Annotated in this window: 443 protein-coding genes, 14 tRNA genes, 3 rRNA genes, 1 other RNA gene, 3 pseudogenes and 1 riboswitch (1 of these 465 running past the window's edge); of the genes and pseudogenes, 168 read left to right on the forward strand and 296 right to left on the reverse strand. The window is 44.5% G+C overall.

Features of this window, described 5'->3' with window-relative positions; genetic code table 11:
- The first annotated feature begins 32 nt into the window (after positions 1–32).
- Positions 33–1,082 (forward strand): NAD(P)H-dependent flavin oxidoreductase, encoded by a 1,050-nt coding sequence (locus ADP71_RS07045; RefSeq protein ID WP_019957681.1) that lies wholly within the window; start codon positions 33–35, stop codon positions 1,080–1,082.
- Between the two features lie 76 nt (positions 1,083–1,158).
- Here ADP71_RS07045 and ADP71_RS07050 read toward each other — a convergent pair whose 3' ends face one another.
- Positions 1,159–1,641 carry a YbhB/YbcL family Raf kinase inhibitor-like protein gene (locus ADP71_RS07050; RefSeq protein ID WP_019957680.1) on the reverse strand — a complete coding sequence of 161 codons (483 nt, stop codon included), beginning with the start codon at positions 1,639–1,641 and terminating at the stop codon, positions 1,159–1,161.
- A 337-nt stretch (positions 1,642–1,978) separates the two neighbouring features.
- Here ADP71_RS07050 and nrdA point away from each other — a divergent pair, with 337 nt between their 5' ends.
- The 5 genes from nrdA to ADP71_RS07075 all read left to right on the forward strand — a co-directional run bounded on the left by nrdA (position 1,979) and on the right by ADP71_RS07075 (position 6,807).
- Positions 1,979–4,264, forward strand: a complete 2,286-nt coding sequence (nrdA, locus tag ADP71_RS07055; protein WP_171461036.1) for a class 1a ribonucleoside-diphosphate reductase subunit alpha — start codon at positions 1,979–1,981, stop codon at positions 4,262–4,264.
- A 78-nt stretch (positions 4,265–4,342) separates the two neighbouring features.
- Positions 4,343–5,476: a class Ia ribonucleoside-diphosphate reductase subunit beta gene (gene nrdB / locus ADP71_RS07060; RefSeq protein WP_104931874.1), complete on the forward strand. Its 1,134-nt coding sequence runs from the start codon at positions 4,343–4,345 to the stop codon at positions 5,474–5,476.
- A complete protein-coding gene (gene yfaE, locus ADP71_RS07065; protein WP_104931875.1) occupies positions 5,476–5,781 on the forward strand; it encodes a class I ribonucleotide reductase maintenance protein YfaE in 306 nt (101 codons plus the stop codon). Before nrdB ends, yfaE begins: the two co-directional genes overlap by 1 nt.
- A gap of 150 nt (positions 5,782–5,931) precedes the next feature.
- Entirely contained in the window at positions 5,932–6,435 is a 504-nt protein-coding gene (locus ADP71_RS07070) for a hypothetical protein (RefSeq protein ID WP_158667180.1), read from the forward strand.
- Positions 6,436–6,540: 105 nt separating this feature from the next.
- Positions 6,541–6,807, forward strand: coding sequence for a VF530 family DNA-binding protein (locus ADP71_RS07075; RefSeq protein ID WP_104931877.1), 267 nt, complete (start codon positions 6,541–6,543; stop codon positions 6,805–6,807).
- Between the two features lie 56 nt (positions 6,808–6,863).
- On the opposite strand, the gene ADP71_RS07080 is transcribed toward ADP71_RS07075, so the two are convergent.
- The 3 genes from ADP71_RS07080 to ADP71_RS07090 all read right to left on the reverse strand — a co-directional run bounded on the left by ADP71_RS07080 (position 6,864) and on the right by ADP71_RS07090 (position 9,058).
- Entirely contained in the window at positions 6,864–7,157 is a 294-nt protein-coding gene (locus ADP71_RS07080; RefSeq protein ID WP_019957673.1) for a DUF3817 domain-containing protein, read from the reverse strand.
- 157 nt (positions 7,158–7,314) lie between these two features.
- A complete protein-coding gene (locus tag ADP71_RS07085) occupies positions 7,315–7,773 on the reverse strand; it encodes a hypothetical protein (protein WP_019957672.1) in 459 nt (152 codons plus the stop codon).
- Between the two features lie 127 nt (positions 7,774–7,900).
- Complete coding sequence (locus ADP71_RS07090) at positions 7,901–9,058, reverse strand: benzoate/H(+) symporter BenE family transporter (protein WP_019957671.1); 1,158 nt, start codon at positions 9,056–9,058, stop codon at positions 7,901–7,903.
- A 94-nt stretch (positions 9,059–9,152) separates the two neighbouring features.
- Here ADP71_RS07090 and ADP71_RS07095 point away from each other — a divergent pair, with 94 nt between their 5' ends.
- Complete coding sequence (locus tag ADP71_RS07095; protein ID WP_019957670.1) at positions 9,153–9,698, forward strand: helix-turn-helix domain-containing protein; 546 nt, start codon at positions 9,153–9,155, stop codon at positions 9,696–9,698.
- 104 nt (positions 9,699–9,802) lie between these two features.
- On the opposite strand, the gene ADP71_RS07100 is transcribed toward ADP71_RS07095, so the two are convergent.
- Complete coding sequence (locus ADP71_RS07100) at positions 9,803–10,900, reverse strand: porin (protein ID WP_019957669.1); 1,098 nt, start codon at positions 10,898–10,900, stop codon at positions 9,803–9,805.
- A gap of 466 nt (positions 10,901–11,366) precedes the next feature.
- Here ADP71_RS07100 and ADP71_RS07105 point away from each other — a divergent pair, with 466 nt between their 5' ends.
- Entirely contained in the window at positions 11,367–11,816 is a 450-nt protein-coding gene (locus ADP71_RS07105; protein WP_104931883.1) for a carboxymuconolactone decarboxylase family protein, read from the forward strand.
- A 143-nt stretch (positions 11,817–11,959) separates the two neighbouring features.
- On the forward strand, positions 11,960–12,769 hold the full coding sequence (locus ADP71_RS07110) for a YwqG family protein (protein ID WP_104931884.1): 810 nt from the start codon (positions 11,960–11,962) through the stop codon (positions 12,767–12,769).
- Positions 12,770–12,832: 63 nt separating this feature from the next.
- Here the strand turns inward: ADP71_RS07110 and ADP71_RS07115 are convergent, their stop codons facing one another.
- From ADP71_RS07115 to ADP71_RS07125, 3 genes are all read right to left on the reverse strand, one after another.
- On the reverse strand, positions 12,833–14,329 hold the full coding sequence (locus ADP71_RS07115; protein WP_026353437.1) for a CoA-acylating methylmalonate-semialdehyde dehydrogenase: 1,497 nt from the start codon (positions 14,327–14,329) through the stop codon (positions 12,833–12,835).
- A 63-nt stretch (positions 14,330–14,392) separates the two neighbouring features.
- Positions 14,393–15,568: an iron-containing alcohol dehydrogenase gene (locus ADP71_RS07120; RefSeq protein WP_171461037.1), complete on the reverse strand. Its 1,176-nt coding sequence runs from the start codon at positions 15,566–15,568 to the stop codon at positions 14,393–14,395.
- A 65-nt stretch (positions 15,569–15,633) separates the two neighbouring features.
- Positions 15,634–17,022, reverse strand: coding sequence for a GntP family permease (locus tag ADP71_RS07125; RefSeq protein WP_019957664.1), 1,389 nt, complete (start codon positions 17,020–17,022; stop codon positions 15,634–15,636).
- Positions 17,023–17,257: 235 nt separating this feature from the next.
- Here ADP71_RS07125 and ADP71_RS07130 point away from each other — a divergent pair, with 235 nt between their 5' ends.
- Complete coding sequence (locus tag ADP71_RS07130; RefSeq protein ID WP_019957663.1) at positions 17,258–18,037, forward strand: IclR family transcriptional regulator; 780 nt, start codon at positions 17,258–17,260, stop codon at positions 18,035–18,037.
- A 60-nt stretch (positions 18,038–18,097) separates the two neighbouring features.
- Here the strand turns inward: ADP71_RS07130 and ADP71_RS07135 are convergent, their stop codons facing one another.
- On the reverse strand, positions 18,098–18,859 hold the full coding sequence (locus ADP71_RS07135) for an aromatic amino acid transport family protein (RefSeq protein WP_237342998.1): 762 nt from the start codon (positions 18,857–18,859) through the stop codon (positions 18,098–18,100).
- 42 nt (positions 18,860–18,901) lie between these two features.
- Here ADP71_RS07135 and ADP71_RS07140 point away from each other — a divergent pair, with 42 nt between their 5' ends.
- Together ADP71_RS07140 and ADP71_RS07145 are read left to right on the forward strand one after the other, a co-directional pair.
- A complete protein-coding gene (locus ADP71_RS07140) occupies positions 18,902–19,216 on the forward strand; it encodes a transposase (RefSeq protein WP_104931416.1) in 315 nt (104 codons plus the stop codon).
- Complete coding sequence (locus ADP71_RS07145) at positions 19,192–20,034, forward strand: IS3 family transposase (RefSeq protein ID WP_104931415.1); 843 nt, start codon at positions 19,192–19,194, stop codon at positions 20,032–20,034. Before ADP71_RS07140 ends, ADP71_RS07145 begins: the two co-directional genes overlap by 25 nt.
- A gap of 15 nt (positions 20,035–20,049) precedes the next feature.
- Here the strand turns inward: ADP71_RS07145 and ADP71_RS07150 are convergent, their stop codons facing one another.
- From ADP71_RS07150 to ADP71_RS07180, 7 genes are all read right to left on the reverse strand, one after another.
- Positions 20,050–20,580 carry an aromatic amino acid transport family protein gene (locus ADP71_RS07150; RefSeq protein ID WP_237342999.1) on the reverse strand — a complete coding sequence of 177 codons (531 nt, stop codon included), beginning with the start codon at positions 20,578–20,580 and terminating at the stop codon, positions 20,050–20,052.
- Between the two features lie 399 nt (positions 20,581–20,979).
- Positions 20,980–22,329 carry an argininosuccinate synthase gene (gene argG, locus ADP71_RS07155; protein WP_019957660.1) on the reverse strand — a complete coding sequence of 450 codons (1,350 nt, stop codon included), beginning with the start codon at positions 22,327–22,329 and terminating at the stop codon, positions 20,980–20,982.
- A 117-nt stretch (positions 22,330–22,446) separates the two neighbouring features.
- A complete protein-coding gene (locus tag ADP71_RS07160) occupies positions 22,447–23,133 on the reverse strand; it encodes an amino acid ABC transporter permease (protein ID WP_216604057.1) in 687 nt (228 codons plus the stop codon).
- Between the two features lie 22 nt (positions 23,134–23,155).
- A complete protein-coding gene (locus ADP71_RS07165) occupies positions 23,156–23,995 on the reverse strand; it encodes an amino acid ABC transporter substrate-binding protein (RefSeq protein WP_171461212.1) in 840 nt (279 codons plus the stop codon).
- Between the two features lie 156 nt (positions 23,996–24,151).
- A complete protein-coding gene (gene fghA, locus ADP71_RS07170) occupies positions 24,152–24,985 on the reverse strand; it encodes an S-formylglutathione hydrolase (RefSeq protein ID WP_169708863.1) in 834 nt (277 codons plus the stop codon).
- A gap of 267 nt (positions 24,986–25,252) precedes the next feature.
- The gene (locus ADP71_RS07175; protein WP_019957656.1) at positions 25,253–26,371 is read right to left on the reverse strand and encodes an S-(hydroxymethyl)glutathione dehydrogenase/class III alcohol dehydrogenase; all 1,119 of its coding nucleotides are present in this window, start codon (positions 26,369–26,371) and stop codon (positions 25,253–25,255) included.
- A gap of 554 nt (positions 26,372–26,925) precedes the next feature.
- On the reverse strand, positions 26,926–27,264 hold the full coding sequence (locus ADP71_RS07180; RefSeq protein ID WP_019957653.1) for a P-II family nitrogen regulator: 339 nt from the start codon (positions 27,262–27,264) through the stop codon (positions 26,926–26,928).
- Positions 27,265–27,466: 202 nt separating this feature from the next.
- Between ADP71_RS07180 and purL the strand changes: the two genes are divergently transcribed.
- A complete protein-coding gene (gene purL, locus ADP71_RS07185) occupies positions 27,467–31,387 on the forward strand; it encodes a phosphoribosylformylglycinamidine synthase (protein ID WP_171461039.1) in 3,921 nt (1,306 codons plus the stop codon).
- 206 nt (positions 31,388–31,593) lie between these two features.
- Here purL and pcaD read toward each other — a convergent pair whose 3' ends face one another.
- The 10 genes from pcaD to antA all read right to left on the reverse strand — a co-directional run bounded on the left by pcaD (position 31,594) and on the right by antA (position 40,481).
- Positions 31,594–32,397 (reverse strand): 3-oxoadipate enol-lactonase, encoded by an 804-nt coding sequence (pcaD, locus tag ADP71_RS07190; protein WP_019957651.1) that lies wholly within the window; start codon positions 32,395–32,397, stop codon positions 31,594–31,596.
- A gap of 9 nt (positions 32,398–32,406) precedes the next feature.
- Positions 32,407–33,615, reverse strand: coding sequence for a 3-oxoadipyl-CoA thiolase (gene pcaF, locus ADP71_RS07195; protein ID WP_104932389.1), 1,209 nt, complete (start codon positions 33,613–33,615; stop codon positions 32,407–32,409).
- A gap of 34 nt (positions 33,616–33,649) precedes the next feature.
- Positions 33,650–34,318 (reverse strand): 3-oxoacid CoA-transferase subunit B, encoded by a 669-nt coding sequence (locus ADP71_RS07200; RefSeq protein ID WP_019957649.1) that lies wholly within the window; start codon positions 34,316–34,318, stop codon positions 33,650–33,652.
- 9 nt (positions 34,319–34,327) lie between these two features.
- Positions 34,328–35,071 carry a 3-oxoacid CoA-transferase subunit A gene (locus ADP71_RS07205; RefSeq protein WP_249045012.1) on the reverse strand — a complete coding sequence of 248 codons (744 nt, stop codon included), beginning with the start codon at positions 35,069–35,071 and terminating at the stop codon, positions 34,328–34,330.
- Positions 35,068–35,997, reverse strand: a complete 930-nt coding sequence (catA, locus tag ADP71_RS07210; RefSeq protein WP_104931889.1) for a catechol 1,2-dioxygenase — start codon at positions 35,995–35,997, stop codon at positions 35,068–35,070. The genes ADP71_RS07205 and catA overlap by 4 nt, the downstream gene beginning before the upstream one ends.
- 70 nt (positions 35,998–36,067) lie before the next feature.
- Complete coding sequence (catC, locus tag ADP71_RS07215; RefSeq protein WP_019957646.1) at positions 36,068–36,358, reverse strand: muconolactone Delta-isomerase; 291 nt, start codon at positions 36,356–36,358, stop codon at positions 36,068–36,070.
- 13 nt (positions 36,359–36,371) lie between these two features.
- The gene (locus ADP71_RS07220) at positions 36,372–37,481 is read right to left on the reverse strand and encodes a muconate/chloromuconate family cycloisomerase (protein ID WP_104931890.1); all 1,110 of its coding nucleotides are present in this window, start codon (positions 37,479–37,481) and stop codon (positions 36,372–36,374) included.
- Positions 37,482–37,494: 13 nt separating this feature from the next.
- Entirely contained in the window at positions 37,495–38,541 is a 1,047-nt protein-coding gene (gene antC, locus ADP71_RS07225; protein WP_019957644.1) for an anthranilate 1,2-dioxygenase electron transfer component AntC, read from the reverse strand.
- 11 nt (positions 38,542–38,552) lie between these two features.
- Complete coding sequence (antB, locus tag ADP71_RS07230) at positions 38,553–39,065, reverse strand: anthranilate 1,2-dioxygenase small subunit (protein ID WP_216603979.1); 513 nt, start codon at positions 39,063–39,065, stop codon at positions 38,553–38,555.
- A 3-nt stretch (positions 39,066–39,068) separates the two neighbouring features.
- Complete coding sequence (gene antA, locus ADP71_RS07235) at positions 39,069–40,481, reverse strand: anthranilate 1,2-dioxygenase large subunit (RefSeq protein WP_104932392.1); 1,413 nt, start codon at positions 40,479–40,481, stop codon at positions 39,069–39,071.
- Positions 40,482–40,850: 369 nt separating this feature from the next.
- On the opposite strand from antA, the gene ADP71_RS07240 reads away from it, so the two are divergent.
- Entirely contained in the window at positions 40,851–41,843 is a 993-nt protein-coding gene (locus ADP71_RS07240) for an AraC family transcriptional regulator (protein WP_104931891.1), read from the forward strand.
- A 72-nt stretch (positions 41,844–41,915) separates the two neighbouring features.
- Here the strand turns inward: ADP71_RS07240 and ADP71_RS07245 are convergent, their stop codons facing one another.
- From ADP71_RS07245 to ADP71_RS07270, 6 genes and pseudogenes are all read right to left on the reverse strand, one after another.
- Entirely contained in the window at positions 41,916–43,271 is a 1,356-nt protein-coding gene (locus tag ADP71_RS07245) for an MFS transporter (protein ID WP_019957639.1), read from the reverse strand.
- Positions 43,272–43,818: 547 nt separating this feature from the next.
- Positions 43,819–45,015: a branched-chain amino acid ABC transporter substrate-binding protein gene (locus ADP71_RS07250; protein WP_104932393.1), complete on the reverse strand. Its 1,197-nt coding sequence runs from the start codon at positions 45,013–45,015 to the stop codon at positions 43,819–43,821.
- A gap of 189 nt (positions 45,016–45,204) precedes the next feature.
- Complete coding sequence (locus ADP71_RS07255) at positions 45,205–46,698, reverse strand: aldehyde dehydrogenase (RefSeq protein WP_171461040.1); 1,494 nt, start codon at positions 46,696–46,698, stop codon at positions 45,205–45,207.
- 10 nt (positions 46,699–46,708) lie between these two features.
- Positions 46,709–47,578, reverse strand: coding sequence for a 4-hydroxy-tetrahydrodipicolinate synthase (dapA, locus tag ADP71_RS07260; RefSeq protein ID WP_104931892.1), 870 nt, complete (start codon positions 47,576–47,578; stop codon positions 46,709–46,711).
- Positions 47,579–47,614: 36 nt separating this feature from the next.
- Positions 47,615–48,852: pseudogene (locus tag ADP71_RS13205) on the reverse strand (NAD(P)/FAD-dependent oxidoreductase).
- On the reverse strand, positions 48,849–49,796 hold the full coding sequence (locus tag ADP71_RS07270) for a 4-hydroxyproline epimerase (RefSeq protein WP_019957633.1): 948 nt from the start codon (positions 49,794–49,796) through the stop codon (positions 48,849–48,851). Before ADP71_RS07270 ends, ADP71_RS13205 begins: the two are co-directional and overlap by 4 nt.
- A gap of 138 nt (positions 49,797–49,934) precedes the next feature.
- Between ADP71_RS07270 and ADP71_RS07275 the strand changes: the two genes are divergently transcribed.
- Positions 49,935–50,741: an AraC family transcriptional regulator gene (locus ADP71_RS07275; protein ID WP_169708860.1), complete on the forward strand. Its 807-nt coding sequence runs from the start codon at positions 49,935–49,937 to the stop codon at positions 50,739–50,741.
- Between the two features lie 55 nt (positions 50,742–50,796).
- Here ADP71_RS07275 and ADP71_RS07280 read toward each other — a convergent pair whose 3' ends face one another.
- Entirely contained in the window at positions 50,797–51,999 is a 1,203-nt protein-coding gene (locus tag ADP71_RS07280; RefSeq protein ID WP_104931895.1) for a sugar transporter, read from the reverse strand.
- Positions 52,000–52,068: 69 nt separating this feature from the next.
- Here ADP71_RS07280 and ADP71_RS07285 point away from each other — a divergent pair, with 69 nt between their 5' ends.
- Entirely contained in the window at positions 52,069–52,371 is a 303-nt protein-coding gene (locus ADP71_RS07285) for a monooxygenase (RefSeq protein ID WP_019957630.1), read from the forward strand.
- Positions 52,372–52,453: 82 nt separating this feature from the next.
- Here the strand turns inward: ADP71_RS07285 and ADP71_RS07290 are convergent, their stop codons facing one another.
- The 3 genes from ADP71_RS07290 to acnB all read right to left on the reverse strand — a co-directional run bounded on the left by ADP71_RS07290 (position 52,454) and on the right by acnB (position 60,423).
- On the reverse strand, positions 52,454–54,007 hold the full coding sequence (locus tag ADP71_RS07290) for an LA2681 family HEPN domain-containing protein (protein ID WP_019957629.1): 1,554 nt from the start codon (positions 54,005–54,007) through the stop codon (positions 52,454–52,456).
- 94 nt (positions 54,008–54,101) lie between these two features.
- Positions 54,102–57,557: a DNA translocase FtsK gene (locus ADP71_RS13020; protein ID WP_237343002.1), complete on the reverse strand. Its 3,456-nt coding sequence runs from the start codon at positions 57,555–57,557 to the stop codon at positions 54,102–54,104.
- Positions 57,558–57,831: 274 nt separating this feature from the next.
- Positions 57,832–60,423, reverse strand: coding sequence for a bifunctional aconitate hydratase 2/2-methylisocitrate dehydratase (acnB, locus tag ADP71_RS07300; RefSeq protein ID WP_171461041.1), 2,592 nt, complete (start codon positions 60,421–60,423; stop codon positions 57,832–57,834).
- 353 nt (positions 60,424–60,776) lie between these two features.
- On the opposite strand from acnB, the gene ADP71_RS07305 reads away from it, so the two are divergent.
- The 5 genes from ADP71_RS07305 (at position 60,777) to ADP71_RS07325 (ending at position 65,102) form a co-directional block, all read left to right on the forward strand.
- A complete protein-coding gene (locus tag ADP71_RS07305; protein WP_104931899.1) occupies positions 60,777–61,088 on the forward strand; it encodes an ArsR/SmtB family transcription factor in 312 nt (103 codons plus the stop codon).
- A gap of 196 nt (positions 61,089–61,284) precedes the next feature.
- Complete coding sequence (locus tag ADP71_RS07310) at positions 61,285–62,118, forward strand: amino acid ABC transporter substrate-binding protein (protein WP_104931900.1); 834 nt, start codon at positions 61,285–61,287, stop codon at positions 62,116–62,118.
- 103 nt (positions 62,119–62,221) lie between these two features.
- Positions 62,222–62,866 (forward strand): amino acid ABC transporter permease, encoded by a 645-nt coding sequence (locus ADP71_RS07315; RefSeq protein ID WP_019957624.1) that lies wholly within the window; start codon positions 62,222–62,224, stop codon positions 62,864–62,866.
- Positions 62,867–62,870: 4 nt separating this feature from the next.
- Positions 62,871–63,626, forward strand: coding sequence for an amino acid ABC transporter ATP-binding protein (locus ADP71_RS07320; protein ID WP_019957623.1), 756 nt, complete (start codon positions 62,871–62,873; stop codon positions 63,624–63,626).
- A gap of 240 nt (positions 63,627–63,866) precedes the next feature.
- Complete coding sequence (locus ADP71_RS07325; protein ID WP_019957622.1) at positions 63,867–65,102, forward strand: ankyrin repeat domain-containing protein; 1,236 nt, start codon at positions 63,867–63,869, stop codon at positions 65,100–65,102.
- A gap of 65 nt (positions 65,103–65,167) precedes the next feature.
- Here ADP71_RS07325 and ADP71_RS13025 read toward each other — a convergent pair whose 3' ends face one another.
- The 3 genes from ADP71_RS13025 to ADP71_RS07335 all read right to left on the reverse strand — a co-directional run bounded on the left by ADP71_RS13025 (position 65,168) and on the right by ADP71_RS07335 (position 68,279).
- Complete coding sequence (locus ADP71_RS13025; protein ID WP_237343003.1) at positions 65,168–65,368, reverse strand: hypothetical protein; 201 nt, start codon at positions 65,366–65,368, stop codon at positions 65,168–65,170.
- Between the two features lie 15 nt (positions 65,369–65,383).
- Positions 65,384–66,691, reverse strand: a complete 1,308-nt coding sequence (locus ADP71_RS07330) for a cation:proton antiporter (protein WP_237343004.1) — start codon at positions 66,689–66,691, stop codon at positions 65,384–65,386.
- Positions 66,692–66,965: 274 nt separating this feature from the next.
- Entirely contained in the window at positions 66,966–68,279 is a 1,314-nt protein-coding gene (locus tag ADP71_RS07335; protein ID WP_104931903.1) for an MFS transporter, read from the reverse strand.
- A 510-nt stretch (positions 68,280–68,789) separates the two neighbouring features.
- On the opposite strand from ADP71_RS07335, the gene ADP71_RS07340 reads away from it, so the two are divergent.
- The gene (locus tag ADP71_RS07340) at positions 68,790–69,422 is read left to right on the forward strand and encodes a nitroreductase family protein (protein ID WP_104931904.1); all 633 of its coding nucleotides are present in this window, start codon (positions 68,790–68,792) and stop codon (positions 69,420–69,422) included.
- 194 nt (positions 69,423–69,616) lie between these two features.
- On the opposite strand, the gene lpdA is transcribed toward ADP71_RS07340, so the two are convergent.
- The 7 genes from lpdA to ADP71_RS07375 form a co-directional block, all read right to left on the reverse strand.
- The gene (lpdA, locus tag ADP71_RS07345) at positions 69,617–71,392 is read right to left on the reverse strand and encodes a dihydrolipoyl dehydrogenase (protein ID WP_019957617.1); all 1,776 of its coding nucleotides are present in this window, start codon (positions 71,390–71,392) and stop codon (positions 69,617–69,619) included.
- 22 nt (positions 71,393–71,414) lie between these two features.
- Positions 71,415–72,011, reverse strand: a complete 597-nt coding sequence (locus tag ADP71_RS07350) for a hypothetical protein (protein ID WP_104931905.1) — start codon at positions 72,009–72,011, stop codon at positions 71,415–71,417.
- 243 nt (positions 72,012–72,254) lie between these two features.
- Positions 72,255–72,476 (reverse strand): hypothetical protein, encoded by a 222-nt coding sequence (locus tag ADP71_RS07355; protein ID WP_158667189.1) that lies wholly within the window; start codon positions 72,474–72,476, stop codon positions 72,255–72,257.
- Between the two features lie 252 nt (positions 72,477–72,728).
- Positions 72,729–74,372, reverse strand: coding sequence for a dihydrolipoyllysine-residue acetyltransferase (gene aceF / locus ADP71_RS07360; RefSeq protein ID WP_104931907.1), 1,644 nt, complete (start codon positions 74,370–74,372; stop codon positions 72,729–72,731).
- Positions 74,373–74,443: 71 nt separating this feature from the next.
- Positions 74,444–77,119: a pyruvate dehydrogenase (acetyl-transferring), homodimeric type gene (gene aceE, locus ADP71_RS07365; protein WP_019957613.1), complete on the reverse strand. Its 2,676-nt coding sequence runs from the start codon at positions 77,117–77,119 to the stop codon at positions 74,444–74,446.
- A 476-nt stretch (positions 77,120–77,595) separates the two neighbouring features.
- Positions 77,596–78,237 carry a Smr/MutS family protein gene (locus ADP71_RS07370; protein ID WP_019957611.1) on the reverse strand — a complete coding sequence of 214 codons (642 nt, stop codon included), beginning with the start codon at positions 78,235–78,237 and terminating at the stop codon, positions 77,596–77,598.
- A gap of 11 nt (positions 78,238–78,248) precedes the next feature.
- Positions 78,249–79,010: a SanA/YdcF family protein gene (locus ADP71_RS07375; protein ID WP_019957610.1), complete on the reverse strand. Its 762-nt coding sequence runs from the start codon at positions 79,008–79,010 to the stop codon at positions 78,249–78,251.
- 662 nt (positions 79,011–79,672) lie between these two features.
- Between ADP71_RS07375 and ADP71_RS07380 the strand changes: the two genes are divergently transcribed.
- The 4 genes from ADP71_RS07380 to ADP71_RS07395 all read left to right on the forward strand — a co-directional run bounded on the left by ADP71_RS07380 (position 79,673) and on the right by ADP71_RS07395 (position 84,118).
- The gene (locus tag ADP71_RS07380; protein ID WP_019957608.1) at positions 79,673–80,422 is read left to right on the forward strand and encodes a gamma-glutamyl-gamma-aminobutyrate hydrolase family protein; all 750 of its coding nucleotides are present in this window, start codon (positions 79,673–79,675) and stop codon (positions 80,420–80,422) included.
- Between the two features lie 73 nt (positions 80,423–80,495).
- Positions 80,496–81,830 carry a glutamine synthetase family protein gene (locus tag ADP71_RS07385; protein ID WP_019957607.1) on the forward strand — a complete coding sequence of 445 codons (1,335 nt, stop codon included), beginning with the start codon at positions 80,496–80,498 and terminating at the stop codon, positions 81,828–81,830.
- Between the two features lie 64 nt (positions 81,831–81,894).
- Positions 81,895–83,259: an aspartate aminotransferase family protein gene (locus tag ADP71_RS07390; RefSeq protein ID WP_019957606.1), complete on the forward strand. Its 1,365-nt coding sequence runs from the start codon at positions 81,895–81,897 to the stop codon at positions 83,257–83,259.
- A 283-nt stretch (positions 83,260–83,542) separates the two neighbouring features.
- The gene (locus tag ADP71_RS07395; RefSeq protein WP_104931910.1) at positions 83,543–84,118 is read left to right on the forward strand and encodes an Ail/Lom family outer membrane beta-barrel protein; all 576 of its coding nucleotides are present in this window, start codon (positions 83,543–83,545) and stop codon (positions 84,116–84,118) included.
- A gap of 75 nt (positions 84,119–84,193) precedes the next feature.
- On the opposite strand, the gene ADP71_RS07400 is transcribed toward ADP71_RS07395, so the two are convergent.
- Positions 84,194–85,087 carry a LysR substrate-binding domain-containing protein gene (locus tag ADP71_RS07400; protein WP_019957604.1) on the reverse strand — a complete coding sequence of 298 codons (894 nt, stop codon included), beginning with the start codon at positions 85,085–85,087 and terminating at the stop codon, positions 84,194–84,196.
- 108 nt (positions 85,088–85,195) lie between these two features.
- Here ADP71_RS07400 and ADP71_RS07405 point away from each other — a divergent pair, with 108 nt between their 5' ends.
- Positions 85,196–85,633 carry a PACE efflux transporter gene (locus ADP71_RS07405; protein WP_019957603.1) on the forward strand — a complete coding sequence of 146 codons (438 nt, stop codon included), beginning with the start codon at positions 85,196–85,198 and terminating at the stop codon, positions 85,631–85,633.
- Between the two features lie 63 nt (positions 85,634–85,696).
- Here the strand turns inward: ADP71_RS07405 and ispZ are convergent, their stop codons facing one another.
- On the reverse strand, positions 85,697–86,278 hold the full coding sequence (gene ispZ / locus ADP71_RS07410; protein ID WP_019957602.1) for a septation protein IspZ: 582 nt from the start codon (positions 86,276–86,278) through the stop codon (positions 85,697–85,699).
- A gap of 264 nt (positions 86,279–86,542) precedes the next feature.
- Here ispZ and ADP71_RS07415 point away from each other — a divergent pair, with 264 nt between their 5' ends.
- Positions 86,543–87,007: a hypothetical protein gene (locus ADP71_RS07415; RefSeq protein ID WP_019957601.1), complete on the forward strand. Its 465-nt coding sequence runs from the start codon at positions 86,543–86,545 to the stop codon at positions 87,005–87,007.
- A gap of 65 nt (positions 87,008–87,072) precedes the next feature.
- On the opposite strand, the gene purM is transcribed toward ADP71_RS07415, so the two are convergent.
- The gene (purM, locus tag ADP71_RS07420; protein WP_019957600.1) at positions 87,073–88,110 is read right to left on the reverse strand and encodes a phosphoribosylformylglycinamidine cyclo-ligase; all 1,038 of its coding nucleotides are present in this window, start codon (positions 88,108–88,110) and stop codon (positions 87,073–87,075) included.
- 50 nt (positions 88,111–88,160) lie between these two features.
- On the opposite strand from purM, the gene ADP71_RS07425 reads away from it, so the two are divergent.
- The 3 genes from ADP71_RS07425 (at position 88,161) to ADP71_RS07435 (ending at position 91,084) form a co-directional block, all read left to right on the forward strand.
- Positions 88,161–88,301: a hypothetical protein gene (locus ADP71_RS07425; RefSeq protein WP_158667190.1), complete on the forward strand. Its 141-nt coding sequence runs from the start codon at positions 88,161–88,163 to the stop codon at positions 88,299–88,301.
- Positions 88,302–88,535: 234 nt separating this feature from the next.
- Positions 88,536–89,405, forward strand: coding sequence for a DUF2797 domain-containing protein (locus tag ADP71_RS07430; RefSeq protein WP_019957599.1), 870 nt, complete (start codon positions 88,536–88,538; stop codon positions 89,403–89,405).
- A 173-nt stretch (positions 89,406–89,578) separates the two neighbouring features.
- Complete coding sequence (locus ADP71_RS07435; RefSeq protein WP_171461042.1) at positions 89,579–91,084, forward strand: ATP-dependent nuclease; 1,506 nt, start codon at positions 89,579–89,581, stop codon at positions 91,082–91,084.
- A gap of 82 nt (positions 91,085–91,166) precedes the next feature.
- On the opposite strand, the gene ADP71_RS07440 is transcribed toward ADP71_RS07435, so the two are convergent.
- Entirely contained in the window at positions 91,167–92,690 is a 1,524-nt protein-coding gene (locus tag ADP71_RS07440) for a fumarate hydratase (RefSeq protein ID WP_019957597.1), read from the reverse strand.
- A gap of 196 nt (positions 92,691–92,886) precedes the next feature.
- Here ADP71_RS07440 and trkA point away from each other — a divergent pair, with 196 nt between their 5' ends.
- From trkA to ADP71_RS07455, 3 genes are read left to right on the forward strand one after another with little or no spacing between them, the layout of a single operon-like run.
- Complete coding sequence (gene trkA / locus ADP71_RS07445) at positions 92,887–94,302, forward strand: Trk system potassium transporter TrkA (protein ID WP_026353423.1); 1,416 nt, start codon at positions 92,887–92,889, stop codon at positions 94,300–94,302.
- 15 nt (positions 94,303–94,317) lie between these two features.
- Entirely contained in the window at positions 94,318–95,772 is a 1,455-nt protein-coding gene (locus ADP71_RS07450; protein ID WP_019957595.1) for a TrkH family potassium uptake protein, read from the forward strand.
- 11 nt (positions 95,773–95,783) lie between these two features.
- Positions 95,784–97,643 carry a lytic transglycosylase domain-containing protein gene (locus ADP71_RS07455; RefSeq protein WP_171461043.1) on the forward strand — a complete coding sequence of 620 codons (1,860 nt, stop codon included), beginning with the start codon at positions 95,784–95,786 and terminating at the stop codon, positions 97,641–97,643.
- Between the two features lie 93 nt (positions 97,644–97,736).
- On the opposite strand, the gene ADP71_RS07460 is transcribed toward ADP71_RS07455, so the two are convergent.
- The 4 genes from ADP71_RS07460 to ADP71_RS07475 form a co-directional block, all read right to left on the reverse strand.
- Positions 97,737–99,032, reverse strand: a complete 1,296-nt coding sequence (locus ADP71_RS07460; protein WP_019957593.1) for a DUF2254 domain-containing protein — start codon at positions 99,030–99,032, stop codon at positions 97,737–97,739.
- Between the two features lie 97 nt (positions 99,033–99,129).
- Positions 99,130–100,788, reverse strand: coding sequence for an electron transfer flavoprotein-ubiquinone oxidoreductase (locus tag ADP71_RS07465; protein WP_019957592.1), 1,659 nt, complete (start codon positions 100,786–100,788; stop codon positions 99,130–99,132).
- 85 nt (positions 100,789–100,873) lie between these two features.
- On the reverse strand, positions 100,874–102,064 hold the full coding sequence (locus tag ADP71_RS07470) for a CaiB/BaiF CoA transferase family protein (RefSeq protein ID WP_019957591.1): 1,191 nt from the start codon (positions 102,062–102,064) through the stop codon (positions 100,874–100,876).
- Positions 102,065–102,174: 110 nt separating this feature from the next.
- The gene (locus ADP71_RS07475) at positions 102,175–103,356 is read right to left on the reverse strand and encodes an acyl-CoA dehydrogenase (RefSeq protein ID WP_171461044.1); all 1,182 of its coding nucleotides are present in this window, start codon (positions 103,354–103,356) and stop codon (positions 102,175–102,177) included.
- Between the two features lie 115 nt (positions 103,357–103,471).
- On the opposite strand from ADP71_RS07475, the gene ADP71_RS07480 reads away from it, so the two are divergent.
- Positions 103,472–104,248: an IclR family transcriptional regulator gene (locus tag ADP71_RS07480; RefSeq protein WP_019957589.1), complete on the forward strand. Its 777-nt coding sequence runs from the start codon at positions 103,472–103,474 to the stop codon at positions 104,246–104,248.
- Positions 104,249–104,353: 105 nt separating this feature from the next.
- Here ADP71_RS07480 and ADP71_RS07485 read toward each other — a convergent pair whose 3' ends face one another.
- The gene (locus tag ADP71_RS07485; RefSeq protein WP_104931912.1) at positions 104,354–104,587 is read right to left on the reverse strand and encodes a hypothetical protein; all 234 of its coding nucleotides are present in this window, start codon (positions 104,585–104,587) and stop codon (positions 104,354–104,356) included.
- A gap of 531 nt (positions 104,588–105,118) precedes the next feature.
- Here ADP71_RS07485 and ADP71_RS07490 point away from each other — a divergent pair.
- The 3 genes from ADP71_RS07490 (at position 105,119) to ADP71_RS07500 (ending at position 109,698) form a co-directional block, all read left to right on the forward strand.
- Positions 105,119–105,595 (forward strand): FKBP-type peptidyl-prolyl cis-trans isomerase, encoded by a 477-nt coding sequence (locus ADP71_RS07490; protein ID WP_019957586.1) that lies wholly within the window; start codon positions 105,119–105,121, stop codon positions 105,593–105,595.
- Between the two features lie 284 nt (positions 105,596–105,879).
- Positions 105,880–108,060, forward strand: coding sequence for a malate synthase G (locus ADP71_RS07495; protein WP_019957585.1), 2,181 nt, complete (start codon positions 105,880–105,882; stop codon positions 108,058–108,060).
- Positions 108,061–108,180: 120 nt separating this feature from the next.
- Positions 108,181–109,698 (forward strand): hypothetical protein, encoded by a 1,518-nt coding sequence (locus ADP71_RS07500; RefSeq protein ID WP_019957584.1) that lies wholly within the window; start codon positions 108,181–108,183, stop codon positions 109,696–109,698.
- 61 nt (positions 109,699–109,759) lie between these two features.
- Here the strand turns inward: ADP71_RS07500 and ADP71_RS07505 are convergent, their stop codons facing one another.
- The 6 genes from ADP71_RS07505 to hemC all read right to left on the reverse strand — a co-directional run bounded on the left by ADP71_RS07505 (position 109,760) and on the right by hemC (position 117,220).
- Positions 109,760–111,880: a cation:proton antiporter domain-containing protein gene (locus ADP71_RS07505; protein WP_019957583.1), complete on the reverse strand. Its 2,121-nt coding sequence runs from the start codon at positions 111,878–111,880 to the stop codon at positions 109,760–109,762.
- Positions 111,881–112,088: 208 nt separating this feature from the next.
- The gene (locus tag ADP71_RS07510; RefSeq protein ID WP_019957582.1) at positions 112,089–112,904 is read right to left on the reverse strand and encodes a sulfite exporter TauE/SafE family protein; all 816 of its coding nucleotides are present in this window, start codon (positions 112,902–112,904) and stop codon (positions 112,089–112,091) included.
- 63 nt (positions 112,905–112,967) lie between these two features.
- Positions 112,968–114,176: a heme biosynthesis HemY N-terminal domain-containing protein gene (locus tag ADP71_RS07515; RefSeq protein ID WP_171461045.1), complete on the reverse strand. Its 1,209-nt coding sequence runs from the start codon at positions 114,174–114,176 to the stop codon at positions 112,968–112,970.
- Positions 114,173–115,453: a uroporphyrinogen-III C-methyltransferase gene (locus ADP71_RS07520; protein WP_019957580.1), complete on the reverse strand. Its 1,281-nt coding sequence runs from the start codon at positions 115,451–115,453 to the stop codon at positions 114,173–114,175. Before ADP71_RS07520 ends, ADP71_RS07515 begins: the two co-directional genes overlap by 4 nt.
- A 77-nt stretch (positions 115,454–115,530) precedes the next feature.
- On the reverse strand, positions 115,531–116,268 hold the full coding sequence (locus tag ADP71_RS07525) for a uroporphyrinogen-III synthase (RefSeq protein ID WP_019957579.1): 738 nt from the start codon (positions 116,266–116,268) through the stop codon (positions 115,531–115,533).
- A gap of 19 nt (positions 116,269–116,287) precedes the next feature.
- Complete coding sequence (gene hemC, locus ADP71_RS07530) at positions 116,288–117,220, reverse strand: hydroxymethylbilane synthase (protein WP_019957578.1); 933 nt, start codon at positions 117,218–117,220, stop codon at positions 116,288–116,290.
- Positions 117,221–117,420: 200 nt separating this feature from the next.
- Between hemC and ADP71_RS13130 the strand changes: the two genes are divergently transcribed.
- The 4 genes from ADP71_RS13130 to ADP71_RS07550 all read left to right on the forward strand — a co-directional run bounded on the left by ADP71_RS13130 (position 117,421) and on the right by ADP71_RS07550 (position 121,056).
- Positions 117,421–117,672, forward strand: a complete 252-nt coding sequence (locus ADP71_RS13130) for a GlsB/YeaQ/YmgE family stress response membrane protein (RefSeq protein WP_019957577.1) — start codon at positions 117,421–117,423, stop codon at positions 117,670–117,672.
- 123 nt (positions 117,673–117,795) lie between these two features.
- Positions 117,796–118,821, forward strand: coding sequence for a Holliday junction branch migration DNA helicase RuvB (gene ruvB, locus ADP71_RS07540; RefSeq protein WP_019957576.1), 1,026 nt, complete (start codon positions 117,796–117,798; stop codon positions 118,819–118,821).
- 103 nt (positions 118,822–118,924) lie between these two features.
- Positions 118,925–119,602 carry a response regulator gene (locus ADP71_RS07545; protein ID WP_019957575.1) on the forward strand — a complete coding sequence of 226 codons (678 nt, stop codon included), beginning with the start codon at positions 118,925–118,927 and terminating at the stop codon, positions 119,600–119,602.
- A gap of 17 nt (positions 119,603–119,619) precedes the next feature.
- Positions 119,620–121,056, forward strand: a complete 1,437-nt coding sequence (locus tag ADP71_RS07550) for a sensor histidine kinase (RefSeq protein WP_171461046.1) — start codon at positions 119,620–119,622, stop codon at positions 121,054–121,056.
- Between the two features lie 68 nt (positions 121,057–121,124).
- Here ADP71_RS07550 and ADP71_RS07555 read toward each other — a convergent pair whose 3' ends face one another.
- Both ADP71_RS07555 and ADP71_RS07560 read right to left on the reverse strand, forming a co-directional pair.
- Entirely contained in the window at positions 121,125–121,388 is a 264-nt protein-coding gene (locus tag ADP71_RS07555) for an acyl-CoA-binding protein (RefSeq protein WP_019957573.1), read from the reverse strand.
- A gap of 94 nt (positions 121,389–121,482) precedes the next feature.
- Positions 121,483–122,283 carry a DsbC family protein gene (locus ADP71_RS07560; RefSeq protein ID WP_026353421.1) on the reverse strand — a complete coding sequence of 267 codons (801 nt, stop codon included), beginning with the start codon at positions 122,281–122,283 and terminating at the stop codon, positions 121,483–121,485.
- A gap of 191 nt (positions 122,284–122,474) precedes the next feature.
- Here ADP71_RS07560 and ADP71_RS07565 point away from each other — a divergent pair, with 191 nt between their 5' ends.
- The 4 genes from ADP71_RS07565 to ADP71_RS07580 are packed head-to-tail and all read left to right on the forward strand — an operon-like array spanning position 122,475 to position 125,311.
- The gene (locus ADP71_RS07565) at positions 122,475–122,678 is read left to right on the forward strand and encodes a heavy-metal-associated domain-containing protein (protein WP_019957571.1); all 204 of its coding nucleotides are present in this window, start codon (positions 122,475–122,477) and stop codon (positions 122,676–122,678) included.
- A complete protein-coding gene (locus ADP71_RS07570) occupies positions 122,678–123,583 on the forward strand; it encodes an alpha/beta fold hydrolase (RefSeq protein WP_171461047.1) in 906 nt (301 codons plus the stop codon). The genes ADP71_RS07565 and ADP71_RS07570 overlap by 1 nt, the downstream gene beginning before the upstream one ends.
- A gap of 43 nt (positions 123,584–123,626) precedes the next feature.
- The gene (locus ADP71_RS07575) at positions 123,627–124,421 is read left to right on the forward strand and encodes a 3'-5' exonuclease (protein WP_171461048.1); all 795 of its coding nucleotides are present in this window, start codon (positions 123,627–123,629) and stop codon (positions 124,419–124,421) included.
- Positions 124,422–124,435: 14 nt separating this feature from the next.
- A complete protein-coding gene (locus ADP71_RS07580) occupies positions 124,436–125,311 on the forward strand; it encodes a prephenate dehydrogenase (protein ID WP_171461049.1) in 876 nt (291 codons plus the stop codon).
- Here ADP71_RS07580 and ADP71_RS07585 read toward each other — a convergent pair.
- Together ADP71_RS07585 and ADP71_RS07590 are read right to left on the reverse strand one after the other, a co-directional pair.
- A complete protein-coding gene (locus ADP71_RS07585; RefSeq protein ID WP_019957567.1) occupies positions 125,308–125,757 on the reverse strand; it encodes a TIGR01244 family sulfur transferase in 450 nt (149 codons plus the stop codon). The two genes, ADP71_RS07580 and ADP71_RS07585, sit on opposite strands and share 4 nt — an antisense overlap.
- A gap of 20 nt (positions 125,758–125,777) precedes the next feature.
- Positions 125,778–127,550, reverse strand: coding sequence for a M61 family metallopeptidase (locus tag ADP71_RS07590; RefSeq protein WP_104931924.1), 1,773 nt, complete (start codon positions 127,548–127,550; stop codon positions 125,778–125,780).
- A gap of 669 nt (positions 127,551–128,219) precedes the next feature.
- On the opposite strand from ADP71_RS07590, the gene ADP71_RS07595 reads away from it, so the two are divergent.
- From ADP71_RS07595 to ADP71_RS07605, 3 genes are all read left to right on the forward strand, one after another.
- Positions 128,220–130,508, forward strand: coding sequence for an NADP-dependent malic enzyme (locus tag ADP71_RS07595; RefSeq protein ID WP_171461050.1), 2,289 nt, complete (start codon positions 128,220–128,222; stop codon positions 130,506–130,508).
- Positions 130,509–130,631: 123 nt separating this feature from the next.
- Positions 130,632–131,036, forward strand: a complete 405-nt coding sequence (locus ADP71_RS07600) for an HIT family protein (protein ID WP_019957564.1) — start codon at positions 130,632–130,634, stop codon at positions 131,034–131,036.
- Positions 131,037–131,045: 9 nt separating this feature from the next.
- On the forward strand, positions 131,046–132,239 hold the full coding sequence (locus ADP71_RS07605) for an LD-carboxypeptidase (protein WP_104931925.1): 1,194 nt from the start codon (positions 131,046–131,048) through the stop codon (positions 132,237–132,239).
- A 64-nt stretch (positions 132,240–132,303) separates the two neighbouring features.
- Here ADP71_RS07605 and ADP71_RS07610 read toward each other — a convergent pair whose 3' ends face one another.
- The 21 genes and pseudogenes from ADP71_RS07610 to ADP71_RS07710 all read right to left on the reverse strand — a co-directional run bounded on the left by ADP71_RS07610 (position 132,304) and on the right by ADP71_RS07710 (position 150,124).
- A complete protein-coding gene (locus tag ADP71_RS07610; protein ID WP_104931926.1) occupies positions 132,304–134,148 on the reverse strand; it encodes a PglL family O-oligosaccharyltransferase in 1,845 nt (614 codons plus the stop codon).
- Between the two features lie 109 nt (positions 134,149–134,257).
- Positions 134,258–135,013 (reverse strand): twin-arginine translocase subunit TatC, encoded by a 756-nt coding sequence (gene tatC, locus ADP71_RS07615; RefSeq protein WP_019957561.1) that lies wholly within the window; start codon positions 135,011–135,013, stop codon positions 134,258–134,260.
- A complete protein-coding gene (gene tatB, locus ADP71_RS07620; RefSeq protein WP_019957560.1) occupies positions 135,006–135,497 on the reverse strand; it encodes a Sec-independent protein translocase protein TatB in 492 nt (163 codons plus the stop codon). The genes tatC and tatB overlap by 8 nt, the downstream gene beginning before the upstream one ends.
- A gap of 3 nt (positions 135,498–135,500) precedes the next feature.
- Positions 135,501–135,704, reverse strand: coding sequence for a Sec-independent protein translocase subunit TatA (gene tatA / locus ADP71_RS07625; protein WP_019957559.1), 204 nt, complete (start codon positions 135,702–135,704; stop codon positions 135,501–135,503).
- 161 nt (positions 135,705–135,865) lie between these two features.
- Positions 135,866–137,260, reverse strand: a complete 1,395-nt coding sequence (fumC, locus tag ADP71_RS07630) for a class II fumarate hydratase (protein WP_019957558.1) — start codon at positions 137,258–137,260, stop codon at positions 135,866–135,868.
- 77 nt (positions 137,261–137,337) lie between these two features.
- Positions 137,338–137,658: a phosphoribosyl-ATP diphosphatase gene (locus ADP71_RS07635; RefSeq protein WP_019957557.1), complete on the reverse strand. Its 321-nt coding sequence runs from the start codon at positions 137,656–137,658 to the stop codon at positions 137,338–137,340.
- 11 nt (positions 137,659–137,669) lie between these two features.
- Positions 137,670–138,074, reverse strand: a complete 405-nt coding sequence (gene hisI / locus ADP71_RS07640) for a phosphoribosyl-AMP cyclohydrolase (protein ID WP_019957556.1) — start codon at positions 138,072–138,074, stop codon at positions 137,670–137,672.
- Positions 138,075–138,140: 66 nt separating this feature from the next.
- Positions 138,141–138,905: an imidazole glycerol phosphate synthase subunit HisF gene (gene hisF, locus ADP71_RS07645; protein WP_019957555.1), complete on the reverse strand. Its 765-nt coding sequence runs from the start codon at positions 138,903–138,905 to the stop codon at positions 138,141–138,143.
- 7 nt (positions 138,906–138,912) lie between these two features.
- Positions 138,913–139,320 carry a hypothetical protein gene (locus ADP71_RS07650; protein WP_019957554.1) on the reverse strand — a complete coding sequence of 136 codons (408 nt, stop codon included), beginning with the start codon at positions 139,318–139,320 and terminating at the stop codon, positions 138,913–138,915.
- Positions 139,320–140,063 (reverse strand): 1-(5-phosphoribosyl)-5-[(5-phosphoribosylamino)methylideneamino]imidazole-4-carboxamide isomerase, encoded by a 744-nt coding sequence (gene hisA / locus ADP71_RS07655; RefSeq protein WP_019957553.1) that lies wholly within the window; start codon positions 140,061–140,063, stop codon positions 139,320–139,322. Before hisA ends, ADP71_RS07650 begins: the two co-directional genes overlap by 1 nt.
- 238 nt (positions 140,064–140,301) lie before the next feature.
- A complete protein-coding gene (gene hisH / locus ADP71_RS07660) occupies positions 140,302–140,952 on the reverse strand; it encodes an imidazole glycerol phosphate synthase subunit HisH (protein WP_104931927.1) in 651 nt (216 codons plus the stop codon).
- A 70-nt stretch (positions 140,953–141,022) separates the two neighbouring features.
- Positions 141,023–141,613, reverse strand: a pseudogene (gene hisB / locus ADP71_RS07665) (imidazoleglycerol-phosphate dehydratase HisB); the annotation flags it as partial.
- Positions 141,614–141,618: 5 nt separating this feature from the next.
- A complete protein-coding gene (gene hisC / locus ADP71_RS07670; RefSeq protein ID WP_019957550.1) occupies positions 141,619–142,695 on the reverse strand; it encodes a histidinol-phosphate transaminase in 1,077 nt (358 codons plus the stop codon).
- Positions 142,696–142,869: 174 nt separating this feature from the next.
- A complete protein-coding gene (gene ahcY / locus ADP71_RS07675; protein WP_019957549.1) occupies positions 142,870–144,261 on the reverse strand; it encodes an adenosylhomocysteinase in 1,392 nt (463 codons plus the stop codon).
- A 546-nt stretch (positions 144,262–144,807) separates the two neighbouring features.
- Complete coding sequence (hpf, locus tag ADP71_RS07680) at positions 144,808–145,140, reverse strand: ribosome hibernation-promoting factor, HPF/YfiA family (RefSeq protein WP_019957548.1); 333 nt, start codon at positions 145,138–145,140, stop codon at positions 144,808–144,810.
- A 131-nt stretch (positions 145,141–145,271) separates the two neighbouring features.
- A complete protein-coding gene (gene rpoN, locus ADP71_RS07685; RefSeq protein WP_171461052.1) occupies positions 145,272–146,708 on the reverse strand; it encodes an RNA polymerase factor sigma-54 in 1,437 nt (478 codons plus the stop codon).
- Between the two features lie 60 nt (positions 146,709–146,768).
- The gene (gene lptB, locus ADP71_RS07690) at positions 146,769–147,500 is read right to left on the reverse strand and encodes an LPS export ABC transporter ATP-binding protein (protein WP_169708862.1); all 732 of its coding nucleotides are present in this window, start codon (positions 147,498–147,500) and stop codon (positions 146,769–146,771) included.
- Between the two features lie 6 nt (positions 147,501–147,506).
- Complete coding sequence (gene lptA, locus ADP71_RS07695; protein ID WP_019957545.1) at positions 147,507–148,025, reverse strand: lipopolysaccharide transport periplasmic protein LptA; 519 nt, start codon at positions 148,023–148,025, stop codon at positions 147,507–147,509.
- Complete coding sequence (gene lptC / locus ADP71_RS07700; RefSeq protein WP_104931931.1) at positions 148,009–148,590, reverse strand: LPS export ABC transporter periplasmic protein LptC; 582 nt, start codon at positions 148,588–148,590, stop codon at positions 148,009–148,011. Before lptC ends, lptA begins: the two co-directional genes overlap by 17 nt.
- Positions 148,587–149,150, reverse strand: coding sequence for a KdsC family phosphatase (locus ADP71_RS07705; protein ID WP_019957543.1), 564 nt, complete (start codon positions 149,148–149,150; stop codon positions 148,587–148,589). The genes lptC and ADP71_RS07705 overlap by 4 nt, the downstream gene beginning before the upstream one ends.
- Positions 149,147–150,124, reverse strand: coding sequence for a KpsF/GutQ family sugar-phosphate isomerase (locus tag ADP71_RS07710; RefSeq protein ID WP_019957542.1), 978 nt, complete (start codon positions 150,122–150,124; stop codon positions 149,147–149,149). Before ADP71_RS07710 ends, ADP71_RS07705 begins: the two co-directional genes overlap by 4 nt.
- Before the next feature lie 301 nt (positions 150,125–150,425).
- On the opposite strand from ADP71_RS07710, the gene ADP71_RS07715 reads away from it, so the two are divergent.
- The 4 genes and pseudogenes from ADP71_RS07715 to ADP71_RS07730 all read left to right on the forward strand — a co-directional run bounded on the left by ADP71_RS07715 (position 150,426) and on the right by ADP71_RS07730 (position 153,508).
- Positions 150,426–151,679: an IS256 family transposase gene (locus ADP71_RS07715; RefSeq protein WP_104931213.1), complete on the forward strand. Its 1,254-nt coding sequence runs from the start codon at positions 150,426–150,428 to the stop codon at positions 151,677–151,679.
- A gap of 28 nt (positions 151,680–151,707) precedes the next feature.
- Positions 151,708–152,298, forward strand: a pseudogene (locus ADP71_RS07720) (LysR substrate-binding domain-containing protein); the annotation flags it as partial.
- A gap of 86 nt (positions 152,299–152,384) precedes the next feature.
- The gene (locus tag ADP71_RS07725; protein WP_019958804.1) at positions 152,385–152,759 is read left to right on the forward strand and encodes a hypothetical protein; all 375 of its coding nucleotides are present in this window, start codon (positions 152,385–152,387) and stop codon (positions 152,757–152,759) included.
- Positions 152,753–153,508 carry a sulfite exporter TauE/SafE family protein gene (locus ADP71_RS07730; RefSeq protein ID WP_019958805.1) on the forward strand — a complete coding sequence of 252 codons (756 nt, stop codon included), beginning with the start codon at positions 152,753–152,755 and terminating at the stop codon, positions 153,506–153,508. Before ADP71_RS07725 ends, ADP71_RS07730 begins: the two co-directional genes overlap by 7 nt.
- Before the next feature lie 53 nt (positions 153,509–153,561).
- Here ADP71_RS07730 and ADP71_RS07735 read toward each other — a convergent pair whose 3' ends face one another.
- Positions 153,562–154,776, reverse strand: a complete 1,215-nt coding sequence (locus tag ADP71_RS07735; RefSeq protein ID WP_019958806.1) for a NupC/NupG family nucleoside CNT transporter — start codon at positions 154,774–154,776, stop codon at positions 153,562–153,564.
- On the opposite strand from ADP71_RS07735, the gene ADP71_RS07740 reads away from it, so the two are divergent.
- The gene (locus tag ADP71_RS07740) at positions 154,775–154,930 is read left to right on the forward strand and encodes a hypothetical protein (protein ID WP_019958807.1); all 156 of its coding nucleotides are present in this window, start codon (positions 154,775–154,777) and stop codon (positions 154,928–154,930) included. The two genes, ADP71_RS07735 and ADP71_RS07740, sit on opposite strands and share 2 nt — an antisense overlap.
- Positions 154,931–155,062: 132 nt before the next feature.
- On the opposite strand, the gene udk is transcribed toward ADP71_RS07740, so the two are convergent.
- From udk to ADP71_RS07780, 8 genes are all read right to left on the reverse strand, one after another.
- Positions 155,063–155,695: a uridine kinase gene (gene udk / locus ADP71_RS07745; protein ID WP_019958808.1), complete on the reverse strand. Its 633-nt coding sequence runs from the start codon at positions 155,693–155,695 to the stop codon at positions 155,063–155,065.
- Between the two features lie 237 nt (positions 155,696–155,932).
- A complete protein-coding gene (gene fabG, locus ADP71_RS07750) occupies positions 155,933–156,676 on the reverse strand; it encodes a 3-oxoacyl-ACP reductase FabG (RefSeq protein WP_040755842.1) in 744 nt (247 codons plus the stop codon).
- A gap of 28 nt (positions 156,677–156,704) precedes the next feature.
- Entirely contained in the window at positions 156,705–157,631 is a 927-nt protein-coding gene (fabD, locus tag ADP71_RS07755) for an ACP S-malonyltransferase (protein ID WP_019958810.1), read from the reverse strand.
- Between the two features lie 16 nt (positions 157,632–157,647).
- Complete coding sequence (locus ADP71_RS13210) at positions 157,648–158,847, reverse strand: DUF1294 domain-containing protein (protein WP_104931932.1); 1,200 nt, start codon at positions 158,845–158,847, stop codon at positions 157,648–157,650.
- A 24-nt stretch (positions 158,848–158,871) separates the two neighbouring features.
- Positions 158,872–159,834, reverse strand: coding sequence for a beta-ketoacyl-ACP synthase III (locus tag ADP71_RS07765; RefSeq protein ID WP_019958812.1), 963 nt, complete (start codon positions 159,832–159,834; stop codon positions 158,872–158,874).
- Positions 159,835–159,934: 100 nt separating this feature from the next.
- Positions 159,935–160,957, reverse strand: coding sequence for a phosphate acyltransferase PlsX (gene plsX / locus ADP71_RS07770; RefSeq protein WP_026353620.1), 1,023 nt, complete (start codon positions 160,955–160,957; stop codon positions 159,935–159,937).
- A gap of 179 nt (positions 160,958–161,136) precedes the next feature.
- Positions 161,137–161,316 carry a 50S ribosomal protein L32 gene (rpmF, locus tag ADP71_RS07775; RefSeq protein WP_019958814.1) on the reverse strand — a complete coding sequence of 60 codons (180 nt, stop codon included), beginning with the start codon at positions 161,314–161,316 and terminating at the stop codon, positions 161,137–161,139.
- A gap of 32 nt (positions 161,317–161,348) precedes the next feature.
- Entirely contained in the window at positions 161,349–161,852 is a 504-nt protein-coding gene (locus ADP71_RS07780) for a YceD family protein (RefSeq protein ID WP_019958815.1), read from the reverse strand.
- Positions 161,853–161,905: 53 nt separating this feature from the next.
- Between ADP71_RS07780 and ADP71_RS07785 the strand changes: the two genes are divergently transcribed.
- Complete coding sequence (locus ADP71_RS07785) at positions 161,906–162,493, forward strand: Maf family protein (RefSeq protein WP_019958816.1); 588 nt, start codon at positions 161,906–161,908, stop codon at positions 162,491–162,493.
- Positions 162,490–163,194 (forward strand): SAM-dependent methyltransferase, encoded by a 705-nt coding sequence (locus tag ADP71_RS07790; RefSeq protein ID WP_104931934.1) that lies wholly within the window; start codon positions 162,490–162,492, stop codon positions 163,192–163,194. Before ADP71_RS07785 ends, ADP71_RS07790 begins: the two co-directional genes overlap by 4 nt.
- 63 nt (positions 163,195–163,257) lie before the next feature.
- Here ADP71_RS07790 and ADP71_RS07795 read toward each other — a convergent pair whose 3' ends face one another.
- Genes ADP71_RS07795 through tsaE form a run of 3 tightly spaced genes read right to left on the reverse strand, consistent with a single transcriptional unit; the run spans position 163,258 to position 166,113 of the window.
- A complete protein-coding gene (locus ADP71_RS07795; RefSeq protein WP_019958818.1) occupies positions 163,258–164,346 on the reverse strand; it encodes a glycosyltransferase family 4 protein in 1,089 nt (362 codons plus the stop codon).
- A 25-nt stretch (positions 164,347–164,371) separates the two neighbouring features.
- Positions 164,372–165,664, reverse strand: a complete 1,293-nt coding sequence (locus tag ADP71_RS07800; protein ID WP_019958819.1) for an N-acetylmuramoyl-L-alanine amidase — start codon at positions 165,662–165,664, stop codon at positions 164,372–164,374.
- The gene (gene tsaE / locus ADP71_RS07805; RefSeq protein WP_019958820.1) at positions 165,652–166,113 is read right to left on the reverse strand and encodes a tRNA (adenosine(37)-N6)-threonylcarbamoyltransferase complex ATPase subunit type 1 TsaE; all 462 of its coding nucleotides are present in this window, start codon (positions 166,111–166,113) and stop codon (positions 165,652–165,654) included. Before tsaE ends, ADP71_RS07800 begins: the two co-directional genes overlap by 13 nt.
- Before the next feature lie 20 nt (positions 166,114–166,133).
- Between tsaE and queG the strand changes: the two genes are divergently transcribed.
- The 3 genes from queG to ADP71_RS07820 are packed head-to-tail and all read left to right on the forward strand — an operon-like array spanning position 166,134 to position 168,830.
- Complete coding sequence (queG, locus tag ADP71_RS07810; protein ID WP_019958821.1) at positions 166,134–167,189, forward strand: tRNA epoxyqueuosine(34) reductase QueG; 1,056 nt, start codon at positions 166,134–166,136, stop codon at positions 167,187–167,189.
- Positions 167,173–167,988, forward strand: a complete 816-nt coding sequence (murI, locus tag ADP71_RS07815; RefSeq protein WP_019958822.1) for a glutamate racemase — start codon at positions 167,173–167,175, stop codon at positions 167,986–167,988. Before queG ends, murI begins: the two co-directional genes overlap by 17 nt.
- Before the next feature lie 41 nt (positions 167,989–168,029).
- Complete coding sequence (locus ADP71_RS07820) at positions 168,030–168,830, forward strand: competence/damage-inducible protein A (RefSeq protein ID WP_104931935.1); 801 nt, start codon at positions 168,030–168,032, stop codon at positions 168,828–168,830.
- 59 nt (positions 168,831–168,889) lie between these two features.
- On the opposite strand, the gene ADP71_RS07825 is transcribed toward ADP71_RS07820, so the two are convergent.
- The gene (locus ADP71_RS07825) at positions 168,890–169,912 is read right to left on the reverse strand and encodes a patatin-like phospholipase family protein (RefSeq protein ID WP_019958824.1); all 1,023 of its coding nucleotides are present in this window, start codon (positions 169,910–169,912) and stop codon (positions 168,890–168,892) included.
- Positions 169,913–170,157: 245 nt separating this feature from the next.
- Between ADP71_RS07825 and ADP71_RS07830 the strand changes: the two genes are divergently transcribed.
- Entirely contained in the window at positions 170,158–171,216 is a 1,059-nt protein-coding gene (locus tag ADP71_RS07830; RefSeq protein ID WP_104931936.1) for a sulfate ABC transporter substrate-binding protein, read from the forward strand.
- A gap of 73 nt (positions 171,217–171,289) precedes the next feature.
- Here ADP71_RS07830 and ADP71_RS07835 read toward each other — a convergent pair whose 3' ends face one another.
- The 9 genes from ADP71_RS07835 to cyoA all read right to left on the reverse strand — a co-directional run bounded on the left by ADP71_RS07835 (position 171,290) and on the right by cyoA (position 182,394).
- Positions 171,290–172,336 (reverse strand): hypothetical protein, encoded by a 1,047-nt coding sequence (locus ADP71_RS07835; protein ID WP_104931937.1) that lies wholly within the window; start codon positions 172,334–172,336, stop codon positions 171,290–171,292.
- Positions 172,337–172,545: 209 nt separating this feature from the next.
- The gene (locus tag ADP71_RS07840; RefSeq protein WP_019958827.1) at positions 172,546–173,334 is read right to left on the reverse strand and encodes an SDR family oxidoreductase; all 789 of its coding nucleotides are present in this window, start codon (positions 173,332–173,334) and stop codon (positions 172,546–172,548) included.
- A 7-nt stretch (positions 173,335–173,341) separates the two neighbouring features.
- Positions 173,342–174,637: a HEPN domain-containing protein gene (locus tag ADP71_RS07845; protein WP_171461053.1), complete on the reverse strand. Its 1,296-nt coding sequence runs from the start codon at positions 174,635–174,637 to the stop codon at positions 173,342–173,344.
- A 122-nt stretch (positions 174,638–174,759) separates the two neighbouring features.
- Positions 174,760–177,387, reverse strand: coding sequence for an alanine--tRNA ligase (gene alaS / locus ADP71_RS07850; protein ID WP_104931939.1), 2,628 nt, complete (start codon positions 177,385–177,387; stop codon positions 174,760–174,762).
- Positions 177,388–177,573: 186 nt separating this feature from the next.
- Positions 177,574–178,464 (reverse strand): heme o synthase, encoded by an 891-nt coding sequence (gene cyoE, locus ADP71_RS07855; RefSeq protein ID WP_257793063.1) that lies wholly within the window; start codon positions 178,462–178,464, stop codon positions 177,574–177,576.
- Positions 178,465–178,469: 5 nt separating this feature from the next.
- The gene (gene cyoD / locus ADP71_RS07860; protein ID WP_019958017.1) at positions 178,470–178,781 is read right to left on the reverse strand and encodes a cytochrome o ubiquinol oxidase subunit IV; all 312 of its coding nucleotides are present in this window, start codon (positions 178,779–178,781) and stop codon (positions 178,470–178,472) included.
- Entirely contained in the window at positions 178,778–179,410 is a 633-nt protein-coding gene (gene cyoC / locus ADP71_RS07865) for a cytochrome o ubiquinol oxidase subunit III (RefSeq protein ID WP_019958018.1), read from the reverse strand. Before cyoC ends, cyoD begins: the two co-directional genes overlap by 4 nt.
- Before the next feature lie 2 nt (positions 179,411–179,412).
- The gene (cyoB, locus tag ADP71_RS07870; protein WP_104931941.1) at positions 179,413–181,413 is read right to left on the reverse strand and encodes a cytochrome o ubiquinol oxidase subunit I; all 2,001 of its coding nucleotides are present in this window, start codon (positions 181,411–181,413) and stop codon (positions 179,413–179,415) included.
- A 3-nt stretch (positions 181,414–181,416) separates the two neighbouring features.
- Positions 181,417–182,394: a ubiquinol oxidase subunit II gene (cyoA, locus tag ADP71_RS07875; protein WP_040755708.1), complete on the reverse strand. Its 978-nt coding sequence runs from the start codon at positions 182,392–182,394 to the stop codon at positions 181,417–181,419.
- 483 nt (positions 182,395–182,877) lie between these two features.
- Between cyoA and ADP71_RS07880 the strand changes: the two genes are divergently transcribed.
- The 5 genes from ADP71_RS07880 to ADP71_RS07900 all read left to right on the forward strand — a co-directional run bounded on the left by ADP71_RS07880 (position 182,878) and on the right by ADP71_RS07900 (position 186,292).
- Positions 182,878–183,723 carry a 23S rRNA (adenine(2030)-N(6))-methyltransferase RlmJ gene (locus tag ADP71_RS07880; protein ID WP_104931942.1) on the forward strand — a complete coding sequence of 282 codons (846 nt, stop codon included), beginning with the start codon at positions 182,878–182,880 and terminating at the stop codon, positions 183,721–183,723.
- A gap of 100 nt (positions 183,724–183,823) precedes the next feature.
- The gene (locus ADP71_RS07885; protein ID WP_019958022.1) at positions 183,824–184,813 is read left to right on the forward strand and encodes a class 1 fructose-bisphosphatase; all 990 of its coding nucleotides are present in this window, start codon (positions 183,824–183,826) and stop codon (positions 184,811–184,813) included.
- Positions 184,814–184,831: 18 nt separating this feature from the next.
- The gene (locus tag ADP71_RS07890) at positions 184,832–185,401 is read left to right on the forward strand and encodes a peptidylprolyl isomerase (protein WP_171461213.1); all 570 of its coding nucleotides are present in this window, start codon (positions 184,832–184,834) and stop codon (positions 185,399–185,401) included.
- 19 nt (positions 185,402–185,420) lie between these two features.
- The gene (locus ADP71_RS07895) at positions 185,421–185,912 is read left to right on the forward strand and encodes a peptidylprolyl isomerase (protein ID WP_171461054.1); all 492 of its coding nucleotides are present in this window, start codon (positions 185,421–185,423) and stop codon (positions 185,910–185,912) included.
- A 62-nt stretch (positions 185,913–185,974) separates the two neighbouring features.
- The gene (locus ADP71_RS07900; RefSeq protein ID WP_019958025.1) at positions 185,975–186,292 is read left to right on the forward strand and encodes a hypothetical protein; all 318 of its coding nucleotides are present in this window, start codon (positions 185,975–185,977) and stop codon (positions 186,290–186,292) included.
- Positions 186,293–186,350: 58 nt separating this feature from the next.
- Here the strand turns inward: ADP71_RS07900 and ADP71_RS07905 are convergent, their stop codons facing one another.
- Entirely contained in the window at positions 186,351–186,656 is a 306-nt protein-coding gene (locus tag ADP71_RS07905) for a hypothetical protein (RefSeq protein ID WP_171461055.1), read from the reverse strand.
- A 276-nt stretch (positions 186,657–186,932) separates the two neighbouring features.
- Here ADP71_RS07905 and ADP71_RS07910 point away from each other — a divergent pair, with 276 nt between their 5' ends.
- Both ADP71_RS07910 and recX read left to right on the forward strand, forming a co-directional pair.
- Positions 186,933–187,643, forward strand: a complete 711-nt coding sequence (locus ADP71_RS07910) for a phosphoglycolate phosphatase (RefSeq protein ID WP_019958027.1) — start codon at positions 186,933–186,935, stop codon at positions 187,641–187,643.
- Entirely contained in the window at positions 187,640–188,098 is a 459-nt protein-coding gene (gene recX / locus ADP71_RS07915) for a recombination regulator RecX (RefSeq protein ID WP_104931945.1), read from the forward strand. Before ADP71_RS07910 ends, recX begins: the two co-directional genes overlap by 4 nt.
- On the opposite strand, the gene ADP71_RS07920 is transcribed toward recX, so the two are convergent.
- The 3 genes from ADP71_RS07920 to ung all read right to left on the reverse strand — a co-directional run bounded on the left by ADP71_RS07920 (position 188,095) and on the right by ung (position 191,429).
- Positions 188,095–188,949, reverse strand: a complete 855-nt coding sequence (locus ADP71_RS07920) for a hypothetical protein (RefSeq protein ID WP_104931946.1) — start codon at positions 188,947–188,949, stop codon at positions 188,095–188,097. The two genes, recX and ADP71_RS07920, sit on opposite strands and share 4 nt — an antisense overlap.
- A 44-nt stretch (positions 188,950–188,993) precedes the next feature.
- Entirely contained in the window at positions 188,994–190,670 is a 1,677-nt protein-coding gene (locus ADP71_RS07925; RefSeq protein ID WP_171461056.1) for an FMN-binding glutamate synthase family protein, read from the reverse strand.
- Positions 190,671–190,736: 66 nt separating this feature from the next.
- Complete coding sequence (ung, locus tag ADP71_RS07930; protein WP_216603985.1) at positions 190,737–191,429, reverse strand: uracil-DNA glycosylase; 693 nt, start codon at positions 191,427–191,429, stop codon at positions 190,737–190,739.
- Positions 191,430–191,526: 97 nt separating this feature from the next.
- Between ung and ADP71_RS07935 the strand changes: the two genes are divergently transcribed.
- From ADP71_RS07935 to ADP71_RS07955, 5 genes are all read left to right on the forward strand, one after another.
- Positions 191,527–191,973 carry a GyrI-like domain-containing protein gene (locus tag ADP71_RS07935; RefSeq protein ID WP_019958033.1) on the forward strand — a complete coding sequence of 149 codons (447 nt, stop codon included), beginning with the start codon at positions 191,527–191,529 and terminating at the stop codon, positions 191,971–191,973.
- Positions 191,974–192,057: 84 nt separating this feature from the next.
- A complete protein-coding gene (locus ADP71_RS07940) occupies positions 192,058–193,206 on the forward strand; it encodes an FAD-dependent monooxygenase (protein ID WP_104931947.1) in 1,149 nt (382 codons plus the stop codon).
- Between the two features lie 14 nt (positions 193,207–193,220).
- Positions 193,221–194,378, forward strand: coding sequence for an FAD-dependent monooxygenase (locus ADP71_RS07945; RefSeq protein WP_171461057.1), 1,158 nt, complete (start codon positions 193,221–193,223; stop codon positions 194,376–194,378).
- A gap of 101 nt (positions 194,379–194,479) precedes the next feature.
- The gene (locus ADP71_RS07950; protein ID WP_019958036.1) at positions 194,480–195,103 is read left to right on the forward strand and encodes a LexA family protein; all 624 of its coding nucleotides are present in this window, start codon (positions 194,480–194,482) and stop codon (positions 195,101–195,103) included.
- Between the two features lie 157 nt (positions 195,104–195,260).
- Positions 195,261–195,536 carry a hypothetical protein gene (locus ADP71_RS07955; protein WP_019958038.1) on the forward strand — a complete coding sequence of 92 codons (276 nt, stop codon included), beginning with the start codon at positions 195,261–195,263 and terminating at the stop codon, positions 195,534–195,536.
- Positions 195,537–196,160: 624 nt separating this feature from the next.
- Here the strand turns inward: ADP71_RS07955 and ADP71_RS07960 are convergent.
- The 10 genes from ADP71_RS07960 to ADP71_RS08005 form a co-directional block, all read right to left on the reverse strand.
- Positions 196,161–196,250: transfer RNA gene (locus ADP71_RS07960), tRNA-Leu, on the reverse strand.
- 19 nt (positions 196,251–196,269) lie between these two features.
- Positions 196,270–196,344: transfer RNA gene (locus tag ADP71_RS07965), tRNA-Cys, on the reverse strand.
- A 50-nt stretch (positions 196,345–196,394) separates the two neighbouring features.
- A tRNA-Cys gene (locus tag ADP71_RS07970) sits at positions 196,395–196,468 on the reverse strand.
- 50 nt (positions 196,469–196,518) lie between these two features.
- Positions 196,519–196,594, reverse strand: a tRNA-Gly gene (locus ADP71_RS07975).
- A gap of 26 nt (positions 196,595–196,620) precedes the next feature.
- A tRNA-Gly gene (locus ADP71_RS07980) sits at positions 196,621–196,696 on the reverse strand.
- A 32-nt stretch (positions 196,697–196,728) separates the two neighbouring features.
- Positions 196,729–196,804 (reverse strand) — tRNA-Gly (locus ADP71_RS07985).
- Between the two features lie 26 nt (positions 196,805–196,830).
- Positions 196,831–196,906 (reverse strand) — tRNA-Gly (locus ADP71_RS07990).
- A gap of 88 nt (positions 196,907–196,994) precedes the next feature.
- On the reverse strand, positions 196,995–197,561 hold the full coding sequence (gene pgsA, locus ADP71_RS07995) for a CDP-diacylglycerol--glycerol-3-phosphate 3-phosphatidyltransferase (protein ID WP_026353501.1): 567 nt from the start codon (positions 197,559–197,561) through the stop codon (positions 196,995–196,997).
- A gap of 13 nt (positions 197,562–197,574) precedes the next feature.
- Positions 197,575–199,404: an excinuclease ABC subunit UvrC gene (gene uvrC, locus ADP71_RS08000; RefSeq protein ID WP_019958041.1), complete on the reverse strand. Its 1,830-nt coding sequence runs from the start codon at positions 199,402–199,404 to the stop codon at positions 197,575–197,577.
- A gap of 20 nt (positions 199,405–199,424) precedes the next feature.
- The gene (locus ADP71_RS08005; protein WP_019958042.1) at positions 199,425–199,904 is read right to left on the reverse strand and encodes a DUF4124 domain-containing protein; all 480 of its coding nucleotides are present in this window, start codon (positions 199,902–199,904) and stop codon (positions 199,425–199,427) included.
- Between the two features lie 161 nt (positions 199,905–200,065).
- On the opposite strand from ADP71_RS08005, the gene guaB reads away from it, so the two are divergent.
- Positions 200,066–201,526 (forward strand): IMP dehydrogenase, encoded by a 1,461-nt coding sequence (gene guaB / locus ADP71_RS08010; RefSeq protein ID WP_019958043.1) that lies wholly within the window; start codon positions 200,066–200,068, stop codon positions 201,524–201,526.
- Positions 201,527–201,649: 123 nt separating this feature from the next.
- Here the strand turns inward: guaB and ADP71_RS08015 are convergent, their stop codons facing one another.
- From ADP71_RS08015 to ADP71_RS08035, 5 genes are all read right to left on the reverse strand, one after another.
- Entirely contained in the window at positions 201,650–202,264 is a 615-nt protein-coding gene (locus tag ADP71_RS08015; protein ID WP_019958044.1) for a DedA family protein, read from the reverse strand.
- A gap of 12 nt (positions 202,265–202,276) precedes the next feature.
- The gene (gene glmM, locus ADP71_RS08020; protein ID WP_104931949.1) at positions 202,277–203,620 is read right to left on the reverse strand and encodes a phosphoglucosamine mutase; all 1,344 of its coding nucleotides are present in this window, start codon (positions 203,618–203,620) and stop codon (positions 202,277–202,279) included.
- An 87-nt stretch (positions 203,621–203,707) separates the two neighbouring features.
- Positions 203,708–204,544 (reverse strand): dihydropteroate synthase, encoded by an 837-nt coding sequence (gene folP / locus ADP71_RS08025; RefSeq protein ID WP_104931950.1) that lies wholly within the window; start codon positions 204,542–204,544, stop codon positions 203,708–203,710.
- A 67-nt stretch (positions 204,545–204,611) separates the two neighbouring features.
- Positions 204,612–206,633, reverse strand: coding sequence for an ATP-dependent zinc metalloprotease FtsH (gene ftsH, locus ADP71_RS08030; protein WP_051082998.1), 2,022 nt, complete (start codon positions 206,631–206,633; stop codon positions 204,612–204,614).
- A 70-nt stretch (positions 206,634–206,703) separates the two neighbouring features.
- Positions 206,704–207,324 carry an RlmE family RNA methyltransferase gene (locus ADP71_RS08035; protein WP_104931951.1) on the reverse strand — a complete coding sequence of 207 codons (621 nt, stop codon included), beginning with the start codon at positions 207,322–207,324 and terminating at the stop codon, positions 206,704–206,706.
- 75 nt (positions 207,325–207,399) lie between these two features.
- On the opposite strand from ADP71_RS08035, the gene yhbY reads away from it, so the two are divergent.
- Complete coding sequence (gene yhbY, locus ADP71_RS08040) at positions 207,400–207,681, forward strand: ribosome assembly RNA-binding protein YhbY (RefSeq protein ID WP_019958049.1); 282 nt, start codon at positions 207,400–207,402, stop codon at positions 207,679–207,681.
- Between the two features lie 59 nt (positions 207,682–207,740).
- Here the strand turns inward: yhbY and ADP71_RS08045 are convergent, their stop codons facing one another.
- From ADP71_RS08045 to ADP71_RS08075, 7 genes are all read right to left on the reverse strand, one after another.
- On the reverse strand, positions 207,741–208,181 hold the full coding sequence (locus tag ADP71_RS08045; protein WP_019958050.1) for a DUF4149 domain-containing protein: 441 nt from the start codon (positions 208,179–208,181) through the stop codon (positions 207,741–207,743).
- Positions 208,182–208,230: 49 nt separating this feature from the next.
- Positions 208,231–208,707, reverse strand: a complete 477-nt coding sequence (gene greA / locus ADP71_RS08050) for a transcription elongation factor GreA (protein WP_019958051.1) — start codon at positions 208,705–208,707, stop codon at positions 208,231–208,233.
- A 136-nt stretch (positions 208,708–208,843) separates the two neighbouring features.
- Entirely contained in the window at positions 208,844–209,407 is a 564-nt protein-coding gene (locus ADP71_RS08055; protein WP_171461058.1) for a single-stranded DNA-binding protein, read from the reverse strand.
- Positions 209,408–209,472: 65 nt separating this feature from the next.
- A complete protein-coding gene (locus tag ADP71_RS08060; protein WP_019958053.1) occupies positions 209,473–210,669 on the reverse strand; it encodes an MFS transporter in 1,197 nt (398 codons plus the stop codon).
- 1 nt (position 210,670) lies between these two features.
- Entirely contained in the window at positions 210,671–211,282 is a 612-nt protein-coding gene (locus tag ADP71_RS08065; protein ID WP_019958054.1) for a lytic transglycosylase domain-containing protein, read from the reverse strand.
- A 10-nt stretch (positions 211,283–211,292) separates the two neighbouring features.
- A complete protein-coding gene (pyrC, locus tag ADP71_RS08070) occupies positions 211,293–212,339 on the reverse strand; it encodes a dihydroorotase (protein WP_019958055.1) in 1,047 nt (348 codons plus the stop codon).
- Positions 212,340–212,418: 79 nt separating this feature from the next.
- Positions 212,419–212,646 carry a sulfurtransferase TusA family protein gene (locus ADP71_RS08075; protein ID WP_019958056.1) on the reverse strand — a complete coding sequence of 76 codons (228 nt, stop codon included), beginning with the start codon at positions 212,644–212,646 and terminating at the stop codon, positions 212,419–212,421.
- A gap of 121 nt (positions 212,647–212,767) precedes the next feature.
- Between ADP71_RS08075 and ADP71_RS08080 the strand changes: the two genes are divergently transcribed.
- The 3 genes from ADP71_RS08080 to ADP71_RS08090 all read left to right on the forward strand — a co-directional run bounded on the left by ADP71_RS08080 (position 212,768) and on the right by ADP71_RS08090 (position 215,101).
- A complete protein-coding gene (locus ADP71_RS08080; protein WP_019958057.1) occupies positions 212,768–213,355 on the forward strand; it encodes a CNP1-like family protein in 588 nt (195 codons plus the stop codon).
- Positions 213,356–213,373: 18 nt separating this feature from the next.
- A complete protein-coding gene (locus tag ADP71_RS08085) occupies positions 213,374–214,150 on the forward strand; it encodes a sulfite exporter TauE/SafE family protein (RefSeq protein WP_171461059.1) in 777 nt (258 codons plus the stop codon).
- A gap of 90 nt (positions 214,151–214,240) precedes the next feature.
- Positions 214,241–215,101 carry an alpha/beta hydrolase family protein gene (locus ADP71_RS08090; RefSeq protein WP_019958059.1) on the forward strand — a complete coding sequence of 287 codons (861 nt, stop codon included), beginning with the start codon at positions 214,241–214,243 and terminating at the stop codon, positions 215,099–215,101.
- A gap of 29 nt (positions 215,102–215,130) precedes the next feature.
- Here ADP71_RS08090 and ADP71_RS08095 read toward each other — a convergent pair whose 3' ends face one another.
- The 4 genes from ADP71_RS08095 to ADP71_RS08110 form a co-directional block, all read right to left on the reverse strand.
- A complete protein-coding gene (locus tag ADP71_RS08095) occupies positions 215,131–216,114 on the reverse strand; it encodes a hypothetical protein (RefSeq protein ID WP_216603987.1) in 984 nt (327 codons plus the stop codon).
- An 88-nt stretch (positions 216,115–216,202) separates the two neighbouring features.
- Positions 216,203–217,066: a 3-deoxy-8-phosphooctulonate synthase gene (gene kdsA / locus ADP71_RS08100; protein WP_019958061.1), complete on the reverse strand. Its 864-nt coding sequence runs from the start codon at positions 217,064–217,066 to the stop codon at positions 216,203–216,205.
- Positions 217,067–217,147: 81 nt separating this feature from the next.
- Positions 217,148–218,791 carry a CTP synthase gene (locus ADP71_RS08105; protein WP_019958062.1) on the reverse strand — a complete coding sequence of 548 codons (1,644 nt, stop codon included), beginning with the start codon at positions 218,789–218,791 and terminating at the stop codon, positions 217,148–217,150.
- 178 nt (positions 218,792–218,969) lie between these two features.
- Positions 218,970–219,857, reverse strand: coding sequence for a DMT family transporter (locus ADP71_RS08110; RefSeq protein WP_026353502.1), 888 nt, complete (start codon positions 219,855–219,857; stop codon positions 218,970–218,972).
- Positions 219,858–220,076: 219 nt separating this feature from the next.
- Here ADP71_RS08110 and ADP71_RS08115 point away from each other — a divergent pair, with 219 nt between their 5' ends.
- The 3 genes from ADP71_RS08115 to rpmG all read left to right on the forward strand — a co-directional run bounded on the left by ADP71_RS08115 (position 220,077) and on the right by rpmG (position 221,644).
- Positions 220,077–220,979: a DMT family transporter gene (locus ADP71_RS08115; protein ID WP_026353503.1), complete on the forward strand. Its 903-nt coding sequence runs from the start codon at positions 220,077–220,079 to the stop codon at positions 220,977–220,979.
- Positions 220,980–221,238: 259 nt separating this feature from the next.
- Positions 221,239–221,472, forward strand: coding sequence for a 50S ribosomal protein L28 (gene rpmB / locus ADP71_RS08120; protein ID WP_019958066.1), 234 nt, complete (start codon positions 221,239–221,241; stop codon positions 221,470–221,472).
- Positions 221,473–221,488: 16 nt separating this feature from the next.
- Positions 221,489–221,644, forward strand: coding sequence for a 50S ribosomal protein L33 (rpmG, locus tag ADP71_RS08125; RefSeq protein ID WP_019958067.1), 156 nt, complete (start codon positions 221,489–221,491; stop codon positions 221,642–221,644).
- Positions 221,645–221,771: 127 nt separating this feature from the next.
- On the opposite strand, the gene ADP71_RS08130 is transcribed toward rpmG, so the two are convergent.
- From ADP71_RS08130 to ADP71_RS08140, 3 genes are all read right to left on the reverse strand, one after another.
- Positions 221,772–222,029: a GlsB/YeaQ/YmgE family stress response membrane protein gene (locus ADP71_RS08130; RefSeq protein ID WP_019958068.1), complete on the reverse strand. Its 258-nt coding sequence runs from the start codon at positions 222,027–222,029 to the stop codon at positions 221,772–221,774.
- 151 nt (positions 222,030–222,180) lie between these two features.
- The gene (gene alr, locus ADP71_RS08135) at positions 222,181–223,239 is read right to left on the reverse strand and encodes an alanine racemase (protein ID WP_019958069.1); all 1,059 of its coding nucleotides are present in this window, start codon (positions 223,237–223,239) and stop codon (positions 222,181–222,183) included.
- 87 nt (positions 223,240–223,326) lie between these two features.
- A complete protein-coding gene (locus ADP71_RS08140) occupies positions 223,327–224,616 on the reverse strand; it encodes a D-amino acid dehydrogenase (protein ID WP_019958070.1) in 1,290 nt (429 codons plus the stop codon).
- 166 nt (positions 224,617–224,782) lie between these two features.
- Here ADP71_RS08140 and ADP71_RS08145 point away from each other — a divergent pair, with 166 nt between their 5' ends.
- On the forward strand, positions 224,783–225,247 hold the full coding sequence (locus ADP71_RS08145; protein WP_155970448.1) for an Lrp/AsnC ligand binding domain-containing protein: 465 nt from the start codon (positions 224,783–224,785) through the stop codon (positions 225,245–225,247).
- Between the two features lie 876 nt (positions 225,248–226,123).
- Here the strand turns inward: ADP71_RS08145 and tldD are convergent.
- The 8 genes from tldD to argJ form a co-directional block, all read right to left on the reverse strand.
- Complete coding sequence (gene tldD, locus ADP71_RS08150) at positions 226,124–227,575, reverse strand: metalloprotease TldD (RefSeq protein WP_171461060.1); 1,452 nt, start codon at positions 227,573–227,575, stop codon at positions 226,124–226,126.
- Between the two features lie 196 nt (positions 227,576–227,771).
- Positions 227,772–228,485: a hypothetical protein gene (locus tag ADP71_RS08155; RefSeq protein WP_019958073.1), complete on the reverse strand. Its 714-nt coding sequence runs from the start codon at positions 228,483–228,485 to the stop codon at positions 227,772–227,774.
- Positions 228,473–230,305 (reverse strand): biotin--[acetyl-CoA-carboxylase] ligase, encoded by a 1,833-nt coding sequence (locus ADP71_RS13050; protein WP_237343007.1) that lies wholly within the window; start codon positions 230,303–230,305, stop codon positions 228,473–228,475. Before ADP71_RS13050 ends, ADP71_RS08155 begins: the two co-directional genes overlap by 13 nt.
- Positions 230,302–230,799 carry a D-glycero-beta-D-manno-heptose 1-phosphate adenylyltransferase gene (rfaE2, locus tag ADP71_RS08165; RefSeq protein ID WP_019958075.1) on the reverse strand — a complete coding sequence of 166 codons (498 nt, stop codon included), beginning with the start codon at positions 230,797–230,799 and terminating at the stop codon, positions 230,302–230,304. Before rfaE2 ends, ADP71_RS13050 begins: the two co-directional genes overlap by 4 nt.
- Positions 230,800–230,877: 78 nt before the next feature.
- Positions 230,878–231,948, reverse strand: a complete 1,071-nt coding sequence (locus ADP71_RS08170) for a metallophosphoesterase (protein WP_019958076.1) — start codon at positions 231,946–231,948, stop codon at positions 230,878–230,880.
- 151 nt (positions 231,949–232,099) lie between these two features.
- A complete protein-coding gene (locus ADP71_RS08175; protein WP_019958077.1) occupies positions 232,100–233,413 on the reverse strand; it encodes an ammonium transporter in 1,314 nt (437 codons plus the stop codon).
- 12 nt (positions 233,414–233,425) lie between these two features.
- Positions 233,426–233,764, reverse strand: a complete 339-nt coding sequence (locus tag ADP71_RS08180) for a P-II family nitrogen regulator (protein WP_019958078.1) — start codon at positions 233,762–233,764, stop codon at positions 233,426–233,428.
- Positions 233,765–234,332: 568 nt separating this feature from the next.
- On the reverse strand, positions 234,333–235,547 hold the full coding sequence (gene argJ, locus ADP71_RS08185; RefSeq protein WP_019958080.1) for a bifunctional glutamate N-acetyltransferase/amino-acid acetyltransferase ArgJ: 1,215 nt from the start codon (positions 235,545–235,547) through the stop codon (positions 234,333–234,335).
- A gap of 182 nt (positions 235,548–235,729) precedes the next feature.
- Here argJ and ADP71_RS08190 point away from each other — a divergent pair, with 182 nt between their 5' ends.
- A complete protein-coding gene (locus ADP71_RS08190) occupies positions 235,730–236,353 on the forward strand; it encodes an isochorismatase family protein (RefSeq protein WP_026353506.1) in 624 nt (207 codons plus the stop codon).
- A 195-nt stretch (positions 236,354–236,548) separates the two neighbouring features.
- The gene (locus tag ADP71_RS08195) at positions 236,549–237,130 is read left to right on the forward strand and encodes a DJ-1/PfpI family protein (RefSeq protein WP_019958082.1); all 582 of its coding nucleotides are present in this window, start codon (positions 236,549–236,551) and stop codon (positions 237,128–237,130) included.
- A 59-nt stretch (positions 237,131–237,189) separates the two neighbouring features.
- Here the strand turns inward: ADP71_RS08195 and ADP71_RS08200 are convergent, their stop codons facing one another.
- The 3 genes from ADP71_RS08200 to ADP71_RS08210 all read right to left on the reverse strand — a co-directional run bounded on the left by ADP71_RS08200 (position 237,190) and on the right by ADP71_RS08210 (position 239,326).
- Positions 237,190–237,540: a 4a-hydroxytetrahydrobiopterin dehydratase gene (locus tag ADP71_RS08200; RefSeq protein ID WP_019958083.1), complete on the reverse strand. Its 351-nt coding sequence runs from the start codon at positions 237,538–237,540 to the stop codon at positions 237,190–237,192.
- Positions 237,541–237,573: 33 nt separating this feature from the next.
- Complete coding sequence (gene phhA, locus ADP71_RS08205) at positions 237,574–238,362, reverse strand: phenylalanine 4-monooxygenase (protein ID WP_019958084.1); 789 nt, start codon at positions 238,360–238,362, stop codon at positions 237,574–237,576.
- A 391-nt stretch (positions 238,363–238,753) separates the two neighbouring features.
- A complete protein-coding gene (locus ADP71_RS08210; protein WP_019958085.1) occupies positions 238,754–239,326 on the reverse strand; it encodes an RDD family protein in 573 nt (190 codons plus the stop codon).
- 335 nt (positions 239,327–239,661) lie between these two features.
- Here ADP71_RS08210 and asd point away from each other — a divergent pair, with 335 nt between their 5' ends.
- From asd to ADP71_RS08225, 3 genes are all read left to right on the forward strand, one after another.
- Positions 239,662–240,783: an aspartate-semialdehyde dehydrogenase gene (asd, locus tag ADP71_RS08215; RefSeq protein ID WP_171461061.1), complete on the forward strand. Its 1,122-nt coding sequence runs from the start codon at positions 239,662–239,664 to the stop codon at positions 240,781–240,783.
- Positions 240,784–240,937: 154 nt separating this feature from the next.
- The gene (locus ADP71_RS08220; RefSeq protein ID WP_019958087.1) at positions 240,938–241,417 is read left to right on the forward strand and encodes an FxsA family protein; all 480 of its coding nucleotides are present in this window, start codon (positions 240,938–240,940) and stop codon (positions 241,415–241,417) included.
- A gap of 171 nt (positions 241,418–241,588) precedes the next feature.
- The gene (locus ADP71_RS08225; RefSeq protein ID WP_019958088.1) at positions 241,589–241,810 is read left to right on the forward strand and encodes an NF038104 family lipoprotein; all 222 of its coding nucleotides are present in this window, start codon (positions 241,589–241,591) and stop codon (positions 241,808–241,810) included.
- 70 nt (positions 241,811–241,880) lie between these two features.
- On the opposite strand, the gene ADP71_RS08230 is transcribed toward ADP71_RS08225, so the two are convergent.
- The 8 genes from ADP71_RS08230 to ADP71_RS08265 form a co-directional block, all read right to left on the reverse strand.
- Positions 241,881–242,168 carry a hypothetical protein gene (locus tag ADP71_RS08230; RefSeq protein ID WP_019958089.1) on the reverse strand — a complete coding sequence of 96 codons (288 nt, stop codon included), beginning with the start codon at positions 242,166–242,168 and terminating at the stop codon, positions 241,881–241,883.
- A gap of 69 nt (positions 242,169–242,237) precedes the next feature.
- On the reverse strand, positions 242,238–243,491 hold the full coding sequence (locus ADP71_RS08235; protein ID WP_104931213.1) for an IS256 family transposase: 1,254 nt from the start codon (positions 243,489–243,491) through the stop codon (positions 242,238–242,240).
- A gap of 90 nt (positions 243,492–243,581) precedes the next feature.
- Positions 243,582–243,866, reverse strand: coding sequence for a hypothetical protein (locus ADP71_RS08240; RefSeq protein ID WP_158667204.1), 285 nt, complete (start codon positions 243,864–243,866; stop codon positions 243,582–243,584).
- 44 nt (positions 243,867–243,910) lie between these two features.
- Positions 243,911–244,744: a squalene synthase HpnC gene (gene hpnC, locus ADP71_RS08245; protein WP_019958091.1), complete on the reverse strand. Its 834-nt coding sequence runs from the start codon at positions 244,742–244,744 to the stop codon at positions 243,911–243,913.
- A gap of 119 nt (positions 244,745–244,863) precedes the next feature.
- A complete protein-coding gene (locus tag ADP71_RS08250; RefSeq protein WP_104932396.1) occupies positions 244,864–245,595 on the reverse strand; it encodes an amino acid ABC transporter ATP-binding protein in 732 nt (243 codons plus the stop codon).
- A 26-nt stretch (positions 245,596–245,621) separates the two neighbouring features.
- On the reverse strand, positions 245,622–246,410 hold the full coding sequence (rsmA, locus tag ADP71_RS08255) for a 16S rRNA (adenine(1518)-N(6)/adenine(1519)-N(6))-dimethyltransferase RsmA (protein ID WP_019958093.1): 789 nt from the start codon (positions 246,408–246,410) through the stop codon (positions 245,622–245,624).
- 41 nt (positions 246,411–246,451) lie between these two features.
- Positions 246,452–246,871: a YqaA family protein gene (locus tag ADP71_RS08260; protein WP_019958094.1), complete on the reverse strand. Its 420-nt coding sequence runs from the start codon at positions 246,869–246,871 to the stop codon at positions 246,452–246,454.
- On the reverse strand, positions 246,868–247,167 hold the full coding sequence (locus ADP71_RS08265; protein ID WP_019958095.1) for a hypothetical protein: 300 nt from the start codon (positions 247,165–247,167) through the stop codon (positions 246,868–246,870). Before ADP71_RS08265 ends, ADP71_RS08260 begins: the two co-directional genes overlap by 4 nt.
- A gap of 82 nt (positions 247,168–247,249) precedes the next feature.
- Between ADP71_RS08265 and ADP71_RS08270 the strand changes: the two genes are divergently transcribed.
- The 8 genes from ADP71_RS08270 to ADP71_RS08305 all read left to right on the forward strand — a co-directional run bounded on the left by ADP71_RS08270 (position 247,250) and on the right by ADP71_RS08305 (position 254,590).
- The gene (locus ADP71_RS08270) at positions 247,250–248,074 is read left to right on the forward strand and encodes an SDR family NAD(P)-dependent oxidoreductase (RefSeq protein ID WP_019958096.1); all 825 of its coding nucleotides are present in this window, start codon (positions 247,250–247,252) and stop codon (positions 248,072–248,074) included.
- Between the two features lie 29 nt (positions 248,075–248,103).
- Entirely contained in the window at positions 248,104–248,697 is a 594-nt protein-coding gene (locus ADP71_RS08275) for a Maf family protein (RefSeq protein WP_019958097.1), read from the forward strand.
- A 339-nt stretch (positions 248,698–249,036) separates the two neighbouring features.
- Complete coding sequence (gene rng / locus ADP71_RS08280; protein ID WP_019958098.1) at positions 249,037–250,533, forward strand: ribonuclease G; 1,497 nt, start codon at positions 249,037–249,039, stop codon at positions 250,531–250,533.
- A 19-nt stretch (positions 250,534–250,552) separates the two neighbouring features.
- Positions 250,553–251,338 (forward strand): serine O-acetyltransferase, encoded by a 786-nt coding sequence (cysE, locus tag ADP71_RS08285; protein ID WP_019958099.1) that lies wholly within the window; start codon positions 250,553–250,555, stop codon positions 251,336–251,338.
- Positions 251,339–251,623: 285 nt separating this feature from the next.
- A complete protein-coding gene (locus tag ADP71_RS08290) occupies positions 251,624–251,980 on the forward strand; it encodes a hypothetical protein (protein ID WP_019958100.1) in 357 nt (118 codons plus the stop codon).
- Between the two features lie 84 nt (positions 251,981–252,064).
- Positions 252,065–253,564 carry a hypothetical protein gene (locus ADP71_RS08295; protein ID WP_171461062.1) on the forward strand — a complete coding sequence of 500 codons (1,500 nt, stop codon included), beginning with the start codon at positions 252,065–252,067 and terminating at the stop codon, positions 253,562–253,564.
- A gap of 34 nt (positions 253,565–253,598) precedes the next feature.
- Complete coding sequence (locus tag ADP71_RS08300; RefSeq protein ID WP_019958102.1) at positions 253,599–254,159, forward strand: GTP-binding protein; 561 nt, start codon at positions 253,599–253,601, stop codon at positions 254,157–254,159.
- 5 nt (positions 254,160–254,164) lie between these two features.
- Entirely contained in the window at positions 254,165–254,590 is a 426-nt protein-coding gene (locus ADP71_RS08305; protein ID WP_171461063.1) for a roadblock/LC7 domain-containing protein, read from the forward strand.
- A 79-nt stretch (positions 254,591–254,669) separates the two neighbouring features.
- Here the strand turns inward: ADP71_RS08305 and ADP71_RS08310 are convergent, their stop codons facing one another.
- The 3 genes from ADP71_RS08310 to acpP form a co-directional block, all read right to left on the reverse strand.
- On the reverse strand, positions 254,670–255,866 hold the full coding sequence (locus ADP71_RS08310) for an amino acid aminotransferase (protein WP_104931967.1): 1,197 nt from the start codon (positions 255,864–255,866) through the stop codon (positions 254,670–254,672).
- Positions 255,867–256,074: 208 nt separating this feature from the next.
- The gene (gene fabF / locus ADP71_RS08315; RefSeq protein ID WP_171461064.1) at positions 256,075–257,319 is read right to left on the reverse strand and encodes a beta-ketoacyl-ACP synthase II; all 1,245 of its coding nucleotides are present in this window, start codon (positions 257,317–257,319) and stop codon (positions 256,075–256,077) included.
- 81 nt (positions 257,320–257,400) lie between these two features.
- Entirely contained in the window at positions 257,401–257,634 is a 234-nt protein-coding gene (gene acpP, locus ADP71_RS08320; protein ID WP_019958106.1) for an acyl carrier protein, read from the reverse strand.
- 367 nt (positions 257,635–258,001) lie between these two features.
- Here acpP and ADP71_RS08325 point away from each other — a divergent pair, with 367 nt between their 5' ends.
- The 11 genes from ADP71_RS08325 to erpA all read left to right on the forward strand — a co-directional run bounded on the left by ADP71_RS08325 (position 258,002) and on the right by erpA (position 266,941).
- The gene (locus ADP71_RS08325; RefSeq protein ID WP_171461065.1) at positions 258,002–259,000 is read left to right on the forward strand and encodes an NAD(P)H-dependent glycerol-3-phosphate dehydrogenase; all 999 of its coding nucleotides are present in this window, start codon (positions 258,002–258,004) and stop codon (positions 258,998–259,000) included.
- Positions 259,001–259,138: 138 nt separating this feature from the next.
- On the forward strand, positions 259,139–260,338 hold the full coding sequence (locus tag ADP71_RS08330) for a branched-chain amino acid ABC transporter substrate-binding protein (RefSeq protein ID WP_104931971.1): 1,200 nt from the start codon (positions 259,139–259,141) through the stop codon (positions 260,336–260,338).
- Between the two features lie 62 nt (positions 260,339–260,400).
- Positions 260,401–260,592: riboswitch (cobalamin riboswitch) on the forward strand.
- A gap of 106 nt (positions 260,593–260,698) precedes the next feature.
- Positions 260,699–262,543 carry a TonB-dependent receptor domain-containing protein gene (locus ADP71_RS08335; RefSeq protein WP_171461066.1) on the forward strand — a complete coding sequence of 615 codons (1,845 nt, stop codon included), beginning with the start codon at positions 260,699–260,701 and terminating at the stop codon, positions 262,541–262,543.
- A gap of 75 nt (positions 262,544–262,618) precedes the next feature.
- Positions 262,619–263,482 carry a helical backbone metal receptor gene (locus tag ADP71_RS08340; protein ID WP_019958110.1) on the forward strand — a complete coding sequence of 288 codons (864 nt, stop codon included), beginning with the start codon at positions 262,619–262,621 and terminating at the stop codon, positions 263,480–263,482.
- 34 nt (positions 263,483–263,516) lie between these two features.
- Entirely contained in the window at positions 263,517–263,852 is a 336-nt protein-coding gene (locus tag ADP71_RS08345) for a hypothetical protein (RefSeq protein ID WP_019958111.1), read from the forward strand.
- Positions 263,849–264,139, forward strand: coding sequence for a cell division protein ZapA (locus ADP71_RS08350; protein WP_019958112.1), 291 nt, complete (start codon positions 263,849–263,851; stop codon positions 264,137–264,139). The genes ADP71_RS08345 and ADP71_RS08350 overlap by 4 nt, the downstream gene beginning before the upstream one ends.
- A gap of 25 nt (positions 264,140–264,164) precedes the next feature.
- A non-coding RNA gene (gene ssrS / locus ADP71_RS08355) (6S RNA) lies at positions 264,165–264,346 on the forward strand.
- A 190-nt stretch (positions 264,347–264,536) separates the two neighbouring features.
- Positions 264,537–264,965, forward strand: a complete 429-nt coding sequence (gene rplM, locus ADP71_RS08360; protein ID WP_171461067.1) for a 50S ribosomal protein L13 — start codon at positions 264,537–264,539, stop codon at positions 264,963–264,965.
- A gap of 9 nt (positions 264,966–264,974) precedes the next feature.
- Entirely contained in the window at positions 264,975–265,367 is a 393-nt protein-coding gene (gene rpsI, locus ADP71_RS08365) for a 30S ribosomal protein S9 (protein WP_171461068.1), read from the forward strand.
- Positions 265,368–265,507: 140 nt separating this feature from the next.
- Positions 265,508–266,560 carry an N-acetyl-gamma-glutamyl-phosphate reductase gene (gene argC, locus ADP71_RS08370; protein ID WP_171461069.1) on the forward strand — a complete coding sequence of 351 codons (1,053 nt, stop codon included), beginning with the start codon at positions 265,508–265,510 and terminating at the stop codon, positions 266,558–266,560.
- Between the two features lie 30 nt (positions 266,561–266,590).
- Entirely contained in the window at positions 266,591–266,941 is a 351-nt protein-coding gene (erpA, locus tag ADP71_RS08375; RefSeq protein WP_019958117.1) for an iron-sulfur cluster insertion protein ErpA, read from the forward strand.
- A 107-nt stretch (positions 266,942–267,048) separates the two neighbouring features.
- Here the strand turns inward: erpA and ADP71_RS08380 are convergent, their stop codons facing one another.
- Positions 267,049–269,547 (reverse strand): penicillin-binding protein 1A, encoded by a 2,499-nt coding sequence (locus ADP71_RS08380; RefSeq protein WP_443089118.1) that lies wholly within the window; start codon positions 269,545–269,547, stop codon positions 267,049–267,051.
- A gap of 114 nt (positions 269,548–269,661) precedes the next feature.
- Between ADP71_RS08380 and pilM the strand changes: the two genes are divergently transcribed.
- The 13 genes from pilM (at position 269,662) to ADP71_RS08445 (ending at position 281,656) form a co-directional block, all read left to right on the forward strand.
- Positions 269,662–270,756: a type IV pilus assembly protein PilM gene (pilM, locus tag ADP71_RS08385; RefSeq protein ID WP_019958119.1), complete on the forward strand. Its 1,095-nt coding sequence runs from the start codon at positions 269,662–269,664 to the stop codon at positions 270,754–270,756.
- Entirely contained in the window at positions 270,753–271,349 is a 597-nt protein-coding gene (locus tag ADP71_RS08390) for a PilN domain-containing protein (RefSeq protein WP_019958120.1), read from the forward strand. Before pilM ends, ADP71_RS08390 begins: the two co-directional genes overlap by 4 nt.
- 2 nt (positions 271,350–271,351) lie before the next feature.
- A complete protein-coding gene (locus ADP71_RS08395; RefSeq protein ID WP_019958121.1) occupies positions 271,352–272,038 on the forward strand; it encodes a type 4a pilus biogenesis protein PilO in 687 nt (228 codons plus the stop codon).
- Positions 272,035–272,562, forward strand: coding sequence for a pilus assembly protein PilP (locus ADP71_RS08400; protein ID WP_019958122.1), 528 nt, complete (start codon positions 272,035–272,037; stop codon positions 272,560–272,562). Before ADP71_RS08395 ends, ADP71_RS08400 begins: the two co-directional genes overlap by 4 nt.
- Before the next feature lie 22 nt (positions 272,563–272,584).
- Positions 272,585–274,744 carry a type IV pilus secretin PilQ gene (pilQ, locus tag ADP71_RS08405; RefSeq protein WP_026353512.1) on the forward strand — a complete coding sequence of 720 codons (2,160 nt, stop codon included), beginning with the start codon at positions 272,585–272,587 and terminating at the stop codon, positions 274,742–274,744.
- Between the two features lie 38 nt (positions 274,745–274,782).
- Entirely contained in the window at positions 274,783–275,325 is a 543-nt protein-coding gene (gene aroK / locus ADP71_RS08410; RefSeq protein WP_336234320.1) for a shikimate kinase AroK, read from the forward strand.
- The gene (gene aroB / locus ADP71_RS08415) at positions 275,300–276,382 is read left to right on the forward strand and encodes a 3-dehydroquinate synthase (protein WP_171461070.1); all 1,083 of its coding nucleotides are present in this window, start codon (positions 275,300–275,302) and stop codon (positions 276,380–276,382) included. Before aroK ends, aroB begins: the two co-directional genes overlap by 26 nt.
- A gap of 158 nt (positions 276,383–276,540) precedes the next feature.
- Positions 276,541–279,249 (forward strand): bifunctional acetate--CoA ligase family protein/GNAT family N-acetyltransferase, encoded by a 2,709-nt coding sequence (locus ADP71_RS08420; RefSeq protein ID WP_019958126.1) that lies wholly within the window; start codon positions 276,541–276,543, stop codon positions 279,247–279,249.
- A gap of 90 nt (positions 279,250–279,339) precedes the next feature.
- Positions 279,340–279,579, forward strand: coding sequence for a 30S ribosomal protein S16 (rpsP, locus tag ADP71_RS08425; protein WP_019958127.1), 240 nt, complete (start codon positions 279,340–279,342; stop codon positions 279,577–279,579).
- Positions 279,580–279,606: 27 nt separating this feature from the next.
- On the forward strand, positions 279,607–280,122 hold the full coding sequence (gene rimM, locus ADP71_RS08430) for a ribosome maturation factor RimM (RefSeq protein ID WP_026353514.1): 516 nt from the start codon (positions 279,607–279,609) through the stop codon (positions 280,120–280,122).
- Positions 280,122–280,868 carry a tRNA (guanosine(37)-N1)-methyltransferase TrmD gene (gene trmD / locus ADP71_RS08435; RefSeq protein ID WP_019958129.1) on the forward strand — a complete coding sequence of 249 codons (747 nt, stop codon included), beginning with the start codon at positions 280,122–280,124 and terminating at the stop codon, positions 280,866–280,868. The genes rimM and trmD overlap by 1 nt, the downstream gene beginning before the upstream one ends.
- Positions 280,869–280,876: 8 nt before the next feature.
- Positions 280,877–281,248 (forward strand): 50S ribosomal protein L19, encoded by a 372-nt coding sequence (gene rplS / locus ADP71_RS08440; protein WP_019958130.1) that lies wholly within the window; start codon positions 280,877–280,879, stop codon positions 281,246–281,248.
- Positions 281,249–281,335: 87 nt separating this feature from the next.
- Complete coding sequence (locus ADP71_RS08445; RefSeq protein WP_019958131.1) at positions 281,336–281,656, forward strand: hypothetical protein; 321 nt, start codon at positions 281,336–281,338, stop codon at positions 281,654–281,656.
- 39 nt (positions 281,657–281,695) lie between these two features.
- Here ADP71_RS08445 and ppk2 read toward each other — a convergent pair whose 3' ends face one another.
- From ppk2 to ADP71_RS08470, 5 genes are all read right to left on the reverse strand, one after another.
- Positions 281,696–282,586 carry a polyphosphate kinase 2 gene (gene ppk2 / locus ADP71_RS08450; RefSeq protein ID WP_040755721.1) on the reverse strand — a complete coding sequence of 297 codons (891 nt, stop codon included), beginning with the start codon at positions 282,584–282,586 and terminating at the stop codon, positions 281,696–281,698.
- A 176-nt stretch (positions 282,587–282,762) separates the two neighbouring features.
- A complete protein-coding gene (locus tag ADP71_RS08455; RefSeq protein ID WP_171461071.1) occupies positions 282,763–284,616 on the reverse strand; it encodes a bifunctional chorismate-binding protein/class IV aminotransferase in 1,854 nt (617 codons plus the stop codon).
- Positions 284,617–284,653: 37 nt separating this feature from the next.
- Entirely contained in the window at positions 284,654–285,124 is a 471-nt protein-coding gene (locus ADP71_RS08460; protein WP_104931983.1) for a hypothetical protein, read from the reverse strand.
- Positions 285,125–285,203: 79 nt separating this feature from the next.
- The gene (gene pntB / locus ADP71_RS08465) at positions 285,204–286,586 is read right to left on the reverse strand and encodes a Re/Si-specific NAD(P)(+) transhydrogenase subunit beta (protein WP_019958135.1); all 1,383 of its coding nucleotides are present in this window, start codon (positions 286,584–286,586) and stop codon (positions 285,204–285,206) included.
- An 11-nt stretch (positions 286,587–286,597) separates the two neighbouring features.
- The gene (locus tag ADP71_RS08470; RefSeq protein WP_171461072.1) at positions 286,598–288,130 is read right to left on the reverse strand and encodes a Re/Si-specific NAD(P)(+) transhydrogenase subunit alpha; all 1,533 of its coding nucleotides are present in this window, start codon (positions 288,128–288,130) and stop codon (positions 286,598–286,600) included.
- Positions 288,131–288,398: 268 nt separating this feature from the next.
- Here ADP71_RS08470 and ADP71_RS08475 point away from each other — a divergent pair, with 268 nt between their 5' ends.
- Both ADP71_RS08475 and ADP71_RS08480 read left to right on the forward strand, forming a co-directional pair.
- Positions 288,399–289,508: an enoyl-CoA hydratase/isomerase family protein gene (locus ADP71_RS08475; RefSeq protein ID WP_237343057.1), complete on the forward strand. Its 1,110-nt coding sequence runs from the start codon at positions 288,399–288,401 to the stop codon at positions 289,506–289,508.
- A 171-nt stretch (positions 289,509–289,679) separates the two neighbouring features.
- The gene (locus ADP71_RS08480; RefSeq protein ID WP_019958138.1) at positions 289,680–290,768 is read left to right on the forward strand and encodes an enoyl-CoA hydratase/isomerase family protein; all 1,089 of its coding nucleotides are present in this window, start codon (positions 289,680–289,682) and stop codon (positions 290,766–290,768) included.
- A 49-nt stretch (positions 290,769–290,817) separates the two neighbouring features.
- Here ADP71_RS08480 and ADP71_RS08485 read toward each other — a convergent pair whose 3' ends face one another.
- The 9 genes from ADP71_RS08485 to ppsA form a co-directional block, all read right to left on the reverse strand.
- A complete protein-coding gene (locus tag ADP71_RS08485; RefSeq protein WP_104931986.1) occupies positions 290,818–292,002 on the reverse strand; it encodes an MFS transporter in 1,185 nt (394 codons plus the stop codon).
- Positions 292,003–292,134: 132 nt separating this feature from the next.
- Positions 292,135–292,488, reverse strand: a complete 354-nt coding sequence (locus ADP71_RS08490; RefSeq protein WP_019958140.1) for a hypothetical protein — start codon at positions 292,486–292,488, stop codon at positions 292,135–292,137.
- A gap of 65 nt (positions 292,489–292,553) precedes the next feature.
- Positions 292,554–292,970 (reverse strand): DUF6232 family protein, encoded by a 417-nt coding sequence (locus ADP71_RS08495; RefSeq protein ID WP_019958141.1) that lies wholly within the window; start codon positions 292,968–292,970, stop codon positions 292,554–292,556.
- Positions 292,971–293,094: 124 nt separating this feature from the next.
- Positions 293,095–293,586, reverse strand: a complete 492-nt coding sequence (locus tag ADP71_RS12965; protein ID WP_216603991.1) for a hypothetical protein — start codon at positions 293,584–293,586, stop codon at positions 293,095–293,097.
- A complete protein-coding gene (locus ADP71_RS08500; protein ID WP_216603993.1) occupies positions 293,522–294,523 on the reverse strand; it encodes a solute carrier family 23 protein in 1,002 nt (333 codons plus the stop codon). Before ADP71_RS08500 ends, ADP71_RS12965 begins: the two co-directional genes overlap by 65 nt.
- 484 nt (positions 294,524–295,007) lie before the next feature.
- On the reverse strand, positions 295,008–295,364 hold the full coding sequence (locus ADP71_RS08505; RefSeq protein ID WP_019958143.1) for a hypothetical protein: 357 nt from the start codon (positions 295,362–295,364) through the stop codon (positions 295,008–295,010).
- 203 nt (positions 295,365–295,567) lie between these two features.
- Positions 295,568–295,924, reverse strand: a complete 357-nt coding sequence (locus tag ADP71_RS08510; protein ID WP_104931988.1) for a hypothetical protein — start codon at positions 295,922–295,924, stop codon at positions 295,568–295,570.
- Between the two features lie 160 nt (positions 295,925–296,084).
- Complete coding sequence (locus tag ADP71_RS08515) at positions 296,085–296,441, reverse strand: hypothetical protein (protein WP_104931989.1); 357 nt, start codon at positions 296,439–296,441, stop codon at positions 296,085–296,087.
- Positions 296,442–296,625: 184 nt separating this feature from the next.
- Positions 296,626–299,013 (reverse strand): phosphoenolpyruvate synthase, encoded by a 2,388-nt coding sequence (gene ppsA, locus ADP71_RS08520; protein WP_019958146.1) that lies wholly within the window; start codon positions 299,011–299,013, stop codon positions 296,626–296,628.
- 316 nt (positions 299,014–299,329) lie between these two features.
- On the opposite strand from ppsA, the gene ppsR reads away from it, so the two are divergent.
- The 3 genes from ppsR (at position 299,330) to ADP71_RS08535 (ending at position 301,420) form a co-directional block, all read left to right on the forward strand.
- Complete coding sequence (gene ppsR / locus ADP71_RS08525; protein WP_104931990.1) at positions 299,330–300,151, forward strand: posphoenolpyruvate synthetase regulatory kinase/phosphorylase PpsR; 822 nt, start codon at positions 299,330–299,332, stop codon at positions 300,149–300,151.
- A gap of 8 nt (positions 300,152–300,159) precedes the next feature.
- Positions 300,160–300,897: a UDP-2,3-diacylglucosamine diphosphatase gene (locus ADP71_RS08530; protein ID WP_104932398.1), complete on the forward strand. Its 738-nt coding sequence runs from the start codon at positions 300,160–300,162 to the stop codon at positions 300,895–300,897.
- 100 nt (positions 300,898–300,997) lie between these two features.
- Positions 300,998–301,420, forward strand: coding sequence for a hypothetical protein (locus ADP71_RS08535; protein WP_019958149.1), 423 nt, complete (start codon positions 300,998–301,000; stop codon positions 301,418–301,420).
- Between the two features lie 42 nt (positions 301,421–301,462).
- Here ADP71_RS08535 and ADP71_RS08540 read toward each other — a convergent pair whose 3' ends face one another.
- The 25 genes from ADP71_RS08540 to rpmH form a co-directional block, all read right to left on the reverse strand.
- Entirely contained in the window at positions 301,463–301,834 is a 372-nt protein-coding gene (locus ADP71_RS08540; RefSeq protein ID WP_019958150.1) for an STAS/SEC14 domain-containing protein, read from the reverse strand.
- A 28-nt stretch (positions 301,835–301,862) separates the two neighbouring features.
- On the reverse strand, positions 301,863–302,723 hold the full coding sequence (locus ADP71_RS08545; RefSeq protein WP_019958151.1) for a DMT family transporter: 861 nt from the start codon (positions 302,721–302,723) through the stop codon (positions 301,863–301,865).
- Positions 302,724–302,783: 60 nt separating this feature from the next.
- Positions 302,784–303,107, reverse strand: coding sequence for a septum formation initiator family protein (locus tag ADP71_RS08550; RefSeq protein WP_019958152.1), 324 nt, complete (start codon positions 303,105–303,107; stop codon positions 302,784–302,786).
- A gap of 25 nt (positions 303,108–303,132) precedes the next feature.
- The gene (eno, locus tag ADP71_RS08555) at positions 303,133–304,419 is read right to left on the reverse strand and encodes a phosphopyruvate hydratase (protein WP_104931991.1); all 1,287 of its coding nucleotides are present in this window, start codon (positions 304,417–304,419) and stop codon (positions 303,133–303,135) included.
- 241 nt (positions 304,420–304,660) lie between these two features.
- Entirely contained in the window at positions 304,661–305,692 is a 1,032-nt protein-coding gene (locus ADP71_RS08560) for an NAD(P)H-dependent amine dehydrogenase family protein (protein WP_026353516.1), read from the reverse strand.
- A gap of 93 nt (positions 305,693–305,785) precedes the next feature.
- On the reverse strand, positions 305,786–306,505 hold the full coding sequence (locus ADP71_RS08565; protein ID WP_171461073.1) for a substrate-binding periplasmic protein: 720 nt from the start codon (positions 306,503–306,505) through the stop codon (positions 305,786–305,788).
- Between the two features lie 88 nt (positions 306,506–306,593).
- On the reverse strand, positions 306,594–308,006 hold the full coding sequence (locus ADP71_RS08570) for a glutamine synthetase family protein (protein ID WP_019958156.1): 1,413 nt from the start codon (positions 308,004–308,006) through the stop codon (positions 306,594–306,596).
- Positions 308,007–308,066: 60 nt separating this feature from the next.
- Entirely contained in the window at positions 308,067–308,807 is a 741-nt protein-coding gene (locus ADP71_RS08575; protein WP_019958157.1) for a type 1 glutamine amidotransferase, read from the reverse strand.
- Positions 308,808–308,816: 9 nt separating this feature from the next.
- Entirely contained in the window at positions 308,817–309,278 is a 462-nt protein-coding gene (locus tag ADP71_RS08580) for a flavodoxin domain-containing protein (protein WP_019958158.1), read from the reverse strand.
- Positions 309,279–309,292: 14 nt separating this feature from the next.
- A complete protein-coding gene (locus tag ADP71_RS08585) occupies positions 309,293–310,543 on the reverse strand; it encodes an FAD-dependent oxidoreductase (protein WP_171461074.1) in 1,251 nt (416 codons plus the stop codon).
- Positions 310,544–310,545: 2 nt separating this feature from the next.
- Positions 310,546–311,751 carry a cytochrome P450 gene (locus ADP71_RS08590; RefSeq protein ID WP_171461075.1) on the reverse strand — a complete coding sequence of 402 codons (1,206 nt, stop codon included), beginning with the start codon at positions 311,749–311,751 and terminating at the stop codon, positions 310,546–310,548.
- Between the two features lie 309 nt (positions 311,752–312,060).
- Entirely contained in the window at positions 312,061–312,768 is a 708-nt protein-coding gene (locus ADP71_RS08595) for a type 1 glutamine amidotransferase (RefSeq protein WP_019958161.1), read from the reverse strand.
- Positions 312,769–312,870: 102 nt separating this feature from the next.
- Positions 312,871–314,085: an MFS transporter gene (locus tag ADP71_RS08600; RefSeq protein WP_019958162.1), complete on the reverse strand. Its 1,215-nt coding sequence runs from the start codon at positions 314,083–314,085 to the stop codon at positions 312,871–312,873.
- A 544-nt stretch (positions 314,086–314,629) separates the two neighbouring features.
- On the reverse strand, positions 314,630–315,082 hold the full coding sequence (locus ADP71_RS08605; RefSeq protein ID WP_211206674.1) for a hypothetical protein: 453 nt from the start codon (positions 315,080–315,082) through the stop codon (positions 314,630–314,632).
- Positions 315,079–317,217, reverse strand: a complete 2,139-nt coding sequence (locus ADP71_RS08610; protein ID WP_019958164.1) for an AmpG family muropeptide MFS transporter — start codon at positions 317,215–317,217, stop codon at positions 315,079–315,081. Before ADP71_RS08610 ends, ADP71_RS08605 begins: the two co-directional genes overlap by 4 nt.
- A gap of 141 nt (positions 317,218–317,358) precedes the next feature.
- Positions 317,359–318,633: a DUF937 domain-containing protein gene (locus tag ADP71_RS08615; protein ID WP_171461076.1), complete on the reverse strand. Its 1,275-nt coding sequence runs from the start codon at positions 318,631–318,633 to the stop codon at positions 317,359–317,361.
- 56 nt (positions 318,634–318,689) lie between these two features.
- Positions 318,690–319,337 carry an MBL fold metallo-hydrolase gene (locus ADP71_RS08620; RefSeq protein ID WP_171461077.1) on the reverse strand — a complete coding sequence of 216 codons (648 nt, stop codon included), beginning with the start codon at positions 319,335–319,337 and terminating at the stop codon, positions 318,690–318,692.
- Between the two features lie 55 nt (positions 319,338–319,392).
- Complete coding sequence (locus ADP71_RS08625; protein WP_104932003.1) at positions 319,393–319,770, reverse strand: protease inhibitor I42 family protein; 378 nt, start codon at positions 319,768–319,770, stop codon at positions 319,393–319,395.
- Between the two features lie 75 nt (positions 319,771–319,845).
- Positions 319,846–321,426, reverse strand: a complete 1,581-nt coding sequence (gene purH, locus ADP71_RS08630; RefSeq protein WP_019958168.1) for a bifunctional phosphoribosylaminoimidazolecarboxamide formyltransferase/IMP cyclohydrolase — start codon at positions 321,424–321,426, stop codon at positions 319,846–319,848.
- Positions 321,427–321,446: 20 nt separating this feature from the next.
- Entirely contained in the window at positions 321,447–321,686 is a 240-nt protein-coding gene (locus tag ADP71_RS08635) for a helix-turn-helix domain-containing protein (RefSeq protein ID WP_019958169.1), read from the reverse strand.
- Between the two features lie 34 nt (positions 321,687–321,720).
- On the reverse strand, positions 321,721–322,716 hold the full coding sequence (gene dusB, locus ADP71_RS08640; RefSeq protein ID WP_019958170.1) for a tRNA dihydrouridine synthase DusB: 996 nt from the start codon (positions 322,714–322,716) through the stop codon (positions 321,721–321,723).
- 132 nt (positions 322,717–322,848) lie between these two features.
- Positions 322,849–324,507: a membrane protein insertase YidC gene (gene yidC / locus ADP71_RS08645; protein ID WP_019958171.1), complete on the reverse strand. Its 1,659-nt coding sequence runs from the start codon at positions 324,505–324,507 to the stop codon at positions 322,849–322,851.
- A gap of 26 nt (positions 324,508–324,533) precedes the next feature.
- Entirely contained in the window at positions 324,534–324,743 is a 210-nt protein-coding gene (yidD, locus tag ADP71_RS08650) for a membrane protein insertion efficiency factor YidD (protein ID WP_019958172.1), read from the reverse strand.
- A gap of 2 nt (positions 324,744–324,745) precedes the next feature.
- A complete protein-coding gene (gene rnpA / locus ADP71_RS08655) occupies positions 324,746–325,087 on the reverse strand; it encodes a ribonuclease P protein component (protein WP_026353519.1) in 342 nt (113 codons plus the stop codon).
- A gap of 3 nt (positions 325,088–325,090) precedes the next feature.
- Entirely contained in the window at positions 325,091–325,225 is a 135-nt protein-coding gene (gene rpmH, locus ADP71_RS08660) for a 50S ribosomal protein L34 (RefSeq protein ID WP_019958174.1), read from the reverse strand.
- A gap of 237 nt (positions 325,226–325,462) precedes the next feature.
- Between rpmH and dnaA the strand changes: the two genes are divergently transcribed.
- The 6 genes from dnaA to ADP71_RS08690 all read left to right on the forward strand — a co-directional run bounded on the left by dnaA (position 325,463) and on the right by ADP71_RS08690 (position 336,342).
- Positions 325,463–327,112, forward strand: a complete 1,650-nt coding sequence (gene dnaA, locus ADP71_RS08665; RefSeq protein ID WP_155970445.1) for a chromosomal replication initiator protein DnaA — start codon at positions 325,463–325,465, stop codon at positions 327,110–327,112.
- Between the two features lie 15 nt (positions 327,113–327,127).
- On the forward strand, positions 327,128–328,234 hold the full coding sequence (dnaN, locus tag ADP71_RS08670) for a DNA polymerase III subunit beta (protein ID WP_019958176.1): 1,107 nt from the start codon (positions 327,128–327,130) through the stop codon (positions 328,232–328,234).
- A gap of 76 nt (positions 328,235–328,310) precedes the next feature.
- Entirely contained in the window at positions 328,311–330,698 is a 2,388-nt protein-coding gene (gene gyrB, locus ADP71_RS08675; protein ID WP_171461078.1) for a DNA topoisomerase (ATP-hydrolyzing) subunit B, read from the forward strand.
- Between the two features lie 164 nt (positions 330,699–330,862).
- Positions 330,863–332,092, forward strand: a complete 1,230-nt coding sequence (locus tag ADP71_RS08680) for an exonuclease SbcCD subunit D C-terminal domain-containing protein (protein ID WP_171461079.1) — start codon at positions 330,863–330,865, stop codon at positions 332,090–332,092.
- Positions 332,089–335,337 (forward strand): AAA family ATPase, encoded by a 3,249-nt coding sequence (locus tag ADP71_RS08685; RefSeq protein ID WP_171461080.1) that lies wholly within the window; start codon positions 332,089–332,091, stop codon positions 335,335–335,337. Before ADP71_RS08680 ends, ADP71_RS08685 begins: the two co-directional genes overlap by 4 nt.
- Before the next feature lie 18 nt (positions 335,338–335,355).
- Positions 335,356–336,342: a cation diffusion facilitator family transporter gene (locus tag ADP71_RS08690; protein WP_171461081.1), complete on the forward strand. Its 987-nt coding sequence runs from the start codon at positions 335,356–335,358 to the stop codon at positions 336,340–336,342.
- Between the two features lie 64 nt (positions 336,343–336,406).
- Here ADP71_RS08690 and ADP71_RS08695 read toward each other — a convergent pair whose 3' ends face one another.
- The 4 genes from ADP71_RS08695 to ADP71_RS08710 form a co-directional block, all read right to left on the reverse strand.
- A complete protein-coding gene (locus ADP71_RS08695; RefSeq protein WP_104932007.1) occupies positions 336,407–336,616 on the reverse strand; it encodes a copper ion binding protein in 210 nt (69 codons plus the stop codon).
- A gap of 145 nt (positions 336,617–336,761) precedes the next feature.
- Positions 336,762–337,700 (reverse strand): 3-hydroxyacyl-CoA dehydrogenase NAD-binding domain-containing protein, encoded by a 939-nt coding sequence (locus ADP71_RS08700; RefSeq protein ID WP_019958182.1) that lies wholly within the window; start codon positions 337,698–337,700, stop codon positions 336,762–336,764.
- A gap of 128 nt (positions 337,701–337,828) precedes the next feature.
- Complete coding sequence (locus tag ADP71_RS08705) at positions 337,829–338,770, reverse strand: CobW family GTP-binding protein (protein WP_019958183.1); 942 nt, start codon at positions 338,768–338,770, stop codon at positions 337,829–337,831.
- Positions 338,746–339,231 carry a Fur family transcriptional regulator gene (locus tag ADP71_RS08710; protein WP_019958184.1) on the reverse strand — a complete coding sequence of 162 codons (486 nt, stop codon included), beginning with the start codon at positions 339,229–339,231 and terminating at the stop codon, positions 338,746–338,748. The genes ADP71_RS08705 and ADP71_RS08710 overlap by 25 nt, the downstream gene beginning before the upstream one ends.
- Positions 339,232–339,427: 196 nt before the next feature.
- Between ADP71_RS08710 and ADP71_RS08715 the strand changes: the two genes are divergently transcribed.
- Positions 339,428–339,685, forward strand: a complete 258-nt coding sequence (locus ADP71_RS08715) for a DUF2513 domain-containing protein (RefSeq protein ID WP_104932008.1) — start codon at positions 339,428–339,430, stop codon at positions 339,683–339,685.
- A gap of 190 nt (positions 339,686–339,875) precedes the next feature.
- On the opposite strand, the gene rrf is transcribed toward ADP71_RS08715, so the two are convergent.
- From rrf to dbpA, 6 genes are all read right to left on the reverse strand, one after another.
- A 5S ribosomal RNA gene (gene rrf, locus ADP71_RS08720) occupies positions 339,876–339,989 on the reverse strand.
- A 144-nt stretch (positions 339,990–340,133) separates the two neighbouring features.
- A 23S ribosomal RNA gene (locus ADP71_RS08725) occupies positions 340,134–343,024 on the reverse strand.
- 400 nt (positions 343,025–343,424) lie between these two features.
- Positions 343,425–343,500: transfer RNA gene (locus ADP71_RS08730), tRNA-Ala, on the reverse strand.
- 34 nt (positions 343,501–343,534) lie between these two features.
- A tRNA-Ile gene (locus ADP71_RS08735) sits at positions 343,535–343,611 on the reverse strand.
- 74 nt (positions 343,612–343,685) lie between these two features.
- Positions 343,686–345,227 (reverse strand): 16S ribosomal RNA (locus ADP71_RS08740).
- Together the 16S, 23S and 5S rRNA genes with 2 tRNA genes alongside form the textbook arrangement of a ribosomal RNA operon.
- 464 nt (positions 345,228–345,691) lie before the next feature.
- Positions 345,692–347,077, reverse strand: a complete 1,386-nt coding sequence (gene dbpA / locus ADP71_RS08745) for an ATP-dependent RNA helicase DbpA (protein WP_171461082.1) — start codon at positions 347,075–347,077, stop codon at positions 345,692–345,694.
- Between the two features lie 507 nt (positions 347,078–347,584).
- Here dbpA and ADP71_RS08750 point away from each other — a divergent pair.
- The 6 genes from ADP71_RS08750 to ADP71_RS08775 all read left to right on the forward strand — a co-directional run bounded on the left by ADP71_RS08750 (position 347,585) and on the right by ADP71_RS08775 (position 352,343).
- Entirely contained in the window at positions 347,585–348,046 is a 462-nt protein-coding gene (locus tag ADP71_RS08750; protein ID WP_019957247.1) for a DUF7832 domain-containing protein, read from the forward strand.
- The gene (gene gmhB, locus ADP71_RS08755) at positions 348,043–348,618 is read left to right on the forward strand and encodes a D-glycero-beta-D-manno-heptose 1,7-bisphosphate 7-phosphatase (RefSeq protein WP_171461083.1); all 576 of its coding nucleotides are present in this window, start codon (positions 348,043–348,045) and stop codon (positions 348,616–348,618) included. The genes ADP71_RS08750 and gmhB overlap by 4 nt, the downstream gene beginning before the upstream one ends.
- On the forward strand, positions 348,619–349,383 hold the full coding sequence (locus ADP71_RS08760) for a lysophospholipid acyltransferase family protein (RefSeq protein WP_019957245.1): 765 nt from the start codon (positions 348,619–348,621) through the stop codon (positions 349,381–349,383). It begins immediately after the preceding gene.
- 230 nt (positions 349,384–349,613) lie between these two features.
- On the forward strand, positions 349,614–350,009 hold the full coding sequence (gene gloA, locus ADP71_RS08765; protein ID WP_026353377.1) for a lactoylglutathione lyase: 396 nt from the start codon (positions 349,614–349,616) through the stop codon (positions 350,007–350,009).
- A gap of 168 nt (positions 350,010–350,177) precedes the next feature.
- A complete protein-coding gene (locus ADP71_RS08770) occupies positions 350,178–351,578 on the forward strand; it encodes a sodium:proton antiporter (protein WP_171461084.1) in 1,401 nt (466 codons plus the stop codon).
- A 60-nt stretch (positions 351,579–351,638) separates the two neighbouring features.
- Complete coding sequence (locus ADP71_RS08775) at positions 351,639–352,343, forward strand: pseudouridine synthase (protein ID WP_104932010.1); 705 nt, start codon at positions 351,639–351,641, stop codon at positions 352,341–352,343.
- Between the two features lie 83 nt (positions 352,344–352,426).
- Here ADP71_RS08775 and ADP71_RS08780 read toward each other — a convergent pair whose 3' ends face one another.
- From ADP71_RS08780 to ADP71_RS08790, 3 genes are all read right to left on the reverse strand, one after another.
- Entirely contained in the window at positions 352,427–353,143 is a 717-nt protein-coding gene (locus tag ADP71_RS08780; RefSeq protein WP_019957241.1) for a pirin family protein, read from the reverse strand.
- A 189-nt stretch (positions 353,144–353,332) separates the two neighbouring features.
- On the reverse strand, positions 353,333–353,548 hold the full coding sequence (locus ADP71_RS08785; RefSeq protein WP_026353376.1) for a hypothetical protein: 216 nt from the start codon (positions 353,546–353,548) through the stop codon (positions 353,333–353,335).
- A gap of 18 nt (positions 353,549–353,566) precedes the next feature.
- Positions 353,567–354,091: a C40 family peptidase gene (locus ADP71_RS08790; RefSeq protein WP_443089128.1), complete on the reverse strand. Its 525-nt coding sequence runs from the start codon at positions 354,089–354,091 to the stop codon at positions 353,567–353,569.
- A 169-nt stretch (positions 354,092–354,260) separates the two neighbouring features.
- On the opposite strand from ADP71_RS08790, the gene ADP71_RS08795 reads away from it, so the two are divergent.
- From ADP71_RS08795 to coaD, 4 genes are all read left to right on the forward strand, one after another.
- Entirely contained in the window at positions 354,261–355,940 is a 1,680-nt protein-coding gene (locus ADP71_RS08795) for an ABC1 kinase family protein (RefSeq protein ID WP_171461085.1), read from the forward strand.
- 117 nt (positions 355,941–356,057) lie between these two features.
- The gene (locus ADP71_RS08800; protein WP_171461086.1) at positions 356,058–356,738 is read left to right on the forward strand and encodes a Bax inhibitor-1 family protein; all 681 of its coding nucleotides are present in this window, start codon (positions 356,058–356,060) and stop codon (positions 356,736–356,738) included.
- Positions 356,739–356,928: 190 nt separating this feature from the next.
- Positions 356,929–358,062, forward strand: a complete 1,134-nt coding sequence (locus ADP71_RS08805) for a beta-ketoacyl-ACP synthase III (protein WP_237343008.1) — start codon at positions 356,929–356,931, stop codon at positions 358,060–358,062.
- Positions 358,062–358,574 (forward strand): pantetheine-phosphate adenylyltransferase, encoded by a 513-nt coding sequence (gene coaD, locus ADP71_RS08810; protein WP_019957235.1) that lies wholly within the window; start codon positions 358,062–358,064, stop codon positions 358,572–358,574. The genes ADP71_RS08805 and coaD overlap by 1 nt, the downstream gene beginning before the upstream one ends.
- A gap of 38 nt (positions 358,575–358,612) precedes the next feature.
- On the opposite strand, the gene ADP71_RS08815 is transcribed toward coaD, so the two are convergent.
- From ADP71_RS08815 to ADP71_RS08895, 17 genes are all read right to left on the reverse strand, one after another.
- A complete protein-coding gene (locus tag ADP71_RS08815) occupies positions 358,613–359,116 on the reverse strand; it encodes a GNAT family N-acetyltransferase (RefSeq protein ID WP_171461087.1) in 504 nt (167 codons plus the stop codon).
- A gap of 196 nt (positions 359,117–359,312) precedes the next feature.
- Positions 359,313–359,403, reverse strand: a tRNA-Ser gene (locus tag ADP71_RS08820).
- Between the two features lie 146 nt (positions 359,404–359,549).
- A complete protein-coding gene (locus ADP71_RS08825; protein ID WP_019957233.1) occupies positions 359,550–360,413 on the reverse strand; it encodes an HpcH/HpaI aldolase/citrate lyase family protein in 864 nt (287 codons plus the stop codon).
- On the reverse strand, positions 360,406–361,497 hold the full coding sequence (locus ADP71_RS08830) for a cysteine protease StiP domain-containing protein (protein WP_019957232.1): 1,092 nt from the start codon (positions 361,495–361,497) through the stop codon (positions 360,406–360,408). The genes ADP71_RS08825 and ADP71_RS08830 overlap by 8 nt, the downstream gene beginning before the upstream one ends.
- The gene (locus ADP71_RS08835) at positions 361,494–362,243 is read right to left on the reverse strand and encodes a hypothetical protein (protein WP_171461088.1); all 750 of its coding nucleotides are present in this window, start codon (positions 362,241–362,243) and stop codon (positions 361,494–361,496) included. The genes ADP71_RS08830 and ADP71_RS08835 overlap by 4 nt, the downstream gene beginning before the upstream one ends.
- Positions 362,236–363,375, reverse strand: coding sequence for a phosphoribosyltransferase domain-containing protein (locus ADP71_RS08840; protein ID WP_171461089.1), 1,140 nt, complete (start codon positions 363,373–363,375; stop codon positions 362,236–362,238). The genes ADP71_RS08835 and ADP71_RS08840 overlap by 8 nt, the downstream gene beginning before the upstream one ends.
- Positions 363,376–363,464: 89 nt before the next feature.
- Positions 363,465–364,046, reverse strand: a complete 582-nt coding sequence (locus ADP71_RS08845) for a TerD family protein (protein WP_104932018.1) — start codon at positions 364,044–364,046, stop codon at positions 363,465–363,467.
- 32 nt (positions 364,047–364,078) lie between these two features.
- Positions 364,079–364,777, reverse strand: a complete 699-nt coding sequence (locus tag ADP71_RS08850; protein WP_019957228.1) for a TIGR00266 family protein — start codon at positions 364,775–364,777, stop codon at positions 364,079–364,081.
- Between the two features lie 68 nt (positions 364,778–364,845).
- Complete coding sequence (locus ADP71_RS08855; protein WP_019957227.1) at positions 364,846–365,421, reverse strand: TerD family protein; 576 nt, start codon at positions 365,419–365,421, stop codon at positions 364,846–364,848.
- 49 nt (positions 365,422–365,470) lie between these two features.
- Positions 365,471–366,049 (reverse strand): TerD family protein, encoded by a 579-nt coding sequence (locus ADP71_RS08860; RefSeq protein ID WP_019957226.1) that lies wholly within the window; start codon positions 366,047–366,049, stop codon positions 365,471–365,473.
- 18 nt (positions 366,050–366,067) lie between these two features.
- Positions 366,068–367,087: a TerC/Alx family metal homeostasis membrane protein gene (locus ADP71_RS08865; RefSeq protein ID WP_019957225.1), complete on the reverse strand. Its 1,020-nt coding sequence runs from the start codon at positions 367,085–367,087 to the stop codon at positions 366,068–366,070.
- Positions 367,088–367,156: 69 nt separating this feature from the next.
- A complete protein-coding gene (locus ADP71_RS08870) occupies positions 367,157–368,656 on the reverse strand; it encodes a helix-hairpin-helix domain-containing protein (protein ID WP_019957224.1) in 1,500 nt (499 codons plus the stop codon).
- Positions 368,653–370,584, reverse strand: coding sequence for a PP2C family serine/threonine-protein phosphatase (locus tag ADP71_RS08875; protein ID WP_171461090.1), 1,932 nt, complete (start codon positions 370,582–370,584; stop codon positions 368,653–368,655). The genes ADP71_RS08870 and ADP71_RS08875 overlap by 4 nt, the downstream gene beginning before the upstream one ends.
- Positions 370,585–370,587: 3 nt before the next feature.
- On the reverse strand, positions 370,588–371,631 hold the full coding sequence (locus ADP71_RS08880) for a TerY-C metal binding domain-containing protein (protein ID WP_026353373.1): 1,044 nt from the start codon (positions 371,629–371,631) through the stop codon (positions 370,588–370,590).
- Between the two features lie 23 nt (positions 371,632–371,654).
- Complete coding sequence (locus ADP71_RS08885; RefSeq protein ID WP_019957221.1) at positions 371,655–372,293, reverse strand: vWA domain-containing protein; 639 nt, start codon at positions 372,291–372,293, stop codon at positions 371,655–371,657.
- 72 nt (positions 372,294–372,365) lie between these two features.
- Positions 372,366–372,992: a TerD family protein gene (locus ADP71_RS08890; protein ID WP_019957220.1), complete on the reverse strand. Its 627-nt coding sequence runs from the start codon at positions 372,990–372,992 to the stop codon at positions 372,366–372,368.
- Between the two features lie 2 nt (positions 372,993–372,994).
- On the reverse strand, positions 372,995–373,633 hold the full coding sequence (locus tag ADP71_RS08895; protein ID WP_019957219.1) for a vWA domain-containing protein: 639 nt from the start codon (positions 373,631–373,633) through the stop codon (positions 372,995–372,997).
- 169 nt (positions 373,634–373,802) lie between these two features.
- Here ADP71_RS08895 and ADP71_RS13135 point away from each other — a divergent pair, with 169 nt between their 5' ends.
- On the forward strand, positions 373,803–373,928 hold the full coding sequence (locus ADP71_RS13135) for a hypothetical protein (protein ID WP_257793064.1): 126 nt from the start codon (positions 373,803–373,805) through the stop codon (positions 373,926–373,928).
- 54 nt (positions 373,929–373,982) lie between these two features.
- On the opposite strand, the gene ADP71_RS08900 is transcribed toward ADP71_RS13135, so the two are convergent.
- From ADP71_RS08900 to ADP71_RS08910, 3 genes are all read right to left on the reverse strand, one after another.
- Positions 373,983–374,073, reverse strand: a tRNA-Ser gene (locus ADP71_RS08900).
- A 69-nt stretch (positions 374,074–374,142) separates the two neighbouring features.
- The gene (gene yaaA, locus ADP71_RS08905) at positions 374,143–374,925 is read right to left on the reverse strand and encodes a peroxide stress protein YaaA (RefSeq protein WP_026353372.1); all 783 of its coding nucleotides are present in this window, start codon (positions 374,923–374,925) and stop codon (positions 374,143–374,145) included.
- A 166-nt stretch (positions 374,926–375,091) separates the two neighbouring features.
- Positions 375,092–375,892, reverse strand: a complete 801-nt coding sequence (locus ADP71_RS08910; protein WP_019957216.1) for a carbon-nitrogen hydrolase family protein — start codon at positions 375,890–375,892, stop codon at positions 375,092–375,094.
- Positions 375,893–375,984: 92 nt separating this feature from the next.
- Here ADP71_RS08910 and glnE point away from each other — a divergent pair, with 92 nt between their 5' ends.
- The 6 genes from glnE (at position 375,985) to ADP71_RS08940 (ending at position 382,758) form a co-directional block, all read left to right on the forward strand.
- Complete coding sequence (glnE, locus tag ADP71_RS08915) at positions 375,985–378,675, forward strand: bifunctional [glutamate--ammonia ligase]-adenylyl-L-tyrosine phosphorylase/[glutamate--ammonia-ligase] adenylyltransferase (RefSeq protein WP_019957215.1); 2,691 nt, start codon at positions 375,985–375,987, stop codon at positions 378,673–378,675.
- A gap of 109 nt (positions 378,676–378,784) precedes the next feature.
- Entirely contained in the window at positions 378,785–379,285 is a 501-nt protein-coding gene (locus ADP71_RS08920; protein WP_019957214.1) for a pilin, read from the forward strand.
- A 67-nt stretch (positions 379,286–379,352) separates the two neighbouring features.
- Positions 379,353–379,820, forward strand: coding sequence for a pilin (locus ADP71_RS08925; RefSeq protein ID WP_104932025.1), 468 nt, complete (start codon positions 379,353–379,355; stop codon positions 379,818–379,820).
- A gap of 128 nt (positions 379,821–379,948) precedes the next feature.
- Positions 379,949–380,683, forward strand: a complete 735-nt coding sequence (locus ADP71_RS08930; protein WP_171461091.1) for a hypothetical protein — start codon at positions 379,949–379,951, stop codon at positions 380,681–380,683.
- Between the two features lie 73 nt (positions 380,684–380,756).
- The gene (locus tag ADP71_RS08935) at positions 380,757–382,010 is read left to right on the forward strand and encodes an IS256 family transposase (RefSeq protein WP_104931213.1); all 1,254 of its coding nucleotides are present in this window, start codon (positions 380,757–380,759) and stop codon (positions 382,008–382,010) included.
- Between the two features lie 61 nt (positions 382,011–382,071).
- Complete coding sequence (locus tag ADP71_RS08940) at positions 382,072–382,758, forward strand: sulfatase-like hydrolase/transferase (RefSeq protein ID WP_158667226.1); 687 nt, start codon at positions 382,072–382,074, stop codon at positions 382,756–382,758.
- An 84-nt stretch (positions 382,759–382,842) separates the two neighbouring features.
- Here ADP71_RS08940 and ubiB read toward each other — a convergent pair whose 3' ends face one another.
- From ubiB to ADP71_RS09020, 16 genes are all read right to left on the reverse strand, one after another.
- A complete protein-coding gene (gene ubiB / locus ADP71_RS08945; RefSeq protein ID WP_171461092.1) occupies positions 382,843–384,360 on the reverse strand; it encodes a ubiquinone biosynthesis regulatory protein kinase UbiB in 1,518 nt (505 codons plus the stop codon).
- Between the two features lie 38 nt (positions 384,361–384,398).
- Positions 384,399–384,959 (reverse strand): ubiquinone biosynthesis accessory factor UbiJ, encoded by a 561-nt coding sequence (locus tag ADP71_RS08950; protein ID WP_171461093.1) that lies wholly within the window; start codon positions 384,957–384,959, stop codon positions 384,399–384,401.
- 12 nt (positions 384,960–384,971) lie between these two features.
- On the reverse strand, positions 384,972–385,712 hold the full coding sequence (locus ADP71_RS08955) for an NAD-dependent epimerase/dehydratase family protein (RefSeq protein ID WP_171461094.1): 741 nt from the start codon (positions 385,710–385,712) through the stop codon (positions 384,972–384,974).
- Positions 385,697–386,284: a TIGR00730 family Rossman fold protein gene (locus ADP71_RS08960; protein ID WP_019957206.1), complete on the reverse strand. Its 588-nt coding sequence runs from the start codon at positions 386,282–386,284 to the stop codon at positions 385,697–385,699. Before ADP71_RS08960 ends, ADP71_RS08955 begins: the two co-directional genes overlap by 16 nt.
- Positions 386,284–387,369, reverse strand: coding sequence for a prephenate dehydratase (gene pheA / locus ADP71_RS08965; RefSeq protein WP_019957205.1), 1,086 nt, complete (start codon positions 387,367–387,369; stop codon positions 386,284–386,286). Before pheA ends, ADP71_RS08960 begins: the two co-directional genes overlap by 1 nt.
- Before the next feature lie 112 nt (positions 387,370–387,481).
- Positions 387,482–387,904 carry an META domain-containing protein gene (locus ADP71_RS08970; protein ID WP_169708852.1) on the reverse strand — a complete coding sequence of 141 codons (423 nt, stop codon included), beginning with the start codon at positions 387,902–387,904 and terminating at the stop codon, positions 387,482–387,484.
- 24 nt (positions 387,905–387,928) lie between these two features.
- Positions 387,929–389,014: a beta-N-acetylhexosaminidase gene (nagZ, locus tag ADP71_RS08975; RefSeq protein ID WP_171461095.1), complete on the reverse strand. Its 1,086-nt coding sequence runs from the start codon at positions 389,012–389,014 to the stop codon at positions 387,929–387,931.
- A gap of 61 nt (positions 389,015–389,075) precedes the next feature.
- A complete protein-coding gene (locus tag ADP71_RS08980) occupies positions 389,076–390,548 on the reverse strand; it encodes a DegQ family serine endoprotease (RefSeq protein WP_019957202.1) in 1,473 nt (490 codons plus the stop codon).
- 145 nt (positions 390,549–390,693) lie between these two features.
- Positions 390,694–391,326 carry an endonuclease III gene (gene nth, locus ADP71_RS08985; protein ID WP_019957201.1) on the reverse strand — a complete coding sequence of 211 codons (633 nt, stop codon included), beginning with the start codon at positions 391,324–391,326 and terminating at the stop codon, positions 390,694–390,696.
- Between the two features lie 16 nt (positions 391,327–391,342).
- Positions 391,343–391,921, reverse strand: a complete 579-nt coding sequence (locus tag ADP71_RS08990) for a thermonuclease family protein (protein ID WP_171461096.1) — start codon at positions 391,919–391,921, stop codon at positions 391,343–391,345.
- A gap of 17 nt (positions 391,922–391,938) precedes the next feature.
- Entirely contained in the window at positions 391,939–392,493 is a 555-nt protein-coding gene (locus ADP71_RS08995; RefSeq protein ID WP_104932032.1) for a cob(I)yrinic acid a,c-diamide adenosyltransferase, read from the reverse strand.
- A 61-nt stretch (positions 392,494–392,554) separates the two neighbouring features.
- A complete protein-coding gene (rpiA, locus tag ADP71_RS09000; RefSeq protein WP_019957198.1) occupies positions 392,555–393,229 on the reverse strand; it encodes a ribose-5-phosphate isomerase RpiA in 675 nt (224 codons plus the stop codon).
- A 52-nt stretch (positions 393,230–393,281) separates the two neighbouring features.
- Complete coding sequence (gene ispF / locus ADP71_RS09005) at positions 393,282–393,761, reverse strand: 2-C-methyl-D-erythritol 2,4-cyclodiphosphate synthase (protein WP_019957197.1); 480 nt, start codon at positions 393,759–393,761, stop codon at positions 393,282–393,284.
- An 8-nt stretch (positions 393,762–393,769) separates the two neighbouring features.
- Positions 393,770–394,480, reverse strand: coding sequence for a 2-C-methyl-D-erythritol 4-phosphate cytidylyltransferase (gene ispD, locus ADP71_RS09010; RefSeq protein ID WP_019957196.1), 711 nt, complete (start codon positions 394,478–394,480; stop codon positions 393,770–393,772).
- Between the two features lie 2 nt (positions 394,481–394,482).
- The gene (gene dnaQ, locus ADP71_RS09015; RefSeq protein WP_019957195.1) at positions 394,483–395,208 is read right to left on the reverse strand and encodes a DNA polymerase III subunit epsilon; all 726 of its coding nucleotides are present in this window, start codon (positions 395,206–395,208) and stop codon (positions 394,483–394,485) included.
- A gap of 9 nt (positions 395,209–395,217) precedes the next feature.
- On the reverse strand, positions 395,218–396,816 hold the full coding sequence (locus tag ADP71_RS09020) for a YdgA family protein (RefSeq protein WP_158667229.1): 1,599 nt from the start codon (positions 396,814–396,816) through the stop codon (positions 395,218–395,220).
- A gap of 390 nt (positions 396,817–397,206) precedes the next feature.
- Here ADP71_RS09020 and ADP71_RS09025 point away from each other — a divergent pair, with 390 nt between their 5' ends.
- Positions 397,207–398,370: an NAD(P)H-dependent flavin oxidoreductase gene (locus ADP71_RS09025; RefSeq protein WP_019957192.1), complete on the forward strand. Its 1,164-nt coding sequence runs from the start codon at positions 397,207–397,209 to the stop codon at positions 398,368–398,370.
- Between the two features lie 79 nt (positions 398,371–398,449).
- On the opposite strand, the gene hfq is transcribed toward ADP71_RS09025, so the two are convergent.
- From hfq to cmk, 13 genes are all read right to left on the reverse strand, one after another.
- Positions 398,450–398,716, reverse strand: a complete 267-nt coding sequence (gene hfq, locus ADP71_RS09030) for an RNA chaperone Hfq (RefSeq protein ID WP_019957191.1) — start codon at positions 398,714–398,716, stop codon at positions 398,450–398,452.
- 77 nt (positions 398,717–398,793) lie between these two features.
- Entirely contained in the window at positions 398,794–400,248 is a 1,455-nt protein-coding gene (der, locus tag ADP71_RS09035; RefSeq protein ID WP_104932034.1) for a ribosome biogenesis GTPase Der, read from the reverse strand.
- 96 nt (positions 400,249–400,344) lie between these two features.
- Positions 400,345–400,965 (reverse strand): YfgM family protein, encoded by a 621-nt coding sequence (locus tag ADP71_RS09040; protein WP_019957189.1) that lies wholly within the window; start codon positions 400,963–400,965, stop codon positions 400,345–400,347.
- A 3-nt stretch (positions 400,966–400,968) separates the two neighbouring features.
- The gene (gene hisS / locus ADP71_RS09045; RefSeq protein WP_104932035.1) at positions 400,969–402,255 is read right to left on the reverse strand and encodes a histidine--tRNA ligase; all 1,287 of its coding nucleotides are present in this window, start codon (positions 402,253–402,255) and stop codon (positions 400,969–400,971) included.
- An 18-nt stretch (positions 402,256–402,273) separates the two neighbouring features.
- A complete protein-coding gene (gene ispG / locus ADP71_RS09050) occupies positions 402,274–403,539 on the reverse strand; it encodes a flavodoxin-dependent (E)-4-hydroxy-3-methylbut-2-enyl-diphosphate synthase (protein WP_171461097.1) in 1,266 nt (421 codons plus the stop codon).
- Positions 403,536–404,393 carry a helix-turn-helix domain-containing protein gene (locus ADP71_RS09055; protein WP_019957186.1) on the reverse strand — a complete coding sequence of 286 codons (858 nt, stop codon included), beginning with the start codon at positions 404,391–404,393 and terminating at the stop codon, positions 403,536–403,538. Before ADP71_RS09055 ends, ispG begins: the two co-directional genes overlap by 4 nt.
- 1 nt (position 404,394) lies before the next feature.
- Positions 404,395–405,159 carry a type IV pilus biogenesis/stability protein PilW gene (pilW, locus tag ADP71_RS09060; protein ID WP_019957185.1) on the reverse strand — a complete coding sequence of 255 codons (765 nt, stop codon included), beginning with the start codon at positions 405,157–405,159 and terminating at the stop codon, positions 404,395–404,397.
- Entirely contained in the window at positions 405,156–406,253 is a 1,098-nt protein-coding gene (gene rlmN, locus ADP71_RS09065; protein WP_019957184.1) for a 23S rRNA (adenine(2503)-C(2))-methyltransferase RlmN, read from the reverse strand. Before rlmN ends, pilW begins: the two co-directional genes overlap by 4 nt.
- 55 nt (positions 406,254–406,308) lie before the next feature.
- A complete protein-coding gene (gene ndk, locus ADP71_RS09070) occupies positions 406,309–406,734 on the reverse strand; it encodes a nucleoside-diphosphate kinase (protein WP_104932038.1) in 426 nt (141 codons plus the stop codon).
- Positions 406,735–406,822: 88 nt separating this feature from the next.
- Complete coding sequence (gene zapE, locus ADP71_RS09075) at positions 406,823–407,968, reverse strand: cell division protein ZapE (protein WP_026353369.1); 1,146 nt, start codon at positions 407,966–407,968, stop codon at positions 406,823–406,825.
- 93 nt (positions 407,969–408,061) lie between these two features.
- The gene (locus tag ADP71_RS09080) at positions 408,062–408,373 is read right to left on the reverse strand and encodes an integration host factor subunit beta (RefSeq protein WP_019957181.1); all 312 of its coding nucleotides are present in this window, start codon (positions 408,371–408,373) and stop codon (positions 408,062–408,064) included.
- Positions 408,374–408,384: 11 nt separating this feature from the next.
- Complete coding sequence (rpsA, locus tag ADP71_RS09085; protein WP_104932039.1) at positions 408,385–410,067, reverse strand: 30S ribosomal protein S1; 1,683 nt, start codon at positions 410,065–410,067, stop codon at positions 408,385–408,387.
- 162 nt (positions 410,068–410,229) lie between these two features.
- A complete protein-coding gene (gene cmk, locus ADP71_RS09090; protein WP_104932040.1) occupies positions 410,230–410,880 on the reverse strand; it encodes a (d)CMP kinase in 651 nt (216 codons plus the stop codon).
- 199 nt (positions 410,881–411,079) lie between these two features.
- Between cmk and aroA the strand changes: the two genes are divergently transcribed.
- Entirely contained in the window at positions 411,080–412,372 is a 1,293-nt protein-coding gene (gene aroA / locus ADP71_RS09095) for a 3-phosphoshikimate 1-carboxyvinyltransferase (protein ID WP_026353367.1), read from the forward strand.
- Between the two features lie 77 nt (positions 412,373–412,449).
- Here aroA and ADP71_RS09100 read toward each other — a convergent pair whose 3' ends face one another.
- From ADP71_RS09100 to ssuE, 5 genes are read right to left on the reverse strand one after another with little or no spacing between them, the layout of a single operon-like run.
- Complete coding sequence (locus ADP71_RS09100; RefSeq protein WP_019957177.1) at positions 412,450–413,196, reverse strand: ATP-binding cassette domain-containing protein; 747 nt, start codon at positions 413,194–413,196, stop codon at positions 412,450–412,452.
- Entirely contained in the window at positions 413,193–414,053 is an 861-nt protein-coding gene (gene ssuC / locus ADP71_RS09105) for an aliphatic sulfonate ABC transporter permease SsuC (RefSeq protein WP_104932041.1), read from the reverse strand. Before ssuC ends, ADP71_RS09100 begins: the two co-directional genes overlap by 4 nt.
- Positions 414,054–414,064: 11 nt before the next feature.
- Positions 414,065–415,210, reverse strand: coding sequence for an FMNH2-dependent alkanesulfonate monooxygenase (ssuD, locus tag ADP71_RS09110; RefSeq protein WP_104932042.1), 1,146 nt, complete (start codon positions 415,208–415,210; stop codon positions 414,065–414,067).
- Between the two features lie 15 nt (positions 415,211–415,225).
- Positions 415,226–416,230: an aliphatic sulfonate ABC transporter substrate-binding protein gene (locus ADP71_RS09115; protein WP_104932043.1), complete on the reverse strand. Its 1,005-nt coding sequence runs from the start codon at positions 416,228–416,230 to the stop codon at positions 415,226–415,228.
- Positions 416,231–416,247: 17 nt separating this feature from the next.
- Positions 416,248–416,829 carry an NADPH-dependent FMN reductase gene (gene ssuE / locus ADP71_RS09120; protein ID WP_081619513.1) on the reverse strand — a complete coding sequence of 194 codons (582 nt, stop codon included), beginning with the start codon at positions 416,827–416,829 and terminating at the stop codon, positions 416,248–416,250.
- A 185-nt stretch (positions 416,830–417,014) separates the two neighbouring features.
- Here ssuE and ADP71_RS09125 point away from each other — a divergent pair, with 185 nt between their 5' ends.
- Positions 417,015–417,527: a DUF456 domain-containing protein gene (locus tag ADP71_RS09125; RefSeq protein WP_019957172.1), complete on the forward strand. Its 513-nt coding sequence runs from the start codon at positions 417,015–417,017 to the stop codon at positions 417,525–417,527.
- A gap of 64 nt (positions 417,528–417,591) precedes the next feature.
- Here the strand turns inward: ADP71_RS09125 and ADP71_RS09130 are convergent, their stop codons facing one another.
- From ADP71_RS09130 to ADP71_RS09140, 3 genes are read right to left on the reverse strand one after another with little or no spacing between them, the layout of a single operon-like run.
- The gene (locus tag ADP71_RS09130; RefSeq protein WP_019957171.1) at positions 417,592–418,260 is read right to left on the reverse strand and encodes a restriction endonuclease; all 669 of its coding nucleotides are present in this window, start codon (positions 418,258–418,260) and stop codon (positions 417,592–417,594) included.
- Complete coding sequence (locus ADP71_RS09135) at positions 418,261–418,959, reverse strand: SIR2 family NAD-dependent protein deacylase (RefSeq protein WP_104932044.1); 699 nt, start codon at positions 418,957–418,959, stop codon at positions 418,261–418,263.
- 18 nt (positions 418,960–418,977) lie between these two features.
- Positions 418,978–420,168 carry an acetylornithine/succinyldiaminopimelate transaminase gene (locus ADP71_RS09140; RefSeq protein WP_019957170.1) on the reverse strand — a complete coding sequence of 397 codons (1,191 nt, stop codon included), beginning with the start codon at positions 420,166–420,168 and terminating at the stop codon, positions 418,978–418,980.
- Positions 420,169–420,430: 262 nt separating this feature from the next.
- Between ADP71_RS09140 and ADP71_RS09145 the strand changes: the two genes are divergently transcribed.
- Entirely contained in the window at positions 420,431–421,372 is a 942-nt protein-coding gene (locus tag ADP71_RS09145) for a D-alanyl-D-alanine carboxypeptidase family protein (protein ID WP_019957169.1), read from the forward strand.
- A 69-nt stretch (positions 421,373–421,441) separates the two neighbouring features.
- Here ADP71_RS09145 and ADP71_RS09150 read toward each other — a convergent pair whose 3' ends face one another.
- Positions 421,442–422,347 (reverse strand): AEC family transporter, encoded by a 906-nt coding sequence (locus ADP71_RS09150; RefSeq protein WP_019957168.1) that lies wholly within the window; start codon positions 422,345–422,347, stop codon positions 421,442–421,444.
- A gap of 109 nt (positions 422,348–422,456) precedes the next feature.
- Between ADP71_RS09150 and ADP71_RS09155 the strand changes: the two genes are divergently transcribed.
- On the forward strand, positions 422,457–423,335 hold the full coding sequence (locus ADP71_RS09155; protein WP_171461098.1) for a LysR family transcriptional regulator: 879 nt from the start codon (positions 422,457–422,459) through the stop codon (positions 423,333–423,335).
- 110 nt (positions 423,336–423,445) lie between these two features.
- On the opposite strand, the gene ADP71_RS09160 is transcribed toward ADP71_RS09155, so the two are convergent.
- From ADP71_RS09160 to ADP71_RS09170, 3 genes are all read right to left on the reverse strand, one after another.
- A tRNA-Phe gene (locus tag ADP71_RS09160) sits at positions 423,446–423,521 on the reverse strand.
- Between the two features lie 36 nt (positions 423,522–423,557).
- A tRNA-Phe gene (locus ADP71_RS09165) sits at positions 423,558–423,633 on the reverse strand.
- A 174-nt stretch (positions 423,634–423,807) separates the two neighbouring features.
- Entirely contained in the window at positions 423,808–424,134 is a 327-nt protein-coding gene (locus ADP71_RS09170) for a heme oxygenase (protein WP_019957165.1), read from the reverse strand.
- Between the two features lie 201 nt (positions 424,135–424,335).
- Between ADP71_RS09170 and ADP71_RS09175 the strand changes: the two genes are divergently transcribed.
- The 5 genes from ADP71_RS09175 (at position 424,336) to ADP71_RS09195 (ending at position 430,167) form a co-directional block, all read left to right on the forward strand.
- Positions 424,336–426,504 carry a TonB-dependent hemoglobin/transferrin/lactoferrin family receptor gene (locus ADP71_RS09175; protein ID WP_171461099.1) on the forward strand — a complete coding sequence of 723 codons (2,169 nt, stop codon included), beginning with the start codon at positions 424,336–424,338 and terminating at the stop codon, positions 426,502–426,504.
- 88 nt (positions 426,505–426,592) lie between these two features.
- On the forward strand, positions 426,593–427,642 hold the full coding sequence (locus ADP71_RS09180) for a ChuX/HutX family heme-like substrate-binding protein (RefSeq protein ID WP_171461100.1): 1,050 nt from the start codon (positions 426,593–426,595) through the stop codon (positions 427,640–427,642).
- Positions 427,639–428,445: a heme/hemin ABC transporter substrate-binding protein gene (locus ADP71_RS09185; RefSeq protein WP_104932048.1), complete on the forward strand. Its 807-nt coding sequence runs from the start codon at positions 427,639–427,641 to the stop codon at positions 428,443–428,445. The genes ADP71_RS09180 and ADP71_RS09185 overlap by 4 nt, the downstream gene beginning before the upstream one ends.
- Positions 428,446–428,455: 10 nt before the next feature.
- A complete protein-coding gene (locus ADP71_RS09190; RefSeq protein WP_104932402.1) occupies positions 428,456–429,403 on the forward strand; it encodes a FecCD family ABC transporter permease in 948 nt (315 codons plus the stop codon).
- Entirely contained in the window at positions 429,400–430,167 is a 768-nt protein-coding gene (locus ADP71_RS09195; protein ID WP_104932049.1) for an ABC transporter ATP-binding protein, read from the forward strand. Before ADP71_RS09190 ends, ADP71_RS09195 begins: the two co-directional genes overlap by 4 nt.
- A gap of 34 nt (positions 430,168–430,201) precedes the next feature.
- On the opposite strand, the gene ADP71_RS09200 is transcribed toward ADP71_RS09195, so the two are convergent.
- Positions 430,202–431,416, reverse strand: a complete 1,215-nt coding sequence (locus tag ADP71_RS09200; protein ID WP_171461101.1) for an MFS transporter — start codon at positions 431,414–431,416, stop codon at positions 430,202–430,204.
- 405 nt (positions 431,417–431,821) lie between these two features.
- Here ADP71_RS09200 and ADP71_RS09205 point away from each other — a divergent pair, with 405 nt between their 5' ends.
- Positions 431,822–433,027 (forward strand): MFS transporter, encoded by a 1,206-nt coding sequence (locus tag ADP71_RS09205; RefSeq protein WP_171461102.1) that lies wholly within the window; start codon positions 431,822–431,824, stop codon positions 433,025–433,027.
- Between the two features lie 79 nt (positions 433,028–433,106).
- Here ADP71_RS09205 and ispH read toward each other — a convergent pair whose 3' ends face one another.
- The 11 genes from ispH to msrB form a co-directional block, all read right to left on the reverse strand.
- On the reverse strand, positions 433,107–434,036 hold the full coding sequence (gene ispH / locus ADP71_RS09210) for a 4-hydroxy-3-methylbut-2-enyl diphosphate reductase (protein ID WP_019957156.1): 930 nt from the start codon (positions 434,034–434,036) through the stop codon (positions 433,107–433,109).
- A gap of 15 nt (positions 434,037–434,051) precedes the next feature.
- Positions 434,052–434,615 carry a signal peptidase II gene (lspA, locus tag ADP71_RS09215; RefSeq protein WP_019957155.1) on the reverse strand — a complete coding sequence of 188 codons (564 nt, stop codon included), beginning with the start codon at positions 434,613–434,615 and terminating at the stop codon, positions 434,052–434,054.
- Between the two features lie 13 nt (positions 434,616–434,628).
- Complete coding sequence (locus ADP71_RS09220) at positions 434,629–434,922, reverse strand: antibiotic biosynthesis monooxygenase family protein (protein ID WP_019957154.1); 294 nt, start codon at positions 434,920–434,922, stop codon at positions 434,629–434,631.
- Between the two features lie 113 nt (positions 434,923–435,035).
- Entirely contained in the window at positions 435,036–435,950 is a 915-nt protein-coding gene (gene cysM, locus ADP71_RS09225; RefSeq protein WP_104932053.1) for a cysteine synthase CysM, read from the reverse strand.
- 88 nt (positions 435,951–436,038) lie between these two features.
- On the reverse strand, positions 436,039–436,737 hold the full coding sequence (locus ADP71_RS09230) for a dienelactone hydrolase family protein (protein WP_019957152.1): 699 nt from the start codon (positions 436,735–436,737) through the stop codon (positions 436,039–436,041).
- Between the two features lie 218 nt (positions 436,738–436,955).
- Complete coding sequence (locus tag ADP71_RS09235; RefSeq protein WP_019957151.1) at positions 436,956–437,825, reverse strand: EamA family transporter; 870 nt, start codon at positions 437,823–437,825, stop codon at positions 436,956–436,958.
- Between the two features lie 14 nt (positions 437,826–437,839).
- Positions 437,840–438,094, reverse strand: a complete 255-nt coding sequence (locus ADP71_RS09240) for a DUF1289 domain-containing protein (protein ID WP_019957150.1) — start codon at positions 438,092–438,094, stop codon at positions 437,840–437,842.
- 139 nt (positions 438,095–438,233) lie between these two features.
- Positions 438,234–442,064, reverse strand: a complete 3,831-nt coding sequence (locus tag ADP71_RS09245) for a DUF3683 domain-containing protein (protein ID WP_171461104.1) — start codon at positions 442,062–442,064, stop codon at positions 438,234–438,236.
- 415 nt (positions 442,065–442,479) lie between these two features.
- Entirely contained in the window at positions 442,480–443,367 is an 888-nt protein-coding gene (locus ADP71_RS09250) for an ABC transporter substrate-binding protein (RefSeq protein ID WP_158667234.1), read from the reverse strand.
- A 219-nt stretch (positions 443,368–443,586) separates the two neighbouring features.
- Positions 443,587–443,662, reverse strand: a tRNA-Ala gene (locus ADP71_RS09255).
- Between the two features lie 59 nt (positions 443,663–443,721).
- Positions 443,722–444,117, reverse strand: coding sequence for a peptide-methionine (R)-S-oxide reductase MsrB (gene msrB / locus ADP71_RS09260; RefSeq protein WP_019957146.1), 396 nt, complete (start codon positions 444,115–444,117; stop codon positions 443,722–443,724).
- A 133-nt stretch (positions 444,118–444,250) separates the two neighbouring features.
- Between msrB and mltG the strand changes: the two genes are divergently transcribed.
- Genes mltG through ADP71_RS09290 form a run of 6 tightly spaced genes read left to right on the forward strand, consistent with a single transcriptional unit; the run spans position 444,251 to position 448,780 of the window.
- Positions 444,251–445,249: an endolytic transglycosylase MltG gene (gene mltG, locus ADP71_RS09265; RefSeq protein WP_019957145.1), complete on the forward strand. Its 999-nt coding sequence runs from the start codon at positions 444,251–444,253 to the stop codon at positions 445,247–445,249.
- Positions 445,209–445,880 (forward strand): dTMP kinase, encoded by a 672-nt coding sequence (gene tmk / locus ADP71_RS09270; protein ID WP_019957144.1) that lies wholly within the window; start codon positions 445,209–445,211, stop codon positions 445,878–445,880. The genes mltG and tmk overlap by 41 nt, the downstream gene beginning before the upstream one ends.
- Positions 445,877–446,848, forward strand: coding sequence for a DNA polymerase III subunit delta' (gene holB, locus ADP71_RS09275; RefSeq protein ID WP_019957143.1), 972 nt, complete (start codon positions 445,877–445,879; stop codon positions 446,846–446,848). Before tmk ends, holB begins: the two co-directional genes overlap by 4 nt.
- Positions 446,849–447,217, forward strand: coding sequence for a PilZ domain-containing protein (locus ADP71_RS09280; RefSeq protein ID WP_019957142.1), 369 nt, complete (start codon positions 446,849–446,851; stop codon positions 447,215–447,217). It begins immediately after the preceding gene.
- Positions 447,218–447,221: 4 nt separating this feature from the next.
- The gene (locus ADP71_RS09285; RefSeq protein ID WP_026353359.1) at positions 447,222–448,007 is read left to right on the forward strand and encodes a TatD family hydrolase; all 786 of its coding nucleotides are present in this window, start codon (positions 447,222–447,224) and stop codon (positions 448,005–448,007) included.
- Positions 448,004–448,780, forward strand: a complete 777-nt coding sequence (locus ADP71_RS09290; RefSeq protein ID WP_019957140.1) for an MBL fold metallo-hydrolase — start codon at positions 448,004–448,006, stop codon at positions 448,778–448,780. Before ADP71_RS09285 ends, ADP71_RS09290 begins: the two co-directional genes overlap by 4 nt.
- 56 nt (positions 448,781–448,836) lie before the next feature.
- Here the strand turns inward: ADP71_RS09290 and ADP71_RS09295 are convergent, their stop codons facing one another.
- Positions 448,837–449,496: a HEPN domain-containing protein gene (locus ADP71_RS09295; protein WP_019957139.1), complete on the reverse strand. Its 660-nt coding sequence runs from the start codon at positions 449,494–449,496 to the stop codon at positions 448,837–448,839.
- A 132-nt stretch (positions 449,497–449,628) separates the two neighbouring features.
- Between ADP71_RS09295 and ADP71_RS09300 the strand changes: the two genes are divergently transcribed.
- Positions 449,629–450,150 carry a hypothetical protein gene (locus ADP71_RS09300; protein WP_104932055.1) on the forward strand — a complete coding sequence of 174 codons (522 nt, stop codon included), beginning with the start codon at positions 449,629–449,631 and terminating at the stop codon, positions 450,148–450,150.
- 79 nt (positions 450,151–450,229) lie between these two features.
- Here ADP71_RS09300 and htpG read toward each other — a convergent pair whose 3' ends face one another.
- The 6 genes from htpG to ADP71_RS09330 all read right to left on the reverse strand — a co-directional run bounded on the left by htpG (position 450,230) and on the right by ADP71_RS09330 (position 459,176).
- Positions 450,230–452,131, reverse strand: coding sequence for a molecular chaperone HtpG (gene htpG, locus ADP71_RS09305; RefSeq protein WP_019957137.1), 1,902 nt, complete (start codon positions 452,129–452,131; stop codon positions 450,230–450,232).
- A 161-nt stretch (positions 452,132–452,292) separates the two neighbouring features.
- Positions 452,293–453,546 (reverse strand): IS256 family transposase, encoded by a 1,254-nt coding sequence (locus tag ADP71_RS09310; RefSeq protein WP_104931213.1) that lies wholly within the window; start codon positions 453,544–453,546, stop codon positions 452,293–452,295.
- Between the two features lie 182 nt (positions 453,547–453,728).
- On the reverse strand, positions 453,729–454,073 hold the full coding sequence (locus ADP71_RS09315) for a hypothetical protein (protein ID WP_019957136.1): 345 nt from the start codon (positions 454,071–454,073) through the stop codon (positions 453,729–453,731).
- Positions 454,074–454,488: 415 nt separating this feature from the next.
- A complete protein-coding gene (locus ADP71_RS09320) occupies positions 454,489–454,677 on the reverse strand; it encodes a hypothetical protein (protein WP_019957135.1) in 189 nt (62 codons plus the stop codon).
- Positions 454,678–454,987: 310 nt separating this feature from the next.
- Positions 454,988–458,083 carry an efflux RND transporter permease subunit gene (locus ADP71_RS09325; protein WP_019957134.1) on the reverse strand — a complete coding sequence of 1,032 codons (3,096 nt, stop codon included), beginning with the start codon at positions 458,081–458,083 and terminating at the stop codon, positions 454,988–454,990.
- Position 458,084: 1 nt separating this feature from the next.
- A complete protein-coding gene (locus ADP71_RS09330; RefSeq protein ID WP_104932057.1) occupies positions 458,085–459,176 on the reverse strand; it encodes an efflux RND transporter periplasmic adaptor subunit in 1,092 nt (363 codons plus the stop codon).
- A gap of 219 nt (positions 459,177–459,395) precedes the next feature.
- Between ADP71_RS09330 and ADP71_RS09335 the strand changes: the two genes are divergently transcribed.
- The 3 genes in view from ADP71_RS09335 to ybeY are tightly spaced (at most 15 nt apart) and all read left to right on the forward strand, a layout consistent with a single transcriptional unit that may run on beyond the window.
- The gene (locus ADP71_RS09335; protein WP_019957132.1) at positions 459,396–460,427 is read left to right on the forward strand and encodes a PhoH family protein; all 1,032 of its coding nucleotides are present in this window, start codon (positions 459,396–459,398) and stop codon (positions 460,425–460,427) included.
- A 15-nt stretch (positions 460,428–460,442) separates the two neighbouring features.
- Positions 460,443–461,024 (forward strand): DUF4126 domain-containing protein, encoded by a 582-nt coding sequence (locus ADP71_RS09340; RefSeq protein ID WP_019957131.1) that lies wholly within the window; start codon positions 460,443–460,445, stop codon positions 461,022–461,024.
- Positions 461,025–461,027: 3 nt separating this feature from the next.
- On the forward strand, positions 461,028–461,373 hold the 5' portion of the coding sequence (ybeY, locus tag ADP71_RS09345) for an rRNA maturation RNase YbeY (RefSeq protein WP_104932058.1). 167 nt of this gene lie beyond the right edge of the window; only the first 346 of its 513 coding nucleotides appear in the window; its start codon is at positions 461,028–461,030; the stop codon falls past the right edge of the window.

The raw sequence follows: 461,373 nt of genomic DNA on the forward strand, positions 1-461,373 counted from the left end.
ACTCAATCTTCACCTCATCACAAGGATTGAGCATGCGCCATTTATTTGACCTTCCATTGCATTATCCCATCATTCAAGCACCGATGGCAGGCGGTGCCAGCTCACCACAATTGGTCGCGGCAGCATGTGAAGCAGGCGCATTGGGCAGTTTGGCTTGTGGCATCTTGTCACCTGAGCAAATGGTGCAACAAGCGCAACACATACGCACATTGACCCAACACGCATTTGCCATGAATTTGTTCATCTTACCCGAACCCACGCCACCCAGTGCGCCATCCTTACAGGCCGCTAAACTATGGTTAGAACCAGCATTCAACCAATTGGGTTTAGATTTTCCGACAGTACCAACATGGTCACAATCTTTTCACGCCCAATTTGAAACCTTATTGCAATTACAGCCTGCCATTGCCAGTTTTGCGTTTGGTATTTTAACGTCAGCGCAAGCCCAAGCCTTGCAACAAAAAAACATTCGCATCATCGGCACCGCCAATTCTCCCGCACATTTGCAAGCATGGCTGGATGTGGGCGCTGATGCGGTGGTTTTACAAGGCATAGAAGCTGGCGGTCACCGTGGCGGACCCACTGAGTTGGCCATCGAAGACGAATATCACAATTTGGATTTGTTACAAGCATGCCGCGCTATCACAGATAAACCACTCATCAGTGCAGGTGGTATCTCTCAAGCGCAACAAGTGCAAGATTATTTGGCACACGGCGCAGATGCTGTTCAAATCGGCACTGCTTTTTTATGTGCTACCGAAAGCGGCGCATCCAGTGTCATGAAACAAGCCTTATGGGACAAACGCCACCAAAAAACGCGTTTAACCCGTTTGTTCTCAGGCAAAAACGCACGAGGCATTGAAAATACATGGATGCAAACTTTGGCGGCATATGAACAAGACGCCTTGCCCTACCCTTATCAAAATGCCTTAACCTCACCCATGCGTGCTTGGGCAGACAGACACCAACAAGCCGAATATTTGTCGTTGTGGGCAGGCACAGGTGTGGCACACATGCGCCAACAAAGTGTGGCGGAAATTTTACAGTATTTGTATTCTGATATGGACATAGACTGTGCATGACCATAAAACCATCAAGCGTCCTGTAAAGATTTACAGGACGCTTGATTGGTAAAACACAACTCATTCATTCAAAGCATCAACGCTCAAACCAATGTGTAATCGACGCCTTTGCCAAACAATGGGCATTGATCATAAAGCCTGCCATCGCTGTACTGGCATCTGCGGGCAAATCAATGTGATCGGTATCCAAAGCATATACGGTGTGAATATAACGGTGACGTTCACCTTCAGGCGGCATGCACCCCATATAACCAATACCGCCGCCATCGTGGCGCATTTGGCGCACACCGTCAGGCAAGGCACTGCCATCACTCGTTCCTGCACCGCGAGGTACCGATGTCACATCTACGGGCAACACCAACGCCATCCAATGCCACCAACCTGAGCCGCCCGTCGGTGCATCAGGATCATGCACAGCAATGGCATAACCTTTCGTACCCTCAGGTGCACCGCTCCAACTTAGCTGTGGTGAAGCACAATCGGGATGGTCGGCTTGAAAATGTGCACCCATCAATTGCTCTGCTGTAAAATCGCTGCTGCTCACGCTAAAATCGGTCATATTATTTTTCACTCCTATGTGTTTTTTAACAGAATAAAAAGCGCATGCGTTGTAAAAAAATCATAAAAACATTCCCACATCGCTTAAATTACCAACATGAATATAGCATAGCTCCAACAAAACAAGCCGTTATTGTTGTCAAATAAATCTCTCCTAAAAACTTCATCAAAGCCATAAATTTTTATGACTTGCCAAATGCCAAGCCTATCCCTTATATTGTGCTCCATTACTTCTACACACACTATATAGTGTGTCTGAATCCCCATTTCCCACTATATCCAGCTTACCTACAAATCGCTTTTGTCAAGCGATTTTACCCATTTATGAGGACGTATTCATGAACGCAGCCGCTGCCGCCCAACTGAAAGTGACCAAACGCGATGGTCGCTTAGAAGCGATAGATTTGGATAAAATACACCGTGTCATCGACTGGGCAGCCGAAGGTCTGAACAATGTTTCTGTATCACAAGTGGAATTGAAATCCCACATTCAGTTTTACAACGGTATTCGTACCGAAGACATCCACGAGACCATCATTAAATCTGCCGCCGATTTGATTTCTACCGAAACCCCTGATTACCAATATTTGGCAGCACGTTTGGCCATCTTCCATTTGCGTAAAATTGCTTTCGGTCAGTTTGAACCACCACACTTGTTTGAGCATGTGGAAAAATTGACACAGTCTGGCAAATACGATGCCCACATTTTGGCCGATTACTCACGCGCAGAATTCGATGAGTTGAATGCAGCCATTGTGCACGACCGTGACATGACTTTTTCTTACGGTGCGGTGAAACAATTAGAAGGCAAATATTTGGTACAAAACCGTGTGACGCGCCAAATTTACGAGTCACCACAGTTTTTGTACATGTTGGTAGCGATGTGTTTGTTTGCCAAATACCCACAAAACACGCGTTTGGACTATGTAAAACGTTTTTACGATGCGGTGTCTGAATTCAAAATCTCTTTGCCAACACCGATTATGGCAGGCGTGCGCACGCCTTCACGCCAATTCTCATCTTGCGTGTTGATTGAATGTGACGACAGTTTAGACAGCATCAACGCCACCTCTAGCGCGATTGTCAAATACGTGTCACAACGCGCAGGCATCGGTATCAACGCAGGTCGCATTCGTGCTTTAGGCTCTGAAATTCGTGGTGGTGAAGCGCAACACACAGGTTGTATTCCATTTTACAAATTGTTCCAAACCGCAGTGAAATGTTGTTCTCAAGGCGGTGTGCGTGGCGGTGCAGCGACTTTGTTCTACCCATTGTGGCATTTGGAAGTGGAAAGCTTGCTCGTGTTGAAAAACAACCGCGGTGTTGAAGAAAACCGTGTGCGCCACATGGATTACGGCGTACAAATCAACCGCGCTTTGTACCAACGCTTGATTAAAAACCAAGACATCACCTTGTTCTCGCCATCTGATGTGCCTGGTTTGTACGATGCTTTCTTTGCCAATCAAGACGAATTTGAACGCTTGTACGAGCAATACGAACAAGACGACAGCATTCGCAAGCGCAAAGTTTCAGCCATGGATTTGTTCTCAATGTTGATGCAAGAGCGCGCTGGTACAGGCCGCATCTACGTACAAAACGTCGACCATTGCAACACCCACAGCCCGTTCAATCCTGCGGTAGCCCCTGTACGCCAATCGAATTTGTGCTTGGAAATTGCCTTACCAACCAAACCATTGAACAACATCAACGACCCTGAAGGCGAAATCGCTTTGTGTACTTTGTCGGCGTTCAACTTGGGTAAAATCGAATCTTTGGACGACATCGAAGAATGGGCAGATTTGGCTGTGCGCGCTTTGGATGCTTTGCTCGACTACCAAGACTATCCAATTGAAGCAGCTCGCCAAGCAACCATGAACCGCCGCACATTGGGCATAGGCGTGATCAACTATGCATATTACTTGGCAAAAAATGGCGTGCGTTATTCTGATGGTTCGGCCCTTGGCTTGACCCACCGCACATTTGAAGCGATTCAATTTTACTTATTAAAAGCTTCGGTGAAATTGGCGCAAGAATACGGTGCGTGTCCGAAATTTGGCGAAACCACTTACTCTCAAGGTTTGTTGCCAATTGACACTTACAAAAAAGATTTGGATGCCTTCTGCACCGAACCTTTGCATTTGGATTGGGAAGGCTTGCGTGCAGACATCGTCAAACACGGTTTGCGCAATTCAACCTTGACCGCTTTGATGCCATCTGAAACCTCTAGCCAAATTTCCAATGCCACCAACGGTATTGAGCCACCGCGCGGTTTGGTGACGGTCAAAGCATCAAAAGACGGTATTTTGAAACAAGTGGTGCCTGAATACGAACGCTTGCAAAGCGAATACGAATTGTTGTGGCAAATGCCAAACAACGACGGTTATTTGAAACTCGTTGGTGTGATGCAAAAATTTGTCGACCAAGCCATTTCATCAAATACCAATTACGACCCTTCTCGTTTTGAAGGTGGCAAAGTGCCGATGAAACAATTGATCAAAGATTTGTTGTCGGCTTACAAATATGGCTTGAAAACCTTGTACTACCATAACACCCGTGACGGTGCTGACGATTTGCAACAAGATTTACAAGACGATGGTTGTGCAGGCGGCGCTTGTAAAATCTAATCATTGACCATTTGAGCTTACAGGACGCCTTTTCAGGCGTCTTGTTCTCCCTAAAGCGACAACACAGAAATACCGATTATGAATTACTCTACTTTTAGCAAAACCGCTAACAACCAAATGCTTGAACCCATGTTTTTCGGTCAATCCGTTAACATTGCCCGTTACGACCAACAAAAATACGAAATTTTTGAAAAATTAATCGAAAAACAATTGTCGTTTTTTTGGCGTCCTGAAGAAGTAGATGTGTCGCAAGACCGTTTAGACTATCAAAACTTGCCTGAACACGAACAACACATATTCATCAGCAATTTGAAATACCAAACCTTGCTCGATTCGATTCAAGGTCGCAGCCCGAATGTGGCATTGTTGCCGATTGTGTCGATTCCTGAACTGGAAACGTGGATTGAAACATGGTCGTTCTCAGAAACGATTCACTCTCGCTCTTATACGCACATCATCCGCAACATCATTCACGACCCTGCAACCGTATTTGATGACATCGTCACCAATGAACACATCATTCGCCGTGCCGAAGAAATCGCTGTTTATTACGATGATTTGATTGCTGCAACGCAGTATTACCACATGTTTGGTGAAGGCACGCACGATATCCAAGGCAAAACCATCACCGTGTCTTTGCGTGAACTCAAACGCAAATTGTATTTGTGCTTGATGTGTGTGAATGCTTTGGAGGCGATTCGTTTTTATGTGTCATTTGCGTGTTCGTTTGCGTTTGCAGAACGTGAATTGATGGAAGGCAATGCCAAAATCATCAAATTGATTGCCCGTGACGAGGCTTTGCATTTGACTGGCACACAACACATGGTGAATTTGCTGCGCTCAGGCGTGGACGATGCCGAAATGGAACAAATCGCCATCGAATGCGAGCAAGAATGTTTTGAATTGTTCAAGCGTGCGGCGATTCAAGAAAAAGAATGGGCGGAATACCTGTTCAAAGATGGCTCAATGATAGGCCTGAACAAAGACATTTTGTGCCAATACATCGAATACATCACCAATTTGCGCATGAATGCAGTCGGTTTACAGCCTGCGTTTGAAGGCAAAACTCAAAATCCAATTCCTTGGATCAATGCGTGGCTTTCTAGCGACAACGTGCAAGTGGCGCCGCAAGAAGTGGAAGTAAGCTCGTATTTGGTGGGTCAAATTGATTCGGAATTGTCGGCGGACGATTTGGGAGATTTTGAACTGTAATGGTCATGGTCACGACTCGCGACAAGTCTTTTGCCTTGCGCGAAAACGAAACCTTGCTCGAAGCACTCGAGCGCACAGGACACGATGTGGAATACCAATGTCGTGAGGGTTATTGCGGGTCGTGCCGCACCAAAATCATCCAAGGCAACGTCACTTATCACGAGTTTCCGCTTGCCTTTGTGGGTCGAGACGAATGTTTGCCGTGTTGCTGCGTGGTGGTGGACGACATCACCATAGAAGCAAGCGTACGCCAAGAAGAGATGTTTGGGGAAGAGGAAGGATTGTTGTCGGATTTGTTTGATTAAATTACAGGAATTTTTTCAATGACTTACATAATATACATATACGAATCAATAATTACATATCTTTCTACATTCAATTCGTCCACTTTTAGTGCTATAGCGGCGATATTTGCTGCGATAGCTGCTATTGTTATGTGTTTTTTAACATTTCATATGAAAAAATCTGACATCGTTGTTTATATCGAACCTGATGCAGATGCAAAAGATATATTATGCTTATGTGTAAGTAACACAGGACAAAGCACTGCTAGAAATATCACTTTTGAATTCAATCAACCAGTGCCTCTAAAAGCCTTCGACAAAATAATAGATAATAAAAAAACAGTTAATCTTGATGTTTCTTTTTTAAGTAAAGGATTTTTCATTGAAGGTTTAACCCATCTAGCAGCAGGTAAAACCCGTAAAATTCATTTGGGTCACTTTCAAACTTTACATCATCATTTGGCAGAGAATCCTCTCTCCTGTAACGTCACCTACAAAAATAAAATACCTTTCCCAATTAGAGTATCCAATGAAACCGACCATTTCGAGTTTTCAATCCATGATTGGGCACATGACCCTCAAGGTGACAACTCTCATTTGAAACATTTGAAACAAATCAATGAGTCGCTTCAAAGTATCAGTGAATCACTAGAAATATTACAAGTGAAACTATAAATAGTTATTTTAAGCGTCCTGTAACCTTTTACAGGACGCTTAAAATTTCAAACACGCTCATCCACGTTATAATATCGCCATATATCCCCATCAGATTGAAACACCATGAACCAAACCTCCAAAGACCCATTGCACGGCAAAAAGCTTGCCGACATTTTGGACGAATTATTGGATTATTACGGCGGCTTTGATGGCTTGAGCCGTGAAGTCGACATTCGCTGTTTTTGTATTGACCCAAGCGTCAAATCATCTTTAAAATTTTTGCGCACCACGCCTTGGGCGCGTGAAAAAGTCGAGAGCTTGTATTTATATGTCTTGCGCCAAAAAGCCAAAGCCGCCAAACAAGCGGCTTTAGAATCAGAAAACGAATAAAACAAGCGTCCTGTAAAGTTTACAGGACGCTTGTTTATATCTATTTAAACAATCGTTTATGTGGGTTGCGCTTGTGATTGTTTGATGACTTTTGCATCAAAAACAAACGGACCGAATGGCAAAATAGACGCCACCAAACCCATTAAAAACGTGCTGACAGGCCATTTTTGCTGATGGCTCGCCACAAACAACACCACCAAATACAGCATGAACAACACACCATGCGCCATACCTGACATGGGAATCAAACTGGCATCGTTCAGCACATATTTCATCGGCATTGCCACAAACAACAATACCAAAAACGAAATTCCTTCCAAATAACCTACCACGCGCAAAATATTCAACATATTAATGTGTTTCCATCTCATTGTTTCATCATTCATGATTATAAACGAGCATCGTCCAAAACATGTGATTTAAAGCAAGGCTTATGATGATTGCAAGCGACACAAAACCATATTGGCTATCATCGGTTACAGAACGCTGGCATTGATATTAGGGATTTTAAAGCCGCCACATGCGCCAATTGTCCCAGCCCAAACGAAATTTGGTGGCATCTTTGACCATGGCAAAAACATGGTCTTGGTTGTTAAAATTACCTGTGTAACAAGCGGAGGTGAATTGGTGGCTGCTGTGTAATAACAAGTCTTCATTGGCATGCAGTTTGTCGTGCGCCACCGCCACCGCAAACAAAGAGCCGATGGCTTGTTTGCCTTTACATGATACATAAATAGGCGTGTCTTCTAAGGTCGCTTGTTCGTGCTCGGTTTTGATGAAATCTTCCAGCCCAACCACCGCAATTTTTTTATCCACTCCCCAATGCATAATACTGTCATCGCCTAAATAAATGCCAGAATGCCCTGCTTCACTTTGCGACCATTCACAATACAATAAACTGCCGATTTGAGCTTGTACTTTTTCACGAAAACCCCGAGCTGCCACGGCAACAGGCATTTGATTCATGAATTTCCCTTCTTTGTAGAATATTTTGCGGCATTATAAACATTTATACAAAAACCGACATGCTCTAAAAATGCTATATAAATTTATTTTATAAACTTACAGGACGCTTGCAAATAGGATTTTAAACTTAAGATTTATTACGGGTTAATTGTAAATAGACGCAGCCCACAAGCAAGCCCCATAAAATGGCATTGATGCCCAAAACACTCACACCTGACAAGGTGATTAAAAATGTGAGCAAAGCCGCATCTTGATGACCTGTGTCTTTGAATGAGTTTTGCAAACACATCATCAAAGTACCAAGCAATGCCAAACCTGCCAAAATTTGTGAGATATTTTGCGGCAATGCCAAAAACAAAGCCACCACCGTACTGGCCCACACCCCCGCAATCAAATAAAACACCCCTGCCCACATCGCCGCACGATAACGTTGTTTGGGATTGGCATCGACATTCTCATTCAAACACATTGCCGCTGAAATGGCTGCCAAATTGATCGAAAAACCACCCATAGGCGCAGCCACAACATTCATCAAGCCCGTTCCAAACAATACAGGTTTAACAGGCGTTTCATAACCATAACTTTTCATCATAGCGATGCCGGGCAAATTTTGTGACAACATGGTTAACACATACAAAGGCAAGCTCAAATTGATGATGGCCATCACATCCCATTGTGGTGTTATCCACACAGGTTGCGCCATCGACAACGTGATATTTTGCCCCACAAAAGCGTCCTGAAACAGCGCAAACACCACGCCAACCATGAGCAAAATCAACATGGTATAACGTGGCAAAAAATGTTTGGCGAGCAAATAGCTGACAAACATGCCTAAAAACACCACAGGCGTATCACCCAATGGCAAGAAGGCTTTTAAGCAAAACGGCAACAAAATAGCCCCCAACATCGCCGTACCTAAAAAAGGAGGAATGCTCGATAAAGCTCGGCTTAACGGTGTGATTAAACCCGTTAAAGCAATCAAAATACCTGTGAACATGCACACGCCAAGAACCACAGACAAATCATATTGTGCCGCACTCACAACCAACATTGCCGCTCCTGGTGTAGACCACGCGGTTAAAATAGGCTTTTTGTAATACCATGAAAAACCAATACAACTAACGCCCATCAAGATACCTAAAGTCAGCAACCAACTTTCAATTTGTACGGGTGTCGCCCCTGCGGCAGTGGCTGCTTGAATGACAATGATGATAGAACTGGTATAACCCACCAGAACGGTGCTAAATCCTGCTGCAATATGACTGACATTAAACCAGTGTTTCATGACATGGGCTTCCAAGCAATGTTAAAATGATTTTGTGCGTTATAGCGCACATTGCCATCATAATACTGTGCGCTATAACGCACAAGAGAAAGCCATGTCCAACGACAGTTTCAAAGCCCACATTGCCCAACATTTGAAATCCTTGCGTCAGCAACAAGGTTTAAGCCTCGATGCAACAGCAAAACAAACAGGCATTTCCAAAGCCATGTTAGGGCAAATTGAGCGTGAAGAATCCAGCCCGACCATTGCCACTTTGTGGAAAATTGCCAGCGGCTTGCATACCTCGTTTTCAGCTTTTTTTGCTGAAGCGGCCAAGCAATACGAACAAGAATGGGCGTTTCCTGACGATGAAAACATGAAAGTCAAAACCTTGTTTCCATTTCAGGCAGATACAGGTTTGGAGATGTTTGAAATCACACTGCATGATTTTCATCAACAAATGAGCTCACCACACAGCACAGGCGTGGTGGAATATGTGTATGTGTTACAAGGTCAGTTACAAGTCTTTTTTGAACAATCTTGGCATGTCTTACAAACAGGCGACAGTGTGCGTTTTTTTGCCGATCAAATACATGGTTATGAAGCTTTGAGCGACAAAACCGTGTTTCACAATACGATTTGTTATCTGCCAACACATTGATACCAACCAGCGGCCTGTAAAAGCCATGCTTCATTTTCAGGACGCTTAAAAAAAGAGCATACCCCCCTAAGGTACGCTCTTGAATCGGAATGCTTTTTTAATGCTTAGAATACGTGGCGCAAGCCTACACCTGCACTGTATGAATCACGGTCATCGCCGCTGACTTTGCCATTGGCATCTACTTTATAACCAACAGGTGCATTTTTCCAACCGAAAGAAGCCAAAGCCGTCGTGCGTTTAGACAAAGCATAATCGGCACCCACAATCACTTGGTCGTAACCTGAATTGCTCACTTTGCCGCCATTTTTGTGTTTTTCATCAAAACCGTGTGAGTAGCTGATGCGTGGCGTGATGCTGCCCATGTTATAGCTGAACAAACCCAATACTTCATGTGTCTCTACAGGATTGTGAATGCGCGCTTGTGGGTCTTGTGCAGTAGTAGCAAATGAATTTTTTGCCCACAAACCACGGAAGCCATCGGTGTATTGGTAAGCCAAAGATGCTACCACGCCATTAGCACGGTAAGCACCAATCACGCGTGCAATTTGACCATCGTCCAAATCACCATTGCCATCGATATTTTGTTGTTTGTATTGACCATAAGCGCCATGTACTTCAAAGCCTGAGTTCACATATTTGCCTGATACAATCGTGGCTTGGCGTACTGTAGAAGCAGCGGTTAAATTGCCTTCAGTGGCTGAGTCTGCCAATTGGTGTTGCACATTGAATTTGAAGCCACCGAAATCAGGAGAATCGTAACGCACGCCTTGCCAGCGTTTGTCAATGCGCACAAAAGCACCATTACCGCGTGGATTGTCAGCATTGAAACCTGTTTCCCATGGATCTAACAATAATTTGTGCTCGCCTGCTTCGTTCATCACATCGCTGATGTAACCTGCACGCACTGCACCGAAATCACCTTTCACACCCACAAATGTATCACGGTTGTTCCAACCCATAGATTGTTCAGCACCTGAAATCGGTGTGAATTGCTCTACTTGCCAAAACGCCTGCATGCCATTGCCCAAATCTTCAGTACCTTTAAAACCAATGCGCGATTTGTAGTCTTCCATTTGTGTCAAAGAACCACTGCCTTCGCCTTTGGTATAACCCACGCCACCTTTGATTTGACCATACAACACCACATCCGCCATCGCAGGTGCAGCCATCAATACCGCACTGGCGATCAATATTTTTTTCATCTTCTGTCTTCCTTATCATCATTATTTTTTTATCAGCTTGACTGACATTCAACGCAACCACTGCGAGCAATTTAATCAAATTTGATTGTTTTTAACAGTACTATGTGAATATAAATTGCTAGGAATCCAATTAGAATGTCAAGAAAAGTCAATTTTCTGTCACCATCATTTACTCATTCATAGAATAAACGCTTTGTTTTACTTCAATAATTATTCGAATCTACTGAAATCATTAGCACATTCTACGAAAAAGCTTTTGATATGCTTTAATGTTGCGATTTTATGACAAAAATTCAACAATATCTTTGATAAAATATCAATTTATTACAATATAAACATAACAGCTATAATCAAAGAAATCTTGCTACAACATAAAAGAATTTATTATCAAAATATGATTCATGAACAGCATGCCGCAGATGGCGTATCATAAACATCTTTTCATCACAGTGAAGCATCCACCATCATGAAACGCATTTCATTATCCAATCTCAAATCCGAACCTTACCAACACATGATTCAATTGGATGCGCAAGTGAATCAAATGGTACAGGACGCTGGCATTGATGAAGGTTTCCACCACCTCTTACGCTTACACGGCTCACGCCTTAATGGTTGCGCATTTTGTGTCAAATTGCATTTAGCCGATGCGTTAAAACACGGTGAAAACACAGAACGCATCACTTTAAGCGCAGTGTGGCGCGAAAGCCAATATTTTAGCCCTGCCGAAAAAGCCGCTTTGGCTTTAATAGAAGCCTTAACCCACATCGACCAAGCTCCTTTGCTTGAAAACAGCTATGCCCAAGCACAGGCTTTGTGGTCAGAAGAAGCACTGATTGCTTTGGAATGGATAGGCATCGTCATCAATGCATGGAACCGCATTGGCATTGCAGGACAATTGCAAGCCAAACCATGAATGAAATGACAAACAACTTAGGTTAAAATGAATAAGCGGCCTGTAAAATTTACAGGACGCTTATTCAAATCAAACAAAATACCGAACTTTCTCAGCCTGATATCTTCTCACCCAACTAATATCTGCTCACAAGGAGGTTGCACATGCCTGCTGATTCAAGATTCAAACTCGCTTCTTTACAAGCGTACCAAGACAAAATCTTAGCTACCGCTCGTCCTAGCATGCAAATGATTTTGAATCCGTCCTCCAAATTGTCATTGTGGCAAAGTAAAATTGGCGGCACTCATTATTATTTGCCTGTTAACACGCCCCATCCACAAAACACACACGGACAAGCCATGTTCATGTTGGCTCAAATCAATTGTGCCGAATTGCCACCACATGACAATTTGCCCAAAGAAGGTATTTTGCAGTTTTACATCGATGCTGACGACGATTTACTTGGTTTGGATTTTCACAATCGTTTGGCGCAAGTGGGCTTCAAAATTTTGTTTCACAGCCATATCACCACCGATACCACACAACTGCAAACCATCACCACTCCGCAATGGGAATACACCCCTATTGATCAAGAGTATGCCATTTCATTTCATCCTGAAACCCAATATATCAGTGTGGAAGATGCAGACTTTGGGCAAGCGATTTTAGACATCCCTCGCCATGACAGCCACGAAGATATTTCTGAGCATATACCCGAAGGCAATACCTTATTACAAGACTATGCCGAGGCTTTTCCCGCAATCGGTCATCGCTTAGGCGGCTATCCGTTTTTCACCCAATCGGATCCACGCGATGATGATGAAGCATTGGCCGATTATATATTGTTGCTGCAAATCGATAGCGAAGGCGACATCATGTGGGGCGACTCTGGTGTGTGCAATTTTTTTATCCATCCTGATGATTTGAAAAACCAAGATTTTTCTAAGGTTTTATACAATTGGGATTGTTATTAATACATCAATCACAATAAAAAAGCGTCCTGTAAAGTTTACAGGACGCTTGAAACATTCAAATCATCAATTCAAAGTTGGCATTGAAAATTGTGCCGCTTCACGAATTTCTGAGCTCGGCCAGCGTTGGGTAATGGTTTTGCGACGAGTAAAGAAACGCACGCCATCTGGACCATACATGAACAAATCACCAAACAACGAACGCTTCCAACCACCAAAGCTTTGATATGCCACAGGCACAGGCAATGGAATATTGATACCGACCATGCCCACTTGAATGTTGTCGGCAAAATAACGCGCCGCTTCACCATCACGGGTGTAAATACACGTACCGTTGCCGTATTCGTGGTCGTTAATCAATTGCATCGCTTCAGCCATCGTATTCACACGCAATACTTGCAACACAGGACCGAAAATTTCCGCTTGGTAGCTGCTCATGTCTTTTTGCACGCCATCAATCAAAGTAGGACCTACAAAGAAACCGTTTTCAAAGCCTTCAGGCGCGGCAGCCGAGCCATCTACCAACACTTTCGCGCCTTGAGCTTTGGCAGACTCGATGTGACCCAAGATTTTGCCTTTATGCTCTGCGGTAATCACCGGACCAAAATCATTGCCTTTGTCCGAATGCACACCAAACTTCAATTTCGCCATGGCTTCGGTCAAAGACGCAATCATTTTGTCGGCAATTTCGTCGCCCACAGCCACTGCAACTGACAAAGCCATGCAACGTTCGCCAGACGAACCGAAGGCCGCGCCAAGCAATGAATTAACCACATTGTCCAAATCCGCATCAGGCATCACAATGGCGTGGTTTTTCGCACCACCCAAAGCTTGGCAACGTTTGCCGTTGGCTGTGGCGGTTGTGTAAATGTATTCGGCAATCGGTGTTGAACCGACAAAACTCACCGCTTGAATGTCTTTGTGTTCCAAAATCGCATCCACAGCGTCTTTGCCACCGTTAACCACGTTCAACACGCCATCAGGCAAGCCCGCTTCTTTCATCAATTGCGCCAAATACAAAGTTGAGCTTGGATCGCGTTCAGATGGTTTCAAGATGAAAGTGTTGCCACAAACAATGGCCATTGGGAACATCCACAACGGTACCATCACAGGGAAGTTGAATGGCGTAATGCCCGCTACCACGCCCAATGGATGAAATTCGCTCCAAGAATCAATGTCAGGACCGACATTGCGCGTATGTTCGCCTTTTAATAATTCAGGCGCGCCGCAAGCATATTCCACGTTTTCAATGCCGCGTTGCAACTCACCCGCAGCGTCATGAACGATTTTGCCATGTTCTTCACCAATCAAACGACAAATGGTATCGGCATTTTTTTCAAGCAATTCTTTGAATTTGAACATCACACGCGCACGTTTGATCGGTGGTGTGTTGCGCCACTGAGGAAATGCTGCTTTGGCAGCCGCCACCGCTTCTTCGATGGTTTTGGCACCACCCAAAGAAACTTGTTTGCTCACTTCGCCCGTAGAGGGGTTGTACACCACTTGGGTATTGCTTTCATCCACCACCACTTCACCGTTGATGAAATGTCCGACTGTTTGCAAAGTATCTGTTTGCATAATGACCTCTATCCTTGATTGCTATTTCAACGTGCTGCTTGGTTAATCTTAATGGCTTAATACAGTCGCCCAAAGTGAGCGATACAATTGCAACATTTCTTCTGGATTTGGAACACGCGGGTTGTTGTTAGGCGAGCCTGAAGCAAACGCTTGTTCACACATGGTTGAGACCAATTGTTCAAAATCTTCTTGTTTGGCACCAAATTCTGCCAAAGTCGGTACTTTCAGTTCTTGATTCAAGGCTTTTAAAAACTGTACCAATTTTTCATTGGCACTGTCTACAGCATCGTCCTGTAAAGCCACACCCAAAGCTTTAGCACAATCGGCATATCGCTCGGCTGCCGCAGGAATCGAAAACTCAGTGACCGCAGGCAACAACATCGCATTAGACAAACCGTGTGGCACATGGAAAAACGCGCCAATCGGACGGCTCATGCCATGTACTAACGCCACGGATGAATTACAAAATGCAATGCCTGCCAAAGTCGAACCCAACATCATCGCTTCACGCACTTTTTCGTTTTTGCCATCATGGTAAGCGGTCTGTAAATTCGGTCCAATCAAACGCAAAGCCGCCAAAGCTTGTTGGTCGCTGTAAGGATTGCGCTTTTGGCTGACATACGCTTCAATGGCGTGTGTCATCGCGTCAATGCCCGTATCGGCTGTCGTTCTGGCTGGCACGCTCATGGTCAAACGGTAATCGATGATGGCCGCCACCGGCATAAAAGCAATGCCCACACACAACAATTTTTCATTCGCCGCTTCATCGGTGATGATGGTAAATTTGGTGACTTCTGAACCTGTGCCTGCGGTGGTCGGAATGGCGATGATGGGCAAACCTTCTTCGGTCACTTGGCGCGGAAATTTGTAATCGCGAATCACACCACCGAATTTGCCCAATATGCCAATGGCTTTGGCAGAATCAATCGGACTGCCGCCACCCAATGCAATGATACTATCATAATCACCGTTTTGAACTCGTGCAACACCTGCTTCAATCGATTCGTCTGTCGGTTCTGGCACCGTGTCATCAAACACATCGGCTTTGATGCCAACTGCCGCCAAAATGGTTTGGATTTGCTCCACATAACCCAAAGTCACCATCATTTTATCGGTAATAATCAATGGTTTTTTCACATTCAAACTGTTCAGGACGCTTGGTAATTTCTGACAAGCATCGCCACCGACTTCCATAATACGAGGTAATAAAATACTGTGAGACATGGTTATTGACTTTCTCTATTGATTGTATCTATTCAGGCCGCCGAAACGGCCTATTGATGACTTGCTTAAAACGATCCGAACATGGTGCCCAAAGCAATCACCACTGCCAAAGCCGCAATCGGCACCGCCACTGCCACCACAAAAATGTCTTTGTAAGAATCACGGTGGGTTAAGCCACAAATGGCCAACAAAGAAATCACCGCGCCATTGTGTGGCAAGGCATCCAAACCGCCCGAAGAAATCGACGCCACACGGTGCATCAATTCAGGGTTGATGCCAAATTGTTGTGCCAATTGCGTATAGGTTTCACCCATCGTATTCAAGGCAATCGACATACCACCTGATGCCGAACCTGTGATACCTGCCATCACATTGATAAAGATAGCTTCTGAAATCAATGGATTACCTGGTGACAAGCCTAACAAAAATTCTTTGATAATCACAAAACCTGCCAAAATCGCAATCACCGAACCGTAACCCACTTCTGAAGCGGTATTGAAAATCGGCAACAGCGAACCCAACGCACCTTTGCTCAAAGACTCTTTCACATCTTTAAAACGCTTCACATTCAATGCCACAATCGCCGCACAAGACACCACCAAAGCCACCACAATTGCCCAAGTACCTATCACTTTAGAAGCTGGTACGTTGCCAAATTTCTCTGTCGCCAAATAACTGGTGTCCATCGCTGGAAATACCCATTTGCTGAATGCAAAGTTCAGAGCAATCACCAAAATAATCGGCAACAGCGCATTCATGATAGACGGGTCGTTGCTATGATCCATGACTTCGATGTTTTCTTTGTGATTGCCATAACCTTCACCCGCTACGACTGCTTTTTTGGCTTGGCGATTCATCCACCACATGCCGCCAACCAACATAATAAGGCCACCAATGGTACCCAAAACAGGTGCGGCAAACGAATCGGTTTTGAAAAATGGCATAGGAATGGCATTTTGAATCGCAGGCGTACCCGGTAAAGCCGTCATTGTAAAGGTCAACGCACCCAAAGCAATGGCACCAGGAATCAAGCGTTTTGGAATGTTCAATTCACGGAACAATGCCGCTGCAATCGGATACACCGCAAAACCCACCACAAACAACGACACCCCGCCGTAAGTCAAAATCGCACACGCCAATACAATCGACAAAATGGCTTGTTTGGTACCCAATTTGGAAATCAAGAAAGCGGCAATACTGCGTGCAGAGCCTGAGTCATCCATCAACTTGCCAAATACCGCTCCCAATAAGAACAATGGGAAGAAATTGACAACGTAACCGCCCAAGCCTTTCATGAAAATTTGCGTGTAAATGGCGAGCATTTGTGCCGATTCACCACTGAACACCACCGCCAACATCGCCAAAAATGGCGCCAACAAAATCACACTGTGACCTCGATAAGCCAAATACATCAATAAGCCCAGCGAAATCAAAATACCCAACAAGCTGATCATTTGATTCTCCTTGTGTGTAACTGCATTTGTAGATTGAAGTGAATTAATTATTTTTATAAAGTGATACAATACGTATCGTTTTTGAAAGCTAACAAACTTATTTACGTAAATCAAGAATTATTCGTTCTGCATTGCAACATGACAAGGACGTAACAAAACTGCACACTGAGCTAACAAGCGGCTCAAAGCCCATTGAACGAAATTATCTTTAATATCATCATGAAAGCAGATTTTCATGCAACAAGAAAAAAAGAAAGGCTCTAGCGTAGAGCGAGTCTTACAATTGGTAGAAACGGTTGCCAAATCTGAGCGCCCAATCAGCCCAAGCGATTTGGCAGATATTTTAGACATTCCCAAGCCCAGTATTCATCGTTTGGTTCAACAATTACAGCAAACGGGTTTTTTACAATTGGATTTACAAGGCAAGGTGATTTGTGGGCAACGTACCCACCAATTGGCGTTTAATTTGTGGCAAACAAGCCATTATAAAATGGAGCGCCAAGCGGTTTTACAACAATTGGCGAGCGTGATTGGTGAGACGGTAGGTGTGGCGGTGTTACACGAATTGGAAGTCGTTTACATCGACAGGGTTTTGTCCAATTGGCCGTTACAAATTTATTTGCCTGAGGGTACACATGTGCCGATTTGGGCCAGCGCCAGCGGTAAATTGCTCTTAGCACAGCGTCCTGAAAACCAATTTCGCCGCATTGTGGAACAATTACCACTGCATGCTTTGACCAAAAACACTCAAACCGATCCTGCGCAATTGTTCCAAACCTTACAACAAGCCAAAGCATTGCAATTGGGATTGGACAATGAAGAATTCATTCCGGGGATGGTCGCTTGTGCCGTGCCGATTCCCAATGGAGACAAAGAGCCTTTTGCGGCGGTCTTTACACATGGTCCGACTTTGCGCAAATCCTTGGAGCAATTGCAAAGTTTTATACCACACATGCGCCAAGCAGCCACCGAATTGGCCGCCATTTTTGACCAACAAGCGTCCTGTAAGCATTAAAAACATCAAAAAAAGCGTCCTGTAATCTTACAGGACGCTGGTTTTATACATTAAAAAGGCTTAACCATGAAAGCTTGGTAACCAACCCAATTGGGTGAAAATTTGTGCCAAAATATTGATGATGCCAAAAGCCAAAACAAACCAAATCAAAACGCTGCCACCTTTCAGCAAATAGCTGTTATTTGCCGATGTTTTCGGAAAACGGCGACGACTGGCAAACACGAGCAAAGCGGGAATCACTGCCGTCCAAATCGCAGCACCCAAACCCACATAACCAATCACTGTAACAAAGCCTGTTGGAAACAAGATACAAGCGATATAAGGTGGCACAAACGTCACCGCAGCCGATTTCAAGCGGCCTGTAGCCGAATTGCCAAACTTGAATAAATCAGCCATGTAATCAAACAAACCCAACGACACGCCTAAAAATGAGCTGACAATGGCCATAAAAGCAAACGCATTCAAAGTTTCATTCAAACCATCGGTCGACACATACGCTGACAAAGCTTGCAATAACACCGCCACATCGCCCCCTGCGGCAATCACGGGTGCAAATTCATGACGAGGCAAAACGCCTTGCACTGCAGTTTGCCACAATGCATAAATGGCAAACGCAATCAAACTGCCACCAATAATGCTAATACGGACTTTTTGAGTATCGTTTTGATAATAAGCCATCAAGCTTGGCACATTCATGTGAAAACCGAATGATGCCAAACACACAGGCAAAGCCACCCACACATAAGGCATGTATTCACTGCCGACCGCTTGCGGCAATTGATTGAGTAATACTGCGATGTCTAAATGACTGTAATGACCCACTAAATTTCTGCTCAGGTATTATTCCATCTAGGAGATACTAAAATGAGTAGCCAAATGAGTGATGAAAACAAACGTTGGAGTGCCAAACGCAAGAGTGCATTGGTATTGGAAATCATCCAAGGTAAGACCACGGTAGCCGAAGCTTCTCGGCAATTTGATTTAACGCCATCTGAATTGGAAAGCTGGGTTGATCAAGCTAAAGAAGGTATGGAAAACGCTTTGCGAGCCAAACCTCGTGATGTGCGTCAGCAATACGAAAAGCAAATTCACCAATTACAGGCCGCTTATGGTGAAGCGATGTTGGAGCTGCGTGCGCGAAAAAAGTTGGAGGAATGGTTGGAGCGGGACGAGAACTGATTTGGCGTTTGCATGAACAGTTTGCATCTGATGGTGTTCACGTCAGCATCAGCCGCTTGTGTGCTTGGTTTGGTGTGGCTCGTCGTTCAGTGTATTACCGACCACATCGCAAACAGCCAGTGGTAAAAGAATGCTATTCAGAACCGATTAAACAATTGATTGAAGAACAACCATCATTTGGTTACAGGACGGTTGCTGCTTTGCTGAGTATGAATAAAAACACTGTCCAACGTGTGTTTCAGCTCAAAGGTTGGCAAGTACGTAAACGCTCAGTCGGTCGCAGACCTCGGATTCAAGCGGTGCCATCCAAAGCACAGGAGCCAAATCAACGTTGGTCTACAGATTTGTGTCGGGTTTGGGGTGGTAAAGATGGTTGGCTCAGTCTGGCTTTGGTAATGGATTGCCATACCCGTGAATTATTGGGCTGGCAACTTTCCAAAACTGGTAAAGCCAGTACGGCTGTGAGTGCATTGGAACACGCTTTGATCAGCCGCTTTCGCTGTTTGGGCAAGGTGCCTGAACGTTTCTTATTGCGTTCAGACAATGGTTTGGTGTTTACCAGTCGCAAATATACTGCGTTGGTGAGCAGTTATGGTTTGCAGCAAGAATTCATCACACCGCATTGCCCACAGCAAAACGGCATGGTGGAAAGATTGATTCGCACCATTAAAGAGCAATGCGTTCATCGCTACCGCTTTGAGAGTTTGCAACATGCCAATCGTGTATTGAGCGATTGGATACAGTTTTACAATGAACGAAGACCTCATCAGGCATTGGGTATGAAAACTCCTACTGAAGTCTATCGATTAAGCTTGTGACTTGTGCAGAAAGTGCTAGGTCATTACATGACTTAACAAGCCTGTCACGGTGCTTAAAAAAGTCAATGCCATGCCCACGATCAAGACGGTTGACAATCGGTCGACTGCTTTGGTTGACCACCACACGCACAAAGCAAATACCAACATAAAAAGAGTCGATGCCATCACGCTGCTGTCGGTGATGCCCGCCTGAGCCAACCACGTTTGTAACACGCTGCCGCCCACAAAAATATACGCATACAACAAAATATAGACGACAAACACAAAGGCAAAGCCATTGAACAGATTCCAAGCAGGTCCGAGTAAATCTTTGACCAAGGTATTGAAACTGGCACCTGCAGGATAATGTTGGTTCACTTCCATAATCATCAAGCCCGATACACACATACAATACCAAGTATAAAGCATAACGAGCATCGCACCGGTATACCAAATACCTGCCGTGGCGGTAGGATTGGCAAACATGCCAGCACCGATGGCAGTGCCTGCAACAATCATCATGCCACCCATTAAAGATGGCGATTTTACTGCTGAATTCTGAGACATTCTTATGACAACTAGCTATAAAAGCAAAATATTTTAGCATATAGCATCATATTCATTCACAGTTTCATCTGATGTTTTACAGGTCGATTGATGCAACAAATGAATACTTTCCATCAAAAACAAATAACCAATCAACACAAACGAACACATTCGTTTTTAAATATAACTGCTATATCTAAAATCATTTTCATATACGCAATAATATTGCGATTGAATTTAAAATGTAAATCTGACTCACCCATCTTTTTAATATTAAAAAATCGACATTTAAGTCACTAAAAACGACACAAATGCTCTAAGCTTCAAAACAATAAAATATCAACCATGAGACTTGAGCATACAAAAACACCGTTACAAGCGTCCTGTAACGGTGTTTTATTGGGCTGAATGCAATGCTGATTAGTCTTCTTTTTGACTCAATTGTGGCAAAGCCGAACCTTGACCCAAAGACAACAAACCTGTATCTGAGTAAATCGCCAATTTCGCGCGAGTGTCCACAATGTCCAAATTGCGCAAAGTCAATTGACCAATACGATCGGTTGGGCTGAACATAGAGTCGCCTTTTTCCATCGTCAAACGCTCTGCTTGGTAAGTCAAATTAGGCGATTCGGTATTCAAAATCGAATAATCGTTACCACGACGCAATTCCAATGTCACTTCGCCAGTAATGGCTTTGGCAACCCAACGTTGTGCGGTTTCACGCAACATCAAAGCTTGTGAATCGAACCAGCGACCTTGGTACAACAAACGACCCAAACGCAAACCATTGATGCGGTATTGTTCGATGGTGTCTTCGTTGTGAATACCAGTCACTAAGCGTTCGTAAGCGATGTGCAACAATGCCATCCCTGGTGCTTCGTAAATGCCACGAGATTTCGCTTCGATGATGCGGTTTTCGATTTGGTCAGACATACCCAAACCATGACGGCCACCGATGCGGTTCGCTTCCAAGAACAATTCCACCACGTCAGTGAAGGTTTGACCGTTCAAAGCCACTGGCACGCCTTCTTCAAAGCGCACAGTCACAGTTTCCGCTTTCACTTCCACATCGTCACGCCAGAACGCCACACCCATAATCGGTTCAACGATTTTGATGCCAGAATTCAAGTGTTCCAAATCTTTGGCTTCATGGGTTGCACCCAACATGTTGGAATCGGTTGAGTAGGCTTTTTCTTTTGACATTTTGTAGTCAAAGCCATTGTCGATCAAAAACTGAGACATCTCAGCACGACCGCCCAATTCATCAATAAACGTTTCATCCAACCAAGGTTTGTAAATTTTCAACGCAGGATTGGTCAACAAACCGTAGCGGTAAAAACGCTCAATGTCATTGCCTTTGTAAGTAGAGCCGTCGCCCCAAATATTGACATTGTCTTCTTTCATCGCCGACACAAGCATGGTACCTGTTACCGCACGACCCAAAGGCGTGGTGTTAAAATAAGTCACGCCACCGGTTGAAATGTGGAACGCGCCACATTGAATCGCGGCAATGCCTTCGTGCGCCAATTGCAAACGGCAATCGATCAAACGGGCTTTAATCGCACCGTAAGCTTCGGCTTTCTTAGGAATTGCATTGTAGTCATCCTCATCAGGTTGACCCAAATTGGCGGTGTAAGCATAAGGCTCCGCACCTTTTTGTTTCATCCACAACAAAGCTGCTGAAGTGTCCAAACCACCAGAAAAGGCAATACCTACTTTTTCACCTACTGGCACATTTTGCAAAATGGTTGCATTGGTAGATTGTGTCATCTGTCACTGTCCATCAAATTCAAAAATTGTGCTTGCCCACATGGACAAGCACACAAAAACACTATTATTGTCCGATTTGTTAAAAGCGTCCAGCATTTACAGGACGCTTTTGGCAAATCAATGGAAACTGCGATAACGATTGAAGTATTTTTCCAAACGCTCTTGCCCCAAACCGAGTATCAAACAAATCACCCAATAAATCACTGCTGCCTCAGCATACACCAATAAAAACTCATACGTTCGCGCAGCAACCGATTGCGCCACACGGAACAATTCGGTCACCAACACCAATGAAGCCAAAGAAGTGTCTTTGACCAAACTGATAAATGTATTGGACAAAGGCGGCACCGATACTGGCATCGCTTGTGGCAAGACAATGTAACGCAACACTTGAAAATACGTCATGCCACTGGAAAATCCCGCTTCCCACTGACCTTTGTGTACCGATTCAATTGCCGCACGAATGATTTCAGACGCATATGCACCGACATTCAACGCAAACGCAATGATGGCAGTGGGAAAAGGCTCAAGCGTGACGCCTACCGCAGGCAAACCATAAAAAATGATAAAAATCTGCACCAACATCGGTGTGCCACGAATGATGGACACATACACACGTGCCAAAGCATACAAGACTTTGACCAATACGTTGCCACGCGGCATCACCCGCACCACCGCCACCGCCACCGCAATCACCAAGCCAATGACAAACGAAGCCAAAGCCAATGGAATGGTGAACTGTACAGTGGCAACCAACATCGGCCAAAACGAGCTGATGACAATTTCAGCCCGCTCAGGCGTCATGAACGGCAGACTTGCCAATAAATTATTTAACGCTGACATCTTTACCGAAGTATTTCTCAGAAATTTGTTTGAACGTACCGTCTTGATGCATACTCTCTAAAGCTTTGTCAATTTCAGCAATCGCCGCTTCATTGCCTTTATTGAACACAAACGCCATCGTTTCAACATCATCGGCACGCAAAGCAATCTTCAAACCAGAATCGCCTTGTTGTTTCAAAAAGTCCAACACCGCCAATTCGTCGTTCAAAGTGATGTCCACACGTTTTTGTTTGATCAATTCAATCGCTTGCGCCAAGCCTTCTACGCCTGTGATTTCAGCACCGTATTTTTCAGCCATTTTGCCGTAGTTGCTGGTCAAAGATTGTGCGGTTTTTTTGCCTTTGATGCTGTCAAAAGACGTCACAGACGCATCATCCGCACGCGTTACCACAACGGCACGAGAATAAGTGTAAGGCGCAGAGAAATCGTATTTGCCTTTGCGCTCATCGTTAACACCAACTTGGTTGGCTACCAAATCAAAGCGACCGCTGTTCAAACCTGCAAACATCGCATCCCATTGGGTTTCTTTGTATTCCACTTTCACGCCCAAACGCTTGCCTACTTCGTTCATGACATCCACATCGTAACCAGTCAATTGACCTGATGCATCACGGAAAGAAAAAGGTGCGTAAGTACCTTCAGTACCCACAGTCACTGTGCCTTTAGCGGCAATGCGTGCAGCCAAGCTGTTGGCATCGTTTGCAGCAGGTGCAGACGTTTGTACCGCAGGTGCAGAAGCCGCAGGAGCGGCACTATTGCCTTGACCACCACACGCACTTAATACCAAAGAAGTGAGCACTGCCAAAGGCAAAAATTTTGTCATTTTGTTCATTGTTTTTGTCTCTTTTATCATTTTTTACTGCAAAAAATAACGCACAAATTGCGTTCTTGTGCGTCATCGTAATCTAAGACCCCTACAATAAGAAAGTCTTTTTTGCTATATGTTACAACCATTCGGTCATAAGCTCAATCTGAGTGCTTATAGCCCTAAATGTTCAGCATGGAATGTCAAATGTGTTTCCACAAAGCTGGCAATGAAATAATAACTGTGGTCATAATCTTGGCGCAGATTGAATTGAATCGGACAGCCTGCCACTTTTGCCGCAGTAACCAATTTTTCAGGCTGCAATTGCGTTGGATAAAACTCATCTGCCGTACCTTGATCAATCAAAATAGGCAAGCGGTGGCTGGCATGGTTAATACAATGACACGCATCGTATTGCGCCCAAGCCGCTTGGTTGTCGCCCAAATAAGCATTCAATGCTTTTTGACCCCACGGAATGTCCATTGGGTTGACAATCGGAGCAAACGCACTGACACTTTTATAACGCTCGCTGTTGCGCAGCGCAATCACCAACGCACCATGTCCGCCCATCGAATGTCCCATTAACGAACGCTCTTGCGTGACATCAAAATTCGCTTCAATCAAATCGGGCAATTCTTGAACAATATAATCGTACATTTGAAAATGTTTCGCCCAAGGCGCTTCGGTGGCATTGACATAAAAGCCCGCACCTTGTCCCAAATCATAAGCAGCATCGTTAGCAACGTCTTCTCCGCGCGGGCTGGTGTCTGGCATCACCAACACAAGCCCCAATTGCGCTGCATATTGTTGCGCACCTGCTTTGATGGTGAAATTTTCATCCGTACAGGTTAAGCCTGCCAAACAATACACCGTCGGCACTTTATAGCCTTGCGTGACCCGAAATGGAATGTAAATGGAAAACGTCATGTCACATTGATTCGTTTGTGAATAATGGCGGTAACGTTGTTGCCAACCGTTGAACATTTTTTGGCTGCTGAGCAATTGCAAAGACATGGGCTTTCCTTTGTATGGGATGATGAATGAAACAAGCATAACAAAATCAAGCGCCCTGTAAAGCTTACAGGACGCTCAATCAACATTAAAATTGATTGAATAAATGGATGATGACAACCATCTGCTTTTTTAGATGGACACAAACATACTTATATCATGCTGTCTCTATTTTTTTTCAAAGACAAGCAATCTGTGTCTGTCCATTGAAAAAGCGCCCTGTCAATGTTTACAGGACGCTTGAATGAAACGGTTTAAAAACGTTTAGTAATGAATCACCGAACGAATCGATTTGCCTTCATGCATCAAATCAAACGCTTCGTTGATGTCGTCCAATGGCATGGTATGGGTAATAAAATCGCTCAAGGCAAATTCGCCATTCATGTATTGGGAAATGATGCCCGGCAATTCCGAACGACCTTTCACGCCGCCGAACGCAGAACCGCGCCACACACGACCGGTCACCAATTGGAATGGACGCGTGGCAATTTCAGCGCCCGCAGGTGCCACGCCAATAATAATCGACTCACCCCAACCTTTGTGACAGCATTCCAACGCCGCACGCATCACTTCCACGTTGCCAATGCATTCAAACGAGAAATCCACACCGCCATCGGTCATGTCGACAATCACTTGTTGAATCGGTGCGTCAAAATCTTTTGGGTTGATGACATCTGTTGCGCCCAATTTTTGTGCCATCGCAAATTTCGATGGGTTGGTGTCGATGCCAATGATGCGTTTGGCACCGTTCATGCGCGCACCAATGATCGCCGCCAAACCAATGCCGCCCAAACCAAAAATCGCCACAGTATCACCACGTTTGACTTTGGCAGTGTTCATCACCGCGCCCATGCCTGTGGTCACGCCACAACCCAATAAACACACTTCTTTCAAGTCGGCTTCAGGTTGGATTTTCGCCAATGATACTTCTGCAACCACCGTGTATTCCGAGAATGTTGAACAGCCCATGTAATGGTAAATGGGCTGACCGTCTTTGAAAAAGCGTGTGGTGCCGTCTGGCATCAAGCCTTTGCCTTGGGTGGCGCGCACAGACGAACACAAATTGGTTTTGCCCGAAGTACAAAATTTACACTCGCCACATTCCGCCGTGTACAAAGGAATCACATGGTCGCCCACAGACACGCTCGTCACGCCCTCGCCCACCGCTTCCACAATGCCCGCGCCTTCGTGACCCAAAACGCATGGAAACACGCCTTCAGAATCTTGACCTGACAAAGTATAAGCATCGGTATGGCACACGCCTGTGGCGACAATGCGCACCAATACTTCGCCTTTTTGTGGCGGCATCAAATCCAACTCTTCAATTTTCAATGGATCGTTCGGCGCCCAAGCAACGGCTGCACGTGTCTTAATCATTTGCATTGTGTCTTCCTTTTTAAATGATGAAGTGAATATTTTTATCAAGAAACCATCTTAACAGAAGCCTTCATCCACCTCATCTGTTGTTTACTTCAAACATTGACGAGCTTCAACAGCCATCACTGACGCAAGCTGTCCATGCGTTTCAATCCACCGCATGCCCATCTTATCCAAAAACAATGGCATCATTTTGATTGTATTCGCCATATTAAGCGTAAAATTCGCCACGCTTGATTTGAATCAATACTCGATTTTTCCAATTATTTTATTATCATTGCATACTAAAAGAGCAGAAAATAGCTTTTCTATCTCGTGATATACACACTATCTCAAATAGTGATGATTTTCTTTTTTCAAGCCATGAATCAATATTGAAAACAACTGAATGGCTTGTCAGATTGGCATCTTTGATGAAGATGACAATCGAAACCTTCTTGATGTGTGTGTTTGGGGTGTGATGAGAATTCACACCTTTTTTTTGCCTTTTCACCACAAAGCGGCCTGTAAACAAAAAAAAAGCCATTGCATTGGCAATGGCTAGGGTTAAAACAACTTTTTTAAACCGCTGCGTCGTCACGTTCACCCGTACGAATACGAATGGCTTGTTCAATCGCAGACACAAAAATTTTGCCATCACCAATTTTGCCTGAATGTGCAGCTTGAATGATGGTTTCTACTGCTTGTTCTGCCAATTGGTCTGGCAATACCAATTCCAATTTGATTTTTGGTAAAAAATCAACCGCATATTCAGCGCCACGGTAAATTTCAGTGTGGCCTTTTTGGCGACCAAAACCTTTGACTTCTGTCACGGTCATGCCTGTGATACCCACTTCAGTCAAGGCTTCGCGTACTTCGTCCAATTTGAATGGTTTGATAATCGCTTCAATCTTTTTCATACTAACAACTCCCAAGGTTTTTCGGCTTCTACTTAGCGTCACTTTAAACCAAAGCGGCTTTATTTGCCAAGCCTTGTGTATGCCGAATCAATTAGCCCAATACACCGTCACGATGCAATATATATTCAGGTAATTTTAAGCAAATTAAGGTATCATAACGTCCTGTCACATTTTCTCCTTCTTTTTAGCTTTGCGAGACATCATGCCTGAAGTGCTATCGTTACGCGGTCAAACCGCGCTTTCTTCATTCCGTATTGACCAACTGAATCAACAAGCGCGCAAGTTGCACCTGCCTGAACAAGCCCAATTGAGCAATGAGTTTTGGTACTTCATCCACAGCGATGAAGCTTTAACCGAAGCAGACATTGATCGTTTATGTAATTTACTCACTGCCCAGCGTCCTGATACTGAGAGCCGTGCACAACAATTGTGCTTGGTAACGCCTCGTGTGGGAACCATTTCTCCTTGGTCTTCAAAAGCCACCGACATTGCCCGCAATTGCGGCATCAATGTTGCCAACTTGCGCATCGAACGTGCGACAGCTTTGTGGTTTGACGCTGATTTAAGCGCAGAACAATTACAAGCTTGGCAAGCATTAGTACACGACCGCATGACAGAATCTGTCATGACAGATTTGAGCCAAGCCGCTTCTTTGTTTGCCCGTTTACAAGACGAAAGTTTTGCTACTGTCGATATTTTGGAAGGCGGCCGTGAAGCTTTGGTTGCTGCCAACAGCAGTATGGGTTTGGCATTGTCTGAAGATGAAATTGATTATTTGGTCGACAATTATCGTCAATTGGGTCGCAACCCAAATGACGTTGAATTGATGATGTTTGCGCAAGCGAACTCAGAGCATTGCCGCCACAAAATTTTCAATGCTGAATTCATTTTAGACGGTGAAAAACAGCCAAAAACCTTGTTTGGCATGATTCGTGAAACGCATCAAAAATCGCCTGAAGGCACAGTGGTTGCCTACAAAGACAATGCTTCAGTCATCGAAGGCGCGGCCATCGACCGCTTTTACCCACGTGCAGGCGAAAACCAAGCATACCGTTTTAGCGAAGAATTGACCCACATTTTGATGAAAGTGGAAACGCACAACCATCCAACCGCCATTGCCCCATTTGCAGGTGCTGCCACAGGCAACGGCGGTGAAATCCGTGATGAGGGTGCAACAGGTCGTGGTTCACGCCCGAAAGCAGGTTTGACGGGCTTTAGCGTATCGAATTTGAATATTCCTGAATTCACCCAGCCTTGGGAAACCTATCAAGTGACCCAAGCGCAATATGGCAAACCTGAACACATTGCCAGCCCTTTAGACATCATGATTCAAGGTCCTATCGGTGGTGCGGCGTTCAACAACGAATTTGGTCGTCCTAATTTATTGGGTTACTTCCGCACGTTTGAAGAATCATTCCACGGTCAAATGCGTGGCTATCACAAGCCTATCATGTTGGCAGGTGGTTTGGGCAACATCCAAGACCAACAAACACACAAAAACATCATTCCTGAAGGCGCATTGTTGATTCAATTAGGCGGCCCAGGTTTGTTAATCGGTTTGGGTGGCGGTGCGGCTTCTTCGATGGCAACGGGCGACAATGCCGCAGAATTGGATTTTAACTCCGTACAACGTGGTAATCCTGAAATCGAACGCCGTGCGCAAGAAGTGATTGACCGCTGCTGGCAAATGGGCGAAAACAACCCAATTATCGCCATTCATGATGTGGGCGCAGGTGGCTTGTCTAACGCTTTCCCAGAATTGGTGAACGATGCAGGTCGCGGTGCGATTTTCCATTTGCGCCAAGTACCTTTAGAAGAAGAAGGTTTGACGCCTTTGCAAATTTGGTGCAACGAAGCGCAAGAGCGTTATGTATTGTCAATTTTGCCTGAGCATTTGGAATTGTTCCGCGCGATGGCTGAACGTGAGCGTTGTCCGTTTGCGGTGGTGGGTACAGCTACTGACGATGGTCATTTGCAAGTGCGTGACGATTTGTTTGACAACAATCCTGTGGACTTGCCATTGAATGTGTTGCTTGGTAAACCACCTCGCACTGTGCGCACAGACAACACCGTGACTTTAGAAACCCCTGAATTTGACACCAGCAAAATCGATGTCAAAGAAAGCTTCTACCGCGTGTTGCGTTTGCCGACGGTTGCCAACAAAAACTTCTTGATTTCCATTGGTGACCGCTCTGTCGGTGGTATGACGTACCAAGACCAATTGGTGGGTCGCTTCCAAACACCAGTGGCCAACTGCGCAGTGACCATGATGGGTTTTAACACCTACAAAGGTGAAGCCATGTCTATGGGCGAAAAAGCACCATTGGCATTGTTCGATGCACCCGCTTCAGGCCGCATGGCTGTGGCCGAAGCGTTAACCAATATTGCCGCAACCAACATTGGCAAAATTGGCAACATCAAATTGTCTGCCAACTGGATGGCGCCTTGTGGCGTGGCCGGTGAGGACGAAAAATTGTATCGCACCGTGGAAGCGGTATCTGAAATTTGCCAAAACTTGGGTGTCAGCATTCCTGTGGGCAAAGACTCTTTGTCAATGAAAACCTCATGGCAAGACAATGGCGAAACCAAAACCGTAACCTCGCCTTTGTCTTTGACCATCACCGCGTTTGCACCTGTACAAGATGTGCGCAAAACCATCACGCCTGAATTGAAACCAGTGGACAGCCGCTTGTTGTTGATTGACTTGGGCAATGGTCAAAACCGTTTGGGCGGCTCTGCCTTGACGCAAGTACACAAACACTTGCAAGGTGTGTCTCCTGATGTGGATCAAGATACACAATTGGGTGCTTTCTTTACGGCCATCCAAACTTTGATTGCCAACGACAGCTTGCTCGCTTACCACGACCGTGGCGATGGTGGTTTGTTGACCACTTTGGCGGAAATGATGTTTGCCGCTCACGTGGGTGTGACTGTCAATATGGCCAAAGTATTAGAACAATGTGCTTGCCAAGGTCACAACTTGAACGACACCATTGTACGCAGCTTGTTCAGTGAAGAATTGGGCGCGGTAGTACAAGTGGCTGCTGACAAAATCGAGGCAGTCAAAGCCGTTTTGGCACAACATGGTTTGGAAAACTGCGTATACGATTTGGGTCAAACCAACTCTAGCGACCGTTTGCAAATTCAAAACGGCAACATGATTTTGCTCAACGAAGCGCGCGTGGATTTGCAAAAAGCTTGGAGCGAAACCTCGTTCCACATCCAACGCTTGCGTGACAATCCCGTTTGTGCCGACAGCGAATTTGCCTTGATTGGCGAGGACAAACGCACCGCTTTGTTTGCCCATACCACGTTTGATGTCAACGCTGACATCACCGCACCTTTCATCAATGTGGGCGCGAAACCGAAAATTGCCATCTTGCGTGAGCAAGGTGTGAATGGTCAAATCGAAATGGCCGCAGCGTTCACCCGTGCAGGCTTTGATGCATACGACGTACACATGAGCGATTTGTTTGCAGGACGCCATCATTTGCAAGACTTCCAAGCTTTAGCCGCTTGTGGTGGTTTCTCGTATGGCGACGTTTTGGGTGCAGGTCAAGGTTGGGCGAAATCAATTTTGTTCAACGCACAATTGCGTGACATGTTCGAAGCCTTCTTCAAGCGTCCTGAAACCTTGTCTTTGGGCGTATGTAACGGTTGTCAAATGATGAGCCAATTGGCAGACATCATTCCCGGTGCTCAAAACTGGCCTCGTTTTGCTCGCAACGAATCGGAACAATTTGAAGCGCGTTTGAGCATGGTCACCATTCCTGAATCGCCTTCTGTGTTCTTGTCGGCTTTGGCGGGCAGCTCAATGCCTGTGGTGGTGAGCCATGGTGAAGGTCGTGCTGATTTTAGCGCACATGGCAACATCGCCAACGCCAATATTGCTTTGCAATACGTGGATGGTCAGAACCATGTGACACAAACCTATCCGTTAAATCCAAACGGCTCACCGCAAGCGATTGCGGGTGTCACCAGTGACGACGGTCGCGCTACCATCATGATGCCACATCCTGAGCGTGTGTTCCGCACCGCACAAATGAGCTGGAAACCTGAAGATTGGCAAGAAAACAGTGCTTGGTTGCACATGTTTGTGAATGCGCGCAAAGCATTTGATTAATACATTCATCTAATGCTATCAAGCGTCCTGTAAACACTTACAGGACGCTTTTTTCATCTTTCAACACATCATATCGGCTTTTTAATCCAATATTTTTTATCAAGACAACGAGGCTATTTATTCTTGTAATGAACCGCTCTTGATTCGGTAATCCCCCAAAAAAAAGCGCTCTGTCATCGACAGAACGCTGTTTCATCGCCATTTCATCACAGTTTACAGGTCGCTTTAAACTGTGCCAAAAATCGATGCAAAACTTGATTGAACACATCTGCTTGTTCCACATTGGCAATGTGCGATGCGCCACTGATTTCCGCCATCTGGCTGCCAAAAATCGCCGCTTGCATTGCAATGGCATCGTCTACTGTCGTCACAGGGTCTTCCAAACCTGCAATGATCAACATCGGCACCTCAATCTCACTCAATTGGCTACGCACATCGGCCAGCGCCAACGCCTCACAACATTTGGCATAACCCTCAGCACTGCCTGTCGCCAAATCTTGCGATAAGCGCATCACCACTTCAGGATGGGTACAAACATAGTCTGGTGTAAACCAACGACTGTGAGCAGAAGCTGCAATAGCATATAAGCCTTCCGCGCGCACTTGAGCAGCACGCTCATTCCAAGCCTTTTCTTGACCAATTTTGGCAGCAGTATTGCTAATGACAATCGATTGAAATGACTCAGCATGGTGTATGGCCAGCCATTGCCCAATCAAACCACCCATAGAAATACCGCAAAAATGTGTGGATTCAATGTGCAAATGATCCAGCAATGCCAACACATCATACGCCAAATCTTGTAACACAAAACCCGTCGCTGGCGTAGAAGAGTGGCCATGCCCTCGAGTGTCGTAACAAATGATGTGATAATCGTCCTGTAACGCAGCGACTTGGGCTTGCCACAAGCTCAAATTGGTTCCCAATGAGTTGGAAAACAATAATTTGGGATTTTTGGCATCACCAAATTCTTGGTAATGCATATCATGACTGAGTAATTTGAGCATTGGCATGAAATTCTCCTATTGGACTCTCTTGATAATCAAGGCAATGCCTTGCCCCACACCAATACACATCGAGCACAGCGCATATTCGCCACCTATCTGCTCCAACTGATTCAAAGCTGTCGTCACCAAACGGGCACCTGACGCACCCAAAGGATGACCAATGGCAATCGCTCCGCCGTTGGGATTCACATGCGCCGCACCATCGGGCAAGCCCAAATCACGTGTACAAGCTAAGGCTTGAGCCGCAAATGCCTCATTTAGTTCAATGACATTTATTTGATTTAAATTTAAATTGGCTTGTTTAAGCAATTTTTTAATGGCAGGTGCAGGACCAAAGCCCATAATACGTGGCTCTACACCAACCACAGTAGCCGCAATGATTTCAGCTCGTGGCTTCAAACCATATTTGGCAATGGCTTCTTCTGAGGCAATCAATACCGCCGCCGCACCATCATTAATGCCCGAAGCATTGCCTGCGGTCACGCTGCCATCGGGTTTGACCACACCTTTGAGCTTGCCCAAAGCCTCCAAAGTGGTTGAAGCACGCGGAAATTCATCCGCCGCCACCACCAAAGCATCGCCTTTGCGCTGAGGAATGCTCACTGGCACCAATTCTTTTTCAAAAAAACCCCGTTGGCGTGCGGCTTCGGTGCGTTGTTGGCTGTTAAATGCCAATAAATCTTGGTCTTCTCGGCTAATGCCAAATTGCTCGGCCACATTTTCAGCTGTTTGCGGCATAGTTTCCACACCATACAAAGCCTTCAGTTGTGGATTGATAAAACGCCAACCCATGGTCGTGTCTTCGATTTTTTGGCTGCGGCTGTAAGCACTGTCGGCTTTGCCCATGACAAACGGCGCACGGCTCATAGACTCCACGCCACCTGCAATCATCAAATGCGCTTCTCCTGCTTTGATGGTGCGCGCGGCCATGGAGATGGCATCTAAAGACGAGCCACACAAGCGATTGATTGTGGTGGCAGGCACTTGATATGGCAAGCCTGCGAGCAAGGCTGACATGCGAGCGACATTGCGATTGTCTTCGCCAGCTTGGTTGGCACAACCATAAATCACATCGTCCACTTGTGCCCAATCTATATTAGGATGGCGTGTCATCAAGGCTTGAATCGGCACAGCACCCAAATCATCGGCACGCATGCCTGCCAAACCACCACCATAACGGCCAAACGGTGTGCGAACGGCATCGATAATATAAGCTTTGGTCATATTGTTCTCGTTTTCTTGTGTGAGCATGAGTCTATTAAGCTTGTTCCAAACGGGTTTCAGTAGCATCAATCAAGGGTGCGGCAGTCAAAGCTTGCAAAGCTTCAAAACTCAAGCCGCCTACTTTTTCAATCACTTTCAGGCCGCTTGGTGTCACATCCATCACGCACAAATCGGTGTAAATGCGATCAACACAGCGTTTGCCAGTCACAGGATACGTCAGCTCAGCCACAATCTTAGGCTCACCTTGCTTGGTCACATGGTCCGTGGTGACAAAGACTTTTTTCGCTCCTACCGCCAAATCCATCGCCCCGCCCACAGCGGGAATGGCATCAGGTGCGCCCGTATGCCAATTGGCCAAATCGCCATTGGCAGCAACTTGAAACGCCCCTAAAACACAAATATCCAAATGACCGCCACGCATCATCGCAAACGAATCACCGTGGTGAAAAAAAGCACCACCTGTCAGCATGGTCACAAACTCCTTGCCCGCATTGATCAATTCAGGATCTTGCTCGTTTTCTGGTGGCGGTGGACCAAAAGCCAACAAGCCGTTCTCAGAATGTAAAAACACTTCTTTGTCATCGGGTAAATACGAAGCAATTTTGGTTGGCAAACCAATACCCAAATTCACATATGCACCATCAGGAATGTCTTGTGCCACACGTTCTGCAATTTGGTTGCGGCTGAGTTTTTGATACGTCATATGACCTCCTTAAGCTGCGGCTTTGGCTGGTGTCACTTGCACCACGTGTTGTACAAAAATGCCAGGGGTGATGATGTGTTCAGGATTAAGCTCACCCAAAGCCACCACTTCCGACACTTGTGCAATCGTACAGGCCGCTGCCATGGCCATAATCGGACCGAAATTGCGTGCCGATTTGCGATACACCAAATTGCCCCAACGATCGCCTTGATGCGCTTTGATTAAAGCAAAATCAGCACGAATCGGATTTTCCAACACATAATCTTTGCCTTCATACGTCATGGTCGGTTTGCCTTCGGCAAGCAAAGTACCAAAACCTGTTGGCGTATACACAGGACCCAAGCCCATGCCTGCCGCTTGAATGCGACAAGCCAAATTGCCTTGTGGCACCAGTTCCAATTCAATTTTGCCCGCTCGATACAACTCGTCAAAGATCCAAGAATCCGATTGGCGCGGGAAAGAGCAAACCATTTTGCGCACTGCACCCGTTTTTAAAAGCTTGGCCAAGCCGTAATCACCATTGCCGGCATTGTTATTGACAATTACCAAATCGCGCGTGCCCAAAGCTATCAAGCCATCGATTAATTCAGTGGGTTGTCCTGCCGTGCCAAAGCCACCAATCATAATGGTCGCACCATCGTGAATCTGCGCTAAGGCGTCCTGTAAAGAAAGATTGCTTTTGTCTATCATGATGTGCTTTCCATCAAAAAATGCACCCGCCAAAACGGGTGCAATACCATTTTCTTGACTCAAACAGACGCCAAGGCAACGCGGCGACGATCCACTTCCGCAGCAGGTGCACCTGCTTTTTCAGCCACCAATTTCACATCAAACACAATGTGTTTGAAGGGCTTGTCTGCGCCTAAACGAGCCATTTCAGCTGCATCGCTGACGTCAGCGGCCACGGCCACCAAGCCTTCGCGTGTCGCAAAAGCAAAGTCGTCCCACAAATATTGGTCGCCTTCAATGTTAAATTGTGTCGTCAACTTACGGAAACCCGGTGCAGATACAAAATAATGCACATGCGATGGACGGTTACCATGACGACCTAATTTATTTAACACCGCTTGCGTCGTGCCTTCTGGTGGGCAGCCATAACCGACAGGCATGGTGGTTTGCGCCACATAATGACCATTGCCATCGGCCATAATGGTGCGGCGTAAATTGAATTCAGATTGGGATTTGTCAAAGAAAGAATACATGCCCAAACCATTGGCATGCCACATCTCGACTTTCGCGCCTTCAATCACATTGCCATCCACATCGGTGACGGTGCCTTCAATAAACAATAAATCTAATTTGTCTGACTCGGTACCATCGTCCATGCGTGCAAAACCCACAGATTCAGGCGCACCAGAGACGTACAAAGGTCCTTCGATGGTACGAGGTGTGCCGCCTAAAACGCCAGCTTGGGCATCGGCTTCGTCTGAACGCAAATCCAAGAAATGTTCCAAACCCAAACCCGCCGCCAACAAACCCAATTCATTGGCCTGGCCTGCATCGGTAAAATACTCCAAACCTTTCCAAACCTCGCTTGGACTCAAATCCAAGTCTTCAATCGCTTGGAACAAATCGCCCAACAAACGCACCACGATTTGCTGGATGCGCTCATCCACCACGCCCGTTGCAGTTTCCACATTCATTTTTTTAACCAACAAATCAATTTCCTGACGGTTCATCTTATTTCTCCTCGTTTTTATAGACGGCTTTGGGGTGTGTCAAAGTCAGTTTCAGATTTACAGGACGCTGTTACGCATCGCTGTCACGCACCGAAGATGGGTGGCGGTTCAAAGCCATCACTTCAATGTTCATGTAAGGATACAAAGGCAGTGCTTGTAACAAATTGTGTAACTCTTCATTGCTGTCCACATCAAAAATACTGATGTTGGAATATTGCCCCGTGATACGCCAAAGATGGCGCCACTTGCCTTGTTGTTGCAAAGCTTGCGAATAAGCTTTTTCAGTCATTTTGATTTGGTCGGCTTCTTCTTTGGGCATGTCTTTGGGGATGTTCACATCCATGCGTACATGAAACAGCATGTTTTTCCTTTCTTTATGCGCGGCGCAAATGCTCGATTTTGTCTTCGTCTATTTCCACGCCAATGCCAGCGGTCTGCGGTAAGTGCAATTGGTAATTTTGGTATTGCAATGGTGTTTTCAAAATGTCTTCGGTCAACAACAATGGTCCAAACAATTCGGTGCCATAAGCCAAGCTAGGGAATGTGGCAAATGCTTGGGCAGAGGCCATGCTGCCCACTGGACCTTCCAACATCGTGCCACCGTACAAATCGATGCCAGCGACATGGGCAATGTGTGCCACTTGGCAAGCTTCATACAGGCCGCCTGATTGCGCTACTTTCACCGCAAACACGTGTGCTGCATGTTGTTTGGCCAAACGGTAAGCACTGTCAGGTCCCGTCAAAGCCTCATCAGCCATGATGGCCACATCAAAACGTTGCGTTAATCGAGCCAGCAAATCGGTGTGGTTAATGGCGCAAGGTTGTTCAATCAAATCAATGCCACCGTCTTGCAATGCTCGTATGCCTTGGATGCATTCCATCTCCGACCATGCCCGATTGACATCGACCCGAATACTGACATCGGCACCCAAAGCTTGTTTGATGGCAATCACATGTGTTACATCTTCTTGCCACGGCTTGGCGCCAATTTTGAGTTTGAAAAAATTGTGTCTGCCCAAAGCCACCATTTCACGCGCTTCGGCAATGTCAGTGTCGGTGTCACCCGAAGCCAAAGTCCACAACACCGGTACGCTGTCACGCACTCGACCACCCAATAACTCGCTCACTGGCACGCCCAAGTGCTTGGCGTGAATGTCGAGCAAAGCCGTTTGAACCGCGCATTTGGCAAAACGGTTGCCATTGATGGCTTTGTGAATGGTTTGCATGGCTTGCGCCACATTGCTTGCAGACATGGTTTGCAACAACGGCGCAAAATAAGTTTGAATATTGGTCTGAATGCTTTCAGGGCTTTCTTCGCCATAACTCAAACCACCTATCGTCGTCGCCTCACCCCAACCCACGACTCCATCGGCAGCAGTGATTTTCACCAATACCAAAGTTTGGGTGCGCATCGTGGTCACCGATAAACGGTGCGCACGAATGGTCGGAATGTCGATTAAGATAGTTTCTATTTGCATAGACATGGGCTGTTTATCCTTAAACTGATTCAGTATTGGCAGTGTTCACATTGCTAGGTACAAATTTTTCACTGTACAAGCGATAGTCTTGCAAACCTTGCTCATCGAGCCATGTTTTCACCGCTTCAATCATCGGCGGCGGTCCACACAAATACATATCAAAAGCCGCTGCCGCCAAGCTTTCACGCGGCAAATGTGCATGAACATAACCGCGCTTACCCGTCCAACTTTCTGAACCTTCTGACACCACCAAATGGCATTCAAAATTCGGCAAGCGGTCTGAATACGCTTGTAAACGCTCCAGCTCACACAAATCTTGCTCGTGATTCACACCGTAATACAGGTGAATAAGCAAAGCGCAATCGGCAGCGGCCAAGTCATCCAACATACCCAAAAATGCAGACAAGCCCGTTCCACCAGCAACAAACACCAACGGTCGCTCGGCTTCACGCAAATAAAAACTGCCCAGCGGTGCTTCTAACAAAATGGTCTGACCCACTTGGCAACGCTCACGCAAGTAATCACTCATTACGCCACTGGGCAAAATGCGTATCAAAAATTGCAATTGATTGTCTGTATTCGGACAATGAGCAAACGAATACGAACGGTAAGTACCGGTATCAGGTACATACAAATGGGCGTATTGACCCGGCAAAAACTGCAACGTCTGCCCATTGGCGCTGGCATCCACTTTCAATACGGCGGTATTGGGTGAAACCCATTGCACGCTTTTGACCACGGCGGCAATTTTTTGTGAGTCGCCTGCATGGCAAATATGAGAATGGTGATCGAAATAAAATGCCGCATTCGATTGCACTTTGGTTTGGCAAGCCAAAATTTTTCGCTCCGCCAAATCCCGTTCGCTCAAAGCATCTTCGTCCACATAATCCAACTCATACAGGCCGCTTTCACATTGCCCTTGGCAAGTACCACACACGCCTTCACGGCAATCAATCGGGATTTTGATACCTTGACGCATTGCCGCATCAACCAACAATTCATTGTGTTTGACTTGGATGAAAAACGTCTTGCCATCGGCAAAATTCAAAGCCACTGCGTGTCCCATAACCCATTCCTTCAGACGTGGTAAAAATCCAAAACCGAATCGATTTTGTCATTGAGCAAAATGGTGTGTTGGTGGCGAATGCGCCAACCGTTTTCACTGTCACGCAATACATAGGTGGCATGGCCGTAAAAACAGCCTTCCAAACCTTGGCGATTGAACAAAGTGCTCCAAATCACTTTCGCTTCAATCAAACCATCGTCTAAACGCTGCACCAACACATTGTTAATTGCATGACAAGTGCGTGGTAGTGGCATAGCAGAAGCGGCTTTGCCCGTATTAATCCGAAACACCCGATCTTCCAAACCCGTGCGGTCTTCATAATAGATATACGACAAACCTTGATTTGGATCTTCCACATAACGGTGTTCGTCTATCCATTGCGGAATGTGATAGACACTGTCTTCGTCATACAACGCCAAATACTCATCCCACTTGCGTGCATCACACAAAGCGGCTTTGTGATACAAAAATTGGCTCACACTGAATTGCAATTCTTGTTCGGTCATTAAAATATCTTGGCTCATGGCTTAGGCCTCACTGTTGGCTTGTTCGGTTGTATTGGCAATGTGGATGTGTAGGGCTTTTTTCTTCAAGCCTTGCAACAACAATTGTTGCCAATGACCATGTTGGTTGACATACAAACCTTCGTGAGTGATTTCAATACCGGTCATCACGGGTTGTATGTTCAAAATTTCACTGTTTTTGGTGGCGCCATAACACCAATTTTGATGACCACGGGAAATATCGCTCCACTTTTCCAAACGTGCTTGGAAGCCTTTTTGTTGTTCACGAAACTCCACCAAATCGTCAGGCGTGCCCAAACCAGAGACATTGAAAAAATCTTCAAATTGACGAATGCGATTGCGGCGCGCTTGTGCCGATTCGCCTTTCACAGCCAGACATTGGCTGATGACTTCGGTTTTGTTCCAAGCGACAGGACGCACGATGCGCAGTTGTGAGCTGATTTGATCCATGAAAAACAAGCTTGGGTACAAATTCAAATTGCGCAATTTGTGCATCGCCCATTCGGCACGTTCTGAGCCATAGGTTTCCACCAAATAAGGCATCACCGTTTCATAACCTGGGCGCACCGCAGGATTGGGCATGTCGCTGAACAAAACGGAATGACCGTTTTTAAAACTGAAGAAACCATCGTCGGTTTGAGCATCACCCGCACCCAATTTGCTGTAATCCAAGGTGTCCATGTTTTCACCTTTGGCAGCATTCAACTCTTGGCGGTGTTGTACGGTGCTGACATAGTTGTAATGCACAGTGCTGACGTGGTAGCCATCCAAACCATTTTCGTCTTGCAATTTCCAGTTGCCATCAAAGGTATAAGCGGATTTGCCTGGCAATACTTCCAATTCGCCCGTTGGCGATTGCTCCACCATCAAATCCAAAAACACTTTGGCATCACCCAAAAACTCTTCCAACGTATCGGTTGCAGTCACATCCAAACTCACAAATACAAAACCACGGTAGCTGGCAATGCGCCCTTGTTTCAAACCACGACTGTCTTTGTCAAAATCTTGGCAATATTCAGCAGGGGCTTTGACTTTCACCAAACGACCATCCGACTTGTAACACCAAGCATGAAACGGACAAGTAAACGTCGATTGATTGCCCTTGCCCACACGAGTCAAAGTGGCACCACGGTGTTCACACGCATTGACCAAAGCGCGTAACTGTCCATTGCCGTCACGGGTGATAATCATCGGTTGACGACCAATTTGAACCGTTAAAAAATCGTGTTTGTTAGGCAATTCACTTTCGTGACAGGCGTAAATCCACACCTTTTCGAAAATCAATTCCATTTCCAATTCAAACAATTCAGGCTTGGTAAACATGTCGCGGCTGATGCGGTACACACCTTCATCAGGACGAAAATCCAAACTGTCTTGTACAAATTCTTGCCATTGTGAGGTGCTCAGATGTGTCATTTTCTCTTCTTTCATCGGTGATGATTTTCATACCATTGAACCGTGAATCCACCTTGGTCTCTATCCACTTTTTCCAATTTCATATCCATTTTGAGCACCCAGCTTCACATTTTGAATACATCGCAGCCACACAAATAAAAGCGTCCTGTAAATCTTTACAGGACGCTTAAAATCACACGCTTTGTGACACCAAACTCAGATAAGATATTGCAAGTGCACAATTTTTTTATCTTATGCAATTGACAACTCTAAAGTATTTTTTGTTATATTCCTTTATATCCATGCTCATTTGACATTTATCAAAGCATGCGATGCACCCCAATCATAATAAAAAATACAACCAATAAAGAACATCAAAGGAACCTCATCATGCAAAGCGCCATTGGAGAAGTCGATTTTAACCACCAATCCCAACATGCCGATTTTGCCCATCATTTGATGTCAGGCATTTGCGGACAACACCAATTAAGCACACGTTGTCGCGATGATTTGAATTTCAAATATGTGGGCATGCGTTTTCCGCAAAAACGCTTGGCCATCGGCTCCATCAGCTATGGTGCCAATGTCGCCATTCATGTTGCCAACTTGGGGGCTTATACCATCAGCTTGCCCACGCAAGGGCGCCAATGTTTGGACAGCCACGGCGCGCAATTTACCTCTAATATTCACCAAGGCGTGATTGTGTCGGGCAATGACACGCAAGACTTATTGATAGACAAAGACTGCATTAAATTGCAAGTGGTCATTCCTGTTGCCAGCATTGAACAAACTTTGGCGCATATGCTGCAAAAACCTTTGAGCCAAGCGGTGGTATTTGATCCTGAAATGCACGTTAATGCGCAACCTGCCATTGGCGTATGGTGGAAACACATCCGCCATTTTCTGCAATCTCGCAACCATTACACCCAATTCAGTGGCATGCCAATGTTGGCAGCAGATTATGAAAATTTGGTCATCAAATCTTTGTTATTGTCGCAAGAGCACAATTACTCGGCAGCATTAAGACAATTGAACCAACCATCCATCCCCAAACACATCCAATACGTCCACCAATTCATTTTGACCCATGCACGCAATCCTATTTGCGTCGATGATTTGGTGCGTTTGGCAGGTGTTTCCAAATCCAAATTGTATGAAGAATTCAAGTTGTATTACGGCACCAGTCCAATGTCTTATTTGCGCCAATACCGTTTGCAACAAATTCACAATGCTTTGAAAAATCCATTCCAACAACCAAAACTGTCCATTTCACAATTGGTTTATGAATGGGGCTTTACGCATTTGAGCCGTTTTTCCGAAGAATATCGCCAAGAGTTTGGCGAAAACCCAAGTGAAACCAAACTCAAAGCCATTGCCCACTAACACGTCTGCCATCGAAAAAGCGGTATGGAAATCCTCCATACCGCTTCAAAACAATGGCAATTTCATCCCAGTTTATCGCGCCGACTCATTGACCACAGCATTCGCTTGGGCTGGAGCCGATACAGGCCGCTCTTTCATGCCTTTGAGCCACAAAGCCACAAAAGAAATGAAAGTAGGAATGGCCAACACAAAGAAAATGCTGCCCAAACTTAAATTGTACGCAAAAATCAACGCACCAAAGAAAGCACCCAAAATCGCACCAACACGTCCAATACCGTGCATCCATGACACGCCAACCGCACGGCACACCGATGGGTAGAAAATCGCAGACAAAGGCAATAAAGACGACTGTGCTCCTGCCAACAACGCACCAATCAAGAAAATGGTTACGCCCAACAAATAAATATTACCGCTGACAAAACCCGCCACAATCAACAATAACATGGCTAAGAAATACGATATTTTAATCACGGTATTGGGATTGGCTTTGTCCATATACCAACCCATGATGGTCGCACCAAACACGCCACCGAATGGGAAAATAGCGGCAATGAAACTGAATTGTTGGGTTGAAAAACCCGCTGTTTTCAAAATGGTCGGCATCCAACTGGTTAACAAATAAAACACCAACAAACTCATGAAACAACACAACCACAACATCGAAGAGCCCCACAAATATTTTCCCAACACCAATTTCACTGGACTGTCTTCGCCTTGCTGTTCTGATTTTGGCAATACCAATTGCACATCACCCACAAAAGCTTGTCCTTGAATGGTTTCCAAAATGCGTTTGGCTTGTGCGGTTTTTTGTTTTTTAATCAAATACGGTGTCGATTCTGGCAATTTCAACACCAATACCAATACCAAAGCCAATGGAATCAAGCCGCCAATGATGATGACTTTGGCCCAACCCAAATTGTCGAGAAAATAAGCCGACAATAAGCCGCCTGAAGAAATCCCCAACATAAAGCCACAACCTGCCAAACCAGTTAAAAAAGCTTTGCGTTTGGCTGGCATGTACTCCGACACAATGGTACTGATGTTAGGCATGGCAGCCCCCAAGCCCACGCCCGTCACGAAACGGTAAAACGTCAATTCCCCAATAGAGCTGGCAAAACCACACAAAATCGTGAAAATCGAGAACAAGCACGTGGTAATGACGATCACCCCTTTGCGTCCAAACTTATCTGACAAGGGTCCTGAAATGATGGCCCCAATGGACATACCGATCAAAGCAGCGCTCAATACTGGTGCCAATTGTGGTTTGGTGATGTCCCACTCAGTTAACAACGATGGCGCAATAAAACCGATAATGCCTGTGTCCAAACCATCACAAAAAAATACCAAAAATCCCAACACAAACACCATCCATTGCAGTGGTGAAAGTTTGTCCCGATTGATGATGTCATTGACCTCTATTGTTTTCATTGCATTTCCTTTTGCGACCGATGAATTGTGTGTATTAAAGACATGATGAAGCTTTGAATGGGTGAGCCTTTAATCTGCCTGAAAATCACAAACAACCATGCATTCAAAAGACATCACACCCATTGATTGAACGCCAAAAAAATGTGGTTCACTATCCTTTTTTTCCGTTTTCACATCCAAAAAATCCATTTTAAGGGCATAGGAAATGGCTCATACCAATTCATATTCCAATATAATATGATTAATCAAATGTAATTTTGAAAAAAATTCATTTTTGCCTATTTTTCACTTCAATACTTAACATCAGTTTTTGCAATATTTCTAAGACAAAAGCCGTTTTTAATTCAGAACATTGAGATATTTTTGAAACTTTAATCATTGATTAAATGCTTTATTTCAATACAATATTATCTAATTCATAATGCATTTAAATCATGCTTTTTTGACTGTGGATGTCTTGCCAATTTACTGTTGGTTTTCCACAAAAAAGGCGTCCTGTAAACAGAACGCCAAAACCACAGGTCAGTGTGGAGGATTTAAATGGTTATTACATATTGCCCGCAGTCAAACTTTCAACAGGTACCCATTGACCTTTTTCGACTTTGTAAACGGTGATGGCAACGTCTTTCAAGTCACCTTTGTCGTCATAAGCAAAATTGTTACTGGTAATACCAGCCATGTTGGTAGCTGCCAATTTCGGCAAATAATCAGCGGGTTTAGAAGAATTGGCTTCTTTCATCGCATTGATCATCGCCCAAGTGCCATCGTAACCATAAGGTGAGTAAATTTGCACATCTTTGTTGTATTTGGCTTTGTACTTGGTTTCAAATTCAGGGCCTTTAGGCAAATCTTTCAACGGCACACCCGCCAAAGAAGCCATCACGCCTTCTGCATTTTCGCCCGCCACTTTAATGAAATTCGGGTTTTTGGTCATCTCGCCTGACAAGAATTGAGATTTGATGCCCAAACGTTTCATTTGCACAACCATAGGCGCCGCTTGAGGGTCTGCACCGCCGTAGAAAATCACATCAGGTGCGTTGTCTTTGAATGTCGTCAACACAGATTGAAATTCTGTGGCTTTGTCATTGGTATATTGACGTGGCAAAATCGTAGCGCCTGCGGCTTTGGCTGATTTTTCAAACTCATCTGCCAAACCTTGACCATAAGCAGTACGGTCATCGATGATGCCGACGGTTTTATAGCCCAATTTTTTCACCGCATACGTACCCAATACCAAGCCTTGTTGGCTGTCTGAGGTCATAGAACGGAAGACAGTTTTGAAGCCTTGTTGTGTCAATACTGGGCTGGTCGCCATAGACACGTTAGGGATATTGTTTTCTTCGTAAATCTTAGAAGCTGGGATGGTGGTACCAGAGTTAAAGTGACCAATCACACCCGAAACACCTTTGTCCACAAAACGTTCAGCCACTTGGGTAGCTTGTTTTGGGTCTGCTGCATCGTCTTCCGCCATCAAGACAAATTTCGCAGGCGCGCCATTGATGGTCAAGTTTTGTGCATTGGCTTCCTCAATTGCCATTTGCACACCTTCTTTGTAGTCTTCACCATAATGTGATTGAGGACCTGTTAATGGCGCAGAAAAACCAATAATGATGTCTTTACCGTCTGCGCTTGCTGTAGTCGATGCACCAGAACCGCTGCTTGATGCTGCCGTACCACTGCTTTGCTGTCCACCACATGCGGCCAATACTGCCATTGCCATTATGCTCACTGCCATCATCTTCATCATAACTTATCCTTTGTTCAATTGAGTTGCTTATCTGTATTGCCGTTTTTTTGTATCCGACCTGTGATGATGCTCAACTTCTGTGTGCCAGCCACTATCATATTGTTATGGCGCAACTGGCACAGGATGCTACTGACTCATATTGCTGACTACTGACTACCTCATACTGCTATTTATGACATAAAGATGTCAGTCTTGTACATACCAGATTGTTTTCGTTTGTACATATTGTTGTAAAGCTTCCAATCCTTTATCACGACCACCGAAACCAGATTGTTTAAAACCGCCAAAAGGTGTGGTGATATCGCCTTCAGAAAAACCATTAATCGATACCGTACCTGCACGAATGGCGCGGCTCACACGATGAGCAGTTTTAATACTTTCGGTATACATAGAAGCTGCCAAACCGTAAGCGGTCTTGTTGGCCAAAGCAATCGCTTCTTGTTCGGTTTCAAATGTGGTCACTGCCAAAATAGGACCGAAAACTTCTTGTTGGAACAAAATCATGTCAGAAGTGACATTGTCAAAAATCGTTGGTTCCACATACCAACCACTGCCCACATCGCTGTGGATTTTGCCGCCATGCACAACCACGCCACCTTCTTGCAAGGTCGTTTCAATGAAACTTTTGACTTTATTAAAATGCGCCTCTTCCACCATAGGGCCAATAACCACGCTCTCATCACGTGGATCGCCCAATTTCCAAGCAGCCAAACCTGTTTTCAATTTCTCAAGCAAAGCCTCTTTTACAGCGGCCTGTACAATCAAACGCGAGCCACAAGAACAGTTTTCAGACATATTCCAAAACGCTGCATTCAAGATGTGTGGCACTGCTGCGTCCAAATCGGCATCGGCAAACACCACTTGTGGACTCTTGCCACCGAGCTCCAGCACAATTTCTTTCAAATTGCTTTCGGCAGAATATTTCAAGAAATAACGACCCACTTCAGTAGAACCTGTAAAAGACACCATGTCTACATCAGCATGGCGACCCAAAGCCTCACCCACTTTTTCACCCAAGCCACACACCAAGCTCAAAGCGCCTTTAGGCACGCCCGCTTCGTATGCCAACTCTACCAAACGGTAAGCCGATAACGATGTCAATTCAGCCGGTTTCACAATCACCGAATTGCCCGTTACCAAAGCAGGCGCCACTTTCCACGCAAACATTTGTGCAGGGAAATTCCATGGCAACACCACACCCACCACACCAATGGCTTCTTCTATCACCAAACCCAAAGCATCTTTGCCTGTAGGCGCGACTTTACCGAAGACCTTATCAACCGCTTCTGCGTACCAATAAAATGTTTCAATCGTCGCTGGCAAATCGGTATTCAAACATTCGGTAATCGGCTTGCCCGCATCGATACAATCGAGTGCCGCCAATTCTTCGATGTTCTCTTGCATCAAATCCGCCCAACGCAACATCACCGCTTTGCGCTCGGCAGGCGATAAATCTGACCATTCGCCGTTTTCAAACGTCGCACGCGCCACTGTGACAGCCGCATCCACATCCGCTGCTTCGCCATCAGCAATGTAACCAATGACAGAATTGTCAATCGGGGTGCGGTTCTCCAGTTTCAGGCCGCTTGATGTATGTCCATCAATCCAATGGCCTGCCCACAATTGTCCTGCTTGCGCTTGATCAAACACAGTTTGAATGGCATTTTGAGTTTCGCTCATGTATGGCTCCTTAAGCTTGCGCCAATAAGTTTAAAAACTCAGTTTTATCAGCTTCGCCCAAGTTTGCCAACGGCGTGCGCACACCACCAACCGCAATCGTGCCTTTGACACAGCCCAATTTCGCTTTTTGGTTGTAGTCGCCAGACTCCATAGAATGAATCACAGGGTAAATTTGGCTCATCAACTTTTTCGCCTCATCCCAGTTACCGGCTTGAGTGGCGTTGTAAATCGCCACTTGTTCAGCAGGGAACACGTTCGCCGCACCGGCAATCCATGCACCTGCGCCCCAGAAGAAATAATCCACAGGTTGGTCGTCACAACCGCACACCACGGTAAAATCATCCCAGTTCGCTTGCAACATGCTCAACGCGCGGCTAAAGTCGCCACTGCTTTCTTTGATGCCGACAATTTTCGGGTGTTTGGCCAACTGCTCAACCGTTTCAAACTCAATGCTGATGCCTGTGCGCGCTGGAAAGTTGTACATCACAATCGGCAAATCCGTTGCTTCTGCGACTTGATTGAAGTGGGCAATCACGCCTTCTTGGCTAGGCAAGCTGTATGGCGGCGGCGCCAACATCAAGCTTTCGTACCCCAACTCTTGCGCACGTTGGGCTTTTTTGGCTGAACCTTCGGTCGACAAATCGTTCACGCCCGCCATCAACGCCACTTTGCCTTTGGCAATTTCAGCCACGGTTGACAACACCAATTCGCGCTCTTCATCGCTGAATGTGTAATATTCGCCTGTCGTACCGCACACCACCAAACCATGCACGCCCGCATCAATCAAGGTTTGGGTCAAGGTTTTCAAAGTAGCCACATCAATTTGGTTGTTTGCATCAAACGGTGTCACCATCGGCACATAAATTCCACGAATACTCATCTTGCTTTCCTTTTTACTTTTCAATGTGTGTTGCTTTTAAAAACGATTCAAACGGTAAGGATGCAAATCCAAAATCGGCTTTTGAGCTTGCATCAAATTTTGCATCAATTGCGCGGTGATGGCCGCATGGGTCAAGCCCAAATGTTGGTGACCAAACGCCAAAAAAATGCTGCCAAAACGGTCAATCACAGGCAAAGAATCCACAATAGTCGGTCTGAAGCCCATCCATTCAGTCGCATCTTGGGCATTCAATGTGGTTTTGAGCATCGGATTGGCCAATTGCAACAATTTGCGTGCGCGTTCCATATTCGGAGCGGCCTGTAAACCTGCGTATTCCACCGTGCCTGCCAAACGCAAACCTGTATCCATCGGTGTCATGATGAAACGTCGATCGGCACTGGAAATGGGAATGCTCAAACGGTTTTTTTCTTGCGGCAACATGTAGTGATAACCGCGCTCAGTGTCCAATGGCACGTTCACGCCCGTGATTTTTTCACCAAATCTTTGGCATGTGCACCCATTGCAATCACCACTTTTTGGGCTTCAAAGGTTTTTTGTGCACTGACAATCTGTGTTTGGGTCGGCGAAACAGGCTGGATGTCGATGACTTCGCAATCTTCCATCACTTGTCCGCCATCTGCCAAAAATGCCTCTTTCAACGCCACCATCATTGCTGACAAATCGCTGACATGTCCTGTTTGTGGAAACAACAAGCCACCGATTTGATTGTTGGCCAATGCAGGTGCAGCGTCCTGTAAAGCATTGGCATGCAAATATTGGTTTTGCACACCCAAAGCATTCAATTTTTGACCATGTTCTTGCAAAGCGGCAGCGGTTTTTTCTTGCTCACACACGAGCAAAGAGCCATTGACGTGCACCCATTTTTGCAAACCAAAATCTTGTACCATCTCGCTCCAAGCAGCCAAACTGACGCTGTTCATGCGCTTGATGGTTTCATGAATTTGCAAAAAGTTTTCAGGCCGCATGTTGAGCACCAAACGGCTCATCCATGGCAATAATTTCGGCAAATAGCGCCAATCCACACGCAAAGGTCCCAATGGATCGAGCAACATTTTCGGCAAATGCTTGAAAATAGACGGGTCTGCAACGGGATACACTTGTTCGGTCGCCAAGTGTCCTGCATTGCCAAAAGAGGCGCCCGAACCTATTTTCTTGGCATCCATCAGCGTCACGCTCATGCCATCTCGTTGCAAACGCGCGGCAATACTCAAACCGATGATGCCACCACCGACGACAACCACAGTCGGTTTCATACACTGATGCCCCAAGCAAATGGGTCTTGCTCATCAATAATCGCAACGGTTTCAGCGCAAACATACGCAGTACCGCGAATGGTTGGGATGATGTGTTGTTCATCCAAGCGGCGATATGAAGCGGTAAATGTGCTGCCAACGACACTTGCTTGCGTCCATAAAACCCCTTCTGCCAGTTTGCCATCTGCTGCCAAACACGCCAATTTGGCGCTGGTGCCTGTGCCGCAAGGCGAACGGTCGTATTGCATACCAGGACACAAGACAAAACTTTGGCTGTCGGCAAAATCACAATTTTGGAACAACTCAATGTGATCAATGTCGCCTTCATTCGCGCCTGTGATATTTTGTGCAATCAAAGCTTGGCGTATGCGGCCTGTAATGTCAGTCAATTGAGGTTCATTTTCCAAATTGATGTCAACAAAATGTTGGTTGACCAAGAAAAACCAATTGCCGCCCCACGCAATGTCGCCAACAACCGTACCCAAACCTTCTACTTCGACCGCCACATCTTTTTGATGGCGATAAGCAGGTACGTTGTCGATGCTCACCGAGCCATCTTCATGCAAGGTACACGTCACATCACCTACTGGCGTTTCCACCAAATGCACGCCTGCTTGAATTTTGCCTTGGTACGCGAGCGACGCCATCAAACCGATGGTACCGTGACCGCACATGTTCAAATAGCCTGCGTTATTGAAAAAAATCACGCCCGCACAAGCATCGGGATTCACAGGCTCACACAATAAAGCACCCACCAACACATCATTACCACGCGGCTCTAACAAAACGGCTTTGCGATAATCGTCATGCTGATTTTTCAAAACATCCAAACGCTCGGCCATAGAACCATTTCCCAAATCAGGAAAGCCTGCGTATACCATGCGGGTTGGTTCGCCGCCGGTGTGTGAGTCGATGATGTGGATGCGTTGGTAACGGTCTGACATGGTGTTTTAGTCCTATTAATTTTGCATAAGATTGCCGTAATAAAGCAGTCATGTCTTGATGAGTTTGGGCAAATTGCTGCCGAAAAGCGCATAATGGGCTATGCTATGATTTTCCATCACGATAAGGCAGATGACACAATGAGCAATGAGCATGACCGAATCGATTGGCAAGCATGGGGACAGCAATGGCTACAAGCACGACCTGAAAGCCTTGAGGATTTACTCAAACACTTGTATATGGTTTTGCCTTTAATCAACGCCTTAGACCGCGTGGTCTTTTTTATCAAAGACACCGAAGCGCGTTATGTTTTGGTCAACCAAAGTTTAGTACAACGCCTAGGACATGCCCAAACCACGACTATTTTGGGTCTGACTTGTGTCGAAACTTTTGTTATTAACCATGGCAAATCGTATTTGGAACAAGACCGCCAAGTCTTGCAAGAAGGCATACGCATCACCGAAAAATTAGAGTTGCATGTGCATCACAACGGCGATTTGGGTTGGTGTTTGACTTACAAATACCCTATTTTTGACACTCAAAACCGCATCATTGGTTTGATGGGCATGTCGGTGGATTTGGCTTCCAATGAGTTGAACGAAACCAAAACCAACTTGCGTTTGGGTAAAATTGAGCAATACATACGCGAACATTTAAGCGAAGAATTGCGCATTCAAACCTTGGCACAATTGGTCAATATGAGCGTGTCACAGCTAGAACGGCGCTTGAAAAAAAATTTCCACATGACACCCAAGCAATTGATACAAAAAATTCGCCTCGAGCAAGCCATACAATTGCTGCAAAACGAACACGCCATTGCCGACATCGCCCAAGCATGCGGCTATACCGATCACAGCGCCTTCACGCGCCAATTCAAGCAAATGACGGGTGTATCCCCGAGCCAATTCAAACAATCTTTGCCCAATAAAAAACGCGGTACTTCTTGACCCTCCCCAATCAAAACAGGACGCTTTTTAAGCGTCCTGTAAACTGGTATGCCGATTAAACAAGCGGTTTGCGTACGGGTTTAAGCCACAATTTGCGTCCCAACACACCAAACAACAACAAAGCCAATACCGCCAATACACTGCCCACATAACCCACCATAGGCAAGCCCAAATGCATGATGACTTGTCCGCCTATCAAAGCGCCGCCACCGATGCCCAAATTGTAAACGCCCGAGAACATCGCAATGCCAATATCGGATGCATCCGATGCCACTTCCAACACTTTGTTTTGCAACACCATCGCCAAAATCGTGATCGCCACACCCCAAGCCAAAGCCAAAGTGAGCATGCCCACCAAATTCAAACTGAGCGTGTGCAGCAATAACAAACACAGCAACAATACCGCCATCGGCATGATGAGCAAACGTGTTGGATGTGCATCCGATGTGCGTGCAAAAATGATGCCGCCCACAATTCCCGCCATGCCAATGACAAACAAAGTCGCCACAATCGCCGTTTCACCCAAGCCGCCCACTTCGCCCAAAAACGGCGTGATATAAGTATAAGCAGTAAAGTGTGCGCCAATGACCAAAGCGAGCGTGGCGTAGACATACAACAATTGCGGGCGTTTGAGCAAGCTTGGCAACACTTTGATGCTGCCTGAAACCGTGCTTGGAATGCGTGGCAATACCGATAACAAAAGCAACAAAATGCACAAAGCCAACACGCCTATCACGCCAAACGTGGTGCGCCAACCAACCGCTTGCCCCAAAATCGTGCCCAGTGGCACGCCCAACACCGTCGCCAAAGACGAGCCTGTGATGATGAAACTCAAAGCCTTGGCACGTTTGCCCTCAGGCGCCAAACGCACTGCCATCGGAATGGTGATGGCCCAAAACACCGCATGCGCACCCGCAATGCCCAATCGTGCCACCAACAGCGCTTCAAAACTCCAAGCAAAAGCCGCCAAAACATGGCTCAAAATAAACAACACAAACAAACAAGCGAGCAAACCGCGCCGCTCAAAGCGTGCCGTCATCATCGTAAATGGCAACGAAAACAACGTCACCGCCCACGCATACACTGTCATAATCAAACCTGTATGCGCCACTTGCATGTCAAAACTGGCTGCAATATTGGGCAACAAGCCCACAGGGACAAATTCGGTGGTGTTAAAGATAAAAGCGGCAATGGACAAAGCCACCACCGCCAACCAAGAATGTTCAGGACGCTGTTGCGCCCGCGAGAATAAAGCCATGATGATTTACAATATGCCGCAACACCACATATGAAAATGTGGTCAGACATCTTTTCAAAGGAATAAACCATGATTGTACTGCAAATAGACTTTCCAAGCAGCGGCCCTTTTGGCACACAAATGACCGAAGCATTCACGGCTTTGGCGCAAGACATTCAGCAAGAAGCGGGTTTGATTTGGAAAATTTGGACTGAAAACGAAGAAGAACACACAGCAGGCGGGATTTATTTGTTCAACGATGAAGCTTTGGCGCGCCAATATTTGGACAAACACACCGCGCGTTTACAGTCGTTTGGCATTCAAGACATACGCAGCAAAGTGTTCACAGTCAATGAAGCGCTGTCAGCCATCAATGGTTTTTCATTGGCTTGATGATTTAAGAGCTTTGAATGTGAGAAATAAAATGTTTACAGGACGCTTGTGACTGAAATAAGCGTCCTGTAAACATTCATAATCAATCATATGGCTTCAAATAAATCTTCACTTCCTGCAAATTTTCATCACTATGATTAAGAGCTCTTTGTCGTAAATCCTCACTTATGGCAAAAACTGTTGAGAAAATTGCTGAGCGCGTTAATTGCATCAAATTTAACAAATTTTCTTCAAATTCATTTAACTTAACCCAAATAGCATCCGTGTCAAAATAAATGCTGTTAGGCGCATATCCTCCATTCTCGGTCAAAAATAACAAATCGTGCTCTAATTTATTACGCCACTTTTTGTAAAAGTGAAATTGTCCCTTTTCTTGGTTGGATAAATCATTAATGATGCTGCGCAGCGCAATCAAAGCAAAATTGTCTTTAGATTCAAGAATGTCTCTATTGCCATCCCAAAAAGTTGTAAAATAAGTCTTGTTTGATACTTTCAAATCAAAATAACGACAAAGAATGATGGCCAATTTGTCTAAAATGGAAAAATTCAAACGAAAACAGGTTCGTAATTTTTCTACATTTAAATTAATCACTTCTGCCTCAGGCAAACTCGTGAAACCCGTTTCAAAATCATGTTGTTTTGATTCATCATGCACAGCCTCATAATACAAAACACGCATCAATGAAAACTCAGATTTAATCCGATTCAAATATTGTTCAAATTTTAAAATATCAAATCTTGCTATAGGATTGTTTGACACAATCATCAAATTATCACGCTCTGTTGCCACGCAAGAACAATACAAAGCATGAACGTTTAAAGTCAGGTTTTGTTTCAAACACCACTGACGAAACGGTGTCATTTGCTCAAAATCGGCTTTATCTTGCTCAATCTGCGCCTCAACTTCATCAAAAGATATTTGTTTTTTTAACCATGTAATTTGACTTAAAAGATTGTCTTTATATTCAGACCATTCTGGTCTTTGTTTTGAATGATAAATTTGCTCATAATTTTTGATAACCTCATACACCAATTTGTCTGTACCGTGCTGCCAAAATTTAGCAATGCTTTCAAGGCACATGGCACGCCCCATACAAGCTTCAATCCAAATGGCAGTTTGATTAATATGAGTATCATAAAATCTCATTGCTTCTGAAAAACGGTATTGTTGTTTTAGAAGATTGGCCAAATTAATGGTATTTTGAGCAAATAAAAATGGTTCCGTATTAGCACCAATGCTAACAGCTGCTTGCCAATACAAATTTTTGATTTCATTGTATTGGTGTATGTTTGTCATACCAATACTTTCACCTCGATTTTCTAACTTCACCAAATCAAATTTGGCATTCGCTAAAAAATAATAATAAGTACCTTTTGAATACGCTAAAAATTCATCCTGATTCATTTGTAAAAGTAAGATGGCTTGTTCTATGGTTTGAGGGCATTGTAAATAAATGCCAATATCAATCAATTGGCCTATCAACTGTATATAATATTGACATAAATCTGAATAGATTAAAGACGCTTCTACTTTAACTAATGCTTGTTGGCATTGTTGCAAAGCCTCTTGGAAACTACCTTGTTGAATAAACGATTCAATAATATGAATATCAGAACTGCCAATGGGATGATTCATAAAGCATCTCTTAATATCTTAATTAGATCAACTTACAGGACGCTTTAAGCGTCCTGTAAACATGTCCTACCCAAATAAAAACCTCAAAACAAGCTTATTGAGCCTGTTGCGGTATCAACAAAGTGCGGTTGCCGTTGTGTTCGGGCGCGGACAACACGCCTGCCGCCTCCATTTGCTCAACCAAACGCGCGGCGCGGTTGTAGCCGATGCGCAATTGGCGTTGCACGGCTGAAATCGAAGTTTTGCCACTGGTTGCGACAAAATGCACCGCTTGGTCATACAATGGGTCTTCTTCGGCAGCACGCGCATTGCCACCATCTGCACCGCTGCTGTCATCAATGCCACCATGCGTGAGCAAGTCTTCGACATAATCAGGCTCGCCAAACTGCTTCAAATATTCCACCACATTGTGCACTTCATCGTCCGCCACAAACGCGCCATGCACGCGACGTGGATAGCCTGTGCCCGGTGGCAAGAACAACATATCGCCTTGACCGAGCAAATTCTCTGCACCCATTTGGTCTAAAATGGTGCGCGAATCGATTTTACTCGATACTTGAAACGCAATGCGCGTTGGAATGTTGGCTTTAATCAAACCAGTAATCACATCCACCGATGGTCGTTGCGTTGCCAAAATCAAATGTATGCCTGCCGCGCGCGCTTTTTGCGCCAAACGCGCAATCAATTCTTCAATTTTTTTGCCTGCTGTCATCATCAAGTCGGCAAATTCATCCACCACCACGACAATGAACGGCAATTTTTCCAATAATTCTGGCGTTTCAGGCGTGAGGCTAAATGGATTGGCAAGGCGCTGACCTTTGGCTTGTGCCTCGACAATTTTTTGGTTGTAACCTGCCACATTGCGCACACCCAAATGGCTCATCAAACGGTAGCGTTTTTCCATTTCATTCACACACCAATTGAGCGCATTGGCAGCGAGTTTCATGTCCGTGACCACAGGTGCGAGCAGATGTGGAATGCCTTCGTATACCGACAACTCCAACATTTTCGGATCAATCATAATCATGCGCACTTCTTCAGGCGTGGCTTTGTACAGCAATGACAAAATCATTGCGTTTACGCCCACAGACTTGCCTGAACCTGTCGTGCCTGCCACAAGCAAATGCGGTGCTTTGGCCAAATCAGTCACCACAGGATTGCCCGATATGTCTTGACCCAAAACCAAAGTCAATTTGGACTTGGATTCTTGAAACGCCACCGATTGCAAAACAGAAGACAGGCGAATGATTTGGCGTTTTGGGTTCGGCAATTCCAAACCCATGCACGTTTTACCCGGAATGGTTTCAACCACACGAATCGATGCAAAGCCAAGCGAGCGCGCCAAGTCTTTTTCCAAATTCACCACTTGCGAACCACGCACACCTGTTGCAGGTTCAATTTCATAACGGGTGATGACGGGACCTGCATAAGCATCGGTCACTGTGACATTGACTTTGAACTCAGCCAATTTTTCTTCGATGATGATGCCATTGTTCAGCAAAATTTCTTCATTCGGACGCAAGGCACTGTCGTCTATCGCAGGTTGAAGCAATCCGACACTAGGCAATAATTCATTTGCATCGTCCCAAACAATTGGCGCCACCGTTTTTTTAGATGGCAATACAGCAGAATCAACAACGGTTTTAGAAGAACGCACCACTTGATTGGCGACATCCACACGGTTTGCCAGTGCCGCCACTGCTTTTTCTGTCACCGTATGAACTGGCGCAACAACAGGCATCAATACATTGGCGGAGGCAAATTGGGCTGACGCCTCCACAGGCAACGTCGTGTCTATAGCGGCCTGTAACACAGGCACCAACACCGATTCAGACGCAGCCGCTTGCGATGGCATAACAGGTACCACATTGACGGAGACAGGCTCCGTAGGCGCATTGGCATCGGTTTCAGATGTTTGCAATTCAGGGTGTGAAAATGGGGTAAAACGGGTGGATATCGGCTGCACAGGAACAGAAGTACTGGCTTGTGGTTTCACTTTAAAACCATGCTCACCACCCACACGCGAAGTCGGTGGAATCACACTGTCACGCACCAATGGGCGTGGTTTTACAGGACGCTGTTGGCGATTGACTGGTGAATCGGTCTTTGCCAAATTCGCCAATACTTCTTCTTCAGCAATCACACTGTTAGACAACAAACCTGCTACTGCCACATCATTGGCACCACGACGGCGTGCCATGCGTTGACGCAATAAATTGGCACGAATATCATCATCGGCAATCATCGCTTGTGTGCGCCCTTCAACCATCGCATTCAACAATGCAGTATCCGAAGCCGCACGACCTGGACGCACGCTAGAGGTCATGGTTTCATTGGCCTGTACAGTTTGCAAACCTTCTTCGGTTAAAACAATGGTTTGCAAGCTTGGGGCAGATTTGGGCGTGACTTTTTTCACCACCGCATTAGGGAATTCAATCACCTCATGCGTCATTTTTTCTACTTTAAGCTTAGGCACATAAGTGTGCTCAGGCAAATGAATGGTTTCCAAACGGCTTTTGTCCACGCTCACTTTAGCAACTTTTTGAGCACGCGCTTGTAAAATATTTTGGTGTTGTTGAATTTCGTCTAAACCTATGGTTTGCAATGGCATTGTGATGGCTTGTTTTTCAGCTTCTTTAGGTATGAATTCAATGACTTCCAACTCAGGAGCAGGCGCAATTTTTTGCTCGGCTTTGATAGACTGAATCACATGTTCTACTGCCTCAGCCTCAATGGTTTCTGCCGCAAGCACAACAGGCACAGCCTCTTCCTTGATTGCACGAATCACATGCGCCACATCATTTTCTTCAATGATATTTTGATGAGGAATAAACTCAGGTTCAAATACATGCGGCTGTATACGTTGGCGCTCACGCAAACGCTCACGGCGGGCATTGATTTCCTCTAAAGTGATTTCTTGGCGCATATTGTCCTCAGTCTCATCTGACCAACGATCCCAATTTTCTTCGTGGGACATGAAGGCATCGTCATATTGCAAACCCGACTCATCCATTTGCATGGCTTTAAATACCATTTCATTCAAATCTGATACTTCAATCACATTTGTGCGCTGAGCGGCTGAATGAATGGTTGTATTTTGTTTGTTGGCGTCTGGTAATGTTGCTATCGCGTTAGGTATCTCTGTTTCAGTCGGCATCCACAACGGATAAGCAGCCAAATCTTTTGCATCTGGCTCATCATCCATCCCTGTCTCTGCCAATACAACAGCTTGTACAGGTGGCACCGACGTTGTTGTCTCAGCGGTCACCACTTTTTCAGATTTTTGATGTTTGGCAGCTTGTTTGACGCTGCTGAACCAATCTTGCCCACGCTGCAAAGACACAGAACTGGTTTCTCGCAAACTGTCTTGTACTTTGTGTTGTAAATTCTTCCACTTCACATCGGTATTTTTTTCTGGCTCTGGCGTGGTCAACAATTCATCATTGAATGCCATATTGATATTAACCGATGATGTGGCAAATTGACTTGGAATATCTTGGGTTTCAGGACGCTTGTGTGGTGTGGATACCAATTCTGAATTCAAATCCATCCCATCATCAACTATCGGAGATACTAATGGCTCGTCTTTTTCATGACGCTTTAAATATAGGTATTCCATCTTCCATTCTGCACGCTTTTTCGCTTCGCGCTTATAGAACCATATAATGCTTACCACCAATATCAATGCAAGAATCCAGATCATATTATTTTGTGAAGATTTGTTTGTATCCGTAAAGTGAGCTTATTGTACCTGTTTTCAGGACGCTTGCTACAAAAAAGCCCCATCCGAAGATGGGGCTTGATGCAAATCATTTATTCAATGATTAAATCTCAACTTTAGCAGCAACCGTTTCGTATTTTTCAATTTGATTGAAATTCATGTAACGGTAAACTTCTGCGCCTTTTTCGTTGATGATGGCCACATTTTGATGGTATTCCTCAACGCTTGGCAAGTGACCCAATTTAGATGCAATCGCAGCCAATTCAGCCGAGCTCAAATACACGTAAGTGTTTTTGCCCAAACGGTTCGGGAAGTTACGAGTAGAAGTAGACACCACAGTCGCACCTTCGCGCACTTGTGCTTGGTTACCCATACACAATGAGCAACCTGGCATTTCCATACGCGCGCCAGCACGACCTAAGATGCCGTAGTAACCTTCGTCAGACAATTGCTCTGCGTCCATTTTGGTAGGAGGCGCAACCCACAAGCGTACTGGAATGTCCGCTTTGCCTTCTAACAATTTACCTGCAGCACGGAAGTGACCGATGTTGGTCATGCAAGAACCGATGAACACTTCATCAATCTTAGTGCCAGCGACTTCAGACAATACTTTCACATCATCTGGGTCGTTAGGGCAAGCCAAGATAGGCTCTTTGATGTCGTCCATGTTGATTTCGATAACAGCTGCGTATTCAGCATCAGCATCGGCTTCCAACAAGTTAGGATTCGCCAACCATTTTTCCATGCTTTCAATACGACGCGCCAAAGTGCGGGCATCTTCGTAACCGTCAGCAATCATGTTTTTCATCAATACGATGTTAGATTGCATGTATTCAATGATCGGTTCTGGGTTCAATTTAACCGTACAACCTGCAGCAGAACGCTCAGCAGAAGCATCGGTCAATTCAAACGCTTGCTCTACTTTCAAATCAGGCAAACCTTCAATTTCCAACACGCGGCCAGAGAAGATGTTTTTCTTACCAGCTTTGGCAACAGTCAACAAGCCCGCTTTAATAGCGTACAAAGGAATCGCGTTCACCATATCACGCAAAGTGATACCAGGTTGCAAGTTACCAGAGAAGCGTACCAATACCGATTCAGGCATGTCCAAAGGCATCACGCCAGTGGCAGCAGCAAATGCTACCAAGCCAGAGCCTGCTGGGAATGAAATACCGATAGGGAAACGAGTGTGCGAGTCGCCACCAGTACCTACTGTGTCAGGCATCAACAAACGGTTCAACCAAGAGTGAATCACGCCATCGCCTGGACGCAAAGACACACCGCCACGAGTTGAAATGAACTCAGGCAATTCTTTGTGGGTTTTCACGTCAACTGGTTTTGGATACGCTGCAGTGTGACAGAATGATTGCATCACCAAGTCAGCAGAGAAGCCCAAGCAAGCCAAGTCTTTCAATTCATCACGAGTCATAGGACCTGTGGTGTCTTGAGAACCAACAGTGGTCATTTTAGGTTCACAGTAAGTACCCGGACGCACGCCTTGGTTTTCTGGCAAACCACATGCGCGACCAACCATTTTTTGAGCCAAAGTGAAGCCAGCAGAAGTTTCCGCAGGTGCTTGTGGTAAACGGAATGCATCTGATGCAGGCAAGCCCAAAGCTTCGCGTGCTTTACCAGTCAAACCACGACCGATAATCAAGTTAATACGACCACCAGCTTGAACTTCGTCCAACAACACTTGTGATTTCAATTCGAAATTAGCGATGGTTTCGCCTTCTTTAACGATTTTGCCTTCGTATGGATAGATATCAACCACATCACCCATGTTCAAGTTAGACACGTCTACTTCGATAGGCAATGCGCCAGAGTCTTCTTGGGTATTGAAGAAAATCGGTGCAATTTTGCCACCCAAACACACGCCACCGAAGCGTTTGTTAGGTACAAATGGAATGTCTTGACCTGTGTACCAAATCACAGAGTTGGTTGCAGATTTGCGGCTAGAGCCTGTACCCACAACGTCACCAACATAAGCCACCAAATTGCCTTTGGCAGTCAATTCCTCCAACAATTTTACAGGACCCACAGAACCTGCTTGGTCAGGCGTGATGCCATCGCGTGGGTTTTTCAACATGGCCAACGCATGCAATGGAATATCAGGACGGCTCCAAGCATCAGGGGCTGGAGACAAATCGTCAGTATTGGTTTCGCCAGTCACTTTGAATACAGTGATGGTGATTTTTTCTTCTACTTTAGGACGTGAAGTGAACCACTCAGCATTGGCCCAAGATTCAATCACTTCTTTGGCATAAGCATTGCCATTGTCCATTTTAACTTTTACGTCATGGAACGCATCAAACATCAACAAAGTGTGTTTCAAGCCTTCAGCAGCAGTCGCTGCCAGTTGGTCGTCGTCCAATAATTCAACCAAAGCTGAAATATTGTAACCGCCCAACATCGTACCCAATAATTTGGTTGCCAATTGCGCATTGACCAATGGACTTGCCACTGAGCCTTCAGCCACAGCAGCCAAGAAAGAGGCTTTAACTTTAGCAGCATCATCCACGCCAGGCGGCACACGGTGGGTCAACAAATCCACCAAAAACTCACCTTCACCTTCAGGTGGATTTTTCAACAACTCAACCAAGTCAGCAGTTTGAGCAGCTGTCAATGGCAAAGGTACGATTCCTAAAGAGGCGCGCTCTGCCACATGGGCACGGTAACTATCCAAGAAAGACATTGATGTTTCCTTTTGTTTAAATATAAACGGTTCTTATTCGTATTCTATGCTGTTGCAAAACAACATGTAGATTTTAAATCAAATTCGGTCTGTATGAAACTGCTTTTATCACAATCATTTTGATTATAGATTTATTCAATCTAAACAAGAATCAGTTACATCTAATAAAATCTTTTTAGAATCCTAAAAAATTAAGACAGTTAATTAATTTTTCTCACAATACTATAGCTATCTTGCATATTGTTAAAGGATATCAACCCTCTAAAAGTATTTATTTTTATTTACATTTTCATTCCATATGATTAAAATTTTATAAATTACTCTATTTTTTGATCTCAATATGTGTGAACACCATGAATTCAAACCAACTAATGTGGCAACAATCTGAAAATGTTGCACAAATTTACAAGTTACTGAGCAACCCACACCGCTTGATGATCTTATGTGTTTTACTAGAACATCAAGAATTGTGTGTGGGTCAATTGAATCGTTATATTGATTTAAATGCGTCACCCTTATCGCAGCATTTGAAAATTTTACGTGATGAAGGTTTAGTTAGCCCACGCAAACAAGGACAAACCGTTTTTTATCATGTTTCAGATCCTATGATTTCACAGTTAATTACTTTCAGTAAGCAACTGTATTGCACCGATGCGACTGTTTAAAATATTGCTTTAAAAAAAACTAAAACACGCCCTCAAGCTTATTCATTGTTTCTAAAAAATCCAATTCGCGACAATTTCACACGTTTTGATTGCCAAACTTCACAATAAAGATGACAATCTCAGGTTGAATTTTGATGTTCTTGTCGCATTTTTAATCATTTTGTAGTTGTACGCATTTCTTTAGGATGACCGTTTCATGCAAAAATTATTTGCCTCTTTGATGACAGTTTCTGTATCAGCCATGTTATTGAGCGCTTGTGGTGGCAATAGCAACCAAACCGCAGCTCCTACTACACCTGCTGCTTCTGGCACACAAGCTGCCAGTGCTCCTGCAGCCGCTTTGCCAAGCAAAATCGTAGTAGGCTTGGATGACAACTTCCCTCCTATGGGCTTTCGTGATGACAAAAACGAATTGGTTGGTTTTGACATTGATATGGCTCGTGCTGCAGGCGCAAAAATGGGCATTGAGATGGAATTCAAACCGATTGATTGGTCTGCCAAAGAATCTGAATTGAAATCCAAACGCATCGACATGTTGTGGAACGGTTTGACCATCACCGAAGAGCGCAAACAAAATATTTTGTTCTCTAAGCCTTACATGGAAAACCATCAAATCATCGTGGTTGCAGCGGGCTCTCCAATCAAAGTCAAAACCGATTTGAATGGTAAAGTCGTCGGCGTACAGGACGGAAGCAGTGCGGTTCCAGCGATTGAGGCCGATGCCGTTGCCAAATCATTCAAAGAATTGAAAAAATATGGCGACAACGTGACCGCTTTGATGGATTTGGGCGTGAAACGCATTGATGCGGTGGTAGTCGACGAAGTGGTAGGTCGTTATTATGTGGCTAAAAAACCAACTGAATACGTGGTTTTGGAAGACAACTTTGGCACTGAAGAATATGGCGTAGGCATGCGTTTAGAAGATGCAGCCTTGCAAGCGAAATTGCAAGAGGCTTTGGATAATATGAAAGCCGACGGTACTTCTGCTAAAATTGCCAACCAATGGTTTGGTAAAAACATCGTGAAATAAGCACGATACTGCGTTTGTAACACCTTACAACGCTGTCTGAAATATCATTCAGACAGCGTTGTCTTTTGTTGAAAACGTACCGATTTTAAGTTTGGAAACACACATGGATTATTTATTACAAATGCTACCGCCCATGTGGGAAGGGGCTCAAGTCACGCTAAAACTGTTCGTGATTACCTTGATGCTCTCTGTCCCTTTGGGTTTGATTTTGGCATTAATGCGCTTGTCAAAATACAAAATACTAGATGTACTGGTCAATGGCTATATTTGGCTGATGCGTGGCACACCTTTGATGCTGCAAATGCTGTTCATCTATTTTGCCTTGCCATCAGTGGGCATCTTGCTGCCTGATTTTACTGCGGCAGTGGTGGCATTTGCTTTGAATTATGCTGCTTATTTTGCCGAGATTTTCCGTGGTGGTATTTTGGCCATCGGCAAAGGTCAATACGAAGCGGCCAAAACTTTGGGTATGTCTTACCCCCAAACCATGCGCCGCATTGTGTTACCGCAAATGTGGAAAAAAATTCTCCCGCCTTTGTCCAACGAAACCATTACCTTAGTCAAAGACACTTCTTTGGTTTACATCTTGGCATTGAATGATTTGTTGCGTGCCACACGCAATATTGTGCAACGCGATTTCAACGTGACCCCGTTTATCACTGCTGCTGCCTTTTACCTCATCATGACTTTGATTTTGACTTGGATGTTCCAATACATGGAGAAACGCTATGCCGTCTACGAAGACTGATTGGATGATTGACGCTCAGCACATCCGCAAATCTTACGGTTCATTGGAAGTGTTAAAAGATGTGAGTTTACAGGTCGCTAAAAGCGAAGTGGTGGCGATTATTGGTTCGTCTGGCTCGGGCAAATCTACCTTGCTACGCTGCTTAAACCATTTGGAAGTCATCAATGGCGGCAGCATTGCCATTGAAGGTTTGACGATGGTGGCATCTGATGCCCAAGGCAACGCTCAATACAAATCAGACCAAGAAGTCAAAACCATTTGTGCACAAATGGGCATGGTGTTCCAACAATTCAACTTATTCCCGCACATGACTGTGATTCAAAACATCATCGAAGCGCCGATGACAGTCAAAAAAATGCGCAAAGAAGACATTTTGCCTTTAGCGCACGAATTGCTTGCCAAAGTCGGCTTGGCTGAAAAACACGATTTTTACCCATCGCAATTGTCTGGTGGTCAAAAACAACGTGTGGCCATTGCCCGTGCGTTGGCGATGCAGCCTGACATCATGTTGTTTGATGAGCCAACTTCGGCACTGGATCCAGAACTCACTGGTGAAGTACTCAAAACCATGCAGCAATTGGCCGAAGACAATATGACCATGGTCGTGGTGACGCATGAAATGGGTTTTGCGCGTGAAGTGGCAGATACAGTGTGCTTTATGGATGGCGGTGTGATGTTGGAAGTGGGCGAAGCCAAAGCTTTTTTTGACAAGCCCAAGCATCCACGTACACAAGCTTTTTTAAGCAATATGTTGAAATAAATATTGCTTTGACTGACCCACATGACAAGCGTCCTGTAAATGATTACAGGACGCTTGTCATGTGGGTCATGATATTTTAATCATCAAGAGATATATTTCATATCACAATCGCATCACTGCCAGTGATTCATTCCAGCCGCCGTTCAAGCTTGAAAACTTTACCTAAAACAACATGCTCAGTCATAATTTGGTTTATGCTAAGGCATTCAGAAAATAATTTTAACCAAGGACAATGACAATATGGGCAGTCGTGATTATTATTTTCAAATATTGGTTGTCAATCGACAAGGCTATATCAATGAGTTAAAAGAAATTTTTGAGAACAAATTAGACATTCACGAAATGGATTCTGAGCAGCAAACCAATTATCTGCACATTGCTTTGCAAAATGCCACGCAAACCACGCCACCTATTGAAACGATACAATTTTATTTAGACCACCACTTAGATGTCAATTTACAAGATATCGTTGGCAACACACCTTTGCATTATGCGCTTGTTCACGGCAATATTGCATGCGCTTTATTGCTCTTAAAAGCAGGTGCCAATCCCAACTTGGTCAATCAAGAGGGGTTTTGCCCTTTGAGCATGTTGCAAGAAATCAATCATTTAGATTCGCGTTTAACATTATTACAGGCCATGTTAGCCCAAGGTGGCGATGTCACTGCCAAAGCACCCAATGCATTGAGCATTGCCGCATCTTACGCCTTTAAAACCCAAACAGACCCATCGTTTGAAGCAGTGGTCGCTGCGATAGAGCAACACACACAAACCATCATGCCAGCTGCTCACACAACGCCCAGCACAACCACACCGATCATGGCGGCCACCGTTGCCAATTTGGCAAGCACTTCTGCGGCAGTAGCTCCGACCAAACCCACCACCTTGCCTAGCCAAATCGAAAGCGAAATTCATTTTCGCGTACAAGAAAATATCTTGGTTTCTACCGATATCGTCCAACACATTATGGCGCAATTTCATTTAGATGAAACGGTGTTAACTCTGGTTCAAAATACGGTGCGTGAGCAAAGACAAGCTTTGATTGCGGCTCAAAAAAAATGGCCAAGCATGACCGATTGTGAAAAATTATTATTGGCATTTTATGCTTTGTTCAAGCAAGGCATCATTGCCTTGCCTGCCGCTTGCACCAATACCGATGGCAGCCATGCCCAAATTCACGCCTTTCAAACCCGTTATCAAGGTGACAAGACGTTTCAAGGATTTTGTTTTTTTAGCTCAGAAGACATACGCCATGTTTTAGCGCACCGTGAATTGCCATTGACGCTTGGCACCATTGCGTCACCCTCTCACGACTCAAGCACGCAGAGTATTAGCAAAATCATTGCCGAGCAATTGAAAGCACAAGGTCTGCATGTTTCTCAAGACAAACATGCCAACCAAACCATCACCATCAAAGATTTCACTTGGCGCAATCGCAGTGATTTTCATGTTTTTAAAACCAAATATCTGATCTAGTTTGCAAACAAAACAAGCGTCCTGTAAAGCTTACAGGACGCTTGTTTTATTCTTACATTTAATGATTAAAAGTTTTTCGGGTCTTCCAAACGTTTCACTTCTGCGGCCAATTTTTCTTCATTCAATTTATCCAGACCCATTTCAGAAGCCTGACTGGTTTCTTTGGCATCAGCCACCACCAAACATTCAGGATTGTGCACCACAATTTGCTCTTTGCCTTGAGCATCTTCCGTCACCCAATACATCATGCCTTTGCGATTAAACACTTTGTGACACCATCTTTAATACCAACCTGAAAAACCTGTTTTGGGTTCATCTGGATTGTAATAAAACGCATTCATCACGCCCGGCAAACCCAAACCACAAACCAAGCCTGACAACAACACGCACACGAATGTGTAGCCGATTAAAATATCACTGTATTTGCTCAATGGTGGCATATTCGCCACCGCCAAAATCAACGCCAACGAAATGCCGCCACGCACCCCACCCCAAGATAAAATCGTCAAGCTGCCATTGTAACTTTGGCGTCTAATACTGCGAAATGGGACAAATGCCAAGAAATTGGCGGCAAATCGAGCCAGATGCAAAATCACAAAAGCCACCACGCCACCAATGAGCAAATCAACATGAAAATCAATGATGAACAACTCCATGCCAATCAAAGTGCACAAAAATGAATTAATAATGCCTTCTACCGTATGCCAAAAATGGTTCACTTCAGACACTTCTTGTTCAGACAAAATTTCTTGCCAACGATTACCCACCACCAAACCAGCAATCACACAGGCAATCGGACCTGAAGCATGGGCATACAAAGCCACCAAATACGAACCTGAAGCCAAAAACGCTGTCGACAAAATCAAAGATTCCATCTCATGTTTGCCTTTGAGCAAACGCAAAACAAACCAACCAAAAGCCAAGCCAATGATGACAGCAACCACAATTTCATATGCCAAAACACCCAAAGCGCCCACCACAGTGAACTCGCCACCTTTAATAACAGCCAAAATCGTCATGAACAAAGCGATACACACCGCATCATTGAACAAAGATTCGCCTTCTAGCTTCACCATCAAATGGTGAGGAGCTTTGACCGAACTTAACACGCCTTTGATACCAATAGGATCGGTAGCACCCAAGGCCGCGCCCAACAACAACAAAACCAACAAACCAACTTTGTGCCCTGTCGCGATTTGATAACCATACAAAGCCAAGCCAAAAAATACGGCACACAAAGCCAACGCAATGCTGGCCAAGATGGCAATCGGTTTGAAATATGTCTTCAAATCAGAAATTTTGAATTTCAATGCCGATGAAGTCAAAATAAAACAAATCACGCCATTGATTAAAAAATCATAAAAATCAATGCCTCTTACCGCATTTTCAATTTCTTTAATATTGATGTGCACAAAATCATTGTGACCAAACAAACTGACTGCCCATTGCAACAAAAACACCGCTACTGCCGATACAATCGGCACACCAATGGCAGCAGGCAAACCCAATACCCGCTTATTGAATAAAGTCGTGGCAATGGACAAGCCAAATACCACTGTGAACATTTGCAAAAAAGAATAACTGCCCATTTCCCATCCCCCTTAAAACCTGTCTTGACACCGAGCGACTTGATAACACCCAAAAAATTCAATTCAATTTCATTTGATTCAATATAAATGAGTTTATTTATACCCTGTCATCAGTCTTTTAACCATATTAGATTATTTATTTCATGTCTATCAAATCAATTTACCATCTTTCATTAAAACTTCATATTTGAAACACATCAAAAAAGCGTCCTGTAAATGTTTTACAGGACGCTTGTCACGCTTCAATCAATTGATCATAAAAGGACAATGAAATTCATGCGGTATTTTTTTCAAATCGGCAATAAAACACTGCCGCTGCCACAGACACCACTACCGATAAGAACAACACATAATACAATGCCCCAATCGGCGAATATTGACTCAACCATTGCACAATAGGCAAAGTCAAGCCACCGACAATGGCATAAGCGACGTTATAAGTGAAAGAAATACCTGTAAAACGCACAGGCGCGGCAAACATACGCACCATCAACAAAGGTACAACGCCGACAGAGCCTGCCACCAAGCCTAAGACGGCATAAGCGATGAAAATGCTGCTCTCACTCCAAACCCCCAAATGGGTGTAATACACATAAGCGGCAATGCCCGTGGCCACGCCTCCTATCAACATGCTCTTGCCACCACCAATACGATCTGCCAACCAACCGAACAGCACACAACCGACCACTTGCATCACAATGCCTGTGCTTTGCAATACAAACGCATCAGCACGCCGGTAGCCAAATGTACTGGTTAACAATTGCGGCATAGACAACAAAATCACCACCACACAAGCGGTCAAAAACCATGTGAACAACATGCCCAAGACCACTGAGACTTTGTAATTTTGCAAAATCTCTTTAACAGGCAAACCTTGGTACAACTGTTTGCGCTCTTGCATGGCTTTGAACACAGGCGTTTCTTTCAAATAAGAACGCAAATACATGGTTAAAAAACCCAACAAACCACCAATGATGAACGGAATGCGCCATGCCCAATCGTGAATTTGGGCTTCGGTAAAATTTTTGGCAATGGCCAAAGACATCAACGCACCCAATAAAATGCCAAACGACAAACCCGCAGTCAGCGTACCATTGGCAAAACCCACATGGCGTGGCGGCACATGTTCAGACACAAACGTCCACGCAGCAGGCACTTCACCACCAATGGCAATACCTTGCATCACCCGCATCAATAACAACAATAGCGGCGCAGCATAACCGATAGTTTCAAACGTCGGCAAAATACCAATCATCAAAGTCGGTACCGCCATTAAGAAAATAGACAAGGCGAACAAACGCTTGCGCCCAACCAAATCACCAAAATGCGCCATCACCACACCACCAAGCGGCCTGAAAAAATAACCTGCGGCGAAAATACCATAAGTATTGAGCATCGCCCAAAATGGACTCAGCGTGGATGGAAAAAACAACTCCGAAATGATTTTGGCGTAAAACACATAAATCACAAAATCATAAAACTCTAAGGCACCGCCTAAAGAGGACAAAGACAAAGTACGGTAATCTTCACGATTGAGATAACGGTTGCCATGCACGTCATCGTATTGGTCAACTTTTAATTGGGTCATATTGTGCTTTTAAGAAAAATAGTCAACGATTTCTCACTCTAAATAATACATTAAATGTATTTAAATTTCAAAATTTATAAAAATAATGAAATTTAATTTCAATTAAATATGTTTAAAATAAGATTTACAACAGAATATGTAAATTTATTTAAAAAATAAGTCAATCATAAGCCATCAAAATACGATGCAATCGTATTAAAAATACATATTAATAAAACATGGGGAGTCAAATTAAAAATTCAGTTGATTATTTTTTAATCAAAACACCAAATCATTGATATACCTAAACTAAACCATCTTATCAACACACTTATACACAGATTCTGTGCATGAATTGTGGACAAAATCAATCCTCTGTTTCTCAACACATACCTGCATTTGAAAAAAATCTAAAGCCTGAAAAAAATCCTTACAAATCCATACAGTTGACTCACTACCAAAACTATTTGGTCAAATTTTTATCTATTGTGATTGCCAACCACATCATGTTTACATGTTCAAAGGACTCAAATGCAATTGATTGACGCTTTACAACACCGCTCTGCCGTCAAACGCATGACAGGTGAAAAATTAGACCAAAACGTGGTTAACACTATTTTAGAAGCCGCTCGCCTAGCACCAACTTCGGCAGGCTTACAACCGTTTCACATCGTGTGCGTGAGCGATCAAACCTTAAAACAAGCATTGGCACCAGTGGCTTTTAACCAGCCACAAATTACCGAATGTTCGCATTTGTTGGTGTTTGTGTCGTGGGATGCGATGGACGATGCACGCATTGATCAACGTGATGCCGAAGCACGCACCATTCGCAAACAAGATGCGTCTGTAACCACCGAGACAATTCAAGGCTTGAAGGATTTGTTTGGCGGTTTTACCCAAGAGCAGCAATACCATCACTCAGCCAAACAAGCCCACATCGGCATGGGCGTGGCCATTGCTGCGGCAGCGCTGTTGGGTGTGGCTGCCACACCGATGGAAGGCTTTGACAAAGAAGGCATGGACCAAGTGTTGCATTTGTCTGAATTGGGTTTGAAATCGGTGACTTTGCTGGCGTTGGGCGTGCAAGACGTGGAAAACGATTGGTGGTCAAAACTTGAAAAAGTGCGCATGCCGATGGATGAATTTGTGATTATCAAACCATAATGGTCATGCTTAATGATGCCACCATAGGCGTTCTGTAAAGCTTTGACATAAATCGTCACCTTTGATGCTTAACCATAATCCAAAGCGTCCTGTAAACCTTTACAGGACGCTTTTAGCATATACATGACCTGCACAAAAAAACAGCCTGTTACCGAAGCAATCAGGCTGTAAAACCAAGCAAGCTTTCAATCAAATTATTTTTTACGCATCGGCGGCAAATCGGTACAAACGCCCAATGCCACTTCTGCTGCCATACCAATAGACTCACCCAAAGTTGGATGCGGATGAATGGTTTTGCCGATGTCTTCGGCATCACAACCCATTTCAATGGCCAAGCAAATTTCGCCTATCATGTCACCTGCGTGCGTGCCAACAATGCCACCGCCGATGATCAAGCCAGTTTCAGCATCAAAAATCAACTTGGTAAAGCCTTCGTCGCGGCCATTGGCAATGGCACGGCCTGAAGCTGCCCACGGAAACACCGATTTGGTGATTTTGATACCATCGCGTTTGGCGATTTCTTCGGTCACACCTACCCAAGCCACTTCAGGATCGGTGTAAGCCACACCTGGAATCACACGCGCATCAAAAAACGCTTTGTGACCGGCACAATTTTCCGCTGCCACATGGCCTTCGTGCACCGCTTTGTGCGCCAACATCGGTTGACCGACAATGTCACCAATGGCGTAAATGTGCGGCACATTGGTGCGTTGGGTTTTGTCAACATTGATAAAGCCGCGCTCGGTTACCGCCACGCCTGCTTTGTCCGCGCCAATCAACAAACCATTAGGTTGTCGGCCCGCTGCCACCAACACCAAATCATAACGTTGTGGCTCGGTTGGAGCTTTCGCACCTTCAAACGTCACGTAAATGCCGTCCTCTTTAGCCTCAACGCCCACCGTTTTGGTATTCAACATGATGTTGTCAAAGCGGTATTCGTTCATTTTTTGCCACACTTTGACCAAATCACGGTCCGCGCCTTGCATCAAGCCATCCATCATTTCCACCACATCCAAGCGTGCGCCCAATGTGCTGTAAACAGTGCCCATTTCCAAACCGATGATGCCACCACCGATAATCAGCATTTTTTCAGGCACGGCTTTCAATTCCAACGCACCCGTTGAATCCACAATGCGAGGGTCTTGCGGAATGAACGGCAATTGGGTCACGCGGCTGCCTGCGGCAATGATAGCGTTTTTAAAGGCCACCACTTTTTTGTTCGCGGTTTCGTCCTTGCCTGTGCCTGTGGTTTCGGTCACTTCAAAATGGTTGGCAGAAATGAACTGCGCATTGCCACGAATCACGTCCACTTTGCGCGCTTTGGCCATGCCAGCCAAACCTGTTGTCAGTTTGCCTATGACTTTTTCTTTGTAACCACGCAACATGTCGATGTCAATTTCAGGCTCAGCAAACTTGATGCCGTTGGCGGCCAAATGCTTGACTTCATCCATCACCGCAGCATTGTGCAACAAAGCTTTCGATGGAATGCAACCGACATTCAAACACACACCGCCCAAAGTCGCATAACGCTCAATGATCGCCGTTTTCAAACCTTGGTCGGCAGCGGCAAAAGCGGCTGAATAGCCACCAGGACCACCGCCCAACACCACCACATCGTACTCAGCTTCAGCGGCACCTGAAAAATTCGCTGCCGCTGGTATAGGCGCAGCTTCGGTTTTCGGTGCAGCTTCGGTTTGAGCAGCTGTCACCGCAGATGTGGATTCGGCTGCAGCAGCAACCTCAATCACCACAATCACACCGCCTTCAGAAATCTTGTCGCCCACAGCCACTTTGATTTCTTTGACCACGCCCGCTTGTTCAGCAGGCACATCCATGGTGGCTTTGTCGGTTTCCAAAGTGATTAAAGTGTCATCCACAGCCACGCTGTCGCCCACTTTCACATTCACGTCAATGATATCAACATTTTCGCTACCACCAATGTCAGGGACTTTTAATTCAATGAGAGCCATAATTACCTCTATTCATTTGTATTCAATTTTTCGGCACCAAAATACTGTTTGGTTGTTGATTCCTGCGCCGGTAATAAGTCATCAATAATTGTTCAAATTGCGGTTTGCTGTAATCTTTCACTCGGTTTACCAACATTTGCGAACTGGTTTGCTTGTATTTTCGATACACATCACGTTGTTTTTCACCTATTGGATATTGTTCTTTGACATAAAGATACTTGCTACCTGTATAAAAATGCAAAGTTACCGAAGCATAAACTTCTACCTGAATGGCTGCGACATTTTCCCATGCAAGATGGTAAGAAAGCGGTCTGTAAAGCGTCTGTACACAAATGCCTTCAGTGTTCAAAAACACATATCGAGGTGCTGCCAATATTCCTATATAAAAGCAGTAAAAACAACCAAACAACAATACCGTCCAAAACACCAAAAAAAACAACGCCAATAACACTGCCCAACTGCCATGGATCAAAGCCATCCACACCGTCCCAACATGAAAAGCAGTCATGTAGGCGGGAATCGCTGAAAATGCGATGAGAATCACAACCGCCCAACAAAGACAGAAGTAATGCGTCCATGAAAATTCAATCACAGTGGCTTCGTTGGTGTCTAAAGTCATCTGCAAACCTCATGTAAAGCAGTGTTATGACATCCGCTCCGCTCTATCAGATTGCCTTGTCAGGAGCATACAAATTAAAATGGTATTGTAATAAATTCAACCACTCATACTCGTCATAGCCGACCATTTTTTTGGGCAACTTATGTTGGAAAACATCATTTCGATTGGGCTGATAATAATCTTGACGCTGCCAATTATTCATAATCATAAGCCTGCTTCTGATACCAATAGCGATAACCCTTGCTAATAACAGATTTGTACCGAGGAAGATTGATATTGGATGGCAACGATGTCTTCCCATTTGAACAAATGAGAATTGCGTTTGTAAAAACTTTCTATCCAAATACCATGCTTATCGATATGAATCGCCGTCGCTGTATCTGCACAAACTTTACCCATGGCATACACAAAAAACCACAATAATAAAGCCCAGACAATCAAGATGACACTCACCCCAATTGCCATAGAGCTCCTCATGCTGCAAACAATGTATGCAAACAATGCTGTTCTGTAAAAAATAATGCAAGTCGGTATCGCTAAAAACAACAGCACCACGCCTACGCAACCATATTCAGAACGCTTAAAAGCCACTTTAATGACCGTATCTGAATCAAGTTGCATCATCTGCCCAATCCCATTCACTCAAGCAACACGATTTAAATTCAGCGAAACCATCTAACAAGCGTCCTGTAAGCGGTTACAGGACGCTTGTCCGTCTTACAAAATCACACGGCGGAAATCAGCCAACAATTGGGCGATGAACACCGTAAAGCGCATACCTGCCGCGCCATCAATCACACGGTGATCAAACGACAAAGACAATGGACACATCAAGCGTGGCGCAAACTCTTTGCCATTCCAAACAGGTTTCATTTGCGATTTGCACACACCCAAAATCGCCACTTCAGGCGCATTCACAATCGGTGTGAAGCCTGTGCCACCAATGCCGCCCAATGAAGAAATGGTAAAGCAAGCACCCTGCATTTCTTGCGGTTTGAGTTTGCCTTCACGCGCTTTTTTCGACAATTCAGCTAGTTCTTGTGAAATCTCTTTCAACCCTTTTTTGTCAGCATCTTTGATCACAGGCACGACCAAACCGTTAGGCGTGTCAGCGGCAAAACCGATGTTGAAGTATTTTTTCAACACCAAATTGTCACCATCCAAAGATGAGTTGAACTCAGGGAATTGCTTCAATGCCACCACAGAAGCTTTGATGATGAATGCCAAAGGCGACACTTTCACGCCTTCGCGTTCCCACTCTTTGTTGATGGTTTTGCGGAATTCTTCCAATTCGGTCATGTCCGCGTCTTCATTCACGGTCACGTGTGGAATCATCACCCAGTTGCGCGACAAATTTTGACCTGAAATTTTCTTAATACGGCTCAAAGGCTGAACTTCGACTTCACCGAACTTAGAAAAATCAATTTTAGGCCATGGCAACAAATCCAAACCACCGCCCAAAGACGCTCCCGCTGTGGCCGCAGGCACGCTGCCTGTCGCCATAAAACCTTTGACAAATGATTTGATGTCTTCCTTGGTAATGCGACCCTTGGCACCAGAACCCTTAACACGACCCAAATCCACGCCCAATTCACGCGCAAATTTGCGACTAGAAGGGCCTGCATGGGCTTTAGAGAAACCTGCTTCATCCACGGCTGCTGTCGATTGCAAAATCGTGCTTGAAGCGGCCACAGGTGGGTTGTTAGCAGTTGTCACCGTTGGTGCGGGCGCAGCAACAGGTGTTGCCACCGCCACAGGTGCCGAAACCACAGGCGCAACAGGTGCTGCTGTTTGAGATGATGTCGCAATCACAATAATGGCTTTGCCTTGGCTGACTTTGTCACCCACTTTGACATTCACCGCTGTGATGGTACCCGCTACTGTAGATGGCACATCCATGGTCGCTTTGTCGGTTTCCAAAGTGATCAAGGTTTCATCCAACGCAACCGTATCACCCACTTTCACAGGCACATCAATCACGTCCACATTTTCATGTCCGCCAATATCAGGCACTTCAATGCTCACTTCAGCAGCAGCCGAAGTTGAAACTGCTGCGGCTGCTTCAGCCACGGGAGCTTGGGTTGGGGCTGCAGCAGGTGGTGAAGGCTCAGCAACGGCTTCGCCACTTTCAATCAACACAATCACGCTGCCTTCAGAGATTTTGTTACCCACAGCCACTTTGATGTCTTTGACCACACCAGCCACATCAGTGGGAACGTCCATCGTTGCTTTGTCCGTTTCCAACGTGATCAAGGTTTCATCCACTGCCACGGTGTCGCCTACTTTGACTGACACATCAATCACATCCACATTTTCATGTCCGCCAATGTCTGGCACTTTGATTTCTACGATTTGACCCATCGAGATATTCCTTTAACGCTTAGCTCACTAAAGAGGCGTCCTGTAAATGTTTACAGGACGCAAGCCATTGATTAACGCAACCAGCTAGGGATCGCTTCGGCATCAATACCGTATTTGTCGATAGCCAAAGCCACTTGTTCTTTGCCAATCTTGCCTTCATTGGCCAAGCCATTCAAAGCGGCCACCACCACATGGTAACGGTCTACTTCAAAGAAGCGGCGCAAGTTAGCGCGAGAATCCGAGCGACCGAAGCCATCCGTGCCCAACACAGTGAAGTCAGCATCAATACCAGCACGAACACGGTCTGCAAACGAACGAATGTAATCGGTTGCCGCCACCACAGGACCTTCATGACCTTCTAATTGCGTGGTGATGAATGGCACTTTTTGCTCGCCTGTTGGGTGTAAACGGTTATAACGCAACACTTCTTGCAAATCACGATTCACCAAGTTAAATGACGTCACGCTCCAAATATCCGCATCAATATTGAAATCTTGTTTCAACAATTCTGCACCGCGAATCACTTCTTCCAAAATCACGCCTGAACCCATCAACTGTACTTTATGGTGTCCCGTGCCTTCAGCAGCTTGCAACAAATACATGCCTTTGAGCAAATCGGCTTTGACTTTTTCACCTTCTGGCAACGCTGGGTGTTTGTAGTTTTCGTTCATCACAGTCAAGTAGTAGAACACATCCTCATGTTCGTCATACATGCGACGCAAACCGTCCTGAACAATCACTGCCAATTCGTAAGCATAGGTTGGATCGTAAGAGATGCAATTTGGAATCAAGTCGGCCTGAATTTGACTGTGACCATCTTCGTGTTGCAAACCCTCACCGTTCAAAGTCGTGCGACCTGCGGTTGCACCCAACAAGAAACCTTTGGCACGCAAATCGCCCGCCGCCCAAGCCAAATCACCCACACGTTGGAAACCAAACATAGAGTAATAAATGTAGAATGGAATCATCGCGTAATTGCTGTTGGCGTAACTCGTTGCCGCCGCAATCCAAGAGCTCATCGCACCAGGCTCGTTAATGCCTTCTTGCAACATTTGACCTGATTCAGATTCTTTGTAGAACATCAATTGATCAGCATCTTGTGGCGTGTATTTTTGACCTTTAGGGTTCCAAATACCGTATTGACGGAACATGCCTTCCATACCAAAAGTACGGCTTTCGTCTGGCACAATCGGCACCACACGTTTGCCAATTTGCTTGTCTTTGAGCAAAGTACCCATGATACGAACAATGGCCATGGTGGTAGAGAATTCACGGTCACCTGAAGCTTTCAACTGTGCATCAAAAGCATCCAACGATGGTACTACCAATGGCGTTTTGTTCGCTTGACGGCTAGGCAAATAACCATTCAAAGCCTGACGACGCTCATGCAAGTATTGGATTTCAGGACTGTCGTCAGCTGGTTTGAAGTAAGGCACTTCACCTGCTTCCAATTGCGCATCGCTCACAGGAATGCTGAAACGGTCGCGGAATTTTTTCAGTGATTCCACATCCATTTTTTTGGCTTGATGCGCAATGTTCTGACCTTCGCCAGATGCACCCATGCCATAGCCTTTGATGGTTTTCGCCAAAATCACAGTCGGGCGACCATTAGCATTGGTGGTCGCTTCGTGGTATGCCGCATACACTTTATGAGGATCATGACCACCACGGTTCAACGCCCAAATTTCTTCATCTGACCAATTGGCAACCATGGCTTTGAGTTCTGGATAGGCGCCGAAGAATTTCTCACGCACATATGCACCATCTTTGGATTTGAAAGTTTGGTAATCACCATCCAAACAATCTGCCATGCGTTGCTTCAAGAAATTGTCTTTGTCTTGAGCGAGCAATGGATCCCAACGACCGCCCCAAATCACTTTCAATACATTCCAACCTGAACCGCGGAAATCACCTTCTAATTCTTGAATGATTTTGCCGTTACCACGCACAGGACCATCCAAGCGTTGCAAGTTACAATTGACCACAAAAATCAAGTTGTCCAAACCTTCGCGTGCGGCCAAAGCAATGGCACCCATGCTTTCAGGCTCGTCCATTTCGCCGTCGCCACAGAACACCCAAACTTTACGACCTTTGGTGCGTGCCAAACCACGAGATTCTAAGTATTTCAAGAAACGCGCTTGGTAAATGCCCATCAATGGACCTAAACCCATAGATACGGTTGGGAATTGCCAGAAATCAGGCATCAACCAAGGATGTGGATAAGACGACAAGCCATTGCCATCCACTTCTTGACGGAAGCTGTCTAGTTGCTCTTCGCTCAAACGACCTTCTAAGAAAGCACGTGCATACACGCCTGGTGCCAAGTGACCTTGAATGAAAACCAAGTCACCGTCTTCGTTTTCATTAGAAGCTTTCCAAAAGTGGTTAAAACCCACATCGTACAAAGTCGCTGCCGATTGATAAGAAGCGATGTGACCGCCCAATTCCAAATCTTTTTTACCCGCACGCAACACCACTGCTGCCGCATTCCAACGAATGATAGAACGCAAGCGGTGTTCTAATTCGTGATTGCCTGGCGACTTCACTTCTTTGCCTGTAGGGATGGTATTCAAATAAGCCGTTGTAGCGCTAAAAGGCAAATGTACGCCAGTACGACGTACTTCACGTACCAAGCGCTGCAAAATGTAATGTGCACGCTCAGGACCTTCATGTTTTAAAACCGATGCTAAAGAATCCAACCACTCTTGGGTTTCAATTGGATCTACATCTTTGAATTGCTCAGTCATATTTTATCCTTCAGCACTCAAAATATTCAAAAAACAACATTTTTCAAAAACCAGCTAGTGATATTCTATATTGAAAATAAAACAGTTCGTTTTCGTTCGATTTGTTACAAATGAGTATGCCATGAATACGGAATATATTTTTCAGTTTAAATTCAAAGAACTTAAGCTTTTATATGGCGTCAAAAAACTTTTGATGCACCGCAACATACTGTATTTTCAGAATTATCCTAGCAGCAATTTCCCACTCAAGCAATTGCTAAGTAAGCAGTTCAATCTAAAAAAAACTTGCTTATATTTGTCAATTTATAAGATTTTCACTATTGAATGAAAAAGAAAATGAACAAAATGAAACACATGGATATTATTAACATTTAAATAAAATTGAATCCAGATTCATATTTATTCATCAAAAAAAATAATCTGCCTGATTCATTCATGCAGATTATTCGTTTTTGTTCAAAACCGCTGTTTTATCTTCATTCAGTCTCATCCCTCCAGACTCTTTTTAACAAGATTAAAACCGCACCATCATTATTCACATGAGGCTCTGTATACGCCAAAACCTCAGGATGTTGCATCAACCAACGTCTCACCATATTTTTCAGTACAGGCGCAAAACCACGAGAGCCCAAACCACTGCCATGAATGATTTCACCGCAAGTACCATATTGACGCACATAATCAATAAATTCATTCAATACTTCTTGCGCTTCTTCCAAAGAATAACCATGCAAATCCAAAGTCGAAATCACCCGCAATTTACCTGACAACAATTTTTCAATGTCTTTGCGACCTTGACCGCCCTTAGAAAACTGCTTTGGTGGCGTCTCATCGGCTTCTTGACTGACATAGAAATAATGGTCTTTTTCTGCCAAATCCATGCGCTCGCTGCGCACACGCGTCGGCGTTTTGTCCACATAGCGTGGTGCACGATTAGGATCTTTCAAGCGCGTCACACCCGCCATGGCTTTGTCAAAGTCAAATACTTCGGCTTCTTTTTCTGCCTTTAAGATTGCCAATTTTTGCTGCTGCTCTTGCACTTGCTCAACTTTGGACTGTTTTCCCAAAGTTTCTAATAATTTTTTAAAGTCTTCCATCATCTGTTTTTCTACCATCATCCATATTGCGGCTAAGACAAAGCGGCCTCTGTCTCTTTTTGTTCATCCAGCTGTTCCACATCGTTTTGAGTATCATGATTTAAGCATGCTTCTTTGGGAGCATCCTCATTCGATTTTTCAACACCATTTGTTTGAACATCATCAGTCTTTGTTGTCGTTAATGATGCACTCACAGGCGCATGAATGCGACCTGTTAACAATTCCCAACCCAAACGCATACGGGCAAAACGCTCACGCACTTGCACTTTCAGGCCGCTTTCCACATCACGCGCATTATAAGCATGCGCCCGCACATTCAAATGGTGCGCCAATATCATCGAACGCTGGTTGTGAAACGCTTGTGAAATAATCAACCAATCGTCCATCAAACCTTGGCTTTGGGCATACAACACACTGTTCAAAGTCCGCTCGCCGCCTTTGTCCATCACAATACACATCGCAGGCACGCCCATCGTCTGCAAATCATAACGCATGGCTTCAGGCTCGCTATAATCTTCACCATTGTCCGTACCCGACACCACCACCACATCAATTTTACCTTGTTGGTATAACAGCGCCGCCGCTTCAATTCGGTATTTATAATAATGATTCACCGCACCATTGGCCAAAACGGGCGCCGTACCCAAGACCAAACCATAACGGTGGTAAGGCACATCCTCCACATCATCGTAAATATCCTTTCGGTGGCGCCATGTCACCCAACTGTCCCAAGCTGCTAACGTCCCTGCCAACACCACACCAGTTCCCACCAAAGCTTTGTAACGTTTTTTCATCCAAATCCCTTTTTCAAGTCAACTGAGTCGTTAAAATCGTCTTAGCCAAGTTAAGCTTTTGCTCACTGAATTCTGCCAAACAACATGAAACCACAGCTTGCCATCTTTTGACTAGAAGCAATCATGGCAAAATACAATATTAACATCTTAAACAAAAAATACCTGATTCTCAGACACAAGCGTCCTGTAAACCAGATAACAATACAAATTGCCTCTATAAATACCAGCCATACTCAAAAAACAATCACTTATTTCACCCAAACAAGCAATCTTTAAAATACAAACAATCTCTTTTCAAATCAAAGCTTAAAAAACACCTTTCATTAAAATTGAATTTTAATTAAAAAAATAATGGCTATCTTAACCAAAGACGAAATCATTCAAAAAACTCAAAATAGGCTCAAATCATACCCAACAACATTCCACATAAACAATCCAGCCAACCCAACCATTTGATGACCATACCAAAACAGCAAATTGTTGCATTGCACCGCTTTGACTCACAAAAAATATTTTCAATTCCCCCCTTGCCAAGCCTCAAATGCCGTGTGATAGTAAAGGCAGGTTCATACACAATATGCCGCGTCGGGTGTCCAGTGAACCGTTTATTTAGTGTTGGTGAATGGACATACGGTGCGGAAAAACAATCTTAGGAGCGCATTATGCGTAGACCTGTCATCGGCATCCCTTGTGATGTCAAATTTGTTGGTAGAGCGGATTTTCATGCCGCTGGTGAAAAATACATTGCTGCTGTACAAGGCGCTGTCGGCGATGTGGTGTTGCTGCCTGCTTGGGGCGACTTAGAAATCTTAAAACGTTTGTTGCCGCAACTAGACGGCATCTTCCTAACAGGCTCATTGTCCAATGTCCAACCACATTTGTACGGCAGCGACTTGGATGATGCCAATACCTTACTCGATGCCAAACGTGATCAAACCACTTTGCCATTGATTGAACATGTTTTAGACATCGGCATGCCTTTGTTTGGCGTGTGTCGTGGTTTTCAAGAAATGAATGTGGCTTTAGGCGGCACCTTGTATCAAAAAGTACAAGAAGTGGCAGGTTTCATGGACCACAGAGAGCCCGATAGCCTAGACCATGAAGTTCTTTATGCCGATGCCCACGATGTTCAATTGGTGCCTGGCAGCCATCTACAACAATGGATGAATGGCATCCATGTCACAACCGTCAATTCCTTGCATCAGCAAGGCATCCAAGATTTATCCCCTCGTTTGACTGCTGAAGCACATGCCCCTGATGGCTTAATTGAAGCCTTTCGTGTGACAGATGCCAAAACTTTTGCGTATGCAGTGCAATGGCATCCTGAATGGAAATACACTGAAAAAGCCGCTTCTGTCGCTTTATTCAAAGCATTTGCCGAAGCTTGTGAGCAATATGCCAGCACCAAATGAGTTTTCCACCCCAAGCCTGTAAACAGGCCTTGATTCAAAGGAATCACAGCTAATGTAAACCAAGGACTTTTGTATGTATGACCAAATATTTGACTGGCTCAAAGAACACAGAATCACCGAAGTAGAATGCATCGTTCCTGATATTTCAGGTGTTGCCCGTGGCAAAATTTTACCCAAAGACAAATTCATTTCAGAGCCTGAAATGCGTTTGCCTGAAGCGGTATTGTTGCAAACGGTAACGGGGGAATTTCCTGATGTAGGCATCATGGACATGACCGACCCTGATATGGAATTGCGCCCTGATGTTGACAGCTTGCGCATCGTACCTTGGGCAACCGATCCCACCGCTCAATTGGTATTCGACTGTTTCTCTTCTGATGGCATTCCAGTGGAAACCGCACCACGTACCGTTTTGCGCCGTGTATTGAAACTGTATGAAGAGTTGGGTTATACCCCTGTGGTAGCACCTGAAATGGAATTTTATTTGGTGTCTCCCAATCCTGACCCAGACATTCCTTTGATTCCACCAGTAGGTCGTACAGGCCGCTCAGAGTTTGGTCGTCGCTCTTACGCCATTGATGCGGTGAATGAATTCGATCCGTTGTTTGAAGAGATTTATGACTATTGTCATGCCCAAAACTTGGAAGTGGATACGTTGATTCACGAAGTCGGTGCGGCGCAAATGGAAATCAACTTCTTACATGGCGATGCTTTGGATTTGGCTGACCAAGTATTTTTGTTCAAACGCACCGTACGCGAAGCGGCTTTTAACCACAAAATGTACGCAACCTTCATGGCCAAACCAATGGAAGGTGAGCCTGGCAGCGCCATGCACATTCACCAAAGTTTGACGTGCAATAAAACCGGCAAAAATGCGTTTTCCAATGAAGATGGTTCGCCTTCGGAAATTTTCTTCTATTTCATTGCCGGTTTACAAAAATACTTGCCTGAAGCGATGCCGTTTTTTGCGCCTTACGTGAACTCATTCCGTCGCTTGACCAAATACACAGCAGCACCCACCAATGTGGAATGGGGTTATGACAATCGTACGGTTGGTTTGCGTGTACCGCGCTCAAGCCCACAAGGCCGACGTGTGGAAAACCGTTTACCCGGTGTCGATTGCAACCCTTATTTGGTTTTGGCATGCTCTTTGGCGTGTGGTTTGTTGGGCATCCAGCAAAAACTGCAACCTTCGGCACCCAACTCAAGCAATGCCTATGAATTGCCATTTCAGTTTCCAGTGACGCCTGAAGAGTCAATTGACCGATTGCGTGCCTGTACTGAAATCCAAGAAATTTTAGGCAAACGTTTTGTAGAAATGTATATCGGTATCAAAGAATCTGAAATTGCCGAATATTTCCGCGTGATTAGCCCATGGGAGCGAAAATTCTTATTGCTATATGTATAAAAAATCAACAATAAGAATTTTCGCTACAACCAGTCATAAAATGAATATTGATAAGGAAATTAACATGACCAATACCACTTTGAATGCAACTGCCAACCATTTACATCCATTTTCTGACAACCAACAATTGAAAGAAAAAGGTGTGCGCGTCATCACCAAAGCCGATGGCATTTATATCTACGACGATGCAGGCAATAAAATCATCGACGGTATGGCAGGTTTGTGGTGTGTGAACATCGGTTACGGTCGCAAAGAATTGGCAGACATTGCCCGTGACCAAATGAATGAATTGGCGTATTACAACACATTCTTCAAAACCTCACACCCTGCGGTGATTAATTTATCTGCCAAATTGGCCAGCATCGCGCCTGCAGGCTTTAACCATGTGTTTTACACAGGTTCAGGTTCTGAATCGGTGGATTCAATGATACGCATGGTGCGCCATTATTGGGATTCAGTGGGCAAACCATCGAAAAAAACCTTAATCGGTCGTTGGAATGGCTATCACGGTTCAACCATCGGTGGCGTGAGCATGGGCGGCATGAAAGGCATGCACAAACAAGGTGGCTTCCCAATTGAAGGCATTGTACACATCGAACAACCTTGGTTTTATGGCTTGCATGAAGAAGGCGAAACGGCTGAGCAATTCGGTATTCGTGCAGCCAATTGGTTAGAAGAAAAAATCTTGGAAATCGGTGCGGACAATGTCGCCGCATTTGTGGGCGAGCCGATTCAAGGTGCAGGTGGCGTGATTATTCCACCATCAACATACTGGCCACGCATCCAAGAAATCTGTCAAAAATACGATATTTTGTTGGTCGCCGATGAAGTGATTTGTGGTTTTGGTCGTACAGGCGAATGGTTTGGTCACGAAACATTTGGTTTCCAACCTGATATTTTCACCACTGCCAAAGGCTTGTCTTCAGGCTACTTGCCTATCGGTGCGGTGTTTGTCGGTGACAAAGTCGTTGAAGGCATCTTAAAAGGCGGCGATTTCAACCACGGTTTTACTTACGCAGGTCATCCTGTGGCAGCGGCGGTGGCTTTGAAAAACGTGGAAATTTTAGATGATGAAGGCATCATCAAAAACGTCCACGACAAAACAGGTCCTTACATGCAAGCCAAATGGCGTGAAATGTTGTCACAATTCAAATACGTGGACGATGTGCGTGGCGTAGGCTTGATTCAAGGCTTCACTTTAGTCAAAAACAAAGCCACTCGTGAAATGTTCCCGAACGAAGGCGAAACCGGCACGATGTTGCGCGATATTTTCTTCAGCAACAATTTGATCATGCGCGCTTGTGGCGACCACATCGTTGCATCGCCTCCTTTGACTATTACCAAAGAAGAAATCGATTTGATGCTTGCTACCGCTGAAAAATGCTTACAAGAATTTGAAACGGCAATGGACTCCAAACTAGGCGCATAATTTTTCAGTATTTGAATCCTTACAAGCGTCCTGTAAATGTTTACAGGACGCTTTTTTCATCCACACCATTTTCACACTCTTTTGCACAATTTCAATTTGAAAATCACTTTTCAAATGAATTAAAACAAACTCACACCAAAAACACATAAACACATGGGTTTTGACTTAGCTTAACCCAAGTTATCTTGCTCCCAAACCAACCCAAGTTTATTGTCAAAAAACACTGTTGCAAGGCTCAATTGAACCCTGACACAGTGGCTTTGACACAGAATAGGAGTTTTCTATGCGCTTCATACCCACTCTTTTATTGACCAGCGGCTTAGGCTTGATTGCGATGAATGCACAAGCACAAGATGCCCAAGGCAATCCCAATACCACTGTTTCCATCGGTTACAGTCACGGTAAGATTTCAGGCGCAGACAAATTAAACGGTGTAACTGCCAAATACAATTACCAATTTGACCAACAACCTTGGGGCGTGATGACCAATCTCACTTACATGGGTGGCAAACAAAGAAACAACATCACATCGAGTAACCAGTTGTATGAAAACGATGTGGATGTAGACTATTACTCAGCAGGCGTGGGACCTAGCTATCGCATCAATCCCAATGTCAACGTCTATGGCGTGGTTGGTGTCGCCAAAGCGGACACCAAAGGCACTCAAAAACAAAACCGCACAGGCAGAATTTACAATATCGACAACAAAGACACCAACGTGATGTATGGCGCAGGCGTGCAATACAATCCCGCTCCCAATTGGTCGGTCGATGTCGGCTATGAAAGCTCACGCGTCAACGATGGCTACGACAAACGCAGCATGAATGCATTCAATGTGGGCGTGGGTTATCGTTTTTAATATCACCCTGCTTTAAAATGTCACAAGCGTCCTGTAAAGGTTTACAGGACGCTTGTGACATTCAATATTTTGATATTATGTTTTTTGCAAATACGCTTGCTCTTGCAACCACTTCAACCATGTCGCTACCGCCGTATGTCGCTGTCGTGCCAAACGATACACCGCATAATAAGACTCATGCCACACCAAGCTGTGTTGTGGAAATATGGGTCTGAGCAAACCTTGTTCTACCGTTTTAGAAACCAAAGCATCGCTGGCCAACACCAAGCCATAGCCAGCAATCGCTGCTTGTATTGCATCATTTTCTGTATCAAACACCCGCGTCTGCCCCACTTGCACGCCCAAATGCGCATATTTCTCTAACCACACCCGCCAATTCATGGCTTGGTAAACACAATCATCAGATTGAATCGCAATCACATTCACCGCATCTTGCCAATAAAAATGAGGCGAAGCATACACGCTCATGCTTTCTGCGAACAATGGTTCATAACCGAATTGCGCATCAAACGCCTCTTGCTCAGGCAAACAGCGCAAAAACACATCAATATTCAAATCAGAATCAGGCAAACGCCATTCGCCACTGGTCAATAAACGCACGTCAATATCAGGATATTGGCGGTAAAAATCGCCCAAACGTGGAATCAACCACAAACTCGCCATCGTGGTAGGCATTTGCACACACACGCTCAAAGCCCTTTTTTCAGGGCGCAATGTTTGTATGCCCGCTTGCAAATCAAACAAACTGCGGTGACACACTTCATACAATTGCGCCCCTATTGCGGTTAACACAATTTGATTGGCATGTCGCTCCCACAAATTCAATTGTAGGTGTTGCTCTAATTTTTTCAATTGCTGTGATACCGCTGCAGGGGTCACAAACAATTCTTGCGCTGCCAGCTTAATCTCGCCCAAACGGGCAGTCGCTTCAAACGCACGCAAGGCATTCAAGGGTAAATCTTTGAACATGATTTAGTTTTTCTAATGCTTGAGCAATAAAACTCGTTTGTAAAAACCACTGTATTTTTTTATACTGCTTGTCATTCCAACATATTCATGATTCTAAAAGAGGTTTTTATGCAATTGCAAGGCTTAAAACGCAAAATTGTTCAAGCCATCAGCTACGAAGTTTTAGCGATCATCATGGTATCGCCTTTTGTAGCCACCTTATTTGGTAAAAGTTTATCTAATGCTGCCAGTTTGTCGGTGATTTTGTCTATGTTGGCTTTGTTTTGGAATATGGCTTTCAATTATTTGTTTGAAATGTGGGAAGCCCGCCAAGCAGACACCACCCGTACTTTAAAACGCCGCATTATCCATGCTTTGGGTTTTGAAGCCGGCTTCGGTTTGCTGGTAGTACCGATTACAGCATTTTGGTTGGCGATTTCTTGGCAAGCGGCTTTGGCGACCAACATCGGTTTGATGTTGTTTTTCATGGTGTACCAATTTGGTTTTCAATGGTTGTTTGACAAAACATTTGGCTTGCCAAATTCGGCATTGGTCAACGCCAAATAATCTAAAAAGCGTCCTGTAATTTACAGGACGCTTTTGTATATGCAGACTCAACATCTCAATATATTATTTGATGTCTTTGCGCATAAAACCACGCAAAAACCAAAATTGCGCCACCATAAACACCACCATCACAATCATGTCACCAAAAGCGGTGAACATCGCCCAATATTCCACCCATACAAAGGCAAACAACGCTTGTAAAACCGCCATCAGTGTGAAAAATCCAACCCAGACCCAATTGAGTTTCATCCATTGTTTCGGCGTCATCTCAAAAATTGGACCTAACATTTTTTGGATGCCCGGAGTACCGCCTAAAAACAATGGACTCATCGCCAAGCCAAACGCAAACACCGCATTGATAATCGGTGCTTTCAAACGAATGTAAAAATCGTCTTGGAATGCCATCGTCAAGCCACCAAACACCACCGTCAACACCACCACCAACCACTGGCGTTTTTCCAATGTGAATTTTTGCAACACAAACATCAAGCCATACACAATCAAAGTAGCAATTAATAAGCCTGTCGTCGCTGCAATAATATGCTCGCTGCCCTCGCCCTCAGTCGTTTTATAAATGTAAAAAAAGACAATTAATGGAATCCAATCCAAAAACGGCTTGATAGCATCCAAAGTTTTCGCGTTCATAAACCCAAAGTATTAAAATTTAACAGAGCGCTATTGTAGCCTTAAATGCCGTTTTTGCCGTGAATTAACTGCGTTAATCCAAGCAAAGGATTTGAGACCGCTATGCTATTCGATTTTTTACCACAAAACCCTCACAATTGACCTCTTATCTGCTGACATCTGCAACAAAAATTTATTCATGCGTAGAATGAAACTTAGGCTAAGTTCATGCTTTCTAAATAGCTTTATGCCTGACTCATTTTCTTCCTCAATTAGGGGGTTCTTATGTATAAATTCATCATCTTGGCAGTGATTTTTGGCATAGGAGTACAAATCCCATCCGAATTGCCCACGCCAGCGGTCAACGGTATCCAACTCAATGACAATACAGAAACCGTTTTGTTAGCATTAGGCAATCCTAACGATCAAGACCAATACATTTACAACACTTGCGACCCTGAATCTAACAATATGCAATGGCATTATCCTGGCATGAGCATCACCTTTACCGAGTACCACAAACAACCCATGGTCAGCCAAATTGTCATTTACGATGGCAAATGGGCATTAGGCGGCATTCATTTGCAAGACGATGTTCAACAAGTCAAAGCCTTGTTTGGCGATGCCAATTTCATCCACGACGTCTTGCCATATAACAATCGTGGCGACGCCAGTTGGGAATTCACCATCCGTCACAACCAAGTGGCCAATATTGCTTTGAAACAAGCCTCTTGCAAATCCACTGTTTAAAATCGATGTGCATAAAAAAGCGTCCTGTAAACTGTTACAGGACGCTTTGATTTTGAATCTAAAACTTAAGCCACTTGGGTTTGATGCTCATCGCCTTGACGCTCACGAATCGCGCCCAAACGGTAAACGGTTTCGCCTTGTTCGCTCAAGAATGCTTGTGCACGGTCTGCGTCTTCCGCTGCAACCACAACCACCATACCGATGCCACAGTTAAACGTGCGGTACATTTCTTGTGCCTGAACATTGCCCGCTTGTTGCAACCATTGGAACAATTTTGGCAATTCCCAAGACGCTGCATCGATTTGCGCCACGGTATTTTCAGGCAACACGCGTGGCACGTTTTCAGTGATGCCGCCACCGGTGATGTGCGCCATGCCTTTGATGGTGAATTCTTTCAAAGCCGCCAATACAGGTTTCACATACAAACGAGTCGGTGCCATGATCGCTTGGCGCAAAGTTTTGTCGCCATCAAAGCCGGCTGCATCCAAATCAGGATTGTCGCGCTCAATGATTTTGCGTACCAAAGAATAACCGTTTGAGTGTGCACCGTTAGATGCCAAACCCAACACCACGTCGCCTGCCACGATAGAACGACCATTGATGACTTGGTCTTTTTCCACCACACCAACAGCAAAACCTGCCAAATCGTATTCGCCTTCAGGGTACATGCCTGGCATTTCAGCCGTTTCGCCGCCAATCAATGCACAGCCTGATTCTTCACAACCTTGCGCAATGCCTTTGATGACGTCAGTAGCGCGAGCCACGTCCAATTTGCCGCAAGCGAAATAATCCAAGAAGAACAATGGCTCAGCGCCTTGCACCAAGATATCGTTCACACTCATGGCAACCAAGTCGATGCCGACTGTATCGTGTTTGTCCCAATCAAAAGCCAACTTCAATTTGGTACCCACACCGTCAGTGCCTGACACCAAAACAGGGTTTTGGTATTTCTTGCTGATTTCCACCAACGCACCAAAACCACCCAAATCGCCCAATACTTCAGGACGCATGGTTCGTTTTGCAAACGGCTTGATGTTTTCAACCAATTGATCGCCAGCGTCGATATCGACACCAGCATCGCGATAACTTAAAGAGTCGCTCATGTATGACAGATTCCTAATCCAAATGAGTGCCTAAAGATAGGCGGCTTGAGATGGACTCCATTTTAACCGATTACGCCTCTTATGCACACACCGATAAGATGAATATCTGCAATACTTCTACAACGCAGCAGCAGCAGTTTGATTTTGATGGCAATACGTTTGCTAAAAAACAATGTGACCGCCATCACTAAGCGTCCTGTAAGGTTGACAAGACGCTTAGTAAAATCAGGTCTCACCTCTCAATATTCCATATCCCTAGGCAACGATTAAGAAAACCTACGCCAATATTAAGGGATTCAAACCAATTTTTACGATGGCATCTTGTATAATCTAAACCTTCTATCGGCATCCACCCACACAGCAGCCACACCTCCAAACCAGCTTTTCCAATTCCAAGCTGCTGTCCATTTATAAAAGAGTTTTTTATGCAATATCAAGGCGTATGCCATAAAATGCACACCGATTTGATGTCATCAGACAGCGCATCCAATCCCAGCAAACAACAAGTCCAATACCGCTTTATTTTGGATGAAGCCGTCATCGACACACCATTGGCATTGGGTCAAGAAGTAGAATTGACTTGGACGGGCAATATTTACTGCGTCTCTTGCGGCAAAAAAACGCCCAAATCCTACTCACAAGGGCATTGTTTTAAGTGTTTCAAAACCAAAGCCGCATGTGACATGTGCATCATGAAACCCGAAACCTGCCATTACCATGTCGGCACCTGCCGCGAAGAATCGTTTGCGCAATCGGTATGTTTTCAGCCGCACATTGTCTATTTGGCCAATTCCAGCGCCCTGAAAGTCGGCATCACACGCTTAGGACAAATGCCCACGCGTTGGCTAGACCAAGGAGCAACCCAAGCTTTGCCCATCATGCAAGTCGGTTCGCGCCGTTTGTCAGGCAAACTAGAAGTGATGTTTGGCGAACAAGTTGCCGACAAAACCGATTGGCGCAAATTGCTCAAAGGCGAAGCATCGAGCTTGAATTTGGAAACGGTACGCGACGAATTATTGAACGAGTTTGAGCCGAAAATCGCCGAAATTCGCGATGAGTTTGCGCAAAAATCCGATTTTGAAGAAGGCATCACCATTTTGAATCAAGAAAATATGCGCGAATTTGCCTACCCTGTGAATGTGTATCCTGAAAAAGTCAAATCGCACAATTTGGATAAAACACCTACCGTGCGTGGCAAATTACAAGGCATCAAGGGACAATATTTGCTGCTCGACACAGGCGTGATTAACATTCGCAAATACACGGGTTATGAATTGATTGTGCGTGTGGTTTGAGACGGTTTTTTGATTGTATAGAGTGAATAAGGCGTCCTGTAAAAGTTACAGGACGCCTTTTATAAAAAATTATATTAAATTTTCACAATAAATAACTATTTTAATTAAAATTTTTGACTTTAATAATTATTATGTCATATATTTTTAATTAACAACACAAGGGGGAATTTAATATGTTTATCAAATCGTTAACCATTGAAAACTTCAAAGGCTTTCACTCTACTCACGATTTATCTTTCAATATGCCTGATGGCATTCATGAAGGCAGCGGTCTGAATATTTTTATTGGGGAAAACAATTCTGGTAAATCGACCATTTTTGAAGCTTTGGATTTTTTAAAAGATAGCTCTAGAAAAGAACCTTCTTTAATAGTCAACAAATCTGACCCTAACATTCAGTTGAATGATTTTTCAGTTGAAGTAACATACGTAGGAAATATTAGCGATGTCGTAAACAATTATGTACAAGCAAATAAAATCAACTCTTTTACAAACGCCATCTTTCAATGTCAAAATAATGTCGAACATTTTAGAGTTAAGAGGCAATGGAACCAAGCAACTCCAAATGATATAAAAACGATAAATTTTTGGAATAATACCCAACAAAATTATTCAAATCCATCAGGCATCGATGCGCCATTCAAAAAAATTTATGACAATAATTTTATATGGGCAGATACCAATCCAAGCGATGAAGCAAAATTCGGAGCTTCAACAATATGTGGTTCGCTTTTGAAGGAAATTGCAATTGGGCACTCAAGTACTCCAGAATATGAGGCATTTCAAAGTAATTATCACAATTTATTTAACAATCCAACTTCTGATTTAAGGGTTAAAATCTCTGAAATTGAACAACAAATACAAACCGTTTTTTCATCTCAATTTGGCGATGCTAATATTTCATTTCGCTTTGAAGAATTACAAATAGACAATTTTTTCAAAACAGCTAACATTGTTATTGATGATGGCGTTGAAGTGCCTATGAATGAAAAAGGTCATGGCATGCAAAGAGCCGTCGCTTTGTCTTTACTGCAAGTTTATGCAGAATTAACCTCTACTGCCAACAATACTACTATTTCTAAGCCATTTTATTTGTTTATAGATGAACCTGAAATATGCCTGCATCCAATGGGACAAAAAAAGCTTTTGGATGCCATTATGTTGATTTCAAAAACCAAACAAGTTTTTATCACTACCCACTCACCATTTATTTTGTCATCAACAGAAATTAGAAATGCGGGATTGTTTATTTTGAAAAAAATAAACAATCAAAATACCATTGAAGCTGTTAATACATCACCCTTGTTCCCATGGAGTCCTTCTTGGGGTGAGATTAGTTATAAAGCATACAACTTACCTACTGTTGAGTTACACAATGAATTGTATGGTTACTTACAAGAACTAAATAACCTCTATAACAATGTTAAAGTTGACCAATGGCTTAGTGCTCAAGGTATTGCATTAGATAAAACATGGATTAGAGAAAATAAAGGTATTGTACAAAATCCTGAATCAACAACCCTCCAAACATTTATCAGAAATCATGTCCATCACCCTGAAAATGTAACCATGCAAGCCAACAAATATACAGAATCAGAATTAAAGCAATCGATTGAACAAATGATCAATCTTGTTGAGCAGCTAAATGTAACACAGGCTGAAATAGAAACAACTATCTAACTTGTGAAATGAGACAAAATTAATGATAAAAAGCGTCCTGTAAACCTTACAGGACGCCTCTTTCATGCCATCACATCAATAATCAAGCATCAACCGGAATAATACCAATTTTCGCTTGCCATTGTTTTGGTGCGATCGCATGTACCGATTGGCCAGTTGGGTCAACGGCAACAGTCACAGGCATGTCTTTGACATCGAATTCGTAAATCGCTTCCATGCCCAATTCTTCAAACGCCAACACTTTGGCCGTTTTAATCGCTTTGGACACCAAGTAAGCCGAGCCGCCCACTGCCATCAAATACACCGCTTTGTTGTCGGCAATCGCTTCACATGCCACAGGGCCCCGCTCAGATTTGCCAATCATACCGAGCAAACCAGTTTGTTCCAACATCGTGCGGGTGAATTTGTCCATGCGCGTGGCAGTCGTTGGGCCTGCAGGGCCAACCACTTCATTGCCAACAGGATCGACTGGACCTACGTAATAAATCACGCGATTGGTGAAGTCCACTGGCAACTCTTCGCCATTGTTAATCATGTCCACCAAACGTTTATGCGCTGCGTCGCGACCGGTCAAAATTTTGCCATTCAAAAGCAACACGTCGCCAATTTTCCAAGATGCCACTTCTTCTTTGGTCAAAGTATCCAAATTCACGCGTTTGCCATTGGTCGGATCGTACGTGATATCAGGCCAATCTTCCAAGCTTGGCGCTTCCAAAACCGCAGGACCTGAACCATCCAATTCAAATTCCACGTGACGCGTTGCCGCACAGTTCGGAATCATCGCCACAGGTTTTGACGCTGCATGCGTTGGATAATCGAAAATCTTCACATCCAAAACTGTGGTCAAGCCGCCCAAGCCTTGCGCGCCAATGCCCAAAGCATTCACTTTTTCAAACAACTCCAAGCGCAACGCTTCCACCGTAGACAATTCAGCGCCTGAAGCAGCTTTTTCTTGCAATTCTTGGATATCAATGTGACCCATCAACGATTCTTTTGCCATCAAGGCCGCTTTTTCAGGCGTGCCACCAATACCAATGCCCAAAATGCCCGGAGGACACCAACCTGCGCCCATGGTCGGAACGGTTTTCAAAACCCAATCCACAATCGAATCAGAAGGATTCAACATCGCCAATTTGGATTTGTTTTCAGAACCACCGCCTTTGGCCGCACAAATCACTTCCACTTTATCGCCTTTAACGATTTCCATATGAACGACTGCTGGTGTATTGTCTTTGGTGTTTTGGCGTTTGCCCGCAGGATCACGCAAAATCGACGCACGCAACGGATTGCCCGCTGCCGCATACGCTTGGCGCACGCCTTCGTTGACCATGTCTTGTACCGACAATTCCGCATCCCACTGCACGTTCATGCCCACTTTCAAGAACACCACCGCAATGCCCGTGTCTTGGCAAATCGGGCGACGACCTTCGGCACACATGCGGCTGTTGACCAAAATTTGGGTCATTGCGTCTTTTGCCGCTGGGTTTTCTTCTTTTTCCCAAGCTTTGGTCAAGGCTTGAATAAAGTCTTTTGGATGATAATAGCTGATGAATTGAAATGCATCGGCAATGCTTTGGATGAAATCCTGTTGCTTGATTACAGTCATGGATTAACCTTTTTGTTATGGTGAGGTGTTAAATACTCAGCCATATATTCTAACGTTTTATGCCCAAACCGTCATCCGCTACACACTCATACTATGATATTCATAGTACAAAACACAGGCCAAATGCTGCTCATGCGTTTCAAATGTTCAAAACTTAGCTAGAATGGTCACCATTGAATTTTTCACGAGTGCGTGTATGAAAATACTGATATTGGGTTGTGGTCAAGTGGGTTCTGCTGTCGCAAAAAGTTTGGCACAACAACCCAATAATGACGTCACCGTTATCGATAACGATGCACAAGCCTTACAGCGCTTAAGCGACAGCTTGGACATTCAGACGATTGTAGGCTCTAGTTCGTCCCCTCAAATCTTACAGGCCGCTCAAATTGAAGACAGTGATTTATTATTGGCTTTAACAGGCAGTGATGAAACCAATTTGGTTGCCTGCCAATTGGCTTATCGGATGTTCAATACACCTGAATCTATTGCGCGGGTGCGTCAAGGTGATTTGGTGCATGCTTTAGATTTAGAAGATTTGGATGGTGCCAATTTAGACAAAAATATTTTCAATGTGTCATATTACATCCGTCCTGAACAATTGGTAACCGAACAATTATTTGGCTTGTTTCAATATTCATTGGCTTTGCAAGTATTGAGTTTCAACGATGATGCCATTCGTTTAACAGTGATTAAAGCTGAGGCTGGCGGCACCATATTGGGCAAAAAATTATTGCATATGCAAGAAGTGTTATCATTGATGGCACGCTCGCACATTGATTGCCAAATTTCAGCGATTTACCGCAATGGTCGTTTGGTCATTCCCAACAGTGACACCATGATTATTGAAGGCGATGAGATTTATGTGCTCGCGCGCACCGAACACATGAACGATATTTTGCGCTTGTTCCGACCTGATGACAAACCCGGCAAACGGGTCATGATTGCAGGTGGCGGCAATATCGGTTATCGCCTTGCCAAACTGTTAGAAAAACAATACAACGTCAAAATCATCGAATTCAATCAAAACCGCGCCGAATGGCTGGCGGACAATTTACACAATACGTTGGTCTTAAAAGGCTCAGCCACCGATGAAGCCTTGTTGATACAAGAAAACATAGACGAAGTCGACGTGTTTTGTGCCTTGACCAATGACGATGAAGACAATGTGATGTCCAGTTTGCTTGCCAATAATTTGGGCGCCGACCAAATCATCACCATCATCAACCGTACATCTTATGTGGATTTGCTCCAAGGCAATCAAATTGACATTGTCGTTTCACCGCATTTGGTGACCATCGGCTCGATTTTGTCACACATTCGTCGTGGCGACGTGGTGTCGGTGCAACCTTTGCGCCATGGCACAGCCGAAGTATTGGAAGTGATTTTGCATGGCGATCGCAAAACGTCCAAAATGGTTGGTCGGCGTTTGCAAGAAATCAAATTGCCAACCAGTTGTTATTTTGCGGCAGTCGGGCGTGATGGTGAATGGACGATGGCGCACCAACGCGATTGGATTTTACAAGAAGGTGACCATGTGATTTTCTTTGTCGCTTACAGCCGCCATGTCCAAGAATTGGAAAAAGCCATTGCGGTGAAATTCGGTTTCTTTTAAAGCGAGGCAGCTTCTATGTATAAATTGCTGCCCATTGTGCACATTTTGTCCAAATTGGGCGTGTTATTTGCGGCATTATTGCTATTGCCTGCGGGTATTTCTTGGCTTTTTGGTGATGGTTTGGGCATGCAATTAACCACCATTTCCATGTTGTCCATGTTAGGCTCATTCGTAGTGTGGGTCTTAACTGCCAAATACCAACGTGAACTCAAACCGCGCGACGGTTGTACGCTGGCAGTGGTTTTGTGGGTAGGATTTGCCTTTATGGCCGCCATACCCATGTATTTGGCCGTCCCCGAAATTACCATCACCGATGCTTATTTTGAAGCCATGTCAGGTTTGACCACCACAGGTGCCACGGTCATCAAAGATGTGGATTCACTGCCACCATCGATTAATTTTTGGCGCGCTTTGCTGCAATGGTTTGGCGGTATGGGCATTATTGTCTTGGCGGTGGCGATTTTACCGCTGATTGGTGTCGGTGGTATGCAGTTATACCGCGCAGAAATGAATGGCATCAACAAAACCAACAAACTCTCTCCTCGCATTGCCCAAACCGCCAAAGCCATGTGGGGCATTTATGTTTTGTTCACGCTGGTTTTGTGGTTGGCTTTGCGTTTGGCAGGAATGTCTTGGTTTGATGCTTTGTGCCATGCGTTGACCACCATTTCTTTGGGCGGCTTTTCCACCCATTCCAATGGCTTGGCCTTTTTCAATTCACCCATGATAGAAGCCATTATTGCGTGCGGTGTGTTGGTAGGCGGCCTGAATTTTGCCAATCACTTCCAAGCCTTTTCACATCGCAGTTTACGTGAATATTGGCGTGATATTGAAGTCAGAGTCACCATTTATATTTTGGCATTTACCATTATCACCGGCACTTTGTACATGTGGGCGATTGATTTTTATTCGCTGCCAAACGCTTTTCGCTATGTGGCTTTCACCACGATTTCAGTGGCGATGGCAACGGGTTTTGCCAATGCCGACTTTGGCACTTGGCCTTTGGTTTTGTCGCTCTGGCTCATCTTGTTAACCAACTTTTTGTCCAACGCAGGTTCCACCGGTGGTGGTATCAAAACCATTCGTGCCATCGTTTTATTCAAATTCAGTTTACGAGAAATGACATTATTGCTTCACCCAAACGCCGTTTCTCGGGTTAAAATCAATGGCAATCCTGTCCCTGAACGCATGGCGCTGACCATTTTGGCCTTTGTATTCGTTTATTGCACCACCATCATCGTCTTTACTTTTTTGATGATGATCACAGGATTGGACTTCATGACTGCCATGACTGCCATGGTCGCTTGTATTTCCAATTTGGGTACAGGTCTTGGCAACGTCGGTCCAAGCTATACTTTCGGTTACTTTACTGATTTACAAAAATGGTTGTGTTTGTTTGTCATGTTATTAGGTCGTTTGGAAATTTTCACTTTGTTGGTATTGTTTACGCCTGCTTATTGGCGCAAATAGGGAAATAAAATATGCAAAATACAATTTGGCGCATCAGTGTCATCACCGCAGTAGTGGCATTGGCCGCCTGCTCTACTCAAAGAGAAGCCCCTGTCGAAACCGTTACGCCTAGCGAGCACAAGCCGCACGTGCAATTTTCCAATAAAACCGTAGAATCTTCATCAAAAGTGATGAGCGATTATGCCCAATACCAACCGACTTTGGACGCTTTGCGCGCTGTGGGCAATGACCAAGCTGCGATAAATTTCTTAAACCAACAAACCAGCGACAACGCCATGGCAGAACGTGTGCGCAATCAATGGCTCAAAAACTTGGGTGCGCGTGGTCAGTGGTCTACATTCAATGCTGAATATGCCAAATTAGACAAAGGCGGCATAGACCAAGAAAACCAATGTTACGCTCAATTAAGCGGCGCTGATCGCAATACCCAATTGGCACAAAATCTGATTTTGGAACACGGCAAATTGCCAGCAGGTTGCAATACTTTGTTACAACAGTCTGCAAGCGGCCTGAATCAAAACCAAGTGTGGTCACGCATTCGTGGCTTGCTCTCTAACAATCAAATCACCGATGCACGCAATTTAGCCGCAGCCATTGGTCAGCCCTTGCCTAGCGCTTTAGGCAGCTTAAATGGCAGTGGCATGGCAGCACAAGAATCATTGCTTTATTCAGTGACCAATGCCAATGCTCGCAAAGACAATAATATTGGCAACCGCATCGCTGCGATTTCAGGCAACTTAAGCCGTGAACAAGCTGGTTTTGCGTATGGTGCTGCAGGTGAAACCCATGCCAAAAGCCAAAACTTCGGTGTGGCTTTGCAATTGTTTAACCAAGCAGACCGCGCACAATTGGACGAAGAACAATGGGAATGGTATGTGCGTTCGGCACTGCGCTTTAGCCGTTGGCAAGAAGTCAATAACATTATCGCTGCCATGCCTGCCAAATTGCAAAACAAAGAAGATTGGCAATATTGGCGTGCACGAGCTTTGCAAGCGATGGGTCAAAGCGCCCAAGCACAACAACTGTTCCAAAAAGCCTCACAATCAGGTCGTAATTTCTATGCTTTGATGGCGCTTGAAGCTTTGGGTGGCAAAGTAAGCACCAATAGCAATGCCAAACCAGCTTCAGAAGCAGAAAAAGCCCGTGCCGCACAAGACGGAGCGATTGCGCGTGCTTTGACTTTGTACCATGCCAGCGTGGCAAACGATAATCGTACGGTTCGCAATATTGCCCAACAACAATGGCGTTATGCAGTGCGCAATTTGAATGAGCCTAGCTTGTTGGCAGCGGCAGCAGTGGCACAAAAAGCAGGCTTTAACGAGATGGCCATTTATGCGGCAGACCGCACCAATCACTTGCTAGACTTCAACATTCGTTACATGTCGCCTTACAAAGACATCACCACCCGCTATGCCCGCCAAGTCGGTATCGACCCTGCATGGGCTTATGGTTTGATTCGTCAAGAAAGCCGTTTCATGATCGGTGCGCGCTCACACGTGGGCGCCTCTGGTTTGATGCAATTGATGCCAGCGACCGCGCGCGAAGTGGAACGCAAAATCGGTGCGTCTAGCACAGGTTTGGACGACATTGAACACAACATCAAATTGGGTACTTGGTATTTGGCCGATGTGCGCAATTCTTCTGGCAGCGAAACCATGGCCACCGCAGGCTATAACGCAGGCCCAGGCCGCGCGCGCCAATGGCGTGCCAACGTGCCGTTGGAAGGTGCCATTTATGCCGAAACCATTCCATTCAACGAAACGCGTGATTATGTGAAAAAAGTGATGGCCAACGCCACTTATTACGCCAGCTTATTTGGCGAACCGCGCCAATCTTTGACACAGCGCATAGGCACGGTGCCTGCAAAATAAATTTCAATCATTGCATTAAAAAACAAGCGTCCTGTAAACCTTACAGGACGCTTGTTCATCTTCAATACCCATTCAAGCAGCTTTACACTATCATCATGATTGCTGTGGTCTGGGCTGCTCGTCAAACAATTGGACATACAAATTCTGCACCATATTCCAATCATCGGTAAATGTCAGTTTTTCTTGTGCCCGACGCATCAATATTTGCGCCTGCGCTTGGGCTTCAGCCGCCAATGGCGCTTCTTCAATATTGACATAAATTTTGTGCAAAATTTTCAATAAACGAACGACCAAAACCATATCATTGGCAGCAAAAAAAATAATCGGTGCAAATGGTTGGCTGATGAGGTCTGTTTCATCAAACATCATCACATGCAAGCGTTGGTACAAAATCGCCCCTTGTTCGTCGCGCTTTTGTTGGAGTTCTGCGCTGGGCTTGGCATCAACCAACACTTCTAACATATGATTAAAGACCAAAATCGACGTACCTGGATCATTGACACCCACAGACAAAGCCCGCAGCGCCACTTCACTCAACACAATCATGCCATAACGGGGATCTTGCTCATACACGCGTACAATACTGTAAACAAAACAATCGACAATGTACGCACAATCTGCCTCACTGAGTGCTTCAATACCACGAATTTTCAACAAAATACGCTCAGGACTGAGCAATACCCCCGGCACCGCACACAACTGAATCTGTGCATGGTGTTTGTTCGCCCACAATTGCAAAGCCTCTTGATCGATATGCGTGACATATTGGCACTTTTTCGCATACACAGAAATGCCATCTTCCCACATAGATTCCGATGCATGCGCTTGCATGGTCGGGTGCAAACGCCAATACGATAAGCTATCTGATGCCACTTTATTCAACTTATCCATGGTATTGCCCAAACGCCCCAATTGCGACAAAGCACCAATCCAACGAATCAACGAAAAAACCACGTATATCAACATCAACACAGTACTGGTAAGCAAAACAAAGCGGCCTGTATTGCCTAGAATATTCAAGCCCAAAGTCACTTGGGCAATCAAAGAAAACACAAATGCTGCAATGAAACTGGCAATGGCAACACGACTGTTATCATCGCCCATCACCAATTTGGTCGTGCGCGGAGTCACACCATTGGATGCCGATGAATATGCTGCCACCATGGTAGACAAAGAAAAAGTCGATACCGCCAACATGCTCGAAGAAATCACCGTCAACAGACTTTGAATCAAATTACCATTCACCGCAGGCAAATCTGCATGGGCAAATTGTCGGTCTAAAAAATAGGCCAAAAAAGAAATCAAAAAGCCAATGATTGCGCCAAACGTAGGTGTCAACCACAAAGTATTGCTTGGGTTGCGTATCCAAATTTTGATTTTGAACCACATACTCTGTCCTTGCACCCAATCGAGTCAATTGATAAACGATTACAGGACGCCTAAGCATCCTGTAAGTTTCTCAACCATGTGCAAAAACAACCATTATTTACATAGTAGCGTAATTCGGACCACCCGAGCCTTCAGGACACGTCCAATTGATGTTTTGCGTTGGGTCTTTGATGTCGCATGTTTTGCAATGCACACAGTTTTGCGCATTGATTTGCAAACGTGGTTTGCCATCGTCTTGTTCGACAATTTCATACACGCCCGCAGGACAATAACGTGTTTCCGGGCTGGCGTATTCATCGAAGTTCACCTTAATCGCCACATCTGGATTTTTCAATTTCAAATGCGCAGGTTGGTTTTCTTCGTGGTTGGTGCCACTCAAAAACACGCTCGACAAACGGTCAAACGTCAACACGCCATCGGGTTTTGGATAATTGATTTTGACGCTGTTGGCGGCTTTTTTCAAACTGCTGTGGTCTGAGCCGTGATGTTTCAAAGTCCAAGGCGATTTGCCTTTGAACAAATACGTTTCAATGGCTGAAAATGCCATCGCCGGCCACATTCCCCATTTAAACGATGGACGAATGTTACGCACACCGTGTAATTCTGTGTACAACCAGCTTTGCTCAAACGCTGTTTGGTAAGTGGCCACTTCTTTGGCAGTTTCATACGACTCTTGCGATTCTTCCAAAGCGGCAAAGACCGTTTCCGCTGCCAACATGCCCGACTTCATCGCCGTATGTGTGCCTTTGATGCGCGGCACATTCAAAAAGCCTGCCGCATCACCCACCAACACACCACCCGGGAATGAAATTTTCGGCAAACTTTGCAAACCGCCTTCGCTAATGGCACGCGCACCATAAGCAATGCGACGACCGCCTTCAAACACTTTGCGAATCTCTGGATGGGTTTTGAAACGTTGGAACTCTTCAAACGGTGACAAATATGGATTTTCATAATCCAAACCAATCACAAACCCTACTGCCACTTGGTTGTCATTCAAATGGTATAAGAACGAACCGCCATAGGTTTTGGTGTCCAAAGGCCAGCCCATCGTGTGTTGCACATAACCGGGTTTGGCTTTAGCAGGATCAATTTCCCACAACTCTTTGATGCCGATACCGTACGTTTGCACATCCGAATCTTTGTCCAATTGGAATTTTTGAATCAAGCCTTTGGTCAATGAACCACGACAGCCTTCCGAGAAAATAGTTTGCTGCGCCAGCAATTCCATACCTGGGGCGAAATTGTCGGTCATTTCACCATCTTTGCCAATGCCCATGTCGCCTGTGGCAATACCGCGTACAGAGCCATCGGCGTGGTACAACACTTCAGCCGCTGCAAAACCTGGATAAATCTCAATGCCCATGCCTTCGGCTTGCTCCGCCAACCAACGGGTTAACAAGCCCAAACTGATGATGTAATTGCCGTGGTTTTGAAAATTAGGTGGCGTAGGCAATTGTTTGGCACTGTCTTCTTTCAAAAAGAACAAAGCGTCTTCCGTTACAGGACAATCCAGTGGTGCGCCCAGCTCTTTCCAATTGGGGAACAATTCAGTCAAAGAAATCGGGTCAATCACCGCGCCCGACAAAATGTGCGCGCCCACTTCCGAGCCTTTTTCCACCACGCAAATGCTGATTTCTTTATCAGCTTTGTCAGCCAACTGCTTCAAACGAATGGCAGCAGACAAGCCCGATGGACCTGCACCCACCACCACCACATCAAATTGCATACTGTCACGCTCAATGTTCTCAATCATGTTTGAGGCTTCCTTTTATTGTTATGATTACAGTAACATTGCTCTAAAAATTTTTAATCATGGCATTCATGATTAAAAATTCAAATTAAACAACGCCCTGCTGTTGTAGTTTTTCAATTTGTTCGGCAGTATAACCCAAGTTTGTTAATACCGAAACAGTATCTTGTCCCAAATTTGGTGGGGCGGTACGATATGACACAGGCGTAGCTGATAGCTTGATAGGAGAGCCTAAAACAGAAATGTCTGTGTCATTTTTTGGCAACACGATAACCATTTCACGTTCGATCACTTGTGGCATTGCCAAGGCTTCTGCAATATTGTTAATCGGCCCACAAGGCACTTGGGCTGCTTCAAATACCGACAACCATTGATCACGAGTATGACTTAAAAATTCTTCTTGCATCAATTCAATCAAAGCCTCGCGATGCAATACACGCTTAGGATTGGTTTCAAAACGCTCTTCTTGATTCCAATCTTGACCCATCACATTACATACCGCCGCAAATTGTTTGTCATTACCACAAGCCAAAATCAAATGCTGGCCACCTGCGGTTTCAAACACTTGATACGGCACAATACTCGGGTGAGCATTACCCAAACGCGGTGGTACATTCCCTGTGGCCAAATGATTCATACCCACATTGCCCAACATGGTCACAGCACTGTCTAACAAAGACACATCCACATGTTGGCCTGTGCCTGTTTGATAGCGTGCTAACAAAGCGGCCTGTATGCCAATGACCAAATTCAAGCCCGAAAACAAATCCACGACCGCCACGCCCACTTTGTGTGGCATGCCTTGCTCAGGACCGGTGATGCTCATCAAACCTGACAAACCTTGAATAATATAATCATAACCTGGCTTATGTGAATCAGGGCCAGTGTGACCAAAACCCGTTAAAGACGCATATACCAAACGTGGATTCAAAGCTTTCACGCTGTCATAATCCAAACCATATTTTTTCAGGCCGCCGACTTTGTAGTTTTCCACCAACACATCCGCATCTAGAATCATTTTTTGAATGATTTCTTGCCCTTCTGGCGTGCTGATATCAACAGTCAAAGACTGCTTGTTGCGGTTAACCGTAGAAAAATATGCCGAAGTACCATCTGCAAATTGCGGTGGTGCCCAATGACGGGTTTCATCACCTTCTTTTGGTCGTTCAATTTTGATGACTTCCGCACCCAAATCAGCCAAACATTGCGTTGCACTCGGTCCTGCCAATACCCTTGATAAATCCACCACTTTGATGCCTGCCAACGCAGTCGTACTCATGTTGTCATCCTTTGTATTGATACGATTTGATTTATTTTTTCATCTTTAGATGGGTTTCAGGACGCATTAAGCGTCCTGAAAATACCATTTACAACTTCAATGACACGATATTATGCAAACGCTTGCAAACCTGTTTGAGCACGTCCCAAAATCAAAGCATGAACGTCATGAGTACCTTCATAAGTGTTCACCGCCTCTAAGTTCATCACATGGCGAATCACATGGAATTCGTCTGCAATACCATTGCCGCCATGCATATCACGGGCAATACGAGCGATGTCCAAAGCTTTACCACAGTTGTTACGCTTAATTAAAGAAATCATTTCAGGTGCAGCTTGGTCTTGGTCCATCAAACGACCCACTTGCAAAGCGGCCTGTAAACCTAATGCAATTTCAGTTTGCATATTCGCCAATTTTAACTGTACCAATTGTGTTGCCGCCAAAGGACGACCAAATTGATGACGATCCAAAGTGTATTGGCGTGCAGCGTGCCAGCAAGCTTCTGCCGCACCCATAGAACCCCAAGCAATGCCATAACGGGCTTTGTTCAAACAACCAAATGGACCTTTCAAACCACGAATGTCTGGGAAGGCATTTTCTTCAGGCACAAACACTTCGTCCATCACGATTTCACCGGTGATTGATGCACGCAAAGAGAATTTGCCGTGAATTTTTGGCGCAGACAAACCTTTCATGCCTTTGTCCAAGATGAAACCACGGATTTCGCCTTCATCGTCTTTGGCCCAAACCACAAACACGTCTGCCACAGGACTGTTGGTGATCCACATTTTAGAACCAGACAAAGAATAACCACCTGGTACTTTTTTGGCACGAGTTTGCATGCCAGCAGGATCAGAACCCGCATTAGGCTCAGTCAAACCAAAACAACCAATCCATTCACCTGTTGCCAATTTAGGCAAGTATTTGTCTTTTTGCTCTTGTGTACCATAAGCATAAATCGGGTGCATGACCAAGCTAGACTGCACACTCATTGCAGAACGGTAGCCTGAATCCACGCGCTCAATAGCACGACCAATCAAACCATAAGCCACGCTCGACATACCTGCACAGCCGTAACCTTCAATGGTCACGCCCAAGAAACCCATTTCACCCAATTGACGCATGATGTTGGTATCAAAATTTTCATTGCGGTTGGCTTCTAAAATGCCAGGCATCAATTCGTTTTGAAAGAAGTCGTTGGCGCTGTCAAAAACCATGCGCTCTTCTTCAGTCAATTGTTGTGACAATAACAATGGATCATCCCAAGTAAACGGTGCACGTGTTTGGCTCATGTGTTTCTCCTGTGTTGGTCTAAATAATGTAGTTTGATTTAAAAAAATCGTTTCGCTAAACGAAATTATGTTTTACAATATGAAACCATTGTAACAAAAAAAGCGGAGTTGTCTAGTGTTAGATTCACTTTTAAATGCCATTCAATATGCAGAAGAGCATGATGACAAGCAATTTGTCACAGCTTTGGCCCGTGGCATCAGTTTGATGTCAGCATTTGATAACGAAATGCGCCCATTGACCCACCAATTGTTATGCGAGAAAAGTGGTTTACCCAAAGCCACAGTGTCGCGTTTACTCTACACTTTGATGAAATTAGATTTCATTCGCCAGCAAGGACATGAATACTATTTAGGGGCTAACTGCTTCAGACTGAGTCATATTGCCGAAGAACAGCGCCAATTTGTACAACGCTGTACACCTTTGATGATTGAATTGGCACAAAAACATCAAATTTCTGTGAGTTTAGCGACCGAGCGCAACGGCAAAATGTATTATTTACAGTCCATCCGCAGTCCTGCCAAATTAACCGTACAATTAAGCATAGGTTCAGAAGTACCGATTGTCAGCACCGCAATTGGTCGTGCGCACTTCATCCATCAAACAACTACAGAACAACAACGCATTTTGCGTCAATTGCCACAATCAGAAGGTGCAATAGCCACGTTTGAAGAAGCTAAAGTATTTTTTGAACACAACGGTTATACCGTATCAGATGGTGAATTTAGCAATGACATTACCGCCATTGCCGTACCTGTTTGGGACAGTTTTGAAAAATCTTATGCTTATTCATTAAATGCCAGCGTGCCAAGAGCTTTAATAGGCGAAGCAGAGTTGGTTGAAAAAAATCTCAAACCATTACAACAATTGGCTCAACGCTTAAGTAAAATTTGATTTGATTGTGTTTTTGAAATAGGGGAAAAATTCCCTATTTCAAAACTCTAACAGACAACAAAAAACCCGCCATCAAGGCGGGTTTTTTGCAATTCAAAATTTGAATTATTGAGCAGCAGAAGCAGCAGAAGCTTCAACTGGAGCAGATGCTTCAACGATTGCAGAAGCTTCAACTGGAGCAGATGCTTCAACAACTGCAGAAACTTCAACTGGAGCAGAAGCTTCAACAATTGCAGACGCTTCAACTGGAGCAGAAGCAGCAGCAGGAGCAGCTTGCTCACCACCACAAGCAGCCAAGAACATAGAAATAACAGCAGCAGCTAACAATGATTTTTTCATTTTTGTAACCTTAATTAAATATTAACAATGTATAAATAAACTCTACTTAAAGCACACAAACATCATTGTTTATATCGACACAAGAAGTTTGTATATATTGTGCTTTAAGCTTTCGTGTTCTGAAGTTGAACGCATTATGCACCAACAAAATCACAGTGACAAATGGTGCATTTGGGCTGATATGTCTTTTTTCACATTACTTAGCATCAATATGACTCTAAACCTCACAATAACTTCATACTTGAAACACACAAACAACATAAAAGCCTAAAATTGATTCAATTTTAATCATTTCAATGATAAATACATACAGGTGACCCCAACAAACCATTTTATTACTCATTAAAACTTCATAAACTTCCCATAAAAAAACCTGTTTCTTCCAATATTTTCTACACCCATATTCTAAAAACACCTTGATTCACCAAAGACCTTTACATACACTTCCCTTCAGATTCCCAAGTTAAATTGGGCTATCGTCGCATTCACCTTTATAATGTCCTTCTGAATAATTTTGAAAAGAGCGATACTATGCCGATCCAAAAAAATGATGTTGTCAGCTTGCAATACGAAATGTTTGACACAAACAACCAGTTATTAGACAAAACAGAAGAAGACATCGTGTATTTGCACGGTGGTTACGATGGTATTTTTCCATTGGTAGAAGAGGCTTTACACGGTAAAAATGTAGGCGATGTGGTCGATGTGACGTTGGAACCAGACGATGCATTTGGTGAACAAGATGAAGATTTGATTCGCATCGAAGACTTAGAAGCCTTTCCAGTAGAAGTGGAAGTGGGCATGATGTTTGAAGCTGATGATGAATTTGGTGATTCTTTGGTATACCGCGTCACAGAGATTGCCGATGGCAAAGCAGTGGTAGATGGCAATCATCCTTTGTCTGGCATGCGCTTGCGTTTTAAAGCCACTGTCAATGACATTCGCCCTGCGACCAAAGAAGAAATCGAACACGGTCATGCTCATGGCGAACACGGCCACCATCACTAAAACAGTTAGTTTTCTAATATAAAGACTGTCTTATTCTTCAAGCGTCCTGTCAATATTGACAGGACGCTTTTTTCATTTCAAGCATAAACTCCAACTTTTCAAACCATACCTGAAAAAAGTGTTCCATTATTTCAAACAATTTTATTCAAGATATTCCGATTTTTGAGAAAAAATGATTTAAATAGCGAAACCAAGACAATTAAAACCAAAATCGCTAGACTGCTAATCATGATAAACAGATGCTTGCTAAACAAGCATGTTTCAATTACAAAGGAGTTCATCCAATGGCACAATACCAAACAGCCGCACAATTACAAGTAGATGAGATTTTGTACCAATTCATTGAACAAGAGTTGATTCCAAATCATCCACACGTTGACTCTAACAGCTTCTGGCAAGGTTTCAGTGATTTGGTGCACGAATTGGCACCCGTTAACAAGACTTTGTTGGCAAAACGTGATGAAATCCAAATCCAAATGGATGAATGGTGTCGCCAAAATCCGGGCAAAATCCAAGATCAAGCGGCTTATCAAACATTCTTAAAAGAAATCGGTTATTTGGTAGATGTGCCTGAAGACTTCCAAATTTCAACTGCCAATGTAGACGTGGAAATCTCAACACAAGCTGGCCCTCAATTGGTCGTACCTATCAACAACGCTCGTTATGCCATCAATGCCGCTAACGCTCGTTGGGGCAGCTTGTACGACGCTTTGTACGGCACCAATGCCATCGCTCAAGAAGGCGAATTGGCAGCAGGCAAAACCTATAACGAAAAACGTGGTGCGGCAGTGATTGAATTTGCCCGCAACTTCTTAGACCAAGCCATTCCTTTAGCACAAGGCAGCCACAAAGATACTACCGCTTACGCCATTGTTAATGGTGAAATACAAGCGACTTTACAGGACGGCTCAAACGTTGCTTTGCAATCGCCTGAATTGTTCGTAGGCTACACAGGCGATGCAGCCGCACCTGCTTCATTGTTGTTCTTACACAATGGTTTGCATTTTGACATCATCATCGACAAAACCAGCGCCATCGGTGCGCAAGATCCTGCTGGCATCAAAGACGTTATCATGGAAGCGGCCTTGTCGACCATCATGGACTGTGAAGATTCGGTTGCAGCTGTGGATGGCGAAGACAAAACTTTGGTGTACCGCAACTGGTTTGGTTTGATGCAAGGTACTTTGGCTGAAGAAATCGAGAAAAACGGCAAAGTATTCACCCGCAGCATGAATCCAGATCGTGAATACACAGGTAAAGACGGTCAAAGCTTCAAATTGCCAGGTCGTTCGTTGTTGTTCATCCGCAACGTAGGTCATTTGATGACCACGCCTGCGATTTTGGACAAAGATGGCAATGAAATTCCTGAAGGCATCATGGATTGCGTGATGACGGCGTTGATTGCACATTACGATTTAAGCCGTGGTGAGAATACCAACAGCCGCTCAGGCTCGGTTTACATTGTAAAACCAAAAATGCACGGCCCTGAAGAAGTGGCGTTTGCCAATCGTTTGTTTGGTGAGGCTGAGAAATTGACTGGTTTGCCAGCAAATACCTTAAAAATGGGCATTATGGATGAAGAGCGTCGCACTTCTTCTAATTTGAAAGCTTGTATCGCTCAAGCCCAAGAACGTGTGGTGTTCATCAACACAGGTTTCTTGGACCGCACAGGCGATGAAATGCACACATCTATGTACCAAGGCGCGGTTTTGCGCAAAGGCGACATTAAAAACAGCGATTGGATCAAAGCTTACGAAACGCGCAACGTGCACATCGGTTTGGCTTGCGGCTTGGCTGGCAAAGCACAAATTGGTAAAGGCATGTGGGCGATGCCTGACTTGATGGCGGAAATGTTGGAACAAAAAATCGGCCATCCTAAATCAGGTGCAACCACCGCTTGGGTACCATCACCAACAGGCGCGGCTTTGCACGCTTTGCATTACCATCAAGTGAATGTATTTGATGTTCAAAAAGAAATTTTGGCAGGCGAAAAAGCAGATTTGTTGAATGAATTGTTGACGCCACCTTTAGCTGAAAATACCGATTGGTCTGATGCTGAGAAGCAACAAGAGTTGGACAATAACTGCCAAGGTATTTTGGGTTATGTGGTGCGCTGGGTGGAACAAGGTGTAGGCTGCTCTAAAGTATTAGACATTCACAACATTGGCTTGATGGAAGACCGTGCCACTTTGCGCATTTCTAGCCAACACATTGCCAACTGGTTGGTGCATGGCATTGTCAGTGAAGCACAAGTGCGTGAAAGCTTAGAGCGCATGGCGGCTGTGGTTGATGGTCAAAATGCTGGTGATGCGGTTTACACGCCGATGGTCGGTCGTTTTGAAACATCACCTGCTTTCTTAGCAGCATCTGATTTGATTTTCAAAGGTACGGCTCAACCTAGCGGCTATACTGAGCCATTGTTACACCACTATCGCCAAGTAGCAAAAGCACAAGCTTTGGTGTAATTCACACATTATTGCAATAAAAAAGAGCGTCCTGTAAAACTTACAGGACGCTTTTGTATCCATAGTTGGACTGCTTATTGTTATACAAGCTTTACCTTTTACAATGGATACAGGCTCACCATGTCAATCGAAGCCAATCAAATCATGAATTATTTGCTCGGGTGTTTTGAAAGCCATCAGAACCCCAAGGGTGGATGGTACCTCGAAGAAGCGTTGCGTCAATTGACTTGGAACAAACAATTCGATAGTTTGCAAGACCTAGACCTCTTTTTTGAATACCACCGCAACCATTGTGCCCAGCTTTTCTCACCGCAATCTCATAGTCAAAATCAACGCAACACCATTTTATTGTTGTCCGCTTACATTGGCCAAGTGCTGGGTCATGCGCTTGGGGAACAACCAATTTGGTATAGCTACCAAAAATTTACCGAAACCAATCCTCAAGCCCAACAAAGATTGCCACGCACGTTAAGCACCAGCATGTTATTGCATCTTGGTAACCAATGGTTACCACCCATAGATTTGGTTCTCAAACAACTGTCATTAGAGGTAGTATCAACACCGTTGAGCATACAAGTTGAGAACATTATTTTGGCACAACAACTACGCCATATTAGCGACCCCACCACTTGGATGCATATTTTCCAACAAATGGTCTACCAGCAAGCCGTCATTCCCGGTGGTTTGGCTTATGCAGACATAATTGAAAAACACAAATCCTACTGGGATTATTCCATTAACAGTTTGCAACAACTAGACAGTATTTTGTACCCTATCCAATTGGAGCAAGATTTTGTCAATCATAAAGATCAACTGCGCCCAGACCAAATCAATTTTATTTTTTGGGTTGGCGCTTACTTGGGCAGTACGATTGCCAATTTGGCACAATGCCCTATTTATTGGCACAATCAAGAAAATATCAGTCAAGCTTTAAACGAGCCTACTTCCAGCGCCATTAGCCATTTGCGCGTCGCACAATTTGGTGCAGACTGGCATTTCATTTTAGGCTTTGTGAATGATTATTTATTGGGAAAAACCAATCAAGACATACATCAATACGCATATAGTATTATTAAAACCCTGTCTAATCGCTCTCAAATCAGTTTAAACACCCAACAAGACCTCCCCAAAAACAATGATGTGCTGAGTAAAAAAACCATGCTTGCCACTGGCTTTACCGCAGCCCATATGCTGTCTAAACTGAGCAAACAAACCCATTTACAATTGGATACTGTTTTATTCAATGGACAAGATATTTATCGCAAAAACATTGCCGAAGAGTCTGTGGAATCTTATTGGCAACGCAATCCAAACAAACAAGCTTTACTGAGTTTAGGCAAATTGTCATCGATTTATTTGCCTATTTATGTGACTCCATGCGTTGAAATCAAAACCAAAATTTGTCTAGACCAACAAAGTCCTCTGACCATCACCATCGGTTTTCCATTTTTACCAGCCAACCATTACCGTGGCTTCACCATTTTGCAACCTTATTTGCTCAATGCACCGCCTTCTTTGCAAAAAAATTTAGAAGATGCAGCACCTTATCTGCTATTAGGCATACAGCAATTCGAGCGACATCACGCTCATTTCTGGCAACAGTATCAAAAAAAATCCCCGCCAACAGAGTCCATATAAAAAAGCGTCCTGTAAAGTTTACAGGACGCTTTTTAAAGCTTTGATACAGTCAATACTTAGGCTATTTTTTCAAAGTGGTTTGCTTGTGCACTTCTTCCACTTGCACAGCATCACACTCCTCAGCTTCCATCTGTGCCGCTGGCGAAGTATTTTCTACCGTCACATCTTTGGTATTCACACTCACCTCAGGCATGGCCGCACGTTGCTTAGCAGCATTGGGTACTTCATCACCCTTAACCACCTCGACAGCAACCGCATCCAACTCTTGCGCTTCCATTTGTGCTGCCGTAGTAGATGCACCATTCACATCAACCGCATCGGTTTCAGGACGGTGAGCTTCCACTGCGGTGACAATGACTTTGGTCATATCCTCTTGCAATTGAGATTGTGTAGGCTCATCCATACTCAACATATCAATGACTTTTTCTGCCACTACTTCATGGAAATACACAATATTGCGAGCGCCCGCTGCTTGCAACATGCGGTATTCATCTTCATTTTGCGCACGAGCAATCACATTCAAATTCGGATTCAATTCCAAAGCCATACTGATGATTTCCACAGCTTCCACAGTATCGCTAATGGTGACTATCAAATCGCGCGCACTTTGAACAAATACCGCCTCCAGCATGCCTTCAGACAAAGCATGACCATAAGCCACAGGTACACCCTCAAAGCGCAATTGCGTTGCCACTTCCAAACGGCTGTCTTGTACGAAGACGCTTTGCCCTTTTTCACGCAAGGCATTCAAAACTTTTTTACCGATGGTGCCATAACCAATCAACACACTGTGATGAAATGCTTGTGGCACCACCACCATGTCTTCGTCTTCAAATTTAATAGACAAAGGTTTAATGGGTGCAGCGACTTTCGCATGCGGCTTACCATCATCGACAGCCACAACGGCTTCTTGCTCCACTGCACCTTCAGGCAACACATCCGTTTTGTTTTGCGCTTCTTTGGCTGCAGCTGCTTTGTTTGCTTTTTCTTTGTATTTATTCAACCATACAAATAACAATGGATTCAAAATAATAGAAATCATGGCGGCAGCCAAAATAGCATCGTTTTGCTCAGGCTCTAAAATACCATGAGTCAAACCCAAAGAGGCAATCATGAACGAAAATTCACCGATTTGTGCCAAAGCCACAGCAATGGTCAAAGCAGTGGTCTTCGGATAGCCAAACATCTTAACAATGGCGTAAGCTGCTACCGACTTACCTACGATAATAATCAACAAAGTTGTCAATACCAAGGTCACACCTGAAATACTGGTAAACACACCTGGATTGAATAACATACCCACTGATACAAAGAACAACACCGTGAAGAAATCACGCACTGCCATGGTTTCTTCTTCTGCTGCATGGTTCATTTCAGTTGAACTTAAAATCATGCCTGCAAAAAAAGCACCCAAGGCAAAAGAAACGTGGAACAAGTAATGCGCTGCAATGGCACAACCCAGGGCAATTGCCAACACGCCTAAACGGAACAAGTCTTTATTACCCGTGCGCACCACTTTTTTCAATGACCACGGAATCAACTTATTACCACCGATCATCATCACCGCGACAAACAACACCATCCAGAAAGTGGTTTTACCGACCAACCAAGCCACTTCAGAAAATGCCATGCTTTCTTCTTTGCCAGACAATAAGCCTGCCAAAGCGGGAATCAACACCAAAACAAACACCATGGCGATGTCTTCAACAATCAACCAACCAATGGCAATACGACCACGATTGGAGTCTTTCAAATGCCAGCGCTCTAAAGCAGCCATCAGCACGACAGTACTGGCACAAGACAAAGCGATACCAAATACCAAACCAGTGCCCCAGCTCCAGCCCATTAATGCAGCCAAGCCCATGCCTAAAATGGTCGCAAAACCCATTTGCACAATGGCTCCTGGCAAAGCCACTTTTCTCACCGCCATCAAATCTTTGATAGAGAAGTGTAAACCGACACCAAACATCAACAAAATCACACCCAACTCAGCCAATTGATGTGATAACTCTAAATTTCCTTGTAAGCCAGGAATGCCTGGACCAAAAGGTCCTACCAAAATACCCGCAAACAAATAGCCAATTAATGGTGGCATGCGTAATTTTTGCGCTACCATGCCCAAGATAAACGCAAAGACCAAGCCTCCGACAATGGTTTCAACCAGAGGATAAGAATGCTCCATCGGCACCCCTTTATATAGAAATGATTAACAGAAGACGATTGTCAAAATCGATAGATGATGGTGTGCACTCGACCTGAAAGCCATGTCAGAAAAACATGGCCACTCCGACCAAAAAACAGATTTAAAACCTTAATACACCAATTAAATATAGCGTTTTTTTCATATTTTTGGCAACCGTTTTATTGCAATAAACGCATATCAATTCTTTTTAAGAAGCTTGAACGATGCTCCACAGCATTTGCGTGGCCGTTAAAGTTAACATACAAGCAAATGCAATTTTCAATTTACGCGGTGGCAATTTGTGCGCAACTTTCACACCCAGTGGCGCAAATGTCACCGTTCCCACAGCCAAACCCAACAAAGCCGGTAAATAGATAAAGCCCACCGCACCTTGCGGCAAATCAGACACTGACCAACCATTAATCAAATAACCCATGCTGCCTGCAATGGCAATAGGCCAACCCAAAGCCGCCGATGTTCCTACTGCTTTTACAATCAGTACATTACAAAACAACATAAATGGCACCGATAAAGAACCACCACCTATGCCAACCCAAGAAGAAAGCATACCAATGGCAGAGCCGGAAGCTGCCGAACCTACAACGCCAGGCATTTGACGATTTGCTTTGGGTTTGAAATCTAAAAAAGTCTGCACTGCAATCACATAAGCAAACACGACAAACACCATTTTCAAAGCCAATCCAGGTATCCATTTGGCAACGGTTGCGCCAACCAATGTACCGACAACCATCCAAGGTGCCAATTTCAATACCAAATCCCACTGTACCGCCCCACGTTTATTTTGCGCGAGCACACTGGATAAACTGGTAAATACCATCACTGCAAACGAAGTACCAATGGCCAAATGCTGGCTCACATCACTGCCCACATGCTGAGCACTTAATATCCACACCATAATTGGGACAATAATTAAGCCACCTCCTACACCCAACAAACCTGCCCAAAATCCTGCAAATGCACCTGCTAACAGCATCACTATCCAAGCTGTAACATCCAAACCCATATTATTTCCCCCAAAAAAACAAAAGCCGCTTGGTTATAGCGGCTTTTACATTTCAATTCAACATCAATCTTCCCAAGTACCTACTTTTTGCACCAAAGCCAAAGCTGCCGCTTGGTGTTTCTCAACCAATGCTTTTTGTTCAGTGGCTTCAAACACTTTTACCAAATTCAAATGGGCTTGAATGGTTTCTTGTTGCGACAAACTCGCTTCCAAATAACTTTGCGCTTTGCCCCATAATTTTTGTTCATAAGCTGCCTCACCCAAAGCCAATAGTAAATCTTTGTCCTCGCGATATGTTTTTAACCAGCCATCCGCTACTTCAAAAGCCAACTGACGCTCTTTATCTGACAAATGTTGTACCGATTCAAACAACACTGTTAATAATGCCACGTCACGCTGAATCGGATAATGGGTTTTCGCCCATTGCACTGCTTGCTGATACAAGCCCAATTGCTGAAAACGCTCACCAATTTCAACACTCAGGCCGCCTTTTTGATCAGCTTCAGGAATTCGCTTCAAGCACGTTTTCAATGCTTTGGCATCTTGACATTGTGCCAACAATTGACGATACGCAACCCATTGATATTGTTGCAATTCAGTTTTACTCAAAGCACCCGCTTTGCCTAATTGTTCAGACAAACGCAATACTTGCATGGTATTTTTTTGATCCACTGCCATGCGTAGCTCTAATTGCAGCAAGCGTGTTAAACCGGGATTCAAAGCTTTGGCTGCATCAATCGATTTTTGCGCCACTTCATAATCATAACGCTCTAAAGCACTTTCTGCTTCAAGCAAGTAACGCGACAACTGCATAGACTTAGGCAAAACAGACAAACGTTGCAAATAGTTTTGCTTGGCAACCTCATCATGAGTTTGCTCAGCACTGTATGCACCTAACATCAAAGCCAAAGGCTCAGCATCACCACAAGCCTTGTTTTTTAAAATCTTTTCAACTTGGGTTTGGGCTTGCTGAAAGCGGCCTTCAAAAAAAGCCTGACCTGCCTCATTCAATGAATGAGCCACTTGCTCGCGACGACGACGTTGATTAAAACGACGCATACCCGTTGGGGCCGACAAAATACGCCCTAATAACATCAATACCAAATACACCACTACCATCAAAAAGACTGTGGCCATAATAAAAGTATTCAAAGAAATGCGGCGCATTTCATCACCATTGATGATAAACACATCACCAGGATAAGCATGGGTTAATACAGCAACTCCAGCTGCCGCAGCAAACAAAACCACCAACCAAATCAAAGCCTTCATGCTTGACCTCCTTGTGGCGCAGAGGCGGCAGCTTTAGGCGCAAGCTTAGGTTCCGGTTTTTCAGGCACAGTTGTTTTAGGCTCACTGGCCGCTGCAGGCTTGGCATCTTGAATTTCTTCAGCAGGAGCCGTAGGCGCTGTTGTTTGAGGTAACGGCAAAGTCAAAACACTTGCTTCTGATGGATTTTTTTGTTGGTACGCTTGCACTGCCGCCAAACTGTTTTTCAAACTGTCGCCCAAGTTACCACCCAATTGTACTTGCTGCACTTTTTCTAAGTCTGCCAACCATGCCTTGGTCAATGGATGTGCCAAATCATAATAACGGCGCACAGCACTTTCAACTGTTTGCAATTCATTGGCATACAATTCACTTTGTTGTTGCATCAATGCAATACGGGCACTGACCAAATGCAAACGAATGTTCTCACGCAAATACTCACTTTGCTCAGGCGCAATCAACATGGCATCTTTATTATCCAATTTGCGCACTTCTACCAAACCACGGAAACTGTTTTTCACATCACCCCAAACATTTTCCCACCACGCAGCATTTTCATTGGCAGAATCTTTCACCAATTCAGGTTGAGTCAGCGTACTTTCTAGCAAAGTTTTCAAGCCATCAACGCGCCCTTCTAGGCTGCTGAGCATCACTGCCGTAGAAGTGACATTGACATTTGAGGCACCTTGGCTCAACGCGACTAAATCAGAGCTAATGGCCTGCTTTAAAGGAATCAATTCAGGACGGTTAAATTGATTCAAACGATTTTCAATGCTGCGCAAAGATTTGATGGCTGCTTCTTTATTGCCCGTTAGCAATAATTGTTGAGTGGCGACATTCAAACTGAACTCGATTTCATCAATCAACCATTGATGACGGGATTTAACCAGTTGTTGATATACTTGATCAATTTGAACCAATTGTTGATTTAAGCGTTGATTGTCTTGCTGCAATTGCTGTAATTGCTGCGCCAAGATTTTTTGGGATTCTTGGGTGGTTTTCATCGCCAACAAGGCATCTACTTCACCCACTTTGGCTTGATCAATTTTATGGCTGACATTGCTTTCAAGATTTTTGAAAGTGTTTTGGCCTTGTACAAACAACAAACCACCCGTACCCAAAGCCAACAATGACAATACCAACGCACCCAATGCCATGCCTTTTCCACCGCTGCTGTGCTGTACGACTACGGGATTCGGTGCCACAACCGCCGTTGGCACAGCTTGATTGGATGCTGAACTTTCGGTGTGTGAAGGTTTTGCTTCAGGTTGATCTGCCATGTGGCCCTCCTAAGTGATGAATATGTTTTGTATTATGATTATGATAACCACATAGTCAGTGGTAAGATATGTGAAGATTAATTTTTTGCATGCTCATGTAGTAACTGCAAAACATCTTCATGTCCATTTTGTCCTACCAACACACGATGGACTCCTAAATCACGCAATGATTCTGCAATACGCTCATGAATAGTGAAGTATAACAAGGATTGTAAACGTTCACGCAAATCAACAGGCACTTGTTCAAACAATTGTGCTGCTGCTTCGAGTGAATACACACAAACCATACAATTATACGCTTGCGTCACTTGACGAAAACGATCCCAATCAACCGCTACAGGAATGCGCTGATAAACCGACAAAGTTTGCACACTTTTGCCCAACCCCATCAAACTGTGCGTCAACCATTTGCGCCCACCTTCCCCATTGACAATCAATACCCGCTGCAAGCTTGCATCTTGCCATAAAGGCAGACGCAAAACCGCTTCACTGTCCAAACCATCATCAGGCGCCACCGCCACAGAGCGAGGAAAATAACGGTAAAACACTTTTAAAGTTGCCTGACCCACGCAAACATTGCGCAGCGGTGGCACCACGCCCAATTTTTTAGAACTGGCAATGGCATTGGCACTGGCCCAAAAAACCACATCAGACGCATTTAAGGCCGCTTGCACAGCCTCATGAGTATGAGTCAAAGTTCGCACTTCCAAACTGGAAAACAACTCTGTGTGCCAGCCTTGCTGTTGACAATAATTCAACAAGGAAACCGCTTGTTCTTGAGGTCTGACAACCAAAACACAATGTTTCATAGCCATACTCGTTTCCAAAAGCCGCTTAAGCTGACTCTGAATTCAACACCGCCGCAATCAAATCTTCGGCACCATCTTGGGCTAGTTTTTTAGCCACCGCTCGCCCCAAAGCATCTGCATAAGCGACAGGTGCTTGAGCTTGAGCAGTTAACACCATAGAACCATCAGGATGCGCCACCAAACCATGTAAAGTCAAAATACCATCCTCTTCAGTTGCAAATGCAGCCAGTGGCACTTGACAACTACCATTAAGCGCACGAGCCAAAGCCCGTTCCGCTGTGATACATGCGGCAGTTTGCGCATGATTCAAAGGAATCAATAAATCTTGTACTTCTTTGGCCTCGGCCAAAGTTTCGATGCCCAATGCACCTTGCCCTGCTGCAGGCAAACTTTCTTGCGGCGTCAATAAATTGGCAATGCGCTCTTGCAAGCCCAAACGTTTCAATCCAGCGGCAGCCAAGATAATCGCATCGTATTGCCCCTCATCTAGTTTGCGCAAGCGAGTTTGCACATTACCACGCAAAGGTTGGACTTCTAGATTAGGGTATTGCGCCCGAATTTGTGCCTCACGACGCAAGCTAGATGTTCCCACTACAGCACCTGCTGGCAATTCAGCCAAACTTTGATATTGATTGCACACAAACGCATCATAAGGATCTTCACGTTCCCCAATCGCCGCCAATACAAAACCTTCTGGCAACACCATAGGCACATCCTTAATCGAGTGTACTGCCAAGTGAGCACGGCCTTCGAGTAAAGCTTGTTCCAACTCTTTTACAAACAAACCTTTACCACCAATTTTAGACAAAGTTTTGTCCAAAATCTGGTCGCCTTGGGTTGTCATACCCAAAATACTAATATCCATATCAGGATATAACTGCTGCAAACGAGCTTGAATGTGTTGTGCTTGCCACATGGCCAATACGCTTTCGCGTGACGCAATCACCAATTTTTGCATGAGGGTGTGTCGCTGTAATGTAAAGATAAACCAAGTTTACCATATTCACCTAAACCCGTCTTAAGACTGGTCCTATTATATGAATAAGCAATCCAATCACAATCTAACAATGAGTGTTAAAACAAGTACAGTCGGGAATTAAAGCTCTACTTTCATAGTCCTAAACGCCATTACTTCAACACATTCAAAAGAGGTGGCTCATGAACATCATTATCAGCATAATAGTCGGTGGTATCATTGGTTGGTTAGCCGGCGTGATTATGGGAACCAACACTGGTATTTTAATGAATATCATTATTGGCATAGTAGGCTCCGCTTTAGGCAGTTGGCTATTTGGCAGCGTCTTAAAAATCGGTGCTGCAAACAATGCAGGTAACTTTAACATTCCTGGTTTGCTGTTCGGAGTATTGGGTGCTGTGGTATTGATTTTCTTGGCCCGACTGATTTTTTAATGGTACGTGAATTAACTTTTGCCCTGTTATGATGGTCTTATAACAGGGCTTCATGGTTTATTAAGCTTTCGACCTATAAAACCGTTAAAATGTCTTTTTGCAAGTCGTTTACAGGACGCTTTTATGTTAGAAACCGACTCTTTGTCTTCCCAACCCATTGCAAGAACCATTGCATCACCCCTCTTATCCAACCAAGAAGAGTTGCTAGAGCGTGCTTTACGCCCAAAATCCTTGCAAGACTATGTTGGTCAAGCCAAGGCTTGTGAGCAATTGCATATTTTCATTGAGGCGGCCAAACTGCGGGGCGAAGCTTTAGATCATACCTTAATTTTCGGTCCTCCTGGCTTAGGCAAAACCACATTGGCTCACATCATTGCTAAAGAAATGGGCGTGAATTTGCGTCAAACTTCAGGACCCATTTTAGAGCGCGCTGGCGATTTGGCCGCACTTTTGACCAATCTAGAACCACATGATGTTTTGTTCATCGATGAAATCCACCGTTTAAGTCCTATTGTCGAAGAAATTCTGTATCCTGCTCTTGAAGATTACCAACTAGACATCATGATAGGTGAAGGCCCTGCAGCCCGTTCAGTGAAAATTGATTTGCCACCATTTACCTTAATTGGTGCGACCACTCGTGCAGGCATGTTGACCAACCCATTACGTGATCGTTTTGGCATTGTAGCTCGTTTGGAGTTTTACAATGCCGAAGATTTAACCCACATTGTCAGCCGTTCAGCACAACTATTACAATTGGACTTGTTGCCTGATGCGGCTTTTGAAATTGCCAAACGCAGCCGCGGCACACCACGCATTGCCAATCGTTTATTGCGTCGCGTACGCGATTTTGCCGATGTGAAAAATGCTGGTCAAATCACTCGTGAAGTTGCCGATGCTGCATTGCACATGCTTGATGTGGATCACGAAGGTTTAGATATGTTAGACCGTAAACTATTGCAAACCATTCTCAGCAAGTTTACAGGCGGCCCTGTCGGTCTTGAAAACGTTGCCGCTGCTATTGGTGAATCTACCGATACGATAGAGGATGTGATTGAACCATATTTGATTCAACAAGGTTTTTTACAAAGAACCCCTCGTGGACGTATGGTAACGGAACGAACTTACTTGCATTTCAATCTATCAGTTTGAACATGCTTAAAGCATGGAATTTTGAGTAAAAGTCAGTTAAAGCATGGCTTTTGTTAACAATCAAAGGCAGAATAAAGCCATATATATATATTGGGAGACTATCATGAGCCGTATTTTATTGGTTGATGACGATACAGAATTAACAGAATTGTTAAGCGATTATTTAAGTGCAGAAGGTTTGGAAATCGGCATAGAGCATGATGGACAAGCTGGTCGCGATGCAGCTTTGTCTGGCCAATACGATGTTGTGGTACTGGACTCAATGATGCCCATTATGAATGGATTGGATGCTTTGAAAGCGATTCGCCAACAAAGCAACATCCCTGTCATCATGCTTACCGCTAAAGGCGATGACATTGACCGCATTATTGGTTTAGAAATGGGTGCAGACGATTATGTGCCTAAACCTTGTATGCCTCGCGAATTATTGGCACGTATTTATGCCATCTTGCGCCGTACCGAAAGCCAACAAAACAAGACACCTAACTCAGACACTTTGTTTGTGAGCAATGTCAAATTGGTACCATCAAAACGCCAAGCCACCAAAGATGATCAATCATTAGAGCTAACCAGCACCGAATTCAATTTATTAGAAGTATTGATGCGCCATGCAGGTCAAGTGGTGAGTAAAGAAACCTTGTCACAAGAAGCTTTGGATCGCAAATTGGCGAAGTTTGACCGCAGTATTGACGTACACATTTCTAGCATTCGCCAAAAATTGGGTGATGCCAGCTTGATTCAAACCGTACGCGGTTTGGGCTATTTGTTTGTGCGCAACTGAGTAAGCCTTAAATTCATATGAATCGCCTGTTTCTGAAAATTTTTTCCATTTTTTGCTTGGTTATTGTTGCCTCGATTGTCATTGCCACATTTTCATTTTGGGTAGTACAAACCACTGTGGCTGATGTGCAATTTCGCCAACAACGAAATTTTCAAGCATCCATGATTAATACAAGCGTGGATATATTCAGCAAACGCGGCGAGGATGAACTCATTAGCTTACTCAAAGATTGGCAACACATGAGTGCCATCAGCAGCTTGTTGGTGGTGCGTGGGGACGACCATAAAGACATTTTAGGCCGTCCTGTCAATGCCGAAGAGTTACAACATGTCATGCAATTTATTGCAGACAAACGCCAATCGCCCTTAGTAGGTATTGCGACCGATGCATGGGGGCAAGAATATTATTTTTTCATCGAAAATTGGCAGCAAACCATCCCTACTGTCTTACCAAGACCACCGCTGATTCCCGGCTTACCGCTTGCGCCAATTTGGCATGAACTGATTGCCGTCACCTTGATTTTACTGGCAGGCCTTGCGGCTGCTTATATCTTGGCCAATTACATTTCCAAACCCATCCGAATTTTACAAACAGGCTTCCATTCTTTGGCAGGTGGTGATTTGGACACACGCATTCGACCCCATATGGGCAAACGCCAAGATGAATTGGCTGATTTGGCCATTGATTTTGATGATATGGCAGTTGAATTACAACGCTTGGTCGAAAAAGAACGCCATTTGCTTCACCATGTTTCACATGAAATGCGCTCGCCTTTGGCTCGCATGCAAGCCATATTAGGCTTGATTCAGCAACAACCTGCCAAACTAGACAAGCACTTAGGCAAATTAGACAATGAATTACTGCGTATGAACAATTTGGTAGGTGAGTTATTAACGCTTGCCCGCCTTGAAAACAAAACCACACAGATTCAATACGATGATTTGAGTTTCAATGAATTCATTGAGAATTTAATCAATGATTCCATTCTATTGGCTGAAGAAAAACAACAATTGCTACAATTGAACCCTTGCACTGAAAATGTGATTATTCGTGCCAACGAAGGCTATTTATACCAAGCTTTTGACAATGTTTTACGCAATGCCATCAAATACAGTCCGATTGGCAGCGTCATTACCATCAATTGCCAACTGGGCAAACAAGAACTGACTGTTTTGATTACAGACAATGGCAATGGTGTCGATGAAGCACAATTGCCGCATATTTTCACTGCTTTTTACCGTGCTGACAGCAGCGGCACCAGTAATGGTACAGGCTTGGGTTTGGCCATTGCCAAACACGTGGTAGAACAACATCAAGGCGAAATCAGCGCTAAAAATGTGGTGCCTCAAGGTTTGCAAGTGAAATTTCAATTGCCTTTGCAAAAAGTTAAAACCAGCCGTTTAAGCAAAGCCATCACCCTAAAAAACCACAACAACACAGTGGAAAATACTTAACAGGCCACGCATATGCACATAAAAAAACAGCTTGGATGATTTCCAAGCTGTTTTACATTCAGGACGCTTTATTCTTCGTTTAACAAACGCTCTACTTCAGCGATGTACAATTGTTTAGCCTCATCAGAAGACGTGCCTTTTAACTCTTCCCAAGCAGCATATTTTTTCTTAGCCACCAAATCAAACATACCTGGTTTGTCACCACTCACATCGCCATCAACAGCTTGTTTGTAATAAGCATATAATTTCAACAAAACAGAGTTTTCAGGACGCTCAGCCAAGCTCACCACGTCTTTTTGGGCTTGTTCAAATTGTTGGTTCAAATCACTCATTCTATTTTCCTTAAATTAAGAATACTGCAATCAAACTCTATTAATAACACAGTTAATCTCAATTTGCAGCAGATTAAATAGAACAATTACCCGTTTACTTTTGATTGTCACGCAAAGCTTGTTCAAATGCTTCTTTAGGTAAAAAACCCGATTGCACTTTGCCATTTGGATACACAATTGTTGGGGTACCATTAAAGCCTAGTTTCTCGCTCAAAGCCACCAAATCATCAACAGGGTTTGGGCATTCAGCTACAGCTGGAATAGGTGTACCTTTGCGCATCCAATTGGTCCATGCAGCAGTGCGATCGGGCTGACACCACAGCTGTTTGGATGCCGCTCTCGCTTGCGGGTGCAAAGAGTCAATCGGCATTAAGAAAGTATGGATGGTGACATCCGTCATTTTCTCAATTTCTTGCTCTAAACGCTTACAAAATGGGCAGTCCAAATCACTGAACACCGCCACATGGTATTGACCATTACCGCGCACTTCTTTGATGGCTGATTCAAATGGCAATGTTTGATAATCCACACGATTCAAATCACTCAAACGCTCTTCGGTCAAGTTCACCTGATTTTTCATGTCCATCAAATTACCCAACAACATGTATTCGCCTTTGGCATCGACATAAATCACTTGCTTAGGAAACACCACGACTTCATACAAATTGGCAATCGGTGTCTTCGACACACTTTCGACTTTGACATCTTCATTAGGATAAGCTTTTTTCAAAGCGGCCTGTATGTCTTTTTGAACTGATTCATCTGCGGAACTTATGTTTTGATTATTTGACTTAGTTTCGGAAACCGTTGTCTTACTGCCGTCGGTATTGACTTTCGATTCACAGGCTCCCAACAAACCAATCAACACCATCGCCGTGAGGAATTTTATTCGCATAGTTTTCTCTTAAAATAGATTGCTAAATCATACAAATATTGGCAGTATTGATACAAAATATGCCTAACTGCATTCTAGCTTGCATGATTGAACGCTCAATACATTTGATTAATTTTTCCATCCGCATCGTAACACATTCATGATTTAAAGTGGTTCTTCCTTAAAATCAACATCCAGTATACGGAGGCTTTATGGCTCAAACTCGTTTAACAGCTAGCGGTGTATCATCTCAAGCTGATGTAGATAAAATTGTAACCGCAGGTGAAGCCGTGGCAGGAGCGCGCTTTGTCAATGTCAAACTAGACGATGGCACTGTCGTGGTAACCCACAGTGATGACTTCAATGTAGAAGACTTCAAAACTGCTTTAAAAGCAGCTGGGTATCCTGCTGTATAATGACATCCATTCAGACATACCAAGCTGCCAATATCGCACAAAATATTGACTTTTATTGCAATGGCTTGAACCTCAAAATACAACATTGGCCGCGACTTTCGCGGCCAAAACTATTGTTTTTACACGGTTGGATGGATTGTGCGTTAAGTTTTCAGCAAGTCATTGATGCGTTGCCTGAAACTTACGACATTTATGCACTCAATTGGCGTGGCTTTGGCGGCTCTGATTGGCAAGCTCATGGTTATTATGAACGCATGGTCATGTTGCAAGACTTGCATGCGGTTTTAAACCACATCAGCCCCACAGCACCGCTCCACCTGATAGGTCACAGCATGGGCAGCATGCTCGCCACCCATTACGCCAGTTTGTTTCCTGAACGGGTCCACTCTTTAACCATGGCAGAAGGCTTTGGCATGCCTGTTTTAAACGACGCCACCGACATTCGCCAGCGCATGCAACGCTTTGTCAGTGAACCTTGCGCTAAAACACCCAAACCCATTCACAATTTAGACACTTTGGTCCTCAAATTGCAAAAACGCAATCCTGCCATGAATATCGAATACGCCCATTTTATGGCACAAGCGTTAACCAAATACCAAAATAACGCATGGTATTACCATGCTGACCCCAAGCACGATTTGCCACAAGCCCATCCTTACGATTGGCATCGATTTAAAACCTTGTGGCCACACTTATCCATGCCAGTTTTGTGGTTACAAGGCGAAGCGCTCACGCACAACCATTATTTAAAACAAGTGCAAAATGTTTTAGCACAACGCCAAGCTTTATTGCCCAATTTATACGCCAGCATCACCTTACACGGCTGCGGTCACATGCTGCAATGGGAAGCTCCGCAAGCATTCGCCCACACTTTGCATGAATTTTTACGCCAATTAGATACATAAATCGGTACAATAAGCGTCCTGTAAGCCACAAAAGAGCCTCGCCATGACACCGATTCTTGCCTTTGACATTGAAACCATTCCCGATGCCCACGCCATTCGTGTATTGAACGATTTCCCCAAAGACATCAGCGATGCCGATGTAGTGGAATACGCGTTGCAACAACGCCGCGCCCAAAATGGCAGCGATTTTTTACCGTTACACTTGCACAAAGTGGTGGCGATTTCATGTTGTCTGCGTTGGAGCGATGACAAAATCCATGTCAGTACCATAGGTGAAGTCGGCGACTCAGAAGCTTCTATCTTAATCAAATTTTTTGGTTTGATTGAGCGCTATACACCGCAATTGGTCAGCTGGAATGGCAGTGGTTTTGACTTACCTGTCTTACATTATCGCAGCATGATTCATGGCATCAGTGCCGCCCGTTATTGGGATCTGGGCGAAGGTGATTTTGCCGATAGCCGCGATTTCAAATGGAATAATTACATCAGCCGCTACCAAATGCGCCATTGCGACTTGATGGACGTTTTGGCTTTGTACAATGGTCGTGCCAATGCACCGTTAGACCAAATGGCCAAATTGTGCGGTTTCCCGGGCAAAATGGGCATGGATGGCTCCAAAGTTTGGCAAGCGTATCAAGAAGGCCAGATTCAAGAAATCCGAGATTATTGCGAAACCGATGCTGCCAACACTTATTTGATGTTTTTGCGTTTTCAATTATTGCGCGGTGCCTTACAAAAACCCGCTTACCAAGCCGAAATCGAACGCTTATATCACTATTTACATGCCCATCCACACGAGCATTGGCAACAATTTTGCCAATTGTGGCAACAGCATTAAGAGGCGGCCTGTAAATGTCTGTGTTGTTTGAAAACGTGGTGTTGATTGGCGTGGGATTAATTGGCGGCTCATTGGTTTTGGACTTAAAACGCCAACAATTGATTGGGCATGTGCATGGCGTGGATTTGGATGCGGCCAATCTTGAACGAGCTTTAGAGCGTCACGTCATTCAAAGTGCCAGTACCATCATGGATGAGCGCCTTAGCCAAGCGGATTTGATCATCTTGGCCACGCCTGTGGGGACTGTTGCCCAAATTGCACAAGCCTTAAAACCTTGGCTCAATCATACCTGTACCTTGATTGATGTGGGCAGCACCAAACAAACCACCATCGACAATATCGCGCGGGTTTTGCCCGAACATTTTGAACGCTTTGTGGCGACACATCCGATTGCAGGTTCAGACCGACATGGTGCCATGGCGGCGCAATTTCGTTTGTTTGAAAATAAGAAATTGATTTTGTGTCCGCATACACAACAAAACTCCGACAGCTATCAAAAAATATGGCAATTGTGGCAGGCCACAGGTGCTGTGGTTTCTGAATTGTCCCCCTCTGAACACGATGAAATTCTGGCCATGGTCAGCCATTTGCCTCATTTGATTGCATACAGCTATATGCACGCCGTGGTAGGACAAAAATTGGGGGAGCAAGCATTGGATTATGCTGGTTCTGGCTTTCGAGATTTTAGCCGCATTGCCGCCAGCCATCCTGCCATTTGGACGGATGTCAGTTTTGCCAACCAAGACAGTTTGCTCAAATTAATAGACGAACAACAAATGCAATTACAGCGCCTGAAAACCTTAATCAAACAAGGTGATGCTCAAGCGCTGTATGCCTATTATGACCAAGCTGAACAATGGCGCGCAGCTTGGCCTAAAACTTCCAATTAAGCTTCTTTGGTATGCGGTTCCAATTGTTGCAACATCATCGCTGCACCACTGATGTTGCGGCCTGATTGCGCCACTGTGGTAATGGCTTCGATGGCATTGACCTTGCCCAAATCCACTTGTGACAAAGCCCATAACAAACTGCTGCGTGTACCAGTACGGCAATACACACCTTTGACATCACCTTCATGTTGCGCAAACCATTGTGCAAACTGACTCACATCTTCCATATTCATTTGATTCATGACCACAGGCAAATGCGTGGTTTCGATGCCGTGCGCATGCGCCCAAGCAGTCACTTGCTCAAAACTCGCTTGTGCGGCTTCTTCGCCATCAGGACGGTTACACATCAGGTATTTGACACCGACGTCAGCCAGTTTTTGTACATCTTCTTCTGATTGTAATTGATTGGATACGTATAAATTTTCTACCAATAAGGCCAAGTTCATTTTCATTCCTTCACTTGTAATCATTGCCACTGAGGCAACCAATAAGACAACAACTGCTCATCTTCCGTATGCAGCAACACCGTTGTTGCCAAAGCGGCCTGAACATGTAGCTGTGTTTGATACAACACACCTTGACGGAAGTAATGCACACCAATGCTGTCATCCACTTCCAAATTAGACCAAATGACATCAAATTGCTTGATGTGCAAATTGGCCATGGCAATCACCACATCGCCAGCCGCCAAACCCGCTTGCTCAGCGCTACCGCCACTGACCACACTGGTGATTTTCATTCCTGTGGCATCCATACTGTATTTGGCACCAAAAGCCGTCGCAGCTTGTGCCGCTACGGCAGGCAAAGCTTTCACCCAAGCTGACTGAGATTCAGGCTGCGCCACACGTTGCAACTTCAAACCAAATTCATTCAATAAAACCGCCAACGGTAAAACCTCGGTGGTATCAATGATGCGATGTAACAAATCTTGCACATTCACGCCCGTCACATCACACACCAATTGTCGCCATTGCGCCTCGCTAATGCCTTTACCGTCCTGTAAATAACGGCGGTACAAAGCACGCATGACATCGTCTAAACTGAATTCACCATCGGTTTCTCGACGCAAATACAAATCCAACACCAAAGCCGCCAAAGCGCCTTTTTGGTAATAACTGGTGATGGCATTGGCTGAATTTTCGTTTTGTTTGTAATATTTGGTCCACGCATCCATGCTCGATTGAGCCAAAGATTGTTTCAGGACGCCTTGACCTTGCTCAACTCGGGTGATGGTTTTGGCCAATTGGGTTAAGTATTGTGGGGTCGACATCACGCCTGAGCGTTGCAAAATCAAATCATCGTAATACGAAGTAATGCCTTCAAATGCCCACAATTGTTCTGTATGCTGCTCATGATGTAATTCATACGGATCGAATGCAGCGGGCTTGATGGCTTTCACATTCCACGCATGAAAATATTCATGACTGATTAAACCCAACAATTGCAAATACTCGTCTGAACGCTCTTTGGCACCCAGCTTAGGCAAACACCAACGGTCTGCCATCAACGCAGTAGATGAACGATGCTCCAAACCGCCATAAACTTTGTCGCCCACATACAACATGAAGATATAACGCTCAAACGGTGCAGCACCAAACATTTCAATTTGCGCTGCACAAATTTTCTCTACATCCGCCAACAAGCGATCCACATCAAATGCCAAACTTGCCCCACTGATGACCACTTGATGCGGCAAGCCTAAAACATTCAAATCAAATGTGCGCAAACAACCCATGGTGATCGGGTGGTCTATCGCTTCCCAATAAGAAGCGGCCTGAAACACATTTTCAGATACAGGACGCATTGTAGTGGCAATCTCCCACGCTTGTTCACGTCCCCAAATACCCAAATCCACTTGGACTTCATAAGCTTCATCTTGGCGATGCTCTAACCATGGCATCCAACACGCACCATCGGCAAAACCATATTGTCCATCCAAATAACTGGCACGCACTGACAAATCAAAAGCATACAATTCATATTCCACGCAATAATAGCCCGCATGCCCTGCCAATTGCCAACGACTCTTATCCAATTGCAACAAATCAATCGCCACATTATTGGCAGCAGCTTGCATGCTCACAATATGACGTGAAAAATCACGTATCATATAGCTGCCTGGCACCCAATCAGCCAAATGTATTATTTGCATCTCTTGGTCATGCAATACCGTCCACTCACAGCGAACATGCCACAAATGCGCATGAGCGTCCTGTAAACTCAAGGTCAATTTAATCATAATATGGATTCTCTCAAGACTGTTTTTATCTAAGCTTGAAGCTTCATGATGCTTAAAACTTAGTTTTCATTCAAAATGCTGTCAGTGTATGCCAATTTTACAAATGTTTCATCTGCAAACCACTTCAAAACCATGATAGATATTGACTTTATGCAAGCATATCTCAAAATGACATATTAATAATTACATACGGATATTTGAGTATTGATGCAAGCATTCATTGGCATCATAATGATTTAATCAAACCAAGATGGGTTCATATCGATTTTTCATATTATGCAATTTTTTGACTTGTACAATGGCTGGATATTTATATGGACTCAAAAATATAAAAGACTATTTCAATATCAAATTGACATCTTAATATAGCGCAAAGCAGTGATTTAAATCCATTTTTATGCTATTTTATGGCACATAAATAGAATCATACTGCCACATTATCTGCGATTGACACACAATTGCACCTATCTAGATTGAACCTCAAGCCATTACCCAAAACCCAACAGTGGTATGTTAGAATCCAAGACGATTTCAGAGCAGTGGCATATACAAAGCCAACAGCCAGTCAAGTACAAACCTTGCTTGCCGTTCATACCAAAATATGCCACAGTTGTTACTTCGTAGCACAATAGCACACACTAGCATAGTAGATTTTTGGAGAAATGTTTTATGGATGAGTTGCTCAAAGAAGCCGCGCTCAATTTTCACGAATATCCGAATCCGGGTAAAATTCAAATCACCCCGACCAAACCATTGGCCACTCAATACGATTTGGCTTTGGCTTACTCGCCAGGCGTGGCTGCGCCTTGTATGGAAATTTACAATGACCCATTGGCATCGTACAAATACACTGCCCGTGGCAATTTGGTCGCCGTGATTTCTAACGGTACGGCTGTTTTGGGATTGGGCAATATCGGCGCTTTGGCTGGTAAACCTGTGATGGAAGGCAAAGGCGTTTTGTTTAAAAAATTCGCTGGCATTGATGTATTTGACATCGAAGTCAACGAAACCGACCCAGACAAATTGGTCGACATCATTGCTTCTTTAGAGCCAACATTCGGTGGCATCAACTTAGAAGACATCAAAGCACCAGAATGTTTTTACATCGAACAAAAATTGCGTGAACGCACCAACATTCCTGTATTCCACGATGACCAACACGGCACTGCCATCATCACAACCGCTGCGGTATTGAATGGTTTGCGTGTGATAGGCAAAGACATCAAAGACGTGAAATTGGTGTGTTCTGGTGCAGGTGCGGCTGCCATTGCATGTTTGGATTTATTGGTGGCTTTGGGCATGACACGTGAAAACATCACAGTGTGCGACTCCAAAGGTGTCATCTTCAAAAACCGTGACGACAAAATGGATGTGTCTAAACAACGCTACGCCATCGAAGACAATGGTCAACGTGTATTGGGCGATGCGGTTTCTGGCAAAGACATTTTCTTAGGTTTATCAGGTCCAAATGTATTGAGCGTAGACATGCTCAAAACCATGAATCAAGACCCTATCGTATTGGCTTTGGCCAACCCACAACCTGAAATTTGGCCACCTGAAGCCATTGCTGCCCGTCCTGATGTGATCATTGGTACAGGCCGCTCAGACTTCCCTAACCAAGTGAACAATGTATTGTGCTTCCCATTCATCTTCCGTGGTGCTTTGGACGTGGGTGCATCGACCATCAACGAAGAGATGAAAGTCGCTTGCGTCTTGGCCATTGCTGACTTGGCTTTGGCTGAACAAAACGACCGTGTCGCGTCCGCTTATGGCGAAACAGGTTTGTCTTTTGGTCGTGAATACTTGATTCCAAAACCATTTGATCCACGTTTGATTGTTAAAATCGCCCCTGCTGTGGCAAAAGCTGCTATGGATTCAGGTGTGGCAACGCGCCCGATTGAAGACTTTGATGCTTACGTTGAGAAATTGGAACAATTCGTTTACAAGTCTAACTTGTTCATGAAACCAGTCTTCACCAAAGCCAAAACCCAATTGAAACGCGTGGTATTGTGTGAAGGTGAAGATACTCGCGTCTTGCACGCCACCCAACACATTGTGTCACAAAAATTGGCATTCCCTGTGTTGATTGGTCGCCCTGAAGTGATTGAAAAACGCATCAAAGACTTGGGTTTGACCATTCAAGCGGGCAAAGACTTTGAATTGGTGAACAACCAAAGCGATCCTCGCTACCGTGATTATTGGGGTGAGTACTATCAATTGATGAAGCGCAAAGGCGTAACCGAAGAAATGGCGCGCCGTCGTGTGATTGGCAACACCACATTGATTGGTGCGTTGATGGTCAACCGAGGCGATGCAGACGCTTTGATTTGCGGTACGTTTGGTCGTTATAAAGAGCATTTTGACACTTTAGAATCGGTGATTGGTTACGACAACGATGAACAAGTGGCAGGTGCCATGAACGCTTTGATTTTGCCTCGTGGCAATGTGTTCATTACCGATACTTATGTGAACGCCGACCCAACAGCCAAACAATTGACCCAAATCACCCAAATGGCTGCCACAGAAATGCGCCGTTTTGGTATCGAGCCTAAAGCTGCGTTGTTGTCTAATTCTAACTTCGGTTCGATTGACAATCCAAGCTCACGCTTGATGCAAGAAACTTTGGCCATGCTGCAAGAGCAATCGCCTGAATTGGAAGTGGATGGCGAGATGCAAGGTGATGTGGCATTGATGGAAGACATGCGTCAATCGATTTTGCCTGAGTCTAGCTTGACTGGCTCGGCAAACTTGTTGGTGATGCCTAATATCGAAGCGGCCAGCATCAGCTACAACTTGCTGCGTGTGTCTGCTGCTGATGGCGTGACCATTGGTCCTATCTTGATGGGTTTGAACAAGCCAGTTCACATCTTAACGCCAATTTCATCGGTACGCCGCATCATCAATATGGTGGCTGTGGCTGCGGTTGAAGCACAACGCCAAGACGACCAGCAAGCATAAGTTTTAGCCAAGCTTCATACTCAAAGCGTCCTGTAAATCTTTACAGGACGCTTTTGTATTGTTTATACCGCCTGTGGTTTTGTGCCGTTATAATGTGGTTTATTCTATTTTGTGAGTGTTGTCATGGCTAAATGTCCTTTGTGCCAAACCCAAGGCGAAACAATTTTGTATCAAGATGAGATGGTACGGGTGATTTTGGTGACCGACCAAGTCTTGACGCCTGCTTATTGCCGCGTTATTTGGCAAGATCATGTTGCCGAAATGACCGACTTAACCGAATCCCAACGCCAATATTTGATGCATGTGGTCTACCAAGTAGAAACCATCATGCGCGACATTTTCAATCCCATCAAAATCAATTTGGCCAGTTTTGGCACCATGGTGCCGCATCAACATTGGCATGTGATTGCTCGTTTTGAAGACGATGCTTATTATCCCGATTCTATTTGGTCTAGCCCACGTCATCATCATGTCCCTAAGCTACCTGATAATTGGCGTTTACACTTGACCGAAGCTTTGAATGCTTAAGGAGTTTTTATGTTGGACCAATCTATTTCTCGCCGCCGCATCTTAAGCTATGGCAGCGCTGGCGTGGGAGCCGCTGTCTTGACCGCTTGCGGCACGCCCAAAACCGTGACCCCAACACAACCATCCACTCAAACACCACGCCCACCACAACACGTCATGGGAGACAGCACTTTGTTGCGAATTTTTGCCTGCTCAGGCTTTTTAGACCGTACCGACCGTGTCACCACTGGCATACAGCGTTTACAATCATGTGGCTTTCAAGTGAGCAATACCGAAGCTGCCTACCGCCGTTTCCAACGTTTTGCAGGCAGCGATGGTCAACGTATTCAAGATTTGCAAGCCGTCGCCACAGGTCAAGTGGCCACGCCTAAAATTTTATTGGGCGCACGTGGCGGTTATGGTGCCATTCGCTTGTTGCCTCACATTAATTGGGATGGCTTAGGCGGGCGCATGCGTGAGCAAGGCACTTTGTTGATGGGTTACAGCGATATTTGCGCCATTCAATTGGCTTTGTTAGCGCAAACAGGCGTGCCTAGCATCGCAGGTCCCATGTTGTACAGCGAGTTTGGCAGCCCTAGCCCTAGCCCGTATACAATGCAAAACTTCATCGACACCACAACCAAAAGCCAAAACACCATTTATGTTGGTCAAATCCAAGCTCACAATCTGAATGTGAGCGGCAAATTTTGGGGTGGTAATTTAAGCGTCCTGCAATCTTTAGCAGGCACGCCTTATATGCCCAATATTGAAGGCGGTATTTTGTTTTTAGAAGATGTGAACGAGCAGCCGTATCGCATCGAACGTGCTTTGCAAACCTTGCATTTGGCAGGCGTTTTGAAGAAACAACAAGCGATAGTGTTGGGTGATTTTCGCATGGGCAATATTCGCGATTCGTATGATGCCAGCTATAATTTGTCTAGTGTGGTACACACGATTCAAAACACCACAGGCGTGCCTGTATTAACAGGTTTTCCATTTGGTCACATTACCAATAAAGTGACGATGCCTTTGGGTGCTCAAGCACATTTGCAATCTACCAGCAATGGCGGTTATCAAGTGACGTTTAGCCATTATCCTATGCTAGATGCCAATCGCTTAAATTTAAGCAATTTATTGCCGCCACCTGAGCCTGTCTTTGACACCTTGAACTCCGTGTTTGGTACGCCTAGCAATCAAGATGCGCAAATCATAGAAGCAGAATAAACGCATCACTAGCCATTTTAAAAGCGTCCTGTAAACTTTTACAGGACGCTTTTTTTATGATGAATTAATTGGCTTCAGCGAAAGAGCATTTGATTTTTATCCGTTCTCGATATTCCAAACAGCGTTTTTGTGCCAATGGCAACAAATCCACATAATAAGGCGAGTTTTGCATGGCTTTGATATGCCCATCCAATTGATTCGGATAATAACGCCACACTTGCTCTAGCCATGCGGTTGCCTCATCACGTTGCCCCATACGATATTGGTACATGCCCCAACGAATGGCATAACTTGGATAAGGACGGTACGTCGCCACCACACGCGCATTTTCAACTTCATTATTCACGGACATGTCTTGATAAGGGCTAAAACTGCGTTCCATCAAAGCCATTCCAACATAATAATATAACAAATATTCATGCTTGAGCAAAGCATTGATTTGGGCTTTTTTCTGCTGTGCCACTTGCGCGCTCTCGCCTTTGGCAATGCCATATACCGATACAATATCTTGATACACAAATAACAGGCGCACCGTTCCCAATAAAGCAACCAATGCCAATATTCCCAAAGTCATGTTCAAACGATGCCATGAATGGGGGCTTGCCGTTGGATAACGATGTGTGTGATGTGGCACCAACGCCAAAAACAATGCAAACGGCAGTAAAAAATACACATACCAAAGTGGGTATTCCAATAAGCTATGACACAAGCTGACCGAAACCATCGCCAAAATCGCAAAGCTTTCAGGACGCTTGGCAAACACCACACAACGCCAAACCAAACACAACAAACCTATCAACAAGCCAACACAACCTATCACACCCACTTCTAATAACAACTGCAATATTGTATTATGGTTATGCGTAAACAAGACATCTGCTCGGGCACTGAGCAGACCATCCCCATGCCGCCAAAAACTTTGCGAAGCACCACTGCCCCAACCATGTCCCCACCAAGGACTATTTAAAAAGGCTTGCCAAGCTTTGAGCCACTCCACGCTGCGCGCAGAATCGACCACGGTTTTGGCAGCGGTCACACGCTCTAAGCCTGTGGTCGTAGTCGCCCCTGAAAAAAATGCCAATACTTTTTTCAAGCCAAACTGTACAGCCAAAACCCACAACAACGCACCCATTGTCCAATACCAAGATGCTTGCCAAGCTTTGCCGACACGCAGGCGCCACACACATGCCCAAAAACCAATCACAAGCAAGTACACAATCAACGTGCGTGAGCCGATTAAGCCGATGCTCAAACCCAACCATGCAATCAACAAAGCGGCCAATAATCGACTCATCAAACGGGCTTGTTGCAGGTACAAAATAACAACCATACCCCACATCAAATAATGACCTAGATGATTGCGCTGCCCCAATTGCCCCATAATATTAGTCGGCTGTGAATAAGACAGATAGCCATGAAAATGCTTGGTTAAACCAAAGTATTGCAACCACATCACTGCGCTTTGCAACAAAACACCCAACACCAAACCCCAAGCCAAATAACAAAAGACATCGACATCAGATTCTTGTTGCCAACTGTGTAAAGCCCACGCAGCCACAGCTGCCACCAACACCACCATTGCCGCCAAATCAATTTGCGACAACCAATCCAAGCCTAGCAAGCGCCCTTGCACTGCAATCCATGCAGCAAAACCGATGAATACCATGCTAATAAGAGGTGGTTTATGACGCAAATACCCCATCAAAGCCACGCCCATGACCAACAGCAAAGCCAAGATGATGCTCACCGATTCAATGATCAAACCTGTTTGCGGACCAATGCGCCGATTCATCAAAAATGGCACCACCACCACAGACATCACAGCCATTACGGCCAATATATAACCCAAGCACAAACGCACTGCTTTTATCTGAACCACTGTTTTTTGTTCAATGTTGCCATTAAACACCCCATCTTCATTGAATGATTTGCCAATCTATGACAAGCCACTCCCATCAACACAATAACGGCCATGCTCACAGAGCATAGGCCGTCTCTATTTTAAACCCACAGTTTCATTACTCTGGCAATTGCGATGCCGTTATCTCATCCGCTTCAGATGTTTTAGGCTTCACAAAACGGCACATTTGCAGACCTAACTCATACAAAATAATCAATGGTACTGCCAAGAAAATTTGTGACAATACATCAGGTGGCGTCACAATCGCAGCTACCACAAATGCCCCCACAATCACATACGAACGTGCCGCGCGCAGTTTTTCCAAAGACACAATACCCATACGGCACAACAAGACCACCACCACAGGCGTTTCAAATGCGATACCAAAAGCCACAAACATACCTAAGACAAATGACAAATATTTATCGATGTCAGTGGCCATGCTCACACCCTCAGGCGTCACTTGGGCTAAAAAATGGAAAATAGTTGGAAACACCAAATAGTAGGCAAACGCCATACCTACAAAAAACAACAAAACTGTTGATATGACCAAAGGAATCACCAAACGTTTCTCTGTTTGGTACAAGCCCGGTGCCACAAATGCCCATACTTGCCACAAAGTATTGGGCAAACTGATTAAAAACGCCAACATCAAAGTGACTTTGACTGGCACAAAAAAGGGCGTAATAACATCGATGGCAATCATTTGATTGCCCGCTGGTAAATTGGCCATCAGCGGATTGGCAACAAAAGTGTATAACTGCTCAGAAAATGGCATCAAAGCAAAAAAACACACAAGCAAGCCTATGATGATGCGAATCAAACGGCTGCGCAATTCAACCAAATGGCTGATTAAAGGTTGGGTTTCATCCATGAGAAATCTGTTTGTGTTGACGGCGAGCACCGATGCGCTTGGCGCGAGGATTGATATGTTGATACGGACGAATGTTTTTACGGCGTTGGCGGCTTTGTTGTGCGAGCGTTGTCTTAGGCAAATGTTGCTGTTGCTGCGCAGTCCAAACACGCTCTGCAAGCATGTCTTCATCTTCCTCCTGAGACCAATGAGAATGGTGCCAAGAAGGTAAAGACGGCTGTATGTCTTGTTGGATTTGCTGCGCTTGTTGCTGTAAATCGTCTTTCAAACTTTGCGCCGATGCTTGCAAATCGGCTTTCATTTGCTGGAAGTCTTGCAAGCCCATGTCTGCGCCTAACTCAGCCTTAGCATTGTGAACCATATTTTGTATTTTTGCCAAACTACGGCCCAAAAAACGGGCTAAGACCGGCAAACGCTCCGGTCCTAGTACGATTAAAGCCACAGTGGTGAACAATAAGATTTCACCAAAACTCAATTCAAACATGCATCAACTGTCTTTTTTGTCTTGCTCAGTGGTTTTGGCTTCAAGTGCATCGGTTTTGGCCGCTTCATTGCCTTCATTCATGCCTTTTTTAAAGTCATGCACCGCACCGCCAATGTCTCGACCTGCGCCGCGCAATTTTTTGGTGCCAAATACCACCACCACCACCACCAAAACCACAAGCCAATGCCAAATTGACCAGCTACCCATGACATTTCCTTTTTAAAATCCAAATTTTAGACTCAAACACCCACACAGCATTTCAATCTATACATCTCATGCCCATATTTTACAGGACGCTTATCATACAAAAAAACATGGGACATTATACTGCCAATCATGTCCCATTATCCAAACTTATCCGCACAAACTTATTGCGGTGCAATCATGTTTTCAGGACGCACCCATGCGGCATATTGGGCTTCATCCACCAAACCACTGAGCAAAGCTTCTTGTTTTAAAGTCGTTCCATTTTTATGAGCCGATTTGGCAATTTTTGCCGCTGCATCGTAACCAATGTGCGGCGCCAATGCGGTCACCAACATCAAAGAATTCGCCATCAACGTTTCAATCTGCGCTACATTGGCGACGATGCCTTCAACACAATGCTCTGCAAAAGACACCATCGCATCGGCAAGCAAGCGAATCGATTGCAACACATTGTAAGCAATCACAGGCTTGTAAACATTCAATTCAAAATGACCTTGGCTCGCTGCAATGCTGATGGTCGTGTGATTGCCCATCACTTGAGCGGCAACCATCGTCAACGCTTCGCACTGAGTTGGATTGACTTTGCCCGGCATAATAGACGAACCAGGTTCATTTTCAGGCAAACTCAATTCGCCCAAACCCGAACGAGGACCCGAACCCAAAAAGCGAATGTCATTGGCAATTTTCAACAAATCTGCCGCCAACGCATTCAAGCTGCCATGAAAATGATTCAAAGCACCGTGCGACGCCAAGGCTTCAAATTTATTGGCAGCGGTTTTGAAAGGTTGACCCGTCAAATCAGCCACATTTTGCGCAAACGCAACATCAAAACCGATGCGAGTGTTCAAACCCGTTCCCACTGCCGTACCGCCTTGCGCCAAGCAATACACATCTTGCAAGGCTTGCACAATGCGCTGTGTACCATATTCTATCGCCGCCACGTAACCTGAAAACTCTTGCCCCAAAGTCAAAGGCGTCGCGTCTTGCGTGTGTGTGCGTCCGATTTTGATGATGTGCGCAAAAGCAGCTTCTTTGGCTTTCAAAGCGTCCTGTAAACGCTGTAAAGCAGGTAACAAACGCTGCTGCGTTTCTAACACAGTAGCAATGTGCATCGCCGTTGGAAATGAGTCGTTAGACGATTGCCCCATATTGACATGGTCATTGGGATGCACTGGTTTTTTGCTGCCTAAAACACCACCGAGCAACTCAATGGCACGATTGGAAATGACTTCGTTGACATTCATATTGGTTTGCGTGCCAGAACCTGTTTGCCACACCACCAACGGAAAATGCGCATCCAAGCGTCCTGTAACCACTTCTTGCGCCGCTTGGATAATGGCATCGGCAATTTGAGGCGACAATTCACCTGCTGTCAAATGCGCCATGGCTGCTGCTTGCTTGACATACGCTAAGGCGTAAATCAACGGCAACGGCTGGGTTTCCGTACCAATTTTAAAATTGTGGCGCGAACGCTCGGTTTGCGCGCCCCAATAACAATCTTGTGCCACCGCAATGGCACCAAAACTGTCGGTTTCTTGTCTGCTTGTTTCTGACATATGCATGACTCTTTCACAAAAAATTCATCGGCTGTGTTTATGAGGACGAAGTTCCGTGAAATAACACTTTCTCGGGCTTATTGTGTGCGCGAGGCTTTTTCGTCAATGCCTGAAATGTTTTGACGGCGTTGCAATTCCATCAACACATCGTCCGCACGCAAACCATGGTAAGACAACAATACCAAAGTGTGAAACCACACATCCGCCACTTCTTTGACCAAATGCAATTTCTCACCATCTTTAGACGCCATCAACACTTCACCGGCTTCTTCAATGACTTTTTTCAAAATGGCATCTTCGCCTTTATGCATCAATTGCGACACATAAGACGATTGTGGTGCCGCTTGTTTGCGCACTTCAATCACATCAGACAATTCTTTTAACAATGCTTCGTTCATTTTTCCACCCTTTATTTTTGACCGTAAATGTCTTGTTCGTGTTTCAAAATGGGATCAACTGTCTGCCATGCACCGTTTTCCCACACTTGATAAAAACAACTTTCACGACCAGTATGACAAGCAATACCGCCTTGTTGCTCAATTTGCATCACAATCGCATCACCATCACAATCCAAACGCAATTGATGCACTTTTTGCACGTGACCCGACTCTTCGCCTTTCATCCACTGTTTTTGGCGTGAACGGCTGTAGTAATGCGCAAAACCCGTTTGTGCCGTTTGCGTTAAAGCCTCGGCATTCATCCACGCGACCATCAACACGCGTGAAGTTTGATAGTCTTGCGCAATGGCACAGACCAAACCATTGGCATCCCATTTAACGGCATCTAACAAAGCTTTGTTTTGATTTGTATCCATAATGTCCACAATATTCAGGACGCTAAAGCGTCCTGTAAAAATTCATCGATTCAATTGACCGACCATTTACAAACGCACTTCAATGCCAGCTTGCTGCATCGCCAATTTCGCTTCGCGTATGCTCACTTCGCCAAAATGGAAAATGCTCGCAGCCAAAACCGCATCGGCTTTGCCTTCTTTAACACCATCAATCAAGTGCTGCACATTGCCCACACCGCCTGAAGCAATCACAGGAATGTCCACCGCTTCGCTGATAGCGCGGGTCAAAGGCAAGTTAAAACCAATTTTGGTGCCATCACGGTCCATGCTGGTGAGCAAAATTTCGCCCGCACCACGCGCTTGCATTTGGCACGCCCATTCTACCGCATCAATACCTGTTTGCTTGCGGCCACCATGGGTGAACACTTCCCAACGGGTATTTTCAGGATTGACCGCTTTGGCATCAATCGCCACAACAATTGCTTGCGAACCAAAAAAACTGCTGGCGTCACTCACCAAATCAGGATTGGTAATGGCCGCTGTGTTGATACTGGCTTTGTCCGCGCCGGCATTGAGCAAACGACGTATGTCTGCCACCGCGCGCACACCACCGCCCACCGTCAACGGAATGAACACTTGGCTCGCCACTTTTTCAATCACATGCAAAATCGTGTCACGGTTGTCGGAACTGGCGGTAATGTCCAAAAAAGTGATTTCATCCGCGCCTTCATCGTTATAGCGTTTGGCCACTTCCACAGGGTCGCCTGCGTCACGCAAAGACAGGAAATTAACCCCTTTGACCACACGACCATTGTCCACATCCAAACATGGGATGATGCGTTTTGCTAACATGCAACTCTCATTTCTTGTTCTTGCCGACTTGTTGCGGCACTCGCGCTAAGCGCGCACTCAAACCATTCAAAAGCGCAATGCCCAACATCACCACACTGAAAACCAACCAAGTCTGGTAATACATATATTGCTCATAAGTATAAAATACATAAGCAATGGCAGGCACAAACAACCAATTAATGACCAACAATCCCCAACCTCGGATACTGTGGCGTTTGCATGTTAACAAAGTCAATGCTGGTGTCAACAACATTAACGCCAACAACGCCCACATCATCGGACTCATGCTTTGCTGCCAATAATCCAAACCTGAGGAAAAATCATCGGGTTGTGCGACGGTGTCTTGTGACTGTTGCCACCACAACCCTAAAAATACCAAACCGTGTAACAACACGGTGCTTACTACTCGAAACATTAAACCTCAGCTAACTCATCCGCTAAGTCTTGCGCTTGCTTGAAATCAATGGAACCTTCGTAAATCGCACGACCTGTCACCGCACCTTCTACGCCACTGCTTTGTACCGCACACAACGCACGAATATCATCCAAGTTGGTCAAGCCACCTGAAGCGATAACAGGCACAGACACAGCTTCTGCCAATTTTACAGTCGCCTCAATATTGACGCCTGACATCATGCCATCGCGACCAATATCCGTATAAATAATGCTGTGTACGCCATAATCAGCAAAACGTTGACCGACTTCGGTCACATGGTATTTGGTGACTTTTGCCCAACCATCGGTTGCGACCAAACCATCTTTGGCATCTAAACCCACGATGATTTGATTCGGAAAAGCATCACACGCATCACGCAAAAACTGCGGATTTTTAATCGCAGCCGTGCCAATGATGACATATGACAAACCCAAATCTAAATATTTCTCGATGGTATCCAAATCACGAATGCCGCCGCCCAATTGCACAGGAACGTCTTTAGACACTTCATCTAAAATGGCCTTAATCGCACCCAAATTTTGCGGTTTGCCCACAAACGCACCGTCCAAATCAACCAAATGCAAACGACGTGCACCTTGCTTTACCCAATGCATGGCCATGTCCACAGGTTTGTCAGAAAAGACAGTTGCCTCTTCCATCAAGCCTTGGCGCAAACGCACACATTGACCGTTTTTCAAATCGATGGCAGGAATCAATAACATAATCGTACTCAAATATTGCAATTAATAGATTGGTAATAGGCCATGAAAACCTCATACCGCTACGAGAAATCCAATGCCAATATGTATCTTGGCAAACAGACCAATAATTCTACAACTTTTTGATGGCTTGTTGTGCCTTATATGGCTTGAAAATAGAGGTTTTATAGCAGGTTTTCACCGCATTTATCGGTTTCATATTTTCAAACCATACACACCTAAAAACCGATACCATCCATTTTTACGCTTGACCATTCCACAACAAAAAGTTTTGAAACAATTGTAAACCTGCATCATGGCTTTTTTCAGCATGAAATTGCGTGGCAAAAACATTATCACGACCCACCGCGCAAGCAAATGTTTCAGGATAATCACTTTGGCCTAATACAATGCTCGCATCTGTCGGCGCAAAATGGTAGCTGTGCACAAAGTAAAAGCGCGCGTCTTGCGCCACATTTTGGAACAAAGGATGGTTTTGGGTTTGATGCACTTGATTCCAACCCATGTGCGGCACTTTCAATTTATTGCCTTGAGCGTCCTGTAAGCCATGAGCAAAACGTTTGACGCTGCCTTGGAACCAACCTAAGCCTTGCGTATTGCCTTCTTCGCTCACATCAAACAACAATTGTGCACCGACACAAATGCCAAAAAATGGCTTGTTCTTAAAGCCGTCGGCAATCGCCTCACCCAAGCCGCTTTTTTGCAAAGCCGCCATACAATCAGGCATCGCCCCTTGACCTGGGAAAATGACTTTGTCCGCTTGATAGACCACATCAGGATTGCTGGTCAATTGGATGTCAGCATTCACATTCGCACGCACTTGCGCAGCTTGGGCAGACTTTAGCACCGAATGCAAATTGCCCATGCCATAATCTACGATGGCAATTTTCATGATTTCAAATCCTCATACAACAATGAAAACAAAGCGTCCTGTAAGTTTACAGGACGCTTTGATGCTTGAATCAGGCAGTCAACGTGCCTTTGGTTGACGGCGTCAATCCTGCCATGCGCTCATCCCATTCTACCGCCATACGCAAAGCACGGCCGAAAGCTTTGAAAATGGTTTCGGCTTGGTGATGGGCATTGATGCCACGCAAGTTGTCAATGTGAACCGTCATCATCGAATGGTTGATCAAACCATGGAAAAATTCACTGAACAAATCCACATCAAATCGACCAATCACCGCACGCGTGTATTCAACGTTGTAAGTCAAACCTGGACGACCTGAAAGGTCTAACACCACACGGCTCAAAGCCTCGTCCAAAGGCACATAGCTGTGTCCATAACGGCGAATGCCCACTTTGTCGCCAATGGCTTGTTTCAAAGCCTGACCCAAAGTAATGCCGATGTCTTCCACAGTGTGGTGGTCATCAATGTGCAAATCGCCTTTGCACGTGATGTCCATATCAATCATGCCATGGCGGCAAATTTGGTCCAACATGTGTTCCAAAAACGGTACGCCTGTGTCAAATTTGCCTATGCCTTTGCCATCCAAATTGATGCTGACACTGATTTGCGTTTCTGATGTGTTGCGGCTAACGGTAGCGGTACGCATAATTAAGATTGTGTTCCATACAGTTGTTGCATGACGCCTAAGACCAATTGATTTTGTTCTGGTTTACTAACAGTAATGCGCACGCATTGCTCAAGCAAAGGATGCACGCCATGCAAATTTTTAATCAAAATATTGTGATCAAGCATCGCCTGCCACAAAGCTTGGGCATCGGGCACGCGCATGGTGATGAAATTGGCTTCCGAAGGGAAGACTTGCACTTGTGACCATGTTTTGAGCATGGTACGCATGCGTTCGCGTTCCGATTTTTGTTTATTAATGTGTTCATCAATAAACTGCGGGTATTGTAAAGCAAATTTGGCCGCTGTGAGACTTAATTGATTCATATTGTAAGGCGGCGTCACTTTTCTAAGCTCATGCATCACCTGCGGATGCCCCACCGCATAGCCCACACGCAAGCCAGCAAAGCCAATTTTGCTCAAAGTTCTGAGCACCACCAATTTTTCACTCAAACCCGCTTCAGGCAAAAATGTGTGTGAAGAAAACGCACCATATGCCTCATCAATCACCACCAGACCAGGGGCTGCAGCAATGATTTGCTCCACATCGGTTTTGGCAAATGGTACGCCAGTTGGATTGTTTGGATAAGCAATAAAAATCAATTGCGGCTGATGTGTGGTAATGGCCTCTAACACCGCAGTCAAATTCAAACTGAAATCCTCATTAAGCGGCACACCCACATATTTCATGCCAAAAAATTCCGCGTTAACGCGGTACATGACAAACGAGGGCTCTAAGGTCAACATCGTACTGCCTGGTTGACCTGTCAACATGGTCAATAATCGAATCAGTTCATCAGAGCCTGCACCTAAAACAATGTCAGCTTGTTCTACAATACCCACTCGTTCACGCAACATCTGCGGTAAACCTTGGGCTTTGGGAGTGGGATACAAGTGGATGGGTGTGTGAGCCAGTTGCTTGGCCAATTCAGCGCGCATTTCGTCTGAATATTCATAAGGACTTTCCATGGCATCCAGTTTCAAGCAATCTTCAGGACACTCGACTACTTTGTATGCGGTCATGGCTAAGACATCGGGACGGATAATTTGATTCAACTGCATGGTTTCGCCTTTGTTTGTGTTTTTAATATGAGATCATGATTGAAAAACATTGCCTGTCATGCTGGTTTTTACTCTACCTTGTTCAACAAAAGCTGACAACCTCTCGCATGCAAATCTGCTGCACAAAAAAAGCGCACCTTCAAAGATGCGCTGTGATGTTATTTCAATTAAATATTAATAACGGTAATGATGTGGTTTGTAAGGACCTTCTTTTGGCACATTGATGTAAGCCGCTTGCTCATCAGTCAACTCAGTCAATTTGGCACCAATACGTTCCAAATGCAAACGTGCCACCATTTCATCCAAATGTTTCGGCAACACATACACTTCGTTTTGATATTGTTCGCCACGAGCAAACAATTCGATTTGACCCAAAACTTGGTTGGTGAAACTGTTGCTCATGACAAACGATGGGTGACCTGTCGCGCAACCCAAATTTACCAAGCGGCCTTCAGCCAACAAGATGATGCGTTTGCCATCAGGGAATTCAATGTGATCCACTTGTGGCTTGATGTTGTCCCATTCGTAAGAACGCAAGCTTGCCACTTCAATTTCGCTGTCAAAGTGACCGATATTGCACACAATCGCTTGGTCGCGCATGGCTTTCATGTGTTCGTGAGTAATCACATTCACATTGCCTGTGGTAGTCACAAAGATGTCGGCTTGATCTGCCACATCATTCATGCGTACCACGCGGTAGCCTTCCATAGCGGCCTGTAACGCGCAAATTGGGTCAATTTCAGTCACCCAAACGGTCGCACCCAAACCACGCAAGCTTTGCGCACAACCTTTACCCACATCGCCATAACCTGCAACGATGGCAATTTTACCTGCAATCATCACATCGGTTGCGCGTTTGATACCGTCTACCAAACTTTCACGACAACCATACAAATTGTCAAATTTAGACTTGGTCACAGAGTCGTTCACGTTGATAGCAGGGAATGGCAATTCGCCACTTTCTTGCATTTGGTACAAACGGTGTACGCCTGTGGTGGTTTCTTCGGTCACGCCTTGAATGTGTTGCAAGCGTGTAGAATACCAGTTGGCATCTTGCTGCAAACGTGCTTTGATAGACGCAAACAACACAGTTTCTTCTTCATTACCTGGATTGTCCAATACCGAAATGTCTTTTTCGGCTTTGCTGCCTAAAATCAACAACAAAGTCGCATCGCCACCATCATCCAAAATCATGTTGGCTTCTGAGCCTTCAGCCCAGTTGAAAATTTCGTGGGCATATTCCCAGTAATCCGCCAAAGTTTCGCCTTTGTAAGCGAACACAGGGATGCCCGCTTCAGCCATTGCAGCAGCTGCGTGGTCTTGGGTTGAGAAAATATTGCAAGAAGCCCAACGCAATTCCGCGCCCAAAGCCACCAAAGTTTCCATCAACGCAGCTGTTTGAATGGTCATGTGCAAAGAACCAGCAATGCGCGCGCCTTTCAAAGGTTTTTCTTCACCGTATTTTTTGCGCAAAGCCATCAAGCCTGGCATTTCGGTTTCGGCAATATTCAATTCTTTACGCCCCCAAGCGGCGAGGCTGATATCAGCAATTTTGTAATCTGACACGTTGGTGTCCTTTCCAAGAGTGGTTGTGATGAGTGCCGTTGTATGGCGAGCCTGAGGTATTCCCTGCAGCACTCCTCGCGCGAAAGCACCCATTATAAAAGAGATGCCATCAAAACCCAAGACGCACGCTTAAAGTTACCCTGCCTTATATAATATGCTTACAGGACGCTTAACGATTGAAATATGCATACTCACTGAATACCAAACTGATGCACAAGAGCACCCAAATCACAATACGCCATGATCCATAGCCAGATAAGGAAAATGGATTAACTTCTTCATAAATCAACCTTTAAATGTCTGTTTCCAACAATCCATAAAAGTATCAATATTTTTGAAAATGATGAAAGCCAGTAAAAAATAAAGCGGAATATTCAAAATAATGAGTTTAACAATTGACATACATAGCCTTGTAGTTAAGTTATTTTAATTTTTTACTCTAAAAATAATTTAAAACGCAAGTAATGCCTCATTTTTATTTCGTATATGACGCCAATAAACAAAAAGCCATATCAAACGATATGGCTATGTCTTAAGGCTCAGACTTTAATCCTGCTGTGTGACTGTTTCACGTCCACTAGGTGTCGCGCGATGGTCAGTACTTTTTTCTTTGTACTTTAAGACCATCCGATCCAATTTATCCATCAAAACATCAATGGCAGCATACATGTCATCTTCTATGGTTTCCACATGCAAATCTTTACCAGCCAAATGCACGTCTGCCTCTACTTTGTGCTTGGATTTTTCCACAGTACACAAAGTCACGGTTGTAGAGATGATGCTATCAGAGTGGCGATTGATACGTGCCAACTTGGTACTGATATACTCACGCAAAGCTTCAGTCACATCTAAATTCAAACCAGTTACAGTCAGATTCATACAAGTCTCTCCTTCTTGCTGGGCTAGGCCCCGATGGAACGCCACCGTTAACCAGTGACGTTAATTTCATCATAACTGTTTTCATTCTAATCGCCAATATCTTTGTGAACACGACTACACTTTATTACATTTCACAAGCGTATTTTGCGCTCACTGGCAGAAGGAATCCTCAAACTTTCTCGGTACTTAGTTACAGTACGCCGAGCAATTTTAATTTCATGTTCAAGCAATTTTTGCGTTAATTTTTCATCAGAAAGTGGTTTTCGCTTATCCTCTTCGCCAATGAGTTTTTCCAAAATGGTTTTAATCACACGATTGCTAATGCCTTCATCTTCATCACCCTCACCACCATTGGTGGCTGTTTGTGTGAAAAACCAACGCAGCTCAAACAAGCCTTGTGGACAACTAAGATACTTTTGATTCACCGCACGCGAAATCGTGGACTCATGCAAATCTAAAAATTCTGCCACCGACTTAATCAACATCGGCTTCAAAGCCATGGCACCCTCGCTGAAAAAAGCCTGTTGATGCGCCACCACATAATCGGCCACACGCAATACCGTATCGGCACGCATTTCCAAACTGTGTATCAACTGTTTGGCTTCTTGCATTTGTTTTTTTAAATCTTGATGACCACATGCTTCGACAACCGATGCATATTCTTCATTCACACGCACACGCGGCTGAGTTTCTCGCTGCAATTGTGCCACCCACAGGCGTCCTTGTTTAAAAACTCGAATATCAGGTAAAACATATTGCGTCGGCTCAGAATGAGCATAACCACTACTTGGATAAGGATTCAAACTTTGAATCAACATCACAGCGGCCTGTATTTCTGCAATATTAACAGGCAGGTATTTTTTCAGTTTGGTGACATTGCTAGGCTGCCCCAAGACATTGAAATATTGACGCACAATCAATTTTGCCAATTGATTGACAGCGTTATCAGGCAAGCGCTGCAATTGCAGCCACAAAGACTCACTCAAATCGAATGCACCGACACCCGCAGGTTCAAAGCCTTGGAGGTGCGTCAATGCCTGTGCCAAATCTTCTTCTTCTAACAACCACTCCAAAGGCGAATGTTCCACAATGTCTTGTAAACCATTCGACAAATAACCATGTTCATCCAAATTTTCAATCAATATATGCACCCTGAAAGCCTCTTCACGGCTTAATTGGTGTTCACAAACTTGATTGCGTAAAAACTGGCGAAAATCATCATTGTCTTCAATTTGCGCAAAAACGTCTTGAAACTCACCATCGTATGCAATGCCGGTGCTGCCCACGCCCGCAGTGATTTGCATACTTTGCCAATAATCATCAATCCCAACTTGGTCACCCAAATCACCATGCGCATCATTACTGGCCGAAGTGTCGCCATCAAACTCACGTTCTGGTTGCGCAAGCTCTTTGTGATCCATTCTTTCTAATAAAGGATTTTCTAACAAGGCTTGCTCAACAGCCTCATCCAATTCCAAACCCGACATTTGCAACAATTTAATCGCTTGTTGCAACTGAGGGTTTAGTTGTAATTGCTGTGTTTGCTTCAGTTTGAGTTGGTTTTGCATAATATTTAATTCAGATTGAATAAAGCAAATGAATCACAAACACATTGAGCCATACCGACCTTAATAGTCAAAATGCTCGCCCAAATACACTTCTCGCACACGCTCGTTTTGTACCAGTTCTTCTGGCACGCCCGTTGCCAAAACAGAGCCTTCAGAAATTATGTAAGCACGATCACAAATACGCAAGGTTTCACGCACATTGTGGTCGGTAATCAACACACCAATGCCACGCTGCTTTAAATAAGAAATGATATTTTGAATATCAATGACAGCAATCGGGTCAACACCTGCAAACGGTTCGTCCAATAAAATAAAACGCGGTTTGGTTGCCAATACTCGAGCAATTTCCACGCGACGGCGTTCACCGCCAGACAAGGCCACCGCAGGCGAATCCTTAATGTGTCCAATGTTCAAATCATCCAACAAACGTTCTGTTTGCTTGGTGATTTCTGCTTTATCTTGGGTATTGATTTCCAAAATGGCTTGGATATTTTCTGTCACCGTCATTTTGCGAAAAATCGATGCTTCTTGCGGCAGATAACCCACACCTTTTTGCGCGCGCTCATGTATTGGCAAATGGCGCATTTCTTGCCCGTCCAATACAATAGACCCATCATCTGCGGCGATAATTCCAACTATCATATAAAAGCTGGTCGTCTTACCTGCCCCGTTAGGCCCCAATAAACCAATCACTTCGCCGCTTTGAATGTCCAAAGTCACATCTTTGACCACTTGACGGCTTTTGAATTGTTTTTTCAAACCAGCTACTTTTAAAACACTGTTAGTCGTCATCATCAATTATTTCTGTGTGCTAGAAGGTTGTAAAATCACCGTCACACGGCGGTCTGAACCTGAAGCAGACTTGCTACCTGCTGCAGTGTAAATCTCAGTTTTGGTGTTATAAGTAATGTTATTGCCTTGCACCATATCACCGCCACGTTGCACCTTGGCACCACCACTTAGCGTGACCAAACCGCTGGCAGATTGGTAAGTTACTTTTTGACCCTGCCCATTTACCCAGCCTTTACCGCCATCTAACTGCTGCTTGAATGTGACTGGTGAACCCGTAGCTGTCATGATTTGATTGCTATCGTTGGTACGTGATACTTCAATTTTACTGGCACGAATGTCAATAGAACCTTGTTTAACCACCACATTGCCACTGAACACCGTCACTTGTTTGCCTTGATCGACCACGCCATTGTCCGCTTCAATGCTGATAGGCTGATTTTGATCCGATTGTAAAGCCCAAACAGGTGCAGCCAAGGCACAAGTGAGCAATGCCACACTGTATTTGAATTTAAGGTTGCTCATCATAAATAATTGCTTTCACACGAGATTGCAGGTTTAACACATCGTTTTTTTTATCATAACTGAATCCAACCGCACTGCCATGCGATTGACCATATTCATATTGCACTTCTGCATCGGTATGCGCCATTTGCGTGGGAATGTCTACGGTCAAAGTCGGCATGCTCACTTTTCCCTCTAAGCCACCATCCACTGCGGTTTTGGTCAACACCACTTCTTGCTTGAAAAAGATTTTTTCTTCTTGATCTGCATAACGCGCCTCTTGTGAACTCACTCGATACAATGGCTGCCCTTGTTGCCAAACTTGACCATCTGGCTGCTGCAATAAAACATCGTTGCTATTGGGATACATCGATGCTTCTTTGGCAACCAAAGTTTGTACGGGCAAGCCTTGCGCATCAAAACGCAAACCACTGATGTCTTTCATCACATATTGTGGCTGACTCAAATCCAACAAGGTGGTTTCAACGTTGACATCTGTGGCACGATTCAGCCAAAACGTCATACCACCCATCAACACGGCCAAAACCATTGGAAAAACCAATGGCATCATGCGACTGGAGATATTCATAATACATACTCAGTCAAAGCGTCCTGTAAACTGCCTTGTGCCCACATAATCATCTCGCACGCCTCACGCACAGCGCCCAATCCTGCTGCCGCTTGCGTCACATAATCGGCATAATGAATCACCCAGTTGTGTGCACTTGGCACCGCAATCGGCAAACCACAACGCACCATCACCGGCAAATCCACCACATCGTCACCCACATACGCACATTGCTCTTGACTCAAACCCAATTGGGCAATCAAATTCAAATAAGCTGTGCGCTTGTCATGAATGCCTGCCAAATAATGGTCTATGCCCAAACCACGCACACGGTGTCCCACACCTGCGGCATCGCGTCCTGTAATGATTGCCAACTGTACGCCTGTTTTTTGGAGCATTTTCAAACCATGTCCATCCAAAGTATTGAACGCCTTGATTTCTTCGCCTTGCGCTGTGATATAAATCTCACCATTGGTCAAGACACCGTCTACATCCAAAATCAATAATTTAATCGCTTTGGCTCGTTGTAAAACCGCTTCAGGCACATCAAGATTGAATGCCAATTCAGGGATATTTTTCATACAATTCCTGCTTTTAATAAATCGTGCATGTGCAACACACCCACCAATTGTTGTTCGTCATCGACCACCAACAAACCATTGACTCTCTGGCTTTGCATCACGTGCAAAGCTTCGCTTGCCAATTTGCCCATTGCAATGGTTTTAGGGTGTAAGCCCATCACATCTTTGACCCAAATGCCATGAATTTGACCACTGTGTTCTAAAATGCGACGCAAATCACCATCGGTCAAAATACCGATTGCTTGGTTGCCCTCAACGACAGCCGTCATACCCAAACCTTTAGCGCTCATTTCCAAAATGGCTTCTTTCAAATCCGCACTCACGTCCACTTGCGGTAAAGCACTGTCTTTGTGCATCAAATCTCCGACACGCACCAACAAACGCTTGCCCAAAGAACCTGCAGGATGGCTTAAAGCAAAATCATCAGGCGTAAATTGGCGTGCTTGCAACAACACCACCGCCAAAGCATCACCCAAGACCAAAGATGCCGTGGTACTTGAAGTAGGTGCCAAGCCCAAAGGACAGGCCTCTTGACTGACTGCTGCATTTAAAAAAATGTCTGCCGCTTGCCCCAAAGTCGATTCACGACGGCCGCTCATCGCAATCAAGGTCACCCCTTTGCGCTTTAGAGCTGGCAACAAATTGATTACCTCTTCGCTCTCGCCTGAATGCGACAAGGCCAAAACCACATCTTTTTCCATGACCATACCCAAATCGCCATGCGCCGCTTCCGCAGGATGCACAAAAAAAGCAGGCGTCCCCGTAGATGCCAAAGTCGCCGCAATTTTGCGGGCAATGTGACCTGATTTGCCCATACCAGTGACAATCAAGCGGCCTGTAGTATTCAAAATGGTATCAATGGCTGCTGCAAAACCTTCGTCCAACTGCGAACTAATTTGTCGCAATGCCGCTTGTTCAATTTCAATCACAGTACGCGCTTGTTCAATATAGTTTTTTGTCATTTTCACCATCATCAAAATTCATCCAACTCATGAAGACAAAGCTCAATCAGTGCTTTGAATTTCTCACACCATCCATTGGCAAATTCACAATGTCTGTTATGTACCCATCACATTGTATCGCACAGTGCCTGTTTGAGCACCATCAACCCTCGCGAAGGCTGTCACTGTGTACCATTACAATGAATCCATCCTAAACAAGTCGCTTTATTTTAAAGAGCTATAGTCATTTCTGGTGTATGACGAACAAATGAAGAAGGCGTATCCTGTTGATTGATTTCCGACCAAAGATTTCAACCAACAAAAGGAATACGCCATGACTGATTCTAACCCAAATGCATTCGTACAACCACAGCAAACATTCAATGACCCATTGACCGATTTGCTGCGTCAGGGAGCCAGGGAGTTGATTGCCAAAGCAGTTGAAACCGAATTGCAGATTTTGCTGGAGCAACACTCACCCAAGAAACTTCCCGATGGTCGCCAAGCATTGGTCAGAAATGGTTATTTGCCGGAACGAACAGTGCAGACTGGCATTGGTGATGTACAGGTGAAAGTGCCGAAGGTACGAGATCGCAGTGGTGACGGTGTGTGTTTCAACAGTCAATTGTTGCCGCCTTATTTGAAACGTACCAAAAGCATCGAAGAATTGCTGCCATGGCTGTATTTGAAAGGCATTTCCACAGGTGACCACCAACAAGCTTTGGCGGCTGTATTGGGAGAGCAGGCCAAAGGCTTGTCAGCCAATACCATCAGTCGTTTGAAGCAACATTGGACGGACGAACATCGGCAATGGAGCCAGCGGGATTTAAAGGGCAAACGCTATGTGTATTGGTGGGCCGATGGCATTTACAGCAATGTGCGATTGGACGATAGACTGTGTTTGCTGGTCATCATTGGTGTGACTGATCAAGGACATAAAGAGTTGGTGGCGGTTGAAGATGGTTATCGGGAATCTGAAGTCAGTTGGTCAGAAGTGTTGATAGGCTTGCGTTTGAGGGGTTTGGAAACCAGTCCAAAATTGGCGGTCGGCGATGGTGCGTTGGGCTTTTGGAATGCCATGGCCAAGTCTTATCCAGACACCAAACATCAGCGCTGTTGGGTGCACAAAACGGCCAATGTGTTGGCAGCCGTACCCAAATCGGTACAAGGCAAATTGCGAGAGGCTTTGAAAGAAATTTGGATGGCCGAAACCAAAGAAAGTGCAGAACAAGCCTTCAAACAAACAGTGGCTCGCTTTGGTGACAAATACCCCAAAGCCATTAACAAACTGGTGAAGGATGAAGAAGAGTTATTGGCATTCTATGACTTTCCAAATGTGCATTGGACGCACATCCGCACCACCAACCCGATTGAATCCACGTTTGCTACCGTACGATTGCGTAGTAAGCGGGCTAAAAACTGCGGTTCCAGAGAAACCACTTTGGCGATGGTGTACAAATTATTGGAAACGGCCCAAAAGCGTTGGCGCCGGATTCAAGGATTCAACTTATTGACCTTGGTGGTCAACAACGTCATCTTCAAAGATGGCAAGCAGGAAGACGAGCAATCAACAGAGAAAGCGGCCTGAATGCCATACACCAGATTTGACAATAACTCAAGTCCAATTGTCCATCAAACAAGGACCGCCGAATGCCATTTGTGACATGGTGATGGAAGGTGATGCCGATTTTGCTATTGCCACCGAAGAAATTGACGATTACCCAGAATTGTCCAAATTGCCATGTTATCAATGGAATCGCAGCGTGGTGGTGCCTGACGGTCATCCTTTATTGGATTTGGGTCGTCCTTTGCGCATTGCGGATATCGCGCAATACCCATTGGTGACTTATGAATTTGCCTTTACCGGTCAATCACAAATTGCGCGCGGCTTTATCCGTGCAGGCTCTCCACCACCACATGTAGCTTTGTCTGCGGTCGATACCGACGTGATTAAAACTTATGTGCGTTTGGGCTTGGGCGTGGGTTTGATTGCATCGATGGTATTTGTGCCTGAAGAAGATTCGGGTTTGCATTTGATTGATGCCGAACATTTATTTGAACCATCAACCACCCAAATTGCTTTGCGCCAAGACAGTTATTTGCGCGGCTTTGCATATGATTTCATTCAATTGTTTGAACCGACATTAACACGCGAGCGCATTAGTCAGATTTTGTATGCGCCCATCAACGAAGATTTCAGTATTTAATCGCCTTGATGGTAAAAATCTACTTTGTTATCTGAAAGCGTCCTGTAAACTGTTACAGGACGCCTTATCTAAAGTGATCTTTCATCATGCACACAACCCAAGCTTTGAGCAGTTATTTGCGCGTAATTTTGCATTTACAAGACCAACCTGCATTGCAACAACATCAAAAACAACCACCGGTACAAATCTACGAAGATGGCTACACCATCGAAACCACCACCCATCATTATTATTTCGCCAATGGCGTCCACATTGAATGCGAAGTGGAGCAAGAGTGGCAAGATGGGGCAGCTTGTGCAGGCGATGTGTGCCCACCTTGTGACATTTCCTACCGTGTTGTTGATGCGCAAGGCTTGCACATTCAACCGCACCAAAAATCATTTAAAAACAGTTGCCAAATGCATTTTTGGATACAAGCCCACCATTTACCTGCCGATGATACGGGAACGACACCATGCTAGATGGGTTATGGCCTGAAGCAATTTCTCAAACCAGTACGCTGTTTTTGATTGTGTTTTCCGCATTGACCTCCGCCATCACCGCCAGTTTGGGCGCAGGTGGCGGTGTGTTGCTGTTGGCCGTCATGGCGATGGTATTGCCGCCTGCGGTCATTATTCCCGTACATGGCATTGTGCAATTGGGTTCCAACTTCAACCGTGCCATCATGACCATACGGGATTTGAATTGGCACCATTTGAGCATTTTTGCACTCGGCTCCATCATCGGTGCGTGGTTGGCCAGCCGCTTTTTGGTGCAACTGCCCTTACAAACCACCCAATTGACCATTGCCGCCTTGATTTTGTTTTTGTGTTGGGGTCCTGCCATTCCAAACATGGCATTAGGCAAACTCGGCTCCTTGGTCGCGGCCATCATCACCACGTTCATCAGCATGTTTGCCGGTGCCACAGGGCCTTTGGTCGGTGCGTTTGTCAAACAACAATACCAAGGCGATCGCGCCAAAACCGTTGCCAATTTTTCAGCCGCTATGACGGTACAACATCTGCCTAAAACCATTGTCTTTGGTGCCAGCGGGTTTGTATTTCAAGATTGGATTGCATTGATTGTATTGATGATTGTCAGCGGTGCAGTCGGTACATGGATAGGTTTAAAATTGGCCAAACGCCTGAGCAACCAAAATTTTGGTACCCTCTTCAACATCGTCCTCACCCTCTTGGCATTGCGCTTGGTTTGGCAAGCTTGGACGCTGTAAAAAAACAAGCGTCCTGTAAACTTTTACAGGACGCTTGTGACATTCATAACAGCTTAACCCAAAGTAAAGAAGAAACCTGCAATCGCTGCACTTAACAAATTGGCCAAAGTCGCAGCAAACAAGGCTTTCAAACCCAATTTGGCAATTTCACCACGACGAGTCGGTGCCATCACGCCCAAGCCACCCAATAACACCGCAATCGATGCAAAGTTGGCAAAACCGCACAAAGCAATGGTCACAATGACTTTGGTATGCTCGCTCAAGCTGCCTGTTTTCAAATAATTCATGAAATCCAAGTAAGCGACAAATTCATTGATGACCACTTTTTGACCAATAAAACTGCCCGCTGCACGCGCCTCTTCCCAAGGCACACCCAATAAAAATGCCACAGGTTGGAACACATAACCAAAAATCTGTTGCAAACTCAAAGCTTCTAAACCAAACCAACTGCCTACCCAACCAATCAAGCCGTTGAACATGGCAATCAAACCCACAAATGCCAACAACATGGCACCCACGTTCAAAGCCAATTGCAAACCACTTGCTGCACCTGATGCGGCTGCATCAATGACATTAGAATGTTTGTCTGTGCTGATAGCAGCATTCATGTCGTCTTTGGGCTGTTCGGTTTCAGGCATCAACAATTTGGCCATCAACAAACCACCCGGCGCTGCCATAAAACACGCAGCAATCAGGTATTTCAATTCCACACCCATGCCTGCGTAACCTGCCAACACCGAACCTGCAATCGACGACAAACCACCAACCATCACCGCAAACAACTCAGAACGGGTCATGTGAGGAATGAATGGTTTCACCACCAATGGCGCTTCGGTTTGACCGACAAAAATATTCGCAGCGGCATTCATCGACTCTGAACGGCTGGTGCCCAATAATTTTTGCAAACCACCACCCAAAACGGTAATGACCACACGCATAATGCCCAAGTGGTACAACACCGAAATCAAAGCCGAGAAGAAAATGATGACCGACAATACATGAATGGCAAACACAAAGCCGTATTTGAATGCACCTGCATCACCAAACAAAAATTCGATGCCTTTTTGCGCAAAACCAATGACTTGTGCCACCGAGTTGGAAATGGCAAACAACACGTCTTTGCCAATGGGTACATAAAACACGAATGCGCCCACACCCAATTGGATTAAAAATGCACCAATCACAGTGCGCCATTTGATGTGCGAGCGGTGTGCTGAGCACAAATACGCGATGATTAAAATGGCACAAATGCCAACCAGACTCATCATGATGATTCCTTCAGGATACCAACGCTACAATCGGTTCTTTAAATTCAGCAATGCCACTCCCAAAGAGTGGCATCAGCAAATGATAGTTTCCGAGCAAAGCGGCACAACCAAAAAGAATAAAAAAAAGATTACAGGTCAGCTTGATGTTGAATAAGAATGAAGCTTAACTTTTTATTGTTTGAATTTAATAAATATGGCAACAATTATATCATTAATAAGTTATTTAAAAAAATTTAATAAAACAAATACCTAAATAAACCATATTGATATGCCAAATCATTGAATATTATTGCGCTAACAATTGGCGAATTTTGGTTTTAATGATGTCAATGGCAATTTCATTTTTACCGCCACGCGTTACCACCAAATCAGCATATTGCTTAGATGGCGCAATGAAATCAAAAAATGCAGGACGCACATAATTTTTGTATTGCTCAGTAATAGAATCCAAAGAACGACCACGCTCTTCCATATCACGACGAATGCGACGCAACAAACACACATCCAATGGCGTGTCCATGAATACCGAAATGTCAAACTGCTCACGCAAATGCGCATCGGTCAACAACAAAATTCCTTCCACCAAAACCACTTTGGCAGGATTAATGGTGATGGTGTCATCAATACGGGTATGGGTTTTATAGCAATATTGTGGCATTTGTACCGTCTGGCCTGCTTTCAATTGCTTGATATGTTCGGCCAACAAACCATGCTCAAAAGCAGCAGGATGATCGTAATTGGTCAAGCAGCGTTGTTCAAACGTCAAATGGTCTTGCTTGCGGTAATACGCATCCTCAGCCAAAACGGCAATGCAATCTCCCCCCACTTCAGCCACCAATTCTTGGTAGACAGTCGATGCAAAAAGACTTTTTCCTGAAGCGGATGCGCCCGCAATAGCGATGATGGTGCTGTTGGCCACGATATGATTCTGCTTTTAAAAAATACAATTGTCTATTATCGCCAATTTTCATGCATTGATAAATACAAAAGCTGCCAATCTACGCCATTAAATCATTTAATAGTGAATAATTGCAACAATATTATGGTTTTTAAATATTTACTGAAGTGGTATTTCAAAAACAATTCACAAATTCACAAAATAAAAAGCGTCCTGTAAAATTTACAGGACGCTTCAAACTAATTTAGCTAAACCGTTTTAAGGCATCAACATGCCACCGTTGACATGCAAGGTTTGACCTGTCACGTATTTGGCTTGGTTAGAAGCCAAAAATACCACTGCGTCAGCAATGTCTTGCGCTTCGCCCAATTTGCCCAATGCAATATTGCCCGCCAAAGCCTCACGTTGCTCTTCAGGCAAAGCACGTGTCATATCAGTGTCGATAAAACCGGGTGCCACACAGTTGACTGTGATGTTGCGACTGCCCACTTCACGCGCCAAAGATTTGGTGAAACCCATCATGCCCGCTTTCGCAGCAGCATAATTGGCTTGACCGGCATTGCCCATCGCGCCCACAACAGATGCGATGCTGATGATGCGGCCATTGCGCGCTTTCATCATGCCACGCAACACCGCTTTGCTCGCGCGATAAACCGATTTCAAATTGATGTGCATGATGTCGTCCCACTCTTCGTCTTTCATGCGCATCAATAAATTGTCACGGGTCACGCCAGCGTTGTTCACTAACACTTCAATCGTACCAAATTCTTTGGTGATGTCGGCAATCAAGTTTTCAATCGATTCAGCGTCCGACACATTCAACACACGACCTGCACCACCATGCGTGCTCAAACGTGCGTTGATGTTCGCCGCTTGCGCTTCGCTGGTCGCTGTACCAATCACAATCGCGCCTTGCGCTGCCAAACTATCGGCAATCGCCGCACCAATGCCGCGAGACGCGCCTGTTACCAACGCCACTTTACCTTGTAAACCCAAATCCATAACCATTGCTTTTCCTCTTGATGATTCGTTATTGTGCTGCGATGAACGCATCAATGTCCGCTTGTTTGGTCAAAGCCACGCACGACGCTTCTTTATTAATTCGCTTAGACAAGCCTGCCAATACTTTACCCGGACCACATTCAGCCGCTTGTGTAATGCCATCAACCACCAATTGATTGACGGTTTGTGTCCACAACACAGGCGAATACAATTGACGCACCAAAGCGTCCTTAATCGCAGCAGCATCAACATGACTTTGCACATCCACATTGTGCAACACTTTGATTTTCGGCGTTTGAATGTCAATGTTTTGCAAATATGCAGCCAATTGTTCAGCAGCAGGCTGCATCAAAGCACAATGTGATGGCACAGAAACTGGCAAAGGCAACGCACGTTTAGCCCCTGCCTCTTTAGCCAAAACCATCGCGCGCTCAACCGCTTGAGCGTGTCCTGCAATCACCACTTGACCAATGGCATTGAAATTCACTGCTTGCACCACTTCACCTTGTGCCGCTTGCTCACACACTGCAATGACTTGCGCATCGTCTAAACCTAAAATCGCTGCCATCGCACCCACGCCTTGTGGTACCGCGTTTTGCATCAAAGTGGCACGCTCACGCACCAATTTGACTGCTGTGGCAAAATCCAAACTTTCAGCCGCAACCAAAGCCGTGTATTCGCCCAAGCTGTGGCCTGCCAAAACACTTGGCAACACGCCACCTGCTTGTTGGTAAGCACGCCAAGTGGCAATGCCTGCGGTCAACATCAATGGTTGTGTCGTTGTGGTGGTATTCAATGCCGCAGCATCTTCACCATTAACCAAAGCCCACAAATCCTCACCCAACACATCGGAAGCCTCTTGGAAAGTATCACGCACCACATGGATGCCTTCAAAACCATCCATCATATGCAAAGATTGCGAGCCCTGTCCTGGGAAGAAAAAAGCAAAAGCCATAATATTGTCTTTCTGATTAAATAAATGTTGGCAAGATTTCGCCTAAATGGCGCCAAATCCATACCATTGCCAATATATTAAGCACAACTGTCAGCCAAAATGTGATGACAAAACTGGTTTTGCTCACTTTGTGACGCCACACGTGACGTGCAAGCAAGCCACCTGGCCAACCGCCTAATAAATCTTGAAAATGCAAACGGTTTTCTGAAACCCGCCAAGTTTTGCGTAACGCTGCTTTTTTATCCGAAGAATAAGCAGAAAACGACAAAATACTCATCACCAATGACCAAACAGCCAAAATTTCAGAAAAATAAGCCAATGCGCCTACAAACAACAAGCCTAGCACCACTACAAACACCATACTGCCAACAGTACCGACATCGCCTTGGTTTTGATTTTTATGGCGACCATCGCTTTGCAAACGCTTTTGAGCAGTCGGTTTTTGTACACACTGCACACTGCCTGCGCGCCATTGCCCTGCATCACCTTGTCTTAATACAAATTGCACCACCATACCATTTTCAGGACGCCCATCAAATTCAATATAATCGCTAATATGAAAAAATACACGTGGCTTATTGGGTTCAACTTGTAAAAAACCAAAACCTTTGTCATCTTGCCATTGCGATACAACGCCTTTTAAAGACATGTTCTCACGCCAAACCATGTCTTTTTCAAGCGAGTGGTCGGTTGCAGAAGTTCTGATTTGAGCCGCTTGAACTTGTTTAAGCGATGCAGCTTGATGTTTTTGCGCCAAAGCTTCTTTTTCAGCTTTCATGCTTTTCGCAGTCACCAAACTAGGCTGCAACAACACCCAGCTGCCACTTTGATGCAATTTCAACGTCCCTTGTATCCGATGCCCCACATGCAAAGGTTCACCTTGCCATACTGATTTGGGCAATAAAATTTTGGTATTCGGATGATCCTCATTGACCAATAAACCCAATTGCCCATCAGGCGACCATTGCTTGAATGTCGCCACAATGGTTTCACCATCTAATAACAATGGCACAGGCTCCACATTGACGGCACAAACGCGGCTTTTATTGTCAGTGCTCAAATCATATTTGACTTGAGTTCCTACCACAATTTGTATGGCATCATTCACCCATGTATTGGCGTGAAAAAAAACCTGCTTACCACCACTCAGTGGCGTAATAAATCCAAACCCTTTAGCCTCCTGCCAAGCCGCAACTTGCCCTTGATACTTAGCCATACACTCCCCTTAAGCATCGACTATTTAATAACGCAACAACACCGCTCCCCAAGCAAAACCACCGCCAATGCCCTCTAATAGCAATACATCATCTCGCTTGATACGACCATCACGCACACCCACATCCAAAGCCAGTGGAATAGAAGCAGCCGAAGTATTGCCATGGTCTTGTACAGTCAAAATCACTTTATCCATACTCAAGCCCAAATGTTTGGCTGTACTGTCAATGATGCGCAAGTTTGCTTGATGTGGCACGACCCAATCAATGTCTTCGGCAGTCATATTTGCCTCAGCCAAAGCCTCTTGACCAATTTTAGTCAAAGTTTTCACCGCAAATTTAAACACGGCTTGTCCATCCATGGCCACAAAAGGTGAGCCAACGATTTGACCGCCTTTCACCACGCCAGGTACTTGTAAGATATCAGCATAATTACCATCGGCTTTAAGTTTGGCGCTGATAATGCCACCTTCTGTATCACTTTTGCCCAAAATCACTGCACCAGCACCATCACCAAACAATACACATGTACGGCGATCATTCCAATCGAGTAAACGAGTAAAAGTTTCTGCGCCAATCACCAAAGCTTTGCTCGCTAAACCTGCTTGAATATAAGCATGAGCCGTGGTTAAAGCATACATAAAACCAGCACACACTGCTTGCACGTCAAAAGCAGCACAACCTGGTATACCCAATTTCTGCTGCACAATACAAGCTGTAGATGGGAAAGTCTTATCAGGCGTGGTCGTTGCAACAATAATCAAATCAATATCTTGTGCTTCCATACCTGCACTTTGCAATGCTTGTAGCGAAGCTTGCACCGCCAAATCACTGGTTTGTTCATTTTCTGCTGCAATATAACGCTGGCGTATTCCCGTGCGCGCTACAATCCATTCATCTGATGTATCAACTTTTTTTGCCAATTCATCATTGCTCACACAGTTTGCAGGCAAATAGCTGCCCGTCCCTAAAATTTTTGCATATGCCATAGAAATTCCCGCTCTTTATATACTCTTATTATTAATAATATGTGAAGTATTTATACCAAAAAAGCCATGGCTTTTGCCATGACTTTTTAAAATATCATCATCAAATTGCTTGGTCTGGAGCCAAATGTGCTGCGACACCTTTTTGAATACTGGTCAAAATATCAGCTTTGGCTTCATGATATGCTTCTTGCAAAGCATAATTGAATCCCACTGCATCCGTGCCACCATGGCTTTTAACCACAATCCCACGCAAACCTAAGAAAATCGCACCATTAAATCGACGCGGATCAATGCGTTTTTTCACTTGTCCCAACACAGGCTTGGCTATCAAGCCTTGGGCTTTACTCATAGCACTGTGATTGAATTCTTCTTTAATCACTTGTGCCATCATTTTCACTGCACCTTCAATGGATTTCAAAGCCACATTGCCCACAAAACCATCAGCCACAATGACTTCTACTTCACCAGCAAAAATATCATCGCCTTCGACATTACCAATGAAATTCAACGGTGTTTGTTGTAGCAATTGATAAGCATCTTTAAGCACTTGTGTGCCTTTGATGTCTTCCGAGCCAATATTGAGCAAACCCACGCGAGGTTCAGTCATATCTGGTTGCACGGCCTGTACCAATTGTGAGCCCATAATCGCGAATTGCACCAATTGATCTGATGTGCAGTCCACATTCGCACCCAAATCCAACATACACGTCAAACCGCCATTCAAAGCTGGTAAAAATTTGGCAATGGCAGGTCGCTCAATGCCATCTATGGTTTTCAACACAAACTTTGCCGTCGCCATCAAAGCACCTGTATTGCCTGCTGACACAGCCGCTTGCGCCAAACCCTCTTTGACTTGATTGATGGCCACACGCATAGATGAATCTTTTTTATGACGCAAGGCACTGCGCGGGTCTTCATCCATGTCGACCACTTGTGTAGCATGCATAATACTGATGCGGTTCATCGGTGCATTGGCACTGGCTAAAGCCTGTTTTAATTGGGTTTCGTCGCCCACCATTACCACTTGAACATCTTTTTGACGTTCTAAAAAAGCCACGGAAGCTGGGACGGTAACATTCAAACCTACGTCGCCACCCATTGCATCCACTGCAATTGTAATCATGTTGTACTCGATCATTTTAAAACCCAGCAAGCTTATCACGTTGTTGATGATTGTATGAAACTTGCTATGGTGTTATGCAAAATAACATTTTTGATGATTTTTACACCAATCATCACAATAAAAACGAAAAAAGCCAACAACTTGCCAGTGCAGGTGTTGGCTTCTTCTATCAAACAAGATTACTCGTCGTTTGATTTGATCACTTTACGGCCACGGTACATGCCGTTAGGAGAAATGTGGTGACGCAAGTGGATTTCACCAGTTGCTGCGTCAACTGCAGTTGCAGGTGCAGTCAAACGGTCATGTGAACGATGCATACCACGTTTAGATGGTGATTTTTTATTTTGTTGAACTGCCATGAGTCAAACTCCTAAAAGAAAATTAAATACGTTTATTGGTTGGGCTTGAGCTTTGCCAATTGAGCAAATGGATTTGGCTTATCGTTGTTCACGCGTTCCAAATCCGTATTGCCACAATCATCATGACGTGGCGCATAAGGCAAAGCCATAATGATTTGATCTTCCAAGAGCGACCACACAGAAAGTTCGGCTTCGGCCAACATTCCCTCTAATTCAGGGTCGCTGTCCATAGCTTCATCCATCACATCTTCTTTGCTAAACAAAACGATACGAACCGATTCATCTAACTCTAAAGACATGGCCGTCAAGCAGCGCTGACACATCAGTGTCAACTCACCTTGTAAAGACAAATTGAGATACGGCCGCTGCAACTTATCTACGCCACCTTTTAATCGGTATTGTAGGGTTGTCTCGGCTGGGACCAAAAACTCGTGCTGCGCTATGCGCTCATCCAATTGCGCCAAGCCAACACTGCCTTCTTGCAGCATCGAACCATTTGCAAACTCAATCGGATCAATCAAATTAACGTTTAACATAAACGAAGGATGATATAATTGTTTGATTCTAACTGTCAATGACAAATTTCCCCATGACCCCTGTTGCCTTGATTTTGGCTTCGAGTTCGCGCTTTCGCCAAGCGCAATTGGCAAACTTAAATTTGCCATTTGAATCGGTTTCACCTGATGCAGACGAACGCAGTTTTGAGCAAGAAACCCCAGCACAAACCGCCTTGCGTTTGGCGATTTTAAAAGCCGAAACTGTGGCAAAAACCCACACAAACCATTTGATTATTGGCTCAGATCAAGTGGCTTTTTGTCAAAATACCCAATTGGGTAAACCCATGAGTTTAGACAAAGCTGCGGCAACCTTACGCTTTACCAGTGGTCAAGATATGGATTTTTACACTGCCGTGGTATTGCTTAACACAGTTACAGGACGCTTGCAGCAACACGTTGACCACACGCGTGTCACAATGCGCGCTTTGAGCGATGCCACCATTGCACGCTATTTAGAATGTGAACCTGATGCCATTTATTGTGCAGGCGGCGCTAAAAGCGAAGGTTTGGGTCAAACTTTGATTGAATCCATCACCACCACCGATCCAAACGCTTTGATAGGTTTGCCAATGCTCAAATTAATTGGTTTTTTCATCAACGAAGGAATAGTTTTACCATGACTGCCACGCTGTATTTGATTCCCACGCCTTTGGCCAGTGCCGATACGCCATGTTTGTTACCACACGAACAAAGTTTGATTGTGAACATCACCGATTTTATTGTTGAAGCCGAAAAAATCGCGCGCGCGCATTTGAAGGCTTTGGGAGTGACCACGCCCATTCGTGAATTGTCGATGCACACGTTGAACGAACACACACCAGCTACCGATATTGCCGCTTTGATTGAACCTTTGAAACAAGGACGTGACGTGGGTTTGGTCAGTGAAGCTGGCTGTCCTGCGGTGGCAGATCCTGGCGCGCAAGTGGTGGCGTTGGCGCACCAACACGGGTTTACTGTCAAACCTTTGGTGGGACCTTCAAGCATTTTATTGGCGATGATGGCCTCTGGCGCTAATGGTCAAAATTTTGCCTTTCGAGGTTATTTGCCGCAAGACGCGGGCGAGCGAGCTACCAAACTCAAAGAGTGGGAAGCGCGCGCTTACCAAGAAAAAGAAACCCAAATTTTCATCGAAACCCCGTATCGCAATGATGCTTTGCTTGAAACGGCTTTGCAAACTTTGAATCCCAACACACGTTTGTGTGTGGCTTGTGATTTGACAGCTGACAGCGAAACCATCATTTCTTTGCTTGTCAAAGATTGGCCGCAAGAACGTCCCAATTTAAAAAAACGCCCGAGCATTTTCATTATATATGCCCATTAAAAGGCAAAATTAAGCGTCCTGTAAACACATTTACAGGACACTTAAATCTCTCCCAATCATGGTTTAATGCTGTATCAACGCCAATAATTGTTCGGTATTGCGAGCCACGCCAAACTGTTCACGCACCATTTTTTGTCCTGCTTGAGCGTATTCACGCATCCATTGAGGCTGCTTCAAAGCCCGCTCTAAAGCAGTTTGCCAAGACGCAATTTCATGGTCTGCCACAATCAAACCTGTTTGCTCATGCACCACCGTTTCAGGCACGCCACCGACATTGCTCACCACCACAGGCACAGCCAAACCCAAAGCCTCGATTTGTACCATACCCAAAGGCTCTTTCAAAGACGGCATCGCCAACACGTCCGCTTGCAACAAAAGCGGCGCCACCGCCTTCAATTCCCCCAACCACACAGCGTCCTGTAAATGCAAAGCGGCGATTTCTTCACGTATAGGCGCATCATTGCCGCCGCCTGCCAACACCAAAACCACTTCATGCCCTTGCGCTCGCATGGCTGCAACGGCTGCCAAGGTAATGTGTTGTCCTTTTTCAGGACGCAACATGCCAATATGCACGATTTTTTTCGCGCTAACATGACGCTGTAAAAACTGTTGTAAACTTTCAGGCAAAGCATGGTTTTTTTGCGCATCCAATTTACCAAAATCAATCCCCGGATACACCACGCTCACAGGTTTGCTTGGAAATTGTTTTTGAATGTGTTGCTGCATAAAACGGCTAGGCACCATGACCGCATCCAATGGCAATAAGCTTTGCAAGGCTTTTTTCTTGTCATTGGTGTAATAAGTGCGCGAACGGATGATTTTCGGACGGTTTTTACCCAAAAACAAAGCCGCCACACTCAAATTATTGGCATCGTGCCCACTGTGGCTAATACATGCCAAAGGTGCATATTGCTTGATGGCTTTGACTATGCCTTGTATGGTTTGAGGATGTACGCTATTGCGAAATGGCAAATGGATCACTTGCAATTGCCTCTCGTGCGCTTGTGCGCTGATGCGTGCTTGCGGCGAACACAGCAACACACACTCAAAACCTTGCGCATTCAAAGCCTGCATTTGCTGTAACAATTGCCATTCCTGCCCACCCATGTTTTTGGAGCTTTCCAAAAACAACACTGTTTTTTGTGTTTTCATACCATCCTAAAGCTGCCACAAGCCTTCATCGCTGCGCCAACGCCACACCACTGTCAAAATAATTTTTCACGCCACCTGCAATCGCATCAGCCACACGCACTCTAAAACCACTGGTCGATAACAAACGCTCTTCTTCAGGATTGGAAATAAAGGCACACTCCACCAAAATCGACGGAATATCAGGTGCTTTCAAAACTGCAAAACCGGCTTGGTCAACATGACCTTTGTGCAATTTATTTACCCGACCCAAAGCATTCAAAACATATTTACCCAAAATCAACGAGTCACGAATGGTCGCTGTTTGCGTCATATCCAATAAAGTTTGGTCCACATTGCGGTCACCCACTTTTTTAACGCCACCGACCAAATCCGAAGCATTTTGCGTATCCGCCAAATGCTTGGCCAACGTACTCGTTGCCGCGCCTGTACTCAAAGCATACACACCAGTACCACGAGGTTGTGGCGAAGTAAATGCATCGGCATGTACTGAAATAAACAAATCGGCCTGTAATTTACGCGCAGTGGCCACACGCACACCCAGAGGAATGAACACATCTTGATTGCGCGTCATGTGGGTTTTGTAACCCATGCTATCGAGTTTTTTCTTCAATTCTCGGCTGACTGCCAACACCACATCTTTTTCCCGCAAACCACTCGGACCAATCGCTCCGGGATCTTCACCCCCGTGACCGGGATCAATCACAATCACAATCTGACGCTTGATTTGGGTTTTGTTTTCAGGGGTGGCTTTAGGACGAGTGTCTTGCGGCTTGGGAATATTGGTTTGTGCTTTGGCGGTAGTTGAGCCGTCCGCTTTGACTTGCCCTGTACTGTAATCCTTAAGCAAAGCCATCAAAGCATCTTCTTCCTCTTCTTGTACCACGCCAGCACTGGCAGTAGGAAACAAATCCACTACCAAGCGGTGTTTGTATTCCGCAGCTGGCAACAAAGAAAACACTTGCGGGCTAACGCTGCGCTTCAAATCCATCACAATGCGCACCGTTGTATCATTAAACTGACCCACACGTATGCTTTGGATAAAAGGATCACGCGCCAATACCTTAGACGGCATCGATTTCAACACTTCATTGATGCTGATACCCGATACATCCACCACCAAGCGGCTAGGATTGTCCAACGTAAAATACTTAAACGGCACACCCGCACTGACTTCCAAAGTCATACGGGTGTACAAATCCGATGGCCACAAACGCGTTGCGACCACTTGAGCATTGTTTGCAAAAGCCTTAGGCGTCAAGCTGGCGCACGCGCCTGCGCCCAAAACTTGTAAAACGCCACGGCGGTTTATTCGAAGCATGATGTCAACATCTTCTGAGCAAGTTCATGATGAGCAGTGATTGTACATAAACGCCCTTCATCCTGCACACTTAAAGCAATCGTCATATCCGCTTGCGGCACAAAACCTTCTGCCATTTGCGGCCATTCGATTAAAGCGATGGTATTGGCATCAAACAATTCGTCCAAACCTGCATCCATCCACTCTTCAGGACTTTGAAAACGGTACAAATCAAAATGCTCGACTTTCAAACCATCCAATTCATAACTTTCCACAATGGTATAAGTCGGGCTTTTAACCGTGCCATCGAAACCCAAAGCACGCAACAAACCGCGCGTCAACGTGGTTTTGCCTGCACCCAAATCACCTGCCAAATACACCGTCAAGGCAGGCTGTAAATGTGCTGCCAATTGGTGTGCCAATGCAAGACTTGCTGCTTCATCAGCAAGGAATTGCGTATAATCTGCCATGTTGTTTCCAAAGATATTGTATGAATTCCAATGAATTGACCTTGGCCATCCGCCAACATGCCCAGCAATTGGGATTGCTAGACTGTAAAATCACCACCCCCAACCTGAGCCCCGAACACGATGAAAAGCTAAGCCTCTGGTTAGCACAAGGCTTTAAAGGTGAAATGTCATTTTTTCACAAACATGGCATATCCCGCAATCATGCAGAATATGTGTTACCCGAAGTCAAATCGGTCATCATGGTGGCTTTGCCGTATTGGACAGAAGACTTTGATCAAACGCGTGCCATTTTAGCAGATGAAAAAGCCGCTTACATTTCGCGTTATGCACTGGGGCGGGATTATCACAAAGTTTTACGTTCCCGCCTCAAGAATCTAGGGCAATACATTGAACAATTGGTTCCTGATGTCATATACCGTCCTGTAGTCGACAGTGCACCTTTATCAGAAGTGTCATTTGCCACACAAGCGGGTTTGGGTTGGCGAGGCAAACATTCTTTACTATTGCAAAAACAAACCGGCAGCTTGTATTTTTTGGGTGCCTTGCTCACCAATTTGGCATTAGAACCGAATGAGGAAATCCCCAGTCATTGCGGTCAATGCAGCCGTTGTATGCAAGCGTGCCCGACCCAAGCGATTGTGGCACCTTATACCGTCGACGCACGCCGCTGCATTTCTTACTTGACCATAGAATTGAACGACATCATTCCTGTTGAGTTTCGCAAAGCCATGGGCAACCGCATTTATGGCTGTGACGACTGCCAATTGGTGTGTCCGTTTAACCGCTTTACCAAGCCAAGCCAAGAAGCCGATTTTCAAGTCAGACATGGTTTGGACCAAGTGTCTTTGGTCGAATTATTGGCTTGGGATGAAACCATGTTTCAAAGCCGCATGGCGGGTAGCCCCATTTACCGCATCGGCTACCACAAATGGCTGTCCAACATCATCATTGCGCTGGGTAATGTGAGCAAAAGTGCTACAATCGCAAGCCTGATGGTGCCATTGTGCACCCACCCCAATCACTTGATTGCCGAAGCGGCAAAATGGACTTTATTGCAACATGACTACCCCGAATGAACGCCCTATTGGCGTGTTTGACTCAGGCGTTGGCGGTTTGACCGTCGTGCGTGCGTTGATGGAACGCCTACCTTTGGAAAACATCGTCTATTTTGGCGATACCGCACGCGTGCCTTATGGCAACAAATCCCGTTCCACTATTGAAACGTATACCAAACAAATCGTTGATTTTTTGTTTGAGCAAGATGTGAAAGCTTTGGTCATTGCATGCAATACCATCGCCGCTGTGGCAGGACAACGTGTGCGTCAAATGGCAGGCAATATGCCTGTTTTGGATGTGATTCAATCTGGCGCACAAGCGGCCTTAAACACCACTCACAGCGGCCGCATTGGCGTGATGGCGACATCAACCACCGTGAATAGCAACGCTTACGCCCGTGCCATCAACACCCAAAGCCATGACACACGCGTCATCTCGCAAGCCTGTCCTTTACTGGTACCGCTGGTGGAAGAAGGTTGGTTAGAACACGAAGTCACACGCTTAACTGCCCGCGAATATTTGAAACCGATTTTGACAGAAAACGTGGATACTTTGGTGTTAGGCTGCACCCATTACCCATTGCTCAAACCTTTGCTCGCCAGCGAAGTAGGCAATGTGCAATTGGTCGATTCTGCCACCACTACCGCCGAAGCCACTGCGATTGCTTTGGCAAAAGCAGGTTTGCTGAACGAACATGCACCCATACAAGGGGCGGACTACCGTTTTTATGTATCGGACATTCCATTGCGTTTTACCACCATAGGCGAACGTTTTTTAGGTCGCTCATTAGAGCAAATTGAAATGGTCAATTTAGGCTAAGCCCAAGCGTCCTGTAAACAAGCTGTTAATAAAGGGAAAATATGGATTTTAATTTAATCATCATTGGCGACGAAATCATTCAAGGCAGCCGTGTGGATGCTCATTTTAGCGCCATAAAAAACCTATTAAACGAACGTGGTTTGCGTTTGCGCCAAGTGCAGTATTTGCCTGACGATCGTGAACTGATTACCTTGACTTTGCAACGCAGTTTACAGGACGCTTATCCAACTTTTGTCACAGGTGGCATTGGTGGCACGCCTGACGACCACACGCGCCAAGCCGCAGCGCAAGCTTTGGGCTTGCCTTTGGCATTGCACCCTGAAGCGGTGCCTGCCATTGAAGCGATTGCCGAGCGTCGTGGTGAAAGTTTGGACGATCCCAATCATTTGATTCGTTTGAATATGGCCACCTTTCCTGCAGGCGTGGACTTGGTGCCCAATCTTTACAACAATATTGCGGGATTTTCGGCACAAGAACATTATTTTTTGCCCGGTTTTCCTGTGATGGCACATCCTATGGTGACGTGGGTTTTGGACACGATTTATCCCCATTTTCACCACCAAATCCAATACCAAAGCCTCAGCACTTGGATTTACAATGTGCCAGAATCGAACATCACCACATTGATGCACGATATTGAAAACAATTATCCGGGCATTCAAACATTCAGCTTGCCATCGACTTTACAGGACGCTAATAGTCCTTACCAATATCGGATTGAGTTTGGCCTAAAAGCCCAAAACCAAGCCAGCGAACAATTGCCACAAGCTTGGGCGATGGCTCTGGCAACCATTCAAAACTTGGGTGGCGTTTTACAAGCAATTGATTCACCGAGCGAATAAGTATTTTTCGTGTTGACAAAGCAGCCAAAATCAACATTAATCCTGTCGGTTTTGGCTGCTTATAACAAGCTTGCCATAGTGGTTTTTTTGCCAATATCATCAAAATGTGTTTCAAGCCAAGCCGCTCCTGCGACCCGCCCTTTTTCAAACAATTGGCTTAAGAAATTCCAATCAGATTTGACTTTGCTTTCAGCGCCCAAAGGCAATAAATCCGCGCCACCATCGACTTGATGCATGTAAATTTTGCGGTATTTTTTAATGTCGAGTTTGTTTTCATCCAACAAAGTGGTCACAAAACGAATGGCGCGCAATTCTGATAACAAACCTGCATTGAACGTGATTTGATTGGCTCGGTCTTGGATGTCACTCATGGATTTTGGCAATGCATCAATTTCCATAGGATTGATTTGCACCAACAAAATATCATGACACGGGGTTGAATAAATCAAAGGATACAAAGCAGGATTGCCCGCATAACCACCATCCCAATACGGTTCGCCATCCACTTCCACTGTTTGATATAACATCGGCAAACATGCAGATGCCATAACCACTTGCGAACTCATTTGCTGATTGGTAAAAATTTTACCTTTACCTGTGCGCACGTTGGTAGCACAAATAAACAATTGTGGCATCCAATCTTCGCATTTTTGAGCAGTCAAACAATCAAAATCGACCACACGATTCAAAATATCACGCAATGGATTGATGTCAAAAGGATTGGCTTGCACAGGCGACAACATCGGTTTCATCCAAGGCATCATCTTCGCTGCAAATGAAACAGGACTGGCCGCCATCAACGTACCCACTCGGCCTACGGCAAACCAAAAATCATGCAACTTCTCGCGTGCCAATTGACAACGTGCCAAATGGGCTTCGGTCTCATTCATCCCCTCAATTTTGGCTTCTGCAAAACCTGCCGCCAACACCACCGCATTCATCGCACCCGCACTGGTGCCACTAATGCCCTGAAAACTCAAGCGACCATCTTCCAATAAAGCATCCAAAACCCCCCAAGTGAATGCGCCATGCGAGCCGCCTCCTTGTAAAGCCAAATCAAGATAGCGTTTGTGCTTGCTCATACCCATTCTCCTAAATTTTGTCGCAAAATTAATCCATTGTATTGTGATTTGCAATGTCACTTTTTCATTCAAACCACTTTACGACCTTGTTGATTGCGGGAAGTTTATCAAACCCATTTTAAAAACCATCCCATAACAAATAATCAAAAGAAATAAATAAACAATAAAACAGTATTTAGAAGTTATAAAAATGGCTGCTATATTATTTTCATTCCTTACCACCGCTCGCAACAGAAAGTCTTTCCATGTTCAAAAAAACTTTTCTCTTGGCAATCCCTTTGGCCGTTGCTTTAGCCGCTTGTAATAATGGCAATAGTGCACCTACGGCCAATCATGCAGGCGCAAACCATCCATCTGCCACTGAAAAAGTGTCGATTTTGAACGTGTCATACGACCCAACACGCGAACTGTACCAAGAATACAATCCCGTTTTCCAAAAATACTGGTTAGAAAAAACAGGACAAACCGTTGATATTCAACAATCAAACGGTGGTTCAGGCAAACAAGCCTTGTCGGTAATTAATGGTTTACAGGCCGATGTCGTGACATTGGCATTGGCAGGCGACATTGATTCCATCAACAAAGACAAGCCATTGCTAAAAACCGATTGGCAACAAGCTTTGCCTGACAACAGCACGCCTTATACGTCAACCATCGTCTTTTTGGTGCGCAAAGGCAATCCAAAAAACATCCTAGATTGGGATGATTTGGTGAAGGGCGACACGCAAGTGATTACCCCCAACCCGAAAACCTCAGGCGGTGCACGCTGGAACTTCTTAGCCGCTTGGGCTTATGCCAAACAAAAAAATGGTGGCGATGATGCTGCAGCACAGCAATTTGTCACCGAATTATACAAACGTGTACCGATTATGGATACAGGCGCGCGCGGATCAACCATCACATTTACCCAACGTGGCTTGGGCGATGTCTTGCTCGCTTGGGAAAATGAAGCGTATTTGGCATTGAAAGAAACAGGCGATCAATTTGAAATTGTGACACCTTCTTTGTCCATTTTGTGCGAACCACCCGTGGCTGTGGTGGATGCAGTGGCTGATAAAAAAGGTACACGCGACGTTTCAACTGCGTATTTAGAACAATTGTATACTGAGGATTCACAACGCATTATTGCCAAACATTTCTACCGCCCAATTAATCCAAAAGTGGCAGAAGAATTCAAACACCAATTCCCAACATTACAATTGGTGACCATCAATGAGCATTTTGGTGGCTGGGCAAAAGCACAAGCACAATTTTTCTCAGATGGCGCGGTGTTCGACCAAATCTACACCAAGAAAAAATCTTGATACCCATAAATCCCATCAAAAAGCGTCCTGTAAAATATTTTACAGGACGCTTTTTATCACCATGGGCAAAGCATTAACCGACTTGGCTCAAGCTCTCACACTTATTCACTTTATAACGAAATTGCCGCAACTCTTGCTGCAACTCTTGCAAAGCCTCATCGCTTTTAAACTGCATGATGGGCAATATTTTCACCAGTTCCAAACGGCTAAATTTAATGCGCTTAAGCGGCTCTAACTCGGGCGTGAATTCAAAAAATCGGTGTTGTGCTTCTTGGTAAGCATAATAACGCAAAGTTGGGTGCACATTTTTTGTCAAATCCACCGCCACTATGACTTTGTCCCAAGATTTCGCCGCTTCCAATCCCACGCTACTGCCCGATACCATGCCCCAATACAAACGTGAAAACCATTCAGCTTGAATATTTTGACAAGCAGCATAAGCGTCCTGTAAACCATTGGTGTGTGCCAAAGCAGCGGTTAATTCCGCCAATTGCTCAAAATAAGGCGTAGGCGCTATCAAATAATTCAGCTCTTGCAAACTCATAATTTGTTTGGGCTTGGGCAAGCTTTTAGGCTGATTGCCATGAGCCAAAGCCACACAATCCATATCAGGAATGACGACTTGCCACGCCTCTATACCATCGACTTTCCAACGCTCACAATACGCCACCACCGCCTCATGCGCACTCACCACCACAGGAATAATTTGATGCTGCGGAAACAAATATTCCAATAATACTTTTTTCTTCAGCATTTCTTTTTTCAAAGCAGCATTGCATTTATTGGAAATGGAACATTCATAAAAATAAACGACTTCAGCACCGATTGCCAAACAATCAAATTCAGCAAACGCCGCGCCTTGCATGTTATACACACACTTGCCATCGCCCGTACAAAAAAAACCTGTTTTCACATAATGCTTTTTGACAGGCGCATACGGTCCCTTGGCTGCCAAACGCAAATCCAAGCCCTCTGTTTGCACCACTTTGAGCAAGGACTCATAAAAATAAGCCTCGTACACCTCGCCCAAAAAAGACGCATATTCAATGCCTGCATGCTGATTTTGCAAAAAACGGTTTTTTTGCATAAACACATAGCTGCTCAGGTTGTGTGCCAACACAACATACTCCTGATTGATACCAAGCCAAAAGAAAAACCAATTAAAACATAGACCGCACATACATTAAACACAATTATCCACATCACATCAAAAATCCAACACATGACAAATCAAACAATTGTTTTATTTATAAAAATTAAAAATCCACACTATCAAAAAAGCGTCCTGTAAACTTTACAGGACGCTTGTTAAATCTTTCGCAGCATCTTCTAAAACGTACCGGGATAAGCGCCACCATCCATCAAAATATTTTGACCTGTGATATAACCTGCCAAATCACTGCACAAAAACGCACACATTGCCCCAAATTCATGCGCCTGACCAAAGCGGCGCACAGGAATATTGGCTTTGCGAGCAGTATGAATCGCCTCTTCGCTCTGACCTGTGGCTTGCATCGCACTTTCAGTCAAGCTTTGCAAACGATCGGTATCAAACAAGCCCGGCAACAAATTGTTAATTGTGACCCCTTTTGCCGCCACATCGCTGCGTGCCACGCCTGCCACAAAACCTGTTAAACCACTGCGCGCACCATTGGACAAACCAAGCACATCAATCGGTGCTTTCACCGAACCCGAAGTGATATTGATAATGCGTCCAAAGCCACGTGCTGCCATGCCATCAATCACGGTTTGTATCAATGCAATCGGCGTGTACATATTCGCGTCTACCGCCGCCATCCACGTGTCCTTATTCCACTGGCGAAAATCGCCAGGCGCTGGACCGCCAGCATTGGTCACCAAAATGTCAAAGTCTTGCTGTACCGAAAACACCGCCACACGCCCAACTTCCGTCGTGATGTCTGCCGCCACATAAGTAACCATCGCGCCATGCGTGGCCACTTTCATCACGCGCTCTGCCGCTTCTTGCAACACATCTTCACGCCGCGCCACCATCAACACACTGACGCCTTCTTTGGCCAACGCCTCCGCACACGCATACCCCAAACCACGACTGGCACCGCAAACTAGGGCGGTTTTTCCTGTAAGGTTTAAATTCATCTTTATCCTATCTTAATCGATTATCAATAAAATCTTTGATTTTCAAATCATCAAATCCCAACTGTTTTAACACATGCGCTTGAAAAATCATATTCATGAAATTGTATAAAAATCTTAAATCTCCGCTTTTTGCAAAACCTTCTGACTCTTCATATTTGGGATTGTAATGTGTTAAATAATTTCTTGTAGCTAAAATCAGTTGAGACAAATTTTCTAACCAAGCGCTTATCTCTTTAGCTTGGGTTTGTGTAAAATCCATACTCATGCTTTCACTTTTAAAATAAATCTCAAATAGAAATCTTACTTTATCAATAAAAGTCTTTTCCCCATTATCACCATATATTCTTTTATAAAAAACTTCCAAAACTTGAGCCAAAGCCAAAAATTGACCATTTAAAGTTTGGTGATAACCAAATTGCACTGAAAAATACAAGTTATAAATCGGCTCCAATCTGTCATACATCAACAGCCATTTTTGCAAAACGTCTTCAAAATGAGTTTCTACCTCTTTAAAACCAAAAAGTCCTCCAAATGACTGTTTAATAGGATTGCTAGATATTAAAGTACTTGGATAAAAAATCTTGGCTTCATGGTTTTTAGCTACGCCTTGATGAACGATCGGTACTTGAGCCGTAATGTTTTCAATCATTAATGGTTGACTCATGACCAAACTCAAAAAATCTACCATACGATGGCAAACAACTTTCAAATCTTGTAATGGTCTTGCCGTTTCACTGTAGACATTCAAACGTACACTTTGTACGATTCTCGCCTCAAAATGATTAATAAAAGCTGGACAATAAAAAACCATTTCTAATACCAAACCATCACCCAACTCAAAGCGTTTAGTAGGCAATTTTTTATATGAAATAATGATTTCTTCATTATCCGACTGATTTGCTAATTGTCCTCTATCGAATCCTGATAATTCTACCCAATCATCCAAATTCTCTACCATAAAACGCATACTTTGAATGTGGATTGCCTCATCTTCATCAAATGACAAGCCACTTACAACCATTTGAGATGAAATCCAAATCGTATGAATACCTTTCATATTAATACTGGATTTAAATTGAGAACATTCGTCTAAAGTCACATAACCTTCATTAGCTACATGACCAATAATACGAATGCTGTTATTTGTGGTTTTAAACGATTGCAATGCATCAGGTAAATCAACAGTTAGTTCAAGTTCAATCACCCCACCATCAGAAATGGTTAAAATTCCCGGATATTTATTTTGCTCATCAGCGACTTTCCAAAAAAAGCCTTTCATCACTTTCTGCTCTCTAATACGCATATTTCTCCCTTGTTTTTATCCAATATAGTTATTATTTTTTATAGTTGGAATATTAATATAAAAAAGCGTCCTGTAAACCTTACAGGACGCTTCATCTTACCTAAAACAATCAATCAAATGATTTAAGCAACTTTGCTTTGAACCCAAGCCACAACGCCTGCCAATGCAGCAGGCAAAGCCGCCACATTAGAGCCGCCCGCTTGTGCCAAATCAGGGCGACCGCCGCCTTTACCGCCAACTTGCTCAGCAACGGTTTTCACCAAGTCGCCCGCTTTAACGGTTTTGCTCAAGGCTTTGGATACGCCTGCGCACAAGCTGATTTTGCCGTCGACAACGGAAGCGAGCAACACGACAATGTCGTCGCCTTTACCAGTCAAATCGGTGGTGATGTCACGAATGGCAGCAGCATCCACGCCGTCCATTTGTTTCACAATCACACGCGCATTACCAACCGCTTGTGCTTCATTCAACAAAGCAGCGCCTGTGTGAGCTGCCAATTTGCTGTTAGCGTCAGCCAAGGCTTTTTCCAATTGTTTGGTGTGCGCTTGGTTGGCGTGAACTTTGGCGATGATGTCGTCAGCGGTTTGTGCTTTGACTTCGGCCACCACGTTTTTCACCAATTGTTCTTGTTCTTGCGCCCAAGCCAAAGCGTTCAAACCTGTCACCGCTTCGACGCGGCGCACGCCTGCAGCAATGCCTTGCTCCATCACAATTTTGAACAAGCCAATGTCGCCTGTGCGTGACACATGCGTGCCGCCACACAATTCGGTAGAAAACTCGCCCATTTGCAATACACGCACTTCGTCGCCGTATTTCTCGCCAAACAAAGCCATCGCGCCCGCTTCAATCGCATCATCAAACGACATGTGCGCCGCTTTCACTTCCACGTTCGCCAAAATCGCTTGGTTCACCATCGCTTCCACTTGCGCGATTTCTTCGGCAGTGATGGCTTGTTGGTGTGAAATGTCAAAACGGGTGCGCTCAGCTGTTACCAACGAGCCTTTTTGCTCAACGTGTGTGCCCAAAACTTCACGCAACGCCGCGTGCATCAAATGCGTCGCTGAATGGTTACGCATGTTGGCGTTGCGAATGTCGCTGTCGATGGTTGCAGTCACGCTTTCGCCCACTTTAATCGAGCCTGCCGCCACTTTACCGTATTGACCAAACACCGCAGCTTTGATTTTTTGCGTATCCGACACTTCAAAGCGTCCTGAAACCGCTGCAATCACGCCTGTGTCACCAATTTGACCACCGCTTTCAGCATAGAAAGGCGTATTGTCCAACACCACAATGCCTTCTTCGCCTTCGTTCAATTCGTCCACAGACTCGTTGTCACGGAACAAAGCCAAGATGGTCGCTTGGGTTTCACGCTCGGTATAGCCTTCAAATTGGCTGTCTGCACCTTCGTAATCCAATTGTACGTTGGCTTTGAATGATTTGGCTGAACGAGCACGATTGCGCTGCGCTTCCATTTCACGGTTAAAGCCTTCTTCGTCCAATTCGATTTCACGCTCGCGACAAATATCAGCAGTCAAATCGTATGGAAAACCGTAAGTGTCGTAGAGTTTGAAAATCACTTCGCCTGCCAATACTTTTTGGTCACCTGCCAAAGCTTGTTCCAACAAGCCCATGCCAGTTTCCAAAGTTTGTGCAAAGCGGGTTTCTTCCAAACGCAATTGTTCGGTAATCAAAGCTTGGCGTTCGCGCAATTCAGGGTAAGCATCGCCCATGATATTCGCCAAATCTGCCACCAATTTGTGGAAAAATGGTTTGCTTTGACCCAATTTGTAACCATGACGCACAGCGCGGCGAATGATGCGGCGCAACACATAACCACGACCTTCATTTGACGGCAACACGCCATCGGCAATCAAGAATGAACACGCGCGAATGTGATCGGCAATCACTTTCAAGCTTGGTGTATCTTGGTTGTAAGGCACGCCTGTTTCACGAGCAGCGGCCTGTAACAAATCCACAAACAAGTCGATTTCGTAATTGGCATGTACGTGTTGCAATACGGCAGTGATGCGCTCCAAACCCATGCCTGTGTCCACAGATGGCTTAGGCAATGGGTGCATGGTACCGCTTTCATCGCGGTTGAACTGCATGAAAACGTTGTTCCAAATTTCAATGAAACGGTCGCCATCTTCTTCAGGGCTTCCCGGAGGGCCACCCCAGATATGGTCACCGTGGTCGAAGAAAATTTCTGAGCAAGGACCGCAAGGACCAGTATCACCCATCGTCCAGAAGTTGTCTGAAGCGTATTTTTCGCCTTTGTTGTCACCGATGCGGATGATTTTTTCCGCTGGCAAACCGATGTCATTCAGCCAAATGTTGTAAGCTTCGTCGTCTTCTGCATAAACAGTGGCCAACAATTTTTCTTTTGGCAAATTCAAATATTCAGGCGAAGTCAAGAATTCCCATGCAAATTTAATCGCATCGTGTTTGAAATAATCACCAAAGCTGAAGTTACCCATCATTTCAAAGAAAGTATGATGGCGCGCAGTGTAACCCACGTTTTCCAAGTCATTGTGTTTGCCACCAGCACGCACACATTTTTGTGCGGTCGTAGCACGGGTATAAGGGCGTTTGTCAAAGCCCAAAAACACATCTTTGAACTGGTTCATACCAGCATTGGTAAACAATAAAGTCGCGTCGTTGTGTGGCACAAGCGAGCTAGAAGGGACAATTGCATGTCCTTTGCTCTCGAAAAACGAGAGAAATTTTTGGCGTATTTCGGCTGTTTTCATGCTGAATTCTTATGTTTATGAAAGTTAATCGACACTCATCGCCATCAGGCGAAACGCTTTCAATACTATCATATCTGTGCTTAAGATTAAGCAATGATTTAAGATTTTCTCTATCGATAAAATAAAGCCATTTCAAATGCACAAAAAATTACAGGACGCTTGATTTTAAGCGTCCTGTAAATGCATTCAAAAATAAATATGCGGCAACAAATGTTTCACTGTGGTATCAATGACAATACCTAGGCTAAACATCATCATCACTTTGATGGAATAAAAGAAAAATTTTCTCGCCCATTGATCGTTGTCCTCAGCATCAAAACCTTGCCAACCAATGTATCCCCAACGCAAGCCATAATAACCAAAAATGGCTAAAAAGACCCAACCGACTGTGCCATAAGCATACAAAGCCACACCACTTGCCATGTACAAAGCCCAATAAGCAATCATGGCTTTTTTGGTATGCCACACGCCTTTAACCAATGGCAACAAAGGAATTTGCGCGTTGGCATAATCTTGTTGGCGGAAAACCGCAATGGCATAAGAATGTGGAATTTGCCAAAAAGCAAACAGCATGAAAATGAAAAAAGCGTCGATGTTGAAGACACCACTGATACTGCAATAACCCATCACAGGCGGACATGCCCCTGAGAAACTGCCCAAGGTGGTTTGATGAATGGAACGGCGTTTTAAAAGCATGGTGTAAATCATGACATACACCACAAATCCAAAAATACCGACCAATAAAGTCACGATATTCATAGATGCCAAAATAGCCATGGCAGCAAAGAACAACACCAGAGCAATGCCCATCACCTGCCATTTGGGTACGGATTCTTGTACCAATAGACGGTTTTGGGTTCGCGACATCAAACCATCAATGTCACGTTCATAATAATTATTGAATACACATGCTGAGCCTACCAAACAGAAGGTGGCCAACATCACCCAAAGCAATGTTGGCCAATCTTTCCAACTTGGTCCAGCCAGTAAGAAGCCACCTAACACAGGAATCATGTTACCAAACACGATTCCTGGTTTGATTAAGCCCCAATAGCGCTTAAACGTCGTTGTTTGCACAGCTCTTACATCATGAAAGAATGCAATTCAGACAAAATCCAAACCGAGCCAACGAACAAAATGGCGATGGTCAAGAAAGTGTACCAAAAAGAGGCAATGTGCCATCTTTGAGCGTCTTCTCGTTTCATGTGTAAGAAGAACACCAACTGCACCCAAACCTGAGCAAACATGGTAATCACCAAAGTCGCTACGGTAATGCCTTTAGGCATGCCACCCATCACCATACCGAATGGAATCACGGTCAAGATGATAGAGATGATAAAGCCCACAACATATTGTTTGACTGAGCCGGCATCATGATTGTTATGTGAACTCATTGAATGGCTCCCAATAAGTAAACTTCAGTGTAAACACACACCCAAACGATGTCCAAAAAGTGCCAGAAAATACTCAACATCATCAAACGACGGTTCACCGCTGGATTATCCAAGCCAAACTTGCCCACTTGTACAATCAACACCGCCAACCAAATCAAACCTGAAGTCACGTGCAAGCCGTGAGTACCTACCAAGCTGAAATATGAAGTCAAGAAAGCACTGCTTTGTGGCGTATGACCAGCATGAATCAAATGAGAGAACTCATACACTTCCATGCCGATGAAGATGGCACCCAAAACAAAGGTTGCAATCAACCAAAATTGCAATTTCGCCACATTCTTTTGTGCTTGGGCAAAATGCGCCATGCCAAAAGTAAAGCTACTGGCTAACAATACGATGGTTTCAACAAACACAAAACCCAAAGTATCTTTGAAAATTTCGTATTCAGTCGCACCACCGGCTGAATGTTCACGCAACACTTGAAAGCCAATGAACAAGGTACAGAACAAAATCAAGTCGGTCATGATGTAAATCCAAAAGCCCAAAGAGGCATTGGCATTTACCACCGCATCATGATCGTGATGGTCATCGTGGTGATGAGCATCATTTACATTAGTAGTTGTTGTCATAATTAACCTCGAGATTCTTGGTATTCACGAACACGTTTTAACTGTGCTTCTTCTGTCTTTTTAACAGTGTCCACATCAACATAGTAGTCGTGTTTGGTGTTGAATGAAGAGATGATGAAAGCGCCGATGGTCGCAATCAAACTCACTGCTACCAACCACCAGATATGCCATACAAACGCGAAACCAAATACAGTCAACAAGCCAGCCATCACCACACCAACAGTACGGTTTTTCGGCATGTGGATTTCTTCATATTTCACATTGTTTGGATATGCTTTACCATGTTCTTTGTCATACCAGAACTGATCAATGTCATTGATTTCTGGCAATTTAGCAAAGTTGTAGAATGGAGGCGGTGAAGAAGTTGCCCAATCCAAAGTACGACCTCCCCATGGATCACCAGTCACATCAGCATTGCTCTTATCGGTCAAGTACACTTTGATAGACCACAAGATGTTCAACACAGTCAAACCAATACCGATGGCAATCACGACAGCACCGATGAATGCAACGTGCAAGTAAGGTGCCCATTCAGGATGATCTAAGCCGATTGTATTCATACGGCGAGTCATACCCATGAAGCCCAAGATGTACAACGGAACGAATGCCAACCAGAAGCCCCAGAACCAACACCAGAAAGAAGCGCGGCCCAAACGGTCATTCAACTTGAAGCCAAACATTTTTGGCCACCAGAACGTCAAACCAGCCATCAAACCAAATACCACACCACCGATAATGGTGTTATGGAAGTGAGCTACTAAGAACAAAGAGTTGTGTACTACAAAGTCAGCAGGCGGAATAGACAACAATACGCCCGTCATACCACCAACAGTAAATGTTACCAAGAAACCCACTGCCCACAACATTGGCACTTCAAAGCGAATTTTGCCTTTGTACATGGTGAAGATCCAGTTAAAGATTTTCACACCAGTAGGAATGGCAATGACCATGGTCATGATACCAAAGAATGCATTCACGCTAGGACCTGCGCCCATGGTGAAGAAGTGATGCACCCATACAATCATCGACAATACTGCAATCGCGCCAGAAGCATAAACCATGCCTCTGTAACCGAACAAACGCTTGCCTGAGAAAGTAGATACCACTTCAGAGAAAATACCAAATGCTGGCAATACCAAGATGTAAACCTCAGGATGACCCCAAGTCCAAATCAAGTTCACATACAACATTGGGCTACCACCCAAGTCATTAGTGAAGAAATGGAAGTCCATCACACGGTCCACAGTCAACATAGCCAAAGTCGCAGTCAACACAGGGAAAGTTGCCAAAATCATCATGGCAGCCACCAAAGTGGTCCAAGTGAAGATAGGCATTTGCATCAAAGACATGCTAGGTGTACGCATGCGCAAGATGGTTACAACCATGTTCACACCAGTCAACAAGGTACCCAAACCTGACAATTGCAATGCCCAGATATAGTAATCCACACCCACGCCAGGACTGTAATCAATACCTGACAATGGTGGATAAGCCAACCAACCTACAGCTGCAAACTCACCGATGACCAAAGATGCCATCACCAAAATGACGCCAGACACGAATAGCCAAAAACTGAAATTGTTCAGCAATGGGTAAGCTACGTCACGTGCACCAATTTGCAAAGGTACCACCACGTTCATCAAACCCACAACCAAGCCCATCGCCACGAAGAAAATCATGATGACGCCATGGGCAGTAAAGATTTGGTCGTAATGTTCAGGTGTTAAATAGCCTGGTCCACCGCTGGCAGCCATAGACAATTGCAAACGCATCATAAATGCATCGGCAAAACCACGCACCAACATCACCAAAGAAACGATGATGTACATGATGCCCAAACGTTTGTGGTCAACCGATGTGAACCACTCGTTCCACAAATAGCCCCACTTTTTAAAGTAAGTCAGAGCTCCTACTACGGCGATACCGCCCAGTGCCATCGCGATCATCGTCACAATGACGATAGGATCTCCGGGGATGGCACTCCAATCGAGTTTACCTAACATAGATTAATTTCCTCCTGCAGCAGATGCAGCAACTGGCGCACTGGTGGCAACCGGCTCACTGCTACTGTTAACAGATTGACTCAAATGTTTTGAACGCATGTATTGGTCAACAATGTTTTGGAACAGATTGTTTTCCACAGTACCGAAGTATTGCACTGGCTCTGGTTTAGGAGACTCAGTACGTTTTACATGTGGCACACCAACAGTGGTTTGACGCACAGGTTCTTGCAAAGACTTGAATTTTTGCATAGTCAAAGTGTTTTGAGACGCTTTAACTTGTTTAATCCAATTCTCATATTCAGCACCACTTACAGCATGGGCTTTGAATTTCATTTTAGAGAAACCGTGACCACTGTAGTTAGCTGATGTGCCTTCATAGACACCTTGCTCATTCGCGATCAAATGCAATTGGGTTTTCATACCCGCCATTGCATACACTTGACCACCCAATTGAGGGATGAAGAATGAGTTCATTGAAAAATCAGATGTGATGACAAAATTCACAGGCTGATTATCAGGGAAATAGATTTCATTTACGGTTGCAATGTTTTCATTTGGATATACAAATACCCATTGATAAGGCGCTGCAATCGCTTGAATCTGAATGTGCTCTTTATCAGAATCCAATGGACGGTATGGATCCAATTTGTGAGTGGCACGCCATGAAATGACTGCCATAATCAAAATAATGATACACGGTACAGCCCAAACCCACATTTCAATCTTGTGAGAATAGTCCCAATTTGGTGCGTACTCTTTTTCTACTGCCTTGTTGTTATGGCGATACTTCCATGCAAACCACAATGACATCGCGATGGCGGGAATCACCACCAACAACATCATCACAATTTGGATGTAGATCAAATTACGCTGTTCGATACCAACCTGTCCTTTGGAATCGATCAGCACATACCCCTCACCACAACCAGCAAGCAATGCCGCCAACGTGATAAAAGATAAGACCTGAATCATCTGCTTCATGAGCGTGACCTCAAATAATCTTTGATTTTTACAAAAGCACTAAAACCTCACCATGCCCACTTACTGAAATTTACCGTTTTTACGACAATAAACCCAAATAAATCAACATCATGAGGTCAAATGCAGCCAAGTTATTAACTTATAACTCCGTAATTCTATCAGGAAGTTAACGAAATTTCATGGTTTAAACCCATAAGCAGTTGCTCAATTTGACTCTAATTTGATTTTGGTTAAGTAAAAAACGGAACTATTTTACTTAAGGCACTTATATCAATCGCAATAAAATCAACCACACCATGCTGATAAAAAATGGCTATACACCCTGTTTACAAAAACTAACACCCTGAATATTTAAATGTAAATTATTTTTCGAGCCTTAACTTTAACGATATCAGCCCATGCCATCAAAAATCTGTGGCTAAATGCCGCTTCATAATTCTTCAATGTTACAATACCCTTTGTTTTTTTGACGAAATACCCACAATGCTCAGTTACCGCCACGCCTTTCACGCCGGCAATCATGCCGACATGCTCAAACACTTGGTTTTGTATTTGGTGATGCAATATTACAATCGCAAAGACAAAGCTTATACCTATGTCGATACCCATTCTGGCGCAGGCTTGTATGATTTACAGGACGCTTATGCGCAAAAAATTGGTGAATACAAACAAGGCTGGGCTTTGCTGCAACAAGCTCAAAACCTCCCTCCCCTCTTGGGTGATTTTGTGAGTCATGTCAATTCGATTTTAGAAAGTGACCAGCATTATTGCGGTTCACCTTGGCTCGCAGCTTCGATGCTGCGCGAACACGACAAAGCCAAGCTGTATGAATTGCATCCCAGTGATTTTGATATTTTGCGCCACAATATCGGCACTTTGCATCGTGGTCGTCAAATCCAATTGAGCAAAGACAATGGTTATCAAGGTTTGATTGCCACCATGCCACCAGCGAGCCGTCGTGGCGTGGTGCTGATTGACCCACCGTATGAAACCGCACAAGACTATCGTGATGTCATCAGCACTTTACAGGACGCTCAAAAACGCTTTGCCACAGGTACGTATTTATTGTGGTATCCCTTACTCAGTCGTGAAGCCAGCCAAAAATTGGTTAAACAATTGCCTGCCTTAAGCCCAAACAATTATTTGCAAGCACATTTGTCTGTGCATGCGCCACGTGCGGATGGTTTTGGCATGTTTGGCAGCGGTATGTTTGTCATCAACCCGCCATTTATGTTGGTCGAACAATTACAGGCCGCTTTGCCTGTATTGACCCAAATTTTGGCACAAGACAACAGCGCCAACTTCACGCTGGAACACAAAATTGCCTAAGACAAATAGATTAAAAACATGGGCGATATGACGCAGCTGTACTAAAATAGCGCCCTGTAATATCGTTTCTTCAGATTCAGCAAACAAGGACAGAACCACCATGGCACAAAACTTACGTGCATTTTTACAAGAACACGCCAGCGCCCACCAAATTGACGCCGCTTTGATTGATGTGATGAACACGGTTGCGGACACCTGTGTGGCCATCAGCAGCAAAGTCCGTTTGGGTGATTTGGCTGGCATCATCGGCGAAGCAGGCAGCGGCAATGTACAAGGCGAAGACCAAAAAAAATTGGACGTGATTGCCAACAATATGTTGGTAGAGGCTTTACAGGGCAATAAGCATGTAGCGGGTTTGGCCTCTGAAGAAGAAGACAACTTTGTAGCGGGCAATGTCGATGGCAAATATTTGGTGTTGTTCGACCCATTAGACGGCTCATCTAACATTGATGTGAATATTTCAATTGGTACGATTTTTTCCATTTTACCACACGAAGGCACATTGGAATTGGACAGCTTTTTACAAGCAGGTAACCAACAAGTGGCCAGCGGTTATGCTTTGTATGGCCCTCAAACTTTGTTCGTTTTGACTTTGCGCCATGGTGTATTTGTATTCACATTGAACGATGCCAACGAATTTGTGTTGACGCGCGATACTTGCCAAATCAGCCCAAGCACCAAAGAATTTGCCATCAACATGTCTAACCAACGCCATTGGCAATCGGCGATGCAAACGTATGTCGCAGAATTGTTAGAAGGCAAAACGGGCAAACGTGGCAAAGATTACAATATGCGCTGGGTTGCATCGATGGTTGCCGAAGTACACCGCATTTTGATGCGCAGCGGTGTGTTCATGTATCCCAAAGACAGCCGTGACCCAAGCAAAGCAGGCAAATTGCGTTTGATGTACGAAGCCAATCCAATGAGTTTGTTGGTAGTACAAGCAGGCGGTGCTTCAACCAATGCCCACGAAAATATTTTGGACATCCAACCACAAGGCTTACACCAACGCGTATCTGTGGTTTTAGGCAGCACAGATGAAGTGTCGTATGTCACCGAAAAACACGTCAGCAGCAATATGCAAGCTTAATACAAGGAAAACGTGATGATGAAAAAAAGTCTGTTTGCAAGTTTGTTACTGAGCGTGGCCATGAGCAGTTTTGCAGCCACGACTGTGCGCATTGAAACTTCAGTGGGCAATATTGATTTGGTGTTGGATGAGAAAAAAGCACCGACGACTGTGAAAAACTTTGTCAGCTATGCCAACAAAGGTTTTTACAACGGTACGATTTTTCACCGTGTGATTGATGGTTTTATGATACAAGGTGGTGGTTTTGACAGCAATATGGCACAAAAACCAACAGACCATCCCATTAAAAATGAAGCCAGCAACGGTTTGAAAAACAACCAATACACCATCGCCATGGCTCGCACTCAAGCGCCTCATTCTGCAACCAGCCAATTTTTCATCAACACGAAAAACAACGATGCCTTGAATTATCGTGGTCCAACACCATCTGGTGCAGGCTATGCGGTATTTGGTCATGTCAGCAATGATGCCAGTAAAAAAGTGGTCGACCAAATTTCGAAAACCAAAACTTCTCGCAAAAATGGTCACAGCGATGTGCCTGTTACCCCTATTGTGATTAAAAAAGTCACAGTTTTAAAAACCCAATAATCACTGAAAGAAGACGATTATGATTAAATTACATACTAACTTCGGCGTAATCGCCATCGAATTGGATCATGAAAAAGCTCCTATCACTGCCGCAAACTTTGAACAATATGTCAAAGATGGTTTTTACGATGGCGTGATTTTCCACCGTGTTATCAAAGGTTTCATGATTCAAGGCGGCGGCATGGATGAAAATATGAGCGAAAAAGCCACTCGTGCCACCATCGAAAACGAAGCTGCAAACGGCTTGGCTAACGACAAATATACCATTGCGATGGCTCGCACTTCTGCGCCTCATTCAGCTTCGGCTCAATTTTTCATCAACACTGCTAACAACAGCTTCTTAAACTTCAAAGCGCCTAATGCACAAGGTTTCGGCTATGCTGTATTCGGCAAAGTAGTTGAAGGTTTTGATGTGGTTGACCAAATTGAATTGGTAAAAACAGGCAACAAAGGCTACCACCAAGATGTGCCTAAAGAAGCGGTAGTGATTACCAAAGCGGAAATTGTGTAACTGTACACAACCCACACTGAATGGCTTGAATACAAACTGTTGTTGATAAAAAGGACTATTGCATGGAATATACTTTGATTGAAGTACAAAAACAATTGACCGATTTGATTGCACAAAAACGCAGTTTTGTCGTGACCAGCTTGAGCGGTGACATGCTCGACACCAGCAAATTGCTGGAGTCAGCCATCGAAGCGCAAGGTTTGCGTTGCCGTGTTTACACACGCAACCGCATTGCAGCAGCAGGAGCCAGCATTTTAGTCGGTGCAGGTGCGCTTTCTTTTGCTGGCATCGCTGCACACAATTTGCTGACGCTCAATCCCGATTATGAAATCGGGCGCGACATCGTCAACAACAAAATTTATGTAGATTACAAGAAATAAACCATTCATACCTAAAAGCGTCCTGTAAATGCTTACAGGACGCTTTTTTTAATCCATCTCAATCAGGAATGACAAACTGAGTTGTATGAATCATGCCCATTTTGCCGCAGTAATCTGTGTAATACCATTCGCCATTCGAGTCTTGCACACCACTAGAACCAAATAAACGAATGTACCCTTCTCGGCGCACGACACACTGAATTTTACCATTCGGTGCAGAACGAATATTGGTAGGCGGTGTATGTACCCAGCCCATCAATCCCACTTTATCGGGGTTATCAACACCGCGCGGTTGCGCTTGTACCGATGGCATTGTCGCCATCCATAAAACCGAGCAAGCCACCATCCATTGCCATTTTTGCATTGTATTCTCCTCAAATTTTGTCATAGCCTATATTGAGCCGAGCAGCTCCCATTTTGATGCCTCATACCACCGCCATATCTGTTGGCGCATCATATGGTTTGCATATGCTGTATCAGCAAGTTTCACCCGCTTGTATGGCTGCTGAAAACAACAATATGCACATTAACAATCCACATTCATCTTTGTCAGCAATATTTTGTCATGGTGCAAAATTCGCACCTATTGGTATAAGCCCGTATAATTTGTGCCATATTGTTTACAGGACGCTTTGCTACCATGAGCCCCAAATTAGATTTACACCACATTCAAGCTTTTGCATTCGACTTAGACGGCACTTTGGTCGATTCTATTAAAGATTTGGCCATTTCTGCCAACGCCATGCGCGAGGCTTTGGGCATGGAACACTTGCCTTTGGAAACTTTAAAAAGCTTTGTCGGCGATGGTATGGGTCGTTTGGTACACCGCGCCTTGACCAATGACCACGAGGCTTTGGCAGAAGGCCATTTGTGGCAACAAGGTTTTGCTTTGTTTGCCAAGCATTATTACGAACACATTGCCGACTACAGCAGCCCTTATGCAGGTGTGGTAGATGGTGTGACTTTATTGCGTTCTCAAAATCTACCTGTGGTCGTTGTTACCAACAAAGCCGAGCGTTTTGCAGTCAAATTATTGGCAGATTTGGGCTTATTGGATGAATTCAGTTTGGTCATCGGTGGTGACACTTTGTCTGAGAAAAAACCATCGGCTTTGCCTTTGCAACATGTTGCCGAAGTTTTAAATGTCGATGCGAATAAAATTGCCATGATTGGCGATTCACACAATGACATTTTGTCTGCGCGCGCTGCGGGTGCTATGGCCATTGGTGTCGATTATGGTTATGAAGACATGAATCTATTGGCACAGGACCCACAAACCCGTGCAGATGTGGTCATTCATTCGATTGTGCAATTGTACGACGCCGTGCGCCAAGACGATCCGCAACGATGAAACCAGAAAAAACCCTGCGTTTTCGCGCTTTTGAGCTACTCAGTCAAGGCGAATACAGCCGCTTGCAACTGCGGCAAAAATTGTCCAAATATTGTGAAGATGTACAAGAAATCGACACATTACTAGACCATTTAGAAGCAGCTGGTTGGCAATCAGACCAACGCTTTGCCGAAACGCTGATACACAGCAAAAGCAGGCGTTTGGGCAATCGGCGTTTGCAACAAGAATTGCAACAAAAAGGGGTAGATGCTGATTTGTTTCAGGACGCTTTGCCATCCAAATCAGCACAAATTGAAACCGCTTTAGAAGTCGTGTCTAAGAAATTCAAGGCTTATGACAGCGAAGCCACGATGAAGCTCAAATACATGCGTTTTTTGGCTTATCGTGGTTTTGATATGGATGTCATCCATTCGGCATTGCGCTTGTGGCAAGAAACCGAGGAACCGACTGATTAAGGCATGAGTTTTTGCAAATGGTCCGTACCATGTAAAAATAATTTCAACCCTTCTTTACATGGTACGGCATTGCCCAAATTATCCCTTAAAGCAGCACCATAATTGCCTTCATACACTTTGGTACCTTGGTGGGTTAATTTGCTCAATGCATCCACATAAATTTTTTCACCCATGCCTTCCCACAAGCGACAAAATCCATAATCCTCGGACAAATAACGTTTGGTTTCAGGGTCGACCATGACATCAAAAAGTCGATAATGCAAACCTTTGTTTTCAAATCCAATGCTGTCTGATTGGTATTGTAACTCAGGATAATGCTGCATCATACGCTCAAACACTTGACGCTTAATCACCATAAAGCCAGTCGGTGCTTCAGCCATGGCAATAAAACCATCTTCTTGTATATGAATATGAAACTCTGTGGCATCGACCTCACAACGAGCATTGACAGTATAACGCTGATACAAAGCCTGATACGCCTCTTTGGTTATGCCGGCAGGAAAACCTTCTTGTGGCCAAACATCGTATTTCAATGGATAAACGCCAGCAGCAATATCATAATCTGCTGCCAACAAGCGTAAAGCAGCATCCGCGCTAAAACCAATATCAGAATCAATCCAAAACAAGTGCGTCCATTCAGGATTGTCTAAAAATTGTGCCACACAATTATTACGCGCACGAGTCACCAAGCTTTCACCTTGTTGCAATAAAAATTGCATTGGCATACCAATACTCATGGCAGTATTTTGTAAATTCAATATCGATAAAACATAATTGTAAAAAAACTTGCCATCATGGCTAGGGGTAACAATCAACGGATAACATTTTCTTAATTGTTCAACATTCAACATATCTATTCCCTTGTATTTTTAGTGGCGTTTTGAATCAAAAAATATTATGAATTGCCTTTAAAACTGTCCGCTCGTGCCAAACTCCACATGCGTGCATAAAATGGGCTTTTAGATTTCCCGTTCAATAATTCACCATCACGCATAAAATAATGCATCTGACGGTAACTTTTAATCTCTATTTCAGACACCCTCGCCACCAAATGCTCCGCCCTGATTTGACTAGGATGTCCCAAGCCAGAAGCGGCAATCATGTCAGCCAAAGCTTTTAAAGTATTGTGTTGAAAATGATAAACCCTTGATGCTTTGTCTTCGACCACCAACGCTTTTTGTCTGTCTTCATCTTGTGTAGCCACGCCTGTCGGACAACGATTTGTATGACAACTTTGTGATTGTATGCAGCCCAAAGCAAACATAAACCCGCGCGCAGAATTGACCCAATCAGCACCGACTGCCAAAGTGCGAGCAATTTCAAATGCCGAAACGATTTTACCACTGGCACCAATTTTAATATGCTGGCGCAAACCAGCCCCTACCAAAGTATTGTGCACAAATAACAACCCTTCGCGCAGCGGTGTGCCCAAATAATCTGTGAACTCAATCGGCGCCGCACCCGTACCACCTTCAGAACCATCCACCACAATAAAATCAGGATAAATTTTTGTTTCCAACATGGCTTTGACCATACCCATAAATTCCCACGGCTGACCAATACACAATTTAAAACCGACTGGCTTACCACCAGACAGTTCACGCAATTGGGCAATAAAATGCATCATTTCCAAAGGCGTCCTGAAAGCCGAATGAGAAGCAGGTGACACACAATCTTGCCCCATTGGTACGCCACGCACTTGTGAAATCAATGGTGTGATTTTTTCTTTGGGTAAAATCCCACCGTGACCTGGTTTAGCACCTTGGCTCATTTTGATTTCAATCATTTTGACGCTGGGTAAAGCTGCTTGTTTGGCAAAACGCTCAGGATCAAATTGTCCTTTTTCATCGCGACAACCAAAATAACCACTGCCCAATTCCCACACCAAATCGCCACCTGCTTCCAAATGATAAGGACTGATGCTGCCCTCGCCCGTATCATGGTAAAAATGCCCACGCGCGGCCCCTGCATTCAAAGCTCGAATGGCATTGGCACTGAGGCTGCCAAAACTCATGGCTGAAATATTGAAAATAGAAGCAGAATACGGCTGTTGACATTGTTCATTGCCAATTTGAATCCGAAAATCATCCACATTGGCATGTTTGGCAGGCACGACCGAATGCAACATAAATTCATAGCCTGTTTGATAGACATCGATAATTGTGCCAAAAGGCTTATCAGCACTCACAGACTTGGCCCGTTGGTATACCAACGAGCGTTGTGCACGGGTAAACGGCAAAGCCTCGTTGTCTGCTTCAATCAGATATTGGCGAATTTCAGGACGGATGGCTTCAAATATCCAACGAAAATGACCAATGACTGGATAATTGCGCCAAATGCTGTGTTTTTTTTGCTGTACATCATAAAACCCAAGCAGCATAGCCAAACAAGCGATGACAAACACCACGTTTTGTGTGCCTGTACTGAAAAAAAAGCCCAATAAATGGTCGCTAAACAAATGACATACAACAATCAACATGCTCAACACCCAAACCCCATAACGTATAGAGTAAGAGCTAGGAAAGCGGTTAAGCCAACGGCTGTGTTGTTTGGGTGTAGATGATGCACTCATAATAAAACTCCTTACCCCCACCCAAATATTGATTTCATCACCAGCATCGCAAGCAATGCTACAAAATCATAACTGCCAATCAATAACTGACTGCTGATTTTGCTCTAAATAAGCATTTGCTTGTGAAAAATGGCGACAACCAAAGAAACCTCGGTGGGCTGATAATGGTGATGGATGAACAGCATTCAAGACCAAATGACGCGAGCGGTCTATCATGGCACCTTTTTTTTGTGCATGCGCACCCCACAATAAAAATACCACATGCTCTTTTTCATGATTCAACACATCGATAATCTTATCGGTAAATCGTTCCCAACCCCATTTAGCATGTGAACCTGCTTTACCTGCTTCCACGGTCAAAACCGTATTGAGCAATAATACCCCTTGTTGCGCCCACGCATCCAATTGTCCGTACATCGGAATTTGAAAACCCTCAATATCTGTCATCAATTCTTTGTAAATATTACGCAATGATGGCGGGATAGCAACACCTTCTGGTACAGAAAATGCCAAACCATGCGCTTGATGCGGACCGTGATAAGGATCTTGTCCCAAAATCACCACTTTGACCGTGTGTAAAGGTGTCACATCTAAAGCATAAAAAACTTCATTGGCAGGCGGATACACTGCTAACCCTTGGGCACGCGCGGCAGCCACTTGGCTTTGTAATTGTACAAAATATGCTTGTTGCTGTTCCAATTCTAATGCTGTTGCCCAAGTCAACCCACTTGTATCCATCGCTTTTTTACTCAATTTCATTACAATAACGTCATTTTACCGCAGCCATATTGAACTTGTATGCTTATTACATTCTCGTAAGAACATCCTTCAAGCGGTTTGTACAGGACGGTTTTTTATGAATATCACCACATTACCGGCATTTGAATTGACCGGCTTGCACATCCATACCACTTGGCACAATAACCAAGCCAAGAATGATTTGGCCAAATTATGGCGGCGTTTTTATTTGGAAGACGTACCTGAGCAACTGGATTTCAGCCTCAACGATGATGTGTTTTTGATTTACACCGATTACCATCCAAACAGCGAAAAAGGTTTTAGTGTCTGGTTAGGCATGCAAACCGATACAGAAGCGCCCTTGCCTAGCGGTTTTCGCCGCTTGAAAATTCCTGAGCTAACCTATTGCCAATTTGAAGCCACTTCGGAATTGGTTGAAGATGTCAAACAACTTTGGAACGACATCCACGCTCAAGAAGCCGCTTTACAACGCAATTACCGTTTTGACTTAGAAATCTATCCTGATGGTGAAAATGCTCAGATTTTGGTATCGACCAATCAGTAAATCACAGCAAACTGATGCAATCGGTGTGGGTCATTGGAGCAATTGAGGTACAATTGCGGCTGTTAAAACCAATGGGATGGATGAATGATGTTGCCACTGCATGTACCGGTCATCATTGTGGGCGCAGGCCCTGTCGGCATGTTGCTCAGCTTGCAATTACAGCAACAAGGGCAACAAATCTTATTATTAGAAGCTCGTCCTAAAGCCGTCCCACCTCAAGACAAACGCACACTGGCACTGTCGTACAATAGCGTGATGGCATTTCAAGATGCAGGCGTCAATTTGGCCAACACTGCCATGACTGCCATTTCTCAAGTGCATATCTCGCAACAAAATGCTTATGGTCGCACCTTATTAAGCCATACGGATTTGAATCTGCCATTTATGGGTCAAGTCATAGACTATGCACAATTAATGCGTGCAAGCATGCAGGCATTGGATGCACAAAATGTCCCTAGCCATTGGGGCATGGCCGTCAGCAACGTCCAAACCTTGTCTTCTTGGGCACAAGTGACTTTAGCCGATGGCACGCAAATCACTTGTGATTGGTTGATTTTGGCAGAAGGTGGCGAATTGACTGCCCAAATTCCTCATCTGAACCCAACCCAATACAATTACCACCAGCACGCTTACATCACCACAGCTTATTTTGACCAAGCACAAAATGGGGTGGCATATGAGCGTTTTGCCCAAGCGGGTCCATTTGCCTTATTGCCTTATGGTGAACATTACCGCTTGATTTGGACACGCACTCCTAGCGAAGCACAGCGTTTGGCACACTTACCTTTTGCCGATTTCAAACAAGAATTTGACAGCGCATTTGGTACTCGTGCAGGCGAATTATTAGCGGTCGACGAAGCGATTCAATTTCCATTGGCATTAAAACAATTGCAATCGGTGACTTCAGGACGCGTGATTTGCATCGGCAATGCTGCACAAACCATGCACCCTGTTGCCGCACAAGGTTTGAATTTGGGCGTACGCGATGCCCAAGCTTTAGCACAGGCTTTCCAAAACACCACCCAAATGAAAAATGGGCAACTGGGACAAACCTATGCCCGCAGCCGTCGCTTGGACGCCAAAACCATCGTCGGTTTCACCCATTCTTTGGTCACCGTTTTTGACCAACCACATGCTTTCTTGCAAGTCGGTCGTGGCGCAATCATGAGCGTATTGAACACGTCTTTACCATTGCGACAAAAATTCTCTGAACACCTGATTTTTGGTTTATAAGGCGTCCTGTAAATATGAATACACAGTATTTTGATGGTTTGATTGTGGGTGGCGGCTTGGTTGGTGCAGCCATGGCTTTGTCTTTGGCAGAACAAGGCAAGCACATTGCATTGCTAGAACCTTCCCCGCCATCATTGGATTTGCAATCCACCGACAAGCATTGGGATGCACGCATTTACGCCATCAGTCCCAGCAACGAAGCTTTTTTACGCTCATTGCAAGCATGGCCTGAAGCCCAACGCATTCAAAGCGTCCTGAAAATGGATGTCCAAGGTGATGCAGGTGGGCGCATTGAATTTGATGCCCAAGCCATACACACACCACACCTGACTTCGATTGTAGAAAACCGATGGTTGCTACAAGCTTTGTGGCAACGCTTGCATGCTTATTGCAATGTCACCATTTTTGCTCATACTGCCACCACCTTAACACAAGAAATCGACGCCATCAGTTTGCATTTGGACAATGGCGATATTTTGTCTGCGCCGTTATTAATGGCTGCCGATGGTGCCAATTCTTGGGTGCGCTCGCAAACCGATATTCACACCGATTCCAAGCCTTATCACCATCATGGCATCGTCGCCAATTATCAAGTGCAAAAGCCGCACGGTGCCACAGCAAGACAATGGTTTAAAGATGGTGATGTTTTAGCCTATTTGCCGCTGCCTGAACAACAAATTTCCATCGTCTGGTCTAGCCACCAAGCCCAAGCGTTAATGGCTTTAAGCGATGCAGAATTTGCCGAACAAGTTGCCGCTCAAGGCGAACACAGCTTGGGCAAACTCACGCCTATTGGCAAACGCTTTGCGTTTGAACTGATTTTACGCCGCCCTGCCAATATGTATGCGCCACGCATTGCCTTATTAGGCGATGCCGCCCACACCATTCATCCATTGGCAGGTCAAGGTGTGAATCTGGGCTTTGGTGATGTACAAGCCTTAAGCCAATTGTTACGCCTTGCCAAAGATTGGGGCAGCCTCAAAACCTTGCGCAGCTACGAAGCGCAACGCTTGCATGCAGTGCGCAGCATGCAAATGGGTTGCGATGGCTTATTCCACTTGTTCAAGCCCCAAAACACCCCTTTGAGTTGGGTACGCAATAGCGGCCTGAATATGGTGAATCAATTAAGCGGCCTGAAAAACCATTTGATACGCCAAGCCATGGGTTTATAACATTCCGCCTTAACCCACAGTGGCGCCACAGACAGTTTTCTTGTTTCTTGCGCCGCTTTGCCCTACACTTGAATAACGTTACACTCTCATATTGACTCACCATGACAGACCAAATCAACCATTGGGGCGGTAAACGCCAAGGTGCTGGCCGCAAATGCCAGCCCGAAACCTTGGCCACTGTGGTCAAACGCGTCCCTAAAGCATTGGTGCCGATGCTAGACAATGCCATTGCACAACTCAAACGCCAACAACGCCTTGCTTGCCAACAAGATACCGTCTTGCCTGAACAAATTTTCAAACTTTTGCCGAGCAATTTATTGCAGCAAACAGCAGCCAATATTCCTTTAGCCACCGAAAAAATCCCCGCAGGCATCCCCTCACCGATTGAAACCCATGTTGAAGAATATGTGGATTTAAACCGCTATTTGGTTGAGCATCCCGAACACACTTTCATGGTGCGTGCAGGTGGTGATTCGATGCAAGATGCTGGCATAGACAAAGAAGATTTACTCATCATAGACCGCTCTTTGACACCGCGCCACCGTGATATTGTCATGGCCGATACGGGCAACGACTTCACCATCAAACGCTTGCATTTACATGCCGCACACTTTGAATTACATCCTGAAAACGCACAAGCGCGCTATTCAATACTCAAACCCCAAGCACACGATCAATGGCAAATCGTCGGTGTGGTCACCTCCATCATCAAAACGCTACGATAAAAAGTTTAGCCCAATATGAATCACCGCTGTCACCACAGCGGTTTTTTCATGCTCATAAAAAACCACAGCTGCGGCACAATTACACCAGCTCATTTTACAAATCCAAACGACTTTTGTTAAACTTGATTTAAGTTACACATTTCAAAAAGGCGGTTGTATGTTACCTAAATCAGCCCAAAACCACGCACCTATGTTTTATCAAAGCGCCAAAACATTGCCCAAACACATCAGCTTGCCGAAAAAAGCCCAAAAATGGCTGTATACAAAACGCATCCACTATTTGCAACAACGCATTGATGCGATACAAGACGCTTTGCGCTATGAGCTCAAGCAAAATTATCCTGTTCACGAGCAACAATTGCTCATTGCCCGTGCCACACACATGCGCTTGAGCCTCGCCCACAAACAACAACGCTTGCTACAAAAATTGTGATATTTATCATTGCTTCAAGCCATGTGTCATCCTCATTCAGCGTCCTGTAAACCTTACAGGACGCTTATACGCTCAAAATACATATGAATGGCTTAATATGCCATCCTATTTGATTGTGTCACAACCAATAACAAACAACTTTGTTGAGATGTATTGTTCGCTTTAAATTTTTCTTTTTTATTGCCAGAAAATGTGTCAGTAATCTTATATCGCATCCACACCAAACAATACATCTAAGTATTCCAATTTGGCCCGATGACTTTCATATTGATGGTGAGTTGTATCGAATGGAGATTTGCCTAATGTTCCCAAGTTTGACATGTTACGAGCGTGAATTCGGTCAATATTTCAATTGCCATAGATTTGATTGCTTGAATGCATCTAGCATAGGCAAAGTCGATAATGTCGCCTAGACACAGATTTTTCAAAACAGATACACTTTAATATTGCTTCACTGTAACGCAGATTGATTGCATCGCTTAAGCAGCGATGTTTTGTGAGATTAGTCTGAATATCGAAGAATTTACTTTGGATGGGTCTGATTCGCCTACAATGATTTTTCAGCGATGACCAATTAAATAGGCATAAAAATAGCCGCTTAAGCGGCTTTTTTATGTATTAAAGTGGTGCCCGGAGCCGGAATCGAACCGGCACGACCTGTTTAGGGTCGACGGATTTTAAGTCCGTTGTGTCTACCTATTTCACCACCCGGGCATACTTTAAAACTTGAAACTGGAGGCGGGGGCGCGGATTTAAACCGGCCTGCACAGCTTTGCAAACTGTGGCATAGTCACTCTGCCACCCCGCCATGATACATGATTTCAATGAATATTCAACATCAAAATCAGTTTGCTAAACTGGAGGCGGAAGCCGGAATCGAACCGGCGTCTACGGCTTTGCAGGCCGCTGCATAACCACTTTGCTATCCCGCCATTTAAACTGCTATTTAATCGAAGTGGTTAACTCGATCAAACTTTGAAACTGGAGCGGGAAACGAGGTTCGAACTCGCGACCTATACCTTGGCAAGGTATCGCTCTACCAACTGAGCTATTCCCGCAGAAATCTGCTTGTTCAAAAGTTTAGTGGAGCGGGAAACGAGGTTCGAACTCGCGACCTATACCTTGGCAAGGTATCGCTCTACCAACTGAGCTATTCCCGCACTGAAACTTCTGAAACTTTTAAATTGTAATTTGGAGCGGGAAACGAGGTTCGAACTCGCGACCTATACCTTGGCAAGGTATCGCTCTACCAACTGAGCTATTCCCGCAATTCAACAAACATGATTAGCAACTTTGGAGCGGGAAACGAGGTTCGAACTCGCGACCTATACCTTGGCAAGGTATCGCTCTACCAACTGAGCTATTCCCGCCTCTCTGTCTTGCTAATCACTTCATCGCTGAAGAGATGTGCATTATAAGGCATCTATAATTTATGTCAACACCCTTTTTCAATAAAAATCACTCTTTGTAATCAGCAAAAGCGACCTTTAAATAGTAACACATTGACCAAACAGTTAAAATCACTGCAGCAGCCATTAAAATATTACCAAAAAAAATCAAATTCATTCCAAAAAAATCTTCAGAACCCACCAAAAGCATCACAATCGCTGCCATTTGCGCCGCTGTTTTAAACTTACCAATCTGTGCCACAGCAACATTATTGCGTCGACCCAATTGCGCCATCCATTCTCTTAGCGCAGAGATAGTGATTTCTCGGCCAATGATAATCATCGCAAAAAAAGCATAAGTGCGGTCGAGGCTCACCAACAAAATCAATGCCACAGCCACCATCAATTTGTCTGCCACAGGATCTAAAAAAGCACCGAAACTAGAGGTTTGATTCCATTTACGCGCCAAATAACCATCTAACCAATCGGTCACTGCTGCCACAGTAAAAATAATCGCAGCCCACCAATTGACCGACTCTTCACTGAGCCAGCTATCAGGCAAATAAAATAAAACCGTAAATACCGGTATCAGCCACACACGCAGCCACGTCAATAAAATAGGGATGTTCCACTTCATAACAAAATCACGATCAAGATGAATGTAAGGTGTCGTATATTATTTGCGCCAATTGGGCACTGATGCCATCAACTTGCGCAATATCGTCTTTACTTGCCGCCATCATACCTCTTAAACCACCAAAACGGGTGAGCAAATTCTTGCGTCTCTTCGGTCCGATACCAGGAATATCAAGTAAATTAGACTGTAATCGTGTCTTAGCACGTTTATTGCGGTGCCCTGTAATGGCAAATCGATGTGCTTCATCCCGAATGGTTTGCAACAAATGCAACGCAGGATGTTGCGCAGGCAAGCTAAAAACTTCGTTGGTTTGCGCCAAAATCAGCTCTTCTAAACCTGCTTTGCGCTCAGGTCCTTTGGCAATGCCGACAATCATCACATTTAAATCCAACTCTTGCCATACCTGCATTGCCATCGCAACTTGACCTTTGCCACCATCAATCAACACCACATCAGGCCAAACCACAGTTTCACCATTACTTGCCGCTTCTTTCAGGCCGCCATAGCGGCGCAATAAGACTTCTTTCATCGCAGCGTAATCATCACCTGCCGCCGTCGTTTGAATATTAAAGCGGCGGTATTGCGAAGGCTGCATGGCGCCATCGTCATACACCACGCAAGAGGCCACCGTCGCCTCACCTTGAGTATGGCTGATATCAAAACATTCCAAACGTTGTATGTCTTGCCTATTTAACACACTCGCCAATGCATCCAAACGCATCAATTGGGTATTTTTTTGTTGTAGCTTTTGGGTAATCGCAATGCGCGCATTTTGCTGCGCCATTTCTAACCACACTTTACGTTGACCTGTGGTTTGAGTAATAAAAACCACATTCTGCGAAGATTCTTGATTCAAAGCGGCCTGTAAATCTGGTGCGATGACAAAATCACTGAGAATGATTTTAGGTTTGTCTTTGCCTAAATAATGTTGCGCGACGAAACTTTGCGCACTGTCTTCCAAACTTTGCCAAGAGGCATCAAATTGTTCTGGAAAGAAATGACGATCTCCCACCAAACGCCCACCACGCACACTACTCCAATGCACACACAACAAACCTTGCTCTAATACGGCTGACAAAATATCAATGTCTTGAATTTTTTGTCCCGCTTGCATATCAACATATTGTTGTGATTGCAAAGTGCCCAACGCCACAATTTGGTCACGCAATACCGCCGCTTTTTCAAACTCAAACTCTTCCGCAGCTTGCTGCATTTTTTCTTGTAATTGCAACAACAATTGGTCGGTTTTGCCTTGTAAAAATTGAATGGCTTGCTGCACCACTTCTTGATACCTACTTGCCTCAATCAAACCCACGCAAGGCGCGCTGCATCTTTTGATTTGATGTAACAAACAAGGTCGTTGGCGATTGGCAAAAACGCTGTCCTCACAAGTACGCAATTGAAACACTTTTTGCAACACTTCCATACTTTGTCGCACTGCTTGGCCATTAGGATAAGGACCAAAAAAATGTTTGCGTCCGATGACACTGCCACGGTGATAAACCATGCGTGCAAATTCATGCTCACTCAAAATCAAATAAGGATAGGTTTTGTCATCACGAAACAAGATATTGTATTTGGGCGACAGCGCTTTGATGAAGTTGTTTTCCAATACCAAAGCTTCGGCTTCAGAGCGCGTCACTGTGATTTCAATATGTGCCACTTGCTTAAGCATCAATTGAATTCGTGGCGACAAATCGGTTTTTTGAAAATAACTGCCCACCCTTTTTTTCAAATTAACCGCTTTGCCCACATAAAGGACTTGCCCGGCGGCATCAAACATACGATACACACCGGGCAATTGTGGCAAGCTGCTGACAAATATTGCAATATCAAAAGACATATGCCCAACAGCCCATCAAATTAATTACAGAATTTTTGGATGTCAGCTTGATAGCCTGCTACCAAAGCTTCGCGATTGTTCACACGACTACTGGTTTGCACGTTTTGCAAATTCATTTTTGCACTGGTGCAGTTTTGAGAACGCATTTGCTTATTTTGTTCTTCTACTTTTTTATTTTCTTCTTCTTGACGCTTGTTTTCAAGTGCCACTTTGGCATTGAGCGCTGCTTGTTGGTCAGCCAAACTCGCATCACTGCCTACTGGTGCCGTGGTACCAATTTGTCCGCCAGCAGGGCTGCCTGAAACACCTGAATCGACTTTGTTCACTGTCTGTGAGCGCACATTCATGGTACTGATATTGTGGGTCGTCAAGTTGCGCGGTGTGTCTGAATACACAGCATTACCACTTTGCCCTTTCCACGTAAAAACAGTCGACGCAGATGCCATACCGATAGCACCCATCAAAGCGATTGTTAAAATGCTTTTTACTGACTTTTTCATGTCACCCGTTCCCTTTGACGATTATTATGTATTGATTGATGTCTATTTTAGCCTCAAAGCACAATAGATGTCATGGGTATGTCACGCTACACTTTGAAAAGCTTAACGCCAAGGCACAAATTTGATACAATTTCGCTTTGTGACCACGAAAGAAGCTTCAAATGCGCATAGTCGAAAAAGCCTATACTTTCGACGACGTTTTATTGGTACCGGCCCATTCTACCGTCTTACCTCGCGACGTCTCTCTAAAAACCCCTTTGACCCGCAATATTTCTTTAAATATCCCGCTCGTGTCTGCTGCTATGGACACTGTCACTGAAGCCAAATTGGCCATTGCCATCGCCCAAGAAGGCGGCATCGGCATCATGCACAAAAACATGACCATCGAACGCCAAGCTCGTGCTGTAGCCAAAGTGAAGCGTCATGAAAGTGGTATTGTCAAAGAGCCTGTGACCATTGCACCAAATTTATTGGTTCGCGATTTGATTGATTTGATTCGCAAACACAAAATTTCTGGCTTGCCAGTGATAGAAGACGGCAAAGTCGTTGGTTTGGTAACCAATCGTGACTTGCGTTTTGAAAAACGTTTGGATCAAACCGTGGCTTCTATCATGACGCCTAAAGAACGTTTGGTCACTGTGCCTGAAGGCAGTTCAATCGAAGAAGCTCGTGAAATCATGCACGAACACAAAGTAGAACGTGTGTTGGTGATTAACGATGCTTGGGAATTGAAAGGCTTAATCACAGTTAAAGACATCTTGAAAACCTCAACCTTCCCAAGTGCCAATAAAGATGCCAATGGCAGCTTGCGTGTCGGTGCTGCTGTCGGTGTGGGTGCGGAAACTGACGAACGTGTAGCGGCTTTAGTGGCAGCAGGCGTGGATGTGATTGTCGTGGATACGGCTCACGGCCACAGCCAAGGTGTGATTGACCGCGTGCGCTGGGTCAAAGAAACCTACCCTCAAGTAGATGTGATTGGTGGCAACATCGCCACTGCCAAAGCCGCTTTGGATTTGGTTGCAGCAGGCGCAGACGGCGTGAAAGTCGGTATCGGCCCTGGTTCTATTTGTACCACGCGTATTGTTGCAGGTGTGGGCGTACCTCAATTGACGGCCATTCACAATGTTTCAGAAGCTTTAAAAGACACTGGCGTACCTTTGATTGCTGACGGTGGTATTCGTTTTTCAGGCGATGTGTCTAAAGCATTGGCAGCAGGTGCTTCTGCGGTGATGCTTGGCGGCATGTTTGCAGGTACCGATGAAGCTCCTGGTGAAATCGAATTGTACCAAGGTCGTTCGTACAAATCTTACCGTGGTATGGGTTCTTTGGGTGCGATGAGCCAAGGTTCTTCTGATCGTTACTTCCAAGACACGGTGTCTAGCAGCGACAAATACGTTCCTGAAGGCATTGAAGGCCGCGTGCCTTACAAAGGCCCTATCGTGAACATCATTCACCAATTGGTAGGCGGTTTGCGCTCTAGCATGGGTTATTTGGGTTGCGAATCCATCAAAGCAATGCACGAACGTGCAGAATTTGTGGAAATCACAGCAGCAGGTATGAGTGAGTCGCACGTACATGATGTGCAAATCACCAAAGAAGCACCAAACTACCACGCACGTTAATATGAACGAACCATTCGGTCTGTTTATATGAATCAAGCGTCCTGTAAATATTTACAGGACGCTTTTTTAATCAGCATAAAAAAATAAGGCCTATATCAGACCTTATTTAGAGATTGAACGATTTTACATTGTCTTGTTTTTTTGACGCTTGCGCCACCAATGACTCAACAACAACACCGCGCCAATGCCCAATAAAACGAAAATCACCATCTGAAATTGATGTACTTTTGCCATCAGCCAATCGCGGTTTTCAGCGCCAAACTCGCCCAAATATACCCAAATTGGTACCGATATCAAAGCTGCAAAACCATCCATCAGCAAAAATCGCGTATATGAAACTTTGCCACTGATGCCTGCAGAAATAAAAATTGGTGTGCGCAAGCCTGGTAAGAATCGCGCCACAAACAACACCCAATTGCCATATTTTTCAAATTTCTCTTGCACCTGAAGATAGCGCTCAGGCGTCATAATGCGAGCAATCAAACGAAAGCGCAAAATGCGTGTGCCAAAGACTTTGCCAGCTGTGAACATCAAACCATCACCCACCAACACACCTACCAAACCCACGACTACCATCCAGTGTACATTGGCATGGCCTAAGCCAGCCATAACACCACCAGCAACCAAGGTAATGTCTTCTGGAATCGGCACACCAAAACCACAAGCGACCAAGACGCCAAATACGGCGATATAACCATACTCAGCAAAAAAACTTTCTAATAAATCAATCAAACTCATAATGATTCAACTTCACGACACGACAGCTTGACGAATCGCTTCGGCAATTTGTTGTGCGCTTTGTTCGGCCAATAACGCATCTTGCGCCTCAACCATGACCCGCACAACAGGCTCAGTACCTGAAGCACGTAAAACCACACGTCCATTTTCACCCAAGCGCGCTTCTACTTCTGCCAAAACAGGCTGCGCTGCAGGCTCCCATACCGCACCTTTTTCAATGCGAACATTGATCATGGTTTGTGGATAAGCATCCCAATCGCTCAATACTTCAGCCAATTCACTATCCAAACTGCGCAAAGCTGCAAACACTTGCAAAGCTGAAATAATACCATCACCTGTATTGTGTTTATCCATGCACAATACATGACCAGAAGCCTCACCACCCACTTGCCAACCACGTTGGTACAATTGTTCTAGCACATAGCGATCACCCACTTTGGCACGGCAAAACTCAATCCCGCGTTGTTTCAATGCCAACTCCATCGCCAAATTGGTCATGACTGTGCCAACCACGCCGCCCACCAAAGTGTGATTTTGTGCACGGGCTTTGGCAATCACATAAATCAAGCTTTCACCATCGAATACACGTCCATGACGATCGACCATCATCAAACGATCACCATCACCATCTAAGGCAATGCCAAAATCAGCCTGATGTGCCACTACGGCCGCTTCTAAGGCCTTGGTATGCGTGGCACCCACTTCATCATTGATATTAAAACCATTAGGTTCGCAACCAATCGTGATCACTTGTGCACCCAACTCATGAAACACTTTTGGTGCCACATGATAGCCCGCACCATTGGCACAATCGACCACAATTTTTAAACCATGTAAGTCATATTCATTAGGAAAAGTCGATTTACAAAACTCGATATAACGATCATCTGCACCAGAAATACGCTTAGCCCTACCTAAATCCATCGATTCCATCGTATTCATAGGCTGGTCTAATACAGCTTCAATTGCCAATTCCATTTCATCATTGAGTTTGACGCCGCCTTTGGCAAAAAATTTAATACCATTATCATAGAAAGCATTGTGAGATGCAGAAATCATCACACCCGCATCCACACGCATAGCACGAGTCAAATAAGCGATACCTGGAGTTGGCAAGGGACCAGTCAAACGCACATCCACACCAGCGGCAGTGAAACCAGCTTGCAAAGCCGCTTCTAACATATAGCCTGAAATACGAGTGTCTTTACCAATCAAAACCATTGGGCGGTGACCATGTTCACGTTCCACCAATATTTTGCCTGCTGCATAGCCCAATTTCAATACAAATTCAGGGGTAATAGGATCTTTACCAACCAAACCACGCACACCATCTGTACCAAAATATTTCCTTGCCATCCATTAATCCATTATTTTTTAATTATTGAAGACAGTCATTGTAAATCCATAATGACCTCATGGACAGTAAAAATTCCACAGAAAAATTCAAATGCCCAACTTCTGCCAAACTTTTACTGCTTGAACCGTTTCTTTAACATCATGTACCCTCACAATATGTGCACCTCGTGCAATCGATGCCACAGCAGCCATGACCGAAGCCACCATACGCTCAGCAGGAATTTCTTCACCAATGATTTTCCCCAACATGGTTTTGCGTGAAATGCCAATCAAAACAGGGTAAGAAATGGCTTTAATCCAAGCATTTAAGTCATGCATCAGCGCAATATTGTGTTCTAAAGTCTTGCCAAAACCAAAACCAGGATCTAACAACAAACGTTCCGCACCGATACCGTCCTGTAAACATGTTGCTACACGTTCTTGTAAATATTTGAAGACTTCTGCACTGACGTCACTATAATGCGGATTGCTTTGCATGGTTTGCGGAATGCCTTGCATGTGCATCAAACACACGCCTATTTTCGGATATTGTGCCAACAATGCTACCGCGCCTTCATCACTCAAAGCCGCTACATCATTGATAGCATCGACACAACCTTGCTGCAAAGCTTTTTGCATCACCCAAGTACGGCGACTGTCTAAAGTAATGGGTACATTCCATTGATACAAAGCTTCCAAAACGGGCTCAACCCGTGCCCATTCATCCTCAGGCGAAACAGGATCACTGCCTGGGCGAGTCGACTCACCGCCAATATCCAAAATATCCGCACCATCATCCAAGAGTTTTTGACCATGTGCCAAAACTTGCTCTAAACTAGATGAATAACGACCGCCATCAGAAAAAGAATCTGGTGTCACATTCACAATACCCATTACTTTAGGTTCAGACAAATCCAACTCAAAACGACCACATTGCCAATACATGTTTTACCCTCATCCAAAAATCAAAAACGGCAGCTTTAATAAGCTGCCGTTGTTATATCAGAACCGATTACTGTGGTCGAGATGGATTTTGTGTATCGTCTTTTTTAGACTCAACATCGTCAGAAGTAACAGTCGTTTCTGGTGTGGCTTCTACATCAGCAGCTTTCGCTGCGTCTGCATCGTCTTTCACCAAACTAACTGCCTCTACCTCTACTACCTCTTCTGTGATTTCAGGCTCATCAGTACGCAAATTATGACTGTAATCTTTAGGAGGACTAGGCTGTTTGTCTGCCATGATTTCCTTCACTTGGTCTGCATCAATGGTTTCCCACTGCATCAAAGCGTTGGTCATCACTTCCATTTTATTGCGATTTTCATCAATCAACTTATAAGCCAATGCATATTGTTCATCCAAAATGCGACGAACTTCTGCATCCACTTGCTGCTGCGTGTTTTCAGAAATGTTTTTGGTATTGGTTACAGAACGGCCCAAAAACACTTCGCCCTCATTCTCAGCATAAACCATCACACCCATTTTGTCCGACATACCATAACGGGTCACCATGTCACGAGCAATGCCCGTAGCACGTTCAAAGTCATTAGATGCGCCAGTAGACACTCGACCTAAGAAAATATCTTCAGCAATACGACCACCAAACAAAATGGCAATATTGTGTAACATTTGGTCTTTGTACATGCTGATGCGATCGCGCTCAGGCAATTGCCAAGTCAAACCCAAAGCACGGCCACGAGGTACGATGGTGACTTTGTGTACAGGGTCAGTGCCAGGTAACAAACTTGCAACCACAGCATGGCCTGACTCATGGTAAGCCGTTGCACGTTTTTCATCTTCGTGCATCACCATAGAGCGACGCTCAGGACCCATGTAGATTTTGTCTTTGGCATCTTCAAAATCACTTTGATCAACTTTGGTTTTATTACGGCGGCCTGCAAACAAAGCAGCCTCATTAACCAAGTTAGCCAAATCTGCACCCGAAAAACCCGGTGTACCACGAGCCAATTCAGACAATTGTACCGAACTGTCCAAAGGTACTTTTTTAGCATGAACTTTTAAAATTTGCTCGCGACCACGAATATCAGGCAAAGGTACAACCACTTGACGGTCAAAGCGGCCTGGACGTTGTAACGCAGGATCCAAAACATCAGGACGGTTGGTAGCAGCAATCACAATCACAGTTTGATTGCTTTCAAAGCCATCCATTTCAACCAATAATTGGTTCAATGTTTGCTCGCGCTCATCGTTACCACCGCCTAAACCAGCACCACGTTGGCGACCCACCGCATCAATCTCATCGATAAAGATAATGCTCGGTGAATTTTTCTTCGCTTGCTCAAACATATCGCGCACACGAGAAGCACCCACACCGACAAACATTTCTACGAAATCAGAACCGGAAATACTGTAAAACGGCACTTTTGCTTCACCAGCAATGGCTTTAGCCAATAAGGTTTTACCTGTACCTGGAGAACCTGCTAACAACACGCCACGTGGTACACGACCACCTAAAGTTTGATAACGAGTCGGTGCTTTCAGATAATCCACAATTTCTTGCACTTCTTCTTTGGCTTCATCACAACCTGCCACATCCGCAAATGTAATGGCATTGGTGTCTTTGTCCAATAATTTGGCACGAGACTTACCAAACGAAAACGCACCGCCTTTTCCACCGCCACCAGCTTGTTGACGCATGAAGTAAAACCAAACACCTAGCAGTAACAAAATTGGCAACAAGCTTAAGAAGATGCCACCTAAAACACTAGGGCGCTCTTCTGGAGTCACTTTCACGCGCACATCGCTTTGCAGCAATTTTGGTACTAATTGATCATCCAACGGTGCATTGGTCGTAAAAGTTGTCTTGTCTTTACGCTCACCCGAGATTTCATAACCACGTGCAATCGAACCTTCGATGTGCACATTCTCAATTTTCCCCGCTTCCACTTCTTGCATGAAAAGCGAATACTCAACTTGTTGTTTGGTTTCTTTGGACCCTTGCAATGCGTTGAAAGCCAAAATGACCACCATCAACAAAACAAGCCAAACCAAAAGATTCTTAACCGTATTACCCACTAAATGAGGCTCCCATTAAAATACAAGAGATATGAACGAATTTGCATTGTAAAACACTCACCCTAGCTTGTCAGTGCAAATCTTTCGCCAATAAATAAATTTCATTAGACCTATCGCGAGAAGCTTTTGGCTTGCGAATGAGCACTTGCCCAAACGACGCACGCAATAAACTGACATACTCTTGATAACCTGCACCTTGAAACACTTTGATTAAAAAGTGTCCACCAGGTTTCAAATGCTCGATGGCAAACTCATAAGCCAACTCACACAAATAAAAACTGCGTGCTTGGTCTGTGACTGAATTACCAGTCATATTTGGGGCAATATCTGAAATCACAAGGTCTAATTTTTGACCTCGTAAGGTTTCGACCAATTGTTGCAGGACGGTTTCTTCACGAAAATCTCCTTGTATGAATTCTACGCCCTCAATTGGTTCCATAGGCAAAATATCCAAAGCAAATATACGACCTTTATCGCCAATCATTTGTGCCGCCACTTGCGACCAGCTACCGGGCGCACTACCCAAATCCGCCAATAACGTATCTTTTTGAATTAATTTATATTTTTCATTAATTTCCAGCAATTTAAATGCTGCACGCGCACGATAACCGTGTTTTTGCGCCAATTTTACATAAGGGTCATGAACATGTTCATTGAGCCAAGCCCCTGAAGATTTTGTGCGTTTAGGCATAAAGATAATCCATTATTTTGATGAGTTTTTTCATCCAAATTCTAGTACAATACATGTTTTCTAGGAAAGCTGCAGATGTCTAAAAAAACTTTAAGCAGTGTCGAAAAAGCGGCACTTAAACAACAAGCACACACTTTACAACCCGTGGTTATGATAGGCCAAAACGGTTTGACCGAATCGGTGGTTAAAGAAGTCGATGCCAATTTGTTAGCACATGAATTAATCAAAGTACGTATTTTGGGCGATGATCGCGATGATCGCAAACTGTGGTCTGTACAATTGTGTGAACAAACAGGCGCTGAATTGGTGCAAAGCATTGGTAAGATTCTGGTGTTATACCGTCAAAACGAACAATAAGTTCTTTTGAATTCAAAGCGTCCTGTAAATATTTTTACAGGACGCTTTTTTAATTGGAATCAATAACGACTTTTAACTTGTAAACGCTGCCATGTTAAAACCATCAATAAAATACTGATAAGCAAATACAGTGATGATGAAATGCCATGCCACATACCGAAACTACCGCCAACCCAATTCAATAACCAATGACTTTGCTGTTGTTTAATGGCCACGATAACAGGTGTCACCACAAACTGGCTCATGATTAACAAACCCAATAAAGCTTTAGCCAAACGGTTAGATCCATTTTGTTGGCGCAAATACACACACCACCACAAACTGACCACCAAGCCCAGATACATCACGCAATCAAACAAATCTCCTGCAATATTGCCAACCACTTGTTTATCGAGCAAACCATCATTTGCATAAGCAAATAAAAAAGGTGCCACCACATAACCTACCATCAAGTGTGCGCCAAACCAAAGCGCATGCAATAAAGTGAAAACCGTTTTCATAAATGCGTTACCTTGGTTATCAAGTCAAAATTTCATCGATATTGAAAGATTAAATATATTGCACAGTCACAATTTCATATTCACGCACGCCACCTGGTGCTTGCACTTCCGCTACATCGCCTTCGTACTTACCAATCAAAGCACGAGCAATCGGCGAAGACACCGATACTTTACCTTGTTTAATGTCGGCTTCATCATCGCCCACAATTTGGTAAGTCATCTGGTCTTCAGTATCGCAATCTTCAATGGTCACAGTCGCTGCAAAAACGATTTTGCCATCGGCATCCAACTCTTTGGGATCGACAATGTGCGCATAAGACAATTTGCCTTCTAAATCAGCAATACGGCCTTCGATAAAGCCTTGACGCTCTTTGGCAGCATCGTATTCTGCATTCTCAGACAAATCGCCGTGGGAACGGGCTTCCGCAATCGCCTCAATGACCGATGGACGCTCCACCGATTTCAAGTGCTGCAACTCATCTTTTAATAATTGGGCACCACGAACGGTCAATGGTACTTTTTGCATGACTGTCTCCTACATTCAACGTCATTTAGGCAACAAAAATACAAGCCGCCGAATAAACGGCGGCTTGTTTCGAAATATTTAGAGTCTATTGTAACAAACTAAAAAAAAATAGCAATCACTACCAAACTTTAAAATATTAGAACGGAATATCATCATTCAAATCGTCCACCTCAACTTTAGGTGGCTGGTTCATAGAGCGACTTGGTGCAGCAGGCACTTCTTGGCGCGCTGGTGCAGCTGGGCTACCTGCATTAGAAGCATATTGATTGCCACTGCCATAAGAACCTGAATGACTAGCACCACTGTATTGGCTGCTATTGTCTTCATAAGGTGCACTCATACCATCATCGTAAGAAGACGATGATGCATCAGAGCGACCACCTAACATTTTCATTTCTGAGCCTACGATTTCATAAGCTGTGCGCTCAATGCCATCTTTACCCATGTATTTACGGCTTTGAATTTTACCTTCGATGTAAACTTGGCTGCCTTTTTTCAAATATTGGCCTGCAATTTCTGCCAATTTGCGATACAAAGTCACATTGTGCCACTCCGTACGCTCTTGTTTTTGACCATCGCGGCCTTTCCAAGACTCGCTGGTGGCCACACCAAAATTGGTCACTGCCTCACCATTGGTCATGTAACGCACTTCAGGATCTTTTCCCAAGCGGCCCACTAAAATCACTTTATTTACAGACATCACGTCCTCCTACAAACTATTAAAATTTTAATCTGGCGACAGTATAAACAGTCACCGTCACAGCGTCACGCTTGACGTACTTGTGGTGCTTGTCCCGTATAGGCAATCGCCCACCACGCCAACATCAACACTGTGGCAAAAATGAACACACCACTCAAACCCATTTGGCTCAATAACAAACCGCCGACCAAACCGCCGACAAAAATACCCAATGATTGCGCCGTGCTGTAAAAACCCATCGCTGCACCACGCTGCTCAGGTGGCGCAAATTTAGCGACCATAGATGGCAAAATGGCTTCTAAAACATTGAATGCAATGGCGTACAATACCAAAGCTGTCATCAAGACGATTGTCCCGACGCTTTGCCATGCCAAAACACCTTGCGCCACAATCATCATGCCAATGGCCAATAACAAAGTGGGTTTTAATTGGCGTTTTTTCTCACCAAACATGATAATGGGCACCATCAAAAACATGCCAAACAAGACCATTGGTGCATACACTTTCCATTGCTCTTCTTGCGCCCAACCCATTTGCAACAATAAAAATGGCAAACAAATGAACAAGGACATTTGTCCTGCATGCAAAGCAAAAATACCAAAATTCAAGCGCCACAATTGCGGCTGCAAACCAATTTGCAAAGCAGGCAAACGATTGCGTACAGTCACTTGTTCTGGGTCTGGCACAAAACGGTGTACCGCATACATCGCAGCGAGCATCGCCACACCTGTCAATACAAATAAACCCTCAACACCAATCAGCCCCGATAGTAACGGTGCAGCCACCAAACTGCCTGCAAAAGTCAAGCCGATACTCATGCCAACCATCGCCATTGCGCGAGTACGCACTTGCTCACGAATCAAATCCGCCATCATTGCCGTAATCACCGCACTGATGGCACCTGCGCCCTGTAAAGCCCGCGCCAACATCAAGACCCACAGTGTTTCAGCGATTGCCGCCAAAAAACTGCCCACCACAAAAATCAACATGCCTATGTAAATGGTTTTTTTACGCCCAATTTTGTCTGACAACATGCCAAAGGGCAGTTGCAAACATGCTTGGGTCAAGCCATAAGCACCCATAATCCAACCAATCCACATAGACTGGTCAGAACCTGCCAAGGCCGCAGCATGCAAAGCCAAAACTGGCAAAACCAAAAACAATCCCAACATGCGCAGCGCATACACGCCCGACAATACGCCACTGGTGCGCCACTCTTGCGGGGTCAATTGGTTGTCAGAACGAACTTCTTTGTGCTTCAAATCACAAGACTCCGTGATACGTCCAGTGGCGGTTTAAGGCCGCATAAACTTTATTAGGATAAGTCATTCGCCCCAAACTGCCGTTATAGCGAGCCAAAGCACGCATGACATCGCCTTTTTCTCGATCGATGTAATAACGCAAAATGGTACAGCCATAACGCAAATTGGTACGAATATCGAATAAATTGTGTTGCTGTGTGCCGATGTGACGCGCCCAAAAAGGCATCACTTGCATCAAACCTCGAGCACCCACACCGCTAATAGCATAACGCCTAAACATCGATTCTACTTCAATCAAACCCAAAACCAATTGCACATCTAAACCTGCACGTTTGGCTTCGTATTGCACATTGATTAAAATGGTTTCACGCTCACGCGCATCAGCAATGAATTTAGACAAACGTGCCGACATTTCCGCCAACCATGCCTGTCCTGCTTGTCGTGTCGAAAACACCAATCGCGCAGGGCTCACATTGTTTACTGAGCGGCGCATGGTCGAAGCGACATTGTCAGCCAGCTGCTCCTCCCGCTGTGACGCCCACACACCAGTGGGCGCAACTAACAAAGCTGCAGTACCCAGCAATAAATGTCTTCTGCGTCGATTGATGCTCATCACACGTCCATCAATCGGCAAAGCCTGCAAACGACCAAGTCAAAGACTCGCCCGCACGCATCGGAATCAAGCGGCCTGTAACATAATCCACATATTCAGGTACGGCTTGCGGGCGTTTTTCCAATACAATGCGGCGGCTGTTTTCAGGCAAGCCATAAAAACGTGCACCGTTTTGAGAAGCAAACGCTTCCAATTTGTCCAAAGCATTCACGCTTTCAAACGCTTCGGCATACAATTCCATTGCCGTCAAAGCACTGAACACGCCCGCACAACCGCAAGCGCACTCTTTGGTGCCTTGCTCGTGTGGCGCACTGTCGGTACCTAAGAAAAATTTGTGTGATTTGTCACCAGAAACCGCTGCCAACAAAGCTTCTTGATGGCTACGACGTTTTAAAATTGGCAAGCAATACAAATGCGGACGCACGCCACCGACCAACATATCATTGCGATTGTGCAATAAATGTTGTGGTGTCACCGTTGCGACCAAATTTTCACCTGACTCTTGCACCAATTTGGCAGCTTCTGCGGTGGTGATGTGTTCAAACACAATTTTTAAAGTCGGCACTTTGGCCATAATCGGCAACAACACTTCATCAATGAACACCGCTTCACGGTCAAAAATATCCACATCACTGTGCGTCACTTCGCCATGCACCAACAGCAATACGCCCTCTTGCGCCATCGCTTCCAACACAGGCAACAATGCAAACAAATCGGTCACGCCCGAGTCGGAATTGGTGGTCGCGCCCGCAGGATACAATTTGAACGCCACAATGCCCGCCGCTTTGGCTTCTTTAACCGTTGCCACATCGGTTTTGTCGGTCAAATACAAACTCATCAAAGGCGTAAAATCCAAACCTTGTGGTACGGCTGCCAAAATTTCATCACGGTAAGCCAAAGCTTGCGCCACTTGGGTGACAGGTGGTTTCAAGTTGGGCATCACCAAAGCGCGCGCCATTTGACGGGCTGTGTGTGGCACCACGGCTTTTAAAGCATCACCATTTCTAAAATGCACGTGAAAATCATCTGGCTGTAACAAGGTCAGACGTTCGGTCATGATCAATCCTTTGAATGAAATACGAGGGTGTTTCTGAAGTTACAGGCCGCTTCAAGCGTCCTGTAAACCACATTGAAGATTATTTGTGACGCAATACCAAAGTAAAACTACCATCGGCCAAAGCCTCAGATGACAACAACACATGACCTGTATGACGACAAAAAGCCGCAAAATCTTCTTGTACACTCGCATCGGTGGCATACACGGTTAATTCATCCCCACTTTGCAAATTCGCCAACGCTTTTTTAGCCCTAAGCATCGGCATGGGGCATTTCAAACCTTTCACATCTAATTGTGCTTGAGTCATGTTGATTCCATCTTAATGCAAAACGGCAAAATTATAACATTGTTAAGGAAACGAACACAGGCTACATTTGCAAGCAGTTGCGCTACAATACTGCTTTCATCTTGTTACGAAGGAATTGTCGATGCGCACTCGTCTGAGCTGTTTGTCTTTATGCGCCCTAGCTTTCATCAGCACCCAAGCCATAGCTGACAACAAACGGAGCTTCAGTCAAAACATTGAAGAACCAGACTACGCTTTCCAAGAACAAGAAGTGTCTTTGCCTGAATACCCAACTGAAAATGGCGATTGGATAGAGCTATACGTTCACCCTACTTTCAAAAACAAACCCAAATTGCTGCGCTCTAGCGTCAAAGTCTTGAGCAATGCTTCTGTTTCTTATGTTTTAAACAATCAATCTGCCAACGGCATCGACAATATCAGCTTTGAAAATTTGCGTTGCAGCACCCAATCTTTTCGTTCTGAATACAATAATGGCGTGCGCCAAATCGCTTTTGCCGACACCTATAACAAGCGTTGGTTAGAAAGCCGCAATGCACAATGGCGTGATGTGGGCAGCAATCTAAACACCAACACACCAGTACAAGAAATGCTCAGCCGTGTGTTCTGTGATGGCGGTCTGCCACGCAACGACAAAGAAATTGATGCCCGTTTGACCAAAATCGGCACTTACCACCCGTCTCAAAACCGTGGTGCCCACGAATACGATTAAGTAGCCTGAAACCCAATCATGACTGAATTATTATGGATGTGCCTGTTTGCCTTTTTAGCAGGTATGATGGATGCCGCTGTCGGTGGCGGCGGTTTGGTACAAATCCCCGCTTTGTTTGGCTTACTGCCTGCCAACACACCTATTGCCACAGTAATGGGCACCAATAAATTTGCGTCAATGTGTGGCACTTTAACCGCAGGTTGGCAATATGTGCGCAAAATCAACGTGCCTTGGAAAATGTTATTGCCCGCAGCTGCATTGGCATTTATCACATCCTATTTCGGCTCCATGTTGGTGTCACACATTCCCGTGCATTGGTTCAAGCCATTTATTTTGTTGATTTTGGTGGTCATGGCCATTTACACCTTTTGCAAAAAAGATTTTGGTCAAAAAGAACGCCAATCGAGCTTAAGCCAAAAAGAATGGTTAATCGGTTTGGCGTGTGGCGCTTTGATTGGTTTTTATGATGGCGTGATTGGCCCGGGCACAGGCAGTTTTTTAACCTTCATGTTCATTCGCCTGTTTGCGTTTGATTTTTTGACCGCAGTCGCTTCTTCTAAAATCATTAACATCACGACTAATTTGGCTGCTCTGAGCTTTTTCATCCCCAATGATTATATTTTATGGGCATGGGCAATTCCATTAGCGGCCTGTAATTTAAGCGGTGGCTTCATTGGCACTCAAATCGCTTTGCGTGGTGGTTCAGGCTTTTTGCGCTATGGTTTTATGCTGCTATTGGTCATTTTAATCGCCAAATTTGCTTATGATTTGCTGCCTTTATGGCAAACATGGTGATTTTTAGAGCATTGCATCTGATTGCTTGGTTGGGTGAGCCAGCTTACTCATGTTAGAGTCATTTTATAAATCACCAAGGAGTCAGACTGCATGAACCCACAAACCGTCAGCATTGCACTGCCCAACGGGCAAAATCTCAGTGGCACTTTATTTCATCGCGCCGATATAAGATTCAATCAAGCAATTGTGATTTGTAGCGGTACAGGCTTCTTGCAAACCTATTACGCCGCTTTTGCCACTTGGTTGGCAGCACAAGGCTATACGGTTCTGACTTTTGATTACGATGGCATTGGCCCATCCTTGCAAGGCGACCTGAAACATTGCTCCGTGGGCTTACAAGATTGGGGCACACGCGACATTCCTGCCGCTGTGGATTTTTTATTGGCACACACAGGTTTACCACAAGCTTTATTAATCGGTCACAGCGCAGGCAGTCAAATGTTAGGCGTCATGCCCAATCATGCCAAAATAGCCAAAGTGATTGCCATTGCCGGTTCAACAGGACACCTTGCCAATATGCGCCCTGAATTTGCCCGCAAAGCCAATTTTCTGTTCACGGTTTACATGCCGCTGTCGAATTTGGTATTTGGTTACGCCAAACTCAAAGCCATCAAATGGGGCGAAGATTTGCCACGCCATGTCGCTCGGCAGTGGGCGCAGTGGTGTAAAAACGGGCATTATGTCCGAACTGCCATTGACCGTGGTGACATTGAACACGATTTTCATACGCAAATCACCCAACCGATTACCGTGATTCATGCCGAAGACGATGACATTGCCAACGCAGCCAATGTGGCAGAATTTCTCAGCACTTTCCCCAACGCCATCAAAACCACCCGTTGCTTGAATCCACAAACATATGGCTTTAAGCACATCGGACACAACCACATTTTGCGCCCTAGCCACCAAAAACTCTGGGACATCGTGTTACAAGAAATTCAATTGCTGTAAAACGCTTTGCCAAGCGTCCTGTAAACCTTTCAGGACGCTTGATTGGCCTTCCAAGTTTGAATAATGTGTTGATTGTGATGATTCGAACCACCATAATTGACCAAGATGACATCCAAACTCATGCCAGAAACGCGTTGAGCCGCTTTCAATATCGCCGCATCAATCCACTCATCAGGATTGCCAAATGCACCACCGCCCAAACGGGTTAAATACAATTTTCGACTCGAACTATTGGCGGCGATGATGAAAGTGGCTTCATACGCCGCTTCCAAAACCAAGCGTGCAAAAGTTTCCCAACTCGTCACATCTCGCCCCAATGGCGAATAAGCCATAGGCAAAGCTGAAGCATATACTTGCGTGACCACATGTTCACAATGTGGCAAAGTCACTTGTGTATCTTGCTGCACACCCACTTTCACCAAAGAGCGATACTCTGCAAGATGGTGATGCAATTGTGTGGCAATGCGCTCTAAAGCCTGTGCGCTTTGAGGCAAAACATAGCCATTTTGGGTGTGCCAAAGTTCGTCATTTTCATTACCAAGCGCACGACCTAAATCTGCCAAAGTATCGATTTGATGGTGTTCGCTTTGCCCCATTTGCACGCCAACAGGCACAAAATAATGGCGATAAATCAACCCTGCCGCACAAGCCATCGCACAAGCAGGACCCTGCGTACGGTCGTTTTGATAACGTATGACACCATCTTCTGGCGTTTGATTGGGCGAAATCATTTCCAATAAATTGGTTTGCGATGCCACTTGAAACACCGCACCTGCATTAGCAGAATCCGCATGCAATGCTTGCACATCGGCCACCACTTCAGAAAACACAATCTGCCCGCCATCTTTTTGATAAGTCAAGCTGCCCAAATTGGGCATATTCAAGTGTCCTGCCTGCAACGAAATTTGCGCATGGCTTTTGCCATACAAATACCCATCTTCATATCTCAAACCATTCCAAACAGCCGCATGGCTGTCTGAATGTAAACCTGTTAATTGCGTAAACCAGTTCATATTATGGGCTTTCAAATATATGAAGAAACAGCGTAACACATTAAAAAAGCGTCCTGTAAGTTACAGGACGCTTGAATATATCAATTGGTTATTTGCCAAAATTCAACAAATCATGTTCTAGCAAACGTTGGCTCTTCACCACCGCATCCAACTGTTTCATGGAAGACAACAATTCTTTCATGTACGCCATCGGCACAGCATTAGGACCATCGCTTTTGGCTTCGCATGGATTTGGGTGTGTTTCCATGAACACACCTGACACGCCTGCCGCAATCGCTGCGCGCGCCAACACAGGTACAAATTCACGACGACCACCTGAAGCATTGCCCAAACCACCCGGCATTTGCACCGAATGCGTCGCATCAAACACCACAGGACATTGCGTGTCACGCATAATCATCAAACTGCGCATGTCAGAAACCAAATTGTGATAACCGAAACTTGCGCCACGCTCACACACCATAAAGTCCGCAGGCAAGCCTTTTTCAGCCGCCGCCGCACGCGCTTTGTCAATCACATTGCCCATGTCTTCAGGTGCCATGAATTGACCTTTTTTGATGTTCACAGGCTTGCCCGATTGCGCCACCGCACGAATGAAGTCGGTTTGGCGCGCCAAAAATGCAGGCGTTTGCAACACATCTACCACGCTAGCGACTTCTGGCACTTCCGCTTCGGTATGCACATCAGTTAACACCGATACACCAATTTGACGTTTGACTTCGTCCAAAATGCGCAAGCCTTCAGCCATGCCCAAACCACGAAACGATGTACCGCTAGAACGATTGGCTTTGTCAAAACTGGATTTGTAAATGAATGGAATGCCCAATTCATCGGTGATTTCTTTCAAATAGCCTGCTGTGTCCAAAGCCATTTGTTCGCTTTCAATCACGCAAGGACCCGCAATCAAGAAAAATGGTTGGTCCAAGCCCACATCAAAACCGCATAATTTCATGTCTTTATCCTTATCAAGGCGTCCTGTAAAACAAAACTGCCAATAGTCTATCTATTGGCAGTGAGTGTAACAGCTTAGAATTTATTTATCAGCTATCGTTTTGCTTTTTAACGCAGCTTTAACAAATGCGCTGAACAATGGATGACCATTGCGTGGGGTTGACGTGAATTCAGGATGGAATTGCGCCGCAAAGAACCAAGGATGCTCTTCTTGTGGCAATTCGATGGTTTCCACCAAATGCTCATGGCCACTAGAATAACCTGCAACCACCAAGCCAGCTTCTTCCAATTTAGGAACATACTTGCCATTGACTTCATAACGATGGCGATGGCGTTCTTTGATTTCGGTCGCACCGTAAATGCGTGCCGCCAAAGAGCCTTCTGTCAATTCGCAAGTTTGTGCACCCAAACGCATGGTGCCACCCAAATCGGTGTTTTCATCGCGTTTTTCAACTTGACCGTCTTCATTCACCCATTCTTCAACCAAAGCCACCACAGGATATGGAGACTTCAAATCAAATTCGGTGGAATTCGCACCAGCCATGCCAGCGACATTGCGAGCGTATTCAATCAAAGCGATTTGCATACCCAAGCAAATACCCAAATAAGGGACTTTGTTGGTACGAGCATATTCTACCGCTTTGATTTTGCCTTCGACACCACGCAAACCAAAACCACCTGGCACCAAAATCGCATCCATGCTTTCTAATGCTGCGGTACCATCTTTTTCGATTTGTTCGCTGTCAAAATACGTGATTTGTACATTGGTTTCGGTGTGAATGCCCGCGTGTTTCAAAGCTTCTGACAAAGATTTGTAAGATTCAATCAAATCCACATATTTACCAACCATACCGATTTTAACGGTGTGTTTTGGATTTTCAATGGCATGGACAATTTTCTTCCAAGTGGTCAAATCGGCTTCAGCAACGTTCAATTGCAATTGCTCGCAAATGATCTTATCGATGCCTTGGTTGTGCAACACTTCAGGAATTTTGTAAATACTGTCTTTGTCAGGGCAACTGATCACCGCACGCTCTTCGACGTTACAGAACAACGCAATCTTGCGTTTTTCGTCTTCTGGCAACATGTCTTTCAAACGGCACACCAAAATGTCTGGTTGCAAACCAATAGAACGCATTTCTTTAACAGAGTGTTGCGTTGGCTTGGTTTTGATTTCGCCTGCCGCTTCAATGAATGGCACATAAGACAAATGCACGAACAAGGTATTAGCACGACCCAATTGGCTGCGCATTTGGCGAATCGATTCCAAAAATGGCAAAGATTCAATGTCACCAACGGTACCGCCAATTTCAACAATCGCCACTTGGTTGTCGGCTGCGCCAACGTGCACTTTGCGTTTGATTTCGTCGGTAATGTGAGGAATCACTTGTACTGTGCCGCCCAAATAATCACCACGACGCTCTTTTGCCAATACTTCTTCATACACTTGGCCAGTAGTGAAATTATTAGACTTGCGCATGGTAGAACTGATGAAACGCTCATAGTGACCCAAATCCAAGTCGGTTTCAGCACCGTCCTCGGTCACAAACACTTCACCGTGTTGAAGCGGGCTCATCGTACCCGGGTCTACGTTAATGTAAGGATCTAATTTGAGCATGGTGACTTTTAAACCACGCGCTTCAAGAATGGCAGCAATTGACGCTGCAGCAATGCCTTTACCCAAAGAAGAAACGACACCGCCGGTCACAAAGATAAACTTGGTCATGACGAAACACACAGAATGGAATTGCAAATTATAGCATGATTTAAGGTAACAATTAAACCACTAGCGTGCATCAATTTGTGTCAAGTTCACACATTAACTATCTGCACCATCTACCCTCCAATCATTTACAGGACGCTTTTAAAATACATCCGCGCAAGCCACCATCAAAACGCCACCATCACGCCCAAATAACCAACCATGCCGCTATCACCACCAAAACCAAGCCCCAATGGTCTGCTTTGGCCAATTTTTCTTTGAAGAAAAATACCGAAATGAGCAAACTGAACACGATTTCAATTTGCCCTAAAGTTTTGACTATCGGCACTGATTGCATGCTCATGGCACTGAACCATCCAAGCGATGCCATAAAACTGCACACACTGACTTTCAATGTCAAACCCAAACGTTGCCACATTGCCACCAAAGTATGGCGACGCCACAAACCTAAATACAGCAACATCAATACACATTGAAAACCAATCACCGATACCAACACCCAAGCAGCACGGTGTAAATAAGGCAATTGGTTCAATTCCAAACTGGCCTCACGCACCAACAAAGACGTGATGGCAAAACTTAAACCACTGCCCAAACCTATCCACAAAGTAGACCAAGACAAGGCTTCACCACGCTTGCCTTTACTCAGCAAGAATACCGCCACACCACCGATAGCCACACCCACCCAAGCCAAGATGCTCAAAGCATCCTGTAAAAACACCACCGCCACTATCGCAGCCAAAATCGCTTCGCTTTTCGCCAATCCGACACCAATGGCATAGTTTTTTTGCTTGAACAATTGCACCATCAAAACAGTCGCCACAATTTGGCTCAGCCCGCCCATGACAATATAAATCCAATACAAATTGGTAAACTCAGTCACGACATTGACAGGGCGCATGTGGTACAAGCACCACACATACACCACCGCCAAAGGCAAACCAAAAATAAACCGTGCCAACGTCACGCCATACACATCGACCGTACTGCTCAATTGCTTTTGAAACGCATTGCGCCATGCTTGCATGAACGCCGCCATCAAGGTCAATCCTACCCACGCTGAAAGCATTTTCACCCCGTCTTTTTTTATTTATATCAATATGAAATCCATCACCAAACGCATTGTGTGCCCAAATGTAAAAATTTGAACAGCATTTTTAGCTTCATCAAAAAAATGATGCCAATACATAAAAACAACAATGCTTTGAAATTTTGATTCATAGGATGAAATTCTACTGTGATTGTCGCTACAATCAGCGCCACAACCCACTTTAAAGCTTGTTATCCTATGTTGCCTCGCTCTCAAATCAAAGCCGAATTTTTTCTAGTGTTTGCAACATTAGGGTGGGGCATCAATTATCCCTTGATGAAAATGGGCTTGCAGCTTGAACAAGGCACTTGGTTTTTGTTCATGCGCTTTTTGTTGAGTTTTTTATTGTTATCACCGCTGTTATGGCTTCATCGCCAATACATCAATCGCCATAGTTTCAAAGCAGGCTTGATTTGCGGCTTAATTTTCATTCCTTGTGTGCAATTGATGAACTGGGGCTTACACCACACCACCGCATCCAATGCAGGTTTTATTTTTGCCTTGTTTATTTTGTGGGTGCCCATTACCAATGCCTTGTTTTTCAAAACCCCCATCAGCAATCCCATCAAAGTCAGCATGGCATTGGGCATTGTCGGTTTGGCCATCATTGCGCAAGTTCACAAACTGCATTTGAACATGGGCGATTTGGCCATTTTGATTTGTTCTTTGGGCTACACGTTTTACATTTTGGCCTTAGATCGTTACAGCACGCCCAAAGAAAGTACCGTCATTACCGTGATTCAATTATTGGTTTTGAGCATCGGTTGCATGGCCATTTATGGCGTCACCAAACCCGAAATACACCACATCAATTGGTCATGGCAATTGATAGGCATTTTGGTTTTGTCGACTTTATTGCCATCTACTTTTGCCACATGGGCGCAAACCCGTTACCAACCAGACACCACACCTGAACGCGCCACTTTGATTTTCAATTTAGAGCCTGTTTTCGCCACTATTTTTGCCGTTTGGTGGCTGCATGAAGCCTTGACCATCAATATGTTAATTGGTGGCAGCTTGATTTTAGCCGCCATGGTTTGGCCCAATCTTGCCGAATATTTTCACCACCATAAATTCAAGAAAAATCAGCCTTTAAGCTAAGACCATCCCGCCAAAAAAATGGGCAATTTTTCTATTTTTAAAATGGTTTGGTTTGGGATTAACAGATAAAACCATACCAAAGCGCCAACATAGCCGAATACAAAACCGCAGCCTCATATGAAACAGAATCCCCATATAAAGACCGAAATTGCAGCAAGACCAACATTAAATAAGTAAAATCAACAAATGAACTTGAATAATCAGCCGTTTTTATGATATAAATCTCGTTTTTACTAATTCGGTAATTTGGAGTCTAACCATGGCACGAGTATGTGTAGTGACCGGCAAACGCCCTATGACGGGTAATAACGTGTCACATGCCAACAACAAAACCAAACGCCGCTTTTTACCTAACTTGCAATCACGTCGTTTTTGGGTTGAAAGCGAAAACCGTTGGGTACGCATCCGCGTTTCTAACGCTGCTTTGCGCACTATTGATAAATTAGGCATTGACGCTGTATTGGCTGATTTGCGTGCACGCGGCGAAGCGTAATTAAGGAACAAGCAAAATGCGCGATAAAATCAAATTAGAATCATCTGCGGGTACTGGTCACTTCTACACCACTACCAAAAACAAACGCAACATGCCTGGCAAAATGGAAATCAAAAAATTTGATCCAGTAGTACGCAAGCATGTGATTTACAAAGAAACCAAATTGAAATAATCTTTCGATACGGTTTTAGATAAAATTGCCTTTGTTTGTATAAAGGCTTTTTTATTTGATAAAAGCGTCCTGTAATTTTTACAGGACGCTTTTTTGCATCTGAATCTGGCTTCATCCAAGCCCAAGATTACACTTTCTTGCCCATCTTAATACCACGAATCTTGTAATACACCCACAAAACCACAATGGCAAAAATCACTGAAGCAATCCAACCAGCAGCTTCACCAGGTTGATACCAACCCACAGCACTGCCCACAAACGTTGCCACAAACGAGCCTGCAATGCCCAATAAGATGGTCCAAATCCAACCGATATTGTCATCCCCTGGATGCAAAGCCCGTGCCAACAAACCCACAATAAAACCCACTAAAATGGTAGAAATCATGATTCATCCTCCTGTGCTTCAACATATAACAGAGATGGGCAATGGTATTTGGTTCCACCATCACACCCATTCCACTATTCATTATGAATCACTTAACGGCAATAAAAAAGCGTCCTGTAAACTTTACAGGACGCTGATACCAGCTAATCTATCAATCGTGGTAAACAAACCGTGCACGTTTCACATTGCACAAAATTTCATAGCTGATGGTGCCTGCCACCGCTGCCACCGTATTGGCGCTGACATGCTCACCCCACAACTCCACTTCGCTGCCGATGCCTTGCGCATCATCATTCAAGTCCACCATCGTCATGTCCATAGACACACGACCAATGATGCGTGATGGCTTACCATCAATCATAACCGGGCTGTCATTGGATGCCAAACGTGGGTAGCCATCAGCATAACCGACCGCAATCAAACCCACACGCGTCATGCGCTCGGTTTTAAAGATAGAACCGTAACCAATCACTTCACCAATAGGCAACTCACGCACGCCAAAGACTTTGGTTTTGAGCGTCATGACTGGTTTTAAATTGGCATCAGGATAAGCCATCGGCGACAAACCATACAAAGCCAAACCCGCACGTCCCCAGTCGCGGTGTGAATCAGGATGTGCCAAAATACCCGCAGAATTGGCCATGCTCTCTTCGATTTTGTCATCTGTTACCACAGAATCGAATGCCGCAATTTGCTGCGCTGTCATCAATTGCTCAGGTTCGTCTGCACGAGCAAAATGGGTCATTTTGATGACTTTGGCTACTTGTGGTGCGGCCTGTAATTGAGCAAATGCCTTCACATAGTCTTGTGGGAAAAAACCTGCTCGGTGCATGCCACTGTCCATCTTCAGCCATACGGTCAACGGTTTTTTCGCTTCATACGCTAGCAAACCATCCAATTGATTTTGGTTTTGCACCACTGGCCACAAATCATGCTGCTCAATCAATTCGTATTCCGAAGCCTCAAACACGCCTTCTAACAAGACGATAGGCAACGTAATGCCTGCTGAGCGCAAGGTCAACGCCTCTTCAATTGCAGCAACGGCAAAACCATCTGCCAAATCACTCAAAGCCTTGGCACATTGCACCGCACCATGACCATAAGCATTGGCTTTGATGACAGCCAAAACTTTATTGCCGTGTAAACCTTTTAAATATTGGTAATTGTGGCGCAAATTCGCCAAATGAATGTGTGCTTCCAAAAAACGCATGATCGAATTCTCTTTCTTCAAAAACATTCAGGCCGCTTGTGTGTGACCTCAAGACGACCTGAATTTAAGCATTGTGTTGTGACAATATTACAATTGAATTGGTTTAGCCAATACTTTGCCGCCTTTGGCATAACGTTGCAAAGACAAATCGTGCGCATCGATTTCAGGACGCTTGCCTGAAAGCAAATCCGCCATCACTTTGCCAGAACCCAAACTCATCGTCCAACCCAAAGTGCCGTGACCGCAGTTAAATGCCAAATTATTGTAGCTAGAGCCACCAATAATCGGTGTACTGTCAGGCGTTACAGGACGCAAGCCCGACCAGAACGAAGCACGTGACACATCGCCACCATCTGGGAACAAATCGGTAACCGACATTTCCAAAGTTTGACGGCGTTTTTCACTCAATTTGGTGTAATAACCTGACAACTCCGCCATACCACCAACGCGAATGCGGTCATCAAAACGGGTAATAGCGATTTTGTAGGTTTCGTCCATCACGGTAGATACTGGTGCAGCTGAAGTATCGGTAATCGGCACAGTCAAAGAATAGCCTTTGATTGGGTAAATCGGCAAATCAATGCCCAAATTCAAGAACAAATCACGGCTGTAAGAACCCAAACAACACACATAATAGTCGCCTGTAAACGCAGTACTGTTTGCCCAAACTGCTTTCACTTCTTTGCCATCATGCTCAACACGGTCAATGCGGTGATCATAGAAAAATTCAACACCTGCTTCTTCACACATTTTAGCCAAACGATTGGTGAACATATAGCAATCACCCGTTTCGTCTTGTGGCAAACGCAAACCACCGGTTAATTTGTGTTGCACACGAGCCAAAGCAGGCTCAACAGCGGCACAAGCTTCTGGCGATAATTTTTCAAATGGAATGCCACACTCTGCCAAGACTTTCATGTCTTGTTCCACCACTTCCAATTGTTTTTGGTTGCGGAACACTTGCAAAGTGCCTTGTTGACGACCTTCGTATTCGATACCTGTCGTTTCACGCAAAGCTGCAAATTGTTGGCGACTGTAATCAGCAATGCGCAACATGCGCTCTTTGTTGACTTCATACACTTTCTCGCCACAGTTTTGCAACATCATCATCATCCATTTCAATTGGTATATAGATGCATCAGGACGCATTAACAATGGAGAATGTTCAGAAAACATCCATTTGATGGCTTTTTGAGGGATGCCAGGTGCTGCCCAAGGCGTAGAATATCCAAAAGAGATTTGACCTGCATTGGCAAAACTGGTGTCACATGCAGCATGACCGTGACGCTCAATCACCTGTACTTGATGGCCTGCTTGGCTCAAATACCATGCTGTCGCGGTACCAATCACGCCCGCACCTAAAATCACGATTTTCATAAATTCGTCCTTGATGAGATGTAATGCTGCATTGCAATCATTTTGCGCAGTTATTTTTCTAGTGTAATGCAGAATATATAGCTATTTTCACTAAAAATAATGATTTCTAATGTATATTAATGATTATTTTTAACTACAAATGTGGATTTTCACCATGAATAGTTCAATTTCAGAATTAGACAAAATAGACACCAAAATCATTCACATCTTGCAACAAAATGCACGCATCAGTATCGCAGAACTTTCCGAAAAAGTAGGCTTATCTGCCACACCAGTCAAAGAACGCATGAAAAGACTACAAGAATCAGGTGTCATTACAGGATTTCATGCCAAAATTAATCCACACCTTATCGGACAAGGTTTATTGGTGTTTGTAGAAATCAAACTTAAAGACAAATCGGCAACTTTGTTTGCAGAATTCAAACGCGATGTGTTGCGTACACCACAAATCATGGAATGCCATTTGGTTTCAGGTGAGTATGATTATTTGATTAAAGTACGCATGACCGACATCGCCGCTTACCGTCAAATGTTGGGAGACATTCTGCTGCAATTGCCAGCTATTTTAGAAAGCCGCTCTTATATTGTGATGGAAGAAGTCAAAGAAACGCATTTACTGCCTATGTTATGACAACCAGACACCACTGCAATGCAACAATCTATTGCAACTTAATCCAATTGCAGCAGTCTTTGAGTTCATATTGATATTTTATTATTTAAATACCAAGATACAAGATAGTATGAAGTTTGTTTTTAGAACAAAAAAATGCGCACATTTAATCAAATGTGCGCCAAGTCTACAAAGGAGAAATAGAGGAGAAACTGTTGAACCAACTATGCAATTGATTCAACAGTTCCTATTATCCATACTCTAAAATTTAAAGTCAATGTATTAATGGTAAATTTTTGATAAAAATGACATTACAATCAAGATGCCAACAATACCACAACAAGATGATGATTTATATAAATTATTTTCACACAAAACAGACAATTGAATCATGCCTTCATTCTAAATTCATAATAATGAACACACATAAACAATATAAAAAATCTGATGAATATCAAGTCTCGGCAGCATGAATCAGCCAAAAAATAGACAAAAAAAATGCGCACATTTAATCAAATGTGCGCCAAGTCTACAAAGGAGAAATAGAAGAGAAACTATTAAGTAGGTCATTGCAACCACTCAATGAAAGCTATTATGAACATTAACGAAGCTTCTGTCAAACAATATTTTCGATTTATTATTTAAAGTTATGTTAACTGAAAAATAAACGTTTTAAAACATCAAAATATTGTTGTTTTACTTTCGATTAAATTCAAATATAATCAAATTATAGAAAAATATGAATTTATAATTCTTAAATGAACAATTGCAGTCGTTTTAAGCACCATTTCATGGTTTAAAAAACGAATTCACACTCACAAAAACAACAAAGCGCCCTGTAAGCCACAGAACGCCTTGGATTTTTCTCAAATAGAGAATGATTCGAAACCGAACTTATTACGCTTGCGAACCACCGACAATCAAACCAGAATCGATACGCAAAGTAGGCTGACCCACACCCACAGGGACGCTTTGACCTTCTTTACCACACACCCCCACGCCGCTGTCTAAAGCCATATCATTGCCAATCATAGAGATATGATTCATGACATCGGGGCCATTGCCAATGATGGTTGCGCCTTTCACAGGGTATTGCAGCTTACCGTTTTCAATCCACCACGCTTCTGATGCAGAGAATACAAATTTACCACTGGTAATATCCACTTGACCGCCACCGAAATTCACCGCGTAAATGCCTTTGTCCACCGAAGCCAAAATTTCCTCAGCATCATACTCACCATTGGCCATAAACGTATTGGTCATACGAGGCATCACCGTCGAAGCATAGCTTTCACGGCGACCATTACCTGTGACTGCCATGCCCATCAAACGTGCGTTGGTTTCGTCTTGCAAATAGTTTTTCAAAATGCCGTCTTCAATCAACACCGTCGCTTGCGTAGCATTGCCCTCATCGTCCAAAGTCAAAGAACCACGACGTTGCTCAATATTGCCTTGATCAATCACCGTCACACCTTTGGCCGCCACTTGTTGACCAATTTTGTCTGAAAACGCGCTGGTTTGCTTGCGGTTAAAATCGCCTTCCAAACCATGGCCAACCGCCTCATGTAACAATACGCCCGGCCAGCCATTGCCCAAGACAATTTTCATGGCACCTGCAGGCGCAGGACGCGACTCTAAATTCACCAAAGCTTGACTCACCGCTTTGTCCACATAATATTGCACCATATTGGTATCAAAATAAGCAAAATCGAAGCGACCACCGCCGCCACTGCTGCCTTGCTCACGACGACCGTTTTGCTCCACAATCACCGTCACCGACAAACGCACCAATGGACGCACATCCGCTGCATGACGCCCATCTAAACGCGCCACATATACAATGTCATGCTCACACGCCAATGTCGCCATCACTTGTACCACGCGAGGGTCTTTGGCTCTGGCTAAGCATTCCACTTGTTCTAATAATTTGATTTTTTGTGCCGCATCCAAAGAATGCATCGGATTGGCCAATGAATATTGCACTTTGGCTTCGGCTATCACACGCGCACCACAATGGGCATTGCTTTGACCTTGGCGAGCAATGGCACGCACGGTACTGGCCGCTTGTTGCAAACTGGCCAAATGAATGGAATCGGCATAAGCAAAAGCGGTTTTATCCCCAACAATTGCACGAATACCAAAACCTTCATCGATGTTAAACGTACCACTTTTAACAATGCCTTCTTCCAATTTCCAGCTTTCAAATGCCGAATGTTGGCAATAGACGTCGGCGAAATCAACTTGATGCTGCCCTACTTCAGACAAGACTTGGTCCAATACTGCTGCGGAAATGTCATTGCGCGCCAACAAATGTGCGCTGGCGTGCTGAAAAACGTCATGGGTGTTCATTGAATTCGCAATCCAAATCTAAAGATAATTAGGGTCTATTGTAACGGATTTCATTCAATCTCAACGAAAGCGGCCTGTAATAAACTTTATGATGCCCATCATCAAAAACAATGTTTTGCACATTTTCAATTTCAACATCACAAAGCCGCTTGTTGCAGATGCACACAAGCGGCCTGTAAATCGTCAGATTCAATGCTTATTTGGCACAAGCACTGCGCTGCAAGCGACCATAACGACCCAAAACTTCTTGAATCCGGCTGACATCTTGACCGCTGACATCGCTGAAAGTCACCGTGTAATTGGCAGAAGTCAACGCAGCGGCTTCTTCATTACCACGCTCATTGATAACCACACCCGCCACACCTGCCGCAATGGCACGTTGGCGCACAGCTTGCGCTTTATCAGCACTGCTAAACACACCCAAAGACAAACTGGCACCTTGCACTGTGGCGTTAATGCCTGCTTTATTCAAAGCAGCCATCGACTCTTCACTGCTGCCTGCTGCCAAAACTTGGTATTGCAATTTAGGCTTTTTGGTGGCTTGTTTGTTTTCTACCACATTGCGTGCTACGGCATGACGATAACCACCAATAAAATTCTTCAAGCGGTGATAAGCATCTTCAGGCAATGTAATTTGTGCCGAACAATTTGGCGCTATTTTAGCTGCCACCACAGGCGCGGCTTCACGGCGTATATTTTGAGATGGCGCAGCCGAGATGTGTGCCGCTGGCGCTGCTCCAGTAGTGGTATTGGCAGTTGTTTCAGCCGCAATCCCTGTACCAATAGGCACAGCCACCACCGCAGGACTTTGAGTAGGACGGTTACCATTCATTTTTTGTGTCACCACATTGGCAAACACTGCAATATTCAAAATAACCAATATCGCAAACAACCATTTCAATAATTGCATGTATGCTCTACCCAGTTTTTTAATCCAAATAAAACCAAATTATCCACAATTTGCACAGCACTGTCTAAAATTAACGCTTTGGGCAGGTGTTGTTCGATTTTTGCCGCACCGCCGCCAGTTAAAATGATGTCGACCTTGCCACCTTGTTGACGCTCTTTCAAACGCTGTTGCATCAAAATCACCGCACCACAAGCAGCGTCTTGCATGCCGCTTGCCAAAGCATTGGATGTGGATGTGGCAAAAGGATACGCTTTGCCAATAGGCTGATTCAAATTGGCTGTTTTGACCGCCATCGCTTCTTTCATCAAATTGAATCCCGGCATAATACTACCGCCCAAATAATGATGGTCTTGCGTCACTGCATCAATGGTGATGGCTGTACCACACGACACCACCACACAAGAATTTTGACTGAACAAACGACTGCCCAAAACATTGAACCAACGATCAGAGCCATGTTGTTGGACTTTGTAATAATGATTGGTCACACCCAAAGCATGACGCATAGATGGCAACCAACGAATTGAGCGGCCTGAAGCAGCTTGTTCCACTGCTGCAATTTTTTTCGCACCACACACCGCACAACCCAAAATAGGAAAATCTCGAGGAAATTGACGCAAAAAATCAGCGAACGCTTGCAAATTGGCATATGGCGCACGTCCACCAAAATGCAATTGACGGTCTTGGTCAACCCAAGCCCATTTTAATTGACTATTACCACCATCTAATAACAAATAACGAGCATCTTTTTTATGTGTTGCAGTTAAAACCATTGGTTGACTCTTGTGTTGCTGATTGTCTGAATTGTGAACGCCAGTTTCTGGCAAAATGGGCATTATTGGTGCCGCATCGTGAAGGCGGCGTACTGAAATCTCACCTTGTCTGTGAATTTGAATGTGTCCTTGGGCATTTTGCAGTTGCAGGCCGCCCAAAGTGTCCACTCCAACAATCATACCACTGTCAACACACTCGCCACGCTCATATACCACCACTTCTTGACCCACATCACGCAATTGCTGCACATAAGCGTCCTGAAAGGCCAAAAAACCTTGCTCAAAAAAGCGTGGCAAATCGCGGTTTAATTGTTGCAGCAATGCACTTAAAAAAGCCACGCTGTTAAATTGTGGCTGTTGCGCTTGGCACGATGTCGCCAAATATTTCACATCTTCGTGCAGCGGCAACATGACATTCATGCCAATGCCAATAACCGCATGAAAACGCTCACCACGAATTTTGCTTTCCACCAAAATGCCGCCAAGTTTCAAATCACCCACCACCACATCATTAGGCCATTTTAACTGAGCTTGTATGTGTTGTTGCGCCAAAACTTGTTGCACCGCCAAACCGACAATCAAAGGCAAAGACGCAATATGCGCATTGTTCAAAGGCAGGCGATAAGCCAAACTGAACATCAACGCTTGTCCTGCTTGATTGTGCCAAGTACGCTGCATGCGTCCACGACCTTGACTTTGGCTCAATGCCACCACCGCTTGCTGATGAATGTCTTGCCCTTCTTGCCAATGCTGCCACAACACATCATTGCTCGATGTGGTTTCGGCCAGCGCTTGAACAGCAAAACCCGTCTCCAAGCCAATTTGTTGCGCTTGCAATGGCGACACTACCGCCATTGCCGCCTTAAATTGCCACCAACCATCTTGTTGGCGCAAGTTTTTTTTGGCATGTTCAGGCAATTGATGGGCATATACGTTCAATTGTGCCAAGTCGCAAGACAACGCCGCAGCCAAATCTTTGACATGATGCGCTTTGCCATCCGCCAATTGTGCCCACAATGCCCAAGCTTTTAGCGGCAAGGCTTTCACTTTTGCGCCTCACGGATTTTTGCCAATGTTTGCGTGGTCGATGTCGCATGTTCAAATGCAATCGACACCACTTTGCCGCCACGCGCTTGGGTTTCTTGGGATCCGACAATATTCTCTATTGCCCAATCACCACCTTTCACCAACACATCAGGCTTGACCAATTCAATCAAATCCGCTGGCGTATCCGCATCAAACCATGTCACCACATCCACGCTTTGCAAAGCTGCCATCACCGCCGCGCGATTTTCCAAACCATTAATGGGTCTGTCATCGCCCTTGCCTTGACGCTTGACTGAAGCATCGGTATTCAAAGCCAATACCAAAGAGCCGCCCAAAGCGCGCGCTTGTGCCAAATACGTCACATGCCCACGGTGCACAATGTCAAAACAACCATTGGTAAACACAATCGGACGTGGCAAATGCGCCAAGTGTTCAGCCAAAGTTTCAGGTGCGCAAATTTTTTGTTCAAACTCAGGTGGTGGAAATTGTTGCATGGTTTTTCTTTCACAAAGACAGCAAGCGGCCTGTAAAGCTTACAGGACGCTTGCTGATTCATTTATCACAAAGGCATTTTAAAGGGTTTGAAACGATGTGGTAGCAAAAGTTTGTCCATTTTCGAGCATCACCGTTTGCTCGGGCCATCTTAACGCAGCCAAATGGTATTTCGATTGGCTCTCAGCAATATCAGAGCGGCGATCGCGCCAACGTGCACCTACTGAAAAATCAATGCAATACACATTTTTTTGAGCACCAAACCACTCACGACCATCGGCAGGCATCAAACCTGCATGACGGTGAGTGGCCTCGATTTTATTTTGCCACAAACGCCAATAATGACCCATGATGACAGGCACATCATCATGGTAATTGTTCCACCAAGCTGAGCGGCCTGTAAAACGCCAGCGCGCACCTGAGTAAAATGGCGTCTCAACGGCTTCTTCGCTACCTGACAACAAAGCCCGCACAGGATTTTGACGCCAACGGCTCAAATCAAATTCGGTATAACCTTTGAGCAAAGGCGGATTTAACTGTTCTTGCCCCAATACCGCTTCATACGCATCGTATTCTTGTAGATATTGTGGGTACCAAACGTCTTGATTCACCAATTCATGGACATGGTTATCAAAATAATGGTACCACTGCGAGACATTTTTCTCAGATGACAAAGCCTTCAATTGCGCCACAGATTCAGGCAACCATGCAGCATGCACCAAACGCAAATCGTCACGCTCTAAAATCACAGGCCATGTTTGCAATTGCTCTAATAAAGCGGCACGATGCTCTACTGCCAAGCGTTGATAAGGCTGGTATTGCTCATCTTCAGGAATGCGACTGTCAAAAAACCAAGCCGAACCATCTTTAGGGTCGCCTGCCAAAATATTGACTTCATGGTTGCCCAAAAGACTTAACACACCATGTTGCTCACGCGCACGATTGACCCAAGCCAAAGCCGCAGGCGAATCAGGACCTCGATCGCACACATCACCAATAAAAACCAAACGACGACCTTGTGGGTGTTCGCCGCGTTCGTCATAACCCAAATGGGTCAATAATTGTTGTAACACCGCCCACTCGCCGTGCACATCACCCACAATGTCCAACGGTCCACTAGGTAAAGTTTGAATGAATTGATTGATTGGCATAAATACTCCATTGTCCTTTAATAGGACTGGTTGTTATTATTTAGTTCATATTATTGTGTTTACATACTAGCACGCGCCTTTTCTTGCGCCAAAAAAAACCGCACCAAATGACTGGTGCGGCCCCTGAAGTCCAGAGTAGAGAGAGGTTCTTTTACTCGACACGCTCGCCGTGAGTAGTGATGTCCATACCTTGACGTTCGTCTTCGGCATCGATGCGCAATCCTACTGTTTTATCGATGATTTTTAACAAGACAAAGCTCACCAAACCGCTATAAACCACTGTAATGATGATGCCTTCAATTTGTGCAAACCAATTCACTTCTGCACCACTGATGGTTGTCGATACAAAAACACCTGTTAATACCGCACCAATGATGCCGCCAATACCGTGAATGCCGAATGCATCCATAGAATCATCGTATTTCATCATTGCTTTGAGTTTGGTTACGGCAAAGAAACAACCTGCTGCTGTTAACAAACCAATTGCCAAAGCAGGAACAGGTGCCACAAAACCTGCCGCTGGCGTAATGCCCACCAAACCCGACAACGCACCTGAAGCCAAACCCAAAGCCGATGGTTTTTGACCAAACAATTTCTCACACAACATCCAAGCCAAAGCACCGCCCGCTGTTGCCACTTGCGTGGTCACCATCGCCATACCTGCGCGGCCATCAGCTGCACCTGCAGAGCCTGCATTAAAACCAAACCAACCTACCCACAACATGCCCACACCAATCAAGGTCAAAGTCAAATTGTGTGGTGCCATTGGTTCTTTGCCAAAACCCAAGCGTTTGCCCACCAACATACAGCCAACCAAACCTGCAATACCCGCGTTGATGTGGACTACCGTACCACCTGCATAATCCAATACGCCATCTGCTGCCAACCAACCATCGCTGCCCCAAACCCAGTGTGCCGTTGGTGCGTACACAATCAACACCCAAAACGTGATGAAAATCATGATGGCAGAAAATTTCATGCGTTCCGCAAAAGCACCCGTAATGATGGCTGAGCTAATGATGGCAAACGTCATTTGGAAGAAGAAAAATACGCTTTCAGGAATGGTTGGCAAACCCGGATAAATCGTCAATTTTTCGTCTTCTGCAATGAACGTCATGCCTTGCAAAAACACGCGGTCAAAGCCGCCTAAAAAGCCATTATTAGGCGTGAACGCAATGCTGTAACCGACAATCATCCACAGCACCGATACCAACGATGCCACCGCAAAACTTTGTACCATCATCGCCAACACGTTTTTCTTGCGTGCCATACCACCGTAAAACAACGCCAAGCCCGGCAAGGTCATAAACAATACCAATGCTGCCGAAATCATCATCCACGCACTGTCACCCGTATCCAAATTGGCAACAGGTTGCAACCAGTCCGCCGTACCATTGGCCATCGCCGCCGCAGGCACTGTCAACACCGCTGCCGCCACCCATTTTTTTACATTACATAAAGCCATGTTCATTCTCCCTTACAAAGCATCTGCGCCGACTTCAGACGTACGGATGCGAATCACTTGATCCAAATCGAAAACAAATACCTTGCCATCGCCAGTTTTGCCTGTGTAAGCGGCCTGAACAATGGCTTCACACACTTGTTCAACCATCTCAGCACTCACAGCAGTTTCAATTTTGATTTTGGGGAGAAAATCCACAGCGTATTCTGCGCCGCGATAGATTTCTGTGTGTCCTTTTTGACGACCAAAACCTTTGACTTCGGTCACGGTCATGCCAGAAACGCCCAATTCGGTCAGTGCTTCACGCACTTCATCCAATTTAAACGGTTTGATTACCGCACTGATCAATTTCATGTGTCACCTCTCAAGCAAGATATATTGTCTGCCCTACTGCTTGGTCTTGAGCCTGCCATGCCAAACAGTTGGTGTGGTCTTGTATAAAACGATTGATGTGTTCGTATTGCGGCGCCGCAATGTTCTATTCAACATACCTGTGCTTTTTTTGCGCTGCAATATTTTTCACATCACAACAATCAATTCGCCACAATCTGCTCATTCTGATTCACAATTTGAAACTAACATTATTTTACAAATGCAAATACAGCCCTTTATTAAAATAAAATTGCATTTTTATTATTTTTAATAAATTTAATCTCGAAAAATCTTTTTTTTTAAAATAAAAGTCTATATGATAGGTAAAAATAAAAACAACAATCACTCGAGAACCGTCTCAATTTATTGCCAAATTGAGCATAAATCACTTTTCCCTGTATCCTTAACTTGTGTTCGGTGGTTATATTCTCATTGTGAATATTTCAATCGAAATAATATTCAAAACAATTAAAATCCATTTAATAAAGACGATAAAAAAAGCGTCCTGTAAGTTACAGGACGCTTGTTTGAGTTTCAGATAAAGTACCGATTAGCTGCGATATTCGGCATTGATTTTCACATAATCATACGAAAAATCGCAGGTGTACATTTTGCCACTGGCATCCCCTCGCGCCAAATCCACCGTCACGGTAATGTCGCTTTGCTGCATCACTGCCGCACCTGCCTCCTCCACATAACTTGTCGCACGTCCGCCTTTTTCAGCCACCAACACGTCTCCCAACCACATTTGCACTTGCGACACATCCAAGTCCTCAATGCCCGCATAACCAACCGCGCACAACAAACGACCCAAATTCGGATCGCTGGCAAAAAACGCGGTTTTCACCAATGGCGAACGGGCAATGGCATCTGCCACCAAACGCGCTTCTGCTTTGGTTTTGGCGTGTTGTACGTCAACCGTGATGAATTTGGTTGCACCTTCGCCATCGCGCACAATCGCTTGCGCCAATTCCAAAGACAAATCCAATAAGGCCGCTTTAATGGCTTCGTAAGCCGCGCCTTCTGTTGCGGTTATCACAGGCAAAGCCGAGGTGCCTGTTGCCATGATGATGAAGCTGTCATTGGTCGAAGTGTCGCCATCAACGCTGATACAGTTAAAGGTTTCGTCCGCCACTTCTTTGACCAACACTTGCAACACCTCTTTGGCAATCGCCGCATCGGTAGCCACAAAACCCAGCATCGTCGCCATATTGGGATGAATCATGCCCGAACCTTTAGACATGCCCGTAATCTTGATGCTCACGCCATCTATGTCAATTTGGCGACTGCCTGATTTGGCCACCGTATCAGTCGTCATGATGGCAGCTGCCGCCACATCCCAATGTACAGGCTGCACATTCGGAATCACCGCAGCAATTTTTTCATACGGCAATGGCTCTAAAATCACGCCGGTTGAAAACGGCAATACTTGCTTTTCTGCACAACCAACATGAGACGCTACTGCTTGACACACCGCGCGCGCGCGCATCAAACCATCCGCACCCGTTCCTGCGTTCGCGTTGCCTGTATTGACCACCAAAGCACGAATGTCGGAACTTGGTAACAATTCTTGGCACACCCGCACAGGCGCAGCACAAAAACGGTTTTGAGTGAAAACGCCAGCAACTTGTGTTTCAGGACGCAATACCAACAAAGTCACATCGTTGTGATTGGCTTTTTTCACACCAGCTTGACCTACAAACAAATCCACACCCTCAATGGCCAACAATTCTTGGGCGTTTTTGGGTTTCAAATCAACTGCCATAACCGTTTTTCCTTTATTCATCATTTTCTGTGTACGCAACATCTGTGCAAGCTGCGTTTATACTACTTTTTTTTGCCAACGCACAGAGCCTACCGTATAAAACAGCATCAAATACTTGCGAGCGGTCTATGGCTGATGCAGTATGTATTGATTGTGATTTGAATCTAAAGGATGTTGCTATGCTGGTCGTTGCCATAGATGTTGATGCCCAACGCACGTTTACCCCATTGTGTCCGAATGAATTGCCCGTCACAGGTGGCGATGAAATCGTGGGTCAATTGAATGCGCAAGCCGCTTTGGCACATTTGCGCGTGTTAACCAAAGATGCCCACAATCCCAACGCCGCTTGGGTGGTCGATAGCCATGATAAAATCGGCACGCCCATTGGTTTACCCGATTCGGACATCGGCTGGGTGCGCCATGCCGAAGTCGGCACCGATGGCTTCAAAGCCTTGCCCGGCTTGCCTGAACCTGAACAATATGATTTTTTGGTTTACAAAGGCGTAGAAAACCACATGCACCCTTATGGCGCCTGTTACCACGATTTGGCAGGACGCATCAGCACAGGTTTATTGGAATGGCTCACCGTCAAACAAGCCACACATATTTTTGTGGGCGGCTTGGCAACCGATTACTGTGTCAAAAACACCGTATTACAATTGTGTGCTTATTCAAAAAATTGGCAAGTGTGGGTGAATTTGGGTGCGTGTCGCGGCATTGCAGACGATACCGTCATCACCGCCATTGAAGACATGCGCCTAGCAGGTGCACAAATCGTAGACGATAGCAGCCAATTGCCTACTTAATTTAAATCATTTGAATCATCTAACAAGCGTCCTGTAAAGCTTACAGGACGCTTGTTTGGTTTGATATTTTCATCCGAATATCACTCATCAAAACCACTGCGGCAGTAATTTTTTTCAATTTCATCGCACCCTTTTGAAGATTCACAGTCTATTGCATCTCAATGTCATTTACCCTAATAACATAAGGATTATCATATGTCTGCCAAACTGTTGATGCTCGTCGGTGATTATGCTGAAGATTACCAAGTCATGGTGCCATTTCAGGCCTTTTGGGCAATTGGCTATCAAGTTGATGCCATTTGCCCAAACAAATCCACGGGCGATGTCATTAAAACCATCATTCGCAATCTGGCCAGCGATCAAGTTTACAGTGAACAATCCGGTCATGATTTCACATTGAACGCTGACTTCAATCACATTAATACAAGTGAATATCAAGGTTTAATCATTCCAGGCGGTCGTGCGCCTGAATATTTACGCTTGAATCCCAAAGTCATCAATATTGTACGTGAATTTGATGCTGCCAAAAAACCGATTGCTGCAATGTGCCATGGTGTACAGGTTTTGGCGGCGGCACGGGTGATACACAATCGCTATATTGCTTCTTTTCATACCTGCGCCCACGACATTCACCTTGTTGGTGGCAAATACATCGAAGTGCCTAATGACAATGCAATGGCCGATGGGCATATTATTACCGCACCGTCTTGGCTGGCACAACCTGCTTGGATGGCGCAATTGTTGATGGCTTTGGGTACTAAAATTGAAATTCCATAACAAAGCGTCCTGTAAACATTTACAGGACGCTTATCAGTTTTATTTTGGTTACAACACCATTACATATTTAACACTGCATCGGTTTTGGCGGCACAAATAAAATCATTTTTGTGTAAGCCGTTAATGGCATGCGTCCACCATGTAATGGTCAAACTGCCCCATTCCAATAATAAAGCAGGATGATGGCCTTCTGCTTCTGCCAATTCTGCTACTTTTTGATGCGCTGCCCATGCTTGTTTGAAATTTCTAAATGAGTATTGACGCTGCAACTGCATCACACCATCGACCACAATTGGCTGCCAATCGGGAATTTGACGCAATAATTCAGGCAATTCTTGTTCGTCTACTTGCGGTGCGCCAGCTTGGCACGCTTCACATTGCATTTGGTTCAAAGTTTCGGTGGCGCTCATTGAAGATTTCCTATTGATAATCATGTAAATGGTTTAATGGCTGATGGCTTCAGGCAAAGGAAACAAGCCCAAAGCTTGGGCTTTGCGCACTTCGCTCATGATGTCGATATGAGCCAAATCATACAAATCGTTGACGTCAGTTAAATGGTAATAAATCGGTTGCAATACATCAATGCGATAACGGGTGCGCAATACATCGGACAAATGGAACATGCGGCGCTCAGGCACTTGAGAGGCAAAAGCATAATCGGTTTCTTGCGGCGAAGACAAAATACCACCACCATAAATCTTGCGGCCTTGTGAGGTTTCGAGCAAACCGAATTCCACAGTAAACCAATACAAACGCGCCAAATATGCCCGCTCTTGCTTGCTCGCTGCCATGCCTAACTTACCATATTGTGCGGTAAAATCTGCAAACGCAGGATGGGTCAACATGGCACAATGCCCAAAAATTTCATGAAAAATATCAGGCTCTTGCAAATAATCCATGTCTTCAGGACGGCGAATAAAGGTCGCTACTGGAAATTTGCGCTCAGACAACAATTTAAAAAAGCGGTCAAAACTGATTAAAGCAGGCACTTCCGCACATTGCCAACCTGTCGCTTGGTACAAAACACGACTAATGTCTTGCAAATTGGGAATATGGTCTTGTGGCAAATCTAAGCGTTCCAAACCCAACAAATATTCATCACAAGCTTTGTCTTGTAAATGGCTCAATTGACGTGTCAATAAACGTTGCCAAGTCTCATCTTCCACCTCAGTCCATGCAATATGACCATGTGCATCGCTTTGTTTGGCAGTGTAAACGTGTTGCGTTTCCATCTCAGGCTCCTGAGTATGTAATTATTTTAATAATATGTTTTTTAAAAACATATAAATTCATATTTTTATATTTTTTTAAATTTATACATTACAAAATTAAAATTATCAACACTATTAAACCAACAATAAAATAAAAATATCTCTAAATCTCCTTAAAACCAATCCATCCATGCAAAAAAACCCAACAACCATCAGGTTCTTGGGTTAGATACAGCTCAAACACATCGGTTCTGACCAGCCACTTACATGCTTTTCATCAGTGGCAATTATCCCAACATAAGGGCTTTCCATACATATCAGCATCAAAAGGCATCGAATCAATCACAGCATAATCAGCCAAAAAAACAGCGCCCTGTCAATTTACAGGACGCTGTAGTGTCAAAAATGCCGCTTAATCTGCATCCACCACATAAGTCTTGGCAATCAAATCTTGCAAAGTTTGGCGATTGCGATCAATCAAGAACAACATCACCAAGCACGCAATCCAAAAACCAAACTGTATGATGCCGCCAATAAAAGGAATCATGGCAATCACGGTCAATGCCAAATTAGGTACGATTTCGCGCATCAATACCACGCCTTTGAAACCTGGATTTTCTCCTTCTTCATCCACCACTTTGATTTTCATGATACGTTTGCCCAAAGATTGACCTGTTTTACTCATCAACACCGCTTGAAAAATCAAAAATCCCAAAATCAACACACCGCCTAACATTGTCAGACCAATACCAAAACCACTGAGCTCGGGTTGAATATTGCTCTCAGGATTCATGCCTGAATAGCCGCCAGCTATTTCAACCACGCCCCAAATCAAAGGAATATAAGCCACCGCACCAATCAAATAATTGAGAATATAAGCTGCGATACGCTTACCTGGATTGGCGAGCTCAAACTCATCGTAATCATCCTCAATATGGCTTTTTTCTAGTTGGGTGGATTGATAAATTTCCTTAAAGTCTTGCATGGTGGACTCCTCTATCGATTTTAATCTACATTCAAAGCATTTTTACAACGACATATTGTGATTTTAACATCAACGTAAAAACTGGCTCGCTCATCCATCAACATCATCAATATTGCACTTACAGCCGCTATTTTAGGTTAATTACTATTACATTCCAATAAAATAACAATCATTCTCAAAAAAAACATTTCATATTCAAAATGAAAACGATTTCCCGACAATTCTGATAATTTATTAAAATATTTTCACTGTTTTCTGCAATTTGAACGCATTTTCGGTTATGATTTTCGATTCGTATCCATATGTGAAAAATTATCCCGTTTAAGGAGCAAGAAGTGAAAGTTGGTTTTGTTGGTTGGCGTGGTATGGTGGGTTCTGTCTTGATGCAACGCATGCAAGAAGAACAAGATTTCAAACACATTCCGGAAAGCGTGTTTTTCACGACATCGAATGTCGGCGGCACTGCTCCTGATTTCGGTCAAACGGAAAAAACTTTGCAAGATGCCAACGACATCGAAGCATTGGCAAAAATGGACATCATTGTCACATGCCAAGGCGGCGATTATACCAAAGCGGTATTTGAACCTTTGCGCACAACTGGCTGGGATGGTTATTGGATCGATGCGGCTTCTTCTTTGCGCATGAAAGACGACGCAATCATCATTTTAGACCCTGTTAACCGTGATGTGATTGACGCAGGCTTACAAAACGGCGTGAAAAACTACATCGGCGGCAATTGTACCGTCTCTTTGATGTTGATGGCTTTGGGTGGCTTGTTCCAAAACGATTTGGTTGAGTGGGCTTCTAGCATGACTTACCAAGCGGCTTCTGGCGCAGGTGCTAAAAACATGCGTGAATTGATTTCAGGTATGGGCGCCATTGAAAACGAAGTAGCGGCTGAATTGGCAGATCCAGCGAGCGCGATTTTGGAAATCGACCGCAAAGTATCTGAATTTTTGCGCTCAGACAACTATCCAAAAGACAACTTCGGTGTGCCTTTAGCAGGCAGCTTGATTCCTTGGATTGATGCGGACTTGGGCAATGGCCAATCCAAAGAAGAGTGGAAAGGCGGCGTTGAAACCAACAAAATTTTGGGCAACAGCGACAATCCAACCGTCATCGACGGTTTGTGCGTACGCGTGGGCGCAATGCGTTGTCACAGCCAAGCAATCACTTTGAAATTGAAAAAAGATTTGCCTATCGAAGAAATCGAAGCATTATTGGCTTCTGCCAACGATTGGGTGAAAGTCGTTCCTAACGAAAAACAAGCATCTATCGAAGAATTAACCCCTGCTAAAGTGACAGGCACTTTGTCTGTGCCAGTGGGTCGTATCCGCAAAATGGGTATGGGCGGCGAATACATTTCAGCATTCACCGTAGGCGACCAATTGTTGTGGGGTGCAGCAGAACCTTTGCGCCGCATGTTGCGCATTGTGTTGGGCAATTTAGACCAATAATTTGGTCAATTTTGAAAAGCCTGAATCTGTTTCAGGCTTTTTTTATACCCATGTTTACGCAAATTCACTTACAGGACGCTTGAAATATGGATAGTTTGCTTATATTTTTAAAGCCTGTAACAGCATATTTTTAATTAAAAGACAGGGCTCATACATGCGTTATCTTGGTTGGTTGTTTCCGGCCTTTTTGATATTAGAAGTGGTTTCCATCGTCATGGTCAGCCAATGGTTAGGTATTTGGACTTTGGTATTGATGGCTTTGCAATTTTTCACAGGCATCTTTTTAATGCGCAATTTAGGTTTTTCCAGCGTGTTGATGGCAGGTGAAACCTTGCGTAAAAATCCACAAGGCTTGTCCGTGTATCAATTGATGTGGCCGATTCGCTTTATCATTTCTGCCATTTTGCTCATTAGCCCGGGCTTTGTATCGACAGCCATTGCCGCAGGTCTGATGTTGCCATTAAAAGGTGGTCCCAAAACCAATATCGGCTCAGAACAAGCCCAACAAGCGTATCAACAATACCGCCAACGCCAAAACAACCATGCCGATGGTGATATTATCGATGGTGATTACAGCGAAGTGAAACCATCACCTTCACGCCCATCCAATGATGTGCCACGCATCGAACCTTAATCTAGTTAGATTCCAACAAGACTCACCCAATATACAGGACGCTTCAAGCGTCCTGTATACCATTGCAATATAGCAACCTTTCTTAAAACAGCCTAAAATACCGTTTTAATCCCATTTAACCCACGTTTGTTATCCGACAGCGCTGTGTTTGTAAGTTGTGAAGACCTAACCATGATTGCACTACGTCCACTGATTTTAACCATTGGCACCTGCCTCTTATTGCAAGGCTGCGTTACCTCCTTGGTCACCGCACCCGTAAAAGCGGTTTATACCGTTGGCAAATACACCGTTAAAGGAACTGCCGCTGTCGTTGGTGCCATGATTCCCGATGGCGATGACGATAAAGACCAAGACAAACATGCCAATGATTCAAAGCCACTTCCACAAGAGTAAGCCCAAGTATTGGCATGCTGCGCTTAAAAAAAAACAGGACGCTTCAAGCGTCCTGTCAATATATGATTAATCAATCTGGTTTGTTTTGATGTGTTCTCAATTGCTTGATAGCAAAATACATCATCCATGCATACATCGCCAATGGAAACACCTGCATCCCCATAAAATAAGTGTCAAACTCAGGTTTGGTTTGAATATCATAAATGCTCAAGCTCACGGTCGCACCGAAAAATACCAAGCCTGCAAACGCACAAAAACCCTGCACTTTTGGCATGCGTTGATTGCCTGTAATCAAAGTCAAAATACACAAACCGATACCGCTGATACACAGCAAAAACCACATGATGTAAACACCCATTTTTCATTTCCTTTTTTTAATGACCTGACGTTGCCTGCATGAGTTATTGTCAAATCTGGTGTATGGCATTCAGGCCGCTTTCTCTGTTGATTGCTCGTCTTCCTGCTTGCCATCTTTGAAGATGACGTTGTTGACCACCAAGGTCAATAAGTTGAATCCTTGAATCCGGCGCCAACGCTTTTGGGCCGTTTCCAATAATTTGTACACCATCGCCAAAGTGGTTTCTCTGGAACCGCAGTTTTTAGCCCGCTTACTACGCAATCGTACGGTAGCAAACGTGGATTCAATCGGGTTGGTGGTGCGGATGTGCGTCCAATGCACATTTGGAAAGTCATAGAATGCCAATAACTCTTCTTCATCCTTCACCAGTTTGTTAATGGCTTTGGGGTATTTGTCACCAAAGCGAGCCACTGTTTGTTTGAAGGCTTGTTCTGCACTTTCTTTGGTTTCGGCCATCCAAATTTCTTTCAAAGCCTCTCGCAATTTGCCTTGTACCGATTTGGGTACGGCTGCCAACACATTGGCCGTTTTGTGCACCCAACAGCGCTGATGTTTGGTGTCTGGATAAGACTTGGCCATGGCATTCCAAAAGCCCAACGCACCATCGCCGACCGCCAATTTTGGACTGGTTTCCAAACCCCTCAAACGCAAGCCTATCAACACTTCTGACCAACTGACTTCAGATTCCCGATAACCATCTTCAACCGCCACCAACTCTTTATGTCCTTGATCAGTCACACCAATGATGACCAGCAAACACAGTCTATCGTCCAATCGCACATTGCTGTAAATGCCATCGGCCCACCAATACACATAGCGTTTGCCCTTTAAATCCCGCTGGCTCCATTGCCGATGTTCGTCCGTCCAATGTTGCTTCAAACGACTGATGGTATTGGCTGACAAGCCTTTGGCCTGCTCTCCCAATACAGCCGCCAAAGCTTGTTGGTGGTCACCTGTGGAAATGCCTTTCAAATACAGCCATGGCAGCAATTCTTCGATGCTTTTGGTACGTTTCAAATAAGGCGGCAACAATTGACTGTTGAAACACACACCGTCACCACTGCGATCTCGTACCTTCGGCACTTTCACCTGTACATCACCAATGCCAGTCTGCACTGTTCGTTCCGGCAAATAACCATTTCTGACCAATGCTTGGCGACCATCGGGAAGTTTCTTGGGTGAGTGTTGCTCCAGCAAAATCTGCAATTCGGTTTCAACTGCTTTGGCAATCAACTCCCTGGCTCCCTGACGCAGCAAATCGGTCAATGGGTCATTGAATGTTTGCTGTGGTTGTACGAATGCATTTGGGTTAGAATCAGTCATGGCGTATTCCTTTTGTTGGTTGAAATCTTTGGTCGGAAATCAATCAACAGGATACGCCTTCTTCATTTGTTCGTCATACACCAGAAATGACTATAGCTCTGCCTGCATCGCAGCCACACACATCCAACACACAAACAATGCCGGATACATGATTAACACCATCGGCATTGCCATAAAATACACCCATTTTTGCGCTTGGCGCACATGGTAAAAATAGACCAAACGGTGTGCATAACAAAATAAAAATGCCACCCAAGCGGTTAAAGCATAGACAGCACTTTCATCTAAATCCAACAAATAGCACCACATGCCTACAACCGTTACAGGCACCGACACCAACAATAACAGCAACGGCCACATAGGTGGTTTTGTCATCTGCCAACACCTTGACACAAAGCTCGCATTTTACCTCACCCACATCAACGTATGGGCATGGCAATATGACCAGTTAACAATTGTTTGAGCATCCACAACCAATCTCGTTTGGTTAAAACAGGTCTTTGCGTGAACACATCATATTCAACCGCCATCAGTTTACGCACAATGCGCTCGCCACCCAACACAATCATGCTCAATTCCCAACGCAAGCGACTGGGTAATTTGCCAATCAAAGGTGAGCCGTCCTGTAACATTTGAAAAGCACGCTGACATTGTGCTGCCATCATATTTTGAAACGCAGGTGTGAGCTTGTGTTGCGCAATGTCAGACTCAGACACATGAAATTGCTGCAAACTCGTTTGCGGTAAATACACACGGTTTTTTTGCCAATCAATCGCCACATCTTGCCAAAAATTAATCAACTGCAAAGCGGTACAAATGGCATCGCTTTGCTGCAAAGACTGTTCATCATTGACACCATACAAACACAATAACAAACGCCCAATTGGATTGGCAGAACGACGCGAATAATCGACCAATTCGTCAAATTCTTGGTAACGCTTTTTCACCACATCTTGGCGAAAAGCATCCAGTAAATCTTCAAACAATGCTGTTGGCAATTGATGTGGCGCAATCGCTTCATCAAGCAAACGCTGCATCAATGCACTTACAGGCCGCTTGCCTTGTTCAATCAAAAGCAATTCATCGCTCAAAGCTTGCAAATTAGCCAAGCGCACTTCATCGCTGTCATCGCCCTCATCGGCATAATCATCCGCCACGCGAGAAAACGCATAAATGGCATGGATAGGACGGCGCAAATGTTTGGGTACCAATATCGAACCAACAGGAAAGTTTTCGTAATGATCTACTGCCATAGCCTGCTTTCTTGTTTTTTCAGCTGCTCGTATCTCATTAAAATTCTAATGGATATTTGCTTTTTCAATATGCATAAAGGCGTCCTGAAATGGTTTCAGGACGCCTTCAATCCTATTTTTTAATGCGAACGCAATTGGCTCAAAAATTGTTTGGCACGTTCGTGTTTTGGATTGGTGAAAAATTCTTCTGGTGTCGCCTCTTCGATGATTTCACCATGATCGACAAATACCACTCGATCAGCCACTTCTCGCGCAAAACCCATTTCATGCGTCACACACATCATGGTCATGCCACTCAAAGCCAAATCCTTCATCACTTTCAACACTTCGCCAATCATTTCAGGGTCTAGCGCCGAAGTTGGCTCATCGAACAACATCACTTTCGGTTGCATCGCCAAACCACGGGCAATGGCAACACGTTGTTGTTGACCACCTGACAATTGACTCGGGAAAGATTCGGCTTTGTGAGCCAAACCCACTTTTTCCAACAAACCCATAGCCAATTCACGCGCTTCGGTTTCTTTCATGCCACGCACTTTCATAGGCGATAACATGATGTTGTCAATGGCGCTTAAGTGTGGGTACAAATTGAAATGCTGAAATACAAAACCTACTTCTGCACGCAATTTATTCAAATCGGTTTTGTGATCGTTCACACACACACCATCGATGTAAATATTGCCTTCTTGAATGGTTTCCAATTGGTTCACTGTACGAATCAACGTCGATTTGCCTGAACCAGACGGACCACACACCACCACCACTTCACCTTTGGCAATTTCCAAATTCACACCATTAATTACGTGTAAATCCTTGCCAAACCATTTGTGGATATTTTCAAAACGGATCATTGCATCAGCCATGGTTCATCCTGTCTTCAAACGTTTGCTGCGTTTTTGCGCAACAAATAATTACTCAATTGAACATATTCTTCTGGAGCGACGTGTTCCGCACGCAAAGTTGGGTCTAATCCCACTGCGGCAAAATCTTCGTCGTTCATCCATTCTTTTAAATTGTTGCGCAAAGTCTTGCGGCGTTGTTGAAACGCTTGTTGCAACATGCGACTCAAATGATTGAAATCATCGGCAATGCCAATACGACCTTTATTGGGAATCATACGAATGACAGCTGAATCTACTTTTGGCGCAGGGTCAAAAGATTCAGGCGGCACATCAATGATTTTTTCCATCTCAAAATAGTATTGCAACACCACACTCAAGCGACCGTAATCATTGGTTCTGTGTTCGGCAACCATGCGCTCTACCACTTCTTTTTGCAACATGAAATGCATGTCTACCACTTCATCTGCCACTTCCACCAATTGGAACAACAATGGCGTGGAAATATTGTAAGGCAAGTTGCCCACAATTTTTTTCATGCCAGCAATGCTGCGAAAATCCAATTGCAACACGTCGCCTTCATGTATCACCAATTTATCGGCAAATGGCAAACGTTTCAAACGTTTGATGATGTCACGGTCAATTTCCACCACATGCAATTGTTTCAGTGGACGCGCTAAAGGCTCGGTAATCGCTGCCAAACCAGGACCGATTTCAATGACCACATCATCCGCTTGCGGACGCACTGCGTTGACAATATCGCTGATAATGCGCGTGTCTTGTAAAAAATTTTGCCCGAATCGTTTGCGGGCTTTGTGTTCTGCCATAACTTCCTTCTACCAACTTTGAGCTTGGCTCAAAGCCTTGTTTATGCAATCACTTGCAGTGTACCAAAAATCAACACACCATAACGTGCAAATTTGCCTATTGTCAGCATTAACGCGCTCAAAAATACATTCAAACGCAACCAACCTGCCGCAATAGCCAAACCATCACCAATAAATGGCACCCACGACATCAATAAAGCCCAATAGCCATATTTGTAAATCCACGTAATCATTTTGTCAGGCGCACGGTGTTTGTGTGGCAATAAGCGTCCCATATAATACGAAACCACCCCACCCATGCTGTTACCGATGGTAGCAATGAGCCAAGCCCAACCCCACCATTGCGGATGTTGGTGTATCATCGCCACCAACACCACGTCGGACGTCCCTGGCAAAATCGTTGCCGAGCTAAAAGCCGAAAACCACAAGCCTAACCATTGCCACCAAATTTCATTCATCATCCACGCTCACTTTGAGCAATCGTAATTTCCATGGTCGCAATGATATCCGCGCGATGGTCTCGCTCTGATTGGCTGTAACCACCAAAATCATCGCTGTTTTTGATGTGATTCCAATCCGTTGCCGCATAAACAGCTTGGCGATATTGTGTGGCATCTAAGGTTTCAGCCACAAATGCCTCCGCCAAAGCCACTTCTTTGTCCCACCAAGGGTATTTTTTGCTGTCACGCAAACTCTTCGCAAACTTCCATGCTTTGGCTCGCGGCGAAATAGATTCTGAAGCAAACCATGATTTCATGCTGATTCCTTTTACAGGACGCCTCTTTTATCAGGCATCTTTTGACATGGTATTATAACTGTATTGATGACGGACAACATACATGAAAACAATCTTCATTACTGGCTGCTCTAGCGGCATCGGCTATGCCACCGCCCACTTACTCAAACAACAAGGCTGGCGTGTGATTGCAAGTTGCCGCCAAGCGCAAGATGTACAACGCTTACAAAGCGAAGGCTTGGAATGTCTACAAGTAGATGTGCGCTGTTCTGAAGATTATCGTGCCGCCATCGCTTACATCCAACGAGAAGTGGGCACTTTGGACGCGTTTTTTGCCAATGCAGGCTTTGGGCAAAATGGTGCGGTCGACGATGTGTCTTTGGCTGCAATCAAAGCCCAATTCGATACCAATGTCTTTGGCACTTGGGATGGCATTTTGCACGTTTTGCCCTTGTTTCGCCAACAAGGTTTTGGACGAATTTTGGTTAATTCCAGTGTTTTGGGTTTTGCTGCCATGTCTTTGCGTGCGCCATACAACAGCAGTAAGTTTGCTTTAGAAGGCTTGTGTGACACTTTGCGTTTGGAATTACATGGCACTTCTATTCACGTCAGCTTATTGCAACCGGGTCCCATCAAAAGCCGTTTTCGTGACAATACCTTGCAACACTTTTTAGCCCATGTGAACCCAGATTCCCCTCATGCCAATTACACAGGTTTGCTCAAACGCTTGCGTGGCGAAGGCAAACCTCATCCTTTGGCATTGAGCAGCGAAGCTTGTGCTGCCGTATGCGCCCAAGCTTTAAATACCCCTCGCCCCAAAGCCCGTTACCGTGTGACGATGGTAACCCATAGCTTGGCCTATTTAAAACGAGCGCTACCGACCGTCCTTTTAGACCGCCTGTTAATTGGCGGCAATGACAAAGCCTAACCTTATCAAGATACAGAAAGATGTGATTTATGGATTTATTTTTAGCCTCAGGCAGCCCTCGCCGTTTGCAATTATTACAACAATTGGGTTTTCAAGCCCAAAAAATCAGCAGTGACATCGATGAAACGCCACATGACAATGAAGATGCCCAAGCTTATACCGAACGCATGGCATGGCAAAAATCAGAACAGGCTTTAGAATTATTCACTCAAGCACATGGGCAAGCCCCTGCCATCCCTGTTTTAACCGCAGACACCTCAGTGGCCGTTGATGGCCAAATTTTGGGCAAACCTAACGACCGTCAAGATGCTTACCAAATGCTCAAACAACTTTCAGGCCGCTCACATCAAGTCATCAGCGCAGTAGTCGTTTGGCATCAAGGTACACGCCACCGTACCACTCAAATCAGCGATGTGACGTTTAAAACTTTGTCAGATGCAGAAATTTATGCTTATCTTGCCAGCGGAGAAGCCGACGACAAAGCGGGTGCTTATGGCATACAAGGCTTGGCAGCGGTGTTTATCAGCCATTTAGATGGCAGTTTTAGTGGCGTGATGGGCTTGCCTTTGTTTGAAACCACACAATTATTACAGTTGTGCCATTTGAATTGCCTCGACATCTAAATCAAGACAATTGACACCATGATGGCGAACACGGTAAAATACTTGCCATCGTGGTAACTCACACGATATTTACAGTATTTTATTTGAATATTTCAGGACGCTTGATAAGAACACTAAAATAGCGTTTTTATCATGCCAAATGCACTTGTAAAATATCGATCATGTCCCCATCAAATAAAGTATGGCAATCCATCTTAATGGCTATCGAGCGGTTAATTTGTTGTTACACGCCTGATAAAAGCTTGTGATAAGATGAAGCGCAGCCAAGTAGTGTCGTTTGTTAAGTATGTTGCACTTATCGCATACTCAACAAACCACATTGAAAATCAAAGGACGACCATGTTGCAAAATGCTATTGCCTTGGCTAAGGATGTGCCACGCCCACCTGAAACGGTTCTCGTTAACGTCACTCCCCAAGAAACCCGTGTTGCTATTTTAGAAAATTCAACTGTTTGTGAATTGCATATTGAGCGCAACTCCGATCTTGGTTTGGTTGGTAATATTTATTTAGGCGTGGTCAAGCGTGTTTTACCAGGCATGCAAAGTGCTTTTATCGACATTGGTTTAGACCGTGCTGCCTTTTTACATATTGTTGATATCTTAGAACAACGCCAACAACCCACTGAAACCCAACGCATCGAGCACATGTTATTTGAGGGTCAAAGTGTCATGGTGCAAGTCATCAAAGACCCAATTAACAGCAAAGGCGCTCGCCTTTCTACCCAAATTTCATTGGCAGGTCGCTTTTTGGTTCATTTACCACAAGATGAACACATTGGTATTTCACAGCGAATTGAAGATGAAGAAGAACGAGCTTTATTGCGCAAGCGCTTGGAAGACTTGTTGCCAGAAGACTCTTGCCACGGTTATATCATTCGCACCAGTGCCGAAACCGCTACCGATGCAGAGTTACAGGCCGACATCGATTATTTAACTCGCTTATGGGACAACATTCGCAAGCGCAGTAAAACCGTGAAGCCCGAAACCTTGTTATACCAAGATTTGCCTTTAAGTCGCCGTGTTTTGCGTGACATGTTCAGCGACAACACCCAACGCATCTTGATTGACTCCACTGAAAACTACGAGTCCATGCTCGAGTTTGCACAAATGTATGTGCACAATGCCGTCAATAAAATTGAAAAATTCGATGGTGCGCGCCCCTTGTTTGAAACTTATGGTGTCGAAGACGAAATTGGCAAGGCTTTGCAACCGCGCGTGAATTTGAAGTTTGGTGGTTATTTAATCATAGACCCAACCGAAGCCATGACAACCATAGATGTCAATACTGGCGGCTTTGTGGGTACGCGCAATTTTGACGAAACCATTTACAAAACCAATTTAGAAGCTTGTCATGCCATTGCGCGCGAATTGCGTTTACGCAATATTGGCGGCATTGTCATCATCGATTTCATCGACATGGAACAAGCCCAACACCGCGAATCGGTTTTAAATGAATTGACCCGTGTTCTAAGTCTAGACCGCACCCGCGTCACCTTAAACGGCTTTACCAGCTTGGGTTTGATTGAATTAACGCGCAAACGCACACGCGAAAGCCTCAGCCATTTATTAAGCGAGCCTTGTTCTTGTTGCAAAGGACGTGGCACTGTCAAAACAGCACAAACAGTTTGTTACGAAATCCAACGTGAAATTGTCGGTGAAGCACGCCGCTACAAAGCCAACAGCTACAAGATTTTAGCTGCCCAATCGGTAATAGATTTGTTTTTAGACGAAGAGGCGCAATCTTTAGCCATGTTGATTGATTTCATTGGCTCGCCTATCACCTTGGCAGTTGAAACCTCATACACACAAGAACAATTTGACATCATTTTGATGTAGTCCAATTGGAGAACAAATCTTGACGGCAGCACACACACCAGAGCAAGTTTGGCAAACCATTTTAGCCGAAACAGTTGAAGCAGTTGAAAATGAACCTTTATTAGCCAGTTTTTTACATCTTAGCGTTTTACGCCACAGCTCTTTTGATCGTGTTTTGGCGTTTCACCTGTCTAGTAAATTGGCCAGTGCAGTGATGGATGCGCGCACATTGTATGAAATGTACCACCAAGCTCTGAAAACCGATACCACCATTCATGATGCTGCCATTGCAGACATCATTGCTTACTATGAGCGCGATCCTGCTTGTGATGCGTACTCTTTACCTTTGTTATATTTCAAAGGTTATCATGCAATTCAAGCACATCGAATTAATCACCATCTGTGGCTACAAGGTAGAAAGACATTGGCATACTTCTTGCAGAATCGCTCTTCAGAAGTATTTGGTGTAGACATTCATCCTGCTGCTACATTTGGTAAAGGTATTATGATTGATCATGGTACTGGTATTGTGATTGGTGAAACAGCGGTTTTAGGTGATGACATCTCTATGTTACATGGTGTGACTTTAGGTGGTTCAGGCAAAGAGTCTGGTGACCGTCACCCTAAAATTGGCAACGGCGTCATGATAGGTGCTAATGCCTCAGTTTTGGGCAATATTAGAATCCATGAATGTGCCAAAATTGGTGCTGGCAGTGTGGTTGTTAACGATGTTCCTGCTCGGACTACAGTGGTAGGCGTACCTGCCAAAGAGGTGGGGAAATTAGGTTCTATTCCTTCTCAAGAGATGGATCAAACCTTATCATAGAGGTCATGATATACAAATAAAAAAAGCCCTCAATCTGCGGAACCAATTGCAATAATAAAGTCAACTTTGATACCAATCTAGATTATCTCAATAATCTGTATTAGATTGATTGAAAGATGATTTTAGTATGATACTATGAGAATGTACGGTTTTGAGGCTTATTGATTTCAGGCCATTACCAATGACTATTTATGGAATTAAAAACCGTCAATATCAACGACATTTTCATTGCATCACCTTTGTAGCAGACCTTTTAATTTATTTATGCAACGAAAAGGATTTACCATGAATTTTGATAAAACAATCACTGAATTATTGAATGTAGACGGTGCTCTTGCGGCTGCAGTTGTAGATTATTCAAGTGGCATGTTGCTTGCAGGTGGCGGCACAGCTTCTATCGATTTGGAGATTGCAGCAGCTGGCAATACTGAGGTGATGCGCGCAAAAATGAAAACCATGGGCATGCTAGGCTTAAATGATGTCATTGATGACATCTTGATTACACTGGGCGAGCAATACCATTTGTTGCGTCCTTTGCAAAAACATGATGGTTTGTTTTTGTACCAAGTATTGGACAAGGGAAAATCCAACTTAGCCTTGGCGCGCCGTGCCTTACGCGATGCAGAAAAACACTTAGCTTAATTGGTGTTTTCTAGATTGTCTTCGTTTCTACACTCGCCTCGGTAATATATTATTGCCGAGGCTATCTTGCTTGAGCGAGAACAAATGTCCGCTAAAAATTTAAATATAAAACTGAATTTGGTTGGTTTCAACTCAGATTTAACCGATAAGTTTACCAAACAAATTGATGCTATTAACCGCATGAATACAGCTCAAAACCATCTCCAATACCGTTGGGAGATTGGTCAAAACGCATACCAATGTCAGGTACATTTTGTCATTGATTCAACATTACCACATTACCTCCACCAGTCTAAAGCCCCTATCTTAAGCAATCAAGACCTTGTGGCGGATAATTTCATTCCTTGCCCTCACCCTATCACCACTTTTGATTTGATTGATGTTTTAAAAAATATTGAACAAGTCTTTTTTACAGAACCGCCTGCTCAACATTCTAACGTCTCAAGCGACAAACCCAATATCACTTTTTGGCGTGATGGTGCGATGATTGTCCCTGCTAACACAAAAGAAACTCTTACACCCCCAAATCAGACCAATAACAATAAAAAAACTGATCCCACTCAAACCGAGGAAGACAAGCCGGTTTTTTATACTTATGGCTCATTTCGAAAAAACCAAACCACACCACAGCCCAATGCGACTGAAACAGCTCAAGAAGCCACTTCAACCAAACAAAACACCCAAATCCCATCCAATGGTACAGACAGTTTATCTGCGTCTTCTAAAGTATCTTCAGAAACCAAGACACATGAAAACTCAAAAGAAAAATTCATTTTATATGGTAGTTTAAAAAATAATACCAATCAAAAAAAAACAACTGACCTAGCTTCCTCTCAAGAAAATACGCCAGCTGAAGACACAAATCATAAAAATTCAGACAATGTCGCTCACCCTCAGATTGACATAAACTCAAGCACCAACCCATCTGTATCTACCGAACAGACTGTTGTAATCCCTACGATTGAAACCCAAGTCCAAGATGTCTGGGAAAGCCTGTCTCAACAAAACAGCGGTATGATTTGTCTTAAAAAATTGGGTGTTTATGTAGATTATGATAATCAAATGATTGCAGCTTCTGTCAATCATGCAAACGAGTTGGCTAACATCTTGCTTCAGGTTAATACTGAGCCAGCAGAAACAACAAATAATATTCCAAATACATTAAAACATTTTTCATTACCAGCAGTCTTATGGTCATATGGCTTGCACACACCAAAATGTGATGAAAAAAGTCAAAACTTGGATTTGGAAAACCAAGAATGGAAACTCAAGGGTTTCCCAAGATTTGGTCAATGGGAAACACATCCCACTTGGTTATTTTTAGCGACTTTATTTGCTCAAAACTATCACAGTATTTATGCTGCACAAACCAAAGGAAAAGCATCTCACCAACAAATCAAACATTTTATTTATGCTGCACATTTAGCAGGCTTAACTTGGCAAACCCAAGCACTACCTCAAAGCACAAAACAACAACAACAACAAAATTCATTACAAAAAAATGCGTCTGAAAAATCATCATGGATTACCAGACTGCGCGAAAAGCTACATACTAATGAACATTTTGAATCATCTTTAGATTAATTTATCGATATATATTTTATACAGAAAGTTCGCCATGTCAGTCAGCAACGAACCCAATCTCACAGGCCCTTTACTTAAAATTTTATTTATCGGTCCAATGGGTGCAGGCAAAACCACTGCCATTCATTGCATCAGCGACACCAACCCTATTGGCACAGAGGCCAGCAACTCAGACTCGGAACAATCCAACAAATCCACGACCACAGTGGCAATGGATTACGGCAGTATTGAATTAGGCCCTGATGAAGTGGTTCATTTATATGGCATTCCAGGGCAAGATCGTTTCAAATTCATGTGGCCTATTCTTGCCAAAGGCTCTATGGGTTGTATCTTGCTCATTGATGATACACGCGAAAATCCTATTGAAGACTTAAAACTTTATTTACATGAGTTTCGTGATTTAATCAGCAAACAAGCTTTTGTCGTTGGCATAGGTAAAACCAAAAAAGACAGCCATGCTTTGGACAAATATACCCAATATTTTGCCGAACGCGACATGTACGCACCCATTATGGAAGTCGATGTGCGTGAAAAAGCAGATGTTTTAATGTTATTAGAAGTGATACTAGCGAATTCAGAAATCAAGGGGGAATAAAATCCATGGATAACAGCGAAGCTGTCCGCAAACATCAATATATTATGGCACGCCAAGACATGTTTACCCGCCATGTGCAGGCTTTAAAGAAAAATTTCAGTGATATTGAATTTATCGTAATTGCCAGTGACGATGGTTTTCCCATTACCCATACATTGGCAGATGACCGTGATGCAGCACGCAAAGCGGCCATGTGCGCTTCTTTAGGTGGATTAAGCGACTCTGTCAGTGCAGAATCAGGATTCAATCATACTATGGCCACAACCATCGAATGTGAAAACGGTTTAATTTTTAGCCGTCGTGTGGCATTGGATACCGACAAATCCATCGAAATATTGGTTGCCTGTTCACGCACAGCCAATTATGCCACAGCATTGTGGACCATCAAAAAGACCATCAATGACATCATCGAAGACTTCAACAAACGCTGATTTTCATCCCACAATTAACGCACATTCAATAAAAGCGTCCTGTAAATATTTACAGGACGCTTTTCATTCAAGCATGTAATCAGTCTTGCAATACTGCTACAAATGCATTGGCAACGTAATCAATGTTTTTGGTGTTCAAACCAGCCACACACATACGGCCATTGCTCACCAAGTAAATACCGAATTCAGAAGCCAAACGAGCCACTTGTTCTGGGCTCAAGCCTGAGAAGCTGAACATACCACGTTGAGCCGTGATGTAAGAGAAATCACGACCAGGTACTTTGGCAGACAATACTTCAAACAAACGTTGACGCATTTCTTTGATGCGCACGCGCATTTGAGCCACTTCTTCAGTCCACAATGCAAACAATTCGTCGCTGTTCAAAACGTCTGAAGCGATGGTTGCAGGATGGCAAGGTGGGTTAGAATACAAACGACGCACGATGAATTGCAATTGACTGAACACCAAACGTTTTTCTTCAGCTGTTGCACACACCACAGACAAAGCACCCAAACGCTCGCCGTAGAACGACAAGTTTTTAGAGAATGAGCTGCTGACAAAATAGCTCAAACCCAAAGCTTCTGCTTTGCGAATGGCGTAAACGTCGGTTTCAAAATCATCGCCAAAGCCTTGGTAAGCGATGTCCATGAATGCCAACAATTCACGTTCTTTCACCACATCCAACAACGCATCCCACTGAGCAGGTGTCAAATCCACGCCAGTTGGGTTGTGGCAGCAAGGGTGTAACAATACCACATCGTGTTTGTTATAGCCTTTGAACGCCTCTAACAAAGCATCAAATTTCACGCCACCAGTAGCTGCATCGTAGTAAGGGTATTCGCCCACTTCCAAACCAGCTGCTTCAAAAATGCTGATATGGTTGCCCCAAGTTGGTTTGCTCACATACACTTTGCTTTGTGCAAAATATTGTTTCACAAACTCAGCACCCACACGCAATGCACCAGAACCGCCGATAGATTGGATGGTTGCAATGCGACCTTCGGTCACAGCTGCACTGTCAGCACCAAACAACAAGCGTTGTACCGCATTGTTGTAAGAGGCCAAACCGCTCATAGGCAAATATGGACGAGCTTGAGGCGCTTTGGCACGCTCAGCTTCGGCTTTCAATACCGAGTCGAGCAAAGGCAAATTGCCATCTTCATCGTAATACACACCCACGCCCAAATTTACTTTTTCAGCGCGTGTGTCTTTGTTATACAAGTCATTCAAACCCAAAATAGGGTCGCCTGGATAATAATCAACATGATTAAACATGAGGTTTTTGTCCTAAAGTTGCAGATTAAAACAGTCCAAGTTGTCGTTTATATGGCAACCTGCACCCATCAAAAACAAGACCCATACTTTAACACGTTTACAAACTTGTGTTGAGCTTGGTCTAATTTTTATTTTATTTCAATAAACACCAACGGTATCACACAAAAAAAGCGTCCTGTAAGTTTACAGGACGCTTTTCAAAACAACATCAATCCACACGCTTCAATACCAAAGTACCATTGGTACCACCGAAGCCAAATGAGTTGGAAATGGCGGCACGAACTTCCATTTTGCGTGCACCATCTTTGTTGTAATCCAAGTCACAACCAGCTTCAATGTCTTGGTTATCAATGTTAATGGTCGGTGGTGCAATTTGGTGTTTCAACACCAAAGCAGTAATCACCGCTTCCAAACCACCAGCACCACCTAATAAGTGACCTGTCATGGATTTGGTAGAGTTGACCACCATTTTGTAAGCATGCTCACCAAACGCAGATTTCAATGCATTGGTTTCATTGGCATCACCCAAAGGTGTAGATGTACCATGTGCATTGACATAATCAATGTCACTAGGCTCTAAACCAGCATCTTTCAATGCACGATTGATGGCCAAAGCAGGACCATCAATCGTTGGTGCAGTAATGTGATGCGCATCTGAGCTCATGCCAAAACCCACCAACTCAGCATAAATATTGGCACCACGAGCCATGGCTGAATCATAAGATTCCAACACCATCACACCAGCGCCTTCACCCATTACAAAACCATCACGGTCTTTGTCCCAAGGACGAGATGCTTTGGTTGGATCATCGTTGCGAGTAGACAAAGCCTTCATCGCTGCAAAGCCACCCATACCCAAAGTCGAAATGGCACCTTCAGCACCACCCGCAACCATGATGTCTGCATCGCCATAAGCAATCATACGCGCCGCATCACCAATACAATGTGCACCTGTCGTACAAGCAGACACAATGCCGTAACTCGGACCTTGATAACCTTTTAAAATGGTCACATGGCCTGCAATCAAATTAATCAATGAACCTGGAATAAAGAAAGGATTGATTTTGCGTGTACCGCCAGCAATCACATCAGCACCCGTGTTCTCAATCAATGGCAAACCACCAATACCAGCACCAATATTCACACCCACGCGGGTTTTGTCCAAGCCTTCAATATGATCCAAGCCTGCATCTTCAATCGCTTGCAATGCCGCAGCAATACCATAATGAATGAACACATCCATACGACGTGCTTCTTTGGCTGGAATGTATTGGGTGATGTCAAAATCTTTGACTTCACCAGCAATCTGACAATTCAAGGTCGATGCATCAAAACGAGTCACAGGGCCAATACCGCTGACACCAGCGAGCAAATTTTCCCAGTTTTCGGCCACACTATTACCCAATGGTGATACAACACCCAAACCGGTAATGACGATCCTTTTTTTATTCATGCGTTTGAAATCCATAGTAAAAACCTCTGCACAGCAAACCGATGTGCTCTGCAGAGGCTAAAATATTGAGGCTAAGAAAAATTACTCAGCAGCTGTCAAGAAGTCGATAGCTTGTTGTACAGTAGTGATGTTTTCTGCTTCTTCATCAGGAATTTCAGTATCGAAAGCTTCTTCCAAAGCCATAACCAATTCAACGATGTCCAAAGAGTCAGCGCCCAAGTCTTCTTGGAATGAAGATTCGTTTTTCACTTCAGCTTCATTCACACCCAATTGTTCAGCAACAATTTTCTTTACGCGCTGTTCGATATTTTCCATGTTACTTCCTTTACCTTGATCTTAAATAAGGGTTTATTTCAGATAGAATTAATTGTTAATAATGGTCGACTACCAAAATCCAGCGCTCATTCTACTGAATTTAAATAGAGCTTTCCATCCATAAGCATGCATATTGTAAGCATATTCCACATATTTTGACTAGCTTCATGTGTGAACTGCGAGGATAAGCTGCCATTTTCGCCAATAGCCAATATTAACACAAGCCTAAATCCTGACTCAACACACAAGAACCATCCAATTTCATTTAAAGCATTGTGACACAAACACCCACTTTTAATCGTCAATGGTATGATTCTAACCATCACTCTAAATATTTGCTTTTTAAAATAGCAGTAAAGGTTATCCGATGAAAATTACCGTTTTAGGCGCAGGCGCATGGGGCACTGCCCTTGCCATCCATTTTGCCAAACAAAACCACCAAGTGTGTTTGTGGGCACGCAATGCCGATCACGTCACGCAAATGCAACACCTGCGTGAAAACCAACGTTATTTAAAAGGCTACCACTTTCCTGAAAACTTAACTTTACACAATCATTTACAGGACGCTCTTCATCAAACCGAATTGGTCTTGATTGTGACACCTGTTTCAGGTTTGCGCCCTATTTTAGAAACCATCCAACCTCTCATCGACCACAACATGCCCATCATGACCGCATGTAAAGGTTTTGAAGTCTCGACAGGTCAATTGCCACACCAAATAGTGGCGAATATTTTGCCCGAACAAAAACATGTGGCTTTGTTATCAGGTCCTAGCTTTGCGCAAGAATTGGCGCAACAACTGCCTTGTGCCGTCACTTTGGCATCTGAAAACCAAGCTTGGATTGAACAAATGTGCCGCAATTTGAACAGTTCCGTATTGCGCTTATACGCCTCTAGCGATGTCATCGGTGTGGCAGTAGGTGGTGCGTTGAAAAACGTGATGGCAATTGCCACAGGTTTGTGTGATGGTTTGCATTATGGCTTGAACGCACGGGCGGCATTGATGACACGCGGCTTGGCTGAAATCAGCCGTTTGGCGCAACATTTGGGCGCACAAGAAGCCACTTTAATGGGTCTTTCGGGTTTGGGTGATTTGATTTTAACTTGTACAGGCGGCTTATCTCGCAATCGCCAAGTCGGCCTGAAACTGGCCGAAGACAAAAATCTAGACACCATTTTAGAAGAGTTAGGACATGTGGCTGAGGGCGTATATACCATTTCTGAAGCCTATCGCCTGTCACAATTACACCATATCAGTATGCCCATTACTGAAACCTTGTTTCAATTGCTCAATGGTCAATTGAACAGCGCTCAAGTGGCATATGCTTTAATGATGCGCAGCCCCACACTGGAACACAAATCCTAAATACTCACATCTTATTTGATTTTTTTATCCCCCTAAGCAAACCACAAATTCCAAGCCAACAGTTTCAAAATAAAGTGGTTTGCTTTACCATTCAGGTCGCTTTAAATTTCAAAACAGGTCAGTCAAAAGGAAAATAATATGAATAAATTAAACATGAAAACCACCAGTATGAGCTTGATGGTGGCTTTGGCGCTGGCAGCTTGCGGCGGTCAAAACAGTGGTAGCGACGCTGCCAAAACAACTTCGTCAGCCCCTGCTGCCAATGGCAACAATGAAATCGTAATTGGCTTTGCCGCACCTTTAACAGGTCCACAATCACATTACGGTGAAGAATACAAAAACGGCGTGCAATTGGCCATTGACGAAGCCAACGAGCAAAAATTAACCATCAATGGCGCACCCGCCACGTTCAAATTGATGGCTGAAGACGATGCTGCGGACCCAAAACAAGCCACACAAGTGGCTGAGCGTTTCGTGGATGCCAAAGTGGCGGGGGTGATTGGTCACTTTAACTCAGGCACCGCCATTCCAGCATCTGAAGTTTACGAAGACAACCAAATTCCAAATATTGCGATGGCAACCAGCCCAACCTTATCTGGTCGTGGCTTGCAATACGTGTTCCGCTCTATGACTTCAGACAGCCAACAAGGCACTGTTTTGGGCAAATATGCGGTTGAAAAACTGGGTTACAAAAACATCGCCATCATTGACGACCGCACCGCTTACGGTCAAGGCTTGGCAGACGAATTTGAAAAATCAGCCAAAGCCGCAGGCGCCAACATTTTGCCGCGCCAATTTACCAATGACAAAGCCACTGATTTCCAATCTATTTTGACAGGCTACAAAACCCAACAACCTGACGTGATTTTCTACGGTGGTGCAGACACGCAATCAGCGCCGATGATCAAACAAATCCGCCGTTTGGGCATTACTGTGCCATTTATGTCGGGTGAAATGACCAAAACACCGACATTCTTAGAAATTGCAGCAGCTGATGGCGAAGGTGTGTTCACTTCTTTGGCAGGTTTCCCATTAGACAAAATGCCTAAAGGTGCTGAATACGAAACCAAATACAAAGCCAAATATGGCAAAGACGTCGCCACTTATTCTCCATATGGTTATGACGCAACTTGGGCGATGATTACCGCCATGAAAGACGCCAACTCATCGAAAGCGGCAGACTATTTAAGCAAATTGAAAGCCGTGAGTTTGAATGGTGTGACCAGTGGAACATTCTCATACGACGACAAAGGCGATTTAAAAGACATTGCCATCACCGTTTATAAAGTAGAACAAGGAAAATGGGTGCCTGTGGACAGCATCTCTAGCGGTAATTAATGCAATATTAATATAGTCATGCTTTTACAGGACGCTTGCAAGCGTCCTGTAATACTTGAAAGCTAAGCTGCGCTATTGACTGTGTTACAATCATCTCGCTGTTTCAGAAACGGGAAGTTAGGTGAAAATCCCACACTGCCCCCGCAGCGGTAAAGCTCATAAAACTGTTCAATACAAGTCACTGTTACCAAGATAATGGGAAGGCATTGAAATCAGCGAGCCAAGTCCGAAGACCGACTGAACAGTCTTAATTTCGAGTATCGCGGGGAGGCGATATTTGACTGTTTTGTCTTTTTACATTGCGGTTAAATACACATTCTTTTCGCACTCGGTATTTACAAAATACTTGGAGTGTTCCTCATGCAAACCAAAACCTTGGCAGCAAGCTTATTGCTATTGTCTGCTGCGCCCTTGGCATTGGCCAATGACAGCCACAATGATACGGCTTTAGAAGAAGTGGTCATCACTGCCACACGCATCAGCCAAAATCCACTTAAAAGCTTAAACGATGTCAGCATCATTACTCGTGCCGACATCGAAAAAAGCAATGCCCAATTTTTGCCTGAATTACTACAACAAAGCATAGGCTTAGAAACGGTCAGCAATGGCGGTGTAGGCTCTGTCGGCAGCTTGTTCACGCGTGGCACCAACACCAACCAAACCATCATTTTGATTGATGGCGTGCGCTTGGTGTCTGCCACCACAGGCACTGCTTCTTACAACCACATTCCGTTGAATCAAATTGAGCGCATTGAAGTCGTGCGCGGTGCCAGTAGCTCCGTGTATGGCGCAGATGCCATTGGTGGCGTGGTACAAATTTTTACCCGCAAAGCTGAAAATCAACCGTTCGGCGGCGATATTGGTGTCAAAATCGGCACCGAAGGTCAACGTGGTATCGATGCCAACCTGAGCGGCAACACACATGGCGTAAGCTATCAATTAAGTGCAGGCACAGAGCGTACCGATGGCGGCATTTCTGCTACCAATACCGACTATCCATTTGGTCACCATCCTGATGAAGATGGTTATCAAAACCAAAATGTTTCAGGACGCTTGGCATATGAATGGGCAGAAGGACAAGAATTGAGCATGCGTGCTTTGCGTTATAAAGGCGAGGCTCAATACGACGGTGGTGGTTCAGACCCGATTACGTGGGCACCTATTGCCAGAGACGATGAAAACTACATCACCCATTTGACTCAATTTAGCATCGCTTCTAAAAACCGCATCAACGAGCAATTGGAATCCAATTTACAATTTTCCACCAGCCGTGACGAAGGCAAAAGCGTCACCCAAGGCAGCACAGATTACTTTATCAAGAGCAAAGACACGCGTGCGCAATGGACATTGAGCGGTCAACACGAGCACATACAATGGCAAACAGGTGCAGAATGGCTCAAACAAAACATTGATTCCGATACCGATTATGTGGTCGATTCTCGCAAAAATTGGGCATTTTTTGGAGCGATGAATGCCGATTACAACCGCTTTTTAATCGAATCGTCTTTGCGCCAAGACCGTGACAGCCAATATGGTCTTCACACTACAGGACGCTTGGCGCTGGGTTATCAATTGACCGATGCTTTGGTCGGTCGCATCAGCTACGGCACTGCTTTTCGTGTACCCACTTTCAACGAGTTGTATTACCCATACGGTGGCGGCAACCCGTTGCTTAAACCAGAAAAAAGCCGTTCTTGGGAAGCGGGCTTAAAATACCATCAATCAGATTTCAGCGTGGATTGGACAGTATTTCAAACCCAATTGGAAGAAATGATTAACGGTTGGCCTGCTCAAAACATCAATGAAGCGACCTTGGTCGGCACCAGTTTGGCAGCGAGCAAGCAATGGCAACATTTCAAACTCTATAGCAACGTCACTTACCAAGACCCTCGTGACGATAGCAATGACAAATTATTGATTCAACGTGCGCGCGTATTTGGTAATATTGGTATTGATTATCAACCACATGAAAAATGGTCTATTAATACCCATTTGCATGTACACGGTCGCAGTTTTGCCGATGCTGCCAATACCACCAGCTTAGGCGGTTATGGTTTATTGGGGATGAGTGTTGCTTACAAACCCAACCAACAATGGCAGTTGCGTTTAAGCGGCAGCAATTTGTTGGACAAACAATACACCACCGTTCGTGGTTACCATACCCAAGGTCGCAGCGTGGTGGCTTCAGGACGCTATCAGTTTTAATCCGCAATGATTCATTGCCATTACGGTTTACAGGACGCTTGGGTCATACTAAGCGTCCTGTAAAATTCAAAGCCTATGTTCCCATCTATTCGTTTCGGTTTATTATTTGCCCTATTGTCTTTATGGCTATTGCCCGCTTATGCGCAATGGCAAGTGCAAGACGGCACAGGGCAAACTGTCACCCTCAAACAACCATTGCGCAAAGTCGTATCATTGGCACCACACACCACCGAACTTTTATACAGCGCAGGTGCAGGCAGCAAAATTGTGGGTGTCACGCAAGAAAGCGATTATCCTCAACCGATTTTAAACCTACCCAAAGTCGGAGCTTACAACCAAATCAATGTGGAACAAATCATTGCGTTGAAGCCTGATTTGGTCGTGGCATGGCAAGACGGTGGACAACAACGCTTGATTGAACATTTGAAACAATTGGGCATTGCCGTCTTTGTTTCTAATCCTGTGAGTTTACTATCGATTTCCGATGAAATTCATGCTTTAGGCATCCTCAATAGCACGCCCAATATTGCCAAACAAAATACCTATCCGTTTCGCCAATTGGTATTGGCACAACAAAAACAGACGTATCCAAATCGCATTTCCAGTGCTTTTTTGGTCAGTTTGCAGCCAATTTATGCCATCAGCAATCGCAGTTTTTTAGGGCAATTATTACAAACTTGCGGTGCCGACAATGTTTTTGGCAACTTGTCTATGCCTGCGGTGCCCATTAATCATGAAGCCTTATTACAACAACAAACTGAAATTGTGTTTGTCAGCGGTGAGCAAAATTTGTCACAATGGCAACAGCTGTATGCACACAGTCGTAAGCGACCTGAAATACATATCATACAAGCGGATTTGCGCCCCAGTTTGCGTATTAAGTCGTCATTAGAGCAAATGTGCCTTATAATCGAGTCCAAACGCCGAAAACGGCATTGATTTCATCATTCCAATTTACGTTATTGTCTGAGCCATGGAAAATCAATTAGAACACTTATATAACTGCGTCAATACTTTGGTCGCTAAGTTTAATACGCTCAATGCCGACAATGCTTCTTTAAACCAACGCATCACAGCTTTAGAGCAAGAAAAACGTCAATTAATTGAGCAATATAATGCGCAATTAAGCAGCAAAGAGCAATTGCATACCGAACATGTCAATACTTTACAAAACTTATCTGACAAACAGATCAATGATTTGAAAGTTGAAAATACGGTTTTGCGTGCCACGTTAATCGACACATCCGACGCCATCAAAACCTTGATGTCCCGTTTGCCGAAAGTGGTGCAAGAGGAGATTGAACAATGAGTATTTCACAAGTTGATGTGAATATTTTAGGTCGCCAATTTACCATTGGTACGCCAACAGACGAAGCTGAAACCTTGCGTCAAGCCGTTTATTTATTAAATCAAAAAATCGCCGCTATCCAAGATACAGGCCGCATCGTAGAAACTGACAAAATTGTCATCATGGCAGCTTTGAACTTGGCGCATGATTTTTTAAAAATGACGACCAAAGATGGCTTGGAATTTACTCAGTTTGAGCGTAAAATAAGCGACATGATTCAAGCATGCGAAACCGCTCTCAAGGTTTAAGCTGCTTAGCAAACGAGTTTTAAGTTTTCCCCTGCAGTGTTCGAACGGGCTTATATTCCTTTGAACCAATAAGTTCGCTTTATAGTTGCACCGTGGTGTATGGGCGCGAACGTTCCTTAGTCGAACGTACCCGAAATATACCCATGTGACTAGCCTTGTCCCCAAGGTTCAAGCGAATTGTGCCTAACCGACACAGGCGGGGGATCCCCTCCCTCTTCAAAACACCACTTGGCAAGCCAATTACGTGCCCAACTCAAATCCAATCATCATTATTTTGACCATTTTGGTCGATTTCACATAAAACTTCATCGCAAGCCCTTTGTTTATATTGACAAGTACCGCCACACTCACATAAAATCGTTGGTTTACAGTATTCACTATTTTTGGAACTATTCCTATGAAAACCTTTTCAGCTAAACCCCATGAGGTGAAGCGCGAATGGTACGTAGTTGATGCTCAAGACAAAGTTTTGGGTCGTTTGGCTGCTGAAATCGCTCACCGCTTGCGCGGTAAACACAAACCAGAATACACTCCTCACATCGACACTGGCGATTACATCGTCGTGATTAATGCTGACAAATTGCGTGTTACTGGTAACAAAGCATTAGACAAAAAATACTACCGTCACTCTGGTTACCCTGGTGGTATCTACGAGCGCAACTTCACTGAAATGCAACAACAGTTCCCAGAACGTGTGTTGGAAAAAGCAGTGAAAGGCATGTTGCCTAAAGGTCCTTTGGGTTACGCCATGATCAAGAAATTGAAAGTGTACGCTGGTGCAGAGCACACGCACGAAGCTCAACAACCTAAAGTTTTGGATATTTAAGGATACACGATGAACGGTAAATATTACTACGGCACAGGTCGTCGCAAAAGTTCAGTGGCTCGTGTGTTTTTGCAAAAAGGCACTGGTCAAATCATCGTTAATGGTCGCCCAGTAGACGAATTCTTTGGTCGCGAAACTGGCCGCATGGTTGTTCGTCAGCCATTGGCTTTGACTGAAAACTTGGAAAGCTTCGACATCAAAGTTAACGTATGTGGCGGCGGCGAAACTGGTCAATCTGGTGCGATTCGTCACGGTATCACTCGTGCATTGATCGACTTTGACGCAGCTTTGAAACCTGCATTGTCACAAGCTGGCTTTGTGACTCGCGATGCTCGTGAAGTTGAACGTAAAAAACCTGGTTTGCGCAAAGCACGTCGTGCAAAACAATTCTCAAAACGTTAATATTTGCGTTTTGTATACAAAAAGCCGCCCTCGGGCGGTTTTTTATTTGCCCAATACCATCAGATTCACATCAGCAAGACATATCACTACCTAAAAATACAGCGTAAAATAGCAATCATATTTTGAGCACAGGATGGATGATGAGCGAGACCAAAACCAAAGTAGGCATTGTAGGCGCAACAGGCTATACCGGCGTGGAATTGTTGCGTTTGTTGGCACACCACCCTCACGTTTACGTCACTGCAATTACCAGCCGCCAAGAAGCAGGCAAACACATTGCAGACTACTTCCCAAGTTTACGTGGCGTATATGATTTGACTTTTCAAGCACCAGACGATGCGCAACTAGATCAATGTGATGTGGTCTTTTTTGCAACACCTAATGGTGTGGCGATGAAAGAAGCTCCTGCATTGCTGGCACAAGGCATTAAAGTCATAGACTTGTCAGCAGACTATCGCATCGACGACATTACGACTTGGCAACATTATTACAAAATGGAACATGCCAGTGAAGAATGGGTTGCAAAAGCAGTCTACGGCTTATCAGAATGGAAGCATGCAGACATTGCTCAAGCACAATTGATTGCCAATCCTGGCTGTTATCCAACTTGCGTCGGCTTGCCTCTATTGGCTTTATTACAAGCCAATGCGTTAAACAGCTCAAGTCATATCATTGCGGACTGTAAATCTGGTGTTTCTGGTGCAGGGCGAAAAGCCGAAATTGGAACACTTTTTAGCGAGGCTGGCGACAATTTCAAAGCCTACGGTGTCTCAGGTCATCGCCATTTGCCTGAAATTCGCCAAACAATTGCTGCATTCAATCCAGACATTGCCAAAAAATTTACCTTTGTTCCACACTTGACCCCCTTGATTCGTGGCATGCATGCCACCATTTATGTTGAATTGAATGAAGGTATCGATGCTTTACAAGTGTTACAGGAAGCTTACCAAGACAGCTTGTTTGTCGATGTTATGCCAAACGGTAGCTTGCCTGAAACCCGATCTGTACGTGGTGCCAATATTTGCCGCATCACAGCTTACCGAGCGCCTGAAACCGAAAATAATCAATGGATTATTTTGTCTGTCATCGACAATTTGGTCAAAGGTGCAGCAGGTCAAGCCGTACAAAATATGAACATCATGCTAGGGCTGCCTGAGAACACTGCATTAAATTGCATGCCTTTGCTACCCTAACCCACACATACATGAAAAAAGGACGCACTCATGAGCGAACAACAAACTGATAACAACCCTATCATCTTCACTGAAAATTGCTGCGTGAAAGTACGCGATTTGATTGCGGAAGAAAACAATCCCGATTTGAAATTGCGTGTTTTCGTCAACGGTGGCGGCTGCTCAGGCTTTCAATACGGCTTTACATTTGATGAAATCGTCAATGACGATGACTTCCAAATCAGCAAAGACGAATTGACTTTCTTGGTAGACCCAATGAGTTACCAATATTTAATCGGTGCCGAAATCGATTACACCGAAAGCTTGCATGGTTCACAATTTGTGATTCGCAATCCAAACGCGACCACCACTTGTGGCTGTGGCTCTTCTTTCTCGGTATAAACATTTAAGATGACAAAGCGTCCTGTAATTTACAGGACGCTTTTTTAATTGCTACAAAAAATGCCCAATCAACAGATTGGGCATTCAAACACTTCTTATGAATGATATTAAAACAATTCATCTACATTCTGTGACTGCGCAGGTGTATTGTGTTGAGGACGAGTAGAACCTGCTTGCCCACTGTTTTGTGCAGGCGCTGTATTGATAGGTTTCACCTCTTGTGGACCTGCTCCCGATTGAATAGGCTCTACGGTCGTTCCACCACCAGGTTGTCCTAAGCCATTAATCGGATCCACTGTCACACCACCACCGTTACTATTGATATCTGTATCTCGCTCTTCAGGCTTAATAGGTGCGCTAGAACGATTGTCAATATTTAACTTAGTATTGGTGCTTTGTTGCTCTTCATAGAAATATTCACCACCACGCTGCACCATGCCTTTAGGCATTTTCATGTCTTCGTTTGGCATACCTTTTAAAGCAAAACGCATATAGTCCATCCATACAGGCAATGCAATCACACCACCATAACCTGCACGACCTAAGCTGCGTGGCTGGTCAAATCCGACATAAACCGCCGTCACAATTTTCGGGTTATAACCTACAAACCAAGCATCTTTCATATCATTGGTGGTACCTGTTTTACCTGCAATATCAGTACGACCCATTGAGTTGGCACGCGCTGCTGTACCACGACGTGTGACATCTCTCAAAATACTGGTCATGATATAAGCATTACGCGGGTCAATAGCTTGTGTGGCATTTTGTCCCGCTACCAAAGGCTGTGTTTGAGCACGCAAGCGGCCTGAACCATCGTAAACCTTATCAATGACATAAGCCGTCACCTTATAACCACCATTGGCAAATACGGCATAACCTTCAGCCATTTGTAAAGGTGTGGCCGAACCTGAGCCCAAAGCCATAGACAAGCTGCTTGGATGGTCTTTGTCTGCAAAACCAAAACGCTGTAAATAATCTTTGGTATTTTTAATACCCAACATCATCAACAAACGGACTGTCACCACGTTTTTAGATGCAACCAATGCTTGGCGCATGCTGATATAACCTGCATAACGACCATCTGAATTTTTAGGCTCCCATGCTTTGCCACCACTGCCCATACCCGGCAAAGACAAAGGTGCGTCATTCAAAGAAGTTGCGGCTGTCACGCCTTTAGCCAAAGCTGCGGAATAAATGAATGGCTTAAATGTGGAGCCTGGTTGACGCCAAGCCTGCGTTGCACGGTTAAAGGTTCGGCGGTGGAAATCATAACCACCCACCAACGCACGCACCGCACCTGTGCGCACATCCAAAGCGACCAAAGCGCCCTGTAACTCTGGTTGTTGCACGACCCGCCAAGCATCTTTGTTTTTCGATACCCGAATCAAAGAACCTGGTGTCACTTCGCGTGCCTTGGCTTTGCTATTATTCAATACCGATTTGATTAAAGACAAATTAGCACCACTGATGTCAGCCAATCCATGACCTGCAATATATACAGTGACTTTGTTATTGCCTTGAATTTTCGTAACCACAGCAGGTCTTTCTCCACGCACGGTATGAAATGGACTTAACACCTGCTCCAAATCATCTAAATACGCTTCGTCACTGCTTTGATCCAATTCAGACAAATCAATTTGTGCTTCAGGACCATGGAAACGAGCACCTCGGTCAAAATTTTCCAAAGCGGTACGCAATGCCTTAGTCGCTACTTCTTGATGTGCCGTAGACGCAGTGGTATAGACACGGAAGCCTTGTGTATAAGCTTCCTCACCATATTTATCTACCATAGCTTGGCGTGCCATTTCGGCCACATACAAAGAATTTTCATCAATATTGGCAACCGCACGCTCAAACACCAATTTTTCGGCCATCGCTTCATCTCGCTGTGCCGCTGTAATCATGCCCAACTCTTGCATATTTCTTAAAATATAGTGTTGGCGCTGTTTGGCACGCTCATAATTAACAATGGGATTGAAAGCGGATGGTGCTTTTGGCAAACCAGCTAGCATCGCAGCCTCTGCAATACTCAGTTTTTCAACTGGCTTGTTATAGTAAGCATAAGATGCAGCCGCAAAACCGTACGAGCGCTGACCCAAATAAATTTGGTTGAAATACAACTCTAAAATTTGGTCTTTACTCAGATTTTGTTCAATCTTATAAGCCAGCAAAGCCTCATTGAATTTTCGCTTCAATGTTTGTTCATTGGTTAAATAAAAATTGCGCGCCACTTGTTGGGTAATAGTACTGGCACCCGAACGGACGCCGCCCGTCAGATTACCCACCATCGCACGAGCCACCCCAACCACATCAACGCCCCAATGTTCATAAAAGCGTTGGTCTTCTGCAGCAATCACCGCATTTTTTAAAGACTCAGGGAACTCATCAATTTGAGTAAAATTACGGCGCTCTTCGCCATACATACCAATAAGCTTTTCATCCGATGAATAAATAAGCAATGGCATCTTCGGTTGGTAATTGGTCACCGATTCTAAATTTGGGAGTTTGGGATATGTGACCAAAACTGCAATGGCTAGCAAGCCAATAGCAAAAAAAATAAGCCCTAAAGTCAATCCAATTAGGGTACTGATTAGTTTTTTTAACATCAGGAGAATTATTTCAGCAAAATGATTGCGCAAAGTATAAGGTTAAAGCTAACCTTATGCTAGATAAAAAAATTAACGTTTCTAAAGGTTAATTTTCAAACGGGGATAATTGCAATGAAATTCAAAAAGAAACCCGCAGCATCAAGCCCAAAGAATAGCAAGGCTTCAACTGGACGCGGTTTATTAACCATAGATATTACTGATCAAAATGTAAAAATTGCGCATATTTCAGGACGCTCTCCTGAACAATTGGTGCTGGAAAATTACAAAATTTTTCCAATACCTCAAGGTTATGTACAAGATGGTAAAATCAACAATGAAGAACAATTCACTGTCATATTGCAACAGGCATGCAGCCAGTTCAAAGGTAGTGGCAAACAAGTTGTTGCTGCTTTACCACACAATGTCGTAACCACGCAAAATTTTAGCTATACATTGGATTCAGGCACCACACTAGAGGACGCAGCCAATTTTGAAGCTGCCCAAATCGCGACGATTGAAGAAGTGGACTTAGACTATCAAGTCATCAATACTGCTTCAGACAGCGAGGAAGTTCTGATGGTCATCGCCCTGAAAAGCGATACCAAGCCTTACTTAGACTGCTTAGAAGAAGCTGGTTTTGGCATACCTAAATTTTTGGATGTGGAACCATATGCCATCGTCAATGCATTTTCTAACTGGATTAACACTCAATCTCCCGATTTAGAAAACCAAATCTTAGCCATTTTTGACATTGGTAGTTTAAAAACCCAATGCTTGATTGTACAAGCGGGCAAAGTCTTGTTCAAACAAGAAGTCTTGTTTGGTGGTGAACAATTAACGCGTGAAATTCAACGAAATTACCAAGTTGACCAAGAAGGTGCTGAAAAAATCAAAGTATCTTCTGAGCAGCCTATTGACTACGAAGAATTTACTGTCAGTGGTTACAACCAAGAATTAGCTATGGAAATTCAACGTGTCTTACAGTTTTTCTATACCAGCTCACATTCTAATGGTAAAGAAAAAATCAACAAAATCCTTTTAACAGGTGGTTCTGCTGTTTTGCCAAATTTAAGCAAAGTCGTAGAAGAACAATGCACTATTGATACCGTGGTCGTCAATCCTTTGCAATTTTTAGGTATTGCAAGCCACATTGACCCATTATCGTTGGTACAAGATGCGGGCCGTTTAACTGTATGCTGCGGCTTGGCTGTGCGAGGTGTTGCATGATTAAGATAGTTAAATTAAACCTGCTCGATTACCGTGCAGAAGCCAAAAAAGAGCAGCTGAAAAAATTCCAAATTTTAATGGGTGCTGCTGCGTTAACCGGTTTAGGCTTGGGTATTATGGTTTGGATAGGTTTGGCAGGCTTGGTTGAAACCCAACAAGAGCGCAACACCTTACTTAAGAACGAAACCGCTAAACTGGAAAATGAAATCAAAGAAGTGGCTGCACTACAATTGACTCGAGACAGTTTCTTGCAACGCAAGCAAAAAATTGAAGAGTTACAAAATCAACGCTTTGAAGCAGCCAAACTTTTGGATGATTTGAATATCTTGGCGCCTGAAGGTGTGTATTTGACTTCGATTGATGGTGATAGCAAGCGCAATTATAAACTGATTGGTCATGCCACGAGCGACAGTAAGGTAGCTATTTTTATGAAAACCTTACCAAGTACGGGCGTGTTTGAAACACCTCAATTAACCAGTATTACCAAAAAAGAAAAAGCACAAGAATTTATTTTGAGTGCCAAATTGGTTGACCACAGTGCAATTAAAGATGGGGCACCTGCTGAGACTGGCTCTATTTTGGAGGGCAATTAATCATGGCATCGTCAAAAGAATTTAATTTACAGGAAATGTATAAGCAATCTCTTCCAGTACAGTTAGGGATTGCAGTAGCAGTGGTGGTCATCATTTTGGGCTTAGGCTACTTTTTTGTTTTCAGTGATCAACGTGCTGCTTTAGAATCTGCTGAACAAGCAGAAGTCAAACTCAAAGAAGATTTTTCTAAAAAAGCCAAAGAAGCGGCACAATTGCCTGCTTTGAAAAAACAATTAGAACAAATCAACGAGTCTTTTTCTGTATTGTTACGCCAATTGCCAACCGATGCAGAAGTGCCTAACTTGATTCAAGAATTACATGACGCTGCTTCTTCTAGCGGCATGCGTTTAAATACAGTGACGCCTCAAGCCATCGTTAACGACGGTCCTATCGATATTTTGCCATACAAAATTGCGTTGACAGGAACCCATCAAGAAATCAGTGCATTTGCTCGCAGCGTTGGCAAACTGTCTCGTATCATTACACTGAGTCAAATCCAGTTAAAATCTGATGCAAAAGATGAAAAATCCAATACCTTCACGTTGACAGCGATGGCCAATACCTATAAAGCGGTTGATCCAAATGCCCAATTGAATGCTCAAGCAGAACAAGATTCAGGTAAAGCTAAAGCCAATACCAAAGCTAAAGGCAAAGATAAGTCTGAATCAGATGGAGCAAACAAAAAATGAATAAGTCATTAAAATACAAATACTTTGCTTTAGGGTTAAGTTGCATCATGCTAAGTGCTTGCTCAGAGCATGGTGACTTACAAAAATGGATGGCTGATGTCAAAGCCAAAGCCATCAAATCCTATCCAGAACAAGATGTGCCTAGTATCAATGCTATGGCGACCTATACGCCTCCAGCTTATACTGGCTTACATTCTTTTGATTCTGCTCGATTACAAGCTGGTAATGCTATCAATAATGCAAATGGTCCTAATGGCAATCGCCCCAAAGAGGTCTTAGAAGCTTTTGGTTTAGAAAAATTAGAATATGTAGGTTCTATGGTTCAAGCAGGTAAAACCATAGGCTTTATTCGAGTAGATGGACACATTTACACCATTCAAAATGGTAATTATTTAGGCCAAGACTTCGGTAAAGTAACTGCTATCGAACCCGACCGCATAGTATTAAAAGAGTTGGTAGAAAATACTGAAGGCGCATGGGAGCACCGAGAAGGCAGTATTGTCCGTGCCGATACCGGAAAATAACAGTGATAAAAGAAAATAAGGGATGAATATGAAACACATTCAAGCAACCGTTAAACTGCTCTCTGGTTTAAGCTTGGGTTTAATGCTACAAACAGCCTGGGCAGGCAATATTACGGATATCAAAGTCACTTCTTTAACTGACAATAAAAAAATTGTCAAAATTAAGTTTGATAGCGATGTCACCGAACCCAAAGGTTTTGTAACAGGTACACCTCCTACTATTGCATTAGATTTTCCAAATACCAGTTTGAATTTGTCTCAGACGGATTTTGCCTACAATGACAGCTTGCTAGGTAAAATATTAGCCGCAGAAACCAGCGGCCGCTCTCGTTTGGCCATCGATTTACGCGAAGGCAGTGAATATTATACTGAACGCAAAGGCGATGAGATTTGGGTGCATATCAGTTCTAAAAGTGCATCACCAAAAAGCTTGACTACCCAAAGTGAGCCAGCCATTAAAACATCCAGTGCTCCTATTGGCAATGCTGCACAACTGCCCTCTAATGAAAATGAATATGCTCACAGCGGCGTTAGCATAGACTTCAAAAAAGGCTCAGCTAGCCGTGGTGAAATTACTTTAAATCTACCTAATCCAAAAACCAAATTTGATATCAAACGCTTAGCCGACCGTCTAATTGTGACCTTGCCAAATACCAGCATTAGTACTGCTGAGCAAAAGAAATTGGATGTTTCTACATTTGGTACACCTGTTCGTTTCATTAACTTGACTCGCAACAACTCACAAACCCAATTGGAAATCATAACTACTGGTGGCTGGTCATACCAAAACAAATTGGAGAATGGTCGTCAAGTATTCCACATCATTCCTCAAAGCAATGTGAGCCAAGCTGGTTTAAGCTCTAAAAACCAAAAATTCAAAGGCAGCAATGTCACTTTGGACTTCCAAAATGTCGAAGTGCGCACCATCTTGCAAATTTTGGCCAAAGAATCAGGTATGAATATTGTTGCCAGTGACTCTGTTCAAGGCAGCATGACCATCAGCTTAAAAGACGTGCCTTGGGATCAAGCATTACAATTGGTTTTAGATGCCCGCGATTTAGACAAACGTCAAAATGGCAACATCATTAATGTAGCGCCTCGCGAAGAACTATTGTCTAAAGACAAGCGTAATTTGACTGCCGCCAAAGAATTGGAAGAGCTGGGTCCATTGATTTCACAGTCTTTCCAATTAAAATATAAGAGTGTGGAAGAATTCCGTACAGTTTTGAATATTCCAGTTAGCGGTGCAACCAGTACCAGTGATCGTAACTCTATTTTATCTAGCCGTGGTTCAGCATTAATTGATCCTGCAACTAACACACTTATCATTAATGATGTGATTTCATCTTTGCGTAAAATTCAAACTCTAATTGAAGAATTAGATGTTCCTTCGCAACAAGTTATGGTTGAAGCTCGAATTGTTGAAGCTGGTACAGGTTTCTCTCGTGAGCTAGGTACTCGTTGGTTTGGTCAACAAACTCACATAGGCTCTAGCGGCAACACTGCTACAGGGATTGGTGCAGGTATTGTTGGCTCCGCAGGCAACTCAGGTTCCAATAATGCATGGGCAGGCCCAATGAATTTTGCTAATATTCCTAGCGTTAATTTAGGTGCCAGCGCTCCAACCAGCAGCATCGCAGTGGTACGCCAAACATTGTCAGGTGCTTTAGGCTTAGAATTATCCGCATCCGAAGCGACTAACAAAACCAAAACCATTTCTAGCCCACGTGTTTTAACACAAAACGGCAAAAAAGCAGAAATCAAATCTGGTACCGAAATTCCTTACCAAGAGGCCAGCTCAAGTGGCGCAACCTCTACTTCATTTAAAGAAGCTGTATTGGGATTAGTAGTCACGCCTCGTATTACGCCAGATGGCAATATCATTATGGATTTGGATATTACCAATGACTCAGTTGATAACAGCTGCCGCGCGTCTGAACCATGTATTTCTACCAACAATTTGAACAGTACAGTCATGGTTGAAAATGGTGGAACTATTATTGTCGGTGGTATTTATCGTCGAAGTAATGGTGGCGTACATGATAAAGTGCCTTTATTGGGTGATATTCCAGTATTGGGCAATTTATTCAAACGTCAAACCAAAAACGATGAGCAACGTGAATTGTTGATTTTCATCACACCTCGCATCATGAGCGCGACAGGTACAAACTTGCGTTATTGATATATCCGATTGGTTTAAGTTCGGTTACAATGCCTGCTATGGACTACATAGCAGGCAATCTTATTTTTATCGGTTTGATGGGCGCAGGCAAAACCACCATAGGTAAATGCTTGGCGCAGCGTCTTGGCTGGCAGTTTTATGATTCAGACCAAGAAATCGTAAAACGTTCTGGCGTTCCCATCAGTACTATTTTTGAACTCGAAGGCGAAGCCAGTTTTCGTGAGCGCGAACACGCCGTCATACAAGATTTAAGTGCTATGAAGCGTTGTGTGATTGCCACAGGTGGTGGCGCAATTTTACAGGCCGCCAATCGTGAATTGCTCCAAGCATCCGGCACCGTCATTTATCTAAGCACCAGCATAGACTGCATCTTAAAGCGCACCTCACAAGACAAATCACGACCTTTATTACAAGTGGAAAATCCACGAGAACAATTGGAAAAACTCTTTCAATTGCGCGACCCTTTGTACCATGAAATTGCCGATGTCATCATCGAAACCCACACACAGCCTATTTCCGCTGTCGTCAGCCAATTAATCCAACAACTGAAATTGTATGAAGCCACTGACTCTGACTGTTGATGCACCCTCTCACCAATATCCTATTTTCATTGAATCCAGTTTACAGGACGCTTTGATGCGTCAATTGGCACAATACAGCTCTAAAAAAGCCGCCATTGTGACCAACCATACCATTGCACCTTTGTATTTAGAACAAGTACAAGCGGCCTGTAAAGCAGCTGGTGTGGATGCATTCAGCATTATTTTACCAGATGGTGAAGAATACAAAACGTGGGAAAGTTTGAATTTGATTTTCGATGGTTTGCTGACAAACCATGCTGAACGTTCCACCACATTGATTGCTTTGGGCGGTGGTGTGATTGGAGACATGGTTGGGTTTGCTGCTGCCACTTACCAACGTGGTGCGCCATTCATTCAAATCCCAACAACTTTGTTAAGCCAAGTCGATTCTTCCGTCGGCGGCAAAACAGCCATCAACCATCCTTTGGGAAAAAACATGATTGGGGCGTTTTACCAGCCTCAAGCGGTGTTCATTGGTTTAGACACGTTGAAAACCCTGCCTGAACGTGAATTTGGCGCCGGTATGGCCGAAGTGATCAAATACGCCTTGTTAGGCGATGCTGAATTTTTGAATACTTTGGAACAAAACATCTCTGCCATTCAAGCGCAAGAACAAGACATTTTGGCGCAAGTGATTTTCCATTGTTGCAAAATGAAAGCCGACATTGTCGCTCAAGATGAAAAAGAGCATGGCGTGCGCGCTTATTTGAATTTGGGTCACACTTTTGGTCATGCCATCGAAACGGAAATGGGTTATGGCGTGTGGTTACATGGCGAAGCAGTGGCTGCGGGCATGGTGTTAGCATGCCACTTGTCTGAGCATTTAGGACACATCAATGCTGAAGACACAGCACGTGTCATTCGCTTATTAGAACAAGCCCAATTGCCAACACAAGCACCTGATTTTGATTTAGACACATGGATTGCCCACATGCAACATGACAAAAAAGTCATCAATGGTGAAATGCGTTTTGTGGTTTTAGAGCGTTTGGGTAAAGCGGCAATGGCCAAAGGCATCACGGCGGAAATCCTAGCGAACGTCATCCCTCACGTTTAAACAATATCAGCCATATTCAACATAAAAAAGGCGTCTTGAGCTTACAGGACGCCTTTGTTTCGTTTGATTATTATATTCACAAAACTTGATACAACATATACAAATAACATATTGTTTTCAGGTAGAATATCTCAATAGCCATTACTGAGATCCGCCAAATGAAACCACACTATTTGCATGATTTATTCAATCCCAAGCACATTGCCGTGGTTGGTGCCAGTGATCGGCCGCACAGCACGGGTCAAATCATCTTTACCCAATTATTAAGCGGTGAATTTAAGGGGCAATTGAGCCCTGTCAACCTTCGCCATCCAATGGTGGCTGGCATTGCTGCTGTTGCCAATTTGAATCAATTGACGACTCAAGTCGATGTGGTGATTGTCACCACGACACCCACATCATACGACAGCTTGATTCGTGACTGTGCCAAATTAAAAATACGCTTTGTGGTGTTGATTAAAAATCTAGATGAACCTAATCCCAAAGATTTGCAATTGTTACACAAAGCCGTCAAGTTGGCGAAGCGTTTGAAAATCCGATTATTGGGTCCCAGTATTTTAGGCTTGATACGCCCCAGCAAAAACTTGCAAGCCTCTACCTATCCAGGCGTCCTGAAACAAGGCAGCCTAGCCTTAATCACCCAGTCTAGCGGTTTGAGTTCTGCTTTATTAGACTGGGCTGATTCGCGCCAAATTGGTTTTTCAACCGTTTTGTCATTGGGTATTGAATCTTTAGACATTGATTATGGCGAAATCTTAGATTTTTTGGTCAGCGATGCAGGTACCAAAGCCATTTTGTTACACATCCATCACATACAAGATGGACGGCGTTTTATGAGTGCTTTGCGCTCAGCGGCACGCTTAAAACCTGTCGTTGTCTTAAAATCAGGACGAGATGAAGATCATATTGATGGTTTGTCCACTGCCAGCAGCTTATTAGACAGCAATGATATTTTTAACAGTGCTTTGAGCCGCGCAGGTGTGTTGCAAGTGCAAACCATGTCACAAATGTTTACCGCAGCACGCATGTTAACCGCCAACTATCGCGCAGCAGGCAATCGTTTGGCCATTATATCCAATGGCATTGGTTTGGGTGTTTTGGCCGTAGACAATGCACACGATGCCAAAGTGCCATTAGCCAAATTGGCTCCCGAAACCCAGCAATTGCTACAACAAGTTTTACCTGCTCACTTTCAAATTCAAAATCCAATAGATATTGGCAACGATGCGTCTCCTGCTCGCTTTCGCTCAGTGACTAAAATTTGCATGGACGATTCTAATGTGGATGGGGTGTTGGTGATTTTTTCACCTCAACAAGCCAGTGATGACATTGGTACTGCCAAAATGATGCTGCAATTGGCAAGGCAAACCAGCAAACCTTTGCTACTGGCATGGATGGGCAATGACAAGGTTAAAAACAGCAATTTATTATTGGCACAAGCCCAAGCCATCCGTTTCAAATCGCCTGAGTTTGCCATTGAAGTATTCAGCAGTTTGGCCAAGTTTCAACAAAACCAAGCCTTGTTATGGCAAACACCCAACCCTTTAGAAGGCAAAACCGTGGCTGCTGATGACAAGCAAGCCAAACAATTGATTGCTTCGGCCCAAGCACAAAATTTGACGGTCTTACCAGAATACACTTCTAAAAGTCTGTTAAATTGTTTTCACATTCACACCAATCCAACCCATTTGGCCAAAAGCGAAGATGAAGCGGTGCAATTGGCGCAAAAAATGGGTTACCCCGTCGTCTTAAAAATCGACTCGCCCGATATTTTTTACAAATCCAATGTCGACGGTGTGCGTTTGAACATTCCCGATGAAGTCAATTTGCGTGAATCTTATCGTCAAATTCTGGAACGAGCCCGTTTACTCGCTCCCTCAGCACGCATCGAAGGCTTGACCGTACAACCAATGTTGCAACAAAAAAGCACACGTGAAGCAATGATCAGTGTGACGCGCGACAAAATATTCGGCCCTGTCATCACTTTTGGTGCAGGTGGGGTATCAGCGGTGATTCAAAAAGACAATGCAACGGCATTACCACCTTTGAATAAATTCATCATCCAAGACATGATAGACCGTACCAAAATTGGTCAAACTTTGGGTGCATTCAAACATATGCCTGCCATTGATTTTGAAGCATTGCAAAAAGTGTTGCTACGAGTGTCAGATTTGGTCAGCGACATGCCCGAAATCATTGAAGTAGAAATCAACCCACTGCTCTTAAGCCCACAAGGCGCTATTGCAGTGGATGCTCGTATCATTATTGATAAACAATCTACCGCAACCCAAAATGTGCAACGCTATCAACACATGGCCATCATGCCTTATCCTGCTTATTTAGAGGAAACCTTGCAACTGAAAAATGGAATGCCTGTGGCATTGCGCCCATTGCGGCCTGAAGATGCGGATATGGTACAAGAATTTGTACGCAATTTATCCGACCAAAGTCGTTACAACCGCTTTATGTCTAGCATCAAACAATTGTCACAACAAGTTTTGGTACGTTTTACGCAATTGGATTATGACCGTGAAATGGCTTTGGCTTTGGTGCGTACCGATGAAAATGGTCAAGAAGAAGTATTGGGCATGAGCCGTTATACCACAGACCCAGATATGGAAGTGTGTGAGTTTGCCATTTCAATTGCGGATACTTGGCAAGGTCATGGTATTGGTACGATTTTAATGAACAAACTGTTCGCAGTTGCCAGCGAACAAGGCTTACTCAGTATGCGCGGTGAAGTTTTAGTCAGCAACAAAGGTATGCAATTTTTGGTTAAAAAATTAGGCTTCAAACTGAAAAAAGACCCCGAAGACCATAATATTTACATCGTTACTCGCCCTTTGAATGTTGAAACCGTCAGTTAAATTCAGCAGCTTGCGATTAAGAGCTTGCCATTAAAGCTATTTTTAGCCTAAAATTGCGGGTTTACTTCTATTGATTTTTAAGGAATACACATGGTTGTCATTCGTTTGTCTCGCGGTGGTTCTAAACACCGTCCTTTCTACAATGTTGTTGTTGCTGACTCTCGTAACCGTCGTGATGGTCGTTTCATCGAGCGCGTTGGTTTTTACAACCCAGTTGCGAACGAAAAACAAGAACGCGTACGTTTGAACAACGACCGTTTGAACCACTGGGTTAGCCAAGGCGCACAATTGAGCGACGCGGTTGCCAAATTGGTTAAAGAACAAGCTTAATTCACGATGACTGATGCGGTTTTAACCCTGCCAGATGGCAGTGCATTGATTACCATGGGCTTTGTCCGTGGTGCCGTTGGTATCAGAGGCTGGGTCAAAATCGGTAGCGATACCGAGTATCTCGACAGTTTGCTGGATTATGGTACTTGGTACCTGATTAAAGGCAAACAACGTGTTGAAATCGAAGTTGAAACCGGCAAAGTCGTGAACAATAAAGAACTGCAGGTTAAATTCGCAGGTTGCGATGATCGTAACCAAGCTGAATTGTGGCAAGGTTATACTATTGCCATTGCTCGCGCGGATTTTGAAGAAACCGAAGATGGTGAATATTACTGGACAGATTTGATTGGCATGAGTGTCATCAATAAAGAAGGTATTGTTCTTGGCAACGTCCACAGTTTGTTGCAAACAGGTGCACATGATGTGTTGGTGATTCGTGGTGGTGAACACGGCGAAAAACTGATTCCATTCATTGAACACTTTGTTGGCGAAGTGAACTTGGAAGCCAAAACCATTGAAGTGGAATGGGGTTTGGATTACTGATGCACATTCAAGTCATCAGTATACTGCCAGAGATGTTTGCCGCACTCACCGATTATGGTGTGACCTCGCGCGCATTAAACCAAGGCTTGTGGCAATTTAGCGCGATCAATCCGCGTCAATTTGCTGATAACAAACTCGGTTATATCGATGACAGACCTTATGGTGGTGGACCTGGTATGGTGATGATGGCGCCGCCTTTGGCAGCTGCAATCGAACATGCTAAAGCCCAACATCAAGGCCAAAAAACTCCTCGTGTGGTGTATTTGAGCCCTCAAGGCACACCGCTAACACATGCCAAAACGCAAGAATTGGCACAATTAGATGGTTTGATTTTACTGTGTGGTCGCTATGAAGGCGTGGATGAACGCTTGATTGACAGCCATGTAGATGAAGAAATCTCAATTGGTGATTTTGTGGTCACAGGCGGCGAACTGCCTGCCATGATGTTAATGGATTCTGTATTGCGTCAAATTGATGGCACACTCGGAAAACAAGCATCGGCAGAACAAGATTCATTTGCCAACGGCTTACTCGATTGCCCACATTACACGCGGCCTGAAAGCTTTGCAAACATGAATGTTCCTGAAGTTTTACTCTCAGGAAATCATGCCAAGATTGCAAAATGGCGAGCCCAGCAAGCCACTTTGCGCACTGAACAACGCAGACCTGATTTGATTGCTGCGTTGAAATTACAGGCGTCTGAACTCGATTCATCGAGTCAACAGACAAGGCCATATGATATTTAGGATATTAAATGAACATTATTGAACAATTAGAGCAAGAAGAAATTGCTCGCTTGAACAAAGAAATCCCTGCATTTGCACCAGGTGACACTGTAATCGTATCTGTATCTGTAACTGAGGGTACTCGTACTCGTTTGCAGGCTTACGAAGGCGTTGTTATCGCTCGTCGTAACCGTGGTTTGAACTCTAGCTTCATCGTTCGTAAAATCTCTAACGGTGAAGGCGTTGAACGTACATTCCAATTGTACGCTCCTTCAGTAGCTAAAATTGAAGTGAAACGTCGTGGTGACGTTCGTCGCGCTAAATTGTACTACTTGCGTGGTTTGACTGGTAAAGCTGCTCGTATTAAAGAGAAATTGCCAGCACGTAAAGTGGCTAAATAATTCAGTATTTGCTAAAAATACGTTAAAAACGGTGCCAAATGGCACCGTTTTTTTTATGATGCTTCCACCCACAATCAAAGGTCGTTTATGCGTCATTCGGTTTTATTCAGCATGGCTTTGTTATGTTTGAGCCACAGCATTTATGCCAACTGGACTCTTAGCCCTGATAAATGGTTACAACAACAATGCCACCAATACCTCAGCCAATTGCCACAATTGAAGCTTTCTAGCAGCCAACACACGCCCATCTGCCGTTGTATGGTCACACAAGCCAAGCAACAATTGTCTGTACGTGATTTGTGGCGCTTAACGCAATTATCCCAAGCGCAGTTACAACAACAATACAGCCAGTCCACCCAAGCAGCTTTTCAAATATGTCGAGCCCAAATATTACCCAAAAACAAATAAAGCGTCCTGTATGGTTACAGGACGCTTATTGAAGGCTGATTATTTGTTTTTAATTCTGGGTTTAGACACAATTTTATTGTCTACCCCTTTAATGGCTTTGACATCCTTACCCGGATAATCCAAAGCATGTAAAAAATGACGAATACAATTCAAACGCGCCCGTTTTTTGTCATCCGATTTGATGACCATCCACGGCGCATCGCCTGTATGGGTATGGAAAAACATTTGGTTTTTCGCTTCAGTGTAATCATCCCAACGGTCTAAAGATTGGATGTCAATCGGCGACAATTTCCAATGTTTTAATGGGTCATCACGGCGTGAAATAAAACGGCGCAATTGCTCTTCACGACTGACTGAAAACCAAAATTTAAAAATATGAATGCCATCATTGACCAACATGCGCTCCACTTCAGGCGCTTGGCGCATGAATTGTAAATATTCATGCGATTCACAAAAACCCATCACCTTTTCCACGCCAGCACGGTTATACCAAGAACGGTCAAACAACACCATTTCACCTGCTGTTGGCAAATGATTTAAATAGCGTTGAAAATACCATTGACCGCGCTCGACTTCAGTCGGCTTTTCCAACGCCACCACACGCGCACCACGCGGATTTAAATGCTCCATAAAGCGTTTGATGGTACCGCCCTTGCCCGCTGCATCACGACCTTCAAACAAACATACAATGCGCTGACCCGTTTCTTTGACCCAAGATTGCACTTTTAACAATTCAATTTGCAACAATTGTTTGTCATGCTCATACACTTTACGACTTATGCGGTTTTTGTACGGATAATTTTTAGGTAAAGGTGCCCGATCAGCATTTTCTTGGCTCAAAGGCGTATGCAACACGCTTTCGGTGAAAATGGACAGACCATCTTCATCGATATCAGCCAGCTCCTCCACCAATTCATTGACAAGCACCATGTCTACTGTGTCTTTTTCCTCAACAACAACCGCATCGTCTTGCACGACATCTTGCGAAACTTCCACTACTTCAGATAACGACGTACCCATATATCGACCTTCGTGATTTGTGTGATAAATGATTTTAATGACATTTTTATGAATATTATAAGCCGATTATCACCACAATTAAGCACTTAAACAATATGCTTTTGTGTTATGTCAAATGAATCAAGCAAATCCACTTCCATCAAGCCACGCAAGGCATTGCTCATATAAATATGAGCAGCGTCCTGTAACATTACCCAATCAATACAAGCCGATTCTTGTACACCATGCTCAAAACCGTATTGTGCAGGATTGTGCAAAACAGCTTGGCGCATCACACCATTCAAAATATCCAAATCCAAACTTGGCGTATACACACGTCCATCAGCCATTTGCACAAACACATTCGAGCGACCACCTTCAAGCAGATAGCCTGCTTGATTAAACAGCAAACCATCAAAACAGTCTTGCACCATCGCAGCTTGCCACACGCTGTCCAAAACATGTCGCTGCGTGGTTTTATGGCGGCGCAACACGTCTTGAATAGGCAATACCACCTCGCTGACACACACACGCTGTTTGCCTTGCAAAGGGATTAATGGGGCATCCGTCCACACCACTTCGCCATTAGGCAAAACTTCACATTTCACCCGAAAGCGTCCTTGTGCATATTTTTGCACACAAGCGTCCTGTAAATCTTGCCACACCTGTTCTACATTCACAGGCACACTCAAAGCCTTGCTGCTGTGGTGCAAACGCTGTTTGTGCCAATCCAATAGCGCACACACGCCATCTTCGACCAACATCGTTTCCATCAAGCCTATCGCTGAGGGCAATTGCTGTACAAAACGGGCTTTCCACAAACATTCGTCCCATTCATCTTCTGCCACGCTATCGATAACAATGCCCGAACCAATGCCCATATTCAAATCATAATGTGGGCTGTTTTGTTGTTGTGTCAAACTCAAAGAACGGATGATGACATTCCACACACCTTCAAAGCCCAAACCGCCATCACAAGGCTCTAAATAACCAATACTGCCTGTGTACATACCACGCTTGCGCTGCTCCAAATCGGCAATCACTTGCATCGCCATGCGTTTGGGCGCACCTGTAATCGAGCCACAAGGAAAAGCGGCCTGTAAAATGTCTGCAACCGTGGTTTCAGGACGCATCGTGGCGGTGACGGTGGAAGTCATTTGCCACACCGAACCGAACGCATTGACTTCAAACGCTTGCGGCACAGCCACACCGCCCACAGTGGCCAATTTGCCCAAATCATTGCGCAATAAATCCACAATCATCACGTTTTCAGCACGATTTTTGGCATCGTTTTGCAAAGCGTGTGAACGCGCTTCATCTAAGCCGTCCTGTAAAATCGGTGCCGTGCCTTTCATGGGCTTGGTAAGCATGGTGCCATCATCTTGCAATTGCAAAAACAATTCAGGCGAAAAACCCAAATGCCAAGCTGCGCCACCATTGACTTCAGGCGGCACATGCGCCAAAACGCCATAAGGCACTTGTTGGCGTTCACGCAAACGCTGATACAAAGCCACAGGCTCGCCATAAGCCGTCCCTGTCCAAGCAGTGGTGTAATTGATTTGATACACATCCCCCCGACCGATGGCCGCATGAATCTCTGCAATGTGGCGCAAATAATCCTCTTGCTCGGTGGTATTGCACAAATCCACAATACCAGCATGGTCTTGTACCGCACGCCAAGGCAAACTTTCATCGGCCTCATCCACCACATCGCAACGCTCAAACCACAACAAATACATGGCATGCTCATGGTCACCAAACATCACATCGACACCAAAATCATATGATTGCCACAACACCACATGCCAAGATTTGTCCCACCCTTGCCGCAATAAGCCATCTATTTGATGCAATTGATCGGCAGTGATGGTATCCAAACCAACCCAGTTTTGGTAATAACGACAACGCTTGGTTTGGGCATCGTCCAAAACCACAAAATACGGTCTTTCTAATGATTTCATGCTTTGACTTTATTCATTTTAAAAATTAACAACAACACTAACACGTTCCCGCTTGAATGATTTGTGCCATTTTTGCCCGATAATCATCAGGCGTATACAAATTGACGATTTTACAAGTATCGCCACTGCATGCCACCGCAAAATCAATTTCAAATGTTTGACCAAAATTCCGGCCTTTGGCTTTGATGCGACCATTGGCCAACGGTGTGAATGTCATTTGATTCAAACGAGTGTCATAGTCATTGCCCGGAATTAGTGGATACGCATCATAGACCCATTCACACATTTCACCTTCATGCGCATCGGCAATGCGATCGCGCTCTTCAATCAAGCGGCGCAATTGCGGTGCGGCATGCAATTTAATCGTATCAATGCCTAATAAATCTTCATTCAAATGATCGGCATACACTTTTTTGACAAATCCCGCAGGCGATTGCGCGCCCGCTACCGTGATACAGGCACACAACAACAACCCAAAAATAATTTGCACTTTCTGTTTACACAACATGTGTTTTCCTTCATTAATGGCGATTGTCCTATCAAATCAAGCGGCCTGTAAGCCGCTTGTCAAAGTTTTCAGGACGCTTTTACAAGTGCTGCAAAATTTCCGCAACTTTGTCTTTGGCATCTCCAAAATACATAAAGCTGTTGTCATTGAAAAACAATGGGTTTTGCACACCTGCATAGCCTGCATTCATCGAACGCTTGAACACCACCACATTTTTAGCATCCCACACATGCAAAACAGGCATGCCTGCAATAGGGCTGTGCGGGTCAGAGGCAGCAGCAGGATTGACCGTGTCATTGGCACCAATGACTAACACCACATCGGTGTCACCAAAATCATCGTTGATTTCATCCATTTCCAACACAATGTCGTAAGGTACTTTCGCTTCAGCGAGCAACACATTCATGTGTCCAGGCAAACGCCCTGCCACAGGATGAATACCAAAACGCACGTTAATCCCTTTGGCACGCAATTTTTGCGTTAATTCAGCCACAGGATATTGCGCTTGTGCCACCGCCATGCCATAACCCGGTGTAATGATGACGCTGCTGGCTTCTTTGAGCATGGCAGCCAACGCATCGGCTTGAATTTCTTTGTGCTCGCCCGTCACTTCTTCGGCATTGGCACTGGTTTCATTGCCAAAACCGCCTGCAATCACCGAAATAAACGAGCGGTTCATGGCTTTACACATGATGTATGACAAAATCGCCCCTGAAGAGCCGACCAAAGCACCTGTGACAATCAACAAATCATTCGACAACATAAAACCTGTTGCTGCGGCAGCCCAACCTGAATACGAATTGAGCATGGAAATGACCACAGGCATGTCAGCACCACCAATAGACGCCACTAAATGCCAACCGAAACCCATAGCAATCACGGTCATCAACAACAAACACGCCGTACCCCACCAAGCGCCGCCCGCACCCAAGAATAAAACCAACAAAATCACGCCAGACACCAAAGCCGCAATATTGAGCAAATTTTTATTGGGCAAGGTCAAGGCTTTGGAGCTGATTTTACCATTGAGCTTACCAAATGCGACCAACGAACCCGTAAATGTCACCGCGCCAATGAACATGCCTAAAAACACTTCGACCATATGGATGGTGTGCATGTCAGCGGCAATATTGCCGGGTTCAATATAGCTGTTAAAGCCTACAAACACCGCTGCCAAACCGACAAAACTGTGTAAAATCGCGATGAGTTCGGGCATTTGTGTCATTTCAACTTTGCTGGCACGGTAAATACCAACAGCGGCACCTGCCAACATCGCAATCAAAATCCAAACCAAGCCTTGCGTGTTTTGACCAAACACCGTCACCACCAACGCAATAGTCATTCCCAACATACCAAAAACATTGCCACGCTTAGCAGTTTCTTGTTTGGACAAACCTGCCAAACTGGCGATGAATAAAACGGCCGCAATAATGTAAGCGGCACTGACAAATCCTGAAGACATGAGTTTTCCCCTTAACCTTTACGGAACATATTGAGCATGCGGCGAGTGACAAAAAAACCGCCAAAAATATTGATACTGACCAAAAATACGGCGACAAAAGCCAATATACTGACCAAGAAATGCCCTTGTCCGATTTGCAAAATCGCGCCCAAAATCACAATGCCTGAAATGGCATTGGTCACTGACATCAAAGGTGTGTGCAAAGAGTGTGACACATTCCACACCACGTAATAACCAACCACACACGCAAGCACAAACACAATAAAATGATTTAAAAACTCAGTCGGTGCCAATGCGCCTACCCATAAAATCGCCATAGCTGCGAGTATGGCAGGCAACATTTTTTTCCATGCGGCAACCGGTTTAGGTGCTGGTTTTTCTATGGTTTCGGTTTTGACTGTTTGAGGCTGTACTGAAACTTGAATCGGCGGTGGTGGAAATGTTACTGCTTCGTCATGCGTCACCATCATATTGCGCACAATCACGTCTTCCGTATTCAAAACGATTTCACCATTTTTCTCAGGTGTAATAAGTTTGGTCAAATTCAGCAAATTAGTAGCGTATAGCTGTGAAGACTGTCCTGCCAAGCGATTGGACAAATCGGTGTAACCAATCACTTTCACACCGCCTGTTGTCACAATCAATTCACCCGGCACGGTATATTCACAATTGCCACCGCCCACCGCGGCCAAATCCACAATCACCGATCCTGGTTTCATGCTGTCGACCATCGCTTTGGTAATCAATTTGGGTGAAGGCTTACCTGGAATGGCTGCGGTTGTGATGATAATGTCCACCTCTTGGGCTTGCTGGGTAAACAATTTCATTTCAGCTGCAATGAACTCTTCCGACATCACTTTGGCATAACCATCAGCACTGCCACCTGCTTCATTCGGAAAATCCAATTTCAAAAACTGCCCACCCATGGATTCAATTTGTTCTGCCACCTCCAAACGGGTATCAAATGCCCTAACGATGGCTCCCAAAGAATTTGCTGCCCCAATAGCCGCCAAACCCGCCACGCCCGCACCAATCACCAAAACTTTTGCCGGTGGTACTTTGCCTGCAGCGGTAATTTGCCCTGTAAAAAAACGCCCAAATTCATGCGCCGCTTCTATCACCGCCCTGTAACCACTGATATTGGCCAAAGACGACAACGCATCCATAGACTGGGCGCGAGAAATACGCGGCACCATTTCCATCGCCAAGGCCGTCACACCTTGAGCACGCAATTTTTCAAGCAAATCAGGATTTTGAGCGGCCTGTATGAAACTGACCAATACTGCGCCTTTTTGCATTTTTTCGACTTCTGTAAAAGTCGGTGGATTGACCTTTAAAAGCATGTTTGCTCGCCAGACCTGCTCTGCATCCACCACCAAAGCGCCTGCATTGACATAAGCCAAATCATCAAAATTCGCTCCCATCCCCGCTTGGGTTTCGACTTCCACTGCAAAACCCAATTTTACCAATTGCGCTACCGTGGTGGGTGTAGCCGCAACACGCAACTCACGACTCAAACTTTCCTTAGGTATCCCGATTTTCATCGCATGCCTCCTTCATAAAATGGTGTGATTGATCACAATAACTATCGTTCAAAAGATATGACTCACATCCACAACCATGACATTTGAATCAAAACCATCCATCATTTTGTAAATTGAATCTGTCCCATCATGCGAGTTTCACCAATTCAACCCAAAATTTCAATGAGTTGATAGCATATTTTTTCATTAGCACATTATTCAAAATATGTTATAATTCATTCACTTATTATTAAAAATATACACATCAAACTAGGAAACCACTGTGGATATGCCATTAGTCTTGTTTTCAACCATTCCCACATCCCACAATCAATTTATTGCCATCGCAACATTAAATCGACCTAAAGCCTTGAATGCGCAAAACACAGCGTTGATTATTCAGCTGCGTCAACAATTAGAAACTTGGCAAAATGACGACAGTATTGCCATGATTTGGTTAGATGGCAGTGGTGACAAAGCTTTTTGTGCAGGCGGTGACATTCGTGAATTGCGTCAAGGTGTGGTGGATGCGCCAAATGAACAACAAGCGCACGAACATGTGCATGAATTTTTTGCTGCTGAATATTATTTGTGTGAATACTTGAGCCGCTATCCCAAGCCTGTGGTGTGTTGGGCAAGCGGGATTGTGATGGGCGGTGGCATGGGTTTGGCCAATGCCGCCAGCCACACGATTGTGACCGAAACGACCATGATGGCGATGCCTGAAATCAGCATAGGCTTGTATCCTGATGCAGGCGGCACATGGTTTTTGCAAAAATTCCCGTTTGGCAGTGGTCGCTTTTTAGGCTTAACAGGCGCGCGCTTCAATGGTCGCGATGCCTTGTTGGGCAATTTAGCCGCCTATTCACGCCCAAGCGACAGCCGCCAAGAAACTTTAGAAGCTTTGATTGCTGCCGATTGGTCTATGCCTGCGCATCAAGTGGTGCGCCAGACCTTGAATCCATTGCAAGCTGCGGCATTGCCTGAGAGCCAGATTTTGGCCAACCATGCCGTTTTGCAAGAAATTGTCAGCCAAGCTACCTTTCAGGACGCCTTAACCATCTTGGCACACAATCACGCTGACAATAATTGGTTGGCACAAGCGCATGAAAATACCCAAAATGGTTGCCCAACCAGCATGGGTTTGATTTGGCGTTTGATGGAAGATTTGAAACATGCATCGCTCGCTGAATGCATCGAGCAAGAATTAATCGTGTCGCAACAATGCTGTACCCGTCCCGATTTTCTAGAAGGCGTGCGTGCGTTGCTGATTGATAAAGATAAAAATCCGCAATGGGTCAAATCCATCGCGCAAGTGAATCGAGCATGGTTGGATACTTTTTTTGAGAGCAGTGAATATTTAGCCAAAACATCGATTGAATCTGTCACTTTGGCATAAAGCCATGCCATTCATCTTGAAACGCCTTCACTGTTGCCGCTAACACACAATTTTACTTGTTTGTGAGCGGCAACATGCCATTTAGATGGGGTCACTGTTATCCTCAAACCACCACACCATACCTATACTGAACAAAAAACGGTGTGCTGACCCATCTATCAAGGAGTTTTCATGAGTAACCCTGTTTCACAAGCAGTCGTTTTAAGCCAATTATTGCCAACATTCGATGGCAAACACATCGGCATTTTAAGTATCAATCGCCCTAAAGCCTTAAATTCTTTGAATTTAGAAGTCATCCAAGCCATGCGCGCACAATTGCAAACATGGGAGCAAGATGCCAACATCGTAGCAGTTTGGTTAGAAGGCAATGAGCGGGCTTTGTGTGCAGGTGGTGACATTCGTGCATTGCAACAATGTGTCGGACAAGAAGATGCCGCAGCACAAGTTGCCCATTTTTTCCAACATGAATATGGTTTGTACGCTTACATGGCGCATTATGCCAAACCCATCATCACTTGGTGTAGCGGCATCGTCATGGGCGGTGGCTTGGGTTTGGCTGCAGCGTCCACTGTACGCATCGTCACCGAAACCACACAAATGGCAATGCCTGAAATCAGCATAGGCTTGTTTCCCGATGCCGGCGCGAATGCTTTTTTACAAAAATTCCCATTCAAAAGTGGCGTATTTTTGGGATTGAGTGGCGCACGATTCAATGGCAACGATGCCATATTGGGCAATTTGGCTGAATTTGCTTTTGCCAGCGACAGTAAAGAGCGCATTTTACAAACTTTACAACAAGCCAAATGGCATCAAAAACCGTTGGTTGCCATCAAACAAGCTTTGTTGGATTTACCCGCAGCCACCTTACCTGAAGGCCATTTGCTCGCCCATCAACACACCATTACCCAAATTACCCAGCAAGCAACGTTTCAGGACGCTTTGAATCTGATTTTGGCGCACCGCCACGACAGCGATTGGATGGAAAATGCTGCTCATTTTATCGAACAAGGTTGCGCTACCAGTGCCGCTTTGCATTGGGAATTGATGCAAAAATGCCGTCATTTGTCGCTCAAAGACATTTTAAATTTAGAACATACGGTTGCAACCCATTGTGTGTTGATGCCTGATTTTAGCGAAGGTGTGCGCGCTTTGCTCATCGACAAAGACAAAAATCCAAAATGGCAAAAAACCGCAGCTGAAATAGATGATGCGTGGCTCACACCATTTTTTAATCCATTAAGCATAGAGATGATTTTGTAATACACATTTAAAAGCGTCCTGTAACATTTACAGGACGCTTGAATGGTTTTTAAAACCTCACTTTGTCTATCAAGCTTTGGATTTTAAATGAGCCTAAAATACCGAGAATGCTCAAAGTCACACACACCATCCATGCTTGCTCCCAACCGCCCCACCATGTCACCAACACGCCCATTAATGGTGGCAAACAAAACTGTCCGAGCGAAGACCATTGTTGTATCCAACCGATGCTGCCTGCTACCAATTGTGGGCTTGGTGCCAAGACGCCTGCATAAGCGAATACCACCCCGGGAATCAAACCACCGACCATAGAAAAAGCCAAGACGCCGACATATTGCCATATAAATGGCAAGTCGTTCACGCCTGCAAACATCATAATGGTACCGACTATCATCACAACAAAACCTGTGCTTAATAAGCTCAACGCACGGCGACCTTGTTGCAATAAAACACCTGACAACACCGAGCCCAAAACATTGCTCAAACACACCAATGCCGTCAACATACCCGCATGTGCTGCGGCAACATTCGCTTGTATATAAATAGATGGTAAAAAGCCCATAATGGCAAACCATTGGCTGGTATAACAAGCAAATACCAAACCCAATAACCATGATGGTGCATGAGACAAAATCTGACGGAACAATTGCCCTAGCGATTGTTGCTGATGATGAGACACCTGCACCACAGGAACCACCCGCCACACCCACAGCCCCATCACAAAAGCCAACGCAGCAAAACCCAACCACACATAAGACCAATGAAACGCTTGCAAACCCAGTGGTGTGATTAACAAACTCAAAGCCACGCCCAAACCCATATACGCGCCCCAATATGCCATCATGGCTTTGAGTTTGTCTAAAGAGACCAATTGTCTGAGCAAAGCCGGTGCGGGCAAAATCACACACAAAAAGCCAAATCCTTCTAACAATCTTGCTGCAAACAACGCATAAAAATGTTGAGAAAAAGCGCCCAAGGTACTGGCCACCATCAAAATTCCCAAACCGCCCATTAACATTTTTTTTAAGCCAATTTTGCCAGCGGCCATGCCCAAACTCAATGCGCACAACATACCTGCTGCTTGAATGGCCGAAAGTAAAAATCCCACTTGATTCAAATTCAAATCCAATTGTTGCTGCAAAATCGGAATGGTCGGCGGCAATTTACCAATGTGCATGGCCGCAACCACGCCCGCCATAATGATTAACCATGGCGCAAATTTATGTTGTTTCAAACCACGACTCCTTTGATGCTTGTGTTTTAAATGCAGTGCTTCAATCTCATTTTATTTTTATGATGAATGGTGATACCAAGCCATTAAAAAGCGGCCTGTAAATATGACAGGACGCTGATTAAAAAGATAACATCAATCATTCATTTTAGACTGACACTCATCACGCATCGTCTCTACAAACACTTGTTTTAACATGGCGACTTCTGACTCATTTAAAGCGGCCAATTCATCTGCATCCAAATCTATGTCATATACCCCATTCACAACCGCATTCAACAATTGCCCCGCCACAATGCGCTCCTCACCACGAACATCTTTGAGCGCATCTTTAACCAAACTCAAAGCAGTATCACGTCCCACACCCAATTGACGCAATTCAAAAACTTCGCCGCCAAACTCTGCTGAATCGGTACAAACTTCATGCATCTCATTGGCCATAGCCGACATAGAGCAGCACAATACAACCACGCCTAACCATTTTTTCATTTTTTCTCCCTTTTGTAGTGTAACTTGATGTCATCAAGCGTCCTGTAAAAATACAATGGACTGGATTATTTTTTTAATGAATCTGTTTGCATTTGATATACCAGCTGCGCATAAATACGATCTGCTGCAATCAAATCAAATTTCTTCATCACCTCAACCTTATCGCCATTTTTCAAAGTCACACTTAATTTTGGGAAAACCTTACCCAACATATAAAACCGCGCTATGGTCAAACCGATTAATATACCCACAGCCAATTTAATCGATTCACTTTGGTGTTGCGATGCCAAAACAATCCAAGCTGCCAATGCAACCGTTGCCAGCGTCGTCAAAAAGCGAATCAATGCCCGCTTTTTTGGTTTCAAATAATGAATGCTGGCAATATCGGCATAAGGATAACGCGCCCCTGCCACAGTCATCGCCACAGCATCAAACTGCACATCGTATTTTGCCAAACTGGCATTCAATTTTTCTAATTCCATTGTTCTTCAATCTTATTCAAACCCTTACTACTTTAACAAAAGTTACCATTGTCGCCAAACCTCGTTTGCAAATAAAAAAACATCCTGTATTCATACAGGATGTCTGAATTAAAAAACCCAAGTTTTAAGAACTGGTTTTTTGATTTGGTGCTGCCACGCCATCACTAGAACCTGCCTCAATGGCAGCGGTATTGTCAGAAATAATCGACAAATCACCTTCGTCACGCGCTGCTGCGTTGGTACGCTCAATTAACAAATACAATACCACACCAACCACAATTGCATAAATGGTCGCACGTGGATCGGGCATGGTCAAAGTCACCGCCACAATACCTGCCACACCACGCTCCGCCGAATTTTTCAATTCTTCCATACCAACCATAATACAAATATAAGCCGTCAAAATCATGGTCAACGACAAAGCCAAAGGCAAAACAGGTTTGAACATGGTTACCAATGGCAATACAAACAAAGCCAAGAAACCTGAAATCCAAAACGTACCTTGACCACTGTAAATCGAATCCATAGATTTGCGACCCAAAGCATAACGCTCAGCAGTAGAAGCCTGAATAGGCGTCCATAACGGACCTGCCAGGCCAAGGTGCAAACAAAGCATGAATGGCATTGCGAATGGCAGTTACCAAATGCACACGAGTGACATTGATTTCAACTGTTTCATCAGGACGCTGGTGCTCTGCACGCTTAATCAAAGTAGAACCCACCAAAATATCACCAAATGCAATCACATAAGCAATGATTGCTGTTGGTACTGCTAATAAAAACATACTGGCAGTAGGCCAACCCACACTAAAGCCCAAATGCGCATACAACAAACCAAAATCAGGCTGTGTGACACCCCATTCAATATTCGGCAATGCAAATTCGCCCAAACTCCAACCAACTATCATGGCAATCACAATACCGGGCACCATACCAAAATTGGAAATCTGTTTGGCAAATGCATTGCGCAACACCACATTTTTAAACGACAGTGAAAATAAAATGTAAGCGGCAATAATTGCACCCAAAATAATCGAAATTGGTGCACCCTCCACACGACCACCCGCTTTCAATTCTCCCATCATGGCGGCGATACCCGCACCAATAATCACGCCACATTTCAAAGAATTGGGAATAGCATTAACCAATTTACTGCCTAAACCAGTAATGCCCAAAATCAAGAAAATCAAAAATACAATCACTTGCAAAGCAATCATCGCTTTGATGGCTTCAGGACCTGGCTCAAAGCTTTGCAAATATAACAAAGTCACTGGAATCGCTGGCGTAATCCAACCGGGCACCATAGGCACGCCTAATAATGCTGGCAACATAAAACCAATACCACACACCACAACACCAGCCAAAGCCGCTTCGTATGGCAAACCCAAATATTGCTGCAATAGCGGAATCATACCCAAACTGACTACAAACATGATGAATGCTTGAATCATTTCAGGGAATTCCCAACGGTAATGAATAAATGGCAATCTGACTTTAAAAGGTCCTAATGGCCAATATGGATGTTCTTGCCCGTGTTCTCTTTTTAATGGCATAGATGTTTTCCTTTGTAGCTTGATTCGTAAATGCTGCATGTTTTTGGCACACAGCGACGCTCCTCTTTGTCTGCACATCCAATCTCAATGAAACAGTTTTTATTTTTAATATCGTATCGTATGCAAACACCCAAGCTAAGCTAACAAATCATGAATTTAAATTCAATTATTTTTTATAGATTCACTATTTTAATATAGCTAAAAATATGCCATATCAATCAATTTAAAACATTTGATTGAACAATTTAAATCACTTAAAAACAAATATTTATATTAAAAAAATCCAAAATAAATTCTTTTTATTCACCAATAAATCATTTGCATAAAATATGTGACATTTTTGTCCATTCCCAATAATACTGACGCTATTAAACAATTAAAATTAAATCAAAAAATCAATGTCATATATTCACAAATTGAAATAACCAATAAAAAGCGTCCTGTAAATATTTACAGGACGCTTTTTAACACGCTTTTCCCAATTTCAATTTAAATATCTCAAGCATGACCCATAAAAATCTTGCATGAATGTATATTTAAATGCCAAGGCCGCCTCAGCATCCGAAGTCATGGTGGCTTGTTCAGGTAAATCATACACACCAGCCACCATACCTTGAAACAAATTGGTAAACACCGCTCTTTCATTACCATGTAAATTTGCCACAGCACTATTAACCATTGCCAAGGATTGCAAACGGCTATAACCTGCCCGACGTGCTTCAAATACCTCACCACCGAAATAGCTTACAGTGCCACACAATTGCACAGATTGATTGGCCGATGCCATCATGGGCCAAATCCATATCGTACTAAGCAAACATCCCATCATCCATTTTTTCATTTGACTCCTCCTTATTTTCCCATTTTGAATCAATGCTAAATGATTATTTTGGACATGTCATATTGCTTAAAAATTCCTTTTAAATATTTCAATAAGACCTGTTTATTACATCAATCTACTTTTTCATTTCCTTAAAGCAATAATAAAAAGCACCTTGCAACGACACAAGACGCTCATTGGTATTTTTACAGGAGAATATTGGATTACGAATTTTGTCTGATACACTCCACATGCAAACTGTTGACGAAATTACGTCGGAATGTATCCGAATCGGTTTTATGCTTAAAATGAACTTGAGATGAAGGTAAGCTATAAACTATCCCCACCATGCCTCTCAATAAATTTCCAAATATTTGCTTTTCAGACCCATTTAAACCCGCTGTAATCTGCTCAACAACATTCAATGCATCTGTATTATGTACGCCTGCTTTGCGTGCATCTAAAATGCCGCCTGCAAAATCACTGGCAGATCGACACAAAGCACTCAATTCATTGGCAGAAGCTGTCATAGGCATCAATAACGACATACTGACGTACAAAGTTAAAAGCCACTTTTTCATTTGAATCTCCCATCATATTCGTTTTGAATGACTTTTGACTTCTGTCTTTTCATAAAAATTCCTTTTCAATATTCCTATGACGTAAGATATTTTTTTAACATGAAAAAAGCATCCTATCATTTTGATAAGATGCTTTTAAAAAACCAAAATTAATTTTTAATTAGCGCAATTGCTTGCGGCACTCTAAATCAAAACCTTTAACAAATTCACGCTTGAAAATACGGGCTTCAGATGTATTAGAGGTTGAAATTTCAGATGATGACAATTCATACACGCTTTGTACCACCCCAGTGAGCAATTCATTGACCATTTGCTTCTCTTCGCCACGCAAATCGGCAACAGATTCACGAACAATACCCATCGCTTCAGACCGACTCAAACCCTCTTTACGACCATCTAAAATCTCACCAGCAAACTCACCTAAAGATTGGCACAATTCATTGACTTCATTAGCGGATGCAGTCACAGGCATGGTCAATGAAACCCCCAACAACAAAGCTAAAAACCATTTTTTCATTCTATTCCCCTTTGAATTTTAAAAATAAGAGTCCTCATTCTAACATCATCACAAACCATTGATTTAGAATATTGATTGATATTCCATCTGACATATCAAAAAAGATTTTCATACCACAAAAGCATAAAAAAGCGTCCTGTAAACCTTACAGGACGCTTTGTATTTCATCGCTTAAATCAAGTGATTATTTTTTCAATTCTTTAGCCAAGTACAACCATGTTTCAATCACAGTGTCTGGATTCAAAGAAATGGTTTCGATACCTTGCTCAACCAACCATTTGGCCAAATCAGGATGATCCGATGGACCTTGACCACAAATACCCACGTATTTGTTCAACTTACGGCAAGCATTGATCGCCAAGCTCAACATGACTTTCACAGCAGGATCGCGTTCGTCGAATGTTGAAGCAATTGGGCCACCACTGTCGCGGTCCACGCCCAAAGTCAATTGGGTCATGTCGTTAGAGCCGATAGAGAAGCCGTCAAAGAATTGTAAGAATTGCTCAGCCAAAACCGCGTTGGTTGGCAATTCGCACATCATGATCAAACGCAAGCCGTTTTTGCCACGCTCTAAACCATTTTCACGCAACAAATTCACCACAGCTTCCGCTTCGCGCAAAGTACGCACGAAAGGAATCATGATTTCCACATTGGTGAAGCCCATTTCATCACGAACACGTTTCAACGCTTCGCATTCCATCGCGAAACAGTCTTTAAATTCTTCAGAAACATAACGCGCCGCACCACGGAAGCCCAACATTGGGTTTTCTTCGTGAGGCTCGTAAATGCTGCCGCCAATCAAGTTAGCATATTCATTTGATTTGAAGTCTGAGGTACGAACAATGACTTTTTTCGGGTACATTGCCGCAGCCAAAGTCGCCACACCTTCAGCGATTTTGTCTATGTAGAAATCACGTGGAGACGCGTAGCCAGAAATGCGTTCTTTGATGGTCGCTTGCAAATCAGCTTCTTGTTCAGCCAAATCCAACAACGCACGTGGGTGAATACCGATTTGACGGTTGATGATGAATTCCATGCGCGCCAAACCAATGCCTTCATTAGGCAAAGAGGCAAAACCAAATGCCAATTCAGGGTTGCCGACGTTCATCATGATTTTAGCAGGTGCTTCTGGCATAGAATCCAATTGCAAATCGATGATTTCCACTTCCAATTTGCCTTCGTATACCAAACCAGTGTCACCTTCAGCACAAGACACAGTCACTTCTTGGCCTTCGGTCAACAATTCGGTTGCGTTACCACAACCGACTACTGCAGGAATACCCAATTCACGCGCAATGATCGCTGCGTGACAAGTACGTCCACCACGATTGGTCACAATCGCAGCCGCACGTTTCATCACTGGCTCCCAATCTGGGTCAGTCATGTCTGTTACCAAAACGTCACCAGCTTTTACGGTGTCCATTTCAGAAGCATCTTTGATCAAACGAACTTGACCTTGACCGACTTTTTGACCAATGGCACGGCCTTCAGCCAATACAGTGCCTTTTTCGTTGATGCGGTAGCGGCGCAAAGTGTCTTGACGACCTTCTTGTGATTTCACTGTTTCAGGACGTGCTTGCAAAATGTAGATTTTGCCATCAATGCCATCACGACCCCATTCGATGTCCATCGCGCGGCCATAATGCTCTTCGATGGTCAAAGCGTATTTGCCCAACTCTTCGATTTCTGCATTAGAAATAGAAAATTCATTGCGCAAATTGGCTTCTACGTCTTCTACTTTGACAGATTTACCTGCAGAAGCATCCTCCGTGAAGACCATTTTGATTAATTTAGAACCCATCACTTTGCGCAAAACGGCTGGACGACCTTCACGCAAGTTGTTTTTATGTACGTAGAATTCATCAGGATTCACCGCACCTTGAACAACCATTTCGCCCAAACCATAAGACGAAGTCACAAACACCACTTGGTCAAAACCAGATTCGGTGTCGATGGTGAACATCACGCCTGACGCACCTGAATCAGAACGAACCATACGTTGTACACCAGCAGACAAAGCCACATCAGCGTGCGCAAAGCCTTTGTGTACACGGTAAGAAATCGCACGGTCATTGTACAAAGAAGCGAATACATGGTGCATCGCTTCTTTAACGTTATCCAAACCTTTAATGTTCAAGAATGTTTCTTGTTGACCGGCAAATGAAGCATCTGGCAAGTCTTCTGCGGTAGCAGAGGAACGAACCGCAACAGAAATCTCTTCTGTACCTGCATCAGCAACCATTTTTTCCCAAGCCGTTTTAACATCTTCGTCTAACTCAGCTGGAAATGGAGTATCCATAATCCACTGGCGAATGTTTTTACCACATTCAACCAAGGCATTCACATCTTCAACATCCAAAGCGTCCAAAGCCGCATTGATACGAGTGTCTAAGCCCTCATGTGCGATAAATTTGCGGAAAGCATCAGCAGTTGTCGCAAAACCACCAGGTACGCGTACACCTTTCGAAGCCAATTGGCTAATCATTTCACCCAAAGAAGCATTCTTACCACCTACTTGCTCCACATCGGTCATGCGCAGATTTTCGAACCAGATTACGTTATTACCGGACATAATATATTGTTTCCAAATACATTGATAAAAAAAGTTGAGGTGCCTTTAACGGCCTAAAAATTCCTGCGTATTTTAGCCGCAACAACCCTAACATGTCAGCTTTTATTATTTAAACAACCGACACTTATCCATAATTTTGCCATAAAACCACATATTTTTCTACGGATTAGAACTTATACAATCGAAAATAAATTTTTTTAGAATTTAATACGCAGTTTAACGAAATTTAAAATGTTTAAATTCACAACCACATTCAATTTGTTACCATAAAACAGTGTGATATTATGTTCATAATCTCTTATCGGAAGTTTTGTTTATGAGCCACACTCGCTATGCTTTTATCATTTCAGACCGCACAGGCATTACCTCAGAAAGTATGGGACAAGCCTTATTGAATCAATTTTCTCATATTGAATTCAAACGCAGCATGCATCCTTTCATTGATACAGTCGAAAAAGCCGAAAAAATGGTGGACCTCATCAACCAAGCTGCTGCCGAATCTACTGCGCGTCCATTAATTTTTTCTAGCATCGTAGACAAAGACGTTCGTGAAGTCGTACACCAAAGCAATGGTTTGCATTTGGATTTTTTTGATGCATTTATCAGCACATTAGAAGAAGAATTACAAACCGCAGCGTCTCATATTGTTGGCAACATTCACGGCATCACTGACGAAGAAAAATACCATGCACGCATGGAAGCGGTGAATTTCAGCTTGGCACACGACGATGGCGCAACAGACAAAGAAATGCGCAAAGCCGATGTGATTTTGGTCGGTGTGTCTCGCTCAGGCAAAACCCCAACGTGTTTGTATTTGGCATTGCAATATGGTTTGCGTGCCGCCAATTATCCGCTCACACCAGATGATTTGGGCAGCACCGACTTGCCACGCATGCTCAAGCCATTCAAAAATAAACTGTTTGGTTTGACCATCGATGCCGAACGCTTACATCATATTCGTGAACAACGTCGCCCTAATTCCAAATATTCCAGCATCGAAAACTGCCGCTCAGAAGTACGCGAAGCCGAATCGATGTTCCGCCAACATGGCATCCCGTTTTTAAGTACCACTCACAAGTCGGTAGAAGAATTGGCCGCCAATATTTTGATTGAAACCGGCATCAAGCGCCGCTCTTAATGAAGCCCATGAGCAGAAGTGTTTTGTTCATTGCCGATTTGCATTTGTCTTGCGAACATCCTCGATTGACTCGAGGATTTTTGTCTTTGTTAAATACTTACAAAACCCAAGCCATCGATTTGTATATTTTGGGCGACTGGTTCAATGCATGGTTAGATGACCAAGACGATAGTGAGTGGTTAATCCCCATCGTGACAGCATTACAAGATTTCACCCATTCAGGCAATCAAATATTTGCATTGGTCGGCAATCGGGATTTTGTATTGGGACAAGGCTTTTTAGACCGTTTTGGCGGTGTTTTATTACCAGAATCTTATTTGTGGCAACACCAAGGCAAAATTTGGCGCTTAGAACACGGTGATGCTTTGTGTACGGATGATATTGCTTATCAACGTTTCAAACGCATCATTCGCCATCCTTGGCTATTGGGCAGTTTGAAACGTTTGCCTTTTCATATCAAACAACGCATTGCCCACATTTTGCGCCGCAAAAGTCGCCAACGCCAAACCCACAAACATTACCAACCTGTGGACGTCAACAAAGCTTATGTGCGCGAGCAAATGCAAGGTGTGGATGTGTTGCTGCATGGGCACACACACCGTCCTGAAATAGAATATTTTGAAAATGGCTCTGTGCGCATAGTATTGGGTGATTGGCGTGAAGAAACAGGCGAGGCACAAATTTTGTGGCTAGATGCACAAGCCACACAACCAGCACCGATACAATTGAGCACTTGGCACTTTTAACACCAATCATCATCCAATTCATTAGCGTCCTGTAAATCTTTACAGGACGCTTTTTCATGCTATTGTATTGATTAAAATATCAAAACAAGGAGGATACAGAATGGTTCGTCGTATTATCAGTATCGGTTTATTGGGTTTAAGTATGAACATGGCCCATGCCGACAGCGCACCACCACATTATGTTTCCACCCATCCCGATCAAGCTTATGAGCAGAAAATCACACAAAAACAAGCCAGCGTAGAGCGGTTTTTCCAACAATTCATACGGCTGCGCAGCTTATTAGAAGAAGACCGTGCTGAGGTTCAAGACGATAACATTGCCGATGAAGCCCATTATTGGGTCTGTGTGCGCATTCAACAATTGCATACTTTGTTTCAAAACAACACCGCTTACCAATCGGCATTCAATCAGCATTTCAAAGACATGGATTTCAATACCATGATGGGCTATTGGCATAGCGATATGCAAAGTCATCGTGAGATTTGTTATCAATCTGAAAAGTCATATAGCGACAGACCTTAATACAAACAAGCGTCCTGTAAGCTTTACAGGACGCTTGTTTTGTTACAAATCTTCCATTTGTTTTTCAGGGCTAGAAAGCAGCCATTTTTGAGCTTCTTCGGCAGTTTTGAAGTATTTGGCATGTTGCAATGACAATAAATTAGACAAACGAGTGCCCAACTCTATCCACCAATCATTAACCACGATGGCCAACAAACCAAACTCACCAATGTGTTGACGGGTAAAGCGCACTTGTTCCCATGCCATGTCGATGGTGAAGTCTTTCATCAAAGACAAATCCAATAACAAATCAGGCTTGTCTTGGGCTTTCAAAACTTCCAAAACACTTTGCTCTAACAATTTGAAATCATCCAAGGTGAATTCATTGAACAAAGCCACATTCAAACCATACGATTGTTGTCTGATTGAAATCATTGCCACACCTCCCTCTGTCAAAATTTTGTTATTTTTTCTTAGGTAATACACTGCCAAGGATACCACTAATAATGATAATGGCAATTCCGACAAGTTCCTGCCAATGTAGGACTTCCGCAAACCACAACACACCCAATACAGTCGAAAATACCACTGTCAAATACGAAAACGAAGCGACCACAAATTTGCGTCCGACTTTATAAGCTCGCGTCATACTCAATTGGGCAATCAACGCGGTCACACCAATACCCAATAAAATCAAAACTTGCTGCCCATTTTGTGGCATATGCCAACCATCTACAAACGCCAATATGCCTGCAATGAATGCGGAAACAGCTGAAAAATAAAAAACCACCCGCCATTCAGGCTCACCCAACAAAGCCAATTCACGCACTTGCAAATAAGCCCAACCAGCAAACGCACCCGCGCTTAAGCCTACCAATCCTGCGACAAATTGCTCACCACCAATACTCGGACGCAGCAAAATAATCACACCCATAAAGCCCAGTAACAATACTGCCGCCGTTGCTCGATTGATACGCTCTTTTAAAATCACAAACGACAAAATCGCCAAGAAAATCGGTGAAGTGTAATTCAATGTGACCGCAGTTGCCAAAGGCAAATGGATTAAAGCGTAAAAAAACAACATGATGCCCATGGTTCCTGCCACGCCACGTCCCAAATGGGCTTTGATGTATGGTGTTGCCAAAGATTTACCTGTCACCACCGCCACACCACCCAAAACCACAACCGATAAAATGGTTCGATAAAACACCATTTCCATCGCTGAAAAATACGGTGCGCCAATCTTAACCAATGCGCCCATAATGGCAAAAAACAAAGCAGCGATGACCATCCACCCTGAGCCCAAACGTTTTATCACTGTCATTCCTTTTTATCTATGTAAAAACAGCTTTCAGGTCGCCCTGAAAGCTGTTTGATTCTCATATCATGGTTGTGTGGTTGCATCTATATCATCAGCATGTGGATCTTCCAATGTGACTTTGGGAACGATACGGTAAAAAACTTCACCATCGCCAATATAACCCAACTCAAATCGAGCCAACTCACCAATCGCATCGCCACCACTGCCCAAATCTTCCAATTCAGCTTGTAACGTAGCATTGCGTTGACCAGCGTCTTCATTGGTCGCTAATTGAACCTTCAAACGCTCTTGCAAATGCAGATGGTGATCCCATCCATCTTTGCCTAGCCACAAATGAAAATGCACATATGCCAATGCGGCAATCAATACCAGTGAAACCCACTTCATTTAATTCACAACCATTCGTCTGTGATTATTTGGTCAATTGGTAAAACGCAGCACGACCTGGGTAGTAAGCTGCTGAACCCAATTCCTCTTCGATGCGCAACAATTGATTGTATTTAGACATACGATCTGAACGAGACAAAGAGCCTGTTTTGATTTGCATGCAATTGGTCGCCACAGCCAAGTCCGCAATCGTGTTGTCTTCGGTTTCGCCTGAGCGGTGGCTCATCACAGAAGTGTAACGGTTGCGTTTGGCCAAATCAACGGCTTTCAAAGTTTCAGTCAAAGTACCGATTTGGTTCACTTTCACCAACAATGCATTCGCCAAACCTTGTTCGATGCCTTCAGCCAAAATCGCAGGATTGGTCACAAACAAATCATCACCCACCAATTGAACGGTTTTGCCCAATTTGTCGGTCAAGATTTTCCAACCTGCCCAGTCGTGTTCGCTCATACCGTCTTCAATGGACACGATAGGATATTGTTCAGCCAAGTTTGCCAAATAAGACGCGAATTGTTCGCTGGTCAATTGCAAGCCTTCAGCTGCCAAATGGTATTTGCCGTCTTTGTAAAATTCGCTAGAAGCGCAATCCAAAGCCAACACCACATCGTCGCCTGCGGTGTAACCTGCTGCGTCAATCGCTTCCAAAATCAATTTGATGGCCGCTTCATGGCTTTCCAAATTAGGTGCAAAACCACCTTCGTCGCCTACTGTGGTTGAATAACCTTTGTCATCACACAATTTTTTCAAGTGATGGAAAATTTCAGCGCCACAACGCAAAGCTTCACGGAAGGTTTCTGCGCCCACAGGCATAATCATGAATTCTTGGATGTCCAAGCTGTTGTTCGCATGCGCACCGCCATTGATGACGTTCATCATCGGTACTGGCATCGCCATAGGACCTGCACCACCCAAGTAACGGTACAAAGGCAAGCCTGCATCTTCTGCCGCAGCACGAGCCACTGCCATAGACACTGCCAACATCGCATTCGCGCCCAAGTTGCCTTTGTTGTCCGTACCATCCAAGTCCAACATGGTTTGGTCGATGTAAGACTGTTCAGACGCATCCAAGCCAATCAAAGCTTCTGCAATTTGACCATTCACATTTTCAACGGCTTTCAAAACGCCTTTGCCCAAGTAACGGCTTTTGTCGCCATCGCGCAATTCCAAAGCTTCTTTTTCACCCGTTGAAGCACCAGATGGAACGGCTGCACGGCCCATCACACCTGATTCTAACAAGACATCACATTCAACGGTCGGGTTACCACGAGAATCCAAAACTTCACGCGCAAAAATATCGATAATGGCTGACATTGCGTCAAACTCCTACTGTATTTAAAGTCAAAAAGCGAGTGCCCTGAAGAAGCGGCCTGAAAGATACGTGGGCGACATTTTAGCAGAAATTGACAAGGCTCAGAATCCACATTGAATGATTTGAGTAAAAATATATTTTCTAGACTGAATTTACAGGACGCTTCCTCAACATTTATTCTTGAGTAACGAAAAAAAACAGCCATGTTTGAATGAACATGGCTGCTCGATAAGATTGAATCCATCAATTCACATACAAATGCATCGGATAAGTCAAATACGAAATGCCATCGAGCTTGTCTACGGTCACCAAACCCGCAGGTGCTGTCAACACGCTTGGAATGCGATTGACCACAGAAGCACACGTTAACGCCACCGTATCAGGATTGTGCACTTGAAAATGCATGTCTGGCTCACCTGTGAATTTCCACTCACACAAATCGCCTTCGCCAGGCTTATACACTTTACCAATGCACTGCACTTCCAATTCAATGCCTTGATGGGTATGAATCGTGGTCACTGCCGACATGCCAATGGCTTGACCTACTTCAATGGTGCGTCCCAAAGTCGAGGACTCTATCGGCTCATCCAAAGTAATGGCGACATTTTTTTGTGAAATCGACGCAATCGTCCAATTCATGCGTGCACAAATGGCTTCGGCAGCATTCCACATATAAGAAGGCAAACTTTCAGCTTGCGCAATCTCGGTTTCAAATTTGTCCAAATCGTAACCTGCACCATGCGCCTCAGCCAAAGCCAAACCATAGTCTTCGACGTTATAGCTGGCTGAACCTTGAATTTTGGTGATTTTATTCACGCCAGCTGCAACCAAAACCGGCATGTGTATCCAATAAATGTCTTGCATGCCGCTGCCTGTTAAGGTTGCGTCATAATCTTTGCCCAAACGATCCAAACGGTTGGCAATGGCAGGCGCAGTATTCCAAGGATAAATCGCCTCTTCCGATGTCGTCACGACGTTGATACCGCGTGACAAACATTTTTCAAAAAATTCAGTGCAGTCTTCCATATAGCTTGCAATCGCGACAATGGCAATGTGCGCATCTGACGCATCCAAAACCTCATCAGCATTATTGCTGACAATCACACCTGTTTTGAAACCCAACTCGGCAAATTCACCCACATCTTTGCCCACCACTTTGGCATTGCGCCCAATCGCCCCCACGATTTCTGCGCCGTGATCATGCAAATATTTGGCCATCACTTTCGCCATTTTGCCGCATCCGTATAACACCACTCGTACTTTTTCATTGACCATGCTTGTAACCTTCTGTGTGAACATTAAAAAGACTGCATCAACATATGAAAAAGCCCTCATTGCCAACACAATCAGGGCTGATTTTCAATCAAATCAAGCAGGACTCACCGTGTCGTGCTCAAACGGATATTGCAAATTCGGCATCCATTGTTGCCATAAAGCTTTCAAAGTACCGTCTTCTTTCAAAGCTTTTAAAGCAGCATCGACTTTCTCCAAAGTTTCAGGACGCTCTTTAGAAATGGCAATGCCCCATTTGTTTTGCGTAGGCGCGGTGTACACAATCGCCAAATCAGGCTCATTGGCCAAAGGCACCAACGCCACATCATCGTCCACAAACGCATCCACTTCGCCTGCACGCAACGCCGCCACCATTTCACCCATGATGTCGTCAGTCGTACCCACAAATGGCACCGCAATCACGCCATCAAACGTTTCTACCAACGTCATATTCATGCTATTGGCAATGGCACCAATGCGTTTGCCTTTCAAATCTTCCATAGATTTGTATGGCGAATCGGTCAATACCATCACCGCTTCATCAAACACACCATAAGGCGCAGTGAAATTTGCCAAAGTTTTGCGATACTCAGAAATGCCTTGGCCACACAACAAAATGTCGCCTTTGTTTTCGTTCAAGCTTGGGTAAAAATCGCCCCATTGTTGGTACACAAACTCACATTCCAAACCTAATTTGGCCGCAATGGCACGCGCCACATCCGATTCATAACCAAAACGGGTTTCGCCTTCTCGCCAAAACAACGGCGGCGCAGGCAAATCAGCACAAATCACTTTCAATACAGATGAATCACTCATTTTTGACTCCTATTTTAGTGTGGTTTGGTCATGGGTAAGTTACAGGACGCTTACCCATGTGCTTTAGATGTTGCAGTTTGAATCCAAATTATGGCAAGTATTCCAAGTACATATTGTATTCCCAGTCGGTCACTGCGCTACAAGCACGTGCCCATTCATCCGCCTTCAAATCACGGTATAAATTCGCCATTTCAGCAGGCAAAGCGCCAAACATCACGCTGTCATTTTCAAACTCTTTGATTGCATCCCCCAAAGTCAATGGCAACACGCGACCTGATTCTGCATAGCTGTCACGGCTACTAGGCATGCCAGGATCCATTTTATGGACAATACCGTCATCCATCGCAGCAAGCATCAATGCATGTGACAAATAAGGGTTCACACTAGAGTCAGGTGTTTTGTATTCCAATCGACCGTTGGCAGACAAACGCACCGTACAACTCTTGTTGTCCATGCCCCAATTGACAATGCTCGGCGCAAACAAACCTGTGTCCCAAAAACGCTTGTAAGAGTTAACCGTAGAAGCCATCACCATCATCGCGCCTGAAGCATGGTTCAGGACGCCACCCAAAGCATGATGACCAACATCGGTTAAATGCAATTCACGGCGACCTTTTTCCATCAATACATTGTCACCATGAGCATCCCACAAACTGAAGTTGTGGTGGCAGCCATTGCCCATAGAGCTGGTATAAGGTTTTGGCATGAAGCTGGCAATCACACCATGTTCGCGCGCCACTTGGCGACAAATCAAACGGTAGGTAATCAAACGGTCTGCGGTCAATTCGCAATCGTCAAACATCCAGTTCAATTCCAATTGCGTTGGGTCTTCATAATCGCCTTCAATCATGTCCAAACCCATTGCGCTGGCATATTCCATCACTTTTTTGTAAATCGGACGCATGATTTCAAAACTGCCCATATGGTAAGCTGGGCTCGCACCTGGACGCACATGCACTTTGATATCATCGCCAATCCAACTCATCTCAGGCTCGCAACCTGTTTTCAACGTCAACCCATGTTTGTTTTTGAATTGTTGGTGCACATGACGCAAATTGGCACGCGCATCCGTACCCAAAATTTGACCACCGATTTCAGGTACATGCTCAGGCTCATAAGCGGTACAGAAAAACGAACCCATTTGCTTGTCCCAAGGCAGAACATTGAAGGTATCAATATCAGGTAAGGCAATCAATTCCGAAGCTTGCACACCACCACCTAACAACACCCCCGCTCGAGTGGCCTGTAAATCACTCATGGCTGTGCGGTGAAACTGAATGCCTTTTTCCAAATTGCGCATCAATTGTTTGGCTGGCACAGCCTTCGCCACCACTCGACCTGATAAGGCCACTACTTGGTAGTAAATATAGTCCACACCCGAATCTTTGACTTTTTTCAAAATGTCTTCGGTCTTTTGCGATTGGGTATTCAGATGTTTGTGTACATCCAATGCAGTGGTGTTGGATATAGAAGTAGGTTGATTCAAAACGGTGGTACTCATGGTGTTGCCTCCGAAATAGATGTGTGTGGTTTTAACTCAATGCGATCAAATACTGCTCCATTACTGACTGCGGTTAGCACAACTTAAGTTGGCCAGATTCGTTTGAAAAAATGCGATAACTTCTTGAGCGAAAGCTTGATTGTTCAAGCAAGCACTAGGTAAATGTGCCAAAGCGGCTTGGGCTTGGTCGATGCCAACGGTGTCTTGGTATTGCAGCAATAAGTCTTGTACCAAAGCTGGATTGAATTCAGGATGAAATTGGGTCGATTTGGCCGCAAAATCATATTCCAAAGCCCCATATTCACAATGCGCAGATTGTCCTATGACATGGGCAGTTTCAGGCAACACCACCACTTGGTCTTGATGAACCACCAATACTTCTTGTGACTGACCATCGGCAAATTGATATGTATCGGTACCAAAACCCCAACCTTTAGATGATTTTTCGACTTTGCCGCCAAAAGCTTCTGCCATCAATTGATGCCCAAAACAAATACCAAACATCGGAATATTTTTGTGTCTTAATTCATTCAAAAACAGTTTGCTATCATGTATCCATGGTAAATCTTCATACACGCTGTGCTTAGAACCTGAAATCACATAGGCATCGAATGCCTCCGCTTGCGGCAAATCATCACGATTACAAATACTAAAACGCTGAAAACTGATTTCAACCATAGCTTCTTGGGCTGCTGCGCCCAACCATGTTTGAATCATGCTAAAGAAATGACCATGCTTTTCTTCTAAGGCTTCAGGCAAAATGCCCATTTCCAATACAGCAATATGGATGTGTGTCTTCATCATTTCACCTTATGATTGTGCCAATGCCGTCAATGCAGGAATCAGTTGCTCATCAGCCCAACTTAAAGCCGCATCAGTGGGAATTTCGCCAGAAGACGCATCGTGCACACCGACTTGACCCAATTGTTGTGCACCCAATGATAATAAATGCTCTTTGAATATTTTGGCACCATTATTGAACGTTGCATAATAACTGTCGCCTAAACCAAACACCGCAAATCGAATGCCATTCAAATCAGGCATTTGTTCTTGCAATTGACCATAAAATGGCTGCGCACTATTAGGCAACTCTCCATCACCATAGGTCGAACAAACCAACACATAAGTATCACCAACATTCAAATCAGCTGCTGAAAAATAAGCCATATCAGCCACATCAGCATCCAAATCAGACTGCTTCAAACAATCGACAATATCGTCTGCAACCAACTCCGCATTGCCTGTTTCTGTTCCAAATAACACATGTATCATGACGATATCCTTTCTTATACAGATTGCTTGGCAATATTCAGCCATTGTAAAACTTGCTCAGTAGACTTGATTTTCAAACGGTGGCGTCCTGTAACCGCTTGACTGATTTCAAATTGATTCAAACGCAACCAATCATCAAAATCAGTATGAGGCTGGTGTAAATTGCTTAATAAATCTTTCAGGCCGCCTTTATTGCCAATGTCTTGCGTTTGCAAAGCCGCGACAATCACATCGGCAACCAATTTTGCATCTTTGCGGTTTTCAGGAATCGTTCCCACAGGACCACGACGCGCCCAACCGACGCAATACACATTGTGTTGCAAGAAACCACAATTCAAATCGGTGTCATCCGTATGCAAATCACGCAATTGCAAAGGATGTTTACAGGACGCTTCAAAACCAATGGCGCTGATTAAAGTATCGGCAGAAAAAACGATTTCTTCACCTTGTGCATTGGTAAAAACTGCCGCTTGAAGATGTGCATCGCCCTGTAAATATTGCGGCGTCAAACCATAATGAAACACAATGTCTGTGCCTTGTTGGTCATGGCTTTGTTCTGCCAATTGCGTCAACAACATGCTTTTTTCATGCTCACCTTGAGCGTTGTGCCCTAACACCAAACGCACGCCTTCGGTTTTGAGCAATTCTTTGACCATCACCGCATCGTATTTGGCTGCATCCATCTCGGAACGGCCCACAATGTCAATGTGTTTCACTGCTGCTTTTTGAATGTGTGCCACCGTTTCAGGACGCATCTCGCTGCCTTCAAAATCCGCTGCATTTTTGCTTAACAAGCGCGCCACATCCATCGCCACATTGCCATTACCAATGATGAGTACACGCTCACCAATATCAATGAATTCTGGTGTATCAGGATGGTCATTGCTCCAACGTGTCAATACCCCCGAACCGATGACTCCTTGCAATGATTCACCTTCAATATTGAGTGCACGGTCTTGTGACAAGCCACTGGCAAACACCACCACATCAAACATCGCTTGCAATTGCGCCAAACTGATATCAACACCCACATCCACATGACCGATAAAATGCACATTGTCTTGTGCAAACAAACGCTCAAACTGTTTGGTGACATTTTTAGTACCCACATGATCAGGTGCCACACCATAACGCACCAAACCAAATGGCACCGGCAAACGATCCATCACACAAATTTCCGCCTCAGGCAAAGCCTTGTTCAAAAATTGCGCCGTGTAACAACCTGAAGGTCCAGAACCGATGATGGCGATTTTAGCGGCAGTCATGATTAACCTTTCACCGCATCAAAACGAATGTGCAAATGATTCAAACCCGTATTACCACTGTCTGGCATATAGCTCGGTTCGGCTGCGTATTGCACATTGTGTAAACGCTGTGCAAGCAATGCCAAAGCTTCTTTCATGTCGCCTCGAGCGATAAAGTGACCAATACAATGGTGTGCGCCTGCGCCAAAACCAAAATGCGCTTTGCGTTTTTGGGTGATGTCAAACGCCACATCGCCAAACGCACGCGGGTCATTGTCGGCCGCTTGGCTGATCAAATGCACGGTAGTACCTTGTTTGATGAACACGCCTTGAAATTCAAAATCTTCCAACGCCTCACGCGTCACCCACGTCACCGTTGGTCTAAAGCGCATGATTTCTTCCACCGCATTGGCAGCCAAATCAGGTTGCTCACCCAAAATTTGCCACTGCGCAGGGTTTTGTACAAACGTGTCCATCGCCAAAGACAGTTGGTTGCGCGTGGTATCGATGCCACCAAAAATCGCCAAAACCATCATGTCAAACAATTCTTCATCGCTTAAATCGGCTTGATTTTCATTGGCTTTAACCAACATGCTCAAAAAGTTGTCACCCAAACCCTCTTCTTTCAAGCGGCGCACAGCTTCGTAGCAATACTCAAACATTTCGTCAGTAGCACCATTGACCAAGTTTTGATCACGCTCATACGTCACACCCAAAGCCACACCCATGTCTACCGCCAATTCAGCCAATCGCTTGGCTTCACTCAGCGGAATCCCCAATAGGCAGCAAATCACTTGCGTGGCATACGGCGCAGCAAAATCACCCACAAATTCACATTTGCCTTGATCGATGAATTGATTGATTAAGTCATTGGCCAATTGAAAAAATACAGGTTGCATCAAGCGAACCAATTTTGGTGAGAACGCAGGATTGGCCAAACGGCGCAAGCGTGAATGATTGGGACCTTCTTTACTGAGCAACATGCGTGTCCACCAATCGGCAAAAGCACCTGTGGCATTACAATGCTTGGGCCATGCATAACTGCCTTGGCGCAAACGTTGATCGCGCACCAAAGCATTGACTTCGTCATAACGTAAAATGGCCAAACCATAAGGGGTTTTGGCATACCAACTGACATCTTGCGCTTGCTTGACTGCATCAGAACGAATAGAAAAACTCGGATCTGCAAAATTCAAAAACGGGACTTCTACAATCAAACTGTTATCCATGTCATGACCTCGTTGGTATTGGGTTCTGGTTCAGAAAACTGCGTAACGACTTGTTAATTCACTATACAAGAGAGCACTGAAAAATTGCAAAATGACATTATTCTAAAAAAGAGATAAAACCCTGCTTTAAGAAACAAAAAATGCGAAACTGCTGCGTTTTTCGCAAAAAGTTTCGCATTAGGAATCTTATTTTAACAGAATGAATATTTTTTCTACTGAAAAATCATCATTTTATTTTTTTGAATTTTTTTTAAAAACTCACTGTGAGAAATGTTTCATTTTCACGACAATATAATTTGTTATCAAATTTCAACACACAGTTTCCGCCTTCACCATGTGCATATAAGCTTGTAACAAAGCCACCAAACGTGCCAAAGCAATGCTTTCATCATCGACAAATTTTTGTTTTAACAAAGAAATTTCCGTTTGATACAGTTCTAAAAAATGTTGTCCTGTTTGACTTTGTTGCCAAATTTTCAACCAACCCTCAAACATATCGCTGTTGATTTCAGGATGAAATTGCACAGCCATGGTTTTTCCCAATACATAAGCTTGATTGGCCAATGACGTTGCGCCCAATAATTTGGCTTGTGGCGGCAATTCAAATGCATCAAAGTGAAATGAAAACCAAGGTCCTGAAGGCAAACCCAGCGCTTGTGCTGCCTCATTCAATTGCACCCAAGCATTTTCAAAATCCGTGTTTTTTTGCACACTGCCACCCAAAGTTCGCGCAATGATTTGGCTGCCAAAACAAATACCAAACATTGGAATTTGAGCGTCCTGTAAAGCCTGAATATAAGCCATCTCACGCCCTAGCCATGGCAAAGTATCATCGTAAGCGGCTTCAGTGCATCCCAAAAACATCGCCCACTCCAAAGCATGCAATGGCGGTAAATCTTGTGACAAATCGGTAATGTCATGGACATGGGTTTTCACGCCCAATTGCGCCAATGCTTGCGGTAATAAACCCAAAGAATCTTGTGGGCCATGTCTGAAAATATGGACTGTTTGCATCATTCAAAACCTACTACTTTCTTCATATTGATATGGATTGACATCAAAAAACAACCAACACTGACACGCCGTATCAGTGTTGGCACGGTATGACCAAAACACTCATTACTCCGCAGGTGTTACCGCTACTGCTGAATTGTCTATTTGGGTTTGTGGTTTTTGGTTTCTGGCGCGCAGCGGCAACAACACAGCTGCATACGTCAAAATCACCAACACCACAATCGACATCGCCACAGCAGCAAACCCACCGACAGACAACAACCAGCCTGAAAATGCAGGACCGACAGCAATGCCCAAAGTCAAAAAGCTGCTACTGGCCGCCACAATCTTACCCTCTTTATCCAATTGTGCTGCCAAGCTGGTGAAATATGCCAAAGCATAGAAATAAGTCAAAACGATTAACAATACTGCGATGGTATACATGGTTTTGGAATATTCACCCAAAACATAGCCCAAGCTGACAGCACCTGTGGTCACAATCGAAATAATCAATGGCGTTTTCAGCCCATATTTCGCCCCCACCAATGCAGCAATAAAAGGTCCTGCCAAACCAATAAACGCTTGCGTAGAAAACAATTGCCCCAATTGCTCATCGTTATAACCAACATTCAAACCCACTTGCCATGAAAATGCCCATCCCATAGTGTCGCGCATCGAAAACAAAAACATCGCAATCATCATACTGATGGCAACAGGCGTAATCATTTTGACTTTCTCTTCTGCCACCACATCGCTATTTTCTTGTAGCGCTTCAATGCGATTGGGCATACCAAACATGAACGCCATCATCACCAAAGTATTCACTGCCAAAGCGTAATACACCCCACTTAGACCATAAGCAGTCATCACTTTAGAAAACGACAACATCACAATAATCATCAAAGCCACAAACAACACATTCATATATGCCGCTGTTTTATCTGGGTCTGATGACAAAGACACACATGCATTGCCACACGCCAACGCAATGCCACATGCAAAACCCACCACACAACGCACCAAAGTCAGCAAATAAATATCCGTAATATTGGCTGAAGCCACATTGCCCACCAATACAATGACCGCAGCGAGCCAAGTCAAATTGCGCTTAGGCACTTTCCCCATAATCGGTGCTAACAACAAAGACGAAACCATCATGGCTAAAAACTCAGCCGACACCAAAAAACCTGCTTGCGCTTCATTCAAACCCAAATCACTGATAATGGCCGTGATGATGAATGGCAGCGCAATCAAACAAATCAAGCCCACCCCATATGCAGCCGAAAACGCTGCAAACACGATGCCCCAACTACTGGGCATCAAAGATTTGATGCGTGACATTGCGATCTCCTTGTTCAAAGATGTGCGTGTTTCTAAATACCCAAAAGAATGATTACAAACAAATACCACGCAATCATTTTGTTAAATTCAAGGTAGCGCTGCAACTAAAATCTTTAAACAAGCTAAATCTCATTTTTTTGTACCATAGGATAAAGTCAATTAACGCTATTTAACACCATGAAACCGCCGATTTTTGCTTCACATATGGAAAAAAAGCTGCATCATAGGAAAATTTATTTCATAAATCGCCGATTTTCACAGGTGTTGCATCAACAACACAGCGCAAATTAATCTCAAAAATCACATAAATATCAAATACTTCAACACCATCACTCTCAAAATTGGTATGGCTTAAAATGCCTGTGATTTCATTAAAATCAAACCAACCTTATAACCATAACAAACATCATGCTTTGAAACGGCTAATCTTATTTTCAAGCTTAATCATTTATCATCTTAATGTAAGCAAACACATTCTATTGCGCCCAAATGATTACAGGACGCTTTCAAAGCGTCCTGTAATCTTCATGCAAGTAGGATAAATTTAGCACTCAAATGAATATGCGCCCAATTGTGTCTGCGTAATGACCCCTCGTTGACACAATATTTGCGCCACCCATTGCCAATCCAAATACAATCCATCTATCAATTTTGCACCCAACATGGTGTCATCAATGATGATATTGCCATAAGCTTTGGGAGAAGCTGTCCATGCCGATTGCTCAGGATGGGTTTGTATGCCATACAAAACAATGCCATTTTGCGCAAACCATGCCAATGCATCGTCCAAATAATTCATCGGCGAGCGCATGGTAAACAAAATCAATTGATGCCCATTAGCGACCACATCACGCAATACTTGCTGCGCCCCAATGTCATGCCCAACACGTGGATATTGGTGTGCCACACACGTACCATCAAAATCCAATAAAATTGTTTGCACATTATTCCTTTTGAAAGCGTCCTGTAAACCTTGCCACCATCGCCCAACGTTCACGATGCCGAAGTTTCCGTTTTTTGCTTCATCAAGCGATTGACCCACCATACCAATACCAATACTGGCAAACCGACCAACATCGCCAAATAAAAGAAATTCGGATAACCAATATTGCTGACAATCGCCCCTGAATAACCACCAATGATTTTAGGCAATAACGTCATTAGCGAGCTGAAAATAGCATATTGCACCGCCGTAAATGACACGCTGGTCAAACTAGACAAAAAGGCAATGAACGCGGCTCCTGCCAAACCCGCTGCCAAATTATCAATAATGATTGCCGCATACAACCACACATCACTGTATTGTTTAATCACTTTGCCCGATACGGTATACATATACTCCCCAGCTTCAATCAAAGGCAAAGCATCCAGATGTTGCTCTAAACGCTCACTCGGCGCTTTGTCAGCGACTTCATATGCCAATGACGACTCTAACACTTGTCCTTCTTGATTTTGATAGCGAGCAGTTAATTGTGGGTGTTGGGCAGTAGCCAAAGTTTCACCACTCAAAGCCACACTAAAACGCCCGTTGGGCTCTAGTTTAGCGGCATGGGCTTCGCCATCCAATACAATGTCCAACATACCAGATGCAGTAGCAACGCCTTGACCTAACAACTGACCTTCCAGCACGATGAATTTTTCAGCTTGCTCATGAGGAGTTAAAACACCGTCTTGTGTCAATGGCAATAATTGCAATTGTACTGGCATGTCTTTGTCTGCTTTCAAATACGGCAATGCTTGCTGTAAAGACACTGCTCCATTTTGCAAAGCCACGTGGGTCTGTATTTGAGTGTCTGCCAACAAATATTGGCTTGGTACATCTACTTTCCAAAAACCCACTTCATCGGTCGGCACCAAGGCTTCAAACGAGCCCACTTTGACAGTAACATCAGTGGTTTTGCTACCAGAATGAACCAAACCAACAAACGCCAAATTGGTGGTACTTGCCAAAACCGCACCGACAAACATCACTTTCATAATATCAAAACGCTGCGACAACAAACCGCCTAAAAAACCACCCACCAACGAAAAAATTACCCCGTAAATTTTCACCGCTTCGGCAATTTGTTCTTTGGTGAAATTCATGTCTTGGTAAAAAACATTGGAAATCACGCCCGCAATAATATCTGAAATGCGGAAAAAGCCAATTAACAACAACAATGCCAACGCCACCTTGGTGCCATAGCGTTTGAAAAAATCGCTCACGGGTACAACCCAAGTTTCTAGCGCCATCTCTTTGTTGACCGCACCAAACTTAACCATGCCCCAACCCGCAGCCAATGCCAATGCCGCCGCACCAATAAAACGCACACTCTCTACTAAAAATGCTAAAAATGGGTCTTTGACATTGAAATGCGCAGTCAAATTGCCCAAATACATAAAACACACCACAAACGCCACCACTGCCAACGCAAACACGCCAACCAAACGACCATATTCACGTTTTGGGTAATGCTTGCGGACACGTTTTGACCCAGGCTCATGAATCCACAAAGTCGTGGCCACACCAATGAGCATGACCGCAGCCATAATCCAATAGGTTTGTTGCCATGCTTGATAGACATAATTGCCTTTTGCCGTCCCAAACCCTGAGGCTAAAAACAATGCGCCTGCACCCGCGACAATCATGCCAATGCGGTAACCTGCATTGTAAGTGGATGCCAAAACGGTTTGCATATTCGTGTCTGCCAACTCAATCCGATAAGCATCGATCACAATGTCTTGCGTCGCCGAAGCAAAACCCAACAACACCGCGCCAATTGCCATTTGTATTAAAGCATTGGTGCCTGCGGCGGGATCGGTCATGGCCATAATCACAATGGCAACAATGATGAAAAGTTGCGCCACCAGTAACCACGCCCTACGCCGCCCTAAAGTCTTGGTCAAATAAGGCACAGGCAACGCATCAATCAATGGTGCCCACACAAATTTAAACGAATAGCCCAAAGCTGCCCAAGAAAACATCGTCACCGCACTTTTATTGACACCAGCTTCGCCCAACCACAACGACAGGCTCGAAAAAATCAATAAAATCGGGATACCCGCAGAAAAACCCAAGAACAGCATGATGATGGCACGGCGGTCTAAAAAAGCAGCAAACGCGCTGCGCCATTGATTGGTTTGTACAGTCATTGAACACGGTCTTAGAAAAATTACTTAGGCTGCGATTGTAAGCCATAACACCAGTCAATACATCTTTTATGCTCGACACTTTTACACAAAACAAAAGCGTCCTGTAAATTTTACAGGACGCTTTGAATCAATACCGCTGCCTTATTCAGCCGCAATACGCACTTCTACACGACGCTCTTCTGCTGATGCACCACTTTGACCTTCCATTTTTTGTGGTTTCACCAATTCAATTTGTGCTGCAGGCACGCCTGAATTGCGCAAGAAACTGCGCACCGCTTGCGCACGTTTTTTCGCCAACCATTCGTTGCTTTCTGCTTTGCCTGTCGCATCATTGAATCCACTCACGACCAATTTTTTGCCTTCTTTAGCCGCTGCCAACATTGCAGCTGCTGCTTCTTTGGCTTCAGGGGCTATTTTGGCGCTGCCTGTTGCAAAATAAAATTTCAATACATCAGCTTCAGCAACCACACGATCGATAGGATTGTGCTCGTCCACCACCGCACTGGCAGCTGCAGGCATACTGGCCGCTACAGGTGTAGATGCCGCTACCGCAGAAGCTGCCACCACATCACTGGCGATGGTTTTTGGTGCGATTTGTGGCGCAGAAGCCGCCACAGGTGTCGCTGTTTGATTGTTTTGCGGCTGTGGCAACAAATAGGTATAAGCCAACCAAGCTGCAATACCCACAACCATCAAAGCCAATAACCATTTCACCCAGCCATTGTTGGATGATTCAGACACAGTCGCCACGGTTTCTTCCACAGGTGGTGGCGTCGTACGTGCCGCAGTTTCAATGATTTCTTCCTGTTGCGCAGCCACACCACTTGGACGACTGGTGAAATAACTGTCACCCCAAGTACGCACGCCAGCGACCAATGCCGAAGCACTTGGAATACCAATGGCTGCCAACAATTTCGGGCTGAAAATCTTCGCAAAAAATGACTCTTGCGCCACCAACTGCCCATAAAACTGATGTTGGCCATATTGATTGCTTTGAATATATTGCTTAAGCGAAGCCAAAACAGCAGGAATGGCAAATGCCAACACATCGCCCGCTTGATCTGGATTCAAATCTGCGTCTTGCGCCACAGCATTTTGCACTTCTGCTGCTTGATGACCGAATAATAAACCCATCCATTGACGACCCACAGCCACCACTTTTTTCACATCTTCGTGCTGTAAAATCTCTGGTTTTAACCACTGTGTATCGACATTGGTGCCAGTGAGCAAATTGAAAAATCGCTTGGCAGCATGTTCGTCACGCACATGGCTAATCACACCAGCTAATACAGCAGGAATGCTTTTTTCAACAGCTTTAAATGAGGCGGCTTGTTCTAAGCCCACATGGTTTTGCGCATATTGAACCAAAATTGGTCCCACATATTGCGCCAACACTTCTTGCAAGTGTGCAGCCACTGAGTTCTCCTTTTAAAATGAGTACGCTTTACGCTACGATTATCTGATTTTAAATACTATTTACTGTCAGCACGTACGTAAGGATTGCTGACTTTTTCACGCCCGATGGTGGTCATCGGTCCATGGCCTGGTATCACTTCTGTTTCATCAGGCAAGATATACAATTTTTGTTGGATATTCTGAATCAAATCCACATGATTGCCACGTGGAAAATCGGTACGGCCAATGGAGCCAGCAAACAAAATATCACCACCAATAATGACGCCATATTCTTCTGAATAAAACACCACATGCCCCGGCGTGTGTCCGGGAATGTGTAAGGTTTTAAATTGGTGACTGCCCACACTTAACACATCCCCTTCATTGAGCCACTGACTTGGCACCACAATCGGTGAATGCGGGAAACCATATTTGGCCGTCACTTCTGGCAATTGCTGTAACCAAAAATCATCGTCAATATGAGGACCCAATACAGGCATTTCTTGATAAGCACACATATCCGCCACGCCAGCGGCATGATCGACATGCCCATGCGTCAACCAAATGGCTTGCAAATTCAAACCCAAATCTTGCACACGTTGCCACAACATATCCGCATTGCCACCAACATCGGTCAAAACCGCATCCAAACTCACATCATCCCACAACAAACAACAGTTTTGCTGAAATGCCGTCACAGGAATTATTTCTATTTTCAATGCCATTATTGCATTCCTATTTCATGTCTCGTGTCATGTTGACTGACGCTGTGGGCTGATTTTAACCTGTTATGGTATTTTGACATACCCATTGCTTGGCCACTTGGTCTGCTTCCCAAGAACGAACATATACCAATTGAATTTTCGCATGCCCGGCAGCATCGGCTTTAAATACCCACAATTGTTGGCTTGGTACGCCGACTAAGGGCATATTGGAATCAGATGGACTGCTTTGAATCCGATTGCTAACCACAGTCACATTGTCGGTTTTTTCATGGATTTGCCATTGAAACCCAGTACTAGCATTGGTTTCCAAAGATACTTCAAAAGTATCCCCCACTTTCATAGTCTGAGGACATTTTGCATCATCCGCAGCATAAGCTTGACTTGCGGCCACAGTGGCTAAAGTTAAAACCGCCAAACGATTGACAAACTTCATCTGAATCTCTTTTCTGTTGTATCAACAAAAATGGCCGCCATTGTTCTCAACAGCGACCATTTTCATTCAATCAAATCAATGACGGAAATGACGCACGCCAGTCACAATCATGGCAATACCATGCTCATTGGCAGCGGCAACGACTTCATCGTCACGCATAGAGCCACCTGGCTGAATAATAGCTTTAATACCTTGCTCAGCAATCACATCGATACCATCGCGGAATGGGAAGAATGCATCAGATGCCGCAACGGCTGCATCTAAAGAGAACTGGCCATCTTCAGCTTTGCGAGCAGCAATACGGGTTGAATCCACACGGCTCATTTGACCTGCGCCCACGCCGTAAGTTTGACCATCTTTACAGAATACAATCGCGTTGGATTTCACGTATTTGGCCACATTCCAAGCGAACAACAAATCATTCCATTCTTGTTCAGTTGGTTGACGCTCAGTCACGACTTTGCAATCTTCACGAGTCAATACATGTAAATCAGGCGTTTGTACCAACAAACCACCACCCACACGTTTGATTTCGAAACGGTTCGCGCCTTCGCTCAAAGCCACTTCCAATACACGCACGTTTTTCTTCGCTTCCAACACTGCCAATGCTTCGTCAGTGAATTTAGGCGCCATCAATACTTCCATGAATTGGCGAGAAGTGATGGCTTCGGCTGTTTGAGCATCGACTTCGCGGTTAAACGCAATGATGCCACCGAAAGCGCTGGTGGTGTCGGTTGAATACGCTTTCAAATAAGCTTGTTCAGTAGATTTAGCCACTGCAACACCGCAAGGATTCGCATGTTTGACAATCACGCAAGCGGTAGTGTCGAATGATTTCACCGCTTCCCAAGCTGCATCCGCGTCAGCGATATTGTTGTAAGACAATTCTTTGCCTTGCAATTGTTTGTAACGTGCCAAAGAACCTTGTGCAGGTTGCAAATCACGGTAAAAAGCGGCTTGTTGATGCGGGTTTTCACCGTAACGCAAATCTTGTACTTTGACAAAATTGGCGTTCAAGCTTTGTGGAAATTCACCAATTTTAGGCTCGCCAGTCAATACTTCATCGTCCAAGCTGGTCAAGTAATTGCTGATCATGCTGTCGTATTGCGCAGTGTGCGTAAAGGCTTTGCGAGACAAATTAAAGCGGGTTTTGTCGCTCAACGCAGCCTCATTGGCTTGCATCTCGTTCACAATCGCTTCGAAATCGCTGTTGTCAGTCACAATCGCCACACCACGCCAGTTTTTCGCTGCCGAGCGCACCATGGTTGGACCACCGATGTCGATGTTTTCAATCGCATCTTCTACTGTACAGCCCGCTTTGGCGATGGTTGCAGCAAATGGGTACAAATTCACACACACCAAATCAATATTGCCAATTTCATATTCCGCCATTTTCGCCACATGTTCTGGCAAATCACGACGACCCAAAATACCGCCATGAATTTTCGGGTGCAAAGTTTTCACACGACCGTCTAACATTTCAGGAAAGCCGGTGTAATCAGCCACTTCGATTACAGGGATGTCCGCCGCTGCAAGCATAGATGCAGTACCGCCGGTTGAAAGGATTTCCACGCCCATTTGAGATAATGCACGAGCGAAATCTACCACACCTTGTTTTTCAGACACGCTGATAAGTGCGCGTTTGATTGCCACCATTTTGCTATTCCTTTTATTGATTAAATCAAGCCATGTAACTGCATTTTTTTACGCAGGGTATTACGGTTCAAACCCAGTACTGCAGCGGCTTTCGTTTGATTACCGTCGCAATACGCCAAAACGCGAATCAAAAGTGGTTTTTCCACTTTCAAAATCACCATATCATAAACACCACAGGCAGCTTCGCCACCCAAAGTGTCAAAATATTCATCTAAGCTGGCATGAATGCATTTTTCGATGACATCGATGCGTTCATTCATTCAAGTGCTCCTAAAAAGCGGCCGCCCAAGCTTGTTATTGTTCGCGGCGCGGCCATGTATCGTGCTGAAAAGACAATTGATGGAGTAACTCAGCCACTTTTTCATATTGTAAAGACGTTTGCGCCACTTGATTTAACTCGCTGCGCTGACCCTGATAACACTCAAAACCACCCAAATACCACAACAAATGTTTGCGCGCGATTTTCACGCCATGCTCGCCATAAAACCCATGTATCGCCGTCAAATGCTCTAAAACCACATTTGCAGCGTCCTGAAACAACAAAGCCTCAGGCAACACACCAGTTTGCAACACCGCTTTCACATCTCGAAACAACCACGGCTGCCCTTGCGCACCACGACCTATCATCACGCCATCAGCACCGGTTTGCTCCAACACTTGTACCGCTTTTGCCGCAGAAGTAATATCGCCATTGACCCACAAAGGGATGTCAATTTGCTTTTTAACTTCAGCAATCAATTCATAACGGGCATGACCTGTATACATTTGTGTGCGGCTGCGACCATGTATTGCCAAAGCTTGAATGCCCGCATCCATAGCGATGCTTGCCACTTTGGGCACATTCAAATGTTCATCGTCCCAGCCCAAACGGGTTTTGAGCGTCACAGGCACATCCACGCTTTGCACCACTGCTTGCAAAATGGCTTTGACCAAACCTTCATCTTTCAGCAACGCACTGCCTGCCAAAACATTACAGACTTTTTTGGCAGGACAACCCATATTGATGTCGATGATTTGCGCGCCACGGGCCACATTCAATTGTGCCGCTTCAGCCATCACTTCAGGAATATTGCCCACAATTTGCACTGAACGAATACCCGTTTCACCTTCGTGATTGGCGCGCTGCAAAGTCTTGCGTGTGTTTTGCAAACTCGGGTCTGATGTGGTCATTTCACTGCTGGCCAAACCCGCGCCAAAACGCCGCGCCAACATACGAAATGGCTTGTCGGTAATACCAGCCATGGGCGCCAATGCCAAAGGCGCGTTTAGCTCAATACTGCCTATGCGCATAAGGATTTATCAATCAAAACAAATAGGGTGGCAATTGTACATTTTTTAAGCAATATTCGAAAGGTTTTTACTCATAAAAAAAGCGTCCTGTAAACTTACAGGACGCTTGTAACCAGTCAAACTCAGTCTAAATTAAGACTTTGTTTTCATGCCATTTTCAATTTTCTTGTTGATATACCATTGTTGGGCAATCGACAAGATGTTGTTCACGACATAGTACAACACCAAACCAGCTGGGAAGAAGAAGAACATGAACGAGAACACCAAAGGCATAATCTTGATCATTTTCGCTTGCATCGGATCGGTTGGAGGTGGGTTCAAAGTCGTTTGGAACCACATCGTCAAAGCCATGATAATCGGCAATACAAACCAAGGGTCAGGACGTGCCAAGTCGGTAATCCAACCCATCCACGGCGCTTGGCGCAACTCTACCGAGTTGAACAATGCCCAGTACAAACCCAAGAACACAGGAATTTGCAATAACATTGGCAAACAACCACCCAAAGGATTGATTTTTTCCTTCTTGTACAAGGCCATCATTTCTTGTTGCATCTTCATGCGGTCGTCACCGTATTGCGCTTTGAGTTCATTCAAGCGCGGTGCAACTGCACGCATTTTGGCCATAGACTTATAAGAAGCATTGGTCAATGGGAACAACACTGCTTTCACAATGATGGTCAACAAAATGATAGACCAACCCCAGTTACCTACAAAACCATGTAACCAGTTCAACAATTTGAACAATGGTGAAGCAAACACGTGCAACATACCAAAGTCTTTGCTCAACTCAAAGTTGTCAGCCAACGGGGTAATACGATTATATTCAGCAGGACCCACATACAAAGTCATAGGCAATACACTGCTTTGACCTGCTGCCAATGCCGCAGGGCTGTTCACACGCACGCCCGCTTCATACAAGCCATCGCTACGCTTGCGCACAACCATATTACAACCATCTGCTTGAGTACCACACACGCTAGGTTGATTTTGGCGATTCAGAATCCAAGATGACACGAAATAATGCTGGATAATGCCCACCCAACCATCGGTCGTTTTGCGCTGGTAATCTGCGGTGTCTTTGCCACTTTGAGCATCGCTGTCCAACTCTTTAAACGGTACTTTTTGGTATTTGCTTTCAGAAGTGTAAACCACAGGGCCGGTATAGCTTTGTACAAACCAGCTCTCACCTTCTGGCGTTGAACCATCACGCAACATACGATACATCGCATCGTAAGCCACAGGCTGACCACTGTTGTTTTTCACATCAAAGCTAACATCAATGGCATAGCTATCACGATGGAAAGTATAAATTTTGCTGACTTGAACACCATTGACTTCAGGTGCAGTCAAACGCACGCTGATTTTGTCATTGTTGCCCAAATCATATTGTTTTTGATCGGCGACAAATTTGGTGCCTTCAGGCAACAAATAACTCGCTTCACCTTTTTTCAACAAAGCCGCTTGTGCGATATAAGTGTAATCTTTGGCATCATTCAACAACACCAAATTTTTGCTGGCATCACTGGTAGCATCGTGTTTGAGCAAGGTCATGTGACGAATGTCACCTGTCGCTTGGTCAATGTCGATGTCAAACACATCGGTTTTGACTTTAATCGGATCGGTTGCAGTCAATATGCCTTGAGCAGCTGCATCTGCTTGGGCAGCGGGCTTGCCTGCTTCAGTTTGTGCCACATCCGGTGTCGGTTTTTTGGCAGGAGGGAACATATAATTCCAACCAAACAAAATGGACAACGAAATCACGGCAAAGGCAAAAAGTCTTTTGATTTCCATCGAATATCAATCTTTAAGTCTATTGTTTAAGGAACAGGATCATAACCACTGCCACCAAAAGGATGGCAACGACAAATCCGACGCAATGCCAACACAGAGCCACGAGTGGCACCATGTTTTTGTAAGGCTTCAATCGCATATTGCGAACAAGTCGGCGTATAACGACAACGAGGTGGCAACATCGGACTGATGGCCACCTGATAAAATCGAACACATTTCAATAAACATTTTTGCATGTTCAATCAGTCGACTTATGACGTAATAAACGTTGCATTTCGGCACACACAGCATCAAATTCTGCATGTTCAAATTTTAATTTGGTCCGAACCACAATATCTTGCGCTGGGAGGTTTTGCTTGTTCAAGCGAAACCATTCGCGTAACACGCGCTTCATATAATTACGCTCATGTGCCCGCTTGGCAACTTTTTTCGCCACCACCAAACCCAAACGCGGATGTGGTGAAGCTTCACCAAGCAAAACCTGCACATAACGCCCATGGCGCGAGCGGCGCAATGCAAAAACGGATGAAAATTCATCCGTTTTCAACAGTCGCTCTGTCTTGCTAAAGCCTTGATTCAAAGCTTACACAGCCAAGCGTTTACGGCCTTTAGCGCGACGAGCTGCCAATACAGCACGACCACCGCGGGTTTTAGAGCGAACCAAGAAACCGTGAGTGCGTTTGCGTTTGGTAACAGAAGGTTGGAAAGTGCGTTTCATTTGTTGCTTCCTTAAAAATGGAATCTGACGATAAATAAACGTGCTATTACAAAGGATTTTATGAGCTTTGTCAATGCTTTTATACCTGATTTATCCACATTCGCCTGTGGATAAATAGTGTCTCATCAGCTATAATAGCCTCTTATTGCTACCCCTTGTTTTTTCTTGGGTAGCGTCCTGTAACATCATCCAGAACACTCTAAATCACTTATGCTCCAAGCCGATTTAAGCCAATTTATGGCCGTATGGCCACATGCGCTGCTTGCTTTGCGTGACACCCTCTCCAGTCAGCAATACCAAATGTGGATTGCTCCGTTGACCATAGGCAACGAAAACAACACTTGGACGGTGTATGCCAAAAACAACTTCGTATTTGGCTTCGTCAAAAGCCATTTTTGGCAACACATTGAGGCGAGCGTCGCCGCTTTGACTCAAGACAGCCCAGGCTTACAGTTAAAAATTGGCCAAGGTGAAAGTGTGGCTATCGCCAGCGCACCTTTAATGACGACTGCGCCGATTGCCACGCCTCAACCACAAAAAACCAGCCCAAAAACACCTGCCAAGGTCAATGCAAAAGCGGCTACTGACGATTTGTTTGCCGATGATTTATTGCCTGACGACGTGATTGATGGTCCCATGCCAACACCTGCACCCACATCAGGTCGCGGCATGAGCGCCAAAGACATTATTCAGCGAAATTTAGAGCGCCCACGCAAACCTCGCGCCAATGAAGTCAGCGGCAGCACCTCGCTTAGCAATGCCGGTATCATCTTGCCAACGCAAGCACCGATTGTCACTCCCAGTGCACCGAGCATCATTAAATCTGCCAGTGACCATATGCCAGCCATTGGCAGCCATGCCGAACAAACCCGTTTGAATTCCAGTTACACGTTTGAAACCTTGGTACAAGGCAAAGGCAACCGCATGGCATATGCGGGCGCGCAAACCATTGCTGAAAATCCAGGCTCAAGCATGTATAACCCGTATTTTATTTACGGCTCGACAGGTTACGGCAAAACCCATTTGATACAAGCCATAGGCAATCGCATTTACCAACGTAACCCGCGTGCCAAAATTCGCTATATTCATGCCGAAACCTATGTGCGCGACATCATGAAAGCGTTTCGTTCTAGCTCGTTTGATGAATTCAAAAAACATTATCATTCATTGGATTTGCTATTGATTGATGATGTGCAATTTATCTCAGGCAAAGACCGCACCATGGAAGAATTTTTCTATTTGTTTAACCACCTTTTAGATGGTAAAAAACAAGTGGTGATGACGTGTGATACTTTGCCTGCCAATATCAAAAATATGGATGACCGTTTGAAATCCCGCTTTTCGTGGGGTTTGACTGTCGAATTAGAGCCGCCTGAATTGGAAATGCGTGTGGCGATTTTGCAAAAAAAAGCCGAAATGGCCAATGTGCAAATGCAAGAAAAAGCCGCATTTTTCATCGCCCAACACATTCGCTCTAACGTGCGTGAATTGGAAGGCGCATTCAAACGCGTGGCGGCACACAGCTTGTTCCAGCATAAACCGATTGACATTGCCTTAGCCACCGAAGCCTTGCAAGATATTTTGGTTGAGGCACAGCGCCAATTGACCGTCGAGCACATCATGAAAACCGTTGCCGACTTTTACCAATTGAAAATTGCCGACTTGGTGGGTAAAAAACGCTCTCGCCCTATTGCTCGACCACGCCAAATGGCGATGGCTTTGGCCAAAGATTTGACCCAACAAAGCTTGCCTTCCATTGGCAATGTCTTTGGTGGACGCGATCACACCACTGTGATGCACGCCCACAAAACCATACACGACTTAAAACACGGCGATGCCAAATTGGCACAAGATTATGATTACTTGTCTGCCATGTTACAAAAATAAATCAGGGATGACTTTATGTTAATTTTACAAGCAACTCGCGACGAATTATTAAAACCATTACAAACCGTGACCGGCATTGTAGAACGCCGTCACACTTTGCCGATTTTGTCGAATGTGTTGATTGAAGCACAAGCAGGTCAAACCAAATTATTGGCAACCGATTTGGAAATCCAAATCAACACTTCAGGTCCTGCAACCAATGCCGAAGATTTTCGCATCACCACCAGCGCTAAAAAGTTACAAGACATTTTGCGTGCTTTGCCTGAAAGTGCCATTATCAAATTGGACTGGGCAGACAACCGTTTGACATTGACTGCAGGCAAATCACGTTTTAATTTGCAAACCTTGCCTGCCGAAGATTTCCCGACCATGAACGTGGCGCAAGAAATCAGCGCACGCTTTGACATACCACAAGACCAATTAAAATTGATGTTGTCACAAGTGCAATACGCGATGGCCATTCAAGACATTCGCTATTATTTGAATGGTTTGTTGTTGCAAACCGAAGGCAATCAATTGCGCTTGGTTTCAACCGATGGTCACCGTTTGGCTTTGGCCAGTGTGTCATTGGAAAACGCTGACTTGCCTAAAACCGAAGTCATCGTCCCTCGCAAAACCATTTTGGAATTGTTCAAACAATTGGGCAATCCTGATGCACAAATCAGCATTGAATTGTTGTCTAACCAAGTGCGCATCATCAGTGGTGACACGGTGATTGTGTCCAAAGTGGTTGATGGTAAATTCCCTGATTTCACGCGCGTGATTCCACAAGACAACAACAAAATTTTCTTGCTCAATCGCACTTTATTATTAGGTGCTTTGGAGCGTGCTGCTATTTTAGCCAATGAGAAATTCCGTGGCGTGCGTTTGCAAGTCAAACCAGGCTTATTGAGCATTTTGTGTAGCAACAACGAACAAGAAGAAGCGCAAGAAGATTTAGAAATTGCTTACCAAGGCGAAGCTTTGGAAGTGGGCTTTAACATCACTTACTTGATGGATGTATTGCGCAACGTACAAGTAGAAGATTTCCAATTGGCATTTGGCAATGCCAACCAATCAACTTTATTTACCATTCCAGGCAATCCTGACTTCAAATACATCGTAATGCCAATGCGCATCTAAACTTTGTGAAGTCATGCGTCCTGTAAACCTTTACAGGACGCCTTTGTGGTTTATTGATTTAGAGAAAAAGTGACTTATGACTCAACCAGAAGAATACGGTGCCGACAGTATCAAAGTATTAAAAGGTTTGGACGCAGTACGCAAGCGTCCGGGCATGTACATCGGCGACACCCAAGACGGTAGTGGTTTACATCACATGGTGTTTGAAGTATTGGACAATGCCATCGACGAAGCCTTAGCAGGCCATTGTGACCACATCACTGTGGCGATTCATGCAGACAATTCCATTTCTGTGGAAGACAACGGTCGCGGCATCCCAACCGACATGCACCCTGAAGAAAACCGCTCGGCTGCTGAAGTCATCATGACGATTTTGCATGCAGGCGGTAAGTTTGATAACAACTCTTACAAGATTTCAGGCGGCCTGCATGGCGTGGGCGTGTCTGTGGTCAATGCCTTGTCCGATTGGTTGACCCTCAATATTTATCGCAATGGCAAAGAACATTTTGTTGAGTTTAACCGTGGTGAAACGGTGCAACCAACCAAAATGATTGGCGACACCGAGAAAAAAGGCACGCGCGTGCACTTTTTAGCCAGCGAAGAGACCTTTGGCAAAGTGGTGTTCAATTTTGATATTTTGGCAAAACGCATCCGTGAATTGTCATTTTTGAACAATGGCGTGGCCATTGAGTTGCTCGACAAACGTGATGGTCGCCATGAAGATTTTGCGTTTTCAGGTGGTGTCGCGGGCTTTGTCAAATACATCAACCGCACCAAAACCGCTTTGCATGAAAAAATCTTCTACGCCACAGGAGAATCTGAAGATGGCATGAGCGTGGAAGTAGCGATGCAATGGAACGACTCTTATCAAGAGCAAGTTTTGTGCTTCACCAACAACATCGGACAACGCGATGGTGGCTCACACTTAACCGCTTTGCGCCAAGTGATGACACGCACATTGAATCAGTACATTGACGACAACGACATTTCTAAAAAATCCAAAGTACAAACTTCGGGTGACGACATGCGCGAAGGTTTAACTTGCGTGTTATCGGTAAAATTACCAGATCCGAAATTCAGCTCACAAACCAAAGACAAATTGGTTTCCAGCGAAATTGGTCCTTTGGTCAACGAAGTCATCAATGCGTCCTTAAAAGAATTTTTGGAAGAAAATCCAAACGAAGCGAAAATCATCACGGGTAAAATCGTGGATGCCGCTCGTGCGCGCGAAGCAGCGCGCAAAGCACGTGAAATCACCCGTCGCAAAGGCGTGATGGACGGTTTGGGCTTGCCAGGCAAATTGGCAGATTGCCAAGAAAAAGACCCTGCTTTGTCAGAATTGTACTTGGTCGAAGGTGACTCTGCGGGCGGCTCTGCCAAACAAGGGCGTGATCGCAAATTCCAAGCCATTTTGCCTTTAAAAGGCAAGATTTTGAACGTGGAAAAAGCCCGTTTTGAAAAAATGCTTGCCAGCCAAGAAGTGGCGACCTTAATCACCGCTTTGGGCTGTGGCATTGGCAAAGACGAATACAATATCGAAAAATTGCGCTACCACCGCATCATCATCATGACCGATGCCGACGTCGATGGCGCACACATTCGCACTTTGTTGTTAACGTTCTTCTACCGTCAAATGCCAGAATTGGTCGAGCGTGGTCATATTTATATCGCTCAGCCACCGTTGTACAAAGCCAAACACGGCAAGCAAGAGCGTTATTTGAAAGACGATTTTGAATTGAACCAATTTTTGCTCAATTCCGCTTTGCAAAACGCCAAAATTGTTTCAGGCGAACAAGTCTTAGAAGACGAAGCATTGGCGACTATTGCCAAACAATTCATGCTCACTCGTGGCGCTATCAATCGCGAAAGCCGTGCAGTAGACCATGCTGTGTTGACACAATTGGTTTACATGCCTGAGATTTCCTTTGCCACCAACGAAGATTTGGTACAGGCCGAGGCGTTGTTAAAGCAACATGTTACCGACCCTGATATCCATTTTGATGCGATTGCAGGCGATGAGCAACACTTTGGCAAAATCAAAATCACCCGCCGTTTGCATGGCAATACCATGGTCACTTATTTGACCCAAGGTTTCTTGGAAAGCAAAGATTACCAGTCCATCAAACAAATGGCGGTCACTTTGAAAGACTTGATTCAAAGCGGTTCGGTTTTGCACAAAGGTGATAAAACCATCCCTGTCGATTCTTTTGCCCAAGCTTTGGATTGGTTATTGGCCGATGCACAACGTGGTTTATCGATTCAGCGCTACAAAGGTTTGGGTGAGATGAATCCTGAACAATTGTGGGAAACCACTATGGATCCGAACGTGCGCCGCTTGTTGAAAGTGAAAATCGACGATGCCATTGCTGCTGATGAAGTTTTTGTCACCTTAATGGGTGATGAAGTAGAACCTCGCCGCGCCTTCATTGAAAGCAATGCGTTGACCGCCGAAATCGATATCTAATCTTTTGCATCTCTTGTCATCAAGCGTCCTGTAAGAATATTTACAGGACGCTTTTTATATTTTTAGGATAAGAACTTCAGCATGTTGTGAAAGCATTCACAATGCTGTTAAGCTTATACAACATGCTCACATAATATTTTTATTCAATATTTTCAAAGGCTGCCATGCTTCATATTTTGCACACTTCAGATTGGCATTTGGGTCGTCAATTGTATGGTCAAAACCGCCACGCTGAATTTCAAGCCTTTTTACAATGGCTACAACAAACCATGCAAGCTCAACATACCGATGTTTTGCTCATTGCAGGCGATGTGTTTGATACCATCACACCCAATCATGCTGCCCAAGAATTGTATTACCAATTTTTAGCCCATTGCGCCGCTGAAAATTTATGTCAACATATTGTGATTATCGGTGGTAACCACGATTCGGCTAGCTTTTTGAATGCGCCCAAATCATTATTAAGCGCCTTGAACGTAACGGTGATTGGCGCTGCGACCGAACATTTGGAAGATGAAGTCTTGGTATTGCGGCACACCGACCATACACCAATGGCCATTGTATGCGCCGTACCGTATTTGCGTGATAGAGATGTGCGTTTGAATTTAGAAAACCAAAGCATAGACAACAAACAACAAGCTTTATTACAAGGCATACGTCAGCATTACCAAAACATTTATCTACATGCCCAAAACATACGTGAACAACTGGCAGCAGACATTCCCATCATCGCGATGGGGCATTTGTTCACCCAAGGCGGCGTGACGATAGATGCCGATGGTGTGCGTGAATTGTATGTGGGCACGCTCGCTCATATTGGCGTGGATGTGTTTGCAGGTTTTGATTATGTGGCATTGGGTCATTTGCACGTGCCACAAACCGTCACCAAGACCGAACACATTCGTTATTGCGGCTCTCCTATTGCCATGGGTTTTGGCGAGGCTGGACAACAAAAACAAGTGGTGTCAGTGACTTTTACAGCACGCTCACCTCAAATTCATTGCATCGACATTCCTGTGTTTCATGTATTAAAACGCATTACCGGCAATGAAGCGAGCTTGCGCCAACAATTACAATATTTGATAGCCCAAGCGCAGCCTATCTATATTGAAGCGGTTTACCAAGGCAATGAAATGGTGGCGGATTTGAGCCAACAATTGCATGATTTGGTGAAAAACAGTGTGGTGACGATTTTACGTGTACACAATCGCCAATTCATACACCAAGTCTTACCACACCAAACCGAGGTTTACGCCCTACCCGATTTGACCCCAGAAGAAGTGTTTGATGCTTGTTTGCAGCAACACGACATTGCTGATACTGAAAAAACCGCTTTGCGTCTGAGCCACCAACAGGTGTTACAACAAATTCAGCAACAGGATGCTGATTCATGAAAATATTACGTTTGCGTTTCCAAAACCTCAACTCTTTGGTCGGTGAGTGGCACATTGATTTTGAACATGAAGATTATGTACAAAACGGTTTGTTTGCGATTACAGGTCCCACAGGTGCAGGTAAATCGACTATTTTAGATGCCATTTGCTTAGGCTTGTTTGGTGAAACACCACGCCTAGCCAATATCAGCAAAAGCGAAAATGAAATCATGTCACGCCACCAAGCACAATGTTTGGCAGAAGTGACTTTTGCAGTAGACGACAAAATATACCGCAGTACGTGGAGCCAAACCCGCGCACGCAAGCTCAAAACCGGCAAATTGCAAGACAGCAAACACGAATTGGCCGATGCCATCAGCGGCAACATCATTGAAGACAAGAAAAGCCGCACCATTGCCGCCATCGAAGACATCACCCATTTGAATTTCAAACGCTTCACCCGCTCAGTTTTGTTGGCTCAAGGCAGTTTTGCTGCTTTTTTACAAGCGAGCGTAGATGAACGTTCTGATATGTTGCAGCAAATCACAGGCACAGAAATCTACGAAACCATTTCCAAGCAAGTGCATATGAATAAGCGCGAAGCTGAAAGCCAGTTGCAACTATTACAGGCCGCTGCCAATGCGGTGGTTTTGTTAGACGAAGAAGCCTTGCAAGACATTCAGCAACAATGGCAGCAAACCCAACAAGACAATGCCCAAACCGAGCATGCCTTAGAGCAAACACGCCAACACATTCATACCCACGAACAACACGCCAAACTGCACACGCAACAGCAATTATTGACCGCACAATGGCAAGCTCACGAACAAGCCCAACAAGCGATGCAAGCAGATGTACAGCGTTTACAGGTCGCTGAAAAAGCGCAAGTGTTGCAAGCGGATTTTCAACACCTAGAACATTTGCGCCAACGCCAAAATACGGCTCAAACCGATATGGCGCAATTACAAAATGCATTGCCACCTTTACAAGAACAAATTGATGTTGCGCTGACGCATTACCAAAAGACACTGCAACAATACCAAGAACATGCTCAACAAACGGAATCTCAACAAAAAAAATGGCAACACGCAGCGGTTTTAGATGCGGCTTTGCGATCAGAAGCACAACAACAAAACCAAATCACTGCGCAGCAACAAGATTTAAAAACACATCATAAACAACAGCAACAAGCCGAAATCAATTTGCGTCAACAATGTGAACAAGCACAGCAACAATTGCAAGCGGTTCATGATTGGGCAAACGAACATCCATATTTGTCGCAAGCCCAAAAATGGCTGCCGACAGGGCAAAAACAATGGCAAGACATTCAAATTTTGGCGTCTAAACTGGAGTCTTGGCAACAACAACAAAATTTTTTCAAACAAAATATTGCCCGACATGAAAGTTCGCAACACGAATTGCAAACATTCATTCATCACACATTTGATCGCAAACAGCAATTATTACAAGAAATTACGCAAGAAGAGCAAGCCATTGCGCTGTTACTGGGCGACAAAACCATTTCTGAATACCAAACCGAGCAAGATTTATTATTACAACAGCAAAGATTGCTACACAAAATTGAATCACTTGAAGCCGAACGCCAGCATCTAAGCGATGGTGACGCCTGCCCTTTGTGTGGTGCGACCAGCCATCCTTATATTCACAATGAACATGTGATTCCAAGCATGTCTGCCACCCAAGAACGCTTACAAGAATTAGACAGTTTTTTTAAACATCTACAAGAACACGAGCGCCGTATTCACGGTAAACAAACCAATTATGCCACGCTCAAACAACAATACGATTTCAAACAAATACAAACCCAACAATTGCAACAAGAGCAACGTGAGTGGGGTATCCAATTGCTCAGTATTCACCAAGAAATCCAAAACACCCAACAACAATCCGATCATCTGCTCAATCAATTGCAACACTCATGGCAAGAAATAGGCTTGCCTGAACATGTTGATTGGAATAAAGCTTTTGAGCAACTACAACGACGCATCGAACAATATCAAAATCATGCTCAAAAAGAACAAAGCTACAAAGAAAAATTGGCTTTGTTAAACAAAGACCTTGAACACTTATTGCCACAATTGCAAAAAGATAGTGAACGCTTGCAACAATTGGCAACCCAGATGCAAGACAGCCAAAATCAGCAACAAGATTTACAGCAACAACGCCAACAATTATTGGGAACGCAAAGCATAGAACAAGCCCAAAATAGATGGCAAACCATGTTACAGGACGCTCAAAAGCAGCAAGAGCAGCAATACCAAACTTGGCAGCTGGCGCTCAATCAACTCACACAAGCCCAACAACGCCTAACCGATGCCCAAGCCCAAGCCCAATCTTGGCAACAAGAATTGGAGCAAACCCAGCATCAATGGCAACAATTGCTGGTACAACATGCATTTCAAGACGAAGCGCAGTGGCAAAGCTTATGCTTGAGTTTGCATATGATGGAAGCGCTACGCACCCAACAAAAACAATGGGAGCATACCCATATTCAATTGCAACAAAGCATGCATCACAACCAAGCTGCTTTAGATGCTTTGAATATGGAGACGCTCAAAAATACGGATTTGTCTACGTTACAACAACAGTTAAAAAGTTTACAGGACGCAAATCAAAGCCAAAACCAGCGTATCGGTGCTTTAGCGCAGCAAATACAGCAACAAGAGCAAGCCAAGCAGCAATTCGCCCAACACCACGCACGCATCCAAGCCATGCAGCAAGAGTGTCAACGTTGGCAAAATCTCTACAAATTGATAGGCAGCAGCGATGGCAAAAAATACCGTGTGTTTGCGCAAAGTCTGACTTTCAACCATTTGGTGCAACAAGCCAATCGCCAATTGCAAAAAATGAATGAGCGTTATTTGCTCAAACAAAACAGCGAGGCTTTATTGCAATTGGATGTCATTGACCAATTTCAAGGCAATGAAGTGCGGTCGGCTAAAAATCTTTCTGGTGGAGAAAGCTTTATTGTGTCTTTGGCACTGGCTTTGGGCTTGTCGCAGCTTTCAGGTCACAATACTCGCATAGAATCACTCTTTTTAGACGAAGGCTTTGGCACTTTGGATGAAGATGCGCTAGAGGTGGCTTTGAATGCTTTGGCAAGCTTGCAACAAGACGGTAAGATGATTGGCATCATTTCACACGTTGCGGCTTTGAAAGAGCGCATCAGCACCCAAATTCAGGTTGAACCACGTCAAGGTGGTGTCAGCTCATTGCGAGGCAGTGGTATCAGCCATTTGTCGTAACTTTTACAGGACGCTGTTATGGCACATTCCCACGACCACAGCCATCATGGACACGCTCATACCAACAATCAAAAAATATTGTGGTATTCATTTTTAATCATCAGCGGCTATATGGTGATTGAAGCAGTAGGCGGCGTATTGACCAACAGTTTGGCCTTGCTGTCAGATGCGGGACATATGTTGTCCGATGCCATCGCTTTGGGCATCGCTTTATTGGCTTTTAAATTTGGCAGCAAACAAGCCAATGCCAACAAAACTTTTGGCTACCAACGGTTCGAAATTTTGGCGGCAGCTTTAAATGGCTTGACCTTGATTTTGGTCGCGGTGTGGGTGATTTACGAGGCGATAGGTCGCTTTGTCAATCCATTACCCATACAAAGTACAGGCATGCTCATCATCGCGACTATCGGCTTAATCGTCAATATTGTTGTGGCATGGATGATGTTCAAAGGTGGTGATACCGAAGAAAATTTGAACATGCGCGGGGCTTTTTTACATGTTTTGGGCGATTTATTGGGTTCGGTGGCAGCCATTATTGCAGCTTTGGCAGTAAAATTTTACGGCTGGGCTTGGGCAGATCCATTAATCAGTGTGTTGGTCTCGATTTTGATTTTAAAAAGCGGCTATGGCGTCCTGAAAGAGGCATTGCATGTCTTAATGGAAGGCACGCCCAAAAATTTAGACATGGATGCCATCCGCCAAACGCTGTTGTCTGAACCTGAAATCGCCAACATCCATGATTTGCATCTGTGGAGCATTACCAGCGGTCAACACGTTTTAACTTGCCACTTGGTGATGCGTGAAGATGTACGCATCAGCCAAGTACAAGAAGTATTGCACCGTTTAGAAAAATTATTACAAGCGCAAGGCGTTCAACATGTGACCTTGCAAGCCGAAAGCTTGCATCATGGGCATGACGAAGCTGCTCTTTGCAGCCACACCGCATCCCAAAACCCTTCCCACTCACATGACGAAACCACACACGAACATTCTCATACACATTAACCCCATCAATAAAAGCGACTTTAAAAGTCGCTTTTTCATGGTTCAAACTTTGGCATTCACTTATTTAATCATTGATTACATAACCTTCATCCACAATCGCATCATGGATATTGGCCAAGCTGACCTTGCTTTCATCAAATTGCACATCCACTTGCGCATTGGCCAAGTTCACAGCTACCGCACTCACGCCATCGAGCTTACTCACACGTTTTTCAATGGCTTTAACGCAATGTTGGCACGTCACTCCTTGTACTTTCAAGATGCTACTGCTCATTTTAAAATCCTTTACAATGCCATTAACGTGGTGTATTGACAATCACCATTGATTATATGAATGGCGACTGCTTGAGCTTTGAGCATATCATAACTGCATATAAAGAGGTACGCATACCAGCAATATATTAAATTATCTTAAACTATTATGGTAGCTGAGATGCTTCACGCAATTTCAATAATCCCAGCAAAGCCGTATCACGCTCTTGGCGCAAATTCACACCGCCTAAACTCTCTAACCAAGCACCAACTTGGGTATCCAAAGTATCAATCAAAGCCTCATCCACGGTCACCGAACCCAAATCATTCCACCAAGAGGTCATCGGTGGACCCAAATGTTCCATCGCATGGGCAAAACCTGCATTGTTCGCCAATTGCATATTCAAATAAGGACCCAACAATGCCCAACGCAAACCCGGTCCTGCAGTAATAGCCGTATCAACATCTTGTGCCGAACATACGCCTTGCTCGACCAAATAAAACGCCTCACGCCACAAAGCGGCCTGTAAACGGTTGGCAACATGTCCGGGCACTTCTTTGTGAATGCGAATCGCTTTTTTACCCAAGCTTTGATAAAACGCCATGGTTTGTTCCACCACCGCCGCATCGGTTTGCGCACCACCAATGACTTCTACCAGCGGTAATAAATGTGGCGGATTAAACGGGTGTCCTAACACCACACGTTCAGGATGCTGGCACACGCTTTGAATGTCTGAAATTTTCAAGCCTGAAGAAGAACTCGCAAAAATCGCCTGTGTAGGTGCGGCAGCGTCCATTTGCGTATACAAAGCCTGTTTCAATTCTAAGCGTTCAGGACCATTTTCTTGCACAAAATCCGCATGCTGTACGGCTTGGCTCAAATCGGTTTCAAAACGCAAACGGTTTAAACTGGCTCCTGCCACCAAACCCATTTCACTCAAATCTTGCCAAAATGTGTTGACCCATTCTTGCAAACGCTGTTGCGCACCTTCTGCGGGGTCATAGGCCACCACATCAAAACCTTTTGCCAAATAAAAAGCCGCCCAACTGGCTCCAATCACACCACAACCGACAATCGCTACTGTTTTAATAGATTCAAATTGCATAGAAATTCCTCATACAAATGTAAAAAGATTTTTGTTAAGGGCTTGCAGAAAAGCCTTATGATGATTTTGTTTCAAAACGCAGACATAAAAAAACAGGTCAGCACCCACTGACCTGTTGTGATTCTTATTTAACGGTGTTCCAAAGCGTCCTGTAACGCTTTTTCAATTTTATCCGCATCAAATGATTTGGCAATCAACTCAAAACGGCTATCTCGTCGCCACGACACTTGATTGGCACCCCAATGACCATCCACCCAATTGAGCCATACATGCGTTCCCAAAACGCGAAACACGCCTTTGGCACGTACCAATCCTTCAGTCATGCTTGGCAACGCATCAAAAAATTGGGTCAAACGCTCACCGTCAAAATCACTGGTGTGCGGGAAAGTAAAACCTTGAGTTTGATAACCCATCGTATTGTCAGGCAAAGAGGTGATGCGATAACGTGGTTTTTGTATCACTTCAGTATCGAGCCATGCCAATTTCATTTGCGCATTGTCCACCTCAGCAACAAAAGCCTTAGGTGGGAACAATTTTGCCGCACGTTCACGAAAACGGTTCATCACATCATCACTGCACAAATCCACTTTGCTCGCCACCAACACATCACACACACCAATTTGGTCTTGGTATAAAGCCTGCAAATTAAAATCAGAATCGATAAATTGGCTCGGATCCACCACCGTAAACACCGCGCCAACGGTCAAAGAATTGGCCAATGGTGGTGTGTTCAACTCATCAATCACACTGGCCGCATGCGCCAAACCGCTCGCTTCAATGATTAAACGATCAGGACGGTTTTCACGCAACATTTTGGTCACAGTCACAGTCATTTGTGGTCCCGCCACACAACACAAACAACCGCCTGAAATCTCTGCCACAGGCACTTCATCTCCGCTCAAAACCGCGCCATCAATGCCAATTTCTCCAAACTCATTGACAATAATGACCCATTTTTCATGTTCGGGTTTTTGAGCCAACAAAGATTTGATAGCGGTGGTTTTACCCGTTCCCAAGAATCCTGAGAACAAATGGACAATAGTATTTAATTCGGGTTTTGCTGCTGACATTGCTGACATATTCCTGTTAATACGACGTGTTCGTCATCTAATTGAAAACCTGTGCGTTGCAGGCCTTGTTGTAATTGCTGCCATTCATGTGTTCTTTGTTCATCGACTGAATGACATTGTGTGCATACTAAAATAATCGCTTGCTCATGCGGCTCATGTGTACAATGTCCACTGGCATGATGCTCGTGTTCACCACTATGGCGGCACACAATGTAACCATTGACCGCTGCCACTTTGTGCAAAACACCTTGCTCGACCCAAAAATCCAAAGCACGGTAAGCCGTCGGCGGCGCCACAATAGAAGTAGCAGCAGCCTGTAATTGTGCCAAAATGTCATATGCTTTAATGACACCATGTTTTGCCAAAATCAAATCCAAGACTTGCTCACGCAATGCAGTGACTTGGGCTTTATGATGCCGACAATTGGCCAAAATTTGTTGCTTTAACTGATTCGGATTCAAATCAAAACAGCCTTTTCAAGATAGATCACAAACCAAAGATGATACCGCTTCACCCTTGCTCTGACAAATCACTAAGGATGATTTTGATACTTAACAACATATCAGACTCATTGTTTCTTTTATAATAACCATCAATCTATCTGATTTTAATTTAAAAAGACTTTAACTTCATTAATTTTTAAACCAGTGAGCCAATATGAAATGTGATTGGAATTTAATTTATGCCATATTATTAATACTCGAAGAGAAAGGCTCAGCCGCCCTTCCATCCAATCAAATTAAAATTGAGAAATTTAGCACTGAACAAATTCATTATCATTGCCAATTATTATACGAACGGGAATTCATCAGCGGTAAAAAGATGTCTAATGGCAATGAAAAATATATTAACATCATCAATATGACATGGGAAGGACATGAGTTCTTAGACAGCCTTCGCGCTGAACCAATATGAAATAAACAGGCATGCAGCTACATTACCATTAAATACTAAAATATTGAATTAATATAATCTGTATTTAAACCAACAAGCGTCCTGTAAAGTTTACAGGACGCTTGTTTATATGAATGTGTATTATATTTAAAACTATCTTTAAGAATGAATAAAGCCCTGATGCGTTTGCATCAGGGCTTTAGAATGGGGCGTTTGACGATGACCTACTTTCACATGGGTAATCCACACTATCATCGGCGCTAAGTCGTTTCACGGTCCTGTTCGGGATGGGAAGGCGTGGGACCAACTCGCTATGGTCGTCAAACATAAACTTTAAAATCAGAAAGCCGTCTGTATTACAGAGCTTTGAAATAGGGCTGTATTATACTGTCTATTTCAATCTTAATCAACTGGGTAATAATTGTATGCTTTATGTAGTAAGCATTATCATTGAAGTTCTTCAAATGATAGAGTCAAGCCTCACGAGCAATTAGTATGGGTTAGCTTCAAGCGTTACCGCTCTTCCACACCCCACCTATCAACGTCCTGGTCTCGAACGACTCTTTAGTGTGGTTAAACCACAAGGGAAATCTCATCTTCAGGCGAGTTTCACGCTTAGATGCTTTCAGCGTTTATCTCTTCCGAACTTAGCTACCCGGCTATGCCACTGGCGTGACAACCGGTACACCAGAGGTTCGTCCACTCCGGTCCTCTCGTACTAGGAGCAGCCCCCGTCAAATTTCCAACGCCCACTGCAGATAGGGACCAAACTGTCTCACGACGTTTTAAACCCAGCTCACGTACCACTTTAAATGGCGAACAGCCATACCCTTGGGACCGACTACAGCCCCAGGATGTGATGAGCCGACATCGAGGTGCCAAACTCCGCCGTCGATATGAACTCTTGGGCGGAATCAGCCTGTTATCCCCGGAGTACCTTTTATCCGTTGAGCGATGGCCCTTCCATACAGAACCACCGGATCACTATGTCCTGCTTTCGCACCTGCTCGACTTGTTGGTCTCGCAGTTAAGCTACCTTTTGCCATTGCACTATCAGTCCGATTTCCGACCGGACCTAGGTAACCTTCGAACTCCTCCGTTACTCTTTGGGAGGAGACCGCCCCAGTCAAACTGCCTACCATGCACGGTCCCCGATCCGGATAACGGACCTGGGTTAGAACCTCAAAGTCACCAGGGTGGTATTTCAAGGACGGCTCCACACAGACTAGCGTCTGTGCTTCAAAGCCTCCCACCTATCCTACACAAGTGACTTCAAAGTCCAATGCAAAGCTACAGTAAAGGTTCACGGGGTCTTTCCGTCTAGCAGCGGGTAGATTGCATCTTCACAACCATTTCAACTTCGCTGAGTCTCGGGAGGAGACAGTGTGGCCATCGTTACGCCATTCGTGCGGGTCGGAACTTACCCGACAAGGAATTTCGCTACCTTAGGACCGTTATAGTTACGGCCGCCGTTTACTGGGGCTTCGATCCGATGCTTGCACATCTTCAATTAACCTTCCAGCACCGGGCAGGCGTCACACCCTATACGTCCACTTTCGTGTTAGCAGAGTGCTGTGTTTTTAATAAACAGTCGCAGCCACCGATTCTCTGCGGCCTGGCGTTGCTTACGGAGTAAATCCTTCACAATACCAGGCATACCTTCTCCCGAAGTTACGGTATCAATTTGCCGAGTTCCTTCTCCCGAGTTCTCTCAAGCGCCTTAGAATTTTCATCCCACCCACCTGTGTCGGTTTGCGGTACGGTTCGATTTAAGCTGAAGCTTAGTGGCTTTTCCTGGAAGCGTGGTATCGGTCACTTCGGTTCCGTAGAACCTCGTTATCACTTCTCGGTGTTGAATGAATTCCCGGATTTGCCTAAGAATTCCACCTACTGGCTTGAACAAACTATTCCAACAGTTTGCTGACCTAACCTTCTCCGTCCCCACATCGCACTTAAATCAAGTACAGGAATATTAACCTGTTTCCCATCGACTACGCATCTCTGCCTCGCCTTAGGGGCCGACTCACCCTACGCCGATGAACGTTGCGTAGGAAACCTTGGGTTTTCGGCGAGGGGGCTTTTCACCCCCTTTATCGCTACTCATGTCAACATTCGCACTTCTGATACCTCCAGCAGACTTCACAATCCACCTTCGCAGGCCTACAGAACGCTCCCCTACCACATGCACTAAGTGCACATCCGCAGCTTCGGTTATAGATTTGAGCCCCGTTACATCTTCCGCGCAAGACGACTCGACTAGTGAGCTATTACGCTTTCTTTAAATGGTGGCTGCTTCTAAGCCAACATCCTAGCTGTCTGGGCCTTCTCACTTCGTTTACCACTTAATCTATCATTTGGGACCTTAGCTGGCGGTCTGGGTTGTTTCCCTCTTGACACCGGACGTTAGCACCCGATGTCTGTCTCCCGAGGAATCACTTCATGGTATTCTTAGTTTGCCATGGGTTGGTAAGTTGCAATAACCCCCTAGCCATAACAGTGCTTTACCCCCATGAGTGTACCTCGAGGCACTACCTAAATAGTTTTCGGGGAGAACCAGCTATCTCCAAGTTTGTTTAGCCTTTCACCCCTATCCACAGCTCATCCCCTAATTTTGCAACATTAGTGGGTTCGGACCTCCATTACCTGTTACGGCAACTTCATCCTGGCCATGGATAGATCACTTGGTTTCGGGTCTACGCCCAGCAACTAATCGCCCTATTAAGACTCGATTTCTCTACGGCTCCCCTATTCGGTTAACCTTGCTACTGAACGTAAGTCGTTGACCCATTATACAAAAGGTACGCAGTCACGGAACAAGTCCGCTCCCACTGTTTGTATGCATCAGGTTTCAGGTTCTATTTCACTCCCCTTCCGGGGTTCTTTTCGCCTTTCCCTCACGGTACTGGTTCACTATCGGTCGATGATGAGTATTTAGCCTTGGAGGATGGTCCCCCCATATTCAGACAGGATTTCTCGTGTCCCGCCCTACTTGTCGTTAGCTTAGTACCGCAGTTGAGATTTCGAATACGCGACTATCACGCACTATGGTCATACTTTCCAGAATGTTCTTCTATCTCGACTACTATCACTAACAGGCTTTTCCGCGTTCGCTCGCCACTACTTGCGGAATCTCGGTTGATTTCTTTTCCTCCGGGTACTTAGATGGTTCAGTTCTCCGGGTTTGCTCCAGTGACCTATGTATTCAGTCAAAGGTACCTAATAAATTAGGTGGGTTTCCCCATTCGGACATCGCGGGATCAAAGCTTTATTGCCAGCTCCCCCACGCTTTTCGCAGGCTTACACGTCCTTCGTCGCCTATCATCGCCAAGGCATCCACCTGATGCACTTATTCACTTGACTCTATCATTTCAAGAACCTCTGACTTTGCAGAATTAGACAGTTGACGTGTCTTCCTTCTGCTTGATTCTCTTCATGTTAAAGCTTACTACTTGGTTGTTACAATCAACGCCTTTTGAATTCGTTGATTGCAGATACAATCATCACCCAAATTTACTGTGTTATTTAAGCGGCCTGTAAAGGCTGTCTAAACAACAACATTGTCTTTTGTTTGTTGATTTCGGCTTTCTAATTTTTTAAAGATCGATGCGTCGCTTTTGTGTGTTTCGCTTTGTACTGCTTGTCCGCTAACACGCTTCGCAAATCAAAGAAGACTGAGAGTATATCATCTCTTTATTAAGAGTGAAATAAAAAACAGCGTCAGCTGTCAATCGTCTTTGATTTGCAAAGTATTTTAGTTCATTGGTGGAGGCAAACGGGATCGAACCGATGACCCCCTGCTTGCAAAGCAGGTGCTCTACCAACTGAGCTATGCCCCCAATGTTCCACAACCTTACTTGTTACCAAGTTTGATGGTGGGTCTGGGAGGACTTGAACCTCCGACCCCACGCTTATCAAGCGTGTGCTCTAACCAGCTGAGCTACAAACCCAGGTCGTTGCTACTTGCATCTTTATTTACAGTTTACCGATAAGTGTGAATGCGTTAAGCCTCTTCTATCTCTAGAAAGGAGGTGATCCAGCCGCAGGTTCCCCTACGGCTACCTTGTTACGACTTCACCCCAGTCATGAAGCATACCGTGGTAAGCGGACTCCTTACGGTTATCCTACCTACTTCTGGTATCCCCCACTCCCATGGTGTGACGGGCGGTGTGTACAAGACCCGGGAACGTATTCACCGCAGTATGCTGACCTGCGATTACTAGCGATTCCGACTTCACGCACTCGAGTTGCAGAGTGCGATCCGGACTACGATCGGCTTTATGAGATTGGCTCCACCTCGCGGCTTGGCTACCCTCTGTACCGACCATTGTATGACGTGTGAAGCCCTGGTCATAAGGGCCATGAGGACTTGACGTCATCCCCACCTTCCTCCGGTTTGTCACCGGCAGTCTCATTAGAGTGCTCAACTGAATGGTAGCAACTAATGACAAGGGTTGCGCTCGTTGCGGGACTTAACCCAACATCTCACGACACGAGCTGACGACAGCCATGCAGCACCTGTGTTACGGCTCCCGAAGGCACTCCTCCGTCTCTGGAGGATTCCGTACATGTCAAGACCAGGTAAGGTTCTTCGCGTTGCATCGAATTAATCCACATCATCCACCGCTTGTGCGGGTCCCCGTCAATTCCTTTGAGTTTTAATCTTGCGACCGTACTCCCCAGGCGGACAATTTCACGCGTTAGCTACGCTACCAAGAGCTTTTAATCTCCCAACAGCTAATTGTCATCGTTTAGGGCGTGGACTACCAGGGTATCTAATCCTGTTTGCTACCCACGCTTTCGAGCATGAGCGTCAGTGTTATCCCAGGGGGCTGCCTTCGCCATCGGTATTCCTCCACATCTCTACGCATTTCACTGCTACACGTGGAATTCTACCCCCCTCTGACACACTCTAGTTATCCAGTTTCAAATGCACGTCCCAAGTTGAGCTCGGGGCTTTCACACCTGACTTAAATAACCGCCTGCGCTCGCTTTACGCCCAGTAATTCCGATTAACGCTTGCACCCTACGTATTACCGCGGCTGCTGGCACGTAGTTAGCCGGTGCTTATTCTTTAGGTACCGTCATCACTCTTGGATATTAGCCAAAAGCTTTTCTTCCCTAACAAAAGTACTTTACAACCCGAAGGCCTTCTTCATACACGCGGCATTGCTGGATCAGGCTTGCGCCCATTGTCCAAAATTCCCCACTGCTGCCTCCCGTAGGAGTCTGGGCCGTGTCTCAGTCCCAGTGTGGCGGATCATCCTCTCAGACCCGCTACTGATCGTCGCCTTGGTAGGCTTTTACCCCACCAACTAGCTAATCAGACGTCGGCCGCTCAAATAACGCAAGGTCCGAAGATCCCCTGCTTTCCCCCGTAGGGCGTATGCGGTATTAGCCACTCTTTCGAGTAGTTATCCCCCATTACTTGGTACGTTCCGACGCATTACTCACCCGTTCGCCACTCGTCAGCAAGAAAGCAAGCTTTCTCCTGCTACCGTTCGACTTGCATGTGTAAAGCATGCCGCCAGCGTTCAATCTGAGCCAGGATCAAACTCTTATGTTTAATCTCTAAGCTTACTATTTAATTTCTGGTCTGCTTCTCAAAGAAAAAGAGCGAGAAATGATTAAAAATCATATCTTGTCTTTACTTCTTTAGCAGTGTGAGGCTCTTCGCACTCACACTTATCGGTAATCTGTTTTTTAAAGAGCTGTGCTGTGAAACTTGTGAAGCTGACCGTTTGGTCTGTTTCGTTTCTGTCTCAGCAGCGAAGAAACCGAATATTACAGAAACACCGAAAACCCGTCAACACCTAATTGTAAAAATATGACTATAAAAACACAAGCACGCTGAATTTAAAGGAAATCTTATTGCAAATTATTTTAACAACCTTCAAAAAAACCATGAATACCATAACAAACTTATTTCCAAATATCTCCAAAACAAACAAAATAGGTCAAACTCAATCATAAAAGCGTCCTGTAAACTGTTACAGGACGCTTGAAAAGCTTATTTAAAACCGTTTTGCTTTATAAAATACGGCTTCGAACCGTTTTACCTTTGATTTTGCCTTCTTGTAGCAATCTCAAAGCAGTTTTTGCCAATTCTCGTTTGACCGCGACAAAACTCCAAATGTCATACACTTGAATACGACCCAAATCATCGCCTTGCAATTGTTTGCTGGCAGTCAATGCGCCCACAATGTCGCCTGGACGGATTTTGTGTTTTTTGCCGCCATCCAATTGTAAGGTTGCCATCTTAGCGCGAGAAGGTTGGGCTTGAATATCGTCTGGACTAGGCAAAGGCTGTGGCTGAATCTTCATATCAAAGTCCGCCTCCAATGTGCCAATTTTATAATCTTCGTATTTGCCATACAAACTCACCGCCACACCTTGTTGACCTGCACGGCCTGTACGACCAATGCGATGGGTGTGGGTATCTGAGTCATGCGCCAATTGATAATTGAATACCGCATCCACGCTGCTCACGTCCAAGCCACGAGCGGCCACATCGGTCGCGACCAACACACAAGCACTGCCATTGGCAAACTGAACCAAAGTATGGTCACGGTCTTTTTGATCCAAATCACCGTGTAAAGCCAACACGCTAAAGCCTGCTTTATATAAAAAATCTGCCACATCATCTGTTTCACGTTTGGTCGTGCAAAACACGATGCTGCTTTGACCTTGGTATTTCAACAACAACAAGCGCAAAGCTGCCATGCGACTTGCCTCATCGCCACCTACTTGGAAGAAATGTTGCGCAATCGTATCTTGGTTGTGTTGTTCTTCGATGGTCACACGCACAGGCTCACGCAATAAGCGCGCACTCAATGCCGCAATTGCATCTGGATAAGTGGCACTGAACAACAAAGTTTGACGTTGGTATGGCGTTTTAGAAACGATGGCATCCAATTCTTTTTGGAAACCCATTTCCAACATGCGATCGGCTTCATCCAAAACCAAAGAAGTCAAATCGCTCAAATCCAAACGACCACGCTCAATGTGATCCAACACACGACCCGGTGTACCAACAATAATATGAGCGCCATGTTCCAATGAGCCAATTTGTGGACCCACTGGTGCGCCACCACACAAAGTCAAAATCTTAATATTGTGAATGCTGCGTGCCAAACGGCGCAATTCTGCTGACACTTGGTCTGCCAATTCGCGAGTTGGGCACAATACCAAGCTTTGTACGCGAAAATATTTCACATCCAATTTTTGCAACAAACCCAAACCAAACGTCGCCGTTTTACCTGAACCCGTTTTGGCTTGTGCAATGATGTCTTTGCCCTCCAAAATAGCTGGCAAAGCTTGTTGTTGAATGGCAGTCATGTTGTGAAAACCCAAATCTTGCAGGTTATTCAATAAAGCAGCCTGTAAAGGCAAAGTAGAAAATGAAGTATTGCTCATGCTGAAGCTCCCAAAAGCTGTTGCTAAGGCCTCAGCCCGCAAATCAAAAGGGGCATATTCTAACAGAATCAGCACACATACACCTATTTTCATGCCAAACTTTACAGGACGCTTGTCTCGCTAAACCTTTGACTTGTTGGATTCTTTGTAACAAACCACTTCAATCAAAACTGATTTTATATTCAAATTGCAAAAAGGTTACGCCACCATTTGCTTTTCACCCAACTGAAGCACATACTGATTATTCATTAATATTAAATTGTCTTGATCAATGTTTTATCCTCTTTATGACTTTGATATATTAGTCAATCTGGCCTTTCAATCGTGATGGTCTATGCGGTTGATTGCGATGCTGTGACCTGATTCATTTTGGCTGTAAGCTGGTCTTTACAAGCTTAGCAGTCATAGTTAGGTTTGATATTGTGATTAGCCTAATCACATGACTATGTGCATGAAACGGCCACAATGATATAGTTTTGTCCTTTTTCCACCTGATTGAAGCTGCAAATGGATTATGAATTGATTGACCACCAAGAGTGGCATACTGAAGAAGACTTTCCTCAAGATTTAGACGCTGTGTGTGCTTTGACGCACATGGGCATGTATTTTGAATGGATGGCGCAAACACAATTATTGCATCCTGCGGTCATCGAACAATTGGGCGAAAAAATGACACAATTGCAACAACAGCAATTAAATGGTCGGGATATTTTAGAACATTCATTAGGGCGTCAATTGCTATTGAGCTTTTTCAATGAATTCGGTCGCCGTTTCACTGAGTATTACTATACTGATGATGAAGAAGGCTATGGTCAATTCATGAGCGACTATTACACCACTTTGCGTGTGGATTTATTGCCTTCTTTGTACCATGTCGACAACAGTCGCGCAGCTTACGATGCGGTGGCTTCTCAATTTGATTTAGCCTATCTCAAATGGCAAGCGAGTTTGAAGGAACACAATTCATGACCAAATTGGTAATTTTAGACCGAGATGGCGTCATCAATGAAGACAGCGACAAGTTTGTCAAATCGGTTGATGAATGGATTCCGATTCCAGGCAGTATGGATGCGATTGCCTTTTTGAATCAATCGGGTTATCAAGTTGTTGTCGCGACCAATCAATCTGGCATAGGTCGTGGTTATTTCACCGTGCACGATTTGAATGAAATGCACGCCAAAATGCACCGTTTGGTTCAGCAAGCTGGTGGTCAAATCGATGCGGTTTGGTTTTGCCCTCACACCGCGGCAGACCAATGCGAATGTCGCAAGCCTTTACCTGGTATGGTGCACGATATTTTGCAACGCTATGTCAATACCGACATGAAAGAATTGTATATGGTCGGTGACAGCTTGCGTGATTTACAGGCCATTGAGGCGGTAGGCGGTCAATCGGTCTTGGTGTTAACTGGCAAAGGTAAAAAAACCTTGGCCACAGGCGGCTTGCCTATCAGCACATTGGTGTATGAAAATTTATTAGAATTCGCACAAGCGTTACTATTGCGCCAACAACAAGCCCAAATCAAGGAGCAAAAAGATTAAATGGTTATTTTAAGAAACCTGATTTATTGGTTGTGTGTGTGTGTGTTTACAGTGGTCTATTTTATTTACATTTTGGCTTGTGTGCCTTTTGGCGTGAAAGCCGTCAATCGCTCTTGCACGGGTTGGGCGATGGCACAAGTTTGGATGTTAGAGCATATTATTGGTTTGAAGCATACCGTTAAAGGAACCGAAAACATTCCTCAAGAACCTGTTGTCGTGTGCTGTAAACACCAATCAGGCTGGGAAACGTTTATTTTACAAAAATACTTTCCACCGATTGTGTTTGTAGCCAAACAAGAATTGTTCATGATTCCATTTTTTGGCTGGGGCTTGAAAATGGCAGGCACCATCGGCATCAATCGCAAAGACCGCATGGGTGCATCACGCCAATTACTAGAAACTGGTGGCAAACGCAAAAGCCAAGGTTTCTCTATTGCCATATTCCCTGAAGGCACACGTATCAAACCAGGTTTGCGCGGTCGCTACAAACTCGGGGGCGCGCGCATTGCCGATACGCTGCAAATGCCGATTGTGCCCATAGCACTGAACAGTGGCGAGTTTTGGCCTAAAAACTCTTTCTTAAAATATCCTGGCAGTATCAGCGTGGTAATCGGTGAAGCCATTGCCCCAACTGGTCAAAGTGCTGATGTGGTCATGCAAAAAGTAGAAAGCTGGATTGAAAGCCAACAACGCCACATCGAAGGTCAAGGTCCATGCTTTGAAAAACCACATGACCCTCAATCCAATGGACAAAGTGGTATTTAATTCACACTTTATTTAAAAGGAAGGCTTAGCCTTCCTTTTTTCATATAAAATCAAATACTTACTATGAAATTTTAATATACGTATTATTAATATACGTATTATATATACGATTTGTACCCTTTTTTTGCCCTCATCACCAAGCAAGTCGCGCCGATATTGCTTGGCAAACTCCAAACAGCTCGCCTATTATGATTGGCTTGCAGATAATCAAAAATGACAAGGACACACAAATGCGTTTATTACACACCATGTTGCGCGTAGGCAATTTAGAACGCTCATTGGCGTTTTACCAAGAAGTTTTGGGCATGAAACTGTTGCGCCAAAACGATTATCCTGAAGGCAAATTCACCTTGGCTTTTGTGGGCTATGGCGATGAAAGCGACCACACTGTTTTAGAGTTGACCCACAATTGGGACACCGACAGCTATGATTTGGGCAATGCTTACGGTCATATTGCCATCGAAGTAGACGATGCTTACCAAGCTTGCGACGCGGCACGCGCCAAAGGCGGCAAAGTGGTGCGTGAAGCAGGTCCCATGAAACACGGCACCACCGTCATCGCTTTTGTTGAAGACCCAGATGGTTACAAAATTGAATTCATCCAAAAAAATTCAGGTCAGGACTAAACCTTTAAGCGTCCTGTAAACACATTTACAGGACGCTTTTTGTCTATTGGTCTCAGACCAAGGCAATCACAATACCAACGTCTTACAGGACGCTTTTATCTATCGGTCGCGGACAAACACAATCACAATACCAACGTCCGTTTTGAACAATTATCGAAAGGAGATTTGATGCTGAAAAAATTAGGCTTACTGGCCACTTTAACATTGCCACTGAGCGCACAAGCAGCAGGATTTGATGCCAGCCAAATGAGTTTATTATGGGGCTTGCCGTTTGCGTGTATTTTGTTGTCGATTGCTTTATTCCCACTGTTTGCACCACACATTTGGCATCACAGCTTTGGTAAAATCACCGCGTTTTGGACAATTTTATTTTTAGCCCCGTTCACATTCGTTTACGGCATGGGTGAAACGGTTCACACCGTTGCACATGCTTTGTTGGCTGAATACATCCCGTTTATTTTGTTATTGTGGGCTTTGTTCACCGTTTCAGGCGGCATTTTGGTCAAAGGCAATATTCATGGCAGCGCCAAAACCAATACCATTATTTTGGCTTTGGGTACGTTCTTGGCATCCATCATGGGCACAACAGGTGCAGCGATGTTGTTGATTCGTCCTTTATTGCGCGCCAACGACAACCGCAAACACAAAGTCCATGTGGTGGTATTCTTCATTTTCTTGGTGGCCAATATCGGTGGCGGTTTAACCCCATTAGGCGATCCACCATTGTTCTTAGGCTTCTTAAAAGGCGTGGACTTCATGTGGACAGTCAAACACATGATGATGCCTGTCTTAATTAGCTCAGTGGTTTTGTTAGCGATGTTTTACATCATCGACACTTATTACTGGAAAAAAGAAGACGAAACCTTGCCTGTTGACCCAACACCAGACAGCAAACTGGCCATTGAAGGCAAAATCAACTTTGTATGGTTGTTTGGCATCATTGCTGCCGTTTTGATGTCAGGCATTTGGAAATCAGGCGTGGAATTCAATATTTTGGGCACACCAGTCAGTTTGCAAAACATTGTGCGTGATGTGATTTTCATCATCATCGGCATTGTGTCTTTGAAAACCACTGCCAAATCTTTGCGTGAAGCCAATGATTTTAACTGGGGTCCGATTGAAGAAGTGGGCAAATTGTTCTTGGGTATATTCATCACCATTGCACCTGTATTGGCGATGTTGAAAGTCGGCATGGACGGTCATTTCGCACCATTGGTAAGCTTGGCACACAATGCTCAAGGTGAACCGATTAACGCCATTTATTTCTGGATGACAGGCATGTTGTCAGCATTCTTGGACAATGCACCGACTTATTTGGTGTTCTTTAACTTGGCTTCAGGCGATGCGGTGGAATTGATGACCACGTTGGAAACCACTTTGCTGGCGGTGTCTATGGGTTCGGTATTCATGGGTGCTTTGAGCTATATTGGCAATGCGCCTAACTTCATGGTCAAAGCGATTGCCGAACAAAATCGCGTCAAAATGCCAAGCTTTTTTGGCTATATGGCATGGTCGTTTGGTATTTTGGTGCCATTGTTTATCTTACACACCTTGATTTTCTTTATATAATTGAGGTTTACAGAACAAGCGTCCTGTAAATTACAGGACGCTTTTTTAATTGAAATGCTTATGAACATCATCAAATACTTACAAGCCCAAGGTTTGGGCAGCCGTAAACAATGTCAAAATTGGGTTAAAGGCGGTTGGATTGAAATCGATGGCGAAGTCGTTGACGACACCAAAGCCGAAGTCAGTTTGGACGGTCGCCGCGTCTTGAAATTGGACGAGGACATCATCCCGACCATCAATTTGCCCTATTTTTACATCTTGCTCAACAAAGCGCCCGACACCGAAACCTCGCACAAACCGCAACAATACCCAAGCGTGTTCTCGATGTTGCCAAACAATTTTCGTGACATCGACATTCAAGCAGTGGGACGTTTGGATGCCGACACCACAGGCGCGATCATTTTGACCAATGATGGTCAATTCAACCACCGTGTCACCTCACCCAAACATCATGTGGCGAAAATCTACCGCGTGACGCTCAAACACCCCGCCGACCAAAGCTTTTGCGACAAATTGGTCAAAGGCGTATTGCTGGATGATGAAACCGAAACCATCGCTGCTGCCGCTGCCGAATTGGTGGACGAGCACACCTTGTTGATGACCATCACCCAAGGCAAATACCACCAAGTCAAACGCATGATTGCCGCCGCTGGCAACCGTGTCGAAACCTTACACCGCGACCAATTTCACCAATGGCGCGTGGACGATTTTGCAGTGGGCGAATGGCGTTTTTTAGACATTGCCGAAGTCCAAGCCAGTATTTGAGCATCCTATCATATCGATTTTTGAGGCTTAAAAAACAAGCGTCCTGTAAATATTTACAGGACGCTTGTTTCATTACAATAGCTTTACGGCACCAATTCAAACACCAAGACTTCTGCCGCATCACCTTGGCTCAAAGCCAGCACGCCACCGTCTTCTATCATCGCTGCATCGCCTGCATGCAAACGCTCACCGTTCACATTCACGCTACCACGCGCCACATGCACATAATACACATGCCCATCTTGCAAGTGTTTTTGCGCTTGCTCAGCACCATCAAACAAACCGACAAACAAAGACGCATCGGCATGAATCTCGATGGCTTGCGCATTGTCAGCGTTCGCCGTTTGTTCATACGGTTTTAATACCTGCAACAAGCGACCACGCTTGTCGGCATCGCTGTAAGCTTGTTGTGAATACTCAGGCACGATGCCACGTTTGTTCGGCTCTATCCAAATTTGCAAAAAATGCGTGGTTTGACCTTGTGCATGGTTAAATTCGCTGTGCGTCACACCACTGCCTGCCGACATGCGCTGCACTTCGCCGGGTTTAATGCCTTTGACATTACCCATATTGTCACGATGTGCCAACTCACCTTCTAACACATACGACACAATTTCCATATCACGATGCGGATGTTCACCAAAACCCATGCCTGCTGCAATTTTGTCTTCATTGATGACACGCAAATTGGCATAGCCCATCCATTGCGGATCATAATAACCTGCAAAAGAAAACGTATGACGACTGTCCAACCATCCATGATTGGCATGACCACGTTGATGACTGCGACGAATGTTCATATGGGGCTCTCTTTCTATTAACAAGACGCTGTTGCTCTCAGCTGTATATGGATAAGCAATGAATACAGTTTATATTTAACTCTAAAGAAAATAAATCCCCAAAAAATTAATGGTGATTTCCATTTAAGAAACCACCATCATTCAGCGTCCTGTAAGACATTGCCCAACAGCCAATATCAACGCATGCTGTTAAGAGGCATAAGGATTGTCCAAACTGTCGATCAATTCACGCAAATAGTCTTTGAGCTGCGCCTCAGTACAACCCATCAAAATCGCATCTTCAAATGCCTCTTGCGCCATTTCATGCAATTCTTCCATGTTTTGCTGCATCACTTTGATTTTTTCTGTGCATGAAACAGGTTTGCCATCGGCATCGAACCATTTAGGCATATCGGGTATTGTCATCTCACTCGCCTTAACCCATTAACGAAATGATGCCGCAGCTTTACCTGCGCCATTCACACGACGAGCAGTAGCATATTTGCTGCCCCAATATTTGCTGCTCAAACTGGTGATTTCAATGTTTTTACCCGTTCGTGGTGCATGAATAAAGCGATCATTGCCAATATACATGCCCACATGCGAAATGCGCCCCGCTCCTGCGGTACGGAAAAACACCATATCCCCCGGTTGGATTTGGCTGCGCTCGACGTAAGAACCAACATTGGCTTGTTCGGCACTGGTTCGTGGCAAACTGACTTTCATACTTTGCTTAAAAATATATTGCATGAAGGCACTACAATCCAAACCTTGCTCAGGATTGTTACCACCATAAATATACGATAAACCAATCAAACCCATCGCATTCATAATCAAATCGCCTGCTTGCTCTTTGGAAATGGCATCAGGTGTTTGAGTGTGTGTGGTTCGTACCGATTGATTGAATGTTGCAGTGGGATTGTTGCGACTGCGTATCATGTCTTCTAAAGGATCGGCTGCTGCCATCATCGGTAAGAAGCTCACGCAACCGACTACCCATAACAACAGTCTGTTCATTGTCTTGCTCATCATGTATAAAACTCTTGGCACCCATATTGCTATGGTGCGGAACTTGTTGTGTGGTTAATAGACGCGTGCTAATTTAAAAAAACACTGCGCACCTTCAAAGGCTGTTTTTATGTTGAAACAAACCGTTATTGCCATGCGTGATTTGCCACGCATGAAAGAAATTATCAGCATCTTGATGCGCTATGGCTTAGATGAATTTCTATACCGTTTAAAATTGACCCAGCCCTTTCCTTCGCTCAAACGCAACAAGTCGGAACAACACCGCTTGCAAAATCCTTATTTGAGCCTGCCACAACGCTTTCGCATGGCATTTGAAGAGCTGGGCCCTACTTTTATCAAATTTGGTCAGATTCTGTCCACCCGTGTGGACATTTTCAATCCTGAATGGATAGACGAATTCCAACGCTTGCAAAACAACGTGCGCCCTATTGCCCAATCTGACATTACCGCCTTGATTGCTGCTTATTTAGAGCGTCCTGTAAACGAGGTTTTCAAACACATTGAACCAACCCCCATAGGCAGCGCTTCGATTGCACAAGTACACAAAGCCATATTGCTCAACGGCTCTGTTGTAGCCGTCAAAATCAAACGCCCGAACATTGAAAAAACCATTCAGGCAGATTTGCGCATCATGAAGCATTTGGCGTATTTGCTGGAAAATGAAATTCCCGAATCACGCCGTTATCATCCCATCGAGATGGTACATTATTTCGCCCGCAGCCTCGCGCGCGAAACCGACTTGTCTATGGAGTTGCGCAATATGGAACGCTTTTCTCGTGCGTACGAGGCGCATCCTTATGTTCACATTCCTCAAGTTTATCCCGAATTTTCCAATCGAAAAATTTTGGTACAAGAATACATCGGCGATACCTTACTTAAAAACATCAATCTAAGTCAATACAATCAAGAATGGTTAAGCCAGCGCGCCAAGGACATTGCACAGTTGATTTTGGACATGATTTTAAAACATGGCTACTTCCACGCAGACCCCCATCCTGGCAATATTTTCTTGTCAGATGAGGGATGTATTACATTAATTGATTTCGGCTTGGCTGGGTTTTTAGGTGGTAATCGGCGCACTGAAATTATTACATTAATTAACGCGATTATTGACCGTGACCAGTTCACCATTCAACATGTTTTGAGCGATTGGGCACAAGGCGACCTGCCAGACGAAAATCGTTTGGGCAATGATGTGATGGAAATGCTCATGAATTACGAGTTTACCTCGCTCAAAGACATCAGCCTCTCGTATATTGTCAACGACATCACCAGCATCATCCGCGAAAACAATTTAACCTTACCAGGTGACTTGGTCATGTTGTTTCGCACCTTGATTACTTTAGAAGGCGTGGTCAACCAATTAGACGGCGATTTTCAGTTAATGGAATCCACTCGTCCCTTAGTAGAAGACTTGGTGTTAACGCATTTTTCTTTCGACCAAGCGAAGAAAAAAGTCAAAACCCATAGCTATACCTTTTTGCAATTGCTAGACGATTTGCCACACACTTTGATTCGAATGAACAAACGCCTCAAATCAGGTCAAATCAAAGTCAATTTGGACATGGCAAGGCTAGATGATTTTGGACATCAATTAGACCGCTCTACCAATCGTTTAACCGTCGCCATTGTGACCGCATCTTTAATCATAGGCTCATCGATTGCTTTGCATGTGGATGTTGGTCCCAATATTTTTGGCATGCCCTTATTAGGTTTTTTCGGCTATACCATCGCATTTTTAAACAGCATTTGGATTTTGTGGTCATTGTGGCGCGCTGGTAAGCATTGATTAAACTATTCAATATAGATAATAAATTTTAATCAAAATTAAAATAAACACAATCACTTAAATGATAAAATACAACTCTCGATTCTCCGCCCCTACTTTCCATTATAGGAGTGCATCATGACCAACAAAATGGCCAACCCTGTTTCAGGCAGCATCAGCAGCCAAAAATTCGTCTTAAGCAAAGCCTATTTGCTGTTGGCAGTGTCGTTTATTCCTTGTGCCTTGGGTGCATTGGCAGGCGCTGTCGTCAATCCTATGGCTTTGCTTGGTGGCGGCTGGATGGGTATTATTCTCTTTTTCGCCTTTCTTTATAGCATGGTATTTTTCATTGAAAAAAACCGTTACAACAAAATAGGCATCGCCTTATTACAAGTATTCACTTTTTCTATGGGCATGATGATTGGGCCCGTGCTTGGCATGTTGCTAGGCTCTGCTGCGGGTACACAAATCGTCTTTTCAGCAGCCATCATGACCGTTGCTGTCTTTGCGGCTATGACATTCGCAGCGCATAAATCCAAAGCCGACACCGCTGCTATGAGTCGATTTTTGTTGGTTGGAGCGGTGGTATTGATGACCGCCGTCATTGCCAATTTATTCTTTAAAATCCCTGCGGTATCTTTGGCGATTTCAGCCGTCTTTGTGGTATTTAGTTCATTGATGATTATGTGGCAAACCAAAGCGGTCATTGAAGGTGGTGAAACCAGTTACATCAGCGCAGCTTTGACCATTTTCATATCCATATACAATATTTTTAGCAACTTGTTGCATTTATTAATGGCGCTCACTGGCAACGATTAAGTTCTTAATAGGTCAAACCACCAACACACAGCGTCCTGTAATATTACAGGACGCTTTTTTTGATTAATACTTTGACTGACAACGGTAACAAGGTTATGCTGCCATGCAATAAACGACAAACATGGTTAATGATATGAAAGCGATCATATAACTGTTTGTTATGATGAATTTTGTTGGAGACTTTCACCCTATGACTTCTATGCCTGTTGTGCTGCTTGGCACTGGTTTATTCACCCCAAAAGACAGCATCAGCAACGATGAATTGGTTCATACATTCAACCAATATGTTGCTTCTTTCAATGAACAAAATGCTCAAGCGATTATTGATGGCAGTGTGACTGCTTTGTCTGAATCAAGCAGCGCCTTCATAGAGAAAGCTTCAGGCATCAAAAGCCGTTTTGTATTGGACAAAACAGGTATTTTGAATCCTGACATCATGGCACCGCAATTGCCACAACGCAGCAATGAAGAGTTGTCTATTCAAGCTGAAATCGGTATAGCCGCAGCCAAAGATGCTTTAAATAATGCTGAAGTCAATGCCGCTGACATCGACATGGTGATTGTTGCCAATTCTAATATGCAACGTGCTTATCCTGCGATGGCTGTAGAAATCCAAACTGCATTGGGTTGTGCTGGCTTTGCCTTTGACATGAACGTGGCGTGCTCGAGTGCCACTTTTGCCATTCAAATGGCCGCCAATGCCATTGCCGCAGGTTCTGCAACGCGTGTATTGGTGATTAATGCCGAAATTTGCACCGCGCATTTGAACTTCCGTGAACGTGACAGCCATTTCATTTTTGGCGATGCTGCCACCGCTATAGTATTGGTTCATCAAGATTTGGCGGGCGACACTCACAAAGGCTTTAACGTGGTCGATACCCATTTGTGGACAGAATTTTCAAATAACATCCGCAACAATGCAGGTTTCTTAAACCGCACCGAAATCGATAACAATCCATTGGCGGCAGACAAATTGTTTGTACAAAATGGCCGTAAAGTGTTCAAAGAAGTGTGTCCTGCTGTGGGCGAACACATTATCAGCCATTTGCATAAAAACCAAATTGAGCCTACCAATGTAAAACGCTTTTGGTTACACCAAGCCAATTTGACAATGAATGAATTGATTGCCAAACGTGTCTTAGGTCGCCCTGCTACGGCGCAAGAATCGCCAACCATTTTGGATACTTATGCCAATACCAGTTCAGCAGGCTCCGTGATTGCCATGCATTTGCACCACGATGATTTGCAAACAGGTGATTTGGCAGTTTTGTCTAGCTTTGGTGCAGGTTATTCCATTGGCTCGGTGCTGTTGGAAAAACGCTGATGGTCAAAGGCAAAATGCGCCGCGCCGTCTACGCAGGCAGTTTCGACCCACCTACCAACGGTCATTTGTGGATGATACGTGAAGCGCAAATGCTGTTTGATGAGCTGGTTGTCGCCATTGGTGTCAATCCTGATAAGCGTTGCACTTATACTTTGGAAGAGCGCAAAGACATGCTCAAAGCCATTACTTCAGGCATGCACAATGTTCACATTGCCTCGTTTGAAAATCAGTATTTGGTTAACTATGCCGACAGTATTAGTGCAGACTACATTGTGCGTGGCATACGTTCGGCTTCGGATTATGAATACGAACGCTCGATGCGCTATATCAATTCTGACTTACAACCTGAAATTTCTACGGTTTTCCTTTTGCCACCGCGCGAATTTGCCGAAGTGTCTTCTACCATGGTCAAAGGCATGGTCGGTCCTAAAAACTGGCAAGCCATGATCAAGCGTTATTTGCCTGAACCTGTGTATGAAAAAATGATTAACAATCATTTGTATCACAATTAATCCATCAAGCGTCCTGTAAACGTTTACAGGACGCTTTTTTAATTCCCTACCTCATCACATTGCTGGCTAGGTTCAGTCGGTAACAAACTTTTCCTCAACAGCATTTTGACCATTTGATAACCGCTCGCTTGAATCACCGCATCGGTTTGTACTGCTTGATAGCCCAATATTTCATACCAACGCTTGATGCCATCTCTCGGAAAATGCACGATACCCTCTAGCGCCATACAACCAAACTTTTGCGCCAGTGCTTCTAGCTCCAGCAAAATGGCGGTCACCAAACCACGACTTTGGTATTGAGGCATGATGATTAAATGCCAAAATACCCATACATCACCAACACAGCGTGTTTTGACCACACCAATGGCCTCACCTGCCTCCATCCAAGCCCATACCGACATACCACTTAATAACTCAGCCTCTAGCTCATCACGTGTTTGTGCCAAGCCATCCCATTCATTGCATATAAAATGATGTTGTAATTTTGCTTGCTCGGTGACATCAATCAATAAAACCATGTCAGTCATGGGGATTAAAGCCATAAGTTCATCCAATCGGCCTGTATACAAGTTTTCACCACATTGTTGTATATGAATATATGAAATAAGACGTTCACCGCATTCTCTTTGTTGATATGCCGCTCAACAGATTCTAAAACGGATTAATGGTTCTGTATGACAAAGTAAAACCAAGCATACGCAAAAAAGCACACCTTTTCAGGTGTGCTTTTCAGTATTTTGGCGGAAGCGGTGAGATTCGAACTCACGGAGGGGTATAAGCCCTCGACGGTTTTCAAGACCGTTGCATTCAACCGCTCTGCCACGCTTCCGACTTGAGAAGCAGAATAATACGTTAATGTTTTAGTTGCTGCAAGCATTTTTTTATTGATATTTCATCACAACCAACCGAAATATCAATTTATTCTTTAAAAACAAATATAAAAAATAAAAACACCCACTTCCCATACCATTTATTTTAACTCAAGCCCGCCATTGTCAATGTTTTTTGCGCCCATCGGTAATGAGTCGCCACTTCTTGCATGCATTGCTGATATTGAAACACCGCTTGATTCGATGCTAACACTGCTTTTGCCACCAACACATCTTGCTCTTTGACCGCATAAAATGCTTCGATACTGGCAATTTGAGTCGGGTGTATGGCGGTTTTACCAGTTAAGCCATGTAATAAATCGGCCTGAACTTCACGCATTAATACCTCAGGTTGATTTAAAAACTCAAATACAGGTGCGCTCAATTCAAAACCACAAGGCTTAAACCATCCTACCAAACGATCGATATGAGTACCCAAAACGGTTTCATAGACAGTGTGTTCGGCACTGCGCCGCATGCTCAATAAATTGAGCAAATCGTTGCCACCAAGACGTAAACTCAACACATAAGGTCGCCACAATGGCTGCAATAAAATATCTCGCAATTGCAACATTTCTTGCTCAATAAACACCTCAGCCGTTTCCAAAGTAGGCATCACATAAAAGCCTTGCTCTACCAAAATTTGGTAATCACCAATATTTTTAGCCGTAATTTTGGGTAAAACAAAACCATCAATGTTTTGAATATGCTCATTTGCCAGCAATTGCTGCATCACCGCAGGATTGCGCACACGCACAAAGCGTTGTTGCGATGAATGAGGATTTAAATACGGCAAGGCATCTAAAAAACGGCTGATGGCTTGTGGCAAATGCTGTTCAGACACCGCATCTTCCGTACAAAAAATCAAACTACCGACTTCTTGCAGCTTTTCACCTCGCATGATTTCATTCAAATCTTTGTGCGTGGTCGGCACATACAAAGAAGCGCAATATTGATGAGGCTTAAGCATCGCGTGCACTCCGAATCATAGCTGCGGCATGGTATGGCAAGTTTTCAACCACTTCTACAACCACATTTTTTTCTTGCGCCAACCACAATAAATGCTGCACAGAAGCTTCTTCTAAATTTTTCACTAACAATCTTTCAGGCAAACGACGCAAAAACACACGCGTGGCTTCACCGATACCGGGCTTAATCAAATTCACATCATCAATGCCATATTGCTGCATATACTGCTGAATGAACTGTTGATTGGCTTGATGACGAATGGCTTTATCAGCCATCTTCATGGTAGGCACACCATTTTGAGCATATTCTTCCCATGCCAACGCCACCACAGCATCCGCAAACCATTGTGACAAATCGCAATCGGCAAATTCAGCAAAATACACACAACCATGAAAATCATCTTTGCCTATGGTCTCATTCAAAATAGAACGACTGACCAAACCGCTGATGCTGGCATTCAAAATCGAAGAAGGTATCAAATAATCTTCTTCACTGGCAGCACAATCGGTCACGCCTGCCAAATCGGTCAAGACAAACAAACGACCATCTATGTGGCAATGGTTTTGTGCATTAAAACCATCAATAGCGGCCTGTAACTCACGATTAATGACGCCTTTGCCCGTCCATCCATCTAAAAACACCAAAGACTCTGGCGCATGACCTGCATCCAAAATAGCATGCAATGCATTCTCATCGATTCCACGATCTCGAATAATCGATACGGAATAATGCCTCACCGACTCACCATACAAACGGCTTAAAATTTGCTGCAAAATCACGCCAATGGGCGTACCTGCTCTGGCCAAAGATACCAAAGTTGGCAAGCCTGATTTTTGTTGTTGGATTAACGCCGCCAATTTCAAAATATCGCTGGCCATTTGTTTGCAATTGGCTTGAAAAGCCTCATGAAACAAAGCCAAATATTCAGGGCTTGGGCGTTTTTCAGGTGACAACATTTCACTATAATGTCGCTGCCCACTTTGAATCAGCTGTTCTTTCAATACCGTGTCGTCAATGGTCTCTAATGCCATCGGTTTTAATAAAAACGTGACTTGCTCAGCACGATAACTGCCATGAAAACTCATACATCCATCCTTTGACTGACAATTTGGCTCGGATTGGGCACCATCAAATAATCACACTCATTCATAAAACCCAAATCAATCACGCTATCGCCCATACCAAACGAAACCACTTCACCGCGTTGTTGCCATTGTGCTAGCAAATAGCGCACGCCATGGCGCTTGTTAAGCCATGGCGGCATGATGGCAAGATTATTACCATTGTGATGCACTTGATATTCTGTCCAACCCTCTTGAGCCAAAAATTGTTTTACCATGTGCGTCACTTGCGCCACTTGCACCAAATCACCCGTTTTGGATTTGAGCAACACATAAAATGCGATACCAACGTCGCTGATGATGCGTGCATGCAAGCTGCTGTATTCGGTGGTTTGAATCAAACTGTTCAAATAATCCAATAACACTTGTAATATCGGTTCGCTGTGACGGGCATGCGCTTGGCTTTGCTGACTCCACGCCTCATCCAAACTGCCATCGGCTTGCAACACAATGCCACCATAATTGATGACTGCCCCATGTTTGAATTCAATCACCACACGCTCAAACGCATTGCGATTGCGAGCAGTCACTGGAATCATCACATGGCTTTCTTGCCAAAACTTCAACATCGTCATTTGCTTTTGATTGGCATAAGAAATGGCAGAACCGTCCTGTAAATAAGCCAAAGCCACATCGTGTGTGTCAGGTTGACGCTTATTGTGGCTGTGAAACAAAGTGTCGTCCAAATCCACAAACAACAATTTATGCATGATGCTCCTTAGTCAAAGAAATCAAATCAGCTTGCAAATCATAAGCAGTTTGTTGCAAAGCAGTGCTGGCTTCATACTCATGGCAAATCAATATATGGTCATAGTCTGACCGCACCACGTTATACACAAAATAAGGCACACCTTCATCATAAGGATCGCCTGCTGTGGTAATTGTCTCAATCGCACCCCATTGTAAAATGGGTGAACGGGTGGTCGATTGCACTTTACATTCAACCTGATAATGCTCTTGCAAATACTCTGCCACTAACAAAGCCGCATGCATGAATTCACCGCAACCCAATACCAAAACTTTGTCGTGGGCTTTTAAATTTTTAGGCAATTGCGCTTGCAATGTATCATTCAATTGAATGGGCGCTGCCACGCCCAAACGCCCAAAACCTGCGTCCTGAACATACGGCTCTGCGCCTACATGCGATTGTGAGGCTTGCGTTGCTGCGGCAATCACGCCATTGCTTTCAAATTGCCATTGTCCTTGCAATAAAGAAATACACTGCAAAGGCAGCTCAGAAGCGGCAATCAACTCATCACGGCGTGAACCCATAAAATCTGCCACCGACACCCAATACACTTGCTTAACATTAGGAGCGAGCTGCAAGCATTGTTGCAATAAATTGCAAAATGTATTGCCTGTGCTTAATTCGTCATCAATCAACACCAAATTTTGAGCTTGTTGCCAATGTGTCTTTGTCGCCTCATCTGTGGGCAAATGCAGCCACACGCGTGTGGCATGACTATGCGACTCTTCAAACACCACTGCATCGGTGTCATGCACACGCACACGGCTGCTGTGAATGTATTGCGCTTGGCTGTGTGGCTGTTGCTGCACATGCGCTTCAAACACGCCTTGCCCTAAGCCTGTGGCGGTTTCTGCCATGCCAATAAACAAACTTGGTGCATCAAAAGCAGGCAATTGCTGCGCCAACAATTGATGACAATGTCGCATCATTGCAGGTTTGACTGGGATATGTTTTCCCAAAACCTTGCTGACAAACAAAAATGCACGTTTTGGATTTTGTCTTGCGCCAATAGACAGTAAATCTTCAAATGGCAATTTGGCTTCTTGCAATTGCAATTGCAAGCGTCCTGTAGGCAAATCAAATGACCAATCCAACGCCAACTCCTTCTGGGTTCCATTGCGTTTTTAAACAATATCGGCTACCTGATTGGGGTAGCCGACTTCACATCTTATTTCATTGTGGCTTATAAATGCGGCAAAATCTGCGGAACCAAATCTTGGAAAGTGCGACCTGTTGAGTTTTCACCCATCGCATGCATTTTCCATTCACCATTGTGGCGATACAATTTGGCCATGATTTGCGCAGAATGGTTGCCTTGTACAGACAAATCATAACGGGCAATTTCTTGTTGGTTGTCGCCATTGATCAAACGGCAAAACGCATTGGCCACTTGGCTGAAATCTTGACCAGTAAAGCTGTTTACCGTAAACACCAAAGATTTAACCTGCGCAGGAATTTGATTCAACATCACCACGATTTGCTCGTCATCACCATCACCGTCACCCGTGCGGTTGTCACCTGTGTGGCGAATGCTGCCATCTTTGCTTTGCAATTGGCGAAACCAAACCACATCAACCACTTGTTTGTTCTCATCAAACATCAAGCAAGATGCATCCAAATCAATGTCTTGACTGCCGCCGCCAAAGCCAAAAAAGCCTTTTTTCTTAAGCGCATCCCATCCCAAACCCATGACCACTTGGTTTAATGATGAACCTGCTTCTTTTTCAAGCGAGATTTTTTGACCTTTTTGTAAATTAATTGCCATGATTTTTCCTCATTCAATAAGCATTTTATTAATTATGCGCTGATTTCTTGGCGCATCCAGCCAGCAAAACTACTGCGATTTCTGGAACAAATCACCACTTTTCCTTGCCCTGAGAATTTCAATACCATGCCTTCTCCGCTGGTCACGCTGTTCATCAAATTGCCCAACATACCACGACTTTGACTGGTACTCACAGATATTTCATAGCGTAAACTTGCATCCCACGCCACCACATGGCCATTATCCACAGTGGTCTCTTTGCCTGGTACAACGTCCAATATAAACAAGCTGCCAAAACCATTCACAACCACTTGCCCATGGCCACTGGTTTTACCAATTAAAAAGCCACCGGTTCCGCCGAACAAGGCTGTTCCTATACTTTGCATCTGTGCTTTGACATCGACTTTGGACGTACACGCCACAAACGCACCATCGGAAAGATTGTATTGCTCCGTACCAACATCCAAAATCTGCATGCCTCCGGGCATAACAGGGGCCAACAAACAATCGCCACTGTCACCAGTTGCTTCAATATGTTGCTGGAAAAAACTTTCACCATTGGCCAAAGTCCGTGTCAAAGCACCCAAAAAGCCACCTTGCATGCGGCCTGTAAGTTCTAAGCCAGACTCCATCATGACCATGGCGCCACTTTCACAAGAGATAGACTCACCACGTTGCAAATTCACATGCAAAAATGGGTCTATTTCCCCAACAATCGTCAATGTTGGCATATTCTTTCCCGTACACATCATCATGTAAAAAACGCCTTGTCATTCACAAGGCGTTGGCATCGGTATTTTTAGATATTCACACCGTAGTTTTGCGCCAAAGGCCCTAAGCCGCCTTTAAAACCTTGACCAATGGCTTTGAATTTCCACTCACCATTGTGACGGTAAATCTCACCAAAAATCATGGCTGTTTCAACCGAAGCATCTTCTGACAAATCAAAGCGTGCCACTTCGGTATTGTTCGCTTCATTCACGCAACGCACATAAGCACTCGATACTTGACCGAAGTTTTGATTGCGAGATTCTGCATCGTGAATGGTCACCGCCACAGCCACTTTTTCAACATCGCTTGGAACGCGAGTCAAATCAACAATAATGCTTTCATCATCGCCATCACCCGCGCCAGTGCGGTTATCACCAGCATGTTCTACGCTACCATCGGCTGATTTGGCTTGATTGTAAAAAATAAAGTCCGCATCAGAACGCACTTTACCTGAAGCACTCAATAAGAAAGCGCTGGCATCTAAGTCAAAAGCAGCGCCATCGGTTGCACGAACGTCCCAACCCAAGCCCAAAATCATTTTGGTCATCGTAGGTGCTTCTTTAGACAAACTGATGTTGCCGCCTTTTTGCAAACTAATTGCCATGTTATTTCTCCTAATTTCATCAATAATGCATCATAAAGATTGCTATTACTTAAGCTACTTGCACACCGTATTGCATGCACAAAGCATATAACCCGCCATTGTATCCTTGACCAATGGCGCGAAATTTCCATTCACCATTGCGGCGATAAATTTCACCAAAAACCATTGCGGTTTCAGTGCTGTAATCTTCACTCAAATCAAAGCGCAATACTTCAACTTGGCTTTCATCATTGACCAAGCGCACAAAAGCATTGCGTACTTGACCAAAATTTTGGCCTCGAACGTCAGCATCGTGTATCGTCACTGTAATGACCAAGCTATCGATGTGATTGGATATGGTGCCTAACTCTACCAATAACGATTCATCATCACCATCGCCATCGCCAGTTAAATTGTCGCCCGTGTGCTGCACAGAGCCACAAGGTGAAACCAATTGATTGTAGAAAATAAAATGATCGTCATTCGGCACTTTTTGATTTTCTTGCACCAAAAACACACATGCATCCAAATCAAAATCATTGCCATCGCTGCTGCGTGCATCCCACCCTAAACCAATCAATACCCGATGTAAACTAGGATCGGTTTTGGATAAAGAAATGTTTTGACCTTTTTGTAAGGTAACTGCCATATCGCTTGCTCCCTTAAATCAATCTTGTTTATTGCCGTCTTCGGCTTCTTTTTTGCCTGGAAACATCAATGATGTCACCACCCCTAAAGCCAAAACACCCAATACAATCATCAAACTAACACTTGGTGCAATGTGTAAACCCGTACCAAACACCGCATCAGAAGCTTGTAAAGCCATTTTAACGCCAATATAAAACAATAACACAATCACCGCTTTTTCCAAATGTACCAAATATTTGGTCAAAGCAGCCAAGACAAAATACAAACTGCGCAAACCCAAAATGGCAAAAATCATCGCCGCATACACCAACAAAGGCTCTTGTGTCACCGCAATCACAGCGGGTACAGAATCAAATGCAAAGGCAATGTCAGAGGTTTCAATCGCCATCAAACACAATAAAGCAGGTGTTGCGTAGCGTGCTCCTTTGCGCGTGACAGATGCCAATTGTTCTTCACTCAATTCATGGTGTTTGACAATGAATTTTTCACCTACCAGTTTGGTATAAACTGGCATTATTTTTTGTGTGATTTTCACGCTCCAATGGTCAGAATAGTCTTCAATTTCCTCTTCTTCTGAACCACTTTGCAACATCTTCACCGCACTCCAAATCACAAATGCCGCAAACAAGAAACCCACCCACGGACTGGCCATAAACAAACCCGTACCGATGACCACAAAAATGGCACGAAACACCAAAGCACCAATAATGCCCCAATACAAAATGCGATGTTGTAAATGTCCTTTGATGCCAAACGAAGCAAAAATAGCCATAAAGACCATCAAGTTGTCAATGGAAAGGGTTTTTTCCAAAACATAACCTGCCATATACATATTGGCCCAATACGCATCAAAGCGCAGCCACAAATATGCATAAAATGCGAGTGCCAATCCTATCCAAAACACCGACCACAGCGCGGCATCTTTGACCGTAATGTCTTTCACCTTGCGATGCGCAAACAAATCCAAATACACAGACAATGCAATCACCGTAAAAAAAATGATGATTGCCTCAAGAGGAAAACCAAAATGTTCAGCCATCGTTGTCACTTTCTGAATAGATTAAGCTTATACCCACATACACCTGGTTTTACAGGACGCTTTATAGTGTCAATGACCGGCCATTTGTACCATCAAAAGTCGCCCACCAGTGGCTTTTGACAATAAAATTTGAGCGCCTTCCACCAAAGCAACTTTGCCACCTATCGGTATGGGCTGTTTGGTCAATACATCTACCATATCGGTTAAAGTCTCATTGACCAAATACCAATGACCTTGATGCAAAACAAAATAACCCACGCGCTTGGCATCTTCACGGCTCAGTTTTTCATTCGGAAACACTTGCCCATTGGCATGCCACTTAAACAAAGATTGACCACTGTAAACCATAATACGATGGTTATCAGGTCGGAACGACCCTTCTCTAGACGAAGAATACAAATTCAAAACAGGCAATTTGCCTTGATGCGGTGTGCCACAAAATGGACATTTGGGTGAATTGGTATTGTCAAACGCATACCATTTTTGCTCACATTGTATATTGGTGCAAGGTTGCAGTAAATCAACCGTCTTGACCAAAGCTTGTTCCCATTCGTCTGCCGTTGGACGCTGCGCAGGATGGTGTAAACCATCCACAAACGTGCGCTCAAACAAACGTGACAAATAAGGTCCTGTCACCGTATAAGGAATTTTTGCGGTGTCTTTCCAAGGCAATTCACTAGCACGGATATTTTGAGTTTTGATGCGATTGGAAGCATCTTTAGGATGTTCGACAAACAACGCTTTCAAACCCATAGACAATTCTTCGTCTTTTTGAGAGTCATCCATATCATGAATTTTGTCACCACGCAGTGGATGACGATAGAGCAAATACATGTAAATGAGCACTGCCAAAGCATGTAAATCCGTGGTACGAGAAGGCAATTTCCGATTGGGATCATCTTTGGCCAAATGGCTGCTGGCAACCACTTCAGGCGCAATAAAATCAGGTGTCCCCACCACAGTGGGCGGATGCTTACCTGGCACGACCAAACCATCAATATCAATCAAACACGCTTGACCTGTAGTCGGATCTATCAAGCAATTTTTATATCCCAAATCACTGTGACTCAAACCTGCCATGTGCATGCGACGCACCGCCCGCGCTAACATAATGCAGACTTTCAAATGCGTCATCCAGTCGCCCAATTCGCGTGGATCTAAAAACTTATTGCGATTATTGGCTGAGGCAAACCATTTACCGTCTTTGTCTTTGCCTTTGATATTCAACATATCATCATTGCGACTGCCATAATCAAAGAAAAAACAATCACGGTAAAATGGCACGACCACGCCCAATTTGCCATTGTGTTCCACCACTGAAGTGGGCCAACAATACAGATTTTTTAAATACTCACCGCCTTCTTGATTGAAAATGCGCTCCCGATAGCTGCCTGTAATCATCAATAAACGCTCTTTGGTCGCATTGTCGGCAGGTTCACGAAAAAACGCCACCACGTATTTGCCATCAGGCGAGAACATTACATCTTTCATCCCGCCTTGTGCTTTGATTTCATCAATAAATTTCACACTAGAGCCGTCGCTGGCTGTTAAAGTCACAATATTGCTCATGTTGCCACCGTTTCATTGTGTGGATACCAAGGTGCGCTGACAATCGCCAACGTGCGATCGTCATGATTGCCAGGCGAGAAGAAATTTAACCACGCTTGCAAAGCAGCGGCCGCTTCGGAGGCATTACTCGCATCGCGACATGCTTCTTGCCACTCATACCACAACCTCTGCCACGGCTGAACTTCTAACATGGCTTGTTCACTGTCAAACTTGGGATCGGACACACCATCTGTCATCAAAATCAACGCATGCTCACCTTCAAGCACACGGTATTGAATGCGCGCAATCAAACTGTCATGGTCTATGACATCATCTTTGCTTAAAAAACGGGTTTGTCCTGAAAACTCACCGCTGTCTGCTTCGCCCATAACATCAACTTTGGCATTCGGATGGTACAAAGCCACCACGCCATCACCAATCCAATACGCACCCACCAATGTTTTATGATTGGGTAAAACAATCCCAAAACCCATTAACAAAGTACTAGACAATTGTTTGATATCGCTGATGATTTCAGGATGCTCATCTTTAAACGCATGGTATTGTGCTTCAAATGCTTTATAAGCAGCACGACTTAATCTTTGCTCTACATATTCCTGCCAAGATTCATCCGATGCATCGTTCTGTAATTGTTTTTGGATATAGTCGATGCTGGTTGGAGATTGCAAAGTTTCTGACAGACTTTTGACCACCGCATCCACCGCCAGCTTAGAACCTAAGCGTGAAAACGCTGCACTACCAGCCCCATCAGACACCGTCACCACATACGCTGGATATGCTTCATTAATCACAAAACGCGCCATGGCAAAATCATCATCACAACAACTGCCCACATGTGCATGCGAACGACCACGTACACGCGCAGCCAACAAATGGTATTGATCGCCATCCAAGCCCAAGCTCGCTTCATCTTCCTTCCAAAACAAAGTTTGCGAATCAGAAGGGATATTTTTCCACAATGATTTTGGGTCCGCATTGATGTAAATTTGAGTCTGACTCAACTCATGTTGCTCACTCTCTAACGGATGCCACCATATTTTCACCAAGACATCACCACTGATATCAGGTACACCCTCACATTGCAAGGTATCTGCATTCCAAGACAGTCCACACTCAGGACTAAATTCTATTTCTCTCACCACATAAGCCACATCAGGCTCAAACTGCAATGGTTTGGCATACGCCTCACCTTGCTTGGCATTAGGCAAAACCACACGATAAGCCTGAGTGATAGTGGGTGTATGAGTCTTCTTGAATAGCGGCAACATATCAGGCGGACTTTCAGATGTGTTTAAAATCACGGATTGAGCATCTGTCAGAACAACCTCAGTGTCTAAGGGCAGATGGTTTTCTATAGTCCTTATCGAGGCGGTGACAACAGATTCTTGTGGTAAGTGGACTATTTCATCTGAAGAAGCCAAACATATTTGATACTGGCTAGATTCATTGTTTTCTTCACCACCATGTGATTGAGCCTGCTGGTCTTCATAAGCTTGCTTTGGCGTCTGCACAAGGGCTTTCTGTACTGGAGCAGGCAAATCGTCATCATCATCAAATACACTCAGCACATCACCACCATCTTGCGATGTATGCCCCTCCTCACCGCCATGCGCATCGCTCACATTGGCAATATTCACAGGCTCAGGCGTAGCTATATTGGTTTCTGGCACATTTTCTATACTCAGACTACCGTCGCCCACAGACGAATCCGCCATCGTCTGTTCCAAATGCGCTCCAAACACATCGTGGCATTCCATCACCCGCATCTTTTTATCCCAAGCACACGCCAGCCATGCTTCTAGTTTTTGCATGCCTGCCAACACATCGTCTTGATGACAAAAATGCTCAAGCAAAGCCTCTTGCTCAGAAGTCCAAGCCTCTGTTGCTTCTTTGGTAAGAACAATTTTAAATTTTATCTCAGGAAACATTGATCAACCCCTAGAACGTGTAACCTCATAATCACCATCACTATGACCCATATACACATATTTCTCGCAGCCAGGGCATTGCACCTCACCATCACCCTCGACGCAAAAAATTTGTCCACACGAACAAGTCGCAAAAGCATACGCAGCCCCACAATGCGGGCAACCACAACCACCACTCAAAGCTCCGACATGAATGGTGTTGAAGTTTTGCCGCTCATCAGACCACTCAAAATAATCTTTTTGGGCAGCATACACACCTGTAAATTGGTATTGCGCTTCATCGTATGAGGACTGATATTCAGCTGCCAATTTTTCATATTTCATCAAATACGGCAATTTGCTTGTCTGACACAGCCCCGACAAAATGACATAGTTTTCATCTATGCCCACAGCGTCCTGTAAAGTTTTCACCAAAGTCAGCATAGGATGGTGAGGCTTTTCCAAATCCACGCCAACATCCACTTCCTGACTCAAACCAATGCTGCGGCTGCGTGACGACACCGAAGCACTGATCCAAGCGATGAATTGTTTGAAATCTTGTTCTGAACATTGTTCTAAACGCAAAACCTGCTCACTGATAGCGCTGAGAAATGACAATTGCGCATACGGTCCAATGCCTAAAGAGACCAAAGTGGCTTTATTTTTAAATTGCCGCTCCCATTTGGCCACAGCCATCTCCGTAGCATCGGTACTGCCACCGTCTGACATCAAAAATACCACGGGCTTAAAATCGCCTTTTTGCGTAGCACTGCCGCACACCACTTGCCGCTGAATTTCATCCATAGTGTAATTCAAAGCCTTGCCTATAGAAGAACCCGCTCCCAACGGCAAACGAGGCGGATAAAAAGAAATCAGCTCCGTTAACGGAGCCAATGTTTTGACCTGCCCTGCAAAAGCAATCACAGACAAATACGCCATTTCCAAAGCATACGGATCTTGACGCAAAGAACGAGTCAATTGATCCATGCCTTCTTGCATCAAGCGCAAATTATCGCCCATCATGCTTTCTGAAACGTCTATCACAAGAAATATCGGTAAGCGACGCATACCCATCTCCTTCATTAAGAAGATTAAAATACAATATTGATTTCAGGTGGCGGTGGAGGCAAATCATTGCTGCTGGCAGTACCAATACTGGTACTGCGTGAACCCACAGCAGCGGAGACCCATTGAAAGAATTTGGCAAAAGCATTGGCATCCATCGTGTCTAAGCTCACCACGGTAGGTGTCAATTTTTGCAAGAAAGAAGCATCGGCTTTCGGCCCTGCCGCACACGCGACAATGCTGCTAAAACCACAAGCTTTGATTTTAGGAATCGATTCAGAATACACCAACAAATCCGTTGGCTTGCCATCGGTCAACACAATCAAAATCGGCTGCCAATCGCCTTTTTGTTCTGCAGTGGACAAACGTCGGTTTTGAGTTGCTGCTTGCGCAATGTATTCCATCGCCTCACCCAAAAACGTCGCCCCTGACTCGGGACATTGGATTTCAGGCAACACCACTTGTTCTAATGGCGTCATCGGCAATACTTCTTTGATGAAAGAATCAAATGTCACAATGCTCAAATGCACCGATTCCAACGCATAAGGATTTTGGCGCAATGAAGCCAATAAAGCTTGCAAACCGGTATTGACAGCCTCAATCGGCTCGCCACGCATAGAGCCTGAAGTATCAATACACACATAAGTCAGTAAACGTCTACCCATGAAACCTCCTTATTGATTGAAACACACCCACACCATTGCGCTTAAAAACATTTACAGGACGCTTGATGGCGCTCATTGAGCATTGGGCAAATAGGTTTTCAAAATATCAATAAACCGATCGCTTTCATGCATTTGACCCACAGCTTGAAACGACCACACCCCACTTTTGCGCTCCACTGCGGCAAACGTCAAACTGCAATAACGCTCATGTCCCGCCTCTTTGCTGATGTGATAACGGCAAATTTCCGAACCATTGCCGTCTAATGCCCGAATATAGGCATTGTTCACAGCACCAAACGATTGCCCCAAAGCTTTGGCATTGTGGATTGCCACCACAAAAACAATCTTGCCAAAACGTTCAGGCAATGCTTCCAAAGCCACTGTAATTTGCTCGGCATCAGCACCTGCGCTACCGGTGCGATTGTCACCGCTGAGCTGAATATGACCAGAAGGATGGTTTAAGCTGTTATAAAACACCACATCACCACCGACCAAAGTGGGCTTGCCTTTTTCATTGAGTGCGCCCAAATCATAAACGCGACCATCTTCCCGACACACAAAAGCAATCGCATCCAAATCATAAGCATCAGAATTTTGACCTGACACGTCCCAGCCCAAGCCTATGGTCAGTTTTTTAAGATTCCAGCCCGACTCTTTGCGCAGGTTGACCCCTTCGCCTTTTCTTAAACTGATGGCCATGATTACAACACCACATTCAATTCAGGCGGTGGTGGCGGCAATTCATCTAAACCAGCAACCTCTTTGCCACCTTGTTCAATTTTTTGACTGGACACAGAAATAGAAGAAGACACCCATTTAAAAAATGCCTTGATAGAATTGGCATCGGCAGTGTCCAAAGACACCACAGTTTCTGTAATGCGTTTTAATGTGGACGTGTCTACTGAAGGTCCTGCCGCACAGGCGACAAACGTTCCTGTTTTGATGGTTTGCAAACTGCTAATGCCTTGATTGATATCATCGGTTGGTGCGCCATCGGTCAATAAAAACACCACAGGCTTCCAATCGCCTTTTTGTTCGGCATTGCCCATTTGTACTTCTGTTTTCACGCACTGTGCCAACAGTGTCAACGCACCACCCAAAGCCGTTGTGCCACTGGCTTTGATTTCGGGCATTTGAAAATGCATCAATTCTGTCAGTGGAATCAATTGTTCGGCGGAGCTGGAGAAAGTAATCACGGAAATATAAGCGGTTTCTAAGGCATATGGGTCTTGGCGCAATGAAGAAATCAACACTTGCAAACCATTGCGAACCGCTTCAATCGGCTCCCCATGCATGGAGCCAGAAGTATCTACTAAAATATAAACAGGCAAACGACGCATACAAACCACTCCTCTGAAAACGATTCAAAAATGAGTATTTCAATGCCAAATTAAAATACATTTAACATGTAAATATTTGTTGTTCATATAATTTATCACAAAAATCACACAAGTAAATAAGTATCTTCACACCTCAAAAAAAGCCAACAATCGGCCAATGGTTTTAGTTATGAAGAAGATTTGGAGCAATATACTCAAATTGATGGATTCAGTAGCAAAATACGTGGACATTCAAAGCGGCAAATGCATCATGGCAGCGGCCTGTAAAACGCACAAACATGACCATATTTATTGAAGAAAGACACAAAAAAACAAGCCCTTGCATACACAAGGGCTTGTTTTTTAATATTGGCGGAAGCGGTGAGATTCGAACTCACGGAGGGGTATAAGCCCTCGACGGTTTTCAAGACCGTTGCATTCAACCGCTCTGCCACGCTTCCGTCTTTGAAGAAACGCATATTACGTTACAAAAAATAACTTGGCAAGCATTTTTTGCATCAAAATCTGAATTATTTTACACCTTCAGGACGCTTAAATACCCAAGTATTTGAATTTGAATCCACTTCACAATATTGATAACCTTCCAAATCAAACTGTTTTAAATCTTCCACATTTTGAATTTGGCGTTCTGATGCATATTTCACCATCAAGCCACGCGCACGTTTGGCATAAAAACTGATGATTTTGTATTGACCGTTTTTCTCGTCTTTGAACACAGGCGTGATAATCGGCACATTCACATCACGTTCTTGCACAGATTTAAAATACTCTTGTGACGCCAAATTCACCAATGCCGTCGCGCCCGCTTGCGCCATGCGCTCATTGAGCAAAGCAGTGATGCGCTTGCCCCAAAATTGGTACAAATTGTCGCCACGAGGGTTTTTCAAAGCCGTACCCATTTCCAAACGATACGCTTGCATCAAATCCAATGGTCGCAACAAACCATACAAACCCGATAACAACCCCAAACGCTCTTGCAAATACGCCAACGCTTCAGGCGCCAAATGATAAGCATCCATGCCTTCGTACACATCGCCTTTGAACAAAAACAAAGCTTGTTTGCCGCCATTGTCCAAAGTGATTGGCAATTGAAACTGTCCATTGCGTTCCACATTCAAACGGGCGATTTTGTCCGACACGCCCATCAATTTGGCAATATCTTGTGGCGACAAGGTCTGTAAAACATCCATCAACATTTGAGTGTCATCGGCAAAAGCAATGCTGCTGTGCGTTTTTACAGGAACAGGCGTGGCTTCATCCAAGTTTTTCGCAGGCGAAATCACATAATACAAACTCATTGGCAGCATCCTTTTTCTCAGTTGAATGCCGCATTGTAACAAACGCCACCGACTTCATCGGCGCATAAATGCGATGACAACATAGCTTTTTTAAATCAAAATCAGATTTTAAATCAACAAGCGTCCTGTAAACTTTTACAGGACGCTTAAAACCAACCTTTTACAAACAACGGTGTCTTAAAGCTGGCAATTTGCTGCGGATGGATTTGACTTTTTGTAAATCAATGTCGCCCATGACGATGCCTTCGTGGTTCGCCAATTGATTGACAATCTCGCCCCAAGGATCGATTAACATCGATTGTCCCCAAGTTTTGCGCCCACTTTCATGCGTCCCGCCTTGCCCACACGCCAACACATAGCACTGATTCTCAACCGCTCGCGCTCGCAATAGCAATTCCCAATGCGCTTGTCCTGTGGTGTGGGTGAATGCCGCAGGCAATAACAACACATCAAACGGCAATTGCGCCCTGAAAAACTCAGGAAAACGCACATCATAACAAATGCCTTGCGCCACACTGATGCCATCTATTTCCAATTTGGGAATGTCCGAACCCGACAAAATCGTGTCCGATTCTTGGTAAGATTCACCCAAACCTTGAAAACCAAACAAATGCATTTTGTCGTAACGACCTATCAGCTTGCCTTCACGATCATATGTCAACATTGTGTTCAACACCTTGCCGTCGGCTTCGCTTTGCAAGGGAATCGTGCCACCGATGATAACCATGCCCAAGCGTTTGGCAGTTTCAGACAAAAACGTTTGCAATGCGCCTGCACCAAACTCTTCGGCAAACGCCACTTTATCGGTGTCTTTGCGCCCCATAATCGGCCAATATTCGGGCAATAACGCCCATTGCGCCCCTTGAGCCGCGGCTTGTTCGAGCAAACGCTGTGCCGTTGCCATGTTTTGCTCAGGGTCGGTGGTGGACACCATTTGAATCGCCGCCACTGTAATGGTCATATCCCACATCCTTTGAAGTTAAATAAGAAACTGTTCAGCCATCTTTAAAATCGCTATGATAGCTGCATTGCACCAATTATGCAGCCAACATCATGAGCACTCAATACTTAGACCAAGCCCGCCCTTATTCTCTTTATCTACAAAGGCAATTAGACAATCAGCGTTTGCATGTCGATTGTTTAGATGCATGGCTACAACGACCTTTAAGCCTCACCGATTTTGAACAATTTGCCCCGTGGCAAGAGTGGATAGAGGCTCGCAACGAAGAGGCTCTGGCTCGAGAACTGCGCATTTTGCGTCGTCATGTTATGGTGCAAATCATGACTCGGGATTTGTGTCGTTTGGCACCGTTGAGCGAAGTGACCAACAGCATCACTATTTTTGCCGACTTTGCCGTCAATATTGCCTCAAATTATGCTCACCATCATTACCAACATATGTATGGCCAGCCTATTGGCAGCATGAGCGGTGAAGTGCAAGAGTTGACTGTCATTGGCATGGGCAAAATGGGCGGTTATGAGTTGAACGTCTCGTCTGACATTGATTTGATTTTTGTGTTTCCTGAAAGTGGCGAAACCGAAGGCAAACGCCCACGTAGCAATGTTGAATTTTTTACCAAAGTCGGACAAAAAATCATTGCTTTGCTCAATGATTTGACTGCTGAAGGGCAAGTATTCCGCGTGGACATGCGCTTGCGTCCTGATGGCGAATCGGGCGCTTTGGTCTTAAGCGAAAGTGCTTTAGAACGTTATTTGATTACCCAAGGACGTGAATGGGAACGCTATGCTTGGATCAAAGGACGCATTATCACCGCAGGCAAAAACGACATTGCCAATTTGGTGCGACCATTTGTGTATCGCAAATATTTGGATTTTGATGCTTATGAAGGCATGCGCTCTTTGCACAGCCAAATTCGCCAAGAAGTCACCAAAAAAGGCATGACTGACAATATCAAGCTCGGTGCGGGTGGCATACGCGAAGTAGAATTCATCGCCCAAATTTTTCAATTAATCCGCGGTGGTCGGGTACGCCAATTACAGCGCAAAGACACGCAAGGTACGTTAACACTCCTAAGCCAATTGGGTATTTTAGAACACAAAACCAGCGATAAATTGCTGGAAGCGTATCGCTTTTTGCGTGATACCGAGCACCGTTTGCAATATTGGGACGACCAACAAACCCAAACCCTGCCAGAGCAAGAACACACACAAATCTTATTGGCGCAAAGCATGGGTTTTGACACTTATGCAAGCTTTCAGGACGCTTTAAACGAACATCGCCAATTTGTGAATGGCATTTTTGTGCAAGTTTTGGGCAATCCTGACGAACAAGATACCCAAACCCCACTGGATACATACAATTGGGAAGAATCGGTAGATGACCATCATGTTCAACTGCGTGAGTTTTTAAACCAACAAGGTTTTGAAGCCGATACCATTATCAACCGTCTACAAACCATTTACCAAAGCAGCCGCTACCGTCATTTGAGCAATACCGCTCAAACTCGGGTACAAAAATTGATGCCGCATTTGTTTGCTGCCGCCTCCGCTACCGACCATGCCACCAAAACCTTGATTCGCCTGTTGGACTTTGTCGATACCATCAATCGCCGCTCGTCTTATTTGGCTTTGCTAGAAGAAAAGCCCGAAGCCTTAAAGCGTTTGGCGCACATTATTGGGGACAGCCAATGGTTGGCGGATTATTTGATGCGCCATCCGATTTTATTGGACGATTTATTGGGCAAGCAATTGTGGGTGAAAGAACACGATTGGCAAAAATCTTGCCAAGAACTCAATGCCAATTTGTGTGCGTGTCATGGCGATGTGGAAGCGCAAATGGATGCTTTGCGCCACTACCAACACTCACAAGTCTTTCGCTTGGCGGTACAAGACTTGGACAATTTGTGGACGGTAGAAGCCATTTCAGACGAATTGTCGTTGTTGGCAGATTGCGTGTTAAGCAGCGCCTTACAACACTTATGGAGCGGCCTGAAAAACACCCACACCGAAACACCCAAAATCGCCATTATCGGCTATGGCAAACTCGGTGGCAAAGAGCTGGCTTATGCCTCTGATTTGGATTTGGTGTTCATTTACGACGATGCACATCCGGATGCTTACGCCAATTACAGCCGCTTGATTACCCGTTTGACCACATGGCTTTCAGCCACCACCGCAGCAGGCGGCCTGTACGATGTGGATTTGCGTTTGCGCCCTGATGGCGATGCAGGACAAATTGGCGTATCGGTAGACGCTTTTCGCAAATACCAATTGGAAAAAGCATGGACTTGGGAGCACCAATCCTTAACCCGCGCACGTTTTGTCTGTGGTGATGAAGCCGTTGGACACATGTTTGAAGACATTCGCCATCAAATTTTAACCCAATCGCGCGATGTCAAAACTTTGAAAACCGAGATTGTCGCCATGCGTGACAAAATGCTGCCAACGCATCCGCCGCTTGAAAACAACGTCAAATACGCGCGTGGTGGCATTGTGGATGTGGAATTCATGGTGCAATACTTGGTGTTAGCCCATGCCCATACTTTCCCACAACTGACACAAAACTATGGCAACATTGCGCTGCTTGGCATGGCTGCGGCTGAAAATTTGATTTCGGTCAAATTGGCCGAGCAAGCACAGACCGCTTATCGCCATTATCGACGCGTTCAGCACTTAAGCAACCTAAAAGACCATTCCGAAATTATAGTGGACTCAAGTTTACTGATGAATTATCAGAATGTTATAGAGCTTTGGCATAATTTGTTTGACATAAATACCGTTTAACACCTGCAAAAGCCCTTTAATCAATTTAACCTAAAATATTTAAAATTTAGCTTTATAGTGGAGTCAATGACAAAAAACAACAATCATCACACATCTCGGGATTTGCATCATGAAAGTGAAAACACAACGCCAACATGGCTTTACCCTGATTGAATTGATGGTCGTTATTGCAATAATTGGTATTATTACTGCAGTTGCTTTGCCAATGTACCAAAAATACATCGCAAAAACACAATTTACACGAGTGGTATACGAACTGACAGTAGCACGTACTAATATCAACAGTATTTTGTCACAAGGCAATCAACCGACATTAGAACCTGATAAAGAAGGTTCGTTGACTGCTCAAGGTACTTTTTACGAATATATTGGTTTAGATAAAGACAAACCACAGTCAGATTTGATATATAACCCACACATTATTGAAAATGCGCAAGGTAATTTTGAATCATTGGAAGTGACATTTAACCAAAAAGCCGTACCAAGCTTGCAAAATGTCAAACTTAGATTATCCATAATCAATAATGAATGGAAATGCGTGTATAATCCATCCGCAAATGACCAATGGGATCAGTCCCTCAATGTTCAAAATTGCGAGCTACAAACTTAATAATTAGCATAAATATAAAATTTGCTAAAAATTAAATTAACCGTTTACCTTTTTCCAGGAGACAACAATGAAATCATTACAACAAGGTTTTACCTTAATTGAGTTGATGATCGTAATCGCGATTATCGGTATTTTGGCTGCCATCGCATTGCCTATGTACCAAGATTACATCACCAAATCACAAGTTACTCGCGTTTACTCTGAAATGAAAAACGCTTCTCGCTTGGCTGACGTAGAGTTGTTTGAAGGTCGTGATCCTCAAATTACAGACCCAGCAGCTGATGGCTACATCGGTGTTAAAGCTGACTCTTCAAACTTGATGACTTTGGCTGAGAACTTACCTGCTACTGGTATTGGTAATTTGCAAGCTACTTTCGACGGAAGTGCTAACTCAGGCATCACTGGCGCAACCATGACGTTGACTCGTGCAGCTGACGGCGCATGGACTTGTGTTATTGCAGGCGGTTCAAACTTCAAAGAGAAGTTCAAACCTACTGAATGTACTGGTGCAGCAGGCTCAGGCTCAGGCTCTTAATTCTAAATAAGTATTTTAGACAAGCGTGTAATCATTTACACGCTTTTTTCATTGTAGATTGCTGCCAGTTTTGCTTATTAACAATCTATTTTTTGTCACCTAAAAATTTATTCGACATATTGCCACTCATGCATTTACCCACCTTATTAAGTCGTAAATTCAGCTTACCCCATATCACTACTAAGCAACTCATTTTTTTGGTTTTATGGATTATTCTGCCAAATATCTTTTTTTTAAGCATTGCATGGTTTAACAATTTAGCACGTCCGATTATCAATCTAGACTACCTTTTTGGCTTATTGTTGTTGTTGTTATCCTCGCCTTTATTACGCCGCTTAGGATTAATCAGCGTTGGTATCGCTTTTTTACTGGATGCGCTGGCTTTAAGCATTCAGATTTTTCCATTTTTAGATTTAAGCACCTTAATTTATTTCGCACCTTTTATTCCCACTGCTCCCATACGATATTTGATATTAATTGGAGTTTTATTCACTGTATGGTTAGCATGGCTGCTCTTTACATGTAAAAGTACATCATACTTCCACCAAACGTATACATTCGCCAGCATTCTATTGTTATTAGGCTTCGCTTATATGGCATTAGATTTCCGTTATGATCAATATAAAAGCAGCCTCATGGGGCGAAATAATTATTATATCGCACATGGTGTGAGTGCTTTGTTATACCAAAACCAAGATGTGTCTTTCCATCAAAGCATGCTCAAAGAACCTGAGTTAATACCTATACAACCTTCACAAAAAAATGCCCAAGAGCAATTAAAAAATCCACCTTCAAAAAAAATTCTGTATATAGTAGCCGAATCATTGGGTAGTGTACGAGCTATAGTCATTTCTGGTGTATGACGAACAAATGAAGAAGGCGTATCCTGTTGATTGATTTCCGACCAAAGATTTCAACCAACAAAAGGAATACGCCATGACTGATTCTAACCCAAATGCATTCGTACAACCACAGCAAACATTCAATGACCCATTGACCGATTTGCTGCGTCAGGGAGCCAGGGAGTTGATTGCCAAAGCAGTTGAAACCGAATTGCAGATTTTGCTGGAGCAACACTCACCCAAGAAACTTCCCGATGGTCGCCAAGCATTGGTCAGAAATGGTTATTTGCCGGAACGAACAGTGCAGACTGGCATTGGTGATGTACAGGTGAAAGTGCCGAAGGTACGAGATCGCAGTGGTGACGGTGTGTGTTTCAACAGTCAATTGTTGCCGCCTTATTTGAAACGTACCAAAAGCATCGAAGAATTGCTGCCATGGCTGTATTTGAAAGGCATTTCCACAGGTGACCACCAACAAGCTTTGGCGGCTGTATTGGGAGAGCAGGCCAAAGGCTTGTCAGCCAATACCATCAGTCGTTTGAAGCAACATTGGACGGACGAACATCGGCAATGGAGCCAGCGGGATTTAAAGGGCAAACGCTATGTGTATTGGTGGGCCGATGGCATTTACAGCAATGTGCGATTGGACGATAGACTGTGTTTGCTGGTCATCATTGGTGTGACTGATCAAGGACATAAAGAGTTGGTGGCGGTTGAAGATGGTTATCGGGAATCTGAAGTCAGTTGGTCAGAAGTGTTGATAGGCTTGCGTTTGAGGGGTTTGGAAACCAGTCCAAAATTGGCGGTCGGCGATGGTGCGTTGGGCTTTTGGAATGCCATGGCCAAGTCTTATCCAGACACCAAACATCAGCGCTGTTGGGTGCACAAAACGGCCAATGTGTTGGCAGCCGTACCCAAATCGGTACAAGGCAAATTGCGAGAGGCTTTGAAAGAAATTTGGATGGCCGAAACCAAAGAAAGTGCAGAACAAGCCTTCAAACAAACAGTGGCTCGCTTTGGTGACAAATACCCCAAAGCCATTAACAAACTGGTGAAGGATGAAGAAGAGTTATTGGCATTCTATGACTTTCCAAATGTGCATTGGACGCACATCCGCACCACCAACCCGATTGAATCCACGTTTGCTACCGTACGATTGCGTAGTAAGCGGGCTAAAAACTGCGGTTCCAGAGAAACCACTTTGGCGATGGTGTACAAATTATTGGAAACGGCCCAAAAGCGTTGGCGCCGGATTCAAGGATTCAACTTATTGACCTTGGTGGTCAACAACGTCATCTTCAAAGATGGCAAGCAGGAAGACGAGCAATCAACAGAGAAAGCGGCCTGAATGCCATACACCAGATTTGACAATAACTCGTAGTGTACGTATGCAAGGCATACAAGACACCATGTTAGCAACTTTGAAACAACAACATCAATTTGAATTTTTCAAACAAGGTTCATTTGATTTCAAAGGTGCTACTGTACAAGCAGAACTGCGAGAACTTTGCCGTTTGGATGTAAGAAATGGCTATGCTTTTCGCAAATTAACCCACAATCCATTTACCCATTGTTTGCCTAACCAACTTAAACAACAAGGTTATCGCACCATTGCTCTACATGGGGCTACTAGTATTTTATATGACCGTCAGTCTTGGTATCCCAAAGCTGGTTTTGACAAACTCATTTTCAACGAACATTTGCTGCAATTAGAACGTTGTACTGCTTTTAAAGGTACTTGCGACAACGCTCTAAAGCCAATCATTATTGAAGAGTTTGGCAAAAATACAGAACAGCCCTTATTTTTTTATTGGTTAACCTTAACCTCGCATTCACCTTTTTCGCAAGATGACATTGTTAATCACCGCTTTAATTGTAGTCAATTTGGCTTACAAACCAATGGTGATCTTTGTCGTAACTTGATGTTGCATACCCAATTTTTTGACAACCTCTCTAATTTGCTAAAACACCCTAATATGCAAGGTACTGAAGTCATGATTATTGGAGACCATATGCCGCCTATTTGGGGACATGAGCCAACACATCTGTTTTTAAAATCCAATCATGTCAGTTGGTTCCACTTTAAAACCATCTGACTTAAATTCCAAACACTGCTGTAATCCATAAATAAGCGTCCTGTAAACATTGACAGGACGCTTGAAACCAACATCAAAACCCGATCACACTTTGAATACCAACACACCGACCAACAAGACCAAAATCACCAACAAAACTTGCTGATTGCGCAATTGTTTGTACAGGCTTTCAGAACTGTTGCTGCGGCTTTGCTGTTCCAAAATATCGTTGATTTTGCGTGGCAAGCTTGGCAAGATATTCGCCCAATCGGGTGCTTCTTTCATCAAATTTTTGCGCAAGGCTTTCAAACCCATTTGCTCATTCATCCAATTGACCAAAAACGGTTTTGCCGTCGCCCACAAATCCAGTTCAGGGTCTAGCTGTCTGCCCAAACCTTCAATATTGAGCAAAGTTTTTTGCAACAACACCAATTGCGGCTGAATCTCGACATTGAAACGGCGACTGGTTTCAAACAAACGCATCAACACTAAGCCAAACGAAATTTGCGACAAAGGACGGTTAAAAATCGGCTCGCACACGGTTCGCACTGCCGCTTCCAATTCTTCGGCACGCGTATCAGCAGGCACCCAACCCGATTCAATGTGTGCAGTGGCGACACGGTGATAATCGCGATTGAAAAACGCCAAAAAATTGACCGCCAAATAACGTTTGTCGTATTCGTTCAAGCTGCCGACAATGCCAAAATCCAACGCAATATAACGCCCATCATCCGCCACAAAAATATTGCCCGGATGCATGTCAGCATGGAAAAAGCCATTTTTAAACACTTGCGTGAAGAAAATTTCCACACCAAAACGTGCCAATTGTTTTAAATCTATGCCTTTGGCTTTGAGCGTGGCGATGTCTGAAATCGGCGTGCCGTTCATCCATTGCATCGTCATCACCGTGCGGCTGCAATAATCAAAATACACTTTCGGCACAATCAACATGTTGCTGTTTTCAAAATCTCGACCCAATTGGCTGGCATTGGCCGCTTCGTGCATCAAATCCAATTCGTCATGCAAATATTTGTCAAACTCCGCCACCACTTCACGCGGCTTCAAACGCTTGCCATCTTTAAACAAACGCTCTATCCAACCTGCCGCAAAATGCATCAAAGCCAAATCTTGCTCAATCACAGGCGCAATATCAGGACGCAAAACTTTGACCGCCACTTGCACCCCTTGACCGCCTGCCTCATCAAACAAATACGCTTGATGCACTTGCGCAATCGAAGCACTGGCGACAGGTTCACGTTCAAATTGGTAATAGATTTGTTCCAAAGGTTTGCCAAACGCTTGTTCAATTTGCGCAATCGCCACGCCACCATCAAATGCAGGCACACGGTCTTGCAATTTTGCCAATTCCACACTGTATTCGGCAGGAATCACATCAGGACGGGTCGATAACACTTGTCCGAGTTTGACAAAAATCGGTCCCAATTTTTCCAAAGCCAAACGCAAACGCACAGGATTGCTGTGCGTTTGGCTCGCTTGCGATTGTGGCACAATGCCCATCAACCAACGCAACAACGGATGACGCAATTGTCCATCGAGCAATTGCAGCAAACCAAAATACCAAACCGTATGCACAATCAAATGAAAACGTTTCAACCACTTCATAAAGCCATTCCAAACCGCGCGTTTAAGCGTCCTGTAAATTATTGAAGACGATGCAAACGCGCTTGCAAGCGTGCCACATCATCGCGCAAAGCATCAATCGCTTCGCTGTGTTGTTGCCATTGCGCTGCCGACACCACAGGCGCATTTTGCTCCAACATAAAATCTTTCACTTCACCTTCTACTCGCGCCACCATCGCTTGCACATTGGCAACCAAGGTTTTGGCGGTATGATCCAAATGGCTCGCCATCGTATTGCCAAACAAACGTGTGGCATCAACATATGGCTCATATTCCAATTGACTGAAAATCGCCAATACTTGCATCGCCAAATCTGCATCGCCATCAATGCTGATATCGCCCACGCCCAACGCTTTCGATTGCAACAATTTGCTCCATGCATCGCCTTGTATGGTGATATGGCATTCGGTGGCTATTTCGGCAGGCAATGTATGGACATAACCTTCTTCACCAATGAGCATGTCCACATTCACACCCAAAGCAGTCAAACGCAAGCTGCGTCCTGCTAAAAAGCTGAATGCTTGTTTTAAATGCTCTTGTTGTAACAACAAATGATTGATGAGCGCATGACTGATCCACATCTTGAGATTCCTTTAAAATGACCAGTGCTGATGGCAACTGACAATGACTTTACCACGGTGGGCATCATCGACATTGAAAACAGGCACAGGCAAACCCAAACGAGCCGCCTCTGCGGTATAAAACTCGGCACGGGTCGGATGCCCGCGTTCGACAATGTTCAAAACAGACTCTTTCGGCTGTTGCACCACATCGATTAAAGCTTGTATAGCGTGTTGACGGTGTACGACATTGACCACTTGATTGCCGCCCGCAATGTCCACGCGCCCACTCAAACGCTTGGCAGGATGGCGTTCATCATCATACAGGCCGCCCAAACGCAACACGCTGATATGTGGCAAACCACTTTGCAACCAAATGTTTTCACAAGCTGCTATTTTGCGCGCAGATTCGGTTTGCGGTGCAATGGGACTGCGTTCATCGCAGACCCGCGCGGCATCGCCATACACCGAAGTAGAGGAAGTATAAACCACATGGCGAATGTTTGCCGCTTGCGCTTGCTCACACAAAGCGTGCATCTTCGCCACATAATCCACCGCCCCAGATGGCGGCAACAACACCACCCACACATCTGTTTGTTGAAAATCTTGCACAAGCAAAGCGGCCTGAAAATCCCAATAATGCCAATTCACACCGCTTAATTCATGGCGGCTACTGGCAACAATGCGATACGCTTGCGCTGCCAATTGCTGCGCCAAAGGGCGACCCAAATAGCCCGCCCCTGCAATCCAAACCGATTTCAATCTTGCATCCATTGTGGCTGATGCCATTTTTGTGTGTACACCGGCTCATAAGCACGCATCTTGTCTAATAAAGTTTGCGGATTGCTGTCGACCACCATCAATGTGCGATTGCTTTCAGGCATGAAACCCGATGTGATGGCTTGCTCAATCAAAGCCAATAAGGGCTGATAAAAACCATCCACGTCCAACAAACCAATCGGTTTTTGTTGCAAACGCAATTGTCCCATAGACAACACTTCAAACAATTCTTCAAACGTCCCCACGCCACCGGGCATGGCAATATACGCATCGGCTCGAACAATCATTTCTTGTTTGCGTACGGTCATATCAGGCGTTTCAATCAACTCACTCAAACCATCATGCGCTTTTTCCAACTCACGCAAAAAAGTTGGAATCACGCCAGTGACATGACCACCATGTGCCAAAACCGCATCGGCAATCGTACCCATCAAACCCACTTTACCACCGCCATACACCAAGCCCAAATTTTGCTCAGCCAACAAGCGTCCTAACTCTTGCGTCGCATCAAAATAATTTTTGGATTCACCAAAATTTGAGCCGCAATACACTGCAATTTTTTGCATCACAATACCGCCTTAGGATAAGCGCCCACAATTTTCAAGAATGCCGCCCGCTCTTGTAAATCTGCCAACGCATTTTTAACATGTTCGTCTTCTACATGGCCTTCCACATCAATGAAAAACACATATTCCCACAAACCCACTTTGGATGGACGGCTTTCCAATTTGCTCATAGACACACCGTTCTCAGACAAAGCATGTAGCAACTCATGTACCGTACCCACTTTATTGGGTGCTGAGACAATCAAAGACGTTTTGTCTATGCCGCTGGCACCTGTGGTTTGGTGACCCAACACCAAAAAACGGGTGGTGTTATTCGGCTCATCTTCAATATTAGAAGCCAATTTACACAATTCAAAACGTTCTGCCGCCGCTTGAGAAGCAATCGCCACTGCCGTTTCATCTTCAGCTGCCAATTGCGCCGCACGTGCATTGCTAGCAACTGCCACACGCGCCACATGGCTAGGCAAATTTTTATTCAACCACTCATGGCATTGCGACAAAGCTTGAGCATGCGCATACACTTTGGTAATGCCTTCTTGATTCGCCACTTTGCGCAATAAATGATGGTGTATGCGCAAAACCACTTCACCACAAGCTTTCAAAGGCGATGCTACCAACAAATCCAAAGTGCGACCCACTGCGCCTTCGGTTGAATTTTCAACTGGCGCCACCACATAATCCGCCTGACGTGCTTCGACCAAACGAAACGCTTCATCTATCGTCGCACAAGGTTGCGTGTGAGCGGCATGACCGAAATGCTTATTCGCTGCTTGCTGCGTGAACGTGCCTTCAGGACCCAAATACGTGATGGTCAATGGGCGCTCTACCGCCAAACACTCACTCATGATTTCACGGAACAACCGTGCCACCGCCTCATTAGATAACAAGCCACCCAAACCACCATTCAACTCTTGAATGCGGCGCAACACTTGTGCTTCACGTTCAGGACGGTAAACCACACCGCTGCCTTTTAATTCCCCAATAGCGCGTGCATGGGCGGCACGTTCATTTAACAAACTCAAAATGGTTTGGTCGATGCTGTCAATAGCATCTCGGTGCGGTTTCAGTAAATCATCCGTGCTCATGAAGCTGTATTCCGTCTGCGTTAAAAAAGAATGATTTTAACCCAAAAGCCATCAAAAAAGCGTCCTGTAAGTTTTACAGGACGCCTCAAAACCAAGCCTTGCAGGATTATGCTCACATACGCTTCAATTTTAAAACAGTATTTTTAGAAGCATCCAATAACAGCAGTTTATCACCTTCAATACGCCATGAAGACACACTTTCCAAATTGCGAATGACTTTGTACTCAAACTGCATGACAGAATCAGGCGAACAAGCCATACGACTAGTAGCAATACCTTTAAACTGAATCAATGCACCATTGCTGGCATAAGCGCTCATTAATTGATTACAGCCTACGCTGCCTGAAACGCGAGATTGCTCAGTATCAAATTGCAAAACCTTTGCACGCACGCCCTCAGACGGAACCGCAGCAGACGAAGCTTCTAGCAATTGCCAATGACCTTGTAAACTGCTGGCAGATTGTATAGAAGGTTTACCAATATTGGCACAAGCACCCAAACACATTGTTGCTAATAATATCCACGCTGTCTTCATACTGCCTCCTAGAAACATCTATTATTAAAATGCTTCATTCACCTTAACGCCACCTAGCAAATCTTTAGCAGAAGCCAAAGATGCCACACGCTGCTGCGCGGCTTTAAACTCAGGTGTTTGTAGCAATGCATCAAATTCAGCAACCGTTTTTTGACCAACCACATATTCCCAACGCTGCGCCAGTTTAGGTTGTGCTGCTGCATCCCATTGCCATTGATGTAACAGTTCATCCACCAAATCAGGACGATTGCAAATCAAAGCAATATCACAACCTGCATCCAAAGAAATTTGCGTGCGTTCCACAATCCCACCCACACCACAAGCTCCTTCCATGGTCAAATCATCGGAAAAAATAATGCCATCAAAACCGACTTTATCACGCAATATTTGTTGCAACCAAAATGGTGAAAAACCCGCAGGCAAAGCATCTATTTTAGGATAAACCACATGAGCAGGCATCACCGCACCCATGCCTGCTGCGCTCATCTGTACAAACGGTACAATGTCGTTTTGCCATAAAACTTCAAATTCACGCTCGTCTTGCGGTAAAACATGGTGGCTGTCACCCTCTACAAAACCATGACCTGGAAAATGCTTGCCACAGCTGCTCATGCCGCCTTGTTTTAAACCTTCTTGCAATGCCAATGCCAAAGCTGTCACTTCTTGTGCATCTTGTGAAAAACTGCGATTACCAATCACACTGCACGCACCCCAATCCAAATCCAAAACAGGTGTAAACGACAAGTCAATGCCACAAGCACGCAGTTCTGATGCCAATACCCAACCGACTTCACGGGCTTGATTCAAAGCCATTTCTTGACCTTGGTTTTGCCACATTTGACCCAAAACCGCCATCGCTGGCAAACGGGTAAAACCATCAATAAAACGCTGTACTCGACCGCCTTCGTGATCTACTGCAATCACCAATTCTGGCGTACGCAAGGCTTTGATATCTGCAACCAAAGCTTTGATTTGTGCTACTGAAGAAAAGTTGCGACGAAATAAAATCACACCACCGATTTCAGGACGCAACAAACGCGCACGTTCAATATCTGTTAATTCAAACGCTGCCACATCGGCCATCACAGGACCACGAGCTAAATTTTGCATATTTTTCATCTTTCTCACAAACAGCAACAGGCAGCCCAAGGCTGCCTGATTTCTCAAAATATCACTTCACACGCAACGGCAAAAAGAACGTATCTTGGTCACGCATGACAAACAATGGCGCAGCTGTACTCGCTTCTGCCAAAGCTTGTTTAAAAGTTTTTTCATCGGTCAAAGGATTCGGACCTGCGGAGATAATAATGTCACCTGCCATCAAACCCGAAGCGGCCGCAAAACCTTGTGCCTCAACCACCAATAAGCCACCAGCAATATCACGCTGCTTAGACTCTTCCGCTGACAATGCCACCAAAGACAAGCCCACTTCCGGCACCACAATGCGACTGCGAGTATCACTGCCATCATTTTGATTAAAGTTCGGCACAGTGACCGTACTTTCACCGGTCAACTCTGACAATTCCACTGCTACTTTGACTTCTTTAGAATCTCGCCATACGGTTAATTCAATCTTACTGCCTGGTTTCATCGCACCAATCAACACAGGCAAATCACTAGAACGCTCCACCACATTGCCATTGACTTTTAAAATGATGTCGCGTACTTGCAGTTTGGCTTTTTCAGCTGGACCATTTGGCAATACTTTCACCACCAAAGCACCACTGGGTTTATCTAATTTGAATGATTTGGCCAAATCAAACGATACTTCTTGAATGATGACACCTAATTGCGCACGACGCACACGACCGTATTGTTTCAATTGGTCAGCAACATTGGTTGCAACATCAATTGGAATTGCAAATGAAATGCCCATAAAACCACCTGAGCGGCTGTAAATTTGCGAATTGATACCGATAACTTCGCCTTTCAAATTGAACAATGGGCCGCCTGAATTACCAGGATTGATGGCCACATCTGTTTGAATGAAAGGTGTATAGCTTTCGTTAGGCAAAGAACGGCCTTTTGCTGACACAATACCTGCAGTGACAGTATTGTCAAAACCAAATGGTGCACCAATCGCCGCAACCCATTCACCCACGCGCAATTCATCTGGCTTGCCCAATTTCACCACGGGCAAATCTTTGGCTTCAATTTTCAATACCGCCACATCAGATTGTGTATCTGAACCGACTAACTTGGCTTCAAACTCACGTTTATCCGTCAATACCACACGAATAGAGTCGGTTCCACTGACCACATGAGTATTGGTCAAAATATAGCCATCATTGCTAATAATAAAACCCGAACCAAAGCTAGCACCATCATCGTCTTCTGGATTAGCAGGTGCCCCTGGAAAATCAGGAATCAAGCGACGAAAATATTCCAACATGGGATCTTCTTCGCTGCTCGTACCCTCATACGTCCCCATGCTACCTTGCTTCACTGCCTGTATGCTCACCACCGTCGCACCTTGCTCATTCACCAATTTGGTAAAATCCGGCAACAACATGGCTACAGAGTTATTGTCAGCAGGCTTAACCTCCTGTACATATTCTGTATTATTGCGATCGTCTTTTTTTACTAACCACTCTGGTTTGTCACAAGCGCTTAACGTCAAAGCGGTAACACACGCAGCGGCCATTAACGTGATTTTATTCACACATTATCCTTTATTTGACTTCTGCTGACTGCACTGTTCTATTGTTTTGTATATCCATAGCAATACATGGATTGGATTTAAAATTATGGCACTTTTACCATAAAAATAATATGCTTATTTAATGGCTTTACAAGGCTTTAGCTTTGTAATCGCACAAATCTTCAATCAAACAGGTCGCACACTGCGGTTTCAATGCCTTACATGTATAACGCCCATGCAAAATCAACCAGTGGTGCGCATCCACCATAAACTCTTTGGGAATGTGTTTGACCAATTGGTCTTCCACTTCGCGCACATTTTTGCCTTTGGCAATACCTGTTCGATTACCCACCCGAAAAATATGCGTATCTACCGCCATCGTTGGCTGACCAAACGCAGTATTGAGTACCACATTGGCTGTTTTACGCCCAACTCCTGGCAAGGTTTCCAAAGCCTCACGAGTTTGAGGCACTTGACCGCCAAAATGGTTCAATATCGCATCACAAGTTGCTATCACATGGGCAGCTTTGGTTTTGTATAAACCAATCGTTTTAATGGTGTCACGCACTTTTTCTTCGCCCAGTGCTAACATCGCTTGTGGATTGGGTGCCAAATCGAACAAAACTGCCGTCACTTTGTTCACTGCCACATCGGTGGTTTGTGCTGACAACAACACTGCAATCAACAATTGAAATGGACCATCAAAAACCAATTCTGTGGTTGGATGTGGATTGGCCTCACGCAAACGGCTAAAAATTTCATAACGTATTTGTTTGTTCATACTTTTTGATACTTTATTATTGTGCGCGCTCAGATTGGCGAAATGCCCATGGTGCTTGTGCTTGATGATTGCGCCACAAACCTACACGCTGCTTTTGAGCCTGTTGATGCAAACATTGATAATAACGATAAGCATCCACTTGCTGCTGTTTTTTGGCAATAGAATCGTAATGCCAAGCCAATCCCTGTGCCAATTGGCTTGCATTCACATCCACATCACCTTGCCACACAATCGCCACTTGGCGTTGGTATTGGTCTATGTCTGTCACTTGCACTTGGACTGTTTTTTGGCGACTCAACATGTTTTGCAAATTTTTGAAGCTCTCTTTGCCTGCCGCTTGCCGCATTTCTGGTGCATCAATAAAAGCCAAACGCACACGGTGTTTTTGACCGTGTGTGTCTTGAATTTGTACCGTATCACCATCACTGATTTTAACAATGCGTCCTGAATATTGTTTGACATTGTTTTTAGCATATTGCGCCATGTTTACAGGCTGCCATTGCTGGCACGCAGTCAAGATATGGTCGTCACTTTGCGCTTGTGCACAAGAGATTAGCAAAAAGCTTGCCACAATTACCATACATGGTTTGAACATACTGCCATCCTTTAAAATCAGGCAGTGTGATTTTTCTGCCATAAGACATCAGACACATTCAAACGGCGATTCATTTCACGACCCAAAATAAAAAACACATCACTCAAACGATTCAAATAACGCTGCAAATTCAAAGAAACAGTTTCATCTTCCGCGCGCAAAGCAACCACACTGCGCTCCGCACGACGGGCAACAGTGCGTACCACATGCACTTGTGCCGCTTGGGCTGAGCCACCGGGCAAAATAAATTCTTCCAATGGACTTAAATTTTCATGCCAAGCCGCAGCGCTGTGTTCCAAAAAGGTCAAATAATTTTCAGTAATGACATTCCAACCAGGCACCGCCAATTCAGAGCCGACATCAAACAATTGGTGTTGAATTTGGGTTAATTTTTGCTGAATGTCTTCAGGTATCGCCATTGCCAACAACACCCCTAAATGCGCATTGAGCTCATCCACTTCGCCAATTGCATGAATGCGCAAACTGCTTTTGGCCACGCGTGAGCCATCGCCCAAACCCGTATTGCCCGAGTCGCCTGTTTTGGTAATAATTTGTGTCAAACGATAAGCCATGATTTTTCTCACCATGAAAAATGCCGATGCAATCGCATCGGCGTAACAATAACAAAAACCATCAGCTCACATGGCTAACAGTAATGACTTCTGCACGGTCAGAGTGACCCAAAATCAAAACATCCGCAGGATGGCGTGCAAACACACCATTTTCCATCACGCCTGGAATGCGGTTGATTTCATCTTCCAATTTCATAGGCTCATAGATTTCCAAATCATGCACGTCTAAAATCTCATGACCACCACGAGTAATCACGCCTTCACGCAAAACAGGACGACCGCCTAATTTAACCAATTGAGATGCCACCCAAGAACGGGCAAATGGTACGACTTCAACAGGCAATGGAAACGCACCCAATTTAGACACGTATTTGCTTTCACCTGCCATGCAAATAAATTGGCGTGAAGCATGTGCCACAATTTTTTCACCCAATAATGCCGCACCACCACCTTTAATCATTTGCAAAGAATGGTTCACTTCATCAGCACCATCAAAATAAACGGGCAATTTACCCACATCAGCCAATGCCACTACTTTGATGCCATGTTGTTCCAATAAATCACGCGACTCAATAGATGCAGCCACCACACCACGGACACGGTCTTTGATACTGGCCAATTCTTCAATGAAAATAGCCACTGTTGATCCCGAACCCACACCAATATACTCATCGTGTGGTACATATTCCAATGCTTTGCGCGCGGCCTGACGCTTAAAATTATCTTGAGTAGACATGCTGACTTCCCTATTCTGTATGAATGACTGCTATAAGCAAGAGTGTAAGGTTTTAAGCCTGAACAAGCAACACCACAGCCTGTGCTTCTATGCCTTCTTCACGACCCAAATAGCCTAATTTTTCATTCGTCTTGCCTTTAATATTGACCAAGCCAATATCAATACCCAAATCTTGGGCAATATTTTGGCGCATACCCAACAAATGCGGCTTCAATTTAGGCTGTTGGGCAATGATGGTGGTGTCCACATTGACCACACGCCAGCCCAAATCTTGCACACTTTGATACGCCGCACGCAACAACACACGGCTGTCAGCATCTTTGAATTGTGCTGCTGTATCCGGAAAATGATGACCAATGTCTCCCAAAGCCACCGCACCCAATAAAGCATCGGTAATGGCATGCAATAAAGCATCGGCATCCGAATGACCTAACAAACCTTTGTCATGATCGATGGTCACGCCACCTAAAATCAAAGGGCGGCCTGTAACCAATTGATGGACGTCGTAACCTTGTCCCACGCGAATATTCATATTGTGTCCTACAAAGTGCCACTATCGAGCAGCAACTCAACCAAAGTAGCATCTTGTGCCAGTGTTAATTTTAAATTGCGCACATCACCCACCACCAATTGCGCATGAATGCCTTGCAATTCCATCGCCGAAGCTTCATCGGTAATGGCACTCAAATCATCTATACTCAAAGCGTCCTGTAAGGCCTTTGCACGAAACATTTGCGGTGTTTGCGCTTGCCACAAACCACTGCGGTCAATGGTGTCCGCAATCTTGCCACGGGCATCTTGTTTTTTGAGCGTATCGGCAACAGGCAAAGCCAAAATCGCACCTTGGCAAGCCTCATTCGCCACCGCCAACAAACGCTGCAAAGCCTGCGTTGGCAAAGAACAACGTGCGGCATCGTGTACCAACAACCAATCGTTGGCAGCGACTTTTTCAGATTGCATCAATTGCTGTATGCCATTGCGCACACTTTCAGCACGGCTCTGGCCACCGCAATACAATACTTGCAAACGCGCCGTTTTCGCCCAAGCTGGCAAAACCAAATCTTTAAAATAACCATCGTCAGGCGACAAAACCACTGCCACTCCTGCCAAACTCTCACACTCAAGCAAGCGTTGTACGGTGTGTAATAACACCGCTTGTCCTGCAATACTCGTATATTGTTTGGGAATGTGACTGCCGAAACGGCTACCAACCCCTGCTGCTGGCACCACCGCAAAAAAACGTGAATTCATACTCAAATATCTTGCATTTGTTGTCGGTACAAACTCTCACCACCGACTGACTTGTCCAATACTGCCACATACGCTGCATGTGCCGCTTGCTCTTGCTCGTCTGCGTCTATGACTTTAAAACGCATGCCTGCTTGGCGCTCAAACTGATGCGCGGCCTGTAAATGCAAAGCCTCTTCGTCAGTTGCTTTCACATCCAAGCTGAACTGACCCCGAGTCATGCCCAAATACACTTCAGCCAATAACTCGCAGTCAATCAAAGCACCATGCAACACCCGTTTGGTCTTATCCACACCCAAACGATTACACAAAGCATCCAAATTGACTTTTTGTCCTGGATACAAACGGCGTGCCATCGCCACGGTATCAATGCTTTTGTGACCTGTAATGTGTTCGGTTTCAGGCATGCCCAAGCGAGCAAATTCCATATTCAAAAAGCCGATGTCAAACGCAGCATTGTGAATAATGAGTTCGCTGTCTTGCAAAAAGTCTGCTATGCGCTGCGCCACTCCCGCAAACTTGGGTTTGTCTGCCAAATCATCCAGCGTGATGCCGTGCACCGCAATGGCTTCAGGTGCAATGTCACGCTCAGGATGTACATACTCATGCAAATACTTGCCCGTCAAACGACGGTCTATCATTTCCAAACCTGCAAATTCAATCAAACGATCGCCTTGGTTGGCATACAGACCCGTCGTTTCAGTATCCAATACAATTTGTCTTACCGCCATCAGATACCCTTATTGTCCTGTCGCAGAAGCTGCCACTGCTGGCGTGCTCGCTGCAACAGGTGCCTCATCCATCAATTCATCAATCGATTGCTCTGGTGCCACTTGAAAACGCTTGCCGTTGAAGAGCAATTGGTTTTTAGTCACTGCAATTTCGCTGTCAATCACACCATTTTCTTGTGTCAAATAACCCGCATCTGCCATACCATTCAAAGTCGAGCGTACCAAAAAGCGTGCGGTATCACGTACTTCGTCCATGCTTGGTGGATTTTCAACATCAGGATCAACTGAGAAAATCGAATCCGCTTGCGCTACCGCCAAATTCTCTAACAAAATTTGCGGTGCATTCACATGAATCTTGCCTTCGGTTTTGCCCATTAAAGCATTAAAGCTGTTCATATCAGCGGCCTGTAAATCTTTAAAGCCAAACTCAGCGCTGAATTTCAATTGACCATCAGGCATTTTCAAATCAAATTGCGACACTTTAAACACAGGATTATTGGTGAAAATCGGCAAGGCTTCGTTTTGTGCCAATTTCAATAAAGCATCACGATATTGCGCTTCATTCAATGACTCGTTGCTCAAGCGGAAAAATTCATCGTTCAATTTCACCAAAGCAGCGGCCTGTAAATGTTCCGCACTGGCTTTCACAAGCAATGGTCCATAAACGTCTTGACCATACTGGAATTGATTGAACTGAATCTCGGCTTTGGCATCGGCAAAACCATCTTGCTCATCGGTTGAACGCTTCAATGCAAATTGTTGTACTGCGACATTGTTCGGTGCAATCGTACCATTTGGATTGATAAATGCACCAATTTGCAAGTCCGACACCATGTTAATCAACGAATTGAGTTTGATGTTGTAATCCACACCTTCAGACCAAGCCATACTGGCTTTCGCCACTTTCAACTCATTTTCACCAACATTCAAGCCAGATGGATTTAGACGAGATTTTGCCGTATAACCGATGTCTTCTAAAACCAATTGACCTTTATCTGCCAATTTAATATGGATGCCGCCACTTTGGCTCAAAACTTCATACGCATCGTAATTGTCTTGGTAATCCAACTCGATATTCAGACCTTTCCAATCAATGGCAATGCCTGACAATTCTTCATATTGAAAAGCGGGTATAGAGGCATTCATCACACCACCACCAAACAAATTCAAACGATTGGTCACAGACAAAGGGGTTTGCTTCTGGAAAAAACGTTCTAAACTTTGTTGTGCTTGTGAGCTAAATTTCACCTCAGACACCGATACCGCTTTCACTGGCGACAAACCATCGGCAAAGGGACCATGCTGAATGTGATTGGTAATGGTGAATGGTTCATTGACAATGACTTTGATATTGTCTGGCACATTGTCGCCCAATTTGTTCAACAAGTTGGGTTTCAAGCGCAATACGGTCACTTCTTTCGATGAAAACCAGCCACGCTCGTATTCATAACTGACCACATCTAATAATGGATTTTTTTGCACCAATTGTTGATGTTGCTTCATGCTCGCTTCAGCGCGCAAACCAAACCAATATGGCAAAGCCACAAAAACCAATATCACTGCCGCAATGACGCACATCAACGGCAGCATCCAACGTTTATTCTTCATTCGTGTGTCAAACATCAAGTTAAAATGAGCACAAGCATATCATTTATTTCATGACTTTGCTGCCCAAGTACCTTGTAAAGCAAAGTTAAAAACGTACAGGACGCTTGATTCAATACGACTTATTCACCTCAAAACTGTAGTCTTGGACTAATTTTTTACTTGTTAAAAAATTTAATAAGATGCATAAATTGATACTTTAAAGTTTAAAAGATGCACAGTATTTGATTTAAAATCAAAGTGTTCCTTTTCCGCACTCTAAATTAAAACCTTTATAAAACAAACGATTAAATCACAAACACCTGATGTTAACTCTATTAAAAACATACCCATTACCTAATAATAGAGTTAAACTCTAGGATTGATAAAATCACAACGATGAAAGTTCTACACATGCACAACGATTTTAAGCCGCTTACCATTCGTGGTCGTGAATTGATTCCTATCGTTCAAGGCGGCATGGGCGTGGGCATTTCTGCTTCTAGCTTATCAAGCGCAGTAGCACGCGAAAATGGCGTAGGTACGATTGCCAGCGTGGATTTGCGTCACTTGCATGAAGACTTATTGGCAGATTCCAAAATTGACCAAAGCGAAGAAAAATACGACCGCTTAAACCGCATTGCCTTAGACCGTGAAGTCAAAGCAGCGGTTGAAAAATCAGAAGGACGCGGCATGATTGCCGTCAATGTGATGAAAGCCGTTAAAGACCATCCCGCTTTGGTACGCCAAGCGTGTGAGTCTGGTGCTCACGCCATCGTGATGGGAGCTGGTTTGCCTTTGGATTTACCAGAAATGGTAGAAGGTCATCCTGATGTGGCCTTGTTCCCCATTTTGTCAGAGTCTCGCGGCATCAACATCGTTTTGAAACGCTGGATGAAAAAAAACAAATTACCAGATGCCATCGTTATTGAGCATCCTAACCATGCCGCAGGTCACTTGGGCGCAGCTACCGTTGCAGGCTTGGGTGACGCTCGTTTTGAGTTTGACCGTGTATTAGAAGAAACCTTTGAAGTCTTCAAAAAATTGGGTTTAGAGCGTGAAAAAATCCCATTAATTTTGGCAGGTGGTATGGCCAATTTTGACAAAATCAGCACCGCTTTAAACCAATGGGGCGCTTCTGCCGTACAAGTCGGTACTGCTTTTGCAGTAACCCATGAAGGCGATGCCCACATCAACTTCAAAAACACGTTGGCAGGTGCTGAAGGCGAACAAATTGTTGAATTCATGTCTGTTGCAGGTTTGCCTGCTCGTGGTGTGAATACGCCATTTTTGAAAAGCTATTTGAAGCGTGAAGAAGCTTTACAAGCCAACGCCAAAGCCGATCCACGCCGCTGTACTCAAGGTATTAACTGCTTGACCCAATGCGGTTTGCGTGATGGCTTGGATAAAATCGGTCAATTCTGTATCGACTTGAAATTGGCTGCTGCTTTCCGCGGTGAAGTGAACAAAGGTTTGTTCTTCCGTGGCAAAGACCCATTGCCATTTGGCAACCAAATTCGTTCCGTTAAAGAAACAGTAGAGTATTTGCTAACAGGTCAAACTGCATTGAACAGATAAGCGTCCTGTAAATCAAAACACCATAAAAAAGCCCCTATTCAGGGGCTTTTTGCATACGTAATGAAACTTGGAGTATGGCTTATTCAGCAGAATGAGTGCTAGGTGCTGCAGGTTTGCCACCATCATGACTGATGCTTACCGCACGAGCAGGAACCACAGTAGAAATGGCGTGCTTATAAACCATTTGCGTCACAGAAGTGTTGCGCAACAACACCACATATTGATCAAACGACTCTACTTGACCTTGTAGCTTAATACCATTTACCAAGTAAATAGATACCGGTACATGCTCTTTTCGCAATGCATTCAGAAAAGGATCTTGTAGCAATTGTCCTTTATTATTCATGTTTTAAACTCCATGTTTTTATTGTGATAAGCATTTGCATCTCAGGATATGCAAATGGAACGTCTAATGCTAACACACTATGGCTTAATATTCTTCTTAGCACTCACTTTAACCTTGCGTTTTAGTTGCTTTTTTTCCTCTTTTTTAGCAATACGAGGACTCAACTTAGCACGACGTAAGGTGGTTGGTGCTTTTGCTGGTGTGCCTTCTTGATCAAATGGATTTTCAGTCGATTTGTATTGCACACGCAAAGGCGTACCTTCTAAATGGAAGGCTTTACGGAAAGTTTGTACCAAATAACGGGTATAACTGTCTTTGATATGGTGCAAAGCATTACCATGAATCACAATAATCGGAGGATTCACACCACCTTGGTGAGCATAACGCAATTTTGGACGGATTGGACCCACACGAGGCGGTTGTTGGCGTTCCAAAGCCGATTGCAACACACGAGTAATCTTAGGTGTTGGCATTTTAATCATGGCAGCTTGATAGGCTTGGTTGATAGAATCAAACAAATCATCAATGCCTTTGTGTTTCAAAGCCGAAATATAATGGAACTTGGCAAAATCCAAGAAATACAATTTGCGTGCAATGTCTTTTTTGATTTGCTCTTTGCGCTCAGGTGTCACCACATCCCATTTGTTAATGGCAATAACCAATGCACGACCCGCTTCCAAAGCAAAACCTGCAATAGTCGCATCTTGGTCAGCAATATCTTGGTTGGCATCCAACACCAATACCGCCACATTCGCCGCTTCAACCGCCTGCATCGACTTAATCACTGAGAATTTCTCAATCGCCTCATCGACTTTACCACGACGACGCACACCGGCTGTATCGATGATGGTGTAAGGCTTCTCATTGCGCTCAAAATCAATGTGAATCGAGTCACGTGTGGTACCTGCTTGGTCAAATGCAATAACGCGCTCTTCGCCCAAAATGGCGTTCACCAAAGTGGATTTGCCCACATTAGGACGACCAATCACCGCAAATACAGGGTGTTTTGCATCCTCTTCTTCTTCTTCCTCAGGTTCTGGGAAATCACTCAATACAGAGTCAATCAAATCCCAAACACCATCGCCATGCGCAGAAGAAATCACGAATGGTTCTAAATTCAAGCCCAATTCATAAAACTCTGCTGACACAACCGCACGGTTAGCACCTTCAGCTTTGTTCACCGCCAAATATACAGGACGACCACTCATACGCAATTTTTGCGCAATCAATTTGTCTTGTGGTGTCACACCCGCACGCGAATCCACCAAGAAAATCACCGCATCTGCTTCATCTACCGCTTGCAAAGTTTGCTTGGCCATTTCAAACAAAATACCGCTGTCTACTACAGGCTCAAAACCACCCGTATCGACTACCAAATAAGGTTTTTCACCCACACGACCATGACCATAGTGACGGTCGCGAGTCAAACCTGGCAAATCTGCTACCAAAGCATCTTTACTACGGGTCAAGCGGTTAAACAAAGTCGATTTCCCGACATTTGGTCGGCCGACCAACACTATCGTTGGTTTCATAATTCAATATCCTTTAATGTTTTAAGGCCATGCATCAATAAATACAGGACGGCTGCCCATGGCAACCCATGTGACAGCCGTCCCCTGATGCAAGGTTTACTGCTCTGCCTTAAATTTAACTAATTCATAATTTGGTGAGGTTTTTTCGTCCAAACCTTTTAATGCTTGCGCATATGCTTCTTTGGCCTTAACCACATCACCTTTGGCAACCAAAATATCACCTTTGGTTTCCAGCATCATTGGTTTCAATGCTTCAGGCACCACAGCATCTGCATATTTCAAAGCATCATCGTATTTTTGCTGTTGCAATTTCAAAACTGCCAAACGCTGATTGCTCAAAGCTTGCAAAAAAACATCTTGATGGTGAGTTTGCACCCACAACAAATGTTTTTCAGCTTGCTCATATTGTTTTTCATCAAATGCTTGTGCGGCTGCCATCAATGTGGCTTCGGCGGCACCAAAAGAATCTGCATACTGCTCTTGCAAAGTTTTCAATTCAGTCAAGGCAGTAGCATCTTTAGCACTGCTCTTTTCGATAAATTGATATGCCAAAGTAGCCGCTTCTTTATGACGATCAGCTTGATGGCTTTTGTTCAATACATAGCCTAAATACGCTAACGCCAAAACCACTAACAATATAAATAACCATTTGCCACCACGATGCCAAAAATGTTTTATATCATCCAGCTCTTGTTGCTCTTGAACATCATATGCCATTTATTATGCCATCCATTGTTGTAATTGCGATGTCAATTGTGTTGACGCAATTTGTATCTGACCATTGTCACCACGCAAATCTTTCAAAGTCACCACGCCTTCAGTCACTTCGCTTTCGCCAATAATGACCGCAAAGCGTGCACCACTGCCATCGGCTTTTTTCATTTGCGCTTTCAAACTTTGCGTGCCTGAATATTGTGATACTGACAAACCTGCTTGGCGCAAGATTTGTGCATTGATCACCGCTTGTTGCATCGTGCCTTCACCTTGGTACATCACAAACACATCCAAGTTGTTTTCCACTTTCAGGACGCCTATTTGCTGTACCAATAACAACAAACGCTCAATACCCATTGCAAAACCAATGGCTGGCGCTTCTTTGCCACCCAAAGATTCAATCAAGCCATCATAGCGACCACCACCACAAATAGTACCTTGTGAGCCCAACTCACTGGTCACCCATTCAAATACCGTTTTGTTGTAATAATCCAAGCCACGAACCAAACGTGGATTTTCGACATACACAATTCCCACAGCATCCAACAACGCTTTGAATTGTTGGTAATGGTTCAGAGACTCTTCACCCAAATAATCCAACAAACGTGGTGCATGGTTGGCTATTTCTTGCAAATCTGGATTTTTGGTATCCAATACACGCAAAGGATTGGTATGCATGCGACGCTTGCTGTCTTCATCCAAAACCGCTTCATGTTGCTGTAAATAAGCCACCAAAGCCGCACGGTGCGCCGCGCGCTCTTCAGGAATACCCAAAGTATTGATTTGCAATTGAACTTTATCCAACACACCCAATCGTTCCCACAAATCAGCTGTCATCACAATCATTTCGGCATCGACATCAGGTTGGCTATAACCCAAAGCTTCAAAACCCGCTTGATGAAATTGACGATAACGACCTTTTTGTGGTTTTTCATGACGGAACATCGGACCCATATACCAAAGCTTCATAGGGCCGTTATAAAGCAAATTATGCTCAACCACAGCACGCAAACAAGAAGCCGTTCCTTCAGGACGCAAGCTCAATGAATCACCATAATCATCAAACGTGTACATCTCTTTGCCTACAACATCGGTCTCTTCACCGATAGAGCGCACAAACAAACCTGTTGATTCAATAATCGGAGTGCGAATGAATTGATACGCATATTGCTGCGCCCATTCATTCACCACAGTTTCAAATGCTTGCCAATAAGCAGAAGTGATTGGCCAGTCTTTTTGTTCAACTGGCAACAAATCATTCATGCCCTTCACTGCTTGAATCTTTTTTCCCATAATGCGTAGCTTTAGTCTTTACAATGTTTGAATCGGAATCACACGGTTTTGGCTGCGTTTGGCACCATTTGCACCGTAATTGGTTTCGACATACTCTTCGACAATGGCAATAAATTCTTGCGCCATATTATCGCCTTTTAAAGTCACTTTGCGCTCACCATCGACATATACAGGTGCGATTGGCGTTTCGCCTGTACCCGGTAAACTGATACCAATGTCAGCCAACTTGCTTTCACCTGGTCCATTCACCACACAACCCATCACCGCCACATTCAAGCTTTCCACACCGGGATATTTCAAACGCCAAACTGCCATTTGCTCACGCAAATAATGCTGAATATCGCGCGCTAATTCTTGAAATACGGTACTGGTTGTGCGACCACAACCTGGACAAGCTGTCACCAATGGCGTGAAATTACGCAAGCCCATGGTTTGCAACAACTCTTGTGCTACGACCACTTCTTGAGTGCGCGGCGCACCTGGTTCTGGTGTCAAAGAAATGCGAATCGTGTCACCAATGCCTTGCTGCAGCAAAACCGCCAAAGCCGCACTAGAGGCCACAATACCTTTACTGCCCATGCCCGCTTCGGTTAAGCCCAAATGCAATGGGAAATCACAACGCTTGGCCAAATCTGCATACACTTCAATCAAATCTTGTACATTGCTGACTTTACAAGACAAAATGATTTTGTTCTTTGGCAAACCTAAATCCATCGCTTTTTGTGCCGAAGTCAAAGCAGAGGTAATCAAAGCTTCTTTCATAACAGCATCAACAGGCGCAGGATGGGCCAAAGCCAAATTGGCATCCATCATTTTTTTAGCCAAACTTTGGTCTAAAGAGCCCCAATTCACACCAATACGCACTGCTTTGTCATGCAAAGCGGCTTGTTCAATCATGTAAGCGAATTTCTCATCGCCCTTCACACCTTTGCCCACATTACCTGGATTGATACGGTATTTTGCCAAGGCTTTGGCACAATCTTGATAATCGCGCAACAAACGTTCACCATTGAAATGGAAATCGCCCACCAATGGTGTATTACATCCCATATCATCCAAACGTTGGCGAATCTCAGCCACTTTACTGGCCGCCTCAGGACTGTTAACCGTAATGCGTACCACCTCAGAGCCGGCATCCGTCAATTGCTTGACTTGCAAAGCCGTACCTTCTGCATCTACCGTATCGGTATTGGTCATGGACTGAACCAAAATAGGATGATCAGAACCCACCCACACATTGCCTATTTGGACTTGTTGGGTTTGTCTTCTTTTGATTTCATTCATTTTTGAGGCACCGTAAATGCTGCTGTTTTACCATCGACATAGTGTTTTTGAACGTCAATTTTTTGATCATTGAAGTTCACCTCACTGCCTGTTGCATAACCAATGCGTACTTGATAAGGCGTTTTGCCTTTAAATTGATGCACCGAATTAGCTGCAACAATACCGCTATGCAATGGCGTACCATCCGCATCGGTCACAATCAAATTAGAGCGATAACGCACTTTGATGTGCAAAACACCATCAGCCACAGCTTCTGTACCGCTTGCTGCAACAGCTGCACTGGCCGCGGCAGGTTCAGGAGTAGAAGCTTCGACAGCAGATGCCGAAGTAGATGCCATCGGCACAATCTGTACATTAGGATTGTCCAAAGCTGGCTGTGCCACTTCACCGACTTCCAAAGTAGATTTTTCCTGAGTTCGTGTTTGCTCAGAAGACTTGCTTTGCCAAAAACCAATAGCAATGACAACCACAATCAACACACCTACCAATGGCAACCATTTAGGTAAGCGGAACGGTTTTTGTTGGTCTTGAAAATTCAAACCATCGCGATTTTCAGATGAGCTTGTACTTGTAACATTTTTAGAAGCTTGCTCAGGAAATGCCTGATTCAATAATTGACCCAAAGTATCATTGTCAATTTCCAAGAAACGAGCATACGCTTTGATAAAACCTTTAATAAAAATAGGTTCTGGCAAGCCCTTATAATCTCCGCTTTCCAAACTTTCTATTTTTTTTGCAGTAAATTTCAAACGCTCTGCAACTTCGCCAATTGCGATTTTTTTGTCCAATCTTTTGGCTTTTAATAAAGCGCCAAGCTCTTGGGCGGCTTGATTGAATGCGCGCTCTTCTGACATGTTAGTGTCCTGTGGTCATTTGTCTTAATTCATCGGAATATGGGTAAGTAGAACGCAACTGCATTTCATACTCAGCTGCGGCCTGTATATGCCCCACACGGTGGGAAATCTGCCAACCTAATAATAAATCATCGGCAGACAAACGTTGTATTTGGCTTTGGTATATCTTGAAATAAGTATTGGCTAAGGCATCTTGCCCTTCGTTCATTTTCAAACGTGCCAATTCTTTATTGGCTACTGTAAACTGCGGATTGGCTGCCAAAGCTTGCTTTAATAAAGCCTCGCCTTGAGCATACTGCCCCAAACGCGCCGAACAAATACCTTTATTATAATAAGCAATAAATGGGGTTGGATAAGTAGGGTCTGCTAAAGCCACATCAAAATGCGTTAAGGATTCAGCAATACGCCCTAAGGTATTGCATTGGTACCAACCATAATTGTTATTCACTTCAGCGCTATTGGGCTCAATCGACAAAGCACGTTGATAACTTTCCTCAGCTTTGTCTGTCATCTTCAAATAATGATAAATTTCAGCCCGGGTCAATAATGCATTCAAACTGCGACTGTCTATTGCCAATGACTTATCAATTGCTTCAATTGCAGCGCGGTAGTCTTGAGCATTCATATACTCAATGGCCAATTGATTTTGAATTCTAGCCAAATCTTGAGCTTTTTCTGCTTTTGTTGGCTCTTTCAATTTGCTAGAACTACAAGCACTCAAAGCCAAAAAACTTACCGCAAGGATTGAAGCAATTTTCAAATTCATGACTGTCCTTTATCCAAATAAATTTGTTCCCACTTAGCTTGGCGCTTGGTTTTGTCTTTGACCTGACCTGCCAACTGGCCACATGCTGCATCAATATCATCACCACGTGTTTTACGCACAGTCACAATCAAACCCGCTTCCATCAAAATCTCTTTAAAGACATTGATACGCGCATTGCTTGAACGCTCATAACCTGAATTAGGGAAGGGATTGAATGGAATCAAATTGAATTTACAGGGCACATGTTTCACCAACTCAACCAATTCGCGAGCATGTTGCGGATGATCATTCACACCATCCAACATCACATATTCAAACGTAACAAAATCACGTGGTGCCTTAACCAAATAGCGCTCACAAGCGGCCATCAATTCTTTTAATGGATATTTTTTATTCAATGGCACAATTTCATCACGAATGCGATCATTCGATGCATGCAAAGACACAGCCAATGCTACAGGTGCAACCTCTTTCAAGCGATCCATTTGCGGCACCATACCTGAAGTGGATACCGTCACACGACGACGTGACAAACCATAGCCATGATCATCAAGCATGATATTCAAAGCCGTCACCACATTGTCAAAATTGGCCAAAGGCTCGCCCATACCCATCATCACCACATTGGAAATGACGCGCTCATTTTTAGGTGTCACACCCATGGCTTTATTCGCCCACCACAATTGACCAATGATTTCAGCCGCAGACAAATTGCGATTAAAACCTTGGCGACCTGTAGAGCAAAATGTACATTCCAAAGCACAACCGACTTGCGAAGAAATACACAAAGTACCGCGCTCCGCTTCAGGAATGAACACTGTTTCGACACCGTTACCAGTGCCCACATCCAACAACCATTTGCGTGTACCGTCTTTAGATTGCTGTGATGTCATTAAATCCGGAACCACCAATTGTGCTTGGTCATTCAATTTAGCGCGCAACGATTTAGCCAAATCGGTCATTTCGTCAAACGATGAAGCACCACCTTGGTGCATCCAACGCATCACTTGTTTGGCACGAAAAGCTTTTTCACCCATTTCTTCGAAGTGAGCGGTCAATTGGGGTAAATCAAAATTCAATAAATTGGTGGTCATATCTAATACTTTAAGCCGCTTACAGGACGCCCTCTAAGCGGCGATGATTACAAAATTAACGTGAAACAACTTCTTCAGCAGAGAAGAAGTAAGCGATTTCAATCGCTGCATTTTCTAAGCTGTCAGAGCCATGAACCGCGTTAGCATCGATAGATTGAGCAAAATCAGCACGGATGGTGCCAGCAGCCGCTTCTTTAGGGTTGGTAGCACCCATCAATTCACGGTTAGCCAAAACTGCGTTTTCGCCTTCCAATACTTGAATCATAACAGGACCAGAAGTCATGAAAGATACCAAGTCATTGAAGAAAGGACGTTCTTTGTGTACAGCGTAAAAGCCTTCAGCATCTGCTTGGCTCAACTGTTTCATTTTAGCTGCAACGATTTTTAAGCCAGCTTTTTCAAAGCGAGAGTAGATTTCGCCAATCACGTTTTTCGCTACTGCATCAGGTTTGATGATAGAAATTGTTTTTTCAATTGCCATTTTTATGCTCCATTAAGAAATTTTCATGCAATCTGCTATTTTAGCAAGGTTTCTTGCCTTGTTGTAGCCATTTTGCCGTCTATATGTGTCAACTTTTGTTATTACCTAAACTTAAATGCGGTAAAGACAAATAATTATGCGATTGCATTTCCACCATTCGGCTTACGGTACGGGTAAATTCCTCTGCAAAAGAACCTTCTATGTAAATCTCTCCCGCTTCAACTTCTGACGTAGCACACATTTTGACACGGTAATCATAAAACACATCAACCAGCCAAGTTAAACGACGTGCTTCATTGCGCTGCAAAGGTGTCAACGCTGTCATATTAGAAACAAACACCATTTCATAATTTTGTGCCAAATACAAATAATCCGCCTGAGAGCGAGGACCAAAACACAAAGTCTCAAACTCAAACCAAATCGCTTTGCTTGTGTGCGCTTTGGCTTTTAAAGGCCGGTCCCAAATACTGATGGTATTTTCCAAACGGGTCTGCCCCTGCGTCATTTTTTCAAACAACTCTGACAATTTTGCTTCATGTTGCGAATCATTTGGCACCAAAAAAATCGGCGCTTGCGTCAACGTGCGCAAACGATGATCCTCACCACCATCCACATTGATGACCTGTAAATGGTTTTCAATCAGTGCAATCGTGGGTAGAAAACTGCTGCGATTTTGACCTTGGAAATACAAATTTTTAGGCTCATAATTGGACGTCGCCACCATCACCACACCACGATTAAATAAACCTTCTAATAAACGACCTAAAATCATTGCATCGGCAATATCACTGACATGAAACTCATCGAAACACAACACACGGACTTCTCGCGCCAGCTCTGCAGCCACAATATCCACTGGATTTTCTTCTGATTTGTATTTGCCTAGACGAGCATGCATTTCAGCCATAAAAGCATGAAAATGCACACGTCGCTTACGACGATATGGCAAACACCCAAAAAAAGCATCCATTAAAAAGCTTTTACCTCGACCCACCCCACCCCACAAATACAAGCCATTTGGCGATTGCGGCGAACGAATGCTGCGACCTAAAAAGCGATTGCGCTTTTGTTTAAAGGCCATTAATTCACCCCACAATTGATCCAAATGCGCAATCGCCATTTCTTGGGCATTGTCTGCAATGAAACCTTTTTGTTGCTTAGCTTCGGCATACCAAGTTTTTGGTCGCTCGCCCTGAAATGACGGAGGGGTAAAAGTGTTCATGGTTTGAGTCATAAGATACTTTATTAATAAGTTTTAAAGATTGTACCGTACCTTGCATCAAAAAAGCACCGCTAAATAGCGGTGCTTTGTTAGTGACTGATTCAATCAATTACAATTTTGCAAGGCTTGGTCCACGCGCTCGCGCAATTCCTTACCAGGTTTAAAGTGTGGTACATATTTCTCAGGTACTTCCACTTTATCGCCTGTTTTAGGATTACGACCTACTCGTGCAGGACGGTGGTTCAAATCAAAACTACCGAAGCCGCGAATTTCAATGCGTTGGCCTTTAGCCAATGAGCGTGTCATCGTATCAACCAATACTTTAACACTATGCTCCACATCTTTAGCGACCAATTGAGTCCCTTTTTGAGCAGAAACCAACTCTGCCAAGCGTAACATTAACTCAGATTTGGTCATGCACTTGCCTCTTATTCTTGCTCGCCAGACAACTTGGCTTTCAACAAGTCGCCCAAGCTGGTAGTGCCAGCATTTGCGCTGCCGCCAGAAACAGATTTCAATGCATCAGACTCTTCTTTAGCGTCTTTGGCTTTAATAGACAAGTTAATGTTGCGGTTTTTACGGTCTACGTTCACGATAACCGCTTCAACTTCATCACCCTCTTTTAAGTGAGTGCGGATGTCTTCAACGCGATCGCGTGATACTTCAGAAGCGCGCAAGTAACCTTCAACGTCATTACCCAAATCGATTACAGCACCTTTAGCGTCCAAAGATTTCACAGAACCTTTAACCAAAGCACCTTTGTCGTTCATTGCCAAGTAGTTGTTGAATGGATCGCCTTCCAATTGTTTGATACCCAATGAAATGCGTTCTTTTTCAACGTCGATTGCCAATACAACAGCTTCAACTTCATCGCCTTTTTTGTATTTGCGAACCGCTTCTTCGCCTTGTTCAGACCAAGACAAATCAGACAAGTGAACCAAACCATCGATGCCGCCAGCCAAACCTACAAACACACCGAAATCAGTGATAGATTTGATTGCGCCAGACAATTTGTCGCCTTTTTGGAAGTTTGCAGCAAACTCATCCCAAGGATTAGGCATACATTGTTTCATACCCAAAGAGATACGACGACGGTCTTCGTCGATGTCCAAGATCATCACTTCTACTTCGTCGCCCAATTGAACCACTTTGCTTGGGTGTACGTTTTTGTTAGTCCAGTCCATTTCAGACACGTGAACCAAACCTTCGATGCCTTGTTCGATTTCCACGAATGAACCGTAGTCAGTCAAGTTAGTCACTTTACCGAACATACGAGTACCTTGTGGGTAACGACGTGCCAAACCATCCCAAGGATCTTCGCCCAATTGTTTCAAGCCCAAAGATACACGGCTCTTCTCTTGGTCGAATTTCAATACTTTAGCTTCAACTTCTTGACCCACTTCCAAAACTTCAGAAGGGTGTTTCACACGGCGCCATGCCAAGTCAGTGATGTGCAACAAGCCATCGATACCGCCCAAATCAACGAACGCACCGTAATCAGTGATGTTCTTAACGATACCTTTGATGATTGAACCTTCTTGCAAGTTTTCCAACAATGCTTTGCGCTCTTCGCCCAAAGTTGCTTCCAACACTGCACGACGAGAAACCACAACGTTGTTGCGTTTTTTGTCCAATTTGATGACTTTGAACTCGATCTCTTTACCTTCGTAAGGAGTCGTGTCTTTTACAGGACGGGTATCAACCAAAGAACCTGGCAAGAATGCACGGATGCTGTTGATCATCACAGTCAAGCCGCCTTTGACTTTACCGTTGATCACGCCAGACAAGATGTCGCCATTTTCCATTGCTTCTTCCAAAGCAACCCAATCAGCAGCACGTTTGGCTTTTTCGCGTGACAATTTAGTTTCACCGAAACCGTTTTCAACAGATTCGATAGTAACAGTAACGAAATCACCAACTTTGACTTCAACTTCGCCTTGAGCGTTCTTGAATTCGTTTGCATCAATCAAAGATTCTGATTTCAAACCAGCGTTTACAGTTACGAAGTTATTGTCAATGGCAACCACTTCAGCGGTGATCACTTCACCAACGCCCATTTCCTGTAATGCAAAACTTTCTTCAAGCAGCTGGGCAAAATTTTCCATACTCATAAATTCTCACAAATACACTGCCAAGGTGTGCAGAGGTTAGTTAGTCACAGCTTACTGCCTTGGCCAAGTAAGCTAAATAAATCAATTAATTGACAAAAAAATCATCAACTTGGTTCAAATATTTGAATTTAAAACCGTAAGTCAGCGATTATATCCTAAAAATCAAACTTGTTGATACCATTCCAAAACTTTTTTTACCGCATTTTCAATGCTTAACTCAGTGGTATCTAATAAATAAGCATCTGGTAATTGCTGTAATGGCGCAACAGAACGGTTGATGTCATTGAAATCGCGCTGCTTAATGTCATGGACTATCGCTTGATATCGCTCACTGGCCAAGTCAATATTCAATTGCAAAGCACGACGACGCGCACGCTCTTCTGCTGTTGCAGTTAAAAATACTTTCAATGCCGCATCAGGAAACACCACGCTGCCCATATCTCGCCCATCCGCAACCAAGCCACGCTCGCCAGCAAACGCTTGTTGACGCTCAAGCAAAGCCATGCGTACTTGCGGGTATTTGGCCACGGTGGAAGCACCCATGCCAATGGTTTCTGCGCGAATGGCTGCGCTCACATCCACACCTTTTAGTAAAATTTGACCATCGGCAAACACCACATCCAAAGCCGCAGCAACGCCAGCGACTGCCGCTTCATCGTCCCAAGCCAAATTTTGCTGCTGCGCTGCCAAAGCCGTCAAACGATACAAAGCGCCTGAATCCAAATAATCCATGCCCAAAGCCGCGGCCACGCGCGCGGCAACCGTGCCTTTTCCCGAAGCACTCGGCCCATCAATTGCAATGACTGCTGTCATATTGTGCCTTTCAGTTAAAACCAAGCAAACACACATTATATATAGAGGCGGCTACAATTGCCCGTCCTGTAAAAACCAACTTTAAACTTGGCATAAAATGCCAAAATTATGCCAAAATCTTTATCTATCACATGAAGTTGTTTACACTGACGCTTCTCGTTGAATGGTTTTTACAGGCCGCCTTTACTTTGAGTTGATGATGAAAGATTTTATTTTCCTACCTGCTAGCAACATTCGTGACAGCCATGTTCGCTTACCTGGCTCTAAAAGCATCAGTAACCGCACTTTGTTATTGGCGGCTTTGTCAGACAATGAATGTGTTTTACACGATGTTCTAGATTCAGATGACACCCAGCGCATGCTCGAGGCTTTGGCACAATTAGGTGTTGTCATTGAAACGATTGATGCCAACAGCCATCGCGTTCACGGCAGCAAGCAGCGCTTCCCCAACAAAGACGCACAATTGTTTTTAGGCAATGCAGGTACGGCTTTTCGCCCTTTAACCGCCGCTTTGGCATTGATGCAAGGACATTATGAATTGTCGGGCGTACCACGTATGCACGAACGCCCTATTGGTGACTTGGTTGATGCGTTGCGTTTGTCAGGTGCGGACATCACATATTTGCAAAACGAAGCTTATCCACCTTTGAAAATCCACCCTTGGCGTGACAATGAACAACGCACGATTCCCGTCAAAGGCAATGTTTCTAGCCAATTTTTAACCGCTTTATTGATGTCTTTGCCATTAACAGGACAAGCTTATACTATTGAGGTGGTCGGCGAATTGATTTCCAAACCCTACATCGACATCACTTTAAAATTGATGGCACAGTTTGGCATCGTCATTGAGCACGAGCAACACCAAGTATTCCATTTGCCTGCCAATGCGCTTTACCATGCGCCAGAATCTTTGCATGTCGAAGGCGATGCTTCAAGTGCATCTTACTTTTTGGCAGCAGGTTTGCTCACAGGTAAAAAAATCACCGTCGAAGGCATCAATGAAAAAAGCATTCAAGGCGATGTGGCATTTGTCGATGCTTTGGTGCAAATCGGTGCACACGTTTCTTATGGTGACAACAGCATCACAGTTTGGCGCGACAAAAAACAAGCCATCCAAGCTTTTGATTTCGATGCCAACCACATTCCCGATGCTGCAATGACTTTGGCAATCGTTGCCGTTGCCACAGGTCAAGAATGCCACATTCGCAATATCGAAAGCTGGCGTGTCAAAGAAACCGACCGTTTGAGCGCGATGACTGCCGAATTGCGAAAACTGGGTGTGCACGTTGTCGAAGGACAAGACTACATCAGCATTCATGCCCAAGCGCCCTTAAAACCAAACGTGCGCATCGACACATATGATGACCATCGCATGGCAATGTGTTTTTCATTGATTGCATTATTGGGCACACCGATTATTATCAATGAACCTGAATGCGTGAACAAAACCTTCCCAACGTATTTTGAAGCATTTGCCAAATTGTGCGTTTGAAATCTTTAGGGTTTTAAACGCCTAAAAATAAGCGTCCTGTAAAGTTTACAGGACGCTTATTACTGATAAAACAGCTTTTAAATAGCATATTCCACTTCGTATTTGGGCAAATTCAAAATGCGATCCAAAATCTTTTGCTCAATGTGTGCCACTTCCGTCAATTGCGTTCTTGGATAAGGCAAGGTCACAGTTTCATTCAAATCAATTTGTCCTTGCTCAATCAAAACCACTCGCTGTGCCGTCAAGACCGCTTCATTAATATCATGCGTCACCAATACCACCGTAAAGCCATATTGCTGCCACAACTTGACAATCAATTGCTGCATTTCCAAACGTGTCAACGCATCCAATGCACCCAAAGGCTCATCCAATAATAAGATTTTCGGCTGATGAATCAAGGCACGCGCCAATGCCACACGCTGTTTTTGACCGCCAGACAAACTGCTAGGCCAATCGTGCGCTCGCTCTGCCAATCCCACATCCGCCAAAACCTTAAATGCTCGTGGCTTCCAATCGCCTTCCAAACCCAAACCCACATTTTCCAACACCGATTTCCAAGGCAACAAACGAGCGTCCTGAAACATCAAACGGGTGGCTGCTTGGCGTTGCGCATCCGTATGATTGAAAGACACAATTTGTCCATCGGTTACGTCATCCAATTGCGCCAACAACCGCAACAAGGTCGATTTACCACAACCGCTGCGCCCGACAATGGCGACAAACTCGCCTGCTTGTATGTCTAAATGCACGCCTTTGATGATGTGGCGAGGACCGAATGATTTGTGTACGTTGACCAAACGCAACGCAAAAGCGTCTTGACTCATGCTTTGTCTCCTTGTTTTACCACGTAAGCTGGATGCCAGCGCAACAATACACGTTCCAATTGGCGCGCAATCCAATCAGCCACAAAACCCAATAACGCATAAACCAAGATGGTAAAAATGATGATGTCAGTTTGAAAAAACTCCCGCGCATGCATCGCCAAATAACCAATACCACTGGTTGCCGAAATTGTTTCTGCCACAATCAAGGTCAACCACATGATGCCCAAAGAAAAACGCAAACCCACCAAAACACTCGGCAAAGCCCCCGGCAAAATCACTTCTTTGAACAATGCCCAACCTGACAAACCGTAACTTTTCGCCATTTCAATCAAAGCCGCATCGGCATTGCGGATACCATGAAACGTATTCAAATAAATCGGGAAAAACGTGCCCAAAGCCACAAGACATAATTTTGCTGCTTCATCAATCCCAAACCACAAAATCACCAATGGAATCAAAGCCAAATTGGGAATGTTACGCAACATTTGCAAAGTGGTATCCAACAAAGTCCGCACAGTCGGTGACAAGCCGGTTGCCACACCCAAAGCCAAACCCGTCACGCCACCAATGAACAAACCCGTGAGCGCACGCGCGGCACTGATGCCCAAATGCACCCATAACTCACCATTGACCGCCAATGCCCAGCCTGCTTGCGCCACAGCCAAAGGTGAAGACACATTGCGCAAATACTGCTCAGGCAACCAATGCCACACCGACATTGCTTGCCACACCAACAACAAGGTCAAAGGCAACAACCATGGCAACCATTTTTGCTGGTGCTTGAATAAAATGCTTTTCAGGACGCCTCTTGCTTGCGGGCGTACAACAGGCAAGGTCTTGGCTTTCAATTGTGCCATGATATTCTCCTTTAGCTGGCGCTGAGCGCAGCAGGACGGAAACTGTGTCCGACCACATCGCCACGGGCTTCTTGCTCGACAATATTTGGAATGCTAGGCTTATTCACATCCAACAATGGGAACAACAATTCCGCCACATGATAAGCTTCTTCCAAATGTGGATAGCCTGAAAAAATAAAGGTGTCGATGCCCAAATCAGCATATTCTTGAATGCGTGCTGCCACAGTTTGTGCATCGCCCACCAAAGCCGTTCCTGCCCCACCGCGCGTCAAACCAACGCCTGCCCACAAATTCGGACTCACCTCCAATTTATTGCGGTCACCACCATGCAAAGCCGCCATACGTTGTTGACCGACTGAATCATGAGTCGCAAATGCCGCTTGCGCTTTGGCAATGGTATCGTCATCGACATATTTGATCAGTTCATCGGCAGCACGCCAAGCTTCTTCATTGGTTTCACGCACAATCACATGCAAACGGATGCCAAAACGCACAGTGCGACCATGTTTTGCCGCTTGCGCACGCACATCATCCAATTTTTCCTTAACCGCAGCAGGCGGCTCACCCCAAGTCAAATACAAATCCACTTGTTCGCCTGCCAATTTGTGCGCAGGTTCTGAAGAGCCACCAAAATACAAAGGTGGGCGTGGTTGTTGCAAGGGTTTGAAATCCAACACCGCTTTGTCTACATGAATGTGTTTGCCGTGGAATGTCACTTCTTCGCCTTCCATCAAGCGTGTCCACACTCGCGTAAATTCGTCCGCTGCCTCGTAACGCTCGCCATGTTCCAAATAAATGCCTTCCGCTGCCAATTCGTCAGGCTTGCCACCTGTAACCAAATTGAACAAAGCACGCCCATTGGACAAGCGATCCAAAGTCGCAGCTTGACGCGCGGCAACCGTTGGCGAAATCACACTCGGGCGCACTGCCACCAAAAAGCGCAAGCGCTGCGTCAACGGAATCAAAGAAGCGGCTACCAAAGCGGCGTCTTCGCACGAGCGGCCTGTAGGAATCAATACGCCACCAAAACCCAAACGATCAGCCGCTTGGGCAATTTGCGACAAATAAGCATGGTCTACAACACGCGCACCTTTGCTACTGCCCAAATAACGTGACTCACCTTGCGTTGGTAAAAACCAAAAAATATTCAATGACATGATTATTGCTCCTGATTAGTTTTGTGGGGCTTGCCACATGATTTCGTTGACTTGGATGGCTTTAGGAATCAATTTTTCTGCATAAAATGCATCCGCCACTTTTTGTTGTTCAATGGCAATTTCAGGTGTGATGAACGCTGCACCATATTTACGGCGAATCACTGCTTCATAAGCAATGTCTTCTGGAACACCTACTTGCTTGGCTGTGATGTTGCCAAAAGCTTTCAAATCGGCATTGATGGTTTGGTCGGCTTGGTCAATATGCTTCACAATCGTCTTCACCAATGCAGGGTGTTGCTCAGCAAACTCTTTACGCGCCAAATAAAACGAATAACTTGGTTTTAAGCCTGAAGTATTAAACAAAGTGGTCGCACCCAATTGTTTTTCAGCCGCAGCTCGATATGGCTCCCATACCACCCACGCATCGACACTGCCTTGTTCAAATGCCGCACGACCATCAGATGGCTGCAAATACACAGGTGTAATATCGCTGAACTTCAAACCGTGTTTTTTCAAACCTTGTAACAAGGTGTAATGCGCGCTTGAACCTTTAGCAACCGCAATTTTTTTACCTTTTAATTGACTCACATCGGTGATATTCGAACCTTTTGGCAACAATAAGCCTTCTGAATCAGGCGAAGCCGCTTCGTGTGCCACATACACCAAACCTGCATTGGCCGCTTGCGCAAAAATCGGCGGGGCTTCCCCTGTCGTTGCAAAATCCAAATTGCCCGTATTCAAAGCTTCCAGCATCGGAGGACCTGAAGTGAATTTCACCCAATTGACTTTGATATTCTCTTTGGCCAAAGCTTCATCCAGCGTTTTCTGATCTTTCAAAAACACCAAAGAACCCGATGCCTGATGACCAATGCGTACTTCTTGAATAGTAGTTTGAGTGGCAGTGGCAGCGGCTGCCACAGTCGTTTGGTTCGCTTCGTTACCAGCTTGTACGCCACAAGCTGCCAAAGCCAAACTCACAGCCGCGACCAACAAATGGGATACTAAAAATGGTTGACTCATATTGAAGATGCTTTCTATTAATAGGTGATTGGATGAACGTTCAATGTGTCTTGGTTTGCCTGCCCAGCCGAACGTCGACATCGCAACACATATTGAAATTGTCCAACCGCCCAATCCAAACGCTCTTTCAAATCGGCATCCAACACCACATTGTGTTCCTGCACTTGAATTTGTTGGTCTTGAGCAAACACGCCTGACAAAATTTCCTGCGCCTTCATCGCTGATAACACTGGCTTCAAGGCATAATCCAAAGCCAATAAATGTGCCACCGAACCACCGCTTGCCAATGGCAAAATGACTTTGTGTGCCAAAGCATCTTGCCCCAACACATCCAAAATGATTTTCAGGACGCCTGAAATAGAAGCTTTGTAAACTGGCGTGGCAATCACCAAACCATCGGCACGCTCCACATCATCTTGAAATGCTTTAATACTGGGATGATTGAAATCACCGTGTAACAAAGCATCTTGATTGAAATCACTCAATGAATACGATTTGACTTGGATGGATTCAGCATGCAAACGCTGGCTAACATAACGTAACAAGCTGCTTGAACGCGAAACCGACTTCGGACTTCCTGCTAAGGTCACTATGTACATCTGCTGCACTCCGTTTTAAGATTGAATGCAATGTAACAAGAATTTACATAAATAAAAAAGAATAAAAAATCATTTTTTTATTCTTAGAAGTTATAAAAAAATAGCAACAATGCTGATTCTGGCAATTGTTATTTACAAATTTTGCCGACATAATGTGATTAAAACAGATTCATGAAAGAACAGTTATGACCACTATTTTTATCATCATTGGCTTGATTTTATTGGTGATTGGTATCTTAGGCATTGTCTATCCCGCTTTGCCTGGCTTGCCGTTGATGTTTGTTGGCGCGCTGTCCATAGGCTATGCCAACCAATTTTTTTACATGTCTTGGTGGAGCTTAGGCGCCATTGCCTTGATTGCCATCATCGGCTCTGCGCTCGATTATGTGGCAGGCACTTTAGGCGCCAAATTCACAGGCGCCAGCAAAAAAGCCTTGTGGGGCAGTATTATTGGGGCATTGGTCGGAGCGGTAGTGTCGTTGGGTGGCCTGTGGATTGCGATTTTCTTGGGGCCTTTGGTAGGCGCTGCCATTGGTGAATATTTGGACAAAAAAGATTTGCTCAAAGCAGGCAAAGTCGGTCTGGGCACGTTTATCGGCTTCATTGCTGGCGTGATTGCCAAAATTGGCTGCGCATTCATCATTGTTTCGGTAGTGACCATTGCACATTTAATACCGTGGTTACAAAATATATTTTAAGCGGCCTGTAAACCTAGTCGCAAAAAAACGCTGCTTAATCAAGCAGCGTTTCCATTTTTCATCCTTATAAATTCTTTTCTTCTTCAATGATTTGTGCCAATTGATGACCGTTAATGAGTTTCATTGCAATGCCTTTGGCAAACGCCACCGCATCAGGCGTAAAGTGTCCTGAAGTGATGACGTAACCGCCATCTTTGCCTTCTGCTGCCACCACGCCATACAACTCGCGCACCACTTTCACGCCCACGCGCTGCGCTTTCCAATGCTTGCACTGTACCAAATATGTGCCGCCATCGCGCTTAACAATCACATCTATGCCACCATCGGGGTGATCGCCGCCTTGCAATTGCACGTCAAAACCTTGGCGACGAAACAATTCTGCTACCAAAACTTCAAAGTCTTGCCACGACACATCATCAAAACCACTTTTAGTCTGGTATTGCAATTTTGTAATGATTTTTTTGCTCTGAAAACGCCGCCACAAACCCCATATAAAACACAAAAAACATCCTAAAGGCCACAAAAATGGCACAACATACACAGCAAGGCTTACAGGACGCTTGAACGCATCAGGCCATGCAGATTCTGTCCATAACCATGCCTCCACCCAACGCCAAACACCATGCCAAACCAATACGCCAATCACCGCCCAAATCAAGACCGTAGAAAAACGTTGTGCCGCCAAATAGCGACACATCCAAACCAACCACGTTGTGGGTTTTAACCACTTCATTTACACCTCATCATGTTCTGCTAGCCACTGCGCCACCACTTGTGGCACCCCAATGGTTGCGGGCGCTGCAATGGTTTGTACTGAGTTGCCCAAAACCGCTTGGGCATTCGGGTCGACATAGACAATTTTGGCATGTGGAGGGGCTTCATGTAACAAACCTGCCGCAGGATACACTTGCAAAGATGTGCCCACAATAAGCACCAAATCCGCTTGTTTCACCCAAGCAATGGCATCCTTAATCAATGGAACATTCTCACCAAACCACACAATAAACGGGCGCATCGGATTGCCCCAAGGGTCGCAATGCGCTAAGGTTTGCGGCTCAGTCCAATCAATCACATAATGCTCATGCACACTGCTGCGCAACTTGTTCAATTCACCATGCAAATGCAATACTTGCGTACTGCCTGCTCGCTCATGCAAATCATCTACATTTTGCGTAATAATCTGCACATCAAAATCGCGCTCTAAATCCACCAACGCCCGATGTGAGGCATTCGGCTGTACGGTTTGCAATTGCTCTCGACGCTGATTGTAAAAATCCAATACCAATTTGGGATTGCGGGCAAACGCCTCAGGCGTGGCAACGTCTTCCACCTTATGACCTTCCCACAAGCCATTGGCATCGCGAAAAGTTTTCAGGCCGCTTTCTGCACTGATGCCGGCACCACTCAAAACCACCACACGACGTTTGCCCATTTTTAACCTCAATCTAGATTACTTGTCCGCTTGCACAAAAGCTTGTGCCGTTTGGCGCAAAGCCGCCACAGCGTCCTGTAAATCTTCATCACTGAGCAACAAACTTGGCGCAAAACGCACCACATTGCTGCCTGCATTCAAAATCATCAAACCGTGTTGCAATGCCACTTTCACAAATTCGCCTGCCCGTTGTGCATAAGCCTCACTCAACACCGCTCCGATTAAGAGCCCCAAACCACGCACTTGTTCAAACAAACCGAATTCTTCACCAATTTGGCGCAAAGCGTCCTGTAAACGTGCACCTTGCGCATTCACATGTGCCAAAGTTTGCGCATCGTTGATGATGTCAAATGCGGCGCTGCCTACCGCTGCTGCCAATGGGTTACCACCGAATGTGCTGCCATGCGAACCCAAAGACAAGCTTGGTGCCACTTTATCGCTGGTCAACATCGCACCAATTGGGAAACCCGCGCCCAAAGCTTTGGCACTCGAAACAATGTCTGGCAACACGCCATAATGCTCGTAAGCAAACAATTTGCCGGTACGTCCCATGCCTGTTTGCACTTCGTCCAACACCAACAATGCTTGATTTTCGTCACACACACGACGAGCGGCCTGTAAAAATTCAATGTCCGCAGGCAACACACCGCTTTCTCCTTGCACAGGCTCAATCACCACTGCACAAGTTTTGTCGCTGATGGCCGCTTCCAAAGCCGCCACATCGTTGAATGGAATATGGGTAATGCCAGCAGGTAAAGGTGCGAAACCTTCTTGGTATTTGGGCTGTCCACCGACACTCACCGTAAATAAAGTGCGACCATGAAAACCATTCACACAAGCGATGATTTCGTTTTTCTCAGCACCAAAATGGTCAAACGCATATTTGCGCGCCAATTTAAACGCCGCTTCGTTGGCTTCGGCACCCGAGTTACAGAAAAAAACCTTGTCCGCAAACGTGTTTTCAACCAGTTTTTGCGCCAAATCTTGGGCAGCTTGGGTCGTGTAAAGATTGGAGATGTGCCACAATTTTGCCGCTTGTTGGTTCAAAGCGGCCTGTAACACAGGATGGCAATGTCCCAGCGCATTGACAGCAATGCCGCCAGCCAAATCGATATATTCACGACCTTCAGTGTCCCAAACACGGCTGCCTTGGGCAGACTCAGGAATCACGGGAGCAAATGCAAAATTGGGAGTTAAGTAGTTTTCCATGGTGTCAATTCGTGAGAGCAACAAAAAGAAGTTGATTGTAGCCCCAAGCCAGCCGTTTGACCATGCCACAAAATAAGCCAAGCCGAGCTTGCACAAGCTTCTTGCTTTAAATCAGCAAGATGTGAATGAAAAATGTCTACAATGTAAATAGTGGCTAGGTTTACACAACTAAACACTAACAAGGAGAACAGCTCGGTACAATATGCAGCGACTATTACCTTATCATCATAAAATGAAGTTCGAATTTACAAAGGAACAGCTTATGTTAAACGTGCTGCGCCGCAAACCCACTTGGTATGCCACTTTAGGTTTGTGCTTGACATTAGGAATCAGCCTTCCTGCCCACGCCGATGATTTAGACATTTTAGGTCAATTTATCTCAGAACAAAATTTGGTCACTCCCGAAGCCACGCCCCAAGCACAATTTCGTGAATTGAGTTTTGAAGCGCAACAATTAGGTCCGGTATTGACATCACAATCGGCTTTGATTTTAGATGCCAATACAGGCCGCCCTTTGTATCAAAAAAGCAGTAACAGCGTGCGTCCAATTGCTTCTATCAGCAAATTGATGAGCGCCATGGTATTGCTGGATGCAGGACTGAACCCTAACGAGCGCATTACCATCACCAATGATGAAATCGATCGCCTCAAAGGCACAGGCAGCCGTTTGTCTATTGGTACGGTGTTGACGCGTGAACAATTGCTACACATCGGCTTGATGAGCAGTGAAAACCGAGCCATTCATGCTTTGGGTCGTACTTATCCAGGCGGTATGCCTGCATTTGTCAACGCCATGAACCAAAAAGCGCAACAATTGGGTATGACCAATTCTCGCTTTGTCGAACCTACTGGCTTAAGCCCACAAAATGTATCCACGGCCAACGATTTGGCCAAAATGGTTTTAGCAGCGTCTCAATACCAAGCCATCCGTTATTACTCCACCCACAACGAAGCGTTTATTCCAACCAGTGCGGGCAAAACCCAAAAATATTCCAATTCCAATGCATTGGTGCGTGAAGGCACTTGGAATGTGGTGGTACAAAAAACAGGTTATATTCGTGAAGCCGGTCGTTCTATGGTCGTAGAAACCCAAATTCAAGGCCGCCCTATTGTCATGGTCTTGCTCAACTCGCCAACTTCTGCAACGCGCGTCAACGACGCTCGCAGTATTGGCAATTGGGTGCAATACCAAGGTCCTGTTTAGGTCGCTACGCAAACATCTAAAAAAAGCCACTGTTTCACCAGTGGCTTTTTTGATTGCATATTGCATTTTTCACAACAAAAAATACATCAATGCAGGCAAAGTCAAAACACTTAAAACCGTTTGCAAGCTGATAATGCCTGCCATCAAAACCGCATCACCGTTCAAAACTTTGGTCAATACATACGATGCCGATGCTGTTGGCAAACCAAAAAACACAACCAAAACTTGTGTTGCCAAAGGACTCAAGCCAAACAACCAACACACGCCAAATGCCAATACGGGCAACAATAACAATTTTGAAACACTGTGTAATACCACCCAATGTGCGTTTTGTTTGATTTGCCCAAATTGCAAGGCCGCACCCACACACAACAAGCCCAAGGTCAAACTGGAATTAGAAAACAATTGCAACAATTGCCCCAAGCCTGCCCATATTGGAATGTTCAACACATTGACAACAGAACCTGCCACACAAGAGGCAATCAATGGATTTTTAAACAATGATTTCAAAATATTGGGCAAATTCATTTGCTCTTTTGGCAGCAAAGAAACAATAGACAAAACATTCACCAATGGAATGCTCACCGCCATGATGACCGCCAAAATCGGCGCACCCAATCCGTCTGCCAAAGTAGACACTACCGCCAAACCAATATACGTGTTAAAGCGGATATTGCTTTGCATATACACGCCCAAACGTTGTGGGCTGATGTGGTATTTTTGACCCAACCAAAATACCAAAGCTGCCACCACACCCACCACCATCAACATCGCCCACACCACTTGCACCAATGGTTGCCATGTAATGTTGGCTTTGGATAAAGACAAAAACAGCAAAGCTGGAAACAAAACGTAATAATTCAGCTTCTCCGCACCTGCCCAAAAATCTGCACCAAAAAAATTTTGCCGTTTACACACATAACCACTGGCAATCAAGGCAATTGCTGGAAACAGCGCCAATACCATTTGTTCCATCTTGTTTTCATCCGCTCACGCCTGTTACAGGCCGCTTTGTTTGAGAATGAACACAGCATACCACTCATGCATACTCATGATAAAATGAGGTTTTACTCATGTATCAGCCATGACTTTCACCCAATTGGACATTTTTGTTTTAGTGGCAGAATTGAAAAGTTTCACCGCCACAGCCGAACGCTTGAACATTTCACAATCGGCTGTTTCACATGCCATCAAAAGCTTGGAAAAAGAATGGCAATTGAGCTTGATGTCGCGCCACCACACCGAGTTTGAGCTCACTGAGGCAGGGCACACGTTGTTGTTACATGCCAAAGAATTGCTGAGTGTGAATCAAACCTTGCAGCAACATGTGTCCTCTTTGCGCGGTTTACACGAAGGCTCCATCAAAATTGGTTCATTTGGAACCTCGGCTTCGATTTGCCTGTTGCCCAAAATTTTAGAAGCCTTCCAACAACGCTATCCCAAAATTGATGTGTACATAGACGAAGGCGATGACAAAGAAATCAGCACTTGGCTGTTAGAGCGTAAAATTGATGTGGGTTTTGTGGTCTTGCCGGATGAGCGTTTTGACACGTTTGCTTTGACCGAAGACCGCTTTGTGGCTTTGCTTCCCAGCAGTTTCCCATTGGCACAACAAACCTTTATTCGTCCCAAGGATTTAGATCATCTACCCTTCATCATGACCACCGCAGGCAGTCAAACCTATGTTGAGAAAATCTTGCAACAACACCAATCCAAACCCAAAATCCAATACCATTTTTCTCAATTAATGACCATCATCAATATGGTCAATGCACAACTAGGTGCGAGTATTGTGGCAGAGATGGCTTTGTTTGATGAAGTATTGGAGCGTTATCCAAATGTAATTAAAAAACCGCTGCGCCCGAATGTCAGCCGCAAAATTGGTTTGGCGGTGAAAAACAAAACCCATATGAGCCCTGCTTGCCAAGCATTCATTGAAGTGGCACAAAGTCTTTTTGATTGAAAGGTGTTACAGGACGCTTGAAAACCACATTTTTGAACAGTGCCTCCCCAAAAAACCAAAAAAAAATCTGCCTTTGAGCAGATGATGATTTTTTGAAACTTGGATTCAAATGGTGGCCAGAGGCGGGATCGAACCGCCGACACACGGATTTTCAATCCGTTGCTCTACCGACTGAGCTATCTGGCCATGATGTCTCATGACAAGTTTTGAAGCAATCTTAAATGGTGGCCAGAGGCGGGATCGAACCGCCGACACACGGATTTTCAATCCGTTGCTCTACCGACTGAGCTATCTGGCCGCGCTTAAGAGATGCGTATTAAAACACCAATGGCGATTTTACGCAAGCATTTTTCGATTCTAACATCGCATAAATCACGAACACTTTGTTTTTATACACTTTAAAAGTGTCATACAAACACATCAAAAGCGTCTTGTAAACCTCAAAAAATGCCTACAAAACGCCTTAAACGTATTATGACACTGCATCATTCAGCAATGTTGCAGCCACTTGACCAAACAACAATTGGCTACCAATAACGGCATTAGGGTCATTTTCACCTTTAGGTGGACGCTTGTGCGCCGCTTTAAACGCATCCGAAGCGCGCCAAACTTGAAAATCCTCCATAGTGCGCCAATACATATTCACGCTCATTTCATCTTGATTTTCTTGCTCTACCACAATCACCTCTACTTTGATGAAACCTGCAAACTCACACAAAGCTTGAGAACTGGTAAAACGTGGCGCCATTTCAGCACCTTTGCCTTTAGACACACAGATACGATTGGTCACAACAATCATTTTGCTTCCTTATTATTTGATTTAAGACAACTTTTAAAACATGACATCTGTTTCAACCCAACCTTTTTACCACAAAAAATAAACTTATCTTGACAATTCTTTGGGAACATTCCGATAATAATACAAATGATAATAATTATCAAAATTATTATCACAACTATACCATTCATCAACCGATACCGATTGCCAGAAAGTTTTTCAATGATTCGCTCTCTTCGTCCCATCGTTTACTGTGTCTGCAGTGCTTTAGCGGCTCTATCTTCACAAGCTGCATGGTCAGCCAATAACGAAGCAGAAACCGTGTTACCAACCATTATCATCAATGCCGACCAAGCAACGACTGCCAACACCCACAATCAAAAAATCAGTCGCGATGATTTGGACAAAGCTGGCGCGCACGACCTCAAAACCATGGTTCGGTATGAGCCCGGCGTAGAAGTGGAATCCCAAACAGGCTTGAACAATGGCAATTTCAATATTCGAGGTATTTCAGAAGACCGAGTTTTGGTCATGGTCGATGGTTTGAACCTACCCGATTCATTCAAAGACAGTTTTTGGTATGGCGGCAACAACAATCGTTCTAAAAATGGCATGACATTCGGTCAAAATGTGGTGGAACCCGATACCATCAATACCATCAACGTGGTCAAAGGGCCGTTTGAAGCACAATATTCAGGTGAAGCCATTGGCGGCTCGGTCAATATGAAAACGTACAATCCTGAAGATTTGATTGCCGAAGGCAGCCGTGTCGGTGGCTTATTCAAAGGCGGTTATAACAGCGGCAATCAAGGTTGGAGCAGTACTTTAGGCGGTGCTGCCAAAGGCGACGTGGCTTCAGGCTTGGTGATGTATACCCATCGCAGCTATGGCGAAACCCAAAGCGCAGGCGCACAATCGAGCGAGCAAGACAATGACAGCAACAATCTTTTGCTCAAAGGCAAACTGGATTTAGGTACACATCAATTGAGCGCCACAGGCGAATATTTCAAACGCAATGGTCATTCTCAAGATTTATTGAGCGTGGGCAGTTTGGATGACACTGCCAGCGAACGCATGCGCGCCAGCTTGCAATACCAATATCTGCCTGAAAACAATGGCAGCTTGCAAGCCATCAAAATGGGATACGATTACCAAGATTCGGATTCAGAACTGTTCCAAATTGAACCAAGCAGCCGCCATTTTCAAGGCTATGATCAATCTCAACACCGTTTTCATACCCAAGGTTTGTGGCAATTTGATGCAGGTGTTCAACACAACATCATGACAGGCTTGGAATACCGCAATGTTACAACATCAACCAATCGCCACAAAACCGATTACAACGCTTCAGGGGTTCAAGTCGGTGCAGTTGATACTTTATTGTATTACCCTGAAAACCAAAGAGATATTTGGAATGTATTTGTACAAGACCGTATGGTGTTTGACAATGGTCTTTCTTTGACGCCTGCTTTGCGCTATACCCATGAAACATCCACGCCCAATCGCGATGATTTTGATCGTTTGAAAAACCAAGCAAATGTGTCTTTTGACCAAATGGCAGCCAAACGCAGTTACAGCAAAATCTTGCCAAGCTTGAAATTGAACCTGCCGTTGAATGACGAAAACCAATTGTTTGCCTCTTACGCCAAAGGCCATAAAACACCACAATTTGACTCACAAGGCGCAGCTTCACACAGCGTTTTAGGCGGCAGAATTCAATATTACAATATACCTAATTTTGATTTAAAACCTGAAGAATCCGACAGCTTCGAGTTTGGCTGGCAACACGATGGCGACAATACCCACGCCAAAATCACCGGTTTTTACAACCGTTATAAAAACTTCATTCAAGAAAGCCAAACCATCAACACATTCTATCCTTCAGGACGCCCACCGTTCCCGATGGTAATGGAATTGAGTGCAGTGAATCTGGACAAAGTGGTGACTTATGGTATCGAAGCACGTGGTCAATATGATTTTGCACCTTATTGGAACGTCAATGGCAGCTTCTTTTGGATGCGTGGTGTCAACCAAGATGACAACAGCCATTTGAGCAGTGCCTTGCCAATGAAAACCCGTTTGGGCTTGGCTTATGCCAATGAAACTTGGGGCGCCAATGCCGATTGGACCATCACTGCCGCCAAAACCAAATATGCCAGTGCTGACCAAACCACGCCCAAAACACCCGGTTATGGCTTATTGGATTTAGGCGCGTTTTGGAATGTGAACAAACACACCAAACTGTCGTTGAATACTTACAACGTTTTGAACAAAAAATATTGGTTGCCCGCTGACATGTTGTGGTTGAACACCACAGGTCAATTGGCTGACAAAGACAGTCATACACAAATGGGTCGTGCCATTGGTGCCAATATCCAAATTAAATTTTAATCTGTAGTCCCAATATAGTTACAGGACGCTTAAATTAGATACAAGCGTCCTGTAAACCCATAACACCTATTTTATATGGAACCCAATCATGTCTCAATTATGGCAACAATACCAAGATTTAAAAGCACAAAACGCTTATTTATTCCAATACGAAGCAGCCGATTTGCTTCATGTCAGTGAAGGTGAGTTATTGTCATCGGCACCTGAATCTGTGTATTTGGGTCAAGACTTTGGTGCCATTTTCAAACGCTTAGAAGCGATTGAAGAAGTGCAATTGATGGTACGCAACCACATTGCCGTACACGAAAAACATACCCGCATCACACCGTTAAAATTGTCCCCAAAAGTGGGTTTGGCCATTGATGTGGGTGGTTTTGATGTGCGCTTATTCCCTAGCCATTGGCACCATGCCTTTGCCCATGATTTTCCTAGCCGCGGCAAAACCTTGCGCTCTATTCAGTTTTTTGATGCTCATGGTTTTGCTTTGCAAAAAGTGTATTTACAAAGTGACAACGACGATGTGTGGCAAGCGATTGTGGACCATTTCAAACAAGCGCAAAAACCCACATTCACACCAGCAACACCGCATATCACCGAACAAACCGTTTTAAACGATGAGCAATTGCAAACTTTCCAACAACGCTGGCGCGGTTTGACCAATGTACATCAATTTTTCGGTTTGTTAGAAAGCTATGCTTTAACACGCCAACAAGCGTTTGAGTCGGCACCTGAAGGTTATGCTTTTCAATTAGAAACCACTGCCATCGAAGCCATGTACGAAACGGCAGCAGCACAAGAAGTACCGTTGATTACCTTTATCGGTAACAAAGGTATTGTGCAAATTCAAACGGGTACAGTAAAAAATGTGTCACGCATGCGTGGTTGGTTGAATATTTTTGACCAAAAACACAATGGTTTCACCATGCATTTAGACGATGCCAAAATCGCCACCACTTGGTTGGTATTGCGCCCAACCACAGATGGTTTAATCAGCTGTATTGAAGCTTTGGACGAACAAGGTCATACGGTTTTGAGCGTGTTTGGTCAACGTGTAGAAGGCCAAGCAGAGTTATCTTCTTGGCGCCAAGTATTGCAAAACGTGACCGAGCAAACCATTTCTGAGGAATCATTGGCATGAAACCGTCCATCAAAATACTGCTGTCAGGCATAGTATTGGCAATGACGACGGTTTCAGCGCAGGCAGCCGAACGCATTGTGGTATTGACCAGCGATGTGTCTGACATCATCGTGGCTTTGAAAGCGGAAAAACAAGTCATTGGCCGCGACAATTTGAGCAAAGCGCCCAGCTTGGCACATGCAAAAAACATCGGCATGTTTCGCAATTTGACTGTTGAGCCGATTGTCGCTTTAAAGCCGACGTTGGTATTAGGCAGTTGGATGGCCAATCCAACCCATATTTATGACCAATTAAACCGCCATCAAGTCAAAGCAGTGAATGTTTCGCCACAACAAAATGAGCAAACATTCGCCAAAGGCATTGTGCTCGTGGGAAAATACGTGGGTAAACAACCCCAAGCCCAAGCTTTGTCCAACCAATGGTCGGCACAAATGAAGCCACGTTCACATACAGGCAAGCGTTATGTCTTCACTTATGACGGTCAAATGGTGGCAGGTAAAAATACCGTCGCAGACACTTTGATTCGTTTGGCAGGTGGCGTGAATGCTGCCAACCATATTGAAGGCATACGCCCGATTGCACGCGAAACATGGGCCACATTGAAGCCTGATGTGATTGTGATTGCCAATCACAGCTTGCCTGTGGTCGGTGGCAGTATTGAAACATTCAAGCAGCGTCCTGAAATCGCTGTCAGTGCCGCAGCCAAGCACAATAAAGTGTTGACCATGACGGCCAATGAAGCTTTTAGCTTGGATTTAAATAGCCCGAAAGTTGTAGAAAAACTCCATGCGCTCGCTCGTTAGTCATTTGCCCATGCGGCACACTGCGCTCCAAAAAATCTTGTTTTGGTTTTTGGGAGCGGTATTGTTGGTTTGGTTGTGTTTGGGTGTCGGCTTGGGAACGTGGGAGCGTCCCGACCAAATTGACCCGATGATTTGGCAATTGCGCTGGCCTCGTGTTCTTGTCGCATTGCTCGTTGGCACAGCTTTGGCAGTGGCAGGTGCGGCAATGCAAGCTTTGTTTGCCAATCCTTTGGCAGATCCAAGCTTGATTGGTACCTCCAGTGGCGCGGCTTTGGGCGTGGTATTGGTGTTGGCGTTTGGCTTCGGCGGCATGGGCGTGTCACTCGCTGCATTTTTAGGTGCCATGACCGTGTGTTTGTTGGTCTTGGGCGTACACCATTTATTGGGTGCAGGACGCTTGGGTTTGCTGATTATCGGCTTTGCCATCAGCGCATTTTGTATGGCCGTGGTGAGCTTAATCTTGTTCATTTCAGACGACATGGTTTTGCGCAGCGCCACCAATTGGCTCTCAGGCAATTTGGGCGCAGCAGGCTTTGTGCCGATTCATTATGCCGCCATCACCATGCTCATCGGTTTGGTGGTTTTGGTCGCCAAAGCCCGTGATTTGGACATTTTATTATTGGGCGATGAAACTGCTTTGTCTATGGGCATCAACGTCAAACATTCTCGTTTGTGGATTGTCATCGGCACCACTTTGCTCACAGGTGCGGCAGTGTCTTTGTCAGGTGTGATTGGTTTTATTGGCATGATGATACCGAATGTGATTGCCTCGATTTGGGGCGGCACGCGCGCGAGCATCATGTGGCGTTCGGCTGTGGTCGGTGCAATATTTTTATTGCTCGTAGATACGTTTGCCCGCTCGATTGTTTATCCCATTGATTTGCCTGTCGGCATCGTCATTTCATTGATGGGCGCACCGTTTTTCTTGTGGTTATTTGTCAAAGGCATCCGCACATGAGCGATTTATTTCATATCAGCGGCCTGAAAGTCGCTTTTGGCGAACGGGTGATTTTGGACATTGATGAATTGGCCATTTCCAACCACGCCATCACCGCCATCATCGGTCCCAATGGTGCGGGCAAATCCACGTTACTCAAAAGCTTGTTGGGTCAATTTCCCAGCCAACATTTGTCTTGCTTGGGCAATGCGGCAAGCCATATGCTCAAGCAAGGCAAAATTGCATGGGTTGGGCAACACGAAATGTTTGCCACACCTTTGAGCGTATTGGAATATGTATTGTTGGGTCGCTATCCGCATTTGGGTTGGCTCTCTCGCCCTAGCCAAAAAGACACAAATGATGCGCACCAATTGCTAGCAGAATTTGAACTCAGCGCTTTTGCCAACAAGCGTTTGCAAGCTTTGTCTGGCGGTGAAAAACAGCGTGCAGCCTTGGTACGGGCGTTGTTGCAAGACACCCGCATCATGTTGCTCGATGAGCCTAACAACCATTTGGACATCAAACACCAACACCAATTGATGCAACAATTGAATCATTTCCAACAACAAAAATCGGTTAGTTCGGTGATTGTGTTACACGATTTGACGCTGGCGGCCAATTATTGTGATGAAGTGATTTTATTGGGTCATGGTCAATTGATTGCGCAAGGCAAGCCCGAAGATGTGATGACGGCAGCCAATTTATTTGAAGCGTATCAATGGCACATCACACCGCAATACCGTGATGGTATTTGGTATTTTGACTCGTTTCAAGCAGCCCATTGAATGCACTTACAGGACGCTTTAAGCGTCCTGTAACTTATATGGTCTGTTCTATTTTCGCTTCTCGAATCGGCAAATGAATCAATGCAGCCACAGCCGCCAACACCATATCCGCATACCACATCCAACGATAATCCCCAAACTCGGTAATAGATAGACCACCCAAATACGCACCCAAAAAACCACCGACTTGGTGCGAAAACAAAGTCAAACCAAACAACGTCGCCAAATAACGCACGCCAAACAATTTGCCAACCAACGAAGCCGTTGGTGGTACGGTCGCCAAAAAAGTAAAGCCCAAGCCAACTGCCAAGACATAAAACACCCATGGCTCACGCGGCATATTGATGAACCACAACACCATCACCGCCCGCGCCAAATACATCCAAAACAAAATGTATTTGCTGTGATAACGTGACACCCAGCGTCCTGCCAGCAAACTGCCCGCCACATTCGCCAAACCAATCAATGCCAAAGACCAACCCGCCACTTGCGCATTCAAACCGCAAATCGCCACTTCACCGGGCAAATGTGTCACCAAAAAAGCAATGTGAAAACCACAAGTGAAAAAACCCAAATGAATCAGAAAATAATCTCGATTTCGCAATGCACTCAGCACAGTTTGTTTTAAACCACCATCGGCAGTGGCGGCAGTGGCGGCCTGTGTTTTGTCATACGGGCGTGTGGCGGCAAACAACAAAGGAATGGTGGCCACAGTCAAAGCCGCCATCGCAAACATCGACTGCATCCAACCAATCGATTTAATCAAGCTTTGTGTCAACGGCGATACCACCACTTGTCCCAATGAGCTGCCAGCATTCATGATGCCCGAGGCATTGCCGCGCATTTGCGGTGTAATGTGTTGCGCCACCGCACCCATCATAATGGAAAAGCTGCCTATGCCCGAGCCAATGGCACTTAAAATACCCAAACCCACCATCATGCCCCATTCGCTCGGCCACAAAGGTGGAATGACCAAGCCAATGAGTAAGACCACCATACCAAACACCAATACAGGTCGTGGTCCAAATTTGTCCGCAATCGCACCCGCTACAGGTTGAATTGCCCCCCATAAAAACTGTCCTATCGCCAAAGCCAAACTGATAGAGGCGATGCTGATGGAAGTTGCTTCGCTGATAGGCAATACATACAAACCCAAAGAATTGCGCACACCCATGGTAATCAACAACAATAAAGTGGCGGCCAAAACCATATACCACAGCGAACGACTGGATGAAGCGTGTGAAAACATGTATGCTCCGCTAAAAAATCGGTATTTAATTTAAATATATTCCATCATTTAAAAAAATTTTGATGGATTCAAACACTCAAGCAAACTTATTTGACATTATCTAACTCAGACGTGCGCCCATCTTGAGCATATCGTTGTTGGAAAAAAACAAATCCATCCAATCAAAACAAACATTTAAATCGATTGTCATAACAATATCAACACCTGTATCTATACAACATTGTTATCTTTCAAATAATATTTTTGTAGATTTTGAAACCATCTTTTTTGAAATCATCTATTATGAAAGCCATCATCCTACAAGCAATCTGTTAGCAAACACACAACTGGATACCAAAAAGATTCAGGCCACATACACATCTAGCTGCCATCTACACGAGAACAGCGATTGCACGGATTTTGATTATGGAAACACACGACCCGCCCAAATCATCACCATTATGGAAAGTCGTCTTTGTATTGATACTTGGCACTTTTGCGATGGGCAATGCCAAATTTTCTATCATTCCTTTGGTGCCAACCATTGCCGCTGATTTGCAAATCAGCAATCAAGCGGTTTTGGATTCTGTGTTTGCTTATTTTTGGGGTGGCTTTGCCGGTGCACCGATTTTGGCTTTGCTGTTTCGTAACTGGAACAAACCTAAAATCTTGGCCTTACTGAGTTTGTGGTGTTTTTTAGGCAATATTCTCAGCTCTTTTGCCCATAATGCCGAAACCTTATATTGGTTGCGCTGGTTTAGCAGCATTCCTCATGCGGCTTTTATGGCATTTGCCACTTTATTAATCTGCGAAATCGCCCCGCCCCAAAAACGCGGCCTGTATTTAGGCATCATCTTATTGGGCATCTCGTTGTCCACCTTATTTGTCGTGCCATTTAACACCTTAATTGGCATGCAACACGGTTGGGAAATCTCTTTTCGGTTTGTGGCTTTATTGGACTTGTTGATTTTCATATTAGTATTGGATTTACTGCCCAAAAACCTCAATCCCACCATTTCCACCACCATTGCCCAACAATTGTCAGGCTTAAAAAATCCACAAGTCTGGCAATTATATGTTTTGGGTTTGTGTATCATCACTTGCGCCACTGCCGCATGGTCGTTTGGGATTGCCACCATCAACCACGCAAGCCCACTCAATATGCCCTTCAAAGTCACGTTATTGGGTATTTTAGGATTGGGCTTTATCATTGGCCAAATCATCGGTGGTCTCGCCGCCGACAAAAATGTCCATGCCGCCATCGGCATCAATACGGCTTACACCTTATTGGTCTTGAGTTGTTTGATTGCCAGCTTGCCTAACTATCACATAGGCATTATGGCAATTTTTTTACTGAGCATTTCATTTGCAACCATCAATATCATGATGCAAATTCGTTTATTGGATTTTCCCAGCACATCGCTGTATTTGATTATGTGTTGTTTCAATGCTTGCATACAATTGGGCAATTTTTTGGGCTCTTGGCTCTCAGAAGTGGCTCAACACAGCCATCAATCCACACAAACCATGATGGTTTATACCTTACCTTTAAGCCTCTTGGCGCTTTTCATTTGGTGGTATTTAGACCATCAGCGTATCAAAAAACCTCAATCAAAATTTCCTTCTAGCTAGGTTTAATACATAAAAAAGCGTCCTGTAAAGATTACAGGACGCTTATTCTGATTACCGCATCAATATTGTCATGTCTGTTTTAACGCAATTCTTTTGGCAATACAAAAATAATGCTTTCTTCGACGCCGCTTAACTCTTCCACCACGCCATGTCCCCATTCTTGGATTTGCGCAATCACGCCTTGCACCAACAACTCTGGCGCCGAAGCACCTGCGGTCACACCAACATGTTTTTTGCCTTCAAACCAAGCTGGTTCTAAGTAAGTGGCATTGTCGACCATATACGCATCCACTCCCAACAACGCCGCCACTTCACGCAAACGGTTGCTGTTAGAGCTGTTAGGCGAGCCAACCACAATCACAATGTCGCATTCCGATGCCAATTTTTTCACCGCTTCTTGGCGATTGGTCGTTGCGTAGCAAATGTCTTCTTTGTTCGGGCTTTTAATATGTGGGAAACGTGCTTTCAACGCTTCAATAATGTCGAACGTCTCGTCCACAGACAATGTGGTTTGGCTCACATGCGCCAATTTTTCTACATCGTCTACTTCCAACCTAGCCACATCTTCCACCACTTCCACCAGCAACATACCGCCTTCGCGCACCTGTCCCATTGTGCCTTCGACTTCAGGATGACCTTTGTGACCAATCATGATGATTTGATAACCTTCATCATTCAAACGCTGTACTTGCTTGTGGACTTTGGTCACCAGTGGGCATGTGGCATCAAAAATGCGAAAACCGCGACTGATGGCTTCTTCTTGCACCGCCAAAGACACACCATGTGCAGAATAAATCAAAGTAGCACCTTCTGGCACATCACTCAATTCCTCAATGAAAATCGCACCTTTATTGCGCAAATCATCGACGACAAATTTATTGTGTACCACTTCATGGCGCACATAAATCGGCGCACCGTATTCTTCCAACGCACGCTCAACAATGCTGATGGCACGATCAACGCCCGCACAAAAACCACGAGGATTCGCCAATAAAATCGGTTGTGACATGTGTATATATCCTTGTTATTTGGCAGCGTTTGCCGCTGCTTGTTGTTTTTCTAATTTGCTTTGATGAAAACCATCAATCACCAACATCACCGCACCCACACAAATAAAGCTGTCGGCAATATTGAAAGCAGGATAGTAATAAGGCTCAACATAAAACAATAAAAAATCGATGACATGACCATGTACAAAACGATCGACCACATTGCCTATCGCACCGCCCACAATCGCCGCCGCACCCCAATTGCCCCAACAACCAAACTGCGCTTTGCGGATAGACCACAATAGCCAACCGCTGATGGCAAATGCCAACACTGAGAAAAACACCACTTGCCAACCGCCTGCATTCGCCAAAAAACTGAATGCCGCACCCGGATTGTAAACATGGGTCAAATCAAAAAAATCAGTGATGATATTGATGCGAGTCGCGCCCAAAAAATAACCTTGCTCATCGTAAACAGGCGCTGGAATTTTATGAATGACCATCCATTTGGTGAATTGGTCTAACACGATGGCCAAAAATGCCAACAACAAATATTTGCCTAAAGCAACAGGCTGAACAGGCTGGTTTTGAGTGTGCATAAACTGATTAACTTTATTGAGAACGTTCGTATTGTCGCACAATTTCAGCAATTTCCACGCGACAAGATTTGTACCACTTCCAGACACCTTTGTTTTGAGCAATTTGATGGTCGACATTATGACGCCATGCTTGAATATCGCCTAAGCTGTGCCAATATGAAACCGCGATTTCATCATTGCCTTGACCACAAGCTTGAAAATCAATGCAATGGTATTCATTTATCGCCAATTGACGCAAATATTGAGCAGTTTGCACATAATCTTCGTCCAATTGATCAATTGTTGCTCTAAAAATCACCACATACATTTTTGACTCCCTTATTTTACAGGTCGCTTCATCATGCTTTCGGTATCAACCATCCCATACATTCAAAACAAATTTACAGGACGCTGCTTGAAAGCGTCCTGTAAAAGATGGATTTATGTTGAAAACACGCCCGTAGACAAATAACGATCCGCGCGGTCACACACAATACACACAACCACCGCATCTGGATGGTCTTTGGCAATTTGCAAAGCCGCCCAAGCCGCACCGCCCGAAGACACGCCAGCGGCAATGCCTTCTTCAGTCGCCAATTGGCGCATGGTCGTTTCGGCATCGCTTTGCTCGACATCCATAATCACATCCACACGCGAAGCATCAAAGATTTTTGGCAAATACTCTTGCGGCCAACGACGAATGCCCGGAATGCTTGAGCCTTCGGCAGGCTGTAAACCGACAATTTGCACGTCTGGATTTTGCTCTTTTAAATATTTAGACACGCCCATAATCGTGCCTGTGGTGCCCATAGAGCTGACAAAATGGGTGATTTTGCCTTGCGTTTGTGCCCACAATTCAGGACCCGTAGTCAAGTAATGCGCTTCGTAATTGTCTGGATTGGCAAATTGGTCTAACACTATGCCTTTGCCTTCGGCTTGAAGCTGCAACGCCAAATCGCGCGCGCCTTCCATGCCTTGTTCTTTGCTCACTTCAATCAACTCAGCACCATACACACGCATCGCATCTTTGCGTTCTTGGCTCATATTGTTAGGCATAATCAATTGCATTTTGTAGCCACGCATCGCCGCCACCATCGCCAAAGCAATGCCCGTATTGCCTGAAGTCGCCTCAATCAAAGTGTCACCCGGTTTGATGTCACCGCGTTTTTCCGCCTGCATAATCATATTGTAAGCTGGACGGTCTTTGACCGAACCTGCTGGATTGTTGCCTTCCAATTTGGCCAACACCACGCCGGCACCTGCATCTGATAAACGCTGCAAACGTACCAAAGGTGTTTTACCTACAAATGCATCCAATAAATATTCTTGTTGAGCAAACACATTGTTTTGCGACATAGTCATCCTTCATTCACTGCAAAAATAGCGGCACCTGCCGTCAGAAGCCGCTATTGTACCGCTTTTATGCGTTAAATTTGGTTTACATTCACGCCAAACACATGCGCAAAAATGCCATTGAACGCTGCCACGCCACCTCAGCCGCACCTTCGTTGTAAGCTGCTCGCTGATTGCAATTGAATCCATGCGCCGCAGGATAGACATACACCACCACTTCATCGGCATATTTTTCACGCAAAACATCAATGCCGTCCATCGGAGTGGTCATGTCATTATCCGAAAAATGTGCCAACACAGGCGCAATCGGCTTGTTTTGCAATTCCACCTCCGCAACCATGCCACCGCCATAATAACAAATCGCCGCCCACAAGCCTTGCGCCTGTTGTGCTGCACGCCAAGTATTCAGGCCGCCCCAACAAAAACCCATCATGCCCACTTTATTGACATGTTCATTGTCATACGCCCAATCAATACATGCTTGGATATCGCTCATCACTGGCGCTTTGAATATCACTTCGATTTCTTGTTTCAAAGCCTTGCCATGCTCAATGTCTGCCGCGCCATACGCCATATTGACGTTTGTTTCCACACGGTCAAACAATTGTGGTGCCATCGCCAAATAGCCTTCTTTTGCCAAACGGCGACACACATCTTGAATGTGGCTATTGACACCAAAAATCTCCATCGCAACCAAAACTGCGGCTTTAGCAGGTTTTTCAGGACGCACCACAAATACCTGCGTTTGAAAACCATCATCAGAAGCGATGCTGAGCCATTGTTCATTCATATTGTTTCCCCTGCTTTTATTACAAATAACCACACCCTAACGCTTTACCATAATTTTGTCATGACCATAATGGAGATTCACCCATTTATTTATTCATAAAAACTCAAACATGACAGTGACGATATGCTTCTTTTAAACAGAACATGAAAAACACAAGCAGATGCTTTGAAAGCGGCCTGTAAACATTCCCATCCATTCACACTCAAACAATCACTGCTTTAAATCATACTGGCATACAAACACGCCACCGCCACCATCGCCACCAACAAACCCAATACATTGATTTTGTGCAAACGCTCTTTATAAACCAACACCCCAATCACCGTTGCCAAACTCAACACGCCCACATTCACGCCTGCAAACACCACGCTTGGCGTATCACTCAAGGCTTGATGCGCTTTGATGTAAAAATAAATATTGGCAAAATTCAGCAAGCCTAATAACAAACCGCAACGCAAACTGAAACCATGCCATCGGGTTTTACTCAACAACAAAAAGCCCCAAATCAAGATTGCTGCCGCCACAAAACCCACCAACAACAATAAAGAAAATTGCGCGCCCGTTTTGGCCACTTGCTTGAAAATGATGTCAATGATGCCATACCCCATCCACACCAAAAACAACATCCATCCTGCACCCGTACCAACATTGGTTTGTTGTACGTTTTGTAATAATTCAGATTTGGGTTTTACCACAATCAACAATACCGCCAACACTGCCAAAGCAACGCCCATGCCTTTCAGGCCGCTGATATGTTCCCCAAAAATCCATACTGCCGCCAACAAAGGTATCACCAAAGACAAACGCTGTGCGGCATCGGCTCTCACCATTCCCGCGCGATATACCGCTTGTGCCATGAACACAAATACAGTCGGCAACAACACCCCCAACAAAATCACCCAATGCCACGGCAAAACATAGATTTTTTCCATACTGACATCAGGCTGCAGCAACACATAAGTGGCGAGAATGGTCACCCCATAATTCACTGCAATCGCTTGAGCGGCCTGTAAACCTTTTGGTCTTGCCCATTTGAATAAAACCGATACCGCCACACTGCACAACACACACAATACCAACATCCACATGTACCGAATACTCCCTAATCAAAGTCCAATTCTGGCTCCACTATGGTCGCCGCATCGACTGCTTGCATATTGGATAAATGAACCATTTGTATTTTTCGCCGCCGTTGTATACACAAACGCAATACCTCTTTTTTTTCGGCATCGTTATATGTGAACCACTGTTGCCGCTCTTCGCGCGAACGCAAACAACCTTTGCAATAACCACGGTTATTGCTTTCACATACCGAAATACACGGATTGGGTATTTTGAAAAATTCCAATTGTTCCATGACTCACCCACCTGACTGTGCAAGCTGCATGCATTTGATTGTATTCTCTATTTAGCATAAGCCCAAATTTTGTCTCCAGATACAAAAAAACGCCATCTTATGGAATATAAGACAGCGTTTTTCGAAACGATTTCAAGACTTACAACAACACGCGCTCAATACCGCCATTGGCTGCTTTGGCTACAAACTCATTTTGCCATTGCTCACCCAACACATGTTTTGCCATTTCAATCACGATATAATCGGCATCAACATTGGCATCGTCTTTGTAGCGGCTCAAGCCTTGCAAACACGCAGGACAAGAAGTCAAAATCTTCACAGGCTCGCCTTGTGGTAAAGCGGCTTTGCCTTTTTCAATTTCTTCTTGCTTACGGAAACGCACTTGCGTGGCAATGTCAGGACGGTTCACTGCAAACGTACCGGCTTCACCACAACAGCGATCTGACAATGGCACGTTTTGACCCATCAATTCAGATGCCAATTTAGCCGGCTGCATGGTTTTGATAGGTGTGTGACAAGGGTCGTGGTACAAATATTGCTGACCTTTGACGCCATCCAATTTCATGCCTTTTTCAAGTAAAAATTCATGAATATCAATAATGCGACAACCTGGGAAAATTTCCTCAAAACGGTATTCTTGCAATTGGTCATAACACGTACCACAGCTCACCACCACGGTTTTGATGTCCAAATAATTCAAAGTATTGGCCATGCGGTGGAACAACACGCGATTTTCAGTGGTGATTTCTTGCGCTTTTTCCACATTGCCCGCACCTTTTTGCGGATAACCACAGCACAAATAGCCCGGCGGCAACACCGTTTGCACACCGACATGCCACAGCATCGCTTGCGTTGCCAAACCCACTTGGCTGAACAAACGCTCCGAACCACAACCTGGGAAATAGAACACCGCTTCAGTGTCTTCTTGCAATTGTGGATTGCGAATAATCGGCACAGTTTTGTTGTCTTCAATCGCCAACAACGCACGCGCGGTCTTAATCGGTACATTGCGTGGCAATGGACGATTGATAAAATGCACCACTTGTTCTTGAATTTTTGGCTGTTGTGTGGTCGCCTCTGGCTGTTTTTTCTGTTTTTTGAGCTTACCAAAACTGAATTTTTTCGCCAAATCATAAGCCGCGTTTTGCGCCTTAAAGCCCACATTGACCACGCCCATACGCAAGGCTTTCACCGTTGCAGGATCTTTTGCATTCAAAAACGCCATGCCAATGGCAGCCGTTGGATTGAATTTCTTCTTGCCTTGTTTGCGTAAGAAGTCGCGCATTTCCACGGTTACATCACCAAAGTCAATGTTCACAGGACACGGTTTTTCACAGCGGTGACACACAGTACAGTGATCAGCCACATTATTGAATTCTTCAAAATGCTTGAGCGACACACCACGACGGGTTTGTTCCTCGTACAAGAATGCTTCGGTCAATAAACCCACACCCAAAATCTTATTACGCGGGCTGTAAAGCAAATTGGCACGCGGCACATGTGTCGAACACACAGGCTTACATTTGCCGCAGCGCAAACAATCTTTGACCGAATGGGCAATTTTGCCAATGTCAGACTGCTCCATGATCAAAGATTCAACGCCCAGCAATTCAAACGATGGCGTGTAAGCCATGCGCAAATCGCTGCCACGCATCAATTTGCCACGGTTAAAACGGCCATGTGGGTCGACTTTGGCTTTGTAATCCCAAAATGGCTGCATTTCTTCATCGGTCAAATATTCCAACTTGGTAATGCCAATACCATGCTCACCCGAAATCACACCGTTCAAATCGCGCGCGATTTTCATGATACGGTCTACCGCTTTGTGAGCGACCTGTAACATATCATAATCGTCTGAGTTCACAGGAATATTGGTATGTACGTTGCCATCGCCTGCGTGCATATGCAAAGCCACAAACACACGTGAACGTACCACTTTGCCGTGAATTTTGCCCAATTGCTCCATGATTTTCTTGTCAACATGACCGCTGAAAATCTCGCCAATTTGACGCATCAAATCACGTTTAATCGACACACGCAATTTGAAATCGCGCATCGCAATGAAGCAAGTGTTGTTCAAATCGGCGCTCGCATCTTCCAAAACCTCAGCACCAAAACGCTCAACATATTCAGATAAAGGCGCATCCAAATGGTCCAACAACCACTGCCAACGAGCATGTACCGCTTCGACATGTTGCAATGCATATTGACCACGCTCACCCAACAATTCTTTGCTAGGCAAATCTTCGCCCATTTTGTCCACAGGCAATTTTTCATGGCGCAAATACGCCTCCAAAGCGCGCACCAAAGCCAATTTGTTTTGAATCGACAACTCAATATTGATGCGCTCGATGCCGTCTGAATATTCACCCAAACGCTCAAGCGGAATCACCACGTCTTCGTTAATCTTGAACGCATTGGTGTGTTTGGCAATCGCAGCAGTGCGAGAACGGTCTAACCAGAAGGTTTTGCGTGCTTCAGGCGACACCGCAATAAAGCCTTCGCCTTCACGCGCATTGGCAAAACGCACAATGTGTGCCGCTGCTTCTTGAACTGCGTTTTCGTCATCGGACACAATATCAGCCAAAAGCACCATTTTTGGACGACCTTTGCCGGCGGCTTTGGTGGCATAACCAACCGCACGCACATAACGCCAATCCAAATGTTCCAAACCTGCCAATTTCACCGATTCGTGACCCAACAAATAATCGCGAATTTCGACAATGGCAGGTGTTGAGTTGGCAACCGTACCAAAGAATTCCAAACACACCGTACGGGTTTGTTTTGGCATCGTGTGCAATACAAAAGCGACACTGGTGATAATGCCATCCGTACCTTCTTTTTGCACACCCGGCACACCCGACAAGAATTTGTCGGTCACGTCTTTACCCAAACCAACTTTACGGAATTTGTGACCTGGAATGCTCAAACGCTCGGTTGAAACAATGGTTTTACCATCGTCTTTTAAGGTATGAACGTCAAAATCCGCCATATCTTGGTCATGGATTTTGCCAAAATTGTGGTTCACGCGTTCAATCAATAACCATTGACCTTGCGGATTGACCATTTTCCAATAGGCCAAATTGTCTAATGCTGTGCCCCACAACACCGCTTTTTTACCGCCGGCATTCATTGCCACGTTACCGCCCACGCAAGAAGCATCAGCTGACGTTGGATCGACCGCAAACACAAAGCCTGCCGCAGTGGCCGCTTCTTCCACGCGGCGCGTCACCACACCTGCGCCACAATGAATGACAGGGTGCTTACCGTCTAAGCCTGGCATATTCACCATCTGCACACCCATGTGCAAATCCAGTTTTTCCGTATTGATGACCGCACTCATGGCATCTAAAGGAATCGCACCACCTGTGTAACCTGTGCCACCACCACGAGGAATGATGGTCAATTCAAGCTCAATCAAGGCTTTGACCAAAGGCGCAATTTCCGCTTCCGAATCGGGATTGAGCACCACAAATGGATATTCCACACGCCAGTCAGTGGCATCGGTCACATGTGACACACGTGCCAAACCGTCAAACATGATATTGTGTTTTTTGGTAATCGAACTTAAACGCTTGACGATTTGCTCACGTTTGATGCGGGTTTTTTCAAATGATGCATCAAAATCATCGACCGCCACCGCTGCCAAAGACAGCAATTTTGCGACTTTGATATTGTCATCACGACGCTTTTGAATCTCATTCAAACGGTGGCGCATCTCGCCCACCAACGCCACTTGACGGTGTTTGTGTTCCAACAAATCATCGACCAAATAAGGATTACGCATCACCGCCCAAATATCGCCTAAAACCTCAAACAACATGATGGCAGAGCGGCCTGTACGGCGCTCAGAACGCAAATCGTCTAAAATCTCCCAAGCTTCGGAACCGATCAAACGGATGATGATTTCTTTATCAGAATATGATGTGTAGTTGTACGGAATTTCGCGAATGCGCGCGGTAGCAGTCATTGTGGTTCCATGTAACAGTTTTTTATAGCGTGCCAGCCTGAAAACTTGTCTTTCAGCGACACCAATTTTGTGTAAAACGACAGATTGCTAGTTTAACCGATACAAGATGTCCTGAAAACCTCAAATCCACCATCATGTCATTGAGGTTTTGTTACAAAGCCAAGCTTTATCAGCTTGCCCACCCTTTTATCTATTTTTAATAAAACTGTTATGTCGTTTTAAATGAAATGATAAATGGCTTATTGAGGCTAAAAATATTCCAGCAAAATACCCATATCAGTTCACCGTACACATTCCAAATCACAAAACCCCAAGTCAGCTTTCAATCTGACTTGGGGTTGGTATCAATGTGTACAGATTTCACGTCTCTTACATCAACTTACCTTAACACATTCATGATTACCATGCCATCATCTTACGATGCTTCTTCCAAGCTCGGAAACAACGCATGATAAGCCTCTTCATCAATGATATCGACCTGTAAACCTTGCATATAAGCCCACACAGACAACCAACGCTGCGCGCTTGGTGCGATTTCGGTTTCAAAACGACATAAAGTATCTGTCACAATCGCAGCGGTTAACGCGGCATCGGCTTGAGGCTCAGGATTGTGACGATTCCACAATGCCAAAGCTTGTTCAGGATGGCTTTGCCACGTTTTTACCGCCTCTTGCATGTGTGTAACCAAGCGAGCAATCGCTGCTTGTTTTTCAGGCGCAGCTTGCGCTTGACCAATCAACTCCAAAGCTGAAAAACCCGGAATCCCTGCATCTTTGGTCGTTACCATAATAATAGGCATGCCCAATTCTTTGACCATCACACCTTCAATATTGGCAAATGCCAACCATGCACCATCTGCACCGTTTTGCAAATTGGTAATGTGATCGAAGCCTTTCTCTAACACTTGAATCTGCTCTTTTTGCACATCCACGCCTTGCTGGTATGCCCAAACCATCACAATGCGACGACACAATTCATCCGTCACTTCATTGGATACAGGCGAACAAATTTTCACGCTTTCACCTTGAGCCAAACGACTCAAAACATCATCACGCAACAACACCCCACCATCGGTTTCAAAAAAACAACCATGTGATTGCATCGCCGCACTGTGTTTTTCCAACAAATGCAAGGGTTCATTGACGACAATATCGACCTCTCCTGCAGCCAAAGCCGCAAAACCATCATAATGATCATCGGGAACAATCAATTCAATTTCATCCTCACTCGCCTCTTGTGCTGCCAACAACGGTAAATGATCGGGATTTAAGAACCACTCCAATGCAATTTTCAACTGTGCCATTTTTTCGCTTTCTGATTGCGTTTTAATGATGAATACAAACACCGGTAGCGTGTTTATAAGCACACATGTTAGCAGCATTTTTTCTTTAGAGCTGCACACAAAAAAGCGTCCTGTAAACATTTACAGGACGCTTAAAAATTGGATGAATCAGTTTATCTGTCTATTAGCCAGATATTAAAAGCAAAAAGACTTGGAACAGTCCAAGTCTTTTTGAAATTCTGGTGGAGGTAAGCGGGATCGAACCGCTGACCTCTTGCATGCCATGCAAGCGCTCTACCAACTGAGCTATACCCCCGTTAAGAAGCCGCATATTAGCAAAAAGCATTTTAGTTTGTAAATACTTTTTATAAAAAATTAATCCTGCTTAACAAATTTCATGGCTAAGGAATTGATACAATAGCGTTCTTTTGTGGGTGGTGGGCCATCTGGGAAGACATGCCCCAAATGCGCATCACAGCAACTACAACGCACCTCCTCACGCACCATACCATGACTTTCATCCAAAATACGCACAGTCGCCCCCACTTGCGCCTCATCAAAGAACGCAGGCCAACCACAATGGCTGTCAAATTTGGTTTGATGGGTGAACAACAAAGCATCGCAACACGCACAATGGTATTGCCCCACCTCATGAAAATCATTATAGCGGCCTGTATATGGACGCTCAGTACCCGCCTCACGCGTTATATAATACACATCGTCAGGCAACAAATCACGCCATTGTGAATTGGTTTTATGCACTTTTTCCATGTTAATATTTCCTTCTTTTTCGTGGTGGGTCAGATTTTTTTGAGTCAGATGAAACATGCCAACCTATGACAAAAATAGGCAACACCACCTCAAACGGCACCCACACTCTTGTTTAATTGAATATTGAGGCATTATGACCAAAAAATGGTTGTTCTTCATCATTGCTGCATTGATTGGCTGCATATTGGCTTTTGCCGCCATGTTGTTTATCCCCAAAAGCAATGATGGCACACAAAAAATCCTGATTAAAAAAGGCGATTCCATCTCCACAATCAGCCAACAATTGGCCAGCAAAGAGGTGATTTACAGCCGTCCATTTTTGGTTTTAAGCAGCCGCTTACTCGGTCGCAGCCAAGTTAGACCCGGACAATACCGCTTGTCAGAAAGCATGTCGACTTGGGACATTTTACAAAAACTCGCTGGCAATCCTGACAGTTTTTATGTGCGCATTCCTGAAGGTTCCACCATCAAAGACATGCGGCGCATCATCAAAAATTTGCCACATTTAGACGATACCACTTCGCATTTGTCTACGGCACAATTCATCCAAAAAATTGATGCCAATGCGCCAGCCGACCGTTATCCAGAAGGTTTGTTCTTTCCCGATACCTATGAATACACGCCCGGCATGAATGATGTCCAATTATTCAAAATTGCGTATGACAAAATGCAAAATGAGTTACAGGACGCTTGGGATGACAGGCAAAACAATTTGCCTTACCAAAATCCATATGAATTGCTCATTATGGCAAGCATCATCGAAAAAGAAACCGCTCATCCCAATGACAGGGAACATGTGGCAGCAGTTTTCGTCAACCGTTTGCGCATAGACATGCGTTTGCAAACCGACCCAACGGTGATTTATGGCATGGGCGAGCGTTATAGCGGTAAAATTTACCGCTCAGATTTGCGCCGTGACACGCCTTACAATACCTATACACGTGCTGGTTTGCCACCCACACCCATTTCATTGCCAAGTACCGCAGCCTTACAGGCCGCTGGCAACCCCTCTTCTGAAAAATACCTGTATTTTGTGTCCAAAATGGACAGCACAGGTGAAAGTTATTTCAGTCACGATTTAAAGGAACACAATGCAGCCGTTAACAAATACATCCGCAAACGCGGCAACTAAACCCGTTTTCATCAGTTTGGATGGTATTGATGGCGCAGGCAAAACCACACATTTAAACGCCATTCAAACTTGGTTTACCGAACAAAATATGCCTTTCATCATGACACGCGAACCCGGTGGTACGCCATTGGGCGAACAATTGCGCAGCTTGTTGTTAGACCCAAAAACCCAAGTGAGCAATGAAACCGAATGTTTGTTGATGTTTGCCGCGCGCCAACAACATTTGCAAGACGTGATTGTGCCTGCCTTACAACAAGGCACTCATGTCATCAGCGATCGTTTTACCGATGCGACATTTGCTTATCAAGGTGGCGGACGTGGTTTACCGTGGGAGAAAATTGCCCAATTAGAACAATGGGTACAAAACGGTATTCAACCTGATTTGACCATCATTTTAGATGTGCCATTAGACGTATCGTTAGAGCGCATCGAACGCAGCCGCGAAAAAGACCGTTTTGAGCAAGAACAAAGCGCATTTTTCCAGCGCGTGCGCGAAGCGTATCACGCTCGTGTGGCGGCTCATCCTGAACGCTACGTCATCATCAATGCCCATCGTGAACGTGAAGAGGTCAAAGCCGATGTCATTGCAGCCGTCAATCGTCTGATGCAAAACCAAGGCGCGAACACATGATTTACCCATGGCAACAAGCCTCTTGGCAACACTTAAGCGCACGCTGGCAAACCTTGCCACACGCGGTGCTTTTAAGTGGACAACAAGGCATAGGCAAGCAAGTATTTGCCCAACATTTGGCACAAACTTTATTGTGTGAACAACCGCTGGCACAACAAGCTTGCCAACAATGTAGTGGCTGCCATTTGTTTGCCCAAAACAGCCACCCTGATTATTTGTTCGTCACACCCGAACAAGATGCCTCTTCTGCCCGCAAACTGGCACAGATTAAAGTCGATACTGTGCGTGAAATTTTGGCATTCGCTCAATTGAGCAGCCACCAAGGTGGCAAACGGGTGGTGGTGATTTCACCTGCAGAGAGTTTGAATATACAGGCCGCCAATGCTTTATTGAAAGTGTTGGAAGAGCCGCCTGAAAACGTTGTGTTCATTTTAATCAGCCACCACCGAGACCGCTTGTTGCCAACTGTTTTAAGCCGCTTGCAAATCATCGCTATGCCCAAGCCGACACCACAAGAAGTGCAAACCTATTGGCAACAACAAGGTTTACAGGCCGATATGGCGCAATTGGCTTTTCATGCAGGCTCGCCCTTACAACAAGAAGACGAAGCGGTGTCTGCCTTGCGTGAGCAATGGCTGCATGTTTTAGCCAAGCCTAGACTATTGGCTTTGTTAGATTTTGCCCATAGTTTTGACCAACAAAAACGCCCTTTGGCCGAAGCCTTAGATTGGTTGTACAAATGGTTGGTTGATGCAGCATTGGCTCAACAAAACGTGAATGCTTTGTATTACCCACAACACCAACAAGCATTGAGCCAATTACCTGCTTATCCAACTTATTTGTGGCAACAATTGGTCGAAAAATTGCATGACTTGATGCCATTTGGACACCACACATTGAATGTTAAGCTACAATTAGAAGACATCTGTATCGACTATTTGAATTTGATGACCACAAAGGAATCTTAAATGGCACAGCAACCGACATCCCCAGCACCCGTACCGGGTAAAATGGTCAAAATGGCTTTGGCCGACCGCACGACCATTTATAACTCTTACATGAGTTTTTTAAATAATGGTGGCGTATTCATTGCCTCTGACGATCATTTTGAAATGGGTGATGAAGTTTTATTGGTTTTGGAAATCGGAGATGCTTTAGAACGCTTTCCACTAAAAACCAAAGTGTGCTGGATTAACCCTAAACGTGGCAGCAGCACCCGTCCTCGAGGTGTGGGCTTGGCCTTTGACAACAGCGATGTTTCTAAAAATGCACGCCATTTAATTGAAAACAATTTGGCAGGTCTTTTAGACTTGCCTCGCGCAACTTATACGATTTAAAACCATGTTAATTGATTCACATTGCCATTTAAACTTCCCCGATTTGATGAACCGCTTGCCAGAAGTTTTGGACAATATGGCAGCTAATGATGTGCGCCAAGCTTTGGCTATCAGCGTCAGCCGCGACACTTATACCCAAGTACAAGCTTTGGCCGATGCACACGAACACATTTTTTGTACGGTTGGTGTGCATCCTGATGAAGAAAATGCGGCCGAATTTTTAGCCGAAGAAATGATTGCTATCGCTCAAGCACAGCCCAAAGTGGTCGGCATTGGTGAAACAGGCTTGGATTACCATTGGTGCAAAGGAGATTTGACATGGCAACACGATCGCTTTCGTGCCCACATTCAGGCCGCCAATGCCACCAAACTGCCTTTGATCATTCACACACGCGATGCAGGTCACGATACTTTGGATGTCTTGCGTGCAGAAAAAGCCCACGGTGGCGTGATTCATTGCTTTACCGAAGATGTGGCTTTTGCACGCGGGGCGTTGGATTTGGGATTTTACATTTCATTTTCAGGCATTGTGACGTTTAAAAATGCCCAACAAATCCAAGAAGCGGCCAAATTTGTCCCACAAGACCGCATTTTGGTTGAAACCGACGCGCCATTTTTAGCACCTGTTCCCAAACGTGGCAAAACCAATGAACCTGCTTACGTCAAACACACCGCAGAATTTTTAGCACAATTGCGTGGCGAAACTTTTGCTGAAGTAGAACAATATTCTTGTGACAATTTCTACCGCTTGTTTGACCAAGTTCCTCGCATCGACAAGGCTTTCATATGACAACTAGCATCACACTCACTGTTTTAGGCTGTGGCAGCTCTTCCGGCTGTCCTGTGATTAATTGTGACTGTGACACTTGTCAAAGCAATGCACCGCAAAACAAACGCAGCCGCTGCTCGGCATGGATACAATCGGATGATGCCTCTATCATCATTGACACAGGTACTGACTTTCGCAGCCAAGCTTTGCGTGAAAAAATTCCCCGTGTCGATGCCGTTTTATACACCCATCCTCATGCCGACCATTTAAACGGCTTGGATGATTTGCGCGCTTTTTGTTACAAACAACAAGCGGCCATTCCCATTTACGGTCATCGTTATACCTTGTCAAATATCGAAAGCCGTTTTGATTATGCGTTTTTACAACCCATCAAATTTTGGGACAAACCTGTTTTAAAAGCACACCGTTTACAGGACGCTCAAACCGTTATCGGTTTGCCTGTGCAAGCATTTGAAGTGCCACATGGACGCTGGACGGTTTCTGCTTTTCGCATTGGCAATATTGCTTGGTTGACCGATTTAAACGACATCAGCGATGAGGTGATTGCGCAATTGCAAGGCTTGGATTATTTGTTTTTAGATTGCTTAATGGACAAACCATATCCAAGCCATTTGAGCGTAGAACAATCGTTTGCTTTTGCCAAACGCATCGGTGCCAAACAAACTTATTTAATCCACATGACCCATTCTTTAGAATACCATGCGCTACAAGCACGCTGTCCTGAAAATGTATTTGTCGCTTACGATGGTTTGAAAGTCACCAGCGTCCTGTAAAAAAATAAGTGTTACAAATAAAAAACGATGCCAAAGCATCGTTTTTTTTATCGTGATTAATCTACTTTAGGATAATACGGATTGCCCCACAAAGCCTCTTTAGGATGGCTCATCATGATTTGTAAAAACAATGGCAACATATCAGACAAAATTCGCACTGCATCTTTCAGTTGCGCGCGATTGACACCGCTTAAATGAGTCGAGCCACCATGAAACACTTGATTGCGCAAAGTATACAAGCGTTCAAACACCACAAATAAAATCGTCGAAGTGTCTTTGTCTCGCAAAGCATCGTGGCTGCGGCGGCGTGCTTTGCTAAAAGCGTCTTGCCAAACTGCATCGCTGATTATACCGTTGTGATGATTCCAAAAAGGCTGAAACACATATTTGGAATCCAATAAATTGCGAATGCTGCTTGAATAAGTCTGCCAAACCAAATGGTAAATGTCATCATTATTGACACTGCAAATTTTCAGCAAAAAATCTCTGAAACCGATTTTATCTGCCGAAGGCAACGTATTTTGTGCGTCATGTGCATAAGCGGCATTAAAAGCCACCCACAAACACATAAAACGCACATCCAAATCCTCGCTGCGCTCGGCTTGCCTAAGCCAACTCAAGCTGCGATGAATGCGCAAACGCACAGGTTCTGACAAATCCATTTTACATTCAGCATACACATTTTCTACTTCGCCAAAAACATCTATTTCCCCCATCACTCGCTCCTTTACCCATTATTCATTTTTTAATCAAACCACCTTAATGACTTTGGCATTTATTTTCAAGTACCAACATCCACACTTTTACTTTATGATAGGCAATTAACTGATTTTTAAAAGAGATTGGTCATGAAAAAACATTTATTGGGTTTCACATTGCTGTTAAGCTTGCCGATAATGACATGGGCAAATCCTGCTTTAAGCACTGTGTCACCTGCTCAAAAAAGAATTTCCAAAAACCATATTCCAAAAACCTACCAAACCCAATGGCAAAAAGCCGAAAATCGCAACACATGCGCGCCATTGGTCTTACCATCTACTGCACCCTCGCACATCAAAAATGCCAGCATCCGTCCTGCTTCTTTTCATGGCGGTTGGGGCATTGCTTACGATTTACCCAACAAACGCAGTGCTTACGGCATTGCTGGCGCAGGCATCACAGGCAGTTTGGAGGATGTAAGTCGTTGGTCGCAATACCACGTTTGGAATGATGGCAGCGGTGCGGGCTGGGGCTTGGAAGGCGATACTGGACCGGGTCATTTGGCATATGTATATTTGAATACACAAGGCTGTTTGTACAATGTTTGGAGCAATGTTAGTGAAACACATTTGATTAATATGCTTAATGATTTACACTTAACAAGGCCTTAAAGCGTCCTGTAATACAAAAAAGCGTCCTGTAAATGTTTACAGGACGCTTTTGCATCACCTACTTAAAAACCCATTCATCTTAAGAAGCGTGCGCAGCCACCAGCAATTGGTTCATACGCTTAACAAAGCTGGCTGGGTCTTCCAATTTACCACCTTCAGCAAGCAAAGCTTGGTCGTACAACAATTGTGACAATTCCGCCTGAATCACACCATTGCCTTCATTGGCCAAACGCTGCACTAATACATGTTCTGCATTGATTTCCAAAGTCGGTTTCGCGCTTGGCATTTGGTCTGCTGCACCTGCTTGCGCCAACATACGCTGCAAGTTTTGGCTCATATCAAATTCACCCACCACCAAACACGCTGGGCTTTCAGTCAAACGCGTGGTGGCGCGAACATCGGCCACTTTGTCACCCAAATGGGTTTTGATGGTTGCCACCACATCTTTGGCAGCTTCTTGGGCTTTTTCTTGTTCGGCTTTGTCTGCTTCATTGGCCAAATCGCCCAAATCCAATTCGCCTTTAGACACGCTCGCCAACTTCTTGCCTTCAAACTCAAACAAGCTACCCACCACCCACTCATCCACACGGTCGGTCAACAACAAAACCTCAATGCCTTTTTTCAGGTAAATTTCCAAATGTGGGCTGTTTTTCGCTGCCGCATAAGTCTCAGCAGTGATGTAGTAAATCTTGTCTTGGCCTTCTTTCATGCGTTCAATATAGTCTGCCAAAGACACGTTTTGCGTGGCATCGCCACCTGCAGTCGATGCAAAACGGCACAAGCCTGCCAATTTATTTTTATTCGCAGCATCTTCACCAATGCCCTCTTTGAATACGCTACCAAACGTGTTCCAGAAGGTGGTGTAATCTTCAGCTCGATTTTTCGCTAAATCTTCTAACATCGCCAAGATTTTTTTCACCGCACCAGCACGAATTTGATCCAAATCGCGGCTTTGCTGCAAAATTTCACGTGAGACATTCAATGGCAAATCGCTGGTATCAATCACGCCTTTGATGAAACGCAAATACATCGGCATCAATTTTTGTACATCATCCATGATAAACACACGTTTGACATACAATTTTACGCCACCTTTGGCTTCGCGCTCATACAAATCATACGGCGCAGCTTTGGGCACATACATCAAGCCAGTGTATTCATGCTTGCCTTCAACACGGAAATGCGACCATGCCAAAGCGTCCTGAAAATCATGTGAAATGTGTTTGTAAAATTCTTGATATTGCTCGTCGCTGATATCATTTTTGCTGCGCGTCCACAAAGCTTGGGCTTGGTTCACAGCTTCCAACTCTTCCGCATGAATGATATTGCCTTCGTCATCGTATTGCGGTGCTTGCTTCATCAAAATTGGTACGGAAATATGATCGCTATACGTGGTTACAATGCGGCGCAAAGTCCAATCGCTGAGCAATTCGGCTTCGGCCTCTTTAACGTGTAAAGTAATGCTGGTACCACGCTCTGTTTTTTCAATCGCTTCAATCGAAAACTCGCCATCACCACGACTCACCCAACGCACCGCTTCATGAGCTGCTGCACCTGCACGACGGGTTTCCACTGTCACTTCATCAGCAACGATGAAAGCAGAATAAAAACCCACGCCAAATTGACCAATCAAATTGGCATCTTTTTTGGCATCCCCTGACAATTGCTCAAAAAAGGCTTTGGTACCTGATTTGGCAATCGTACCCAAATTCTCAATCACCTCTTCGCGACTCATGCCGATACCATTGTCACTGACAGTAATCGTTTTGGCTTCGACATCACAAGTCACAGTGATTTTCAAATCACCATCATTTTCCAATAAAGCAGCTTGATTCAAAGATTCAAAACGCAATTTGTCCGTCGCATCGGCAGCATTGGAAATCAATTCACGCAAAAAAATCTCTTTATTGGAATACAAAGAATGAATCATCAATTGCAATAATTGTTTGACTTCAGTTTGAAAACTTAAGGTTTCTTTCATGAATTCCCTCGAAAATATGAGCTGTGACAAAGATAGAACTTAAATAAGGCATCAACTAAAAATTTCAAGAGACTGAACATGCATATTTGGATTTTTCGAGGCTACAAAATAAAAGTGCTTTGCCTCACGGCAGAGTTATTGTCAAATCTGGTGTATGGCATTCAGGCCGCTTTCTCTGTTGATTGCTCGTCTTCCTGCTTGCCATCTTTGAAGATGACGTTGTTGACCACCAAGGTCAATAAGTTGAATCCTTGAATCCGGCGCCAACGCTTTTGGGCCGTTTCCAATAATTTGTACACCATCGCCAAAGTGGTTTCTCTGGAACCGCAGTTTTTAGCCCGCTTACTACGCAATCGTACGGTAGCAAACGTGGATTCAATCGGGTTGGTGGTGCGGATGTGCGTCCAATGCACATTTGGAAAGTCATAGAATGCCAATAACTCTTCTTCATCCTTCACCAGTTTGTTAATGGCTTTGGGGTATTTGTCACCAAAGCGAGCCACTGTTTGTTTGAAGGCTTGTTCTGCACTTTCTTTGGTTTCGGCCATCCAAATTTCTTTCAAAGCCTCTCGCAATTTGCCTTGTACCGATTTGGGTACGGCTGCCAACACATTGGCCGTTTTGTGCACCCAACAGCGCTGATGTTTGGTGTCTGGATAAGACTTGGCCATGGCATTCCAAAAGCCCAACGCACCATCGCCGACCGCCAATTTTGGACTGGTTTCCAAACCCCTCAAACGCAAGCCTATCAACACTTCTGACCAACTGACTTCAGATTCCCGATAACCATCTTCAACCGCCACCAACTCTTTATGTCCTTGATCAGTCACACCAATGATGACCAGCAAACACAGTCTATCGTCCAATCGCACATTGCTGTAAATGCCATCGGCCCACCAATACACATAGCGTTTGCCCTTTAAATCCCGCTGGCTCCATTGCCGATGTTCGTCCGTCCAATGTTGCTTCAAACGACTGATGGTATTGGCTGACAAGCCTTTGGCCTGCTCTCCCAATACAGCCGCCAAAGCTTGTTGGTGGTCACCTGTGGAAATGCCTTTCAAATACAGCCATGGCAGCAATTCTTCGATGCTTTTGGTACGTTTCAAATAAGGCGGCAACAATTGACTGTTGAAACACACACCGTCACCACTGCGATCTCGTACCTTCGGCACTTTCACCTGTACATCACCAATGCCAGTCTGCACTGTTCGTTCCGGCAAATAACCATTTCTGACCAATGCTTGGCGACCATCGGGAAGTTTCTTGGGTGAGTGTTGCTCCAGCAAAATCTGCAATTCGGTTTCAACTGCTTTGGCAATCAACTCCCTGGCTCCCTGACGCAGCAAATCGGTCAATGGGTCATTGAATGTTTGCTGTGGTTGTACGAATGCATTTGGGTTAGAATCAGTCATGGCGTATTCCTTTTGTTGGTTGAAATCTTTGGTCGGAAATCAATCAACAGGATACGCCTTCTTCATTTGTTCGTCATACACCAGAAATGACTATAGCTCCTCACGGCAAAGCACTTTTCAGATTTATTTGCATAAACATTAACCTTTGTAATATTCAAAAATCATCAAGGTTATAACTTTGATTATGCATTTTCAGAGCCTGATCCCATAACACAATACACTGGTAAATTGGTAAATGTAGCTAAATGTATTGCAGTAAATGAATATGATTCTGCATAGTATTTTACAAACCCATCATCTGAATATACTAAGTACCCGTCTGTTAAATTTTTCATACGCAACGCTAAACGAGCGACCAACAAACGTACCTCAGGTACTTCTGTATTACCTAGGCTTAATACTTGGGGTAAAGGTTTCAGAGCTACTTTGCCAGTTGCCATATTTTTCTGAAAACCAACAGAGTAAATTTCTGAATAAGGAGGCTTAGCAAGCATCAAAGTCTTTACTTTTCTAATCACGGTATCCATAGGTTAAGCTATTTGCCTTTCTTGAGAGAAATTGAAATATTTCATAAATTAAAACCACGAATCAACACCATTTTTTATGAAATTTCAATATATAAAATAATCATATTTAAAAAATCTGAGTTGGTAATAATGGTTCTTTTCCTAACGAAAACAAAATGATAAATAACGATAAATTAAAAAATAACAATTACTTTATTATATTAACCGTACTGCATATTATTCATATTGACTATATAAATAATTGATACAAATCAAAATCTGTAACAAATCCTTTCTCAAAGACACAAGAAAGAAAAATTTAATACAATCAAACACATAAATTATTAAAATAATATATTAAAATTATAGCTATATATCATCGAAAATCCAAATAATACCTTTCTTCAATAGGGTTCAACCTATCCCCAAAAGTCTTTTACACATCTAGATGAATTTCCACTTTAATGCTGTTGATTTTTTCATTCATATCTTCTTTATTAAGATGTAAAACTGATATCAATCCATCAATTTTCACACCAGTCTCACTCTCAAAATCATGTATCAATTGAGCGACGTTTGTTTCTAAATCTTGTTTACGCTGCCGTAATTCAGAGATTTTCAACATTTTTTATCCTTCCACATCTATTTTTAAAACATTGCCTGAAATAATGTTAAGAAAAAATCATTTTATTGGAGATTCGCAAAGCAATATAAGTTCTTAATTAATGATACTTTTTACATAAACCATTCAATTCATTAAGAAGTTAAATACATCAAGATAAAAAATGCAATAAATTAACAATTACATACCCTTTTAAAACCAATTTTCCACATTGTAAGAATTAGTTTTAAAAGACAATAAAAACAACATATTCTATATAAATATTTTCAGTGTGGCTTAAAACAACTTCCGTCAAAATATTAATTAATATGCTTTATCTCCGACCCAACAAGCGATGCATCCGTTCACGTAAACGATCAAAATAAACATACACAATCGGTACAACAATCAAAGTTAAAATAGTAGAAGTAATCAAGCCACCAATAATGGCAAATGCCATAGGCTGGCGAGTTTCTGAACCATCACCCGAACCCAAAGCCAATGGCAACATGCCAAAAATCATCGCCAAACTGGTCATGACAATCGGACGCAAACGCACCTTGCCCGCTTCCACAATCGCATCCATCTTTTCCATACCTTGATTCACTCGCGCATGGTTAATGAAATCAACCAACAAAATGCCATTTTTCGCAGCCAAACCCATTAACATCACAATGCCAATGATAGAGAACATGTTCAATGTATTATTTGTTACCCATAGGGCAACAAAAACACCAATAAAGATTAACGGTAATGACATCATGATGGTTACAGGCAGGGTAAAACTTCTGAATTGCGCGACTAAAATCAAATAAATGAAAATAATGCCCAAAGCCAAAGCTTGCAATGCATAAATGCCAGACTCTTGCATGTCTTTACTGGCGCCTTCTTGCACAAATGTGACACTGTCTGGCAAATCCAAATCAATTTTCAAAGCATCGATTTGACTGAAAATATCACTAGGATTGTAACCATCTGCAATATTGGCAGTGAAATTGACTTCACGTTGCAAATTAACACGATTGATTTGACGAGGGCTCACACCTTCTTGCACAGAAGCGATGGTATCCAAACTGATCATGCGCGTTTGCCCATCACTGCCCGTTGCGGGAATGGTGATTTGCTGCAATAACTCACTGCTGCGTGCTGCTTCAGGAATGCGCAATTGCACGTTGTAACTGTTACCATCAGACGCTTCCCAACTGGATGAACGCTCACCTGCAAACATCATTTTCATGGTATCGCCCAATACAGCCAAATTGATTCCCAATGCTGACGCAGCATCTCTATCAATGACAATATTCAAAGACGGATCGGCATCGGCTTCGCTGTTTTCAATGTCAGTGACCCCTGCGATTTTATTCAAAGCGGCCTGAACCTCTTTGGCAGCCAACATCAAATCGTCACTATTATTGCTGCGCAAACCCACATTAATGACTTTGCCACCAGGACCTGCCTGACCCATCGCTTCAATCGACGTGATTTCAATACCTGCCACAGGTGCCAAATCCGTACGAATAACACGCATCAATTCATGAATGTCACGTTCACGCTCGTTTTTATCACCCACATTCACACTAAGCGAGCTATTGGTTTTACCATTACCAAAACCTGCAGCACCCACATCCGCAGCCACACTCTGCACCTCTGGCAAACGGCTGATAAGATTTCGCACTTCCGTCGTTTTAGACATGGTGTATTCCAAGCTAGAGCCTGGTGCCGTTTTAAAAGTAATTTTGATTTTGCCACGGTCTTGTTGCGGCATGAATTCACCACCAACCATGCCACTCACCACTAAGCCAAAGCTGGCGATCATCATCAAACCAACCACAGACAAAACCTTGATAGGATGTTTCAAACACCAGCGTAACCAAGATGTATAACGCTCAGCCACATCATCAACCCAACGATCAAAACGATCGACCAAACGCCCTAACCAACTGCGCTTGACATTTTTTGGGTCATGCCAAATGCTTGACAACATGGGGTCTAAACTCAAAGACACCACCGTAGAAATGACGATGGCAGCAGCCACAGTCAAACCAAATTGATGGAAGAACTTGCCAATGATGCCATCCATATAACCAATCGGCAAAAACACTGCCACAATACACAAAGTGGTCGCCAAAACAGCCAAACCAATTTCTTGAGTGCCATCCAAAGCAGCTTGATAATGGCTTTTGCCCATTTGCACATGACGCACAATGTTTTCACGCACCACAATTGCATCATCAATCAATAAACCCACTGCCAATGACAATGCCATCAATGTCATCAAATTGATGGTAAAACCCATCAATGAAATCGCCCACATCGCCCCAATCAAAGACACAGGCAAAGTCAAACCTGTAATCACCGTAGAACGCCAAGTGCCCAAAAATAAAAATACAATTAAAACCGTCAACACCACACCTTCGATCAATGTATCGCGTACTTCATTGACCGAACGGCGCACCTCTTCAGATTGGTCATAAGTATAAACAGCTTTCAAATTTGCAGGGCCACGAACCATTTCTTGATCCAGCATGGCTTTGACGCCATCTGCCACATCCACCACATTCGCACCGCGCGTGGCACGAATGTTCAGCGACACCGCAGGCTCACCATTCAAAGTAGCAATACTCAAAGCCTCAGCAATGCCATCGCTGACATCAGCCACATCACTGACACGAATCAAACTGCCGCCACGCTCAGCCACCACAATATTGGCAAATTGCAACGGATCTTTGATTTTGCCACTGACACGAACCGCCATTTCATTACCGTTTTGCATGACCGTACCAGATGGATAATCGCTATTGGCAGCACTGATGGCTCGACTGACATCAGCCACATTGACATTCAGACTGCGCAGTTTTTCAGGTTTCAAAGCAATCGAAATTTGACGCGTGGTTCCACCGACAATTTCTACTTCACCGACACCAACAACCGTTTGCAAACGCTTTTTCAATACGTTTTCTGTCCAATCGGTCAACTCACGCAAGCTGACCGATTGCGTACCCAAAGAAATATTGAGCATAGAGGCATCCATAGGATTGAATTCAGATACCACGGGTGTATCAATATCACGGTCAAAACCACCGCCAACCGTACCAATTTTGTCTCGTACGTCCTGTAAAGATTTAGCGGTATCCACATCCAACTCAAACTCGGCAATCACCACAGATGAGCCTTCAAATGAATACGAACGGATATTTTTCACACCATTGATAGTATTGAGCGCCTCTTCAATCGGTTTGGACACATCGCTTTCAACCACTTCAGGCGAAGCACCTTCATAAACAGTTGACACCATCGCCACTGGAAAACGCACATCAGGGAATGCCTCTACTGGCAATTTGAACATCGAGAAAAAACCCAACACCACAGTTGCCAACACAAGCACTGCTGCAAAATAAGGGTTATTAACACTTAGTCGGGTCAACCACATATTATTTACCCGCCTTTGGCAACGCCACCGCATCACCCACTTTCACACCCAGCAACTCTGTACGCAATACATTGGCACCTGCAGACAAACCATCAATAGCCAATAATCCACTGGTCGTATCTTGTAAAACAATTTTGATATTTTTTTGCGCCAACACACCATTTTCAACCACATATACAAATGGTGCTTGCTCTAGATTGCGCACAGCCAATTGTGGAATGACCAAAGCATTGTCTAAGCTTTGCAATACCACTTTGCCTTGTGCAAATTGACCGACTTTCAGGACGCCTTCGGGATTATTAACATGGATAAAAACTGTGAATTGGCGGGTCGCTGCATCTGCTACGGGGTTGATTCGTACAATGCGGCCTGTATGGCTTGGCGCACCCACAGCCACTGAAAAAGACACCTCCTGCCCCACACGCACAAAAGCCACTTGTTCAGAAGAAACCGTTGCAGCAATCTCCAACACACTCACTTGCGCCAATTTTAAAATTTGTCCACCAGCGGGTAACAATTCACCTGCATTGACCAATTTTTCATACACCACGCCAGTAATCGGTGCTTTCACACTCGCATCGGCTTGATTTTTATTCATTTTAGCCAATTCCGCTTGTTGTACTTTGTGGTTACCCAAAGCCACCTGATATTCGTTTTGAGCTTGCTCCAAAGCCAATTTGGAAACAAATCCTTTTTCAAACAACACTTGTTGTTGCTTAAGTTTGGTATTCGACAAAGCCAAATTGGCACGGCTGTTATCCACTTGTGCTTGCAAAGATTGTACATTTTGGCTGACCGCTTGGTTGTCCATCACTGCCACCACTTGCTCTTTTTGCACCTCATCACCTTCAGCGACCAACATCTTCGCTACGGTACCACCAGATTCAGCACTGACTATGGCTTCTTGCAACGGCCTTAACGATCCTGTAAAAGCAATGGTTTGTTCAAAATTTTGTGGTTGGATTTGTACCACATCAGCTACCGATAATTGCTTGATGACCGTGGTTGTTTCATTAGAAGCTTTTTCACTACTGCACGCACTCACCAACCCAATGCAACAAACCAAAACCAACATCATCAAATTATTATTCATTTTTACTATGATTCTTTCTCAAAAATAGCTTCAGCATCGGCTTTTCATTGCAAAACCATGCAAATGCCTCACCATCAGGCAAATAAACGTAACTTTAAGCAAATAGACGCAGACTGTCACATGATTTATCAAGTGCTTGCATCGTCTTCAGATACAAAGCAACATCAAGGACAATACCTGCTGTGGTAAAATCAATTCTCATTCTAATAAGGATACACCATGAGCATGTCAACCACGTTTTCACTTACAGGCGAAACCCAAATCACATTACAACGCCTGTCTGGTGCAATGGATGCCCATTTTGAAATTTTAGGCAAAACTTTGAACGTGGAAATTCGCCGTGGTGCAGATGAATTATTGGTACGTGGTGATGCTGCCGAATTGGCAGTTTCTTGTTTACAACAATTACTGTCTTTGGCACAGCAACGCGACCTGAATGACAGTGATATCCAGCTGGTCATTGTTGCAGCCAAAGCCCAATCGACAACTGAAATGATTCCAAATCAATGGATTGAGAACCAGCGCAGCCAACAAGAGCAACGCGAATCCAATCCTTACAGTTTCAAAACCCGTCGCGGCCAATTAAGCGGTCGCACACCACGCCAAAATGGCTATATCAAGGCTTTGCTCAACCATGATGTGGTCTTTGGCTTAGGGCCTGCAGGTACGGGGAAAACTTATTTGGCAGTGGCCGCTGCTGTCGATGCAATGGAACGCCATTTGGTCAACCGCATTGTGTTGGTACGACCTGCCGTAGAAGCAGGCGAAAAATTAGGTTTTTTACCGGGTGATTTGACACAAAAAGTTGATCCTTATTTGCGCCCTTTATACGATGCTTTATATGAATTGATGGGTTTTGACCGTGTGAGCAAATTATTAGAAAAAGGTCTCATTGAAATCGCACCATTGGCATACATGCGTGGTCGTACACTCAATTCCGCTTATGTGATTTTAGACGAGGCACAAAACACCACACCTGAACAAATGAAAATGTTTTTAACGCGCATTGGCTTTGGTGCCAAAGCGGTGATTACAGGCGACTTGAGCCAAATTGATTTACCACGTCATATCAAATCAGGTTTGCGCGATGCGCGGGATAAATTGTCACAAGTCGATGGTTTGTATTTCCACACGTTTACCAGCGAAGATGTGGTACGTCATCCATTGGTACAAAAAATAGTTGAAGCCTATGACCAAGCAGCAGACACAGACCAACAAACCCATCCATCGGCCTCTAAAAGCGGCCGGTAAAAGGACAAAGCCATTATGGAAACCTTACTCAGTATCGTATTAGGTATCGGCTTAGCAGCTGCGGCAGGTTTTCGGGTCTTTGTACCTTTGTTTGCTCTGAGTTTGGCAGGATTTTATGAAGTGTTGCCGATGAATGAACAATGGCAATGGCTCAATTCTCCTGTGGCTTTAACGGTCTTAGCAGCGGCCTGTATCATAGAAGCGCTGGCTTATTTGATTCCTTGGTTTGACAATTTACTCGATACTTTGGCCATCCCATTAGCAGGTCTGGCTGGCACTGCCATCATGGCTTCTACTGCCATGGATTTACCACCGGTGTTCACTTGGGCATTGGCCATTATTGGCGGTGGCGGAGCAGCGGCAACGATTAAAGGCATCAATGCCAGTGCCAGAGCCACATCGACCGTAACCACAGGTGGTATTGCCAATCCAATTATCTCGATTGGCGAAACCATCAGCGCGATTGTATTGGCCATTTTATCTATTTTTGCCCCATTTTTAGCACTTGCGGCTTTGTGTTTTTTAGCGTTTATTTTGTACAAAACATGGCAAAAAATCCAAGCTCGCCGTACCCAAACATTGACTGAAACACTTTAAATTATGAAAAAAGCCAAAACCTTTCCTTTTCTAGCCATCCAAAAACAACGTTTACACTTGCATGTGGACAATGCCTCTAGCGCCCAAACGCCCACTAAGCAAGACTTTTTCAAATGGGCATGGCAAGCCATGAAACCATTTTACCGTCATGCAGAAATCAGCTTGGTATTATTGGATACAGAAGACGCACAAAGTTATAACCGCGATTACCGCGAAAAAGACTACGCTACCAATGTCTTGAGTTTCGCTCACGATGAATTGGATTTGCTATCAGGCCAACAAAGCAACACTTTATATGGCGACTTGATTTTGTGCCCACAAGTGATTGAACGTGAGGCTTTAGAACAAA

It is taken from the genome of Vitreoscilla sp. C1 (genome assembly GCF_002951955.2).
GTDB classification, from domain to species: Bacteria; Pseudomonadota; Gammaproteobacteria; order Burkholderiales; family Neisseriaceae; genus Vitreoscilla; species Vitreoscilla stercoraria.

Excerpts from the sequence above, each read along its gene's own strand:
- ADP71_RS08055 (WP_171461058.1), bottom strand. The coding sequence starts at position 209,407 with ATGTCTGTAAATAAAGTGATTTTAGTGGGCCGCTTGGGAAAAGATCCT.
- ADP71_RS08515 (WP_104931989.1), bottom strand. The coding sequence starts at position 296,441 with ATGAAAAAATGGTTTTTAGCTTTGTTGTTGGGGGTTTCATTGACCATG.
- ADP71_RS08455 (WP_171461071.1), bottom strand. The coding sequence starts at position 284,616 with ATGAAATCATTAGAAAGACCGTATTTTGTGGTTTTGGACGATGCCCAA.
- ADP71_RS07110 (WP_104931884.1), top strand. The coding sequence starts at position 11,960 with ATGCCTGCTGATTCAAGATTCAAACTCGCTTCTTTACAAGCGTACCAA.
- ADP71_RS08830 (WP_019957232.1), bottom strand. The coding sequence starts at position 361,497 with ATGAGTTTTCATGGCAGTTATCGTGCTGAGCAAGTCACGTTTTTATTA.
- murI (WP_019958822.1), top strand. The coding sequence starts at position 167,173 with ATGACTACCCCGAATGAACGCCCTATTGGCGTGTTTGACTCAGGCGTT.
- ADP71_RS07355 (WP_158667189.1), bottom strand. The coding sequence starts at position 72,476 with ATGGCAATTGGGGTGAGTGTCATCTTGATTGTCTGGGCTTTATTATTG.
- ADP71_RS08210 (WP_019958085.1), bottom strand. The coding sequence starts at position 239,326 with ATGCAAGACTTTAAGGAAATTTATCAATCCACCCAACTAGAAAAAAGC.
- ADP71_RS08940 (WP_158667226.1), top strand. The coding sequence starts at position 382,072 with ATGTTAGCAACTTTGAAACAACAACATCAATTTGAATTTTTCAAACAA.
- ADP71_RS08085 (WP_171461059.1), top strand. The coding sequence starts at position 213,374 with ATGACTGAATTATTATGGATGTGCCTGTTTGCCTTTTTAGCAGGTATG.
- ADP71_RS08925 (WP_104932025.1), top strand. The coding sequence starts at position 379,353 with ATGAAATCATTACAACAAGGTTTTACCTTAATTGAGTTGATGATCGTA.
- kdsA (WP_019958061.1), bottom strand. The coding sequence starts at position 217,066 with ATGAAATTATGCGGTTTTGATGTGGGCTTGGACCAACCATTTTTCTTG.
- ADP71_RS07120 (WP_171461037.1), bottom strand. The coding sequence starts at position 15,568 with ATGTCTCACAGTATTTTATTACCTCGTATTATGGAAGTCGGTGGCGAT.
- ADP71_RS07900 (WP_019958025.1), top strand. The coding sequence starts at position 185,975 with ATGGAATATACTTTGATTGAAGTACAAAAACAATTGACCGATTTGATT.
- tsaE (WP_019958820.1), bottom strand. The coding sequence starts at position 166,113 with ATGGCAGATTATACGCAATTCCTTGCTGATGAAGCAGCAAGTCTTGCA.
- ADP71_RS08540 (WP_019958150.1), bottom strand. The coding sequence starts at position 301,834 with ATGATTTCAATCAGACAACAATCGTATGGTTTGAATGTGGCTTTGTTC.
- ADP71_RS08275 (WP_019958097.1), top strand. The coding sequence starts at position 248,104 with ATGGATTTATTTTTAGCCTCAGGCAGCCCTCGCCGTTTGCAATTATTA.
- ADP71_RS09185 (WP_104932048.1), top strand. The coding sequence starts at position 427,639 with ATGAAACCGTCCATCAAAATACTGCTGTCAGGCATAGTATTGGCAATG.
- ADP71_RS13210 (WP_104931932.1), bottom strand. The coding sequence starts at position 158,847 with ATGGCTAAGTATCAAGGGCAAGTTGCGGCTTGGCAGGAGGCTAAAGGG.
- ADP71_RS08585 (WP_171461074.1), bottom strand. The coding sequence starts at position 310,543 with ATGACTGCCGCTAAAATCGCCATCATCGGTTCTGGACCTTCAGGTTGT.
- ADP71_RS08080 (WP_019958057.1), top strand. The coding sequence starts at position 212,768 with ATGCGCACTCGTCTGAGCTGTTTGTCTTTATGCGCCCTAGCTTTCATC.
- msrB (WP_019957146.1), bottom strand. The coding sequence starts at position 444,117 with ATGGAAAAAGTGCATAAAACCAATTCACAATGGCGTGATTTGTTGCCT.
- ssuE (WP_081619513.1), bottom strand. The coding sequence starts at position 416,829 with ATGTACATAGTGACCTTAGCAGGAAGTCCGAAGTCGGTTTCGCGTTCA.
- ADP71_RS07250 (WP_104932393.1), bottom strand. The coding sequence starts at position 45,015 with ATGAAGATGATGGCAGTGAGCATAATGGCAATGGCAGTATTGGCCGCA.
- ADP71_RS08225 (WP_019958088.1), top strand. The coding sequence starts at position 241,589 with ATGATTGCACTACGTCCACTGATTTTAACCATTGGCACCTGCCTCTTA.
- ADP71_RS08390 (WP_019958120.1), top strand. The coding sequence starts at position 270,753 with ATGATTAAGATAGTTAAATTAAACCTGCTCGATTACCGTGCAGAAGCC.
- aroB (WP_171461070.1), top strand. The coding sequence starts at position 275,300 with ATGAAGCCACTGACTCTGACTGTTGATGCACCCTCTCACCAATATCCT.
- ADP71_RS08875 (WP_171461090.1), bottom strand. The coding sequence starts at position 370,584 with ATGTTTCCTGAGATAAAATTTAAAATTGTTCTTACCAAAGAAGCAACA.
- fabF (WP_171461064.1), bottom strand. The coding sequence starts at position 257,319 with ATGAATAAAAAAAGGATCGTCATTACCGGTTTGGGTGTTGTATCACCA.
- ADP71_RS07590 (WP_104931924.1), bottom strand. The coding sequence starts at position 127,550 with ATGATTAAATTGACCTTGAGTTTACAGGACGCTCATGCGCATTTGTGG.
- dusB (WP_019958170.1), bottom strand. The coding sequence starts at position 322,716 with ATGCGCATAGGCAGTATTGAGCTAAACGCGCCTTTGGCATTGGCGCCC.
- ADP71_RS08860 (WP_019957226.1), bottom strand. The coding sequence starts at position 366,049 with ATGGCAGTTACCTTACAAAAAGGTCAAAACATTTCTTTATCCAAAACC.
- ADP71_RS07650 (WP_019957554.1), bottom strand. The coding sequence starts at position 139,320 with ATGTTTCGAGTAGTAAGCACCGTGTTGTTACACGGTTTGGTATTTTTA.
- ADP71_RS08505 (WP_019958143.1), bottom strand. The coding sequence starts at position 295,364 with ATGAAAAAATGGATGATGGGATGTTTGCTTAGTACGATATGGATTTGG.
- ADP71_RS07490 (WP_019957586.1), top strand. The coding sequence starts at position 105,119 with ATGCCGATCCAAAAAAATGATGTTGTCAGCTTGCAATACGAAATGTTT.
- rng (WP_019958098.1), top strand. The coding sequence starts at position 249,037 with ATGTTGCAAAATGCTATTGCCTTGGCTAAGGATGTGCCACGCCCACCT.
- rfaE2 (WP_019958075.1), bottom strand. The coding sequence starts at position 230,799 with ATGCAACAATTTCCACCACCTGAGTTTGAACAAAAAATTTGCGCACCT.
- ADP71_RS07320 (WP_019957623.1), top strand. The coding sequence starts at position 62,871 with ATGATTGACGCTCAGCACATCCGCAAATCTTACGGTTCATTGGAAGTG.
- antC (WP_019957644.1), bottom strand. The coding sequence starts at position 38,541 with ATGGGACACGCAGTGGCTTTGAATTTTGCCGATGGCAAGACGTTTTTC.
- ADP71_RS08930 (WP_171461091.1), top strand. The coding sequence starts at position 379,949 with ATGCATTTACCCACCTTATTAAGTCGTAAATTCAGCTTACCCCATATC.
- ADP71_RS07425 (WP_158667190.1), top strand. The coding sequence starts at position 88,161 with ATGGACTCCATTTTAACCGATTACGCCTCTTATGCACACACCGATAAG.
- ADP71_RS07575 (WP_171461048.1), top strand. The coding sequence starts at position 123,627 with ATGACACCGATTCTTGCCTTTGACATTGAAACCATTCCCGATGCCCAC.
- ADP71_RS08910 (WP_019957216.1), bottom strand. The coding sequence starts at position 375,892 with ATGACCATTACAGTGGCGGCGATTCAAATGGTGTCCACCACCGACCCT.
- folP (WP_104931950.1), bottom strand. The coding sequence starts at position 204,544 with ATGTATTGGCAATGTGGTCGTTTTGAGTTGGATTTGTCTGAACCTAAA.
- ADP71_RS08330 (WP_104931971.1), top strand. The coding sequence starts at position 259,139 with ATGAATAAATTAAACATGAAAACCACCAGTATGAGCTTGATGGTGGCT.
- ADP71_RS13130 (WP_019957577.1), top strand. The coding sequence starts at position 117,421 with ATGAACATCATTATCAGCATAATAGTCGGTGGTATCATTGGTTGGTTA.
- ADP71_RS08095 (WP_216603987.1), bottom strand. The coding sequence starts at position 216,114 with ATGAACTGGTTTACGCAATTAACAGGTTTACATTCAGACAGCCATGCG.
- ADP71_RS07105 (WP_104931883.1), top strand. The coding sequence starts at position 11,367 with ATGAAACGCATTTCATTATCCAATCTCAAATCCGAACCTTACCAACAC.
- ADP71_RS08795 (WP_171461085.1), top strand. The coding sequence starts at position 354,261 with ATGTTGAAACAAACCGTTATTGCCATGCGTGATTTGCCACGCATGAAA.
- hpnC (WP_019958091.1), bottom strand. The coding sequence starts at position 244,744 with ATGGCAGTAGATCATTACGAAAACTTTCCTGTTGGTTCGATATTGGTA.
- ADP71_RS08480 (WP_019958138.1), top strand. The coding sequence starts at position 289,680 with ATGAGTAACCCTGTTTCACAAGCAGTCGTTTTAAGCCAATTATTGCCA.
- ADP71_RS07125 (WP_019957664.1), bottom strand. The coding sequence starts at position 17,022 with ATGATCAGCTTGTTGGGTATTTTGATTTCGCTGGGCTTATTGATGTAT.
- pcaD (WP_019957651.1), bottom strand. The coding sequence starts at position 32,397 with ATGCCAATGCTCAAATTACTCAGTCATGATATGCATTACCAAGAATTT.
- ADP71_RS07780 (WP_019958815.1), bottom strand. The coding sequence starts at position 161,852 with ATGTTAAACGTTAATTTGATTGATCCGATTGAGTTTGCAAATGGTTCG.
- ADP71_RS09135 (WP_104932044.1), bottom strand. The coding sequence starts at position 418,959 with ATGGGCAAACGTCGTGTGGTGGTTTTGAGTGGTGCCGGCATCAGTGCA.
- ADP71_RS09300 (WP_104932055.1), top strand. The coding sequence starts at position 449,629 with ATGAAAAAACATTTATTGGGTTTCACATTGCTGTTAAGCTTGCCGATA.
- htpG (WP_019957137.1), bottom strand. The coding sequence starts at position 452,131 with ATGAAAGAAACCTTAAGTTTTCAAACTGAAGTCAAACAATTATTGCAA.
- nth (WP_019957201.1), bottom strand. The coding sequence starts at position 391,326 with ATGAACAAACAAATACGTTATGAAATTTTTAGCCGTTTGCGTGAGGCC.
- ADP71_RS08015 (WP_019958044.1), bottom strand. The coding sequence starts at position 202,264 with ATGAGTTTGATTGATTTATTAGAAAGTTTTTTTGCTGAGTATGGTTAT.
- ADP71_RS08380 (WP_443089118.1), bottom strand. The coding sequence starts at position 269,547 with ATGTTAAAAAAACTAATCAGTACCCTAATTGGATTGACTTTAGGGCTT.
- ADP71_RS07785 (WP_019958816.1), top strand. The coding sequence starts at position 161,906 with ATGACCCCTGTTGCCTTGATTTTGGCTTCGAGTTCGCGCTTTCGCCAA.
- dapA (WP_104931892.1), bottom strand. The coding sequence starts at position 47,578 with ATGAGTATTCGTGGAATTTATGTGCCGATGGTGACACCGTTTGATGCA.
- ADP71_RS07890 (WP_171461213.1), top strand. The coding sequence starts at position 184,832 with ATGAAAAAAAGTCTGTTTGCAAGTTTGTTACTGAGCGTGGCCATGAGC.
- ADP71_RS08105 (WP_019958062.1), bottom strand. The coding sequence starts at position 218,791 with ATGACCAAGTTTATCTTTGTGACCGGCGGTGTCGTTTCTTCTTTGGGT.
- ADP71_RS08780 (WP_019957241.1), bottom strand. The coding sequence starts at position 353,143 with ATGAACATTCGTCGCAGTCATCAACGTGGTCATGCCAATCATGGATGG.
- ADP71_RS08565 (WP_171461073.1), bottom strand. The coding sequence starts at position 306,505 with ATGAGTGATTCATCTGTATTGAAAGTGATTTGTGCTGATTTGCCTGCG.
- ADP71_RS07485 (WP_104931912.1), bottom strand. The coding sequence starts at position 104,587 with ATGAAAAAATCATTGTTAGCTGCTGCTGTTATTTCTATGTTCTTGGCT.
- ADP71_RS09080 (WP_019957181.1), bottom strand. The coding sequence starts at position 408,373 with ATGACCAAATCTGAGTTAATGTTACGCTTGGCAGAGTTGGTTTCTGCT.
- hisF (WP_019957555.1), bottom strand. The coding sequence starts at position 138,905 with ATGTTAGCAAAACGCATCATCCCATGTTTGGATGTGGACAATGGTCGT.
- ADP71_RS07090 (WP_019957671.1), bottom strand. The coding sequence starts at position 9,058 with ATGAAACACTGGTTTAATGTCAGTCATATTGCAGCAGGATTTAGCACC.
- ADP71_RS08155 (WP_019958073.1), bottom strand. The coding sequence starts at position 228,485 with ATGCAATTATTGAAATGGTTGTTTGCGATATTGGTTATTTTGAATATT.
- ADP71_RS07950 (WP_019958036.1), top strand. The coding sequence starts at position 194,480 with ATGACAGACCAAATCAACCATTGGGGCGGTAAACGCCAAGGTGCTGGC.
- ADP71_RS08335 (WP_171461066.1), top strand. The coding sequence starts at position 260,699 with ATGCAAACCAAAACCTTGGCAGCAAGCTTATTGCTATTGTCTGCTGCG.
- ADP71_RS08350 (WP_019958112.1), top strand. The coding sequence starts at position 263,849 with ATGAGTATTTCACAAGTTGATGTGAATATTTTAGGTCGCCAATTTACC.
- trkA (WP_026353423.1), top strand. The coding sequence starts at position 92,887 with ATGAAAATACTGATATTGGGTTGTGGTCAAGTGGGTTCTGCTGTCGCA.
- aroK (WP_336234320.1), top strand. The coding sequence starts at position 274,783 with ATGGACTACATAGCAGGCAATCTTATTTTTATCGGTTTGATGGGCGCA.
- ADP71_RS09130 (WP_019957171.1), bottom strand. The coding sequence starts at position 418,260 with ATGAAGTGGTTAAAACCCACAACGTGGTTGGTTTGGATGTGTCGCTAT.
- ADP71_RS07350 (WP_104931905.1), bottom strand. The coding sequence starts at position 72,011 with ATGACTTTAGACACCAACGAAGCCACTGTGATTGAATTTTCATGGACG.
- ADP71_RS08955 (WP_171461094.1), bottom strand. The coding sequence starts at position 385,712 with ATGGATGCAAGATTGAAATCGGTTTGGATTGCAGGGGCGGGCTATTTG.
- ADP71_RS08300 (WP_019958102.1), top strand. The coding sequence starts at position 253,599 with ATGTCAGTCAGCAACGAACCCAATCTCACAGGCCCTTTACTTAAAATT.
- ADP71_RS08920 (WP_019957214.1), top strand. The coding sequence starts at position 378,785 with ATGAAAGTGAAAACACAACGCCAACATGGCTTTACCCTGATTGAATTG.
- ADP71_RS07585 (WP_019957567.1), bottom strand. The coding sequence starts at position 125,757 with ATGAACTTGGCCTTATTGGTAGAAAATTTATACGTATCCAATCAATTA.
- ADP71_RS07545 (WP_019957575.1), top strand. The coding sequence starts at position 118,925 with ATGAGCCGTATTTTATTGGTTGATGACGATACAGAATTAACAGAATTG.
- ADP71_RS07070 (WP_158667180.1), top strand. The coding sequence starts at position 5,932 with ATGAAAAAATCTGACATCGTTGTTTATATCGAACCTGATGCAGATGCA.
- ADP71_RS07400 (WP_019957604.1), bottom strand. The coding sequence starts at position 85,087 with ATGTTCAAAGATTTACCCTTGAATGCCTTGCGTGCGTTTGAAGCGACT.
- queG (WP_019958821.1), top strand. The coding sequence starts at position 166,134 with ATGAATTCCAATGAATTGACCTTGGCCATCCGCCAACATGCCCAGCAA.
- ADP71_RS07380 (WP_019957608.1), top strand. The coding sequence starts at position 79,673 with ATGCGTAGACCTGTCATCGGCATCCCTTGTGATGTCAAATTTGTTGGT.
- hfq (WP_019957191.1), bottom strand. The coding sequence starts at position 398,716 with ATGAATAATAAAGGACAATTGCTACAAGATCCTTTTCTGAATGCATTG.
- ADP71_RS08130 (WP_019958068.1), bottom strand. The coding sequence starts at position 222,029 with ATGATTTCTACCATTTTAGTGGGTTTTATTGTGGGTTTGTTGGCACGG.
- ADP71_RS07820 (WP_104931935.1), top strand. The coding sequence starts at position 168,030 with ATGGATTTTAATTTAATCATCATTGGCGACGAAATCATTCAAGGCAGC.
- gloA (WP_026353377.1), top strand. The coding sequence starts at position 349,614 with ATGCGTTTATTACACACCATGTTGCGCGTAGGCAATTTAGAACGCTCA.
- ADP71_RS07565 (WP_019957571.1), top strand. The coding sequence starts at position 122,475 with ATGGCTCAAACTCGTTTAACAGCTAGCGGTGTATCATCTCAAGCTGAT.
- ADP71_RS09150 (WP_019957168.1), bottom strand. The coding sequence starts at position 422,347 with ATGGAACAAATGGTATTGGCGCTGTTTCCAGCAATTGCCTTGATTGCC.
- coaD (WP_019957235.1), top strand. The coding sequence starts at position 358,062 with ATGGTCAAAGGCAAAATGCGCCGCGCCGTCTACGCAGGCAGTTTCGAC.
- ADP71_RS08825 (WP_019957233.1), bottom strand. The coding sequence starts at position 360,413 with ATGCTTAAGCCTCATCAATATTGCGCTTCTTTGTATGTGCCGACCACG.
- ADP71_RS09340 (WP_019957131.1), top strand. The coding sequence starts at position 460,443 with ATGGAAACCTTACTCAGTATCGTATTAGGTATCGGCTTAGCAGCTGCG.
- ADP71_RS07290 (WP_019957629.1), bottom strand. The coding sequence starts at position 54,007 with ATGAATCATCCCATTGGCAGTTCTGATATTCATATTATTGAATCGTTT.
- ADP71_RS08695 (WP_104932007.1), bottom strand. The coding sequence starts at position 336,616 with ATGAGCAGTAGCATCTTGAAAGTACAAGGAGTGACGTGCCAACATTGC.
- ADP71_RS08110 (WP_026353502.1), bottom strand. The coding sequence starts at position 219,857 with ATGCTTTCAGCGTGGGTAGGATTGACCTTGATGGCGGCGTTCATGCAA.
- ADP71_RS07795 (WP_019958818.1), bottom strand. The coding sequence starts at position 164,346 with ATGAAAACACAAAAAACAGTGTTGTTTTTGGAAAGCTCCAAAAACATG.
- ADP71_RS07515 (WP_171461045.1), bottom strand. The coding sequence starts at position 114,176 with ATGAAGGCTTTGATTTGGTTGGTGGTTTTGTTTGCTGCGGCAGCTGGA.
- ADP71_RS07280 (WP_104931895.1), bottom strand. The coding sequence starts at position 51,999 with ATGGCTTTATTCTCGCGGGCGCAACAGCGTCCTGAACATTCTTGGTTG.
- ADP71_RS07505 (WP_019957583.1), bottom strand. The coding sequence starts at position 111,880 with ATGGAGCATTCTTATCCTCTGGTTGAAACCATTGTCGGAGGCTTGGTC.
- ADP71_RS09195 (WP_104932049.1), top strand. The coding sequence starts at position 429,400 with ATGAGCGATTTATTTCATATCAGCGGCCTGAAAGTCGCTTTTGGCGAA.
- ADP71_RS09295 (WP_019957139.1), bottom strand. The coding sequence starts at position 449,496 with ATGGGGGAAATAGATGTTTTTGGCGAAGTAGAAAATGTGTATGCTGAA.
- hisH (WP_104931927.1), bottom strand. The coding sequence starts at position 140,952 with ATGAAAATTGCCATCGTAGATTATGGCATGGGCAATTTGCATTCGGTG.
- ADP71_RS07175 (WP_019957656.1), bottom strand. The coding sequence starts at position 26,371 with ATGCAAATGATTAAGACACGTGCAGCCGTTGCTTGGGCGCCGAACGAT.
- ADP71_RS07735 (WP_019958806.1), bottom strand. The coding sequence starts at position 154,776 with ATGATGAGTCTGGTTGGCATTTGTGCCATTTTAATCATCGCGTATTTG.
- cyoB (WP_104931941.1), bottom strand. The coding sequence starts at position 181,413 with ATGTTAGGTAAACTCGATTGGAGTGCCATCCCCGGAGATCCTATCGTC.
- ADP71_RS07840 (WP_019958827.1), bottom strand. The coding sequence starts at position 173,334 with ATGAATTTAAACCTTACAGGAAAAACCGCCCTAGTTTGCGGTGCCAGT.
- rpmH (WP_019958174.1), bottom strand. The coding sequence starts at position 325,225 with ATGAAACGCACTTTCCAACCTTCTGTTACCAAACGCAAACGCACTCAC.
- ADP71_RS13135 (WP_257793064.1), top strand. The coding sequence starts at position 373,803 with ATGAAGAAGATTTGGAGCAATATACTCAAATTGATGGATTCAGTAGCA.
- ADP71_RS07705 (WP_019957543.1), bottom strand. The coding sequence starts at position 149,150 with ATGAAAAATATCCCTGAATTGGCATTCAATCTTGATGTGCCTGAAGCG.
- ADP71_RS07600 (WP_019957564.1), top strand. The coding sequence starts at position 130,632 with ATGGCTAAATGTCCTTTGTGCCAAACCCAAGGCGAAACAATTTTGTAT.
- ADP71_RS07710 (WP_019957542.1), bottom strand. The coding sequence starts at position 150,124 with ATGATGGTGAAAATGACAAAAAACTATATTGAACAAGCGCGTACTGTG.
- aceF (WP_104931907.1), bottom strand. The coding sequence starts at position 74,372 with ATGGGTCAAATCGTAGAAATCAAAGTGCCAGACATTGGCGGACATGAA.
- tmk (WP_019957144.1), top strand. The coding sequence starts at position 445,209 with ATGCAGCCGTTAACAAATACATCCGCAAACGCGGCAACTAAACCCGTT.
- ADP71_RS08625 (WP_104932003.1), bottom strand. The coding sequence starts at position 319,770 with ATGAAGTTTGTCAATCGTTTGGCGGTTTTAACTTTAGCCACTGTGGCC.
- catC (WP_019957646.1), bottom strand. The coding sequence starts at position 36,358 with ATGCTGTTTCATGTACGCATGGATGTGAACATCCCCAAAGACATGCCC.
- cysM (WP_104932053.1), bottom strand. The coding sequence starts at position 435,950 with ATGTCGCAAAACAATGTGTTTGCTCAACAAGAATATTTATTGGATGCA.
- ADP71_RS09335 (WP_019957132.1), top strand. The coding sequence starts at position 459,396 with ATGAGCATGTCAACCACGTTTTCACTTACAGGCGAAACCCAAATCACA.
- ssuD (WP_104932042.1), bottom strand. The coding sequence starts at position 415,210 with ATGTCATTGAATATTTTTTGGTTTTTACCAACGCAAGGTGAGTCACGT.
- ADP71_RS08635 (WP_019958169.1), bottom strand. The coding sequence starts at position 321,686 with ATGAATGAACGCATCGATGTCATCGAAAAATGCATTCATGCCAGCTTA.
- ADP71_RS07455 (WP_171461043.1), top strand. The coding sequence starts at position 95,784 with ATGCAAAATACAATTTGGCGCATCAGTGTCATCACCGCAGTAGTGGCA.
- ADP71_RS08950 (WP_171461093.1), bottom strand. The coding sequence starts at position 384,959 with ATGTGGATCAGTCATGCGCTCATCAATCATTTGTTGTTACAACAAGAG.
- ADP71_RS07330 (WP_237343004.1), bottom strand. The coding sequence starts at position 66,691 with ATGGGCAGTTATTCTTTTTTGCAAATGTTCACAGTGGTATTTGGCTTG.
- ADP71_RS08970 (WP_169708852.1), bottom strand. The coding sequence starts at position 387,904 with ATGAAGACAGCGTGGATATTATTAGCAACAATGTGTTTGGGTGCTTGT.
- ADP71_RS08035 (WP_104931951.1), bottom strand. The coding sequence starts at position 207,324 with ATGCCTAAACGCACAAAATCTTCAGGGGCTTGGCTCAATGAACATGTT.
- ADP71_RS08470 (WP_171461072.1), bottom strand. The coding sequence starts at position 288,130 with ATGAAAATCGGGATACCTAAGGAAAGTTTGAGTCGTGAGTTGCGTGTT.
- ADP71_RS07075 (WP_104931877.1), top strand. The coding sequence starts at position 6,541 with ATGAACCAAACCTCCAAAGACCCATTGCACGGCAAAAAGCTTGCCGAC.
- ADP71_RS08175 (WP_019958077.1), bottom strand. The coding sequence starts at position 233,413 with ATGGCTTTATGTAATGTAAAAAAATGGGTGGCGGCAGCGGTGTTGACA.
- ADP71_RS07310 (WP_104931900.1), top strand. The coding sequence starts at position 61,285 with ATGCAAAAATTATTTGCCTCTTTGATGACAGTTTCTGTATCAGCCATG.
- ADP71_RS09220 (WP_019957154.1), bottom strand. The coding sequence starts at position 434,922 with ATGTATGTGGTGATTTTTAGAGCAACAATTGATCAATTGGACGAAGAT.
- ppk2 (WP_040755721.1), bottom strand. The coding sequence starts at position 282,586 with ATGGTGCTTGTCAATGAATTGGTGGAGGAGCTGGCTGATATCGATGAA.
- ADP71_RS07435 (WP_171461042.1), top strand. The coding sequence starts at position 89,579 with ATGTTTATCAAATCGTTAACCATTGAAAACTTCAAAGGCTTTCACTCT.
- ADP71_RS07270 (WP_019957633.1), bottom strand. The coding sequence starts at position 49,796 with ATGTCAGACCGTTACCAACGCATCCACATCATCGACTCACACACCGGC.
- ADP71_RS08570 (WP_019958156.1), bottom strand. The coding sequence starts at position 308,006 with ATGAGTACCACCGTTTTGAATCAACCTACTTCTATATCCAACACCACT.
- ADP71_RS07740 (WP_019958807.1), top strand. The coding sequence starts at position 154,775 with ATGATGATTCCTTCAGGATACCAACGCTACAATCGGTTCTTTAAATTC.
- ADP71_RS08075 (WP_019958056.1), bottom strand. The coding sequence starts at position 212,646 with ATGACTCAAGCACAATTAGATGTGAAAGGTTTGAAATGCCCCATGCCG.
- zapE (WP_026353369.1), bottom strand. The coding sequence starts at position 407,968 with ATGACTCAAACCATGAACACTTTTACCCCTCCGTCATTTCAGGGCGAG.
- catA (WP_104931889.1), bottom strand. The coding sequence starts at position 35,997 with ATGAACCGTCAGGAAATTGATTTGTTGGTTAAAAAAATGAATGTGGAA.
- ADP71_RS08180 (WP_019958078.1), bottom strand. The coding sequence starts at position 233,764 with ATGAAATTGATCAGTGCGGTAATCAAACCGTTTAAATTGGATGAAGTG.
- argC (WP_171461069.1), top strand. The coding sequence starts at position 265,508 with ATGAGCGAGACCAAAACCAAAGTAGGCATTGTAGGCGCAACAGGCTAT.
- hisA (WP_019957553.1), bottom strand. The coding sequence starts at position 140,063 with ATGTTATTGATTCCTGCCATCGATTTGAAAAACGGTCAATGTGTGCGT.
- eno (WP_104931991.1), bottom strand. The coding sequence starts at position 304,419 with ATGTCAGCCATTATCGATATTTTTGCGCGTGAAGTTTTGGATTCTCGT.
- purH (WP_019958168.1), bottom strand. The coding sequence starts at position 321,426 with ATGGTGGCAATCAAACGCGCACTTATCAGCGTGTCTGAAAAACAAGGT.
- ADP71_RS08690 (WP_171461081.1), top strand. The coding sequence starts at position 335,356 with ATGGCACATTCCCACGACCACAGCCATCATGGACACGCTCATACCAAC.
- ADP71_RS08800 (WP_171461086.1), top strand. The coding sequence starts at position 356,058 with ATGACCAACAAAATGGCCAACCCTGTTTCAGGCAGCATCAGCAGCCAA.
- ADP71_RS07730 (WP_019958805.1), top strand. The coding sequence starts at position 152,753 with ATGCTAGATGGGTTATGGCCTGAAGCAATTTCTCAAACCAGTACGCTG.
- ung (WP_216603985.1), bottom strand. The coding sequence starts at position 191,429 with ATGAAATTGAGTAAAAAAGCGATGGATACAAGTGGGTTGACTTGGGCA.
- ADP71_RS09170 (WP_019957165.1), bottom strand. The coding sequence starts at position 424,134 with ATGATTGTTGTGACCAATCGTATCTGTGTGTCTAAAGGCAAAGGTGCT.
- ADP71_RS08850 (WP_019957228.1), bottom strand. The coding sequence starts at position 364,777 with ATGCCAACATTGACGATTGTTGGGGAAATAGACCCATTTTTGCATGTG.
- ADP71_RS07635 (WP_019957557.1), bottom strand. The coding sequence starts at position 137,658 with ATGAACGAAGCATTGTTAAAAGAATTGTCTGATGTGATTGAAGTGCGC.
- ADP71_RS08045 (WP_019958050.1), bottom strand. The coding sequence starts at position 208,181 with ATGAAAACGGTTTTCACTTTATTGCATGCGCTTTGGTTTGGCGCACAC.
- ADP71_RS08530 (WP_104932398.1), top strand. The coding sequence starts at position 300,160 with ATGAGCAGAAGTGTTTTGTTCATTGCCGATTTGCATTTGTCTTGCGAA.
- ADP71_RS07165 (WP_171461212.1), bottom strand. The coding sequence starts at position 23,995 with ATGACAAAATTTTTGCCTTTGGCAGTGCTCACTTCTTTGGTATTAAGT.
- ADP71_RS07510 (WP_019957582.1), bottom strand. The coding sequence starts at position 112,904 with ATGGGTTTGGATGTTACAGCTTGGATAGTGATGCTGTTAGCAGGTGCA.
- ADP71_RS07450 (WP_019957595.1), top strand. The coding sequence starts at position 94,318 with ATGTATAAATTGCTGCCCATTGTGCACATTTTGTCCAAATTGGGCGTG.
- ADP71_RS09330 (WP_104932057.1), bottom strand. The coding sequence starts at position 459,176 with ATGAATAATAATTTGATGATGTTGGTTTTGGTTTGTTGCATTGGGTTG.
- ADP71_RS09055 (WP_019957186.1), bottom strand. The coding sequence starts at position 404,393 with ATGTCAGAAGAGCGCGCATTCAATCAAGCCGCCCAAGAGCTTGGCGCT.
- ADP71_RS07100 (WP_019957669.1), bottom strand. The coding sequence starts at position 10,900 with ATGAAAAAAATATTGATCGCCAGTGCGGTATTGATGGCTGCACCTGCG.
- ADP71_RS08305 (WP_171461063.1), top strand. The coding sequence starts at position 254,165 with ATGGATAACAGCGAAGCTGTCCGCAAACATCAATATATTATGGCACGC.
- ADP71_RS08700 (WP_019958182.1), bottom strand. The coding sequence starts at position 337,700 with ATGCAATTTGAATCTATTAAAACAGTAGCGATTGTCGGTTGTGGTGTG.
- rpmG (WP_019958067.1), top strand. The coding sequence starts at position 221,489 with ATGCGCGATAAAATCAAATTAGAATCATCTGCGGGTACTGGTCACTTC.
- ispD (WP_019957196.1), bottom strand. The coding sequence starts at position 394,480 with ATGAATTCACGTTTTTTTGCGGTGGTGCCAGCAGCAGGGGTTGGTAGC.
- ADP71_RS08495 (WP_019958141.1), bottom strand. The coding sequence starts at position 292,970 with ATGGAATTAGAAAAATTGAATGCCAGTTTGGCAAAATACGATGTGCAG.
- ADP71_RS08835 (WP_171461088.1), bottom strand. The coding sequence starts at position 362,243 with ATGCATAAATTGTTGTTTGTGGATTTGGACGACACTTTGTTTCACAGC.
- ADP71_RS09310 (WP_104931213.1), bottom strand. The coding sequence starts at position 453,546 with ATGACTGATTCTAACCCAAATGCATTCGTACAACCACAGCAAACATTC.
- rpsI (WP_171461068.1), top strand. The coding sequence starts at position 264,975 with ATGAACGGTAAATATTACTACGGCACAGGTCGTCGCAAAAGTTCAGTG.
- ADP71_RS07255 (WP_171461040.1), bottom strand. The coding sequence starts at position 46,698 with ATGAGCGAAACTCAAAATGCCATTCAAACTGTGTTTGATCAAGCGCAA.
- yhbY (WP_019958049.1), top strand. The coding sequence starts at position 207,400 with ATGTCTAAAAAAACTTTAAGCAGTGTCGAAAAAGCGGCACTTAAACAA.
- rpoN (WP_171461052.1), bottom strand. The coding sequence starts at position 146,708 with ATGCAAAACCAACTCAAACTGAAGCAAACACAGCAATTACAACTAAAC.
- ADP71_RS07885 (WP_019958022.1), top strand. The coding sequence starts at position 183,824 with ATGGCACAAAACTTACGTGCATTTTTACAAGAACACGCCAGCGCCCAC.
- nrdB (WP_104931874.1), top strand. The coding sequence starts at position 4,343 with ATGAATTACTCTACTTTTAGCAAAACCGCTAACAACCAAATGCTTGAA.
- ADP71_RS09250 (WP_158667234.1), bottom strand. The coding sequence starts at position 443,367 with ATGGCACAGTTGAAAATTGCATTGGAGTGGTTCTTAAATCCCGATCAT.
- ADP71_RS07095 (WP_019957670.1), top strand. The coding sequence starts at position 9,153 with ATGTCCAACGACAGTTTCAAAGCCCACATTGCCCAACATTTGAAATCC.
- holB (WP_019957143.1), top strand. The coding sequence starts at position 445,877 with ATGATTTACCCATGGCAACAAGCCTCTTGGCAACACTTAAGCGCACGC.
- ADP71_RS08895 (WP_019957219.1), bottom strand. The coding sequence starts at position 373,633 with ATGCGTCGTTTGCCTGTTTATATTTTAGTAGATACTTCTGGCTCCATG.
- ADP71_RS09140 (WP_019957170.1), bottom strand. The coding sequence starts at position 420,168 with ATGGAAAACTACTTAACTCCCAATTTTGCATTTGCTCCCGTGATTCCT.
- ADP71_RS07825 (WP_019958824.1), bottom strand. The coding sequence starts at position 169,912 with ATGAGCAAGCACAAACGCTATCTTGATTTGGCTTTACAAGGAGGCGGC.
- ADP71_RS08760 (WP_019957245.1), top strand. The coding sequence starts at position 348,619 with ATGGTTATTTTAAGAAACCTGATTTATTGGTTGTGTGTGTGTGTGTTT.
- ADP71_RS07440 (WP_019957597.1), bottom strand. The coding sequence starts at position 92,690 with ATGACTGTAATCAAGCAACAGGATTTCATCCAAAGCATTGCCGATGCA.
- ADP71_RS07080 (WP_019957673.1), bottom strand. The coding sequence starts at position 7,157 with ATGTTGAATATTTTGCGCGTGGTAGGTTATTTGGAAGGAATTTCGTTT.
- ADP71_RS07765 (WP_019958812.1), bottom strand. The coding sequence starts at position 159,834 with ATGGCATATGCAAAAATTTTAGGGACGGGCAGCTATTTGCCTGCAAAC.
- alr (WP_019958069.1), bottom strand. The coding sequence starts at position 223,239 with ATGCGTTTTTTGGAAGCACACATTCATTTGGCGAATTTGCGCCACAAT.
- ADP71_RS08090 (WP_019958059.1), top strand. The coding sequence starts at position 214,241 with ATGAACCCACAAACCGTCAGCATTGCACTGCCCAACGGGCAAAATCTC.
- ADP71_RS08715 (WP_104932008.1), top strand. The coding sequence starts at position 339,428 with ATGAAATGTGATTGGAATTTAATTTATGCCATATTATTAATACTCGAA.
- der (WP_104932034.1), bottom strand. The coding sequence starts at position 400,248 with ATGAAACCAACGATAGTGTTGGTCGGCCGACCAAATGTCGGGAAATCG.
- ADP71_RS08815 (WP_171461087.1), bottom strand. The coding sequence starts at position 359,116 with ATGGCTTTAATCCCCATGACTGACATGGTTTTATTGATTGATGTCACC.
- ppsA (WP_019958146.1), bottom strand. The coding sequence starts at position 299,013 with ATGTCCGGTAATAACGTAATCTGGTTCGAAAATCTGCGCATGACCGAT.
- ADP71_RS07605 (WP_104931925.1), top strand. The coding sequence starts at position 131,046 with ATGTTGGACCAATCTATTTCTCGCCGCCGCATCTTAAGCTATGGCAGC.
- fabG (WP_040755842.1), bottom strand. The coding sequence starts at position 156,676 with ATGGATTTGGGTTTACAAGGTAAAGTGGCGTTGGTAACAGGCGCGTCT.
- ADP71_RS07595 (WP_171461050.1), top strand. The coding sequence starts at position 128,220 with ATGGATGAGTTGCTCAAAGAAGCCGCGCTCAATTTTCACGAATATCCG.
- ADP71_RS07315 (WP_019957624.1), top strand. The coding sequence starts at position 62,222 with ATGGATTATTTATTACAAATGCTACCGCCCATGTGGGAAGGGGCTCAA.
- ADP71_RS07220 (WP_104931890.1), bottom strand. The coding sequence starts at position 37,481 with ATGTCTATGCAAATAGAAACTATCTTAATCGACATTCCGACCATTCGT.
- ADP71_RS09315 (WP_019957136.1), bottom strand. The coding sequence starts at position 454,073 with ATGGATACCGTGATTAGAAAAGTAAAGACTTTGATGCTTGCTAAGCCT.
- glnE (WP_019957215.1), top strand. The coding sequence starts at position 375,985 with ATGAGCACTCAATACTTAGACCAAGCCCGCCCTTATTCTCTTTATCTA.
- ADP71_RS07150 (WP_237342999.1), bottom strand. The coding sequence starts at position 20,580 with ATGTCTCAGAATTCAGCAGTAAAATCGCCATCTTTAATGGGTGGCATG.
- ADP71_RS07715 (WP_104931213.1), top strand. The coding sequence starts at position 150,426 with ATGACTGATTCTAACCCAAATGCATTCGTACAACCACAGCAAACATTC.
- trmD (WP_019958129.1), top strand. The coding sequence starts at position 280,122 with ATGCACATTCAAGTCATCAGTATACTGCCAGAGATGTTTGCCGCACTC.
- ADP71_RS08980 (WP_019957202.1), bottom strand. The coding sequence starts at position 390,548 with ATGGCCGCTGCGTGTGTTACCGCTTTGACGTTAAGCGCTTGTGACAAA.
- ADP71_RS08545 (WP_019958151.1), bottom strand. The coding sequence starts at position 302,723 with ATGACAGTGATAAAACGTTTGGGCTCAGGGTGGATGGTCATCGCTGCT.
- ADP71_RS09100 (WP_019957177.1), bottom strand. The coding sequence starts at position 413,196 with ATGAGTCAAGACGCTTTTGCGTTGCGTTTGGTCAACGTACACAAATCA.
- ADP71_RS07800 (WP_019958819.1), bottom strand. The coding sequence starts at position 165,664 with ATGCTTCGAATAAACCGCCGTGGCGTTTTACAAGTTTTGGGCGCAGGC.
- ADP71_RS07555 (WP_019957573.1), bottom strand. The coding sequence starts at position 121,388 with ATGAGTGATTTGAACCAACAATTTGAACAAGCCCAAAAAGACGTGGTG.
- cyoD (WP_019958017.1), bottom strand. The coding sequence starts at position 178,781 with ATGAGTTCACATAACAATCATGATGCCGGCTCAGTCAAACAATATGTT.
- ADP71_RS07945 (WP_171461057.1), top strand. The coding sequence starts at position 193,221 with ATGAATACACAGTATTTTGATGGTTTGATTGTGGGTGGCGGCTTGGTT.
- greA (WP_019958051.1), bottom strand. The coding sequence starts at position 208,707 with ATGCAAAAAGTACCATTGACCGTTCGTGGTGCCCAATTATTAAAAGAT.
- ADP71_RS09205 (WP_171461102.1), top strand. The coding sequence starts at position 431,822 with ATGGAAACACACGACCCGCCCAAATCATCACCATTATGGAAAGTCGTC.
- ADP71_RS09040 (WP_019957189.1), bottom strand. The coding sequence starts at position 400,965 with ATGGCATATGATGTTCAAGAGCAACAAGAGCTGGATGATATAAAACAT.
- ADP71_RS09125 (WP_019957172.1), top strand. The coding sequence starts at position 417,015 with ATGACCACTATTTTTATCATCATTGGCTTGATTTTATTGGTGATTGGT.
- dnaA (WP_155970445.1), top strand. The coding sequence starts at position 325,463 with ATGGCCGTATGGCCACATGCGCTGCTTGCTTTGCGTGACACCCTCTCC.
- hisI (WP_019957556.1), bottom strand. The coding sequence starts at position 138,074 with ATGGATACAAATCAAAACAAAGCTTTGTTAGATGCCGTTAAATGGGAT.
- ADP71_RS07550 (WP_171461046.1), top strand. The coding sequence starts at position 119,620 with ATGAATCGCCTGTTTCTGAAAATTTTTTCCATTTTTTGCTTGGTTATT.
- rpiA (WP_019957198.1), bottom strand. The coding sequence starts at position 393,229 with ATGTCTACTCAAGATAATTTTAAGCGTCAGGCCGCGCGCAAAGCATTG.
- ADP71_RS07470 (WP_019957591.1), bottom strand. The coding sequence starts at position 102,064 with ATGAGTACGACTGCGTTGGCAGGCATCAAAGTGGTGGATTTATCAAGG.
- ADP71_RS07160 (WP_216604057.1), bottom strand. The coding sequence starts at position 23,133 with ATGACGCCTGAGCGGGCTGAAATTGTCATCAGCTCGTTTTGGCCGATG.
- purL (WP_171461039.1), top strand. The coding sequence starts at position 27,467 with ATGCCTGAAGTGCTATCGTTACGCGGTCAAACCGCGCTTTCTTCATTC.
- ppsR (WP_104931990.1), top strand. The coding sequence starts at position 299,330 with ATGAGCCACACTCGCTATGCTTTTATCATTTCAGACCGCACAGGCATT.
- ADP71_RS07495 (WP_019957585.1), top strand. The coding sequence starts at position 105,880 with ATGGCACAATACCAAACAGCCGCACAATTACAAGTAGATGAGATTTTG.
- ADP71_RS08290 (WP_019958100.1), top strand. The coding sequence starts at position 251,624 with ATGAATTTTGATAAAACAATCACTGAATTATTGAATGTAGACGGTGCT.
- lptB (WP_169708862.1), bottom strand. The coding sequence starts at position 147,500 with ATGACGACTAACAGTGTTTTAAAAGTAGCTGGTTTGAAAAAACAATTC.
- ADP71_RS09020 (WP_158667229.1), bottom strand. The coding sequence starts at position 396,816 with ATGAAGAATAAACGTTGGATGCTGCCGTTGATGTGCGTCATTGCGGCA.
- ADP71_RS08065 (WP_019958054.1), bottom strand. The coding sequence starts at position 211,282 with ATGAGCATCAATCGACGCAGAAGACATTTATTGCTGGGTACTGCAGCT.
- ADP71_RS09290 (WP_019957140.1), top strand. The coding sequence starts at position 448,004 with ATGACAACTAGCATCACACTCACTGTTTTAGGCTGTGGCAGCTCTTCC.
- rsmA (WP_019958093.1), bottom strand. The coding sequence starts at position 246,410 with ATGGCAGAACACAAAGCCCGCAAACGATTCGGGCAAAATTTTTTACAA.
- uvrC (WP_019958041.1), bottom strand. The coding sequence starts at position 199,404 with ATGTCTTTTGATATTGCAATATTTGTCAGCAGCTTGCCACAATTGCCC.
- pilM (WP_019958119.1), top strand. The coding sequence starts at position 269,662 with ATGAAATTCAAAAAGAAACCCGCAGCATCAAGCCCAAAGAATAGCAAG.
- ADP71_RS08620 (WP_171461077.1), bottom strand. The coding sequence starts at position 319,337 with ATGGCATTGAAAATAGAAATAATTCCTGTGACGGCATTTCAGCAAAAC.
- lpdA (WP_019957617.1), bottom strand. The coding sequence starts at position 71,392 with ATGGCTCTCATTGAATTAAAAGTCCCTGACATTGGTGGTAGCGAAAAT.
- ADP71_RS08790 (WP_443089128.1), bottom strand. The coding sequence starts at position 354,091 with ATGATGGCAGCAGCCGATCCTTTAGAAGACATGATACGCAGTCGCAAC.
- ADP71_RS07370 (WP_019957611.1), bottom strand. The coding sequence starts at position 78,237 with ATGATGGTAGAAAAACAGATGATGGAAGACTTTAAAAAATTATTAGAA.
- yfaE (WP_104931875.1), top strand. The coding sequence starts at position 5,476 with ATGGTCATGGTCACGACTCGCGACAAGTCTTTTGCCTTGCGCGAAAAC.
- ADP71_RS07285 (WP_019957630.1), top strand. The coding sequence starts at position 52,069 with ATGATTGTACTGCAAATAGACTTTCCAAGCAGCGGCCCTTTTGGCACA.
- fumC (WP_019957558.1), bottom strand. The coding sequence starts at position 137,260 with ATGTCAGAAACAAGCAGACAAGAAACCGACAGTTTTGGTGCCATTGCG.
- ADP71_RS08295 (WP_171461062.1), top strand. The coding sequence starts at position 252,065 with ATGTCCGCTAAAAATTTAAATATAAAACTGAATTTGGTTGGTTTCAAC.
- ADP71_RS08340 (WP_019958110.1), top strand. The coding sequence starts at position 262,619 with ATGTTCCCATCTATTCGTTTCGGTTTATTATTTGCCCTATTGTCTTTA.
- ADP71_RS08500 (WP_216603993.1), bottom strand. The coding sequence starts at position 294,523 with ATGCCATTAAAAAGAGAACACGGGCAAGAACATCCATATTGGCCATTA.
- lptA (WP_019957545.1), bottom strand. The coding sequence starts at position 148,025 with ATGATGAGCAACCTTAAATTCAAATACAGTGTGGCATTGCTCACTTGT.
- antA (WP_104932392.1), bottom strand. The coding sequence starts at position 40,481 with ATGACACATCTGAGCACCTCACAATGGCAAGAATTTGTACAAGACAGT.
- erpA (WP_019958117.1), top strand. The coding sequence starts at position 266,591 with ATGAGCGAACAACAAACTGATAACAACCCTATCATCTTCACTGAAAAT.
- ADP71_RS08170 (WP_019958076.1), bottom strand. The coding sequence starts at position 231,948 with ATGCCAATCAATCAATTCATTCAAACTTTACCTAGTGGACCGTTGGAC.
- ADP71_RS07340 (WP_104931904.1), top strand. The coding sequence starts at position 68,790 with ATGCAATTGATTGACGCTTTACAACACCGCTCTGCCGTCAAACGCATG.
- ADP71_RS07305 (WP_104931899.1), top strand. The coding sequence starts at position 60,777 with ATGAATTCAAACCAACTAATGTGGCAACAATCTGAAAATGTTGCACAA.
- ADP71_RS07880 (WP_104931942.1), top strand. The coding sequence starts at position 182,878 with ATGCTCAGTTACCGCCACGCCTTTCACGCCGGCAATCATGCCGACATG.
- ADP71_RS07830 (WP_104931936.1), top strand. The coding sequence starts at position 170,158 with ATGTTCAAAAAAACTTTTCTCTTGGCAATCCCTTTGGCCGTTGCTTTA.
- gmhB (WP_171461083.1), top strand. The coding sequence starts at position 348,043 with ATGACCAAATTGGTAATTTTAGACCGAGATGGCGTCATCAATGAAGAC.
- ADP71_RS08595 (WP_019958161.1), bottom strand. The coding sequence starts at position 312,768 with ATGATGCAAACAGTCCATATTTTCAGACATGGCCCACAAGATTCTTTG.
- ADP71_RS08395 (WP_019958121.1), top strand. The coding sequence starts at position 271,352 with ATGGCATCGTCAAAAGAATTTAATTTACAGGAAATGTATAAGCAATCT.
- ADP71_RS07955 (WP_019958038.1), top strand. The coding sequence starts at position 195,261 with ATGTTACCTAAATCAGCCCAAAACCACGCACCTATGTTTTATCAAAGC.
- ADP71_RS12965 (WP_216603991.1), bottom strand. The coding sequence starts at position 293,586 with ATGCTTTGTTTGCACCTTGGCCTGGCAGGTCCGTTATGGACGCCTATT.
- ADP71_RS07925 (WP_171461056.1), bottom strand. The coding sequence starts at position 190,670 with ATGAGTGCATCATCTACACCCAAACAACACAGCCGTTGGCTTAACCGC.
- ADP71_RS07790 (WP_104931934.1), top strand. The coding sequence starts at position 162,490 with ATGACTGCCACGCTGTATTTGATTCCCACGCCTTTGGCCAGTGCCGAT.
- ispF (WP_019957197.1), bottom strand. The coding sequence starts at position 393,761 with ATGAATATTCGCGTGGGACAAGGTTACGACGTCCATCAATTGGTTACA.
- ubiB (WP_171461092.1), bottom strand. The coding sequence starts at position 384,360 with ATGAAGTGGTTGAAACGTTTTCATTTGATTGTGCATACGGTTTGGTAT.
- lspA (WP_019957155.1), bottom strand. The coding sequence starts at position 434,615 with ATGCACACTCAAAACCAGCCTGTTCAGCCTGTTGCTTTAGGCAAATAT.
- ADP71_RS09320 (WP_019957135.1), bottom strand. The coding sequence starts at position 454,677 with ATGTTGAAAATCTCTGAATTACGGCAGCGTAAACAAGATTTAGAAACA.
- purM (WP_019957600.1), bottom strand. The coding sequence starts at position 88,110 with ATGAGCGACTCTTTAAGTTATCGCGATGCTGGTGTCGATATCGACGCT.
- ADP71_RS08680 (WP_171461079.1), top strand. The coding sequence starts at position 330,863 with ATGCTTCATATTTTGCACACTTCAGATTGGCATTTGGGTCGTCAATTG.
- rplM (WP_171461067.1), top strand. The coding sequence starts at position 264,537 with ATGAAAACCTTTTCAGCTAAACCCCATGAGGTGAAGCGCGAATGGTAC.
- ADP71_RS07045 (WP_019957681.1), top strand. The coding sequence starts at position 33 with ATGCGCCATTTATTTGACCTTCCATTGCATTATCCCATCATTCAAGCA.
- antB (WP_216603979.1), bottom strand. The coding sequence starts at position 39,065 with ATGAGCCAAGATATTTTAATGACCGAACAAGAATTGCAATTCAGTGTG.
- ADP71_RS07525 (WP_019957579.1), bottom strand. The coding sequence starts at position 116,268 with ATGGCTATGAAACATTGTGTTTTGGTTGTCAGACCTCAAGAACAAGCG.
- ADP71_RS08445 (WP_019958131.1), top strand. The coding sequence starts at position 281,336 with ATGCGTCATTCGGTTTTATTCAGCATGGCTTTGTTATGTTTGAGCCAC.
- pgsA (WP_026353501.1), bottom strand. The coding sequence starts at position 197,561 with ATGAAGTGGAACATCCCTATTTTATTGACGTGGCTGCGTGTGTGGCTG.
- phhA (WP_019958084.1), bottom strand. The coding sequence starts at position 238,362 with ATGGAAACGCAACACGTTTACACTGCCAAACAAAGCGATGCACATGGT.
- rpsA (WP_104932039.1), bottom strand. The coding sequence starts at position 410,067 with ATGAGTATGGAAAATTTTGCCCAGCTGCTTGAAGAAAGTTTTGCATTA.
- rpsP (WP_019958127.1), top strand. The coding sequence starts at position 279,340 with ATGGTTGTCATTCGTTTGTCTCGCGGTGGTTCTAAACACCGTCCTTTC.
- rplS (WP_019958130.1), top strand. The coding sequence starts at position 280,877 with ATGAACATTATTGAACAATTAGAGCAAGAAGAAATTGCTCGCTTGAAC.
- ADP71_RS07130 (WP_019957663.1), top strand. The coding sequence starts at position 17,258 with ATGCAACAAGAAAAAAAGAAAGGCTCTAGCGTAGAGCGAGTCTTACAA.
- acpP (WP_019958106.1), bottom strand. The coding sequence starts at position 257,634 with ATGGAAAATATCGAACAGCGCGTAAAGAAAATTGTTGCTGAACAATTG.
- ADP71_RS09240 (WP_019957150.1), bottom strand. The coding sequence starts at position 438,094 with ATGGAACAATTGGAATTTTTCAAAATACCCAATCCGTGTATTTCGGTA.
- ADP71_RS08935 (WP_104931213.1), top strand. The coding sequence starts at position 380,757 with ATGACTGATTCTAACCCAAATGCATTCGTACAACCACAGCAAACATTC.
- ADP71_RS08270 (WP_019958096.1), top strand. The coding sequence starts at position 247,250 with ATGAAAACAATCTTCATTACTGGCTGCTCTAGCGGCATCGGCTATGCC.
- ADP71_RS08775 (WP_104932010.1), top strand. The coding sequence starts at position 351,639 with ATGAACATCATCAAATACTTACAAGCCCAAGGTTTGGGCAGCCGTAAA.
- ADP71_RS08235 (WP_104931213.1), bottom strand. The coding sequence starts at position 243,491 with ATGACTGATTCTAACCCAAATGCATTCGTACAACCACAGCAAACATTC.
- pilW (WP_019957185.1), bottom strand. The coding sequence starts at position 405,159 with ATGAATTTGAAAATTGCTTCAATCCTTGCGGTAAGTTTTTTGGCTTTG.
- ADP71_RS07895 (WP_171461054.1), top strand. The coding sequence starts at position 185,421 with ATGATTAAATTACATACTAACTTCGGCGTAATCGCCATCGAATTGGAT.
- yidD (WP_019958172.1), bottom strand. The coding sequence starts at position 324,743 with ATGCAAAAATGTTTATTGAAATGTGTTCGATTTTATCAGGTGGCCATC.
- ADP71_RS08990 (WP_171461096.1), bottom strand. The coding sequence starts at position 391,921 with ATGTTCAAACCATGTATGGTAATTGTGGCAAGCTTTTTGCTAATCTCT.
- ADP71_RS07910 (WP_019958027.1), top strand. The coding sequence starts at position 186,933 with ATGAGCCCCAAATTAGATTTACACCACATTCAAGCTTTTGCATTCGAC.
- ADP71_RS08230 (WP_019958089.1), bottom strand. The coding sequence starts at position 242,168 with ATGGGTGTTTACATCATGTGGTTTTTGCTGTGTATCAGCGGTATCGGT.
- gyrB (WP_171461078.1), top strand. The coding sequence starts at position 328,311 with ATGACTCAACCAGAAGAATACGGTGCCGACAGTATCAAAGTATTAAAA.
- aroA (WP_026353367.1), top strand. The coding sequence starts at position 411,080 with ATGAAAGATTTTATTTTCCTACCTGCTAGCAACATTCGTGACAGCCAT.
- ADP71_RS08770 (WP_171461084.1), top strand. The coding sequence starts at position 350,178 with ATGCTGAAAAAATTAGGCTTACTGGCCACTTTAACATTGCCACTGAGC.
- ADP71_RS08535 (WP_019958149.1), top strand. The coding sequence starts at position 300,998 with ATGGTTCGTCGTATTATCAGTATCGGTTTATTGGGTTTAAGTATGAAC.
- ADP71_RS09230 (WP_019957152.1), bottom strand. The coding sequence starts at position 436,737 with ATGAATGAACAATGGCTCAGCATCGCTTCTGATGATGGTTTTCAAACG.
- dbpA (WP_171461082.1), bottom strand. The coding sequence starts at position 347,077 with ATGAGCAATACTTCATTTTCTACTTTGCCTTTACAGGCTGCTTTATTG.
- ADP71_RS08590 (WP_171461075.1), bottom strand. The coding sequence starts at position 311,751 with ATGGATAACAGTTTGATTGTAGAAGTCCCGTTTTTGAATTTTGCAGAT.
- ADP71_RS08310 (WP_104931967.1), bottom strand. The coding sequence starts at position 255,866 with ATGTTTAATCATGTTGATTATTATCCAGGCGACCCTATTTTGGGTTTG.
- ADP71_RS07275 (WP_169708860.1), top strand. The coding sequence starts at position 49,935 with ATGAGCAATGAGCATGACCGAATCGATTGGCAAGCATGGGGACAGCAA.
- ADP71_RS09190 (WP_104932402.1), top strand. The coding sequence starts at position 428,456 with ATGCGGCACACTGCGCTCCAAAAAATCTTGTTTTGGTTTTTGGGAGCG.
- ADP71_RS07180 (WP_019957653.1), bottom strand. The coding sequence starts at position 27,264 with ATGAAAAAGATTGAAGCGATTATCAAACCATTCAAATTGGACGAAGTA.
- ADP71_RS09325 (WP_019957134.1), bottom strand. The coding sequence starts at position 458,083 with ATGTGGTTGACCCGACTAAGTGTTAATAACCCTTATTTTGCAGCAGTG.
- ADP71_RS08750 (WP_019957247.1), top strand. The coding sequence starts at position 347,585 with ATGGATTATGAATTGATTGACCACCAAGAGTGGCATACTGAAGAAGAC.
- ADP71_RS08005 (WP_019958042.1), bottom strand. The coding sequence starts at position 199,904 with ATGAAAAAGTCAGTAAAAAGCATTTTAACAATCGCTTTGATGGGTGCT.
- ADP71_RS07940 (WP_104931947.1), top strand. The coding sequence starts at position 192,058 with ATGATGTTGCCACTGCATGTACCGGTCATCATTGTGGGCGCAGGCCCT.
- ADP71_RS07405 (WP_019957603.1), top strand. The coding sequence starts at position 85,196 with ATGCAATTGCAAGGCTTAAAACGCAAAATTGTTCAAGCCATCAGCTAC.
- ADP71_RS08610 (WP_019958164.1), bottom strand. The coding sequence starts at position 317,217 with ATGACTGTACAAACCAATCAATGGCGCAGCGCGTTTGCTGCTTTTTTA.
- ADP71_RS08600 (WP_019958162.1), bottom strand. The coding sequence starts at position 314,085 with ATGTCACGCATCAAATCTTTGATGCCCAGTAGTTGGGGCATCGTGTTT.
- pcaF (WP_104932389.1), bottom strand. The coding sequence starts at position 33,615 with ATGACCAAAGCTTATATTATCGATGCCGTTCGCACACCGTTTGGCCGT.
- ADP71_RS08420 (WP_019958126.1), top strand. The coding sequence starts at position 276,541 with ATGAAACCACACTATTTGCATGATTTATTCAATCCCAAGCACATTGCC.
- ADP71_RS08995 (WP_104932032.1), bottom strand. The coding sequence starts at position 392,493 with ATGGCTTATCGTTTGACACAAATTATTACCAAAACAGGCGACTCGGGC.
- ADP71_RS08560 (WP_026353516.1), bottom strand. The coding sequence starts at position 305,692 with ATGGTCAATGAAAAAGTACGAGTGGTGTTATACGGATGCGGCAAAATG.
- ADP71_RS07325 (WP_019957622.1), top strand. The coding sequence starts at position 63,867 with ATGGGCAGTCGTGATTATTATTTTCAAATATTGGTTGTCAATCGACAA.
- ADP71_RS07920 (WP_104931946.1), bottom strand. The coding sequence starts at position 188,949 with ATGTTGAATGTTGAACAATTAAGAAAATGTTATCCGTTGATTGTTACC.
- acnB (WP_171461041.1), bottom strand. The coding sequence starts at position 60,423 with ATGTCTTTCTTGGATAGTTACCGTGCCCATGTGGCAGAGCGCGCCTCT.
- ruvB (WP_019957576.1), top strand. The coding sequence starts at position 117,796 with ATGTTAGAAACCGACTCTTTGTCTTCCCAACCCATTGCAAGAACCATT.
- ADP71_RS07570 (WP_171461047.1), top strand. The coding sequence starts at position 122,678 with ATGACATCCATTCAGACATACCAAGCTGCCAATATCGCACAAAATATT.
- ADP71_RS08200 (WP_019958083.1), bottom strand. The coding sequence starts at position 237,540 with ATGAGCGCCACCGAAACTTTGAACCAAATGCAATGTGAAGCGTGCCAA.
- ADP71_RS09155 (WP_171461098.1), top strand. The coding sequence starts at position 422,457 with ATGACTTTCACCCAATTGGACATTTTTGTTTTAGTGGCAGAATTGAAA.
- ADP71_RS07140 (WP_104931416.1), top strand. The coding sequence starts at position 18,902 with ATGAGTAGCCAAATGAGTGATGAAAACAAACGTTGGAGTGCCAAACGC.
- ADP71_RS08960 (WP_019957206.1), bottom strand. The coding sequence starts at position 386,284 with ATGCAAAAAATTGCAGTGTATTGCGGCTCAAATTTTGGTGAATCCAAA.
- ADP71_RS07395 (WP_104931910.1), top strand. The coding sequence starts at position 83,543 with ATGCGCTTCATACCCACTCTTTTATTGACCAGCGGCTTAGGCTTGATT.
- ispZ (WP_019957602.1), bottom strand. The coding sequence starts at position 86,278 with ATGAACGCGAAAACTTTGGATGCTATCAAGCCGTTTTTGGATTGGATT.
- ADP71_RS07085 (WP_019957672.1), bottom strand. The coding sequence starts at position 7,773 with ATGAATCAAATGCCTGTTGCCGTGGCAGCTCGGGGTTTTCGTGAAAAA.
- ADP71_RS08195 (WP_019958082.1), top strand. The coding sequence starts at position 236,549 with ATGTCTGCCAAACTGTTGATGCTCGTCGGTGATTATGCTGAAGATTAC.
- ADP71_RS07335 (WP_104931903.1), bottom strand. The coding sequence starts at position 68,279 with ATGACCCAATTAAAAGTTGACCAATACGATGACGTGCATGGCAACCGT.
- ADP71_RS08550 (WP_019958152.1), bottom strand. The coding sequence starts at position 303,107 with ATGAAGTGGGTTTCACTGGTATTGATTGCCGCATTGGCATATGTGCAT.
- ADP71_RS08805 (WP_237343008.1), top strand. The coding sequence starts at position 356,929 with ATGACTTCTATGCCTGTTGTGCTGCTTGGCACTGGTTTATTCACCCCA.
- ADP71_RS08240 (WP_158667204.1), bottom strand. The coding sequence starts at position 243,866 with ATGACAAAACCACCTATGTGGCCGTTGCTGTTATTGTTGGTGTCGGTG.
- ADP71_RS07415 (WP_019957601.1), top strand. The coding sequence starts at position 86,543 with ATGTATAAATTCATCATCTTGGCAGTGATTTTTGGCATAGGAGTACAA.
- ADP71_RS08510 (WP_104931988.1), bottom strand. The coding sequence starts at position 295,924 with ATGAAAAAGTGGCTTTTAACTTTGTACGTCAGTATGTCGTTATTGATG.
- ADP71_RS07375 (WP_019957610.1), bottom strand. The coding sequence starts at position 79,010 with ATGAAAAAACGTTACAAAGCTTTGGTGGGAACTGGTGTGGTGTTGGCA.
- yidC (WP_019958171.1), bottom strand. The coding sequence starts at position 324,507 with ATGGAAATCAAAAGACTTTTTGCCTTTGCCGTGATTTCGTTGTCCATT.
- pntB (WP_019958135.1), bottom strand. The coding sequence starts at position 286,586 with ATGTCTTCAGGATTTGTCAGTGCCGCTTACATTATTGCGGCCGTTTTA.
- alaS (WP_104931939.1), bottom strand. The coding sequence starts at position 177,387 with ATGAAAACAGCCGAAATACGCCAAAAATTTCTCTCGTTTTTCGAGAGC.
- ADP71_RS08325 (WP_171461065.1), top strand. The coding sequence starts at position 258,002 with ATGAAAATTACCGTTTTAGGCGCAGGCGCATGGGGCACTGCCCTTGCC.
- ADP71_RS07145 (WP_104931415.1), top strand. The coding sequence starts at position 19,192 with ATGGTTGGAGCGGGACGAGAACTGATTTGGCGTTTGCATGAACAGTTT.
- ADP71_RS07845 (WP_171461053.1), bottom strand. The coding sequence starts at position 174,637 with ATGCGTATTAGAGAGCAGAAAGTGATGAAAGGCTTTTTTTGGAAAGTC.
- ADP71_RS09245 (WP_171461104.1), bottom strand. The coding sequence starts at position 442,064 with ATGACTGCTACCGCGCGCATTCGCGAAATTCCGTACAACTACACATCA.
- ADP71_RS08865 (WP_019957225.1), bottom strand. The coding sequence starts at position 367,087 with ATGGCTGAACATTTTGGTTTTCCTCTTGAGGCAATCATCATTTTTTTT.
- ADP71_RS09025 (WP_019957192.1), top strand. The coding sequence starts at position 397,207 with ATGCACAACGATTTTAAGCCGCTTACCATTCGTGGTCGTGAATTGATT.
- ADP71_RS08685 (WP_171461080.1), top strand. The coding sequence starts at position 332,089 with ATGAAAATATTACGTTTGCGTTTCCAAAACCTCAACTCTTTGGTCGGT.
- ispG (WP_171461097.1), bottom strand. The coding sequence starts at position 403,539 with ATGAATGAAATCAAAAGAAGACAAACCCAACAAGTCCAAATAGGCAAT.
- ADP71_RS07385 (WP_019957607.1), top strand. The coding sequence starts at position 80,496 with ATGTATGACCAAATATTTGACTGGCTCAAAGAACACAGAATCACCGAA.
- hpf (WP_019957548.1), bottom strand. The coding sequence starts at position 145,140 with ATGAATCTGACTGTAACTGGTTTGAATTTAGATGTGACTGAAGCTTTG.
- ADP71_RS09145 (WP_019957169.1), top strand. The coding sequence starts at position 420,431 with ATGTTAAACGTGCTGCGCCGCAAACCCACTTGGTATGCCACTTTAGGT.
- tldD (WP_171461060.1), bottom strand. The coding sequence starts at position 227,575 with ATGAACACCCATGACGTTTTTCAGCACGCCAGCGCACATTTGTTGGCG.
- ADP71_RS08260 (WP_019958094.1), bottom strand. The coding sequence starts at position 246,871 with ATGATGAATGAAATTTGGTGGCAATGGTTAGGCTTGTGGTTTTCGGCT.
- ADP71_RS08250 (WP_104932396.1), bottom strand. The coding sequence starts at position 245,595 with ATGATCCGTTTTGAAAATATCCACAAATGGTTTGGCAAGGATTTACAC.
- cyoA (WP_040755708.1), bottom strand. The coding sequence starts at position 182,394 with ATGAAGCAGATGATTCAGGTCTTATCTTTTATCACGTTGGCGGCATTG.
- tatC (WP_019957561.1), bottom strand. The coding sequence starts at position 135,013 with ATGGATGAAACCCAACCTTTAATCAGCCATTTGGTTGAATTGCGCAGC.
- tatB (WP_019957560.1), bottom strand. The coding sequence starts at position 135,497 with ATGTTTGAATTGAGTTTTGGTGAAATCTTATTGTTCACCACTGTGGCT.
- ADP71_RS09235 (WP_019957151.1), bottom strand. The coding sequence starts at position 437,825 with ATGTGGATGTTGGTATTGTGTGTGTTGTGCAGTGTGGCGGTATCGGTT.
- ADP71_RS08890 (WP_019957220.1), bottom strand. The coding sequence starts at position 372,992 with ATGGCCATCAGTTTAAGAAAAGGCGAAGGGGTCAACCTGCGCAAAGAG.
- ADP71_RS08870 (WP_019957224.1), bottom strand. The coding sequence starts at position 368,656 with ATGAGCAATATTGTGACTTTAACAGCCAGCGACGGCTCTAGTGTGAAA.
- ndk (WP_104932038.1), bottom strand. The coding sequence starts at position 406,734 with ATGGCAATTGAAAAAACAATTTCTATCATCAAACCTGATGCAGTAGCG.
- ADP71_RS07430 (WP_019957599.1), top strand. The coding sequence starts at position 88,536 with ATGCAATATCAAGGCGTATGCCATAAAATGCACACCGATTTGATGTCA.
- ssuC (WP_104932041.1), bottom strand. The coding sequence starts at position 414,053 with ATGGCACAATTGAAAGCCAAGACCTTGCCTGTTGTACGCCCGCAAGCA.
- fabD (WP_019958810.1), bottom strand. The coding sequence starts at position 157,631 with ATGGCTTTTGCTTTTTTCTTCCCAGGACAGGGCTCGCAATCTTTGCAT.
- tatA (WP_019957559.1), bottom strand. The coding sequence starts at position 135,704 with ATGGGTAGCTGGTCAATTTGGCATTGGCTTGTGGTTTTGGTGGTGGTG.
- ADP71_RS07725 (WP_019958804.1), top strand. The coding sequence starts at position 152,385 with ATGCACACAACCCAAGCTTTGAGCAGTTATTTGCGCGTAATTTTGCAT.
- ADP71_RS08885 (WP_019957221.1), bottom strand. The coding sequence starts at position 372,293 with ATGGGTAGACGTTTACTGACTTATGTGTGTATTGATACTTCAGGCTCT.
- ADP71_RS07200 (WP_019957649.1), bottom strand. The coding sequence starts at position 34,318 with ATGACGTATCAAAAACTCAGCCGCAACCAAATTGCAGAACGTGTGGCA.
- ADP71_RS07905 (WP_171461055.1), bottom strand. The coding sequence starts at position 186,656 with ATGCAAAAATGGCAATGGATGGTGGCTTGCTCGGTTTTATGGATGGCG.
- dnaN (WP_019958176.1), top strand. The coding sequence starts at position 327,128 with ATGTTAATTTTACAAGCAACTCGCGACGAATTATTAAAACCATTACAA.
- cmk (WP_104932040.1), bottom strand. The coding sequence starts at position 410,880 with ATGACAGCAGTCATTGCAATTGATGGGCCGAGTGCTTCGGGAAAAGGC.
- hemC (WP_019957578.1), bottom strand. The coding sequence starts at position 117,220 with ATGCAAAAATTGGTGATTGCGTCACGCGAAAGCGTATTGGCCATGTGG.
- ADP71_RS13020 (WP_237343002.1), bottom strand. The coding sequence starts at position 57,557 with ATGGATTTGAATTCAGAATTGGTATCCACACCACACAAGCGTCCTGAA.
- ADP71_RS09175 (WP_171461099.1), top strand. The coding sequence starts at position 424,336 with ATGATTCGCTCTCTTCGTCCCATCGTTTACTGTGTCTGCAGTGCTTTA.
- ADP71_RS07240 (WP_104931891.1), top strand. The coding sequence starts at position 40,851 with ATGCAAAGCGCCATTGGAGAAGTCGATTTTAACCACCAATCCCAACAT.
- ispH (WP_019957156.1), bottom strand. The coding sequence starts at position 434,036 with ATGTCACAACCGATTTTATTGGCGAATCCTCGTGGTTTTTGTGCGGGC.
- ADP71_RS07520 (WP_019957580.1), bottom strand. The coding sequence starts at position 115,453 with ATGGCAGATCAACCTGAAGCAAAACCTTCACACACCGAAAGTTCAGCA.
- argG (WP_019957660.1), bottom strand. The coding sequence starts at position 22,329 with ATGACACAATCTACCAATGCAACCATTTTGCAAAATGTGCCAGTAGGT.
- pheA (WP_019957205.1), bottom strand. The coding sequence starts at position 387,369 with ATGAGCACGGATGATTTACTGAAACCGCACCGAGATGCTATTGACAGC.
- nrdA (WP_171461036.1), top strand. The coding sequence starts at position 1,979 with ATGAACGCAGCCGCTGCCGCCCAACTGAAAGTGACCAAACGCGATGGT.
- ADP71_RS07560 (WP_026353421.1), bottom strand. The coding sequence starts at position 122,283 with ATGCGAATAAAATTCCTCACGGCGATGGTGTTGATTGGTTTGTTGGGA.
- ADP71_RS07580 (WP_171461049.1), top strand. The coding sequence starts at position 124,436 with ATGTCTGTGTTGTTTGAAAACGTGGTGTTGATTGGCGTGGGATTAATT.
- mltG (WP_019957145.1), top strand. The coding sequence starts at position 444,251 with ATGACCAAAAAATGGTTGTTCTTCATCATTGCTGCATTGATTGGCTGC.
- ADP71_RS08460 (WP_104931983.1), bottom strand. The coding sequence starts at position 285,124 with ATGTTGTGTAAACAGAAAGTGCAAATTATTTTTGGGTTGTTGTTGTGT.
- ADP71_RS07935 (WP_019958033.1), top strand. The coding sequence starts at position 191,527 with ATGAATATCACCACATTACCGGCATTTGAATTGACCGGCTTGCACATC.
- rpmF (WP_019958814.1), bottom strand. The coding sequence starts at position 161,316 with ATGGCAGTTCAACAAAATAAAAAATCACCATCTAAACGTGGTATGCAT.
- hisC (WP_019957550.1), bottom strand. The coding sequence starts at position 142,695 with ATGCAGTTGAATCAAATTATCCGTCCCGATGTCTTAGCCATGACCGCA.
- guaB (WP_019958043.1), top strand. The coding sequence starts at position 200,066 with ATGCGCATAGTCGAAAAAGCCTATACTTTCGACGACGTTTTATTGGTA.
- argJ (WP_019958080.1), bottom strand. The coding sequence starts at position 235,547 with ATGGCAGTTGATTTGAAACCCAAAAACGCCCAAGAATTGTTGGCCATT.
- glmM (WP_104931949.1), bottom strand. The coding sequence starts at position 203,620 with ATGGCAAGGAAATATTTTGGTACAGATGGTGTGCGTGGTTTGGTTGGT.
- ADP71_RS08345 (WP_019958111.1), top strand. The coding sequence starts at position 263,517 with ATGGAAAATCAATTAGAACACTTATATAACTGCGTCAATACTTTGGTC.
- ADP71_RS07050 (WP_019957680.1), bottom strand. The coding sequence starts at position 1,641 with ATGACCGATTTTAGCGTGAGCAGCAGCGATTTTACAGCAGAGCAATTG.
- ADP71_RS08785 (WP_026353376.1), bottom strand. The coding sequence starts at position 353,548 with ATGACAATACCCGATATGCCTAAATGGTTCGATGCCGATGGCAAACCT.
- ADP71_RS08400 (WP_019958122.1), top strand. The coding sequence starts at position 272,035 with ATGAATAAGTCATTAAAATACAAATACTTTGCTTTAGGGTTAAGTTGC.
- lptC (WP_104931931.1), bottom strand. The coding sequence starts at position 148,590 with ATGAATATCTCCAGTCGCATGATGCCATTGGTTTTTCCAATGGTTTTG.
- dnaQ (WP_019957195.1), bottom strand. The coding sequence starts at position 395,208 with ATGGCGGTAAGACAAATTGTATTGGATACTGAAACGACGGGTCTGTAT.
- nagZ (WP_171461095.1), bottom strand. The coding sequence starts at position 389,014 with ATGCAAAATTTAGCTCGTGGTCCTGTGATGGCCGATGTGGCAGCGTTT.
- pilQ (WP_026353512.1), top strand. The coding sequence starts at position 272,585 with ATGAATATGAAACACATTCAAGCAACCGTTAAACTGCTCTCTGGTTTA.
- ADP71_RS08845 (WP_104932018.1), bottom strand. The coding sequence starts at position 364,046 with ATGGCAATTAATTTACAAAAAGGTCAAAAAATCTCGCTTGAAAAAGAA.
- ADP71_RS09280 (WP_019957142.1), top strand. The coding sequence starts at position 446,849 with ATGGCACAGCAACCGACATCCCCAGCACCCGTACCGGGTAAAATGGTC.
- ADP71_RS07475 (WP_171461044.1), bottom strand. The coding sequence starts at position 103,356 with ATGAGCCAAACACGTGCACCGTTTACTTGGGATGATCCATTGTTATTG.
- ADP71_RS09115 (WP_104932043.1), bottom strand. The coding sequence starts at position 416,230 with ATGAGTCAACCATTTTTAGTATCCCATTTGTTGGTCGCGGCTGTGAGT.
- ADP71_RS07465 (WP_019957592.1), bottom strand. The coding sequence starts at position 100,788 with ATGATTGAGAACATTGAGCGTGACAGTATGCAATTTGATGTGGTGGTG.
- plsX (WP_026353620.1), bottom strand. The coding sequence starts at position 160,957 with ATGATTACAATTGCAGTGGATGCAATGGGTGGCGACGTAGGTTTGAAT.
- ADP71_RS07390 (WP_019957606.1), top strand. The coding sequence starts at position 81,895 with ATGACCAATACCACTTTGAATGCAACTGCCAACCATTTACATCCATTT.
- ADP71_RS07460 (WP_019957593.1), bottom strand. The coding sequence starts at position 99,032 with ATGTGGTTCAAAATCAAAATTTGGATACGCAACCCAAGCAATACTTTG.
- ADP71_RS08115 (WP_026353503.1), top strand. The coding sequence starts at position 220,077 with ATGTTGCCTCGCTCTCAAATCAAAGCCGAATTTTTTCTAGTGTTTGCA.
- pyrC (WP_019958055.1), bottom strand. The coding sequence starts at position 212,339 with ATGACCGAACGTCTGACCTTGTTACAGCCAGATGATTTTCACGTGCAT.
- ADP71_RS08475 (WP_237343057.1), top strand. The coding sequence starts at position 288,399 with ATGCCATTAGTCTTGTTTTCAACCATTCCCACATCCCACAATCAATTT.
- ADP71_RS09285 (WP_026353359.1), top strand. The coding sequence starts at position 447,222 with ATGTTAATTGATTCACATTGCCATTTAAACTTCCCCGATTTGATGAAC.
- ADP71_RS08880 (WP_026353373.1), bottom strand. The coding sequence starts at position 371,631 with ATGCGTCGCTTACCGATATTTCTTGTGATAGACGTTTCAGAAAGCATG.
- ADP71_RS08855 (WP_019957227.1), bottom strand. The coding sequence starts at position 365,421 with ATGGCAATTAGTTTGCAAAAAGGCGGCAACATCAGTTTGTCTAAAGAA.
- ADP71_RS08490 (WP_019958140.1), bottom strand. The coding sequence starts at position 292,488 with ATGAAAAAATGGTTAGGCGTGGTTGTATTGTGCTGCTCTATGTCGGCT.
- recX (WP_104931945.1), top strand. The coding sequence starts at position 187,640 with ATGAAACCAGAAAAAACCCTGCGTTTTCGCGCTTTTGAGCTACTCAGT.
- cyoC (WP_019958018.1), bottom strand. The coding sequence starts at position 179,410 with ATGACAACAACTACTAATGTAAATGATGCTCATCACCACGATGACCAT.
- ADP71_RS09180 (WP_171461100.1), top strand. The coding sequence starts at position 426,593 with ATGTCTCAATTATGGCAACAATACCAAGATTTAAAAGCACAAAACGCT.
- ADP71_RS09200 (WP_171461101.1), bottom strand. The coding sequence starts at position 431,416 with ATGTTTTCACACGCTTCATCCAGTCGTTCGCTGTGGTATATGGTTTTG.
- hisS (WP_104932035.1), bottom strand. The coding sequence starts at position 402,255 with ATGGGAAAAAAGATTCAAGCAGTGAAGGGCATGAATGATTTGTTGCCA.
- ADP71_RS08705 (WP_019958183.1), bottom strand. The coding sequence starts at position 338,770 with ATGTCAGCAGCAAAACCCGAATTAAATACTATTGTCCATTTGTTCTCA.
- ADP71_RS08580 (WP_019958158.1), bottom strand. The coding sequence starts at position 309,278 with ATGATACATGTGTTATTTGGAACAGAAACAGGCAATGCGGAGTTGGTT.
- aceE (WP_019957613.1), bottom strand. The coding sequence starts at position 77,119 with ATGACTGAGCAATTCAAAGATGTAGATCCAATTGAAACCCAAGAGTGG.
- rpmB (WP_019958066.1), top strand. The coding sequence starts at position 221,239 with ATGGCACGAGTATGTGTAGTGACCGGCAAACGCCCTATGACGGGTAAT.
- ADP71_RS07500 (WP_019957584.1), top strand. The coding sequence starts at position 108,181 with ATGTCAATCGAAGCCAATCAAATCATGAATTATTTGCTCGGGTGTTTT.
- ADP71_RS07245 (WP_019957639.1), bottom strand. The coding sequence starts at position 43,271 with ATGAAAACAATAGAGGTCAATGACATCATCAATCGGGACAAACTTTCA.
- ADP71_RS08265 (WP_019958095.1), bottom strand. The coding sequence starts at position 247,167 with ATGAAATCATGGTTTGCTTCAGAATCTATTTCGCCGCGAGCCAAAGCA.
- ADP71_RS08220 (WP_019958087.1), top strand. The coding sequence starts at position 240,938 with ATGCGTTATCTTGGTTGGTTGTTTCCGGCCTTTTTGATATTAGAAGTG.
- rlmN (WP_019957184.1), bottom strand. The coding sequence starts at position 406,253 with ATGACCACCAATTTATTGAATTTTGATTTACCCCAATTGACCGCTCAC.
- ADP71_RS08575 (WP_019958157.1), bottom strand. The coding sequence starts at position 308,807 with ATGAAGACACACATCCATATTGCTGTATTGGAAATGGGCATTTTGCCT.
- ADP71_RS08140 (WP_019958070.1), bottom strand. The coding sequence starts at position 224,616 with ATGAAAATCGTGATTTTAGGTGCGGGCGTGATTGGTACCGCGACAGCA.